Raw genomic sequence first — 439,403 nt, 5'->3', positions numbered from 1 at the left:
GAAGTTCCGATCGACACCAATTGGCGCGGGGTGGAGCAGTCCGGTAGCTCGTCAGGCTCATAACCTGAAGGTCAGAGGTTCAAATCCTCTCCCCGCAACCAAAAAAACGCCCCAAAAAGCGCGGTCCGGCCGCCAACCCGACCCCACAACAACGCACGAGCTCTTGACCAAAAAAGGCAGAGAACTGATCGTCGCGTTCTGAGGTCAGTCGCCAGCTCTAGTCTCCTTCGCGGCAAATCCCTCGTGTAACCGTGCGACCTCGGCGGCGACCGCATCGGTGTCGAGGTCGTCTTTCTGGCTGACGTTCCGCCCGAGGCGGCCGGTCTGTTGGTCCAAGGCCTGTACCTGCGCACAACGCGGATAGTCGACGCAGCGTTTCCGTCCTAGGCAGAGAAGCACTCTGGGTAAGCCCCTGTCTTGACGCCGTGCACCCGGCTCGCGCGGTGCGAGCCGGGTGTCCGGGCGCTGGGTGACGCCGACGCGGCGAACGGTCGGAGGGGGACGGGGGAGGACCGTCCCATGTCCGGTGCCGCAGGTTACCGGCGGGCAATCCGGATCGGGGCTTCGTCGAGAACCTTGTCTCCGGCCCGCAGCACCGCGGTTGCGTGCGCCGCGCGGCGAGGTGGAGCGTTGACCCGGACGTTGCGGTTCGTGCCGGCTTTCACGCGGGCCTTGCCGATCAGTTTGCCCGACTCGTAGATTTCCACGACCCCGTCATGGTCGGAGACGACGGTCCCAAGCTCCATGATGCCGCGATGGTCCTGGCGATCGATGATGGTGAAGTAGCTGTCGGCTGCCAGCGACGTGGCGCCGGCAACGAGCGCTGCACAGGTGGTTACGAGAATGCGTTTCATTTCAACTTCCTCTCTGCTGGATTTGGCCGCGCCGGTCATCGGGCCCGACCGTCTCTCTTGATGAGACACCTGCAGACTCGCACCCCTGCGTCACGCGGCCGTCAGGCGCCGTGCCCCTCCGCGTTAATAGTTCGTCAAACCGTCTGGGGCCTTGTTTGACGATGAGCGCTTCCGTGCGGCGGCGAGCGCGTTTGGTCCGTGGTCGGTTCTCGGGCATACTCCGCAGCGGCAGTCCGCCGAGGTGGGCGCTTTGCCGGGGGTGGCATGACTCACGTGGACTCCGTCACGGTACGACTGGCCGGCCAATTCGATGTCAGAACGGCAGACGGGCGCCTCCTGCTGCCCCGTGGCCGGAAATCGCGCGCCTTGCTCGCCTACCTTCTTTTTCAGCGCGGGAAGCCGGTTTCCCGGAGCAGGCTGGCCGATCTCTTCTGGTCGGACCGCGACACCGAACAGGCGCGCGCCAGTCTGCGCCAGGCCCTCTACGAGATCCGGAAGGCGCTTGGCGACGCCGCTTTCCAACGGCTCTCGGCCCGGCGGGAGACGGTCGCGATCGCGCCGAAGTCGATGGCATTCGATCTCTGGGACGCGGGCGACGAATACCACCCCGCCGCTGAGAGCTTGTTTCTGGAGGACCTCGACGACGTTTCGCCCGTCTTCGACGACTGGGTCGCCGAGATGAGGCGGACCATCCGTGCGGAGCAGCTGAAGAAGGGTGAGGCCCTACTGCATGGAGCGCTGCAAGGCGGGCAGGCCGATGCCATCGCGGCGGCGGCCACTACGGTGCTGGCGCTCGATGGCACGAATGAGCCCGCCGCGCGACGGCTGATCGAGGCGCTGGGGCAGCTTGGCCGGCCGTCGAGTGCGAAGGCGGAGTTCGAGAAGCTACGGCAGGCCCTCGAACAGGACGGTTTCGAAGTCGAGGCCCAGACGCGTGAAGTGCTGGCTGCGGCGCTGGACAGGTCGGAGGCAGCGGGGCCTGCCGCACAGCGCGTCCCGGTCGGCCCGGTTTCACGGGCCTCGGCGCTACCCACTCTGACGCTCCGTGTGCCGCAGGGAGATGACGGGGCAGGGACCGGACAGCTTGCCCGGAACATGGAAGAGGTCCTGAGCCACCGGCTGGAGAGGATGACGGAGCTCAGCGTGGTCGCCGGACCGTCTGCGGATTTCGAGCTGGAGGTCTCTGCGCAGCCGAGGGCGGACCGCGTCCTCTGTATCGTCCGCCTTACGGACCGCCGCAGCGGTGTGCTCTGCTGGTCCATGCGGGAAACCCTGCTGGCAGAGCGAGTGGTCGAACAGATGGATGACCACTCCGCGCACGCGGCGGGCGCAATCCTCGCTGCGATCGAGAGGATCGAGATACAGATGGCTGACGGGCGGTCGCCGGAGACTTCGACTGCCTATGATCACTACCTGCGGGCCAAGTTCCGCTTCTTCGAGGCCGACGGAAGCGACTACATGGCCGAGGTCCAGGAGGAGCTCGAGGCGGCGTTGGCCAAGGATCCTGATTTTGTCGCCGCGTATCCGCACCTGATCCAGAGCCACAATACCTCTACCTTCTACACCCGGCCGGGCCTGCCGCAGGCGGAAGGCCGCGCCCGCGCGCTGGAACTCGCGGAACGGTTGCTGTCGATCGACTCGCGGCAGGCCAATGGTCATATCGCCATGGGCTGGTGCTTGTTGTGGAGGCGGAACTTCGCCGCGGCCGAACGCTCGATCGAGACTGCCCTGCAGATCGGCACCGACGAGGCCCATCGTATCAACTCGATCGGAACCGCCCTCGTCTACCTCGGGCGGCACGAGGAGGGGGAGGGCTGCTACAACCTGGCCCAGGAACGGATGGTGCATGAGCTCGACTACCAACGTACCGACTACGGCGAACTCTTCTATCTCAAGGGCGATTACGACCAGGCCCTTTCCTGGCTCGATTTCGGAGAGCGCCGGACCCGCTATCGCACGCTCTTCTGGCGGGCGCTGACACTCGCGCAACTGGGACGATTGGCCGAGGCCTCGGCCGATCTCGAACGCTTGAATGCGGACATCGCGGAGAAATGGGCGGGCGGGCGGCCATGCGCGACTGGTGATCCCGTGCGATGGGTCCTGTCGCTCGTTCCGCTTCGGCGGGATGAGGACAACGCCCGGGTCATCGACGGTCTGGAGCGGCTGGGCGCCGCCTGGTGATCCTGGCGGGCGCTCCGGCCGCGTCGAGGTGACGCCGATAGTGCAAGGTCAGGGCAGGGGGCGGTGTCTCCGGGACCGGGATGTCGCCGATAGCGGCGAGCAGGGTGCAGGCGTCGTGCCTTTTTCGATGGACGTGATGCCGGCGCAGCAGCGCCTCCAGCCCGGCCACCTCTACCTCGCGACCAGCGATTTCGGCGAGCCGGCTCCATGTCCGGTCGGCAAAGAAGATGCGCCGCGCCGCGTCCCTGATCTTTGCCGCGTCCGATAGGGAGAAGTGGCCCGATTGCTGCAGCGCCTCGGCGGTTTCGTCCACCTCCACGATTGGGACGGTCAGCGCTTGGTGATGCAGCGCGGCCGGTCCGTGCAGGACCGCGACGTCGGCATCCGCCGTCCGCCTGCCCGAGGCGTAGTCCGAGAAGACGCGGCCGATCCCGACCATGCCGTAACGCGAGAGTTCGCAGGCCCGAAGTGCTCCCATGGAGGCAGCGCCGCAGACGGAAATCCCGCGGGACATGGCCTCGAGCAGTTCCTTGTGGAGCACGGCGGGCGCGTCGCCGAAGACGCCGTCGACAACACCGATCGCTCGGGGCCGGCAGCGAAGGGCACGCAGGACGTCGCCTCGGCCGACCGGGGGGCGGAAGGTGACGTGATCCGCACCTTGCCTGTCGGAGGGCGTGAGAGACGGGCCAGCAAAGACGATCACGTCATTCGGCATGGGCGGCGGTCCTGTTGGATCCGGCGAGCCGGGGCAGGTGGCCGTCGAGAAAGCCGAGGCCGGGGACGATCACTCGCACGACATGGATGGGCCAGCCCGGGCGGCTGAGGTCGGCACAAAGCACCCGGGAATATCCGTGGTCAGAAAGTCGCGCACAGAGCCGCGCGACATCTTCCTCCGCACACGGGCCACTCTCATCCACCCTGTCAAACGGACGCGGGCGCAGTTCGAGCGCTGAGGCGATTTCAGCCAGGCCGCGGAAGAGATTGCCGGTCACTGGCGGGGCATAGGCGTCTGCTGCCAGGTCGTCGCGGCTTCCGGCGATTTCGGTGAGCCGGCTCTGAGCCGCTTCGGTGATGGCGCGAGTTGCGGCGGTGACCGGGCAGAGGCTGCACCCCCGCCCGGCGTGAACCCTGCGAACCGGCGCACCGCCATCGCCCGACGACGATACCTCGGCAATGTCGGCGCGATAGGCAGGCACGCCAAGCGCATGGGTCATGTCATAGAGCCAAAGATGCAGCCCCGCGGACCTGATGCGTCCGATAAGCTCTGCCAAAACCCTCGATCGATCCGCGACAGATGCGACCGAGACGCGAGACACGCGGCGGGCAGCCTCTCCCGAGGCCTCGAATGCTGCGGTCGCGTCGCGTTCGACAACTTCGTGGAGGGCCGCCGCGATAGCTTCGGCGCGCGTGTTGCCCGACGCTAGCCCGTTGGTGGAGCGGCGGAAGGCAGGATGCTCTGGGGGACGGGTGAAGTCCTTGTGGACGAGGTCGCTCGGAAGCCACGCCAACGCGCCGTCGAGGAGATTCACGCCCGCGACGAAAGAGAGTTGGACATCGGGGTCGAGGCAGCCCCTGACAGGGAGGTCGCCCGGGTCGACGCCGGGCATCGCCTCCCGCAGGCTGGCCACCCTGCGGGTGAGGTCAACGCATTCGGCATGCCATCCCTCCGCTGCTTCCATTGCGGCGGAGGCCATCGCGGCGGCGAGGCTCGTCCCCTTGCCCTGGGCGACCGAGAGCGAGAGACCGTAGGGCCGGACTGCCTGCGCGACGGGGATGCCAATCCGATCCAGATCGGTGAGATCCGCGATCCGGCTGATGCCCATTTCGTCGTAGAGGGGGGTGAGCGCCGCCAGTGTCTCGTCCGGCGGGCGCGTCCTCTGCTCCCAGCGCTTCGGCGCGGGGCGTGGCTCAGTTCCCGGCATCGGCGGCATTGCCGAAATCCGCTGCACTGGCGTTTCCGGTGGCATCGCCGATCGCCGGCTCATCGGCAAGCGCGATGGAGCCGGTCGCGACTTCGAACGGCACGAGGTCAATGAGGGCCTGCGACGCCGCATTCCCGACTCCGGCCCGGACGGCCTTCAGGACCTTGGTCATCGCGTTCCGCCAGATGTAGCCGTCGGAGCCTTCATCCTCGCTATCGCCCGCCAGAAGATAGACCCTGATGCCGTCCACTTCGTCTTCGGGAACGGCCACCGCGCCCCACTTCCTGAAACCGCGTGCGACGTATGTGCTGCCGTCGAAACGGAAAAGCAGTAGCCTCGGAACCCGGTCCTCGAAAGGCAGGACAGCATCGTTCGGCAGGATCGTGTTTCCGGCCTCGAGCATCGCATTCGTTGCGGCGAGCTCGGCGTAATCACGGAGCTCTACCAGAGCCGGGTCGGCCGGCGGCGGGGCCGCGCCACCAGAGGGCGGGAGCTCCTCGATGCCGGACTGGTCGTTCTGGAGCCAATCGTCGGTGGCGATGAATGCCGTGTTCCGGTTGGCGTAGATTACCGCATGAACCTTTGTCATCACTTCCTGTCCTTCTCTCTAGTTGCTGCTCGACAAGACTCGCCCGAGGCGTTCGAGCACGTCGCCGTCGGTCGGTTTGACCTTCGACAGCGCGTTGATCTGCCCGCCGGCGATCTGTGTGTGGACCTGGTCGGCCGGATTGTCGGACCGACCCAAGCGGACGAGCTGATCGAAGATCTGCCCTTCCCGATCTCCTGCGGTGCCGTCCAGAAGGGTCCTGACGTTGGCGTAGAAGATCAGCCGGTCCAGCCATCCCAGTGCCTCCGGTTGCTCGCGCGCCAGGCTGGCAAGGTCGTCGGCTTGGGCCGACCTCAGCCGCGACAAGAGAACCTCCTCATCGGAAATGAAGGCGGGCGTCCGGTCCCGGAACAGGAGGTCTGCTTCGAACACGAGGGGCAGGGCCGGATTGCCCAATAGGTCGAAGATCTCGCGGCTCGCGGGGCCGAAGGGCTGCAGCGAGGGGTCGGGCGTGTAGATCAGTGCGACCCGGTTCGAATAGACGAGGGGGGCGCCGGGCAGCAGGAACGCGATTTGCGTCGTGAACCGCGTTGCGTTGGGAAAGGAGGTGAAGAGGAAGCTCGACGACAGCGGTGGAAGCGGCACGCGGAATTCCCACGCCGGTTCGCCCTCGAGCGTGACCTCGCTCGGTGCGCTCACCGCCTCGATCGCGCCGTCGAGCGGCGCGGTGAGGACCGAGTAGTCCGGCTGGAATAGAACCCCGCGCCGGGGAGGCCGGTCGGTCCAGACCGTCGGTCTTTCCTCGCGGACGAGCCAGAAGAAGTTGCCCGTGCTGAAGCTGAAGGGCAGGTCTTCCGATGCGGCAGTCTTGTGAACGTGAAGCTCGATGTACCCGGTGGGCGGCTGGAACATCGACTGCATCGGCTGCGACGTGAACTGGGACATCGAAACCGCCTCGTAGCCGATCGCCGGGTCATGCGTCGCGCCGTCGATCGCGAGCCTGAGCCGAGGGACCGGGGCGATTGGCTCCCGGATCGTCAGGGTCTGTCGCTCGGCATCGACGAAGGTTCGCCCGCCCGCCGAGACGAGATCGAAGGGCGCGTGCACGATCTGGCCCCGCTCTTCGTCGGTGAAGCCTGCGCCGCGTAGCGGTGCATTGACCTGACCCAGGTTCTGCTGGGCGAGCCGGTCCCTTCGCTCACGGCGGGTGGTCTCGTCCGCGATGTTCTCCAGGGCATAGATGTTCGGAGCGCCGAGCGGGTAGAGTGAGCCGTAGGCCATCCAGGACCGCGCGTCGGGCTCTGCAGACAGCCCCACACCGGCAAATGCGTCCCGCTGCCACGGATGTGGCAGATTAAGCAGATGCCCCAGTTCGTGCATGATCGTGAACCGGATCCGGAATGCGAGGTCATCGACGTCGGCCTGTGTCAGCCTTCGTCTCGCCGCCGCTCCCTGCCGAACGAGGCTCTCCGCGATGACCCTTGGATAGACGATGGCTGCGCGGCCAGCACCGAACCTGCGGGGATAGGCGTCGAGACCCAATGTGACGCCGAGGGGCACATCACGTGCAGCGTCTTCCGGGGCCGTTCGCGCGGAGAGGAAGATGGAGAACGAATACGGGGTCTGCCGCTCCGGCTCTCTTTGCAGGACGCCAAAGACCTCGGACTCGTTGCCCACGACGTAGGAAAGGCCGACCTGATCGAAATCGGCCAGACCAGTGGAAAATCCTGTCCGGATGAGTATCCCCTCATCGCGCAGGCTGCTGCCAAGGCTCCCGAGGTTACCGACGGCCGGGTCGCCGATCACCTCGTCGATCGCCTGCTTCACGAGATCGAGGTCGCCGCCGCCGCCGGCTGCTAGCGTGGGATCCGTGTCCACGAACAACTTGATCTGCCGGAAGCTCGGCAGGTGCGACACCTGCGGTCCGTTCGCGGCGATTGAGAGGTCACGCCGTTTCAGGCGCCCATCCAGCTCCGCGAGGCGGAACCGGGCCTGCGGCACGGTCCGCGCCCGGCCTTCGGCGCGCCCGAGATTCCGGAAGCGGCCGGTCAGGAAGAGCTTGGCGAGCCTGCCGGAAATCTCGTTCGGCGCATAGGTCGGTTCGCAGGTCGCCGCGAAGTCCCAGTCAAGCGCGGTGACGCCCTGTTTCGGGGTATAGACCGCATCGCTCCGCCAGGACATGACCCAGTCGGTTCGGTCCGGGTCATTGAAGAGATCGCCGCTGATCGTCGGTCCTTTGGGGTCGATCCTCAGATCGACGAACTGCATGTTTCCCGTCGGCGCAGCAGCCGGTGCGACCGCGAACTTGAGGGTGCCGCGGAGGTCCCGGAAAACGGGCGCATGGCCGTCTGCGCTCTCGATCTTGGCAAGATCGTCCAGAAGGTCCGGAAAGTCCTGTGGCATATGGCGCTCCTCGTCGACGTCGGGAGCCCGGCGCTGGCACAGGAAGACTCTACCGAACCGATGCACCGAAAACTGACGTCGGAATCGGCCTAACGCGCTACCGTCAATGCTCCGTCATCGCACTGGAGGACGGGCGCGGCGGATGACGGAAGACGCCGATGGCGAATTGCGTCGTTGGGGCAGGCTCACTCTGCCCCGATGGCTCCGTTGCCGATGTCCTGCTCGTCCCGCCATGCGGGCTCTGCGTCCTCGGTGCGCTTGGGCTTTCGCGATGCCAGCTTCCAGCGGTTGTGTATCCAGAACCATTGCTCGGGACGCTCTCTGACCTTCGTTTCCACGATATCATTATAGGCCTGCATCATGTCCCGGGGCGTGCCGAGAGCGATTGGTCTTTCGACCCATATATCGAACCCCAGCCCGTCGTCCTGGCGGACCCCGAAGACAGGCAGGAAAAGAGCGTCGTACCTGACGGCCCATTCCGCGGCAGCCAGCGATGTGTGAGCCGGCTTTCCGAAGAAGCTGAGAAGGGGCGCCTTGTTGGTGCGGACATCGGCCAGGATCCCGATCTTCCCGCCGGCCTTCAGGTATTTCACCAAGCCGACCACGCCCCGCTTGTCCGTGGCGAAAAGGGGCCCGCCGATGGTCGACATGGCCTCGACGTAGTGCGCGTTGAACGCGGCGTTGGACATCGGCCTGTACAGGCCCGCGATTTCGAAACCTCGCCGTCCCAGCGCCGCTCGGGCGGCGTCGTAGCTTCCGAAGTGGGCCGTGACCAGAACGACCGGTCTGCCTGCTAGGTGGGCCTCTTCGAGCGGAGCCAGACCTGGCCCGGAAAGCGGCGCATGATCCAGGCGCTCCAGCAGCTCCTTGCCGGAGTACATCTCGATGAGGCAACGCCCGAAGTTGTCGGGGACCTTCCGCGCAAGCACGGCCCTCTGCGCCCGGTCGAGCTCTGGCATCGCGTATGCCAGGTTCCTCTCGATCCGCCTCCGCCAGCCCGCAAGCGGCGCGACGACGGCCGAGAAGAACCACCCGAAGAATTGCACGCGGGCCCGGTAGGGCAGCAGGAGAGCCAACCCCAGTGCGCTCCGCGCGAAGATGTCGACCAGTCGGTCCTTTGCGTTGACCCCGGGCTGCGCCAATGTCCCTTTCCTCAAGCTATCCCGGGATGAGTGTAGCGCATTTCCCGGGCGATGTGACGTCCTTGGCTCGTGGCGGCTAACCCGAGTCCTCACTCGGCAGCTGCGCCCGGGGGCAGGGCTTCGTGGAAGACGACCTCGATCGGGATGATCTCCAGCCTCAGGGCCACCGGCTCGCCCAGCCGCTCGGAGATGAGGCGACGGAACTCTTCGGACGTGGCCTCGACGGTATCCAAGTTCTCCCGGATCCCGAGCATGACCACCGAGATGCCGAGCTGTCCGTCCGTCCGTTCTCCCCGGACCTGCCAGACATAGCTGTCCTCGCTCACGAGGCCGGTCTCCTGGTTGACCGCATCGACGTACAGACGCTTGACCGCACGACTGCCGCCGCGTCACTCCGGAAACTCTAGCTTTGCCGCAACCCGGTTGAAAAGGTCCACCGTTTCACGTGATCGACCGTTCCGGACACCGGAGGTCGGTTTATTGTAGTGCCAGACTTTCGAGACGGTTCTTCTTGATAAACTGCCCGGCGGGTGCGGGAGGATGAGAACGTGAAACAGTCAGCAACCAAGCCCCACGACTGGATTGCTCAGTTCGAGGGACTGAGCACGCTTCCGCCGGAGCTTCGCGACGAGCTCCTCGAGGGAAGCGAGGTCGTCGAGGTACCGGCGGGCACGCAGATTTTCAGTCCGGGCCAGTCGGCGGACAATTTCCTGCTGCTGCTCAAGGGCACCGTCAGGGTCCAGCAGAAATCCGAGACAGGGCGGGAGGTGTTTCTTTACCGCGTCCACGCGGGTGAAAGCTGCGTGCTCACCACCGCCTGCATGCTGGCATTCGAGGACTACGCGGCCGACGGCGTGGCAGAAACCGACGTGCGCGCCGTCGCCATCCCGCGCAGAACCTTCGACGATCTTGCCGGGCGGTCGCCGCTCTTTCGAGAATTCGTATTCAAGGCCTACTCCCGCAGGATCACCGACCTCTTCACCCTGATCGACGACATCGTCTTTCAGCGCATGGACGTCCGGCTCGCGGCGCGGCTGCTGGAACTGGCCGACGAGGCCGGGGTGGTCCATGCCACTCACCAGGTTCTGGCCAGCGAACTCGGGACGGCCCGCGAGGTGATCTCGCGCACGCTCTCCGAGTTTCATCGCCGCGGCTGGGTCGAGCAGGCTCGCGGCGAGGTCAGGCTCTCCGGCCGGGAAGGGCTCGAGCGTCTGGCCAGATCGGCCGGCGAACGCTGAGGCAATGACCGTTCGGGGGGCTTCGGTGACGAAGTCACCAAGGCGAGGGACCTTCTCGTGCAATCAGTAATCGCAGACTGATTCCGAAGGAGGATGAGATGTCCCGGAACATGGGTGTCACCGATCGCGTGCTGCGCGCCGCCGTAGCCGCTCTTCTGCTCTTCATAGTTTTCGGCACGGCGATTGCCGTGTCCGGGCTGTGGTTCTGGCTGGCCCTCGCCGTGGCCGCCGTCTTCGCCCTGACCGCTCTGGTCGGGGTTTGCCCGCTCTACAGCGTCTTCGGCATCCGGACCTGTCCGACCGGCTGAGGCCGCCGCTCGTCCCGCAAGACACGGAGAAAGAATATGTTCGACCATACGCTCGACCGCCGGACGAAGCCTGAAGTTCATCCGTTCTTCGACCCGGCCACTAATACGATTAGCTACGTCGTGAAGGATCCCGGCTCCGAGGCCTGTGCCATCGTCGATTCCGTGATGGACATCGACTATGCGGCTGGGCGCATCAGCTACGACCACGCGGACGAGATCATCGGTTTCGTGCGGGACAACGGGCTGAAGGTCGAGTGGCTGATCGAGACGCATGTCCACGCCGACCACCTGAGCGCCGCCCCCTATATACAGCAGAAACTGGGCGGCAAGCTCGGCATCGGCCGCAACATCACGGTCGTGCAGGACACCTTCGGCAAGGTCTTCAACGAGGGCACCGAATTCCAGCGCGACGGCAGCCAGTTCGACCGGCTCTTCGACGATGGTGACACCTACTTGGTCGGGGGCATGAAGTGTCTCGCTCTTCACACGCCCGGCCACACCCCGGCATGCATGACCCATGTCATGGGCGACGCAGCATTCGTCGGGGATACGCTCTTCATGCCAGATGGCGGCTCCGCGCGGGCGGACTTCCCGGGCGGCGACGCCGGCACCCTCTATGACAGCATCCAGAAGGTGCTGAGCCTGCCGGAGGAGACCAGGCTGTTCATGTGCCATGACTACGGGCCGAACGGCCGCGACATCCAGTGGGAGACGACGGTCGCCGAGGAGAAGGCGCAGAATATCCACGTGGGCGGAGGCAAGACGAAGGAGGAGTTCGTCAAGTTCCGCACCGAGCGGGACGCACAGCTCGACATGCCGCGCCTCATCATACCGTCGCTGCAGGTCAACATGCGGGCAGGGGAGCTTCCGCCGCCGGACGACACGGGCAAGCGCTTCCTGAAGGTACCGCTCAACACGCTCTGATCTACTTGGGGCACGAGGGCGCATGGCTCGATGGCGATCGGTCGTCGCCATCGAGCACAACTACCCAACGTCAAGAAACTTGCCGCGACCGACGGGGACTGATGAGCGCCCGGTCGCGGCGGCTGCCGACTACCGGCCAGTCCGGCCCGCGAGCGGGGCCGACCGAGATCTGAGCGCCCGTGTCGCGATCAACGAATACCGTAGCTTGCCTGATCGACCTGGCGAACATTTTTGCGCGACTACCCTGAGCCGCCAACTCGCGCATCCGACACTATAGGTTGTGTCGAGCTTCCTGTCTTCGCGCACTAATGGCGCAAGTAGACCCAACGGCTTGGCCACTAAGGTTGACACAACGTCAGTCCGTAGGTGAAAAGACTGTTAAGGGACAGGAGCGGAAAGAACCGTTCCGGGTTTTCAGGGGACAGTTGAACTTGGGTCTAAATGCCTTTTTTGCCGCAGGCGCCGCGCTGTGGCTCTCTCTTGGTGCGACTTCAAGCGCCGCTCAGCAGATCACATTGGCTGAGGCTTTCGGCCGGATGCAGGGGCAGGAGCTCCAGCTTCAGATCCTCGACCTCGAGCGGGAGGTCGCCGAAGAAGTCGTTCGTCAGGCCAGGGCCCAACGCCTGCCTCGGGTGAGCCTGCGGTTCCAGACATCCTATACCCAGCAGGACATCCTCAGCGCCGACAACACGACGTTCAGTTCCGGGCAGAGCGAGTTTCCGACCACATCGATCGCGCTGCAGGTGTCGCAGCCACTCTACGATGCCACGGCGTTCCGGGCCATGCCGGTCGCACAGGCCGAGCAGGCGGTCGTCGCAGCGGAAGCCGAACAGGCACGCCAGGAGATCGCCGGACGGCTCGTCGGCAGTTACCTCTCCGTCGCCGAAGCGGCCTTGGACGTGCGGCAGGCCGAGGTTCTCGTCCGGGCGAGGACTCAGCTGGAGCGGATACTCGAGCTCGAGGTCCAGGCGGGCCGCGCAGACCGCCGCCTGCTCGACCGCGCCACCGGCGACACGTTCGGCGCTCGGGCGGAGCTGTCGGATGCGCAGCTCGGTCGGTCGGACGCCCTGTTCGACCTCTACCGCTTTACCGGCCCCGAGGTCACCTCGGTGGTCGTCCCGGCCTCCATCGGCATTCCCTCGATCAGCAACTTCGCCAGCACCTTCTCTCGCGACCGTCTGCTGCAGATGTCGCCACGGGTCGAGATTGCCCGGGCCCGGGCCGCGCTGGCCCGGAAGCGCCTGGAGCAGATCAAGGGCGAACGACTGCCGAGCGCGAACCTGACGCTCGACGTCACGCGCGAACGGACGGAGGGCTCGCTCTTCGGTGGCGGCAGCGACGTGCAGAGCTCCGAGCTGGGGCTCTCCGTGGACGTCCCGATCTACGAAGGCGGCGTCGTGCGCTCGCGCATCCGCGAGGCGGAGACGCGCGTGCAGATCGAGGACCTTCGGGTCCGCGAAGCCGCCGACCTCGTCACTCGCCGCTACGGCGCCCTGCTGGAAGCCGCGCAGCAGAGCCAGGCCCGCACGGCGGCCATCGGCCAACAACTCAACGAAGCCCGACAGGAGCTTGCCGGCGCCCGCGCCGCGGGTGACGCGGGCCGCGCCGACGCCCGGCTCCTGCTCGAGCAGGGCCTGCGCGTCGATATCCTCGCCGTGGAGCTGCAGGCCTCGCGCCTGCGGACCCTCAGAATCCAGGCCGAGCTGCTCACGCTCTTCGGCGCGCTCGATGTCGGCGCGCTGTCGCAGCAACTGAGCAGCTAGCGAAAAGACGAACGGAAGCCTCCTTACGATGACCAAGCAACTGTTGATCTACGAAAGCGTCACCCCTGTCAGCCGGGTCGATCACCGCGATGTCGCGGTGCGCCGCACCTCGTCTTTCGCCTTCGCGAAAGGCACCAACTCGGTTCCGCTGGTCGACGTCGAGTTCGCCAAGGCGGCTGTCGAGATGCCCATCGTCTTCGCGCCCTCGGAAACCGGGACGATCCCGGTCGCTCTTCTGGGCACGGCCCGTGATCAGTGCGCCTTCGTCAAGGAGGACGGCAGCTGGGACGGCGCCTATGTGCCCGCCTTCTTCCGGCGCTATCCCTTCGTCTTTGCCGTGCAGGACGGACAGGACCGCCTGACGCTCTGCATCGACGAGAGTTTCGAGGGGCTGAACCGCGATGGCGTGGGCGAGCGGCTCTTCGACAGCGAGGGCAACGAGACGAGCTACACCAATACCGTTCTGCGCTTCGCCGAGGAATACCAGGCCAGCTTCAACCGCACGCAGGCCTTCTGCGACCGCCTGAAGGAGGCTGGCCTCCTGGAGGATGCGCGCGTCGACTACACGCTGCAGGACGGTCGCGCCGGGCAGATCAACGGCTTCCAGCGAGTGAACCCCGAGAAGCTGCGCGACCTGCCGGACGAGAAGGTCGTAGAGCTCTTCCGCTCGGGCGACTTGGCGCTGATCCAGCTTCACCTGGCCTCCATGCAGCTGGTCGAGCGCCTGGTCACCAAGGCGACGACCGCGATGCAGCCGGCGGGGTCAGAGGAGGCCGGCGACGCCAGCGACGCGTCCGAGGAGACGGCCGAGGTTCACTAGCCGGCCTGCGGGGCGGGACGATGACGCTTTTTGGTAAAGAGAGACATGGGCAAGCACAGTTCTGATGAGTTCCGCGGGGGCCGTCCGGCCCCGCTGACGGGGCTCCTTCCCGGTTTCGAGCGTCCGGAAGCGTCGCCGAAGGAATTGCCCCCTCGTCTCTGGCGTCCGCTTCGCCGTCGTGCCCTGAAACGGCGTAGCCCGGGCATCGACACGCTCGAGCCGCGCGTCCTTCTCAGCGGGGACCCGATAGCGGCCACGGCCTCCATCGCCGCGGTGGACGAGGCCGTCGTCCGGGTGACCGAGGTCGCGTACACCGACAACGAGGGCAACGATCAGAAGGAGCTTCGGCTTCAGCTCGTCGAGGGGAAATCGCAGGAGGACATCCAGAGCCAGGACAATCCGAACGTCCTGAGCTGGAAACGTATCCGGACGATCGACGGCACCAACCGGGTCGTCGACATCGACGGGCAGGGGGACGTCACGGAGGTCTACGACGTCTTCAGGATCAACGCCGAGGACGGTGGCAGCGACGACGGGCAGGGGCAGCGGCTGTTCATCGACCAGTCGGTGATGTCGCTGCAGGAAGGTCTGTCCTTCGCGGTCGACCTCGGAGGCGGTGAAGATCAGATCGCGGGGCCGAATGGATCTGTCGGCCTGGTCTGGACCATCGGGGATCGGGACGACACGACCTCGTCCGGCGTCTCGGGCCGGGTGGGTGAGGCCAAGCCCCAGGGCAGCGCCACCGATCCCGACACGTCCTACGGTCTCCGCGCGATCGACGAGACGATCGACCTTCCGGGCGGTCGCGAGGGCTTCCTCAGCTTCTCCGGTATCGATCGCTTCGAGCTGAATGCTGCGGTCGATGTCATCTCCACTCCGGACACGGTGGCCTCCTGGCAACTCGGGTGGAGTAGCAACGGCACATCGCTGGTGCGGGAAGGTGCAACCTCCGCCCAGAATCTGCTGATCACCGGCGCAGAGGGGCTGAGCATCGCCGGCGGGCATGTTGACATGTCGGCCCAGGCCGACGGTCGCGTGGGACTCAACGCCGAGGGCGGCCGCCTGGCGCTCTACGATTCCACCGACTCCAAGCTCCTCGATTTCGACGTGCGCGGCGCCGAGCGCTACACGGCAACAGGCGGCGACGACGAGGCTCGTGCAGCGCAGGGCGTGGATATCGACCTGGGTGGCGGTGACGACGTCCTGACCGGCACCGACTTCACGACGACCTGGACGCTGAACGCTCGCGGGTCCGGGATGGACCTGACGCTCGAGTACTTCGACCTCGACGGCGTTTCCTTGGGCACCCAGTCCTATACCGGCGTGGACTCCATCATCGGCGGCGATGCCGAGGACACGTTCATTGCCGACTACGACAGTCACGTCGACGTCGTCGTCACCGAGGACGCTCTCGGCCAGCGCAACCTGACCCTCTACGACGCCGGTCTGCGGACCGACGGCATCGAACTGGAGTCGTTTGAATCCCTGCGGGCGGCCGAGGCTCCGACCGACAGCAGCTACAGCACGCTCGACCTGTCTGCGCTCTCGACCGACCTAACGGTCAACCTTGCCGAGAACCTTGTTACCGGGTTCCAGTCCGTGTCCGGCTTCCAGGGACTCCTGACCGGCAGCGGAGCCGACCAAGTCTACATGACCGCCGACACGCGGAGGGTCGAGACCGGCGCTGGCGATGACGTGATCGTGCTGGCGCGCACCGATCGGGACGCCACGCTGAACGCGGGCGGTGGCACGGACATCCTGCATGGCGACAAGGACCTGGGCGTCTGGTCCGAGGTCACCTTGACGGGCGTCAGCAGCACCGTCGGCGGCTTTGCGGGCTCGGTGCGTTCGATGGAGGATGACGGAACGGGCACCACGCAGGTGGTCGCCAGCTCCGGAACGGTCACGCTCCAAGGCGGCTTCTCGGCGTTCCAGGGTCAGGGGGTCGACGACGAACCCGACACCCTTATCGCGAATTTCAGCTCGGCTTACACCTGGTATGTCGACGGGGTGAACGGCGGCCGGCTGGATGTGGGCGGAACGGCTTTCACCTATGCCGAGATCATGCGGGGCTCTGCCGCCGCTGGCTCGGCGACGCTCAGCTACGCCAACTATGGCAAGGGTGTCACTGCCAGCCTCGACCGGAACTCGGCCGACGGCTTCCAGAGCTTCGACGGCGCCGCGGTGGTCACCCTGACCGGGACGGAGTTCGACGACGTCCTGGTCGGCGGCGATGCCACGGCCAGCGTGAGCGGCGGTCTCGGTGACGACACGCTCGGAATCCAGGGCTACGGGGGCCGCACGGTCGACGGCGGCGAGGGGACGGACAGCCTGAACCTCTTCGGCGCGACCGGAGCGGTGACGCTCGGCGCCTCGGAGATCACCGGCGGCGATGGCACCACGACCTTCACCGGTATCGAAAACGCAGGGCTTTTCGTCGACACGGACCACACCGGCGACGTCACCCTCAACGCGGCGGCCTTCGGTGGCGGCGTCACCCTGCGGGGTGGCGCTGGCGACGACATCCTCACCGCTACCGGCCAGGACGACACGATCATCGGGAGCCTCGGCTCCGACACCATCGACGGCGGCAGTGGGACCGACGGCTATGTCGGTATCGGGCTCGCTGGCAACCGGACGGTTTCCGACCGCGAGGACGCCGGACTGCTCGTCTTCGACATCGGCGGAGCGGTCGGCCACGAACTCAAGGGCGTCGAGGCAATCACTCTCGAGGGCGACGACGACGCCAATGAGTTCGACGCAAGCGGCATCACGCTGAGCCGGAGCGCCAGCGAACTGACCCTGACGCTCCTGGGGCAGGGCGGCGACGACGTCCTGATCGGGGGGATCGGAAACGACGTGCTCAGCGGGGGCTACGGTGCCGACAGCTTCGATGGCGGCGACGGCGAGGACACTCTGCAGGAAGGGGCCCGGTTCCCGTTCCAGCCGGGGCCGGGCCTGCTGCCCGACGGTGGACTGACGCGCTACGTCCTGACGAACACGAGCTTCGCCCATACCTCCGACACGGCGGTCGACGAGACCATCACGCTCGACGTCTCCGGGGCGGGGTCGGACGACGATTGGTTCCGCCTGCGACTGGAGCTGGACGACGGTCTGCAGTTGGACGGACCGAAGCTCTCCTACGACGCCACGGATGCGGACGTGCAGGGCGTCATGTCGAGCTGGAAGCAGTTCCCGCGCGGCAACTGGTCGACGGCGTTGGAGCGCGACGGTGACGGGCGCATCACCGAAATCGCCCTGACATTCTCCGGCGCGCTGGGCGGCCGCGTGACGGGGTACGGCCTGTCCGCGGAGCTGCGGCAGACCGCCTCCGGCAGCGTCTCCGTGACCGAGGTGACCGGCACGAAATCGGTGCCGACCGCGGATGCGGTCGAAAGCCTGACCGGCATCGAGAATGCCCGCCTCGTGTCTTCCATGTCCGAGGCCGCCTACGTCGATCTTTCCGGGTGGAGCGGGACGGCGACGCTGACCGGCTCGGGGCTCACAGATATCGTCCGGCTGGGCCACGGCCATACCGCGGATCTCGGGGCAGGGGACGACCATGTCACCTTCGTCGACAACGGCGGGACCGGAGCGAAGGCCACCGTCACCGGCGGCGCAGGGTTCGACGTGCTCGAGGCCGAGGGCGACACTCTCACCCTGACGGATGCGAACATCGTGTTCGGCAGCGGCGAGGCGGCCGTCGGCGGCTTCGAGGACTTCCGGCTGCGGGGTACCACCGGTGCGGACACGCTTGACGCTTCCGGCCTGACCGCGGCCGAACTGACGGCCACGACCGAACTCGCCACGCTGCGTGGTGGACTTGGCCTGCCGCTGGGCAGCGGCGCGGAGTTCAAGATCGTCTTCGAGGACGGAACACGGCCGGATGCCGAGGTCGACATCGCCGTTGATGCCGTGGACATCCAGGACGTGCTCGATGCGATCAACGCGGTGGAGGGGGTCACGGCCAGCATCGTTCAGGGGCAGATCGAGATCGCGGTCGATAATCCCGGAACGGATGGGAGCATCTACCTCGACGGTGCGGCCGGTGATGGCGGGACGTCCGCTACCCTGCGAACGGCGACCCTGACCGCGCTCGGGTTCGAACGCGGCGTGAGTGGCGACACGCTGGTCTCCGACATGGCCGGCCCGTTACGTGTCCTATTCGAAGGTCTTGGCGGGGCCGACACGATGATCGGCTCCTCGGGGGACGACATCTTTGTCGTCGACGGCACCCCCAACGTCGACGTCACAGGCAACGCGGGGCGCGATCATCTCATCTTCAGATCGGCCGTCTCTGGGATCGGCAGTCTCTCTACCACCGGCGGCAATCACGTTCTGGACTGGGGCGGGGCCAACAGCTTCGCCATTTCGGACGACGTCGAGGTCGTCGGAATCCGCGGCGACGACGGCAACAACGACTTCAATGCCAGCGGCTTCAGCGGAGACCTCGTTTATCGCAGCGGCGGCGGAACGGATTCCGTGCAGACCGGCGAGGGCGCCGACGTCATCGTCGCCGAGGACCTCGGCGCGTCAGGCGCCGCGCTGACCGTCGATGGCTCCGGTAGCAGCACGACGGGAATCGAGGATCGCGTCTACGCGGTGATGGCGTCCGATGTGACCAGCACGGCATTGGGCGCACTGACGCTGACGGACACCAATGCCTCGCGCATCATGGGCAGCGCACCGATCGAGGCCGAGGTCGTGGCGGTCACCCGGTATGACGACTCCCGCTCGGGCATGCTGCGGTTTGGTGAGAATATCGACTTCGGCGATGAGACCTGGACCGTCGCAAGTGAAACGGTCGTCTTCGGCGACGACGACGGCACGCAGGTCGTGATCGGCTCCACCGGGTCTCTCAATATCGAGACCACCGACCTGACCATCTATCGCGGCGTGACCATCGCGATCGACGGCGATTTCTCGGTGACCGCGAACCTCCAGAACCAGTCGTTCAAGAACGGAGTCTACGACCCGGCCTATCTCGAGGCCGCCGTCCAAATCGGTGCAGGTGACACCGGGACCGATACGGTAATCGAAGCGCGCAACATCGAGATCTCGCTCAACCTCGGCAAGGCGGCTTCGGAGGCGGGGCTCGGCAGCCTCGGCTCCAATGGCGCGGCGTTCGCCAGCGACATGGTGACCTATATCCGCGGTTTCCTTCTCGGCCTGGGTCCGCCGATCCTCTCGGTCGCGAACACCCAGTTCGACCTGACCATTGACGTCACCGAGCATGCGGTTCTGCGCACGACCGGCACCGGCGAGCACGGCAACCTGACGATAGAGGCGAATTCCACCAACGCCAGCTTCGCCTCGCCGATGGCGCTCATGCTGGGGGTTTCGGTCGCCAACACCCGGATCGACCACTCGATCACCATCAACGGCCTGCTCGACGTCAGCGGCGACGCGAGGGTGAGCAGCTTCGTGGACACCACGGCGACCGCCAAGGTCGCCAACGGGGGCACGAACGGTTTGCCGGCCGTCGCCGTTTCCATCGGCGCCAATATCGTCAACATCACGAACACCGTTGTCGTCACTCCCCGCTCCGGCAGCACCGTGGACGGCGATCTGATCGTTCAGGCCGACACGATCGAGCGGCTCTATACCGAGGTGAACGCCGAGGGCGACACCGACAGCCTCGTCTCGGTGGCGCTTGCCGTCGAGGTGGGCAACAACACCACGACCGCCCGCGTCGCGGGTGAGGGTCTCACGGTCGGCGAGGATCTTACCGTTCAGGCGACCAGCCAGAAGCTGTCGCTGACCTTCAACCGGTTCGGCATCGTCAACCTCGGCAACGTACTGGACGATGCAGGGATCGGTTCGATCGTCGGGCCACTGGCACTGCCGACCGGCACGAACGGCCTGATCGCAAACGCGGTCACCGGCGTCTCGACAGGCAACATCTTCGACGACCTTGCGGGCTCCCTCGTGCCGACCGGCGCCTTCAAGAAAGGTGTGGCCCAGAAAATCAAGAACGGTGGATTCGGCGGGGATAACGGTCTCGCCTCCAAGTTCACCGGTTTGGCAGAGCGTTACCTCAGCGATGACGCCACGCCTGACCTGAATTTCCAGTTCTCGGGCGGGCTCGGCTTCGTCTTCGACACCGATACGGTGACCGCGAAGCTGGGCTTCGACGACGGTACGGACTCCGACATCACTGTCTACGGTACGACGGACGTGATCGCGAGCGCCGCGGCGCGCCCCAAACAGGCGGCGATTGCGCTTTCCGAGAACGAAGGCACCGCCACTGACGCAAATACCGGCGAGACCTCCACCAACCTGAAGGACAAGGGCTTCAGCTTCGCCTTCAACCTCGGCCTTTTCGACGTGTCGGCGGACGCCATTGTGACCGGGACGACGGCCCTGCGTGCAGGCGATGCCGTGACCGTCCAGTCCACCAGCAGCAACCGCATCGGTCTCAGCTCGATTCCGCTGGCTCCCGTTATCCTACCGCTGGTCAACGAGTTCGGCTCCGCGGACTATGTGACCACACAGAACGTCTCCGAGGGCCAGGTCGTCGTGACGGAGTCCGGCACTGCATATCGCGCGCTGGAGGACGTCGATGGCATCAAGCTCGGCCAGGAGGATTACGCCGGGCAGCCCGGCCGCTGGGAAGAGCTGACCACGGCCCCCGGTGCCGCCGACTACACCGACCCGACCGACGTTATTGCGACTGTCGCGGACGGCGAGACGGTGGAGATCGACGGGATCCGCTACGAGGCGCAGGGAGATCAGACCGACGTCAAGGTCGGGGAGACCCAGTTCGGGAATGCGGAGAACTGGAAAGTGGTGCTCTTCCAGGCCGACCGCCTCTCTGACGTAACGGTCGCGCAGGGCGAGGTCGTCGAGTTGGCCGACGGCAGCCGCTACAGCGCGACAGTCACTACCGCGGGCATCGACCTCGAGACCTACGACTTCGCGGGGTCGCAGAACTTCGGCAAGGTCAACCAGAAGGGCGACCTGGCCTCCGAGGTGATCGCCAACTTCGTCAACGTGCTCGACGACAATTTCGGGCTCGTCGCGGCGACCTTCGATGTCTGGACGCAGTCCTACGCCCGCGGCCAGACTCTCGGGCTCTCCGGCTCGGTGGCCTACATCGAGCAGGCCTTCGACTCCAACGCCAAGATCGAGGACGGGGCGTTGATCATCATTGCGCCGGATGTCGGCGGAACCGGCACCACGCCCGAAAGCACCGATGGTCAGAACCTGGCGGTCAAGGCGACCACCGAGAACGACGTTCTCATGATCGGCGGCAACTTCACCGTGCCCGGCTTCGCTCTCGGCGACAGTGATCGGACGATCAACGATGGCCCTGATACGAACAAGAGCATCAAGGCCGCTCTGCAGAAGCACTACAAGGACACGGGCGAGAAGTTCAAAAAGAACCCGTTCCGCCCGGCGACCGGAGATGCCGACAAGGTCTCGAATTCGATAGGCATCGGCGTCAACGTCCTTAATGCGAAGACCACGGCGACGGCCGATGTTGGAAATGTGCAAGTCCAGGCCTGGGACATGTCGGTCGACGCGAGCACGGACTCGCTCCTTATCGCCGCTGCGGGCGGCGGTGGACGCGGGTCGAGCGTCTCCGCCACGGGCTCGGTCGCCGTAACCCTCGTCAGCGCACATGCGCGCGCCGAACTGGACTCGCGCTCGACGATCACGCTCGGAAACGACCTCTCCGTCACGTCCTCGGACAACCTGGTCAACGTCGTCATTGGCGGGACCGTCTCCGTGTCGGAGAAGACCTCGGTCGGCGTGACAATCGTCGTGGACAGCTCGGACCGGTCGTCGACGGCCCTGATCGGCTACGGCGAGTCCTATGACCCGACGGACACGGCGACGGCGGGCAAGTTCACCCTCGGCGGCGACCTCAACGTCTCCGCGAACTCGGGCGGGGCGCAGGTGCTCGTTGCCGTCACCGCGTCGGTGACCGAGAAGGGGACGCCCGAGCCGGGCGGAGCCGCTCCATCGAGCAGCGGCGGGGGCCTCGGCGGATCGGGCGCTTCCGGGAGCGGGCTCAGCGGGGCGGGCGGAGCAGTTGCCGACACGAGCACCAAGGGCGGCTACGCCATCTCCGGCGCGGCATCGGGGCTGCGGGACAAGAACGTCGTCACAGCCAAGATAGACAACGTCAGCACCCTGACGGCGCAGGACGTCTCAGTCACCGCCAAGGACGATGGAGTGCGCGTCCTGCTGTCGGGCGGCGTCTCGGTCAATACACAGGACAAGGGCACTGGGGTCGCCGGCGCCTTCAACGTCGTCTCCGCCGACCGGGCGATTAGCGCGGCGATCGACGCCACCGATGTCCCGCTCGTGCTGGAAGCCGCCGGTATCGCGGTGCGGGCAGAGGACCTCGCCAAGACCATTTCCGTCGCCATTGGCGTTGCGGCCGCACCGGGACAGGGCGGCAAGGCCGTCTCCGGCTCGGTCACGATCTCGGCCGGCCGGACGAAGACCTCCGCGCGGGTCGCGGGCAGCTCCGCCACGAACGCGATCACCCTTTCCGGTGCCGGCGGCGTGGACATCGACGCCAAGAACCAAGCCTACCAGATCCAGATCGCGGGCGCGGTTTCCATCGGCGGCAAGGCCGGGGTCGGTGTCGCGGTCGCGGTCTCGTCGCTCGAGACGATAACCGGCGCCCAGCTGGCGCATGTCGGCCAGGCCGACGCGCTCGCCAAGGTCGGAGCGGTCTCGGTGACGGCGGTCAACGCCGCGCGGTTCGACACGATTGCGGCCGGCATCGCCGGATCGACGGGCACCAGCGGCGGTGCGGGTGTCGGGATGGTTTCTGTCAATTACCTCGGCAACAGCACGACGGTCGACATCGACACGGTCGATCTGCGGACGGATTCCCTCGCCGCCGGCGCCTTCGACCTGACCTACATGAATGCCGTCGCTGGCGGCGCGGCCATCAGCCTCGGTTCCGCGGCGGTGGGCGTGGCGGTCGCCGTCAACGTCGCCGAGCGAGGCTACTCCGAGCCGGATGCGCAGGGCACGCAGCGCGGGACGGAGGTTGTCATATCCGACAGCACCTTCGCGACGGTCGATGGCGACATCGACGTCTCGGCCTACGGCGACGCGACACAGCTGACCATCGCGCTCGGCGCGGCGGGCGCGCGCAAGGTCGCCCTTGCCGGCAGCGCAGCGGTTAACCGGCAGGACGTGGGCGCGTCGATCATGATCGACGACGGCAGCAGCCTGACCGCGGACGGGGACACCCGGATCATCGCGTCTCAGGAAGGCGATTTCGTCGCCCTCGCCGGCGCCGTGGCTATTGCCGCCGGAGCCAAGGGCGGGGCCGGCGGCGCGGGCGTCGGGGTGAACCTCGTGAACACGCCGACTGCAGTCAAGGTCAACGGTGTCCTGCGCACGGGATCGGTTGCGAGCGATGGCACCTTCACGACCGGGGACGGCCAGACCTCGCTCACCGCGCGGGCTCTGCAGCAGCTCGTCACCATCGCGATCGGCGGGGCGGGCGGCGGTGGCTTCGCGTTCGGCGGCTCGGTCGGCGTGACCGATTTGAAAGGCGACGTCTCGGTCACCGTCGCCCCGGCGGCGGCCCGGAGCTGGTCGCTCGACGACCTCGTGGTGACTGCCCAGGACAGCAGCACCATCACCTCGATCGCCGGCGCCGCCGGCATCGGTCTGAACTACGGCGGTGTCGGTGTCGCTGTCGGCACGGTTTCGAACCTGCGGTCGGTCACGGCATCCGTCTCGGGTCCCCTGACCGCAGATATCCGCGGAAGCGCGACGATCCAGGCCGGAGCGAAGGCGCCCGAGGGGACACCGGCCAGCGGCGCACGGGCGGAGGCCTTCGACGGTCTGCCGAGCAACGTCTTTGAGGAGACGTCCCTCGACGCGCTCGTCACCGAGAACGCCCAGATGGTGAACATCACCGCCGCCATCGGCGGGTCGAAGATGGTCGGCATCGGCTTCAACCTGGCCTACACCCTTATCCAGCGGGAGGTATCCTCGCGCGTGGGCGACGGCGTGACGTTCAAGATGTCGAGCACCGATGACGCCGTCTCTGACACCGCCACGGGCCACAGCGCCGGTCTGAAGGTCGCGGCGGACGACTCGAGCTCGGTGACGACGGTGTCCGTCGGCGCGGGGGTCGGTGTCGGGATGGGTTCGGCCGTCGCCGTGGCGGTGGGCGGTACGATCGCCTACGCGAAGATCGACAGCAGTGCGGTCGCGGAGATTGCCGAGGGGGCGACGGTCGAGCTGACCGGCGAAGGCGATCTCGCGGTCACGGCGGACAACAGCACTACGATCACCACCATCGCCGTCGGCGCCGCGGCTGCGGTCTCCGCCTCGATTTCCGGGGCCGTGGGCTTTGCAGCCGGCGTCAACCGGATCGAGACGGAAACGGGCGCTCGGATGGGCGGTACGGTCATCGGCGCGGCCGGAGACGACCGCGAGAACAAGGTGCTGGTGCAGGCCACGAACTCGGCGAACATCACCTCCGTCTCGGTGGCAGCCTCCGTGGCCGTCAGCGCTGGGGGCCGCATCGCCTTCGCGGGCGGTGGCGCGGGAAGCGGCAACACGATCGGCGGGGCAACCTATGCTCTGGTCGACGGTGCCTCGATCACCGACGCGGACAGCGTCGCGGTCCTCGCGACTGGCAATGCGACGATACACGCGGTCGTCGTCGGGGTCGCGGTCGGCGTGCAGACCGGGGCCTCCGGCGGGGCCGGGTCGATCGGTGTCGCTGTGGCGGTCAACAACACCACCGGTCTCGACGAGCAGCCGGCCGGTCTTGGCGAAAGCGATGGTTTCGACGTCGTTGCGCGTGTCGTCGACAGCTCGGTCGACACGGACGGGACGCTTTCGGTCAAGGCGCGGTCCGATCAGAGCATCCGCGCCGACGTTGTCGCCGCCTCGGTCGCCGTCGCCGCCTCCAGCACGGTGGGCATTTCGCTGGCCGGGGCAGGGGCCGTCGCCGTCAACGAGGGGGCGGCTTCGGTCCGTGCGGAGATCGATGGGGCCGACAGCACGACCAACAGGATCACGGCGGGGGCGATCGAGGTCGAGGCCCTGAACCTTGTCGACATCTATTCCGGCGTCGGAGCCGCCGCCGTCTCGGTGGCGGCCTCGACCGGTTTCAGTCTCGCGCTCGCCGTCTCTGCGGGCATCGCCAACAACACGATCAGGGCCGAGACCGTCGCCCGCGTCACCGGTTTCGCCGCGGATGAGGCTATCGACGTCGGTAGCGGCTCGGTGTCGGTTGTCGCCTCGACGGACGATCCTGCCAGCGACAAGAAACTGAACATCCAGGCGATCAGCGTCGCCGCAGCCGTCTCTGTCGCGGGTTCGAAGGACTTCGCCCTGGCGTTGGCCGGAGCGGGAGCCGACGCCCGGAATCTCATTTCCGGCCGGACCGTCGCCGAGTTGTCGGACATCGCGGAACTGACTGCCGGGTCGGTCACGGTTGAATCCCTGAACGACGTGAAGATCGACGCGCAAGTCGTTGCAGTTGCTGTATCTGTCGGCGCTTCGGGCTTCGGCGCCGGCGCGGCAGGCATCGGCGGCGCGGTGGTGACCAACCGGGTTGGAAACCTCTCCGACGACGGCTCGACCCTGGCCGCCTTCCCGGTCACGGCGACGATCCGCGACGCCTATGTCACCGCCAGTGGCGACGTCGAAGTGAGCGCGACCAACAAGGCCGACATCTCCGGCGAGGGCGATGCGGCCGCGGCAGCGGTCGCCGTCTCGACATACGTATCGGGCTCGGTCGCCGCGGCGGGCTCGGGGGTCTACAACACGTTGCGGTTCGATACGGCGGCGCGCGTCGAACGGACCGTCTCGCCGCCCGACAGCCCGACCATGCTTCAGGTCGGCACCCTCGCCGTTACGGCCAATGACACCTCCGACGCCTACAGTCGCGCGATCGGCGCCGCGGTCGCGGTTGCCGTGGCTCCGAGCGGGGTTGGGCTCGCGATCTCCATCGGCGCCGCCATCGCAGAGAACGACGTCCAGTCCGATACAACCGCGACCATCTCCGACGTCACGCTGGCCTCTGCCGAGCGCCCGCTCGTCGTGGCGGGGATCCCCGAGGACCCGACCTCCGGAACAGGGCGGCAGGGGCGCGTCACGGTCACGGCGAACAACGGAACGGAGGCCGAGAGCATCGCCGCCGCCGCATCGATCGCCGCATCCTTCGGCGCAGTCGGCGGCTTCGCCTTCGCCGGTGCGGGCGCCAGGGCGGACAACGAGATCGCCAACGAAACAAAGGTCAGGGTCGAAAACGCCCGGATCAGTGTGGTCGGTCCGGACCCGAGCAGCGATCCGGCCCATCCGGGACCCTTCGACGACATCAAGCGCGACATCGTGCTCGGAGCGACGAGCACCACCACCTCCAAGGCCTTCGTCATCTCCGCTGCGGTCGCGGTCTCCGGCGGCGGGGTTGCGGGGGCGGGCTCGATCGGGGTCTCGATCGTCGAGAGCACCATCGGTGAAGACATCGGCACGCACGCGACACGCGTCGATGTCGTGGGCAGCGTCCTGGACGCAGCGCGCGACGTCCTGATCACCGCGGACTCGACCGAGATCCATAGCGTCTACGCCGCGGCGGGTTCCGTCGCGATTGCCATCGGCGTTGGTGGCGCAGCCGCAGTGGCCGGCATCGGCATCCACGTCGACAACGCGGTCACGACGGCGACGTTGGTTCAGGACTCCGCCATCGAGACGGGCCGGGACGTGGTGATCAGTGCCACGTCGGACAGCACCGTCGAGACCAATGATCTGATCAACGACAGCGGCAACACGATGGATGGCGTCGCCATCTCCGGCGGCATCGGCACGCTCAGCCTCAACGTCAATATTCTCCGCGTCGAAGTGGCGAATACCGTGGAGTCCCGGATCACCGGGACGGCGGCAGACGGCGACTCCATCGACGCCGGTCGCGACGTGACGGTTTCGGCTGATCAGGAAAGCTGGATGAACGGTCTCTCCGCCCTGGGCCTCGCCGTGGCGGCGGGGATTGGCGCCGCGGGCGGGGGTGTGGAAGTCACCCTGAAGGCGGACAATGACGTCGAGGCCGAGATCGATCTGGGCGGGCGGGCCAAGCTCGCCCAAGCCGGCGGCACCGTGACGGTGGACGCCAGCGAGTCCGTCGAGATGTCTTCGAAGATCGTCAACATCTCCGCGGGTGCGGTAGCCGTCGGCGCCGCCGTGATGAACAGCACCCATACCTCTTCCGTCGTCGCCCGGGCGAAGCGCGGTACGATCTCGGCCGACAAGATCGATATCGGCGCGAAATCCGATCTCGACATTACCGAGACCGGCGGCACGGGCGTCTCGGTCGGTGCGGTGGGCGTCGTGACGAACGTCACGAAGGCCCGCGCCAACGGCCTGGTGGAGACCTACGTCGAGGACGCGTCGCTTCTGGCCGGTTCCGAATTGGACGTGACCGCGCGCTACGAGGCGTTCCTCAGGGCCTCAACCACGGGCGTGAGCGCCGGCCTCGGCGCCATCGGCGCGATGCATGCCACGACTTTCGCGGGCCACGGCCAGGACATCGACGCGGGCGTCTACATTACGGGCAACTCGAAGCTCGACGGCGCCTACGTCAACATTCGCGCGAGCGTCGATGTCGACATGTTCACGGCTACCACGGCCGGCGGCGGCGGCGGCTTTGCCGCGGTCGGGGCCGTCAGCGTGGTCGAGGAAGCGGCGACCGCCGCCGTCCGGGTCGAAGACGGCAGCACGATCGAGGCTACCTTCCTCACGCTCGCTGCGAGCGCGGAGCGGGCCGCCGACGGTGGGGCCGACGCCAATACTCTTGCCGTCGCATCGGGGGCGGGGGCATCGCTGACGCTCAATTCGTTCGGCGACACGCGGGTCGAGTTCTACGACAAGGCCGGCGAACCGGATGCCGTCACGACCGTGCGGGCGCGACTGGTCGACATCTTCACGAACAACAGCGTCGAGAAGCAGCTGATCGTGAACAATCCCTCGTCGGCCTACACGGAGACGAACAACGTCGCCTCCGGTTCGGCGAGCCTCTTCGGGATGTCCATTCTCGGCTCGAATGCGCAGCTCGGAACCAACGACGACAAGCTCTCGTCGGTGGTCGATCTCGGCAACGTCGAGATCGAAGGTCTGGGGAACTACACGGCTCCGGCCAAGGTGATGATCCGGGCACTGTCCGACCACGGCGCCTTCGACGCAGTCGAGGTCAACGCCGGTTCCGGCCTGGGCGGGATCGCGGTCGCGACCTCCAAGGTCGACATCGACGCCGATACGCGGGTCAAGATGAAGGGCGCGCGCATCGTCAACCGGAGCGGCGATGTCGAGATCGAGACGCGGGCACGGCTCGAGGCGGTCTCCGACGCGGCGGTCTTCCAGACCGGTCTCGTGACGGCCAGCTTCGGCGTGACGGCCAAGTCGTTCACCAACAGCACGACCGCGGTCGATGTCGACGACAGCTTCATCTTCGGCAAGACCGTCAGCCTCCACGGCGGCAAGGCCAACGGCTTCGCGAACAAGCTTTTCACGTCGGGCGATGCCAACGGCAGCGCGATCTCGGCCAGCCTCAGCATCGGCGTGGCGATGATCGAGAACAAGCACGAGCTGAGCTCCGAGGTGAACGTCCGCGGCGACAGCGTGATCAAGAGCTCCGGCAACATGTTCCTCTCGGCCGAGCGGGGGATCATCGACGAGTTCAACGACGGCGCCGTCGCGGTGGTGGCCGTTCCGCCGTATGGCTACCCGGTCAAGGACTACAGCACCGACAGAGTCCGGAGGACGGTGTCGATCGACTCGACGGCCGAACTGCTCGCCGGCGCGAATTCCGATACGCTCTACCAGGTGGGCTATGCCAAGAGCATCCTCGGCTCGGGCGACTGGAAGGGGGCGCTGGACGGCCTCGCTCCGGGTGAGACTTCGCGCAAGCTGACCTCGCAAGAAAAGGTCGACCAGGGCCTGGCGGTAGAGTCGGAATACGTCATCGGTTACATGGACACGTCCCGTATGGCGGTCGATCTGTTCAACGGCGACATCGTCCTGTTCGAACAGGCCTCCGAGAACACGGCGACAGGCACAGTGGGCCATTACTACCGCTTCGTGGGTGGCTCGGACACCGAGCCGAGCGCGGTGGTCATGAGCCATGCCAATTTCACGACCTCCGACTGGGTGGACCTCGGCACGGCCGAGCCCACGGATCCGGAGGCGGCCGTGCGCGGCTCCAGCGAGGTCGATTTCCTTGGCGAGATCCTGGACAAGCAGATCGTCGTGGTGCGCCCCGACGCCATCGCCGAGCCGACGATCAGCGTCGGGTCGCTCTCGACCCTGCTCTTCGCGCACTACGAGCAGGTGCTCGACTGGATCGCCGATCACCAGGGCAACGTCGACGCTCTGGCGCGCTACGAGGCGCAGCTGATCCAGATCGAGCAGCAGATGGCCGATCTCGGTATCGAGCCTCCGGGCGAGGAGGGCATTCTTCAGAACAGCTTCGAAACCGCGTTCCTGCAGATCCCCGACATCATCGTGTCGCCGGGCTCGATCTTCATCGAGAGCGACGCGCCGGGGGCGAACTACTCGGGACTGGTGGCGGCCGGAGTGCTGCGGGCGAATGCCGATCCCAAGGTACGCGTCCTGTCGGATCTGCACATGATGACCCGGATCGGTGACGTCGTCATCGACGACGCGACCGTGAGCAAGGTCACGGCATCGGGCGATTACGTCGAATTCACGCCGGGCAACGTCTACGTCAACGACGCCGGCATCACCGCCAACTCGGGCTCGGGCGATGAGGCCAAACTGCTCATCAGCATCCAGACCCGCGCCCAGAGCTACTACGACTACTTCACGGATCTGGACGAGTACCTCGCGGTCCAGAACGAGAGTCTACCGGAGGGACAGGAACGGACGATCCCGAAGGTCGCACCGGATCTCTACATCCTCGGGTCGGTCGTGAACGAAGAGGGCGCCGCGGAACTGAGCAACGCTGTCGCCGCGATCCGCGTGAGCGGACAGGTCCTTGCCCAGACGGTCGACATCGAGTCCGGCGGCGATTTCCAGGTCACGACGGATTGGTACCACGCGGGCGGCAATCCGCGGGACTACGGCGGTCTGAACGACATGCTCGTCGCCACGACGGACGACACGCTGCCCTCGCGCAAGACACAGATCATCGATCAGGACACGAGCAAGAATAGCGCTGACCAGAACAATTGGCTCGCGGCGCTCGACGCCTCGCGCTTCAACAAGTCGTCGAGCGTCGTTGCGAACGGTGCGATCTCGATCGTCGCGACCTACGTCAATGTGAACGGCCTGCTGCAGAGCGGCGTTCAGGATGCCTACATCAAGATCGACGAGAATTTCATTCCGCCGAACCAGACGACTCTGCTGGTGAACGAAGACAATCGGTCTGCCTTCAGCACCATCAGCTTCACATCTCCAGAAACCGGTCTGTCGCTGCCGATCCGCGGGCGCTGGGACGCGGCTCTGAACGCCATCGTCCTGGACCCGATGCGCTTCGGTGGCGGTCGGATCGATATCACCGGCGACATCTACAGCACCGGCTCGGGCCAGATCAAAGTCGCGGCGGGCTATCCGGACGTCACGGTTCTCAACCTTTCCGACGAGCAGCTGATCGTCGAGGGCATCGACGCCTCGGTCGACCGCCAGGGCACGATCACCATAACCGATACGCTCAAAGGCGGTGACGACACGGTCGTCCGAACGACCTATACCTACAACGACGGTTCGCCGACGAAGACGGTGCAGACCGGGACGAAGGACGCGACGAGCGGGCGGCTGGTCTATTCCGATGCCGCCACTCTCAGCGACGTCACCGTCTACACCCCGACCGAGGGTATCTACTACACGTGGACCGAGGGTCAGGCGTCGATCACCGAGACGGTCACGACGAAGTACGTGAAGACCTTCAATCTCTTCTTCGATTTCTCGGCCGGCGACGGGACGACCTTCTCCGAGAACACCGAAGTTCTGGATGAGAGCCGCCTCCTGGAAAGCCAGGGCATCGACACGGCCGACCGGCTCTCTGGCAATGGAGCCGGCTGGGAACCGCCCTACGGCACCAGTTCGACGGAGTTCAGCAACAACGTCGAGGCCTTCGTGGACTATCGCAACCTGCGCAACAGCGAGGTGCGACTGGTCGCCAACGACCTCGTGCGCAGCGTGAACGATCCGGACAAGGCGGTCTACAGGTTCACTCCGACCGACGACGGGCCGACCGAGGCCGACTACCTTCTCGAGGATATCTTCGAGGCCGACGGGAGCCTGAAGGCCGGCTTCGACGAATTCGTAAAGCTCGATCCGGCGGATGTGCCGGAAAACTTCAAGACGGACCGGGAAGAGGGCTGGTACGACTCCGACTTCAAGAACAGCACCACCGAGGTCGAACGCTGGACCACCGGCGGCGGCTACATGAAGAAGAAGACTGTCTGGAACAAGACGACCAACACCTTCGGCGAGAAGAAGTTCTGGGATGTCGGTGTCCGTGGCGACCACGCGATCGACGTAGGCTTCCTCAACGACGGTCTGCCGCCCGAGATCATCATCAACAGCGTCGGCGACATGCACCTGGCCGGCAACATCATCGGCTCGGCGGACGGAACGATCACGCTGAACGGTCTCGAGGATGCGAGCAATCCATCGCGCTGGGGCCAGATCAGCCATGAGGACGGAACCTCGATCCAGGGCAGCCTGCAGGCGATCCACGCCGGTCGGGGCGTCGACATCACCGTGGTCAACCTCGAAGGGGCAGAGGTCTACGAAATGGACGTGATCGCCGACACCGGCGATATCCGCGTCCGCGTCGGTTCGGAATTCAACGACAACGGCCGCACCGTCATCAAGCGCGGCGAGGCCCGCGCGGGCGATGTCACGGTCATTGCCCAGCAGGGGATCACGGCGAAGAACTCGTCGGCGCTGCTCAGCGGCGACCGTGTCGAGCTTCAGGCCAGCAAGGGGACCATCGGTACGGCGGGCAGCGCGATCGGGATCGACACGAACGATGGCGCGGTCGACGGCGGCGTCGCGGCCGCGGCCAGGGGCGACATCTACCTGACCGAGATCGCGGGGGATATGCACCTCGTGGCTCCGGAGAAGATCGACACCTCTTTCGCCAGCGCGGACGGCGACACCGGCATCTCGATCGGGTCGCCCGAGGGGATCGTGGTGCTGACCGCGCAGGACGGTTCCATCCTCGACTTCAACCTGGAGAACGATAACGGCCTGACCGAGGCCCGCCTGCAGGCCTACCTGGCCAAGATGGGACTGGGCGACGATGCGGGCCGCGCGATCATCGGTGCGCAGCTGGACGCCGAAGTCCGCGAAGAGCATCAGCTCTACCTTGAATACGTCAATATCTTCAGGGCCGAGGGCGATCAGTCCGGGCCGGTTGCCGAGGAACTCCGCACCCTGGAGCGGTTCGACGAATACGCCAAGGACCTGCACTCGCGCGAGGGCGAGACCCGGACGCTGGACGAGATCAAGGACGCCATCGAGAGCAAGTTCTCGGAAATCCACGCCGAGAACTGGGACAAGCCTGTCGTCGATGACCGTCTCTACAACGAGTACTACGACCGGATCTGGATGGAGGCGCCGGCAGGTGAAGAGCCGCTGCAGGACCTCGAGACCTACGCCGACGCCCGCGACGAAGAGCTGTCGCGCGAGATCGGCTACGCGCTGGAAACCCGCTTCGGCGCCCTTCACGCCACGCTGCGTGGCACGGACCTGGCAAGCGGCACCGCGGCTCGCGAGTATATCGAGCTGATCCACACCCAGGCGGTGGCCGACAAGGCGGTCGTCCCGGAACTGGAGGCGCTGCAGGGGTTCCAGGATTACATTCAGGACCTGGTCGCCGCGCTGGACCCCTCGCTGACGACTGAAGAAGTCGCGGAGAAGCGCGCGGAATTCGTCGAGGACGCACTCCTGCGTTTCGGCACACTTCACACCCAGCTGTGGTCCGTCGCGCACCAGGACCTTGTCGACTACATCGATGTCGTCCGGGCGGCTGCCCAAGGGTCTATCGCCTCGGATGCCGCCGGGTACGACGACCTATTGGCCCTCGTGCTGAACGGCGCGAACGTCACGACCGCCGTCGAGGATGGCAGCTTCGCCTCGCTCCTCGGCTCGGACTACGGCCAGTCCCTGGTCGACCGTATCGAGAGCTCTCTCGATTTCCGCTTTGGCGGTCTGCACGAGAAAATTAAGGGCGAGGCGCGCAAGGCCAGCTACATCGAGACGCTCTATCTCGAGGGAGACGCGCGCGATGCCGCGATCGATGCGCGGCTCGACGACATCGGCGAACTCAACGCCGCGATCTCTTCGGGCGTGGTGTCCAAGCTCTATCCGCTGATCAAGGTCAACGCGGTCAACGTCGGAGCCTCCGTCGCGGTCGAGAACAGCAACATCACCGCGCGCGAGGTCCACATCATCGCACGGTCCGCCGACGCGACCGGCGGAGACGTGGGACGTCTGACCGAGCCGGTCGATCTGGACTGGACGGTGCCGCTCGGCACGAGCGACGACAGTCTGACGATCGAGGAGATCTCAAAGCGGGAAGAACTCCAGACGCAGCGCCGCCAGTTGCAGGCCCAGGACATCACCGACGTCGTTCATCGGCTCTATCGCTACGAGGGAACGTCGCTCTCCGACGACAAGCAACCGAGCGCGGATGACTTCGCCGGTTCCGACTGGTCGGTCGTGGAGATGGTTTTCACCACCCGCGACACCGATAGTCCGGTCACCATCGCCGAGGGTCAGGTGTTGGTCGTCTGGGGGAACTGGCCGGACGCGGAGCTTTCCGGAGGATCTCCGGTTCCCGTCTATCGGATGTACGAGCGCGTCGATAACGGCTCCATCACGCTGACCCCCGCCGATATCGACTTCACGGCGCTCACCGACGTGGACGGCGACGGCGACACCGTTTCGGACTGGGCCGCCTTCGACGATGACGACGCGATCCGGTTCGACGAAGTGACCGATGCCGTGACTGTGCAGAACGGCGATATCGTCCGCGATCTGCGCACGGTCCTGCGGGTCTCGGCCCAGCCCTTCGACGACGTGAACCTGCGCTCCACGACGAGGTCTGCCGACGTCGTCCTCGATCTCCAGGCCGACGGCCTGGCCGGCGTCAGCCTGGACGGCAATGCGCTGCAGGTCGAACGCGCGACCGTCGGTGGTTTCCTGCGGCTCCTTTCGAGCGGCGACCTGATGCACTCGGGCGAGACGAAGGTCTCGGGATCCGGCTATGTCAGCCTCGCCGCGAACGGTCTGATCGGCGCGGCAGACGATGCGTTCGAACTGGAACTGGAGGCGGATACTCTGATCTATCTGCAGAGCGGTCGGGACGCCTTCGTCACCCAGACGGGCGCGGCCGTGACCATCGAGCAGGCGCAGATCGGCGGCAAGCTCTTCTTCGGCTCCGATTCCGATCTCTCCATCGGCCGCATCGAGGCCGTGGTCAGCGTCGACCTGGACGTGACTGGCTCGGTCCTCGACGCCTCGGACGACGATGCGACCGCGCCGAGCCGTGACATCATCACGGCGACCCTGAACGTCTCCACCGGGGGCGACTTCGGCACGCAGACGAACCGCATCGAGATCGACACGATCGACGGCGTCCTCGGAACGGTGGGCGGCGACATGGCCGTGCGCCACTTCGACATCTTCGCCCTGTCAGGAACCCTCGAGGTCGACGGCACCGCCGACATTCTCGCCCGAGGCTCGATCCAGGGAAAGACGGGCGAAACCCTGCGGGCCGGGAGCCTCGTGCTCGAGAGCACCGAGGTGAACATCGGCTCAGAGGCGACTCCGCTGGACGTCGAACTGACCGATCCCGCAGGCACCGTCATCGCGCGAGCGGTGAACGACATCTGGATGAGCTCCGCGGGCACATTGCGACTGCAGGACGTGGCGGCCTTCAACGTGGTCTCGATGCAGGTCGGTGGCGCGCTGCTTAACGCCCGCAACGACGATGCGGCCGCGGTGACTACCGACAGGCTGCGGCTCGCCGCCAGCGATATCGGGGCCTCCGACAAGGCCCTGCGGATCGACGCCCGCCAGCTGGCATTGGACGTCGTGAGCCGGGCGCAGATTTCCGCGGCGGGCACCCTGCGGGTTTCGGAGGAATGGTTCGGCGCCTTCGGGGCGCGTGCGGGCGAGGTCTTGTCTATCACTGTCGATGAGACTCTCGACGTGGTCACCGACGTGCTCGTGACTGACGGCGGGGCGGGGGAGGCGCTGACGCTCGAGGCCGGTACCAAGCTCACCGTCTCGGGTACGATCGATGTGGATGCGGCCAACTACGGCACGACCCCCACCAGGGCGCGGCTGACTGCCGGTGACGAACTCCTGATCGATCCGGCTGGCGAAGCTCTCGTCGACGGCACACTGGCCCTCGACGTCGCCCTCGGAGGCGGCGGCGGTACGCTCGACGTGCAGGGACGGCTGGTGGCCGACGACATCGCGGCGCGGACGGGCGACGGTGCGGACACCGTGACCGTCACGCCGGTGGAGATCCTCGGCCGGGTGACGATGGAGCTGGGTGACGGCGCGGACAGCTTCACCCTGACGTCGCTCAACAACCGGACCGAACGCTTCTTCGTGGACGGCCAGGGCGGCGGTGACAGCTATGTCGTGAACCGGCATTCCGCGGCGGTCGGATACCGCGTGAGCATCGCCGACACCGGTGCCGTGGCGGACGGCATCGACACGCTGACGATCAACGGCCGCGACGGCGCGGCCGACGATGTGCTCCTGCGGGCCAACTTCATCGCGCTGCTCAACGATGCGGTCGCCGGCCCGATGCAGGGACCCTACGAGCGGATCGACTACGACGCGAAGCTCAACGGCGGGATCGATATCCACACGCGGCGCGGCGACGACTTCTTCTACAGCGACGATACCTCTGCCGTCGTAAGGATCCACGCCGGCGAAGGCGCCGACAATTTCCGGATAGGCCAGCTCTTCGGGACCGACCGGGTCGCGCCCCAGGTCGCGCCGGGCGACGAGATCAGCACTCAGCACACGACCGAGGGCTTCCTCTCCCGCGGGACGTCCGAACGCATGGAGATCTATGGCGGAGACGGGGACGACTCCTTCGACATCTACTCCAACGGCCGGTTGCTCAAGCTTTTCGGTGAGGACGGGCAGGACTCCTTCGTCGTCCGTTCGTTCCTGCTGCAAGGGTCGGGACTGACCGCGTCCGATGTGACCGAGCTCGATGGCGGCGAAGGGGATGACCAGATCCAGTACGCGGCGAACGCCAAGGTCGATATCAACGGCGGCGCCGGGCAGGACCGGATCATCATCCTCGGCACGGCGGCGGACGAGACCTACGTCATAATGGCCGACCGCATCTACGGCGGCGGCCGGGAAATCGAGTACAATGAGGTCGAACTCTTCGAAGTCGACGGCATGCAGGGCAACGACCGCTTCTTCGTCCTCGGGACCGCGGCGGGCGTCGCGACCCAGCTGATTGGCGGCGCGGGCGACGACACCGTGACAATCGGTGGCGATGTGCCGTTCGGCCTCGACATCGTTCCGGTCCTCGTTGGAGAGCAGGACCAGACGCTCGATGCCATTCGTGGGCCCATCGAATTCATCGGTGGTGTGAAGCCGGGCGTCGACCGTTCCGTCAGCAGCGGCATCACGCTCCCCGACGAAAGCGATATCGCTCTCCCGGACGTCAGCAAGGCGGAGGCGTCGCCTGACGACCTCGACCGGGTCTTCGTGTTCGATGCCGGAAATACGACGGGCCGCACGGGCACCCTGACCGAGCGGAGATTGACGGGCCTCGGCATGGGGACCAACGACATCGTCTTCACCGCCCGTAACGACGAGAAGACCGTCTTCGGCGCTGGTCTGACCTACAGCGACGTGGACCTTCTCGAGGTCATGCTGGGCAGCGGCGACGACGAGCTGGACATCGACAGCACCGCCGCGGGCGCCGTGACCATCGTGCACGGCGGTGGCGGTGGCGACCTGCTGCAGCTGACCGGAAAAGGCCGCGCAGGCGGAACGGAGCGCGGGCTCATCCTGTTCGGCGACACCGACCAGGATGGCCGTCGCTACGGCGTCGGAGCGGCCGATGCACGCAGCTTCGACGCGCTGTCCTTCGCCTCCAGCGGCGACGATATGATCGACGCCAAGGCGGCCACGGGAGCGGTCATCGCCTTCGGCGGCGCGGGTAACGACACGATCCTCGGCGGGGCCGGAGCAGACCAGTTGCTCGGCGGCTCCGGAGCGGACGAGATCGACGGCGGCTCCTCTAGCGATCACATCTACGGCGACAACGGACTGCGCTATACGCTCGGCTTCTACGATGCTCCGGGGCCGGACATGCTGTCGATCGTGACCGAGGCCGACCTCTCGGCGCTGAACACGGCGACGGGTGACGCGCTGGCGGCGGCCGGTGACGACACCATTCGGACCGGCGGAAGCGCCACCGTCGTCGCCGATTTCGGAGAGATCACTCAACAGTCGGGCACCCGGCACCTCATGGCGCTCGGCGCCGTGGTCGAGGTCTTCACGGTCCGAAACGCCGAAGGCGGGAACGACAAGGTCACCGGCGGCAACGGCCGCGACTGGATCCTGGCCGGCGCCGGTGCCGACAGCATCTCCAGCGGGGGCGGCGATGACGTGGTCTTCGGTGACACCGGCCTGCTGATCGCTTCGGACAACCTGCGCCGCCGCGCGGTGGCCGACAGCGCGCCGGGCGGCACGGATGTGATCGACGCCGGGACCGGCTCCAACTGGCTCTTCGGCGGCGCATCCGGCGACACCCTGACCTCCGCCGGTCGCGACGGCGCGGCGTCGGTCCTCGTCGGTGATGCGGGCGAGATCCGCGCGGATGCGCAGGGGCGGATCAAGGTTGTCCGCAGCGTCGACGCTGGCGTGGGCGGAGCGGATACGATCACCGGTGGTGCCTTCGCCGACTGGATCCTGGGTGGAGCGCTGGGCGACCGGATCACCGCAGGCCCAGGCCGCAACATCGTTCTAGGCGACTCCGGTGAGATCCTCACCGACAGCCGTGGCCGAGCCGAACAGGTCCGTTCCATCAACACCGGGATCGGCGGCGATGACCGTATCACGACCGGCAGCGGTGCAGACTGGATTCTGGCGGGTCAAGGTGCCGATACCATCAGGGCAGGGAACGGCCCCAACATCATTCTCGGCGACTCTGGTGAACTCCTAACCGACGAACAGGGCCGGGCGGCGCGGGTCCGCTCGACCAGTGCGGACATCGGCGGCGACGACGATATCGCCACCGGAGGCGGAGCGGATTGGATCCTTGCCGGACAGGGCACTGACTTCGTGAATGCCGGAGACGGCGACAACATCGTCCTCGGGGACGCCGGCGACATCGTGGCCCGGATCTCGGTCCGGTCGCTGGCGACGGCGGTCGGTGGTGCCGATACGATCATCACCGGGAGCGGGGCCGATCATGTCTTCGGCGGAGCGGGTTCTGACGACATCAGGGCCGGCGGCGGCAGCAACACGGTCCTGGGCGACTCAGGCGAAGTCATTTTCGGAGAGGCGATCCGGTCGCTGGCCTTCACTGACGGCGGTTCCGACAGGATCACCACCGGGAGTGGCGCGGATCGGGTGATCGGCGGTATCGGCGGCGATGTCATCTCCGCGGGGAACGGCGACAATGTCGTTCTGGGCGACTCCGGGGAGATCGTCTTCGGCTCGACGATCCTGCGGTCCCTGGCTCCCATTGAGGGCGGTGCCGATATCATCCGGACCGGAACCGGGCGCGATTGGATCGTGGCGGGCGCAGGCTCTGACAGCGTGTCGAGCGGAGCGGGCAACGACGTGATCCTCGGCGACACTGGTCTGTTCGAGGGCGAGGCCGGCCTGCCGGTCCGCGCGGTCGCCGACATCGCGGCAGGCGCTGCGGACGAGATCGACGCAGGCTCCGGTGTCGACTGGGTTCTGGGCGGCATGGGCGGCGATACGATCGTCAACCGGGCCGGTCGGTCCTTCATCCTGGGTGACTCCGGCGAAATCGAAGCGCGGACCGGGGGCATCGTTTCGTCGATGCGCGCGACGGAGCCGGCGACCGGCGGCGACGATCGGATCACCGGCAGCACGGCGAGCGACTGGATCATCGCGGGCGCGGGCGGCGACGTGGTCGACGCCGGACAGGGGCGGAACATCGTACTCGGCGACGCCGGTGAAATTCTCACCGACGCCCGGGGTCGCGCGGCTCAGGTCAGGATCACCAGCGCCGCGATTGGCGGCGATGACGAGATCACGACGGGCGACGGGGAAGACTGGATCCTCGCAGGCCAGGGGGGCGACAGTGTCGTCTCCGGCAACGGCGACGACGTGGTCTTCGGCGATATCGGCGAGTTGACCCTCAGGGCGGGCCGCGTGATCGGGGCGGTCGCCTCGGGCACGGAAGGCGGTGCTGACAGGATCGATGCGGCGAACGGGGACGATTGGATCCTCGGCGGCGCATCCGGTGACACGATCGTCAAGGCGGCGGGAACTTCGGTGATCCTCGGCGACAACGGCGCCATCGAGACCGACGCACGAGGTCGAGTGCGCGCCGTCCTCTCCATCGGCAACGCACGCGGCGGTGATGACGTCATCACCGGCGGCACCGGGCGGGACTGGGTCATCGCCGGCGAGCGCGACGACGCGGTTTCGACGCGGAGCGGCGACGACATCCTGATCGGCGACATGGGAGAGATCAGGGCCCGGCAAGGCGTGCGTTTCACGGCTCAAGGCTTCAGCGCTCCCGGCGGCGACGATGTCCTACGCGCCGGATTGGGTGAGGACTGGGTCATCGGCGGACCGGGCAACGACCGGATCGTCAACGAGGCGGGTCGGCTCTCGGTGCTGATCGGGGACGCCGGGGTCATCGAAGGCGATGAGGTCGGCCTCGTCCTAGAAGCGCTCTCCACGGAGGCATCGGTCGGCGGTACCGACAGCATCTCGGGTGGCACGGACCGCGACATCATCTTCGGCGGGGCCGCGGGCGACGTCATCGACGGGCGCGGCGGCGACGACATGATCACCGGCGACGGCGGCCTCTACCAGCGGGCGACGAAGGACCGGACGACCTACCACACGATCGAGAGCGAGGACTTCTTCGACGGCGGAGACGACACGCTCTTCGGCGGCTCGGGACGGGACTTCATTCTCGGCGGCGTGGGGGGCGACAGCTTCGGCCTCGACCTGTCCGACGACGTGGCCGTGGGGGAATTCGCCCGGATCCGCCTGACCGAGCGGTCGAACGGCGACGAGGTCATCACCAGCTTCCTGACCATGGCCCCGAGCGATGTCGACTCGATCTCGCAGGTCGTCCAGACGCTGTTCAACGACCGCCACACCCGGACGAGTGACGACCGTCCGAGCACCGGCGAGGACCTCGTGTCGCTCACCTCGCCGATCAGCGGCCTCAGCCTCATCGCGCGCGGCGACCTCATCTTCGATCTGCCCGGCCTCCTTGACCGCGAGCTGTCGGATGAGGATGACGATGATGTAATTCCGGGCCTGGCGGGCTTTGCCCTGCTCTCCTCGCAGGATAACCTCCTTCCACCCGGTACCGAGGCGACAGAGCCCCAGGATACCGGTGAGGGACCGGTCGAGGAGGGCGAGACGCCCGAAGCGCCCGATGCCGACGAGGAAGAGGGTGAGGGAGAGCAGGCTGCGGCTGCGCCCGCGTGGCGGATAGGCGGCTGGCGGATGCAGCAGGAGCATGCTTGATCAAGGCAGTTCGCGTGCGAAGACCGGAAGTCCGGGCGGCGTAGCCCGCGCGGCCCGGCGCCATCTTCAGGAAATCGATGGCATCCACGGATGCAGTATCTTCCTCCGGACTGGCGGGGAGAGCTGGATCGAGGCGGCGCGCGTCGGAACAGCGCCCCTGGCCGATCCCGGTCCGGTCCTGCAGGCGACGGAGCCCGACAGCGGCGGGACCGTCCGCCCGCGCGGCGAGGCGGAGGAGCAGGACGGCTGGCTCGCCACCTACGCCTGCGTCGGGCCGGAGGTCGAACTCGTCCTCATCGCCGGCTTCAAGCCGATTGACCCCGGCCCCCTTCAGGCTCGCCTCGAAAAGCTGGAGGCCAAGGCCGGCTGGCTCTTGGTCGCAGCGCTGCGCGAACGCTCGCAACAGAAGGGCGATATCGCGCAGGGTCTCGAGATGGGGGGCGCGATCCTGCAGGAGGCCCCCTCGGCGCGCAATCGACTGCAGCTCGCGCACCAGTGGATCGCCCGGCTTGAACGCGCCTTTCAGCCCGGTCTGGTCGCTGTCTGCCGGGTCCCGGTCGCCACGCCCTCGCTCCTTGCCCTGTCGGGCGGCGCGGTGGTGGACCGCAACAGTGCCCAGAGAACCGCGCTCGAGGCGCTCGCGGCGGCCGCGATGGAGCTGCGCGCAGTTCGCATTCATGTGGCGGAGGCGGGACAGGACACCGACCCCGACACCGCACAGCTCGACGATGCGCTGGAGCGTCTGGGGGCCGGGGCCTGCATGCTCCTGCCGCTCTATGACGGCGACAACTGCCGCTCGGTGGTTATCGTCCTCTGGAACGACGCGATCACGCCGCTCCCCGACATGGCCGCGGCCGAGCTGATCGGCTCGATCCTCGAGAGCGCGATGTCGATCCAGCAGCGGGCGCACCCCTCGTTGCTGCGCCGCGCCGGGACCTGGCTGGCGGATACTGCCGCAGCCCTATTCGGACGACGGGGGCTCAAGCTGAAGGTCGCCTTGCTGGTGGCGGTGCTCGTTCTCGTCGCGGCCTCGCAGATTCCGAGCAGCGTCGCACCTGCGTTCAACGCGACAGTCGAGGCCCGGGATCGGCGGATCGTGTCGGCGCCCTTCGACGGGTTTGTCGCCGAGGCGCCGTTCGAGCTGGGAGACACCGTTCCGGCGGGGGATGTGATCGTCGCGATGGAAGATACCGATCTGCGGCTGGAACTGGCGCAAGCGCAGGCGGAGCAGGCGCGGCTGGAGACCGAGATCCAGGCCGCGCGGGCCGACCGCGATACTGCGCGGCTCCGAGAACTCGCGGCCCAGCTCGAGCAGGTGGATGTTCGGGTCGAGCTGCTCGAATACCAGCGCGAACAGACGCGCCAGGTCGTCGATACCGAAACCGTCGTGATCGGTGGAGACGCCTGGGAGCGGGTCGGCGGCCGCGTGCGGCTCGGCGAGCCGCTGCTCGAGGTCGCGGAGCCCGGAAGCTTCGCCGTACGGGCCCGCATCGACGAAGGGTGGGTCGCCGATCTGCCCGACGGCGCAAGCGGACAGCTCCTGCTTTCGGCCTTCCCTGAGACGCCGATCCCGGTCAGGCTCGAGCGTGTGACCTCGCAATCCTCGATGGAGGAAGGGGTCAATGTCTTCACCTCCTGGATGACACTGGAAGACGGGGGGGGCGAGGTCGCCCTCAGGGACGGAATGAGGGGGATCGTTCGCGTCGATGCCGGGGAGAGCACTCTGCTCGCGGAATACACACGCGGTCTGCGGCGCTGGTTCAGCACCAGGCTCTGGGCGTTGCAGTGATAGCCGGCGGGACCTGACACGATGGTCGCCCACCTGCGCCACCCCGACTGGTACCTGATTTCAGGGCAGCGGTTCCGCCGTCGATCGGCGCTCGGAACCACGATGCAGGTATTTCGGGGCGAGACCTTCCTTGTGATCTCCGACCGACTGACCGGGCAGCACATGCGCCTCAACCACCAGGCCGAGCAGGTCTGGCGGATGCTGGACGGAGAGCGCACCGTGCAGGAGATCTGGGAGGAGCTGCGCCAACGCCCGGGCACGACCTCCGGACAGTCCGAGATCATGGACTGGATCCTGCAGCTCGTATCCGCGGGGCTCGTGGTGTCGGATCACGAGATGAATCCCGAGCACCTGGCCGACCGGAGCCTGCGCAAGCGCAACAAGCTGACCGAGGCCCGGGCCATGAGCCCCCTCTCACTGAAGTTCAGGCTGCTCGACCCGGCACGGCTGATCCGGGCGACGTACCCGTTGGTGGGCTGGCTCTTCACCCGGACCGGCTTCGCGCTGATCTGCGCGATCCTCCTGTCCGGCGCCGTCGCCGCGGCCCTCAATTTTTCCGCGCTGACGAACTCGGTCGACGGCCAGCTGCTGTCGCAGTCGGGCCTGCTCCTGCTGGTTCTGGTCTTTCCGGTGATGAAGATCCTGCACGAGCTCTCCCATGGCTACGCGGTCCACCGTTTCGGCGGCGAGGTTCGCGAATTCGGGATCATGCTGCTCGTCTTCTTTCCGGTGCCCTACGTCGAGGCGTCGGATGCCCACGCATTTCCGGACAAGCGGGCGCGCATGATCGTGGGAGCGGCGGGGATCATCTCCGAGCTGCTGATGGCCTCGCTGGCGCTCTTCGTCTGGCTGGCCATCGAGCCGGGGATCGAGCGCGCGCTCCTGTTCAACGTCGTGCTGATCGGAACCGTTTCGACCGTCCTCTTCAACGGGAATCCTCTGCTGAAATTCGACGCCTACTTCGTGCTGTCGGACTGGCTGGAGATGCCCAATCTCGCCAAGCGCAGCTCCGAGTACCTCGCGGATCGGGCCTACGTCCACGTCTTCGGTCTGCGCTCCGATCTCGAGGTCCCGCCCGACGAGGCCCGGATACTCGGGACGTACGGATCGCTCGCGCTCCTCTACAGGCTGTCGCTGACCATCGTCATCGTAGCCGTCGTCTCGCAGATGTTCTTCGCCCTGGGCGTGCTGTTGGCGCTCTGGGCGGTCGTGCTGGGGGTGATCGTGCCCTTCGCAAAATTCGTCAGGAAAGGAGTCCGGATGTCGCGCGCCCAGAACCGCTCCCGCCGGTCGGCCCTGCGCGTCGGGGCCCTGCTCGGGGCGATTGTCCTCTTCGGCGCCGCGGTGCCGCTGCCGTTCAACGCCATGGGGCAGGGCATGGTCGTGCCCGCTCCCGGCACCGAGCTTCGGATGGCCAGCGCGGGAACGATCCTCCCAGGTGCCCTCGAGGACGGCGCGCCGGTTTCGGAAAATGACGTGATCGTCACGGTAGCGAACCGCCCGCAGGAGGCACGCGTCCAGTCGCTGCGGCTGACCCAGTCGAGCCTCGAAGACAAGCTCTCCCGCGGCGGGCTGCCGCTGGAAGAGCGGCAGTCGGTGGAGCGCGATCTCGTCCTCACCCGCGGCTCCCTCGTCGAGGCGGAACTGCGCCACGCGGGCCGGGAGCTGACGGCGCCTGCCGAGGGAATCGTCCGGTGGCAGGGGGGGCGACCGCCGGTCTCCGGCAGTTTCCTCACGCGCGGCGATCTGCTCGGGCACATCGAGGCGCCGGGCCGCATGGAAATCGTCCTGGCCTTCCCCTCGGCCTATGCCGGGGAATTTCCCGGCGGGGACGTCAGGCGGATGGAACTCCTGCTGCCGGACACCTCGACGCTCTCCCTGCCGATTGCCCGGATGCAGGTCGTGGCCGCGGGGCAGCAGGTCCCCCGGCAGCTCCTGTCCACGCGCGGAGGACCGGTGCCGGAGATGCCGGATGCTCCGGGGATGGCGCTCGACGCTGCCATCGTCGCCTGGGCGGCCACGGAGACGGACCTGACCGATTGGTCGGGGGCCAGGGTCAAGGCACGCCTGAGCCTGCCCGATGCCACGGCCTTCGAGCAGGTCGCATTCCATCTGCGTCGGCTCTTCCTGCGGGTGATCCGTGTCTGAGGCGCTCTGGCCCCGCCTTCCACTGCGTGCGCCGGCGCTGAGGCCCTTCGCCCGGTCCCGCCGCAAGCCGGTCCGCCGAAAGGTGCCGCGGCTCTCGCGCGCCCGGCTGATGCTGGACGAGCACCTGACATGGCGGCTGATCCGTCCGCCGCGGATCTCTCCTGCGCTGAAGGCCGGGGTACGGGAGGTCTGGACGGAACTGCGTGACCTGGACGACGCCTCCTTCGAGGACTCGCTCCGTGCGGCGCCCTTCCGTGCGGAGAGCCTCTTGCGTCGGAGGGGAGGGGCCTCCGCGATCGCGCATGTCCTGGAGGTCATGCGGCGCGAGACCGGACTGGCGCTGCGAGACAACCAGATCGACTGTGCGATCTCGCTGCTTCAGGGGACCTGCGTCGAACTCCGGACCGGCGAGGGCAAGACCCTGGCCGCAGGACTTGCGGCGCTGGCGGCCGCGCGGTCGCGGGTCTCGGTTCACGTGGTCACGGTGAACGACTATCTCGCACGGCGCGATAGCGAGCTGATCGCGCCCATCGCCGCGCGCCTCGGCCTCCGCGTCGCCGTCATCACGCAGGAGATGCCGGACCAAGACAAGCGCAGGGCCTACGACGCCGACATCGTCTACGGCGCCAACAAGACCTTCGTCTTCGACCACCTGCGCGACCGCCGGGGCACCGCGCGCGATCCCCACGCGGTGCCGAGACAGATGGGTCAGGCCATTGCCATCGTGGACGAGATCGACAGCGTCCTCGCCGACGACGCGACGACTCCGATGATCCTGTCCGAGCCGGGCGGCGCGCTGCCGGTCCAGGAGGGGGAGCTCTTCCATGCCTTGCACCGGTTCGCCTCGGGCCTCGCCGCGCCGAGCGACATCGTGCGGGACGGCCGTGGAGCCTGGCGGCTGACCGACGTCGGCCTCCACAGGCTCGAGGATGCGGCAAGCCGATGGCGCCACCCTCTCGCGGGTAGCGAGGACATCGTCTCGCTCGCCGAAACGGCGCTCTCTGCGATCCACATGTTTCGCGAGGGTGAGGCATATGTCATTCGCGACGGCAAGGTGCAGATGATCGATCAGTCCACGGGACGTCTCATGCCGGATCGCCGGTGGGGCTACGGACTGCACCAGTTGATCGAGATCGACGCGGGCCTCGAACCGACCGAGGAAATGCACACGGTCGCGCAGATCACCCAGCAGACCTATTTCCGCCAGTATCGGATACTGTCCGGTCTGACCGGGACCGGACGGGAATGCAGCGGCGAGTTCTGGGCGATCTACCGGCTGCCGGTGCGGCGGATCGCGCCTCATGCGCCGCCCCGGCTGCGATCGGTCGGGCGGCGGATGCTGCCCGATCGCGCCGCGAAGTGGACCCATATCGTCCGCCGCGCCTGCGACATCGCGCAAGAGCGGTCCGTGCTCGTCGGCCTCAACGACGTGAGCGAGGTCGCGGAACTGGCCGGGGTCTTCCGCGCCGCGGGGCGTGAGGTGGCCGTGCTCGACGCCCTGACGGAGGCGCAGGAGGCCGAGATCGTCGCAGAGGCTGGCCAGCCCGGCCAGATCACCCTCGCGACCCACCTAGCCGGGCGCGGCACCGATATCGGGCTGGCCCCGGCGGTGCGCGAGGCCGGCGGGCTTCATGTCGTCATCGGCAGCTTCATGGTCTCGGGTCGAATGGAACGGCAGCTCTTCGGTCGGGCAGGGCGCCAGGGCGACCCCGGCAGCTACGAACGAGCCTTCTCTCGCGAGGACCGCGCCATCCGGGAGGGGACGCCGACTCTGGTCTGGCGCACGCTAAGGGCATTCCTTCGGGTCCCCGGGCTGCGCTGGCCAATCCTCGCGGCTCTTCACCGGCGGCGCGATGCCGTGGCCCGCAAGGCGCGCCGGGAAACGCTCTTGCGGGAACAGAACCTCGCCAGAACCATCGGATACGGATAGGACTAGCCCATGACGTTGCTTTCGCTGACCCGCCGCGCCTCCGCCTGCCTTGTTCTGCCTGTCCTTCTGTTGCCGCCGCTTTCCGCCGCCGCGCAGGTCAGTGGTGATGCGCTGTCCTGTCTGCTGGTGCCCGCGCGCAGCAGCGACGTTGGCAGCCGGCAGGCCGGCATCGTGACCGAGCTCCCGGTGCAGCGGGCCCAGCTGGTGGCCGAAGGCGACCTCCTGATGCAGCTCGACGACGAGTTGCTGCGGGCCGATCTGCAGCAGGCCGAGATCCGGCGAGAGGCGGCGGAGGCGCGTATTGGCCGCGCCGCCCGGTTCGAGAGCAGCAACATCATCCCGGGCGAGGAGATGGAGACGATGCGGACCGAGCTCGCGCTGGCCGAGGCTGCGGCTGAGCGCGCCCGCATCCAGATCGAGCAGGCCCGGCTGACGGCTCCTTTCCCGGGTGTCGTGGCGGAGGTTTTCGTATCGGAGGCCGAACGCATCGGTGCCGAGCCCGTTCTGCGGCTGATCGATCTCGGCACGCTGGAGGTCGAACTGGTCTTCCCGACCGAGGCCTACGGCGAGATCCAGGCTGGAGAGGACCTGCCGCTTGAGGTCGACCTGACAGGGGACGAGGTTATCGCGACGGTGCGGTCGACCGACCCCTTCATCGACGCGTCCAGCAATACGTTCTCGGTGATCGCGGAGATCGACAACTCCGACCTCGCGATCCCCTCCGGAGCGAGCTGCCGCCTCGCCGGTGGCTAGAGCCCGGCCAGACGCGACACTTCATCGGCGCCGGTTTCAAAATAGAAGCTGAGGAAGCGCCCCTTTATCGGATCGGTACCCCCTGCGACGTGGAGCAGGGGCTCGCTCCGGGCGGCCTCGCGGAGGTCCGGCGCGGCTTCGGCCAAAGGCCATGCCTCGAGCGCTGACGCGAGCGCCTCCCGGTCGAGATGGGCCCGGCGCACCGTCACGAGCCAGGAGTCGCGCCCCGCTCCTCTCGTGCGGGTAAATATGCAATCAGCGCCCTCGATGGCCCGGAATGCGCGCGCGACGGCAAGCTCGTCCAGGCCGAAGGCGGCACAGGTCTCCAGCAGCGGCGGGAGTATGCGGTCCGTTGGGGCCATTGGCTCGCAAAGGTAGGCGTCGTCGCGCAGGCTGCCGTCCGGGAGGGCCTTGGTCCCGCGGTAGACGGGGAAGGGCGACAGGTCTCCGGCTTGGACCCGCTCCACCATCTGGTCCCAGAACTGCGTGTAGAGCCGAACCGATCCGCGGGTGTCAGTCATGCCGAGCCCGAGGGCATCCGCGTCGCGGGCGGTCTCCGTCCAGCGCCGGACGGCTGTCTCGGGCATACCCAGCGACGTGGCCGCGCGGGCGATCCGGCGCGTCGCGTTCCGCGAGGCGGGGAAGAAGAACAGCATCCGCCGTTCGACCGCTCCCTCCAGGGAAAAGGACCAGGATCGGTCGTAGGCTTCCGCGGTATCGCGAAGCCGCGTCAATGCCGCCGCTGCATCGGGGGTCAAGGAATTCATGGCCGCAGCTTGACCCGACGGCCGGCATCCCGCAACCATCGGCGTAAGGGGACCGTTGCGGGGCAGCGCCTCCGGCCCCGTGGCCGTGCTGATACCCCCGCGACACGACGGGGGATGGGACATGGGTAACTTTTTTCAGCGCTTCCGGCGCCTGGCTTTGGTCTGCGCCACGGCACTGACTGCGCCGGTGGCGACACTCGCGCAGGACGAAGATGCGGCCTCGACTGCCGATGCCGATGTTTTCGAGACCGGCCTGGGCGAACCGATCGGCCGGGTCAGCGGGCGTCTCGCTTACAACAGCGAACGAGGTCCCATTGTGGGACTCGGGATCGAGACGACGCGGTTTCTCGGACGGGACCAGCACCTGCAATTTGCGGTCGAAGCCGACGAGAACGACACGCGCTATCGCCTTCTGACGCGGAGCGACGACCTGTTCGGAACCCAGCCGCGTCTCTCCCTGCTGATCGAGTCCCGCCAGCAATCGGCCAACGACAACTTCGCCTTCGACGTCAGCGCAAACTCCGCCCGGGCCGGGCTTGGTTGGACACTTACGGACGACCTCGATGCCACGAGCTACCTGCTGGTGTCGCGGGACCGGATCTACGATGTCGCGCCGAACGCTTCGGCGTTGATCGAGGCGGACGCGGGGACCAGCGACCGCGTGGCGGTCGGCGGGGAGCTGGACTACGTGCTGCGGGATCCAGAAAGCGGGCAGTCGGTCAGGCTCGACCTGGGCCTCGAGCTGGGAAAGAGGGACGATGCGGACGAAGGATACCTCAAGATTACCGGCGGGCTGGCCTACACGCAGCGTCTGCTTGGAGGGGACGTCATCCTCAACCAGACGCTTCGTGCCGGCGCGATCGACAGCCGGGGCGGCACATCCTCCATAGGCGACAGGTTTATCCTGGGGTCGGGCTCGATCCGCGGCTTCGAACTCGCCGGCTTCGGGCCGCGGGACCTCGCCGTTGGGCGTGAACCGGCTCTCGGCGGCAATCGTTTCGTGGCGGCCCGGACCACGGGGTGGTTCCCCAATGCCCTTCCCGACACGGACCGCATCGCTCCCGGCGTGTTCTTCGATGCCGGGAGCCTCTGGGGCCTCGACGACACGGGCGGCGGCCCGGGCGGGGCCTCACCGGTCGACGACGACTTCAGCCTGAGGGGTTCGGCCGGGGTGACGGTCCGGATCGCGACGGGGATCGGCCGGCTCGACATCTCGCTGGCGCATGTACGCCTGCAAGAGGACTACGACGAGACCCGGACGGTCCAGGTCTCGTTCTCACAGCAATTCTAGGGGATCACGGGCCGAAGGACTGTTTCACTTGTCTTCGCTGTCCGGGATTGCCTGGGCCGGTTCGACGCTCGCCCAGACCGGCAGGTGATCGGAGGCCACCCCTGCCAGGCTGCGTTCGGCGACCCCGTGGTCCAGGATGCGCACGGCGTTGCCGTGTGCGAAGCGGTCGAGAGAGGCGACCGGGCGCGAGGCGTGGAACGAGGGCCCCGGGGCGACGACATGCAGCCTGTCTTCCCAAGGCTCGAAGCCGCGAGCGGGGGACCATTCGTTGAAGTCTCCGGCCACAAGGGCATTCTTCGTCATCGGCCCCAGATGCCTCAGGATCGTCGCCATCTGCAGGTGCCGCCAGCGCCGCAGGAGCCCGAGATGGGTTCCGACGATCCAGAGCCCAGCGACCCGGACGAGAACCGCGCCGCGGGGCTCCAGACCGGGAAGCTCCAGCCTCATCCGGCCTTCGATCGGGAGGCTCCTTCGGACGAGCACGGCATTCCCATGCCAGCCGATCCCGCCTCTGCCTACGGCGAGATCGACGACCTCCAGCGATGTCTCCCGGGCGATCATCTCGCGGGGCAGGGCGGTGGGCCGCGCGCCAAGGCGCTTGTCAGCTTCCTGCAGCAGGGCGACATCGGGGTCGAGCTCATTCAGCACGCGCAGGACACGGGCCGGGGAGCGGCGCCAGTCCAGGCCGACCGCCTTGCGAATGTTGTAGCTGACCACTCGCAGCGCCATCAGAGCACCGGGGCGAAGAGCCGGGCCAGTCGCGCGCCGACCTGCATCCAGAGGGGCTGCTGCGCGAGCGGCGTTTCGAGCAGGTCCGACGCCTCCATGTCCAGTCGCAGCATCGCTTCGGTCCGCGCGGCGAAGCCGGGGTCCTCGATCATCACCATGGTCTCGAAATTGAGGCGGAAGGAGCGATTGTCGAGGTTGGCGGTCCCGATCCCAGTGAGGTCGTCATCCACGAGCACGACCTTCTGGTGCAGGAACCCCTCCCTGTAGCGGTGAATCTGGACCCCGGCCTCGCGTAGCTCATCGAAGAAGGCGAAGGCGGCGAGCCAAGGCAGGTAGTGATCGACCCGGGCAGGCATCAGCAGGCGGACATCGCAGCCGTCCAGCGCAGCGGACTTCAATGCGGAGAGCGTATCGACATCCGGTACGACGTAGGGGGTCGCGATCCAGACCCGCCGCCGTGCCCGCGTGATCGCGGCAAAGTAGAAGAGAGCACCGGTATCGTGCTTGTCGGCCGGTCCCATCAGCACCGTCACCGCGTCGACGCCACCCGGAACCGTTTCGGGCGACCAGTCGAGGGCATCCCCCAGTTCCTCGCCGGTCTGCCAGTGCCAGTCCTGCACGAAGCCGAGCTGCAGTTGCGACACGATCGGACCGCGCAGGGCGAGGTGCGTGTCGCGCCAGTGCCCCATCTGCGGGTCTCTCCCCAGGTAGAGATCGGCCACGTTATGCCCGCCGATGGCCGCCCAGTGACCGTCGACGATGACTGTCTTCCGGTGATTGCGGAAGTTGATGCGGCTGCGGGAGCTCCGCGGCCGTCGGCTCGCCGGGTCGGGGAAGTCGACGCCCGCGTCCAGCAACCGGCGGCGGTAGGAGGCGGGCAGGCCGTAGCTTCCGACCCGGTCGCAGAGCAGCCGGACCTTCACGCCGCGCTCGGCAGCCGCGACGAGGTGATCGGCGAAGGCTCGGCCCAAGTCGTCGTCCTCGATCGTATAGAACTGGACGAGGGCGTAGCGTTCGGCCGCGTCGATCGCCTCGAAGATCGTGTCGAAGGTCGCATCGCCGTCGATCAACAGATCAGCCGAGTTGCCCGGCATGGAGGGAAGCTCCGCCAGGCTGGAGAAGACGCGCATCCTCTCCGACGCTCTGGCCGTATCGTCCGGCGAGGGCAGGCCGATGCCCTGCGTGACGGCGAGACTCCGGCGGTGAGACATTCGGTGAGGGCGCAGCTTGTGTTGCCCGAGCACGGCGTATGCCGGGACTGCGACCCAGGGTGCCGCGACCAGGAAGATCGCCCAGGCAACCGCCCCTTGTGGGGTACGGGCCGAAGAGACCGCGCTCCAGACGCAATAGGCGGCTGCCGCCACGAGCGCCACGCCCACGATTGCGGTCAAACTGCCTGGCACGCGTCCCTCTTCGTCGCTTGTCGCCGCAACGCGGCTCCCAATTCTTCAGAACGTCGGGGCGCGCGCGGGCCGTGTCAAACCTGTATGCCGGGCCGACGCAACGACCGCGGCTCCACACAAACGTGGAGACTGGTAATCCGGTCCTTTGGTGTCCATGTCTCGGTCGGAGTGATGATGATGAGATTGGTCCAGCAGCCAGTGCCTGAGAGCAGGGACAAGAAGCGACTCTTGCGCCAGATCTGGGCGCTGGAACGCAGGGCCCCGGCTTTGCGCAAGCCGCTTCACTTCCTGCTCAGGGATCGCTGGTTCATCGTTCGCCTGCCTATCGCACTCATGCTGGTGTTGGGCGGGCTCCTGTCGATCCTGCCGTTTCTCGGTCTCTGGATGCTTCCGCTTGGCCTTCTGCTGCTGGCCGTCGACGTCCCGATCCTGCGCCCGGCCGTGTCGTCAAGCGTCATCCGGATGCGGCGCTGGCTCGCCCAGCGATTTCGCCGGAAGCACCGCTAGCGCGTCACCACGTTATCCGGTTCAGGTCGACTCGCGGTAGCTCACCGACTTCCCGATCATGGGGAGCTGGCGGAGCACCGCGGGCAGAACCAGCAGGATGCCGATCACCGTGGGCCACAGGCTCGGTACCACCAGAAGCAGGGCGGAGATCGTGAGCAGCACGCGCTCGTAGCCGCGCAGCGGAGCGAAGAGCCAGCCGGCGAAGACCGAGGAGAGCATCCAGATGCCGGCCATCGCGCCGAAGGTCGACAGGAAGAACTCCGACCAGGTGAAGCCCTCGGTCACCAGAAGCATCGACGGGGAGAAGACGAAGACGAAGGGTACCAGCGCCTTGCCCATCCCGAGGCGGAACGCGGTGTTACCCGCCTTGAAGGCGTTGGCGTCGGCGATCCCCGCCGCGGCATAGGCGGCCAAGGCGACAGGCGGCGTGATGTCCGCCAGAACGCCGAAGTAGAAGACGAAGAAGTGCGCCACGATGGGCTGCACGCCGAGCAGTCCCAGGATCGGAGCGGCGACCGCGATCATGATCAGGTAGTTCGCGGTCGTGGGGATGCCGCAGCCCATGAGAACACAGACGATGGCCGTCATGATCAGCGTGAAGAGCAGTGTCAGCGAGGGGACCGACATCACGTCGAACGGCAGGAACGCGAGACCGGCGCTGACGGACTCGGCCCACTGTCCCGCGACGGAGGTCACCATGTAGGCGATCTTGAAGCCCACGCCCGTCAGCGTGACGACGCCGATGATCACGCCCACGAGCGCGGCCGCGGCGGTGACCGAAAGCGAGTACTTCGCGCCCAGCACGAAGCCGTCCCAGACGCCCTTCACGAATTCGGTTGCGGCAGCGCGAAGGTTGGTGCCGTGGTCCACGAGGCTCTGGATCGCGAGGACGCCGATACAGGCGGTGATGCCCCAGAAGGCGGCGAGGTAGGGCGTCTTGCCGGACAGCAGGATCGCCACGAGCACGAAGAGGGGAAGTGTGGTCAGCCAGCCTGCCTTGAAGACGGCCCAGGCCACCGGAAGCTCGTCTTTGGTCAGCCCGCGCAGACCGCGGCGGCGAGCCTCGAGGTGGACCTGAACGAGCACACCGAAGAAGTGCATGAAGGCCGGCACGAGGGCGGCGGTCAGGATCGTCGTCAGCGGAACGCCGAGATACTCGATCATCAGGAAGGCCACGGCGCCCATGACGGGCGGGGTGATCTGCCCGCCGGTGGAGCTCGCCGCCTCGACCGCGGCGGCGAAGTGGCGGGGGTAGCCGATCCGGATCATGGCCGGGATGGTGAGCGAGCCGGTGGTCACGGTGTTGGCGATCGAGGAGCCGGAGATCGACCCCAGCATCGCCGAGGACAGGACCGAGACCTTGGCGGGACCGCCGGCGAACCGTCCGGCCAGCGCCGATGCGAGGTCGATGAAGAGCTGCCCCAGTCCGATGCGGGTCGCCATCACGCCGAACAGGACGAAATGGAAAACGTAGGTGGAGATGACGCCGAGCGCGGTGCCGTAGATGCCCTGCGATGTCAGGTAGAGGTGGTTGACGATCCCGCTCCAGTCGGCGCCCGGGTGCGTCAGGACGCCCGGCATGTACTGACCGAAATAGGCGTAGGCCATGAAGAGGACGGCAATCACCGGCAGTGGCCAGCCCATGGCGCGGCGGGTCGCTTCGAGGAGCGTGACGATCAGGATCGTCCCCATGATGACGTCGATCGGCAGCGGATTACCGACGCGGAAGGCCAGATCGTTGAAAATCCAGGGGACGTAGAGCGCGGAGACCAGCGCGCCGGCGGCGAGGACCCAGTCGACGATGGGCAGGCCGAGCGGGGCGAGGAGGCCCGGCTTCGTGGCGCGCGGCTTGCCGAAGGCGACGAAGGTGAAGAACACGAGCGCCAGCGTGACGCCCATGTGCAGGCCGCGGTGCGTCGTGGCCCGGGGGATGCCGTATCCCGCCGTGTAGTAGTGGTAGCAGGCAAGGGCGAAGAGCGTGGCGGCGACCACCCAGCCGAGTGTCGGGGGGAGGGGACGGAAGCGGACCTCGGAGTCGAACTCCTCCTCGAGGGCCTTCATCTCCTCTTCGGTCATGGCTCGGCTGCGCTCGCTCATCGTCTTCTTGTCCTTCTTGGCGAGGGGCCGCGGCCGGAGCCGGCCGCGGTGTCGTTGACTTCCGCGGCGCCTCTTAGAGCGCCGCGCGAGAGGGTCTTACTCCGCCTCGAGGAGCCCGGCTTCCTGGTAGAAGCGCTCGGCGCCCGGGTGGAGCGGGATGCCGATACCGTCGAGAGCAGTCTCGGCGGTGATCTCGGCGCCCTTCTGGTGTCCTGCGTCGAGAAGCTTGCGGGTGTTCTCGTTCCAGAGCGCGGCGGTGATGTCGTAGATCAGCTGCTCGGGCTGATCGGCGCTGGTGACCCACTGGGCCCCGACGGAGAGCGTGGTGACGTCGTCTTCCACACCCTCGTAAGTGCCGCCGGGCACGGTGTTCTCGGCGAAGAAGGTGTACTCGTCGAGGATGCCCTGGGCCTCCTCACCGGCGATCGGCACGATGGTGATGTCGTCCTGGCTCGCCAGTTCGGCGATCGCACCGGCCGGGAAGCCGCCGACGAAGAAGAATGCGTCCATGGCGCCGTCGCGCATCCGCTCACCGGCTTGGTCGGGCTTGAGGTACTCGGCGTCGACATCGTCTTCCGACAGGCCGTAGGCCTCGAGGATGATGCGCGCGTCCACCAGCGTGCCGGAGCCCGGCTCGTCGAGCGAGACGGTCTTCCCGGCCAGGTCCGCCGGGCTTTCGATCCCCGCATCCGCCGAGGCGACGAGGTGGATCGTCTCGGGATAGAGGCTCGCGATGGCGCGGAGGTCCTCGACTGCCGGCTGGTCTTCCCAGATGCCGGTGCCGGTCTGCGCCCAGGTGGCGACGTCCGACTGGGCAAAGCCCGATTCCAGCGTGCCGCCCGCGATGGCGTTCACGTTGGCGACGGAGCCGTTGGCCGAGAGGGCCGTGGCGATGAGGCCCGGCACGCCGCAGGAGCCGCCCTCGTCACAGGCGCGCGAGCCCGGCGGGCTCGAGATCGCGTTCGCGATCAGACCGCCGATCGGATAGTAGGTGCCGGCCGTACCGCCGGTCCCGATCCGGAAGAACTGCGGCTCCTGAGCGCTGGCTGCGGTGCCGAGCGCGGCTGCCGCGAGCGCGACGATGGTCGTCTTGATCGAAGACATGTGTGCCTCCCCTTTTGCGTTGAGTATGTGCTCTCAACGAAGCGCAGGAGCGCGGGAAACACAATGCCGAGTTCACCTTCGACCGGCTCGGCCCTTGCGGAAAGCCCGATCAATGGTCGGGCCTTCTCGTCCAAGCGCCCGAATGGCCCGGTTTTTTCTTTATTTTCAGACGGAAAGAGGAGCCATTCTGTTGCGTGAAGATTTTCGCTTGAAATAAATCATACTGTATGACTTTACTCCGGCAGGCTTCGGCCGAATAGGGAGGAAATCATGAAGAAACTTATGCTTGGCGCAGCCATTGCTGCGCTCTCGACAGGTGCGACCGCACAGACCATCGGCTTTTCGCAGATCGGATCCGAGTCCGGCTGGCGCGCCGCCGAGACCACCGTAACCCGGCAGGAAGCCGAAGAGCGTGGCATCGACCTTCGCTTCTCGGACGCGCAGCAGCGGCAGGAAAACCAGATCGCCGCGATCCGGTCCTTCGTCGCCCAGGGCGTCGACGCGATCCTGCTCGCCCCCGTGGTCGCGACCGGCTGGGACAGCGTGCTGGAAGAGGCCAAGGAGGCCGAGATCCCGGTCGTTCTTCTCGACCGCCAGGTCGACAGCTCCGAAGACCTCTACCTGACCGCCGTGGGCTCCGACCTCGTCCACGAGGGCGAGGTGGCCGGTCAGTGGCTGGTGGACAACAAGCCCGAGGGCGAGTGCCGCGTCGTCGAACTGCAGGGTACGACGGGGTCGTCGCCTGCCATCGACCGGGCGACAGGCTTCCGCAACGCGATCGAGGGCGACAAAGAGATCGAGATCGTCCGCAGCCAGACCGGCGACTTCACCCGGTCGGGCGGCAAGGAAGTCATGGAGAGCTTCCTGCAGGCCGAGGGCGGCGGCGAGAACATCTGCGCGCTCTACGCTCACAACGATGACATGGCCCTCGGCGCGATCCAGGCGATCAAGGAAGCGGGCATCGATCCGGGCGACGACATCCTGATCGTCTCCATCGACGCCGTTCCGGACATCTTTCAGGCCATGGCCGACGGCGACGCGAACGCCACCGTCGAACTCACGCCGAACATGGCCGGACCGGCCTTCGACGCGCTCGACGCCTACATGAACGACGGGACCGAACCGCCGAAGTTCATCCAGACGGAGTCCGCGCTCTACACGCAGGACGACGATCCGATGGCCGAGTACGAGGCCCGCAAGGACCTCGGGTACTGATAGCCGAGCGGCCCATTGGGCCAGGCGAAGAGCGGGGTGCTTTCGGGTGCCCCGCTCGTCCAATCGGAGACGTCGCATGCTCCTCACGACCCGCAAGCTGACGAAGACCTTTCCCGGCACCGTCGCGCTCGACGGCGTGAGTTTCGGCCTCGAGGCCGGCGAGGTTCATGCCCTCCTGGGCGAGAACGGTGCCGGCAAGTCCACTCTCATCAAGTGCCTGACCGGGGTCTATTCCCGGGACGCCGGCGAGATCGAGCTGGAGGGACGCCCCATTTCGCCCGCGTCGACCCATGAGGCGCAGGAGCTCGGGATCGGCACCGTCTACCAGGAAGTGAACCTTCTGCCGAACCTGACCGTGGCCGAGAACCTTACCTTCGGACGCCAGCCGACGCGGTTCGGCATGGTCTCCGGGCGGAAAATGCGCCAGGCGGCCGCGGAGATGCTCTCGGGCTACGGGCTGGACCACGTCAATGTCTCCCGAGAGCTGGGGACCTATTCCGTCGCGGTTCAGCAGATCGTCGCCATCGCCCGCGCGGTGGCTCTCTCCGGCAAGGTGCTGATCCTGGACGAACCGACCGCGAGCCTCGACGCGCGTGAGACCGAAACGCTGTTCGATGTGGTCAGAGGGCTGCGGGAAAGGGGGCTCGGGATCGTCTTCATCTCGCACTTCCTCGACCAGGTCTTCGACCTGTCCGACCGTCTGACCGTGCTGCGGAACGGCCGGCACATCGTTACCGCCAAGACCTCCGAGATGCAGCGGCTCGATCTCATTCACCATATGCTCGGCCACGAACTGGAGGAAGCCGAGGACCGGAGGAGCCGTCGCGAGGCTGGCGCCGAACGGCTTCGGTTCACCGGTCTCGGCCGGCGCGGCAAGGTCGAGCCTTTTGACCTCGCTGTGCGCGAGGGCGAAGTCATCGGTCTCGCCGGTCTACTCGGGTCGGGCCGCACCGAGACGGCAGACATCCTCTTCGGTCGCACGCCCGCGGACCGGGGCGAGGCCACGGACAGCGAGGGCTCCGTCGATCTGAGTTCGCCGCGGGCCGCCATCGCGGAGGGCTTCGGCTATGCACCGGAGGACCGCAAGACCGACGGGATCATCGCCGACCTCTCCATTCGCGAAAACATCGCGCTCGCGCTACAGGCCCGGCGCGGCTGGTCCAAGCCGATCCCGCGCCAGGAGCAGCGCGCCCTGGCCGACGAGTACATCCGCCGCCTCGATATCCGGACCTCAGATGCCGAGAAGGCCGTCGGCGAACTCTCGGGAGGCAACCAGCAAAAGGTCGTCCTGGCCCGCTGGCTTGCGATGAACCCGCGCTTCCTGATCCTCGACGAGCCGACCCGCGGCATCGACGTCGGTGCGCATGCCGAGATCCTCAAGCTGATCGGAGAGCTGACGGGGCAGGGGATGTCGATCCTCCTGATCTCGTCGGAATTCGATGAACTGATCGCCGCATCGGACCGGGTCATCGTGGTCCGCGATCGCCGGCACGTCTCGGAACTCGTCGGAGACGAGATCGAGACCGGCCGCATCATCAAGTCCATCGCCGCGCACGACACGGCGGAAGGAGCCGCGCCATGAGCCTTGGCCTGCGCCGCATCGCGCCCCAACTGTTGACCCTCGCCGCCCTGATCGCACTGGTGTCGGTCTTCTTTCCCGGCTTTCTCGCGGTCGAGCTGAGCGAGGGCCGTTTCGTCGGCAGCGCCGTCGACGTCCTCAAGCGAGGCGCGCCGGTCGCGCTGCTCGCCGTTGGCATGACGCTCGTCATCGCGACGCGCGGGATCGACCTCTCCGTCGGCGCCGTCATGGCGATCTGTGGGGCGGCGTCCGCCTGGGCGATTTCCAATGACTACGGTCTCGTGCTGTCCCTCCTGGTGGGGCTGGGGGCCGGCCTGCTCTGCGGGCTTTGGAATGGTATCCTCGTCGCCGTCTTCGGCATTCAACCGATCGTCGCGACGCTGATCCTCATGGTGGCCGGCCGAGGCGTGGCACAGATGATCACCGAGGGCCGGATCCTCACCTTCAGCCATGAAGGTCTGGCCTTTTTCGGGGCCGGGGCCGTCCTCGGGATCCCGACACCGATCCTCGTCTGGATCGGCGTCGGGCTGGCCTTCGGGTTGCTCGTCCGGCGCACCGCACTGGGTCTGCTGATCGAGTCCATCGGCATCAACCGCGGGGCGAGCGCCCTGGCCGGGGTCAACGCGCGCGTTCTTCTCGTCGCTGTCTACATCGCCTCCGGGCTCTGCGCCGCCGTTGCCGGGATCATCGTCGCCGCGGACATCCGGGGGGCCGACGCCAACAATGCGGGCCTCTGGCTGGAGCTCGACGCGATCCTCGCCGTGGTGATCGGCGGGACCTCCCTGATGGGAGGGCGCTTCTCCATCGCGGCCTCGCTCCTCGGCGCGCTGATCATCCAGACCATCGACACCGGCATCCTGCTCGCGGGCTTTCCGTCCGAATTCAACCTCGTGATCAAGGCCGGCCTCGTGGTGATCATCCTGGTGCTTCAGTCGCCTAAGGTCTCGCCACGGCTCTCGCGCAAGCTCCGGAGGGAGCGGGGCGCCGGGGGCATCTCCCGAACGAAGGAGGCAGTCGAATGAACGCCCGCGCGCTTCCGCTCTACGCGACGATCGCAATCTTCCTGATTGCCTACGTCATCTGCTACCTCCAGTTCCCGGCGATGCTCTCGACCCGGGTGATCGGGAACCTGCTGACCGACAACGCCTATCTCGGCATCGTCGCGGTCGGGATGACGGTCGTGATCCTCTCGGGCGGCATCGACCTTTCGGTGGGCTCGGTGATCGCCTTTTCAGGCGTCTTCATCGCGGTCCTGTTGCGGGACACCGGCCTGCATCCCCTCATCGTCTTCGCGCTGCTGCTCGGTGTGACCACCGCCTTCGGAGCCGCGATGGGAGGGTTGATCCACGGCCTCGCAATGCCGCCTTTCATCGTCACGCTCGCCGGCATGTTCCTGGCGCGCGGCGCGGCCTACATGCTGACCATCGACAGCGTGCCCATCGACCATCCCTTTTACGACCTCCTCCAGGACGCCTACTACCGGATGCCCGGCGGCGGTCGATTCACGCTCATCGGGGTGCTGATGCTCTTGAGCGTGGCGGCGGGCATGCTCCTCGCCCACCGCACGCGGTTCGGGACCTCCGTATTCGCGCTGGGCGGTGGCGAGCATACGGCCCGGCTCATGGGCGTCGCGGTCGGCCGGACGACGGTTCTGATCTACGCCTTTTCGGGCTTCATGGCCGGCCTTTCGGGCATCGTCTTCTCCATCTACACCGGCTCGGGCTACCCCTTGGCCACTGTCGGAACGGAACTGACGGCCATCGCGACCGTGGTGATCGGCGGGACGATCCTGACCGGCGGCTCCGGCTATGTCTTCGGCACGCTGATCGGCGTCCTGACCATGGGCTTGATCCAGACCTACATCGTCTTCGACGGCTCGCTTTCGAGCTGGTGGACGAAGATCGTCATCGGTGTGCTTTTGCTTCTCTTCATTTTGCTTCAGAAGGGGCTCTTGATGATTGGACAGAGACAACAAGGTGGCCTGACCTGACATGAAGCAGCTTCTCGACCAGATCGACCCGCGCCTGCACCAGGGAGGTGGCAGCCATGGTCGTGTGGTCGAGGGCATCGGGCGGGCGATCGTCGCCGGCGACCCGCCGCCGGGAGAGCTGCTGCCGCGCGACGAGGAACTGGCCGAGACATACGGCGTATCCCGGACCGTGCTTCGCGAGGCCATGAAGACGCTCGCCGCCAAGGGCATGGTCGTCGCGCGCGCCCGCGTCGGTACTCGAGTTCGGCCGCAGCGAGAATGGAACATGTTTGATGCCCAGGTCCTGCGCTGGCATCTGGACGGAGAGCCCAGCAGCGGCTTCTACGAGCAGCTCTTCGAGATGCGCCTTGCCTTCGAGCCCTTCGCCGCGGGCCTTGCCGCGAAGAAGGCGACGGACGAGGAGATCAAGCGCATTTCCGAGTGCGTGGAGGCGATGCGCGCGGCAGAGACGGAAACCGCCTTCTCGGCGGCCGACCTGGAGTTTCACCGGGCCGTCTTCGACGCGGCCGGCAACGCCTTCTTCTATTCCGTCGTTTCGCTTGTCGGCGTGGCGCTGCTGTCGCTTCTCAGAAAATCCTCGCCCGACCCGCGCCCGGATCAGCAGGCCGCGATCTGCGACGGTCACCAGAGGATCGCCGATGCCATCGCCGAGCGAAACAAGCGGGCGGCAGAGGATGCCATGAGGTCCGTCATCGAGGTCGGCTGGTCGCGCGTGTTCGGCGACGAACTGGCGACACATTCGAGCGGATCGTAGCCAGGTCCACGAAGCGGTCGAGCGCCGCCTAGAGGGGCTGCGCAGCCCCATTGTTCCGCAAATAGGCGACGATCATGTCCGCCGCCCGTTCCGCATGCTGGGACAGCCAGTCCTCGCCGATGGGCGCCTCGAAGACCGTCCTCAGCGTGTGCATGTTGGAAATTGGAAACCAGCAGGTCGACGCGATGAAGATGTAGAGCTCGACCGCGCCGATTTCCCTGCAAAAGACGCCGGACCGCCGGCCCCGCTCCAGCACCTCTCCGACCCGTTCGAGAAGGACCGACTGAATGTCGGCGGCATCCTCGAGCTTACGGATGGACGCGCCGCCGAGCAAGTTCTCGGTGTTGAGCATCTTGATGAACCACGGGTTGTTCCAGAAGTGGCCCATGGTGAAATGCACGAGCGCCCGGATCGCGTCTTCCGGCTCGCGGGTGTCGAGCTCCAGCGCGGTCTCGCCCCGCCGGATCTGGATGTAGGCCTCTCGCAGTGCGGCGGCATAGACCGCGTTCTTGTCGCCGAAGTAGTCGTAGATCATCGGCTTTGACACGCCTGCGCGTTCCGCGATCCGGTCGACCCGGGCTCCGGAGAGCCCGGACTCGCTGAATTCCTCGAGTGCGGCTTGCAGGATGGCGGCGCGCGTGAATTCCGGATTCCGCTTCCGGTCCTTCCTGATCGGCGAAAGTCCTTTGGGCATGCTCCATCCTTCCCACAGATCGCCGCCCGGACCTATACAAACCGACCCCGGATCGAAATACCCGAGGGGTGCGTTGCGCCGCGGTCAGCAGACCGTGCGGCCGCGTTCGACCACCGTCGCGAGGACCTCGTCGGGGTCCCGCGTCCACCAGTCGAGGGCGGAGAAGATCTCGACCTCGTTCAGGCCGTCGAACCCGTTGGCCTCGGCCAGTCCGCGCATCCGGGGGATGTCGATCACGCCGTCGCCCATCATGCCCCGATCCGTCAGCAGATCGCGCGTCGGCACGAGCCAGTCGCAAATGTGAAAGGCCATGATCCGGTCCTTGCCCGCACGCTCTAGCTGTGCCTCGAGCTCGTAATCCCACCAGACGTGGTAGACGTCGACGGCGCAGCCGATCCCGTCGCCCAGACGGTCGCAGATATCGAGCGCCTGGCGCATGGTGTTCACGCAGGCGCGGTCGGCGGCGTACATGGGATGTAGCGGCTCGATGGCGACCTTGACGTCCTGCGTGCGCGCATACTCAAGGGTCTTCGCCAGGCCCTCCTCGACCAGCGCCCAGGCCCCGGGCAGGTCTTTGCTGCCCTTGGGCAGGCCGCCCACGACCATGACGAGACAGGCCGCGTCGAGCTCGGCAGCCTCGTCGACGGCCCGGCGGTTGTCGTCGATCACCGCCTGGTCGATGGCGCCCCTCTCGGTGAACCATCCGCCCCGGCAGAGACCCGAGACCGAGAGCCCGGCTTCACGGATCGCCTTCGCGGCGGCCGTGGTGCCCATCTCGTGCAGTTTGTCGCGCCAGGGGGCGATCCCCCCGATGCCGTGGCGCTGGCATCCCTCGATACACTGCGCCAAGGTCCACTGTTCGCGCACCGTCGCGGTGTTGAGGGAGAGCCGTCCCGGTTTCAGCCCGCTCATAGCTCCACCCCCCGCGCCGCGAAGACCGGCCGCGCGCGGGCGGCGGCGAGGTCGGGATCGGTGAAAAGGCCGGCCGCGTTGGCGAGCCGCACGATCTCGGCCAGGTGCTGCGTCGAGCGCGTGCTTTCCTGCCCGCCGACCATGGTGAAGTGATCCTGGTGGCCCGTCAGGTAGGCCATGAAGACCACGCCCGTCTTGTAGAACCGCGTGGGGGCCTTGAAGATGTGCCGCGACAGCGGAACCGTCGGCGCGAAGGTCGCGTGATAAGCCTCTGTGTCTCCACGAGAAAGCTGCGACAGCGCGAGCGCGGCCGCGGGCGCGATGGGGTCGAAGATTCCGAGCAGCGCGTGCGAGAAGCCCTGGTCGTCGCCCTCGATCAGCGCCGGGTAGTTGAAGTCGTCGCCGGTATACATCGCCACGCCCTCGGGCAGGCGACGACGCATGGCGATCTCCTTTTCCTCGGAGAGCAGGCTGATCTTGATGCCGTCGACCTTGTCGGCGTTCTCGGCGATCACGGACAGAGCGGTCTCCATCGCCTCCATGTGGTCGCCGGAGCCCCAGTAGCCCTCGAGCGCTGGGTCGAACATCTCGCCCAGCCAGTGCAGGATCGCGGGCTGATTGAGCCCGGAGAGGACCCGGCCATAGACCCGGGCATAGTCCTCGGGGCCCCTGGCGGCCTTGGCAAGAGCGCGGCTGGCCATGAGGATCACACGGGAACCGGCGGCCTCGACCGCCTCGCACTGCTCCTCGTAGGCGCGGATGACGTCGTCCACGGTCACATCCGGTCCCGGCGCCAGGTGGTCGGTGCCCGCACCGCTGGCGATCAGGTGGCCGCCGGACTTGGCAAGCTCGGTCGAGCGCTGGATCAGCTCCAGCGAGGTCGGCCAGTCGAGCCCCATGCCGCGCTGTGCGGTGTCCATCGACTCCGCGACGCCGAACCCGAGGCCCCAGAGGTGCTCCCGAAAGGCGAGGGTGCGGTCCCAGTCGAGCGGCGCATCCAGCCAGGGGTCGTAGTCGGCGAGAGGGTCGACGACGACATGGGCCGCGGCATAGGCGGTCCGGTTCCAGTTGCCGCCTCCCGCTTCGGGTCGGGGTCCGGCCTCGAGCGTGACAGCGCCACCGGGCAGGTTCAGCGTGCGGCTCATATTCCGAGATCCTCCAGGTCGACCCAGCAGCGCTTCTCCGAGCTCTCATAGCCCGCCTGCGCCAGCTGCACGCCCTTTGCACCCTCTTCGAGCGTGTAGGAGAAGGGCGCGTCTTCGGCGACGTGGCGCAGGAACTGTTCCCATTGCACCTTGAAGCCGTTGTCGAAGACCGTGTTGTCGGGGACCTCTTCCCAGTCGTCAAAGAAGTCGAGTTGCTGCGGCTCGTCCGGGTTCCAGACCGGCTTGGGCGTGTTCACACGGTGCTGGCTGTAGCACTTGTGCAGGCCAGCGACGGCGGAGCCGTGGGTCCCGTCGATCTGGAACGTCACGAGGTCGTCGCGACGGACCCGGGTGCACCAGCTCGAATTGATGTGCGCGACGATTTCGCCGTCCGGTCCGTCGAGCAGAAATGTCGCATAGGCGGCATCGTCTGCGGTGGCCTTGTAGCGCTCTCCGGCCTCGTCCAGCCGGCTGTCGATATGGGTGAAGCCGAGGCAGCTCACGGATTTCACCGGGGCGACGACGTTGTCGAGCACGTAGCGCCAGTGGCAGAGCATGTCGGAGATCATGCCGCCGCCGTCCTGCGCGCGATAGTTCCAGGAGGGACGCTGCGCGGGAAGGTCGTCGCCGGTGAAGACCCAGTACCCGAACTCGCCCTTCACGCTGAGGATCTTGCCGAAGAAGCCGAGGTCGCGCAGGCGCTTGAGCTTGATCAGGCCGGGCAGGTCGAGCTTGTCATGGACGATCCCGTTCTTCACGCCCTTGGCCTTGGCGTGCTTGGCGATGGCGACGGCGTCCTCCAGCTTCTCGCTGACCGGCTTTTCCGAGTAGACGTGCTTGCCCGCGTCGATCGCCTTGCGGAGAAGGCCGGGCCGCATCTGGGTCGAGGCGGCGTCGAAGAAGATGGTGTCGTCGGGATTGGCCAGCGCCGCGTCCAGGTCGGTCGTGTAGCGCTCGACGCCGTGGGCCTTCGCGAGCGCCTCGATCTTGTCGGCATTGCGGCCGACGATGATCGGGTCGGGGACGAGGTAGGAGCCGTCCGACAGAGCTACGCCGCCCTGGGCGCGGATCGCAAGAACCGAGCGGATGAGGTGTTGGTTCATGCCCATTCGGCCGGTCACGCCGTGCATGATGATCCCTATTCGCTTCTGTCTCATTCGCGCCTCCGCTATCTATCCTACCGTTTAGTAGGTTATGGGTCCGTTCATGTCAACGGTGGTAAGTTTATGGTTTCGCAGCCAAATCCAGACACACCGAGTGACTGGATATCGATGGCGCCCTCTTGAATCCGTAGCCCGGTCGCATCGTTCGCCACGAGGTAGATGTCCGGATGTGCCTCCGCGAAATGGCGCCGCTCTTCCGGGCTGGTCGACTGGAGCCCGCCGGCGAAGTGATGTCCGTTCCGCTCCACGTCACGCACGCCGCAGGCCGACATCATCGCGGTGTCCTGCTGCCAGCAGAGACCTGGCTGACAGGTCAGGTCCTCGCCCGACAGCACGGCGCCGGCGGCCTCGGCCCGCGCCTTGTTCAGGAGAGCCCTGAGCACGCCTTTGCAGCTCTTGATCGAGGTGCCGGACCAGCCGAGTTCGAGTGCGCGAGGAAAGGCCTCCTCGCTGTCGTCGCTCTCGTCGATGATCAGGGGGAGGGGGGGCGACACCCTCTCGGTCAAGGCCGTCTCTCGCGGGAAAGGCTGCTCGACGAAACGCGTCGCCGCGCGGATCGGAGCGAGCGCCGCGTCCTTCTCGAGCCCGTCGAGGAAGGCCGCGAAAGCATCGGTCGCGTATTGTTCGTTGGCGTCGAGCGTGACCGTCAGTCCCGGCAACCCGCCGACGATGCCGGAGATGTCCCGCAGGCGGGCGAGATCCGCCGCCGGATCGCCCTTCAGCTTGATCTTGAAGCCCGAGATACCCGTCCTGGCGATGACTTCGTCCAGTGCGACCGGCAGATCGTCGGGACGCGCTTCAGCTGACACGTCCTGTCCCCGCAAGGGCGCATCGAACCCGATGGTATGGCGCAGGGAGATCCTGCGTGGCGCCTCGATGCGCGAGAGCGAGGTCGAGAGGGCCTCGGCGTTCAGGTCCGAGGGCAAGTCCTTGGCGAGGCCGAAGAGATCGTCGCGCGCGGCTCGCCAGAACGGCACCTTTGCAGCCGAGCAGAGGGCATCGATGACCGCCATCTCCAGCAGGGCCGGTCCGAAGCCGGCGGCGAGCCCGGGCACGTCCGGCAGGGCGGCCGCAACCTCGGCGCGCAGGTCGCGGGATACGGCGACAGCCGGTCCGGTCAGTCCCGGGGCCTTCTCGACCGCCGTTCGGACGGTGGTCCGAAGCTCATCGATGGTATCTGCATTCGACATGGAGGCGCGCTTGTCGAACCAGCGCGGAACCATGAGTTGGGCGGATCGACCGGTCTCACGCTTACCGCCGACTTCGATCGTCACGCTGGCATGGGCCTCGGCGGTTTCGCGCACTTCGGTGCTGCCGAACTGGAACGGCAGCCGCATCCGGACAGGCCGCTCCGCCCAGCGGGCCTCGACAAGTCGTAGCGCGGTCATGCCACCGCCCTCTCGCAGGCCCGCAGCGTCGCCGCGCCGACAGCCGCCGTCACCCGTGCGTCGATCAGGGTGCGGAAGGGCTCGACGCCGACCAGACCCGTCCAGCCGAGATCGGTGAGCGCGTGGATGATCTCCGGGAAGGGGTCGTCGCCCATCCCGGGCGCGCCGAGGTTCGTGTCGTTCGCGTGGATATGACCGATGACGCCGCGAGGCACCCATTCGCGGATCCGGTCCGCCACCGGAGGCTCCTGCAGCCCTGCCGCCTTGCAGTCGAGCATCGTCTTGAACGCGGCGCTCCCGACGGCCTCCACCAGCGCCGCGCCTTCGGCGACGGTCGTGATCGTTTCGGTTTCCGTCCGGGCCAGCGGTTCGATGCAGTAAGTCACGCCTGCCCGTTCCGAGGCCGCGGCGATGGGCGAGAAGAACTCGGCGAGGTGAGCCGTCAGAGCATCGTCGCCCATGCCCTGTGGCCTGACCCTCTGACCGGGCGAGCCGTGAACGAGCACATCGCCGCCGAGCGCTGCGCACAGATCGACGAGGCCGAGGAGGGCCTCACGTGTTTCGTCCCACCTCGAGCGGTCCGTGATAGAGGCTTCCGGATAGCCGGTCAGGAGCCAGTGCAGCCCGGTGACCCGGATCCCGGCCGCCTCGACCGTCTCGCGCACCTCGGCCACGCGCTCTGCCGCCATCCCGTGTGGCGCGTCGTCCAGCGTCGCAGGCGCAAGCTCCAGCCCCGCATAGCCGAGCGCCTTCGCGGTTTCGGCCTGCTCCCGGAGGCTGAGCCCCTCGGCGTGGAGGAGCTCATTGCAGAGCGCGAGTTCAAGCACTGAATCGGTCTCCGAGCCAGCGCACGGGCGACATCGCGATGCGCCGCACGGCGGCGATGTTCATCAGGATCGAGAGCACGATGATCGCCACGAACCCGGCGGACACGGGCCTTGTGAAGAAGGGCAGCAGGTCGCCGTCGCTGAGCGTGAGGCCCCGCCGGAGGCTCTTGTCCAAGAGGTCGCCGAGAATGATCCCGAGGACCAGCGGCGCCATCGGGTATTTCATCTGTCGGAGCAGGAAGCCCACGAGCCCGAAGAAGACCATGATGTAGATATCGAACATTCGCTGGCTCAGCGCGTAGGTGCCGATGACGCAGAGCACGAAGACCACGGGCATCAGGTACGAGTAGGGGACCCGCAGCACCTGGACGAAGGCGCGCGTCAGGGTCAGCCCGTAGATCGCCATGAACAGCGTCGCGATCAGCACCATGGCGCTGACGAGGCCGATGAACTGCGGCTGCTCGATCATGATGAGCGGGCCGGGGCGTATGCCGTGGATGAAGAAGGCGGCGATCAGCACGGCGGCGCTCGCGGAGCCCGGGACGGCCAGGGTGATGGCGGGGATCAGCGAACCCGGCACGACCGCGGAGTTACCCGTTTCGGCTGAAATCAGGCCCTCGTAGCTGCCGGAGCCGAACTTCTCCTGCTCCTTCGAGGTCTTCTTCGCCGTGGCGTAGCTCGCCCAGGCGCCGATGTCCTCGCCGACGCCGGGAATGATGCCGACGAGCGTGCCGATGATGCCGGACCGCACGATGGTGAACTTGTAGCGCCAGAGGTCGATGAGCTCCGGCAGGGTCCGGTCGCTCTTGTCCTTCTTGTTGGCGATCTCGCCGGAGCGGTTCCACATCGCGGTCAGAACCTCGGCAAAGCCGAAGGCGCCGACCATGGCGGGGATCAGCGCGATGCCGGCGTTGAGGTCGGTCACGCCCATGTTGAAGCGGACGTGGGCATGGATGCCTTCCGATCCGACCATCGCCACGGCGAGTCCGAGGATGCCGGCGATGTAGCCCTTGAGCGGTGTGGTGTCCGCGGTCAGCTGGCCGGAAATCAGGATGCCGAAGACGGCCAGCCAGAAGAACTCGAAGCTGCCGAAGTTGAGCGCAGCCTCGGCGAGGGGTGGCGCGATCAGCACGAGCATGATGACGCCCACGATCGTGCCGAGGGCCGAACCCGCGGTCGCCAGGCCCATCGCGTAGCCGGCGCGTCCGGCGCGGGCGAGCGGGTAGCCGTCGAGCGAGGTCGCGGCGCTGGCGGGCGTGCCGGGAATGTTGAGCAGGATCGCGCTGCGCGAGCCGCCGTAGATGGCGCCCACGTACATGCAGATCAGCACGAAGATCGCCGCGGTGGAGTCCAGCGAGTAGGTGAGGGTGGTCATCAGCGCGACACCCATCGTCGCCGTCAGCCCGGGCAAGGACCCGACGATGATCCCGAGCAGTGTCGCCCAGGCCGCATGAAACAGCAGCTGAGGGGTGGCGAGGGTCGACAGACCCGCGGCGAGATCGGCCAATCCGCTCACGGCAGCCTCACGAGGAACAGTTCACGGAAGAGGATCGAGGAGCTGAAGGCGACCCCGAAGGCGAGCGCGAGCGAGCCGGCGACCGCAATCGCCTGGTCGCGCCGGGCTCCGTCGACCGGGAGGGAGAAGACGAGCGCGAAGGCGAAGGTGAAGATCGCCGTCGCCCAGAAGTAGCTGAGCCATCCGACGAGGCCGAGGGCGTAGCCGGTGCAAAGAATGGCGGTGAGACCGAGACGGGACCACGAGCCGCCGACAAGCACGCCGACCTTGCCGCGTTCGGTGTCGGTATAGGACGACCGGAACAGCAGGACCGCGCATATCGCCAGCAGGACGCCGAGGATCATCGGGACAAGGCCCGGGATCGAGGCGGGATGGATGCGGCGGATCTCCAGCCGGTCCATCGTCCATCCGCCGACGAACAGCGCGATTCCAAGCGCAAGAAAGACGACCGCTGAAATGCGATCTGCCAGCGCCATTCGCATGGGTTCACTCCTTGGGAATAGGTCGGGCGGGGCGCCTGAAGCGCCCCGTCCCTTTCGCCTGACTTATTCTTCTTCCGGGCAGTCGATGCCGATCTCGGAAGGATCGATAACCGCCTCGCCGCGGGTCACGCGGGCACAGGCCTCTGCGATCACCACCGGCATCGCCTTGTCGAGCGCTTCCTGGCCATAGGCCGGCGAGAAGACGGCGCCGCGGTCGTTGGCGTAGGCCTTGAGCTCTTCGCTATCCATGACGTGGTCCTGCCACACCTGGTCGACCGTCTCGTAGACCTCGTCCGGCGCGCCCTTCGGGATGAAGACGCCGAAGTAGTCGGCCGCGACGGGGAAGTCGGGCACGAACTCTGTGATCGGCGGGACTGGATCGATTCCCTCGACCTCGAGCGGCGAGTCCGAGAGCACCGTCAGCGGACGCAGGCGCCCGGCGCGGATCATCTCGGTCTGCTCGACGGCCAGCTGAGTCGTCGCGACGACCTCGCCGGAAGCGGCTGCGATCACAGCAGGGTTGCCACCGTCGTAGGTGATCATCCGAGCGCCTTCGAGGTCGCCGCCGACCGCTTCGGTGATCGCCGCGAGAGCCATGCCTCCGGAGCTGTTCACGCCCGCGGTGCCTACGGTCACTTCGCCCGTCCGCATCGCTTCGAGCAGTTCGTCGAAGCTCTGGTATTCGGAGTCCGCGTTGACGCTGACCACCGGAACGTTCGCGACGTGCAGGTAGATCTCGTAGTCTTCGATCGAGGTGTCCTCCACCAGCCCCGTGATCGCATAGGTCGCGTTGTTGGCGATGGCGTTGGCCGTCCAGGTGTAGCCGTCGCGGGGCGCATCGAGCGCAGCGGCGGTGCCGGTGGAACCGGAGGCGCCAGGCTGGTTCACGACGACGACCTCGGTCCCGAGCGCCTCTTCGAGAATCGGCGCCACGACGCGGGTGACCTGGTCGGTCGACCCCCCGGCGGACCACGGCACGATGATGTTGATCGGCCGGTCGGGCTGCCAGCTGTAGTCCTGCGCGATGGCCGGAGCGGCGATCGAGCCCACCGCGGCGAAGGCGGCGGCCTTGACGAGGTAGTTCATGGTTTCCTCCCTTATCTACCATTTAGTAGGTTAACGGAGCCGGTCGCCGTCTGTCAAACGGCGGATCACGAAAATCCGGCGCGAGCGGAAAGGCGCGGAGGCGCCTCGCCAGCCGCATTCCCGTTGGGTGAATGGTGAGGAGGACTCGACGGGCTCGAGCCCGTCAGGAAGCTATCTCTGGCTTGCGAAGGCGGTGAGAACCGACCGTGTCCCTTCCGTCTCGAGCCGCTCGAGCCAGGCGCAGAAGGGGGCCGCGAAGGCTTCGTTCGACCGGAGACCGTCGTAGGCCGGCTGTTCCAGCCAGGCTGGGGGACGCGTCTTCGCTTCGCGGGCAGCGGCCCGAAGCGCCTCCCAATGGGGATCGTTCGCCACGATCTCGGTCCCGTCTTCGCGGATGCCAATGCACATCCGGGCCCAGAGCGCCTCGGCCAGAGCCAGCCCCTCGACGTCGAGCCCGCGCTCCAGACGGTCGCGGATGGTCGGATGCACGAACCCAGTATGCCGAGAGGAGCCATCGAAAGCGACTCGCCGTGTCGTGTCCACGATTGCAGGGTTGGCAAAGCGTGTCCCGATGAGCCTTGCGTATTCGACCGGGGTCATCCCGGGCACCGCCGCCACCAACGGGGCGATCTCGTCCAGCTCGACCTTCTCGAAGAAGGCGCGGACCGCCGGATCCTCCATGCAGCCGGAAATCGTCTCGATCGACAGGAGTTCGCCTGCGTTGGCGAGGAGCTGGTGTCCCGCGTTCAGCATCCGAATCTTCATCGTCTCGTAGGCATGGACGCTATCGGAGAACGTGGCGCCCGTTCGGTCCCAGTCGGGCCGTCCCGCGCAGAAATCGTCTTCGATCACCCACTGGCGGAAGTTCTCGTGGGTCACCGGGGCGGCGTCGGCGATGCCGAGGTTCCGGGCAAGCTCGAGCTCCTTGGGTCCGGTGGCAGGGACGATGCAGTCCACCATCGAATTGGGGAACGTGCAGTTTGCGTCGATCCAGTCCGCGAGCGCCCCGTCCGTGAGCCGGGCGAGGGAGACGACCGTATCCCGCAGGATCGCGCCATTGCCTTGGAGGTTGTCGCAGGACATGCAGGAGAAGGGTCCCAGGCCCGCGTCCCGGCGCAGCTTCAGTGCCGCGACTATCGCCCCGAAGGCAGTGCATGGACTGGCCGGATTGGTTGCATCGCGGCGGATATCGTCGTGACTGCTGTCGAAGCGCCCGCTCGATGTCCGGTAGTAGCCGCCTTCCGTCACCGTAAGGGACACGATGCGGATGTCGGGTTCGGCCATTCTGGCGATCAGGCTGGCGTTGTCGTCTTCGACCGGAAGGAAGTCGATCATCGAGCCTATGACCTCGGCCGACGTTTCGGTCGGGCTGAGTTCGATCAACGTCGTGAGACAATCCTGCGAGAGCAGGCGATCTCGTTGGGCAGAATCGGAGGGCCTCACGCCTGCTCCGACAATGGCCCAGTCCTGCGCCAGGCCCTCGTCCATGAGCCGATGCAGATACCAGGCCTGGTGGGCGCGATGGAAGTTGCCCAGGCCGATGTGGACCATCCCGGCCGTGAGATTGCCGCGGTCGTAGCGCGGTGTGCGGACGCCTTCGGGCAGATCCTTCAACGTCGCGGTGGAGAGGGGGACGGCCGTCATCGCCGATCTCTTCCTGCCATGGGGGTAACGCGGAATGTCTCCACCCCTGCGGTGAGCAATCGCCGTTCACCCGGGACTGGCAGTCCCGGAAATGCCGAGCGGAAATCCTGTCTCATGCGATGCGGAGTCCGTTGTCGTCGAACCGGTGGATTTGATGGGACTGGGGCGCGAGATGGATGGTGTCGCCGTGTCGAAGCCCGACTTCCCCTCCGGCACGGACCGTCATGGGCTCGTCCAGACCGGGCACCGCGACATGGAAGAAGGTGTCCGACCCGAGGTGCTCTGACACGGTGACCTTGCCGCTGAATGTGCCGCCGTCCTCGACGATATCGAGGTGCTCCGGCCGCACTCCGATGTGGGCGGCGTCATGCCGGCTCGCGAGGTCGCCGCCGACAATGTTCATCTTCGGACTGCCGATGAAGCCTGCGACGAAGAGGTTTCGGGGACGGCGGTAGAGATCGATGGGGCTTCCGACCTGCTCGATGTTACCTGCGCGCAGAACGACGATCTTGTCCGCCATGGTCATAGCCTCGACCTGGTCGTGGGTGACGTAGATCATCGTTGTCTTCAGGCGCTCGTGCAGCTCGCTGATTTCGAGACGCATCCCGACCCGAAGCGCGGCGTCGAGGTTGGAGAGCGGTTCATCGAAGAGGAAGGCGGCCGGCTCGCGCACGATGGCGCGCCCGATCGCCACCCGCTGGCGCTGGCCGCCCGACAGCTGGCCGGGACGCCGGTCGAGGTAGTCGGTGAGGTTCAGGACCTCGGCCGCACGATCGACCCGCCGCCGCCGCTCCTCCTCGTCCATGCCCGCCATCTTCAGGGGGAAGGCGATGTTCTTGCGGACGCTCATGTGCGGGTAGAGCGCGTAGGACTGGAAGACCATCGCAAGGCCGCGCTTGGCCGGCGGCAGGTCGGTCGCGGCGGTGCCGTCGATCCGGATCTCGCCGCCCGAGACGTCTTCGAGGCCCGCGATGAGGCGGAGCAGGGTGGATTTGCCGCAGCCGGAGGGGCCGACGAAGACAACGAACTCGCCGTCCTCGATGGTCAGGTCGAGCGGCGGGATGACCTCGACGTCGCCGAACTTCTTCTGCACTCGCTCGAGCGTGATGCGTCCCATCTGGTGGTCTCCCTTATTTCACGGCGCCGAAGGTCAGGCCGCGGACGAGCTGTCTTTGCGAGAACCAGCCCATGACGAGGATAGGTGCGATGGCCATTGTCGAGGCCGCCGACAGCTTGGCGTAGAAGAGTCCCTCCGGGCTGGAGTAGCTCGCGATGAAGGCCGTCAGGGGGGCGGCGTTCGCGGCGGTCAGGTTCAGCGTCCAGAAAGCCTCGTTCCAGGCCAGAATGATGTTGAGAAGCAGCGTGGAAGCGATGCCGGGAACGGCCATCGGCGTCAGGATGTAGAGAACTTCGGAGGACAGCCCGGCGCCGTCCATGCGGGCGGCCTCGAGGATGTCGACGGGGATCTCGCGGAAGTAGGTATAGAGCATCCAGACGATGATCGGCAGGTTGATAAGCGTAAGCACGATGACGAGGCCGATGCGCGTGTCGAGCAGGCCGTAGTCCCTGAAGATCAGGTAGAGCGGCACCAGCACGCCGACCGGCGGCAGCATCTTGGTCGAGAGCATCCACATCAGGACGTTCTTCGTCTGCCGCCCCGGCACGAAGGCCATGGCCCAGGCCGCCGGGATGGCGATGAGCAGCCCGATCAGAGTCGAGCCGACCGAGATGACCACGGAGTTCATGAAGTGGCGGAAGTAGTTCGAGCGTTCCTGGACGGTCTCGTAGTTCTCCAGTGTCCAGTCGAAGGCGAGGAAGACCGGCGGGTCTGCGATGGCCGTCGCCTCGGTCTTGAAGCTCGTCAGGATCGTCCAGAGGATCGGAAAGAAGATGAGGATCGCGAGGACCCAGGCAACTCCGGTGTTGATCGCCATGCGGCGGTTGGAAACGGCGCGCGCCATGGTCTTCTCTCCTATGCGTCCAGGTTCTTGCCGATCATCCGCATCAGGAAGATGGCGACGATGTTGGCGAGGATGATGGCGACGACGCCACCGGCGCTCCCGGTCCCCACGTCGAAGCGCAGGAGGCTCTCGGCGTAGACCAGGTAGGTCAGGTTGGTGGAGGCCACGCCCGGTCCGCCGTTCGTCGTCACGAGGATCTCGGCGAAGATCGACAGAAGAAAGATCGTCTGGATCAGAACGACCACGGTGATCGCGCGGGCCAGGTGCGGCAGCTTGATGTACCAGAACCGGCTGAGGGCGGAGGCCCCGTCCATCTCGGCTGCTTCCAGCTGCTCGCTGTCGAGGCTCTGCATCGCGGTCAGCAGGATCAGCGTGGCGAAGGGAAGCCACTGCCAGGACACGATACCGATGATGGAGGCGAGCGGGGCTTGCGTCAGGAAATCAAAGGCGGGGACCCCGAGGACCTCGGCCACGTAGGCGAAGAGTCCGTTCACGGGGTTCATGAACATGTTCTTCCAGACCAGCGCGGAGACGGTGGGCATCACGAAGAAAGGCGAGATCACCATGATCCGCACGATCCCCGTTCCCCACATCGGCTGATCCAGCAGGACCGCGAGCCCGATGCCCCCGACAACCGTGATGATCAGGACGCCGCCGACCAGCAGAAGCGTGTTGATGAGCGAGGTGATGAAGGTCGGGTCGGAGAGGAAGTAGGCGTAGTTCTCGAAGCCCACGAAGGGGTTCGCGCCCGGCATCAGGAGATTGTAACGCAGGAACGAGAACCAGAGCGTCATGCCCAGCGGGATGAGCATCCAGGCGAGCAGCAGGATCACCGAGGGTGCGATCATGAAGCGCGCCGCGGCGCGGGAATGTTGCGTGGCCATGGGACACCATCAGCTGCTGGAGCGAAGGGGGGCCGGGGCGGGCGTGTTGCGCCGCCCCGGCGGGACCGACCTCAGTCGATGTAGCCGGCGCGTTCCATTTCGCGCGTGGCGATGGTCTGAGCCTGCGCCAGGGCCTCCTCGGCCGTGGTCTGGCCGGCCAGAGCAGCCGACATCACCTGGCCCACGGCGGTGCCGAGGCCCTGGAACTCCGGAATGGCCACGAACTGGACGCCCGTGTAGGGAACCGGGTCGACCGTCGGGTTCTGCGGATCGGCGGCGTTGATCGACTCGAGCGTGCGCTCGGCGAAGGGCGCGGCCGACAGGTATTCCTCATTCTCGTAGAGAGAGGTCCGCGTGCCCGGGGGAACGTTCGCCCAGCCTTCGTTTTCGGCAACGAGCTCGGTGTAGGCCTGACCGGTCGCCCAGGCGATGAACTCCTTCGCCGCGTCTTCGGCGTCGGTCCCCGACGGGATGGCAAGGGACCAGGCCCAGAGCCAGTTGCCCCGCTTGCCCAGACCGTTGTCGGGCGCGAGCGCGAAGCCAACGCTGTCGGCGACCTGGCTTTCGTCGGGATTGGTCACGAAGGACGCGGCGACAGTGGCGTCGATCCACATGCCGCACTTGCCCTGCTGGAAGAGGGCGAGGTTTTCGTTGAAGCCGTTCGACGCGGCGCCCGGCGGGCCGTAGTTCGTCACCAGCTCGAGGTAGGTGTCGAGGGTCTGGGCCCAGGCATCGGTATCGAACTGCGGCTGCCAGTTCTCGTCGAACCAGCGCGCACCGAAGGAGTTCGACATGGCGGTCAGGAAGGCCATGTTCTCGCCCCAGCCGGGCTTGCCGCGCAGGCAGATGCCGTAGATCTCGTTGTCCTTGTCGGTCATTGCCGCGGCGGCTTCGCCGATGAAGTCCCAGGTCGGGGCTTCGGGCATCTCGAGGCCGGCCTCTTCCATGAGATCGGTCCGGTACATGACCATGGAGGACTCGCCGTAGAACGGCGCCGCGTAGAGCGTCCCGTCGACGGTCAGGCCGGAGGCGATGGCGGGCAGGAAGTCCTCGGGGTTCCATCCCTCGGGCATGCCTTCCAGCGGCGTGAGCCAGCCCTGTTCACCCCAGATCGGAACCTCGTAGGTGCCGATGGTCATGACGTCGAACTGGCCGCCCTGGGTGGCGACGTCCTGGGTCACGCGCTGCCGGAGGACGTTCTCCTCCAGGGTGACCCACTCCAGCTCGATATCGGGGTGCTGCTCGGTGAAGTTGTCGGCCAGACCCTGCATGCGGATCATGTCGCCGTTGTTCACGGTGGCGATCGTCACCGTGGTCTGGGCTGCGGCGGCACCGGCGATAAGCGCGAGTGTGCTCGCCGCACAAAGTGCGGTTCTCGGATGCATATATTCCTCCCTGGCATCGATTTGCCTGGGAGCGACCATGCGGCAAGCGTTTGCTCGCGTCAATAAAAATTTTACGCGCGTAAATGTTGGCGTCAGGCCGACTTGCGCATGACCAGCCGGCCCTCGAACAGGATGTCGGTCCGGGCCGAGCCGGCGGGAGCATCTGTATCGATCGCATCGAGCAGCAGCTCGACGCCCTTCTCCGAGATCGCGGCGTAGTCCTGCGAAATGGTCGTCAGGGGCGGGCAGGTGAAGCGCGAGAACGGATGGTCGTCCATGCCCGCCACGCGCAGGTCTGCCTCGGCACCATGTCCCACACTCAGTCCGAGTTCGTAGGCCGCGGCGAGAAGCCCGATGGCGAGGCGGTCGTTGCTGCAGAGGATCGATCTTCCCTCCGGCGGCGCCGAGAGGACGCGAAGCCCTTCGCGATACCCGATCTCCTCGAAGTTCCACCCTTCGCCGGGCACGCTGATGACGTGCGGCTCGTGCCCCAGGTGCCTCATGGCGCCGAGATAGCCGTTGCGGCGCTTGTTCGAGTTCGGGTTCGGAGGCGTGGACATCTCGAAGAGGACCGGCGGTGCTCCAGTTCGGCAAAGGTAATCAACCATCTGCGAGGTGAAGTGCTCGTTGTCCGAGGCGACGAGCGCGCGACCGACATTCTCGACGTTGCTGTCGAAGAGCACCGTGGGGACGTCCTTGCAGAAGCGCTCGAGCTCCGCCTTGTCGGAGGCTCGCCCGAGCGGGGCGAAGAGGACGCCGGCCGGCTTCATCGAACGGAGCGTCTCCATGATCTCGTTCTCGAGCTCGACCTGGCCGTGGGGGCTGAGCAGCGTGGGAGAGAACCCGGCCTCGACGCACTGCCTCTCGATGTAACGGGCGATCTCGGCGAAGAAGGGGTCGGTCGAATAGGGGACCACGATCCCGATGTTCTTCGTGAGACGGCGGTTCTGGTTGATCGCGTAGATGTTCGGGCGGTAGTCGTGCCGGTCGAGGGCCTCCTCGATCCTCGCGCGCGTGGACTGCCGAACGCTGTTCGGGTCGTTGAAGTACTTGGAAATCGTCGGCCGCGAGATCCCGCTGACGGAGGCGAACTCTTCCATGTTCCTGATCCTTGTCACGCGGCCCTCCGTTTTTGGCGCGTGTCAAGATAGCCTAGGCAAAACGACGAAGCCAGTGATGGTAAGCTAACGTTGCCCCCGGGCCGACGGACCCGGGGACCTCTCGCTTCACGGATGGGCGCCGATCTCCCCGCTTGGGGCCCTGGATGCCGGGGCTTGTCTCTTTGGGCGGTACCGTGCGGGTGTCGCCGAACGGCAGATGTCCATGAGATTGCGCCGGGCCTGCCAGCCCAGGACCCGTGCCGCCTTGCCCGTGTCGGACCAGGACGCACCGATATCACCGGCCCGGGGCGGCCGGACCCGTCGACGAATGCGATGTCCGGTCGCCGTTTCGAAGGTCTCGATCAACTCGATGACCGTGTGCCCTTCGCCGGCGCCGACGTTGATGATCTCCGCTCCGCTGACGGACGGAAGCCTGCTGACCGCCGCGGCATGGGCCTCGGCCAGGTCCTGGACGTGGATGAAATCGCGCATGCCGGAGCCATCGGCGGTGGCGTAGGTCGATCCGAAGATATCCATGCGTTTACGGTCTCCCTTCGCGACCCGCATGATGTGGTCCATCACGTTGAATGTCCGGTTTCGCTGTATCGGGGCAATCCGGCCAGCCGGGTCCTTGCCGATCGGGTTGAAATACCGGAGCAGGATCGCTTTCCGGTCTTCGCGCGCCTTCGCCCAGACCGTGACGATCCGTTCCGCGAGCCACTTGCTCTCACCGTAAGGCGAGACTGGCTGGCACGGATGCTCTTCATCGAGCGGCAGGTACTTGGGCTCGCCGTAGACCGCGGCGGACGAGGAATAGACCATGCCGTCGCACCCGGACGCCTCCATCGCACGAAGCAGGGAGACCGTGCCCGAGACGTTGACCTCGATGTACTTCATCGGGATCGTCACTGACTCGGCGGCGTCTTTCAGCGCCGCGAGGTGCAGGACGATCTCGGGTTTGAAGCTCAGCATCGCGTTCGTCAGGGTCTCAGTGTCCCTGATATCTACGTTAAAGAATGGTACGGACCTTCCGCTTGCCTTCACGACCTGTTCGAGGTTGCTTGGCGAAGAATTGCTGAAATCGTCGGCGACGAATATGTCGTGCTTTCCCATCTGCAAAACAGCGAGTACATGCGTACCAATGTATCCGGCGCCGCCGGTGACCAAAACACGCACCTCCACCTCCACTTGGCTGGGAGGGGATAATTCCCCTTTGTGCTTGGGTTAATTCCCCAATATCTCCAGTTTGTGGCGATGTCTGGTTTCGGTCAACAATCAAGCGGCTATCATACGATCAGCGGTTATAGGTCATTTAGTTACTACTACTAATATTTCGATTTAGTTGGAATCGGTGGATGGGATTGTTCCCGATTGCAACCTGCCTGAATCTCCATTATTTTTCGCCCGCAGGCGGACCGCGAGAGAAGCCGCCTGGCTCCGAATCATGGGATCGGTATCGTCCAGCGCAACGCGGACCAGCTCGATGCTTTCGTTTCCACCACGCCGCGCAATCGTGAGAAGCGCATCCAGACGCTCGGGGCGGTTCCCGCCCGCCAGGACTTCGGCCAGGGTCCGGGCAGAGCCCGGCGCAGCCCGCGAGGTGGCATCGACGCCAGACTGGACCGGTCTTTTGCGATGACCGACGTCGCGGCCGGACAGCTCTCGGTACCAAGCCTCCCTTTCGTCATCAGCGAGTGGCGTGCGGAAGGACAGCAGCAAGAGCAGGAAGCTGGCGAGCACGCCCAAGGGACCCAAGGAGAGCCACAGGATGCCGCAGACGAGCCGGACATTTCTTTCCTCGGGCTCGACCTGTCGGTGAAGGAGGAGCGCGACGACGGCGGCATACTCGCTAAGGACTAGGCCGAGCAGGACAGGCAGATGCCATGAAAGGATCAGCGCAATCAGAAACGCGTCGATCCCGATGAGCCCAAGGATGACCAGGCCTGTCGTGGATACACCAGACCTCTCCATCACTGTGCCGCCATCCGGTTAGTCGCCTGCACTGCCCAGGCCCGGGCTACGTCGCGCGCCAGTAGATCGAGGACCGCCGCCTTGTCGTCAGCGGCAAGATCGCCAAGAGCGTCGATCAGTAGCAGGCAGTCCCCGTTTCCGAGGGGAAGACGTGTAACGCGCTCCTCATCGTAAGCTGTGGCCGAGCCGGGTGTGATGAGGGCCGCAATTGCTAAGCTGCCGCGGGAAGAGAGACGTAGCGCTGGGCCGGACGCTGTCTCCGAGACGATCGCCCAGGTCGACGTCTCTGCGATGACCCGGGCGGCGCGATCCATCGCCTCGACGAAGTCCGCTTCCGGATTCGCAAGGTCGTCGAGCACATGCGCCGCCGATACGAGATGAAGGCGTTCGTAGGCCTGACGTTCGCTTCTTCTTCGGGCTGACCGGGCTTCGGACCCATCCAGCTTCGCCAGGGCCGCTGCGAGTTCGGCTTCCATTTGGCCAAGGTGATCCCGCAGCCTCTCGATGCGCGATCGGTCGAGGTCGGTTAGTCCTCCGATGAGAAGGGCGAGCCCGATCCAGACCGCCGGCCTCACGCCATGGTGCGCAAGCCACTCGACCCGTGACGTCGAGAGATCCGGGGCGGGGACTTCGACCGCCAGGTAGAGGGCCGTCCCCGCTGCGGCAACAAGGACACCCGCGATCAATCCATATTGAGCGGCGATGACGAGAACGATGATCAGCGAAGGATGTATGGGCCAGGACTGGAAATTGACCGTCCCGGCAAAAAACCACTGGAGGCCGTAGAGAACGGCTCCCAGGGCGATCGCCTCAATCGTGATCGAAACAGGCTTGCTCATTTCCCGATTTTTGCACGCGGCGGGAACTGCGCCAAGATGGACTCTCATTTTCGTTGTCAGGGGATAGGGCGGAAAGGTAATCTGACAGCTGAAAATTATCGGTATGTCCAATGTCGGAAGCGCGCGGCCTTTTACGTTTCACCCCCTGGGTGATAAGCCTTGCGTGGATTTCAATTTATAATTGTGCCGCCGCCGAGACCCCGCCGGATCCGCTGCGCCGCGTTCTGGCCCTATATGACGGCCGATTTTCTGCGGCGCCGGACGAAACGGCGATCCACGAGTTTCTCGAATTTCCGGCCAATCACCTTGGACTTCAGCTTGTCTACCATGACGTGGCCACCGGCCTCCCGGAGCCTTTCGCACCGGGGGGTATCCGGTACGTGGCGACCTGGTTCGACGAAGCCGTCCCGAACCCGGAAGCCTACAGCGCCTGGGTGCGGCGCGAGATGGAGTCGGGCCGGCGCTTCGCGGTCTTCAGTGAGCAGGGTGCAGATTTGGGAGGTGAGGCTGGAGCAGAAGAGATGCTGCGTATGCTGGGTGGTCGCTATCATGGCTATGTGGACGCGACACATACGACGCTGGTCGCCGAGGCTCACTCGGAGTGGAGCAATTTCGAAACAGGTCTCGATCCGACCCTGCCGCCTTATCCGATCATCGAGACAGAAGGCGAGGTGATCCCGCTTCTTACCCTGTCCCGTGGAGATCGGACCAGCACGGTCGCCTTCGTCGGTCCCTCGGGCAGCTTCGTCGCTTCCGGTTACGAGCAGCGTGTGGTGCCAGAAACCGAGGCTTCCGTCTGGTTCTCCGCCTGGTTCATCGATCCGTTCGCCGTCCTCGAAGCCGCGTTCGACCTGCCGCTTCGGCCGATCCCGGATACGACGACGGTCTCCGGGAGGCGGATCTTTTTCAGCCACGTCGACGGGGACGGCTGGAACAACCTGTCGCGCGTGCCATCGGAGGACGGCCGCCCGAGGCTGTCGGCCGAAGTCCTCCTGACCGAAATCCTGCTTCCGTTTTCAGACCTGCCCGTATCGATCGGCCTCGTCGGCGGCGACGTGGACCCCGCCTGCACCTCGGATGACGAGGCCGAGACGCTCGCGCGCCAGATCTTCCAGCTCGATCACGTCGAGGTGGCTGCGCACGGCTACACCCATCCCTTCAAGTGGGAGCAGTTCGACGATGTCCCTGACCCGCCGGACCCGGTGCCGACCTTTCAAGAGGGCGCGCGCCATACCCCGTCCGAAGGCGTCGGCGCACTGACACGAAGCTGGTTGGCCGGTACGGCGTCGGCTGACCAGATGGCCGATTGCCTGGAACTGGACCCGCATGCGCCGCGGGCATTCAGCCACGTCCCCTTTGACCTTGAACTCGAAATCAAGGGCGCCCTGGACGTCGCCACGAGCCTCGCGCCCCCTGGCAAACCGGCCAAGCTCTTTCTCTGGACGGGGGACGCGAGGCCGTTCGAGGCCGCCTTGCGTATGGCCCGGGAGGCGGGCGTTCTGAACATGAATGGCGGAGACAGTCGGTTCGACGCCTGGCATCCCTCGATCACCAATCTTTCACCGCTCGCGCGCACCGTCGGGCAAGAGCGTCAGATCTACGCGCCGAACTCCAATGAAGCCGCCTATACCGATCTCTGGCAGCGCGACCATTTCGGTCAGCTCCAGCTGCTCGACACCGTACGCAGGACGGAATTTCCGCGACGGCTCAAGCCCTACAACCTCTACTACCACACCTACAGCGCCGAGCGCCGGGCGGGGCTCGCCGCGCTCCGGACCCTGCTCGAAGAGGCGCGATCCGGAGACTACATCGCCATCCGTGCGTCCGAGTACGCCGCGATCGCCAATGATTTCTTCAGGGTTCGTGTCGAACCGTTGGAGGAGAACCTCTGGCAGGTCTCCGACCGGGGCCGGCTGCAAACGGTCCGGTTCGACGGCGCCGACGACCTTGTTCCGGACCTGGCTCGGAGCCGCGGCGTCCTCGGTGCACGGCAGATCAACGGCTCCCTTTATATCGCGCTCGATGCCGAGGTGCCGACCGCATTGGTCGCGCTGTCGGAGCAGCCGGTCGACGGGCTGGTCATGCTGGAACAAGCAAGTTGGCAGGTTCGCGGACTCCAGCGGCACGACTGCGGGTTCGAACTGACTGCGGAGGGCTTCGGCGACGGAGAAATGACCTGGACGAACGTCCCGTGGGAGAGCCTTTCCCTTCTCGCTACCCGTAATGGTCGGACGCTCTGGACGGGCACGGTGGCGGTCCAGGGTGGCGAGATTACGTTCGAGCTGCCCATCAAGGCTATCGAGCCGGTCCGGATCCTTGCCACATGCCCGGCGGGAGAAGAGTGATGTGGAAAGCCGTCTTGGTCATCGGGCTCGCAGCGTTCGGAGCGGGAGCGGCTCTTGTCGCCGTTCCGTCACGGCAGGGTTATGCCGAGCTGCTCTTGCTGGATGATGACATCGAGGCCGCAATCCTGTCCGCGAGGTCCGAACCGGCTGAGGGGCCACCGACACATCGCCGTAACTTTCTCGACTATCAGCTCGCGGCGGCGATGGGGGACATCACAGGCGCCGCCACCGCGCTCGAAGCTCTGCCAGCGTCCGCTCTCGTCGACAGTCACCGCATCGCCTTCGCCCATGCCACGGGAGCGCCCGAGACATGGCTCGACCTGCAACTGCGGCAGGATGTTGTGACACATTCCGCATACCAACGACAGGAGGTGGCGAGTCTTCTGCGGCGCGCAGGGCGCTACGAGGACGAACGGGCCTACCTCGCCCGGCTGGCCGAGGCTGGCTCCCTGGACGCGGACCTCGCCCTGCGGCTCGCCTGGCTCGAGTTGGCGGCGGGAGAGACGAGGGCCGCGCTGGTTCGGCTTGCCGACCTCGACGACGCGGGACAGCTGACCGACCGTCAGGGGCGCGTCACGCTGGCGAGCCTGCTGATCGAGGCAGGGCAGGGCACGCAAGCCGACGCCCGCGTGGCGCGCTGGGACGCCGGATCGCCGGAGCGGGCGATGCGGGCGACCGTTGAGAATTTCTTCGCCTCGGAGATCGCCGACGGCAGGAACATCTGGAAATGAGCCGCCCCCTCGTTATTGTTGACGTAGCGTAAAATGAGGCGGACGATGCAGGTATCCTGGCAGCGAGTGAAGCAACTCCTCCTCCCCGCGAGGCTTGCAGTGGGCCTGCTGTGCGCCGCTTGCAGCATGACGGAGGCTTCGAACGTGGCCCCAGCCGGTTCCTGCTACCCCGAGATGAATAGTTGGTCGATCGGCCTTCAAGGTGCTGATCCGGACGAGGTCGCTCAGTCGGCCGCAGACCTCGTCATCATCGACTATTCCAAGACCGGAACGGATGAAGGCGCCTACTCGCCGCGTGACGTCAGGCGGATGCAGACCCGGCCCGACGGCGGTCGCCGTCTTGTCCTTGCCTACATCAACGTAGGGGAGATCGAGACCTACCGATCCTACTGGCAGGAGGCGTGGAACACGCGTCCGCCTGCCTGGATCCTCGGTCCGAACCCCAATTGGCCCAAGCACTTCTACGTCCGCTACTGGGACCCGGAATGGCGCAACATCATTCTCCGGGGGCCCGACGCTTTCCTCAACCGCATCATCGACGCGGGCTTCGACGGCGTAATGGTCGATGGCTCGGATACCTTCGAACTGCGGCAGGCACAGCGTCCCAGCGCGCCGGCCGAGATGGTCGATCTGCTTGCCGAACTCGCCGATGTCGCCCACCGAAGGTCCCCCGGGTTCCTTGTCATTCCGAACAACGCGGAGGGGCTCGTGAGCTTCCCGAAGTTCCTGTCGTCCGTGGACGGCCTGCTGAAGGAAGACCTGTACTTCGGCGTGGAGCAGGACGGCACGGTGAACGAGCCCGGCATGGTCAACTGGTCGCTAGAGCGGTTGGATGCCGCACGCTCTGCCGGGCTTCCAGTCTTTCTGATCGAGTATCTCGAGACACCCTCGCAGAGGTCGGTCGTCCGCGAGCGCGCCGCGAAACGGGGGTATCTTCTGAGCTACGGATCGAGAGACCTCTCCCGGTTGTCCGAGCCTGTTCCGCTGGGAGTGTCTGAGCGCTTTCGGTCTCCCGACTTCACGTCCTGCGGGGGGTGAACAGGCGCTCGTTGAGGCGGTCGAGTGTCGATAGCGTAATCCGGAGGGCGAACGAGCCGGCGAAGGCGGCCCCGAGGGGATAGGCGACGCCTAGGTACCGAGGTCCGAGCACAAGCGGCATGAGGCTGGCCGCGAGGACGCACACCAGGAACGCGAGTTGGACGGCACAGAAGCCGCGCTGGGCATCGAGGTACAGCAGCACCATGCCGCAGACCGCGAGCAGGATGTGAAAGACGGTGCCGATGGCCGTCATCTGCATGATCGGGACCGACCGGTGCGCCAGGAGGCCCGCCGACGCGAGACCTGGAGCTAAGAGTATGACGAGGAGAGCGACGGCGGCCTGGGTCAGAACCAGACGCCGCAGGGAGTGGACGATGCGCTCCCGCAACGAGCCTTCCTGGAGGTCGATTTCCGCCAGGGTCGCGTGCGCCATGATCCGCGCCAGGTGGCGGCGCAGGCCCACGAAGATGCGGGCCTCGAAGAAGACGATCGCAGTGAAGCCGGGCACGAGACAGAGCAGGCCGTAGAACTTGGCCGCGTCGAAGTTCGGAGCGTAGCGCAGTCCGACCGGAGCGGTGACACCGAAGCGGGAATACCAGAGCACGATATTGTCCGCCCAGATCGCTGCGGCCGCGAACAGGCCGCCGAGCGCGAGCGGCAGGTAGTCCGCGACGCCCTCGCGGATGGTTCTCAGGCAGTCTGCTATCGGCGGAGCCGAAAAGGGAAAGGCCCGGAAGAAGACGGAAATCTGGAGCACCACCGTCAGCACGACCCCCGCGGTGTAGCCGAGGACCATCTCCGATGCCTGACCGGTCCGGGCGGCCTGATAGGCGAGAGCCACGCTAACTATGGTTCCGGCCAGGTAGGACAGGATCACGGTCCGCACCTCGGCCAGTGCCGTCGTCACAAGTGCCAACACCCAGAGCTGACTTAGCGCGACGAGCGCGATCACCGCCGCAGGCAGCATTCGCCCGTCGATTTGGGCCAAGCCGGCGAACAGGGCTATTCCGATTGGAACGCTTGCCAGAGACACCGTGCAGAGCAGCCCGAAGACGATCCCGGGGATCTCCTCCGGCCGCTCGAGGTAGAGCTCGTTGGAGATTTGCCGCACGGTCGCCATGCTGAACGTCCCCGTCAGTATCCCGGCTGTGGCGAAGACATAGACGATCACCAGTCTGAAGTCGGTGACCACCTCTCGTTCGGTCACCAGGTTCGCGATCACCCCGAGAACGCCGATCCCGATGATCGCCAACAGCCACTGTCCGCTCGTGAGCACGGCGCCGGTGACATAGACGCTCATCCGGCCGCTCAGCCCACCGGTCAGTGCCAGCTCGTCGAGACGTACCCCTATGCCGGCCATGCAAGCTCCCGGAAGTGTGCGCTCCTCACCCCAGAGGAATAGAGGCCCCGGTAGGTGTCGAGGGTGTCTATCTGCCGATAGTAGGTCCCGACGCGCTGTCTCTGGGTCTCGCCGAAACGACGCGCAAGATCCGGGTCCTCGAGCAGCCGGCAGATCGCATCGGCCGTCTGCACCGGGTCCAGCAGTCCGGTAACGATGCCGCCTGGCCCGAGTGGTGGTATCTCGCGCGCCGCGCCCTCGAGCATCTCGCGGGCCGCACCGACGTCGGTCGAGACGCATGGAAGGCCCGCCGCCCCGGCCTCGAGGAGGATCAGCGGCTGGGATTCACTTAGGCTTGTCAGGACGACCACATCGACCTCGGCAAAGATCTCCTCGATCTTGCGGCGCCCGGTGAAGGTCACGCAATCCGACAGCCCGAGGTCCCGCGTCAGGGCCACGCAGCGCCGGTGGTAAGCCGGATCTTCGTCCGTCGGCCCCACGACGAGCGCTTCGACATCCGGGAGACGCTCGCGAACGAGCCCGGCCGCCCGGATGAAGGTCTCCACGTCCTTGATCGGCACGACGCGCCCGATGAAGGCGACCCGTTGGCCGGGGTCTTTTCTTCGGACCGTCGCGAACCTGTCGGGGTCGATCCCGTTCGGAATGACGAGCGTCCTTGCCGGATCCGCGCCCAACAGTCGCTGCTCTCGCTGGCCTATCCCGCTCAAGGCGACGATATCGTCGCAGGAGGCGTAGCAGAGCCGGGCAAAGCTCTCGAAGACCTCGATCAGCAGGTCGCGGATATCGCGCCGCGCCTGGCTGTCCTCGTCCATGTCCAGAAAGCTCTCGTGGAGGTCCGACGAGAGCATCAGGTCGATCCGGCGCTCGTTGGTGTAGATGCCGTGCTCCGTCAGGATGATCCGGGCGTCTTGCTGGAGGCGAGCCCGGGCCGCGACGAGCCCCGCGAAGCCGGTCGTGATGGCGTGGTAGCAGCGGGCTCGGGGCAGGGGGGCGGACACGCATTGCACCAGGCCGGTGAAAACGGTGCTCCAGGTGTAGAAGAACTGCAGGAAGGAGGCGCCGGGCGTGAAGACGTCGACCATGTCCCGCGCCAGCGTCCACTGTGCATGCCGGTCCAGCACACGCTCGGCGGCGCCCGGTGGCGAAAGAGCCTGAACGAACCTGGCGAATGCCGACAGATCCCCGCCGAGGAACGTCTTGGCTAGCGTGCCGGCATCCAGGCCCGCGGATGCAGCCCCGCGAGGTGGCCGCGAACCGGGGCGGCGGGTTCCGTCGATGCTGATCGTCGAGAAGCCGACGACGTTCGGCGGGAAGGTATATTTCGGTTTGCGCCGACGCGCTCCGGACTCGATGGCCAGGACTTCGAAGCTCAGGTCCGGCAGACCCGCGATTAGGTCCTGCGTCCAGGTCGAGACACCACCATGCACGAAGGGATAGCTCCCTTCGAGGATCAGGCAGACATCGGCCGGTTTCGAGCGGTCGGAGTCGGGCATCCGCGGCAGTCCTTGGACGATTGTTCGGAAATGGTACTCCGATTCGCGGACAATCCGGCCGATGTTCGCGGGCCCGGTCGGTGTTTTCGATTCAATCCGGACCCGAAGGCGGGATTTGCTTCAACGGCGGGCACGCGCCTTGCCGGACTTGATACCGAGCGTCACGCCTCCAACGACCAGGATCGTCGCGAGCGTCAGATGAAGCGTGACCGGCTCCCCTATGAACGTCACTCCGCCGAGGGCGGCGAGTACCGGCACGCTCAACTGAGCGAGAGCGGCCGATGTTCTTTGGAGACGGGGCAGGATCGCGTACCAAAGCGCGTAGCCGAGACCCGAGGTGAGGGCGCCGGACAGGGACGCAAGGACCAGGCCGCGGGCCGAGAAGGCGCCCGACCCCGACGCCAGAGCAGCGACGGCGACGACCGGCAGGGCCAGGACGAAGGCGACCGTGGTTGCGCCGAGCGGGTCGGCTTCCGCTCGCCCGAGCAGCGAGTAGATTCCCCAGCCAAGGCCTGCTGCCGCCATGGAGATGATGGCGAGGACCTGGCCGAAGGTCGGATCGATACGCCCCACCAGGACGACGAGTCCCAGGAAGGCAAGTGCGGTGCCCACCCATCGCCCTGTCGGGATGTCTTCGCCGGCCCGGAGGGCGGCGACGAACATCGTGATCTGCACGGTGCCGAAAAGGATCAGGGCCCCTGCGCCCGCCCCGATCGACAGGTAGGCGAGCGAGAAGCCGAGCATGTAGCCCGTGAGGGCTACCGCCGAGGCAAATGGCGTCGAGGATCGCCATCCTCGTCGGCGCAGCAGCACGATGATGCCCAGGGCCAGGGCTCCCGCGGCGACCCGCACGGCCGCGAACTCCAACGCACCGATGCTGCCATCGGCCACGGCGAGCCGATTGAGCACAGAGTTCGCTGCGAAGGCACACATTGTGAGAGCGGTAAGGGCGAATAGCTGCACGGTGTCCCTCGTTCCGTATGCAGCCAAAGACACCACGCCGTTCCCTGTGTCCATCCGTCGGAACGGACTGGATCGCCTATCGGCTCTGGTCGCGACCGCCGAAGGCTGCCACGGCCGAGAGGCGGCCGCTGCCCTGCACGGACGTCGCGAAACCGAAGTGCGTCGCCGCCGGGCCGCCGAAGGGCGCCTCGGTCGCGCCAGACCGCCAGGACTCGACGATCGACTCGATGTCTTCTTCCGTCACCGCACTCCCGGAGCCACCGAGGCTCGCGGAGCGGAGCGAGAGAGTCGTCCATCCCTCGGCGTCGACCGGCAGCAATGTGAAGAGGTCTTGCGGCAGTGCGCCTTCCTCGAGGCGAGACTCGAGCGCCTGCCGGGCCGCCTGTGAAAGGGGCTGGCTCGACTCGAGCGGAGCGAGCCCATCGGCCGTTCGGGCCTCGTTGACCGTCTCCAGAGCGAAGTCTTCGGCGGCGTTGTCCGACAGACCGTCTCCCGTCGCGCTGCCCGGCCCGGCGAAAGTCTGGACCGCGTAAGTCTTCCCGTCTCCAGAGGCGAGTGCGAAGCCATAGCTCTCGAACCCGGGGGAGAGGATGTTTTCGCGATGCTCGGGGCTGTCCATCCAACCGTCCTGGAAGGCTTCGACCCGCTCGGCATCCGGCGGTGTCTCGCACCCGACGCAGCGGGCGATGTTCTCACCGGTCAGCGCCCAGGGATTGCCGCCCGCGTCGAGAATGCGGTCGCGCGGAGTTTCGCCGTCGGGCGCGACGTGAGCATAGAAATCCTCTGCAAGCATGTTCTGCGCGTGGCCCTGAGCGGCGGAGACGAGGGCGTCGTCGAGCGTCAGTTCCGACAGGCCTTCCTCTGTCCTCGCTTCGTTGACGAGGTCGAGCGACAGCTCTCGCAGCCAGTCGCCTCCGGGCTCCTGCTGGGCTTGGGCGGGAGGCAGGGCTGCGCAGAGGCAAACGAGGGCGAGGGGCAGGCGGGTCATTCGAGCGTATCCGGACAGGTTTATAGGTTCTGGCCAACGGTCCGCAGGGGATGGCCGTTCCGCGTCCGATCGTTCACGACCTTCTGTTCATTGACTGGATTTGCTGGCTCCGTGCCGGTTTTTCGTTGCCTCCCGGTTGACGGGTCCCTTCAATGGACCTCGACCCTGACGATGCCAACCAAGCGTCTGGAGAAAGATGGCTGAACAAGACGCTCCGGGGGCTGCCTCCCCGCCACCGGGAGATGCTCTGCGCGTGGGCGTCGTGCTGCCTGATACGTCCGAACCGAACGGCGGCGCGCTCCCGATGCTGGAAATCCTGTGCGGGGACCGCCGGTTCGATCTTGTCCGGCTGATCGAGGCATCAAGCGGTGACACTGTGACGGTGCCCTGGCCCGTGCGGATGGTCCTTGCGGCCGAGCGTCGGACCCTGGCGAAACCTCGCGTTCATGCCGCCCCGTCTTTCGAGGCCAAGAAGTCCTCGGTTCCCGTCTGCGGCCTCTCGGACCTATCCCCCGACGAAACCTTCGACGTCGTGATCGATCTGTCCCACTCGGAGGACATCCGTGAAATTGCCGACAGATCGTTGCACGGGGTCTGGCGCGTGTCCTCGACGAGCCGCCATGCCGGCCTCTCCGAGCCGATGACCGGCGGGCCTGCTTCGATCGCCGAGGTCTGGAAGCTCGACGCCTCGGACGGTGCCTGGGCGCTGATCGCCCAGGCATCTTACGACGTGAAATTTCTCGCTGCCCGGAACCAGGATTTCCTGAGGGAGAAGACAGCGCAACTCGTCGAGCACGTGCTGGCTCGTGCGGCGGCCGGACTGCCGCTTGACCCCGATGCCGCTTCGAGCCCAGCAACCGGACCCGCCAAGGCGACGATGGTGCCCCGCCACCTTTCGAGCGTCACTCGCAACATCGGCCGCCGGGCGTTCAACGCAGTGGCGGCGCGCCTGGGCTGGCGTCCCCGCCGCTTCTGCCTTCGCCTCGCGAGGGGCGGCCCCCTCGACTTCGAGATCGGCGCCGCGCAGGAGTTCGATGCCCCGGCCGGCCAGTATTGGGCCGACCCCTTCCTTCTGGAGCACGAAGGCCACGTCTACGCCTTCTTTGAAGAATTCGTCTATTCGACAGGGCTCGGACATATCGTTGTCGGTCGCCTTGACGAGGCGGGGCTCACCGTGCTCGGTCCGGCCCTGAAGACCGGCCGTCACCTGTCCTATCCCTTCGTCTTCCGGTGCCACGGCGAGATCTTCATGCTCCCCGAGACGGGCTCGGCCGAGCGCCTCGAGGTCTGGAGGTGCACCCGCTTCCCGCTTGAGTGGGAGTTGCATGCCACCGCGCTCGAGGGCCTTGCCTGTGCAGACAGCACGCTGCTCTGCGAGGAGGACGGTGTCTGGCTCTTCACCAACATCTGCCGCGACAGCTTCGACGACTTCGGTAGCGAGCTGCACATTTTTCGCGCCGACGGGCCGGACCTCAAGGATCTGACGCCTCACCCGCTCAATCCTGTCGTGGTCGGCTCACGTCGGGCTAGGGGAGCTGGGCGCATCGTGCGCCACGAGGGCCGGCTCTACCGACCGAGCCAGGACAACTCCCATGGCACCTACGGCTTCGGGCTCAACATCAACGAGATCGAGGAACTGTCTCCCACCGCCTACCGCGAGCGATGCGTGAGGCATCTGACGACGGAAGGGCAGCAGGACCTGATCGGCTGCCACCATATCGACGTCCTCGGCGACCGGGTCATCTTCGACGTGCGCCGGCGGTAGAGGCTCATGGCCGGGGAAGGACCAGAACCTGCCGCCGCAGCAGGACCGTGACCGAGAGAAGCCAGGTCACGACCAGCGCCGCTACCGTCAGCGCGAAGGCGAGCGACGGAGTGTGGGCGGAGGGGAAGACTGAAGCTCCGAGGAGGATCGCGAGGCAGGCGAGGGTCAGGCCGAACCCCGGAGCCGTGGCTTCCAAGAGATCGGAGAAGTCCAGTCGGGCCACGCGCATCATCGCAGTGAGCGCCACGGCCATCAGCAGCAAATCCTTCACGAGAATGGCGACGGCCGCGCTTTCGGCGCTGGTCCGGCCGATGGTCAGCAGCAGCGCGATCAGAAGCGTCGCGTCCCCGAGCCGTATGAAGAACTGCAGTCGGACCCTACCAAGGCAGGTCAGGGTCGGCTCAAGCAGGAAGGTGACGGCCGCAGTGGCGCGGGCCATTGCCAGGATGGTCACGACGCCTGAGGCGGCTGCCCATGACGGGTCCAGCAGGATCGACACGAGGCCCGGAGCGAGGAAGCAGAGCGAGATCATCGCCGGCGCCACCAGGGCGAAGCCGAGGGCCATGTTCTCTTTCCAGGCCTCGCGGATCAGGTCCGGCGCGCCTTTCGTCTCGAGCCGCGCGAAGCGTGCCCAGCTGATGACCCCGAGAGGCTGGATCACGACGTCTGCCGCGGTATTGGCGATGCGCGAGCCGGCGCGGTAGGCGCCGACGGCAGCGGTGTTGAGAAACGCCCCCAGAATGAGGTCCGCGCCGTAGTTCGAGAGCATCGCGAGGGAGACCGACCCCCAGAGCGGCCAGGCCTCCCTGACCGAATGCCGTGCCGTGGCCCGCCGTAGGCGAAGCCGCGGCATTTGCCGGACGAGCCCGGCATAGACGGTGATGATGAAGGCCATGGAGGCGAACCGCGATGCGATCAGCGCCTCGATCCCGTGGCCCTGTCGGAACAGCCAGATGGCGGTGCCGAGGCCGAGGAGTTCGGAGAGCAGGACGCAGATGGAGGTTGTCCTGACTCGGCCGTCGCGGACCAGGAGCGACTCGAGCCAGGCACTGACGCAGGCCAGGGTCGGGATGGGAGAGAGCGCGAGCAGGGCGAAGGCCGTCCCGCGCTCGCCGAGATCGCCGAAAACGAAGGCGCCCCCCGCCATTATGCTCGTACCGACCAGCCCGACGCCGAATTGCAGCAGGAAGAACGTGTCCCGGTCCCGCTCTATGTCCTCGCTTCGAAGCAGGATGTGGTAGATGCCGGTATAGACCAGCGTGATGAAGATCACCGATACCGCCGAGGCGATCGCGTAGGCCCCGAACTCGGCGAGCCCCAGCGAACGCGAGGCGATCAGGATCAGGACGAAGGCGCAGATCTGCCCGCCCACACGGGAAGCGACACCCACGGCGAAGGGCGAGGCGAGAGACTGTTTCATGGCCGCTCTCCGACTAGGCGGACGACAGGTGCCGGGCGGACATCATGCACGTCTCGACGGGCGCGCCAATGCGCCCTGAAAGGCCGGTGCCACGACGTCGGGCATGCCGTAGTCCGACAGCATGTCGGTCATCTTCTCGACGAAGGTCGCCTCGTCGAAGCTCTGCGCATGGGCGATGAGCCGCGCCGGATCGATCCGGTCCAGCCCGGCCTCCTCGAACCGGGTGACGGCGTCGACGAGCGCATCGACCGTCTGTTCGTGGAAGTGCATGCCGGTTTCGCCGTCGATAACGGTGTCCAGCGCACCGCCCTTGCCATAGGCGATCACCGGGCGTCCCGAGGCCATGACCTCGACCGGCAGGATCCCGAAGTCCTCTTCGCCCGGGAAGATCAGTGCCCGGCACGCCGCGAAGTAACGGCGCAGCTTGTCGTCCGACACTCGCCCGAGGAAGCGCACGTTCCGCCCGGCCTTCCTGGCCAATGCGCGGCCGGCCTTGTCGGGGCCGCCGATCACGACGAGCGGTTTGCCGAGCCTGGTGAAGGCCTCGATGGCGAGATCGGGGCGCTTGTACGCGGTCAACTCGCCCGCGAGCAGGTAGAAGCTGCCCAGTTCCGTCGAGGGATCGGGAGCGAAGGCGTTCACGTTGACCGGCGGATGGATGACGCGGCTCGGTCGGCGCCAGTACTTCTGGATCCGCTGGCGAACGAAGCTGGAGTTCGCGGCGAAGCCGTCGACGCGGGTCGCGCTGACGACGTCCCACATCCTGAGCTCTGGCGAGAGCCTGCCCATCATGGCCCGCGTCACGGGGCCGGCGGTGCTGCGATAGACGCCGTAGTGGTCCCAGATGTACCGCATCGGCGAGTGAACATAGGAGAGGTGCAGCGACTCCGGCGGCGCGATGACGCCTTTCGCCGGCCCGGACTCCGAGGACAGGACGAGGTCGTAGCCGGAGAGGTCGAGCTCTTCGAGGGCCCGCGGCATCCGGGAGACGTACTTCGTGTAGAGCTTCCGCGCCATCGGCAGGCGGGCGATCGAGGTCGTGCGGACGTTGTGCCGCCGGATCGTCTCGCTGACCTTCGCCGGATCGTAGACGTGGGTGAAAATGTCGGCCTCGGGGAACATCCGGCAGAGCGCCTCGAGGACCTTCTCACCGCCGCGCATTCCGACAAGCCAGTAGTGGACGAGCGCGACTTTCGGTTTCGTCCGGCGATTGAGGCTCGGGGTGAAGAACTCCTCGGCGCCGGGGTCGTGGGCCGCCAGTTGCCGCTTGAGAAGCGAAACGGGACTATGAGCCGTCGGAACGTCAACCATAGCGGTATTCCGCGGCATCTCGGCCTGAGACCTTGTTGAGGACCATGCCGTCGACCGGCAGCTGGAAATCGGCGAGTATGGCCAGCCCGTCACGCACTTCGTTCCGCGTCGTGCGCTCGTGCTCAACGATATAGATCCGCTTGTCGGCCGCCTTCGCGATAATCGCGGCATCCGACACGGCGAGCAGGGGCGGGCCGTCGATGATGACGAGGTCGTAGCTTTCCTTGAGCTGCTCGATCACCGGCTGGAGCCAGAGCGAAGACAGTTCGTCGGCAAGGTCCGGATGCGGCCGGTTCGAGGTCAGGACGTCGAAGGCGAGTTCCTCGGGGCTATGGATGGCCTGCGAAAGGCTGCAGGTGCCCCGGAGATAGCCGGCGAAGTCGTGCTGCATTGCCCAGTGGTAGTTCTCCTGAAGGGACGTCCGGCGCATGTCGCAATCAACGACGATCGCGGACCGCTGCGCCCGGACGGCCATGTCGGCAAGCGCCAGGGCGGTCGTCGTCTTGCCCTCTGCCGCGACGGAGGAGAGGACCGAGACGCTTGTGGAGATCACCGTCTCGTCCCGCATCAGGAGCATGGTCCGCAGGTGGCGGATGCGTTCCGCGTAACCCGAATAGGGGTCTGCGCCGAACCGGGAGAACGCGTTCTTGCGCTGGCGGCCCGGCACCAGGGGCAGGCTCGCCAGGACCGGCAACCCGGTTTCGGCCTCGAGTTCCCGCGCCGTGCGGAAGGTCGTGACCGTCATCTCGCCGAAGAACAGAGCGACGACGCAGATGGCGAAGGCCGAAGCCCCCGCGACGGCGCCCATCAGCTTGGGCCGCGGCGCCGAAGGGCCGGCGGGGACGGTCGCGCGTTCGACGAGAGTCGCCTCGGCGCTCTGGACCCGCTCCTGCGTGCGGGTCTCCGTCAGGCGGGTGAGCATCGCTTCGTGTGTGCGCCGCGCCGCTTCGGTTTCGCGCTCGAGCTGGCGCAGATCGATGTCGCCGCGCGAGATCTGCACGATGCGTTCCTCCATCCGCCCGACGGTCTCCTCGAGGCTCTGCTCGCGCATCCGGGCGACGTCGTATTCACCGCGGCGGATCGCGATGACATTCCTGACCTCGGCGCCGATTTCCGCCTGAACCTGTTCGAGGTCGGCAAGGATCGCGGCGCGGCGGGGGTGGTCGGGCTCGACGCTTTCGGCCCAGACGGCATCCTGCTGGCGAAGCTGCCGGGCCCGCGCCCTCAGTGTTTCGAGAGTTGGGCTCGATATCTGCGAGGAGGCTTCTTCAAGGCCACTCTTCTCCAGCAGCTCGTTGAGCTGCTGGACCTGGGCCTCGGCGGTCACGCGCTCCGCGCGGGCGGCGACGAGCTGGTTGTTGAGCGTCGTGATCTGCTGGGTCGCGTTCTCCAGCGTGCTGCCGTTGTTCAGCAGGCTCTCGGTCTGCATGACCGAGATCGTTTCCTCGTTCTGGGCGATGCGGTCTTCGAGGATCTCGAGCTGCTCCTCCAGCCAGACCGCGGCCTGCCCAAGCGACATCCTGCGAGTTTCGATCTGCCGGGCGATGTACGTGTCGACGAGCGTGTTGGTGACCTCCGCGGCCAATTCCGGGTCCGTGGCCGTGAAAGACACCACGATGACGAAGCTGTCGGCCTCCGACCAAACCGAGAGGTTCTCGCGGACTGTCCAGACGAGCTGCTCCATCGCCAGCGTATCGGCCGCTTCGGGCGGCGCGGAGGAAAGCGTGGCAATCCGCTCGGGGCCGACCGTGTTGATCACCTCCTCGATCAGGACGTTCGAGGTCAGGATCGCGATCTCGCTGTTGATGACCTGCTGCGACGGCTCCCGCGTCGAGATGATGTCCGATCCGGAGAGGACCTCGGTTCGGCGCGGGTCGATCAGGACCTTGGCCGTGGCACTGTAGACCGGCGCTGATAGCGTCAGCAGGCCATAGACCACGAGCGCCGCAAGAAGGGAGACCCCAAGAAGCGTTTTCCAGCGGCTGAGAAACAGCCGGCCCAGGGCCCGGAGGTCGATGGAATCCGGGTCAGGCACACGCCGGGGCGACACACGCGCCGAGGACAGCCTGAGGGCGTCCGCTCCGGTCAATCGCTGGTTCATCGTCCAATGACTCCGCCGCCGCCGGTCGGAGCCTCCGACCGATCAGCCAATCGTATCCGGCGAACGGGGAGCGGTTCGGCGAGAACCGACACGAGACCGTGCCCCTGCCGCAAAATCTGCCTAACCTGGCCGCCAACTCGCCACCCTTCGAACACATTTGGGCGGTGAAAGCCCGGCCACTGTCAACGATGGCCACCGAATCGCCGGATTCTCCGACCGTCCATCGGTACAATGCGCCTCTACAGGGCGGCACTGTTTCCAAAATGGGTCCGCTGTCTGGATTGGGTGAGTCTGCCGAAACAGTGGGTGCTGTCCCCGCATGTTGTTGAACCAGCTGTCTTTGCTGGGAAATCTGCCCCGGCCTCATCCGAGCGGAATCACGATTCGTCCTACGAGGCGCCGAAGCCTCAAGAAGCGCTTCTCTCTCGATCGCCGAAGGGTATGTCATTGCTGAAGCCCGGCGCATCCGGAGTGACCGATGGAAGTCGTCCCCAGTACATTTCTCGCATTGCTGGCCGTGGCCGGTCTCTTCGCTGTCGGCCCGTACCGGGGTCTTTGGATCTTCGTCGCACTCGCTCCGTTCGGCGCTGCCGCCGCGTTCAACCTGCCGGCGCTGGGCGGGGCCACCGTGGGGATGCTGGAGTTCACCATCCTGGCCATATTGCTGGTGACCGCCCTGCAGCGCGGGGGGATCGACCGCATGGTCGGCACGCTCCGCCCGTTTCAGCCAGGCTTCTGGCTGCTCCTCGTCGTGCTCTACGGCGTCCTCGCGTCGGCCTTCTTCCCGCGGGTCTTTGAAGGGCAGACCGAAATCTTCAGCCTTTCGCGGGCAGTCAACGAGGACGGGATCGTCACGATCCCTCTGCGGCCCTCGTCGGGCAACGTCACTCAGACGGTCTATCTGCTGCTCTCGGCGGCCTGTTTTCTCGCCATGGCGACGCTCTACCGGGCGCGCCCGGACGAGGGGGCGGTCCTGAAGGCCCTAGCCGCAGCGACCGTCGTAAACTTCGTCCTCGGATGGCTCGACGTGATGACGGCCGCCGTCGGGCTGGAAGTCCTGATGGAGCCGATCCGGACCGCCAACTACGACATCGCCATGACCGCGACGCTGGCCGGTATGAAGCGCATGGTCGGCGGAACGCCCGAGGCCTCCTCCTACGGAGCGATCTCGCTCGTCCTCATGGCGTTCTGGCTGCACTACTGGATGGTCTCGAAACGGTCGGCGCTGGCGACGGCGATGCTGGCGATGGCCGCGATCTCGACCCTGCGGTCGACCTCCTCCGGCGCCTACGTCGCACTTGCGGCCCTGCTCGCGCTCTACGGTACGGGGTGGGTGATCCATGCCGCTCGGCGCGGCCTCTCTCGCCGGACCGCCGCCTTTCTCGTCGGCGGCCTGGCCTTCGGCTGGTTCCTTCTGGTGGCAGCTGTGCTCGGCTACCAGACCGTGCCCACGGTCAAGGAGTTCTTCGACGACACGCTGCTGAACAAACTCGAGAGCGATTCCGGCGTCGAACGCATGAGCTGGAACGTGCAGGCACTGCGCAATTTCGCGGATACCTGGATGATCGGTGCCGGGCTCGGCAGCGTCCGGGCCTCCAACTGGCTGGTCTCCTGTCTCGGCAGCATCGGGGTGATCGGGACCGGGTTCTACCTCGCCTTCCTCTACACGCTCGGGACCGCGCCGAGGGCCACCGGAGACGAGCGGCGGAACAAGGTGATCGGCGCCCTGCAACTCGCCTGCCTCGCGCAGGTCCTCGTCGCGATGCCCACGGCGGCGACGCCCAATCTCGGTACGATCTTCTTCATTCTGGCGGGGCTCGCCGTCGGACTCTCGCGCAGCGCCGAGACGTCGGAGAGCGCGCGCAGGTCCCGGGATCTGGCCGAGACACGTGCACGGGTTCTCGACCGGGGTCGTGCCTGGCGGCATGTGGACCTGCGGTGATGCGGATCACGGGAGCATTCACGGCGCTACTCCTATTCACCACGCCGGTGATGGCGCTTGAGGGCGCCACCGGCCCGGTGCTCGGTGCCAGCTCCAACTTCGGCCAGAACTGGCAGCCAGAGGCCCTGGATGGAGGCGCCGAAATCGGCATCACCGAGTTCCGCGACGAGGTGATCTGGAATCACGTGGAGCAGGCGAACGGCGAGCTGAAGTTCGGCTCGATGCGCGAAGCCTATCCCTCCATGTTGTCGAACCGCGGCTTCGGGCTGGTTCTTCTCGGTTACACCGGCCATCCCAACTGGGAGGACGGCCGTACGCCGCGGACGCCGGAAGGGCAGGCGGCCTTCGCGCGCTATCATGCCCGGATCGTGGAGAGATTTCCCTTCATCCACAGCGTCGAGGTGGGGAACGAGTACAACTCCGTCGGTTTTCCCGAGGAGGAAGGCTGGCCTGAGAGCCTCGAAGAGCGGGCGCGGCTCTATGTGCGGCTCCTTGAGGTGACACGCCGCGCGGTCCTCGACGTGAACCCTGATGTTCGGATCCTCGGCGGTGCGGCGCATTCGATCCCGCTGGCCTGGATCGAGGCCGTGGTGGCCGAGGGCGGGCACAAGCACATGGATGCCTTCGTCCTACATCCCTACACCACCGAGCCGGAGCAGTTCGCGCGCCAGGTCGCAGAGATGCGGCGGTTGCCAGAACTCGCCACCATGCCCATCGAGATCACCGAGTTCGGGACGACCGACGCGGCGGCCGCACCGGGATACCTCCTGCGCATGTACTGCCAGATGGCGCTTTCCGGGGTCTCGCGGGCGGTCTGGTACCCCTTCACGCCGCGCGGCGACGGGCTGATCGCCCTCATCGAGGAGACCGGCGAGGCAACCGAGACGGGGCTCGCCTATGCGCATATCCGGGACAGGATGGAGGGCCGCCCCGTCGAGGATGTCGCTCCGGACGCGTTCACCTATGCCTGCCAGTTCGGACCGAACACCCTGGTGATCTGGGGCGCCCCCCGGGAGGTCGAGCTGGGCGAGGGCATCCGCGCCGCTTCCGCGACCGGAAGCCCGATCAATGGGCAGCTGGAGCTGTCACGCACCGAACCGCTGGTTCTCATTTCGGACACCGGGCCGGTCCGGCTGGGCGAGACCGTGCATCTCGGCCCCCAGCGGATGCGCGCGGACACCTATGACCAGTTCGCCTATCCCTATCCCTATCGCTCGGAGGGCGAGGGCCTTTCGGTGGTCGTTCGGCGCGATGCGCAGGACCAGCCGCTGGAAGTCCGGCCGGGCCAGGAGCGGGGAGGCGTCCCCTGGACCCCGTACCTCGGCATCCCGGAAGATGGCGAAGTCCGGGTCGGCGCGGACTGGGCCTCTCCCTCGGCCTGGGGCGCGGACCGGCCTCTGTCGATCGTCTACCGATACCGCTCGCCCGTCGCCGAGCGTGTCGAACTTTCGGTCAACATCGCGCCGGATGCGTCCAGCACCGATGGTCTGGACCTGGAGGTCACCCTGAACGGCCGATCCCTGAGACGGATCAAGGTTCAGGATGACGAGCTTCTAACTCTGCCGAGTCTCGATCTGTCCGCAGAGGACTTGCTCGAGATCGTGGTGGGACCGAATGTCGAACCGGACCTCGATCACGCCCGGCTTCGCATTCAGGTCGAGGCGAACCAGTGAACGCTCCTCAAGCGACACCGCGACCGTACCCTGATCGCGTGGTGGTCATCAGCGACCACAGTATCGCGAACGGGGGCGCGGCGGCCCTGGCCCTGCTTTCGATCCACCAGTTCCGGGCCCGGGGGATACCGGTCACCCTGGTTTGTGGCGACAGCGGCCAGAACGACGAATTGCGCGCGATGGGCGTCGAGATCGAAGCGGCGGGAGGAGCCGACCTCCTTCGCCGGCCCAAGGCCGAGGCTCTCACGCGCGGGGTCTACGATCCGGCGACGAAGGCCCTCCTGGACCGGGTGCGCGAACGCGTAGACGGCCCCGGAGTCGTCTACCACGTCCATGGCTGGGCACAGATCCTCTCGCCATCCATCTTCCGGGCGCTCGCTCCGGTGGCGCCACGGACGTTCTTTCACGCGCACGACACGTTTCTCGCCTGCCCGAACGGTATGTACATGGACTACAGGCGCCAGGAGGTCTGCGACCGGGTCCCGCTCGGCGCGTCCTGTCTCGCCACGAATTGCGACAAGCGGTCCTATGCCCAGAAGCTCTGGCGGGTCTCGCGGCACGCGACGCTCTTCCGTTGCCTCGATCGCCGCGCCCCCTGGGCCGGGCTCATCACCATCCATCCGGACGTGGCGCCGAAGTTCACCCGGGCCGGGTATCCCGAGACGCTGCTTCGGACAGTCCGCAACCCGGTGACGCCATTGAGCCGCTCCCGCATCCCGGCAGAGCGGAACTTGACCCTGCTCTACATCGGTCGTCTCGAGCGGGACAAAGGCGTGGTCGACCTCGTGGCAGCGGCTGCACGGACGGGCACGCCGCTTCGGCTCATCGGCGACGGTGCGCTCCGCTCCTGGGTCGAGGCGGAGCATCCGGAGGTAGAGGTCTGCGGCTGGCAGCCGCCTGAGCGGATCGGGTCCCTGGCCGCGGATGTGCGGGCGCTCGTCATGCCGTCCCACCATCCGGAGCCCTTCGCGCTGGTGATCCCGGAGGCGGTGCAAAGCGGTCTGCCCGTGCTCCTCTCCGACACGGCGCTGCTGGCCGCCGAGGTCGAGAGCCGTGGGTTCGGACTATCATTCGACGTCTTTGATCCGGTGAGCTTAGATGCGGCAATCGGCGATCTCATGCGGCTCGACGCGGCGTCGGCGCGCGCCATGAGCGAGCGATGCCGGACCGAGGGTGGCATCCTGTCGAACACGCTCGAAAGCTGGACGGATGATCTCATACGCCTCTACGCCGAAGCGACCCGCGCTGAGCCTGCGACCGTCTAGAGTTTTCCGGCCCGAAGAAGCCTGTTCATCGCCCGTCGATTCAATTCGACAAATCGCTCGGGGGTGCGTCCGCTGATCCCCAGATGTAGGTGCCGCCGCGCGATGCGCGTTATGCCGCACCACGTCCACGCCCGTTCGATGGACCCCTCGCAAAGCGCGCGGTGCGCATTCGAGAACTCGAGCTTGTAGCGCTCCGTGCCCCGGCCGAGGTCGAGTTCCGCCAGCCTCAGGTCCGCGCCGTGGCGCGCACATTCAAAGAGAAGCGCAAGTCCCGGAGAATACGACGAAAGCTCCGGATCGTAGGCCGGAAACCACCAGTGCCAGGCCCTGTCCGACCGCATCCCGAAGTGGGCGGCAACGAGCCGTTCCCCGGCGTAGAGCGTCGAGAACAGGCCCGCAAAGCTCTCCGTGTTGGTGCTCCGTATGGTCTCGATCACCGCCCGCGCCCAGTTCCGGTCGAGAATGAAGCTCACATTCATCGCGGCGAGCGCCGCCCGCTTCCAGGACAGGAAGGTCTGCCAGGCCTCTTTAGACGGGTCGTTCGCCACGAAGGTCAGGGGACCGAGGTCCTTCGCCATCCGGCGCATCTTGCGCTCGACCGTCTTCAGTGCACTCCCGGCCTGACGCCGTTCTGCGCGCCATGCGTCGAAGCCATCTCCCAAGTCGATGAGGGGTGAGCGGGTAAGACTGAAGGCATGCCGTCGCAACTCGGGCACATCGGCGAGCGCGTGGTCGTAGTCGTAGCAGTCGAGACCGCACTGCTTCAGGAGATCCCGGAGGTCCCCCGCCTCGGGTAGGAGGCCGATGGGTCCCTGGTAGTCCGAGATCGGCGCCGCGAGGGCGGCACCGCGGGTGCCCCTTCGGTGGAACGGGAGAAAGCTCGACTGCGCTCCTTCGGACGAGATCACGGCAATGCAGACATCGTCCCGGTTCGCGGCGACGGCCTTCAGGAAGCCGAGCGAGAAGAAGGGCGAACGGTAGAGGGGGTCCGACGCGCGGGCGGCTTGCCAGGCGGCCTCGTGCTCCGTGGTAAGGTCATGCGGCCTGAGAAGCGAGACATCGAGCATTTGTGGACTGTCCGTGTCTCTTGATCGGCAGATTGGTCAACACGTCTCTAAGCCAATCACCGGCGGCGCATAGGACATTCTATCCTCGACGCCGGGCTAAGTGGACAATCGGCCACCTCTGGGGCGATTGATCCACGCGAGGCGCAAATCTCGGTCCCCGCGCGGCGGCCATTGACTGCCGAGCCGGCGGCTCGATAACCAGCTTCGTCCGTCATCCCCAGGGAAAGCGCTCATGCCGGCCGTCTCCGCCCGTGTCGCGGTCATCGTTGTCTCCAAGGGACGGCCCGAGATCATCCGGGAGATGATCCCTCATCTGAACGTTCAGACACTGCTTCCCACGACCTTCATCCTGTCAGTGACCGAGCGGGCGGATGCCGATTTCGACCTCGAGGACGAACTCGACCCACGGATCGACTCTCAAGTGGTTCACGCGCCGCCCGGGATATGCAGTCAGCGGAACGCAGCCATCGACCGGCTCCCGCCTGACATCGATTACGTCGTCTTCTACGACGATGACTTCTTTCCGTCTCGCTTTGCCCTGGAGGGGCTGGTGCGCTCGTTCGAGCGGCACCCGGATGTCGACGGTATCACGGGACGGCTGATTGCAGACGGCATCGTGGGGCCCGGTCTGACGCCAGAGCAAGCGCGTCACATGCTGTCGGCCTGGGACGCCGACTTCGCATTGACCGATGAGATGGTGGACCGGACATGCCGTAACACCTTCGGTCTCTATGGATGCAACATGGCCTATCGCGCCGAGGCGATGAGAGGGCTGCGCTTCGACGAGGCCCTCCCGGTCTACGGCTGGCAGGAAGACGTGGACTTCGCCGCTCAGCTGGCGGGGCGGCGCGTCGAAGTCGAGACATTCACCGGTGTCCACCTCGGAACCAAGAGCGGCCGCGAGACGAAGGGAAGCCTCTTGGGCTACAGCCAGGTGGTCAATCCCTACTACCTGTGGCGCAAGGGGACGCTGTCGGCTGGCTTTGCATCGCAGCTCGTCGTTCGGAACGTCGTCGCGAACCACCTGAAGGCACTTCGTCCGGAGCCCTGGGTCGACCGGCGCGGCAGGCTGAAGGGCAATTGGGCCGGCATTCGGGACATACTCGCTGGGCGCGCAGACCCGCGAAGAATCCTGTCTTCGCCAGACCGGGCCCGCTGAGCGGCAGACGCGGCTCTTCACAGTTCCTTGAACTGATCAATGCGCGGGCGCACTGCGCTTCTTTCGCTGACTCTAGGAGAGTGCGAACAGATTGTTTCGCCGTTGCGGCCTAATCTGTGTGGCGAAATCATGGCACTCAAGAGCTTGAAAAATGGCGAGATTACGACGCCCGTCAGACTCAGAACGAGACTGCTGCCATGCGACTTGGGACGACCATCGATCTAACCCGCCAGAATGGATGGGCCGCCGGCGCGCCATCGGTTCAGCGCCCGGCGGGCCGCTATGAGATATCTGTTTCCAAGCGAATATTGGATGTGGCTCTCGCCAGCGTGGCGCTGGTGCTGCTGGCTCCGGTGATGGCGTTGATCGCGTTCCTGATCCGACTGACCGAAGGCGGTCCCGTCATCTACGCCCACCGCAGGGTCGGAACAGGGGGCGCTCACTTCGACTGCCTCAAGTTCCGGACGATGCATCCGGATTCGGCTGAAATGCTCGAGGAAGTCCTGCGGAGCGACCCCATCGCCCGGAGCGAGTGGCAGGCGAACTACAAGTTCGACCGCGATCACCGGGTGACGGCGCTCGGGAACTTCCTGAGACGGACGAGCCTCGATGAGCTGCCTCAACTCTTCAACGTTCTTCGTGGAGAGATGTCGCTCGTGGGTCCGAGACCCGTCACACTCTCCGAAGTGAGCCAGTACGGCGCGGACTTCGAAGCGGTGACATCGGTTCGTCCCGGCCTGACCGGCCTGTGGCAGGTCAGCGGTCGCAGTGAGACGACCTACGAGGAACGGGTCGCGCTCGATCTTCTCTATGTTCGCTCCGCAACCATCTGGATGGACCTGGTTATCCTGGCGCGCACGGTTCGTATCGTACTCCTTCAGCGCGGAGCCGCTTGACGCCAACCACGGTTCGGTTGGTCAATCCTGGCCGAGGCCAGTTGAGGATGACGAAATGACATCGACGACCGCCGAACTCTCGGGATCGGCCCTACGCGCCACGATCTCTCGGCAAGATCAGCCCGACGCCGAATTTGTGCCACGTCCCTCACCGGTGAAGGGCACCAGACGGGCTCGTCCCGGGATCACCGTCAACGGCAAGTTCCTCGGAGGCTCGCTGACGGCCGGCGGCGTGCACCGGTCCGCCCTGAATTTCACGTCGGAGTTGATCCTCCGTTCTGCGGGCGTGGCCGACTGCCGGGTCGTGAGTCCTGGCGTGCAGGATGCGGAGGAGGTCGCGGCGGCCGGCGTGGTGCCCGAAATTCGCCGGGGTCCTCTGGGCGGAGGGCAGGCCTGGGAGATGCTGGCGCTTCCCGCGATCGCGCGACGGGATCTTCTCGTCAACTTCTGCAACCTCGCACCGGTTCTGCATCCCAATAGCGTGGTCATGATCCACGACACCCAGACGCTGGATCACCCGGGCGACTATAGCAGGAGGCAAGCTGCCGGATATCGCGCGATGTGGCCGATCATCGGGCGGCGGGCGAGGGCGATCCTCACGGTTTCCGAGCACTCGCGGCACTGTCTCGCGGATCGTGGCATCGGAACCCTGGATAAGATCTTCGTAGTGCCCAACGGCACCGATCATATCCTGCGAACTCAGCCAACGCCTTCGATCATCGACCGGCTCTCACTGCAGGGGCGGCGCTTCGCGCTGACGATCGGCTCGACGCAGAGCTACAAGAACCTGCGCACGCTCTTCAGCGCGTTCCGAGCCCCTGAGCTCGCCGATGTCCCGCTGGTCATCGTCGGCCGCGTGACGGCGGAGCAGTTCATGGCGCGTGGTTGGGAGCCTCCCCCGCAAGCGATCTTCGCCGGAGGGGTCTCGGACGGGGAGCTTCGGGCCCTCTATGAGGCCGCCCGCGTCTTCCTCTTCGCTTCGGAAACGGAGGGGTTCGGGATGCCTCCCGTGGAAGCGATGCAGTGTGGAACTGCCGCCGTGGTGGCGCGTGGAGGGGCCATGCCGGAGGTCTGTCGCGACGGCGCGGTCATCGTGCCGCCGCTCAACGCCGATGCTTGGGCCGCCGCCGTGAGCGCGGTCATCGAGGACGACGGGCACACCAACGAACTCGTGGCGCGGGGCACCGCTCGCGCCGCAGACCTGACCTGGGCCGTGGCCGGTGAGATCCTGTGGTCCCGAATCGCACCGCTCCTATGAGCCGCGCCGCTTTCAGACCGAGGGACAATCTCCGCCGTGCGGCCGGAATTGTCGCGTCTCCGGGCAAAACCGCCGCGACGCTTGGACAGCCGAGCCCGACAGGAGTTCGGTTGAGCCGTCGGAGTGTAGGCGGTCCGAGGCCCTGCCTGGCCTCCAACCCGGTCGGCAAATCCTGTCACGTTCAGCCGCCAGTCTGATACTGTATCGAAACGGTGCGGCCGTGCCCGCCCAAGCCAGGAGTGACCATGCCAAGAGTGGGATTCAGCGAGGCAGCCGCGCTCGGTCGCGTCATCGCCCGGGGTCAGCTTCTCCGCTACGCCCAGGGTGACAAGGGCTACACTCCGCGCTTCGAGGCCGAGCTCGCGAAAATGCTCGACGTTCGGCATGTCCTGGCGGTCAACAGCGGAACGAACGCCCTGATCACGGCGCTGGCGGCCGCGGGTGTCGGCCCTGGGGACGAGGTGCTGGTCCCTGCCTACACTTGGGTCTCGACCGCAATCGCACCGCTCGCGGTTGGTGCGGTGCCCGTGCTCGTCAACGTCGACGAGAGCCTGACCATGGACCCGATCGAGCTGGAGCGGCAGATCACGCCCTACACCAAGGCGATCCTGCCGGTTCACATGCTGAATGTCGTCTGTGACATGGACGCGATCATGGCCGTCGCCCGCCGGCACGGCCTTCTCGTGGTGGAGGACGCCTGTCAGGCAATCGGCGTCAGCTACAAGGGCCGTAGGGTCGGGACGATCGGCGACGCCGGGGCCTTCAGCTTCAACCACTACAAGAACATCACCGCGGGAGAAGGCGGCGCGGTCCTGACGAACGTGGATCGCATCCATGGCCGCGCCCTGATGTTCCACGACCCCGGCAATTTCATCCGGGGGCTCGAAGCATCGACCGAGCCCTACTTCTCGCACAGCAACATGCGGGTCTCCGAGCTGACCGGAGCGGTCCTCTATGCCCAGCTGAAGAAACTCGACCCCCTGCTGCGGCGCCTGAAACGGCGTCATGCCATGATGGCGGAGGCCTTTGAGGGGGCCTCCGGATGCCGTCTGTCGCCGCATAACGACCCGGAGAACGCCGTCGGCATGACCGTGCTCTTCGACAGCGCCGGCGACGCCGAAGCCTTCGGACAGAACCGCGGTGTCGAGCGGCTCATCGAGACCGACCGCCATGTCTTCACGAACTGGGACGCGATCCTGTCCAAGCGGTCCTTTCACCCCCGGATGAACCCCTATCAATGGGCCAACAGGGAGATTGAGTACCGGATCGAGGACTACGACCGGACGCTGGACATCCTTCGCCGGACCTGCCGGGTGGCGCTCGGCGCGCAGTTCCCCATGCCCGTCATGCGGATGCGCAGGTCCGTCCTGAAGAACGCGCTGTCGACCCGGGTTCCGGCGCCCCGGCCACTCGCCGCGGAGTGACGGGAGATGCTCGACGGCCGGACCGGTGACCAGGGCGATGCCGTGACCCAGGCAACGAGGGCCGCAAACCTGGACGTCGTCGTCATCAGTCTCGCCACCTCGACGGAGCGACGCGGCAAGATCGCGGAGCAGTTCAAGGATATCAAGTCCGACTGGTCCTTTTTCGATGCCCACACCGAGCTGCGTCATCCCGAGCTCGAATACGACGCGAACTTCGTCGAGAGCACTTTCGGCAGACCTCTGTCCGAGCCGGAACTCGCGATATGGTCGAGCCACTACACCGTGGTGACGGACTTCCTCGAGAAGAGCGACAGCGACTACCTGCTGGTTTTCGAGGACGATGTGATCCTCGACACGGCTCTGCCTCTGGCGCCGGTCCTCGACTTCTGTGCCGACAGGGGGCTCCACTACCTCCGGCTGTTCGGGATGTACGCGGCCCCCTCGGTGCAGCTCAGCTATCTCTTCAACCGGTCGATCATCCGGTACCGATCGAGCCCGTCCGGCCTGCAGGCTTACATCCTCTCCCGGGAGGGCGCGCGCCGGATCGCGCGGGCCTGCCGGCGGATAGCAACCTCGGTGGACCTCGCCTTCGACGAGTTCTGGAAGACCGGCTTGCCGATCTACGCCCTGTTCCCGTTCCCCGTCATCGAGCGGTTTTCGCCCAGTTCAAATTCAATAGGTCCGGATTCCGAATTCACTGCGTCTGGGCGGGCGCGGCTGCTGGCCCATCGCGTCGCCCGAAAGCTCCGCAAGCTCCGGGCCAATCTCGCGCTAACCGGGGCGGACGCACGGTTCCGCCGCACGGCCCTAGGGTTCGAGCAGATCCGGCAGGACCATATGGGAGAGCCCTAGTGTCGCGGCTCGATCGGGGGCCCTTCCCGGAGGGTCGTGCGGTGAACGGGATCGGCGACGCCGGGGTCCGGGTCATCGATCTCTCGACCCTCGGAGCGGAGGACAAGCTGGACTGCGATGTCCTCATCGTTGGCGCCGGGCCCGCGGGCCTTACGGTGGCGCGCGGGCTGGACGGGAGAAAGCTCGACATCGTCATTCTCGAAAGCGGCGACATAGAGGAGACACGCGACGCGGAAGAGCTCAACGGCGTCGAGATCTCGGACGACACGTGGACCGAGGCGGAAGTCGCCCGTCGCGCGGAGTACCATTCCGCGCTGACGGAGTTCTGGGAGGCGTCCCACCAGCAATACGGCGTGCGCTGTCGCGGGATCGGCGGCTCGACGGCGGCCTGGGCCGGGAAGTCGGCCGCCTTCGACGACATCGACTTCCGCACGCGCCCGTGGGTCGCGAACAGCGGTTGGCCGATCGCGAGGGCCGATCTGGACGATGCGCTCGACCGGGCCGCCGGGGTCCTGAATCTCGGACCCAACTGCTACGACGACGCGCTCTGGGGAAAAATGGGCCGCGACTGCCCGGTGCCTCGTCCGGACGAGGCTAGCTTCCGATCCTTCTTCTGGCAGTTCGCCCGCTCCCGGATCGACCCGATGACGATCCTCAACGCCGGCCGCGAGTTCCTGAACGATGCGCCGGTGCCCTGCCGGATCCTGACCGGGGCCACGGTCACAGCGATCACCGCATCCGAAGACGGCAGCCGGGTCGAGGGCGTCGAAGTGGCCGCCCGGGACGGGCGCCGGAGAAGAGTGAGCGCCCGCACCGTCGTCCTGGCTGCCAGCGCCATCGAGAACGCGAGGCTGCTGCTCGCCTCCCGGAGCCCGGCACATCCGGCGGGCCTCGGCAACGGGTACGACGTGGTCGGGCGCCATCTCATGGATCATCCCTGCGCCGTCGTCGGCGGATTCTCCGGGACGGACATCCAGCGCATGGCCGAGCTCTTCGGGTTCTTCGGTCTCAGGACCCCGACCGGGGTCACGATGTACATGCGAGGTCTTGCACCGACCGCTGCCGTACAGGAGGCGGAGGGACTGCTGAACTGTGCCGGTTTCATGCCCGGCGAGCGCGCGGAGGACGATCCCTGGGACGCCGCCAAGCGGTTGCTCTCGCGGCGGAGCGAAAGCCTCAACGACGACGCGCGGGCGATCCTGCGTTCACCCGGTCTGGTCGCGCGCGGACTCGGGCGGCTCGCGCTCCAGTCGCGCTACATGCCCCGGCGCCTGTCGCGCTTCGCCATCGATCAGGTGGTCCGGTTTCGGCCGGACGTGGCGGCGGAGGAGTACCTGACCGGGGGAGTGCCGCACAAGCTGACGGGCCTCGACATCCAGGTCGTGTCCGAGCAGGTCCCCGAGCCGGAGAACCGGATCACGCTCTCCCACAGCACCGATCGCCACGGGGTCCCGCTCCCACTCGCCCGATGGGTGGTGGGCGAACTGGAGCGTCGTACGCTCGCCCGGGTCGGAACGCTGATGACGGAGACCTTCGGGCGGTCCGGTCTCCCCGTGCCGCACCTTGAACCATGGGTCGTGGAGAACCGGCTCGACGAGGCCACGATCATCGACATGGCACATGCCTCCGGGACGACGCGCATGTCAGCGGATCCGCGGCTCGGGGTGGTCGATGCGGACTGCCAGGTGCACGGTGTCTGCAACCTCTTCGTCGCGGGCGCCTCTGTCTTCCCGACCAGCGGCCACGCGAACCCGACCCTGATGATCACCGCGCTGTCGGTCCGGCTGGCGGATCGGCTGACGCGGCAGATGGTCCGGTGAGCGCGAGCCCGTCTACTCCGAGAACTCGTCGTGGAGCCCCTTCAGCAGGTCCTTGCGGGTGAGGATCCCGACGAGCCGTCCTTCGGACATGACCGGGAAGCGCCGGTAGGGCTGATCCATGAAGCGGCGCGCCGCCGCCACGATGTCGAGGTCGGCCTCGAGCGTCTCGACCGGGGCTGTCATGTAGTCGGAGACTGTGCCGCCGAGGTCCTGATGATAGCTCGCGTGAAGGATGGCGCGGAAGCAGTCCTTCACCGTGAGCATGCCGAGGATGCGGCCGGCATCGTCTGTCACCGGGGCGCCCGAGATGCCGCGCGAGACGAAAAGACCCGTCGCGCGGGTCAGCTCCATTTCCGGCGAGAGGGTCACCGGCTCGCGCGTCATGTAGCGGTCGATGCTCGGGCGATATCTCATTGGGTGCGTCTCTTGGGGCAGGTCTCGCAGGCTTCGCAGGAGACGCCGCCGCAGCTGCCGCGAAGCGCTGGCCGGCCCTTGAGACCGCCGAGGGCGAGCCCCCCGACGGCGAGCGCGAAGATGGTGAGCGTGGCGACAAGAGTCCCGATCATGCCGGAGTCTCCCCGATGACGAAGTCCTCCGCGCCGCCGGTCGTCTCGACACCTCCTCCGGGCAGCGAGAAGATTGCCGGGATGCCTTCGCGGAGGGCAAGCTCGGTCGCCCGGGCCCGGCCCATGGCGAAGAACGCCGTTGCGAGGCCGTCCGCCTCGGTTGCTGTCGGGCAGAGCACCGTGACCGCGCGCAGGCTGTCCTCGGCCGGCCGTCCCTGCGCGGGATCGATGATATGGCCGATGCGGCGGCCGCCGATCTCGTAGCCCTGCTCGCCGAGGCCGGAGGTGGCGAGGGCGAGTTCTCCCGGTGCGACGATGAGGGAGGGACCGCCCCCGCCGTCGACGGCGACCTGCCAGGGCCGTCCATCGGGATGACGGCCCCGCGCCGCGACCTCTCCTCCCAGTTCGATCACGAAATCGGTCAGGCCGCCGGCGTCCAGCGCCGCGACCATGTTGTCGAGAGCGTGCCCCTTCGCGATGCCGCAGAGGTCGAGCGTCAGGTCGGAGCGCGTCTTCACGCCTTCGGCTGCCAGCGGCTCCAGATCCTCCCAGCGTCCCGCCTGGCCCTCGCGCACCGGGCCGAACCCGTAGCGCGCGACGAGGGGTCCCACCGTGGGGTCGAACGCCCCGCGCGTTCGTCGGGCGACGGAGAGGGAGGCCTGGAGGACAGAGTGCGTCTCCGGCGAGAGGCTGACGCGCCCGGATCCCGCGTGATTGAACCGGGTGATTTCGCTGTCTGCCCGCCAGGGCGACATTAGGCGATCCGTCTTCGCGATCACGCCCGCGATGAGTGCCTGAACGCGCTCCTCTCCGGCATTCTCCGGAACGAGGGCACGCCAGTAGGACCCGAAGGCGTGCCCGCCCATAACCGTCGTGCCGGCCAATGCGGGCAGGGGCGCCAGGGCGGCGGCGGTGAGCATCAGGAAGCGGCGGCGGTTCATCGACATGATCTCAACTCGCGAAGTCATCGAAGAAGACGGTTTCAGGTTCGACGCCGAGGTCGTCGAGCATGGCGGTGACGGCGCGCATCATCAGGGGCGGGCCGCAGAGGTAGTAGTCGCAGTTCTCGGGTGCCGGATGGGTCGACAGGTATTTCTCGAGAACGACCTCGTGGATGAAGCCGGTCTCTCCGGTCCACTTGTCGTCGGGTGCCGGATCGGAGAGGGCGACCGTCCAGGAGAAGGTGTCGTGAGCCTTGTCGAGCGCCCTGAACTCCTCGTCGTAGAAGAGATCTTCAAGGCTCCGGGCGCCATACCAGTAGGAAAGGCGACGTTCCGGATTCCGTGAGAGCTGGTCGTGCGCGATGGCCCGGAGGGGCGCCATTCCGACACCGCCGCCGATGAGAACGATCTCGCGGTCGCTGTCCCGGACGCGGAAGGTGCCGTAAGGTCCGGCGACCTCCAGCCTGTCGCCCTGTTCGAGTCCGAAGAGATAGCTGGACACCACGCCGGGAGGCAGCTCCGGCCGGTGCGGCGGCGGCAGGGCCAGGCGGATGTTGAAGACGAGCAGCCCCTCGTCCTCCGGGCGGTTCGCGATGGAGTAGGCGCGGGTCACCGTTTCTCCGCTTCGCGCGGAGAGCTTGCGCAGCCCCCGTTTCTCCCAGGCCGCGGCATGGTCGCCGGCGTCGATTTCCGCGAAATCCAGAGTGTAGGCCGGCGCCGTCAACTGCGCGAATTCGCCCGCGGTGAAGTTGAAGGAGGTGGTCTCGGGCACCTTCAGGACGAGCTCCTTGATCAGGGGCGCAAGCGCGCGGTTCGAGACGACCTCGCACTCGAAGGTCTCAGCCGAGAGTATGTCCTCGGGCACCCGGACAGAGAGGGGGCCGCGTACCATGACCTGGCAGGTCAGCCGCTCGCCCTCCGCGATCGCCGCACGCCCCAGCAGGCTCGTCTCCGTCGGCAGCGGCGGGCCCGCCCCCTCGACCTCGGCGCGGCAGAGCCCGCATGTCCCGGCGCCCGCGCAGCCCGACGGCATGGGGATGCCGCCGACCTTGAGGAAGTCGAGCAGCTTCTGGCCGGTCACGCCCTCGATCTCGGTTCGGCCGTTCACGCGGACGGTCACCGGGCGCGCTGGCTGCAGCACGTTCCGAGCGGTAAGCACGATGAGGGCTAGGGCAAGGATCAGCACGACCATCAGGAGGGTGGCAAGGAAGATCTCGATCATTGTCCGGCGATGCTCCCGAAGGCCGTGAACCCCATGGACATGAGGCCCGTGACGATGAAGGTGATCCCCAGCCCGCGCAGGCCGGCGGGAACGTCCGCGTAGGCCAGCCGCTCGCGGATCGCAGCGAGCGCGATGATGGCGAGCGCCCAGCCGACGCCGCTGCCGAAGCCGAAGACGATGGACTCGGTGAAGTCGTAGCTCCGCTCCGCCATGAAGAGGCTGCCGCCGAGGATCGCGCAGTTCACGGTAATGAGCGGGAGGTAGATGCCGAGCGCCGCGTAGAGCCGGGGCACGAAGCGGTCGAGTGTCATTTCCAGGACCTGCACCATCGCCGCGATGACGCCGATGAAGGCGATGAGCCGCAGGAACGTCAGGTCGATGTCGGCGCCGAGCCAGTCCCACGCGCCGGGCTTGAGCAGGTGCGTGAAGATCAGCTGGTTCACCGGGACGGTAACCGTGAGGATCGCCGTGATCGCCAGCCCGAGTCCGACGGCGGTCTCGACCCGCTTGGACACCGCGAGGAATGTGCAGACGCCCAGGAAGAACGAGAGGATCAGATTGTCCGCGAAGACGGCGCGAAGGAAAAGCTCGGTCATGGGGTCTCTCCTTCGGCGCGGACCGGGGTCGGGTCCGGCTCGGCCTGCGCCGTCTGCCAGGCCCTGATCGCCCAGACGAGCAGTCCCAGCAGAACGAAGGCCGAGGGAGCGAGCAGCATGAAGCTCCAGGGCTCGTACCATCCACCATCCGTGACCGTCTGGAAGACCGTCGCGCCGAAGAGCGTGCCCTGGCCGAAGAGCTCCCGCGCGAAGGCCACGATCAGGAGAACGGCAGAATAGCCGAGCCCGTTTCCGAGCGCATCGAGCATCGAGGGGAACGGCGGGTGCGACATGGCGAAGGCTTCGGCCCGGCCCAGGACGATACAGTTCGTCACGATCAGAGAAACGAAGATGGACAACCTTTCGCTGATCGCGAAGGCGTAGGCCTGCAACAGGAGGTCCGCGACGATCACCAGCGCGGCGATGATCGTGATCTGCAGGATCAGCCGGATCTGTCCGGGGATGTGCCTCCGGATGAGCGAGATCACTCCGGAGGCCGCGACGAGCACGCCGGTCAGGGCCACGCACATGGTCGCCGCGGTGGTCATCGAGGTCGTCACCGCGAGGGCCGAGCAGATACCCAGGATCTGCACGGTGACGGGGTTATCGCGCAGGATCGGCCCGGTGATATGCGAGAGAGAGCTCGTCATAGCCGTCCCTCGCCAAGCGCGTCGAGAACGGGCCCGAAGCCCTCGGGACCGATCCAGAAGCGGACCATGTTCTGCACGCCGTTAGAGGTCCGCGTCGCGCCGGTGATCGCGTCGACTTCGTACTCGTTTTGCGCTCCCCCCCGGACGACCGCGACGCGGATCTCGCCATCCGGACCCAGGAGCTGTGTGCCCGGCCATTGGGCCTGCCATGAGGGACTTTCGATGTTTGCGCCGAGGCCCGGCGTCTCGCCCTGTTCGGTGATCGTGAGGCCCGCGACGGTGTTCAGGTCGCCCTCGAGCGCGAGGTAGCCCCGGATGACCGACTGGTAGCCCTGGCCGTAGACCGGGAGGATGACGGCCGCGATGTCGGAGCCGTCACGCGCGACGTAGAATTGCGCGAGGTCGGGCCGCGTCCCGATGCCCGCGATGTCCTCCTCGGGCGGCAGGGCGCTGATCTGCTCCTCGTCGAGAGCCTCCGGGTCGAAGGCCGATGGATCGACGTCGGCGCGGGTACCGGTCTCCAGGTCGGCCACGACGATGTCGAGCCCGTCGGCCCCGGTCTCGGCGAGAAGGTCGGCGAGCGCCGGCAGGTCGGCGAGGAGCGCCTCGAGACGGGCCTGCCGCTCGGCCGCCCGGTTCGAGTCGAGCCGGGGACCGAGGAGCACCGCCGCGCTGGAGACGGCAAGGGCCGAGGCTGCGGAGACCAGGAACGCCATGGCCAGCATCTTCCCGCGGCTGTCGTTCGGGGCGGCGAGCATTCTCCGCCAGGCAGTGATCGGATTGAGGTCAGGCACGGCGGCGCTCCCTTGCAAGACGGTTCAGGGACAAGGCGGCGTGATCGAAGGCCGGGGCAAAGACCTGGGCCAAGAGGACGGCAAAGACGAGCGGAGGGCCGGCGCCCATGAGACCTGTCGGTCCGGCGAGCAGGGCCGCCAGCGATCCGGCGATCGCACCGTAGACGATCCGGGCAGGGACGGACGTCGGGGCGGCGACCGGGTCGCCCAGCAGGAAGACGGCCGCGAAGACGACGCCGCCCGCGATGGGAAGCGGGGACAGTGGCAGGCCGAGAGACACGGTGACCAGGGCCACCCCGACGGCACCCGACAAAAGAACCGACATGGACAGAACGCCCGTGGCCAACAACAGGAGCGCCGCGCACCAGCCGGCCAGCGCGACCGCCGTCTCAGATGCCGGAGGCGCTGCGCCGGGATGTGACAGGTAGAGCAGCGCGAGCGCGACGGCGGGGGCTCCGATGATATTCCGGCCCCAACCGCCGAAGACGAGTTCGGCCAGCACGATCCCGAAGCTCACCCCGAGCGCGATTTGAAGCGCGGTGAGGCCCAGCGGGGCCAGCAGGGCCACCGAGACCGCGAGGACCAGCGGCGTGGGAGAGAGCGGGACGCCGTGGATGGCCCGGAAGAGCCCCGCCCAGAACGCCGCCGTCACGAAGGCCGCGCCCATCCGGATCGCCGCCGGACCGCCATCGACGGCGAGCACCGTGGCGGCGACAGGCAGCAGGGCGGCGGCGAGGATCCAGCCCACCAGTTCCCGGGTCCAGAGTCCGCGCCTCATGATCCCGTTTCCAGCTTGTCGAGGATCCGGCGGAGGCAGGCGCCGAAATCCTCCGTCGCGCCCGAGAGATAGGTGGCGAGGGCCATGTCTTCTTCCAACAGGCTCAGCGCCCCGAGGCTCGCGGCCGTCTCCGTGTCGCCCACACTGAGGGCGCGTAGGAGGGGGATGGCGGGCAGGTCGCGTCCCAGCGCCCGCGATAGGGCGGCATGGGGCACGAGCGCCGGGACCTTGGCCGGGCCGAATACATGGCGAGGCGGGGCAGGGCGATCGGAGCGCACCACGAACGAGGCCTGCAGGTGCCTCCGGCGGAGGAAGCGGCTCTCCGTGCCCGAGAGCGGCGACCCGGAAAGACACCTGTGCGGGCCGGGCTCGCTTTCGGTCAGTGCGAGTTCCTCGAGGTCCGCGCCAGGGGGCAGGGCCACGACCCGGGCGTCAGAGGCTTTCTCCCCGCCAAGGGCGACCTGCCGTAGCCCTTTCGGCGGACTGCCGTCGGCCAGGAGGCGGCCCAGGTCGATGACATCGAGGTGACCGATCTGCCAGACGGGACGATCGAGGCTCGGCGGGCAGAGCCGCTCTATCTGCAGGCCGGGAAGGCCGACCGGATGCCCGCCGCGGAACACGGCGGGTCGGATCCGCTCGTGGGCCGGTGAAAGCTGCGACCCCGGTGCCTGGGCCACGTGGACCAGGCCGTCGGTCAGCCGGGTGAGCGCGGTAAGACCCCGATGAAAATCCTCGCGGGCCCCCTCGATGGCCGGGCGCGGATCGGCGGCGCCGGGCTCGGTCGTCATCGCCGGAACGAGGATGGCCGCCGGACGCTCGTCCGGCACGGGCACACGGCCGAAGGGACGCCGCAGAAGGGCGGACCAGAGCCCGGACTCACGCATCAGCGTGCGAAGTCCGTCCTCGTCCTGTGCCCCGGCCGGATCGAACGTCCTGCGGACCTCTCCCTCGATCCGGATGACCGCGAGGCGCACGCTGCGGCGCGCCCCGATCGCGATTTCCTCGACGACCCCCGAGACCGGCGCGGTTATCACGAGATCCTCGGTTCTGCCGTCCCTGAGGACGGGATCGCCGATCCGCACGCGGTCTCCCGCCTCGACACACGGCTTCAGCCGAAGGCCGGGGTAATCCGATCCCACCAGCCCCACGCGGGTCGGCGGCCGACATGGCCGGCCGTCGCCGGGCGGCGCGCCGAGCGCGCGGAGGTCGTAGCCGGTCATGTTGAACACGGTCGAGTCGGTCCCCATTGCTTCCCGGGGCCACCACACCGTCATCCGGCCGACTCTACATTGACGTGAATCAAAGTGGCTTTCGCTGGGTCAGGCAAAGTCGACGGGTCCGCCACTCGACAGGGAGCCCGACATGATCCGCACCGGAGCCGCATTTACTCTTCTTGCCATCCTCGCGTCGCCGGGGGCGGCCCAGACCGATGCAGAGCAGATCGTGCAGGACTGGGTTCGATCCGCGCATGCCGACGCGGCGGCGGAGGCCTTTGCTCATTGGAACGGGGAAGGCGAGATCCCGGCAGAGTGCGCGGTCTGCCACTCCGGCGCCGGCTTCCGGGACTTTCATGGACTCGACGGGTCCGCGGCCGGAAGCGTCGACGCCTCGATCGAGCCCGGTGGGGTGGTGGACTGCGACACCTGCCATACACCGGGGGTAGAGGGCATCTCGCAGATCACCTTTCCCTCGGGCATCTCGGTACCGCCGCTCGCCAATTCGGCCACCTGCATGACCTGCCACCAGGGCCGGTCCTCTGGGCCGGCGCTCGTCGAGCGGTTCGGCGACCTCGATCCTGACGCGCCGAGCGCCGAACTCGCCTTTCAGAACCCGCACTACGCCGCGGCGGCCGCGACCAATTTCGGGACCGAGGTGAAGGGGCTCTACGAGTACATGGGCCGTGAATACGTCGGCCGCTTCGATCACGTCGACGGGGCGGACACCTGCATTGCCTGTCACGACCCGCACACGCTCGAGATCGCGGCCGAGAGCTGCGCAACCTGTCACGAGGGTAGCGAGCCACGAGACATCCGGCTCAGCGTCGACGCCCGGGACTATGACGGCGACGGCGACACCTCCGAGGGCATTGCCGCAGAGATCGCCAGCCTGCGCGAGATGCTGGAGGCGGAGATCATGGCCTACGCCGAGGGCGTGGCCGGAGCACCCATCGGCTACGCAGACGCCTATCCATACTTCTTCACAGACACGAACGCCGACGGAACGATCGGGGACGACGAGGCGGTCTTCCCGAACGCCTATGGCGCCTGGACGCCGCGGCTACTGGCAGCCGCCTACAACTTCCAGTTCGTCACGAAGGACCCGGGCGGCTACGCGCACAACCCGCACTACACGCTGCAGGCGCTGCACGACTCGATCGTCGATCTCGCGACGGCCAGCGGACGCCCCGTCCCCGAGATTGCCCGGCCGTAACCAGTGACGCTCGCACCATTGCTCGTCGGGCTCGGCGGTCTGTTCTTCGCCGGGCTCGTGGCCGATTATGTCGGTCGGCGGACGCAGCTGCCGCGCGTGACCATCCTGCTCATCTGCGGGATGGCGGTGGGACAGACCGGGTTCGACATCCTCCCGGAAGAGGTCACCGGTCTCTACGAGCCGCTCTCTGTCGCCGCCCTGACCATGGTGGCCTTTCTGCTGGGCGGCAGCCTGACCCCCGAGACGCTGCGGGCGAACGGCGGGCCGATCCTCGGCATTTCGCTCGGGGTCGTCCTGGCGACGGTCCTGGCGATCACGCTGGGCCTGCTCGCGCTCGGCGTTCCGCTGGCGGTTGCCCTGCTCCTGGGTGGTATCGCGACCGCGACCGACCCTGCGGCGACCGACGACGCGCTCCGGCAGGGCGGGGCGCAGGGGCCGTTCACGGATCGGCTTAGGGGGATCGTGGCTGTCGACGATGCCTGGGGCATCATCACCTTCGGCGTTCTCATGGCCCTCGCTCTCGCTTTCGGGGGGCATACCACCGAGGAGGGCGTCGTCGCGGAAGCCCTGTGGGAGATCGGCGGCGCCCTGGCGCTGGGGGCTGGCATCGGTCTGCCGGCCGCCTACCTGACGGGCCGGTTGAGCGACGGCGATCCGCTGCGGATCGAGGCGCTGGGGCTCGTCTTCCTCACCGCCGGTCTCGCGCTCTGGATGAATGTCTCCTACCTGCTTGCCGCGATGACGGCGGGGGCCATCGTGGCGAGCCTCGCGGAGCACCATACGCGCGCCTTCCACGAGATCGAGCACATCGAGTGGCCCTTCATCATCCTGTTCTTCATCCTCGCCGGGGCGAGCTTCGATCCCTCGGCCCTCGGCGCGGCAGGCCTGACCGGCGTGGCCTACGTCGTCCTTCGCATCCTGGGCCGCTGGGCCGGGGGGTGGATCGGGGCGCGTCTCTGCGGTGTGCCGAAGCGCGAGGCGCATTGGTACGGCCCGGCGCTCTTGCCGCAGGCGGGGATCGCCATCGGCATGGCGCTCGTCGCGGGCGAGGCCTTTCCCGTCTACGCGGAGACGATCCTGACGATCGCCGTCGCGAGCACTGTGCTGTTCGAGATTGCCGGTCCCTGGATCACGGTCCTGGCCGCCCGCCGCGCGGCCTAGCGCGCGGCGGGCGGATCCGGGTTACTTGCCGCTCTCGGCGTCTGCCACGTTCCGCTTCACGTCTCTGAAGGCATCCGGTGTGACCGAGATCGTATCGATGCCATAATCGACCAGGAGCCGGGCGAAGTCCGGGTCGTTCGAGGGTGCCTGGCCGCAGAACCCGACCTTGGCCCCGGCGGCGTGAGCCCGCTGGATCACCTCCCGGATCATCCACTGGACGGCCGGGTCACGCTCGCGGAAGACATGCGAGAGCTGTTCGTTGTCCCGGTCGACCCCGAGGGTGAGCTGCGTCAGGTCGTTGGAGCCGATGGAGAAGCCGTCGAAACGCTTGGCGAACTCCTCGGCAAGGATCACGTTCGTCGGTACCTCGCACATGACGTAGACCTTCAGGCCGTTCTCGCCGCGCTTCAGGCCGTTCTCATCCATGACCTGCAGGACCTTGTCCGCCTCCTCCGGCGACCGGCAGAAGGGGATCATCATCACGACGTTGTCGAAGCCCTTCCTCTCGCGCAGGTCCTTGATCGCGCGGCATTCCAAGGCGAAACCGTCGCGGTAGGCCTCGGAGTAGTAGCGCGAGGCGCCGCGCCAGCCGATCATCGGGTTCTCTTCCTTCGGCTCGAACTGAGCGCCGCCGAGGAGAGCGGCGTATTCGTTCGTCTTGAAATCCGACATCCGCACGATGACCGGGTTCGGATAGTGCACGGCGGCGATCCGGGCGAGACCCAGCGAGAGCGTTTCGACGAAGTAGTCAGGCTTGGTCTCGTAGCCGCGCGTCAGGCGCTCGATCTCCTCGCGCGCCGCCTCGTCCTCGACCTCGTCGAAACGGGTGAGCGCGAGTGGGTGGACCTTGATCGCGTTGTTGACCACGAATTCCATGCGGGCCAGCCCGACGCCATCCGCCGGCATCCGCCACCAGCGCGAGGCCGCGGCGGGGTTGGCCATGTTGAACATCACGCCGGTGCGGGTCTCCGGGATCTCGCCCGGGTCGATCTCCTCGGCCTCGTACTCCGCCGTGCCCTCGTAGACGTAGCCTTCCTCGCCTTCGCAGCAGGAGACCGTGATCTCCTGGTCGTCGTGGAGCAGGTGCGTCGCCTCGCCCGTGCCGACGATTGCGGGCAGGCCGAGCTCGCGGCTGACGATGGCGGCGTGGGACGTCCTGCCGCCGTGGTCCGTGACGATGGCCGAGGCGCGCTTCATGATCGGCACCCAGTCGGGGTCGGTCGTCCCGGTGACGAGAACAGCGCCGTCCACGAAGCGGTCGATGTCGGAGGCGTGTTCGATCAGGCAGACCTTGCCCGCGACCACCGCGCCGCCGACCGATAGGCCGGTGAGCAGCCGCTTGCCGGTCTTGCCGATCCGGTAGCTCATGATCTTGCCGGCCTCGGCGCGGGACTGCACGGTCTCGGGGCGGGCCTGGACGATGTAGAGCTTGCCGCTCTCCCCGTCGCGCGCCCATTCCATGTCCATCGGACAGCCGTAGTGATCCTCGATGGTGACGGCCATGCGCGCGAGATCGCAGATTTCCTCTTCCGACAGCACGAAGCGGCCGCGCTCGGCTTTCGAGGTCTTCACGTTCTTCGTGGCCTCTCCGCCCGAGGCGTAGATCATCTTGATTTCCTTGGCGCCGAGTGCGCGTTCGACGATCGGCGACAGGCCGTCGCGATCGAGGAAGGGCTTGTAGACCATGTATTCGTCCGGCGTGACCGCGCCCTGCACGACGTTCTCGCCCAGGCCCCAGGCCGCGTTGATCAGGACGACCTTGTCGAAGCCGGATTCGGTGTCGAGCGAGAACATCACGCCCGATCCGCCGATGTCGGAGCGCACCATCTGCTGCACGCCCACAGAGAGCGCCACCGCCATGTGGTCGAAGCCCTTGGCCTCGCGGTAAGAGATCGCCCGGTCGGTAAAGAGCGAAGCGTAGCACCGCTTGCAGGCCGCGAGCAGGGCGCGGGGTCCCTCCACGTTCAAGAAGGTCTCCTGCTGGCCGGCGAAGCTGGCGTCAGGGAGGTCTTCGGCCGTCGCGGACGACCGGACGGCCACCGAGCTGTCGGTCCGGCCGGTCCGGCGATCCATCTCCGCATAGGCCGACTTGATGTCGTCGAGCAGGTCCTGCGGCCAGCGGCCCTCGGTGATCATCTCGCGCACGCGCTTGCCCGCCTCCGCGAGCGTGATGTCGTGGGCGTCGAGCGACTTCATCGTCTCGGCGATGCGGGTCTCCAGATCGTTCGCGGCGATGAAGGCCCGGTAGGCGTCCGCCGTGGTGGCAAAGCCGGTGGGAACGGCGATCCCCTTGTCGGCCAGGGTGCTGACCATCTCGCCCAGCGATGAATTCTTCCCGCCCACGCTGGCAACATCGCCGCGCTTCAGGTCTTCGAACCAGATCACGTTGTCCGACATCGGAGTCTCCCTCTTGGATCGAGGGGGAGGCTAAGCTCCCGGCCAGTCCTGTCGTTGACCTAGATCAGGAACAAGCCGGCCCCTGTCGAGGTCCGTCAGAGCTCGACCAGTGCGCCCCGCGCGCCGATGACGCGGGCGGCGAGACGGGCTCCTGCGTCGGCCGCTTCCGCGGCCTGCTCGCCGTTGAGGAGGCCCACGAGAAACGCGGCGTTGAAGCTGTCCCCCGCGGCCGTCGTGTCGACGACCTCGGACACCGCCGTCGGCTGCAGCGTCGAGGTCCGGGTGCCCTCGCGCAGCAGCATGTCGCCCGGACCGTTCTTGACCGCCACGACGCTCGCCCCGGCCCGGGCATAGCGCTCGGCGGTCGCCTCCGGAGAGCCGTCGCCGAAATGGTCGGCTTCGTCCTCGAAGGAGGGCAGGGCGATGTCGGCGACGCGCGCGCCCTCGGCGATGGCGGTGCACATCGTCTCGGTGTCAGGCCAGAGTCGGGGCCTGAGGTTGGGGTCGAAGGCGACGCGTATTCCCTTGGCACGCGCCGCGGCCAAAACGGAAAGGAGCCGGGCGCGGCTCCCGGGCGGCAGGATCGCGAGCGTGATCCCGGAGAAGTAGGCGATATCGCCGGGGGCGAGGTCGGGCAGGGCCTCGAGATCATCCGCCAGCGTGCGCGCGGCGGAGGCGCTGCGCCAATAGGAAAAGCTCCGCTCGCCGTCCCTTAGCGAAATCAGATAGAGGCCGACTGTCCCACCTGCGCGCCGGGCCGCGATCGGCCGGACACCCGAGGTGCTCATGAAGTCCAGCATGGAGTCGGAGACCGGGTCGTCACCGACAGCCGTCAGATAGGAGACGTCGACAGTCTCACCGCCCGTTCGCGCCGCGTACCAGGCTGTGTTGAAGGTGTCGCCCGCGTAGCCCTTGGCGAACAGGCCGCCTTCGGCGGGGGCGAACTCGATCATGCATTCGCCGATGCAGAGCAGTCGGTTCACAGAGCGTCGTCCTGGAAGTAGTCGGGGTATGCGGCTTGAACCTTCGGCAGGTCGGTCCGGATCGTGCCGAGATGCGCCCGCAGCAGCGTCTCTGAGTGGTCGGAATCGCCGGCCTCGATGGCGTCCACGAGCGCCGTGTGCTCTTGAAGGACCTCGCGCTGCCGGTCGGCGGAAAGCGTCAGGAACCGGACACGGTCCATGTGCGCCTTGTGGTCGAGGACGAGGTGCCAGGCGTGTTCGTGGCCGGCGATCCGGCAGAGGGTGAGGTGAAAGTCCTCGTCCAATCCGTGAAAGGCCCGTGGATCGGAGGTCTCGATCGCCTTCGTCTGGTCGTCGAGATGGGCGCGTAGTCGCGCCACGTCCGCCGGGCTCCGGCGTTCCACGGCGAGGCGGGTGCATTCGACTTCGATCGCGGTTCGTACGAAGGCCGCGTCGAAGACCGCCTGCGCCGATATCTTGGTGATCAGCGTGGCGCGCTGCGGTCGGATGGAGAGGAACCCGAGGTTCGACAACCGGAAGAAGGCGTCACGCACCGGCTGGCGCGAGACATCGAGCTGCTTCGCGATCTCGGCCTCCGAGACCTTCGAGCCGGGGGAAAGCCGGAGCGAGACGACGGCGGCATAGAGCGTGTCGAACACCTGATCGGTCGTGGTGGGAGGAGATCCGGAGCGGATCGGCTCGATGGCAAGGTCCGTCATCTGTCTGCCTGTCTGGCTTTTGCTTGATTTCAGGATGTACCCGGAGACGGGCTTTGACACAACAGACTTACTAGCATATTAGAGCATCAGTGACGCCGCCAGGGGAGGGGCCGATGCCGCTGACAGATCCGGACAGACTCTTTCCGATGGAGCGCGAAACGCGGGACCTCGCGCGGTCGCTCTACCGGAGCGTGGCGGATCTGCCGATCATCAGCCCGCATGGCCATTGCGACCCGCGCTGGTTCGCGGAGAACGACCGCTTTCCGAACCCCGCCGAGCTCTTCGTCGTGCCGGATCACTACGTTTTCCGGATGCTGGTCAGCCAGGGCATCGCCATGACGGACCTCGGTGTCCCCCGCGCGGACGGGGGAGAGACGGAGACCGATCCGCGCAAGATCTGGCGGACCTTCGCATCCAACTGTCACCTGTTCCGCGGCACGCCCTCCGGGATGTGGCTCGACCATTCGTTCGAGCATGTCTTCGGGCTGTATGAGCCGCTGTCGGCCGCGAACGCCGACGAATACTACGAGCACATCGACGCGAAGCTCGGGCAGGACGATTTCCGTCCCCGGGCCCTCTTCGAGCGTTTCGGCGTCGAAGTCCTCGCCACCACCGAAAGCGCTCTCGACGATCTCGCGCACCACAAGGCGATCCGCGACAGCGGGTGGGCCGGCCGCATCGTCACCACCTATCGGCCCGACTCCGTGGTTGATCCGGAGTTCGAGGGCTTTGCGGACAACGTGGTGCGATTCGGCGAGATCACCGGCGAGGATGCGACGACCTGGGACGGCTACCTCGCCGCCCATCGCAAGCGCCGCGCTTACTTCAAGGAGGTGGGCGGCGCCACGGCCTCCGATCACGGCCACCCGACTGCCCGAACCGAGGACCTCCCGCAGGAGGCCGCGGCCGAACTCTTCGCCAAGGCGCTTTCCGGGGATTGCACCTCCGAGGAGGCGGATGCCTTTCGCGGGCACATGTTGACCGAGATGGCGCGGATGAGTCTCGACGACGGACTCACGCTCCAGATCCATGCTGGGTCCTGGCGGAATCACTCCGGCCCCGTCTTCGCCGCCCATGGCCGCGACAAGGGTTTCGATATCCCGATGCGCACGGACTATGTCGGAGCGCTCAAGCCGCTGCTCGACGCCGTCGGGATGGAACCGGACCTGACCGTCATCCTCTTCACGCTGGACGAGACGGTCTACGGCCGCGAACTCGCCCCGCTCGCCGGGGCCTTTCCCGCGTTGAAGCTGGGTCCGCCCTGGTGGTTCTTCGACAGCTACGAGGGGATCAAGCGGTTCCGGGAGGCCACGACCGAAACCTGCGGTTTCTATAACACGGCCGGGTTCAACGACGACACCCGGGCCTTCTGCTCGATCCCCGCGCGCCACGACGTCGCGCGGCGGTCGGACTGCGCCTACCTCGCGACGCTCGTCAGGACAGGGAGACTGAGGGAGAGCGAGGCCTACGAGGTCGCTCACGACCTCACCTATCGGCTCGCCAAGGAGGCCTACGGCCTCTGAGCCATCCATCTCAGGGAGGAGAGAGATGAAAATGACGAAAACCTTGATTGGAGCGCTGCTCGCCAGCGTGGCCTTCGCGGGCGCCGCGGCGGCGCAGGACTGCGAAGTGACCTTCCGGTCGTCGGATACCCACCCCGACGGCTATCCGACCGTCGAAGCGGTCAAGCACATGGGGGAACTGCTGCAGGAACGCTCCGACGGGCGCATCTGCGTCGAGGTCTTCCATTCCGCCCAGCTGGGCGAGGAGAAGGACACGATCGAGCAGACGCAGCTCGGCGTGATCGACATGAACCGCGTGAGCCTCGGGCCGTTCAACAACATCATCGAGGAGACCAAGGTCTTCTCGCTGCCCTACATCTTCCGCTCCACCGAGCACATGCACCAGGTGGTCGACGGCGAGATCGGGCAGGAGATCCTCGACGAATTCCAGAACCACGATCTCGTGGGCCTGGCCTACTACGACTCCGGGTCGCGCAGCTTCTACAACAGCCAGAAGCCGATCGAGAGCATCGACGATCTCGAGGGCATGAAGTTCCGTGTCATGCAGTCGGACGTCTTTGTGGACATGGTCGACGCCCTCGGCGGCAACGCCACGCCCATGCCCTACGGCGAGGTCTATTCCTCGATCCAGACCGGCGTCATCGACGGGGCCGAGAACAACTGGCCCTCCTTCGAGAGCTCCGGTCACTACGAGGTCGCACCCTACTACACGCTCGACCAGCACCTGATCGTGCCCGAGGTCCTCGTGATGTCGAAGCAGTCCTGGGACCAGCTCTCGGCCGAGGACCAGGAGATGGTCCGGCAGGCGGCTCAGGACAGCGTTCCGGTCATGCGCGAGCTCTGGGCCGAGCGCGAGGCCGCCTCCGAGCAGATCATCGAGGACGCCGGCGTGCAGATCGTGCGCGAGATCGACAAGACCCCGTTCATCGAAGCGATGGACCCGGTCTACGAGACGCACGTGACGTCCGACGCCCTGCGCGAGCTCGTCGACCGCATCCGCGCCGTCGAGTGATCGCAACCTGACCTTGGCGGCCGTCCGCGAGGGCGGCCGCCTCCACAAGTCCAAAGGCAGGCAAACGTGCAGTCCTTCGTCCGAAATCTCTCGGCGGTGCTCCGCATCGTCAGTCTTGTCTCGCTCTGGCTGGCGGGGACCGGTCTCGTTCTGATGACCGCCTTCATCGCCTGGCAGGTCTGGGGCCGCTTCGTGCTGAACGACACGCCGACCTGGACCGAGACCAGCTCGGTCCTGCTCATGGGCTTCTTCATCCTGCTGGGTGCCGCGGTCGGCATCCGGGAGGGCAATCACCTGAGCTTCGACGTCCTGCTCTACCTGCTGGGTCCGAAGGCGAAATCGGTGCTCCACTCGGTCTCGGACCTCGTCGTAATCGCCTTCGCCTGCGGCATGATCTACTACGGCACGGTCCTCGCCGCGAACGCCTGGGACACCACGATCCCCAACCTCGGCATCTCCGGCGCAGTGTCCTTCTTCGCGCTGGTCACCGGAGGCGTCCTGATGACCCTCTTTTCGGTCGAGCGGCTCTTGCGCCGCGTGGTCGGCCTGCACACCGCGCGCTTCGGCGAACAGGGCATGGACGGGGACTGAGCTTTGGAACTCTGGGTTCTCTTCGGCACCTTCGCGGTGCTTCTTCTCATCGGCACGCCGGTCGCCTTCTGCCTGGGCGTCTCGTCCTTCGCGACGATCGCCTATATCGGCCTGCCGCCGGTGGTCGTCTTCCAGCGGCTGAATTCTGGCATCTCCGTCTTCGCGCTGATGGCGATCCCGTTCTTCATCTACGCGGGCGAGCTGATGGTGCGGGGGGATATCGCCCGACGGCTGGTTGCGCTGGCCGGAGCCGCGGTAGGCCACCTCAGGGGCGGACTTGGGCAGGTGAATATCACCGCCTCCGTGCTCTTCGGCGGCATCTCCGGGTCGGCGGCGGCGGATGCCTCGGCCATCGGCGGGCTGATGATCCCGCAGATGGAGGAACGCGGCTACGGGCGGGACTACGCGGTGAACATCACGGTGGTCTCCTCGATTATCGCGCTCATGCTGCCGCCTTCGCACAACCTCATCATCTACTCGATCTCGGCCGGAGGACGCATCTCGATCGCAGACCTCTTCACGGCCGGCATCCTGCCCGGTCTGATCCTCGCGATCTCGCTGATGGTCGTGGCCTGGTTCGTCGCGCGGCACCGCGGTTACGAGACCGAGCGCTTTCCCGGCGGCCGGGCCGTCGTCGGCCTTCTCATCAGCGCCACCCCGGGCCTGATCCTGGTCGCGATCATCTTTGGCGGTGTGCGTTCGGGTGTCTTCACCGCCTCCGAGAGCTCCTGCATCGCGGTGGTCTACGCGATCCTCGTGACGATCCTCGTATACCGCTCGCTGCCCTGGTCCGAGTTCGTGGCCGCGACACTCGGCGCGGTGCGCACCGCCTCCATGGTCCTCCTGGTGATCGGCTCGGCAGCGGCCTTCGGCTGGCTCCTGGCCTACCTGCGCGTCCCCGCGGAACTCGTCGAGGCGATGAAGGGGGTCTCCGAGAACCCGATCATCATCCTGCTCATGCTCAACCTGGTGCTGCTGCTGCTCGGCACCTTCATGGACATGAGCCCGCTCATCGTCATCACCACGCCGATCTTCCTGCCCGTCGCGACCGCCTACGGCGTCGACCCGGTCCACTTCGGGATCATCCTGATCCTGAACCTCGGGATCGGCCTGTGCACGCCGCCGGTGGGCGCGGTCCTGTTCGTCGGCTGCGCAGTGGGCCGGCTCTCGGTGGGCACCGCGATCCGGACGATCTGGCCGTTCTACGGCGCGGCCGTCGCAACGCTCATGCTTGTCACCTACGTGCCCGCGCTGTCGCTCTGGCTGCCGGGACTGTTTCGATGAGGCGAAGATGCTGAAGAGCTACCCCCCCGTCACACCGGCGCCGGGCGTGACCCGGCAGGTCCTGTCCGAGGCGCCGGAAATGATGGTCGTCGCCTTCACCTTCGAGGCGGGGGCCGAGGGCGCGCCGCACAGCCATCCGCATGTTCAGGCGACCTTCGTCGAGAGCGGCCGCTTCCGGTTCACGGTCGGCGGCGACTCCTTCGAAGTCGGTGCGGGCGACAGCTTTGTCATCCCCGGCGACGTCGAGCATGGCTGCAGGTGCTTCGAGCCCGGCCGCCTGATCGACACCTTCGCCCCCAGACGCGACGATTTTCTCTGAGAGGTCCCATGACGACAGACGCCGAAACCCGCTACGCCATCGATCCCGCGACGACCAAGACGCTCGATACCCAGGGCCTGCGCGACCAGTTCCACGTCTCGGGGCTCTTCGAGAAAGGAAAGGTGAAGCTGGTCTACTCGCACTACGACCGCCTGATCCTCGGCAGCGCGGTCCCCGACGGCAAGGACCTCACGCTGGACGAGGTGCCGCAGACGGGGACCGCCTCGATCCTTGACCGGCGGGAAATGGGCATTCTCAATATCGGCGAGAGCGGAACCGTCACCGCGGACGGGAAGACCCACCAGGTCGACAAGGGCGAAGTCCTTTATCTCGGCCTGGGCTCCGGCGCCGTGACCTTTTCCGGCAAGGGCCGCTTCTACATCCTTTCCGCTCCGGCACATCGCAGTTGTCCCTCCCGGTTGATCACCAAGGAGGAGGCACGCAGGGTGGAGCTCGGGACCCGCGAGGCGGCGAACGAACGCGTCATCATGCAATTCCTGCACCCCGAAGTCGCCGAGAGCTGCCAGCTGCTGATGGGCTACACGCAGTTCGCCGAGGGCTCGCTCTGGAACACGATGCCCGCTCACCTGCACGACCGCCGGATGGAGGCCTACCTCTATTTCGACATGGGCGACACGCGGGTCTTCCATTTCATGGGGCAGCCGCACGAGACCCGGCACATCGTCATGTCGAACGAGGAGGCAGTGATCTCCCCGCCCTGGTCGATCCATTCCGGCGCTGGCACAGGCTCCTACACCTTCTGCTGGGCGATGGCCGGCGACAATGTCGACTTCACCGACATGGACATGGTGCCCATGGAGGATCTCAGATGAGCGACCGGTTCCGCATCGACGGCAGGCGCGCCCTCGTCACCGGGGCCAATACCGGGATCGGCCGGGCCATTGCCGAGAGCCTTGCGGAGCGTGGCGCGCATGTCGTGGCCGCGGGGCGCTCCTCCTGCGCCGAGACGGTCGCAGCCATCGAGGCCGCGGGCGGCAGGGCCGAGGCGATGACACTCGATCTCTCCGACCCCGTCGCGGCGGCGGCGCGGCTCGCCGAGGCGGGCCCGCTCGACATCCTCGTGAACAATGCCGGGATCATCCGCCGCGAGGACTCGGTCGACTACACCGAGGCCGATTGGGACGACGTCATGGACGTCAATCTCAAGGCGGTCTTCCTGCTTTCCCAAGCCTTCGCGAAAGCGGCCATCGCGCGCGGCACCGGGGGCACGATCGTGAACATCGCTTCGCTGTTGAGCTTTCAGGGCGGCATCCGCGTGCCTGGCTATACGGCATCCAAGCATGGCGTAGCCGGTCTGACCAAGGTGCTGGCGAACGAGTGGGCCGGGCAGGGGATCACCGTGAACGCCGTTGCCCCGGGCTACATCGCCACCAACAACACGGAGGCGCTGCGCAACGACCCCAAGCGATCCGCCGAGATCCTCGGGCGCATTCCCGCCGGCCGCTGGGGCGACCCCGAGGATATCGGCGGCGCCGTCGCATTCCTCTGCACGGCCGCGGCGGGCTACGTCACCGGTGCGATCCTGAACGTGGATGGAGGCTGGCTTGCCCGATAGTCCGAGACTGTCACGCCGCGGCCCTGCACCGGCGCCCGGTATCGTCCACCTCGGGCCGGGGGCCTTCTTCCGCGCATTCAACGCCGTCTATACCGAGGATGCCATGGCGGCCTCCGGCGGCGACTGGGGCATCGTGGCGGTCAGCCTGCGCAGCGCGACCGCCCGGGATCAGCTGGAGCCGCAGGGCGGGGCCTATACGTCGATCTCCCTGATGCCCGAAGGGCCGCGAGCCCGGGTCATCGGCTCGATCGTGGAGGTTCTCGTCGCACCCGAAGACCCCGGGGCGGTTCTCGACCGAATGACCGACCCGTCGACCCGGATCGTCTCGCTGACGATCACGGAGAAAGGCTACTGCCACTTCCCGTCGAGCGGGGAACTCGATCCCGAGCATCCGGATATTCTCCACGACCTCGCAGAGCCGGACTCTCCTAGGTCCGCCCTGGGCTTCCTCGTCGAGGCGCTGGCGCGGCGAAGGGCGACCGGGCAGGGGCCGTTCACCGTGCTTTCCTGCGACAACCTTCCTTCCAACGGCCACCTCGCACGTCGCGTGGTGATCGCCATGGCACGGCTCCGCGACGAGGAACTTGCCGACTGGATCGAGCGCGAGGTTCCCTTTCCGGCCACCATGGTCGACCGGATCACCCCTGCGACGACCGAGGATGTCGTCGCGCGGCTGGAAGAGACAGAGGGTTACCGCGACCCGGCGTGCGTGCAGCACGAACCTTTCAAGCAGTGGGTCATCGAGGACCGCTTCGTCGCTGGGCGTCCGGACTGGGCCGCCGCCGGCGCGCAGATGGTGCGCGATGTCGAAGCGCACGAGACCATGAAGCTCCGGTGCCTCAACGGGACGCATTCCACGCTCGCCTATCTAGGTTATCTCGCGCGCCACGAAACGATCGCGGACGCGGTCGCCGATCCGCCCTTCGCCCGTCTTTGCGAGAAACTCTGGGCCGAGGAAATCGTCCCGACGGTGCCTCAGCCCGAGGGTGAGGACCTCGCGCGTTACACGGCGGCGCTGATGGAGCGGTACCGCAACCCGCAGATCAGGCATCTGACCTGGCAGATCGCGATGGACGGCAGTCAGAAGCTCCCCCAGCGGATCCTGGGCACGGTCCGGGACGCGCGTTCGGCGGGGAGGGTCCCCGCCGGGCTCTGCCTCGCGGTCGCGGCCTGGATGCGATACGTGGGCGGCATGGACGAGCGGGGCCAACCCATCGACGTGAGAGACCCCATGGCCGACCGGCTGAAGTGCGCCTCCGACGGTGCTGAGTCCGCGGCGGACAAGGTCGACGCTCTTCTCGGATTCCGCGAGATCTTCGGCATCGATCTCGCAGGTGACGCGGCCTTTCGGGAGGCGGTCGTCGATGCCTACGAGACCCTTCAGGAAAAGGGCGCACAGCGGGCGGTCGAGGCCTACGTCGCATGAAGGAAACCTGGCGCTGGTTCGGTCCGCCGGACGACATCACCCTCGGCGAAATCGCGCAGACGGGCGCGCGCGGGATCGTCACCGCGCTTCACGATATTCCCTATGGCGAGGTCTGGTCGCGGGAGGCGATTGCCGAGCGCTGCCGCGCCATCCGGGCCGCCCCCGGCGGTCTGACCTGGGACGTCGTCGAGAGCCTGCCGGTGCATGAGGAGATCAAGCGCGGGCAGGGGGACCTTGCCCCGCTCTTCGCCAATTATCGGCAGTCGCTCGCCAACGTCGCGGCGGAGGGCGTCCGCACGGTCTGCTACAACTTCATGCCGTTGCTCGACTGGACCCGCACCCGGCTCGACGCGCCACTGGAGCCTGGCGGGCACGCCTTGCGGTTCTCCGAAGTCGAGATGGCCTTCTTCGAATGCCACATGCTGCGTCGGGACACCGGCAGCGACTACGCGCCTGCAGTCCTCGCCGAGGCCGACGCGTTGGCGGAGAAGGCCGACGAGGCTGAACAGCACCGACTGTTGAGCGCGATCATGGCCGGTCTCCCGGGGGCCTATGCGCGCTACGATATCGAGGGGCTCCGGGAAGCTCTGGCCCCCTGGCAGGGCGTGACCGCCGACGATCTGCGTGCCGCCTTCCAACGCTTCCTCGACGAAGTCGTGCCGACGGCAGAGGAACTCGGCGTCCGTCTCTGCGTGCATCCGGACGACCCGCCGCGCCCCTTGCTGGGCCTCCCGAGAGTCGTATCGACCGAGAGCGATATCGCCGCCATTTTGGACATGCGTCCGGAACGCGCCAACGGGCTGACCCTCTGCACCGGCTCGCTCGGGGCCCACCCCCGGAACGATCCGCCCGCAATCGCGGCCCGCTTCGCGGACCGCATCCATTTCGCGCACCTGCGCAACGTGGCGAAAGAGGCCGACGGCTCGTTCCAGGAGGCGGCGCATCTCGAGGGCGATACCGACATGCCCGGCGTCATCGCCGCCCTTCTCGACGAGGAGGCCCGCCGTCGGGAGACGGGGCGCAAAGATGCTTCGATCCCCTTCCGTGCGGATCACGGACATGCTCTCCTCGCCGACGTTGGGCGTGACACGCACCCGGGCTATCCTCTGATCGGGAGGATGCGCGGACTGGCCGAACTTCGCGGCGTGATCGCGGGTTTGTCCCATCGGAGGGAGACATGAGCGAGCCCATTGTTCTCGATGACGCCGACGACGTGGCGATCCTGACGACCAAGGCCGCCGAGGGAGATCGACCGCTCGGGCGAGGCACGCCGCTCGCCGCGCCGGTCCAGCCCGGCCACAAGGTGGCACGCCGGACGATTGCCCGGGGGGCGCCGATCCGGAAGTTCGGGCAGGTGATCGGCTATGCCACCGAGGAGGTCCCGGAGGGTGCGCACGTTCACAGCCACAACTGCGCGATCGGCGCGCACGACCAGGACTACGCGATCGGGGCGGACCTCGAGGCGGCGCGCGCCGCCATCCCCGACCTCCCGCCAAGAACCTTCGAGGGCTATGCCCGCGAGGACGGTCGCGTCGGCACCCGGAACATGATCGCGCTCTGCGCCACGGTGAACTGCTCCGCCACCGTCATCCGGCAGGCAGCCGACGAGATCACGCGGTCCGGCATGCTCGCCGACTATCCGAACGTCGACGGAGTCGTTGCCTTCGCCCACGGAACGGGTTGCGGCATGGCGTCCGAGGGGCCGGGTTGGGAAAACCTGCAGCGCGTTCTCTGGGGCCACGCCACACACCCGAACGTGGGTGCGGCGATCTTCGTCGGGCTAGGATGCGAGGTCATGCAGATCGCCCGGATGCGCCAGATGTTCGAGGGCACCGGGAAGGAGCGCTTTCACGGACTGACGATCCAGGACACGGGCGGCACCCATGCGACGGTCGCGCGGATCGTGGAGGAGGTGCGGGCGCTGCTCCCAGAGGTCGACAAGGCGCGGCGGACCCCGCAGCCGCTCTCGGCGCTGACGGTGGCGCTGCAGTGCGGCGGCTCGGATGGATATTCCGGGATTACGGCGAACCCCGCGTTGGGACGCGCAGCCGATCTCCTCGTCGGCCTCGGCGGGACCGCGATGCTCGCCGAGACGCCGGAGATCTACGGCGCCGAGCAACTGCTTCTGCGACGGGCGGAAAGCCCGCAGGTCGCGGAGCGGCTGATCGAACGTATCCGGTGGTGGGAGCGATACACCGAGATGAACGGTGGCTCGATGGACAACAATCCGAGTCCTGGCAACAAGGCCGGAGGCTTGACCACGATCCTCGAAAAATCCCTCGGCGCCGCCGCGAAGGGCGGCTCGACCCCGCTGCGCGACGTCTTGGCCTACGGCGAGAAGGTGAAGACGCCGGGCTTCGTTTTCATGGATACGCCCGGCTACGATCCGGTCTCGGTGACCGGCCAGATCGCGGGCGGCGCTCAGGTGGTCGTCTTCACCACCGGACGGGGCTCCGCCTTCGGCTCGAAGCCCGCCCCGACGATCAAGGTGGCCACGAACGACCGCCTCTTCGCCGCCATGCCCGACGACATGGACATCAACTGCGGAGACATCGTCAGTGGCGGTGTCTCGCTGGACGACAAGGGCGCCGAGATCCTCGAGGCCATCGTGGAGACCGCGTCCGGCCGGCGCACCAAGAGCGAGGATCTCGGGCTCGGCGACTACGAGTTCGTGCCCTGGCAGATCGGCGCGGTGATGTAGCCGACCCCCCGCCGGAGGAACGCCAGCTTGGCGGCTCCAGCCAACGGGGGCTGGAGCCGTTTCGGTTCAGCTCAGGCGTCCCGCGTGGACACAAGCCGCCTCGTGGCCCGAACCCAGGGCACGCAATCCGATCTCGTCGCTGTCGCGGAAGCGCACGTTCAGCTTGGAGCCCTTCACGTCGAGGATCTCGGTTGCCTCGCGCATGGCTTCCGGCACCCGGTCGGACCGCAGAACCTCCCAGAGCTTGCAGGCGGCCTCCTCGGTCTCGAAGGCGAGTTCGGCCTCGAGCTCGCTCTTCCGGCTGACGCCGGAGAGCCGCTCGAAGAGCGTGTCGTCGCTTTCGAGCAGGCGCACGATGTCGTCCACCTCCCAGCCGCAGTCCGGCGTCGCCACCGGGCAGCGGGTGTGGAAGCGGCAGGCCTTGGGTGGCCGTGCCGGGTCGGGGATCGTGCCCTCCAGCGTCGCGATGGGCGCGTCGGGGTCGTCGTCGAGGTCCGGCTTCGCCGCCAGCAGCGCCTTGGTGTAGGGATGCTGCGCGTCGCGGAAGATCGTCTCGGTCGGCCCGTGTTCGACCACTCGCCCGAGGTACATGGTCACCGTCCGGTCGGCCATGTGCCGCACGACCGAGAGGTCGTGGGTCACGAAGAGATAGGCCAGGTGCCGCTGCTGCTGCAGGTCGCCCAGCAGGTTCAGGATCTGCGCCTGCACCGACACGTCGAGCGCACTCGTGGGCTCGTCCAGGACGATCAGGTCCGGGTCGAGCGCCAGGGCCCGGGCGATGGAGATACGCTGCCGCTGACCGCCCGAGAACTGGTGCGGGTAGCGGTATAGGTGCTGGCGGCCGAGGCCCACCTGCTCCAGCAGCTCGACGACACGCTCCGTCAGGAGCCCGCCAGAGGCCTCGCCGTGCACCCGCAGGGGACGACCGACGATATCGACGACCAGGTTGCGCGGGTTGAGCGAGGCGAAGTTGTCCTGGAAGACCATCTGCACGTTGCGCCGGTACTTCGCCTTCTGCTTGCCCGACATCCGGTCGATCCGGTCCTCGGGGCCCAGCGTTCCTCCGCGCCCCGTGTCGAACAGGACCTCGCCGCTCGTCGGCTCCATGAGCCCGGCGACACATTGCGAGAGGGTGGTCTTGCCGCAGCCGGACTCGCCGACGAGACCCACGGTCTCGCCCCGGCGGATGTCGAAGCTCACGTCGTCCACCGCCTTGACGTGGCCGACGGTGCTCTGCAGCACGCCGTCCTTGATCGGAAAGTGCTTCTTGAGGTTGCGCACGCTTAGCAGGGTGTCGCCCGCCTTCTTCGACGTGGCGATCTCGGTCATGGGGTTCTGCATGGTCATCATGCCGTCTCCAGTCGGGGCGTCTCGGGGGCCGTGTCCTCGCGCGGGTGCTCGAGGAAGCAGGCCACGTCATGGCCCTCGGTCACGGGCAGAAGCTGCGGGTCGGCGCCGCGGCACTGGGCCATGGCCTTGGGGCAGCGGTCGACGAAGCGGCAGGCCGGTGGCGGGTCCACGAGTTCGGGCACCGTGCCGGGAATGGAGGCCAGGTGGCCCCGGCGGGTTCCGGCGCGCGGCACTGCGTTGAGCAGGCCCTGCGTGTAGGGGTGCCGCGGATCGGTGAAGACCTGCGAGACCGTGCCGACCTCGGCGATCCGCCCGGCGTACATCACCGCGACGCGGTCGCAGACCTTCCGCACCAGCGAGAGGTCGTGGCTGATGTAGAGCACGCTCGTCCGGCGCTTGGCCTGCAGCATCTTGATGAGATCGAGGATCCGCGCCTGGATCGTCACGTCGAGCGCGGTCGTGGGCTCATCCGCGATGATCAGGTCCGGGTCGCAGGCGAGCGACTGGGCGATCATCACCCGCTGCCGCATCCCGCCCGAAAGCTCGTGCGGATAGCTGGTCATCACCCGGCGCGGGTTGGGGATCTGCGTCTCCGCCAGTGCCGCGGCCACCTTCTCGTCGAGGGCCTTCTGCAGGCGCCGCGACGGCCCCTTGAGGGGCGGAAAGCGCCGGGCCCAGCGATCGAAGCTGCCCTCCCGCTGGTTGGCCTGCCGCCGGAGAGACCCCGCGACCCAGCCGCGGTCGCCTTCACCCACGCCAGCGGCCTCCAGCAGTTCGTGGCTCTTGTGCTGCAGGAAGACTTCGGAGAGCTGCGCCCCAATGGTCAGCGTCGGGTTCAGCGCCTTGCCCGGGTCCTGGAAGATCATCGCGATCTTCTCGCCGCGGATCTGGCGCATCTTCTTGGCGGGGATGTTCAGCAGGTCGAGTGTCTCGGCCCCCGTCCCGCCGCAGGTCTCGCAGCCCTTGCCGGAGCAGTCGGGGCAGGCCTTGCCGCCCCTGGGCCGGAAGAGCACCCGGCCTCCCGCGATATCGGCGGGCGGCTGCGGGACGAGGTCCAGGAAGCAGCGGCCGGTGACCGACTTGCCGCATCCCGTCTCGCCCACGAGGCCCAGCATCTCGCCGTCGCGGATGTCGAAGTCGACGCCGTCGACCGCGTGGACGCGACCCTGCTTGGACTGGAAGTGGACCTTGAGCCCCTTCACCTCCGCGATCCGGGGGGCGGGGGTCACCGTGTTCATGGCGTTCATCGCTTGTCCTCCGTCTTCGGATCGAGGGCGTCGCGCAGGCCGTCGCCCACGAGGTTGAAGGCAAGGGCCCAGATGAAGATCATCAGGCCCGGGAAGGTGGAGGCCCACCAGCGGCCCGAGGCGATGCCGGCCTGGCCTTCGGAGACGAGCACGCCCCACTCGGCGATCCCGCTTTCGCTGAGACCGATGAAGGAGAGCGTCGCGCCCACCAGGACGATGTTGCCCATGTCGAGCGTCGCCTGCACCGCGATCGGCGTGATCGCGTTGGGCAGGATGTCGCGGCGGAAGATGTTGAACCGCGTATCCCCGATCACCCGGGCGGCCTGCACGTAGTCGGCCTGCCGGATCAGGATGATCTGCGCCCGCATGATCCGGGCGTATTTCACCCAGAAGACGATACAGAGCGACAGGATGATGTTGGTGAAGCTCGGGCCGAGGATGGCTGCCACGGCGAGGGCGAAGATCAGCTCGGGGATCGACAGGAAGATGTCGACCACGCGCATCAGCGCCTCGTCCAGCCAGCCGCCGACGAGACCGGCGAGGCTGCCGATGCAGACGCCGATGACCACCGTCACCGAGACCACGATCAGCGAGAGCTGCAGCGAGGTCCGGCTGCCCCAGATCACGCCGTAGAGGACGTCGCCGCCCTGGTTGGTCGTGCCAAGCGGGTGGCCGGGCGTGCCCGGCGGGCTCCGCACGGCGCCCCAGTCTCGGGGCATCTGGTAGGGATCGGGCACGTTCGGCGGCGCGAGCAGCGGGGCGAAGATCGCCATGCAGAGCAGCGCGATGATGAAGAACAGCCCGATCACGGTGGTGGGGTTCGACAGGATGGTGCCCGAGATCTCGCGGTAGCGGCGCAGGCGGACCGTGAAGGCCGTGTCGTGCCGCAGCGGGTCGAGCGGTTTGGCGGGGGTGTCGATCTGGGTCATTTGGTCAGTCTCCCAGCCGGACGCGCGGGTCGAGCTTGGCGTAGATGATGTCGACGACGAGGTTGGCGAAGAGGAACAGGACCGAGGTGAAGAGCACGTAGGTCATGATCGTCGCCTGGTCGCCGCGGACGACGGCGGAGGCCATCCAGCGCCCGAGGCCGGGCCAGCGGAAGATGATCTCGGCCGCGATGGCGCCCTGCATCAGGAAGGCGATGGTCAGGCCGATCACCGTGACCGTTGGCACCAGGGCGTTGCGGCGGGCATGGCGGTTCAGCACGAGGCGCTCCGGCAGGCCCTTGGCCCGCGCGGCGTCGACGTATTCCTGCTGGAGCTCCTCCACGAGCGCCGAGCGCATCATCCGGGTGATGATCGCGACCGCACCGAAGCCCAGCGTGATCGCCGGCAGGATCAGGTGCCAGACGGCATCCACGAACCCTCGCCAGCTGCCTGCCAGTATCGAGTCGAGCATGTAGAGGCCGGTCGGGTGGGGCATGGAGGCCCAGATGTCGGCGTCGCTGCGCCCGACCGGGAACCAGCCGAGGTTGGCCCAAAAGATGATGAGCAAGACGATCCCGAACCAAAAGAGGGGAAGCGAGGCCCCCGATACTGCGACGACGCGGGTCACGTGGTCCTGCCACCTGTTGCGGCGGACACCCGCGAAGACGCCGAGCCAGAGCCCCAGCATAACGGCCACCGCGGCGGAGACCACCGAAAGCTCGAGAGTGGCCGCCAGCTTGGGCCAGAAGACCTGGCTGACCGGGGCCGAGGCCACGCCGGAATAGCCGAAGTCCCCCTGCAGGGCGCCGCGTGCCCAGTAGAAGTACTGGACGTAGAGTGGCTCGTTCAGGTGAAAGCGCTCTTCGAGCTGCTGCACCTCCGCGGCCGACATCTCGTGGCTGAGATAGACGCCGATGGGCGAGCCACCGATCCGCGTCAGGGTGAAGACGACGACCGAAACGCCGAACACGAGGAACGGCAGGATGATAAGTCGTCGAATGATGTAATCGCGAAGCTGCATGGCTCCTCCGGAAGCGGTCGGGCGTGCGTGCGGGGGGCAGGTCAGGGCGGGGGACGGCCGGGGAGGCAGCCGTCCCCCGGAGACGTCACTCGGACGTCTTGTCGAGGATCGCGAAGTTGATCGACGGACGCGGCCAGAGCGGCTGGATCACCATGCCGTCGATGCGGTCGCGATAGGCCGTCACCGCGCCTTCCTGGGCGCCGATGATCCACATCGGGTCCTCGTAGAGAACGCGCTGCAGCTCGCCGATGATTTCGGCGCGCCGCTCGCGGTCGAGTTCCACCGCGGCTTCCTCGATCATCGAGGCGATCTCGTCGGGGTTCTCGTAGCCCTGGCGGAAGCCGTGCGCCTCGCCCCATTCCCCGTCGGGGTGGGCGTAGGTCAGCAGGTAGTCGATGGGATCGGCCGCCGGGTCGCCGTTCTTGGCCCACATGGCGTAGTTCACCGGCGAGGTCGCGAGCGCCTCGTCGAAGACCGCCTCGGCCACGCCCAGCACGTTGATCCGCATGTCGGGATTCATCGCCTCGATGCTGTCCTTCAGGATCAGGCACTGGATCTCGAAGAGCGAGCCGCTCTCGACCACCACGGTCACCGTGAAGCCCTCGTCCCAGACGCCGGCCTCCTTGAAGAGACGTTCGGCCTCCTCGAGGTTCTGCTCGTTGTAGACGGGGGCCTCGGGGTCATAGCCGAAGACGCCGATGGGCACGTAGTGCGGGTTCACCTCGCCGAAGCCGCCGAGGGCGCCGTTCAGGAACGCCGAGTAGTTGAACGCGTGGTTGAAGGCCTGGCGGATGCGGACGTCGGTGAAGAAATCCGTCGGGATCGTGTCGCCCTCGGGCAGGTTGCCCTCCGGCACGTTCATGTTGAAGCCGATATGCAGCGGCTCCAGCAGAAGACCCTCGGAGTAGACGTTCACGCCCTCCGCATCGCCGAAGTCCGGCACGTAGGTCGGGTCGGTTTCGATGGTGTCGAACTCGCCGGCCCGCAGGCCCAGCACGCGCACGTCCGGATCGACGCCGAGTTCCAGGCGGACGTTGTCGTTCGCCATCTCGCCCCAGTAATCCTCGTTCACCTCGAGCGAGAGGTTCTCGGTCCGGTTCCAGGTGCCGAAAGTGTAGGGGCCCGTTCCGACCATTTCGCCGGAGAGATACTCGTCGGCGGCCTCGATGCCGCCGTTGGCCTCGACGGCGTCCTGGCTGACGATGGAGGCGGTCATCGGCAGGACCGACGAATAGAGGAAGCTCGCGTCGACCTCGTTCAGTGTTACCTCGAAGGTGTAGTCGTCGACCACCCGGGTCTCGGCGATCTTGTCGGCGAGGATATCGGCCGCGGAGCCGGGCAGGTTCAGCTCCATCACGCGGTCCCAGGAATACTTCACGTCGTCCGCGGTGAACTCGGTGCCGTCGTGGAAGGTCACGCCCTCGCGGAGCGGGAAGGTGTAGGTCAGTCCGTCCTCGGAGATGAGACCGTTTTCGAGGCTCGGCACCTCGGTGGCGAGCGAGGGCATCAGCTCTGGCGAGTCGGGCCCGACCGTCAGCAGGCGCTCGTAGACGTGAAAGATGATGGATTCGCCGCCTTCGCCCGGTTCGACCGCCGCGGGGTCGAGCGTCGCCGGTTCCTCGTCGGCGCCGTGGACGATGGTCTGCCGCTCCTGGGCCGCAAGGCCTGCCGGCATCATCGCGGCGAGGGCCAGAGCGCTCACCGACAGCGAGATCCTGGATCTGTAGGTTGTCATTCGTTTCCTCCCGTTGGCGGGGGCGGCGCACGAACTTGCGGCCCCCTTGGTACCGGATCCCGCCGGGCCTCCTCTCCCTGCGGCATCCTCTCAAACGGTCGCCCGATCCCCGCCGAAATTCGGCAGTCGGCGAGCAAACGTTTGCATAGAGAAGGCTGGAACAAATCGCCGGGCCCTGTCAACCGCGCCCTAGGAAAGTCCTTCACGGCTTCGCGAGCCGACGCAAATCTATGCACACGTTTGCACGGCGCTCGCTTCGTCGACTGACCAGCGAAGACCTTCGTTTCCTCGTGCAGAGCGGTTCTGGCGGACGTCTAGCGGCCCCCGGCCCAGAGGATTCCGCGGCGGATGATCTCGGTCACCTGGGGTACCTGAAGGTCCTCGACCGTGTGGCCGATCGAACAGTAGAAGACACGGCCCTTGTCCCAGCGGCGGGTCCAGACGACGGGAATCACCGTGCCCTCGATCCACCAGAGGTGCTCGCCCGAGAAGGTGGTGGTGGCCAGGACCTCGTTCGACGGGTCGACCAGCATGTAGTACTGCTCGGACTTGAGGCGGAAGCTGCCGATGCCCTCGACGAGCGGATGATCCGGCTTGGTGATCGTCACGTCGTAGTCGACGAAGTCGTCGGAGGGGATTGGGTTGTCGGGCCAGCCGGGCGGGTGCCCCACGAACTGTCCCCCGATCATGAAGTGGTAGGTCGGGTGGTCGCGGAAGGCATCGCCCATGTGGCCGTGCCACCCGGCGATGCCGCAGCCGGAACCCACGAGCTCCAGCAGCCCGTCCTCCTGCTCCTTCGTCATGTTGCCGAACTCGGGCTGGTGAGACGAGCGCGCCGAGGACCAGATCGGCACGATCACGTCCACGTCCCGCATCTCCTCTGGGCTGGCCAGCGGCTCGAGAGTGTCGTGCACGACGACCTCCACCCCCTCGGCTGTAAGCAGGTCACGGCACCAGTCGGAAAAGTCGGTCGGCCGGTGTCCTTCCCAGCCGCCGACGAACAGCGCTGCCTTCATGGTTCCTCCCTGAAACTGATCGTGCCGGTCCGGCGGGAGCGGCAGGTCTCGCGGTCAGCAGAGACGCGGAAAGGGAGGCTGTCAAAGCCGGTTTTATCCGGTCTGAATAATCCATTGGGATGGCTCTGAAACGCGAAAACGCGGCCCCTCGACGAGAGACCGCGTTCCCGCACGCGCCCGGGCAGGGGCGCTACATGTGCTCGGCGCGCCAGGCTTCGATGTCGGCCTGGACTTCCTCCTTGTCGAAGCTGTTGGCGGCTTCGATGAAGTCGTCGTTGAGGAAGCTCTCGTTGTCGACCATCTCCTCGATCTCGCCCGCGGCCATCAGGTCTTCCTGGAGATTGGTCCAGACGTCGCTGCGGAGCTCGCCGTAGATCCCGTTATCCGGAACGTGCAGCGACATGCCCAGGTCGAGGAGCAGGGTGCCGAGCTCCTCGCGAACCCAGTCGGCCGGGACCGCTTCCTTGGCCATCGCGGCGACGGCCTCGGGGTCGGCCTCGGCGGCATAGACGCTCTTGGCCCAGGCCTCGAAGAAGCCCTCCATCATGGGGCGCAGCTCCTCGATGCGCTCGGCGTCCATGGCGAAGGAGTTGGCGGGCAGGTCGCCGATCTCGTCCGGCAGGATGTTGCGGATTGCCAGGTCCTGCGACCGGAGCGAAACGAGGTCCGAGGGTCCGCCCACGATGGCCGCCACCTGACCTCCGTCGAGGGAGTTGGCAAGGAGCGGGGCGCTTTCGCCCAGGACGACGATCTCGACCGAGTCGAGCGGCACGCCGCCGATGTCCAGGGCGGTGACGAGCAGGGCGCGGTCGCTCTCGCCGACGATCCCGACGGTCGTGCCTTCGAGGTCCGCGACGCTCTGCGCTTCGCTGTCCTCCAGGATGTAGATGCCTTCGACGGCGCCGTGCATGACCTCGTAGACCACGTCGATGTCCAGGCCGCGCGCCTGGGCCTGCACGACCTGTGGCGCGTCGAGGCTGGCTATGTCCACCGTGCCGTTGTCGAGGAACGAGGTCGCGGGAAGATCACCGCCCGGCACGAGTTCCAGCTCGATGCCGGCCTCCTCGAAGTAGCCGAGAGCCTCGCCGGCCAGCACCGGGTACCAGGACGCGGTGCGCGGAACGGGCGTCAGGATCTTCAGCGTGGTGATGTCCTGCGCGGCGGCGGGGGCCGCGGCGGCGAGCAGCGCAGCGGCTGCCAGTCCGTATGGGGTCGACATGAGCATTCCCTCTCTGTTGCCGCCCGCACTCCTCTCGGGCGATGGCGGGGCCGCCGGGACGGGTCTCACTCGACCACGGCAATCCCCTGGATTTCGATCAGCATGAGCGGATCGGCGAAGCCGGTCACCGTGATCGCGGCGCTTGCCGGGAAATCGTCGCCGAAGATCTCGGTCCGGATCTCGGTCATTGGCGTCGTGTAGCGGACGTCGGTGACGAAAACGGTCATTGTCACGATATCGCGCAGCGTGCCGCCGGCCCGTTCGAGCGTGCGCTCGAGGTTGAGGAAGCATTGTCGGCACTGAGCCTCGAAGTCGCCCTTCAGGGGGGTACCATCGTCGGCACGCGGGGCGCCATGGCCGGCCAGCCATATGATTTTCTGGGCGCCCGTGGTTACAACGGCAGGGGAGAATGCGCGTCCCTGCTGCCAGTCGCCCTTGACATAGCTGCGGTCCATCTCTCCTCCCCTTCATGTCCTCTGACTGGACGTTAGAGGGGCGTTTATCTTAATGTCAAGATAATCAAGATTGAGGTTCCGAGTGACAGACCCGACCACCGAAGATTCAGTGAGCCACATCGTGCGCGAATGGCGGCGCGAGCGGCCCGACTTCGACGCCGGACCGATCGGCGTCTTCGCCCGGATCCTGAGGCTTTCCGGGGCGCTATCCCAGCGCACCAAGGCCTGGCTGGACGAGGAGGGGCTGAGCTGGGAGGCCTTCAGCCTGATCGTCACGCTGCGTCGGCAGGGCGCGCCCTACCGCATGCGGCCCAGCAGCATCATCCGCGAATCGTTGCTGACCTCCGGCGCCGTCACCAACCGCATCGACCGGGTCGAGAAGCTCGGCCTGGTCGAACGGGCGCCCGACCCGGACGACCGCCGCGCCGTTTCTGTCCAGCTGACCGAAGCCGGGCTGGAAAAGGCCGATGCCGCCATCGCGGCCCACGTTTCGCACCTGCACGAGGTACTCGAACCGCTCGGGGAGGAGCAGCTCGAAGACCTGGACCGCCTGCTCACGGCGGCACTTTCGATGATCGAGACCGAAAACGGGTCGGCGGACCAGGGACCCCGCTGACCGACACTGGGAGGATACACATGATCTACGCAGACGACGGGTCGTTGACCGAAGAGCAGCGTCTCATGCGCGACAGCTGCAGGGCCTTCGTCGACGACGTCGTGACGCCCTTCATCCGGCAGAACTGGCGCAAGGAATGGGACATGAGCCCCGGCGAGCGTCTGCCGGCCTCGATTCTCGAGGGCGCCGAAGAGATCGGGGTCCGGACCCTCGGCGTGCCCGAGGAGTTCGGCGGGTTCGACCTCGACGAGGAGACCGAGGTGCGCACCTTCGCGCTGATCGCCGAGGAGGTCGCCCGCGGCGACTCGGGCCTGGCCGACAAGCTGGTGCAGAACTGGAAAGTCGCGATCCTGCTGCGTGAGCTGGCCTCGAAAGAGATGCTCAACGAGTGGTTCCCCCGCCTGCGCGCAGACCCGCAGTTCCTCCTGGCCCACGCCCTGACCGAGCCGCGCGGCGCGTCCGACCGCTGGCTGCCCTACAATGTCCCCGAGGCCGCGATGCAGACGACCGCGGTGCAGGACGGCGACGAGTGGGTGCTGAACGGACGCAAGCATTACATCTCGAACGGCTACGACGCGAGCCTCTACGTCATCTACGCCAACACCGACCGCACGAAGGGAATGCTGCAGGGCACCTCAAGCTTCATCGTTCCGCGCGACTGGCCCGGTCTGACGATCACCAAGTGCAACGAGACCGTCGGCTGCCGTTTCATGAACAACGGGGAACTGCTTCTCGAGGACTGCCGCCTTCCGGCGAAACACCTGCTGGTCAGAGACGCCGCCATGGGGGGCGCCGGAAAGTATTTCCGCGCCGGCAAGATCATCCAGGCGGCAAAGAACCTCGGGGTCGGCGTCGCCTGTTTCGAGCGGACCTCCGACTTCGTGCAGCAGCACGTCCAGGGCGGCCGCATCCTCATCAAGCACCAGGCCGTCGCCATCCGGCTCGCCGACATGGCGACGCGCATCGAGGCGGTTCGCTCGCTCGTCGAGCGGGCGTCCAGGGCAGTCGACGAGCGGCACGCTGATGCCGACATCCTCTGCAACATGGCCAAGGTCTATGCTTCGGAAGAGATCATGAAGGTTGCCCAGCACATGCTGGAGCTGCACGGCGGTCACGGCGCGATGCTGGAGAACGGCGTCGAGAAGCTCTTCCGGGATGCCGCGATCTTCCTGCACATGGATGCGACGGTCGACATCAGCCACATGAAGATCATCAAGGCGATGTTCCCCGATACGGCCGGGGCCTACGCCGGGCCGGAGGGGTAGGGCGGCCGGCATCGATCGCGTGGCTTGCCGCGGCCCGCGCCATTGCCTAAGTCGCGCGCATGGCCACGCCTCCTCTCCTTCAGCTCACGGATCTCTCCCTCACTTTCGGGGGAAATCCCGTCTTCACAGACCTCTCGCTCGTGGTGCAGCCCGGCGACCGGGTGGCGCTCGTCGGCCGCAACGGCTCGGGCAAGTCGACGCTCATGCGGGTCATGGGCGGGCTCGTGGAGCCCGACACCGGCGAAGTCGTGACCTCGCCCGGGACGTCAGTCGGCTACATGGAGCAGGAGCCCGGCATGGAGGGCTGCGCGACGCTGGGCGACTATGCCGCCAGCGGGCTCGACCCCTCCGAGGCCTGGCGCGTGGAGGCGGTGGCCGAGGGCCTGAAGTTCGACCCGGAGCGTCCCGTCGAGCATGCCTCCGGCGGCGAGCGGCGGCGGGCCGCACTCGCCAAGCTCATGGCCGAGGCCCCGGACCTCATGCTTCTGGACGAGCCCACGAACCACCTCGATATCGAGGCGGTGCAGTGGCTTGAGCGAGAGCTACGCCAGACTCGCGCAGCCTTCATTGTCATCTCGCACGACCGCGCCTTTCTCCGGGCCCTGACTCGCGCGACGCTCTGGATCGACCGCGGACAGGTGCGCCGCCAGGAGCGGGGTTTCGAGGCCTTCGAGGACTGGCGCGACAAGCTCTGGGACGAAGAGGATCAGCAGCGCCACAAGATGGACCGCCGGATCAAGGCCGAGGGTCGCTGGGCGGTCGAGGGCATCTCCGCACGGCGCAAGCGCAACCAGGGCCGGCTTCGCGCGCTCCAGGACCTCCGCGCCGAGCGTGCCGCGATGATCCGGCGCCAGGGCGCGGCGGCCATGGCGCTCGACGAGGGGCCGAAGTCGGGCAAGAAGGTCATCGTCGCCGAGGGGCTCGCCAAGACCTACGAGGGCAAGCCGATCGTCTCGGGCTTCGACCTGACCGTCCAGCGCGGGGACCGGGTCGCCTTCGTGGGGCCGAACGGCGTCGGCAAGACGACCCTCATCAAGATGCTTCTGGGCGAGGTGGAGCCGGACGCGGGTTCTGTCCGTCACGGCACCAACCTGCAGATCGCGGTCTTCGACCAGGCACGGGCGAAGCTCGATCCGGAGGCCTCCCTCTGGGAGAACCTGACGGGCGACGCGGAGATGCGCGTCTCCGGGCAGGCCGACCAGGTGATGGTCCGTGGCACCCCGAGGCACGTCGTGGGCTACCTCAAGGATTTCCTCTTCGACGAGGCACAGGCGCGGGCGCCGGTCCGGTCGCTCTCGGGCGGAGAGCGGGCGCGGCTGCTGCTCGCACGGATCATGGCGCGGGAATCGAACCTGCTGGTGCTCGACGAGCCGACCAACGATCTCGACATCGAGACGCTCGACCTGCTGCAGGACCTGCTGGGGGACTACGACGGGACCGTGCTTCTCGTGAGCCACGACCGGGACTTCCTGGACAGAGTCGCCACGACCTCCGTCGCGATGGAGGGGAACGGGCGGACGACGATCTATGCCGGCGGCTGGACCGACATGCAGGCTCAGCGCGGGGAGGCCTCCGGCTCGACAGGCAAGGCTGCGAAGGAGCCGGCCAAGCCCGCGGCGAAACCGGCGGCGAAGCCCGCGCCCGCCAAACCGGCGAAGGGCGGCCTGAGCTTCACCGAGCGGCACAGGCTGGAGGAGCTGCCCGGGGTGATCGACCGGATCGGCGCGGAGATTTCCAAGCTGGAGGCCCTGCTGGCCGATCCAGAGCTCTTCAGCCGCGAACCGGTCAAGTTCCGCAAGGCGACCGAGGCGCTGGAGGAGCGGCAGGCCCGGCTTTCGGCGGCAGAGGAGGAGTGGCTCGAGCTCGAGGAAAAGGCCGAGGCATCATAGCGTCCAAAATTGGACGGTTAGTTAAGTCATTGTAATTTAATGTATTTGGCCGGGATTGAGCCCGGCCTGCGTCCGCCGACGGTCAAAGCCATTTCAAGGCGCGCAGCACGGCGACCTGCAGGATCACGATCACCACCAGCAGCCCGGTAAAGACCCAGAAGGCGGGCGGCCACTCGGCGCCCGGCATCCCGGCGAGGTTGATCCCCATGAGACCGGTCAACACGCCGAGGGGCAGGAAAATCGCGGAGATCATCGAGAGCAGGTAGAGGTTGCGGTTCAACCGGTCCGAGAGCGCGGTGGTCAGTTCGTCGGAGACGACGACCATCCGGTCCCGCAGTGATTCCGCTTCCTCGACCGCGCGCTGGAGCCGGTCGTGATCCTCGCCGAGCCGCCCCGTGTCCTCCTCGGTCAGCACGGCGGCTCCGCCCCGGGAGAGGCGGCCGACCGCCTCGCGTTGCGGCAGCATGAACCGGCGAACGTCGACCAGTTCTCCGCGCATATCGGTCACCCGGGCACGCAGCGTCTTGTCGGGCTCGCGCAGGACCTCGGCCTCGAGCCGAGTCCCCTCTTCGTCGAGCGTGGTGAGGTAGTCGTCGATCCGCGCGTTGATCCGGTCGATCAGGGCGCAGAGCAGATCTCCCGCCCGCCGCGGCCCGAGCCCCGCGGCGATCTCGTCGGACAGCTCCGAGATGCTCACCAGCGGGCGGCGCGAGATCGAGATGATGCGACCGTCCTCGACCCAGAGCCGGACCGAGACCATGTCCTCGGGCTCGGCCCCCGGATTGAGGTTCACCCCGCGGAGAATGACCAGCACGCCATCGCCTACCACGTTGGCGCGCGGCCGCGTCTCGCCGGCGAGCAGCGCCTCGCGCGCGGCTTCGGGGAGATAGGCGAGGTTCTCCTCGATCCAGGGCGCCGTGCCGGGATCGTCGAAGGCCATGTGGATCCAGACCGGCTCCGGCGCGGCAAGGCCCTGCGCGATCTCGTGGGATTCGGTCAGGCGGCGCGGCGGGTCGCCGTCGAGCGGATAGGCGAAGAGGATGCAGTCTGGCATGAGAGCCGAGATAACCCGGGCCGGAGCCGCTTCCAACAACGCAAGTAGCCGGTCTAGCGGCACCAGAAACGAAAAAGGGGTGCCCGTTTCCGGACACCCCCTTGCTGGTTGCCTGTGGCCTCAGCCGTCGAAGTCGACCTCTTCCATGATCCGCAGCGCGGTGGCGCGGTGGTCGGCGAGATCGGCCAGGTTCACGTCGTCCGGCGTGAACTCGCCCCAGCTCGCCACGAGATCGGAGGGCTCGGCGCTCTCGAGTACCGGGTACTCGTTGTTGACCTCGGCATAGATCTCCTGCGCGCCGGGGGAGACGAGGTATTCCATCAGCTGGATCGCCTCTTCCTCGTTCGGCGCGGACTGGGTGAGACCGACCCCTGAGATGTTGACGTGCGTGCCGCCCTCCTCGAACTCGGGGAAGACGATGCGCACGGAGTCGGCCCACTCCTGCTGCTCTTCGTTCCGGAGCATCAGGCCCATGTAGTAGGTGTTCCCGAGGCTGATGTCGCATTCACCGGCCCAGATGGCGCGGACCTGCGCGCGATCGTTGCCCTGCGGACGGCGGGCGAGGTTGTCCTTCACGTCGGCCGCCCATTGGCGGGCGTATTCCTCGCCGTGGTGCTCGATCACGGCGGAGAGCAGGGCGAGGTTGTAGTTGTGGGTGCCCGAGCGGGTGCAGATGCGGCCTTCCCAGGTGTCGGAGGCGAGATCCTCGTAGGTGGTCACCTCGCCGTCCTCGACGCGCTCTTTCGAGGCGTAGACGATGCGGGCGCGGGTCGTCAGGCCGAACCAGAGGTTCTCGTCCGAGCGCAGGCTCTCGGGAACGGCTTCCATGAGCGTCTCGTTCTCGACCGGCTGAAGCACGCCCGCGTCGGCGATCTGCTTCAGGTTGGCGATGTCGACGGTCATCACCAGGTCGGCAGGGGAGCGTTCGCTCTCGGCCTGGAGGCGCTCGACGATGCCTTCCTCGATGTAGGCGAGGTTGACCTCGATACCGGTCTCCTCGGTGAAGGCCTCCATCACCGGCTGGATCAGCTCGGGCTGGCGGGTGGTGTAGATGTTCACTTCGGCCAGCGCGGGCATCGCGACGGCGGAGGCGGCGGTGGCGAGCAGGGTCGTGCGCAGGGTCATTGGGATCCTCCCGAACGTGGTTTTCGTCGGGGGCCTCTATCCCCGAGTGTTTTGCTCGGGTCAATACTTGATAGAGTTAGTCGGACTTCTTTTCGGCTGCCTTGGCGGCATCCCAGAGGGCATCCATTTCGGCGAGGTCGCTTTGATGCGGGGTGCGGCCTTTCGCGGCAAGAGCGTCTTCCACCGCGTTGAAACGACGCGTGAATTTCGCGTTCGCCCGGCGCAGGGCCGCCTCCGGCTCCACGCCGAGGTGCCGCGCGAGGTTCGCCATGACAAAGAGGAGATCGCCCATTTCCTCCTCGACCTCGTCGGGACCGAGGGTGTCGCGCGCCTCGACCAGCTCGCGCATCTCCTCGGCGGCCTTGTCGAGCACCTGGTCCGTTTCGGGCCAGTCGAAGCCCACCCGCGCGGCGCGCTTCTGGAGCTTCACCGCGCGCAGCAGGGCCGGCAGTCCGAGCGCCACGCCGTCGAGCGTTCGGGTCTCGTCGCGGGCGGCGCGTTCGGCGGCCTTCACGGCTTCCCAGTCGCGGGTCTGCTGTTCGGCGGATTTCTCGCGGCTCTCCTCGCCGAATACGTGAGGATGCCGGGCGACCATCTTGTCCGACATTGTGTCGGCGACCTGATGGATGTCGAAGAGCCCGCGCTCGGAGGCCATCTGGGCATGGAAGACCGATTGAAAGAGGAGATCTCCGAGTTCTCCGCGCAACTCGCCCCAGGCTTCGCGGTCGATGGCGTCGGCAACCTCGTAGGCTTCCTCGATCGTGTAGGGCGCGATGGTGGAGAAATCCTGCTCGAGGTCCCAGGGGCAGCCTGTCTCGGGGTCGCGCAGGCGCCGCATGATCTCGATGAGACGGGGGAGGCCGCCCTTGGGGTCGTGGACAAGGGCGTCGGAGGAGGCGGTGTCGGTCATGGGCGGAGGCTACCGCCCCGGCGGACGGGCGCAATGGCGTTCTTCGGGTGGGGCGTTGCGCCCGGGAGCCGGGCGGGAAAGAGTGGCGCGGCACGGGTGAGAGGAGCCGGAATGGCGCTGGAAGATGCCAAGACACAGGTCGATCTGGCCTTCACCGGCAAGGGTGAAGGCGCTGCGCACGAGAACACCTTCGGCGGCGCGACGTCCTTCCTGCGGCGGCGTTATACGAAGGACGTGACCGGGGCCGACCTGGTCGTGACCGGTGTGCCCTTCGACCAGGCGGTCACGAACCGGCCCGGCACGCGCTTCGGGCCACGGGCGATCCGGGAGGCCTCCGCGCTGCTGCCCTATGATCCGCCGCACGGGTGGGGCTTCCAGCCGCTCGATTTCCGGATCGTGGACGCGGGCGACGTGGCCTTCGACTATGCCAACGTGCCCGAAACACCGGGTCGGATCGAGGCGCATGCGGCGGGGCTGATCGCGGGCGGGGCGCCGCTCGTGACGCTGGGCGGCGACCACTTCGTCACGCTGCCGCTGCTCAAGGCCTTCGCGGCGAAGTACGGACCGATGTCGGTGATCCAGTTCGACGCGCATTCCGACCTCTGGGCGGACGACGACATGGGCCGGATCGACCACGGCACCTTCATGTACAAGGCGGTGAAGCTTGGTCTCGTGGAGCCGTCCCGGTCGGTGCAGATCGGGATCCGGACGGTTTGCGAGGACACGCTCGGGGTGCACCAGATCGACGCGCGGCGGGTCCACGAGCGGAGTGCGGATTGGGCGGCTGCGCAAATCAAGGAGGTCGTGGGCGGCGCACCCTGTTACCTGACCTTCGACATCGACGCGCTCGATCCGGCCTTCGCGCCCGGGACCGGGACGCCGGTCTGGGGCGGGTTGGCTTCGTGGCAGGCGGCCGCCGTTCTGCGGGACCTTGCGGGGATCGATCTGAAGGGCGGGGATGTCATGGAGGTCTCTCCGCCCTACGATTCAGGCGGCATCACGGCGGTCGCGGGGGCCCATGTCGCGCTGGAGCTCTGCTGCCTCGCCCTCTGGTCCCGGGCCGAGATCGCCTGAACGACGCGTCGCAACCATCTGAAGGATAGACATGATCAGGCTTCTTCTCACGCTCGTTCTGCTTGCCGTGGCGGGGCTCATGGCCTGGGTCCGCCTCGCGCCGACCGATGCCGAGCGCTGGCATACCGACCCTTTCGCCACGCCGTCCCCCGGTGAGGGCGGCTGGAAGATCGCGCCGGGCGGCGATGACGCGCCGCCGGTCTTCGAGGCATCCCCCGAGGAGGTCCTCGCCGCGCTGGACGAGATCGCGCTGGCCACGCCGCGGACGGAGCGGCTCGCAGGCAGCGTGGAGTCCGGAAGGATCACCTACGAGACCCGTTCGCGCATCATGGGCTTTCCCGACTACACGACAGTCGCGGCGCATGCCGGGCAGGAGGGGACGGAGATCGCCATCCTCGCCCGGCTGCGTTTCGGGCAGGGCGACATGGGGGTGAACCGGGCCCGGGCCGAGGACTGGCTCGCTCGGTTGCGCGAGAGCATTGACCGCGGTCCGGGAACCTGAGACCTCACCGCGATGATCCCCTCCGATACGCTCGCCCAGATCACGTCCCGTTACCAGTTCCTCGAGGCCAAGATGGCCGAAGGGGCGCCGGGGGCCGAGATGGTGGCGCTTGCCCGCGAGTACTCCGAACTGAAACCGGTGGTCGAACGGATCGAGGCCTGGCGCGCGCTCGAGGCCGAGCGGGCCGAGGCCGAGGCGATGCTCTCGGACCCCGAGATGCGCGAACTGGCCGAGGAAGAGCTCGAGCGGGTCAAGGACGAACTGCCGGAGGCGGAGCAGGCGCTGCGGGTCGCCCTCCTGCCGAGGGACAGCGCCGATGCGCGGCCCGCCCTCATCGAGATAAGGCCCGGCACGGGCGGCGAGGAGGCGGCCCTCTTCGCCGGAGACCTGCTGCGCATGTACGCGCGCTACGCCGAGCGGAAGGGCTGGAAATTCGAGGTCCTCGAGGAACAGGCGACCGAGATCGGCGGCGTGAAGGAGGCCGTCGTGCGCGTGGCCGGGGAGGGGGTCTTCGCCCGGCTCAAGTACGAATCCGGTGTGCACCGCGTCCAGCGCGTCCCCGAGACGGAATCCGGCGGGCGCATCCATACCTCCGCCGCGACCGTCGCGGTGCTGCCAGAGGCCGAGGACGTGGACATCGAGATCGCGCCCAACGACCTGCGGATCGACACGATGCGCGCGAGCGGTGCGGGTGGGCAGCACGTCAACACCACCGACTCCGCGGTGCGCATCACGCATATTCCCACGGGGATCGTCGTGACCTCCTCGGAAAAGTCCCAGCACCGCAACCGCGAGATCGCGCTGCAGGTGCTCAAGACGCGGCTCTTCGACATGGAGCGGCAGAAGGCCTCGGACGAACGCTCGGCCGCGCGCAAGGCGCAAGTGGGATCGGGTGACCGGTCGGAACGGATCCGGACCTACAACTTCCCGCAGGGGCGGATGACGGACCACCGGATCGGGCTCACGCTCTACAAGCTGTCCGAGATCCTCGGGGGCGACCTCGACGAGACGATCGATGCGCTGATCTCGGAGACCCAGGCCCGGCAGCTCGCGGAGATGGAGGGGTGACACCCGCGCGCGATGTCCTGGCGCGCGCCACGCAGCGCCTCGACGCGGCCGGTCTGCCGGACCCCGGGCGCGACGCGCGCAAGCTTCTGGCGCATGTCCTGCGGGTGCCGCCGGACCGGCTGACGCTGATGCTGGCCGAACCCATCGAGGAGGAGACCGAGCGGGCCTTCGGGGCGCTGGTCGACCGCCGGCTGAGGCGCGAGCCCGTATCCCATCTCACCGGGCGGCGGCAGTTCTACGGGCGCAGTTTCATCGTGACGCCCGACGTCCTCGACCCGAGGCCGGAGACCGAGACGCTGATCGAGGCGGCCCTGGCCGAGCCCTTCGGCCATGTGCTCGATCTGGGCACGGGCTCGGGGTGCATCCTGCTGACCCTGCTCGCGGAAATGGCGGAGATGGGGCGCGACGAGGTCTGGGGCATCGGTGTCGAGCTTTCCGACGCGGCCTTCGAGGTGGCCTGGTGGAACCGCAACGCGATGCGGCTCGAGGATCGGGCGGTGCTGCTCAAGGGCTCCTGGTTCACGCCACTTGAGAAGGCACTGGAGCCGGGCTTCGGCGGCTTCGACCTTATCGTTTCGAACCCGCCCTATATCACCCGCGCCGACTGGTCCGGGCTCGAGCCGGAAGTGCGTGACCACGAGCCGCCGGGCGCGCTTGTGGGCGGAGATGACGGGCTCGAGGCTTACCGCCAGATTCTTCCCGAATTGCCTGCGCGGCTCGCCCCCGGCGGGCGGGCGATGGTAGAAATCGGTGCGGCGCAGGGGGCTGAGGTCGCGGCGATGATGGCGGAGGCGGGGCTCGGCGAAGTTCGCATCGTGCAGGACCTCGACGGCCGCGACAGGGTTGTCGTCGGGAAACGTGTCGCGGGAGCCGCATAAATTGCCCTGTGCACAGGAAAATGCGCGTTTCGCCCCTGAAAGGCACTTGAAAGCGCCCGAAGCGCATGTTTAGTCAGAGATAAGACGGGACGCGGGCCGCGCTGGCCCTCCCCGAGCAGTCGCCGAAACATCACCCTGACGGATGACGTGAGCCGCAAGAGACCGCGGCGGCGACGATCACAGCCAGAGACAGGCGAAACGGACCTTTCATGAGATCATCCAAGTCACGCTCGCGCGGGAACAAGAACCGCAACCGGCCGTCCGGCGGCAATATCGTCAACCGCGTGTTCGACAGTTCCGGCCCCGACGGCAAGGTGCGTGGCACGCCTCAGCAGATCATCGACAAGTACAACCAGCTGTACCGGGATGCGTCGCTGGCGGGCGATCACGTCGATGCCGAGAACTATGCCCAGCACGCCGAGCACTACACCCGGATGCTGGCCGAGGCGCAGCGCGAGATCGACAAGCAGCGCGAGCAGCAGGAACAGCAGAACCGCGAGCGCCAGGCGGAGCGGGACCGCGAGCGGGCCGAGCGTCTGAAGGCGCAGGAAGAGGCTGCCGCGGATCCGTCCTCGAACGACGGCGGCAAGGACGACAGCACGCTGGTCGAGACGCCCGAGCAGAAGAACGAGCAGAAGGGCGAGGATCAGCCGTCGAAGCCGCGCCGCTCGCGCTCCCGCAAGAAGCCCGACGAGTCCAAGAAGGATGACGGCGGGCAGGACAACAAGGGCGATGGTGGCCAGGATAACACCCAGGCCGCGGCGGAGTGATCCGCAGCCAATCGGTTTGACGGCGGCGCCTTCGGGCGCCGCTTTTCGTTTCAGGAGGCCTGCAGGAGACGGGCGAGGGCGCAGAAGCGTTCGATCTCGATCTGCTCGGCCCGGTCGGTCGGGGCGATCCCCGCCTCGCGCAGCCGGTCCTCGATATCCGGCGCAAGGCCGCGCAGGGAGGCCCGGAGCATCTTGCGGCGCTGGTTGAAGGCCGCGGCGACGACGCGCGACAGCACCGCCGGGTCGGCCGGGTAGCGCGGCTCTGGCAGGGCCTCGATGTGCACCACGGCGGAGGAGACCTTGGGCGGCGGCGTGAAGGCGCCGGGCGGCAGGTCCATGACGATCCGTGGGTCAGCGCGCCACTGCGACAGGATCGCGAGACGTCCATAGGCCTTGTCGCCGGGCCGGGCCACGATGCGCTGCGCCACCTCTCGCTGGAACATGAGGGTGAGCGTCTGCCAGCGGGGAGGCCAAGTCTCGGGCGTGAGCCAGCGGATCAGCAGCTCCGTGCCCACGTTGTATGGCAGGTTCGCCGCGATCTTCACCGGGGGCGTGAGGTGGGCGAAGGCGTCCACCTCCAGCGCGTCGCCCTGCAGGACCGTGAGCCGGCCGGGATAGGCCTCGGCGATCTCCTGGAGCGCGGGGAGGCAGCGCGGGTCTTTCTCCACGGCGACGACATGGCGGGCGCCCGAGGCGAGGAGCCCGCGGGTCAGGCCGCCCGGGCCGGGGCCGATTTCGAGGACGTCGGCCTGCGTCAGGTCGCCGGCCTGTCGCGCGATCTTGGCGGTCAGGTTGAGGTCGAGCAGGAAGTTCTGCCCCAGCGCCTTGCGGGCGGAAAGGCCGTGACGGGCGATGACCTCGCGCAGCGGCGGCAGTTCGTCGATGCCGCTCACGCCGCGGTCCGGGCCTGCGCCATGTCCCGCGCCATGCGCAGCGCGGCGAGGGTCGAGGTCGGGTCGCCCTGACCGGTGCCCGCGATATCGAAGGCGGTGCCGTGGTCGGGGGAGGTGCGGATGAAGGGCAGGCCCAGCGTGACGTTCACGCCGCCCGAGAAGTCGATGGTCTTGATCGGGATGAGCGCCTGGTCGTGGTAGCCGCAGATCGCCACGTCGTACCGGGCGCGGGCGGCGGCGTGGAACATCGTGTCGGCGGAGAGCGGGCCCGCGATGTCGAGCCCCTGGACGCGCAGCGCCTCGAGCGTGGGGGCGATCAGCTCGATTTCCTCGGTGCCGATCTTGCCGCCTTCTCCGGCATGCGGGTTGAGTCCGGCCACGGCGATGCGGGGGCGGCTCACGCCGAAGTCGCGGATCATCGCTGCGTGCGTGATCAGGATGGTGTCCGTCAGAAGCCGGGCGGTCAGCGCCTCCGGGACCTCGTGCAGCGGGATATGGATGGTGGCAGGGACCACGCGAAGTTCCGGGCAGGCCAGCATCATCACCGCGCGGTCGGCGCCCGCCAGCGAAGCGAGGTACTCCGTGTGGCCGGGGTAGGCGAAACCCGCCCCCTCGATCAGGGCCTGCTTGTGGATCGGCAGCGTACAAAGCGCCGAGCAGCGGCCCGAGCGGACCAGATGCACGCCCTCGTCGATGGCCTCGACAACGTGCGGCGCATGGAGGGCCTGCGGCTGGCCGGGCTTGCGTGGCACGACGAAGTCGCGCGGCAGCACGGGCAGGGCGCGGGGCATGATGTCGGGGGCCGTTTCCGGCGTCGCCTCCTCCCAGAGCGTGCCCGGCGGCAGGTGCCCCGGATCGCCGATCCAGAGGAAGGTCAGCTCGTCGCGGAGCATCGCCCAGGCCAGCGGTGCGAGTTCAGGCCCGATCCCCGCGGGCTCGCCGCAGGTGAGGGCGATGGTCATTGCGCGCCGCGGATCGTAGCCGCGGCCTCAAGCTCGGCCAGGAGGCGGTCGGCGTAGCTGGAGAGCCGCTGGGACCGCAGGGAGCTTGCGACCGCCTCGCGGTCGAGACCGCCCTCGACCTCGGGCGTGCGGCTGCAGAGCATCAGGAAAAGGCGCGTGTCGCCGCGCGACAGGGCATAGCTCGCCTCGTTGAAGTCGAGCTTGGCGAGTTCGAGCGCGATGTCCCGCGGAATCTGGGCGGGCGGAAGCTCTTCCCGGACCAGTTGCTCCTCGGGCAGGCCGCGGGCGACCCCGTAGAGGTCGTCGCAGGTGTCGACCCGGGCATCAATGCGGGCGGCCTCGGCAAGACCCGCCTCCGTTCCGCCGCCGGGCAGGTAGAGCAGCGCGTAGTCGATCAGGGCCGGGGGCGGCACGGTGTCCCGCACCTCGCGCACGGCGCGGAGCTGGAAGAGCGCAACGCCGTTCTGGATCGGCAGCGGCTGCGTGACTTCGCCGGGCGTCAGGTCGAGCAGGATCTGGCGGATCTGGGCGGGGTAGTTGTCGATCGGCACCCAGTCGAGCCGCCCGCCGCGCTCCCGCGAGGGCAGGGCCGAGTATTCCCGGGCCGCCGCCTCGAAGGCGGAGGTGGTGGTGTAGTTCGAGATCCGCGCGGCGATGGCGTTTGCCTCGGCCGCACGCGGCGGCGGGGCCGGGATGATGATCTCGGAGAGCAGGACCTCGATCTGCGAGCCGGTCCCGCCGAGGTCGGCGACCGCGAAGTCGACGTCGCGGTCGGTCACGTTGACCTGGCTCTGGTAGCGGGAACGGATGTAGTCGCGCCAGCTCACGCCGACCTCGACGAAGTCGCGCAGGGTCTCCTCGGCGATGCCGTTCTGGGCAAGGAGGCCGAGGAACTGCTCGTAGGGCAGATCGGTGCGCGCGGCGAAATTCTCGAGCTCGCCGGCCAGCGCCTCTTCGGTGATGCGCAGGCCCGCGCGGCGCAGCTCCTGCAGCTTCAGCCGGTCCTCTATCAGCTGTTCGCGCGCCAGCTCGGGCAGATCGCCGGGCGTCTCGAAGAGCTCCAGCAGCCGGATGCGCTGCTGCAGCTCATAGGCCGTCACCGCGTCCCCGTTGACGGTGATGACCGGGGAGAACTGCGACTGGGCGAGCGCGGGAAGCGCCGGGGTCCAGAGGGCGATGCAGGCGGCGAGAATGCGAAGCGGCGTCATGGTGCGGGGTCAGTCCTCTTCAGTTTCGGCATGTGCGCCGAATGGGGCCTGCGGGGGCGTCGACGGAAAAGCCGTTGAATGCGACGCTTAGCCCGTAGTCGGTCTCCGGCTCAAGGGTAGTGGACGAGGTGAAGCGGCGCGAGACCGAAAGACCGACCGTCACGCATTCGTTGCGGTACTCCAGCCCGAGCTCTCCCGACTGGGGCTCGTCGGCGGAAAGGTCGTAGCGGGCCTCTCCCGAGACGGTCCAGACCTGGTTTACCCGGTAGGCGGCATCCAGCGTCCATTCGGCCACCGGGTCGGGCCGGCCTTCGTCGGGGGCCGCGTCGAGCTGGACGTAGGTGGCGGCGATGTCGATGCGATCGGAGTCCCATCCCAGGCGGGCCTCGGAGCGGGAGAAGTCGAAGCCGTCGTCAAAGAGCCCCCGGCCGTTGAGGGTGAGGCCCGAGGGAAGGTCCAGCCCCCAGCTCAGGAGCCAGTCCGAGGTCGTTCCCTCCAGGCCGGTCCCGTCGGAGAAGCGGGGATCGGCCTCTTCACGGACGAGGCGGCCGAGCGTCCCGCGCATCGCAAAGCCCGAGGGCGCGGTCAGCTGGTAGCGCAGCGCGCCCGCGGCCCGCCAGCCGGTCTCCCGCGCGTCCTCGCCCGGGAAGCGGGAGAAGGAGAGGAGGTTGGCCTCGTCGAGTTCCACGACCTGGCTGTCCTCGTTGGGGACGGGTCCGCCGCGCAGGTCGGACCAGGCCAGCGCGACGACCGGCTCCACGATCTGTACGACGCCTGTCGCGCCGGTCCGCTGGAGCGGCCAGCGCAGCTCGGCCCGGGCATAGGGGAGGGTTCGCGTGATCGTGCCGTCGAATGCCGGATCGTTCTCGACCAGGTAGGCATCTGCGCGAAGGCCGACGGCAGCCTCCGTCACCAGCCCCGGTCCGACGACGCGGTTCACCTGCCACGCGATACGGCCGCTCAGCCGTCCGGTGTCCCGGCCAACGCTGGGCTCATTCGATTCGCGGATGGCCGCGTCGGCGCTCGCCCCCACGGTCAGGCGGCCGGGCAGGCCCGGATAGCGCAGGACGCGAGAGTAGGAGGCCCCGGGCAGGATCGAGGGGAGTTCGGCATTTCGGTCGCCTGCGCGCAGGCTCTCGACGACGGTCAGGCCGAAGGACAGGCGGTCGTTTTCGCGGATCCGGCTGATCTCGAGGAAGCTGTCGAGCCGGTCACGGTCGGAATAGTCGTAATCCACGAGGTAGGCCTCGTCCGAGACGCTGCGAAGCTGACCCTCGAGCCGCCAGTTGCCGGGATAGGCGAAGGAGGCATCCGCGAAGACATAGGAGCGGATGCTGTTGTCGCGGATCGTGTCCTGCGTGATCGCGCCCTCGACCGAGAGATCGCCGCGCAGGTAGGCCTGCCGGTAGAGGATCTCGAGCGTCCGCGTCTGCGGCGAGAGGTAGGGGGTGAGCGTAAGGTCCCGGCTGGGGGAGAGCACGACGAAGTAGGGCAGGCGGATGCCGGTGCCGAGGCGGTCCGTCTGGCGGATCGAGGGGACCAGCAGACCGGTCGCCCGCTCGACCCCCGGTCCCGGCAGGCGCACCACCGGAAGCCAGGCCACAGGCAGCCCACCGATGCGCAGCTGTGTGTTCTCGAACCAGAGCTGGTCCTCGACCTCGTCCAGCACGACGCGTTCGGCCCGGAGTTCCCAGAGGGGCTCTCGGCCTCCACAGACCCGGCAGGCCGTGGCGGAAGTGCGGTAGAGCTGGGTGTAGCGGCCGCCGACCCGGTCGATCCGGTTGGCGGCAAGCTGCAACTGGCGGTCGAGCACCAGCCGGGCGCCACGCAGGATGCCGTTCTCCAGTTGCGGGTCAAGGTCGGCCCGTTTGGCGGTGAAGATGTCGCCCTCGGGAGTCTCGATGAAGATCGGTCCGATGATGGTGAGACGGTCGGTCGCCTCGTCATAGGCCACCTGCGTCGCCGAGAGCCTCGTGCCGTCGTAGAAGGCCTCGACGTTGCCCTCGGCAACCAGGCGGTTGTCCGGCGTGACGGTCACCGTGTCGGCCACGAGCGAGGCCGCGCCCTGGGCCCGGGCGAGGCCGGGAAGCAGGAGAAGTAGCAGTAATAGCCAGCGCATCAGCCGTCCTCCGTGTGGAGCAGCATCGCGAGGCTGAGCGCGATCCCCGCAAGAGGCGGCGCCCAGGCGGCGAGGAGCACCGGGATCTGACCGCTCTCGCCAAGGACTTGTGCGAAGTTGCGCACGAAGTAGAGCCCGAAGCTGAGGCAGATGGCCGCGAGGACGAGGGCCCCGGTCCGGCTGCCGCGGTGCTGGCGCAGGGTGAAGGCCGCGCCGATCAGGAGCATCGCGGTCAGGAAGGCGGGTAGCGCGAGCTGGGTGTGGAAGTAGACCGAGTGCCGCCGAGCCGAAAAGCCGGCGGCCTGAAGTCGGTTGATGAACCCCGGCAGCTCCCAGATCGGGATCGCCGCGGGTTCACCGAAGCTGTCTCGGATCTGTGCGGCGGTGAGGGTGGAGGGGATTTCCATGGTGGGAGAGACTTCGGCCTCGGCTTCCGGCACCTCGGCCTGGCCCAGCGGCCAGGACTTCGCCTCGGTGAGTTCCCAGGCGCCGTCGCCCAGTTCGGCGCGCAGGGCGTCGATGCGGCGGAGCGGGCGGCCCTCCTCCGTGAAGGTCAGGAAGGTCACGCCGGAGAGCCGGGTGCCGTCGAGATTGGCGCGCTCGGCGCGGATCACGGACTGGCCGTCGGGCCCGCCCTGGCGCAGCCAGAGGCCACCCTCGTCCACCGCGAGGATGCTCGCGCCCCGGTCCTCAAGTGAGGTCACGCGCGCCTCGTAGGCGCGGGAGGTAGCGGCAGCGAGCGGGTTCAGGATGGCCAGCGCGAGCAGGCCGATGGCGAAGATGACGGCGACCGGCGCGACAAGAGTATGCAGGGCGGACCGGCCCGCCGCGCGCGAGACCACGAGCTCGGAGGACCGGGCGAGCGCCAGGAAGAGGGCGATGGTGGCGAGGATCACCAGGAGAGGCAGCAGTTCGTAGAGTGCCTGTGGGGCATTCAGCAACGTCAGCGCGAGGATGTCGCGAAAGCCGGCCCCGGCCTCGTCGCCGTGTTCGCGCGCCTGCTCGATCATGTCGGCGAGGCTCACGAGAACGAAGAAGACCCCCGTGACCGTGAGGAAGCTGCGCGCGTAGCGCCGGGCGAAGTAGCGATGCAGGATCATGCCTGCGCCGCCCTGGGCCGTCGCCTCAGCCATTCGGGATGGGCCGAGAGCGTGAGCAGCAGGAACCCGATCAGCAGCCCGGAGGCGGCCGGCAGGTAGGAGACGGGCCAGAGTTCGGGCGTGCTCTCCGTCACCTGCGTGGCCACCGTCTCCATCGCGTTGATGAAGACGATGAGCAGGATCGCCACGACGACCTGCTTCCAGACCCCGAACCGGCTGAAGGACCCGACGAGCAGCGCCGACATCCCCAGGACCGCGCCGGTGAGCGCCATCAGCGACTGGCTGATCCGGTCATGAAATGTCACGCGCAGCTCCGCGATCGTGTCGCCGGTGGCATCCGCAACCTCCTGCGTCGGCGGCCAGAGTTCCCAGCTCGGCAGGTAGCGCGCCCGGAGGCGGGGGGTCGTGTCCGCGGGCATGAGACGGCTGATGTCGTAGGTGAAATCCTCGAAGCGGGTGGTGTAGAGCCTCTGGTCCGAAGTGCGCAGGGTCTGGGCGAGCCCGTCGATCATCACGAGGTGAGGGCCTCGCTCCGAGCGGACGAGGTAGGCGCTCGAGGCGGTGTAGATGACCTGGCTGTCGGCGTCGCGGCTGTCCGCGAGAAAGATGTCCTGCAGCTCGCCGGACTCGGTGATGTCGCGGATGTAGACGGTTAGCCCGTCGGTTGGCGTCAGGAACTGGCCCTCCGTCAGCAGGCGGGCCGTGATGTTGCGCGCGATCTCGCTTTCTCTCGCCGCGAGTTCCTCGGAGGCGGCGGGATAGAGGATATGGGTCAGGATGCCCGTCAGAACGGTCACGATCAGGCCGAAGACGACCACCGGGCGGGCGATGCGGTAGGGGGAGAATCCGCTGGCCTGAACGACCACCAGCTCGCTCTCGCTCGCAAGCCGGTTCGTGACGTAGAGCGCCGCGACGAAGGCCGCGAGCGGCATGACGATACGGATGATGCCCGGAAGGGACAGCGCCGAGAACTCGAGAAAGACCAGCAGGGTCTGACCGTCGCCCACCAGCTCGTCGAACAGCACGACCGCCCGGTTGACCCAGTAGAGCAGGATCAGCACGAGACTGAAGAAGCCGAAGAGCGTCAGCAGCTGACTCAGAAGATATCGGTCGAACCGGCCCAATTGCCCCCCAAGGCTTTGGCCCGTTCTATTGCCGCACCGGTGGCGCGGCAAGCGCGGGGTCGCGTCAGCAGGGCCGGCCGAGCACCATGACCCAGAAGCCGTTCCTATTGCCGAGGCCGACCTCGGTGAACATGGGGTTCAGGATGTGCCGGCGGTGGCTGGGCGAGTTCATCCAGCCGGTGAGGGCGTGGGCCTCCGACGGCTGGCCGTAGGCGATGTTCTCGGCGGCGGCCGTATAGCAGTAGTTCTGGGCACTGACGCGGGAGGCGACGCGGCTGCCGCCTGCGCCAGCGTGACTGAACCGGCCCGTCCGGGCCATGTAGTCGGCCTGCACCTGTGCCGCGCGTGCGAGGCGGGGGGAGGAGCGCAGGGCGGGCAGCCCGGCCGCGTTGCGGTAGCCCGAAAGGGTCGGGGAAGAGCTCGTGCTGAGCGTTTCGGACCGGGCCGGCGTCGCGGTCGGAGCGTCGGTGGTCGCGGCGCACCCGGCGACGAGAGCCGCGGAGATAAGCGAAAGGATACTGCGCATACCGGTCTCCTAGAAAACCCCGACCTTTGCGGCTAGTCGCCTTATGCGAAAGTGGCTCCCGCCGGCAGCAACCTGCGCGGGAGCCATTGCAGGATCGGCGAAAGCTCGCCCGATCTCAGTTCTCGGCGCCCATGATGAGCACCCAGGTCGTTTCGGTCCGACCGATGCCGAAGTCCTCGGCACGCGGCGAAAGGACGACTTCGCGGTGGCCCTGCTTGCTCGCGAGCCAGGCGTCCACGACGTCTTCGCTGTTGGTGTAGCCCTGGGCGATGTTTTCGCCGACCCAGTCGAAGTCGTAGCCCGCGGCCGTCACCCGGTCGCCGACAGTCCGGCCGTCAGTGCCGACGTGAAGGTTGTCGCCGTCGATGATGCGGCGGCCGCTGCGCTCGATCTCGCCGGTATAGTCTTGGGCGGCGGTGTTGAGCCGCTGATCGGCCCGCACTTCACGCAGGCCGCCGGTCCGGGCGTCGTTCAGTACCATGCCGAACTCGGTGCGCTCGACGCTGGTGATCCGGTCGGGCAGGTCGATCTGGTCGCCCGCCACTTGGGCGATGTCGCTGGGCGGCGTGATCGTGGACCCGCCGCCGGAGCCGCTGCCACCGCCACAGGCGGCGACAAGCGGGAGGGCGAGAAGCGCGGTAAGCTTGTACAGAGTCATTACGTATTCCCAGGTGTTTTCCTGATCCGATTTGACCGAGACTTTATGAGTAGAAGATGACCGACCTCGGCCAATCAGGAGGCAAGCGTTCGGACAAGTTTTCTCGAATTGGAAACGATTTGAGCGAGTTGAACGGTAACCATCTCGAATTCGGAAACGACGGCGCGGCCCTCCACAAAGAGGTCGCGAACACGGCGGGGACCGGCCAGAACGAGGGCAGCCGGGTCCCAGCTGCCGGCACTCTCGTGCCCGCCCACGTCCCAGACCGCAATGTCGGCGCGATAGCCCGGCGAAATCCGGCCGCATTCGCCTCCGCGCCCGAGCACATCCGCGCCGATGCGGGTCGCAAGGCGGACAATTTCACGCGATGACATCGCCTCCGCGCCGCGACTCACCCGCTGCAGAAGCATCGCCATGCGCGCCTCGGCCAACATGTCGGCCTGGTCGCTGGAGGCCGAGCCGTCCACGCCCAGCCCGACGCGCACGCCGGCGTCCAGCATGGCCCGCACCGGAGCGATGCCCGAGCCCAGGCGGCAATTCGAGCAGGGGCAGTGGGCGACGCCAGTCCGCGTCGCCGCAAAGAGGTCGATCTCGGTCTCGTCCAGCTTCACGCAATGCGCGTGCCAGACGTCGGGGCCCACCCAGCCCAGGTCGCGGGCGTAGTCGCCGGGGCGGCAACCGAAGGTCTCCAGCGAATAGGCGACGTCCTCGTCGTTCTCCGCGAGGTGCGTGTGCAACATGACGCCCTTGTCGCGTGCAAGCAGCGCCGCGTCGCGCATCAGTTCGCGGCTGACCGAGAAGGGCGAGCAGGGGGCGATACCCACCCTCAGCATCGAGGCGGGCGAGGCGTCGTGAAAGGCGTCGACCACGCGGATGCAGTCCTCCAGGATCGCGCGCTCATCCTCCACAAGGCTGTCCGGAGGCAGCCCGCCCGCGCTCTCGCCGATGGACATGGCGCCCCGCGTCGGATGGAAGCGCAGCCCGACCTCCACCGCGGCGGCGATGCTGTCGTCGAGCCGCGCGCCATTGGGATAGAGGTAGAGGTGGTCCGAGGTCATGCTGCAGCCCGAGAGCGCGAGTTCGCAAAGACCGAGCTGGGTCGAGGTGAAAATCTCCTCCGGCCCGAAGCGCGCCCAGATCGGGTAGAGCGTCTGCAGCCACTCGAAGAGCGTCGCGTCCTGCGCGCCGGGCACGGCCCGGGTCAGCGACTGGAAGAGGTGATGGTGCGTATTGACGAGGCCCGGCGTGACGACACAGCCGGTGGCATCCTCGACCCGGGCCGCGCCGGGCTCGAGCGCCTCGCCAAGCTCGACGATCTCCCCGTCCCGGATGCGGATGTCCATGACGCCTTCGGGCTCCGCGCCCTCCGGCCCGTCCATGGTGAGGACGTAGCCGCCGCGGATCAGTCGCTCAGTCGCCAAGCGCCTCTCCGAGGACGGCCAGCGCCTCGGCGTGGAGCGTCGGGTTCGCGGCGGCGATAACCCGACCGCCGTCCACTGCCGGGCCGCCGGTCCAGTCCGTCACCAGTCCGCCCGCCGCCTCGACCACGGCGATCGGCGCGTGGATGTCGTAGGGCTGCAGTCCGGCCTCGATCACGAGGTCGACCTGCCCGAGCGCGAGCAGGGCGTAGGCGTAGCAGTCCATACCGTAGCGGGTGAGGCGGGCGCGGTTCGCGACGGCCATGAAGGCGCGGGCTTCCGCCTCGCTGCCCACCTCAGGGAAAGTGGTAAAGAGCGTGGCCTCTGCGAGCGTCCGTGTCGGGCGCGTTCCGAGCGGGATCTCGCCCCCGGGGCCCTCGGACCGTGCGAGACCGAGCCCGCCCTCGAACCGCTCGCCGATGAAGGGCTGGTCAATGATGCCGAAAAGCGGGCCGTGGGCGTCGGAGGCGGCAATAAGGACCCCCCAGGTGGGCGTCCCGCTGATGAAGCCACGCGTGCCGTCGATGGGGTCGAGCACCCAGGTCAGTCCGCTGGACCCGCTGCTGCGGCCGTATTCCTCGCCGAGGATGGCGTCGTCGGGCCGCAGTCGCGCCAGCACGTCGCGCATCGCCAGTTCGGCGGCGCGGTCTGCCTCGGTGACCGGGTCGAACCCCTGGCCGTCCTTGTTCTCGGTGGTCAGGGCGGTGCGGCGGAAATGGCGCAGCGTCTGGGGCCTGGCGGCCTCCGCACATGCGCGCGCCGCGGCAATGACCGCGGCGCTGTCGTCTTCGCTGAGTGAATGTCGACCTGGCACCGCCGCTCCGTCCTGCTGGAAGGGCGACCGGGGCCCTTCAGGCCGCCGGTAGCCCGCGCGGGGCGGAGCGGTCAACCCGGATCAGGCGGCCTCGGAAAGAACCCGGGCCAGTTCGAAGAGCTGGCGGCGCTGGTTCTCGGGAATGGCGTAGTAGGAGCGGAGCAGTTCAAGCGCCTCGCGGTCGCTGAGCAGATCGCCGGGCGTGGAGGCTTCCTTCGGAGCGACCTCGCCGTCCAGCCCCTCGAAGAAAAAGGAGACCGAGACGCCCATGGCGTGCGCGATGTCCCAGAGCCGGGAGGCGCTGACGCGGTTCATGCCGGTTTCGTACTTCTGGATCTGCTGAAACTTGATCCCGACTTTGTCGGCCAGTTGCTGCTGGGTGGTTCCCGTCATCCAGCGCCGATGGCGAATGCGCTTGCCGACATATTCGTCAACCGGGTGTTTCATGCGTGGCTCCTAAGACTCTTGACCAAATCTTCCACGGACCGTTCCATCGGGGCGGCATTCGGAAGATTGCTTTCTAATCCCTCGTTTCATCGCACACCCAACAGTATGAGGGGCGAGACACGCAACGGTTGTGCGGGGCCACCTAACCTAAAGGACAGGCGAAATGGCCAAGGTGCCGAAGACCCTACGTCAAATGTTAACTGAGCCGGTATTTTCCTGCCCGAGGGCGTCAATCGTCGACCCAACCCAGAGATGAAGGCGCTCCGCGTTCTGAGCCATGACGGGGCGCCGGTGCTCGCCGAGGTCGAGCCGGGCGAGCCCGAACACGGGGAGGTTCGTCTTCGCATAGAGGCCTGCGGTCTCAATCACGCGGACCTCCTGCTCGCCCGCGGGACCTATCAGGCCACGCCCGAGGTGCCCTTTACCCTGGGCCTCGAGCTCTGCGGCCGGGTGGAGGCGCTCGGCGCGGGCGTCGAAGTGCCGGGGCTCGGGACACGCGTCGCGGTCTATGCCGGGCAGGGCGGGCTGGCGGAGGCGGGGATTTTCCCGGCCGACCGCTGCGTGGCCGTGCCTGACGACATGCCGTCCGAGGTCGCGGCGGGCTTCCAGATCGCCTACGGCACCTCGCACCTCGCGCTTACCCGGCGGGGCCGTCTCGCGGCGGGCGAGACGCTGCTGGTTCTCGGCGCGGCCGGGGGCGTCGGTCTGACGGCGGTGGAGATCGGCGCGGCGCTCGGCGCCCGGGTGCTGGCGGTGGCGCGCGGTCCGGACAAGGCGGAGGTCGCGCGGGCTGCTGGTGCGGCCGAGGTCTTCGATAGCGAGGATCCCGAGATCAAATCCCGGCTGAAGGCCGAGGGCGTGGACGTGGTCTATGACGCCGTGGGCGGTGAGCTCTTCCGCGCCGCGCTCTCGGCCTGCCGACCAGAAGCCCGGATCCTGCTGATCGGTTTCGCGAGCGGGACGGTGCCGGAGATCCGGGCGAACCACCTGCTGGTCAAGAACGTCTCGGTCGCGGGGGTCTACTGGGGCGGCTATCTCGACTTCGCGCCCGATGTCCTCCGGGAGAGCCTGGAGACCTGTTTCGCGTGGTACGCGGAGGGCCGGCTCCGTCCGCACGTCAGTCATGTGCTCCCGCTCGACCGGGCGGGAGAGGCGCTGGACCTCCTGCGCAGCCGGTCGGCGACCGGGAAGGTCGTGGTGCGGATGTAGGCCTCGTCCGTCGGGTTCGTTCCGACTAGCCGCTTCAACGCTCGCCACTTTCGGCGGGCGAGGGAGGGCGACCTCTCGGCGGGCAGCGGGACCAGTATCTCGCCGTCCTGGCTCCAGCCGAAGCCGTCGCGGCGCAGGGCGTTCGCTGTTCCGGGGGCGGTCCCCGATGAGGTTCCCAACATTGCTCCGATCTCCATTGGTGCGTCGGGAATCGGGTGTAGTTTCTCAAGTCCACTTTAGATCAAGAGCCGTGACGCACTTGGCGGCTGCCCGTCAGTGGAAGTCGCGGCTCTTGGGGATGATCCGCACGTCCCTGGGGTGGCTGTGGGACGGCCCGCGAACCCGGCCCTCCACCGGGCGGTTCACCTCGTCGGCGCGGGACAGGGCGGGAGAGAGACCCTCGGGCGCGAGCCGGAGGAGGGCGTCGGACCGGTCTTCCAGCCGTTCGGCCACGACGTGCACGATCTCCACGTCGCGCTGGACGTATCCATGCACCACCAGCAGGCGCGACTGCATGACCACCTTGCGGTACTGCTCCAGCACCTTGGGCCAGATCACCAGGTTGGCGACGCCGGTCTCGTCCTCCAGCGTGACGAAGCAGACGCCCTTGGCGCTGCCCGGCCGCTGGCGGATCAGCACCAGCCCGGCGAGCTTGACCCGCTGCCAGGGACGGCTGTCCTCCAGCCCGCGCATGTGCAGGTAGCCCTGGCGGTGGAGCGACTTGCGCAGGAAGGCCATGGGATGGGCCTTCAGGCTGAGCCGCAGCGTCTGGTAGTCGGCGACCACCTGCTCGCAGACCGGCATGGCGGGCAGGGGCACCTGCCGCTCCTCGCCCTCGTCCCGGGTCTGCCGGAAGAGCGGCAGGTCGGGGGCGTCGCGCAGGCCCCTGGCCTCCCAGAGCGCCTGGCGGCGGTCGAGGAACATCGAGCGCATGGCGTCGGCCTCGGCCAGCCGTCGGATGACCGGCGCGGTCAGACCCGCGCGCTCCTGCAAAGACTTGAGGTCGCGGTAGGGGGCGTCCCGCGCCTCGGAGAGACGCCGGGCCATCTCCGCACGCATCCCGCCGATCTGGCGCAGGCCGAGGCGGACGGCAAAGGGAGGCGTGCCGGCGTCCTCCGGCTCCATCGGGAGCCGGGTGGTGTCGCCGGACGCCTCTTCAAGACCGGGGGCCGTGCCCGACCGCGGGGGGCGGTCGGGCACGGCCCCTGCCGCAGGCGGCACGGCCGGAGCGCCGGAGGAGGGAAGCGCCTTTCGGACGTCGGAGGGCGCTTCGCTCCGCATAGTCTTGCGAAGGGCCCCGTAGCCCATCGCCATGGGCTCCAGCCCGCAGTCCCAGTCCGAGAAATTCACGTCCGGCGGCCGCACCGTCACCCCGTGCTCCCGCGCGTCCCGGACGATCTGCGCCGGCGCGTAGAAGCCCATTGGCTGTGAGTTCAGCAGCGCCGCGCAGAAGACGTCCGGGTAGTGGCACTTCATCCAGGCCGAGACGTAGACCAGCAGCGCGAAGCTCGCCGCGTGGCTCTCGGGGAAGCCGTATTCGCCGAAGCCCTTGATCTGGTCGAAGCAGCGGCGGGCGAAGTCCTCCTCGTAGCCGCGGCGCACCATGCGGCCGACCATCTTGTCCTCCAGCTGGCCGATGGTGCCCTTCGAGCGGAAGGTCGCCATGGCCTTGCGCAGCTCGTTGGCCTCGGCCGGGGAAAACTCCGCCGCCTCGATGGCGATCTTCATCGCCTGCTCCTGGAAGATCGGCACGCCGAGGGTCCGGCCGAGGATCGACTTGAGCTCCTGCGGATCGTGCGGCGGCGCAGGCGAAGGATACTCCACCCGCTCCTCTCCCGAGCGCCGGCGCAGGTAGGGATGCACCATGTCCCCCTGGATCGGCCCGGGCCGGACGATGGCGACCTCGATGACCAGATCGTAGAACTGCCGCGGCCGCAGGCGGGGCAGCATGTTCATCTGGGCCCGGCTCTCGACCTGGAAGACGCCCACGGAGTCACCCTTGCAGAGCATGTCGTAGACCCGGGGGTCCTCCTGCGGAACGCTGGCCAGGGTCCAGCGCTGGCCGTAGTGCGCCGCGATCAGGTCGAAGCCCTTGCGGATGCAGGTGAGCATCCCCAGCGCGAGGATGTCGACCTTTAGGATGCCGAGCGCGTCGATGTCGTCCTTGTCCCACTCGATGAAGGAGCGGTCGGGCATGGCGCCGTTGCCGATGGGCACGGTCTCGGTCAACGGCCGCTCGGTCAGGATGAAGCCCCCCACGTGCTGGCTGAGATGCCGCGGCATGCCCACGAGCTGGCGGGCGAGGATGATCGTCTTGCGCAGCACCGGATCGGAAAGATCGAGCCCCGCCTCGGCCACATGCTCGGCGCCGACCTCCTTGCCCCAGGCGCCCCAGACGGTGCGGGCGAGCGCCCCGGTCACGTCCTCCGAGAGGCCCATGACCTTGCCCACCTCGCGCACCGCGCTGCGGGGCCGGTAGTGGATCACCGTGGCGCAGAGCCCGGCCCGGTGACGGCCGTACTTCTGGTAGATGTGCTGGATCACCTCCTCGCGCCGTTCGTGTTCGAAGTCGACGTCGATGTCGGGCGGCTCCTTGCGCTCTTCCGAGATGAAGCGCTCGAAGAGCAGCTGGTGCCGCGCAGGGTCCACGGCGGTGATGCCCAGCACGTAGCAGACCGCGGAATTGGCGGCCGAACCGCGCCCCTGGCAGAGGATGGGCGGGTCGCATTCGTCGCGGGCGAAGCGGATGATGTCGTGGATGGTCAGGAAGTAGCGGGCGATGTCGAGCCGCCCGATCATCGCGAGCTCCTTCTCCAGCACCGCCCGCGTCTCTTCCGGCACGCCGTCGGGATAGCGCCGCGCGGCACCCTCCCAGGTGAGCTCTTCCAGCCGGGCCTGGGGCGTCATCTCGAGCGGGATGACCTCGCGCGGATACTCGTAGGCGAGCTCGGTGAGCGAGAAGCGGCAGGCATCGGCCACGGCGCGGGCGGCCTGGATGGCATGGGGCCACTCGTCGAAGAGCCGCACCATCTCCTGCGGCGACTTGAGATGCCGCTCGGCGTTCTTCTCCAGGAGGAAGCCGGCCTCCGCCACCGTAGTCTTCTCCCGGATGCAGGTCATGATGTCCTGCAGCGGTCGCCGGTCGGGGGCGTGGTAGAGCACGTCGTTGGTCGCGAGGATCCGCAACCCGTGCCGGCCGGCCAGGGCGTCGAGCCGGTTGATCCGGGCCCGGTCGTCGCCGCGGTAGAGGTGGGCCGCGGCGAGGTAACCCAGGGCGGGCAGTCGCCGCGCGAGCCGGGGCAGGGCCCGGGCGAAGGCGCCAAGGTCCTCGGGCGGCACGGCGATGAGCACGACGCCCTCGCTCTCGCGCGCCAGGTCCTCGAGGGTGATCTCGCAGAGCCCCTTCTCCTGCCAGCCGCCCTGCGGATCCTCGCGACGACCCTTGGAGATCAGCCGCGAGAGCCGGCCGTAGGCCTCGCGGTCGGTGGGATAGGCGAGGAAGACCTCGCCCGTGACGAGGGCGAGCCGGGTGCCGATGACGGGACGGATCTGCGCGGTGGTGGCCTCGGTATGCAGCCGCACGACACCGGCGAAGGTGTTGAGATCGGCGATCCCCAGCGCGTCGTAGCCCAGCTCGCGCGCTTCCAGCGCGAAGTCTACGGCATCCGAGGCCCCCCGCAGGAAGGAAAAGCAGGAGGCGAGGCCGAGCTCCACGAAGGGCGCCCTGGGATTGGCGCCGGAAACGCTCTCCTCGGGCACCCGCCGCCTGGGATGCTGATGATCGGTCTCGGGCACGGGCCTCTCACCATGCGGAGTGCGCCTGCGGCGCACGCAGGATCAGCCCGGGATCGCCTGCGGCGATTCCCGCGCAGCCGGGGCGCTGCCCCGGACCCCGGGATATTTTCGCCCAGAAGAAAGACTTTCTTAACCTTGTCGGGGCACCCTCGATGAGCGGTACAGGCGGGGACGCCGATGACCGCCCCAGGAGACGGCACCCCGGTTCGCCTCGCGCGGCCGGGGTGCCTGACCGTTTCCGCCCCTCTTCTGGGGGGAAATATCCCGGGGGGAGTCCGCGCGTCCCGCGCGGACGGGGGGCAGCGCCCCCCTGCCGCCCGGGACTCTCCGTGAGGAGAGGCCCGGGCTTGTCCAGCGCGCCGGAGGCGCTCCTTTCGGGGGCTCTGCTCATCCGTGAACCCCGTGGATGAACCAGTTAGGATCGCGGCCGAAGCCGTCGGTGAGGACCCCGTCCCGGTAGAGCCAGATGCGCCGGCCGCCCTGGTCCTCCACCCGGTAATAGTCGCGCAGGCGGGTCTCGGGGCGGTCGCGCCACCATTCGGGGGCGATCCGTTCGGGGCCGGCGTAGCGCATCACCCGGTGGGTGCGGCGGCGCCAGACGAACTGGGCGGGCGGTCCCTCGGGCACGGCGTAGAGGACCGCCACCTCCTCGGGCGGCTCCAGCAGGCGCAGGGGCCTGGGTTGGGCCGCGGGCCGCGCCGGGCGGCCGGCGGGACCCAGGGCCGCTGTCCAGAGCTCGCGCCGTTCGGGTTTGTGGCTCTCGCGCAGGCGGGGGCGGCTCACGGTGCGGCCCCCGTGGCGCGCGGCGAGCCGGTCGGTCAGGCGGGCGATCTCGGTGCCCTCGCCGCCGGTCCCGTCGAGCCGGGCCTGCACGCGCGGCAGTTCTTCCGCCACGGTCGCGCCGAGGGCGATCTGGTCGAAGCCGAAGCCCGGGTCGATGCCCTCCAGCTTGCCTTCAAAGAGGCGGAGGATATGGGCGGCCTCGCGGCTGGCGCGGGCCATGGCGACCTCCACCCGGCTCACGGCGCCGTCGGTGCGGTAGACGGTCAGAACGACCCGGCGGGCGCCGAAGCCCGCCGCCTCGAGCCGGGCGCAGAGCGCGGCGGTCAGGGCGGGCAGGTGGGGGGCGGGATCCTCGACCGGCTCGGGCAGGCGGCTTTCCACCGCGAAGCGGGGGGGATCCTCGGGCGCCTCCACCGGCTCCGCCCTGCGGCCCATCATCTGGTCGAGGCGCAACAGGGGGTTCCGCTCGAGCTCGGCCCGGGCGAAGCGGCGGGCGAGGGAGAGGCGGGGGACCGCGGCCAGGTCGCCCACCGTCTTGAGGCCCAGCCGCTGGAGCAGGAGCACCGTGTCGCCGTCGAGGCGAAGGGCGCGGACGGGCAGGGGCGCCATGCGCTCGGCGAGCCGCTCGGGCGGGCAGGTCTCGCGCACGCCCCCCAGCCGGGAGAGCGCCCAGGCGGCGCCGTGGGTGGGGGCGGTGGCGAGATCGGCGGAGAGGCCGAGGTGGGAGAGCCGCTCTTCCATGTCGCGCAGCATCGGCCCTTCGCCGCCGCAGAGGTGATCGGAGCCGGTGGTGTCCATGACCAGGCCGGCAGCGCCGTCGAGGGCGGTCCAGGGACACCAGCGCCGGGCCCAGAGCATGAGGCGTTGGAGCATCATCCTGTCGCCCTGGAGATCGGCGTAATCCACCCGCAGGTCCGGGCAGAGGGCGCGCATGTCGACCACGCGGGCGCCGCGGCGGATACCGGCCGCCTCGGCGGCGCGGGTGGTGGCGTGGATCACCGCGCCGTGCCGGCCCTCCACCGCGAGGGCCGCGGGAAGGGTGTCGGAGACCGGCTCTCCCTGCCGGTCCATGATCCTCAGCCAGCGTTCGATCGAGAAGCGGGGCAGGTGCAGGCAGGTGATCCGCCGGGCGAGGGGATCCCGCTCGCCGGAAGGCTCGGGGAGGAGGGGAAGGGGCCTCCCGGGAGAGGCGTCCAAATTTGGACGGGCGATTAAATCTCTGGAATCATTGTGGAAACCGGAGGCAGGCGTCTCCGGGGCGCTCCCCCCGGCCTGGGCGCGCGGGTCTGGAGTGGTGGGCCGGTGCGACGCGAGGACCGGCAGCTTGTCCTCTGTGCGCATCACTTGGAGCTTTCGGTGAGGGGGGCGGGTCGGGGCCGGCCCCGTGGTTTTCGGTACGGGGTGGGTTGGAAACCCACCCTACGATTGGAGGTCGCGGTGCGGGGTGCGGCGGGTTGGAAACCCACCCTACGGGGGCGGGCGTCAGACCGCGGCGGCATCGGGAGTCCGGACCTGCGCCACGGGCGGGTCGAGATCCATGTGATGACGTTCGGCGTCATAGCGGGCCACCCAGGTGCCGGGCGCGCGGAAGCGGGAGCGGAAGAGCTCCACCTTCCAGTGGGGCTGGCCGGGGGCGCGGGAATCCCAAGGGTGGTTGCCCGAGGGCAGGGAGGAGACGCGCCACCGCTCCCGCGCGGCGCTGAGGGCGGGCTGCGCCGCGCGGCGCAGGAGCCAGCAGGGCACGCCGTTCGCCTCGGCCCGCAGGGCGAGCCGCTTGGTGGCGGTGAAGTCCAGCACGGGCGGATCGCCCCAGACCTCGGCGATCACGCCGCCGAGCGCGGGAGTGCCCAGGCCCTGTTCGGCCGACCAGAGCACGTCCACCGGGCGCGAGACATCCACGCGGATCACCTCCCACTCGCGCGGGAAGCCCGCGAGGTAGGGGATGCCGCATTCCTTGCGCGTGATCCGGTCCATGATCCAGAGCAGCGGTCCATGCGCGGGATCGAGATTGGCCAGGGTGAACCCGGTGACCGCCCCGTCGGCGGCGGTTTCGGAAAAGACCTCCGACAGGGTGGCGACGGGGCGGTCGGCGGCCCGGTCGCGCAGAAGATCGGCAGAGGTTTTGAGCGGGGGCTGATCGCACGACACCGGGTCTCCTTCCTGCTGAATGTTCTTGTTCTGTTCTAGTCCTGCGATGAGGATTCGTCAAACATTTCGGGCCGGCGGGGAGGCCACGGAAAGAGCGACGGAGGCCCTTGGAGAGGCGGGAGAAAAACGGCAGAAGGTCTTTTGACAGTCGCCGGCAAAGAGGCAATGGTCTCGCCGGCATCGACAGGCCGGCGGGACGGAAGCCCCGCTGGCGGAAGCCGGGAGGACCACCATGCACCGCAGCACAGCCGCCGAATGCCCCGGCACGCAGGGGGGCCACGGCCCCCGCAGGGAGGAGCGCAGTTAATGTATATCGGACTCGATCTCGGCACCTCGGGGCTCAAGGCCATCCTGATCGACGCCGACCAGGCCGTGGTGGCCGAGGCCAGCGCGCCGCTGGAGGTCTCGCGCCCGCACGACAGCTGGTCCGAGCAGGATCCGGCGGACTGGATCGCCGCCTGCGAAAGCGCGATGGGCGCGCTCGCGGCCAAGACGGACCTGTCCGGCGTGCGCGGCATCGGCCTCTCGGGACAGATGCACGGCGCCACGCTGCTCGACGCCTCCGACCGGCCGCTCCGGCCCTGCATCCTGTGGAACGACACCCGCTCGGCGGAGGAAGCCGCGACCCTCGACGCGATGGAGGGCTTCCGCGAGATCACCGGCAACATCGTCTTTCCGGGCTTCACCGCGCCCAAGCTCGCCTGGGTGAAACGGCACGAGCCCGAGACCTTCGCCAAGGTCGCGAAGGTGCTGCTGCCGAAGGACTACCTCAGGCTCTGGCTCACTGGGGAGCATGTCGCGGAGATGTCAGACGCGGCGGGCACCGCCTGGCTCGACACCGGGGCGCGCGACTGGTCGGACAAGCTGCTTGCGGCCACGGACCTCGGACGCGAGACCATGCCGCGGCTCGTCGAGGGCTCGGAGGTTTCCGGCCACCTGCGCGCCGATCTCGCCTCGACCTGGGGCATGAGCTCGGTTACGGTCGCGGGCGGCGGCGGCGACAACGCGGCCTCCGGCGTCGGCACCGGCGTGGTGCGGGCGGGCGAGGCTTTCGTTTCGCTCGGCACCTCGGGCGTGCTCTTCGCGGCCTCCGACGCCTACCAGCCCGACCCTGCGACGGCGGTGCATACCTTCTGCCACGCGCTGCCGGGGACCTGGCACCAGATGGGGGTGATCCTGGCGGCGGCGGATGCGCTGAACTGGTATTCGAAGCTCGTGGGCGAGCCCTCCTCCGCCCTGACGGGCGACCTCGGGCCGCTCCGGGCCCCCAGTCGGACGCTCTTCCTGCCCTATCTCGGCGGCGAGCGGACGCCGCACAACGACGCGCATGTGCGCGGGCATTTCCTGCATCTCGACCATGCCTCGGACCGCGCCGCGCTGACCCGCGCAGTGCTCGAGGGCGTGACCTTCGCGATCCGCGACAGCTTCGTCGCGCTCTCGGCCACCGGCACCCGGATAGAGCGGCTGATCGCCGTGGGCGGCGGCTCGCGCTCGGACTATTGGGTCCAGGCCATCGCCACCGCGCTCGGCCTGCCGGTGGAACTGCCCGTCTCGGGCGACTACGGCGGCGCCTTCGGGGCGGCCCGCCTGGGACTCATGGCGGCCGAAGGGGCCGGGGTGGAGATCGCCACTCCGCCCGAGATCGCCCGCACCGTCGACCCCGATCCCGCCCTCGTCGAGGACTTCGCCGAGGCGCACTCCCGCTACCAGGAGGCCTACCGGGCCGTAAAAGGACTGTAACAATGACCGATTTCTTCCAGGGTATCGAACCGATCCGCTACGAGGGTCCCGAGACCGACAACGAGTTCGCCTTCCGCCACTACAACCCCGACGAAGTGGTCATGGGCAAGACGCTCAAGGAGCACCTGCGCTTCGCGGTGGCCTACTGGCACTCCTTCGCCTGGGAGGGCGGCGATCCCTTCGGCGGCCAGACCTTCCTGCGTCCCTGGCATCCGCAGGACGACTACGCCAACGCCAAGGTGAAGGCCGACGCCGCCTTCGAGATGTTCGAGATCCTGGGCGTGCCCTACTTCTGCTGGCACGACGCCGACGTCCGGCCCGAGGGCGACAGCTTCGCCGAGAGCCGCAAGCGACTGGAGGAGATCACCGACTACTTCGGCGAGAAGATGGAAGAGACCGGCGTGGGCCTGCTCTGGGGCACGGCCAACATGTTCGGCCACCGCCGCTGGATGTCGGGTGCCGCGACGAACCCCGATCCGGATGTCTTCGCCTATGCCGCGGCCTCGGTGAAAGCCTGCATGGACGCCACCCACAAGCTCGGCGGGCAGAACTACGTCCTCTGGGGCGGCCGCGAGGGCTACGAGACGCTGCTCAACACCGACATGGGCCGTGAGCGCGAGCAGGCCGGACGCTTCCTGCAGATGGTCGTGGACTACGCCAAGAAGATCGGCTTCCCGGGTCAGATCCTGATCGAGCCCAAGCCGCAGGAGCCGACGAAGCACCAGTACGACTTCGACGTCGCGACAGTCTATTCCTTCCTCAAGGACTTCGGCCTCGAGACCGAGGTGAAGGTGAACATCGAGCAGGGCCACGCGATCCTCGCCGGCCACAGCTTCGAGCACGAGATCCACCTGGCGCGGGCGCTGGGGATCTTCGGGTCGATCGACATGAACCGGAACGACTACCAGTCCGGCTGGGACACCGACCAGTTCCCGAACAACGTGCCAGAGGTGGCGCTGGCCTACTACGAGATCCTCAAGGCGGGCGGCTTCTCGTCCGGGGGGACGAACTTCGACGCGAAGCTGCGCCGCCAGTCGCTGGACGCCGAGGACCTCATCCTCGCGCATGTGGGCGGCATGGACGTCTGCGCCCAGGGCCTCAAGGCCGCCGCGGCGATGCTGGAAGACGGCAAGCTGGAAGAGGCCCGCAACGACCGCTACGCGGGCTGGGAGACCGGTCCGGCCAAGGAAATGCTGGCCGGCGACTTGGAGAGCGCCGCGGCGCGTGTCGAGGCGGAGGGGCTGGAGCCCGAGCCGCGTTCGGGACGGCAGGAGCGGCTGGAGAACCTGGTCAACCGCTACCTCTGAGGACTGGCCTTGCCCCGGTGCGACTTCGCGCCGGGGCAGAATTCGAGCAAGGGGGGCGCCATGTGGCCCGATCCCCGCGCGGGGGTGACCGCGCTTTATGAACTCGGCGTGGCGGCGGCGGATCCTAGGGCCGCCGTCACGGCCGCCCTGCCCAAGAGCGCGCCCGACCTCGTGCTGGCGCTCGGCAAGGCCGCGGGCCGCATGGCCGAAGCGGCGCTCGAGCAGTTTCCCGGAACCGAGACGCTGGTCGTGACGACCGACGGGGCCCCGGCGCCCGGGGGCGCGGAGATCCTGCGGGCCGACCACCCCGTTCCGGGCGCGCGGAGCCTCGCGGCCGGTGAGCGCATCTGGGAGCGGCTGGGTGCGCTCGGCGCGGGCGAGCGGCTGCTGGTCCTGCTCTCGGGCGGTGCCTCGGCGCTGGTCACGCGGCCGGTCGAAGGCGTGAGCCTCGAGGACAAGCGCGCGGCGACGGTTGCGCTGCTGGGATCGGGCGCCTCCATCGAGGGGCTGAACCTCGTTCGCCAGAACCTGTCGCGTCTGAAGGGCGGCGGGTTGGTGCGGCGGGCGATGCCAGCGGAGGTCACCGCGCTCATTCTTTCGGATGTCATCGGCGACGATATCTCGGCCATCGGCTCCGGTCCCACGGCGCCGGCGCTCGGCACCGCCGGCGAAGCGAAGCGGCTGCTGGAACGGCTCGGCATCTGGGACGACATGCCGGAGACGGTGCGGGCGCATCTGACCGCCGACCATCCGGCCCCCGGGCCGATCGAGGTCGAGAACCGGCTCATCGGTTCGAATGCCATGAGCCTCGAACGGATGCAGACGGCCGCCCCCGGCTCTCAGACCTTCGGGGCGCCTCTGCTGGGCGACGTTGCCGATGTGGCGGGGCGCATCGTCGCCCGGTCGGGGCGCGGCCTGCTGCTCTGGGGCGGGGAGCCCACGGTCAAACTGGGCAAGGGCGACGGTCTCGGCGGACGCAGCCAGGAGCTTGCCCTGCGGATCGCGCTGCTTGCCGAGGCACGGCGTTGGCCCGAGGGCTGGGTCTGTCTCTGCGGCGGCAGTGACGGGATCGACGGGCCCACGGATGCCGCCGGTGGCATCGTCGATGCCGGATCGCTCGACCGGATGCGCGCGGCAGGCGTGGATCCGGAGGAGGCGCTCGCACGCAACGACAGCTACCACGCGCTGAAGGCCTCGGGCGATCTGCTGATCACCGGGCCGACCGGGACCAACGTGGCCGATCTCGGGCTGCTCTGGCGGCCGTAGGCGGCAGCTTTGGTGACGGTGGTGGGTTGGAAACCCACCCTACGGGGCGGCGGCTTCGGTTGGGAGGCGGTGGGTTGGAAACCCACCCTACGGGCGGTCGACGGGGAGGCCGCTCGGGACGCGGTCGGGGACGCCGAGGGGGCGGTCCTGCGCCGTTTCACCGGTCAGGGCTTCGAGAAAAGCGACTAGGTCGGAGATCTCGGTCGCGCTGAGGGCGAGGCCCCGCAGCTCCACGGCGCGTGCCTGTCGGGCCATCTCGAACCGGTCCTCGCGGATCGCGAAGTCTCCGGCGGCGAGCCAAGGCACTTCGGGCAGTTTCGCCATCTCGGGGCGCCACCGGTCCCGGCCCGTTTCCGGGTCGCTGTGGTGACGGATCATCTCCTCGAGCGTCGGATAGGCCCCGTTGTGCCCGTAGGGCGCGGTCAGCGCGACGTTGCGGAGCGAAGGCGTGCGGAAGGCATAGGCATCCTCCAGCCGGTCGGTCTCCCCCATGCGGCCCACGTCGCGGGGCATGGGATCGAAGCGCCGGGTCCGGCCGGGGCCGAAGGCGGGGAGGCCGAGCGCATGGAAGTCCTGGTCGGTGAAGAGCGGGCCGGAGTGACAGGTCGCGCAGCGGGCGGAGCCGAAGAAGAGCTGCCGTCCGCGCTCCGCGGCCTCGGGCAGGGCCGTGCCCTCCGCTAACCAGGCGTCGTAGGGGCTGTCGTAGCTCTGCCACTCGGAGGCGATGAAGGCGCCCAGGGCGTTGCCGATCTCGACGATGGTCACTTCGTCGGCGCGGTCGATATGGTCGAAGGCCTTGACGAACATTTCTCCGTATTCGGGGATCGTCCGCACCCGCTTCGCCAGCACCGGCCAGGCCCGGTCGATCCGGTCATGGATCAGCACGGCAATCTCGTTCTCGCCGGGGTTGCCCGCCATCTCGAACTGCGAGGTCATGGGGAAGAGCGCCTGAGCCGCGAGAACGTGGTCGAGGCCCTCGGGCAGCCATTCCTCTGCCGGGCTGTCGAAGCCGTTCCCGAAGCGGTCGGAGACCGAGAGGCGGCCATCGTGAAAGAGGGTGTCGACGGAGGCGTGGCCGAGGTTCCAGAGCGCCGAGGCATTGCGCGGGATGCGCTTCGGGATCGCCGCGTCGCCGGTGCCGGGCCTGCGCGCGGGGCCGAGACCCTCGCCACCTTCGCCGATCCCGAGGGACAGGCCGTCGCTGCCGCCGAACTCGTGGTGGTGGCAGGTCCCGCAGGAGATGTTGCGGTTGCCCGAGAGAATCTTGTCGTAGAAGAGCAGCTGCCCGAGCTCCGCTTGCGCCGGGTCGACCGCGATGAAATCCTCCGGCCCGAGCGGGTCGGCGGAAAGCGGCGCCGCGAAGACGATTGCCAAGGAGACCGCCCATGACAGCTTCATTCCGGCACCTCCTCCCCCTGGGCCTTTCGGCGATTGTGGCAGTTTGGGCCCTGGGCTCAACCCCTTCGATGGCGCAGACTCCGACGGTCGAGGAGGGGCGGGACCTGATGGAGGCGGGCGACTTCGACGCGGCGATGGAGGTCTTTCGGCCGCTCGCCCGGTCGGGCAACGCCGACGCCGAGGAATTGATCGGCGTGATGTATGCCATGGGCCTCGGCGTGGAGCGCGACGACGAGCGGGCCTTCGACTGGTACCTGCGCTCCTCGATGAAGGGCCATCCAGGGGCGCAGTCCGGCCTGGGCTGGTACTACGAGGTGGGCCGGGGCATCCCCGCGCCGGACATGGTGCGGGCCTACCTCTGGTACGCCCTCTCTGCCATCGGCGGGGACGAGGACGCGCTGGACTCGCTGGAGCAGATCACGCCGCGGCTCACCGACGAGGAACGGGCGCGGGCGGAGCGGCTGGTCGAGGACTACCGCGTCTGGATGTATCCCTTCCGCTAGGAGCGATCAGCGGAGTGTCGGCAGGCTCGCGGCGAGGCGTCGCGAGCGCGCGTAGTCGAGCAGGATCGCGATCTCGTTGGTCTCGCCCTCGTCCCGGGCGCGGCGCAGGTAACCGGGCCAGGCGAGGCTGTCCTGCGCCGCCTCCACGGCCTCGGCGGTGGACGGCCCCCAGAGCCCGTCGATCGTCGCCGCGTATAGGTCGGTTTCCCCCAGGGCTTCCTGCAGGGCGATGCGGTCCGCACGGGGCAGGGAATAGAAGGCGCTGCGCAGGTCCTGCGCGGCGGCCGGCGCCGAGGTGGCGAGGCCGGCGGCCAAGAGCAGGGCGAGGGGACGCAGTGGGGTCATGGCACGGGAGCCTGCCGCGACTTCGTGGCGTCATGAGGGCGGCGGAAGGCAAATCCCGGGGCCGTCATTTCCCGGAAACGAGAACGGGCGCCCCGAGGGGCGCCCGCGATCCGGCCGGAGCCGGGGATCAGTTGAGGTCGGCCTCGTAGTCGCTTTCCATGTCGGCCTCGGCCTCTTCGACCGCGGCGAGCATGGCGTCGAGAATCTCCGGGCCGCCGTCGACGTTCTCGCGGAACCAGTCCTGAACGGGAGCTGCGGCCTCGGCCCAGGTCTGCATCTGCTCTGGCGTGGGCACGTAGATCTCACCGCCGGCCTCGGCAAAGTCCTGGTAGGCCTGGATCGACTTGCGCTTCGGCGAGGCGAAAGTGGCCTGCTGGAGCTGGTAGAAGCCGTCCACGACGACGCGGCGCAGGTCCTCGGGCATGGACATGAACGTCTCGTTGTTCATCCACCACAGGGCGCCCATGTAGGCGTGGCCGTCGAGCGTGAGGTACTGCAGGCCCGCATCGGGGAACTTCATGCCCATGATGTCGGTGATGCCGTTCTTCGAGCCTTCGACCACGCCGGTCTGCAGCGAGGTGAAGAGCTCGGGCCACGGGATCGGCGTGGGCGAGGCGCCCAGGGTCGAGACCAGCTCCTGCGGCAGGTCGGCGACCACGGTGCGGATCTTCATGCCTTCGAGGTCGGAGGGGACTTCCACCGTGCCCTGGGTGTTGGCGAAGTTGCGCCAGCCGCCAGTGTTGCCGATGGTCATGAGCCGCACGGTGTCGCCGGAGTCCTCAAGCGCCATGTCGCGCATGGTGCGGACGAAGTCACCGGAGAGCACGGCCTCGGCCACGCGGTCGGAGGTCATGACGTAGGGCAGGTCGAGAACCTGCACGTAGGGGAAGATCCCCGCCGCGCCGCCGGAGGTGGAGATGTAGATGTCGATCGAGCCTTCGGAGACGCCCTCGAGGCACTCCGCGCCGGTGGAGCAGAGCTGGGTGCCGATGAAGAGTTCGACCTCGATGGCGCCGTTGGAGGCCTGTTCGACGTAGTTCTTGAAGACCACGAGACCGTCGTAGTCCTCGTCGTTCTCGTTGGAGTTGGCGGTGGCGCGCAGCGTGTATTCCTGCGCGGTGGCGAGGCTCGCGCTGCCCGCGACGAGCGCGGCGAGCGCCGCCGTCTTGAGACCGTTCAGCATGTTTCTCTCCCTGTTGCTGGTGGTCATTGGACGAACCCGGTGAGACGCGGGATCGTCATGGAAAAGGCGGGGAAGTAGGTGACGAGGAAGATCACGAAGATCTCCACCGCGAGGAAGGGCAGGATCGCCTTGGCGATGGTCTCCACCTTCTCGCGACTGACCGTCGAGGCCACGAAGAGTACCAGCCCCATGGGCGGCGTCGCGAGACCGACAGTCAGGTTCACCGACATGATGATGGCGAAGTGGACCGGGTGCACGCCGAGCTCGGTGAAGATGGGACCGAGGATCGGGCCGAGAATGATGATCGCGGGTCCCGCGTCGAGGAACATGCCGACGACGAAGAGCAGCACGTTGATCAGGAAGAGCAGGATCAGCGGGTTCTCGGAAAGGCCGAGGATCGCGTCCGTGAGGATCTGCGGCGCGTAGGACAGCGAGACGACCGTCTTGAAGCTCACCGCCGCGCCCACGAGCAGCAGCACGGCGGAAGTCGCAAGCGCCGAGCGGCTGAGAACGCCCGTCAGGTCGCGCAGGCGCATGGAGCGCAGGACGAAGAAGCTCACGATGAGCGCGTAGGCGACGGCGATGGCGGAGGCCTCGGTCGGGGTGAAGACGCCGATCAGGATGCCGCCGAGGATGATGATCGGTGTCTGCAGGGGGGCGACCGCCTTCTTGCAGATGACGCGGAAGTCGTGGCTCACCCGCTTGCGATAGGCCAGCAGCAGCATGTGCGCGACCAGCAGCGCCACGGCGAAGTTGATCCAGGGGTTGATGCTGTCGGGCAGGGCGGCGTTCAGGATCACCGTCAGCAGGCCGCCGAGATTGAGCCGCAGCAGCACGAAGCTCACCCAGTACTCTAGGCCGCTGATCTGCTGGTTCGCGTGGACGATGCGCTCGGCCTTCGGCAGGTCGTATCGGTCTGCGAGCAGCCGGACCATGACCATCAGTCCCGCACCGACCATGACGCCCGGCACGATGCCCGCGAGGAAGAGCGCGGCGACGCTCTCGCCCATGACGTAGGCGTAGATGATCATGATGCCCGAGGGCGGGATGATCGGCCCGATGACCGAGGAGGCCGCCGTCACCGCGGCGGCGAAGCGGCGGGTGTAGCCGTTCTTCTCCATCGCCGGGATCAGTGTCGAGCCGAGTGCGGAGGTATCCGCCACCGCCGAACCCGAGAGACCGGCGAAGAGCATGGAGCTCAGGATGTTGACGTGGGCGAGGCCGCCGCGGAGGTGGCCCATGAAGGCCTGGCTGAACTCCACGAGCCGGGTCGTGATGCCGCCCCGGTTCATGATCTCGCCGGCCAGCATGAAGAAGGGCAGCGCCATCAGCGGGAAGCTGTCCATGCCGGTGTAGAGGTTGCGGTAGAGCACCGAGAGCTGGCGCGCCTGGTCGTCGGCCACGAGCAGCGCGAAGGGCGCCGCCAGAAGGGCGAAGACGACGGGCAGGCCCACCAGGATCAGCACCAGGAAGAGGGGCAGGAACCAGATCAGCATCTCACTCGGCTCCGGCCATGTCGGTGGTTGTGAGGTCGCGCAGCTTGTCGCCGCCGCCCAGCAGCGTCACGATCTGGCGCAGGATGAGCTCGACGTTCACAAGGATCAGCAGGTTCACCCCGACCCAGAGCCCCGCGTACTGGTAGCTGTTCTGAAACCGGTTGCCGCATTTGCCTATCTCGATCCCGAAGGGCCAGCGCAGGCTGGACGAGCATCCTCGGCCCGACAGGCTGTCGACGTGGTTGTTGAGACCCTTGTCCCAGAGGATCAGCAGCACCCAGGCCGAGATCGCAAGAAGCACCAGGGTCAGCAGACCGGCGGCGCGGCCGGGCAGGGCGCGTTCCAGCATGTCGATGGCGACGAAGCCCCCCTGGCGATAGGCAAGCGGGGCCATGAGGCCGACGAGCCAGATCATCCCGAAGCGCGCGCCCTCCTCGGTCCAGTTGGGCGCGTCGTTCAGCACGTAACGGAAGAAGACCTGACCCAGGATCAGGCAGACCATGACCGCGAGGGCGATCACGGCAATGATCCGCCCGACGGCCAAGAGGCCGCTGTTCAGCCGCTCGAGCGGCCACAGCACTCCCAACAACGCCCGCATGGGCCTCCTCCCTGATCCCGCGCCGGCGTGCCGGCGTCGTCCCGTGAAACTTCAGCGTTTATCGCCGTGGGGGCGGGATCAACCCCCGAACTGTGCGAAGCGGCCGCCCTGGAACAGGAGCGGCTCGCCGGTCCCGTGGGCCGCGCGCAGGACGCGCCCCACGAGTATGACGTGATCGCCCGCGTCGTGTGCCGCCTCCAATCGGCACTCGAAGCGCGCGAGGCAGCCGGGCAGGAGCGGAACGCCCTCCGGGCTCTCGGTCCAGTCGGTACCCTCGAAGGCATCGCGCGCGCGGACGAAGCCGTCGCAGATGCCCTGCTGGTGGGCGCCAAGAACATGGATCGCGTAGTGTTCCGCCGCCCGGAAGGCGGGGAAGCGGCTTGACTGCTTGGCCGGCGACCAGAGCACGAGCGGCGGATCGAGGCTGACGCTGGCGAAGCTGTTGGCCGTGATCCCGACGGGGCCCTCCTCGCCCCGGGCGGTCACGACGGTCACCCCGGTCGCGAAGGAGCCGAGGGCATCGCGAAAGGCGCGGGCATCCACGGTTGGGTCGATATCGGCCATCGCGTGCAGCCCTCCGTCCATCAGGCGACCTCGCGCCCCAGTGCAGCTTCGTAGAGCTGGAACCAGGTCTGGCGGTCCATGTCCACCTTCAGGGCGTCCGACAAGCTCTTGATGCGGTTGATGTTGTTGGTGCCCATGACGGGCAGGATGCCGGCGGGATGAGCGAGCAGCCAGGCCGTCGCGACCGCGGCACGGTCGACGCCTTGCTCTCCCGCCACGCGGTCGAGAATGGTGGCGACGGGCCCGTCACCGGTCATCAGGCTGCCGCCGCCGAGGGGCGACCAGGCCATGATCGGGTGACCGTGGCGCTGGTGGAAGGCCAGGTCGCCGTTGGTGAAGGGCTCGTGCGCGGCGAGGCTCAGCTCGATCTGGTTGGTCACCAGAGAGGTCTCCATCGCCGACTGCAGCAGCTCCCAGTCCCAGGGCCGGAAGTTCGACACGCCCACGGCGCGGACCTTGCCGGCACGGACCAGATCGTCGAGCGCGCGCCCGGTCTCGTGGTGGTCCATCAGAGGGTCGGGCCGGTGGATCAGCAGCAGGTCGATGGCATCGAGGCCCATGAGCCTCAGCGAGGCGTCGACCGAGCCTTCGATATGGGCCCGCGAGGTGTCGTAGTGCTTGACCCGGGCACCGGCGTGGCGGCCCGCGTCGATCACGATGTCGCACTTGGTCACGACCTCGATCCGGTTGCGCAGCTCGGGCGTGAGCGCGTTGCCGAGAATCTCCTCCGCCATGTAACCGCCGTAGATGTCGGCCTGGTCCATGGTGGTGATGCCCTGGTCGAGACAGCCCGCGATCTTGTCGCGCACGGTCTCGGGGCTGGTGTCACTGTCGTCGCCCAGCCGCCACATGCCGTAGACGATGCGGGAAAAGTCGAGGTCGTCGGTGATCCGCACGCGGTTCATTTACTTGCGTTCTCCGTTACCGAGAGGGGTGACGGGCGTGCCCGAGGGCACCCGGTCGTAGACATGGGGCAGCGAGCAGGTTTTCAACTCCGGAAGCACGCGGCTCCCGAAATGCTCGGCCTCGTCGATATGGGGATAGCCCGAGAAGATGAAGGCGCGGATGCCCATCTTCTTGTAGTTTTCGATCTTGCTGAGGACCTGGTCGGTCGAGCCCACGAGCGCCGCCCCGCAGCCCGAGCGGGCGCGGCCGACGCCGGTCCAGAGGTGCGGCTCGACATAGCCGTACTGGTCGGCGAGTTCGCGGGCACGGGCCTGGTGGCTGACACCGAGCGAGGAGGCGTCGTGCGCGCGCTCGCGGATCAGCGTGCCCAGCTCGTCGTCGAGTTCGCTCACCAGGTACTCGGCATATTCCTTGGCCTCGGCCTCGGTGTCGCGGACAATGGTATGAACGCGCAGGCCGTAGTCCAGCGTTCTTCCATACTTTTCAGCAACCTGATGGACGTCCTTCATGCGCTGCGCGAGCTGTTCCTCGGGCTCGGGCCACATCAGGTAGACGTCGCAGTGCTGGCCGCAAAGCTCCAGCGCGTGGGGGCTGTAGCCGCCGAAGTAGAGCAGCGGGCCGCCGTTCTGCTGGTAGGGCTTGGCGGGATCGGTCCAAAGACCTTTGAAATCATAGATTTCGCCGGTGTAGTTGATCTCGTCCTGCGTCCAGGCCTGCTTGAGGATCTCCACCACTTCGCGCGAGCGCTGGTAGCGGTAGGCGCTGTCGGCCTTCTCGCCGGGGAAGTCAGAGGAAATGACGTTGAGAGTCAGCCGACCCTTGAGCATGTGGTCCAGCGTGGCGACGGTGCGCGCCAGCATGATCGGCTGCATCTCGCCGCAGCGGATCGCGCCCAGCATGTTGATGCTCTCGGTCAGGGGCGCCATGCCGGCGACGAATGAGAGCGTGTCCTGGCCGACCTGGTACGAGGAGGGGCAGAGAATGTTGCGGAAGCCCTGCTTCTCCGCCGTCAGGGTGATGTCGCGGCAATGTTCGAAGGACGAGCGCAGGTCGCCCTCCGGCACGCCGAGCTTCCGGTAGTCGTCGGAACACAGGGCGGCGAACCACGAGACCTCGGCTGCATCGAGATCGGCGGATGTCACGGGTACGACGGTCATCGATTCCCTCTTGCTTGCGCTAACCACAAAGGTTGCGTAGCACGGGGTTTGACATGCATCAATGATGTATCAATTCTGAATCGGACGGCAGCGCCATGGATGGCCCCTCGCTTCCCAGATATGTCCAGATCGCGGAAATGCTGATCCGCGACATCGCCGCCGGACGCCTCGCGGACGGGACGCGGCTGCCGCCGGAGCGGGAGTACGCGGCCGAGCTCGGGGTCTCGGTGGGCACCCTGCGCAAGGCGCTGGACCGGCTGGCGGAGGCGGGGCTCCTGCGGCGCATCCAGGGGTCCGGCAACTACATCCGCGCGCAGGACGCGCCGGCCTCGGTCTACGGATTCTTCCGGCTGGAGCGGCCGGGCGGCGGCGGCCTGCCCACGGCGGCGGTTCTGGACGTCACCCGGCTCGCGAAGCCCTCGGACCTGCCGGAGTTCGGCGAAGGGCCAGAGGCGCACCGGATCCGGCGACTGCGCTCGCTGGACGGGACGCCGGTGGCTCTCGAGGAAATCTGGCTCTGCGCCTCGCGGGCCCCGCGGCTCGAGGCCGGGGACCTGTCGGAATCGCTCTACCTGCATTACCGCAGGGCACTGGGGATCACGATCACGGCGGTCGCGGACGAGGTGGGCCTCGCGCCCGCCCCGGACTGGGCGCCGGAACGGTCCGGGCTGAGGCCCGGAGAGACTTGCGGCTACGTGGAGCGGCTGAGCCGGGCGCAGGACGGCGCCCGGGTCGAGGCCTCGCGCACCTGGTACGACGCGGCCCGCTGCCGCTACGTGTCGCGCATGGGAAAGGCATAGGGATGGACGTCGTCAACTACGGGATCATCGGATGCGGCATGATGGGCCGCGAGCATATCCAGAATATCATGCTGCTGCAGGGCGCCCGGGTGGCCGCGGTCTACGATCCGGTCCGGGAGCTGGCCGAAAGCGCGGCGGCGCTGACCCGGGAGGAGACGGCGGTCTGCGACAGCTTCGACGCGCTGCTGGCCTTCGAGGGGCTCGATGCGCTGGTGATCGTCAGCCCCAACCACCTGCACGTCGACCAGCTCCGCGCCATCGCCGCGCGCCGGCCACTGCCCGTGCTCTGCGAGAAGCCGCTCTTCACCGATCCCGAGGATCGCGCCGCTCTGCCCGAGATCGCTGCCGCGCTGCCCGCGCTCTGGGTCGCGATGGAGTACCGCTACATGCCGCCCATCGCCGCGCTCGTGGACCAGGCCGACCACGCAACGGGCGGGATCTCGATGCTCAGCATCCGCGAGCACCGCTTTCCCTTCCTGCCCAAGATCGGCAACTGGAACCGGTTCAACGCCAATACCGGCGGGACGCTGGTTGAGAAGTGCTGTCACTTCTTCGACCTCATGCGCCTGATCCTGAAGGACGAGCCGGTGCGTGTCATGGCGAGCGCCGGGCAGACGCTGAACCACCGCGACGAGCTCTATTCGGGCCGGGTGCCCGACGTCTGGGACAACGGCTACGTCATTCTCGACTTCGCCGGCGGCGCGCGGGCGATGCTGGAGCTCTGCATGTTCGCCGAGGGCTCGCGCTACCAGGAGGAGATCAGCGCCGTGGGGCCGCGCGGCAAGATCGAATGCCATGTGCCGGGGCCCGGCCGGTTCTGGCCGTCCAAGCTGGGACCCGCCCCGGTGCCGCGCCTGATCCAGAGTCCGCGGGCGCCGAAGGGCCCCATCGAGAGCCAGATCCCCGTCGATCCGGCGCTGCTCGAGGCCGGTGACCACAACGGCTCGACCTTCTTCCAGCACCAGCGCTTCCTCGCGGTGGTGCGCGGGCAGGGCGAAGTGGACGTCACCTGGCAGGACGGTGCGCGCGCCGTGGAAATCGGCCTCGCGGCACAGACGAGCGCGGAGACCGGGCAGGCCGTCACTCTCTGAGGATGCGGTGCGGCCTGGCGGCCGCGCTATATCAGCCCGGCCCCGCCTGCGGCGAGGCCGGGCGGTGCGGGGGCTCCGCCCCCGATCGCGGCCCGGGGCCGCGATCTCCCCCGGGATATTTCCGCCCAGAAGAGGGCATCAGAGAGGGAGGGTCGCCGCCTGCATCTCGATTTCCATGGTTTCGTGGATGTCGGTGGCGGAAAGGCCCGCCATCAGGCGGTATCGGCCCGGGTCGATGATCCAGCCCTGTGCGTCCCCGTCGAAGCGGGCGAAGGCGCGGGGCGGGAGTGTCAGGTGGATCTCACGGCGCTCGCCGGGGGCGAGGTCGAGCTTCGCGAAGGCTTCGAGGGTCTTGAGCGGACGCTCCGCCATCTCCGGCGGGGCGACGTAGAGCTGAACCACGGTCGTGCCGTGCCGCGGGCCGGTGTTCTCCACGGTGATGCGGGCCATGGCGCCGCCGGTCGCGGTTTCGGCGGTCAGGCCGGAGAGCGCGAAGGTGCTGTAGGAGAGGCCGTGGCCGAAGGGGTAGAGGGGGGCGATGCCCTTTGCCTCGTAGTGGCGGTAGCCGATGAAGAGGCCCTCGGCGTAACGCACCTGGCCGTCCTTGCCGGGGTAGACCTCGGGGTCGTCGCTTGCGGTCGGATTGTCGGACCAGCGGACCGGGAAGCTCTGGGGCAGGCGGCCCCCGGGCTCGGCGTCGCCGAAGAGCACGTCGGCGATCGCGCTGCCTGCCTCCTGGCCGGGGTACCAGGCCTGCAGGATCGCGGCGACGTCGCCTGCCCAGGGCATTTCCACCGGGCCGCCGGTCTGCAGGACGACGACGGTGCGCGGGTTGGCCCGGGCGACGGCGGCGACGAGCTCGTCCTGGCGGCCGGGCAGGGCAATGTCCTCGAGGTCGGAGCCCTCGGTATCCCATTCGCCGGAGCGGCCGACGAAGACGAGCGCCGTGTCGGCAGCGCGGGCGGCCTCGGCGGCGGCGGAGATCTCGGCGTCGCCCAGGGGGCGGCCGATGCCCGCGCGGAAGGCCGAGAGGTGGAGGTTGTCGCCGGGGCGGGCGGCGAACTCGATGGTGATCTCGACGGTCTGCCCGCGCTCCAGCTCGAGGTCCCCGGTGACCTCGTCGCAGCCCTCCTCGAAGAAGGTGCGTCCCTTCTGCCAGTTGGACCAGGCGTCGACGACGAGCGCACCGTCGGCGTAGAGGCGGCTGTAGCCGGCGGAATGAAGCCCGAAGCGGTGCAGGCCGGAACTCTCCGCGGTGAAGGTGCCGGTCAGACGGGCGGAGAAGGCGCCGGGCGTGACCTTGCCCCCGGCGATGGGCGGCACCCAGAAGGCCTGGGCCTCGTCCAGCTCTTCCTCGTGGACGGGCGCGCCGGAGAGCTCGGTGTTGTCGAAGTATTCGGCGGTGAGGGCGGTCCGAAGAAGCGGCTCCCAGCGGTGGTTGTCGCAACCGGGAGCGTAGTCGAGGCGCGCCTCCCCGAGCCGGGCCGCCAGCCCCTCCCAGGGGGAGACGCTGTAGTGCGGATTGAGCTGGGCCGAGCCGCCACCCATGATCCGGGCCGTGCGTGCGTTGGGCCCGATGACCGCGAGGCGGCCGGGCTCGGCGGGCAGAGGCAGGAGGCCCTCGTTCTTCAGCAGGACGCATCCTGCCGCCCCGGCCCGGCGGATGAGGGCGCGATGCGCGGGGCGGTCCTCGGCGCGCTCCTCGAAGGAGCCCCTATCCTCTAGGGCCCCGGTGCGCTCCATCAGCCGGAGGACGTTGAGGGCCCTCTGCCGGACGGTCGCGCGGGCGACCTCGCCGGTCTCCACCGCGGCAAGCAGCTTCGCCCCCCGGTCGCGTGTGGGGCCGGGCATCTCGAGATCGAGCCCGGCGTTGACGGTGGGCGCGGTGGTGCGGGAGCCGAACCAGTCGGACATGACGACGCCGTCGAAGCCCCAGTCTCCGCGCAGCACCGTGGTCAGCAGCCAGCGGTTCTCGGCGGCATAGGTGCCGTTGAGCTTGTTGTAGGAGGACATGACCGCCCAGGTCCCGGCCTCCTTCACGGCGGCCTCGAAGGGGCGGAGGTAGATCTCGCGCAGGGCGCGCTCGGGGATGACCGAGTCGATGGTCGTCCGCTCGATCTCGCTCTCGTTGCCGGCGAAGTGCTTGATGGTGGCGGCAACGCCTTGCGATTGCAGGCCGCGGATGTAGCCCACCGCGAGGGCCGACGCGAGCGCGGGATCCTCGGAATAGCACTCGAAGTTGCGGCCATTGGTGACGGAGCGATGGATGTTGACGGTGGGCGCCAGCGAGACATGCGCCCCCTTGGAGCGGACCTCCTCGGCAATGGCCGAGCCGATCTCGCGGGCGAGGGCCGGGTCCCAGGTCGCGCCGATGGCGATGCCCACGGGGAAGGCCGCCGCGGTGACGCCGCCGATGAGCGAGCCTGAGCCGCGCGCGCCGTTGGGGCCGTCGGTCACGCGGAGCTTGCCGATGCCGAGCCGGGGGACGGCCGGGAGCGACCAGAAATCCTCGCCCGAGAGCAGGGAGACCTGCTCTTCGAGGGTGAGCTGGTCGATGAGCTGATCGGCCGTCGCGGTCATGGTGGTCCTCCCGTTCTTCCGTGCCAGAGCCTATAGACCATGGGGCGGCGGGCGAAAGGGCAGTGGCGCGTTGCCCTTCGCCGCGCGATGGGCCATGAGATCCGGCATGACACGCAGCTACTACTCCCATCTCGGCGGGCATCCCCCGCAGGAGCAGCTCCTGACCGACCGGGCGGTCTTCACCGAGGCCTATGCCGTCCTGCCGCGCGGGACGATGCGCGACATAACGGCGAGCCGCCTGCCGCACTGGGAGGGCACCCGGCTCTGGGTGATCGCCCGGCCGATGTCGGGATTTTCGGAGACCTTCTCCCACTACGTCATGGACGTGGCGCCCGGCGGAGGCTCGGAGAAGCCGGAGGCGGACGGCGGGGCCGAGGCGGTGCTCTTCGTCACCACGGGCGAGGCCGAGCTGAAGATCGGCCGGGCGGTCCATGTCCTGGGACCGGGCGGCTACGCCTACCTGCCGGCGGGGACCCGCTGGAGCCTGCGGAACCGGGCGAGCCAGGCGAAACTGGGCTTTCACTGGATCCGCAAGCGCTACGTGCCTGCCGAGGGGCTGGGCGCGCCGGAGCCGGTGATCTCCTCGGACGCGGAGGCCGAGCAGGTCCCGATGCCGGGGACGGACGGGCGCTGGGTGACGACGCGCTTCGTCGATCCCGACGACCTGCGCCACGACATGCATGTCACGATCGTCACGCTGGAGCCGGGCGCGGTCATCCCCTTCATGGAGACGCACGTGATGGAGCACGGGCTCTACGTGCTGCAGGGCAAGGCGGTCTACCGGCTGAACCGGGACTGGGTCGAGGTCGAGGCCGGCGATTACATGTGGCTGCGCGCCTTCTGCCCGCAGGCCTGCTACGCCGGCGGGCCGGGCCCGTTCCGCTACCTGCTCTACAAGGACGTGAACCGGCACGCGCCGCTCGGGCTCGGCGATCGGTGAGAGCGTGACCTTGTGGTGCGGCCCTGCGGGCCGCGCTGGTCTTGCCCGGAACCGCCTGCGGCGGTTGCCGGGCGGCCAGGGGGCGCTGCCCCCGTCCGCGGCGAGGCCGCGGTCTCCCCCGAGGGTACTTGGGGCTAGATGAAGGAAGGGCCGGGAGGCCGGCCTGCAGGGAGCGAGAATGACCGAATACATCTTCGAGCCGGAGCCGCCCGCGGCGCTTCCCGTCCTGCGGATCGGGGCGCTCTACGCGGTGCGGCGCATCTTCTGCATCGGGCGGAACTACGCGGCCCACGCGGCCGAGATGGGCAACCGAGTGACCGAGGCGCCGTGGTTCTTCACCAAGTCGGTCAAGGCCCTCGCGCGGAGCGGCGCCGTGCTGGCCTATCCGAAGGGCACGGCCGACTACCACCACGAGGTGGAACTGGTCGCGGCGCTGGGAGAGGGAGGCGCGGTCTGGGGCTGGGCCACCGGGCTCGACATGACCCGACGGGACCTGCAGGCGCAGGCCAAGGAGGGGCGGCTGCCCTGGGACGCCGCGAAGGACGTGGAGGGCGGCGCGGTGATCGGGCCGCTGACGCCCGCCACGGACTGGGCGCCGGCCGAGCAGGAGATCACGCTCGAGGTGGGCGGCGAGCGGCGGCAAAGGGGCCGGGTCTCGGAGATGATCCATCCGGTGGACCGCTGCCTCGCGCACCTGGCCGGGCTCTACGACCTGGGGCCGGGGGACCTGGTGATGACCGGCACGCCCTCCGGTGTCGGGGCGGTCGGGCCGGGCGACCGCCTCCTGGGGCGGATCGAGGGGCTTGCGCCGGTGGAACTGGAACTCCGGGCGTGAGCCTGTCGCGGGCCGAGGAGGAGGGTCTCGTCGGGCTCGTGCGGGAGGTGGCGTCGCGGGAGATCCTTCCGCGGTTCCGGCGGCTCGACGCGACGGAGATCCGGGCCAAGGGGCGCCCGGACGACCTGGTGACCGCCGCCGATCTCGCATCGGAGGCGGCACTGGCCGATGGGATCGGGCGGGTGATGCCGGGCGCGGCCGTCGTGGGCGAGGAGGCGGTGGCTTCCGACCCTTCGGTTCTCGACAGGCTCGATGCGCCGGGGCGCGTCGTCGTGGTCGATCCGATCGACGGGACCTGGAACTTCGCCCACGGGCTCGCGACCTTCGGCGTGATCCTCGCGGTGGTGGAGGACGGGGAGACCGTCTTCGGCCTGCTCTACGACCCGGTCTTCGACGACTGGGTCCTGACGCGGCGGGGCGGTGGAACGTGGATGTGCCGCGCCGGGGAGGCGCCGGTGCGGTTGCAGGTCGGGCCCGCTCCGGGCCTCGGCGAGGCGCAGGGGTTCGTGCCGCTCTTCCTGTTCGGAGAAGCGGACAGGGACCGGATCGCCGGGGGCATGGTCCGGACGGGCCGGGCGGGGAGCCTGCGGTGCTCCTGCCACGAGTACCGGCAGCTCGTGCTGGGGGGCGGAGACTTCGCCCTCGCGGCGATGCTCAAGCCCTGGGATCATGCGGCAGGTGCGCTGGCCCTCGCCGAGGCGGGCGGCGTCGCCGCCCTGACGGACGGGACGGCCTATGTGCCGCGGCTCCGCGAGGGGCACATGATCGCCGCGACCGGAGAGGCGCTGCGGGGCGAGGTCGCCGCGGTCTACTTCGGCGGCTGAGCGCGATTGCGGAGCGCCCCCGACCGCGTATAGCTTCGGTCCCAGACCCTGACCCGGAGATGCCCGATGAACGTGCACCAGCCCAACGACCTGTCCGCCTTCTGGATGCCCTTCACGGCGAACCGGCAGTTCAAGTCCGCGCCGCGGATGTTCGTCTCCGCCGAGGGGATGCACTACCGCACGCAGGACGGGCGCGAGGTGCTGGACGGGACCGCCGGTCTCTGGTGCTGCAACGCGGGGCACAAGCGGCCGAAGATCGTCGAGGCCGTGCAGAGCCAGGTCGCCGAGCTCGACTACGCGCCGGCCTTCCAGATGGGGCATCCCAAGGCCTTCGAGCTGGCGAACCGGCTGATCCAAATGGCGCCCGAGCACATGGGGCATGTCTTCTACACCAACTCCGGATCGGAAAGCGTGGAGACCGCCCTGAAGATCGCGCTGGCCTATCATCGGGCGCGGGGCGAGGGGCAGCGGACGCGGCTCATCGGGCGCGAGCGGGGCTATCACGGGGTGAACTTCGGCGGGATCTCGGTGGGCGGGATCGTCAACAACCGCCGCACCTTCGGGACGCTGCCGGGCGTCGATCACCTGCCGCATACCCACCTCAAGGAGAATGGCTTCAGCCGCGGTCAGCCCGAGCACGGGGCGCATCTCGCCGACGAGCTGGAGCGGATCTGCGCGCTGCACGGACCGGAGACCATCGCCGCGGTGATCGTGGAGCCGATGGCGGGCTCGACCGGCGTCCTACTGCCGCCGAAGGGCTACCTGGAGCGTCTGCGCGAGATCACCTCCAAGCACGGCATCCTGCTGATCTTCGACGAGGTGATCACCGGCTTCGGCCGCCTGGGCGCCTCCTTCGCCGCGGAGTACTTCGGCGTGAAGCCGGATCTCATGGTGACCGCGAAGGGGCTCACGAACGGGGTCATCCCGATGGGCGCCGTCTTTACCACGCCCGAGATCCACGACGCCTTCATGCACGGGCCCGAGCACCTGATCGAGCTCTTCCACGGCTATACCTACTCGGGAAACCCGATCGCCGCGGCGGCCGGTCTCGCGACGCTGGAGACCTACCGCGAGGAGGGCCTCTTCGAGCGGGCGGCGGAACTCGCGCCCTACTGGGAGGATATGCTGCACGGGTTGCGGGACCTGCCGCATGTCATCGATATCCGGAACATGGGCCTGATCGGCGCCATCGAACTGGAGCCGATCGAGGGTGCGCCGACACAGCGGGCCTTCCAGGCTTTCCTGCGGGCGTTCGACGAGGGGCTTCTGATCCGCACGACGGGCGATATCATCGCCATGTCGCCGCCGCTCATCATCGAAAAGAGCCACATCGACCGGATCGGCGAGGTGTTGCGCGGCGTGCTGCGCGACCTCGACTGAGGTCAGGCGTCCTTCTCGGTCGTGAAGGCGAGCGGGTAGCCTGTGCGGCGGCCCCAGTCGTTGGCCTGCTCGCACTTCGTCTCCGCGACCTCCTGCGTGTAGACGGCGATGACGCAGGAGCCCTTGCGGTGGGCGGTCAGCATGACGCCCATCGCCTCGCTCTCGGACATGCGGAACACCGCGCGCAGCACGGCCACCACGAAGTCGCGCGGCGTGAAGTCGTCGTTGAGCAGGATGACCTTCCAGAGCGGCGGACGTTCCGGCTTCGTGCGGGTGGTCGTCTTCGGGCGGGTCTTGACGTCTTCCATGAGGCTGTCCTCCGGGCGTCGTTCCGAAAGCGGATATATCGGCCGAGTTCCCTCTGTCCAGTGGAGGGCCATCGGCAGGCGGGCAGAGACGTCCGGCAGAACTCGCGCACGGTGGGCAGGTCGAGAAACGGGAGCGCCGTGGCCGGGATCTGCGGCAGGGCACAGGGCCTTTGCGGTTGACAGTCGGCTTTCCCGACCTCTCCTATCGGTCCTGCACCAAGACACGCGTTATGGGAGGACTATCCACATGAAGACGCTGATCAAGACCGCCGCGCTCGTCGCGGCCGGCGCGACCCCGGCCTTCGCCCAGGACGGCGACCGCGAGGGTTGGCCCGAGAGCTTCACCGTCGGTACCGCGAGCCAGGGCGGCACCTACTTCGCCTACGGCTCCGGCTGGGCGAACCTGGTCGCCGACGAGCTGGGTCTCTCCGGCGGCGGCGAAGTCACCGGCGGCCCGATGCAGAACATGGCGCTGGTGCACACCGGCGATGCCGCCTTCGGCATGACCACCATGGGTCCCGCGGCGGAGTCGCTGGCCGGCGAGAACCCGATCGCTCCGGGCCTCGAGATGACCAACGCCTGCGCGATCTTCCCGATGTACCAGACGCCCTTCTCCGTGACGGCGCTGAGCTCCTCGGGCATCGAGTCGATCTCCGACATCCCCGACGGCGCACGCATCGGCTTCGGCCCGGCGGGCTCCACCTCGGACACCTACTTCCCGCGGATGATGGACACGCTCGGCGTGAACTACGAGCGCCGCAACGGCGGTTGGTCCGACCTCGGCGGCCAGCTGCAGGACGGCCTTCTCGACGTGATCGCCTTCGCGGCCGGCGTGCCGGTGCCGGCGGTCAGCCAGCTTGAAGTGCAGACCGACGTGAACATCATCGAGTTCACCGAGGAGGAGCAGGCCCAGCTGCTCGAGGAGTTCCCGGTCTCCGAGTTCGAGATCTCGGCCGACACCTATTCCACGCTGGAAGAGGGCGCGCGCTCGGTCTCCATGTGGAACTTCGCCATCGCGGACTGCAGCCTGCCCGACAGCTTCGTCAACGCCGTCGTGGACGTGGTCATGTCGGACAACGAGCGGATGGTGAACATCCACCGTGCCGCCGAGTCCACCATTCCCGAGAACTGGGACAAGAACCAAGTTCTGCCCTGGCACCCCGGTGCCGCCGCCTGGTTCGAGGAGAATGCCGGCGCGGACATTTCCGACGACATGATCTACAGCAGCGACTCGTAATCGGGTCGTCCTGATGGACAAAGGGTCGCGCCCCCGGAGAGGGGCGCGGCCTATGCCGCAAGAGGGGCTGCGGCTATACCGCCCGCCGGGACAAAAAGGGAGGGGGCGCCATGACCGCCGAGGACAAGGATCCGAAGACGGCCGATCCGATGGATCTCGCCATCGCCGACGGTGTCGACGACGAGGCCATCGAGTCCAACCGCAGGCTCTACGAGGGCTGGCGCTTCTACGCCGTGAGCGGGCTCGCCGCGATCTACGCGGCCTTCCACATGGCGGCGCTCAACGGCGTTTCCATCGAAGACTGGACGGGCATCGAGCTTCCCTTCCTGCCGACCTTCCCGATGGAAACCTGGAACTTCCGCATCGTCCACGTGGCGGGCGCGCTGTTCCTTGGTTTCATCCTCTTCGCCGCGCACAGCTTCGACGAGGAGCAGGAGACGCGCGACACGCCGATGTTCGGTTGGATCGGTGTCGCCCTCATGGTGCCCGCGCTCTTCTCGCTGGGCGTCTCGATCTGGTTCGCCTTCCAGATCGCCGGGGGCATGACCTGGACCGGTATCGACGAGACCATCCGTTTCCGGGAAGTCTGGCTCTACGGCGTCCCGCTCATGGTGGCGACGGTCGGGGGCATCCTGCTGTCCTGGGTGCAGAAGCGCAGACGCGACCGGGTGGCCTCGGTCGACATCCTGCTCGGCGTCTGCGGCATCGCGGTCGCGACCTATCTCATCACGATCTACGGCACGCTGATGCGCAACTCGACCGGGACGCCCTTCGCGCCCGTCGGTATCTCGATCGCGGCCACGGCCGGCACGCTGCTCATCATGGAGCTGACGCGGCGCGTGGCCGGTCTCGCGCTGGTCATCATCGCGACGATCTTCCTCGCCTACGTCTTCCTCGGGCAGTATCTGCCGGGCTTCCTGAACTCGCCAGCGATCAGCTGGAAGCGGTTCTTCAGCCAGGTCTACACAGACGCGGGGATCCTCGGCCCGACGACGGCCGTCTCCTCGACCTACATCATCCTCTTCATCATCTTCGCGGCCTTCCTGCAGGCCTCGAAGGTGGGCGACTACTTCGTCAACTTCGCCTTCGCCGTCGCCGGGCGCGCGCGCGGGGGCCCGGCCAAGGTGGCGATCTTCGCCTCGGGCCTCATGGGTATGATCAACGGGACCTCGGCGGGCAACGTGGTCGCCACGGGCTCTCTCACCATCCCGCTGATGAAGAAGGTCGGCTACAAGAAGCAGACCTCCGGCGCGGTCGAGGCCGCCGCCTCCACCGGCGGTCAGATCATGCCGCCGATCATGGGCGCCGGCGCCTTCATCATGGCCGAGATCACGGGCATTCCCTACACCGAGATCGCCATCGCGGCGATCATCCCGGCGGTGCTCTACTTCGTCTCGGTCTACTTCATGGTGGACTTCGAGGCGGCCAAGCTCGGCATGCGCGGGATGCGCGACGACGAGCTTCCGGCAGTGAAGGCCATGGCCAAACGGGCCTTCCTCTTCCTGCCGATCATCATCCTGATCGCGGCGCTCTTCATGGGCTACTCGGTGATCCGCGCCGGCACGCTGGCGACGGTTTCGGCAGCCGTGGTGAGCTGGCTCACGCCCTACCGGATGGGGCTGCCCTCGATCGTGAAGGCCTTCGAGCTCGCGGGGATCATGTCGATCCAGATCATCGCGGTCTGCGCCTGTGCTGGCATCATCGTGGGCGTGATCTCCCTCACGGGGGTCGGCGCACGGTTCTCCAACCTGCTGCTGGGCCTCGCGGGCGTCAGCCAGCTGCTCGCGCTCTTCTTCGCCATGTGCATCGCGATCCTGCTGGGGATGGGGATGCCGACAACGGCGGCCTATGCCGTCGCCGCCTCGGTCGTGGCGCCGGGTCTCGTGGAGTTGGGAATTCCGACGCTCACAGCGCACTTCTTCGTCTTCTACTTCGCGGTGCTGTCAGCCATCACGCCGCCGGTGGCGCTGGCCTCCTACGCGGCGGCAGGCATCTCGGGGGCGAACCCGATGGAGACCTCGGTCGCCTCCTTCAAGATCGGCATCGCGGCCTTCATCGTGCCCTTCATGTTCTTCTACAACTCGGCGATCCTGATGCAGGGAGGCGCGCTGGAGATCCTCCGCGCCGGCCTGACGGCGACGCTGGGGGTGTTCCTGCTATCCTCGGGCGTGCAGGGCTGGTTCCTCGGCGCGCGGGCAGCCTGGTTCAACCGGGCGGCGCTCATCGCGGCGGCGCTCTTCATGATCGAGGGCGGTTGGCTCACTGACCTGATCGGCATCGGGCTGGCGGTCGCGGCCTATCTTCTGCAGCGGGTCTTCCACCCCGACCCGGATGCCCGGCTCGAGGTGAAGGGCGCGGACTGATTGTCCGGGACGGCGGTCAGTAGATCGCCGTCTCGCGCCCGGAGCCCTCGACCGCCCAGCCGCGGTACATCCCCTCGCAGTTGAAGGGCAGGGAGACCGTGCCGTCGCGGCCGACCGCCACGAGGCCGCCGGAGCCGCCGATTTCCGTGAGGTCGGTCATGACGACGCGCTCAGCGGCCTGCGCGAGCGTCTCTCCGGCAAGCCGCATCCGGGCATCGATCTCGTGCGCGACCGAGAGCCTCAGGAAGGCCTCACCATCGCCGGTGGCCGAGATCGCGCAGGTTTCGTCCCGGGCGAAGGTCCCGGCGCCGATCACGGGGCTGTCGCCCACGCGGCCGGTCCGTTTGGCGGTCATGCCGCCCGTCGACGTCGCGGCCGCGACGTGCCCGTTCCTGTCCCGCGCCACTGCGCCCACCGTGCCGTGACGGCGAGACGGGTCGTCGTCCAGCACGCCCGCGCGCTCCATCTCGAGCGTCCGCTGGAGGGCGTCCCAGCGCTCCTGCGTGAAGAAATAGCTCTCCTCCTCGAAGGCCAGGCCGGCCTCCCGGGCAACCGAGAGCGCGCCTTCGCCCGACATGAGGACATGGTCGGTCGTCTCCATGACCGCGCGAGCGGCGAGGATGGGGTGCCGGGGGCCCATGATCCCCGCCACGGCTCCGGCAGAGCGGTCGCGGCCGTCCATGATCGCGGCGTCCATCTCGTGGTGGCCGTCACGCGTGAAGACGGCGCCGTGGCCCGCGTTGAACAGCGGTTCGTCTTCGAGCGCCTGCACGGCCACGGTCACCGCGTCCAGAGCCGTTCCGCCCTCGCGCAGGACGGCTTCGCCGGCTTCCAGAACGCGGGCGAGGGCGGCGTGGCAGGCCGCCTCCCGCTCGGGCGTCATGCTCTCCCGCGGCAGCACCCCGGCGCCGCCGTGGATCGCGAGGCTGTATGTCTCGGTCATCGTTCACCAATCCTGAAGGTCTCTTCGGTTGTCTTTGGCGGCATCGGTCCTGATTTCTGCCTGCCAGCGCGGCACTTGCTGTGACGTCCCGGCATCTTGCCGTCAATTCCCTGCGATACGCGCTGTCCTAAAGCTGGGGAGGTGCTAAGGTAGACCACAATATGTAGCCCTCGACGGGGGAACGGAGTGCAATCGATGAACATGTCCAGAAAGGTCGACACCACGGGCCCGCTGATCGCGATCGGCGGCGCGGAGGACAAGACCTCACGCGCGAGCATTCTGCGCAACGTTCTCTCGCTCTCGCCCGCCGACCAGCCGGTCGTGGGGGTGATCACCACGGCAAGCAGCATCCCGGATGACGTCTTCGGGGGCTACAAGGAGGCCTTCGACGGCATCGGCGCGGGGGAGGTCCTGGATATCCGGATCCGCGAACGGAAGGACGCCAACGCGTCCAAGTACATCGAGATGATCGAGCGGTCCGACGTAATCTTCATCTCCGGCGGCGACCAGATGCGGCTGACGAACATCCTGGGCGCCTCGCCGGCACTCGAGATGATGCGCCGCAGACATGAGGAGGGCGCCACGATCGCCGGGACGAGCGCGGGCGCGGCCTGCCAGTCGGGCACGATGGTCTACGGCGGCCCGGCCGATGACAGCCTGCGCAAGGGCGCCGTCAAGATGAGTGCGGGCTTCGGGTTCGTCGACGGCGTGATCATCGACACCCACTTCCTCGAACGCGGCCGGTTCTCGCGCCTGATGGAAGTGGGCGCGACCAATCCCGAATACCTGGGCGTCGGCCTCGGAGAGGACGCCGCGGTCCAGTTCGAAGGCGATCTCATCCGTGCCTTCGGACCGGGACACGTCATCCTCGTTGACAGTTCGCAGATAACCGGATCGAATGTCTTTGATCTCGCAGACGGTGAGGCGGTCAGCGTCCACAACGTCATAATGCACGCGCTGGTCCACGGGTACGGATACAGCCTGACGGACCGGCGGGTCCTGGGACCCGAAGAGCTCAGGGCCAAAAGCCTGGAGCAGAGGATTGAATATACTTGAACACCGCGCGCTGCGTGGGCCGAACTACTACAGCCGCTACCAAGCGATCTACATGCGGCTCGCTATCGAGGAACTGGAAGACCGGCCAAGCGATCAGGTGCCGGGCATCGCTGAAAATCTCGAAGACCTGATCCCGACGATACACGATCACCGCTGCTCGGTGGGGGAGCCCGGCGGGTTCCTTCAGCGGGTTCGCAACGGCACTTATGCCGGCCACATGGTCGAACATGTGGCTATCGAACTGCAGAACCTGATCGGGTTCTCGGTCGGTTACGGCAAGACGGTCGATAGCTACGACAAGGGCATCTACAACGTCGTCTACCGGTACCGGGACGAGGCGACGGGCCTCGCCGCGGGCGAGGCGGCCGTGGAAATCGTCCAGAAGCTCTATGACGGCGAGACGGTCGAGCTCGAGCCGATCATCGATCGCTTGAAGGAAGTGCGCGACGCCAATGCGCTCGGCCCATCGACCGGATCGATCGTCAATGCCGCGAAGACGCGCAACATTCCCGCCTACAACCTGACCGAGGGCACGAGCTACACGCAGCTCGGCCACGGGATCAAGCAGCGCCGCTTCCAGGCCACGGTGACGGATGCCTCCGGCATTATCGGCCACTCCATCGCCGACGATAAGGAATGGACTAAGCAGATCCTCGAGGATGCGGGCGTGCCCGTCCCGCGGGGCGCGGTCTGCTATTCCTACGACGAGGCGCTGGAGGCCGCCCAGTGGATCGGCTGGCCGGTCGTGACCAAGCCGCTTTCGGGCAACCACGGCCGGGGCGTGACCACCGACATCGCCTCGGAGGAGGACCTGAAGTCCGGCTACGAAGCCGCCGTGGCTCGTGCGCGGGACGACTATGCCGGCGTCATCGTGGAGACCTACATTAAGGGCGAGGATCACCGGATGCTGGTGATCGGCGGCAAGCTCGTCGCCGCCGCCCGACGCCGGCCGGCCCATGTGACCGGGGACGGCGAGAAGACGATCCAGCAGCTGATCGACATCGAGAACGAGGACCCGCGCCGCGGCGTGGGCCACGAGAACCTGCTGACCCAGATCGTGGTGGACGAGCAGACGCACCGGATGCTCGAACAGGCGGGGTACACCACCGAGACCGTGCTGCCCGAGGGCGAGATCGCCTTTCTCAAGTCGACGGCGAACATCTCCACCGGCGGCACGGCTACGGACCTGACGGACGAGGTTCACCCCGAGGTCAAGTTCGCCATGGAGCGGATCGGTCGCCTCGTGGGGCTCGACGTGATCGGCATCGACCTTCTCGCCGAGACGCTCTCGGTGCCGCTCGACGAGCAGTCGGCCGGCGTCGTCGAGGTGAACGCGGGCCCGGGCTTCCGCATGCACATGTCGCCGACCCACGGCACGCCGCGTCCTGTCGGACAGCATGTGGTCGACATGCTCTTCCCCGATCCGACGGACGACGGCCGGATCCCGATCACCGCGATCACCGGCACCAACGGGAAAACCACGACGACCCGCCTGACCACGCATATCCTGCGGCAGGCCGGCAACTCGGTCGGCATGGGCTGCACTGGGACGGTCGAGATCGACAACAACGTCATCCTCCGGGGCGACTACTCCGGTCCGGCCGCCGCGCAGGCGGTCCTCCGCGAGCCGACGGTCGAGCACGCCGTGCTCGAGGTCGCGCGGGGAGGGATCATGCGCCGGGGCCTCGGTTTCGACGAGTGCGACGTGGGCGTTCTGCTCAACATCGCCTCCGACCACCTGGGCGAGCGTGACATCCACACGCTGGAAGAACTCGCGCGGTGCAAGACGGTGGTCGTCGATTCGACCAAGCGGAAGGGCGAGGGGGGCTACTGCGTCCTTAACGCCGACGATCCCATGGTCATGGAGCACGGCACCTACTGGGCGCGGGGCGAGATCATCTACTTCACGATGAACCCTGACAATCCCGACATCGCCGAACACCTTGCCAGCATGGGCATGGTCCTGACCGTTCGGAACGGCTGGATCGTCCTGCTGCGTGGCAAGGTCACGGTGGAGATCGTCGAGGTGAACGACGTGCCCATCGCCTTCGAGGGACACGCGCCGTTCAATGTGCAGAACGCCATGGCGGCCGCCGCGGCGGCGCTGGCCCATGGCGTCGAGATCGACGACATCCGTGCGGGTCTGCTGACCTTCCACCCCACGCCGGCGCAGATGCCGGGCCGCACGAACTATTTCGAGGCGGACGGGGTGAAGTGCCTGATCGACTACGGCCACAACGTGCCCGCGCTGGAGGCGCTGAAGCCGCTGGTCGACGGACTCGCGCGGCAGCGCAAGATCGCCGTGGCGACGGCGCCGGGCAACCGGCGCGACGAGGACCTCGAGGCGCTCGGCGCCCAGCTCGCCCGGATGTGCGATACCGTCTACGTCTACGAGACCGACGCGCGGGGCCGTGAGACCGGCGAGACGGCGGGCCTGATCCACCGGGGGGCCCAGTCCGCCGGGACGGATGCCCGGGTCGAGACGATCATGGCGGAGCGTGATGCGGTCGACCGGGCCATCGGCGAGGCTGTCGCCGGCGACTTCCTCCTGCTGCTCGTGGACGACATCGAGGGCACGACCGAGCGGCTCAAGGGCCGCAGCTTCCCCACCCAGGCCGACATCGCGCGGGCCTGAGACGCGACCATCGGAGCGCCCGGCCGGATCCGACCGGCCGGGCTGCGCGTTCCGCGTAGAAACAGGGAGATAAGACAAAATGACCAAGAACGTGTTCGTCGTCGGCCTGAACGACCTGAATGCCGCGCGACTGAAGCGGCTGCGGGGCGTCGAGGACGTCGAGTTTCACCAGCTGCTGACGCCGGCCCAGGTGTCCGAGACGCAGGACTTCGACATTCCCGCGATGCTGGCCGAGGCCGAAGCCAAGCTCGATGCCTTCGACGGCTCCATCGACGCGATCGTCGGCTACATCGACTTCCCCGTCTCGACCATGCTGCCGATCCTCTGCAAGAAGTATGGTACGCCGCAGGCCTCGCTGGAGGCGCTTCTGAAGTGCGAGCACAAGTACTGGTCGCGCAAGGTGATGGCCGAGTCGATCCCGGAGCACATTCCGAAGTTCACCGCCTTCGATCCCTTCGACGACGAGGCGCTTTCCAAGATCGGCGAGGCCGACCTGCGCTTTCCCTTCTTCGTCAAGCCGATCAAGTCCTCCGGGTCCCGGCTGGGCTTCCGCATCGATTCCCCCGAGGACTTCGACTACGCCACCGAGAAGCTGCGGGCCGAGATCCGCTCCATCGGCGAGCCCTTCGATCACGTTCTGAACCAGGCCGATCTGCCGGAGGACGTGAAGCAGGTGGAGGGGCACTACTGCATGGCCGAGCAGGTCATCGGCGGCCGGCAATGCACCGTCGAGGGCTATGTCCACAATGGCGAGGTCGTGCCCTACGGCACCGTCGACTCGATCCGCTACCCGCAGGTTCTGAGCTTCTTCTACTACCTCTATCCCTCGACTCTGCCGCGGCAGATCCAGGACAAGATGAACGAGATCACCCGCACGATCATGAGCCACATCGGCTACGACAACGCGGGCTTCAACATCGAGTATTACTGGGACGAGGTTCAGAACAAGATCTGGCTGCTGGAGATCAACACCCGCATCGCCCAGTCCCACTGCGACCTCTTCGAGATGGTCGACGGCTGCAGCCACCAGCAGGTCACGATTGACCTCGGGCTCGGTCGCAAGCCCGACATGCCGAAGGGCGAGGGGCCGGAGACGGTGGCGGCGGAGTTCTTCTACCGGGTGTTCTTCAACGACGCGACCGTCTCGCGCGCGCCGTCCCGGGCCGAGATCGAGGTTGCGGCGGAGCAGGTCGAGGGCACGAGGATCAGCTCCTACGTGACGCGCGGCATGACGCTGTCCGAACTGCCGGAGCAGGACGCCTACAGCTATGCCGTGGCCTCCGTCTGGATGGGCGCGAGCAAGCAGTCCAAGCTGCTCTGGAACTACGAGCAGGTCATGAAGCGGCTCAACTACGAGTTTACCGACATCGTGGAGTAGGGCGGGGGGCGACGCGCTGGACTTCCCGGCGTTCGCCCGCGATAAGCCCTGACGGTTCTGTCCCCGCCTGAAACTGTCGAGCGCCCCATGATCATCGATACGGATCTTCCCCGCCCGGTGCGGGAACTCGAACATGTCGAGATCGCGATGCCGGACGGCACGCGGCTCGCCGCCCGCATCTGGATGCCGGTCGACGCCGAGGACCACCCGGTCCCGGCGATCTTCGAGTACATTCCCTACCGGAAGAACGACAAGACGCTGGAGCGTGACCATGCCCGCGCCCCCTGGCTCGCGGCCCGCGGTTACGCCTACGTGCGCGTCGATCTGCGCGGGACGGGCGAGTCCGAAGGCGTCATGACCGACGAGTACACGGAGATCGAGCTGCAGGACGGCTGCGACACGATCGCCTGGATCGCGGACCAGTCCTGGTGCGACGGGGGCGTCGGCATCGTCGGGATCTCCTGGGGCGGCTTCAACGGGTTGCAGATCGCCGCACTCCGGCCGCCGGCCCTGAAGGCGGTCGTCACCATCTGCTCGACCGACGACCGCTACGCCGACGACATCCATTACATGGGCGGCACGCTGCTCTGCGATCAGCTGTCCTGGGCCTCGGTCATGTTCGGCATCAACACCCTTCCGCCGGACCCGGCCCATGTCGGCAACCGCTGGCGCGAGCTCTGGGAGAAGCGGCTCGACGAGTCCGGCCTCTGGCTCGAAACCTGGATGAGCCACCAGACGCGCGACGAGTTCTGGCAGCACGGCTCGGTCTGCGAGGACTTCTCCGACATCGAAGTACCGGTCTATGCCGTGAGCGGCTGGGCCGACGGCTACTGCCGGTCGGTCTTCCGGCTGGTCGAGAACCTCAAGGGACCCGCGAAGGGCATCGTCGGACCGTGGTCGCATCGCTACCCGCACCTGGGCGAGCCGGGGCCCGCGATCGACTGGCTCACCGAGGAGACGCGCTGGTGGGACCAGTGGCTGAAGGGCGAGGACACCGGGATTGCCGACGAGCCGCCGCTACGGCTCTACATGCAGGACCATGCTCCGCCGCGCAGCCATTACGAGCACCGGGACGGGCGCTGGATCACCGAGCTCGCCTGGCCGTCGCCGAACATCACGCGGACGGAGTACCGCCTGGGATCCGACGGTTCGCTCTCCGAGGAGGCGGGTGCGCCGGACGCGCCCATGACGCTCAACTCGCCCCTTTGGGTCGGGGGGCATGGCGGCAAATGGTGCTCCTACGCGCTGCCCGGCGACCAGCCCACGGACCAGAGGCGCGACGACGCCGGGAGCCTGGTCTTCGAGACCGCCCCGCTCGAAACACCGCTCGAGATCGCGGGAGACGCGAAGCTCAGGGTCACCCTGCGGGCGGACAAGCCGGTCGCCCAGATCGCCGCGCGGCTGGTCGACGTGGCGCCGGATGGGGCGGGAACGCGCGTCAGCTACGGGCTTCTCAATCTCACGCACCGCGACGGCCACGCCGATCCGCAGCCGCTCGAACCCGGCCGGGACTACACGATCGAGGTGCCCTTCAAGCACGTCGCCCAGACTTTCCGGGCCGGGCACCGCCTTCGGCTCTCGCTGTCGTCCAGCTATTTCCCCATCGCCTGGCCGACGCCGGAACCGGTGACGCTGACCGTGCTGCCGGGGCAGACAGTGCTCGATCTGCCGGTCAGGTCGGATGACGGCCTTGCCGTGCCGGAGTTCCAGCCGCCCCGCGCAGCGGAGCCGCTCGAAATTGCCGTTGCCGTGCCGCCCGGAGCCGAGTGGCAGCTGAGCGAGGACCGTGACACCGGCCGCGTCACGACCGAGGTGCGCGTGCACGAAGGCGGCATCCGCATCAACCGCCAGGACTTCTACCACTCCTCGGAAGGCTACGAGCGCTACTCGGTTCTGCCTGACGATCCGGCCTCGGCCGAGGGCGAGGTGATTTGGGAGCACGAGATGAGCCGCGGCGACTGGTCGGTGAAGACCATCACGACCACGCGCCTGCAGGGTGACGCGGGTTCTTTCCGGATCGAGGCGCGGATGCAGGCCTGGGCCGGGGAGGAACTGGTGCGCGACACCGACTGGGCCGTCGCCGTGCCGCGCAACCTCGTCTGAGCGGCCTCAGGGCCGCGCGTAGCGCACGAAGGCGAAGCGGCGTCCGCCGGGCTCCCAGCAGGGTACGTTGATCGTGCCCTGTCCCCCGAAGACCGGCTCCAGAGTTCGGATGGTGCCGTCGCGCGGATCGAGGAGGCGCAGCTCGACTTCATGGTCGCGCGGATGGCCCTCGGTCCCGCCCTCGTAGGAGACGTAGAGGACCTCAGGCCCGGTCGGCCGCGGGTGCGGGAACCAGTTGATCCGTTCGTCGTCGGTCATCTGCTCCTGCTCGCTGCCGTCGGGCCGCATCCGCCAGAGCTGCATGGTCCCGCCGCGGGTCGAGTTGAACCAGATCCAGTCGCCTTCGGGCGTATAGTCGGGCCCGTCGGCGTGGCCTTCTTCGTCGGTCAGGCGCGTTTCTTCGCCGCCTCCGACTGGTATCGTGTGAATGGCGAAGGTCCCGTCCCGTTTCGCGCAGTAGGCGAGGGTGCGGCCATCCGGCGACCAGCCGTGCCAGTAGGAGGGGGTCTTCTCGGTGATCCGTGTCGGCTCCCCGCCCTCGGCCGGGAGGGTGAAGATGCAGCTGCCGTCCTCGACATGGTGCGAGATGACGAGGGTGCCCCCGTCCGGCGAGAGCCCATGGTCGTTGTTGCAGCGGTCGGCGAAGCCGGTGTCGATCTCCTGCAGCTCCGGCCGTGAGAGAGGCACGCGGAAGAGCCGTCCGTCTCCGTTGACGACCAGGTGGTCGCCGGAAGGCGCCCAGTTCGGCGCCTCGATCAGCCGGTCGGTGGTGAGCACGACGCTGCAGGCGCCGGTTTCGAGATCGAAGATCTCCAGCGAACTCTTCATGGTATCCTCCCGTTAACAGCCGAGGGGTAGCCGAGGGCCGGGAACATCACAATCGGTCCCGTCAGGACGCCTCGGTTCCGACCGTCTCGAGCGATTGCCGAACGACCTCCACCACCTCCTGGAACTGGTGGACGAGCGGGCTCGACCGTCTCCAGATCATCCCGATGGTCCGCGACGGTTCGGGTGCCGAGAAGCGCGCGATCGAGACGCGCGCGCGTTCGACCTCGACGGGGATCGCCATCTCGGGGATGAGCGTGATGCCCAGCCCCGCGCCCACCATCTGCACGAGCGTCGAGAGAGAACTGCCGTCGAGGCCGTCCTTCGGCGCGCCGGGCAGGGAGCAGAACGAGAGCGCCTGGTCGCGGAAGCAGTGACCCTCTTCCAGGAGCAGAAGCCTGTGGGAGGCGAGGCTCGCGGGGCCGGGGACGGGGGCGTCGGACTCCTCCATCGGCCGGACCAGCACGAAGGGTTCGGTTCCCAGGGCCACTTCCGTCAGCGCGGGCTCGTTGACCGGCAGCGCGACGATGGCCATGTCGAGCCGGCCGTCGGAGATCTCGTCGATCAGGCGCGGGGTGAGCGTCTCGCGGACGTGGATGTCGAGCCCCTCGTGTGCCGCCTGAAGGTCGGGCAGCAGGCGCGGGAGGAGGTAGGGCGCGATCGTCGGAATCACTCCGAGCCGCAGCCGCCCTTGCAACCGGTCCCCCGTCGCGCGGGCAAGATCGGCCAGTTCGTCCACGGCGATGAGGATGTCGCGGACGCGGAGGGCGAAATCCTCTCCGAAGCGGGTCAGACGGACCTGCCGCGCCCCCCGCTCGAAGAGCGGCGTGCCGAGCGAGGTTTCCAACTCCTTGATCTGCATGGAGAGCGCGGGCTGGGAAATGGCGCTCGCCTCGGCCGCACGGCCGAAGTGCCGCTCCCGCGCGAGGGCCTCGAAATAGCGAAGCTGCTTGATGGTCAGGTTGTTCATAAGGCGATCTTATGGACGCAATCAGGAGATGCAACTTTCCTCTATCGGCGCGGCCTTGTATGCAGGCGCCCGAAAAGGGGTCTCCGCTCGGTGCGGCTGGCCTCGATGACAACCTCCGGAGGGCTCGAGATGGACGGAAACGACGCAGGCAACATGGCCAAGTGCCCGGTGATGCACGCCACGAACCGCGGGCGGTCGAACCGCGAGTGGTGGCCGAACCAGCTTAACCTCAAGATTCTGCACCAGAATTCTCCGCTGTCCGACCCGATGGGCCTGGACTTCGACTACGCCAGCGCCTTCAAGGCCCTGGACCTCGGCGCGGTGAAAGCCGACCTGCGGGCGCTGATGACGGACAGCAAGGACTGGTGGCCCGCCGACTACGGTCACTACGGTCCCTTCTTCATCCGGATGGCCTGGCACTCCGCCGGCACCTATCGGACCGGTGACGGTCGGGGCGGTTCGACCTCCGGCACGCAGCGGTTCGCGCCGCTGAATTCCTGGCCGGACAACGCGAACCTCGACAAGGCGCGCCGTCTGCTGTGGCCGATCAAGCAAAAGTACGGCAATGCCATCTCCTGGGCCGACCTAATGATCCTGACGGGCAACGTCGCGCTCGAGTCGATGGGCTTCAAGACCTTCGGCTTCGGCGGCGGCCGCGAGGACATCTGGGAGCCCGAAGAGGATATCTACTGGGGCACCGAGGAAGAGTGGCTCGCCACCTCCGACAAGCCCGGCAGCCGGTACTCCGAAGGCCGTGCCCTCGAGAACCCGCTCGCGGCGGTCCAGATGGGCCTCATCTACGTCAACCCGGAAGGTCCGGACGGCAAGCCCGATCCCGAGGCCTCGGCGCATGACATCCGCGAGACCTTCGGCCGGATGGCGATGAACGACGAGGAAACCGTCGCGCTGATCGCGGGCGGCCATACCTTCGGCAAGACCCACGGGGCTGGCGACGCTTCTCTCGTCGGGCACGAGCCCGAAGGCGCCGACATCGCAGAGCAGGGCCTGGGATGGACCTCCACCCACGAGACCGGCCGCGGCAAGCACACGATCACCTCCGGCCTTGAAGGTCCGTGGACGCCGACGCCGACGCAATGGGACATGTCCTACTTCGACCTGCTCTTCGGCTACGAGTGGGAGCTGACCAAGAGCCCCGCCGGCGCTTGGCAGTGGACACCGAAAGACCTCAAGGACGAGGACTTCGCGCCTCAGGTCGACGGGTCGGACGAGCGCGTGAAGCCGATGATGGCGACCACCGACATCGCTCTGAAGGTGCACGGGCCCTATGCCGAGATCTCCAAGCGGTTCCACCAGAACCCCGAGGAGTTCGCCGATGCCTTCGCCCGCGCCTGGTTCAAGCTGACCCACCGCGACATGGGTCCCAAGGTCCGCTACCTCGGCCCGGAAGTGCCGCAGGAGGACCTGCTTTGGCAGGACCCGGTGCCGGCGGTCGATCATGAGCTGGTCAATGCGGCCGATATCGACGCTCTCAAGGCGAAGATCCTCGACAGTGGTCTGACGATCCAGGAGCTCGTCTACACCGCCTGGTCCTCCGCCGCGACCTTCCGCGGTTCGGACAAGCGCGGCGGCGCGAACGGTGCGCGCATCCGCCTTGCGCCGATGCGCGAGTGGGAAGTGAACCAGCCGGAGCAGCTGGCCCGCGTGCTCGACACGCTGGAAGGCATCCAGTCGGAGTTCAACGCGGCTCAGAGCGGCGGCAAGAAGATCTCGCTGGCCGACCTGATCGTGCTCGGTGGTTCGGCTGCGGTCGAGAAGGCGGCGAAGGACGCCGGTCACGACCTGGCCGTGCCCTTTACGCCTGGCCGGACCGACGCCAGCCAGGAGATGACCGACGTCGAGAGCTTCGAAGTGCTGGAGCCCCAGGCGGACGGATTCCGCAACTACCTCAAGGTGAACTACACCGTTCCGACCGAGGAACTGCTGATCGACCGGGCGCAACTCCTGACGCTGACCGCGCCGGAAATGACCGTCCTCGTCGGGGGGATGCGGGCGCTCGGCGCCAACTACAACGGCGAGAAGCACGGCGTCTTCACCCACCGTCCCGGTCAGCTAACCAACGACTTCTTCCGCAACCTCCTCGACATGCAAGTCGCGTGGAAGGCGGTCGACGACAGCCAGCAGCTCTTCGAGGGCCGTGACCGGACGACCGACGAGGTCAAGTGGACCGCCTCGCGCGTCGACCTCGTCTTCGGCTCCAACTCGCAGCTGCGGGCGCTGGCCGAGGTCTATGCCCAGGACGACTCCTCGGAGAAGTTCGCGGCCGACTTCGTGTCGGCCTGGGTCAAGGTGATGGAAGCGGACCGCTTCGACCTGGTCTGAGCCGGGTCGCACCGACGAACCATTTTTCGGCGGCGCTCCTTGCGGGCGCCGCCTTTTTTGCGAGCCATTGCAGCCGCCGCGCCGCTGGGCAAAGAGGGGCGGGACGAACGGGGAGGGAAGAGATGCCTGACATGGGACTGTTGATCGCGATGGGAGCGATGCTGCTGGTGATCGGCGCATTCGCCGGTGTGCTCGCGGGCCTGCTGGGCGTGGGCGGGGGCATCGTCCTCGTGCCCGCGTTCTTCTACGCCTTCGCCGTGCTCGGCTACGACAGTCCCGAACTCATGCGGATGTGCCTGGCGACCTCGCTCGCGACGATCATCGTGACCTCGCTGCGCTCCGTCGCGGCGCACAACCGGAAGGGTGCCGTCGACTGGTCCATCCTCAAGGGCTGGGCACCGGGAATCGCCATTGGCGCGGTGGTCGGCGTTCTCGTCGCCTCCAGCCTGCGTTCGGACTGGCTTCAGGCCATTTTCGGGACGCTTGCGGTTGTCGTGGGCCTCTACATGACCTTGGGCAAGTCCACCTGGCGGCTCGGACCGGTCATGCCCGTCGGCGTGCTGCGCGCCGTGATGTCGCCGGTCATCGGTTTTCTCTCCGTCCTGATGGGGATCGGTGGCGGCAGTTTCGGCGTGCCGGTCATGAGCCTCTACGGCGTCCCGATCCACCGCGCGGTGGCGACGGCGGCGGGCTTCGGCGTGCTGATCGCCGTCCCGTCGGTTCTGGGCTTTCTCGTGGTGCCGATGCCGGAGGCCGTGCGGCCGCCGCTCACCGTCGGCTCGGTCAATCTCGTCGCTTTCGGTCTCGTCATCGCGATGACGCTGATCACGGCGCCAATGGGCGCGGCGCTCGCGCATCGGACCGATGCGCAGCGGCTCAAGCGGGTCTTCGGGGTGTTTCTGATCCTCGTCGCGCTCAACATGATCCGGAGCGCGCTGGCCGGCTAGCGCTTGAGCCGCGCGGCGCGACCGCCGCGCCGCACCTTCAGCCGGCCGGCGCGGGAGGGGAGCTCTTCCATCACCGCCTGACGCTGGTCGGAGGTCATGCGCGACCATTCCGCGATCTCGTCGAGCGTGCGCAGGCACCCGGTGCAGAGCCGCGCCTCCGGGTGGACGACGCAGACCTTGATGCAGGGGCTCTCGATCTCCGCGCGGGACCAGACCTTGTCCGAGGTGTCGGGTTTGCTCACGTTGCGTTCCTCAGGTGCCCGAGACGGTCGAGCAGTCCCTGCAATATTACAGAGGCGGCGACATGATCGATGACCTCGGCGCGACGTTTTCGCGACGTATCCGCCTCAAGCAGGGCCCGCTCGGCGGCAACGGTCGAAAGGCGCTCGTCCCAGAAGCCGATGGGGAGGTCCGTGAGGCCGGACAGGTTGCGGGCGAAGGCGCGTGTCGACTGGCATCGCGGTCCCTCGCTCCCGTCCATGTTGCGCGGCAGGCCGAGGACGAAGCCGGTCACCTGCCGGCCGGTGGCGATTTCCAGCAGGCGGGCGGCATCGGCCGTGAATTTCTTCCGCTTCACGGTTTCCAGCGGGGTGGCGACAGAGCGCATACCGTCCGAGACGGCGACACCGATGGTCTTCGTGCCCAGGTCGAGGCCCATGACCGCGCCGAGTGGGGGCAGGGCGGCGGCGAAATCCTCCGCGCTTTCGCAGATCATTCGAGCCCCGCGCCTTCGGCCGCTCGTTCGATGAGCGCGAGGGCCTCTTCGCTCTCTTCGAAGACGCCGCGCGCCTCGTCGAGGATGGCCTGAGCCTGCTCGGTTTCGCCGAGGACGCCCTTGGCGGAGATCAGCCGGGCCCAGTCCTCGGCGGTGCCGCCCTGGCTGGCGAGGCGCCCCTCGAGACGGGCGACCATACCCTCGATCATCTCCTGCCGCGCCTCGGGGTCCATCTCGGCGGCCGCCTCCATGTCCTCCTGGCTCGGGCCGGGCACGCTCTCGACCTCGGGCGGCAGCTGGAATTCCTCCCCGGCGCGGAAGGCGGCCTCCTCGATCTGGCCGCGAGAGAGCCGGACGTAGGGGTTCTCGGTCGGTCCCTCGGTGATGACGTCGCGCCAGATGCGGAAGGCGACGTCGGGCCGGTCCGTCTGGGCGTAGAGGAGGCCAACGTAGTAGCGCGCGGCCAGGTTCTCGTCGTCGGAGGCGAGAATGACATCGGTCAGGGCCTCGGCCTCGGGAGAGACCACGCCGGCGGTCGCGGCGACCATGAGGTCGAGCAGGCGAACTTGGTCCTCGACGGTGGCTTCCTCTCCCATGAGCGCTATGACTCGCTCCTGCGCCCTGGCTGCGGCGGCGTAATTGCCGAGAGCGGCCTCGTGCCGGGCCAGGAGCTCCCAGCCCTGCAGGTCGTCGGGCCGCGTCGGGACGATCTCGCGCAGTTGCGCGACCATTTCGAGGTAGTCTTCCGGGGCGTCGCTGGTGTCGGCGGCTATCTCCGGCGCGGCGGCTTCCAGTGCGGCCTGGCTGGGGCGGGACTCGCGCATTTCCTCGGCTTGGGCAATTCGGGCGGCGCGGGGAATGTCGGGGTAGGGGCCCGAGAGGTCGGCCGCCCCGAGCCAGGCGTAGAGCCCGCCCGCGACGGCCACGATGGCAAGGCCTGTCAGCCCGGCCGCCACGCGCGTCGCGCGACGGGGCGCGTCGCCGCCGGCCTCGGCCTGCGCCCGGTCCGCGGCGAGCAGCCGACGGGCGATCTCCGTCCGGGTGCGCTCGGCCTCTTCGCCGTCGAGCACACCGCGCGCGATATCGCGGTCGATCTCCTCGAGCTGCGCGCGGTAGATCGCGACCTCGGACCGGGTGTCGCCCTCGGCCCCGCCCCGCAGGAGTGGCAGGACGAGCGATCCGGCCACGAGAAGGGCCGCGGCGGCGCAGATGAGGAAGAAGATCATGAGGGTCCCGGTGCTCCGTTCCGGAACCGACATAAAGGCCCCGGTCCACAGCGAAAAGCCCCTGCGACCGCGCGTCTCCGGCGCATGTCGCATTCTCGCGGACTTGTGCCGTTGACAGTCCACCGGATCGGCCGCCAAGGGTTCATCCCCACGGGAAGCCGTTCGGCGGCAGGACACGGGGGATTCGGCCAGATGCAACGCTATTCCGCCTTCGCACTCGCCCGGGAGGCCATGCGCTTTCACTCCGGTTGGGAGCGGGCCTGGCGCTCACCCGAGCCGAAGCGGAAATACGACGTGGTCATCGTCGGCGCGGGCGGGCACGGTCTCGCGACCGCTTACTGGCTCGGCAAGAACCACGGCATCACCAACGTCGCGGTGATCGAAAAGGGCTGGCTCGGCGGCGGCAACACAGGCCGCAACACCACGATCATCCGCTCGAACTACCTCCAGGATCCTTCCGCCGCGATCTACGAGAAGTCGCGCAGCCTCTACGAGACCATGAGCCAGGACCTGAACATGAACGTCATGTTCAGCCCGCGCGGCGTGATGATGCTGGCCCAGACCCAGCACGAGATCCGCGGCTACCAGCGCACGGCCCATGCAAACGCCCTGCAGGGCGTGGACACGGAGTTCATCGGGCCGGAGCGGGTGAAGGAGCTCTGCCCGATCATCCGCATCGACGGTCCGCGCTACCCGGTGCTGGGGGCGCTTTGGCAGCCTCGTGCCGGCACGGCACGGCACGACGCGGTGGCCTGGGGCTATGCCCGGGCATGTTCCGACATGGGCATGGACATCATCCAGAAGTGTGAAGTCACCGGGATCCGCCGTGAGGGCGGCAAGGTCGCGGGCGTCGACACGACCAAGGGTCCCATCGACTGCGATAAGCTCGGCATCGTCGTCGCAGGACACTCGGGCCACCTCGCCGACATGGCGGGCTTCCGCCTGCCGATCGAGAGCGTCGCCCTGCAGGCGCTCGTCTCGGAGCCGATCAAGCCGTGCATGGACGTGGTCGTCATGGCGAATACCGTCCACGGCTACATGAGCCAGTCCGACAAGGGCGAAATGGTCATCGGCGGCGGCGCGGACGGCTACAACAACTACACCCAACGCGGCTCGTTCCACCACGCCGAGGAGACGGTGCGCGCGCTGGTGGAGACCTTCCCGGTAATTTCGCGGCTCAAGATGCTGCGCTGGTGGGGCGGCATCGTCGACATGACCGGGGACCGATCGCCGATCATCTCGAAGACACCGGTCGAGAACGTTTTCATCAACTGCGGTTGGGGTACGGGCGGCTTCAAGGCCATCCCGGGATCCGGCTGGGCCATGGCCGAACTCATGGCGAAGGGGACCTCTTCGCTGGCCGATTCCTTCTCACTCGACCGCTTCCGCGAAGGCCGGTTCATCGACGAAAGCGTGGCCGCGGGAGTTGCACATTGAGCGCGGTTCAGCCCGTCTTGAGCCCGGCAGGGAACGCGGGCGCGCCTCGCGGTGTTGTGATGGTGTCATTTCACATGGAGGGAATCCCGTGCTTCGTAATATCATCCTCGCCGTCGTCGGCATCATCGTCATCATCATCGTCCTCATCCTCATCGGCGTCATCGAACTCGGCGAAGAAGCCGTCGAGGCGACCACCACCGACACCGAGATCGAGGCCGGAGAGGTCGAGGGCGTCTCTGACGGCGAGGTCGCCGAAGAGGCTGACGGCGAAGTCGCCGAAGAAGTCGAGGACTAACAGGAACCTCTGCAGCCTGGGCCCGTTTCAGCGGGTCCAGGCAAGCAGGAGGGCCTCGTGCGACAGATTTACATTCTGGTCCTGGTCGTCGCGCTCGGCGCGGTGGCTTGGTTTTTCATCGACGCGGACACGACCGACGGAGATCCCGGACCGGCAGAGGCCGGTGAAGGCGACGCTTCGCCAGACGTCGACAACCGTCTCAGCGAACCCGCGGAAGGCCCGATCGAAGACCTCACCGACTAGGAACCGGGCCTGCGATCGGCTCGTTCCCTTGGCAATTCACATTGACCAGGGGAACGCCACATGTCCCAAGATCCCAATCGCAGCGGCGGGAATAGCACCGGCCGCATCGTCATCGGCGCCATCATCGTCGCCGTCATCGCAGTTCTTCTCTGGGTCCTTCTCGGCGGCGGACCGGAGCCCGTCGAGGAGGTCGAGATCGACGAGCCCGAGGCGACCGACAGTGACTCCGCTCTGGCCGAGACCGCGGACGAGGTCGAGGATGCGCCCACCGGCGAAAGCTTCGACAACCGCATCGAGGACGCCGCAACCGAGCCCGGCACGGCCATCGACGAGGCTGCCGAGTCCAGCGCCGAGCCTGTCGAGGAGGCCATGGAGGACAGCATCGACCCGGTCGACGACTCCGACATCGCTGCCCCCGAAGACGACCCGACCGCTCCCGAGGGCGATCCCCAGAACTAGCCTGCGCGCCTCGACTCGCGCACCCGGTCCCACCGGCACCGTCCCCGCGTTCCAGCGCGTGGGCGGTGCCTTTGCGCGCGGAGGCCTCTCCCCATGCTGATCTTCACCTGTCCCTGCTGCGGGGAGCGGGCCGACGAAACCGAGCTCTCGCCCGGCGGAGAGGCCCATATCGAGCGGCAGAGCGTCGAGAGTTCCGACGAGGCCTTCGAGGGCTACCTCTTCATCCGCGAGAACCCTCGCGGCGTCCACTTCGAGCGCTGGCGTCACGCCTACGGCTGCGGAAAGTGGTTCAACGCCGCGCGCTGCACGGTGACGCTGGAGGTCTTCGGGACCTATCCGGCGCAGACGATGCGGCCGCCGCAGGACCTTCTCGATCACATTTCCCAGCGCCGTCCGGGCTGGACCTGGAGAGACCTGGCATGAGCGTTTGTCGCGGCAGAGCCACCCGGAAACACGGCCTTATTCAGAACGGCGAGGGCAGGGGATGAGCACGAGACTGGCCACCGGCGGGCGCCTGATCGACCGCAAGCGCCCGGTGGAGTTCACGTTCAACGGCAGGCGGATGCGCGGCTTTGCCGGCGACACACTGGCCTCCGCGCTCCTCGGCGCGGGGCAGAGCCTCGTGGGGCGGTCCTTCAAGTATCACCGCCCTCGCGGGATCGTCGCCTCCGGCGCGGAAGAGCCGAACGCCCTGGTCAACCTCGGCAAGGGGCCGCGGTTTGAGCCCAACCAGCGCGCCACGACGCAGGAGCTCTACGCCGGGCTCTCGGCCACCTCGCAGAACCACTGGCCCAGCCTCGACTTCGACGTCGGCGCGATCAACGCGGCACTTTCGCGTTTCCTGCCCGCGGGCTTCTACTACAAGATGTTCATGCATCCGCGCTCGTTCTGGAAGCATGTCTACGAGCCGTTCATTCGCCAGTCCGCCGGTCTCGGGAAGGCGCCGAAAGACGCGGACCCGGATACCTACGAGCACTTCTACGCCCACGTCGATCTGCTGGTCGTCGGCGGCGGGATCGCCGGTCTCCAGGCGGCTCTACAGGCGGGCCGCGCCGGCAAGCGCGTTCTGCTGGTCGAGCAGACCGCCCACTGGGGCGGGCGTGCCGTGACCGACGGGGCGCGAATTGACGGCACATCTGCGGATGAGTGGGTGAAGTCTGCGGTCCAAGCCCTTGAACACATGGAGAACGTTACGCTGCGCACCCGCTGCATGGGCGCGGGCGTCTACGACCACGGCTATGTCACCGCCTACGAGCGGCTCACCGACCACCTCTCCGAAACCGAGGGTCCCCGTCACCGGCTCTGGCGCATCCGCACCGAACACACCGTGGTCGCCACCGGCGCGCTGGAACGCCCGCTCTCCTTCGCTGGCAACGACATCCCCGGCGTGATGCTCGCCTCGGCGGTGCGCGACTACATCACCGACTGGGCGGTCTCCCCCGGCGACCGCACCGTCGTCGTGACCAACAACGACGACGCCTACCGTACCGCCCTCGCAATCCACGAGGCGGGGCTTCAGGTTGCCGCCATCGTCGATGCGCGGCCCGCGCCCGAGGGAGCGCTGGTCACCCGGGCCCGGGAGCTCGGGCTGCCGGTCCTTACAGGCAAGGGCATCGCCAAGGTGAAGGGCGGCAAGCAGGTCGAGGGCGTGGCCATCTGCGCGCAGGCCGGTGAGGGCTCGGTTCTTCAAGAAATCCCCTGCGACTGCGTCGCCATGTCCGGCGGCTGGTCCCCGGTGGTCCACCTCTGGTCGCACACCGGTGGCAAGCTCATCTGGGACGCCGAACGGGCCTTCTTCCGGCCCGACCCGGACCGACCTCCGCTCGGCGCGGACGGCGGGGCGGCGGTGACCTGCATCGGCGCGGCCAACGGCCACCTCCGCACTGGCGAGATCCTGTCCGATGCCCAGGCGGCGCTCGAGCGTTTGTCGGGTGAGGCGGGCGCGGTACCGGCGGCCGAGGACCCGGACGAGGGCGCGATGCTCCCGGTCTGGATGATGCCGCAGGGCGCCAAGCTGGAACTGCGTCGCAAGATGTGGCTCGACTACCAGAACGACGTGAAGGTGACCGACGTCCAGCTCGCCGCGCAGGAGGGCTACGAGAGCGTCGAGCATACCAAGCGCTACACCACGCTCGGGATGGCGACCGACCAGGGAAAGCTCAGCAACATCAACGGCCTCGCGACCCTTGCTCAGGCATTGGGTGAAGATATTCCCCAGGTCGGGACAACGACCTTCCGCCCGCCCTACACGCCGATCTCCATGGGCTCCATCGCGGGCGAGGCGCGGGGCGAGCTGTTCCAGCCGATCCGGAAGACACCGATCCACGACTGGCACGAAGCCCAGGGCGCCTACTGGGAACCGGTGGGTCACTGGCGGCGGCCCTACTGCTTCCCGCGGCAGGGCGAAAGCCACGAGGAAGCGGTCGCGCGGGAGGTGAAGAACACGCGCCAAGGGCTTGGTCTGCTTGATGCTTCGACGCTCGGGAAGATCATCGTGAAGGGTCCGGACGCGGGCCGGTTCATGGACATGCTCTACACCAACATGATGAGCACCCTGAAGCCGGGCCGCTGCCGCTACGGTCTGATGTGCTCCGAGAACGGCTTCCTCTCCGACGATGGCGTCGTGGCCCGGATCGACGAGGAGACCTGGCTCTGCCACACGACGACGGGCGGCGCCGACCGGATCCATGCGCACATGGAGGAGTTCCTCCAGACCGAGTGGTGGGATTGGAAGGTCTACACCGCCAACGTCACCGAGCAGTGGGCCCAGATCGGCGTCGTGGGGCCGAAATCGCGCGCCGTCCTGGAAAAGCTCGGCGGCATGGACCTTTCCGCCGATACCTTCAAGTTCATGGATTGGCAGGACGGAACCCTCGGCGGCTTCCCCGTCCGCGTCTTCCGCATCTCTTTTTCCGGCGAGCTTTCCTTCGAGGTGGCGACGCCCGCGGGCCAGGGCCGGGCGCTCTGGGACGCGCTGCTGGAGGCCGGCGCAGAATTCGGGGTCATGCCCTACGGCACCGAGGCGTTGCACATCATGCGCGCAGAGAAGGGCTTCATCATGATCGGGGACGAAACCGACGGCACGGTGATCCCGCAGGACCTCGGCCTCGACTGGGCGATCTCGAAGAAGAAGGACGACTACATCGGCAAGCGGGCGCAGGACCGGTCGCACATGACCGATCCCGGCCGCTGGAAGCTGGTGGGGCTCGAGACGACCGACGGCTCGGTGATCCCGGACGGAAGCTACGCCGTGGCAGAGGGCACGAACGCCAACGGACAGCGCAACACGCAGGGCCGCGTCACCTCGACCTACCACTCGCCGACCCTCGACCGCGGGATCGCCATGGGCCTCGTCCTTCACGGGCCGGATCGCATGGGTGAGGTGATCGAGTTCAACAAGGTCGACGGCACCACCGTCGCCGCGAAGATCGTGAGCCCGGTCTTCTTCGATCCCGACGGGGAGAAACAGAATGTCTGAGCTGACCGTCACCCGCCTGACCGACCGGGGCATGATCTCGCTCCGGGGCGACCTTTCGGACGATGCGCTTCGCTCCGCCTGCACCGGTCTCTCCGGCGGGGATTTTCCCGAGGCGGGGCACGCCATCGTCTCCGGCGACAAGGGCCTGCTCTGGATGTCGCCCGACGAGGTGCTGATCCTCCTGCCGCAGGAAGAGGTCGGCCAGGCGCTCGAGACGCTGGGATCGGCGCTCGCGGGCTCCCACCACCTCGCGGTCGATGTCTCGGACGCGCGGGCGCTCTTCCGCCTCGAGGGCTCCGGGCTGCGCGATACGCTGCAGAAATTGACCCCGGCAGACCTTTCGCCCGCAACCTTCGGGCCCGGACGTATCCGCCGGACCCGGCTCGCGCAGGTTGCCGCGGCGCTTTGGATGCCGGGAGAGGGGCAGGTCGACCTGGTGTGCTTCCGGTCCGTCGCCGACTACGTGCAACGGCTGCTGGAGGTCGCAGCGGAGGGCGGGCCGGTCGGCTTCCACCCGGCCTGACGTCAGGCGGCGATTTCCGCTTCGGGGCGGCAGAGGTCGACCCAGCTGTCGTCCTCGGCGTAGCCCAGTTGAACCAGGGCGGGACCGTAGTCCTCGGCATAGATCTCCGCGACCTCGCGGGGCAGGGCGTCGCGCCACTGACCGGCACGGCCCGACTTGACGTGCGCGGCCACGAGGCCCCGGCGCGCACCTGCGTCCGACTGGCCGCCGAAGAGGGCGTGCCGCCAGTACTCCTCGACCAACCCGTCGGTGTCGAACCCGACGACTGCGGCACGCTCAATTGCCGCGCGGAAGACGGCGCAGTCCGTATCCTCGATCAGGTCCTCGTAGCGGAGGTCCACCGCGTGCGGGTGGCCGTAGGGCCATGACAGCATCTCGGTCACTGTCCGCGCATGCTTGCCGCGCATCTCGAAAAGCAGCTGCGAGACCCGGTCGGGCAGGGCGCGGATGGCCTCCTGGTAGGTCCGGCCCTGCAACTCCTTGAGTGGTTTGCCGAGCCACTTCTCGTTCCCGGTTTTCGCCGTGAGGTGGTAGCGCTGGCCCGAGAGCAGCACGTCGCGAGGGTCTCGGATGACGTGGATCGCGCGGGCCCCGGGGTGGTCGAAGAAGGCCCGGGGGAACTCCGAGGACCAGTTGACGCAGAGCGCCGGCCCCTTTGTCGGAAGCTCGGACAGCTTGTCCGGCCCGTTCAGCCGGACGACCGGAATGCCGGCGGCATCCGCGTAGCGGCGGAAGGTCCGGCGCATCCAGACCGTCCCCGTCTTGTGGTGCGTCCCGATCCCCAGAAAGCGCGCGCCACTGCTCACGCCGCGGGCTCCTTCTGGTCTCGGGGGAAGACGCCGGTGTCGATGAAGGTCCGGAAGTCCGCGACCTTCAGCTGGTAATCGAGTACGCGCCGCGCGCAGTCGTGGCAGGCGCGGACCAGTGCGGCGAGGTCGCTGTCCTTCATCCACTCGTCGAGGACGGGACGGATCCCCTCGGTGGGGATCGAGGCGTCGGGGACCGTGTTGATGTCGTACTTGTCCCAGTACTCCATATCGATCCGGTCCTTGTTCTTGCTGTTGGCCGTGCCGCGCAGGCGCTTGAGCAGGAAATCTTCGCGGCTCTTGATCGCGTAGTGGTTCATCTGCGCCAGCGAGTAGCCCACCGTCTCGGCGTTGGACCGCCAGCCCTTGTGCAGGATGTGCTCGCCCAGCTCGGCGCCGTCGCCGTTGACCCAGCGGACCATGCCGGGCGTCAGCTCCTTGTCCTTCTGCCACTTGGGGCGGTGCACCCCGAAGAAGTCGAACTTCTGCGGCCGGAACAGAGTCTTGAAGCCCCAGACCAGACCGTTCTCCGGCTTCTCGAAGCTCGACCCCTTGCGGTACCGCTCGGTGACGAGCGCGTCGAAATCGGCATGCGCCTGGCCGTCGGAGCCCATGAGCCGCCAGTTGACGGAGATCGCGTCGGCCCCCGGCGTGGCGGCGATGAGGTCGTCGACGCGCCGCTCTCCGACATGCACGTTCAGGAACTCGTCGGCGTCGGCCACAAGCACCCAGTCGCTCTCGCGGACCCAGGTCATCTTGCCTGCCCGCGAGTAGGCGGCCCGCTGCGGGTCCATGCGGGGGCCGAGCGGATTGTCGAAGTGCCGGACGACGCCCATCTGGTCGAGCCGGTTGAGGATCAGGTTCGTCCCGTCGGTACAGTCGTTGGAGAAGATGACGAAACCGTCGAAGCCGATCGACCGGTGGTAGGCCAGCCACTCCAGCAGGTACGGCCCTTCGTTCTTCATCGTGGCGACGACGATCTTTCTCATTCCGCGTCCTCCGTCCCGGCGCGCTTGAGCGGGTCGCGCGGGTCGCGGTTGCTGGAGACGGTCACCTCGTCGAGGATGCGCCCTAGGGGTGGTGCAGGCGCGTCCAGAGAGACCTCTGCCGTCTTTGGTGTCTCCGCCGCGGGCGGCTTCGGGGCGCCGGGCCTGAGGGACGGGACACCGAGCGCCTTCGCCTCCGGCGTGCCCTCGAAGGGATTGTCCAGCGTCAGGGCCGCCTCCGAGGCCGCCTCGCGCTCTTCCGGCCGGTCCTTCTCGGCGGGCTCCCGCGCCTTGACGCCCGCGGTCTCCAGAAGGGCCGAGCGTGTCTCTCCCTTCTTCGCCGTCTGGGTCGAGGCGATCATCCGGGCGATGGTCTTGTCCGGCACGCCCTGGGCCTGGAGTTCCTTCACCTTCTCCTGCCATTTCTTCGGCAGGTGCTGGATGAAGAGGACCTCGTCGAGCTCGTCGATGGAGGTCTCCGAGGCGTCCTTCAACTCGGCCAGCCACCGATCGTACTCGCCCGTCGCGCGCAGCCGTTCGACCCGCGCCGCATGGTAGGCCAGCGCCTCGTCCTGCAGCTTGCGCATCACCGGGTCCGAGAGGATCTTGGCCATCTTCTTCTTGACCGGTTTGGCGTGGCGCAGGGCATTCGTCGCCTCGAGCTCGTTGCGGTCGAAGAGGGCGAAATAGGCCGCGTTGTACTTGTCCTCCTTGTTGTTCACGTTGCCGCGGAGCCGCCGCAACAAGTAGGACTCGTAGCTCTTGACCGCGTAGTGGTTCATCTCCGCCAGCTTGTAGCCCAACGTTGGCTTGGTCGACCGCCATCCCGAGAGCGAGAACTCGTCGGGCATCGGCTCGCCCGAGCCGTTCACCCAGAGCTGCTCGAAGAGGAACTTCGCGTTCGCCGGGTCCTGCTTGGCCTTGCGGATGCTCGGGCGGTGGATGCCGAACTTCATGTCCCGGTAGGGCCTGAAGAGCGTCTTGACGCCCCAGCCCTTCTTGAACTTGTCCGGCGCGCCTTTCGTGTAGTTCTCGATCACGAGGCCCGGATTCCACTCGGTCAGGCCGGAAGAGCCGAAGAAGCGCCAGGTGATCGCCATGGCCTGCGCCTCTGGCGGGATCCTCTCCACGAGATCGGTGATCCAGCCGCGGCCGCATTTGATCGAGAGGAACTCGTCCGCGTCCATGACGAGGATCCACTCGCTGTCGGTGACCTCGGGGTTGTCGCCCGCGAGCGTCAACGCATTGGGCTGGGGCTTCTTGCCCTCGGGCACCTCGTTGCGGAAGTGTTGGACCCAGCCCATCTCCTGCAGCCGCTCGAGCATGGCGTCCGTGCCGTCCGAGCAGTCGTTGGTATAGACGACGATGTTGTCGAAGCCGATGTGCCGGTGGTAGGCGACCCACTCGACGAGACTGTGCCCCTCGTCCTTCATCATCGACAGGATCGTGTAGCGGTGCCTCGGGCTCATTCCTGCTCCCCGGCCGTTCGGCCTGTCCCCGGTTCTTCTGTCCGGAAAGGCCCTATTGCGCCATTCTGACGTCAATTGGGCGCCCCGGCGCGCGCTTGCGGCACAATAGAGACGGGAGGGCGGAACGCCAAGGCGGCCGCACAGCCCCCTGTGCGTCATGGAACCTCGACCTCCGCCATGTCGTTTGACAAACGTGCTTGACCCCGGCCCCCGGCGTGCTTTCTGTCCGGGGACGCCGACTTTCACTCAATCGACAAGGGGGACACCCAATGGCTTTCGAACTTCCCGACCTTCCCTACGCCCACGATGCGCTCGCCGGGCAGGGGATGAGCAAGGAGACGCTCGAGTTCCACCACGACATTCACCACAAGGCCTACGTGGACAACGGTAACAAGGCCATCGCCGGCACCGAGTGGGAAGGCAAGTCCGTCGAAGAGATCATCAAGGGCACATACGACCCGAAGGCCGTGGCCCAGAACGGCATCTTCAACAACGCCTCGCAGTACTGGAACCACAACCAGTTCTGGGAAATGATGGGCCCCGGCCAGAGCAAGATGCCCGGCGAGCTGGAAAGCGCGCTGACCGAGGCCTTCGGCTCGGTCGACAAGTTCAAGGACGAGTTCAAGGCGGCGGGCGCCGGTCAGTTCGGCTCGGGCTGGGCCTGGCTGGTGAAGGACACCGACGGTTCGCTCAAGGTCACCAAGACCGAGAACGGCGTGAACCCGCTCTGCTTCGACCAGACCGCGCTGCTCGGCGTCGACGTGTGGGAGCACTCCTACTACATCGACTTCCGCAACAAGCGCCCGGCCTATCTCGACAACTTCCTCGAGAACCTGGTCAACTGGGAAAACGTCGCGAGCCGCATGTAAGCTTTCGCGAAATCCGATCCGGAAGGGGCCCCGCCTGGCGGGGCCTTTTTCGTGTCCGGCGGGCCCGCGATCGCCACAAATCCACCGCGATGCCGCCACCTTGCCGCTCTAGGCTGCGCCAAAGGATCCGAACAGACGGAGCGGACGAGATGAAACGACCCATCGGCCCCCTGGCCCTTTTCCTTGCCACGACCGCCGTCGCGCTGCCCGGTGTCGCGGTCTCGCAGAGCGTCGCACCCGGCGACACGATCGGCGAAACGGCCTCCGCCCGGAACAGCTTCGAAGAGATCCTCCCCGTGCTCGAGGAGGAACACGAGGCGGCGCTGGCGCTTCTTGCCGCGACCTCCACGACGGACACGACGACGACCGACAGCACGACAACCGACACCACGACCACCGACACCACCACCACGGACAGCACGACGACACTGCCGCCGCCCCTCGACATGGTGCTGGACGCAGGGATCTATACCGAGGCCGGGATCGTGGTGGAGCAGGCGGGCGAGACCAAGGGTCTGATCGCGACCGAGTTCAACCCGGGTGGCATCGACGGCCTCTATAGCTGGTACCCGAACGGGTCCGACAACGGCTACACGGTAATCCGGCTCGAGGATGGCGGCGCCATGAAGGCGGTCAGCCTGCTCGTCGGAAACGGCAATACCGGTCCGCGCGACGGGGAGTTCCGGCTCATGTCGAACGGCGGCATTCTCGGAGAAGGGTCCTTCGAGACCACCCCGGAGCCCACGGCCATGACTTTCCGGGCGCCGGGCGGCTTCGACGCGATCCAACTGCGGACCCGGGCGCGCACCACCGACCAGGGCACCTACTTCGACGATGCCTCCCCGAATTCGCTGCTGATCGACGATATCCGCGTCCTGCGGGTGCCCGCGGAGGATGGCAGCGAGGCGGAGCCCGAGACCGGCACCGAGGCCGGCTGAGCGCCGTCCGGCACAGCGATAATCGCACCGACCATGTCCGGCCCGGAACAGGCGTCGCTGTTCCGGGCCGCTTTCATTTTCACGCCGGACTGATCCGTCTGCCGGTGTCCATGCCTGACCCGGCGAGCGCCGGAACCGCGCCCCGTCCGCGACGGTTTCTTCTTCGAACACTGATGGAAGGAGGCCGAGCATGGCAGAGCGCTATCGCTCCAACGACGGTCGCAAGGAGACCGAGGAGTTCACCGAAGGCACCCCCGCACCCGAGCATTCCGGCCGCGCCCAGGGCGATCTCGAACGCGACGTCGCCACCCGCGACGAGAAGAAGCAGGCAGAGAAAGGCGCCGGCGCCAGCCGCGTGACCAAGGGCGACGAAGCCGGAGACGGCAATCTCGGCGGCCATCACGGCACCGGTTCCGAGGACGGGAGCTGAGCCATGACGAAACTGACCAAGGACACCTGGATCCTCGTGGCCGACGGCGAGAAGGCGCTGTTCCTCAAGAACCTGACGGACGGCGAGGACCCCAACTTCGAGCTCGTCACGAAGGAGGAGCAGGAGAACCCGAAGGACTACGACCAGTCGGCGAACAAGCCCGGCCGGATGCAGGATACCGGCGTTCAGCAGCTCTCGGCGCTGGACGACACGGACTGGCATGAGCTCGCCAAGGAGCGCTTCGCCGACGACATGGCGGACATGCTCTACAGCCTCGCGCACAAGGGGGCCTACAAGCGCATCGTGCTCGTGGCCGCGCCGAAGATTCTCGGCGAGATGCGCGACAAGCTCCACAAGGAGGTCTCTTCGAAGGTCGTGGGCGAGGTGCCCAAGACCCTCACCAACCATCCGGTGGACGAGATCGAGCGCATCGTGAAGGAAGAACTGGCGGCCTGACTGCAGGCCCGGTTTCACGGAGGCGCCCCCGCTCGGGGGCGTCTTTTCGCCTGGCGGGCCTTGCGCCGGCCGCGCGGCCGTGTCTCAAGGCGGCATGACCGAAGCCAAGCGCGGCATCGCGGCGATGATCGCCGCCTGCACCATCTGGGGCCTGTCCCCGCTCTTCTACAAGCAGCTCGACCACATCCCCCCGGGCGAGGTGCTGGCCTATCGCACTCTCTGGTCTTTCGTCTTTTTCGCCGGCGTCCTCGCCTTGCAGGGCCGCCTCCGCGTGCTGGGTGAGGCCCTCTCGACGCCACGGCGAGCGCTCCTGATCTTCGCCTCGGGCTTCGCCATCGGCTGCAACTGGTTCGGCTTCATCTTCGCCGTTCACTCCGACCGGGCCCTCGAAGCCTCGCTCGGCTACTACATCTTCCCGCTGACCGCCGTGCTCTTCGGCCGGCTCATCTTCGGCGAGCGCCTGAGCGGCGCACAATGGGCCGCGGTCGCCCTGGCCGCGGCGGCGGTTGCGACGCTGACGGCGGGACTTGGCGTGCCGCCCTGGATCTCGCTGGCGCTGGCCGGGACGTTCGCCGTCTACGGTATCCTCAAGAAGCAGCTCCCCGCCGGGCCCGTGGTTTCGGTGACGGCGGAGGTCCTGCTGCTGTCCCCCATCGGGATCGCCTGGATCGTCTGGGCCGGCACCTCGCCGGATGCGGTGACCCACCTCTGGCTCGCCGCCTCCGGGCCGCTGACCGCGACGCCGCTGATCCTGTTCAGCTACGCCGCCAAGCGGGCGCGGCTCTCGACCGTGGGTCTCGTGCAGTACCTCAACCCGACGCTACAGTTCGCCTGCGCCACGCTGGTCTTCCTGGAGCCGGTGACCCGCTGGCACGCCATCGCCTTTCCGGGCGTCTGGCTGGCGCTGGCGGTCTACTCCGCCTCGGCGCTCGCTCAGGACAGGTCGGCGCGCAGGGCCGCCTCCAGGGCCTCCACTCCGGGCACGAGCGTCACGTAATCGCGAAGCTCCTGGCCCGCGAAACCCTCCGAGATGACGTGGTCCAGAAGGTCGAGGACCGGCTGCCAGTAGCCCTCGATGTCCACGAGGTAGATCGACTTGCCGTGCAGCCCGAGCTGGCGCCAGGTGAGCACCTCGAAGAGTTCGTCGAGCGAGCCGGCGCCGCCCGGCAGCAGGGCAATGGCGTCGGCGTTCATGAACATGACCTTCTTGCGTTCGTGCATGGTCTCGGTGACCACGAAACGGTCGAGGCCCCGGCGGCCGATCTCGCGGGCCAAAAGGTGAGCGGGGATCACGCCGAAGGTGCGCCCGCCGCCGTCGGCCGCCGCGCGGGCGACCTCGCCCATGAGGCCCACGTCCCCGGCGCCGTAGACCAGCTGCCAGCCGTTCCGGGCCAGCATCTCGCCGGTGGCGCGGGCGGCCTCGGCGTAGGCGGGGCGTCCGCCCATCCGTGAGCCGCAATAGATGCAGACCGATTGCGAGAGGTCGGGCATCGGCGTGCTCCTTCTGCGTCAGTCGATGTGTCTTTTGACCGTCCATATCGGTCCTGCTATTGTCGCTCAACTCCCGCGCGGCTACTCCGCTCCGGAGTAAACGGGGATAAGGCTGCCGCTGCCAATGGCCACGTCTGTGGGGACATTGCTCCGCGTCGCATTCGGCGGCGCTGTCGTTTTCGGCGCGATCCTGATCGCGTACGATCGCGGACTCCTGACCGACGACGCTCCGGACCCGGCCGACGCCCCTGAGACCGGCTCGTCGCAGATAGCGGCGGTGCCGTCGGACGACATCCAAGCCTCCGAGGGGACTGCCGAGGACGTGGCGGAGATCCAGCCGGAGAGCGGGTCCGAGCCGGATGTCGCGGAGGCCGCCGGTGGCTCCGAGACCCCGCAGGAGCCAGAGGTAGCGACGGCCCCCGAGGTGCCGGCCACGACCGGGCCGTCCCCTGAAACGGAGACCACTGCGGAGAGCGAACCCCGCGAGATGGCGGCGGCGGCCGAACCGCCTGCGACCGGGGCCGGGAACGAGACGGACCCCGTCGCCCGCCGCGCCCCGCGTTTCGACGTGGTCCGGATCGAGCCGGACGGGACAGGCATCGTCGCCGGGATCGCCGAACCCTCCGAACCCGTCGCGGTCATTCTCGACGGCGGTGAAACGGTCCGGACCGAGGCCGATGCTTCCGGCCGTTTCGTGGCCTTCGTCGATATCCCTGCCTCCTCGCAGCCGCGGAGCCTTTCGCTCGTGGCCGATCCCGAGGGCCGGAACAGCCGCTCGGAGGAGACGGTCATCGTCTCGCCCTTTGGCGATGTCGCCGAAATGGCCGACGCGCCAGAGACCGAACCGGGCCGCGAGATGGCGGCGCTCGCACCCGATGCGGAGCAGGAAACCTCCGTTCCGACTTCGAGCGCAGCGCAGGACCCGACCGCCTCAGCTGCGCCCTCGAGTGGTGCAACCGCGACAGACGATACAGCCGCCGCCGCGGGATCGTCGGCCCCGTCCTCCGCCATGACGGCCGAGATTGGCGCGGCGTCCTCCGAACAGGCATCGGTCACCGCGGGGCTCGCCGGTGCCGAAACCGGGACGGGGGAAACCTCCGGACCGACTTCATCGTCAGCAGGAACCGCAAATGCCTCGGCCCCGTCGACCGAAGCCGATGCTCCTGAGGTCGCGGAAGGACCCGATCCGGGCGCCGCGCCCGAGGTTCCCTCCGATCCGCGTCCGCCGGAGACGGCCGAAGCGTCTGACCTGGACCCTTTCGAAGGGACCGACAGCGCCCCCGACACCGGATCGTCCGCCCCGGCGCTCGCCTCGGGCCCGGATGCGGGAGATGCACCCGGCCTGCCGGAGAGTGGTGACGAGCCGACTGCCGGCGAGGCGACCGAGCTGGCCTCCGCGGAGGCGGCCGAGCCGGCGCCCGGGCCCGCGGACCCGGCCCCCGCTCCCGACGTGACGGCGCGCGCCGGCGAGATCGGAAGCCCCGGCAGCGTGGCGGAGGCGCCCGAGATGCCGGGCGGAGCCGCGGGGCCGGCGACCGGCTCCGACAGTCCCCGGGCACCCTCGGTGCTCATGGCCGACAGCGAGGGGGTGAGGGTGCTGCAGTCGGGCGCGCCCGACGCGCCGCCCGAGGTCGCGACCAACGTCTCGCTCGATAGCATCGCCTACGATCCGGAGGGCGAGGTGGTCCTCTCCGGCCGGGGCGGAGATCGCGACGAGGACGGCGGATACGTCCGGATCTACATCGACAACCGCCCCGTCACGACCTCCCGGATCACCGAGGATGGCCGCTGGCGCTCGGACCTGCCCGAGATCGACACCGGGGTCTACACGCTCCGCGTGGACGAGGTCAGCGCCGGGGGCGAGGTGGTCAGCCGGATCGAGACGCCCTTCCTTCGCGAGGCGCCGGAGACCCTGGCGCAGGTCATGGCCGACGAGACCTCCCGGGCCGATTTCTCGGTCGCCGTCCGGACTGTCCAGCCCGGCAACACGCTCTGGGCCATCGCCGAGGAGCGCTACGGCTCGGGCTTCTCCTATGTCCGCGTCTTCGAGGCGAACCGGGACCTGATCCGCGACCCCGACCTCATCTATCCCGGCCAGGTCTTCCGGCTGCCGGAGGGCGAGGACGGCTGACCGTCCAAATTTGGACGGTGCGGTAAGTCGTGGGAAAATAAGGTCAATTCGAGATTAATCTTGGGCTGGTTGCGCCGCGCTGGCGCGCGTCGCGGGGGCGCGGGAGGTTGGGCGGCATGCTCCTGCGCTGACGGTCCGGATGCGTCGGGCCGGGTATGAGGTATTTGGAGCTAGATGAAGGGGAGGGGGGGACGGAGCCGGAGCCCTGTTGGCTGATCGGGATCCGCCGGGTCCGGGGCGGTACCGGTCGGACGGCGACTAGGCGCGCCGCGCGGAAGGCGTTCCAATCGGCTGCGGCGGGGATTATGTCGGAGCCATGCGCCGCCTGCCCAAGACCGCCCGCAATCTCGATGCCAGTCACCGCGTGAGCGGGCTGCGGGTGATCCGCAAGGTCGCGCCCTACCTCTGGCCGCCGGGGGAGACCTGGGTGAAGCGGCGGGTGGTCCTGGCCCTCTCGGTGCTGGTCCTCGCCAAGCTCATCGCGGTCGGCACGCCTCTTCTCTACAAGGGCGCGGTGGACTCCCTCGCGGGGGAGGGCAGCGTCTGGTACCTCGCCGCGGGGGCGGTCGGGCTGACGGTGGCCTACGGCGGCGCGCGCCTTCTCAACGTGGGCTTCCAGCAGCTGCGCGACGTGATCTTCGCCCGCGTCGGCCAGCGCGCCCTGCGCCAGCTGGCGCTCGAGACCTTCGCCCATATCCATCGCATGAGCCTGCGCTATCACCTCACGCGCAAGACCGGCGGTCTCTCCCGGGTCATCGAGCGCGGCGTGAAGGGCGTGGAGTTCCTGCTGCGCTTCCTGCTCTTTTCCATCGGTCCGCTCCTGCTGGAGCTGCTGATGATCGCGGTGGTGCTCTTCTTCCTTTTCGACATCTGGTACCTGGTGACGGTCGCGGGGGTCATCGCGCTCTACATCCTCTTCACCTTCAAGGTGACCGAGTGGCGCGTGCGGATCCGCAAGCGGATGAACGACCAGGACACCGACGCCAACCAGAAGGCCATCGACAGCCTGCTCAACTTCGAGACGGTGAAGTATTTCGGCGCCGAACAACGCGAGACCGACCGCTACGACGGCGCCCTGCGGCAATACGTGGAGGCGGCGCTCACCACTTCCTACTCGCTGGCTTTCCTGAACTTCGGGCAGTCGCTGATCATCACCGCCGGGCTGGTGATCGTCATGGTCATGGCCGCCGTGGGAGTGAGCTCCGGCGCGATGACGGTGGGCGATTTCGTCATGGTCAACGCCTACATGATCCAGATCACCATGCCGCTGAATTTCCTCGGCACCGTCTACCGCGAGATCCGGCAGGCGCTGATCGACATGGGCGACATGTTCGACCTGCTCGAGCAGCCGCCCGAGGTGCAGGACAAACCGGGCGCGCGTCCGCTGCGGGTCACGGAAGGACACCTGCGGCTGGAGGGCGTGGAGTTCGGCTACGAGCCGGAGCGGCCGATCCTCAAGGGCATCGACATCGACGTGCCGGGCGGGCAGACCGTGGCCCTGGTGGGCTCCACCGGGTCTGGCAAGTCGACCATCGGGCGGCTGCTCTTCCGCTTCTACGACGTGACCGGCGGTCGGCTGACCATCGACGGACAGGACCTGCGCGACGTCACGCAGGAGAGCCTGCATGCGCAGGTCGGCGTGGTCCCCCAGGACACCGTGCTCTTCAACGACACGATCTACTACAACATCGCCTACGGCCGGGATGACGCGAGCCGCGCCGAGGTCGAGGCGGCGGCCAAGGCGGCGCGGGTGCACGATTTCATCGAGAGCCTGCCACGCGGCTACGACACGCAGGTCGGCGAGCGGGGGCTGAAGCTCTCGGGCGGCGAGAAGCAGCGCGTGGGTATCGCCCGGACGCTGCTCAAGGATCCGCCGATTCTGCTGCTCGACGAGGCGACGAGCGCGCTCGACACCGAGACCGAGCGCGAGATCCAGGCCGAGCTCCGGGCAATGGCGCGCGGGCGGACGGTCATCACGATCGCGCACCGGCTGTCGACGGTGGCCGATGCCGACCGGATCGTCGTCCTGGAGGACGGGCAGGTAGTCGAGGAAGGGACCCACGAGGCGCTGCTCGCGCGCGGCGGACGCTATGCGCAGCTCTGGACCCGCCAGGCCTCGGAGACCGGGGAGGCGGCGTGAGATATCCCGAGACGCCGGATGGCCGCTATTTCGTGGCTCGTGCGAGGCTCTGGCGGAAGAGCGACCCGGGGCTCCCGGAGGAAGAGCGGCAGGCGGCGGTTCGCGAGCTCATGTCGGCCCGGCGCGCGGTCGGCGCGGCTGAGGGCGAGGCGGAGACCCGCGCGGCGCGCGAGCGCGTGGACGCCGCCAAGCGCCGGCTGGGAGAGCGCGGGCCGGTCTGGTGGTCGGACGGCGCGCCGGACGAGGGCGGTCGGCATCCGCGAAACAGCTCCTACGCCGCGTGGTGGGCGGATCTCGACGCGGACGAGCGGGAGACGGCGGAATGACCGGCGATTATCCTGCGGCAGTCCGCGGCGCGGCGGTCCGATGAGGCTCTTGAACCGCCTGCTGGGGCGCGAAGCGCCCGTGTTTCCGCCCCCGGAGCCCGAGGGCCGGTTGCAGGTCGTGGGCGACATCCACGGGCGGACGGACCTTCTCGATAGTCTCCTGGCCAGGCTGGACCTCGAAGCGCCGCTGGTTTTCGTGGGCGACTACGTCGACCGGGGGCCGGACTCCGCCGGCGTCCTGCGGCGGCTGCGAGAGCTCGACCGGCGCGGGACGGTGACCTGCCTGACGGGCAATCACGAGGACATGATGCTCGCGGCTCTGGACGATCCGGAGGCGGCCCGGCTCTGGTTGCGCAATGGCGGGCTGGAGACGCTGGCGAGCTTCGGGCTGGGAGCAGGCGTCCTCGGTGGCGGCACGGAGGGTCGGACGAAGATGGCGCGGGAGCTGCGCGAGGCGCTGGGGGAGACGGAGGCCTGGCTTCGGGAGAGGCCACTCTGGCATCGGAGCGGCAATGTCGTCGTGGCGCACGCGGGGCTGGACCCCAAGACATCGCCGGAGGCACAGGTCGACAGTGATCTGCTCTGGGGGCATCCCGATTTCGGGCGGCGGCACAGGGTGGACGGGCTCTGGGTCGTGCACGGGCATGTGATCGTGGACGGGGCCCATTCCGTCCCCGGGCGCGTGGCGGTCGACACCGGGGCCTATGCCACGGACCGGCTGACCGCGGCGGTGATCGAACGCGGCGAGGTGCACTTCGTCTCGACCTGAGGAAGGGGTGGAAGACATGGATCACAAGGATTTCGTGGCCGCTCTCCCGGCCGAGACCCGGACCGAGCTGACCCGGACCTCGGACGCGGCGGGCCTTTGGCATCTCGCCGGGCACTGGGGCGCCATCGGGCTTGTCACCGCCGGGATCCTCCTGCCCGTCCCGCTTTGGTGGGCCCTGGTCCCGGTGCAGGGGGTCTTGCTGGTCTTCCTCTTCACGCTGCTGCACGAGACGAGCCACAGGACACCGTTCCGGTCCGAGGCGCTGAACCTCTGGGTGGGACGGATCTGCGGGGCGGTGCTCTTCCTGCCAGCGACATGGTTCCGGTACTTCCACTTCGCGCATCACCGCTACACGCAGATCCCCGGGAAGGATCCCGAGCTGGCCGAACCCAAGCCGGAGACGCCGTGGGAGTACCTCCGGCACCTCTCCGGTCTGCCTGTCTGGGCCGGGCAGTCGCGGACGCTGTGGCGGACGGCGACGGGCGGCGATCCCGGGGACTTCGTGCCGAAGGCCCGGGTCGCGGAGGTGAGGCGCGAGGCGCGGTGGATGCTCGGGCTATACGGCGTCCTGTTCCTGGGGAGCGTTGTGGCGGGAAGTGCGGTGCTGATCTGGGGCTGGCTCTTCCCGCTCATGCTCGGTCAGCCGGTGCTGCGGCTCTACCTGCTGGCGGAGCACGGGCGATGCGCTTTCGTGGCGAACATGCTGGAGAACTCGCGGACCACATTCACCAACCGGGCCGTGCGGTTCCTGGCCTGGAACATGCCCTACCACGCGGAGCATCACGCCTATCCGTCAGTGCCCTTCCACCGTCTGCCGGACCTGCACAGGCTCGCGCGACCGCACCTCGCGGAGACCGAAGCGGGCTACGCCGGCTTTCACCGGCGCTATGCCAAGGGTCTGCGGCGGGCCTGAGCGGGCGGGGGCTCGGAATCCGGCGCGGGGCCGGGTAGGGTCCGCTCAACCCGACATACCGATTTCTTCCGGAGGTGCCCATGACGACGCCGACCCTCGACGATCCCAAGCTCATGCGCGGAGAGGCCCATGTGAACGGCCAATGGGTCTCCGCCCAGAGCGGCGAGACCCTCGACGTGACCGATCCCTCCGACGGCAGTCCCGTCGGCCCCGTCGCCAGCCTCTCTGCCGAGGAGAGCGAGGCGGCCATCGGCCACGCCCGCACGGCCTTCAAGGGATGGTCGCATCGTCTGCCGCAGGAGCGCTCGGACTGCCTGCGCCGCTGGTACGAGCTGATGATCCAGCACAAGGAGGATCTCGCCCGCCTCATGGTGGCCGAGCAGGGCAAGCCGCTGTCGGAGGCCCGGGGCGAGATCGACTATGCCGCGAGCTTCGTCGAGTACTACGCCGAGGAGGCCAAGCGCCCCAACGTGGAAGGGGTGACGAGCCACCTTCCCGATGCCGAGGTCGAGCTCTGGCTCGAGCCCATGGGGGTCGTGGCGCTCATCACGCCCTGGAACTTCCCCTCCGCCATGCTTACCCGCAAGGCCGCGGCGGCGCTTGCGGCGGGCTGCACCGTTCTCGCGCACCCGTCGTCCGAGACGCCTTTCTCCGCGACCGCGCTGGCCGAGCTCGCGGACCGCGCGGGGATCCCGGCGGGCGTCTTCAACGTCATCACCGGCAAGGCCTCGACCGTCGTGCCGCCCTGGACCGCCTCGCGCCACGTCCGCGCGCTGTCCTTCACCGGCTCCACCGAGGTCGGTCGGATGCTCTACCGCGACAGTGCTCCGACGGTGAAGAAACTGATCATGGAGCTGGGCGGCCACGCGCCCGTCATCGTCATGCCCGACGCCGATCTCGACGAGGCGGTGGACGAGACGATCAAGGCCAAGTTCGCGACCTCCGGACAGGACTGCCTGGGCGCCAACCGCATCTACGTCGCCCGCTCCATCTATCCCGAGTTCAGCCGCCGCTTCACCGAGGCGGTGCAGAAGCTGAAAGTGGGCTTCGGGATGCAGGACCCGGATATCGGTCCGCTGATGAACGAGAAGGCCGTGAAGAAGCAGGAAGAGCATGTCGCTGACGCGCTCGAGAAGGGTGCGACTCTGGCCTGCGGCGGCGCGCGCCACGAGCTGGGCCCGCTCTTCTACCAGCCGACCGTGCTGACCGACGTCCCCGACGAGGCGGCGATCATGCAGGAAGAGACCTTCGGCCCCGTCGCCGCGCTCACCCCCTTCGACAGCGAGGAGGAGGTGATCGAACGCGCCAACGACACCGAGTACGGACTCGTGGCCTATGTCCACTGCCTCGACCCGCGGGCGATCTATCGGCTGAGCCGGGCGCTGGAATACGGCATGGTCGCAGTGAACCGCACCAAGGTCACCGGTGCGCCGATCCCCTTCGGCGGCACCAAGCAGTCCGGCCTCGGACGCGAGGGCGCGCGACTCGGGATGCAGGAGTTCATGGAGCTCAAGTACGTCTGCCGCGACTGGGCCTGACCGAATCAGCGATTCGGGTGAGTCGGGGGCCTTGTTTTGGCCCCCGTCTCTGCTCCGAAAGACCAAATCGGGGCCACGGACCTGACCATTTAGGCCTGTTGAAGAGAAAAACGGGGACGCCGTAGAGAAGGCAAACCCCGAACGGGCTGTTAATGCGTACTGAGCTTGTCATTTTCGATTGCGATGGTGTCCTCGTAGATAGCGAGGGTCTGGGCGCGGCCGTCCTCACCGAGGAACTGGCCAAGCTGGGAATCCAGGTCACGCCACAGTGGGTACGCGAGGTCAGTTTCGGCCGCAGCATTCCCGGTGTCATCGGCGCCGTGGAGGCCTCGACCGGCAAGCCTCTGCCGCCGGAGTTCGAGGATCTCTACCGGGCCCGTCTGCTTGAGCGCTACGAAACCGAGCTGAAGGTCACTCCCGGACTCATGGGAGTGCTGTCGCGGCTGAACGTGCCGGCCTGCGTGACCAGCACCGCCAGCCCGGCCCGGGTCGCCCGGACCCTGATGCTCACCGGTCTCCAGCCCTTCTTCCGGGGCAAGGTCTTCACCACCAGCGAGGTCAAGCGCGGCAAGCCCGCGCCGGATCTCTTCCTGCACGCGGCGCGCCGGATGGGCGCGAGGCCCAACCGGACCCTCGTCGTCGAGGACAGCGGTCCCGGCATGGCGGCGGGGCTCGCCGCGGGGATGCGGGTGGCGCTCTACGCGGGTGGCTCGCACATGCAGGGCGAGGATGTCTCGGCCTGGCGCGAGTTCCCCGTATTTGACAGCTGGGCCGACTTTCCGCGCGAGCTGGTCGCTGCCGGACGGTCGAACACGGTCCACTAGCCGCGCGTCGCGCCCATTTCCCAGACGCGGAACTCCTCCGGACACTTCCGTCGCAGGCGCTCCTCGACCCCGGGAGCGAGCTCGAGCTCCATGGCGGGGGAGACGTTCAGGCGCTTGGTCTCCGGACGCACTCCGAGGCGCGCCTCGAGGAAGTCCATCAGCGGCTCCGGCTCCTCGTAGCGGAAGAGGTGATCGACGCCGAGGGCGCCGTCCTTGCCGAGCAGGAACTTCGCCTGGCTGCCCACCGCGGCATGGGCGGGCCGGGTGTCGCGGCAGTAGTCCGAGACGAAGGTGTCGAAGTCCATGCCGCGCGTGGAGTTGCGATGCCCCTCCAGGGCCGGGCGGTGCCGGTACTTGTACCAGCTCTTGAGCCAGTCGACCGGATGGCGGACCACGGCCATCGTCTCCATGCTCTGCCGGCCGGCCTTTTCGAAGAAGGGCTCCAGCCAGCGGCGATAGCGGTAGACCGCCGAATGCTTCAGCTCGGGCGGGTCGCGGATGACCATGGAGGCATGCGGCGCGAGCGCGCCTTCGAGAGCCGTGGTGCCGGTCTTGGGAACGGCCAGGAAGACGAGCTTTTCCTTCCAGAAAACAAGCATCTGCACCTCTCCGTTTACCCCGCCAGCTCGGTCAATCTCTCCTTAACACTGTTCGGTCAAAAGGGGAGCCGACGAAGATTCATCTTGAAATGTTCGCGGTTTGGTCTCATTACGTCGGGGAGAACAAGAGGCGAACGACGCAGTCATTGCCGCGCCCCGGCGCGCATGAAATAAGGAGCCGAACCATGGCAACGGCAGATCTTCTCGCGATGAAAGACGACAAGAAACAGGCCGACAAGCAGAAGGCGCTGGACAGCGCCCTGGCCCAGATCGAACGGCAGTTCGGCAAGGGCTCGATTATGAAGCTCGGCGGCGACAACAAGCTCAACGACATCGAGGCGACCTCGACCGGGTCGCTCGGTCTCGACATCGCGCTCGGGATCGGCGGGCTCCCCAAGGGCCGGATCGTGGAGATCTATGGCCCCGAATCCTCGGGCAAGACCACGCTGACGCTGCATTGCGTCGCCGAGGAGCAGAAGAAGGGCGGCGTCTGCGCGTTCGTCGACGCGGAGCACGCGCTCGATCCGCAGTACGCCCGCAAGCTCGGCGTGAACCTCGACGAGCTGCTGATCTCGCAGCCAGACACCGGCGAACAGGCGCTGGAGATCACCGATACGCTCGTGCGCTCGGGCGCGGTCTCCATGGTCGTCGTCGATTCGGTCGCGGCGCTGACGCCGAAGAGCGAGCTCGAAGGCGACATGGGGGATTCCTCCGTCGGCGTGCACGCACGCCTCATGTCCCAGGCGATGCGCAAGCTCACCGGCTCGATCTCCCGGTCGAACTGCATGGTGGTCTTCATCAACCAGATCCGGATGAAGATCGGCGTCATGTTCGGCTCGCCGGAGACGACCACGGGCGGCAACGCGCTCAAGTTCTACAGCTCCGTCCGTCTCGACATCCGCCGCATCGGCGCGATCAAGGACCGCGACGAGGTCGTGGGCAACCAGACCCGCGTGAAGGTGGTGAAGAACAAGGTCGCGCCGCCGTTCAAGCAGGTCGAATTCGACATCATGTACGGTGAGGGGATCTCCAAGACCGGCGAGCTTCTCGACCTCGGCGTGAAGGCGGGTGTCGTGGAGAAGTCCGGCTCCTGGTTCTCCTACGGCGACGAGCGGATCGGCCAGGGCCGTGAGAACGCGAAGTCCTTCCTGAAGGAGAATCGCGAGGTGGCCCTGCAGATCGAGGACAAGATCCGCGCCGCCCACGGGCTCGACTTCCACATGAGCGAAGGCGGCGACGACGGGGACGACCTCGTCGAGATGTAGGTCCAGGTAGTGGTGCGGCCTGCGGCCGCGCTGCATGAGCCCGGCATCGCCTCCGGCGACGCCGGGCGGTTTCGGGGCTCTGCCCCGTCCGCGGCGGTGCCGCGGACTCCCCGGGATATTTCAGCCCAGAAGAGGGTGAGGGGCTCACGGAGCCGGTCGAGTTCGCAGGGGCGTGTCGCGTGGGGAGAGGTCTCTGGCGCAGGGACGGTAAGGATCCTCAGCCCTCCGGTTGTTCATATGATGCCTCGCCCCCGCGGGATGCCGGGGGTGGCCTGTACCGTGTGGATGCTGACCGGTTCAGGCGTTCAGTCCACCGGCTAGCGGTCGATCAGTGCTTTCCAGGTCGGCTTCCGGTCTCTTTCAGTCCGATCGCGTGCGACTTCGGCCCGAGTTCGAAGAGCCGGCCCGGCGAATGGACGGCCTCTCCGTGGGAGCGCTCGCGCGGCGCGCTGTGGACAGGCGCGGGGCCGGGGGCTAAACGCGGTCCGACCCACCTTCCGAACTGCAGGGCCCCGATGACCAGCCTCGCCGATATCCGCTCGACCTTCCTCGACTACTTCGCCCGGCAGGGACACGAGGTGGTCGACAGCTCGCCCCTCGTGCCGCGCAACGACCCGACGCTGATGTTCACGAACTCGGGCATGGTCCAGTTCAAGAACCTCTTCACCGGCGTCGAGCACCGCGACTACACCCGCGCGACCACCAGCCAGAAGTGCGTTCGCGCCGGGGGCAAGCACAACGACCTCGACAACGTGGGCTATACCGCGCGGCACCTGACCTTCTTCGAGATGCTGGGCAACTTCTCCTTCGGCGACTACTTCAAGGAGGCCGCCATCCCGTTTGCCTGGGAGATGGTGACGAAGGAGCTCGACATCCCCGCCGAGCGGCTGCTGGTGACCATCTTCCACACCGACGAGGAAGCCGCGGAGATCTGGCGCAAGGTCGGCGTGCCGGACGACCGGATCATCCGGATCGCCACCGACGACAACTTCTGGCAGATGGGCAATACGGGTCCCTGCGGCCCCTGCACCGAGATCTTCTTCGATCACGGCGAACACATCTGGGGTGGTCCTCCCGGCAGCCCGGAAGAGGATGGCGACCGGTTCATCGAGATCTGGAACCTCGTCTTCATGCAGTTCGAGCAGTTCGAGGACGGCACGCGGCGCGAGCTCGATGCCCAGTCGATCGATACCGGCATGGGTCTGGAGCGGATCAGCTCGCTGCTGCAGGGGACCAACAACGTCTTCGAGACCGACCTGATGAAGGCGCTGGTGGAGGCCTCGGCCCACGGCACCTCCACCGGCACGGACGAGGCGCACATCGTCCACCACCGGGTCATCGCCGACCACCTGCGTTCCACCGCGTTCCTCGTGGCCGAGGGAGTTCTGCCCTCGAACGAGGGGCGCGGCTACGTGCTGCGCCGGATCATGCGGCGCGCCATGCGCCACGCGCATCTGCTCGGCGCGAAGGACCCGCTGATGCACCGGCTGGTCCCGGCGCTCGTGGGTCAGATGGGCGGTCACTATCCCGAGCTGCGCGAGCGGCAGGGGGTGATCGAGGAAACCTTCGAGGCCGAGGAGGTGCGCTTCCGCCAGACGCTCGACCGCGGGCTCAAGTTGTTGGACGAGGAGGTGCGCGACCTGCCCGAGGGCAAGCCGCTGCCGGGCGAGACCGCCTTCAAGCTCTATGACACCTTCGGCTTCCCGCTCGATCTCACCCAGGACGCCCTGCGCGACCGTGGGATTGGAGTGGACCTGCCGGGCTTCGACGCCTCGATGGAGGAGCAGAAGCGCAAGGCCCGCGCCGCCTGGGCGGGGACCGGGGAACAGGCCGACCAGGCCGTCTGGTTCGACATCGTCGACGAGACCGGCCCGACGGAGTTCCTGGGCTACGATACGGAGACCGCCGAGGGGCAGGTGCAGGCCGTGGTCAGCGGCTCGGACCGGAGCGAGAGCGCCAGGGCCGGTGACACGGTGCAGATCGTGCTGAACCAGACGCCCTTCTACGCCGAGGCCGGCGGCCAGGTCGGCGACACGGGCACGCTGGTCACCGAGACGGGCGTGGCGCGGGTCACCGACTGCCGCAAGGTCGCCGGGCTCCACATCCACTTCGCCGAGGTCACCGAGGGCGAGATCGCCTCGGGCCAGGGCGCGCGGCTCGAGGTGGATCACGAGCGCCGCGGGCACATCCGGGCGAACCACTCCGCCACGCACCTGCTGCACGAGGCCCTGCGCCAGCACCTGGGCGAGCATGTCGCGCAGCGGGGCTCTCTCAACGCGCCGGACAGGCTGCGTTTCGACTTCTCGCACCAGAAAGCGCTGAGCGCCGAAGAGATCGCCGCGGTCGAGCGCGAGGTGAACGCGATGATCCGGCAGAACACCCCGGTGACCACCCGGATCATGACGCCCGACGACGCGCGCGCCATCGGGGCGCAGGCGCTCTTCGGCGAGAAATACGGCGACGAGGTGCGGGTCATTTCCATGGGCCGCGCGCCCACGGGCAAGGGGCCGGACGGCGAGACCTACTCGATCGAGCTCTGCGGCGGCACGCATGTCAGCAGGACGGGGGACATCGGTCTCTTCGCGCTCACCTCCGAGGCGGCCTCCTCCGCGGGCGTCCGCCGGATCGAGGCGCTGACGGGCGAAGCCGCCATGGCCGAGCTGCGCCGACGGGACGTCACTCTGGGCGAGGTCGAAGCTCTGGTGAAGGCCTACGGGCCCGATCTGGCCTCGCGGGTGAAGGCGCTTCTGGACGAGCGTCGCAGCCTGCAGAACGAGATCGCCCAGCTGCGGCGTCAGGCGGCCATGGGCGGCGGCGGCACACCGAGTCCCGAGGCGCGCGAGGTGGCGGGAATGAAGTTCGCCGCCCAGGTTCTCTCGGGCGTCACGGGCAAGGATTTGCCCTCGATCATCGATGGGCTGAAGGAGGGTCTCGGTTCGGGCGCCGTTCTGCTCATCGCCGAAGCCGAGGGCAAGACGGCGGTCGCCGCGGGCGTGACCGATGACCTGACCGGGCGCGTCTCGGCGGTCGACCTCGTCCGCGCGGCGGTCACCGAGCTCGGCGGCAAGGGCGGCGGTGGGCGACCCGACCTCGCCCAGGGCGGGGCCAAGGATGCCACGAATGCCGAAGCCGCGATCGCCGCCGCTTCGAAGGTACTGGAGGACAGCTGATGCCGACCGCTCTCTGGATCGCCCATGTGAAGGTCACCGACGAGGAGGCCTATGGCCAGTATGCCGCCCGCGCGACCGACGCCATCGCCGCGCACGGCGGTGTCTTCCTCGCCCGGGGCGGGACGCACGAACAGCTGGAAGGTCCGAACCGGCCGCGCAATGTCGTCGCGCGGTTTCCGAGCCTGAATGCGGCGCATGACTGCTACCACTCCGACGCCTACCAGGAGGCCCTCAGCTACGCCAAGGGCGCGGCGGAGCGGGAGCTCTGCATCGTCGAAGAGATCGAGTGAGCGATCTCGCCCGGCTCCGCGAGACATTCGCCGGGGCGGGGCGGCTGGACTGGATTGGCCTGCGGCCCGAGCGGAAGGCGGGGCTGGAGGCTGTCCGGTCGGGTCGTGTCGGTCCGGCGGGGCTCGAGGGCGACCACGCCCGGTCCGGCAAGCGGGCGGTCACGCTGATCCAGGCGGAGCATCTGCCGGTCATTGCGGCGCTGGCGGGGCTGGAGGCGGTTGAGCCGGAGACCCTGCGCCGGAACCTTGTCATTTCGGGCATCAACCTGACCGCACTGCGCGAGCACGGGCTGCGCATCGGCGAGGTGGTCCTGCGGATCACCGCGCCCTGCGCGCCCTGTTCGCGGATGGAAGTGGCGCTGGGGAGGGGCGGCTACAACGCCATGCGTGGGCATGGCGGCTGGTGCGCAGAGGTCGTTGCTCCCGGTGAGATCGTCGTGGGGGATGTGGTCACCGCGGACCTCCATCCGTGACCTTCGGGGTGATCAAAGCGGGTCTCGCCGCTATGCCGGCGGCCCGAGCGCCGGCTCTGGACGCCGGTCGCGGCGGCGATGCTCCTTTCGGGGCTCGCCGCCGGGTTCGCTTGATGGATCAGCTCGCGGCCTTGGCCTGCCGCTTGCGCTCGTGCGGGTCGAGGAAGCGCTTGCGCAGCCGGATAGCGTTAGGCGTGACCTCGACGAGCTCGTCGTCGTCGATGTAGGCGATGGCCTCTTCGAGAGAGAGCTGCACCGGAGGCGTCAGGCGCACGGCATCGTCGGTCCCGGAGGCCCGCACGTTGGTCAGCTTCTTGCCCTTGAGCGGGTTCACCTCGAGATCGTTGTCGCGGGCATGTTCGCCGATGATCATGCCCTCGTAGACCTGCTCCTGCGCGCCGATGAACATCTTGCCGCGCTCCTCGAGGTTCCACAGGGCATAGGCCACGGAAACGCCATTCTCCATGGAGACCAGCACGCCCTGGCGGCGGCCGGAGATCGGGCCCTTGTGGGGCGTCCAGCCGTGGAACATGCGGTTCAGCACGCCAGAGCCGCGCGTGTCGGTCAGGAACTCGCCGTGATAGCCGATGAGCCCGCGCGACGGGACATGGGCGACGATGCGGGTCTTGCCGGCGCCGCCGGGCTTCATCTCCACGAGGTCACCCTTGCGGGGACCGGTGAGCTTCTCGATGACCGCGCCGGAATACTCGTCGTCGACGTCGATGGTGACTTCCTCGACGGGCTCCAGCCGCTGGCCGTTCTCCTCGCGAAAGATCACGCGGGGGCGGGAGATCGCGAGCTCGAAGCCCTCGCGGCGCATGTTCTCGATGAGCACGCCCATCTGCAGTTCGCCGCGGCCCGAGACGTCGAAGGCCTCACCGCCTGGAGTATCGGCGACCTCGATGGCGACGTTCGATTCGGCTTCCTTCATCAGCCGCTCGCGGATCACGCGGGACTGCACCTTCTTGCCGTCACGGCCCGCCAGCGGGCTGTCGTTGATGCCGAAGGTGACCGAGATCGTCGGCGGGTCGATGGGCTGCGAGGGGATCGGCAGGTCAACCGCCGTATCGCAGAGCGTGTCTGCGACGGTGGCCTTGGACATGCCCGCCAGGCTCACGATGTCGCCCGCCACCGCCTCGTCGATGGGCTGCTGCGCGAGACCCCGGAAGGCGAGGATCTTGGAGACGCGGAACTGCTCCACCCGCTCGCCGGTGCGCGAGAGCGCCTTGATCGTGGCTCCGTGGGGCAGGGTGCCGCTCTCGACCCGGCCGGTGAGGATGCGGCCCAGGAAGGGATCGGCGCTGAGCGTCGTGGCCAGCATCCGGAAGGGCTGGTCCGCCTGCGCCGCCTGCTTGGGCGAGGGGACGTGCTCGACCACCAGGTCGAAGAGCGCCGAGAGATCCTTACGCGGCCCGTCGAGCTCAGTGTCGGCCCAGCCGGAGCGGCCGGAGGCATAGAGATGTGGGAAGTCGAGCTGGTCGTCGTCGGCCTCCAGCGCGGCGAAGAGATCGAAAACCTCGTCGAGCGCGCGGTCGGGCTCGGCGTCCGGCTTGTCGACCTTATTCAGCACGACGATGGGCCGCAGGCCGAGGGCCAGCGCCTTGGACGTCACGAACTTGGTCTGCGGCATCGGGCCTTCGGCCGCGTCCACGAGCAGCACCACGCCGTCGACCATCGACAGGATCCGCTCGACCTCGCCGCCGAAGTCGGCGTGGCCCGGAGTGTCGACGATGTTGATGCGCGTGCCGTTCCATTCGACCGAGGTCGCCTTGGCGAGGATGGTGATGCCCCGCTCGCGTTCGAGGTCGTTGCTGTCCATCGCCCGTTCCGAAACCTGCTGGTTCTCGCGGAAGGCGCCGGACTGCTTGAGGAGTTCGTCGACCAGCGTCGTCTTGCCGTGGTCGACATGCGCGATGATCGCGATGTTGCGAAGTTCCATGGAGATGTCCTTGGGGAAGAGTTGCGCGCCCCATACTATGCTGCGACTGCGAAGGCTAGGGGGTGCGGCGCCCTGCGCTCCGCTCGCGCCGCTGCGTCCTAGTGGCGCGCGGACCCGGAGAAGAGGTGGATCACGAGGATCCCCGCCATGATGAGCGCGATCCCCGCGACCGCCGCAGCATCCAGCCTCTGGCCGAAGATCACGAAGCCGATGGCGGCGATGAAGACGATGCCGAGCCCCGACCAGATCGCGTAGACGATGCCCACCGGCATGGTCTTCAGCGCCAGCGCCATCAGGTAGAAGGACGCGCCGTATGCCACCGCCACGATGACCGAGGGCCAGAGCCGCGTGAACTGCTGGCTCGCCTGCAGGGCAGTGGTGCCGATGGTCTCGGTCAGGATCGCGAAGACGAGGTAGACGTATGCCATGACGTCCGCCTAGCCCTCCGTGCCGGAAGGCTCAAGTCGCCACGTAGCGGTCTCGGCGGTGGTTGACCGCGATGACCAGGTTGATGACCACCGCGCCGACCAGGGACTGCACGACCATGAGCGGCGGGATCACAGCGAAGGCCGCCGCAAAGAGGCAGAGGTCGAAACCGAGCTGCACCCAGCCCGCGCGCCAGCCGAAGCGGTCCTGGACGTAGAGCGCGAGGATGCCGACGCCGCCCAGCGAGCCGCCGTGACGAAAGAGGATGAGCAGGCCCGTTCCGGTCATCAGGCCGAAGACAACGGCGCCGAGCCAGGGGTCGAGGCGCTCGAAGACCACCAGCCGGGCCATGATCTCGGAAAAGACCGATAGCGCTGCCACGCAACCGAAGGTCTTCAGCGTGAAGGTCAGGCCCATCCGCCGCAGGGCGAGCACGTAGAAGGGCAGATTCACCAGGAAGAAAAGCACGCCGAACGACAGGCCCGTCACGTAGGAGAGGATCACCGCGAGGCCCGCCGTCTGACCGGTCACCAGCCCCATGGCGGTGAGCATCTGCAGCCCGAAGGCGCAGAGCATGGTGCCCGCGAAGAAGCCCTGTGCGTCCTCCAGGGCGGTATGCTGGGCCGCGGGCGCGGTGTCTTGGGTCTCGGTCGTCATGGCGTACTCTGAGGCTCACTCGGCGATGTAACGGTCTCGGCGGTGGTTGAAGGCGATCACGCCGTTCAGGATCACCGCGCCGAAGAGCGAATAGAGCACCACGCCCGTGGGGAACAGGAAGAACGCCACGGCAAATAGGGCGACGTCGACCGCCAGCTGGACGTAGCCCGCGCGGATGCCGAGATGATCCTGCGCCAGCAGCGCGACGACGCCCAGACCGCCGAGCGAGGCCTTGTGGCGGAAGACGCCGAGGAGGCCGAAGCCGGTGAGCACGCCGAAGATCACGGTGCCGAGCACCGGGTTCAGCGTCTCGAAGGTCAGCCCCAGCGGCATGAGGTCGACGAGGACCGAGAGGATCGCCACGCAGGCGAGGGACTTCAGCGTGAACTCCGGCCCCAGCCGTTTCCAGGCGAGCGCGTAGAACGGCAGGTTCACCAGGAAGAAGACCACCCCGAAAGACCAGCCGGAGAGGTAGGAGATGATGAGCGCGAGCCCCGCCGTCTGCCCGGTCAGGAACCCGAGGTGCGTGAGGAAAGTGAGGCCGACGGCGGCGGAGAGCAGGCCGATGGCGAGCCCCTGGACGTCTTCGGCGACCGTGTGGGACTGCCGGAATTCGTCCGGGATCTGGATATAGGATGGCATGACCGAGACTTGTGCCGCCCGGTCGCCCGGGTCAACGCGCGACGCGGCTGCAGCCGGCGCTTCTCGGTGCCATTGCCCGGATAAGAGGCGCTCAGCCTTCGCGGTTAAGGGTCAGCTCCTACCACGTAGAGGCCGTCGTCGCTCGTGATCGTTCGAAATAGGTCACGCGCGTCACCCCTGCAGACGAAAACGGGGCCCCGAAGGGCCCCGCCGATCTCGCGCGCTGGTCGAAGGCCTCAGCCGAGCGCCTTGTTCAGCGCCTTGTCGAGGTTCTCGTCGACCTTTTCGAGGAAGCCCATGGTGGTGAGCCACTTCTGGTCGGGGCCGACCAGCAGGGCGAGGTCCTTGGTCATGTAGCCGGACTCGACCGTATCGACGATCACCTTCTCCAGCGTCTCCGCGAAGATGCGCAGCTCCTCGTTGCTGTCGAGCTGGGCGCGGTGCTTGAGCCCGCCGGTCCAGGCGTAGATCGAGGCGATGGAATTGGTCGAGGTCTGCTCGCCCTTCTGGTGCTGGCGGTAGTGGCGGGTGACTGTGCCGTGCGCCGCCTCGGCCTCGACGATCTTGCCGTCGGGCGTCATCAGTTGCGAGGTCATCAGACCCAGCGAGCCGAAGCCCTGGGCCACGGTGTCGGACTGCACGTCGCCGTCGTAGTTCTTGCAGGCCCAGACGTAGCCGCCCGACCACTTGAGCGAGGCCGCGACCATGTCGTCGATCAGGCGGTGCTCGTACCAGATCTTGTTCTTCTTGAACTCTTCCTCGAACTCCTGCTCGTAGACCTCCTGGAAGAGGTCCTTGAAGCGGCCGTCATAGGCCTTGAGGATCGTGTTCTTGGTCGAGAGGTAGACCGGCCAGCCCATCATCAGGCCGTAGTTCATCGAGGCGCGGGCGAAGTCGCGGATCGACTCGTCGAGGTTGTACATCGCCATGGTCACGCCGGGACCCGGCGCCTGGAAGACCTCGTGCTCGATGACCTCGCCGTCCTCGCCCTCGAACTTGATGGTGACGGTGCCCTTGCCGGGAAAGCGGAAGTCCGTGGCGCGGTACTGGTCACCGAAGGCGTGGCGGCCGACGACGATGGGCTTGGTCCAGCCCGGCACCAGGCGCGGCACGTTGCGGCAGATGATCGGCTGGCGGAAGATGACGCCGCCGAGGATGTTGCGGATGGTGCCGTTGGGCGAGCGGTACATGCGCTTCAGCCCGAACTCCTCGACCCGCGCCTCGTCGGGTGTGATCGTGGCGCATTTCACGCCGACGCCGACCTCGCGGATCTTGTGGGCCGCGTCGACCGTGATCTGGTCGTCGGTCTCGTCCCGGGCCTCGATGCCGAGGTCGTAGTAGAGCAGGTCGATGTCCAGGTAGGGCAGGATCAGCTTCTTCTTGATGAAGTCCCAGATGATCCGGGTCATCTCGTCGCCGTCGAGCTCGACGACGGGGTTCTCTACCTTGATCTTGCTCATATCGGGTCCTCGCGTGGCGTGAATCGGGAATTGGGGGCCGTGTAGCTCATTCGGGGGCGGCACGGAAGGTCTGCATACCTTCGTATACGAAATCGGGCTCAGGCGGGCGTGGCGGGTCCGAACCAGTCGTCGATCCGCGGCGTGAGACCGGCCCAGAGGGCGGGCGCACCGCGGCGGACGGGCGTGCCCACCCGCCGCTCCAGCGCGTCGCGGTCGACCTTGTAGCTGGTCCAGGTGCCGCCCCCCGTTTCGAGGTTGGCGAGCACCGGTTGCACGCGGTCGACCGCCTTGGCGAAGACGGCGTCGGCCGTCTCCGCCGCCTCGAACTCCTCCCAGAGCGCCCGCAGGGCGGCACCCTCGCCGGGGGGCAGAAGGCCGAAGATCCGGTCGGCGGCGGCCTGTTCCTTGGCGGCCTGGGCGGCCGCATCGTGCCCGCCGTGCAGAGGGGTGTCTCCCGCGTCGATCTCGACGAGATCGTGCAGCACCAGCATCCGGGCCGCCCGCGCCGGGTCGGGCGCGCCGGTTCCGTGCTCCGCCAAGAGCAGCGCGAAGAGGGCGAGGTGCCAGGAGTGCTCGGCCGAGTTCTCCGGCCGGCTGCCGTCGAAGATGGTGGTGGCCCGCAGCACGGATTTCAGCCGATCCGCCTCGGCCAGGAACCGAAGCCGCGCGGCGAACACGGGCTCGGGCAGGGCGCCGGTACGGTCGAGGAGCGCCATCGCGTGGCGGTGCAGCTCCGGCCAGTCGTCGGCCAGCACCGCGGCGCGGCCCGTGGTCAGGATCGCCCGCGTGGCGTCCCGGTCGCCCGCCGACTGCGTGGGATTCGAGAGTTCCTGCAAGACCGGCTGGGCGGTATCGAGCCGCCGGGCCGCCCGGGCCTCTGGGGTGGAGGCCGTCTCGAACTCTTCCCAGAGCTCGCGGAAACGCCGTGCCTGGTCCTCGGGCAGGAGCGGGAAGAGGCGGTCGGCGGCCTCGGACTCCCGCGCTGAAACCTCCAGCGGGTCGTGCTCGAGATGCGCCGGATGGTCGCCCGCGTAGATCTCCACCAGGTCGTGCACGAGGCACAGCGCGACGGTCCGGTCGGGGTCCGTCCCCGGGGCGAGGTCGGCGAAGACCATGGCCCAGAGCGCGAGGTGCCAGGAATGCTCGGCAGTATTCTCGTGCCGCGAGCCGTCCATCAGCACGTTGGCGCGGGTGACGCCCTTGAGCCTGTCGGCGGCTGTGAGAAAACGGATCTGGTCGGCGAGGCGATCGGTCATGGGCCCGGCTATACCGGCGCGCGCGACGATCTTCTAGACGGTCGGGCTGTCCTGTCCGCCTTGCGGGAACTCCGCCGCCATGCGCCGCGTATCGGGAATGCCGATGCCGGGGGCCAGCAGCCCGGTGAAGAAATCGGGCTGCGGGAAGCCGTCCCAGGGGTAGAGCCCGTGACAGGCGTTGAGGAAGGCCTCGATCACGCCGGGATCCTGCGGCGTGGAATGGGCGGCGAGCGGCGGAAGGCGCGGAATGCGCTCATAGCCGATGACCGGCCAGTGCCCTTCGCGGACCGGACGTTCTGAGCAGAGCAGGAGGGCGATGATCTCCTCGGCCCGGACGGGCCGTGGCTCGGTCGCTCGTGCAAGCGTGAGCGCCAGGTTCATCGTGCCGCGCTCCAGTCCGGCGACCTGTACCAGCGCGCGGCTCCCGTCGAGGAGCGGCACCAGTAGCAGATCGGCCTCCTGCGGCGCGGCCATGAACGTCAGCCTCCCTTGCCGGCCCCGGCGAGCTTTTCTTCGAGGAAACTGCGCGCCCGGCGTTCGGCGATGCGTACGCGCATTGCCGTGCGGAAGGCCTCTTCGGTGGTGGGCGACGTCGCGCCGATGGTCCGGGCCACTTCTTCGAAGAGACGGTCGTCCCCGAGCCGGTCCATCGCGTCGATCGTGTCCTTCGCCAGCCGGTCGGCCAGGTCCTCGGTGATGCTCATGTCGCCCTTTCGGCATTTCCTGTCGTCAGGGCGAGTGTTCCCGAGCCCGGGCCGGCGTTCAAGTCCTGTCCGGGCCGCCGGGCCTAGCGCGTCGTCTCGGTGAGGCGGCGGCGGACGTATCCGCCCACGGTGTCGATCATCGTCTCCATGTGCGGGTCCTCGAAGAAGTGGCCCGCGCCGGGGATGGTCTCGTGGGTGATGGTGATGCCCTTCTGGTCCTTCAGCTTGCCCACCAGGTTCGTCGTGTCCTGCGGCGGCGCGACACGGTCTGCGCCCCCGTTGATGATCAGGCCCGACGAGGGGCAGGGCGCGAGGAAGGAGAAGTCGTACATGTTCGCCGGCGGGCTCACGGAGATGAAGCCGGTGATCTCGGGCCGCCGCATCAGCAGCTGCATCCCGATCCACGCCCCGAAGGAGAAGCCCGCGACCCAGCAGTGCTTGGCGTTGGCGTTCATGGACTGGAGGTAGTCGAGCGCCGAAGCCGCATCGGAGAGCTCGCCCACGCCCTGGTCGTACTCGCCCTGGCTGCGGCCCACGCCGCGGAAATTGAACCGCAGCACCGTGAAGCCGATGTTATAGAAGGCGTAGTGGAGGTTGTAGACCACCCGGTTGTTCATCGTGCCCCCGAACTGGGGGTGGGGATGCAGGATGATCGCGATCGGAGCATCGCGGTCCTTCTGCGGGTGGTAGCGGCCTTCGAGCCGGCCCTCGGGGCCGGGGAAGATAACCTCGGGCATGTTCCGCCTTTCATGAGGGCCGGGCAATCTTGACGATTTCGCCCGTACACCTTAGAAGAATTCTAAACTATTCCAGCCCCGGATCCGGGGCCGGAGAGCAAGTAGCGATGCCAACCGTCTGCGTCAATGCCGGGACGGTCGAAGGCGCGCATGACGAAGGGGTGGAGCGATGAAACTCAGCACCAAGGGGCGCTACGCCATGGTCGCGCTTGCCGATCTCGCGCTCCAGCCCGAGGGCGATCTGGTTTCGCTCAGTGCGATCTCGCGCCGCCAGGCGGTGTCGCTGGCCTACCTGGAGCAGCTCTTCGTGAAGCTTCGCCGCGCCGGGCTGGTCGAGAGCGTGCGCGGCCCCGGCGGCGGCTACCGCCTCGCGCGGCCCTCCTCCGAGATCCGCGTCTCGGACATCCTGGGCGCAGTCGACGAGACGGTCTCGGCCATGCACAAGGGCGCCGGCGCGTCCGGCGGGGCCTCGGGCTCCCAGGCGCAGTCTCTCACGAACCGCCTGTGGGAGGGCCTCTCGGCCCATGTCTACGTTTTCCTCCACCAGACCCGGCTGTCGGACGTCGTGGCGAACGATCTCGCACCCTGTCCGGCGGTCCCGAACCTCTTCGAGGTGGTCGATGAGGCGTCCTGAGCTTTTCTCCGGCGTCTTCCTGACGGGGAGAGACGCGTGACCGGGCGGGTGTATCTCGACTGGAACGCCACCTCGCCGCTCCGGCCCGAGGCGCGCGCCGCCATGGCCGAGGCGATGGACGTGGTGGGCAATCCCTCCTCGGTCCATGCCGAGGGTCGTGCTGCCAAGGGCCTGATCGAACGTGCGCGGGGACAGCTGGCCGAGGCTCTCGGCGCGTCCTCCGGGGCCGATCTCGTCTTCGTCTCCGGCGCGACCGAGGCGGCGGCGCTGGCCCTTGGCGGTCGCGAGCTGCGGGGCGCCCGCATCGAGCACGACGCGGTTCACGCCTGGTGCGATCCGGTCCTGCCCGTCGCGACCGACGGCCGGGTTGAGGTCGCGGAGCCCGAAGACGCCACGCTCCAGCTCGCCAATTCCGAAACCGGCGTGGTGCAGGACCTGCCGCAGGGCCTGGCCGTCAGCGACATTACCCAGGGCTTCGGCCGGCTGCCCTTCGCCTACGGCTGGGCGGGCGTCGGAATGATCTTCCTCTCCGCCCACAAGTTCGGCGGGCCCAAGGGCGCCGGTCTCCTGGTGATTCCGGAGGGGTACGACCTCTCCGCTCGGAGCAGGGGCGGCGGCCAGGAGATGGGACGCCGCTCGGGGACCGAGAACGTCATCGGGATCGCCGGCATGGCCGCGGCGGCGGAGGCCGCACAGCGGGATCTGGCCGCCGGGACATGGGACAGAGTGGCCGAGATTAGAAATATTCTAGAAAAGGCCATTGTGGCCGCCAGCCCAGAGACTATTTTTGTCGGGAACGCGGCGCGTCGTCTGCCCAACACCAGCCTGATGCTGACTCCGGGCTGGAAGGGCGAGACGCAGGTGATGGCCATGGACCTCGCGGGGTTCGCCGTCAGCGCGGGCAGCGCCTGTTCCTCGGGCAAGGTGCGCGAGAACCGGGTGCTCGCCGCGATGGGATACGACAGGGCCGAGGCGGGGTGCGCGATCCGCGTCTCCATCGGGCCCGACACGACAGAGGATCAGGTCCTGGCCTTCGCGGAGGCCTGGTCCCGCGCCAGACAGAAGCAACGCGCCCGCGCGGCGTGAGAGAGGACGAGACATGACCGCACTGGACAATGTCCCCAAGGCACAGACCCCCGAGGTCAAGGAAGGCGTCGACGAGGAAACGGTCGAGGCCGTCCGCGCGCTTTCCGGCAAGTACAAGTACGGCTGGGAGACGGACGTCGAGATGGACTACGCCCCCAAGGGCCTGTCCGAGGACATCGTCCGCCTGATCTCGGCCAAGAACGACGAGCCCGAATGGATGACTGAGTGGCGTCTGCAGGCCTATGCCCGCTGGCTGAAGATGGAAGAGCCCGACTGGGCCATGGTCGAGTACCCCCAGATCGACTTTCAGGACCAGTATTACTACGCGCGCCCCAAGTCCTTCGAGACCAAGCCGAAGTCGCTGGACGAGGTCGATCCCAAGCTGCTCGAGACCTACAACAAGCTGGGTATCCCGCTGAAGGAGCAGGAGGTTCTCGCCGGCGTCGAGGGCGCAGGAGAGGTGGCCACGCCCGAGGACAACTCGACCCGTGCCGCGGGCGAGGCGCCCGACGCCACCGAGCCGCGCAAGGTCGCCGTGGACGCCGTCTTCGACAGCGTCAGCGTGGGTACGACCTTCCAGAAGGAACTCGAGAAGGCGGGCGTCATCTTCTGCTCGATCTCAGAGGCGATCCGCGAGCATCCCGAGCTGGTGAAGAAGTACCTGGGCTCCGTCGTGCCGCAGGGCGACAATTTCTTCGCTGGCCTCAACTCGGCGGTCTTCTCCGACGGGTCCTTCGTCTACGTCCCGCCGGGGGTGCGCTGCCCGATGGAGCTGTCGACCTATTTCCGGATCAATGCCGAGAACACCGGCCAGTTCGAGCGGACGCTGATCATCGCCGACAAGGGTTCCTACGTCAGCTACCTGGAAGGCTGCACCGCGCCCCAGCGCGACACCGCCCAGCTGCACGCCGCGGTGGTGGAGATCATCGCCGAGGAAGACGCCGAGGTGAAATACTCGACTGTCCAGAACTGGTACCCCGGTGACGAGAACGGCAAGGGCGGCATCTACAACTTCGTCACCAAGCGCGCCGACTGCCGGGGCGACCGGGCGAAGGTCATGTGGACCCAGGTCGAGACTGGCTCCTCGGTGACCTGGAAGTATCCCTCCTGCATCCTGCGGGGCGACGACAGCCAGGGCGAGTTCTACTCGATCGCCATCACCAACAACTGGCAGCAGGCCGATACCGGCACCAAGATGATCCACCTGGGCAAGCGCACCAAGTCGCGCATCGTGTCCAAGGGGATCAGCGCCGGGCACGCGCAGAACACCTACCGCGGCCTCGTCTCGATGCATCCCAAGGCCAAGGATAGCCGCAACTTCACCCAGTGCGACTCGCTGCTGATCGGTGACAAGTGCGGGGCGCACACGGTCCCCTACATCGAGGTGAAGAACAACTCGAGCCGGGTGGAGCACGAGGCCACGACCTCCAAGGTCGACGAGGACCAGATGTTCTACTGCCAGCAGCGCGGCATGGACGAGGAAGAAGCCGTGGCGCTCATCGTCAACGGCTTCGCCAAGGAAGTGCTTCAGGCGCTGCCGATGGAATTCGCGATGGAAGCTCAACAGCTCGTCGCGATCTCCCTCGAAGGCTCGGTGGGCTGAGGATCACATGGCGCCGCAGGCGGACACGGGAGCGCGGCTCGCCGCGCTGGCACGGCATCTTTCGCCGTCCCGCCGCCTGCGTGTCTGCGACGTAGGCGCGAACCCCCTGGGGGAGGCGCCCTACGCGCCGCTCCTGGAGGCCGGTCTTGCCGAAGTTCACGGCTTCGAGCCTCACCCGGAGGCCTACGAGGCACTGACCGCCGAGGACCGGGCGGGAGAGACCTACTATCCCGTCGCCATCGGCCGGCCCGGCGCGCGAGAGCTTAGGATCCACCCGAACTCCGGCTTCACCTCTCTGCATGCCTTCGACGAGGCCTCGCTCGACCGGATCGGCAAGCGCAAGTGGATGTCGCCGAAGCGGCCGATCCGGATCGTCCCGCTCGAGACCACGGCGCTCGACGACGTGGACAGCCTGCCGTCGATCGATCTTCTGAAGATGGACCTGCAGGGCGCCGAGGGAGAGGTGGTCGAGACCGGCGGCACCGCGCTGGCCGATACCGTCGCCGTCGTGACCGAGGTTCGATTCCACCGAATCTACGAGGACGAGCCGGTCTTCGGCGACCTGGACGTGATCCTGCGCGACGCGGGCTTCACGCTGCACAAGTTCCTCTTCACCAAGTCGGTGATGATGCCACATGCCCACGAGGACAAGGTCCGCCGTCCCGCCATGACGAGCCAGCTGCTCGACGGCGACGCGGTCTACCTCCGGGCGGACCGGACCCCCGCCGAGATGGACGGAGACGCGCTGTGTCACCTCGCGCTCTGCGCGGATACGGTTTTCGACAGCCCCGACGTGACCCTGCTGGCGCTCTCCGAGCTGGAGCGGCGGGGAGAAGTGACGGGACAGGCGGCGGATGACTACGTTTCGACCCTGACGCCCCGACAGAGGGCGCGGCAATGACCGATGCTGCGACCACCGATCCGCGTCCCGTGGAGATGCCGGAGCGTCCGATGCTCACCATGCCGGAGGCGGAGGCCGACTGGCTCCGGGACACCTACGAGGCCGCCTCCGTGATCCTGGAATACGGCTCGGGCGGCTCGACGGTCCTGGCCTCGGAGATGCCAGGCAAGACCATCCGCTCGGTCGAGAACGACTGGGCCTGGGCCCGGATGATGCGCGCCTGGTTCGAGAGCAACCCGGGCCGGAGCCGGCCGGAGATCGTCCACGTCGGGATCGGTCCGACCAAGGCCTGGGGCAGGCCGCGCAACTACGTCCGGCACGCCGAGTTCGCCCGCTACCCGCTGGCGGTCTGGGACGGGCCCGAGGCGATCCAGCCGGACGTCGTCCTGATCGACGGCCGCTTCCGGGTCGGCTGCCTGCTGGCCTGCGTCTTTCGGGCGAAACGGCCTTTGACGGTGCTCTTCGATGATTACGTTGAGCGCGAACACTACCACGTCTGCGAGGACTACGCGGAGCGGGTCGAGACGCGGGGCCGCATGGCGCGCTTCGAGGTCACGCCCCGGCAGATCCGCAACGATGAATTGCTCGAGGTGATCGGGCTGATACAGCAACCGGAATAGGGCCCCTCGCCGCGAAGGGCCAAGGAGAGAAACATGCTCGATATCAAGGGACTGAAGGTCAAACTGGAGGAAGAGGACAAACAGATCCTCAAGGGCGTCGACCTGCACGTCGAGGCGGGCAAGGTGCACGCGATCATGGGGCCCAACGGCTCGGGCAAATCGACCCTGAGCTACGTTCTCTCGGGCCGCGAGGGCTACGAGGTGACCGAGGGTTCCGCGTCGCTGCTGGGCGAGGACATCCTCGACATGGAGCCGGAAGAGCGCGCCGCCGCGGGTCTCTTCCTCGCGTTCCAGTACCCCGTCGAGATCCCCGGCGTGGGCAACATGACCTTCCTGCGCACGGCGCTGAACTCCCAGCGGAAGGCGCGCGGGCAGGAGGAAATCTCCTCGGCCGACTTCCTCAAGCTGATCCGCGAGAAGGCCAAGAACCTGCAGATCGAGCCCGAGATGCTCAAGCGCGCGGTCAACGTCGGCTTCTCCGGCGGTGAGAAGAAGCGCAACGAGATCCTGCAGATGGCCGTGCTCGAGCCGAAGATGTGTATCCTGGACGAGACCGACTCCGGCCTCGACGTGGACGCGATGAAGCTGGTCTCCGACGGCGTGAACGCGCTGCGCGACGAGGGCCGCGGCTTCCTCGTCATCACCCACTACCAGCGCCTGCTGAACCACATCAAACCGGACGTCGTGCACATCATGTCCGACGGCCGGATCGTGAAGACCGGCGGTCCCGAACTCGCGCTCGAGGTCGAGGAAAACGGGTACGGCGACATCCTGAACGAGGTGGCCTGATGGCGAAGGCAGCGATCAAGCAGCAGAAGGCCGAGGCGACCGAGGCCCGGCTCGCCGGCCTGACGCTCCCCGAGAGCGGCGCATGGGCCCGGGAGGCCCGCGAGGCGGCGCTGGAGCGCGTGCGCAGCATGGGCCTGCCGCATCGGCGCGACGAGTATTGGAAGTTCACCGACCCGACCTCGCTCACCGCCGAGGAGCCTCCGCAGGCCTCGGTCTTCGAGACCGGCGAGCCGCCGCTCTTCGACGGTGTCGACCGGCTGAAGGTCGTCTTCGTCGACGGTGTCTTCGACCCGGAGGCCTCCGACGACCTCTCGCTGGAGGGGATCGAGATCGAGCGCCTCTCCGAGGCCATGGCCAAGGACATCCACTGGGTCCGCGACCTCTACGGCAAGATCGAGGGCGCGAGCCACGAGAAGGTCGACCGGCCCCTCGCAGCCTTCAACACGGCCTTCGCGACCGACGGGGTGGTCATTCGCGTCACCGGCAAGCCCTCGAAGCCCGTGAGCCTGGTTTATCTGCATAAATCAGAGCGTTCGGATGCGATCCTCCACCACTGCGTGAAGGTGGAAGAGGGCGCGGAGCTGACGATCCTGGAAAACGGGCCGGCCGCCGCGCGCTTTTCCAAGGGTCTCGAAGTGGACGTCGCCGACACCGGCGCTTTCCACCTGGTCCGCGCCCAGGGCCGCGACCACGAGCGGCGCGCCGTGACCGGCACTTTCGCCCGTCTCGGGCGCGAGAGCACCTTCAAGACCTTCACCCTCACGGTCAACGGCGTGATGACCCGCAACGAGGCCTACGTCGAGCTCACCGGCGACGAGGCGGTCTGCCACATCGCAGGGGCCTGCCTCGGCGACGGGCGCGACTTCCATCACGACGCGACGGTCTTCGTGACCCACGACGCGGTGAACTGCGAGAGCCGGCAGGTCTTCAAGAACGTGCTGCGGAACGGCGCCACCGGCGTTTTCCAGGGCAAGATCCTGGTGAAGCAGGGCGCGCAGAAGACCGACGGCTACCAGATCAGCCAGTCGCTCCTGCTCGACGACGACAGCACCTTCCAGGCCAAGCCCGAGCTGGAGATCTACGCCGACGACGTGGCCTGCTCCCACGGGTCGACTTCGGGCGCCATCGACGCCGACGCGCTCTACTACCTGCGGGCCCGCGGCATGGCCAAGGCGGAGGCTGAGAACCTGCTGACGCTGGCCTTCGTGGCCGAGGCGCTGGAGGAGATCGAGAACGAGGCCTATGCCGAGGAGCTGCGCGAACGGCTCGCCGGGTGGCTCGAGCGCCGGCGGGACAGGGCCGCCGGCTGATGGCGGTGACGACGGATATCGTGCGGACCTGGCAAGGTCCGCGCGCCGTCATGCGCGACCTGCTCGCGCAGGGCAAGCGAGAGGATCGGGCCGTGGCCTTCCTCCTCACCGCCTGCCTGCTGCTCTTCATCGCGCGCCTGCCGCTGCTGGTGCGCGTTTCCGAGGGCGTCGAGACCCTGCCGGGCCAGCAGGGGGCCGAGTTCACGCAGCTCGCGGCCTATGCCTTCTTCGGGGCGCTCATGGTGCTGCCGCTGCTGCTCTACGGGCTGGCCGCGGTGAGCCATATCGTGGCTCGTGCCGCGGGCGGGCAGGGCAGCTGGTACTCCGCCCGGCTCGCGCTCTTCTGGTCCCTGCTTGCGTCCGCGCCCCTTGCGCTGCTCTACGGCCTGGCGCGCGGCATGCTGGGGCCGGGCGCGCCCGCGACCTTCACCGGAGCGCTCTGGCTCGCGGGATTCGCGCTCATCTGGACGCTGAGCCTGTCGGAGGCCGAGCGGCCATGACCTCTTCCGCCGGGTCCCTCGCGCGGCTCCTGATGGAGACCGTGCGCCAGCCCCGCGAGGTGGCGCGGTTCATCATCGGGCAGGGCTACAGCCGCGAGGTGCTCTGGATGGGCCTCGTGCTCGTCACGCTGATCTCGGTGCTGCTGGTCGCCGTTTTCTCGGTTCTCCTGCCGCCCCCGCCGCCCGAGGCGCCGGAGCGGATCGTGCTCACGCCGCTCACCTATGCGACCATTCTCGGCGGATCGCTCGTCATCACGGTCTTCGCGTTGCACTACACCGGGCTGATGCTCGGCGGCGAAGGCCGTCTCGAGGATACGCTGGCCCTCATGGTCTGGCTGCAGTTCCTGCTGGTCGTCCTACAGGCGGCGCAGGTCGTGCTGGCGATCGCCCTTCCCGCGCTCGGAGCCTATGCCGCCATCGTCTCGGTGGGCATCGCGCTCTGGGTGCTCGTCCATTTCATCAACGAAGCGCAGCGGTTCGAGTCCCTCGGCCGCGCGGTTCTGACGCTCGTCGCCGCCCTGCTCGGCGTGGGGGTGGGACTCTCCACGCTCCTCGCGGTCATCGGCGCCGGCGTCTGAGGAGGCAAGATGTACGACATCGACCGGATCCGTGCCGATTTCCCGATCCTTTCGCGGACAGTGAACGACAAGCCGCTGGTCTACCTCGACAATGGTGCCTCGGCGCAGAAACCCCGGGTGGTGATCGACGCGATCACGCGCGCCTATTCCGAGGAATACGCCAACGTCCACCGGGGGCTGCACTACCTGTCGAACCTCGCGACGGAGAAATACGAAGCCGTCCGCGGCACGGTCGCGCGCTTTCTCAACGCACCTTCCGAGAACGAGATCGTTCTCAACTCCGGCACCACCGAGGGAATCAACATGGTCGCCTACGGTTGGGCGGCGCCCCGGATGGAAGAGGGCGACGAGATCGTCCTCTCCGTCATGGAGCACCACGCCAACATCGTGCCCTGGCACTTCCTGCGCGAGCGGCAGGGTGTGAAGCTGGTCTGGGTCGACACCGAGGCCGACGGGAGCCTCGACCCGCAGAAGGTGATCGACGCCATCGGCCCCCGGACGAAGCTCGTGGCGGTCACGCACCTGTCCAACGTGCTGGGCACCAAGGTCGACGTGAAGGCGATCGCCGCCGGCGCGCGCGCGAAGGGCGTGCCGGTGCTGGTCGACGGGTCACAGGCCGCGGTGCACATGCCGGTGGATCTTTCCGACCTCGGCGTCGATTTCTACGCGATCACCGGCCACAAGCTCTACGGCCCCTCCGGCTCCGGCGCGATCTGGGTCCGGCAGGAACGAATGGCGGAGATGCGCCCCTTCATGGGCGGCGGCGACATGATCCGCGAGGTCTCCAAGGAGACGGTCCTCTACAACGACCCGCCGATGAAGTTCGAGGCCGGCACGCCCGGCATCGTCCAGACCATCGGCCTGGGCGTCGCGCTGGAGTACATGATGGGTCTCGGCATGTCCGAGATCGCCGCCCACGAGGATCGTCTGCGCGACTACGCGGTAGAGCGGCTCGCCGGCCTGAACTGGCTGACCGTGCAGGGGACGGCGCCGGACAAGGCCGCGATCTTTTCCTTCACGCTGGAGGGGGCGGCCCATGCCCACGACATCTCCACCGTGCTCGACAAGAAGGGCGTTGCCGTACGGGCCGGTCACCACTGCGCGGGGCCGTTGATGGATCACCTTGGCCTGACCGCGACCTGCCGGGCGAGCTTCGGCCTCTACAATACCGAGCAGGAGGTCGACACGCTGGTGGAGGCACTGGAGCTCTGCCACGACCTTTTCGCCTGAGGCACAAGGACCTTCCAAGGCCCTTGCCCAGGCCGCGTGCGCGGCGTGACGCGATTTTCGGACCGCGTCGTTGCCACCTCCACTGAAGCCGCGTTAACACAATTTGCGAGCGATTTCATTGGCTTGGGCCCCCGTCCAAATTTGGACGTCCGGTCTCCCGCGAAACCCGTTGCGAGTGCCTCCCCCCGCTGCTAAGGAGCGGCACAGGCACCCGTAGCTCAGCTGGATAGAGCGCTGCCCTCCGAAGGCAGAGGCCAAAGGTTCGAATCCTTTCGGGTGCGCCACCTTCTCCTTGAACGTCCGTCTGCCCGGTTCCGTGCGCCAGTGCGCAGGCCCGAGGGCCGAAAAGGTCATGGCCAAGACCGGCCGAGAGGAGTAGCGCAGCCTCGATACCTTTTCATCACCGCTCCGCAGCCGGATGCTCTGGTCGTCCGGCGGCGCGGCGGTGCCGAACCGGGAGACGTTCATGCCCCTTTTTCGCACGGCCCTCGTCCTGGGCCTTCTCGCCGCCGTCGGTCCCTTTGCCATCGACATGTACCTGCCGGCCCTGCCGCTCATCGCACAGGACCTGCAGGTGACCGAGACCCACGTCCAGACGACGCTCACCGCCTATTTCGCCTGCTTCGGGCTCTCGCAGCTCGCCTGGGGGCCGCTCAGTGACCGTTTCGGGCGCAAGGCGCCGATCTTCGCGGGCCTCGGCATCTTCGCCGTGGCCTCGGTCGGCTGCGCCCTGGCGCCCACGATCGGCGCACTGACAGGTTTCCGCGCGCTGCAGGGCGTGGGCGCGGCGGTGGTCATGGTGACGCCGCGAGCGATCATCCGCGACATCGAGACAGGCCCCAAGGCCACGCGTCTCATGGCGATGGTGATGCTGGTGATCTCGGTCTCGCCGATGCTGGCGCCGCTCGCGGGCGCGGGTCTCATGCAGATCGGGAGCTGGCGGCTGATGTTCTGGGTCCTCTGCGGCGCCGTCGTTCTGAGCCTGCTGCTCACGACCTTCGCGCTGAAGGAGACCCTGCCGGAGGAGAAGCGCACGCCGATCCGGGCGCGGTCGCTGCTGGCGGGCGCGCGGATCCTGCTGACCGATCCGACCTTCGTGGGCCTCACCATGATCGCGGCCTTCGGCTTTGCCAGCTTCTTCGTCTTCCTGTCCTCGGCGAGCTTCGTCTATACCGGCCAGTTCGGTCTCTCGCCCACAGGGTTCAGCCTGGCCTTCGCGGTCAACGCCATCGGCTTCTTCGGGATGAGCCAAGCCGCCGCGCCGCTGGGTGAGCGCTTCGGGACGCTGCCGCTCATCCGGGTCGCGGTCACCTGCTACGCGGCCTTCAACCTGCTGCTCTTCGCTCTGGTGGCCGCCGGCCACGCCAGCCTGCCGCTGATCATCGGGCTGCTGTTCTGCGCGAACGCTTTCCTGGGGCTAGTCGTGCCCACGACCATGGTCGCGGCGCTCGATCCGCACGGCTCCATCGCGGGGCTCGCCTCCTCGCTCGGCGGCACACTGCAGATGGTGACGGGCGGCCTCATGGTGACCGCCGCGAGCCCCTTCTTCGACGGGACGGCGCTGCCGATGGTGGGCGCCATCGCGCTCTGCTCGGTCATCGCGCTGACGCTGACGACGGTGATGCTGCCGCGCATCCGGGCGCAGGGCGACCCGGTCGCCTGACACGAGAAGGGCTGCCTGAGGGCGGCCCTTGTCATGAACAGCATTTCTGAACGGGTCGACTACTCCGCCGCGCGGAGGGGCAGCACCGGGTCTCGGCGCGGCACGCCGAGGCTCTCGTCATCCCACACGATCTCGGGGTGGCGGATGCGGCGGGCCTCGGTGGCGAGCGCCCAGTCCCGGGCCCAGCGGCTGCCCCGTCCGAAGGAGATCCGGGCGAAGGCCCGTCCCAGCCAGCGGACGTAGCTCACGGTCCAGACCCGCACAGCCAGCAGCGAGGGCGTGACCACCAGCGTCAGCACCGTCGCGAGGCCGAGACCGAAGACCACGGCGGTCGCCAACTGCTTCCACCAAAGCGCCGTCGGGCTGTCGATGGTGTAGCCGCCCTGAACGAAGTCGAGGCTCAACCCGAACATCATCGGCGCCAGGCCCGCCATGGTCGTGATCGTGGTGAGCAGCACCGGCCGGATACGGTCCTCCGCCGTGCGGATGATCGCCTCGGTCCGCGGCATGTAGCTCTCGTACTCCTGGTAGGTGTCGATGAGTACGATGTTGTTGTTCACGACGATGCCCGCCAGGGCGACGATCCCGGTGCCGGTCATGATCACCGAGAAGGTCTGGTCCATCAGCAGCATCCCCCACAGGACGCCGGACGTGGAGAGGACCACGGCCACGAGGACCAGCACGGAGTTGTAGAACGAGTTGAACTGCGCCAGCAGGATGATGAACATCAGCGCCAGCGCTCCGCCGAAGGCGGTGCCGAGGAACTGCATGCTCTCCTGTTGCTCTTCCTGGTCGCCGGTCCACTCCCAGTCGACGGAAGCGGGCAGGGGAGAGGTCTCGAGCCAGCTGGTCAGATCGGCGATCCGCTCGGTCGGATTAACCGGCACGGTGCGGGCGGTGCCCTCCTCGACCCGGGCGCGGAGCTCCTCGGTCGTCGTGCCGTTCTCCAGCGACATGATCTGCAGGCGGTCGCCGGAGGGGCTCTCGAGAACGGCGCCGCCGCCCTGCTGCTCGCGCACGTCCGAGGACAGGAGGCGCGCGAAGGCGAGCGTCTGGCCGGTGCCGGCATCCATGGCAGCCGGCGCCTCGATCAGGTCGGCGTCGTCGACCACCACGCGCACGAGGCCCGCGGCAACGTCGGCCTTCACGTCGAAGTGGCGGGTCTGGTCGACCCGGTCGATCTGGGCGAGCTTCGCCACCGGCTCCCGCGTCACGAAGTTCGACAGCGGCACGAGGCCATTGCTGGTTCGCACGCGCAGGGTGTCTAGCGTGGAGAGCACGCGGTCCTCTTCCGGCAGCCGCACGCGGATCTCGATCTCCTCGTCGGAGCTGTCGACCCGCATGGTGTCGAGCATCACGCCGTTGGTGACGAGCTGGACCATCGCGCCGACGGTTGCCACGTCGGCCCCGAAGCGGCCGGCCTTCTCGACGTCCACATTGATCTGCCAGTCGATGCCGGGGAGGGGCAGCGTGTCCTCGATCTGGGTCAAGCCGGTCGTTTCCTCGAAGCGCTCACGGGCGATGGCTGTGGCCTCACGCAGGTCTTCCCAGTCGTCGCCCATGAGTCGCAGGTGCACGGGTTTGCCGGATCCCGGTCCCTGCGCCAGGGCCAGGATTTCCGCCTGGATGCCGGGGATTTCTTCGAGGTCCTTGTTCAGCTCGTCGATGATGACGTCGCCGTCGAGGTCGGGACGGTCGGCGCGATCTTCCCAGGGGATCGTCTCGAACTGCACCTGGCCGACGGTGTCACCGGGGACGGAAGAACCGCTCGCATCCGTGTTGAGGCCGCCGTCGCCCGCGAAGGAGAAGACGTTCGTGACGCCCGGGTGGGCCATCACGATCTCCTCGGCCTGGCGCACGAGCTCGTCCTTCTCCGCGAGGCTGAGGTTGCCGCGCGCGCGGACGTAGACGGTGCCCTGTTCCGGTTCGCTCTCGACGAAGAACTCGGTGCCGTTGTTGTTCGCGCCGTAGTAGCTGAACGTGAATACGACGAAGGCGATCACCGCCCCGATGGTCACGAGCGGCATTATCGGGTTGTTCGCGATCGCGGCGATGAAATAGCCGAAGGGCGAACGGCGGTAACCGGCCCGGATCGGCTTCTCACGGCGCTGGATCTTGGCGGCCGAGAGGGTGATCGAGGTCGCCGCCGCGCCGGCGAGGAAGAGCAGGATGCCGGGCAGGCTGTCCATCAGGCCGGTCGTCTGCCGGGCGGCGCCGGTGAAGTAGCCGGGGTTCAGCATCAGCATCGCGCCGGCGAACACGGCGAACATCGCCACGGGCACCAGCGCCGCGCGAACCACCCAGGGCAGGGTCCGCTTCAGCAGTCCGGCGGTGCGCTCGAAGTTCCGGGTGAGCCGGCCGGTCACGCCGCCCATGACGGGAAGGTAGATCAGGGCCACGATCAGCGAGGCGGAGAGCACGAAGATCAGCGTGGTGGGCAGCATCCCCATAAACTCGCCCGCGACACCGGGCCAGAAGAGCATGGGCAGGAAGGCGCAGAGCGTCGTCGCCGTCGAGGAGACGATGGGCCAGAACATCCGCTTGGCGGCCTCGGTATATGCCGACATCGGACCGGAGCCCTCGGAGATGCGCTTGTCTGCGTATTCGACCACGACGATCGCGCCGTCGACCAGCATCCCGACCGCGAGGATCAGGCCGAACATCACGATGTTCGAAATGGTGATGCCGAGCGTGCCCAGCAGCACGAAGCAAAGCAGGAAGGAGGTCGGAATCGCGAAGCCGACGAGCAGCGCCGGCCTCGGCCCGAGGGCCGCGAGTACGACGATCATCACCAGCGCGACCGCAGTCAGGACCGAACCCTCGAGTTGGCTCACCATGGAGGCCACGTAGCGCGACTGGTCGTTGGACGTGCTGACGGTGATGGCCGTCCGCAGAGGATCGGGCCAGGTCGCCTCTTCCGCGGCGATCGTCTCCTTCACCAGGTCGACGGTGTCGATCAGGTTGAAGCCCTTGCGCTTGACCACCTGCAGCGCGACCGTGTTCGTCCCGTTGAAACGCGCGGTTCCGGCGCGGTCCTCGAAGGTCAGATGAATGGTCGCGAGATCGCCCAAGGTGATCACGCGGTCGCCGTTCGTCTTCACCGGCAGGTCGTAGATGTCCGAAGGCTCGTCGAAGCTGGACGGGATCTTGACCGAGAAGGCGCCCGAAGCGGTCTCCACCTCGCCCGCCGCCACCAGCAGGTTGTTGTTGGTGACCACGTTGATCAGCTCGCCGGCGGTGACGTTGTAGGCCTCGAGCTTGAGCGGATCGATGACCACCTCGACCATCTCGTCGCGCTGCCCGGCGATGCCTGCCTCGAGCACGGCATCCAGCCCTTCGATCCGGTCCTGAAGGTCCTTCGCGGCGCGCAGCAGGGTGCGCTCGGGGACGTCGCCGGTGAGGCTGACGATCACGATGGGGAATTCGGAGAAGTTGATCTCGTTGATCGAGTACTGGTCCGCACCGGCGGGAAAGCTCGCCTCGGCGTTGGACATGGCCTCGCGGACATCGGCCATGATCGCGGTCTTGTCCCAGCCGAACTCGAACTCCAGCGCGACACCGGCATAGCCCTCGGCGGCGGTGCTGCTCATGGTCTTCAGCCCGTCGAGATCCGACAGCTCGGTCTCCATCGGGCGCACCAGCAGCGTCTCGGAATCCTCGGCGGAGATGCCGGGGAAAGGAACAGAGATGAAGAGCGCCGGGATCTCGATGTCGGGCTCGCCCTCCTTGGGCAGGCCGACGTAGGCATAGCCGCCCGCCAGGAGAGAGACGGCGATGAAGGCGAGGATCATCCGCGCCCGCGACGCAGCCCAGTCGACGATACCGGTCATCCGTCCACTCCCTCGTCAGGCGTTTCCGGGGCCAGGTCCTCGACGATGACGTCCCCGTCCGGGCCATCGGCGCCTGCGGTGCTCTCCAGCGGCTCATCGCGGAAACTGGGCCGGATGGGCGTGCCCTCGGTGACGTATTCCTGGCCCACGACGATGATCTCCGCCGTCTCGGGCAGGCCGGCGACCCAGACGCCCTCCACCGTGTCGCGGATGATCGTGACCGGCGTGAAGCCCGCCGTGTCGTCCTCGCGGACCGTGCGAACGCCAAGCGTGCCCTCGTCGTCGAGGGTAAGGGCCGACTGCGGCAGGAGGTGCGCGGACTGGCCGGAGGCCTGGATCAGGATGTCGGCGGTCTGTCCGTCGCTGATGGTAAGGTCCTCGTTATCGACCGTGATCTCGACGCGGAAGGTGCGGGTCGTCTCGTCGGCGGACCGCGACAGGAAGGTCACCTGGCCAGACACCTCGCGCCCCGAGGCGAGCCGTGCGCCGGCGTGCGCGCCGGTCTCGACCTTGCCGACCTCGGCTTCCGGGACGAAGCCCACCACCTTGATCGGATCGAGCTGGATGACGGTGGCGCAGAGGCCGCCGGGCTGGAGCAGGGTGCCGATCTCGGCGGCGTCGGTCTCCATCAGGCCGGCGAAAGGCGCCTCCATGGTCAGCTGCTCGATGGCCTGTTCGGCCGAGGCGACGGCCGCGCGGGCAGACTGGATCCCGGCACGCGCGCTCTCGACCGAGGCAATCGCACCCTCAACACCGGCTTCGGCAGAGATGATCTGGGCGTCGGACGCCTTGAGCGAAGCCTCGGCGGAGGACACGGCGGCGCGGGCGGATTCGAGCGCCGCATCGGCGTTGGCGACCCGCGTGTCGGAGGCGAATCCACCCTCGGAGAGCTGGGTCGCGGCATTCGCGTTGATCTGTGCCTCGTTCAGTCGCGCGCGCGCCTCGGAAACACGGGACTGGGCCTCGGCTTTGCGGGCTTCCGCCTCGGCGAGAGAAGCCTCCGCGGCGGGCACCCGGGCTTCCGCCTCGGGCAGACGGGCGCGGGCCTCTTCCAGCCGTCCCTCGGCCTCTTCCAGCTGGGCCTCGCGCGTCCCGGCATCGAGCTCACAAAGCACGTCACCCTCTTCGACGAAGGCGCCCTTGCGCTGTGGGTCGGAGATCACGAGACCGGAGAGTTCGGAGCGGACCTCAACCTGACGGGCGGCCTCGGTGCGGCCGCGCAGCACGACCGCGCTGTCGATCGTCTCGGCGCTGCTGCGCAGGGCGACGACGGCGACGCCCTCTTCGTCGTCATCGGGGGCGGCGGCCTCCGTCGTCTCCCCGGAGGCCGGGTCGGCCTCTTCGGCGGTGTCCTCTGTGGTCTCGACCTGGGCGACGGCAAACAGGATGTCCCGCTCGATGATGAGCAGGTAGAGCGCTCCCGTCACGAGGGCGGCGGTCAGAATTGACAGGATCCGCATGTGATGCGCCTCTTATTCGCCAGCCCTGGTTACTACGGAGGACTGAACCGGTCGGTTCAGTAGAGATGCCGCTGACATAGAGATTGCATTCCCCAGCGCAAGCTTTGCTGCTCAGATTCATACCGCGAAGCCGGGACGCAAGCCACTGTCGAGGGGAAAGAGCCTTGAGAAAAGGCATATGACGCGCCGCAGCGGCGCCTCGGTGTGCACATGCAGCAACAGGGGCGGGGCTTGTCCCCCGACGGTGCTTGAGGGTAAGAGGCGCCGGACAACGAGGACAGGCCCCCGAAGGGCGTCCGGGGAGGTGCGGTGAGCAACAACGAGAGCTTCATCGACGAGGTGAGCGAAGAGGTCCGCCGCGACCGGCTCTACGGCTATTTCCGCAAGTACGGCTGGATCGCCCTTCTGGTCGTCCTTCTGATCGTCGGCGGCACGGCCTGGCAGCAGTGGTCGCAGTCCCGGTCGCAGGCCGAGGCGCAGGCGCGTGGCGATGCGCTGCTCACCGCTTTGGAGGCGAACGAGGCCGAGGCCCGGGCAGAGGCCCTGGCCCAGGTCGAGCCCGAGGGGCCCGCCGCCGCGGTGACGCGCTTCCTGACGGCCTCCGCCCAGGTCGAGGCCGGAGAGACCCGGGCCGCCGTCGAGACGCTCAATGCCCTGTCCACCGACGGCGATGTCTCCCCGATCTACCGTGATCTCGCCAGTCTCAAGGCGCTGATGATCGACGACAGCCTCGATCCGGCCGAGCGGGCCTCGGCGCTCGAGCCGCTGACCGCGCCCGGCGCTCCGTTCCGGCTGGTCGCCCAGGAACAGCGGGCGCTGGCGCTCATCGCCGCCGGGGAGACCGAAACCGCGCTCGAGGCCCTGCGGTCCATCATCGGCGATGCCGAGGTGACCCAGGGCTTGCGTGACCGGGCCACGAGCCTGATTGTGGCCCTCGGGGGCGAACTGGGGGAGGCCGTGGAGGCTCCGCCCATCGTTCAGGACTGACGGACCGAGGGCGCAGGGGGCACCGAGACATGGCCGCAAGACCGATCTGGATCATGCTGGGCGCGCTCGCCCTGGTGGCGGCCTGCAGCCAGCCCGACGTGCGGCTTCCGGGCCAGCGCGAGGCGGTCGGCGGCGTACAGCCGGACATCGGCCAGGCCCTTCCGGTCACCCTGCCGGCGGTCCAGGCCAACGCGAGCTGGACCCACAGGGGCGGCAACGCGCGCCACTTCCTGGCCCACCCGGCGCTGCCGGGCGCGCTGAACCTCGCCTTCGCGACACCCATCGGCGCGGGAGACAGCCGCCGTGCCCGGATCACCGCCGATCCCGTCGTCGCAGGGTCGACGATCTTCGCAATGGATGCCCGTGCGACGGTCAGCGCGGTCAGCAACGCGGGCGACCTACTTTGGCAGTCCGACCTGCGCCGCTCGCTGGAAGCGTCGAACGAGGCGTCGGGCGGCGGTCTCGCCTACGGCGACGGCGTTCTCTACGCCTCGACCGGCTTCGGCCAGGTCCACGCGGTCGACGCCAGCTCGGGCGGCATTCTCTGGACGCAGGATCTCGGCGCCTCCGGCAGTGCCGCGCCGACGGTGGAGGGCGGTCTGCTCTACGTCGCCGCGCGCGACGGGCGGGCCTGGGCGCTCGACCGGCAGACGGGCCGCATCCGCTGGACCCGCTCCGGCATCTCGTCCCCCTCCGGCTTCGGCGGCGGTTCCGGCCCCGCGGTGGGCGACAATACCGCCGTCTTCCCCACCTCCGCCGGAGAGGTCGTGGCGCTCTTCGCCCTCGGCGGGCGGGAGCGGTGGCGCAGCTTCGTCGTGGGCGAACGGGCCGGCACGGCACAGTCCAACGTCTCCGATATCGCGGCCGACCCCGTGATCGCGGGTGGACGGGTCTACGCAGGCAACTTCTCGGGACAGGTCGCGGCCTTCTCCCTGGCTGACGGCGAGCGGATCTGGAGCGCGGACGAGGGCGCGGTCGGCCCGATGCGGCCGGTCGGCAATGCGGTCTACCTGGTCAACGACATCGGTCAGCTCGTCCGGCTCGACGCCGCGACCGGCCGGGTCGTGTGGCGCCGCCAGCTGCCCCAGCAGCCGCAGCGCAGGGGCCTCTTTGGCGCGGGCCGGGACACCTCGGTGACGGCTCACTATGGGCCCGTGCTTGCCGGCGGCCGGTTGATCGTCGCCTCCTCAGACGGCGCTCTGCGCCAGTACGATCCCCGCTCGGGCGAGTTGATGGCCGAGAGCGCCTTGCCCGGCGGAGCCACGACGAATCCCGTCGTCGCGGGCGGCACGCTCTACGTCGTCTCCGCCGAGGGACAACTTCTGGCTTTCCGTTAAGGCGTACCCGGTGTATCGGGCGCGTCTTCGGAGGTCCCCATGAGCTTCACACTGGCCATCGTCGGCCGCCCCAACGTGGGCAAGTCCACCCTCTTCAACCGGCTTGTCGGCAAGCGGCTCGCGCTCGTCGACGATCAGCCGGGCGTGACCCGCGACCTGCGAGAGGGCGAGGCCCGCCTCGGCGACCTGCGATTCACGGTCATCGATACCGCCGGCCTGGAAGAGGCCACGGACGAGAGCCTGCAGGGGCGCATGCGCCGCCTGACCGAGCGCGCGGTCGAGATGGCCGATGTCTGTCTTTTCGTGATCGACGCGCGGACCGGCGTCACGCCGACCGACGAGGTCTTCGCCGAGATCCTGCGCAAGAAATCCGCGCACGTCCTCCTCGCCGCCAACAAGGCCGAGGGCCGGGCAGGCGAGAGCGGGCTGCTCGAAGCCTACTCGCTGGGCCTGGGCGAGCCGCTGGCGCTCTCTGCCGAGCACGGCGAGGGGATGGCGGACCTGCTGCAGGCGCTGATTCCGCTGGCCGATGCCCACCAGGAGCAGGCCGTCGAGGACGCGCCGCGCACCGACGTGGACATCGAGGACGACGAGGTCGAGCTCCCGGACTGGACGCCGACACGGGCGCGGCCCCTGCAGGTGGCCGTCGTCGGCCGTCCAAACGCGGGCAAGTCGACGCTCATCAACCGCATCCTCGGTGAGGAGCGCCTTCTGACGGGCCCCGAGGCCGGGATCACCCGCGACTCGATCTCGCTCACCCTCGACTGGGAGGGCACGCCGGTCCGGCTCTTCGACACGGCGGGTATGCGCAAGAAGGCCAAGGTGCAGGACAAGCTCGAGAAGCTCTCCGTCGCCGATGGCCTCCGCGCGGTGAAGTTCGCCGAAGTGGTCGTCGTCCTGCTCGACGCCGGGATCCCCTTCGAGCAGCAGGACCTCCGCATCGCCGACCTTGCCGAGCGCGAGGGGCGTGCGGTGGTCGTGGCCGTGAACAAGTGGGACCTCGAGACCGAGAAGCAGGAGAAGCTGCGCGACCTCAAGGCCGAGTTCGAGCGACTGCTGCCGCAGCTCAAGGGCGCGCCGCTGGTCACTGTCTCGGCCATGACCGGGCGGGGGCTCGACCGCCTTCACGCCGCGATCGTCAAGGCCCATGAGGTCTGGAACCGGCGCGTCACCACGGCCCAGCTCAACCGCTGGCTGGGCGAGATGGTCGAGGCGCATCCGCCGCCGGCCCCGGGCGGGCGCCGGATCAAGCTGCGCTACGCGACCCAGGCCAAGACCCGGCCGCCGGGCTTCGTGGTCATGTGCTCCTCGCCGGACAAGATCCCGGAAAGCTACTCGCGATACCTCGTGAACGGGCTGCGCGAGGATTTCGACATGCCGGGCACGCCGATCCGTCTCTGGATGCGCGGGCAGGGGGAGCAGAACCCCTTCAAGAACAGGAAGAAATCGACGCCCTCGCGCCTGCGCAAGCACCTCGGGAAACCCTCGCCGAAGGGGTCCTGAGCGTCACGCCTCGATCGGGGGCCTGTGCCGGTTGCGCCAGGCGAGGAAGCCGACGATCAGGATACCCACCGCGGCGAGGATGGTGAGGGCCAGCTGCGCCTCTCCGTTCTGCACCATGATCGCGACCAGGGCCCAGACGACGGTCAGGCCGTATTCCGGCGCCGTCCCGAGCCAGTCCTGCACGAAGGCGGCCACGCCCACGGCCGAGGCGAGACCGATGAAGGCCACGGGGACCGGCCCGAGGATTCCGTAGCCCGCCAGGGTGGAGCCCAGCGACACGAAGGACGCGGCGGTCAGCCAACCGGCGTAGATGCCCACCGGCACCCGCAGCATCCAGCGGTCGAACCAGGGCGCCGCTTTCAGCGCCATCACGGCCGTGACCGCCATGGCGACGATCATGACGGTGGCCCAGATCGCCGATTGGTTGGCGACCCAGAGCCAGGGCGTGCCGATCAGAAGCGAGAGCGAGAGCCAGGCCCGCGGCGCGGTCCAGGCCGGATCGTCGCGGCGTGTGCGCAGGCCGAAGGCGGCAGACAGCACGAGCCAGATGTAGATCAGGATCCAGATCGAGAAGGCATAGCCCGCGGGCTCGATGGGCGGGCTGTCCTGCGGCTCGGGCAGTTGCGCGCCGTCGAAGCCGGCGAAGGACGAAAAGAGTGGCGCCGCGGCGAAGGTCACCGACAGGATCAGCGTCGCCCAGGCGAGGAGGGTGGATCTCATGACAGGGGCAACTCCGTCAGCCCGAATTCGTTGCGCACCTCGCGCGCCCGCGCGGCGCGGAGGCGGTTGCGGCGAAGGTAGCTTTCCTTCGCGCCGAGCTTGCCCCGGCGCTGGCGCATGTTTTCGCCGTGGCCGACGAGATAGAGCGCCGCGGGGAAGGGCACAGGGGTCATCCGGTAGCCGTAGCGCGCCATGCGCTCGGGCACCTCGGCGTGTTTGCCCCGGTCGCGGATCGGCGTGAGCGTCTCCTCGCCGTCCCGGAAGTCGAACCGCAGGGCGGAGGAAGAGCCGCACTCCCGGATGAAGGTATGGGCGAAGGGGTGCCGTAGGCTCTTGGGCCCCATGTAGGCCAGCGCCCCGGTCCGGAGGTCGAGCATGTAGCCTTCCTCGATCCAGTAGCCCGCGCCATTGTCGTCGGTGACGATGTGCTCGACGAGGCCCGGGTGGAGTAGATCGTCGGCGTCGAGCTGGAAGAGGTAGCCGTCCCCGCCATGCGTCTCCGCCAGGTGGGCGAAGATCCGTTCCTTCTTGGCGTGGTTGTCGAAGCGGGTGACGGTCTCCGCGCTCACCTCGTCCACGATCTCGAAGGGCAGGAAGGTGACCTGTTCGTCCCAGGAAATCCCTTCCGGCCGGTCCTGGCAGCAGATGAAGGCGCGCCAGCGGTGGGAACTCTGCGCCCGCAGGCTCCCGAGTGTCTCGGCCAGCCGGTGGCAGACGGTGGCCCAGTCGTAGGCGCGTGCCTTGCTGATCAGCGGGATCGCGAAGACGACCTCGGGATCGCCCGAGGAGGGGCGCGGCGGGCGTGCCGCGGCCCAGGCCTCGGGCGTGCCCGGTTCAGGCGAGCTGGCCATCCGCCGTCAGGCGCGTGCGCCCGCCAAGATAGGGATGCAGGACCTCGGGCAGGGTGACCGAGCCATCCTCTTCCTGGCCGTTCTCCAGCACGGCGATCAGCGCCCGGCCCACGGCGAGGCCGGAGCCGTTCAGCGTGTGGAGGAACTGCGGCTTGCCGCCGGAGGCGGGCTTGTAGCGCGCGTTCATCCGGCGCGCCTGGTAGTCGCCGGTGGTCGAGACCGAGCTGATCTCGCGGTAGGTGTTCTGCCCGGGCAGCCAGACCTCGATATCATGGGTCTTGCGCGCGCCCGCACCCATGTCGCCGGTGCAGAGTACGACCGTGCGGTAGGGCAGGTCGAGCTTCTGCAGGATCGCTTCAGCGCAGCCGGTCATCCGCTCGTGCTCGGCGTCGCTGTCCTCGGGCCGGGTGACCGAGACCATCTCCACCTTCTCGAACTGGTGCTGGCGAAGCATTCCGGACGTATCGCGGCCGGCGCTGCCGGCCTCGGAACGGAAGCACTGGGTGTGGGCCACGTAGCGGCGGGGGAGGTAGCCTTCTTCGACGGTCAGGCCGTTGACGATGTTTGTCAGCGTCACCTCTGCCGTCGGGATCAGCCACCAGCCGTTGGTGGTCTTGTAGCTGTCCTCGCCGAACTTCGGCAGCTGACCCGTGCCGTACATCATCTCCTCGCGCACCAGCACGGGGGTGATGGTCTCGGTCAGGCCGTGCTCCTCGACGTGGGTGTCGAGCATGAACTGCGCGAGCGCCCGGTGCAGGCGGGCCACGGCGCCGGAGAGCAGCACGAAGCGCGAGCCGGAGAGCTTGGCGGCGGTCTCGAAGTCCATGCGGTCCTGAACCGCGGCGATCTCGTAGTGCTCCTTCGGATCGAAGGCGAAGTTGCGGGGGCTGCCCCAGCGGCGGATCTCGAGGTTGTCGTCCTCGTCCTCGCCGTCGGGCACGCTGTCCTGCGGAAGGTTGGGCAGGCCCATCAGCAGGTCGGTGAGCTTGCGGTCCTCTTCCTTGGCCTCGTCCTGGAGGCGGGCGATCTCGGCCTTCTTCGAGGCGACCTCGGTCCGCAGCCGTTCGAAGGCCTCCTCGTCACCCGATGCCTTGGCCCTGCCGATCTCCTTGGCGGCGCGGTTGGCCTCGGCCTGGGCTTCCTCGGCGGCGGTAATCTTGGCGCGGCGGGCCTCGTCGAGGGCGAGGATCTCGGGAGAGACCGGATCGAGCCCGCGGCGGGAGAGGGCGGCGTCGAAGGCGGCCGGGTTCTCTCGGATGGCTCTGATATCGTGCATGGGTCTCTCCCATTCCCTCGCGTTCGGAGCGGATATGCCCCATCGGCTCGCCGGGGGAAAGGGGGTCGTCCGAGAGGGCCCGTCCCGGCGTCCAAATTTGGACGCCGGGCCATGACATTGAAAATACGGGAAAAACCGGAACGCGCCTGATCGGCGCAACACGACGCAACGGGCCGGCGCCCCGCAACCCTCGACCTGCGACGCGTCCGGCGAGGTCGACCTGAAGCCACTCGTGCGACCGCGGCGTTCGCGCGCGGAGACGGCTGGCGAGTTGCACCCGGGCGCGCTTATGTCCATATGGCGGCCAGACAGGGGCCCAGGGGCCTAAACAGACGAGACAAGAGACCAGGAGGCCTCATGGAAGGTGGCAGCGCGCTCGCGCAGTTCGTCCCGCTTATTCTGATCTTCGCGATCATGTACTTCCTGCTGATCCGCCCGCAGCAGAAGAAGGTGAAGCAGCACCAGGAGATGGTGAAGGCGCTTCGCCGGGGCGACCAGGTGGTGACCCAGGGCGGCCTCATCGGGAAGGTCTCCAAGGTCAAGGAAGACAACGAGATCGAGGTTGAGCTCGCGCAGGGCGTCACCGTCCGCGTGGTGCGCTCGACCATCGCGCAGGTGGTCAACAAGACCGAACCCGCGAAGTGACGTGACGCTGGGGCGCGCGGCGCGGCCGCGGCCCCGTCTGGAGTTCTCCCGATGCTCTACATCCCCCTCTGGCGGCGGATCCTGATCTGGGCGGTGGTCGCCGTCGGACTGCTGCTGGCGCTCCCAAACCTTTTCTATTCGCGGGTCGAGGTCTCCAACGATGCCGCGCAGGCGATCGAGTCTGGCCTGACCAACGAGGAACTGCAGGCCCAGGAAGGCCGCTGGCCCTCGTTCCTGCCGGACGGGCTCGTGAACCTCGGCCTCGACCTGCGCGGCGGCGCGCATCTGCTCGCCGAGGTCCAGGTCGAGGACGTCTACGAGCGGCGGATGGATTCGCTCTGGCCCGAGGTGCGTGACGCCCTTGCGGCGGAGCGCGACACGGTCGGTTTCGTGACGCGGGAACAGTCGGAGCCCGACGTGCTCCGAGTCCGCATCTCCGAGGCCGACGGCGTCGACCGGGCGCTGGAGATTGTTCGCGGCCTTGCCCGCCCGGTCGTGAGCCTGACCGGGGCAGGGGCCATGGACCTCGCCGTCAGCGCGGACGGGCAGGTGCTGACGGTGCGCCTCTCTGAGGCCGAGCAGGTCGCGCTCGATGACCGCACAGTGCGGCAGGCGCTGGAGATCATCCGCCGCCGGATCGACGAGGTCGGCACGCGCGAGCCCTCGATCCAGCGGCAAGGGGAGGACCGGATCCTGATCCAGGTGCCCGGCGTCGGCTCGGCGCAGGAGCTCAAGGACATCATCGGCACGACGGCCCAGCTGACCTTCCGGCCCGTCGTGCAGGCCTTTGCCGAGGCCGATACGGACGTGGGGTCGGGCGAAGAGCTGCTGCCCTTCCCCAGCCAGGGGGACGAGGCCTATGCGCTGGTGGAGCAGGCGCCCGTCGTTTCGGGCGAGGACCTGGTGGATGCGCAGCCGACCTTCGACCAGAACAACCGCCCGGCGGTGAACTTCCGTTTCAACCCGCAGGGCGCGCGCGCCTTCGGCGACTACACCGCTGCCAACGTGGGCGCGCCCTTCGCGATCGTCCTCGACGACGAGGTGATCTCGGCCCCGCGCATCAACGAGGCGATCCGGGGCGGCAACGGCATCATCACCGGCGACTTCACGGTCGAGGAATCGACCGATCTCGCCGTGCTGCTGCGGGCGGGCGCACTGCCGGCCGAGCTGACCTTCCTCGAGGAGCGGACCATCGGCCCGGAACTCGGGCAGGACAGCATCGACGCGGGCACGGTGGCCTGTATCGTCGCCTTCGCGGCGGTCATGATCTTCATGGTGCTGAGCTACGGTCTCTTCGGTGTCTTCGCCGACATCGCGCTGCTCATCAACGTGGGGCTCATCTTCGGACTGCTCTCGCTCATCGGCGCCACGCTGACGCTGCCGGGTATCGCGGGGATCGTGCTGACCATCGGTATGGCGGTCGACGCCAACGTGCTGGTCTTCGAGCGAATCCGAGAAGAGCTGAAATCGGCCAAGGGGCCCTCGCGCGCCATCGCGCAGGGCTACGAGAAGGCGCTCTCGGCGATCGTCGACGCCAACATCACCACCTTCATGACGGCGGTCATCCTCTTCGCCATGGGTTCGGGCCCGGTGCGCGGCTTCGCGATCACCCTGGGTCTCGGGATCCTGACCTCGGTCTTCACCGCGCTCTTCGTGACGCGGGTGATGATCGTGATCTGGTACGACCGGCGCCGTCCGAAAACGATCGAGGTCTGAGATGCGACTGAGACTCCTGCCCCAAGACACCTCCTGGGACTTCTTCTCTCGGGCGCGGCTCTGGCTCGGCATTTCGGGCGTGCTTGTGGTGGTGGCGTTCATCTCCTTCGTGGTGCAGGGGCTGAACTACGGCATCGACTTCGCCGGCGGCACGACCATCCGCGCCGAGTCCTCCGAGCCCATCGACGTCGGCGCCTACCGCTCGGCGCTGCAGCCGCTGGAACTGGGCGACATCACGATCACCGAGGTCTTCGACCCGACCTTCGGGCCCGACGAGAACGTCGTCTCCATCGCCATCCAGGCGCAGGAGGGGATGGAATCGGTGACGGCCGAAACCATCGAGGAGGTCCGCACCGTCCTGCAGGAGGTCGCGCCGGACATCGAGTTCACCGCGGTCGAGTCGGTCGGGCCCACGGTCTCCGGCGAGCTGATCCAGACGGCGATCCTCGCGGTGCTGCTCGCGATCGGGGCGGTGCTGATCTACATCTGGCTGCGGTTCGAATGGCAGTTCGCCCTCGGCGCGGTGCTGGCGCTGGTGCACGACGTGGTGCTGACGCTGGGCATCTTCTCGGAGCTGCAGATCCGCTTCGACCTCGCGATCATCGCGGCGCTGCTGACCATCGTCGGCTACTCGCTGAACGACACCGTGGTCGTCTTCGACCGGGTCCGGGAGAACCTGCGCCGCTACAAGTCGAAGTCGCTTCGGGAGGTGATGAACCTCTCGATCAACGAGACGCTGAGCCGGACCTTCATGACCTCGCTGACCACGCTGCTGGCGCTCATCTCGCTCTTCGTGCTGGGCGGCGACGTGATCCGCGGCTTCGTCTTCGCGATGATCTGGGGCGTGATCGTCGGCACCTATTCCTCGATCTTCGTGGCCTCGACCGTGCTCGTGGTGCTTGGCGTGAAGCGCGATTGGTCGAAGGAAAGCCAGACGCCGAAGGCCGGGACACAGATCGACAGCGAGGCCTGAGGGCCCGGTTTTTGACCGGGGCTGCCCCGCGCCCTAGGCTATCGGGCGCGGGCCGAGGTCCCTTGCCGGAGGTAGAGCCATGCGCATGAACGAGGTCGTCTATACCGACGCCAAGCCGATCGACGGCTACGGTTCGGGCTTTTTCCGGATCGGCGGAGAGGCCATCGAGGGCGCCGTCCTGGTCTCGCCCCGCGGGGTGACCGGCTGGGGCGGCTACGAGGACGGTGCGGCCCTGCTGGATCTCAAGCCGGAGGTCGACGTGATCCTCGTGGGCACCGGGCAAGAGATCGCGCACCTGCCGCGGAGGCTCCGCGAAGAGTTGGAAGACGCCGGCATCGGGGTCGAGGTCATGGCCTCCGGCCCCGCCGCGCGCAGCTACAACGTGCTTCTCGCCGAGGGGCGCCGGGTCGCGGTGGCGTTGCTGCCGGTGTGAGGCGCGGGGTGGGCTGGAAGCCCACCCTACGGCCGCTTCCCTCCGGCCCTGCCTTGGTCTACTCCCGGCCCATGCTCGAAGTCCGCGATCTCTCCGTCGCCCGGGGCGGCGTTCCGATCCTCCAGGGGGTGAGCTTCTCGCTCGGCCCGGGGGAGGCGCTGGTGCTGCGCGGGCCCAACGGCATCGGCAAGACGACCCTGCTGCGGGCGCTCGCCGGGCTGCAGCCGCCGATCTCGGGCGAGACCCTCATGGAGGAGGGGGCCGGCGCCTATGCCTCGCACGCCGACGGGATCAAGGCGCAGCTCACGGTTGAGGAAAACCTGGCGTTCTGGGCCCGCGTCCACGGGCAGGAGGTCCCCGAAGACCTCTACGAGGCCTTCGATCTCACCGCCCTCCGCACGCGCCACGCGGGCACGCTCTCGGCCGGGCAGAAGCGGCGGACGGGGCTCGCGCGGCTCGGCGTGACCGGCAAGCCGGTGCTCTTTCTCGACGAGCCGACGGTGTCGCTCGACCGCTTCTCCGTGACGCTTTTCGCGGACTTCCTCCGCGACCGGCACCTCGCAAAAGGCGGCGCGGCCGTCATCGCCACGCATATCGACCTCGGGCTCGAGGCGCCGGAGATGGATCTGACCCCGTTCGCAGCGTCGCCCGAAGCTTCCGGCGGAGCCGACGAGGCCTTTCTGTGACGGCACTTCTTCTGCGAGACCTGCGGCTGGCGGTCCGGGCCGGGGGCGGCTTCGGCCTCGGCCTCGCCTTCTTCCTGATCGTCATCGTCCTGGTGCCCTTCGGCGTAGGCCCAGGGGCGCAGACCCTGACCCTCATCGCGCCGGGCATCCTCTGGGTCGCGGCGCTGCTGGCCGCGCTGCTCTCGCTCGACCGCATCTTCGCGCTCGACTGGGAGGACGGGGCGCTGGCGCTGATCGCCACCTCGCCGCTGCCGCTGGAGGGCGTGGCGCTGGTCAAGGCCGTCGCCCACTGGATCACGACCGGCCTGCCGCTGACGCTCGCGGCCCCGGTGCTGGGCTTTCTGCTGAACCTCGCGCCGCCGGCCTATCCCTGGCTGCTGGCGACACTGGCTCTCGGGACGCCCGCGCTCTCGATGATCGGCACCTTCGGCGCGGCGCTCACGGTGGGCCTGCGGAGGGGCGGGCTTCTGATGTCGCTGCTGGTGCTGCCGCTCTACGTGCCCACCCTGATCTACGGGGCCGAGGCGGTGCGCCGCGGGGCGGAGGGGCAGGGGGCGGGCACGCCGCTCATGCTCATGGGCGGGATCACCTTCGGCGCGCTGGCGCTGCTGCCCTTCGCCACGGCTGCGGCATTGCGCGTCAATCTGCGGTGAGGCCATTGAGCGGGCCCCCGGCGACGGCTAGATACGGCATATGTCGATCTGGGAATACGCCAACCCCAAGAAGTTCATCGCGACGACGACGCCGCTGATCCCGTGGGCCTTCGGCCTCGCGGGCGCGGCGATCGTGGGCGCGTTGATCTGGGGCTTCTTCTTCACGCCGGACGACTACCGGCAGGGATCGACCGTCAAGATCATCTACCTGCACGTCCCCTCGGCGATGATGGCGATCAACGCCTGGGTGATGATGCTGGTGGCCTCGCTGATCTGGCTGATCCGGCGGCACCACGTCTCGGCCCTCGCGGCGCGCGCGGCGGCGCCCGTGGGCATCACCATGACGCTCATGGCGCTGGTGACCGGGGCGATCTGGGGCCAGCCCATGTGGGGGACCTTCTGGGCCTGGGACCCGCGGCTCACGTCGTTCCTGATCCTCTTCCTGTTCTACCTGGGCTACGTCGCTCTCTGGGAGGCCATCGAGGACCCCGATACCGCGGCGGACCTCACCTCGGTGCTCTGCATCGTGGGCTCGGTCTTCGCGGTGCTCTCGCGGTATGCCGTGCTCTTCTGGAACCAGGGCCTGCACCAGGGGGCCTCGCTCTCGCTCGACGCGGAAGAGAACGTGGCCGACGTCTTCTACTTCCCGCTGTTGCTCTCGATCGCGGGGTTCGTCTTGCTCTTCATCGCGCTGGTCCTCTACCGGACCCAGACCGAGATCCGGGTCCGCCGTATGCGGGCGCTGCTGGCACGGTCGCGCCGCGCCGGGACACGGGAGGCGCGGGCCTGATGCCGGAACTGGGCAACTATGCCGCCGAGGTGCTCTCGGCCTATGCGATCTCGCTGCTGCTGCTCGCCGGCATCGTGGCGCTGTCCCTCCGCCGCGGCCGCCGGGTGAAGCGCGAACTCCAGGAGGTGGAACGCGACCATGGCTAGGATCTCTCCGCTCGTTCTCCTCCCGCCCGCGATCTTCGCGGGCATCGCCGGTCTCTTTCTCGGCGGCATGTTCCGTGACCGGTCCGATGACCTTCCCTCGACCCGTGTCGGGCAGGAGGCACCCGCCATCACGGAAGAGGCCCTGCCGGGCTACGCCGCCTTCGAGCCGGAGATGCTGCGCTCTGGCGAGGTCACGCTGGTGAACTTCTGGGCCTCCTGGTGCCCGCCCTGCCGGGCCGAGCATCCGCAGTTGCAGGCGCTGGCCGACGAGGGGATCGACATCGTCGGCGTGAACTTCCGCGACCAGGAAGACAACGCGCTCGACTACCTCGGGAACGAGGGCAATCCCTTCGCCGCCGTCCCCTTCGATCCGCGCGGGCGCACGGCCATCGACTGGGGCGTGACCGCACCGCCCGAGACCTTCATCGTCGACGGCGACGGCACCGTGCTCTTCCGCTTCGCCGGCCCCCTCGTGGGCTCCGACTACGAGCAGAGGTTCGCGCCCGAACTCGAGGCCGCCCTGGGCGAGGACCCTGCCGCCGGCGGCAGCTGAGCCGCGCGATTTCCGTTTGAGCCCTCCCGGAGCTGTGTCATTCTGACGCAGGGTAAGGGAGGAGAGACTCACATGTCACGTATCGTATTCGCGGCGGCATTCACCGCTGCCGGGCTCGCGGCCTGGGGCGCCCGGGCCGAACCGACGCTGGAGCGCGGCCGCTACCTGGTCGAGGGCCCCGCGGGCTGCGGCAACTGCCACACGCCGCTCGGCCCGGAGGGGCCGCTCATGGACCAGGCGCTCGCCGGCCGGCTCGTGGAGGAGACGCCCGCCTTCACCGCCATCGCCGACAACATCACGCCGGGCGGCGCGGTCGCCGACTGGTCCGACGCCGAGCTCGCCCGGGCCATCCGCGAGGGCATCCGCCCGGACGGCTCGGTGATCGGGCCGCCCATGCCCATCGTGCTCTACCGGGGGCTCTCGGACGACGACGTGATGAGCATGGTGATGTACCTGCGCACCGTCCCGGCGGTCGAGAACGATGCGGGGGACAGCACCTACAACATGCCGCTGCCGCCGGCCTACGGTCCGCCGATCGAGACGGTGGCGCATCCGCAGGAGGGACCGACGGCCGAGTATGGCGAATACCTGGCCGGCCCGGTGGCGCACTGCATGGAGTGCCACACCACCTTCGGAGAGATGGGCCCGATGTTCGACACCCACTGGGGCGCGGGCGGCTACGAGTTCCACGGCCCCTGGGGCGTCTCCGTGGCCTCGAACCTGACCACCCACCCCGAGGACGGCCTTGCCGACTGGTCGGACGAGGACCTCGCGCAGATGATCACGCAGGGGGTCCGTCCCGACGGCACGCCGATGATGCCGCCCATGCCCTACGGCCACTTCGCCAACATGACCGACGAGGACGTGCAGGCGGTCGTGGCCTACCTGCGGACCCTGCCTCCGCTGCCCGATCCCGAGGGCTAGGAACCGCGCGGGCGGCGGGGCGCGTTGGGGCTCGAAAGGAGCCCCGACATGCCCCGCACCCTTCATGGAAGCTGCCGCTGCGGCGCCGTCCGCTTCACCGTCCAGAGCCGCGCGCCGGTGCCCTACCAGCGCTGCTACTGCTCTATCTGCCGCAAGACCGGCGGGGGCGGCGGCTACGCGATCAACATCGAGGGCCTGGCGGAGACGCTCGAGGTCGAGGGCCGCGAGAGCATCGGCGCCTTCAGCGCGGAGATCATGGACGACGAGGGCCGCTGCGAGGTGAGCGAGGGGGAGCGAAGCTTCTGCACCGGCTGCGGCACCGCGCTCTGGGTCTACGCGCCCTCCTGGCCCGAGCTGGTCCATCCCTTCGCCTCGGCCATCGACAGCGCCCTCCCGCGGCCACCCGCCCGCGTCCGCCTCATGCTCGACTTCAAGCCGGACTGGGTGACCGTGGAAGAGGGACCCGGGGACGAGACGTATCCCCGATACCCAGACAAGTCCCTCGAAGCCTGGCACCGCGAACACGGCCTCTGGGAAGGCGAGACCTGACCCTTCATCTAGCCGGAAATACCCTTGGGGGAGTCGCCCGCAGGGCGACGGGGGCAAAGCCCCCGCTTGGGCGACGCCGGAGGCGGCGCAAACGAAAAGGCGCGCCCCGTGGGGACGCGCCTTTCCTCGTTCAGGACAGGGAGATCACTCCGCGGCGACCGCCTTGCGGCTCGCGAGGTCGCGCAGCACGTAGTGCAGCACGCCGCCGTGCTCGACGTATTCCTTCTCGATGGCCGTATCGATCCGGCACTTGAGCTTGATCTCCTTGGTGGAGCCGTCGCCGTAGGTGATGGTGCAGTCGACCTCGTCCTGGGGCTTCACGTCTTCCAGTCCCTTGATCGAGACCTGCTCGTCGCCCTTGAGGCCGAGCGACTTGCGGTCCTCTCCGATGAACTCGAAGGGGATGACGCCCATGCCCACGAGGTTCGAGCGGTGGATGCGCTCGAAGTTCTCGGCGATCACGGCCTTCACGCCCAGCAGGTTGGTGCCCTTCGCGGCCCAGTCGCGCGAGGAGCCCGCGCCGTACTGCTCGCCGCCGAAGACGACCAGTGGCGTGCCCTGCTCCTGGTAGGCCATGGCCGCGTCGAAGATCGTGGTCTGCTCGCCGTCGGGCCCGAGGGTGTAGCCGCCCTCGACCCCGTCCAGCATCTCGTTCTTGATGCGGATGTTGGCGAAGGTGCCGCGCATCATGACCTCGTGGTTGCCCCGGCGCGAGCCGTAGGAGTTGAACTCCCGCGGCGGGACCTGGCGATCGACGAGGTACTTGCCGGCCGGCGTCGTCTCCTTGAACGAGCCCGCGGGCGAGATGTGGTCGGTAGTGACCATGTCGCCGAGGATCGCGAGGACGCGCGCGCCCTCGATGCTGGAGATCGTGCCGGGCTCCTTGGACATGCCCTGGAAGTAGGGCGGGTTCTGGACGTAGGTGGAGGAGGGCGGCCAGTCGTAGGTCTCGCTGTCGGTGGTCTCCACCGCCTGCCACTTCTCGTCGCCCTTGAAGACGTCGGCGTATTTCTCCTGGAAGCTCTCGCGCGTCACCGTCTGCTCGACGAGGTCGGCGATCTCCTTCTGGGTCGGCCAGATGTCCTTCAGGTAGACATCGTTGCCCTGCTGGTCCTGGCCGAGCGGCTCGGTCCAGATGTCGACGTTCATGTCGCCCACCAGCGCGTAGGCCACCACGAGCGGCGGCGAGGCGAGGTAGTTGGCGCGGACGTCAGGCGAAATCCGTCCCTCGAAGTTGCGGTTGCCCGAGAGCACCGAGACGCCGATCAGGTCGTTGTCGTTGATGCACTTCGAGATCTCGGGCGCCAGCGGACCGGAGTTGCCGATGCAGGTGGTGCAGCCGTAGCCCACCAGGTTGAAGCCGATGGCGTCGAGGTCGTCCTGCAGGTTGCTCGCCTCGAGATAGGCCGAGACGACCTGGCTGCCGGGCGCGAGTGAGGTCTTCACCCAGGGCTTGCGGTTCAGGCCCTTCTCCCGCGCCTTCTTGGCCACGAGACCCGCGCCGATCATGACGTAGGGGTTCGAGGTGTTGGTGCAGGAGGTGATCGAGGAGATCACGATGGAGCCGTCGTGCAGCTGGTAGTGACCGTCCTCGGTCGGCACGAAGCCGCGCTTGTGGTGGCCCTCGTCGCCGGGGATGTCGACCGGCTCGGGCTGGCCGCCTTCACCTTCCCAGCGGCCCTCGGCGTTCGCCGAGACATCCTCGCCGTCGCGCTGGCCCTTGACGTAGGCGCGGAAGGATTTCGCCGCCTCGGTCAGGGCGATGTGGTCCTGCGGGCGCTTGGGACCGGAGATCGCGGGGACGACATCGGACATGTCGAGCTCGAGCGTGTCGGTATAGACCGGCTCGTAGCCCGGCTCGCGCCACATGCCGTTCTCCTTGGCATAGGCCTCGACCAGGGCGATGCGGTCCTTGTCGCGGCCGGTGAGCTCGAGATACTTGAGCGTCTCGGCATCGACCGGGAAGAAGCCGCAGGTCGCGCCGTACTCGGGCGCCATGTTGCCGATGGTGGCACGGTCCGCGAGCGGCACGTTGTCCAGCCCGTCGCCATAGAATTCGACGAACTTGCCGACGACGCCCTTCTCGCGGAGCATCTGCACGACCTTGAGCACGAGGTCCGTGGCCGTCGTGCCTTCCTTCATCGCGCCGGTCAGCTTGAAACCGATGACCTCGGGGATCAGCATCGAGATCGGCTGGCCTAGCATCGCCGCTTCGGCCTCGATCCCGCCGACGCCCCAGCCGAGGACGGCCAGGCCGTTGATCATGGTGGTGTGGCTGTCGGTGCCGACGAGGGTGTCGGGGTAGGCCACCTGATCGCCGTTCTGGTCTTCGTCGGTCCATACGGTCTGGCCGAGGTACTCGAGGTTCACCTGGTGGCAGATGCCGGTGCCCGGTGGCACGACGCGGAAGTTGTTGAAGGCCTTCTGGCCCCACTTGAGGAAGGTATAGCGCTCGATGTTGCGCTCGTACTCGCGGTCCACGTTCATCTGGAAGGCGCGGGGGTTGCCGAACTCGTCGATCATCACGGAGTGGTCGATCACGAGGTCGACGGGGTTCAGCGGGTTGATCTGCTGGGCGTCGCCGCCGAGCTCCTTGATGCCGTCGCGCATGGCGGCGAGGTCGACCACGGCCGGAACGCCGGTGAAGTCCTGCATCAGCACGCGGGCCGGGCGGTAGGCGATCTCGCGGGGGTTCTTGCCGCCCTTGTCGGCCCACTCGGAGAAGGCCTTGATGTCGTCGGTGGTGACGGTCTTGCCGTCCTCGTAGCGCAGCATGTTCTCCAGCACGACCTTGAGCGCGGCGGGCAGGCGGGAGAAGGTCCCGAGACCGGCCTCTTCGGCGGCGGGGATCGAGTAGTAGGCGACCGACTGGTCGCCCGAGGTGAGCGTCTTGCGCGTCTTTGCGCTGTCGTGACCGACCTTGATGGGCATGAGAAGACCTCCGTGAGGATGTAGGAGAGACGTTGGCCTCCTCCTGCCAAAGGCAAGGCTTCCAATCAAGAGCCCATTGTATACTATTGCACACAAAGTGACGATCTACCGCACTCCACCCCGCTTCCGGGGTGGCGGGGCAGGGCGCCCGGCGCATATGTCCTGGAACGTGGCCAATCCGCCGCTGTCACAACTTCTCCCACAGGGTTGATTGGCGGGCGGTGCGGCAGCGGGTTAGGTCTCGGCCGCAGGCAGCAAGGAAGAAACATGCGCTCCGCCCTCATCTCCGCGATCCTCGGTCTTTCGCTCTCCGCCACCGGTGCAGGCGCCGAGCAGGAGAAGGTCGTCATCGAGCTCTTCACCTCGCAGGGCTGCTCGTCCTGCCCGCCCGCGGACGCTATGCTGCGCGAGCTGGCCGGCCGGGACGACGTGATCGCTCTGGCGCTGCACGTGGACTACTGGGACTACATCGGCTGGGAGGACAGCTTTGCCGAGCCGGCCTTCACCCAGCGCCAGAAAGGCTACGCCCGGGCGGCGGGCGAGCGGATCGTCTATACCCCGCAGATGATCGTCGGCGGCACGGACCACGTGGTCGGCACCCGTCCGATGGAGATCGCGACGCTGATCGACACGCATTCCGAGGTCGAGACCGGGGTCGAGCTGGACCTGCGGGTCGAGGGCGACACCGTGCACGTCCGCGCCGAGGGCGACGCCGGACCGCTTGTCGTCCAGGTCGCGCGGTTCGACCCCATCGAGACGGTCGAGATTCACCGCGGCGAGAACGCCGGGCGGACCATCGACTATGCCAATATTGTCACCTCCTGGGAGGCGATCGGTCAGTGGGACGGCGCCGAGCCCTTCGAGGCCGAGGTTCCGCGGGGCGAGTCGCCCATGGCGGTGATCCTCCAGCGGCCCGGCCACGGGGCGATCCTGGCCGCCGCCGACGTCGAGTAGGCTCAACTCGAGAGCGTGCGGCTGCGCGCCTGGGCTTTCTGGTGGCTCTTCCAGCGGCGGTGAATCCACATCCACTGCGCCGGCGTTTCGGCGATGCGGGCCTCGAGGCGCGCGTGAAGGGCCTCGGTCATTTCCATCGGATCGCCGGGGGCGATCGGCTCTTCCACGATCACACGGAAGCTTAGCCCGTCCGGCTGGCGAACCGCGAAGACTGGCACCAGCGCCGCGCCGTGCTTGAGCGCAAGCTTCGCGGCGGAAGTGGAGGTTCGGGCGGGCAGGCCCATGAACTCCAGCTTGTCGCCGCGCGGCTGGTGGATGTCATAGTAGAGGATGCCCCAGCCGCCGTTGCGCAGGTAGCGGGCGAAGCGCGCCGTGCCCTCGCGACCCTGTGGGAAGGTCTCCGCCCCGATGGCGTTCAGCGTCTCGCGATAGTCCCGGTCGATGTAGGGGTTCGACAGGGGCCGGTAGATGCCGCCGACCGCCGTGCCCTGGGCGGCGAAGGCGTGGCGCGGGGCCTCGTGGTTGCCGAAGTGCGCCGCGGCGAAGAGGACCGGCCGCCCCTCGGCGCGGGCCGCGTCGAGGGCAGGCAATCCCGGCCCCTCGACCCGCGTTCCCGTCCGGGCGAGGTGAGCGGCGAAATCGGCGTGGCAGAAATTCTCGATGACGGTCCGGCCGAAGTTGTCCAGCGTCTCGTCCGCCAACCGCCGCCGCTCCGGCCCGGGCATCCCGGGCCAGACCATCTCGAGGTTGGTGAGCGCCCGGCGCCTGTAGCCGGCCAGTGGCCCGATGACCCTCGTGGCGAGCCATCCCATACCATGAACCCTCCAGGCGTAGGGAAGGCGGTTGAGCACCGCGAGGATCGTCTTGAAGGCCAAGAATCCGGTCCTGTGCGCGATCCGTCTTGTAAGGGGGGTGTCGTCCATCGCCGGAGCCATAGACGAGGGCCCATGGCTTGGCCAGAGACGCGCCTCAGTCCTCCTCCTCGTCCTCGGAAACCAGCGTGATTTCTCCCATGTCAGCCGCCTCCCGGATCGATGTGATCATGTTCGTCTGGGCCGTCTCCGCCTCGGATTTCTTCACGCGACCGCGTTCGGCGATCTCGTCCCGGAGTTGCGCGGCCATGCGCTGCGAAATGCTGTCGAGGACGAAATCTGCGGCGATCTGGCCGTCGCCTCCCTCCGCGAGTCCGGCGGCGAGGGCGGTGGTGAGATCGACACCGTCGACCAGCCGGATGACCTTGGCCAGATCCTCTTTCCGCAGGCGCCGGGGCAGGTCGTGAAAGGTGAAGATCGCCTTGCGCACCTCCTCGGCAAACTCGGGGTCCTCGGACCTTAGGGAGTCGAGAACCTCGTCCCGGGTCTGTGCACCGCTCGAGTTCAGGATGGCCCCGAGACGACGACCCGGCTTCTCGGTGAAGGCCGTCGAGGGTGGCCGGCCATAGGTCTCCGCCAGGGCGAGGCCGATGCGGTAGACGGCGCCGGGCGAGACGTCCTTCGTCCGGGAGACGGCGTAGGTGATGCGGCGGGCCAGCTCACCGGGCAGGCGACCGAGAAGCTCCGCCGCCTTGGCGACAGGGAGCTTGGAGAGGACGACCGCGGAGACCTCGGTGCTCTCGCTTTCCATTATCGGCTTGAGATCCTCGGGCGGCAGGGCGAGGACGCGGGGCCAGGGATCCGCGCCGGTCATGCGCTCATGCTCTTCGCGGAGCGCCGCGGCGGCGCGGGGGCTGATCTGGCCGTCGAGGAGTGTCAGCGCCTCTTCCATGGAGGAGGGGGCGGTGAGACCGATCCGCTCGAGCTCCGCACTGAATTCGCCCGCGACCTGTTCGAGCGTCTCGCGGTCCACGGCGGGCATCTGGGCGATTTCACGGGCGAGCGACATCTGCGCTTCGTCGGAGAGTCGGTCGAGCGGCAGCTTGTGCCCCTCGGCCGAGGCGATCTGAACGATCAGGGCCGCCTTTCGGCGACGCACTCCAGCCGGGTCGGGCCCGGCGCCGCCAGTCTGCTGCAGCTCCCGCGATCGCATTCCATCCGCACCTTTACCGCTCGCCCGGTCTATCCGAGCGGTGGTGAAGAAAGCGTTAGCCGCGGGAGCCCGGGTCAGCTCGTGGTGACGGGCTCGCAGGTTCCGGTTTCGGCGTCGTAGATCGAGCCCTCGGCACAGCTCATGGCCTGCCTGTCATGACCGCCGCACTGGGCGGCAGCCAGGCCGGGCAAAAGGGCGAGGACGAAAACGGTGAAGGCGGTCTTCATGGCGGACTCCTCCTTGCTCACGGCAACGAGGATAGGAGGATATGACGTTGCGTCAATCCTTCTCCCGCGAGGGATGCGTGAAGCGCACCGACATCAGCTTGAGCTGCTTGGCCGCTTCCGGGGCGAGGCTGCCGTTGTCGAGTGTCGCATGATGTAGCGACCGGACGAGCTCCTCGATCTCCTCGATCTCGGCGTCCGTGAACTCCCGGTCAGGGCGGGCGAGACCGGCGAGGGACCGGCTGCCGTCCTCGTCGATGCCCACGGCCACGCCGTAGTTCATGTCGAAATCCTTGGCCCGTCCCATGACGTTATCGGGATCCGGCTCCGTCAGTTCGGACCAGCGCTTCGCCCCTGTCTTCGCGAATCCGAAGTTCACGATCGGGTCGCGCATCACCAGGCCTTCCTGGCTGTAGATGTCGAGCCACTTGCGGGAATAGGTCTGAAAGAGGAACGCGGGGGTCGTGAACCGAACGTGAAATGCCATGGCAAAACCGGACGGGCTCAGCTCGCTGAGTCTGTCGAGATCCCGTTCGATGTCCGCTGCCAGTGACATTTGTCCTCCTGCTTAAGCCTATCGGAACTTGCGCCCGCATCCATATAAAATAAACAAGGCACTCGAACGGTTACTAGCGTGGTTTGAGGCGGGGTCGAGCGAATCCGGACCAGGCCTGCACTAAAGGGTTGTACGTGGAGAGGCGAATCCTCACCGAAGATGTCGAGGTCGTAGCACCCGTCGGGCACTATCTCGCTCTACGGCTTGGTTTTGCTTTTCCGATGGAAGAAATCAACAACCTTCCGCGCGAGTGGGTCGATCACTACACCCAGAACAGGTTCATGCTGAGTGATCCGGTCATCCGATGGGTGTACTCGCAGACCGGAGCGATTCGCTGGTCGGAGATCCAGATCGAGGATCCGCAGCGGATCCTGCTGCAGGCCAAGAGCTTCGGCCTGCGTTATGGGCTTGCAGTGAGTGTTTTTGACAACAATCCCGAGGGTCAGAGATCCTTCGGGACCTTCGCCCGGTCCGACCGCGAGTTCGACGATGCGGAGATCCGGGTGCTGAAGGCCTATGTCACCCGACTGCATAACGAAAAAGCGCCCCCCACCAACATCACCCAGGCAGAGCTCGAAGCCCTCTCCATGGTCAAGGACGGGTTGCGGCTGAAGCAGATTGCCCACGATCTAGGGGTCAGCGAGGGTGCCGTGAAGCAGCGGCTGAAGAACGCCAAGCGCAAATTGGGGGCCCAGACGAGCGCCCAGGCGGTGACCCGCGCGCAGGAGTTCGGCCTCATTTAGGCCATAGTTAAGACACCGTCCGGCAACGATTTTGCCCGATTCGACGCCGTCTTTGCGACCCTGCCCGAAAGATTAAACTTTTCTGACATAGTTGAAGTCTTTTCCGATTCGACAATCTTCGGTTGAGAGTGTCATTGTGGGCTTTAGTTCGACAATGCGCGGGATGCTGCCGCAGAGCCACCTTTGGGGGAATACGATGCACCATGTTACATTCGGACTGAGCCAGCTCCACGTCCACGGAACGGCTTTCTACGACTACCTCGCACTCAGGAAGCGTTTCTTCGTCGACATGCTGGGATGGACCATCCCGCACGACGACACCGTCGAGATGGACCAGTACGACAACCCTAGGGCGAGGTACTCACTGGTCATCGGGGACGAGGGCCAGGTTCTCGCCGGTGCGCGCGCGCTTCCGACGAACGCCGAATGGGGTGCGACCACCTACATGCTGCGGGACGCGCAGTCCGGACGGATCGGCGGTATCCCGTCGGACCTGATCGACCAGCAGATCGTCACAGGCGGCATGTGGGAATGCACCCGCCTGGTGATCTCGCCGGAGCTCAAGGGCATGAAGTCGCGGATCGATTGCCTGGGCCTGATCTGCCAGGGCCTCGTGGAGATGGCGATGGAGGAGGGGGCGACCGAACTGATGTCGCTGTCCAACCTCTGGCTGCTCCGCGCCCTCAAGACCCTCGGGTACGACGCGGAACTGATGTCGCAGCCCTACGTGAACTCCGAGGACGGCCACAAATACGCCGTCATGAAGATGACCGCCGAGCCGGTCTGGGAAATGACCAGAGCGGCAACCAAGGCTGACGTGGCCGCTCAGAAGTTCGGGGCCGGCCCGACCCGCCGGATGGAGCCCGCGCTCCTTCACGGCCCGTCGAAGTGACCCTTTAGGGGCGGCCGGCCCGGAGCCGGCTGCCCTCAGCTTTCGCCGAAGACACGGGCGAAGATCGTGTCGACGTGCTTGGTGTGGTAGCCGAGGTCGAACTTCTCCTCGATCTCCTCGACGGAGAGAGCCTTGCGCACGTCCTCGTCCGCGAGCAGCTCCTCCTTGAAGTCGCGCCCTTCTTCCCAGACCTTCATCGCGTTCCGCTGGACGAGGGAATAGGCATCCTCCCGGCTCACTCCCTTCTGTGTGAGGGCGAGCAGAACCCGCTGCGACATCACCAGCCCGCGGAACTTGTGCATGTTGTCGAGCATGTGCTGCGGGTAGACGACGAGCTTCTCGATCACTCCCGCCAGGCGGTTCAGCGCGAAATCGAGGTGGATCGTCGCGTCGGGCCCGATGCCGCGCTCGACAGAGCTGTGCGAGATGTCCCGCTCGTGCCAGAGCGCCACGTTTTCCAGCGCTGGAGTCACGGCCGAGCGGACGAGCCGGGCTAGGCCCGTGAGGTTCTCGGTCAGCACCGGGTTGCGCTTGTGCGGCATGGCGCTGGAACCCTTCTGCCCGGCGGAGAAGAACTCCTCGGCCTCCAGGACCTCGGTCCGCTGCATGTGCCGGATCTCGGTGGCGACGTTCTCGATCGAGGAGGCGACCACGCCGAGCGTGGCGAAGAACATCGCATGCCGGTCGCGCGGGATGACCTGCGTGCTGATCGGCTCGGGCCGGAGGCCCAGCTTCTCGCAGACGTGCTCCTCGACCGCCGGGTCGATGTTGGCGAAGGTGCCGACCGCGCCGGAGATGGCGCCGGTGGCGATCTCCCAGCGAGCCTTCTCCAGCCGGTTCCGGTTGCGGTCCATCTCGGCGTAGAAGCGCGCGAAGGTCAGGCCCATGGTTGTGGGCTCGGCGTGGATGCCGTGGGAGCGGCCGATGCGGACGGTATCCTTGTGCTCCAGCGCGCGCGCCTTCAGCGCCGCGAGCAGGCGATCCATGTCCGCCAGCAGGATGTCGGCGGCCCGGCAGAGCTGGATGTTGAGCGTGGTGTCGAGCACGTCGGACGAGGTCATTCCCTGGTGCACGAAGCGCGCGGCGTCGGAGCCCACGATCTCGGAGAGGTGCGTGAGAAAGGCGATGACGTCGTGGCGGGTGACGGCCTCGATCTCGTCGATCCGCGCCACGTCGAACTCGACGTCCTTGGCCTTCCAGACCGCCTCGGCGTTCTCGCGCGGGATCACGCCCAGGTCCGCCATGGCGTCGCAGGCATGGGCCTCGATCTCGAACCAGATGCGGAACTTGGTGGCGGGCTCCCAGATCGCGGTCATCTCGGGGCGGGCATAGCGGGGGATCATAGGCGGCCTCTCCTCGTCGTTCGCGCCCCTCCTAAGCGCCGGGGCAGGGGGCGGCAAGATGGTGTCAGGTCCTGCAAACCGACAGTCGTTGCGGACCCCGCGGGCCTCGGGGCACGTTAGGCGGAGATGTTCAGTGCACTTCCCCTGACGGCGATCTTCGCCATCTTCGCCGTGGCCGCCGTCGTGATCGGTGTCCTGGGCGTCCGAATGACCGGCATCGCCGATCGGATCGCGGATCTGACCGGACTGGGGGAGGCGGTGATCGGCGGCGTCCTTCTCGGCGCGGCGACCTCGCTTTCGGGAACGGTGGTTTCGGTGACGGGCGCGCTCGACGGGCGGGCTTCGCTCGCGTTCTCCAACGGCATCGGCGGGATCGCGGCGCAGACCGCCTTCCTCGCGATCGCCGACATCGTCTACCGGCGTGCCAATATCGAGCACGCCGCGGCGGATGTGACAAACCTCTTCCAGGCGGCGCTGCTGATGGTGCTGCTGGCCCTGCCACTGACCGCCTGGTCCGCTCCGGAAGTCACGTTCTGGGCGGTTCACCCGGTCTCGCTGCTCATGGTGATCGCCTACGTCGCGGGGGTCATGGCCACGCGGCGCGCCAGTGAGTCGCCCATGTGGCGCCCTGTCAGGACAAGGCAGACGCGGGAAGACGAGCCGGACGAGCAGCCCGAGCGCCGCAACGCGGTCCGCGTCTTCGGCACCTTCCTCGTGCTGGCCCTCATACTCGGCGTCGCTGGCTGGGTGGTGGCGCGCACCGCGGTCGAGATCGTCACGCGTCTCGGTCTGTCGGAAACCATCGTGGGCGCGCTGATGACCGCGGTCGTGACCTCGCTGCCAGAGCTCGTCACGACGCTGGCCGCGGTGCGGCGCGGGGCGATGCAGCTCGCCATGGGCGGGATCATCGGCGGCAATACCTTCGACACGCTGTTCCTGTCGGTCTCGGACGTGGCCTACCGCGACGGCTCGATCTTCCACGCGATCGGCAAACCGGACTTTCTCTGGCTTACGGTCGGGATGCTGATGACCGGTGTCCTGCTGATGGGGCTGATCCTGAGAGAGAGGCAGGGACCGTTCCGGATCGGCACCGAGAGCCTGCTCATCCTGCTCATTTACGGCGGGGCGATTGCGGTGCAGATCGTCGTCGGCTAGCCCGTCCGCATGGACGTGCTGTCAGCTTTCGAGGACCGCTGGAGCCTCTCGCGCAGGGTCGAGGACCGTCGGGCCGGAGCCCTGCTCGCGCTCGAGGGCGAGGCGCTGCTGACACGCGACGGCGAGGGGCTGCGCTATGAGGAATCCGGGCTCTGGACCGAGGGGCCCTACACGGGCCTGAAGGCCAGCCGGGTCTACCTCTGGCGCGCGACGGGGGAGGAGATCGCCGTGTTCTTCTCCGACGGCCGTCCGTTCCACGACTTCCGGCCCGGAGAAGCGGGGCAGGCGCAGGCCGGGCACGACTGCGCGCCCGACCGCTACGACGTTCTCTACCGCTTCGAGCTCCCGCACCTTTGGAAGAGCGTCTGGACCGTCGCAGGACCTGCGAAGGACTACACGGCAACCACGCTCTACCGGCGCGCGTGACCCGAGCGGGCTTGTGCCGCTCTGCGGCATGGGCCAGAAACGGGGGAACCGCGAAGCTCAACAGGAGAGGGGCGCCCCATGGCTACGGCACTATCGCAACAGGTTCTTGTCGAGGCGATCGCGCCGCGGGAGGGCGCGGCCCGGCTCGCGAAGCAGGCCGCGCTCGTCGTGGCGGGCATCGCGCTGCTGACCGTCTCGGCCCAGATCAAGCTGCCCGTGCCGCCCTCGCCGGTGGCCGTCAATCTCGGCACCTTCGCCGTCCTGACCATTGGCGCGGCCTACGGGCCCCGCCTCGGCCTGACGACGATCCTGGCCTACATGCTGATCGGCGCGCTCGGCTTCGACGTCTTCCAGTCCTCGACCGCCGAACTGAGCGGGATCGAGTACATGATGGGCTCCACCGGGGGCTACCTCGTGGGCTACGTCCTCGCGACCGTTCTGCTCGGCGCACTTGCCCGCCGCGGCTGGGACCGCTCCGCCGTCTGGATGGCCGGCGCGATGCTGCTGGGCAACGTCGTGATCTACGTCCCCGGCCTGCTGTGGCTCGGCCAGCTCTACAGCTGGCAAGAGCCGATCCTCGCCTGGGGCCTCACGCCCTTCATCGTCGGCGATCTCATGAAGCTCGCTCTCGCGGCGCTGATCCTGCCCGCGGTGTGGAAGCTCGTGGGCGATGCCCGCACCTGACGCGGACCGCCCGTGACGATGCACGACCAGGAAAGGCCCGGCCCCGCGCCGGGCCTTTTTCGTTCCGAAGGGGGCCAGAGGTGATCCTGCAGGACCACATGCCCGAGGCGCTGCGCGAGGCCGCGGCCCGGCTGCTTCCCAAGATGTCACCGGTCGAGGGGTCCTGGATCACGGTCGACGGGGCTTACGCCGCCCAGATCGCGGAGCGCGCCCGCCTTATGGCTGAACGGCCGGGTGAGGTGCTCTGCGTGACCGAAGGGGCCGAGCCGGCGGTGGCCGAGCTCGTGGCGACTGTCCGGGCCGCGCTCGTGGAGGATCCCCGCTTCTCGGTCGATGGCGAGATCGTGCGGTGCCCGGACGGGCGCGCGGTGAGGCTCGGCCCCGGGGCGGGCCTTCCCGAGCTCGGCGCGATCCTGGCCGAAGACCTCTGCCTGCTCGAGAAGCGGGGCGAGGAGCATGTCCTGATCGCCGCCGCCCTCTGCTTTCCGGCAGGCTGGACCCTGGCGGAGAAGATCGGCCGGCCTCTGTCCCGCATCCACCGGCCGGTGCCGCCCTACGACGACGAGATCGCCCGCCGCGTCCAACGCTTTTTTGACGCGGCGCGCCCGGGACGACCTCTCTGGCGTGCAAACCTGCATGGCTACTCCGTCCCGGACCTCTTCCTGCCGCAGCGGGAGGACGAGCCCAAGACGAAGGTGCAGGCGGAGCCGCGCTACCTGAGGTCCGAGCGGCAGACGGTTCTGCGGCTCCCGGAGAGCGAGGCGGTGCTCTTCGCGATTCACACCACCGTCGTCCGGTCGGATCAGCCGCCGGCGCCCTGAAGCAGAATCATCGCGTGGGAAAAGGGCTGGCCGCCGCCGGAGGCCATCGCGGTGCTCACGCCGGCCGTCATCAGCAGGAGCAGCCAGAGGGCGACGGTCAGGCGGACGGCCCAGATCAGGACCCGGCCGGGCACGGGGCGGCGCATACGTCTGATGGGCCGTTCGGCCGGAGCGGTGCCGGGCACCTCTCGGGGCGCCCCGCGTCTCATTGGCGCGCGGCCAAGCTCAGCAGCGGCGGCGCCATTGCCGTGGCGTTGGCCGTCTCCGCCTGGTCGACGGCACCGGCGAACTCCAGCGCGAAGATGGCGAAGATGATGAGCGCCTCGGGCCAGTGACCCGCCACCTGGCGAAGGGCGAGGCGGCGTTCCTCGATCTTGCGGGCGAAGCCGGTGACCTTGAGGTCGGGGGAGGTGGCGACGGGGGCGCGCCGGGGGGAGGAGACCCCGGCACGCTTCGCGGAAACCCGGCCGATCCAGTCGGTCGGGGCAGGGGAGGAGGGCTGAACGATCCGGGTCATCCGCTACCTCGGGCAGGTTTGGCAACTTCGAGTTGTGCCAAGAAGCACTCGTGCACGCATAACAAGATTAAGCCCGATTTGGGCAGGACTGTGGCGGAGGCGAGAATATTGCGGGACGGTCCCGATGCCGCCCCTCCGCTGGCCGGTCCCCCGAAACGCGAACGGGCGCCCCGAGGGGCGCCCGCCTGTCTGTCACCGGGAATGCAGTCCGGATCAGCAGCTGTAGTAGAGCTTGAATTCCATCGGGTGCGGGCAGTGCTCGTAGGCGTAGATCTCTTCCCACTTGAGATCCATGTAGCCCTCGATCTGGTCCTTGGTGAAGACGTCACCGGCCAGCAGGAACTCGTGGTCGTTCGCCAGGCTGTCCATCGCCTCGCGGAGGCTGGAGCAGACCGTCGGAATGCCGGCGAGCTCTTCGGGCGGCAGATCGTAGAGGTCCTTGTCCATGGACGGGCCCGGATCGATCTTGTTCTTGATGCCGTCGATGCCGGCCATCAGGAGCGCCGCGAAGCAGAGGTAGGGGTTCGCCGACGGATCGGGGAAGCGGGCCTCGACGCGCTTGCCCTTCGGGCTCTCGGACCACGGGATCCGCACGCAGCCCGAACGGTTGCGGGCCGAGTAGGCGCGCAGGACGGGCGCCTCGAAGCCCGGGATCAGGCGCTTGTAGGAGTTGGTCGAGGGGTTGGTGAAGGCGTTCAGCGTCTTGGCGTGCTTCAGGATGCCGCCGATGAACCACAGGGCCTCGTCCGAGAGGTCGGCGTACTTGTCGCCGGCGAAGAGCGGCTTGCCCTCCTTCCAGATCGACATGTTCACGTGCATGCCGGTGCCGTTGTCGCCCGCGACGGGCTTCGGCATGAAGGTCGCCGACTTGCCGTAGGCATGGGCCACGTTGTGGATGACGTACTTGAACTTCTGCAGCTGGTCGGCCTGGTCGGTGAGGCTGGAGAAGATCAGGCCGAGTTCGTGCTGGCACGAGGCCACCTCGTGGTGGTGCTTGTCGACCTTCATCCCGATCCGCTTCATGGTCGAGAGCATCTCGGAGCGGATGTCCTGGCCGTCATCGACCGGCGGGACGGGGAAGTAGCCGCCCTTGATGCCGGGACGATGGCCGGTGTTGCCGACCTCGTACTCGGTGTCGGTATTCCACGAGGCGTCGATCGCGTCGACCTCGTAGGCCACCTTGTTCATCGAGATGGAGTAGCGGACGTCGTCGAACAGAAAGAACTCGGCCTCGGGGCCGAAGAAGGCGGTGTCGCCCACGCCGGAGGACTTGAGGTAGGCCTCGGCCAGCTGCGCGGTGCCGCGCGGATCGCGGTTATAGGGTTCGCCGGTGTCGGGCTCGACGACGGTGCAGTGAAGGCAGGCGGTCTTCTCGGCGTAGAACGGGTCGATGTAGACGCTCTCGGTGTCGGGCATCAGTTTCATGTCGGACTGGTCGATCGACTTCCAGCCGGCGATCGACGAGCCGTCGAACATGAAGCCCTCGTCGAGGAAGTCCTCGTCGACCTGGTCCGCCATGACCGTCACGTGCTGCAGCTTGCCGCGCGGGTCGGTGAAGCGGATGTCGACGTATTCGCACTCCTCGTCCTTGATCAGTTTAAGAACGTCGCTCTTGCTCATTTCAGGTAGTCCCCTTCTAGAGATTTGTGTGTCCTCGGGCGGATCAGAGGGCGTCTTCGCCCGTCTCGCCCGTGCGGATGCGGATCGCCTCGGAGACGTCCGAGACGAAGATCTTGCCGTCGCCGATCTTGTCGGTCTTGGCGGCAGCCACGATGGCCTCGATGGCGCCTTCGGCTTCAGCGTCCGAGATCACCAGCTCGATCTTGATCTTGGGCAGGAAGTCGACGACGTACTCGGCACCGCGATAGAGTTCGGTATGGCCTTTCTGGCGGCCGAAGCCCTTCACCTCCACGACGCTCAGACCCTGGACGCCCGCCTCCTGGAGGGCCTCCTTCACCTCGTCGAGCTTGAACGGCTTGATGATGGCCTCAATTTTTTTCATGGCCTCCGACTCTCCCTGCCCTTGGCGTTAGAAGGGGTGAGACCACGGTTGCAAAGGCCTCACAATCGACGCACCCGAGGAGGCCACGGCGCGCCGGGGCTTTCAAGGGGTGTCGCTGAAAAAATGTGCAACTCGCACCGCCGTTGAGCGAAATGTATACGCAAGGAGCGCCGAGATGACCGAATTGCTGACCGCGACCCAGATGCAGTCGGTCGAGAAGGCCGCAATGGAGGCCGGCGCGGTGACGGGCCGCGCCCTGATGGAGCGTGCGGGCCGCGGGGCGGTTGACGCGCTTTTCGAAGCCGGGCCTCATCTTCGCGACAGGCCGGGACATGCGGTGGTGCTCTGCGGGCCAGGCAACAACGGGGGCGATGGTTACGTGGTCGCGCGTCGGCTCGCCGATCTGGGCTGGACGGTCGAGGTCTTCGCCTTCGGCGATCCCGAGAAGCTCTCGGAGGACGCCACCGGAATGCGTGCGCTCTGGCTGGACCGCGGGCCGGTGGGCGAGATGTCGGCAGCGGGGCAAGGCCAGAAGTCGCAGGTTCTTGTCGACGCGATGTTCGGCACCGGCCTCGGCCGGCCGATCCCGGCGGAGTGCGCCGAGGCGTTCCACGCGGTCCGCGCCCGGCCCGGGTACGGGTCGGTCACGGTCCTCGCCCTCGACTGCCCCTCGGGTCTCTCCTGCGACAGCGGAGCGGTGCTCGTTCCCGAACAGGCCGAGACGGACTTCCGGCTGATCGCCGATCTCACCGCGACCTTCCACGCGCCGAAGCGCGGGCACTACCTGGGCGAGGGGCCGACACTCTGCGGGCGGCTCGCGGTGGTGGACATCGGGCTGGACGCCGAGCCGGAGCCCGGCGCTTTCGAGATGCCCGCGCCCGACCGGTTGCGCCTGCTCGAGCGGCGCGGCGACTGGCCCGCCGCCGCGCTCCGCGCCTTTTCCAGGTCGGCACACAAGTACGAGCGGGGCCATGTGCTGGTGCTCGGCGGCGGACCCGGTAAGGGCGGGGCGTCCCGGATGACCGCTCGCGCCGCCCTGCGGATCGGCGCGGGGCTCGTGACGCTCGCGGTGCCGCCGGGTGCGCTGCAGGAGAACGCCGCCCAGCTCGATGCGATCATGCTCAAGCCGCTCCGCGACGCCGAGGCGCTGTCCCAGATGCTGGAGGACGACCGGCTCTCGACCCTCGTGCTGGGGCCCGGCCTCGGTAAGGGAGAGGGGACGCGGGCCCTGGTCCGGGCCGCGCTCGCCGCGGAGCGGGCGACTGTGCTGGACGCCGACGCGCTCACGAGTTTTTCCGAGGCACCCGAGGCGCTCTTCGACGCGCTGCATCCCGCCTGCGTTCTGACCCCGCACGAGGGCGAGTTCGCCCGCCTCTTTCCCGATCTCGGCCAGAAGTCCCGGGAGATGGCGAAGCCCGAGGCAGCGGCCGAGGCGGCACGCCGTGCGGGGGCGACGATCCTGCTCAAGGGGCCCGACACGGTGATCGCGAGCCCGGACGGCGCGGTCAGCCTGCAGGCCTCCGCCTACGAGCGGTCCGCGCGCTGGCTGGGGACCGCCGGGGCGGGGGACGTTCTCGCCGGGATGATCGGTGGCATGCTGGGGCAGGGCACCGTCCCGGCTCATCTCGCCGCGGAGGCGGCGGCCTGGCTGCACGTCGAGGCGGCGCTGGCCTTCGGCCCCGGCCTGGTGGCCGAGGACCTACCGGACATGCTGCCCCGGGTCTTTCGCGACCTCGGCGCCTAGAAGACCACCTGGAGGCCGCCCGCGTAGACGATGTGCGGCGCGTCGAACTCCAGGGTGAGCAGCGCCATGCGCCGCCGGGGCAGGGGCGCCACGAACTCTCCGTCGGCGAGCTTGAGGATCGGGACCTGCGCCGTCGGCCTGCCGAAGATCGCTTCGGCGCGCCAGTCCCGCAGATGCACCACCGTGCCGGGGCCCACCACCTGGGGCGCGTCGGGACGGGTATAGCCGATCGAGCCCGCCGCGACGCGGACCGGAGAGACCTCGGCCTCCTGCCGGTGAATGCCAGCGAGGGTGCAGAGCCCCAGGTCGCGGGTGATGATCCGGTCGCCGGGAAGCAGGTGCTCCACCGGCATCGGTCCGTCGAGGGTGAGGATCTCCGTTCCGGGCGTCAGTCCTGCCGGTTCCGGCACGACTCCCTGGCGGCCGACGCGGAAGGCGCCGGCCCTGATTTTCATGTTCATCGGCTTTTCCGCCTGCTCTTGTCTGCCTCTTTATTGCGGAGAGGGTAGCCGCCTTCCGCCCGCCGGTCACCGGGGCTCGGATACACTCTTGATCCGGCGTGGTTCTCGGGCGACACGGGGGGCGTGCGGGTGTGGCGGAACTGGTAGACGCACTTGGTTTAGGTCCAAGCGCCGCAAGGCGTGGGGGTTCGAGTCCCTTCACCCGCACCATCTCTTCCTAGCTGTGACCGATCCAGCGGAGCGGCCTTGCGGCCGCCCCCGATCAGCCCGGACCCGCGGGGCGCGGGACCGGGCGGCGGGGGGCTCTGCCCCGTCCGCGCCGCGAGGGCGCGGACTCCCCGGGATATTTGACCCCAGAAGAGGGGGCGGGGAGCCAAGCATGGTTGGGGGTTGAAGCGCCTCCGACAGGCCTCTAGAAGACGCCGAAATCCGCGCGAGGCATGGCCCGGCGCGGCCCGAATTCCATGCGAGGACAGAGATGCAAGTCACCGAGACCCAGAACGACGGCCTGAAGCGCGGCTACCAGATCACCCTGACCGCCGAGGAGCTCGATCAGAAGGTTCTGGAGAAGCTCAAGGAAGCCCAGCCCGAGGTGGAGATGAAGGGCTTCCGCAAGGGCAAGGTTCCCATGTCGCTTCTGAAGAAGCAGTTCGGCCCCCGCCTCATGGGCGAGGCCATGCAGGAATCCGTCGACGGCGCCGTCTCCAACCACCTCGAGGAGACCGGCCACCGCCCGGCGCAGCAGCCCAGCATGAAGATGGCCAACGAGGACTGGAAAGAGGGCGACGACGTCGTCGTCGATATCGAGTACGAGGCGCTGCCCGACATCCCGGAGCCCGACTTCTCGACCCTCGAGCTCGAGCGCATGGTCGTGCAGCCGGACGACGCCTCGGTCGACGAGGCGCTCGAAAGCCTCGCCAAGAACGCCCAGAGCTTCGAGGCCAAGGACGGCAAGGCCGAGGACGGCGACCAGGTGGTCATCGACTTCCTGGGCAAGAAGGACGGCGAGCCCTTCGAGGGCGGCGCGGCCGAGGACTACCCCCTGACGCTGGGCTCCGGCTCCTTCATCCCGGGCTTCGAGGAGCAGCTGACCGGCGTGAAGGCCGGTGACGAGAAGGTGCTGAACATCACCTTCCCCGAGGACTACCAGGCCGAGCATCTCGCCGGGCAGGAGGTCACCTTCGACGTCACCGTCAAGGAGGTGAAGGCCCCCGCCGCGACCGAGATCGACGACGAGCTGGCCAAGCAGTACGGCGCCGAGGATCTCGAGGCGCTCAAGGGCCAGATCCGCGACCGCCTCGTGCAGGAATACTCCGGCGCGGCCCGCGCCGTCGCCAAGCGCCGCCTGCTCGACAAGCTCGACGACATGGTCCAGTTCGAGCTGCCCGAAAGCCTGGTCGAGGCCGAGGCCAAGCAGATCGCGCACCAGCTGTGGCACGAGGAAAATCCCGACCACCAGGGCCACGATCACCCCGAGATCGAGCCCACCGAGGAGCACCGCAAGCTGGCGGAGCGCCGCGTGAAACTGGGCCTCTTCCTCGCCGAGGTCGGCACCCGCAACGAGGTGCAGGTCACCGACCAGGAGATGACCCAGGCCGTGATGCAGCAGGCCCGCCAGTACCCGGGCCAGGAGCGGCAGTTCTTCGAGTTCGTCCAGCAGAACCCGCAGATGCGCCAGCAGATCCAGGCGCCGATCTTCGAGGACAAGGTCGTCGACCTGATCTTCGAGAAGGCCCAGGTGACCGAGAAGGAAGTCTCCAAGGAAGAGCTGCAGGAGGCCGTGGAGAAGCTCGAGGACGAGTGATCCTCCTGCCCAACGGTCGGATTGTTTCGGGGCCGCGGGAGACCGCGGCCCCTTTTCGTTGCCGAGATGCCGCGGTTGTTCACGGCTCCGTGAAGTTTTGGCTTACGCTGCGTCGACCGTCTCGCTAGTTTGCCGGCACTGAGACGAGACGACAGGTGAACTCCATGAAATCAATCCTTTTCGCCCTCGCGGCCGCCTTCGGCGTGTCCGCGGGTGCAGCGGCGGCCTGCCCCGACTATTCGAACGCGGGGGTGTCGCAATACCAGGCCAGCGGCCCGCAACTCCGCAGCCCGGCCTTCTTCAACGTGGTGGCCGGCGGGCAGAACAATCTCGGGAACTGCTCGCACATCTACACGCGCCTGGGCTCCGACCAGCTGGAGTACGGCCAAAGCTATTTCACCACGCAGCCCGATTTCAGTTTCTACCTGTCGCAGATGGGCGGGCACCGGCTGGTAATCTCGGTCGTGAGCGAGTGCGACGCGGCCCTGCTGATCAACACCGGTACGGCCAACTGGTACTTTGACGACGACGACAACGGGAATCTCGACCCGCGCATCAGCCTGACGCGCCCCTCGAATGGCCGGATCGACATCTGGGTCGGCACCTTCGACGGCGAGTACTGCGACGCGCAGCTGCGGATGGAGACCTTCCGCTAGGCGCATCGGCGCCGGAAAGGGAAAGGGGCCGGCCCGGTGGGCGGCCCCTTTTTCGTGACCGGGTCGGGCGGCACAGGCCCGCCCGCCTTGATCACAGGTGGATGCGGAACAGGGCGAAGCCGGTCTCGCTCTCGCCGGCGGGCTCTATCTCCACGCCCTCGACCGCCTCGTAGTACTGGGCGCCCGCTGGGCCGGTCTCGAAGATCACGCTGGTGCCGTCCATCGGCGCGAAGGTCCAGTTGGCGTCGGCGGCCGGGCTGATGGTGCCCTTGTCGACGATGTAGCGGACGATCACGTCGCGGTTGGTGTCCGGGCCCTCGAAGATGATGGTGGAGCCGTCGGCACCGGGGAAGCTGCCGCCGCCGGAGGCGCGGTAGTTGTTGGTGGCGACCACGAACTCCTGCGAGTCGTCGATCGGCTCGCCCTGGTAACGCAAGTCGACGATCCGCTGGGCTCCCTCGTTCACGAGATTGCCCTCGCTGTCGTACTTGGACGGCTGGCTCAGGTCGATCTGGTAGGTCACCCCGTCCATGACGTCGAAGTTGTAGGAGGGGAAATCAGGATTGAGGAGCGTCGCGTCCTCGGCCCCGGGCTCGATCTGGTTGAACATGCCGGCCGAGCGTTCCAGCCAGTCCCGCACCGTCGCGCCGTCGATCTTCACCGCGCGCACGGTGTTCGGGTAGAGGTAGAGGTCGGCCACGTTCTTGATCGCGATCGGGCCCTCGGGGACGTCGGTGTAGTACTCCGGTCCGCCGCGGCCGCCAGCCTTGAAGGGCGCGGCGGCCGAGAGGATCGGCAGCCCCTCGTTCTCGGTGCCCGCCATCATCTGTTCGATGTACCAGGTCTGGGCGTTCGAGACGATCTGGACCGAGGGATCGTCGGCCACCAGCGCGAAGTAGGAATAGAGCGGCGCGGAAGTCTGGCCGACCTCGGCGCGGACATAGGCGAGGGTGGCTTCGTGCGCTTCCTCGGTGGTGTCCAGAACCGGCTCGTAGTTCTCGACCGTGGGCTCGATCTCGCCATCCTCGTTGCGCGTGTAGATCGGCCGCGCCTCGACCGAATGAGAGGCCACGCGCCAGCTGTCGCCGTCCCGCTCCAGCATCAGGTCGACGAGACCCATGTGAGACCCCCAGAAGCCGGCCATGACACCCGGCTTGCCGTTGATCGTGCCGGCGTCGTTATCGACGCCGTCCCATTCGGCGTAGTCGGGGCCGGGGAAGACGAGGTGCGAGTGACCGGTGAAGATCGCGTCGATGCCTTCGACCCCGGCGAGCGGAATCGCGGCGTTCTCCATGCCCTGGGTGTGCTCCGCCGGGCCGATGCCGGAGTGGGCGAGGGCGATGATGATCTCGGCGCCTTCCTCCTTCATCTGCGGAACGTAGGCGCGGGCCGTCTCGACGATGTCGCGGGCCTGCACCTCGCCCTCGAGGTGGCCGCGGTCCCACTGCATGATCTGCGGCGGCACGAAGCCGATGAGGCCCACGCGCAGCGGGTAGGTGTCGCCGGCCCCGTCGGTGATCTGCTTCTCGACGATGGTGTAGGGTTCGACGAGGGTTTCGTCCTCGGTCGGCGTGTCGCCCATGGTTGTCACCACGTTGGCGCAGACCACGGGGAAGTTGGCCCCGGCGATGGCCTTGGTCAGGAACTCCAGCCCGTAGTTGAACTCGTGGTTGCCGAGGGTCATGCCCTCGAAGCCGAGCGTGTTGAAGGCGTCCATGACCGGGTGAGTGGAGCCCTCGGGCATCCCGCGCTCGTAGGCGATGTAGTCGCCCATCGGGTTGCCCTGCAGGAAGTCCCCGTTGTCGAGCAGCATGGAGTTGGTGCTCTCGGCCCGGATCCCGTCGATGATCGAGGCGGTGCGGCTGAGGCCCACCGTGTCGGTCTCGCGGTCGGCATAGTAGTCGTAGGGCCAGATGTGCACGTGCACGTCGGTCGTCTCCATCAGGCGCAAGTGCGCCTGCCCGGCCTGGGCGCGGGCGGAGAAGGGATGGAGCGCGATGAAGCCCGCCGTAGAGGCGAGAAAGCCGCGGCGTGTCAGGCTGAACGTCATGGGAACCCCCGTTGGTCTGAACTCTGCGCCGTCTTAGGCGGCGCTTGTGACGATCAGATTGCATCCGCGGTCACCCGTCCAGAAAGCCCCTTTCCGCGATCTCGTTGCGTCAGGCGAAAGTCTGCCTGCCATTCGGGATCGGCCCCGCCGAAGTATTGCGCACAGCGGCCGGCGGGATCCCTGAACGCGAAAGGGCCGCCCCGAAGGACGGCCCTTGTCGATGCCTGAGGCAGGTCGCGATCACTCGTTGTCGTCGGTGATCGGCTCGTTGCTCTCGCTGTCCTGCTGCGGCTCGGGGCCGCGGGGATCCTCGTCGTCGAGACCGGCGGAGCCGATATCGTCGAAGAGTTCCTGGATCTCGTACTCGGCGGCGGCTTCCTCTTCGGCGGCCGCTTCCTGGATGGTCTTGCCCTGCGCCTGCAGCTCGGCCTCTTCGGGCGAGCGCGCGACGTTGAGGGTGATCTTCGCCTCGACCTCGGGGTGCAGGTGCACGGTGACCTCGTGGAGGCCGAGCTCCTTGATCGGAGCCGAGAGGGCGACCTGCTTGCGGTCCACCGAGAATCCGGCCTCGCTCGCGGCGTCGGCCGCGTCGCGGGTTGAGACCGACCCGTAAAGCGACCCGCCGTCGGAGGCGGAGCGAATCACGATGAAGGTCTGGCCGTCGAGATCCTGCGACAGCTTCTCGGCTTCCTTGCGGGTCTCGAGGTTGCGCGCCTCGAGCTGGGCCTTCTCGGCCTCGAAGCGGGCCTTGTTGGCCTCGTTCGCGCGGAGCGCCTTGCCCTGCGGCAGGAGGTAGTTGCGCGCGTAGCCCTCGCGGACGGAGACGACTTCGCCCATCTGTCCGAGCTTCGCGACGCGTTCCAGAAGGATGACGTCCATGGTGTCCCCCTTACTTCACGGAATAGGGCAGCAGCGCCAGGAACCGGGCACGCTTGATCGCCTGGGCGAGCTTGCGCTGGTTCTTGGAGCCGACCGCGGTGATGCGCGACGGCACGATCTTGCCGCGCTCGGAGACGTAGCGCTGCAGCGTGCGGGTGTCCTTGTAGTCGATCTTCGGGGCATTGGCGCCCTCGAAGGGATCGGTCTTGCGACGGCGGAAAAACGGCTTAGCGGCCATGACTTAGCTCTCCTGCTTCAGGCTTACGCGCGCTCGCGGCGGCGATCGCCGCGCTCTTCGCGCTTCTGCATCTGGATCGAGGGACCCTCTTCGTGCTCGTCCACCTTGATGGTGAGCACGCGCATCACGTCGTCATGGAGACGCATGAGGCGCTCCATCTCGTGGACGGCGGCGGCGGGCGCGTCGGTCCGCAGGAAGGCGTAGTGGCCCTTGCGGTTCTTGTTGATCTTGTAGGCCATCGTCTTGACGCCCCAGTACTCCGTGTCGACGACCTTGCCGCCGTTGTCGGAGAGAACCTGGGAGAAATGTTCGATGAGGCCCTCGGCCTGCGCGTTGGAGAGATCCTGACGCGCAATGAAGACATGCTCGTAAAGCGGCATGTGCACTCCATTCTGTTCAAGCGCATTTCAAAGGGCAGGGGTGTCGGCCTTTCCGCACCTGCCCACGAGAGACTGCGCGGATAAAACGAAATCACGGAAAGGATGGGGCCTTATACAGATCATGCGGATCCGGGCAAGGGGCGACCCGCAATTCCTTGGTCTCGCCCGGGTTTTGCCTTTGTCGGGGCCCAGGGTCGGCCCGGAGCAGACTGAGCAGAAAGAAAAAACCGGAGCAAACTGGATGACGATCACCCTCGAGACAGCGCCCGCCCCGGCTGCGGAGGACCCGCCCCTGACCTCGGTGGCGGTGGACGAGACCTACTGGGGCTACGTGATCCGCACCGACCGTCGCCCGCGCTCGGCCAGGGTTCTGCGCCGGGCGGCGCTGCAGCTGATCGCGCTCGGCGCGGCGCTGGCCGGTGTCGCGCTCTGGCTGATGCCCGAGGAGAGGATCGGCGTCGACCCGGTCGTCGCCCGGATCGTGGCGGCAGCGGTCCTGTCGTTCTGCGCGCTGGGGCTGACCCGGCGCGAGAAGACCGAGCCCGCGATCGAGCTGCAGGTCAACCTGCGCCTCGCCGAGGTGCGCCGCATCGCCCGCCATCCCGGGGGCGAAGGCGAGCTGCTCGCCCGGCTCAGCTTCGCCGAGTGCGGACGGCCCTCGGTCGAGACCACGGTGGACGGCACCCGTCTCGTCCTGCGTCGGGGCGGCACCGCGCTGCCCGTGGCCGAGGGGCCGTCGCCCCTGATCGACACCCTGCGCGACCGGCTCGGTCGCGACCTGGCCCGCATCCGCCGCTGATCCCGGTTTGTTGTGCCCGCCCGCGCCCCGCGCTAAGCGGGGGGGCAAGCGACACGACGACGGGGACCGAGATGCGCGCATTCGTCTTTCCGGGCCAGGGCGCCCAGACCATCGGTATGGGGCGCGACCTCGCGCAGGCCTACCCGGCAGCGCAGGCGGTCTTCGATGAAGTCGACGACGCGCTCGGGGAGAAACTGAGCTCGCTGATCTTCGAGGGCGAGCAGGACGAGCTCACCCTCACCGCCAACGCCCAGCCTGCACTCATGGCGACCTCGCTCGCCGCGATGGCCGCGCTCGCCGTCGAGGGTGTCGGACCCGAGGCCGCTTCCTTCATGGCCGGCCATTCGCTCGGCGAGTATTCCGCCCTCTGTGCCGCCGGGGCGCTATCCCTTGGCGACACGGCCCGGCTCCTGCGGATTCGCGGCCGGGCGATGCAGGACGCGGTGCCGGTCGGGCAGGGCGCCATGGCCGCTCTGCTGGGCCTCGACTTCGCGACCGCGCAGAGCGTGGCGGAGGAAGCGGCCCAGGACGGCGTCTGCCAGGCGGCGAACGACAACGACCCCAGCCAGGTCGTGGTCTCCGGTGACAAGGCCGCCGTCGAGCGCGCCGTCGAGATCGCCAAGACCAAAGGCGCGAAGCGCGCCGTCATGCTGCCGGTCTCCGCCCCCTTCCACAGCGCCCTGATGGAGCCCGCCGCCCGCGAAATGGCCGCGGCGCTGGCCGAGGTCGAGATCCGCGCGCCCGCCGTGCCGATCGTCGCGAATGTGACCGCAGAGGGCGTGACCGATCCCGACCGCATCCGCGAGCTGCTGATCGCGCAGGTCACCGGCTCCGTCCGCTGGCGTGAGAGCGTCGGTTGGATGGCCGAGCAGGGCGTGACCGAGGTCTGGGAGATCGGCGCGGGCAAGGCGCTGTCGGGCATGATCCGTCGCATCGACCGCGAGATCGCCTGCCGTACGGTAGGCGCGCCCGACGAGGTGAAAACGGCCGCAGAGGCCCTGTAAGCAAACAAGGGGGGACGGACTGGTGTTCGATCTGACTGGAAAGACCGCGCTGGTGACCGGCGCCTCGGGCGGCATTGGCGGCGCGATCGCGCGGGCCCTGCACGGGGCCGGCGCCACCGTCGTGCTCTCGGGTACCCGGGAGGCGCCGCTGGAGGAACTGGCAAAGGAACTCGGCGACCGCGCCCACGCGCTGCCCTGCGACCTGAGCGACGCTCAGGCGGTGGACGGTCTGCCCAAGCGGGTGACCGAAGTGGCCGGCGCGCTGGACATCCTCGTCAACAATGCGGGCGTCACCCGCGACCAGCTCTTCATGCGGATGACGGATGACGACTGGAACACGGTCCTCAACGTGAACCTGACCGCCGCCATGCGTCTGTCCAAGGCCTCGGTGCGCGGCATGATGAAATCCCGCTGGGGCCGCATCGTGAACATCACCTCCGTGGTCGGCACGATGGGCAACCCGGGGCAGGCGAACTACGCCGCCGCCAAGGCGGGGCTCGTCGGCATGTCGAAGTCGATCGCCTACGAGGTCGCGACCCGCGGGATCACCGTGAACTGCGTCGCTCCGGGCTTCATCGAGACCGCCATGACCGACAAGCTCAACGACGATCAGAAGTCGGGAACGCTGGCCCAGATCCCCATGGGACGCATGGGAACGTCGGACGAGATCGCGGCCGCCGTGCTCTATCTCGCCTCGCCCGAGGCGGCCTACGTGACCGGCACCGTGCTGCACGTGAACGGCGGAATGGCCATGGTCTGAGGCCTGTCCGACAGGTCTGCGAAAGCGTTTGCCAAGGCGGGAATCTCTGCTATAGGGCGGCGCAATCGAGCTGGGGCGGCCCTGTCGCCCCGTCGTCTCGCGCCCGGGGGCCGGGGCGGGGAGAACGAAAGAACGGGCCGGACGCGCCCCCAATTTGGACTGTGAGGACTGGACATGAGCGACGTCGAAGATCGCGTGCGCAAGATCGTTGTTGAGCACCTGGGTGTGGATGAAGACAAGGTGACCGACAACGCCTCGTTCATTGACGACCTGGGCGCGGACTCGCTCGATACCGTCGAGCTGGTCATGGCCTTCGAGGAGGAGTTCGGCATCGAGATCCCCGACGACGCCGCCGAAACGATCCAGACCTTCGGCGACGCGGTCAAGTTCATCAAGGACGCACAGTAAGTCCTTTCCGCCTCGGCGGAGTTTTCAGGCGGCGCCCCTCGGGGCGCCGTTTCTCGTTCAGGGCTCCCGCTCCGGCCCGTGGATGACGAAACCCTGAAGGCGGAGCCGCGCCCATCGGGCCAGCCCGCTCTTGCCCCCGAAGGCCCCCGCGGATTATCAGGAGCCTCAAGAATGCGCTGAAAGACGGGGGCGAGCATGCGGCGAGTAGTAGTGACCGGCCTGGGGCTCGTGACCCCACTGGCCGACGGTGTTGAGGCGAGCTGGAGCCGGATCCTCGACGGGAAGTCCGGCGCAGGGCCGATCACCCGGTTCGATCCCGAGGGTTTTGCGACCACATACGCTTGCGAGGTTCCCCTCGGCGACGGCAGCGACGGCACCTTCGACGCCGCCGCCTACATGGAGCCCAAGGAGCAGCGGAAGGTCGACACCTTCATCGTCTTCGCCATGGCCGCCGCGGCGCAGGCCGTGAAGGATGCCGGCTGGACTCCCGACGACGAGGAGAGCCTGCTGCGCACCGGCGTGCTGACCGGCTCCGGCATAGGCGGGCTGAATTCCATCGCCGATACCGCCGTCATGATGAAAGAAAAGGGCCCCCGCCGGGTCTCTCCGTTCTTTGTCCCCGGCGCGCTGATCAACCTGATCTCGGGCCAGATCGCCATCAAGTACGGCTTCAAGGGGCCGAACCACGCCGTGGTCACCGCCTGTTCGACCGGCGCGCATGCGATCGGCGACGCGGCCCAGCTCATCAAGTCCGGCCGGGCCGACGTGATGATCGCGGGCGGCGCCGAGGCGGCGATCTGCGAGATCGGCATCGCGGGCTTCAACGCCTGTAAGGCGCTCTCGACCAAGCGTCCCGACGACCCGCAGGCGGCGAGCCGTCCCTACGACAAGGACCGCGACGGCTTCGTCATGGGCGAGGGCGCGGGCATGCTCGTGCTCGAGGACTACGAGCACGCCAAGGCGCGGGGCGCCAAGATCTATGCCGAGGTGAAGGGCTATGGCCTCTCGGGCGACGCCTACCACATCACCGCGCCCAGCGAGGACGGCGAGGGTGGAGAGCGCTCCATGCGCATGGCGCTCGAGGACGCGGGCCTGCAGCCCGCCGACATCGACTACATCAACGCCCACGGCACCTCGACAATGGCCGACACCGTCGAGCTCGGCGCTGTCGAGCGGATGCTGGGCAATGCCGCTGGCAACGTGACCATGTCCTCGACCAAGTCGATGACCGGGCACCTGCTGGGCGCGGCCGGCGCGATCGAGGCGATCTTCTCGATCCTCGCGATCCGCGACCAGGTCGCCCCGCCCACGATCAACCTCGACGATCCCGCGGTGGAAAGCGCCGTCGACCTTGCCGCCAACGAGAAGCGGCCGCGCGAGATCGAGTTCGCGCTGTCCAACTCCTTCGGCTTCGGCGGCACCAACGCGAGCGTTCTCTTCGGCGGAGTGTAATCCCATGTGGCGCAGCATCGCGTCGAACGCGCTGACCTTCTTCATCGTGGTGATCTTCCTCGCCGCGGGGGTGATCCTCTGGGGGCAGGAAGAATACGAGGGCGAAGGCCCGCTGGCCAACGCCATCTGCCTGCAGGTCGAGAGCGGCTCGAACATGTGGCGCGTGAGCGAGAAGCTCGCGGAGCAGGGTGCGATCAGCTCGCCCACGATCTTCCGCATGGGCGCCGAGTATTCCGAGAAGTCGAGCCAGCTCAAGGCGGGCAGCTTTCTCGTGCCGGAGCGGGCCTCCATGGCGCAGATCATCGACGAGATCACCGGCGCGGGCCTCAGCACCTGCGGCACCGAGATCGTCTACCGCGTGGGCGTGAACTCGCAGCGGGTGGAGGTGCGTGAGCTGGACCCGGAGACCGAGACCTTCGAGGAGCTGGCCCGGTTCGACCCCACCGCCGAAGAGGCGCCGGAGGAATACACGCGCATTCGCGAGGAGCCCGACACCCAGTACCGCCTCGCGCTGGCGGAGGGCGTCACCTCCTGGCAGATCGTCCAGGCGCTCAATGCCATCGAGGCGCTCGATGGCGAGATCGCCGAGATCCCCGAGGAAGGCTGGCTCGCCCCGGACTCCTACGCTTTCGAGCCCGGCGACAGCGCCGAGGCGCTGGTGGCCGAGATGCGCGACCGGCAGGAGGCCATCCTGCAGGAGGAATGGGCCGCCCGAGCCGATGGTCTGCCCTACGAGAGCATCGAGGAGGCTCTGATCATGGCCTCCATCGTCGAGAAGGAAACCGCCATCGCCGAGGAGCGCGGGCAGGTGGCCTCGGTCTTCGTCAACCGCCTGGAGCGTGGGATGCGTCTGCAGACGGACCCGACGGTCATCTACGGTGTGACGGAGGGACAGGGCGTGCTGGGCCGCGGGCTGCGCCAGAGCGAGCTGCGCGACGCGAACCCCTGGAACACCTACGTCATCGACGGCCTCCCGCAGACGCCCATCGCCAATCCCGGGCGGGCGGCGATCGAGGCGGCGCTCAACCCCGACAACACGGATTACGTGTTTTTCGTCGCGGACGGCACCGGCGGTCACGCCTTCGCCGAGACGCTGGAAGAGCACAACCGCAACGTCGCCCGCTGGCGCGAGATCGAGGCCGAGCAGCAGCAGTCCAACTGACGGGCCGTTGCGCTGCGCCTGTCCGGCACCGTTCGGTGGGGGCGGTCGGAATTACCCGTTCGGGGCCGGAGGGTTAAGCGGAGGTTAGCAACGGGTTAACCTTCGTATTCGGCTCTAACGTTTAGATTTCATTGACTTTTGCGAGGGACAGGGGCATAACTCCGCCCCTTCGCTGACGCGGGCTGCAATGTGGCCGGGGCTTTCCCCGGCGCGGGGCGGCGCGACGGATCTCGGACGGATCCACCTTTTTACAGACTGATTTTCAACATGACTGACCATTCGGACGAGAGACTTCCGCCGGACGCGAAGGCCTTCTCGCGGTTGATCCGGCGCAGCCGGACGCTCCTCGAAAGCCTGACGGAGACGCTGGCCGACCTGCTGGAGCAGGTGGAGGCGCAGAAGGGCTCCGCGCTTAAACCATTAACGCTCAAGGCCTCCGAATTGCAGAGCGCGCTCAAGCGCGCGGAAGAGATCGAAGGACAGTACCATGACTGGCATGCCAACCGCTCCCGAACCCTGCGTCCCGGCGACTACGACCTCGACGCCGCCCGTGCCGAGGTCGAGCGCCGGCTGGATCAGCTCCGTGGAGCGCTCGGCGCAGGACCTGCTGATGGAGGGGCTGGATGAGCACGCGCTCGCGGCGCTGCCCTGGCTGTGGGACTTCTGGGCGCTGGACCACCAGCGCCCGCCGCCGGGCGATTGGCGCGCCTGGGTGATCCTCGGCGGGCGCGGTGCGGGCAAAACGCGTGCAGGCGCCGAGTGGGTGCGCTCCATGGTCGAGGGCCCGCGCCGCACCGATCCGGGCCGGGCGCGGCGGGTGGCGCTCGTGGGCGAGACACTCGACCAGGCGCGCGAGGTCATGGTCATGGGCGACAGCGGCATACTCGCCTGCTGTCCGCCCGACCGTCGGCCGGACTGGATTGCAACCCGCCGCCTCCTCCGCTGGCCCAACGGGGCGGAAGCGCAACTCTTCTCGGCCCACGACCCGGAGTCCCTCCGCGGGCCCCAATTCGACGCCGCCTGGGTCGACGAGCTCGCCAAGTGGCCCAAGGTCGAGGAGGCCTGGGCGATGCTCCAGTTCACCCTGCGGCTGGGGCGGGCCCCCCGGGTCTGCGTGACCACCACGCCCCGCCGCGGCCGGACGCTGCGCAAGATTCTCGACCGCGACACGACCGTGCAGACCCACGCCCCGACCGAGGCGAATGCCGCGAATCTCGCGCCCTCCTACATTTCGGAGCTGCGTGCCGCCTACCCGGGCGCCCGGGCGAAGCAGGAGCTGGACGGTCTGTTCCTGCCCGACATCGAGCGCGCGCTCTGGCCCGCGCGGCGGCTGGAGGAGGCCGTCGTGCGGCAGGTGCCGCCCCTCGACAGGATCGTCGTGGGCGTGGACCCGGCGGTCTCTGCCAGGCACGGCAAGGACGAGGTCGGCATCGTCGTGGTCGGCGCCACCTGCCATGGCGATCCGAAGGACTGGCGGGCCTGGGTGCTGGAGGACGCGAGCGTGCCCAATACCGGCTCGGAGGCCTGGGCGCGCGCTGCCGTCGCCGCCTGGACGCGGCACAGGGCAGGGCGGATCGTGGCGGAGGTCAACCAGGGCGGCGACCTCGTGCGCCACGCCATCCACCAGGTCGACCCCGGCGTGCCCGTGCGCATGGCCACCGCGACGAGAGGCAAGGCCGACCGCGCCCTCCCGGTCTCCGCACTCTACGAGCAGGGACGGGTCTCGCACCTCGGCACCTTCCCGAAGCTCGAGGACCAGATGGCGGAGTTTTCCGAGACCGGCTTCCACGGCAGCGGCTCTCCGGACCGGGTCGACGCACTGGTCTGGGCGGTCACCGACCTGCTGCTCGAGCGCCGGGGCGACGGTCCGCCTCGGGTGAGCCGTCTCTAGTCCGGATGTCTCGACAGAGGGCCGGCGATCCGCGATCCTTCCGGGCGTAGCGCGTTCGGTATCGGGTCATCCGGGTCAATCAGTCCCGCCGCCCCCGGCGGCGGGCTTTTCGTGCACCGAGAACGAGGGAGCCTTTCATGCCGTCCATCGACATCCAGGTCCTCGAAGGCGTCTTCTCCGACACCGAGAAGGCAGAGATCATCACGCGCGTCACGGAGGCCTTCGGCTCGGTCGCGGGCGCGACCATCAAGGGCGGGACCTCGGTCCGGATCCACGAGGTGGCGAGCGGCTCATGGGGCTATGCCGGCAAGGTGCTGACCACCGCGGACGCCCTGCGAATGCGCGAACAGGGCTGAGCAGCGCCTTCGGCCTACTGGTGCCTCAGCGCCTCGATCGGGTCCAGCCGGGCGGCGCGGCGCGCGGGGAAGTATCCGAAGAGCACCCCGACGAAGGCCGCGAAGAGAAACGCGACCGCGATGATCACGGGGTCGACGATGAAGGTGACGGAGAGCAGTCCCGTCACCAGCCAGGCAAGGCCCAGGCCGAGCAGGATCCCGACCGCGCCGCCGATGGCCGAGAGGAAGACCGCCTCGACGAGGAACTGCAGCAGGACCTGTCCGCCCGTGGCTCCCACGGCGAGGCGGATCCCGATCTCTCGCGTCCGCTCGGTCACCGAGACCAGCATGATGTTCATGATGCCGATGCCGCCGACCAGCAGGCTGATCGCGGCGAGCGCCGCGAGTAGACCCGTGAGGATGCCGGTGATGTCGGAGACCATCGAGGCGACCTCGGCCATGTCTGCCACGTCGAAATCGTCCTCCTCGAGCGGTCCTATCCCGCGCCGCTCGCGCATCAGGGCCTCGATCTCCGTCTCGACCCGTCCCATCCGCTGCGGATCGTTCACCGTGACGAGGATCGCGTCGATGTCGCGGCTGCCCGCGACACGGCGCTGCATCGTCCGCACCGGAAGGAATACGACGTTGTCGTCGTCCTGGCCGAGTGTGGCCCCCTTCGAGACCAGCAGGCCTACCACCTCGCAGGCGAGCTGGCGCACGCGGATCGTCTCCCCGATCGGGTTTCCGACTCCGAAGAGCTCCTCCCGGACGGTCGAGCCGATGACGCAGACCGGTGCCCCCGAGCGCATTTCGGTTTCCGCAAAGACGCGACCCTGCGCGAGGTCGTAGCCGAGAATGTCGATGGCACCGTTGTCCGCGCCCTCGATCGTCGTCGCGGTGCTTTCCCCGCCGAAGACGGCCGATCCGCTGCGCGCGACGAGGGGCTCGGCCTCGATGCCGTTGATCTGGTCGACGATGGCGAGGAAGTCCGCCTCGTCGAAGAGGGGCGCGAGCTGCCCCCCGGTCATGATGCTGCCGGGGTGAACCACGAGTAGGTCCGACCCGAGGTCGGAGACCTGGCCCGTGACCTCCGCCGTGGTGCCCTGGCCGATCCCGACCATGCCGATCACCGCCGCCACGCCGATGACGATGCCGAGGACGGTCAGCGCCGACCGCAGCACGTTCCGCAGGATCGAGCGGACGGCGAGACGGGCGGTTTCGAGCAGGAAGCGCATCACGCGGCCTCGCCGACGGTCGCATCGTCCGAGATCAGCCCGTCGACCACGGTAACGATGCGCCGGGAGCAGGCGGCCATCTTCGGGTCGTGGGTGACCATGACGATGGTCAGCCCCTCGGTCTCGTTCAACTCCTGGAGCAGGTCCATGATCTCGCGGCTCCGGGCGGTGTCGAGGTTGCCGGTAGGCTCGTCCGCCAGCAGGACGTCGGGCCGGGCGACGATGGCGCGGGCGATAGCGACGCGCTGTTGCTGTCCGCCCGAGAGCTCGGAGGGCCGGTGGCTCTCGCGCCCGGCAAGGCCAACCCGGGTCAGCGCCGCCATGGCGGCCTCGTGCCGTTCCGCGGCGGGGCGTCCCTGGTAGATGAGGGGCAGCTCCACGTTCTCTAGCGCCGAGGTGCGGGGGAGGAGGTTGTACCCCTGGAACACGAAGCCGAGGAAATGCCGCCGAAGGAGCGCGCGTTCGTCGCGGCTGAGGTCGCCGACCTCGGCGCCTCCGAAGAGGTAGTGCCCGGCGGTCGGCTGATCGAGGAGGCCGGTGATGTTCATGAGCGTGGACTTGCCCGACCCGGACGGGCCCATGATCGAGACGAACTCGCCGGATGCGATGGACAGGTCCACGCCCTTCAGGGCATGGACCGTGGCCGCGGCCCGGCCGAAGACCTTCGTGATGCCCCGAAGCTCGATGACGGGCGCCGCGCTCATCTCGCCCCCATGTCGACCACGACGGAATCCTCCTCCGACAGGTCGCCCTCCAGGACCTCGGTCACCTCGCCGTCGCTCAGGCCGGTCCGGAGCGGCACGGGTCGGATCGTCTCTCCGTCCACGACCCAGACGCGTCGACCGGTGATCTCGGTCGGCTCGGGTATGACGTCCACGGGCGGAGTGAAGCGGAGCGCCGCATTCGGAACGGCGAGCGCGTCCCCGACCTCCGAGGTCACGATACGAGCGGTCGCCGTCATGCCGGGCCGGAGCAGCCGGTCCTCGTTGTCGATGGCCAGGACGGCACGGTAGGTGACGATTCCGTCGATGGTCCGGGGCATGTATCCCAGTTCGGAGATCCGGGCGGGAAACTCCCTGTCGTCGAAGGCGTCGACGACGAAGGTCGCGCTCTGTCCCACTTCGACGCGACCGATGTCGGACTCGTCCACGTCGATGTCGAGCTCCATTCGGGAGAGATCCTCGGCGATTGTGAAGAGAACCGGGGATTGAAGCGACGCGGCGACGATCTGCCCCGGCTCGACGCTCCGCTCAAGGACGACACCGTCGATGGGCGAACAGATGCAGGTCCGCTCCAGGTCCGTCTCGGCGATGTCGAGCTCGGCCTCCGCCAGGCTCAGCCGGGCCTCCGCGCTTGCGAGCGAGGCTGCGGCGCGGTCCCTTTGCGTGCTCGCCGAGACGTGCTGCTCGATGGAGGCCGTGCCGCGGTCGAGAAGCGTGGTCGTGCGGCTCAGCGCGAGTTCCGCCTCGTCGAGGATCGCCCTGGCCTCGTCGACCGCCGCCTCGGCCGCGGCGATCTGCGCCTGGCCCTGCTTGACGGCGGCCGCGAACCGGCGGCGGTCGAGCCGCATCAGGACTTCGCCCTCTTCCACGGTGTCCGCGTCGTCGACGAGCACCTCGTCGACGACGCCCGAGAGTTCGCTCGAGATCTCGACCTGGTTGGTGGGCTGGACGTAGCCGGTGGCCGTGACCGTCGCGACGATATCCGTCCGCGCGACCGGTTCCGCGATCCATTCGGGCCCGGAGCGGTTGGTGAAGGAGACGACCGCCCAGACCACCGCGCCGACGATCAGTAGCGCCGCGAGGACGTAGACGCCTCTCTTACGGCGGCGCCCGCGACCGGCCCGTCCAAGTACCGTCTCGACCTCGTCCTTCGTAGCCATCGGCGCCGTCCCCGCGTTGTCTCGCAGGGACTATCGCCAAGCCGCCGCCCGGACCTTGACCTGCGTCAACAGACTCCGGGCATGTCAGCCCGGGACTCGTCGACGCGCGACTTCAGGGCAATCCGCGGGGTCAGAGCCCCATGACGCCCGCCCGGATGAGGTTCACCGAGATCGCGAAGAGCGCGAGCTCGACGATGAGGAAGAAGACCCGCTCGGGCAGGATCCGCGTGATGCGGTAGCCGACCCAGGCCCCGAGAATGGCGACGGGCGACAGCAGGGCGACTGTCTGCAGGTCGCGGACCTCCATCAGGCCGAGGGCGAGGTAGGGCGGCACCTTGATGAGGTTGATCGCCGCGAAGAGGATGGTGGAGGTGCCGGCAAAGGTCAGTTTCGGCAGCTGCTGGGGCAGGGCGTAGAGCTGGAAGGCCGGTCCGCCCGCATGGCTCACGAAGCTGGTGAAGCCCGAGATCGTGCCCCAGAAGATGCCGCGGGGAACGTCCGCCGGCTTGGGCTTCGACGTGCCGCTGAAGCGCGTCCACATGCGCATGGCCAGGAACGTGAGCCCCACAACTCCGATGACGATCCGGACCGCGTCCTCGTCGATCTGGCCCGCCAGCAGGTAGCCCGCGAGCACGCCGAGCGCGCCGGCGGGTATCAGGATCGCCAGGTTCCGCTTGGAATAGGCGTGACGGTAGATCCAGATGCCGTAGACGTCGCTCACGAGGTAGACCGGCAGCAGCAGCGCGGCCCCCTGCATCGGCGGCATGACCAGCGACATCGTGGGAACGCTCAGGAGCGCGATCATCGGCAGGCCGCCCTTGCTGCCGCCGACGAAGAAGGCCGCCGCGATTGCGGCGAGCCAGAAGAATTCGGGAGTGTCCAAAACCAGTGCCTTTCGGTGGGCACACTAGGCTTCTGGGCGGGAGGTGCAATCGGTTGCGGGACGCTCAGCCCGAGCGGCGGCGCCTCCGCCGTCCGCCGGACTCACCGCCGCCGCCCACGTTGAAGGAAAGCTCCGGAAGCGGCACCGCGGCGCGCAGGTGGGGGTAGGGCGCCGTGGCGTGCGGGATGGCGTTCGCGGCGACGAAATGCTCCTGGAAGCGCGGCTCGATCGCCGTCTCGACCTTGGTGATCCTGCGAACCTGTGCCTCGATCTTTGCCCGGGCGGCGCGGGAGCAGAGCGCGATCCGCGCGCCGGTCCCGGCGGCGTTTCCGGCCGAGGTCACCTTGTCGAGCGCCACGTCCGGGATCATCCCCAGGACCATGGCGTGCTGGGGCGAAATATGCGCGCCGAACGCTCCTGCAAGCACCACGCGGTCCACCTCGTCGACTCCGCGCTCGTCCATGAGCAGGCGCGCCCCGGCGTAGAGGGCCGACTTCGCGAGCTGGATCGCCCGGATGTCGCCCTGGGTGACGGTGATGCGCGGGCCGCCCGACTCGGTGGCGTCGTGCAGGAGGTAGGCATGCGTCCGGCCCTCCGCGACGGAACGCGGCGTGCCCGTGGCCTCGGCACCGCCGATCAGGCCGGAGGTGTCGAGCAGGCCCGCCATGCGCATCTCGGCCACGGCCTCGATGATGCCCGAGCCGCAGATGCCCGTGATCCCCGTGGCGGCGGTCGCCTCGTCGAAACCGGGCTCGTCGGACCAGAGGTCGCAGCCGATGACCTTGAACCGCGGTTCCTTCGTCTCGGGATCGATCCGCACCCGCTCGATGGCGCCGGGGGCGGCGCGCTGGCCCGCGCTGATCTGGGCGCCCTCGAAGGCCGGACCCGTGGGCGAGGAGCAGGCGAGCACCCGGTTCCGGTCGCCCAGCAGGATCTCGGCATTGGTCCCCACGTCGACGATGAGTACGAGGTCCTCGCTCGCCTCGGGTTCTTCCGAGAGCGCCACGGCGGCCGCGTCCGCGCCGACATGACCGGCGATGCAGGGCAGGACGTAGGCCCGCGCGCCCGGCGCGACCGAGGTGAGGCCGAGTTCGGCGGCGGCAATCTCGACCGAGTCCGAAGTGGCAAGGGCGAAGGGGGCCTGGCCGAGCTCCACCGGGTCGATGCCCAGCAGCAGGTGATGCATGACCGGGTTGCAGACGAAGACCGCCTCCACGATCTGGCCCGGGTCGATCTTGCCCTCGGTGGCGATCTCGACCGAGAGCCGATCGAGCGCCTCGCGCACCGCCCGGGTCATCTCGCCCGCGCCGCCCTCGTTCATCATCGAGTAGGACACCCGGCTCATAAGGTCTTCGCCGAAGCGGATCTGCGGGTTCATCACCCCGGCGCTGGCGGTGACCCCGCCGGTGACGAGATCGGTCAGATGCGCGGCGATCGTGGTGGAGCCGAGATCGATGGCCAGCCCGTAGAGCGGCCCCTCGAAAAAGCCCGGCCAGATCTCGGTGATCCGGGCGGGCGCCCCCTCACGCGGCTGGTGGAGCGCGAGCGTCACCCGCCATTCGCCCTTGCGCAGTACGGGCTGGAGGCGGGACAGGATCGGCAGGTCGGCGGTGACCTCGCCGATCTCCCACTGGTCCAGGAGCGCGCGTCGCAGGCGCTCGAAGTCCCCCGTGGGCGAATGCATGTCGGGCTCGGCCACGTCCACCATGACGAGCCGCGTGGCCGGATCCATCGTGACCGCCCGGACGGCCGCTGCCTTGCGGACCACCTGGCGGTGCACCTGGCTTTCGGGCGGCACGTCGATCACCACGTCGCGCTCGATGGTGGCCTGGCAGCCCAGCCGCCGCCCGGCGGCGAGGCCGCGCTTGTCGTGGTAGCGCTGCTCGACCGCGTTCCAGGGACCGAGCGCATCCTCGGCGACGGTGACCCCGTGCTTGGAGAACTGGCCGTAGGCGGGGGCGACCTGGCACTTGGAGCAGATGCCGCGCCCGCCGCAGACGGAATCGAGATCGACGCCGAGCTGCCGCGCGGCGGTCAGCACCGGCGTGCCGGCGGGCACCCGCCCGCGCTTGCCGGAGGGCGTGAAGATGACGAGCGGATCCTCGGACATGGGGCAGGCCTTATTCCCGAAAGGGGTCGGGCGCACCATACCCATCGGCCCGCCGGGCGAAAGGCCGCGAGGCGTCGCGCCGCGGCCCGTTTGCGGCGTCGCGCGCCCGCATGTCACGCGACCGCCCCAGCTTTGCCCCATCCGAGCCGCGGTCTGAGCCGACTGTTAACCGATATTTAGTCGGGAGCGTTTAGAATGCCCGATCTGACCCTGAGCCCGCCCGTGGCACTTTTCGCCTCTGGCCTGCTCTTCATATTCGCAGCTCTCGTCCTGGCGGTTCGCGGCCCCCGCGAGCCTCTGCGCCGGAGAGTGGAGGCGATGCGCGGGCGCGTGGCCTTTCCGGGTCGACGTGTCGCACGCCCGCCCGAGGCCGCCGATGTCCGCGAGTTGCGGGAGATCGTCCAGGATCTCATGGAGCGCGAGCGCTGGAGCCTGCTGGCCCGCTGCCTCGCGCTCCTGTCGAACGGCCCCTCGGACGCCACCGACGGACAGCGTCTCTACGACGTCGCGATGGACGCGGCCACTGCTCGGGTACGCGAGGCCGAGAACCTCGGCGATCTGCCGGAGGCGCTCGCGCCCCATGCGCGGGCCGCCGAGACGGGCGAGCCCGCCCTGACCGCGCTCCACTGCCGCGCCATGGCGGCGGCGATCCTGCGCGCCGAGGCCGAGGCGGGCGAAGCCGGCCGGGCGCTGGCCCAGAGCTGGACCCGCGACATCGAGCAGGCGCTGGACCGGCACGACCTGGAGATCGTCACGGTCCCCTGCCTGGCCGAGGCGGCCTACCACGCCCGGGCCTGCGCGACCCGGGACCCCGAAGCCCTGGACCGCGCCTTTCGGGACTGGGTCGAGGCCGACCGCGGCAATGCGCGGCCCTACGTCCACCACGCCCGCCGGCTCGCGGCGCTCGGTCCCCCGGGTGTCGGCGCGCTTTCGCGTCACCTCGGCCTGACGGTCGCAGCACGGCGCATCTTCGGCGGACCCGGACCGCTGCTGCGCGTCCAGCTCGCCGCGGCCGGATCGGGACCTCTCGCGGCGCTTCCAGGATGGTGCCGCGCGACGCTGATGGCGCGGCTGTCCGAGGTTTCCGAAGGGCCGGGTGGGCAGGACCTCGTCAACGCGGTCTGCGCCAAGGTCCTCGCGGACGGAGAGGATGCGCTGGCCCAGGATATCCTGCGCAACTACCTGAGAGTGAAGATCGCCTCGCACTGGCCCGACGGGGAGGCCTTCGACGCGCTCTGCGGCCGGGCCCTCGGGGCGGCCGATGCGCGCCGGTCCGCCCGCGCCCTGCAGGAAACCGTCCGCGCCGCGGCCTGAACTCACCGAGTGGTGCGCTGCTAGGGGTTTGCCTCGGGGCAAGGGCGTGCAATAGGGACGCGCCAAACGACACCATCCCGAGGAGAGGCAGATGGAGATTCGCGAGGCGCTCACCTTCGACGATGTGCTGCTGGTGCCCCAGGCGTCTTCGGTTCTGCCGAACACCGCCGACATCCGCACCCGCGTGACCCGCGACATCGCGCTCAACATCCCGCTTCTCAGCTCGGCGATGGACACGGTGACCGAGGCGCGCATGGCCATCGCCATGGCGCAGTCCGGCGGCATGGGGGTCATTCACCGCAACCTCGATATCGACGTCCAGGCCGACGAGGTCCGCCGCGTGAAGCGCTTCGTCTCCGGCATCGTCTACAAGCCCATCACGCTCACGCCCGACCAGACGCTCGGCGATGCGCGCCGCCTGATGGAGCGCTATCGCGTAACGGGCTTCCCCGTGGTGGGCGAAGGCGGCCGCGTCGTGGGTATCGTGACCAACCGCGACATGCGCTTCGCGCAGGACGACAACACGCCGGTCCACGTCATGATGACCTCCGACCGGCTGGCGATCCTCGAAGAACCCGCGGATCTCGAGGAGGCGCGCAGCCTGATGAAGGCCCGCCGGATCGAGAAGCTGCTGGTCACCGACAAGGACGGCAAGCTCACCGGCCTGTTGACGCTCAAGGACACCGAGCAGGCGGTTCTGAACCCCGAGGCCTGCAAGGACCGGCTTGGCCGACTGCGCGTCGCGGCGGCGACCACGGTGGGCGACGCGGGCTACGAACGCTCCGCCGCGCTCGTCGATGCGGGCGTCGACATGATCGTCATCGACACGGCCCACGGCCATTCCGAGGGCGTCGCCCGGGCCGTCGAGCGGGCCAAGACCCTCTCGAACGAGGTGCAGGTCGTGGCCGGCAACGTGGCGACGGCGGAGGCCACGCGCGCGCTCATCGACGCGGGGGCCGACGCTGTGAAGGTCGGCATCGGCCCCGGCTCCATCTGCACCACGCGCGTCGTCGCGGGAGTGGGCATGCCGCAGCTCACGGCCATCATGCAGTGCGCCGAGGCCGCGGGCGACACGCCCGTCATCGCCGACGGCGGCATCAAGTTCTCCGGCGATTTCGCCAAGGCCATCGCCGCCGGCGCCTCCTGCGCCATGGTCGGCTCGATGATCGCCGGCACCGACGAGAGCCCGGGCGAGGTCATTCTCTACCAGGGCCGCTCCTACAAGTCCTACCGCGGCATGGGCTCGCTCGGCGCGATGGCGCGGGGCTCGGCCGACCGCTACTTCCAGAAGGACGCCGCGAGCGACAAGCTGGTGCCCGAGGGGATCGAGGGGCAGGTGCCCTACAAGGGGACCGCGCAGGCCGTGATCCACCAGCTCGTCGGCGGTCTGCGGGCCGCGATGGGCTACACCGGCTGCGCCACCGTCGAAGAGATGCGCCACAACTGCCAGTTCGTGAAAATCACCGGCGCCGGGTTCGCCGAGGGCCACGTCCACGACGTGCAGATCACCCGGGAGTCGCCGAACTACCGGATGGCCTGAGGCCGGAGCGCCAAGCCGTGACCCCCGCCGCGCGCCATGCCGCCGCCATCGGCATCCTCGACAGCTGGCTGGCCGGGTCTCCGATCGAGCCCGCCTACCAGGGCTGGGCGCGCGGCGCCCGCTACGCAGGGTCCAAGGACCGTGCCGCCGTCCGCGATATCGTCTTCGACGCCCTCCGCTGCCGCCGGAGTTTCGCCGCCCGGGGCGGTGCCGAGACCGGCCGGGGCCTCGTGATCGGCCTGGTGCGGTCGACAGGCGGACAGCTGACCGAGATTTTTTCCGGCACGGGCCACGCACCCGAACCGCTCACCGAGGCCGAGCGTGCGGCGGGCCGGGAGCCATCGCGGAACGAGGCCGCGGACATGCCCGACTGGCTCCTTCCACGGCTCGAGGAGGCCTTCGGAGAAAGGACGGAGGCCGTCTGTGACGTCCTGCGCCGCCGTGCGCCGATGCACCTGCGCGTCAACCTGCGGCGAACGGATCGCGACACCTTGGTCGAGAGCCTGCTCCGCGAGGGGATCGAGGCGGAACCGCATCCCGAGGTCGCAACCGCCGTGAGCGTCACCTCGAACCCCCGTCGCGTGGCGCGCTCCTCCGCGCTGTCGGAAGGGCTGGCGGAGGTCCAGGACGCCTCGTCCCAGGCCGTGGTCCACCGGCTTGTGCCCTACGCCGGCAGGAGTGTTCTGGACTACTGTGCGGGTGCGGGCGGAAAGTCCTTGGCTTTCGCGGACCTGACCGATGCCGCGATCCTCGCCCACGACATCGCCGCGGCCCGTATGGCAGATCTGCCCGAACGTGCGGCCCGGGCCGGGATCGGCGTGCCCACCGCGACTCCCGGGACGCTCGACACCGCCCGGCAATACGATCTCGTCTTCTGTGACGCGCCCTGTTCCGGCAGCGGGACTTGGCGGCGCGACCCGGAGGCGAAATGGCGGCTCACGCCCGCGCGGCTCGCCGAGCTTTCGGCGATGCAGGACGACGTGCTCGACGCGGCGGCAGGGCTCGTGGCGCGCGACGGGCACCTGGCCTACGCCACCTGCTCCATCCTGAAGGAAGAGAACGAGGACCGCATCGCGGCTTTCCTCGCGCGGACGCCCGGCTGGGTCGAGCGCGAGCGGCTGCGGATCGAGCCGTCCGAGACCGGAGACGGGTTCTTCCTGGCGATCCTGGCGCGGGCGTGAAGCCCTTGGGTCTTTGCCTCCGGAACGCCCCCGCGTATTCTGACGTCGCTGTTAATCCCGCCTTAAACGACCCGGGGTAATGAGTAAGCGATCAAGTCTGAGGGGCAGGCGGGGTGACGCAATCCGCGATAGCTAGACCAGCGGCGCAGCCGCGCAATTCGCTGACCGACGTTCGGGCCTGGGCAATCCTGATGGTCGCCTGCGGGGCCATCGCCGGCAGCCTCATCGCCTCCGATCCGGTCCAGGTCGTGGCGCTGCGCGCCGCCGCGGGGATCAGCGCCCTGGCCGGCTTCGGACTCATGTTCGTTCGGGCGCGGACCAGCAGGCGCCGCCGCGTCCTGATCGGCGCGGCGACCCAGCTGATCGAGAACGATCCCGCCGTGGCCTTCGTGACGACGGGCGAGGGCGAGATCGCCGCGCGCAATGCCGCCGCCCACGAGCGCTTCGGCGATCCCTTCACGCGGTCGCTGGGATTCGTGCTGACCGACATCTTCGCCAATCCCGGGGCCGTCCTGTTCCGTCTCCAGAGCCGCGCTCATGCCGAGGGTCACGCCCTCGAGGAGATCATGACGCGACGCGCCACGGTCCGGCTGGCCGTCCAGCGCCTCGACCGCGAGATCTTCCTATGGCGGCTGGAAGAGGAGTCGGAACGCGGCGGCACGGCCCAGAGCCTGGAGACCCTCGGTCTGCCGATGCTCACCGCGGGCCCGAGCGGAACGATCCTCTACATGAACGCGGCCTTCCGCGAGCTGACGGGCGGCCGGGTCAAGTCGCTCAATGCCGTCTTCACGGACCTGCCGCTGGTGAGCGGGCGCATCCACGAGGTGCGCGGTCAGGACGGTCCGATGCATCGCCTCGTGGGAGAGGTGACGACAAAGGGCGGCCGCCGCGAGATCTACCTGCTGCCCGGCGACGGCATCAAGCGGGTGGAGGCCCCCGGTTGGGACGCGATCGAAGACCTTCCGGTCCCGCTCCTCAGGCTCTCGTCCGAGGGCGAGGTCCTGGAGGCGAACAGGCAGGCGCGCCAACTCCTGAAGCTCGGCCCCGCCTCGCCCCGTCGGCTGGGCGAGATTTTCGACGGGCTGGGTCGTCCGGTCGGACAATGGCTGCGCGAGGCGAGCGAGGGGCAGGGCAGGGTTGCCCCGGAATTCCTGCGCGTGATCGGCTGCAACGAGGATACCTTCGTCCAGGTGGCGCTCAATCGCGTCGGCGAGGATGCGGGGCACGAGCCGCATCTCATCGCCGTTCTGCGGGACGTGACCGACTTCAAGTCGCTCGAGGCCCAGTTCGTCCAGAGCCAGAAGATGCAGGCGATCGGGCAGCTCGCAGGCGGTGTCGCGCATGACTTCAACAACCTCCTGACCGCGATCTCGGGCCACTGCGACCTGCTGCTGCTGCGCCACGACGAGAGCGATCCCGACTACGGCGACCTCGTTCAGATCCATCAGAACGCGAACCGCGCGGCCAGCCTCGTCGGCCAGCTGCTCGCTTTCTCGCGCAAGCAGACGTTGCGGCTCTCGGCGTTGGACCTCCGCGACACGCTCTCGGACCTGACGCACCTGCTCAACCGGCTGGTCGGCGAGCGCATCACGCTCACGCTCTCCCATGACCCGAACCTGCGCTGCATCCGCGCCGACAAGCGGCAACTGGAGCAGGTCATGATGAACCTCGTCGTCAATGCCCGCGACGCTATGCCGACTGGCGGCGAGATCCGCATCGAGACCGAGAGCCTTCACCTCTCCGAGCCCCTCCGTCGGGATCGCACGACGGTCCCCGAAGGCGACTGGGTGGCGGTCCGCGTCATCGACGAGGGCAGGGGCATGTCGGAGGAGGCGCTCGCGAAGATCTTCGAGCCCTTCTTCACGACCAAGCGGCTGGGAGAGGGGACGGGTCTCGGCCTCTCGACGGCCTACGGCATCGTGAAGCAGACAGGCGGCTATATCTTCGCCGACAGCGCGCCGGACCTCGGGACCACCTTCACCCTTTACTTCCCGGCGCGGGACGAAGAGCCGGCCGCCACGCTCGGCCATCGTCCCGACGGCCAGATGCCCGCGCTCCCCGCGCCGGAGGACGAGGTCACCGAAGGCGTCGTGCTTCTGGTCGAGGACGAGGCTCCGGTCCGCGCCTTCGCCTCTCGCGCGCTCCGGCTTCGCGGGTTCACCGTGCTCGAGGCAGACAGCGCGGAGGCCGCGCTCGACCTGCTCGAGAACCCCGACCTGCGCATCGACATCTTCGTGACCGATGTTATCATGCCGGGCAAGGACGGGCCGACCTGGGTCCGGGAGGCCCTGCAGGACCGCCCGCAGACCCGTGTCGTCTTCGTGTCGGGTTACGCGGAAGATGCCGTCGCCGAGAACCAGTCGCAGGTCGCGAACTCGGTCTTCCTGCCAAAGCCCTTCTCGCTGACCGACCTGACCCGCGCCGTGACCGATCAGCTGTCGGCGGGCCGGGTCGAGATCAGCCGCGAAGCTCCACCAGATGCGCGGCAGAGCCCGTGAGCGCCGCGTAGTCGTCCTCGACGACGAAGACACCGAAGTTGCTCATGAATCCGGCGAACCGTCCCTTGTCCCGGAAGGCGTCGTCGAACCCGTAGGCCTCCAGGTGAGGCGCGAAGGCCCGCGCGACGCCGCCCACGAGATACACGCCGCCGAAGGGCAGCTGGATCAGGGCGAGGTTGCCGCAGACCGTCCCGAGGATCCTGGCAAAGTGACGGGCGGCCTCCACGGCACGCGGGTCCTTCCCGCTGTCGCAGGCCTCCATGATGCCGGCCGCGGACAGCTCGCGCGGATCGCCGGCCTCCTCGCCGAGCCAGGCGTAGACCCGCTCCAGCCCCCGGCCCGAGAGAACGTCCTCGACCGCCGGGAAGCCATGAGCCGTGCTGACGTACTGGCAGAGCCGCAGCTCCGCCTCGGTCCGGATCGGCAGGTTGGCGTGACCGCTCTCCGACGGGGAGACCAGGCGCCCGCGGGGTGTCTCGAAGACGGGGGCGGCGTTGAAGCCGGTGCCGACGCCGATCACGAGCTTCGTTTCGTGCGGCCGCGCGGCCGGACCATCGACCAGAGTGCGGATGTTACCCGGCGCGATATGCCCCAGCGCATGTCCCTGCGCCTGAAGGTCGTTCAGGATCGCCACGGTCTCGGCCCGGGTGGCGCGGGCGAGGGTGGCGCCGTCGATGGTCCAGTCGAGGTTGGTGAGCGAGGCGCGGCCGTCGCGCACCGGGCCCGCGACCGCCACGCAGGCGGCGGTGCAATCGACGTCATCCTCGTCCTGGATGAAGCGCCGCAGCACGGTCTCCAGCCCGGGAAACTCCGCGTTGCGGTAGCGCCGCACGGTCTCGGGCAGCACCTCGCGCCCGCGGGCCAACGCGACGCGCGTGTTGGTCCCGCCGATATCGGCCACGAGCGAAAGGGTGTTCGGCGGATGCGTCATGGGACCTCAGCGGGCGAGAGCGGATTTGAGCGCGTGATAGGACGCCTTCGGCGTGCGCTTCAAGCTGTCGAAGTCCACGTGGACCATTCCGAACCGCTTCTCGTAGCCGAAGGCCCATTCGTAGTTGTCCATCAGCGACCAGTAGAAGAAGCCCTTCACGTTGGCGCCCTGGTCGAGCGCGGCTTTCGCCGCGAGGATATGACGCTCGACGAAATCCGTCCGCTCGGGGTCATAGATCGCACCGTTCTCGACCCGGTCGTCCCAGGCCATCCCGTTCTCGGTGACGTAGATCGGCATGTCGCCGACGTAGTCGCGCGACATCCGCACGAGAAAGTCGGTGAGCCCTTCGGGATAAATCTCCCAACCCATCTGGGTGCGCGGCAGGTCGCCCTCGGCCGGCGCGATGGCGGGCCAGGGCGCCTCCGGGTCAGGCTTGGCGAAGTGGCGGGTGTAGTAGTTGACCCCGAGCCAGTCCATCGGCTGCGAGATCTCCTTCATGTCCTCGTCCCAGCCCTTGGGCATGTGCGGGCCGAGCCCCTCGAGCACGATGTCCGGGTAGGTGCCCTTGGTGATCGCCTCGATGAACCAGCGATTGAAGATCCCGTCCTGCAGGTCCGCGGCCTTCGCCGCGCCGGGGCTGTCGTCGGCCGGGGTCGTATGGTCGAAGTTAAGCACGATTCCGCAGTTCTGCGCGCCCAGCTCGCGCAGCCGGGTCATCGCCTTCCCGTGGCCCTTGCAGACGTGGTGCATGGCGCGCGCGGTGGCGCGGATGTCCCGGAGGCCGGGCGCATGGTGGCCGAGGAAATGGGAGAGGAAGGCGACGCACCAGGGCTCGTTGATGGTGGCGACGGCATGGGTCCGGTCGCCGATCCGCTTCTGGATGATCTCGACGTAATCGGCGAACCAGTCCGCCACGTCCGGGTTCGTCCATCCGCCGAGGTCGGCGAGCGCCGAGGGCATCTCCCAGTGATAGAGCGTGTGGAAGGGCTTCAGCCCGCGCTCCAGGCAGGCGTCGACGACCCGGTCGTAGAAGTCGAGACCCTCTTCGTTCACCGCGCCGCGGCCCTCTGGCAGGACCCGCGCCCAAGACGTCGAGAAGCGGTAGGCGTCGAAGCCGCCGTCCCGCAGCAGGTCGAGGTCTTCCTCGTAACGGTGGTAGTGGTCGCAGGCCACGTCGCCATTCTCGGCCCGGATGACGTTGCCGGGCGTGGCCGCGAAGGTATCCCAGTGGGTCGAGCCCGCGCCGCCGTAGGCGTGGCCCTCGATCTGGTAGGCGGCCGTGGCGGCCCCGAAGAGGAAGTCCTCGGGGAAATCGTTACGGGAGAAGTTCATGCAAGTGTTCCTTGGAGATGCGGGGCAGGGCCGGTGGACGACCCCACCACCAGTTGCGCCTCGAGCAGTTCCTGCCGGTGCGGCGCGTCGGGGGTGGCGATCCGGTCGATGAGCAGCCGCGCGGTGCGGCGGCCGGCATCGCGGACCGAGGAGCGGGTGGCGGTGTAGATCGGGACCTCGCCGCCGTTGCGCAGGTAGGAGAGTTCGTCGTCGTGCGTGACGAGGCTCACGTCGCGGCCGAGGGTCAGGCCCCGCTCGTCGATCGCCCGGCGCACGCCGAGGGTGCAGATCAGCGAGGCCACGACGAAGGCCGTCGGAGGATCGGACCGGGCGAGCATGGCGCTGGCGGCCTCGTAGCCGAAGGCCTCGGTCATCTCGTCGTCTGCGCAGAGCGAGGGATCGAGGGGCAGACCCCGTTCCACCAGCGCCTGCTCGTAGCCGCGCCGACGGCGATGGGCGAAGTCCATGTCTTCCTGGCCGTTGATCAACGCGATCCGCCGGTGGCCGAGGTCCGCCAGGAAGCGCGTGGCGCGCAGGAAGGCCGACCGGTTGTCGACGTCGAGCCAGGAATAGGGCCGGTGGTGTCCTGTCACCCGGCCGTGCACCACGAAGGGCAGGCCGACCTCTTCGAGCAGGTCGATCCGCGGGTCGTCGATCCGCGGGCCGTGGATCACGACGCCGTCCACCGATCCGCGCGCTTTGAGAGAGCGGTAGACCTCGGCCTCCTGGCCCGGGTTGATCATCGCCAGGACCATCTCGTAGCCGCTCTCGGCGAAGGTCTCGCCGGCGCCGGCGATGAAGTCGCCGAAGATCGGGTTGACCATCTCGTGCTTGAGCGAAAGCGGTATGACGTGCCCGATCGCCATGGCCTGGCCGGTGGCGAGGCCCTTGGCGCGGGTGTTGGGCCGGTAGTTGTGTGCCTGGGCCGCCTCGAGCACCCGCTTGCGTGTCGCGGCACTGACCTCCGGGTAGCCGTTCAGCGCACGGCTCACCGTGGTCTGGCTGAGGCCCAGCGTCTGCGACAGCTGCTTGAGGTTCATGGGCGGGCGGCGTCCAAAGCGCTTTCAATCGCCCATAGATTAGTCACGTCGCCGCTTCGGTGCCAAGGGGCTTCTAAAACGATATAGATTTCTGCGACCGCAAAAGGATTAAGCGGCGGTGCAGCAAATGAGATTGCACATTGACAGGTTCTGGAACTTGCGCGACCCTCCCCAAGTCCAAAGCGCTTTGGGCAAACGCTCCCGGTCTGGGCAGACATCTGATCAGATCGCCGGGCGCGCCCTGGCGCATCATGACGACCCGCACGCAACGATGTGCGACAACCGGGAGGCATTCAATGAAGACCAAGCTATTTGCCGGCGCTGCCCTTGTGGCTCTCTGCGCCGGTTCTGCCAACGCGCAAGAGCTCGTTTTCCCCATCGGGGAAGGAGAGTTCAACTGGGACAGCTACCAGAGCTTTGCCGACGCCCATGACCTGAGCGGTCAGACCCTCACCATTTCCGGTCCCTGGATCGGCGACGACCGCGACCTCGTCGACAGCGTCATCGCCTACTTCGAGGAGGCCACCGGCGCCAATGTCGAGTACTCCGGCTCCGACAGCTTCGAGAGCGAGATCCGCCGCGCCTCGCAGACCGGCGGCCTGCCGAACATGGCCGTCATCCCGCAGCCGGGCCTGCTGGCCGACCTCGCCGCCGCGGGCGACGTGACGCCGCTCGACGACGAGACGGCGAGCTGGATCTCCGAGAACTACGCCGCGGGCGACTCCTGGGTCGACCTCGCGACCTCGCAGAACGAGCAGGCCGGGGGCGAGGCCCTCAACGGCTTCTTCTACAAGGTCGACGTGAAATCCCTCGTCTGGTACTCCCCGCCGGTCTTCGAAGAGCTCGGCTACGAGATCCCGACCACCATGGAAGAGCTCATCGCGCTTTCCGACCAGGCGGTCGAGGACGGCTTCACCCCCTGGTGCATCGGCCTGGGAAGCGGTGACGCGACCGGCTGGCCGGCGACCGACTGGGTCGAGGACATCATGCTGCGCACGCAGTCGCTCGAGACCTACGACCAGTGGGTGACCAACGAGCTTCCCTTCGATTCCGAGGAAGTCGTGAACGCGATCGAGACCTTCGGCCAGTTCGCGCTGAACGAGGACTACACCGGCATGTCCGGCGCCGAGGTCGTCAACACCGACTTCCGCGACTCGCCCGACGGCCTCTTCACGCTGCCGCCGGAGTGCCTGATGCACCGTCAGGCCTCGTTCATCCCGACCTTCTTCCCGGAAGACGCGGAGTATGACTTCTTCTACTTCCCCGCTTTCGAGAGCGAAGACCTCGGCAGCCCGGTGCTCGGCGCCGGCACGGTCTGGGCCATCACCGACGAGAACGAGGCGGCCCACGCGATGATCGAGTTCCTCAAGACCCCGATCAGCCACGAGATCTGGATGAACCAGTCGGGCTTCCTGACGCCCCACAGCGGCGTGAACACCGAGCTCTACGCGAACGACACGCTGCGCGGCATGGGGGACATCCTCCTCGACGCCACCTCGTTCCGCTTCGACGCCTCCGACCTGATGCCGTCGGAGATCGGTGCCGGTGCCTTCTGGACCGGCATGGTCGAGTACCTGCGCACGGGAGACGCTCAGGCCGAGGCCGAGTCCATCCAGAGTGCCTGGGACGCCATCCAGTAAGCTGGATCCGGTCCGGCGCGCGGCACCTGGCCGCGCGCCGGATCACATGACCGGGGGACACGCCCGGAGGGACAGAGGGGGACAGCCATGTTCGATTCCGTGATCCTGTCAGGGATCCTCACGATCATCATCGGCGTGGGCGGCATGTTCGCCTACTTCTGGGTCTCCAACTACCTGCTGGACAACGTCTTCTTCCCCGCGCGGGGCGAGAACATCGGGGCCAATATCAACAAGGCCAACGCGATCCGGCCCTGGCTCTTCACCTTCCCGGCCATCTTCGCCCTCGGGCTCTACCTGGTGGTGCCGGTCTTCTACTCGGCCTGGCTCTCGGTGACCTCGGGCGTCGCCACGGGCGGCTGGTACCGGAACTACGAGGAAATCTTCCTCAACAGCACCTTCCGGGTCGCACTTCTGAACAACCTGCTCTGGGTCCTCGTGGTCCCTGCCGCATCGACCTTCTTCGGCCTGATCGCCGCGCAGCTGACCGACCGGCTGTCCTGGGGCAACTTCGCCAAGTCACTGATCTTCATGCCCATGGCGATCAGCTTCGTCGGCGCATCGCTGATCTGGAGCTTCGTCTACCACCCCGACATCGAGATCGGCGTGCTCAACGCCATCCGCGGCCTCTTCGGCGCGGAGGAGGGCGTGACCTTCATCAACGGCCAGATCGTCGACAGCTTCCTGCTGATGGTCGTGCTGATCTGGATCCAGACCGGCTTCGCCATGGTCATCCTTTCCGCCGCACTCCGCGGCGTGCCGGAAGAGACGGTGGAGGCCGCGATCATCGACGGCGCCAACCCGTTCCAGATCTTCTTCCGGATCAAGGTCCCGCAGATCGTCGGCACGATCATCGTGGTCTGGACGACGATCACCATCCTTGTCCTCAAGGTCTACGACATCGTCGCCGCCATGGGGAACCAGTACCGCAACCTCGAGATCCTGCCGACGCAGATGATGCAGTACTTCGACAGCGGCAACTACGGCTTCGCCACGGCCATTTCGGTCGTCATCATGATCCTCGTGCTGCCCGTCATGGTCTGGAACATCCGCCAGGCCCGGCAGGAACTGCGCTGAGAGAGGGGAGCGGGACATGGACAACATCGCCGGCCAGAAATCGGGCCTGAGCATCGCCACCCACATCGCGACCTTCCTGCTGGTCCTCATCTGGATCATCCCGACGGTCGGTCTCTTCGTCACCTCGCTGCGCGACCAGGACGCGATCTCGCAGACCGGCTGGTGGCAGGCCCTGCAGGGCGCGCCGCAGACCTACGTCGTGACCGTTCCGATCGACGACCAGGTCGAGGAGGCCGGAAGCTGGGTTGTCCGGGCCAACGTCTTCGAAGGACCGGCGGCCGAAGGGCTGCCGCCTGACATCCTGGAGCGCGAGCGCGTCGACAGCTTCGGCACCTCCCGCCTGCGCGGCCCCAATACCCAGCCAGGCGAGACCGCCGAACTGAGGGGCGGGGGAGAGATCACGGTCCAGGCCGACGGCACGATCAGCGCCGTCTCACCCGAACGCTTCGAGGATCCGCTCGTCCTGCCCATGGCGCTCGTCGCGCCGCCTCAGGTCACTCTCGAGAACTACGCCGAGGTCCTGACCGACCGGAACACGGCGGAACGCGCCGAGGCGCGGGAGGAGGGGCTCTCGCTCGACGAGATGCTCTTCTCGGACGAAGCGCTCTTCGGGCCCTTCATCAACACGCTCACGGTCTCGATCCCGGCGACGATCATCCCGATCGTCATCGCAGCCTTCGCCGCCTACGCGCTGGCCTGGATGGATTTCCCGGGCAGGGGCCTGCTCATCGCGATCGTGGTGGGCCTGCTCGTGGTCCCGCTGCAGCTCGCCTTCGTGCCGCTGACGATCATCCACGGCTGGTTCGGGATCGGGAAGAGCTTCCTCGGTATCTGGCTCGCGCATACCGGCTTCGGCTTGCCACTCGCGATCTATCTCTTGCGGAACTACATGGTCGGCCTGCCGCGAGATATCATCGAGAACGCCAAGGTCGACGGGGCCACCGACTTCGAGATCTTCACCAAGATCGTCCTGCCGCTGAGCTTCCCGGCGCTGGCCTCCTTCGCGATCTTCCAGTTCCTCTGGACCTGGAACGACCTCCTGGTCGCCTCTGTCTTCCTGCCGGCCGACACCGAAAGCACTGTCATGACGCGCTTCGTCGTGACCAACCTGCTCGGGTCGCGGGGCGGCGAGTGGCACATCCTTGCCGCAGCGGCATTCGTGATGATCGCCGTCCCCCTTGTGGTCTTTTTCGCCATGCAGAAATACCTAGTCCGCGGACTGCTCGCAGGGTCCGTGAAATAGGGATGAGGGCATGAGCTTGGCCGTAGCCGAGGCGCCGCGCGCGCTGATCGAGAAAGACCCCGACTGGTGGCGTGGCGCGGTGATCTACCAGATCTACCCGCGCTCGTTCCAGGACAGCAACGGCGACGGGGTCGGCGATCTGGGCGGCATCGTCCGGCGGCTGCCCTATATCGCGTCGCTCGGCGTGGACGCGATCTGGATCTCGCCGTTCTTCACCTCGCCGATGAAGGACTTCGGCTACGACGTCAGCAACTACCGCGACGTCGACCCGCTTTTCGGGTCGCTCGCGGACTTCGACCGGGTGATCGAGACCGCGCACGGGCTCGGCGTCCGGGTGATGATCGACCTCGTGCTCTCCCATACCTCGGACGAGCATCCCTGGTTCACCGAGAGCCGGTCGAGCCGCCGCAACGACCGTGCCAATTGGTACGTCTGGGCCGATCCCAAGCCAGACGGCACCGCGCCGAACAACTGGCTGTCCATTTTCGGCGGATCCGCCTGGCAGTGGGACAGTCGCCGCGAGCAGTATTATCTGCACAACTTCCTCGTGTCGCAGCCCGACCTCAACTTCCACGAGCCCGAGGTTCAGGAGGCGATGCTCGACGTCGCCCGCTTCTGGCTCGACCGGGGGGTCGATGGCTTCCGCCTCGACGTGATCAATTTCTACTTTCACGACAAGTACCTGCGGGACAATCCTCCGCTTCCGCCCGAGCTGCGGAACTCGACGATCGCGCCCTCGGTGAACCCCTACAATCACCAGGAGCACCTCTACTCCAAGAACCAGCCCGAGAACCTGGCCTTCCTGCGCCGGCTCCGGGCCGAGATGGAGCCGTATGGCGCCGCCGCCGTCGGAGAGGTGGGCGACGCGCAGCGCGGCCTGCAGATCATGGGCCAGTACACGGCCGGCAACGATCTCATGCAGATGTGCTACGCCTTCGAGTTCCTGGCCAAGGATCCGCCCACGGCCGGACGCATCGCCGAGGTGATGAACCGCGTCGACGAGGAGGCGAGCCACGGCTGGGCCTGCTGGGCCTTCTCGAACCACGACGTCATGCGCCACACGAGCCGCTGGCAGCTGGGACCGGACCAGAACCGCATGCTCGCCACGCTCATCATGTGCCTGCGCGGCTCGGTCTGCCTCTACCAGGGCGAGGAGCTGGGCCTTCCGGAGGCCGATGTCTCCTACGAGGACCTGCAGGATCCCTACGGGATCGAGTTCTGGCCCGAGTACAAGGGCCGTGACGGTTGCCGCACGCCGATGCCCTGGGAGCCCTCGAACCAGTACGCCGGCTTCACCGAGGTGAAGCCCTGGCTGCCGGTCTCGATCAAGCACCTGCATCGCTCGGTCGCGTCGCAGGAGCAGGACGGGGACGCGCTGCTTCACCACTACCGCCGGGTCATCTCGCTGCGCCACGAGCATTTCGCCCTGATGAAGGGCGAGCACAGCGCGGTGCGTCACCTCGGCGACGTGCTCTATTTCAGCCGCGAGCATGACGGCGTGCAGATCTACTGCGCCTTCAACGTTTCCGGCGAGCCGGCGCTTTTCGACCTGCCGGAGGGACGGTGGCGGCAGGTCGGATCCGAACTCGATACCGCCGAGGTGCCGGAAGACGGCAAGGTCCGGCTCGGCCCGTGGCAAGTCTGCCTCGCCGAGCGGCAGCTATAGACGTCAGGGAGGGACGACCATGGCCAATCTGAAACTCACGGATGTCGCGAAGACCTACGGCGGCACCGTCGACGTGCTCAAGAACATCAACCTCGACATCGAGACCGGCGAGCTCGTCGTCTTCGTCGGCCCCTCCGGCTGCGGCAAGTCCACGCTGCTGCGGATGATCGCGGGGCTGGAGAAGATCACCGGCGGCACTCTCGAGATCGATGGACAGGTCGTCAACGACGTGCCCCCCGCGCAGCGGGGCATCGCCATGGTGTTCCAGTCCTACGCGCTCTACCCGCACATGACCGTGCGCGACAACATGAGCTTCTCGCTCAAGCTCGCCAAGAAGTCGAAGGAGGAGATCGACGCGGCGGTGACCAAGGCCGCAAAGATCCTCCAGCTCGAACCCTACCTCGACCGCCTGCCCAAGGCGCTCTCGGGCGGTCAGCGTCAGCGTGTCGCCATCGGTCGCTCGATCGTCCGGGACCCGAAGGTCTACCTCTTCGACGAGCCTCTCTCGAACCTCGACGCCGCGCTGCGTGTCGCGACCCGGTTGGAGATCGCCCAGCTCAAGGAGTCGATGCCCGACAGCACGATGATCTACGTCACGCACGACCAGGTCGAGGCGATGACGCTCGCTACCCGGATCGTCGTGCTCGCCAACAAGGGCATCGCCCAGGTCGGCACGCCGCTGGAGCTCTACGAGCGCCCCGAGAACGAGTTCGTCGCGCAGTTCATTGGCTCGCCGGCCATGAACCTCTTCCCCGGCGAGATCGTCGAGACGGGAGAGCAGACGACCGTGCGCCTCAGGGACGGCGGTGTCGTCACTTCCTCGATCAAGACGCAGGAGGCCGACAAGGGTCTCGAGGTCAACGTCGGCATCCGGCCCGAGGACTTCCACGCGACGGAGGGAGAGGCCGCCTACACCGGCAAGGTCGACATCACCGAGGCCCTGGGCGAGGTGACGCTGCTCTACTTCGAGACGCAGGGCACCGACCAGCCGGTCATCGCGAAGCTCCTCGGCATCCACCGGGACATGCGCGGCCGCGAGATCAAGCTGACGGCCGAGCCCGAGAAGGTACAGATCTTCAACAACGGCCGGTCGCTCTACTACCGGTAGGGCTCAGACGCCGGTCAGGAGAAGGTCCAGCGCGCGGATGATCTCGTCGCGCTCGTGGGCGAGGTTCGCGATTGTCGGGCCGACCTCCGGCAGGGCCAGCGTCACGAGGAAGTGCGGTGCCAGCCGCAGTCTGACCTCGCCAACGGTGAGGACCGGTTGCAGGCCGCGGATCGCTGTGTACCGCCCTTCCGCCGGTTCCAACAGGGCGACCGGCAAGACCGGTAATCCGTCGAGAACGTCGTTCCTGAGATTCAGGACGTAGCTCCGATCCGGTTGCCGGAATACGTCGAACTGGTGAAAGATACGGGGCTCAGACACCGAACTTGCGGTACTCGTTGAATGGGACGCCGTTCTCCTCGACCCAGCGGTTCATGCTTTCCATCGCTTCGCGGTTCTCGTCCTTCCAGCGGCGCTGGCGCTCGGCCTTGACGGCGGCGGCGACGCCTTCCTCGGCGGAGCGCGAGATGTTCACGCCGAGGGCCCGGGCCTCGTCCAGAAGATCGCGGTCGAGGGTCAGCGAGGTGGACTTGCGGTGGGCCATGACCGTGCTCCGATGTGGTATGTTTTACACATAGACCGCACCGGTGCGTCTGGCAACCAAGGCCACCAGCCTCAGGGAATGATGCGCGTGTACTTCGTGCCTTCGACCGTCGCACCGACCCGCAACCCGGCCTGGGCGAAGACGAGCGCGATGACCGGGGAGCGGGAGGTCAGCGTTTCGGCCGCGAGCGAATCCGCCTGGTCCTTCAGCGCGTACTCGATATTCGCGCCCGCGACCCAGCCGTCGCTGCGCCGGAAGTTCGCCAGTGCCGCGTCGGTCATGAAGAACAGGACGTGCGAATACTGCTGCGCCCCGATCTGCAGGCCCGCGGAGGCCGTGGCGGCGGAATAGTAGTCGACCGTCGTGCCGCCGACACGAAGGGCGCCGCGGCCGTAGGCGCCGCCCACGCCGAACCCGGCCTCCGTCACCAGCGGCATGACCAGCACGCCGGCCGCGTTCGACAGAAGCTCGTCCGATGAGGGATAGGTCTGCCGCATGAAGTTGAGGGTGGTATCGACGCGCGCGTCGATCATCGGGCCGCTCCGGCTGCCGATGCCGTTGCCGCAAGCCGCGAGGGCGAGCGTCGATGCGCCCAGCCCGGCCAGAAGACTCCGTCTGGTGAAACTGCTCATGATGTGCCTCGTCTGCTCGCCGGCCTTGTTGACGACCGGTCTTCGCGAAGTATAGGCGGCGGGTCTTTGCCTGTCACCCATCCTCTGACGGCAGGCAGTGACCGGCGGTCAGGCGCCGAGAAGCTCTGCCGCGCGCGGGGCGAAGTAGGTCAGGATCCCGTCGCATCCGGCGCGCTTGAAGCCCATGAGCGACTCCATCATCACCTTGTCTCCGTCGAGCCAGCCGTTCTGCGCCGCGGCCGTCAGCATCGCGTATTCGCCCGAGACCTGGTAGGCGAAGGTCGGCACGCCGAACTGGTCCTTCACGCGCCTGCAGATGTCGAGGTAGGGCATCCCCGGCTTCACCATGACCATGTCCGCACCCTCCGAGAGGTCCCGCTCGACCAGCCGCAGCGCCTCGTCGGAGTTGGCCGGGTCCATCTGGTAGGTCGTCTTGTCGCCCTTCAGCGCGCCCGAGGCCCCCACGGCGTCGCGGAACGGCCCGTAGAAGGCCGAGGCATATTTCGCGGTATAGGAGAGGATCGTCACGTCGCGGTGCCCCTCCGCCTCGAGCGCATCGCGCATCGCGCCGATCCGTCCGTCCATCATGTCCGACGGCCCCAGGATGTCCGCCCCGCAGCGCGCCTGCGCGAGCGCCATCTTCACCAGCGCCCCGACCGTCTCGTCGTTCACCACCTCGCCGTCCACGACGTAGCCGTCCTGGCCGTTGATGTTGTAGGGATCGAGCGCGATGTCGGTCATCACCGCGATGCCCGGAGCCGCCTCCTTGACCGCGCGGATCGCGCGGTTCGCGACGTTGTCCGTGTCCCAGGCCATGGCGCAGTCCTCGGTCCGCGCGTCTTGCGGGGTGTAGGGAAAGATGCAGATGGCGGGGATCCCGAGGGCCTCGGCCCGCTTGGCGGCCTTGGCAACCCGGTCCACCGTCAGCCGCGAGACGCCGGGCATCGAGGGGATCGGCTCCTCCGCGTCGGTGCCCTCCATCACGAAGACCGGCCAGATGAAATCGGACGGGGAGAGAGCGTTCTCCCGCACCATGGCGCGCAGGGCGGGCGTGCGGCGCAGGCGGCGCAGACGGGCGGCGGGGAAGGGTGCGACGGTGGGTGTCATAGGGTCAGCCGGGCCTTTCAGGTCACAGGACGAGGTGCCACGGAATATCGCGCCCAGCAAGTCTGGGCATCCGTTGGGGGCGGCGATAGGGTCCGGCGAAAATCCCTGGGAGGAGCGAGGCCGGGCACCGTGGACTGGACCCAGACGATCTTCGAAGTCATCGACATGCGGTCGTTCTCGAACCTCTGGTTCTGGATCGCGCTGGCCGTCGTGTGGTCCTCGGCCAGCCACTGGGTGCTGGGCGTGCCCTTCGACATGATCACCCGCGCCCGGCGCCACGGGGGGCAGGCGCAGGAGGACCTGGAGACGTTGGTCAGCATCAATGTCCGGCGACTGCTCTTCATCGGCCGGGTCTCTGGGCTGGTGCTGATCGGCTTCCTCTGCTTCCTGCTCACGGCGCTGGCGATCCTCGGCTTCGTCTACGACGTGGAATTCGCCCAGGCGCTCTTCCTGATCGGTCTGCCGCTCTCGGGCGTCCTCGCGCTGTCGCTGGCCACTGCGCGCCGTCTGGAGCGGGACGAGCCGCAGGGCGAAGAGCTCTACCGCCGGCTCCTGCGGCACCGCCAGATCGTGCAGGTGATCGGCATGGTATCGATCTTCGTCACCGCCTTCTGGGGCATGGCGCAGAACCTCAGCCACAACTGGATCAACGGTTTCTGATCATCCGGCGAACGCCGCGGGCCAGAGCGGAGTTGACACCCCGGACCCGGCCTTTAGGGGAAGCGCCCATGTCAGACGCCAGCCAGATCACCGTCGGCGGAGCCCCAGAGGGCTTCGACGCGCGCCTCGTCCTCAACGAGCTCGACAAGTCCGACGGGCCCGTCATTCATGTCGCGCGCGATGACAAGCGCATGGCGGCGATGCAGGCGGCGCTCGCCTTCTGGGCGCCCTCGCTGCCGGTCTTGACCTTTCCCGGCTGGGACTGCCTTCCCTACGACCGGGTCTCGCCCAACGCGGATATCTCCGCCTCGCGCATGGCGACGCTGGCCGCGCTGGTCCACGACATGCCCAAGCGCTTTGTCCTGCTGACCACGGTCAATTCGGCGAGCCAGAAGGTCCCCGCGCGCAACGTGCTGCGGAACTCGGCCTTCCGGGCCGACGTGGGCAGCCGCGTGGACGAGCAGGGGCTCAAGGACTTCCTCGTCCGCATGGGCTTCAGCCAGTCGCCGACCGTCGCCGAGCCCGGGGACTATGCGGTGCGCGGCGGCATCATCGACATATACCCGCCGGGCGAACTCGGGCCGGTGCGGCTCGATCTTTTCGGCGATGTCCTCGATGGCGCCCGCCGGTTCGACCCGGTCACCCAGCGCACGACGGAGAAGCTGAGCACCGTCGAGCTTGCACCGGTCTCCGAGGTCATCCTCGACGACGCCGCGATCACCCGTTTCCGCCAGAACTACCGGCTGGAGTTCGGCGCGGCGGGCACCGACGACCCGCTCTACGAGGCGGTCAGCGCCGGACGGAAACACCAGGGGGCGGAGCACTGGCTGGGCTTCTTCCACGAGACGCTTGAGACGCTCTTCGACTACCTTCCCGGCGCCTCGGTCACGCTGGACGACCAGTCGGCCGCGGCGCGCGACAGCCGCTGGACGCTGATCGACGACGCCTACGAGACGCGCCGGATCGCGATGAACGAGAAGTCGCGGCACGACACTGTGTACAAGCCCGCGCCACCGAAGACGCTCTACCTCGACGAGGCGGCCTGGGCCGAGGCGATCTCCGATCGGCGCGTGCTCCAGTTCTCGCCCCTGCCGCGCGCCTCCGGCCCCGGCATCATCGACGCGGGCGGCCGCGCGGGGCGCGACTTCGTTCCCGAGCGGCAGCAGGAAAGCATCAGCCTTTTCGGGGCCCTGGCCGATCATCTTCGCGCAAAGCTCGAAGAAGGTCCGGTCGTCGTCGCCTCGTATTCCGAAGGGGCGCGCGAACGCCTTTCCGGCCTCATCGAGGACGAGGGTCTGGCCGAGACCATTCCCGTCACGGACTTCACGCGGGTTGGCAAGAGCGGCCTGCATCTGGCTGTCTGGGCCCTGGAATCCGGCTTCGAGGGGCCGCTCGGCGACGGCAAGATCACCGTTATCTCCGAGCAGGACGTGCTGGGCGACCGGCTGATCCGCGCGCCGAAGAAGAAGCGGCGTGCCGAGAACTTCCTGACCGAGCACCAGAGCCTGACCCCGGGCGATCTCGTGGTTCACGTCGACCACGGCGTGGGCCGATACCTCGGTCTGGAGGTCGTGACCGCGGCCGGCGCGGCGCACGAGTGCTTGCTGCTGGAATACGCGGAGGGCTCGAAGCTCTACCTGCCGGTCGAGAACATCGAGCTGCTGTCGAAGTTCGGCCACGAGGAGGGTCTGCTCGACCGGCTGGGCGGCGGCGCCTGGCAGGCCAAGAAGGCCCGCCTCAAGGAACGCATCCGCGAGATGGCCGAGCGGCTGATCCGCGTGGCGGCCGAACGGGCGCTCAGAACCGCGCCGGTTCTGACGCCGCCCGAGGGCATGTGGGACCAGTTCCTCGCGCGCTTCCCATATTCGGAGACCGACGACCAGCTCTCCGCGATCGAGCAGGTGCTCGAGGACATGGAGGCCGGTACCCCGATGGACCGGCTGATCTGCGGCGACGTGGGCTTCGGCAAGACCGAGGTCGCCATGCGCGCGGCCTTCGTCGCGGCCATGTCCGGCGTTCAGGTCGCCCTGATCGCGCCCACCACGCTGCTTGCCCGGCAGCACGCCCAGAGCTTCCAGGAGCGCTTCCGAGGCTTTCCGATCAAGGTCCGCGCGCTCTCGCGCTTCGTCGGCCAGAAGCAGGCGGCGGAGACCAAGGCCGGCATGGCCTCGGGGGACGTCGACATCGTCGTGGGGACCCACGCGCTGCTGGCCAAGGGCGTCCGCTTCCGCAACCTCGGCCTGCTCATCATCGACGAGGAGCAGCGCTTCGGCGTGACGCACAAGGAGCGGCTGAAGCAGCTGCGGACCGACGTCCACGTCCTCACCCTCACCGCGACGCCGATCCCGCGGACGCTGCAGCTCAGCCTGTCGGGCGTGCGGGAGCTTTCAATTATCGGCACGCCGCCGGTCGACCGGCTCGCGATCCGGACCTACGTCAGCGAGTTCGACGCGATCACCGCCCGAGAGGCGCTGCTGCGCGAACGCTACCGCGGCGGGCAGAGCTTCCTCGTGGTGCCGCGGATCTCGGACATGGCCGAGATGGAGGAGTTCCTGAAGGAGCAGGTGCCGGAGGTCAGCTACGTCACCGCCCATGGCTCGATGGCGGCGGGCGAACTCGACGACCGGATGAACGCCTTCTACGACGGCAAGTACGATGTGCTGCTGGCGACGACCATCGTGGAGAGCGGGCTCGACATCCCCACGGCGAACACGATGATCGTCTGGCGTCCCGACATGTTCGGCCTCGCCCAGCTCTACCAGATCCGCGGCCGGGTCGGGCGCTCCAAGACGCGCGCCTACGCCTACATGATGACGAAGCCGCGGGCGAAGCTCACCGAGCAGGCGCAGAAGCGGCTGCGGGTGCTGAGCTCTCTCGACACGCTGGGCGCCGGGTTCACGCTTGCGAGCCAGGACCTCGACATCCGCGGGGCGGGCAACCTGCTGGGCGACGAGCAGTCGGGCCAGATGCGCGAGGTGGGTTACGAACTCTACCAGTCGATGCTTGAGGAGCAGATCGGCAAGATCAAGTCGGGCGAGGCCGAGGGGATCTCGGACGACGGGCAGTGGGCGCCGCAGATCAACCTCGGCGTGCCGGTGCTGATCCCCGAGGACTACGTGCCGGACCTCGACGTGCGGCTGGGGCTCTACCGGCGGCTGTCGGATCTGACGACGAAAGTGGAGCTCGAGGGCTTCGCGGCCGAACTGATCGACCGGTTCGGGGAGTTGCCGAAGGAGGTCAACACGCTGATGCTCGTGGTCCGCATCAAGGCCATGTGCAAGCGTGCCGGGATCAGCCATCTCGACGGCGGGCCGCGCGGCGCGACCATCCGGTTCCACAACGACAAGTTCGCCTCGCCCCAGGGGCTCGTGGACTTCATCGAGCACCAGAAGGGGCTCGCCAAGGTGAAGGACAACAAGATCGTCGTCCGCCGCGACTGGAAGAACGACGCCGACAAGATCCGCGGCGCCTTCGCCATCGCCCGGGACCTGGCGGAGAAGGTGGAAAAGCCGAAGAAGGCGGCCTGACGCCACGGTGACCACGGTTGGTCACGCAGGTAAGTGACTGGCGCTGCAGGGTAATCCTGAAACTCCTGCGCATTGTTAATCATATTGGGCGGCCCCCTCCGGGGCCGCGCTGGATCTGCCCTGTCCCGCCTCCGGCGGGTCAGGTCGGCTTCGGGGCTCCGCCCCGTCCGCGGCTGCGCCGCGGACTCCCCGGGATATTTATCTCCCAGAAGAGAAGGGGGTGGCTGTCGCCCTCGGGTGGGCCTTCCGGGCGGGGCGGCGGTTCAGCAGGAGAAGACCCGCCGCCAGCAGGGCGAAGCCCATGAGGGCGCGGGGCGAGAGATCCTCGCCAAGGACGGCCCAGCCCAGGGTGATCGCCACCGGCGGGATCAGGAGCGTCACCAGCATGGTGTTGCCGCTGCCCGCCATGGCGAGCACCCGGTAGTAGAGCAGGTAGGCCAGGGCGGTGCCGGCACCGGCGAACCAGAGGATCGCGGCCCAGGCTTGCGCCGAGAGCGCGAGACGCGGCGACCCCTCGACGATCCAGGCCGTCGGCAACATCATCAGCGCCGAGGCGGTGACCATCCCGAGGGCGGCGACCGGAGGGGCGAGACCCTTGAACCGGACCCGCGCCCAGACCGAGGCCAGCGCGTAGGAGAGCGTGCCCGCCACCACCGCGAGCTGCGCCAGCGAGGTGAGGTCGAGGCTGCGCAACTCGCCCGGACCGATCGCCGTGGCGACCCCGGCGAAGCCCAGGCCGACGCCGGCCGCGCGGCGCGGGGTCAGACGCTCGTCGGCGAGGACGAGCGCTGCGAGCAATACGCCCCAGACGGCCGTGCCCGCGTTCAGGATCGAGGTGAGGCCCGTGGTGATGTGCTGCTGCCCCCAGGCCATGAGCGTGAAGGGCAGGGCGTTGTTGAGCGCCCCCATGACGGCGAGAGCGGCCCAGGTCCCGCGGTCCCGGGGCAGCGACCAGCCGCGGGCGAACGCCAGGCCCCAGAGCAGCAGCGCCGCGAGGCCGGTCCGCCAGGCCACGACCCAGAGCGGCCCGATCTCGTAGAGCGCCACGCGGATCGAGAGGAACGAGGCGCCCCAGATCAGGGCGAGGAGCAGAAGCTCGGCCCAGGCGCGCGGGGAGAGGGAGGCTTGTGTCATGGGCGCCATCTGGCGCGGCGGGTCCCGCGGCGGCAATCCGGAACTTGCGGCAAGCGGCGGAACATCCCCATCCGGGAGAGCTTTTGCACGGGAGGGACGGGGCCCAGTCTGGAGTTCCGCCAATGCGCGCAGTCACCTACCACGGCACCGGAGACATGCGGGTCGACACCGTGCCCGACCCGACGATCCAGCATCCCCGGGACGCGATCCTGAAGGTCAGCTCGACCGCAATCTGCGGATCGGACCTGCACATCTACGACGGCTTCATGCCGGAGATGAAGACCGGCGACGTGATCGGCCACGAGTTCATGGGCGAGATCGTCGAGACCGGTCCGGAGGTCAAGGGGCTCTCGGTCGGCGACCGGGTGGTCATTCCCTTCAACGTCACCTGCGGGCGCTGCCACTTCTGCGAGCGGCAGCTCTTCTCGATGTGCGACAACTCCAACCCCGACGGCGAGAAGCTCGAGAAGCTCTACGGCCAGGCCGGGGCGGGGCTCTTCGGGTACTCGCATCTCTTCGGCGGCTACGATGGCGGTCAGGCGGAATACGTGCGCGTGCCCTTCGCCGATACCGGTCACCTGAAGGTGCCCTCGCATATCTCCGACGACTCGCTGCTCTTCCTCACCGACATCTTCCCGACCGGCTGGCAGGCGGCGCTCAATGCCGACGTGACCGAGGGCTCGACCGTGGCGGTCTGGGGCGCGGGGCCCGTCGGGCTCTTCGCGATCAAGAGCGCGCTGCTGCTGGGGGCCGAGACGGTCTATGCCATCGATACGGTCCCCGAGCGGCTGCGCCTGGCCGAACAGGCGGGGGCCGTCGCGATCAATTCCTCCGAGCAGAAGCCCTACGAGGCGCTCATGGAGAAGACGAACGAGCGTCTCCCGGAATGCGTGATCGACGCGGTGGGGCTCGAGGCGCACGGCGCGGGCGTGCTCGACACGGTCTACGACAAGGCCAAGACCGTGACCTTCCAGGAGACCGACCGTCCGCATGCCCTGCGCGAGGCGATCCTCTGCACCCGCAAGGCGGGGACGGTATCGCTCGCGGGCGTCTACGCCGGGATGGTGGACAAGTTTCCGATCGGCGCGGCCTTCGGCAAGGCGCTGAGCTTCAAGATGGGGCAGACGCACGTTCTCAAGCACATCCCCGACCTGTTGCGCCGGATCGAGGAGGGTCAGATCGATCCGAGCTTCCTCATCACCCATCGCGGGACGCTCGAGGACGCGCCGGACATGTACAAGACCTTCCGCGACAAGACGGACGACTGCATCAAGTGCGTGATGACCCCCTGAGGGCCGGGCACGAAAAAGGCGGCGCGGGTGGTCAGCCCCGCGCCGCCCCAGGTTCGGACGGGACCGCTCAGAAGGAGTGGCCGAAGGTGATGCCGACGCCGAGGGCGCTGTTGTCCTCGAACTCGGTGCCGTCCGCGGTGGTCGCGTCACCGAGCTGCTGGTACTCGATGCCGACGGTCACTTCGGAGTTGTCCATGGCGTAGGTGCCGCCGATGCCGATGCCCTTGGTGCCATCCGTGGGCGCGAGGCGGCTGGCCTCGTTGCCGTCGGAGGCCTCGTAGGTCGCGCGCACGAAGCCCGAGAAGTTCTCGGTGATCTGGCGGCCGACGCCGACCTGGTAGGTTGTCACGGCGGTGTCGAAGTCGGTGATGTTGTCGTTGAAGACCGCGTCGTAGCCGGTCGGACGGACTTCCCAGACATCCCATTCGGCGTAGCGGACCGAGCCGAAGACGAGGGTGCCGGGAGCGACACCGGTCTGGAAGTCGAGCGTCCAGGTGTCGGGCATCTCGATCTCGGTGGTGGACTCGAAGCCGGGGCCGACCGTCGGCACGCCCGCGAGGTTCTCGACGGTGTCGAACTCGTGGGTGTAGCCCTGCTCGTAGGTCAGCGAGACGCGTAGCGCGATCTCGGGGCGCTGGTAGGCCACGCCGCCGACGAAGCTAGTGGCGCCGTCGTTGTCGGTCTCGGCGGTGTAGGCGAGGGCGCCCGCGGGCGAGAGCGTGGCGATCGCACCGGCCTGGGCGTTACCGGCCTGCGCCGCCGCCTGGAAGCCGCCGCGGATCAGCGCGTCGGGGATCGCGATCTCGGCGGTGGAGGTCACGTAGCGCGCGCCGCCGTAGACCGAGAAGTTGGGGTTCACGTCGTACTTCAGCACGGCGGTCATGCCCTCGCTGTCCCACTCGGCGTTGAGGCCGGTGTAGAGACCCTGCGAGTAGGTCGCGTCGGCGCCGAAGGGGCGGCCGGCAAAGAGGCCGAGGCCGAGACGGTCGTTCAGCTGCATCTTCAGGGCGAAGCTGGGCGTGACGTAGTCGTCGGACATGTCGCCGGTCGAGCCGCCGCCGAAGGCCGCCGGATAGTCGCCGGAGACGTCGGGCTGCACGAGGGTCGCGCCGAGCTGGATGTAGTTGCCGGGCTCGAACAGGACGCCGTAGTCGGTCCGGCCGCGGTCGATCCCGCCGGCCTGCGCGGCGGTGGTGGTGACCAGCAGCGCCGCTGCGGCCGTCAGGTGTTTTTGCATGTATCTCTTCCCTAGATTGGAACGGAGAGGGCCAATCCCTGCCGAACGTTTTGGCAGCGGGGGGTTGTGCGTCAATAAATGACGGGGCGTCACAGATTCGTGACGCTCTCGAGGCCGTCACATTTTGGCATCGCGTCTGGCGAGAACGATGTTCACGTAGTTCGCCGCGAAGATCAGCGCGCCGCCGAGCAGCACCCAGGGGTCGAAGATCTCGGCGTAGAGCGCCATGCCGAGCAGCGTGATCAGCGGCAGCCGCAGGAAGTCGATGGGCATCACGATGCTGGCGGGCGCGAGCGAGAGCGCCGTGGTCAGGCAGAAGTGCGCGGCGAGCCCGGCACAGCCCACGACGATGACGAAGGGCAGGGCCTCGGCGGAGGGCAGGGCGATGTCGCCGTCGATGCCCGCGCAGACCAGTCCGAAGACCGCCTGCATCACCGTGAGCCAGAAGAGGATCGAGGTGATGCTGTCGCTGCGGGTGAGGCGGCGCGTCAGCACCGCTGTCAGGCCGAAGCCCAGCGCCGCGCCGGCGGCGGCGACCAGTCCCGGCGAGAGCGTCTCGGGCGAGGGACGCGCGACAACGAGGATGCCCGCAAAGCCGATTGCCGCGACGATGGCCGCGCGGCGGGTGATCGGCTCGGACAGGATCAGCGGCGCGAGCAGCAGGGCCCAGATTGGCGAAGTGAACTCCAGCGCGAAGACCTGGGCGAGCGGGATCGTCGCGATGGCGTAGAACCAGAGGTTCTGCCCGGTGAAATGCGCCATGTTGCGGATCGTGTGCAGGCCGAGCCGCTCGGTGCTCACCTGCCGCAGGGTTCCCGCCATGGTGCCCACGGCCAGCACGATGACGATGCCGGTCAGGGACCGCCAGGTCATGATCTCGAAGGTGTCGAGTTCGAGGCTCACCGCCCGTCCGGCGAGCGCCATGGAGGTGAAGGAGACGACCGCCCCCAGCATCCAGAGGCTCGCGCGCAGGGTCTCGGCGCCGCTGTCGCGCGGCGGGGCATGTGGGACGGGTTGCATGGGATCCTCGTCAGTCGGGAAATCCTCTGCCGCATCCCGGCAGGCTCCGCAAGCCCGAGGGGCCCCGATCCGGGTCGCCGTGGGGGCGGCCCGGAAGGGCTCGGTCACCGGAGCATGTTCTCCGGCGGCGTGAGCCCGACGCCCTGCATCAGCGACCAGAGGCCTGCGCGGGCGAGGTTGGCCCAGAGCTTGATGGATTCCAGTGCCGCAACCTCTGCGGCGGCGGTGACCGAGGTCGCGACGCCCATGCGGTTCGGATGGCACAGGGCATCTGGAGGCGTGCCGGCCCAGGCCAGGCTCATCGCACCCCGCCAGAGGTGATAGCCGGTGGTCACGAGGATCACGCGATCGGCCTCCTCGACGCGGTCGGCGGAGAAAAGGGCGTTCTCGAGGGTGGAGCGGGAGGCCGGCTCGACGGTCAGGATCTCTTGCGGGAGGCCCTCTTCGATCGCGAGCCGGCCCATCTGGTCCGCGACGGCATGGGCGGGCCCGGCGACGCCGTCGCCGGTCATGTGGATCGCCCGGAGATGGCCCGCGTCGTAGAGAGCGATGGCAGCCTCGATCCGCTCGCGGCTCTCTCCGGAGGGCAGCGGATCGCGCGTGCCGCCGGCGGCGAGCACCACGGCGAGGTCGTAGGGCACCTCCGGTGCGATCGACCGGCAGTCGGGAGAGGTCCAGGCCGAGGCGACGGGCACGACCATGCCCACGAGGAAACAGCCCAGCCCGAGCCAGATCAGCGCACGCAGCAGGCGGGTCGCCCGCACGGGCCTATTCCCACTCGATGGTGCCGGGGGGCTTGGAGGTGATGTCGTAGGTCACCCGGTTGATCCCGCGCACCTCGTTGATGATCCGCGTCGCGGTCTCGCCGAGGAAGTCGTGGGAAAACGGGTAGTAGTCCGCCGTCATTCCGTCGACGCTCGTCACCGCGCGCAGGGCACAGGCGTAGTCGTAGGTGCGCCCGTCGCCCATGACGCCGACCGTGCGGACCGGCAGGATCGCCACGAAGGCCTGCCAGATCTCGTCGTAGAGATTGTGCTTGCGGATCTGGTCGATGAAGACCCAGTCCGCCTTGCGCAGGATATCGAGCTTGTCGCGGGTGATCTCGCCGGGGCAGCGGATGGCGAGGCCGGGCCCGGGGAAGGGGTGACGGCCGATGAAGCTTTGCGGCAGGCCCAACTCCTGGCCCAGCGCGCGCACCTCGTCCTTGAAGAGCTCGCGCAGCGGCTCCACCAGCTTCAGGCCCATCTTCTCGGGCAGGCCGCCCACGTTGTGGTGGCTCTTGATGGTGACGGACGGGCCGCCGGAGAAGCTGACGCTCTCGATCACGTCGGGATAGAGCGTGCCCTGCGCGAGGAAGGCCGCGCCCTCGATCCGGTCGGCGTGCTTCTGGAAGACGTCGATGAAGAGACGGCCGATGGTCTTGCGCTTGGCCTCCGGGTCCGAAACGCCCTCGAGCTCGCCGAGGAAGAGGTCGCTCTCGTCGGCGTGGATGAGCGGGATGTTGTAGTTGTCCCGGAACATCGAGACCACCTCCTCGGCCTCGTTCTGCCGCAGCAGCCCGTGGTCCACGAACACGCAGGTGAGCTGGTCGCCGATGGCCTCGTGGATCAGCACCGCCGCGACGGAGGAATCGACGCCGCCGGAGAGGCCGCAGATCACCTTGGCGTCGCCGACCTGCTCGCGGATCAGGCGGATCGCCTCGTCCTTGTAGGCGGCCATGGTCCAGTCGCCGGCGAAGCCCGCGCGCTTGACGAAGTTCTCGAGCAGGGTGCGGCCGTTCGGGGTGTGGTGCACCTCGGGGTGGAACTGCACCGCGTAGAAGTCGCGCTCGCGGTCGCCCGTGATGGCGAAGGGCGCGCCGGGCGAGGTGCCCAGCACCTCGAAGCCGGGGGCCAGCTCGGCGACATGGTCGCCGTGGCTCATCCAGACCTGCTCGCGCCCGTCGAGGAACCAGCCGGTGAGCAGGTCGGGGTGCTTGTCGCCCTTGCGCTCGACGTAGGCACGGCCGAACTCCGCCGTCCCGTCGCCGCGTTCCACACGGCCGCCGAGCATCTGCATCATGACCTGCTGGCCGTAACAGATGCCGAGCACGGGCACGCCGAGATCGAAGACCTCTTGCGGGGGCCGCGGCGAGCCCTCGTCGATGACCGAGGCCGGCCCGCCGGAGAGGATCACCGCCTTGGGGGCGAGATCCGCCAGCAGCCCGGGCGTGACGTTCTGGAAGGGATGGATCTCGCAGTAGACGTTCAGCTCGCGCAGGCGGCGCGCGATGAGCTGGGTAACCTGGCTGCCGAAATCGACGATGAGGAGGCGGTCGTGCTGGGACATTTCCATGCCCCTGCGGTTAGCTGCGACGCGGCGACAAGGCAAGTCTGGCAAGGGCAACGGGGGCGCATGGCCGGACCCCGGATTCGGCATGGATGCCGGAGTTCTGACAGGCGAGGGAACCCGATGCGCTGCTAGTCGCCGAGAGGCGCCCCGCCACGGGAACTGCGGGGGCGCGGCGCGGTTTGACAGCAGGACCGCGCGATGGGCGCGCGGCACTCTCCGGGACATCTCAGATGAAGACACTTGAAGACCTGTTCAAGCACTTCCTGCGCGACATCTACTATGCCGAGAAGCAGGTTCTGAAGACCATGCCGAAAATGGCCCGCAAGGCCGAGTCTCCCGACCTCAAGGAGGCCTTCGAGCATCACCGCGACGAAACCGAGACCCAGATCGAGAACCTCGAGACGATCTTCGGCCACCTCGGCCTCAAGCCGCGCGGCGTGACCTGCGAGGCGATCCAGGGGATCCTCGACGAGGGCAAGGAGATCATGGAAGAGGCCGAAGAGGGCGACACCCGCGACGCCGGCATGATCGCCGCCGCCCAGGCGGTGGAGCACTACGAGATCACCCGCTACGGCACCATGATCGCCTGGGCCGCGACGCTGGGCCTCGACAAGGAGATCGCGTCGCTGCTCCAGGCGAACCTCGACCAGGAATACGCTGCCGACGGGCTGCTCACGAAGCTGGGGCAGGGTGGCGTCAACCGCGAAGCCGCCTGACCCTGCGTCGGCGCGAAACGGAGGTCCGACGGCACGGCCGCCGGGCCTCCTGCGCCGAAGAGATGTCGTTTTCACACCGCATGCGCCGCAATTCCGCGACACGTCTCCGGCGCGGCCTCGTATCAGGGCCGTGATACGGGCGCATGAGGTGCGAGATGACCGAGGCCACGACAGCAGTTCGGCGGGGACGGGGCGGCGGCGGCGCTGCAAGGCGGGCGGAGCGGTCCGCGGTCCGCATCGAGACGGCGAAGTACATCGAGCGCAACATCCCCAACTTCGAGATCCTGACGCCCGAGGCGCTGGAGGTCATCGAAACCAATGCCGAGACCGTCCTTGAGGAGATCGGCGTCAATTTCGTCGAGAATCCCGGCGCGCTGGAGCGCTGGCGCCAGGCCGGCGCCGACGTCCAGGGCGAGCGGGTGCGCATCCCGCGCGGGCTGGCCCGCAAGCTCTGCGAGACTGCGCCGTCCTCCTTCACCCAGTACGCCCGGAACCCCGAGAAGTCGGTCGAGATCGGCGGGCGCAACCTCGTGCTGGCCCCGGTGTACGGCCCTCCGTTCGTGCGCGACGCGCTCGGCGGGCGGCGCTACGCGACGATCGAGGATTTCCGCAAGTTCGTGAAGCTGGGCTACATGTCCAAGTGGCTGCACCACTCGGGCGGCACGGTCTGCGAGCCCACGGACGTGCCGGTCAACAAGCGCCACCTCGACATGCTGATGGCGCACATGACCCTCAGCGACAAACCGTTCATGGGCGCGGTGACCGAACCCTCCCGGGCGCAGGATGCGGTCGAGATGTGCGAGATCCTCTTCGGCAAGGACTTCGTGGCCGAGAACACGGTCATGACCTCGCTCATCAACATCAACTCGCCGCTGACCTTCGACGCGACGATGATGGGCGCGCTCGAGGTCTATGCCGCCTCGAACCAGGCCTGCATCATCTCGCCCTTCATCGTCGGCGGGGCCATGGCGCCGGTGACGGTCGCTGGCACGCTGACGCAGGTGCTGGCCGAAGTCCTGGCCGGCGTCGCCTACTCGCAGCTGGTCCGGCCCGGCGCTCCGGTGATCGCGGGGGCCTTCGTCACCTCGATCGACATGAACTCCGGCGCGCCCACCTTCGGCACCCCCGAGGCGAGCCAGATCACCTTCGGCATGGGCCAGCTGGTGCGGCGGCTGGGGCTGCCGTATCGCTCGGCCGGGTCGTTCAACGGGTCGAAGCTGCCCGACGCGCAGGCGGCCTACGAGACGGCGAACACCCTTAACACCGGGCTCTATTCCGGGGTGAACTTCATGTTGCACGCCTGCGGCTGGCTCGAGGGCGGGCTCGTCGCCTCCTTCGAGAAGTTCGTCATGGACGCCGACCAGCTCGGCGCGCTGCACCAGATGGCGAAGGGCATCGACATGAGCGAGAACGGTCTCGCCATGGACGCCCTGCGCGAGGTCGGCCCCGGGGGGCACTACCTCGGCTGCGCGCATACGCAAGCGAACTTCAAGACGGCCTTCTGGCGGTCGAGCCTCCTCGACTACAAGCCCTACGAGACCTGGTACGAGAACGGCGCGCCCGACACCCAGAGCCTCGCGAACAGCGCGGTCGACCGGATCCTGTCGCAGTACCAGCAGCCCGCACTCGACCCCGACATCGAGCGCGCGCTGACCGACTACGTGGACGCCAAGAAGGCCTCGATGCCCGACGCCTTCACCTGACGGGCTGCGGGCCGGAGGCGCGGAGCAACCGCGTCTCGGCCATCAGCGCGATCAGCACCTCGACGTGGCGGGCTACGGAGTACTCCGCCGCCCCGGCCCGGCGCCGACCGTCGTGGTCCTCCTCCAGCTCCAGCAACTGCACGACGGCCTCGCCGGTGCGCGGCGCCGTGGCACAGCGCAGGAGCCGGGGAAGCATCCGCTCCCGGGAATAGTCGTCGACGCCGAATCGCGCTGCGCTGACCAGAAGCGGGGGCCGCCGCAGCGCCTCCACGAGACTGAAGAGATCCTGCATCCATCCGCCCTCCCTGGCGCTCGGTACAGCGGGAAGAATACGCAACCTCAGCGGGTGTTGCGTCGCGGAGGACCCCTCCGAACGCAGCGGTCAGACTTGTTTAGTAATTAGAAACTTTAATGCTCCAGCGTTCTGTTGGTTAACGGAAGGCTAATCGGTGGTCCGGGAGGACCCACCGGCGACGGGGCCCTTTGGCGTCCCGATCAGCGGCGAGCGGGGGCGTGGCGCATGACACTCAAGACCGACGACATTTCCAAGGAAACCAATCCGTTGCCCGGTTGGTTACCCGATCCCGTCCGGCACTACGTCGCGCACGTGGAACGCGGCGTGCCGATCCGGGCCCTGGCGCGGCGGGCCGGGCAGCATCCCTCCACGATCCTCCGCCAGATCCGCCGGGTGGAAGCGCGCCGCGACGATCCGCTGGTCGAAGGCTGCCTCGGCCGCCTCGCGGGCCTGCTCCGAATGGTTGTGGACGAGACCGGCGGGACACTCGGGACTGCCGCCGAGGAAGGGCCATTCGGACCCGGGCTTCCCGACCAATGGATCGCGGCGCTGCGACCGCTCTGCGAAGAGGGCGCGACCCTAGTGGTGGGTCGTGACATGGACCGCTGCGTCGTGGTCAGTGGCGGCCCCGAGGGAGACCCGGAGAACCGGGCGCTGGTCGAGCGGCCCGTGGCCGAGACGCTGGCGCTGCGCGAACTCGTCGCGAGCGACGCAGCCGGCGGCCGGATCGCGCGCTACCGGGTGACATCCGCCGGCCGGGTCGAACTGCGCCGCCTCGTCAACGCCTTCACGCGGGCCGGGGGGCTGGAGGAAGCCGCTGCTCCCTTCGTCCCGCAGCCAGACGCTCCCGCGACCCTGGCTCCGGCCGAAAGCCCGCTCGCCGGGCTCGGCCGGAGGCGCGACCGGGACGGCCGGCCCTTCCTGGACCGTGGCAGCATCGCCGCGGGCGAGAGGCTGCGCGAGGACTTCCAACTGGCCGAGATGGGGCCACGGACCCCCGGCGACTGGACGCGCTACCTCACCGGGGGCGAGCTTCCGCCCGACCGGCCGGGGACGGCCTCCGACGCGGCCCGCGCCCGGGTCGCCGCCGCGCTGGCGGCCCTCGGTCCCGGGCTGGGCGACGTGGCTTTGCGCTGCTGCTGTTACCTCGAGGGGCTGGAGGACGCCGAACGCCGCATGGGCTGGTCGGCGCGCTCCGGCAAGGTCGTGCTGCGCATCGCCCTCCAGCGCCTGCGGCAACACTATTCCGAAACACCCGGCGCAGCGCATTGCGGCTAGCTCACCCCGCCACCAGCGCGCCGACGCCATAGGCCACCGCCGCGCAGAGCCCGCCCAGCGCCAGCGTCTCCACCAGGGCCGCGACGACCCGCTCCCCAGTGGCGGTGGCGCGCAACAGCCCGAGCGCGCCGAGCGCGAGAGCGGTCGCCGCGACGGAGACGCCGAAGGTCGCGGGCGCGAGCGGCGGCATGAGGACGTAGGGCAGGAGGGGTAGCAGACCGAAGAAGACGAAGGCCAGGAAGGTCGAGAGCCCGCCGACCAGCACGTTGCCGCCCGGGGCGTCGGGCATCTTCAGCCGGTAGGTCATCATCAGGTCTGCGACGAGATCGGGCGCCGCCATCATCTCCTCGGCGACCCGCCCGCTCCGGTCCGGCGGCATCCCGCGATCCCGGAGGATGGTTTCGAGCTCGGTCCGCTCGGCCTCGGGTCTCTCGGTCAGCGCGGCATGGCGGCGGCGGCGCTCGGCGGCGTGGAGCTTGGCCTGCGAGCGGGAAGACAGCACTTCGCCAAGCCCCATCGAAACGCCGTCCGCCATGAGGTTGGACAGACCGAAGACGAGAACCGCGATCGTGCCGATCTGGGCTGTCCCCTGCGCCTCGGCCCCGGCGAAGCCCGCGACGATGGCGAAGGTGGTGACGATGCCGTCATTGCCGCCGTAGACGATCTGCCTGAGAAACTGCCGCGCCCCGGCCAGCCGCCCGCCAACGCTCTCGGCTCTTTCCACAGTCTCCATCTGCGCCTCCCGATCAGCTCGCGCCGGACACTAGTCCGGGCAGGCGGGGGGAGACCACACGGGAAAGCCCCCCGTCCCCGGGCGGGACGGGGGACCGGTACACAACCCGAGTCACTCGTTACTCGGCTGCGGTGACCGGCGTGTTGTCGGTCACGGGGATCGCGGGCTGGCTTTCGGCCGCTTCGCGCACGCCCTTCGCGTAGTCGGGGTGCACGCGCCCCAGGACGGCGTACCAGCGTTCCTTGACGCTTTCGGAACAGGGCGCCATGGCGCCCGCCATGTTCTGGTGAAGCCGCTGCCGCTCCTCGTCCGAGAGGACCTCGGCATAGAGCTTGCGGGGCTGCACGAAATCCGCCTCGGAGGTCTCCTGCGGATAGCGGTAGGCCTCCGGGTCGATCCGGAGCGGCGGCTCCTGGGTCGAGGGATCGGCCACGGGCCCGTCCTCGTACTGGTTCGGCTCGTAGTAGGCGTTGGGATTGCCCACGTCGTTCCGGAAGAACCGCATGGCGCCGTCCTTGTGGTAGTGCAGCGCCTGGCTGTTGTGGGGGACGTTGGGCGGCAGAGCCTCGTAGTGGGTGCCGAGCCGGTAGCGGTGCGCATCGGCATAGGACCAGACCCGGGCCTGCAGCATCCGGTCGGGCGAAAAGCCGATGCCGGGCACCACGTTCGACGGTGCGAAGGCCACGTTCTCGACCATCTGGAAGTAGTTGTCGACGTTGCGGTCGATCTCCAGCTCGCCCACCTCGATCAGCGGAAACTCGGAATGCGACCAGACCTTCGTCAGGTCGAAGGGATTGAAGTCCTGCCTCTCCGCGTCCTCCTCGCTCATCACCTGGATGAAAAAGGTCCATTTGGCCGAGCCGCCGTTCTCCAGCGTGTTGAAGAGATGCTCCTGGTAGCTTTCGCGGGTGGAGCCGATGATCTCTTCGGCCTTTTCGTTGGTCAGCGTCTCGTGGCCCTGATGGGTGCGGAAGTGGAACTTGACCCAGAACCGCTCGCCGTCGTCGTTCCAGAACGAGAAGGTGTGCGAGCCGTAGCCGTTCATGTGGAAGGGCGATTTCGGGATGCCGCGGTCGGACATCAGGATCGTCACCTGATGGACCGACTCGGGCTGGCCCGCCCAGAAGTCGAACATGGCCTCGGGAGAGCGCATGTTGGTCTTTGGATGGCGCTTCTGCGTGCGGATGAAGTCGGGGAACTTGTAGGCGTCGCGGACGAAGAAGACCGGGGTGTTGTTGCCCACCATGTCCCAGTTGCCGTCCTCGGTGTAGAACTTGAGGCTGAAGCCCCGCACGTCGCGCTCGGCATCCGCCGCGCCCTGTTCGCCGGCCACGGTGGACCAGCGGGCGAGCACGGGGGTCTGCTTGCCGATCTCGGAGAAGATCCGGGCCCGGGTGTATTTCGTGATGTCGTGCGTGACGGTGAAGGTCCCCTGCGCGCCCCAGCCCTTGGCATGGACGACGCGCTCGGGGATGCGCTCGCGGTTCTGGTGCGCGAGCTTCTCGATGAGCTGGTAATCTTCCAGAAGGACCGGGCCGCGCGGGCCGGCCGTCTTCGAGGTCTCGTTGGAGACCCAGGGGGCTCCGGCGGTCGTGGTGAGGCGGGGTCTGTCGGCCATGGGAACCTCCTGTCGGCGTGCAGTCGAGGCCATAGCGACCGGCGGGGCGATTGGTTCCGGAGCGGATTTCCTGATAGGTACGATAAGTTTGGCTGATGTCGGGCGGCTCGTTCGGCGGTCCCGTTGCGCCGGATGCAACCCCGCCATCACGGGACCGCGCGGGGCTTGGACAAATGACGCCGGTCCGACTAGGTATTCCGCAAGCAGGAGGAACGCCCATGGCACCGCGCGACCTGAAGATTCCCGGCCAGCGCCATCCGGAGAAGGCGCACCGCGCCGACAACGCCCAGCCCAAGAAGCCGGACTGGATCCGGGTGAAGGCGCCGACCTCGGAGGGCTACCGCCAGACCCGGGACATCATCCGAGAGCACAAGCTGACCACGGTCTGCGAGGAGGCGGGCTGCCCCAATGCCGGCGAATGCTGGGCGCAGGGCCACGCCACCATGATGATCATGGGCGAGATCTGCACCCGCGGCTGCACCTTCTGCAACGTGGCCACGGGACGGCCCGACGACCTGGACGTTTTCGAGCCGGGACGGGTGGCCGATGCCGTCGCCAAGCTCGGGCTGAACCACGTCGTGATCACCTCGGTCGACCGCGACGACGTCGAGGATGGCGGGGCGGAGCATTTCGCCCAGACCATCCGCGCCATCCGCCACCGCGCCCCCGGCACGACGATCGAGATCCTCACCCCGGATTTCCTGCGCTGCGGCCCCGAGGCGCTCGAGGTCGTGGTCGCGGCCAAGCCGGACGTCTTCAACCACAACCTCGAGACCGTGCCCGGCCTCTACCAGGAAGTGCGGCCCGGCGCGCGCTACTTCCACTCCCTGCGCCTGCTGCAGCGTGTGAAGGAGCTCGATCCCTCCATGTTCACCAAGTCGGGCCTTATGGTGGGCCTGGGCGAGGAGCGGCCGCAGGTCCTCCAGGTGATGGACGACATGCGCTCGGCGGGCGTCGATTTCCTCACCATCGGCCAGTACCTCCAGCCCACGCCCAAGCACCACCGGGTGGACCGCTTCATCACGCCGGAGGAGTTCGCCTCCTACGAGAAGACGGCCTACGGCAAGGGGTTCCTCATGGTCTCGGCCACGCCGCTCACGCGGTCGAGCTACCACGCGGGCGACGACTTCGTCCGGCTGCGCGAGAACCGCGAACGCGCCCTCGCCGCGACCGCCTGACCGCGAGGACGCGGCGTGGCCTGCGGCCACCCATGATGAGCCCGGACCCGCTGCGCGGGACCGGACCTGTGCGGGGGCTCTGCCCCCGTCGGCCCCGGGGGGCCGACTCCCCCGGGATATTTTCCCCCAGAAGATGCAGGCGCGTGCCGATTGACCGGGACATGGGGGTCTGGCACGAGAGGGCGTCCGGGGTCACACGGAAGAACCTATGAAGGTCATCATCTGCGGCGCGGGGCAGGTCGGCTGGCAGATCGCCCGGCACCTCTCCGGTGAGCGCAACGACGTCACCGTCGTCGACAACAATCCCGACCTGGTGCGCCGGGCGACGGATACGCTCGACGTGCAGGGCATCGCGGGCTTCGCCTCCTATCCCGACATCCTCGACCGGGCGGGCGCGCGGGACGCCGACATGATCATCGCCGCGACGCACAGCGACGAGGTGAACATGGTCACCTGCCAGGTCGCGCACTCGGTCTTCGCGATCCAGCGCAAGATCGCGCGGCTCCGGGGGCAGAGCTACCTCGACGCGATCTATTCCGATCTCTACCGCCGCGATCACATGCCGATCGACGTGGTGATCAGCCCCGAGCGCGAGGTGGCCGAAGCGGCGCTGCGCCGGCTCGCCGCGCCTGCGGCCTTCGACACCGAGCAGTTCCTGCGCGGGCAGGGCACGCTGCTGGGCATCAAGATCGACGAGGACTGCCCGGTGGTGAACACGCCGCTGCGGCAGCTCACCGACCTCTTCTCGACGCTGAAGACCATCGTGGTGGGCCTGCGGCGCGACGGCCAGCTCTTCGCCCCCGATCCGGGCGACCAGATCTTCGCCGGCGACAGCGCCTATCTCTTCACCGAATCGAACGACGTGACCCGCACGCTGGAGATCTTCGGCAAGACCCAGTCAAAGCAGGAGCGGGTCGTCGTCATCGGCGGCGGCAACGTCGGGCTCGCGGTCGCCAAGGCGCTGGAGGGACGCGCGGACCGGGTGCGCGTCAAGGTGATCGAGAAGAACCGGGCCAGCGCCGAGCGCGCGGCGGATGCCCTCGACCGGACGATCGTCCTGAACGGCGACGGCCTCGACGCCGCGCTGCTGACCGAGGCCGGGATCTCTCGCGCCGACGCCGTGCTCGTGGTCACCGACGACGACAAGACCAACCTGCTCGCCGCCGTCCGCGCCAAGGGCATGGGCTGCCCAATGGCGATCTGTCTCAGCAACGATCCCTCTCTCGTGCCGCTGATGGAGCCGCTCGACATCGACGCCTACATCAACCCGCGCGCCACGACCGTGAGCTCGATCCTGCGCCACATCCGGCACGGCCGGGTCCGCGGGGTCTATTCCATCGGCGACGCCGAGGCGGAGATGATCGAGGCGCAGGTTCTCTCGACCTCGCCCATCGCGGGCCAGCGGATCCGGGACATCGAGTTCCCTGAAGGCGTGCTGGTCGGCGGTCTGCTGAAGGCCGGCCGCTACGTGAAGCCCACCGGGGAGACCCGCGTCGAGGAGGGCGATCTCGTAGCCATCTTCGCCATGTCCGACGACGTGCCTGAGGTGGAGCGGCTCCTGCAGGTCTCCATCGACTTCTTCTGATGCGGGGTCCCCGCAGAGACCGCCGCACCCCGCGCCAGCCGCTTTTCGTGGTGCTGCTGGCGCTGGCCGCCGGGGCGATGCTGGTGCCCGCGCTCCACGCCACGGCGCTGGACGACGGGGTCACGGCGCGCGCCTTCTTCTCCGGCGCGATGGTCCTCGGGCTCGGCACCGCGATCCTGGGGCTCGCCCTGAGGGGCCGTTTGCCCGACGAGAGCGCCTTCGCCCAGCTCGCGGCCCTGCTGGCCGCCTACACGGTCCTGCCGCTGGTGCTGGCCGTGCCCTTCCAGTCGGCCGCCGGGGGCGGGCTCGGGGCAGCCTGGTTCGAGATGGTCTCGGCCTTCACCACCACGGGCGCCACCCTCTGGGACCGCCCGGAGACGCTCGCGCCCTCGCTCCACCTCTGGCGGGCGCTCGTCGGCTGGTTCGGCGGGCTGCTGATCTGGGTCGCCGCCATGGCGATCCTGGCGCCCCTCTCCCTGGGGGGCTTCGAGGTCCGGGCGAGCCTGGGGCGGGGCGATCTCTCCACCCGCTTCAGCCAGGTGACCCGCACCGCGGGGCCCTACGAGCGGCTCGACCGGTACTTCTCGCAGCTGGTGCCGATCTACGTAGGACTGACGCTGGCGCTCTGGATCCTGCTGATCGCCGCAAGGGTCGATCCCTTCACCGCGATCTGCCACGCGATGTCGGTGATGGCGACCTCCGGCATCACGCCGGGCTACGGCACCCAGGCCGGCGGCGGCACGATCCTGGCCGAGGTGGTGATCCTCGCCTTCCTGCTGCTGGCGCTCACCCGGCGGAGCTACGCGCGCTCGCTGCCGGGAGAGACCGAGCGGCAGGGGCTCATGGGCGATCCGGAGTTCCAGCTGGGCCTGGGCGTGATCGGCCTCGGCGCCGCCGCGCTTTTCGCCCGGCACTGGCTCTTCAGCTCCGAGGGCACCAATGCGCTGACCGCGATCCGGGCGCTCTGGGGCGATCTCTTCACCGTGGCCTCCTTCCTGACGACGCTGGGCTTCGAGAGCCGCTACTGGGACAGCGCGACCGCCTGGTCGGGTCTGGAGACGCCGGGCCTCGTCCTGCTGGGCCTCGCCATCTTCGGCGGCGGCATCGGCACCACCGCCGGCGGGGTGAAGCTCCTGCGGGTCTACGCGCTCTACAAGCACGGGCTGCGCGAGATCGAGCGGCTGATCCATCCCTCATCGGTCGGCGGTGCTGGCGCGGAGGCACGCCGCATCCGCCGGGCCGGGGCGCTCGTCGCCTGGATCTTCTTCATGCTCTTCGCCATGTCGCTCGCCGCGATCATGCTGGCGCTCTCCTGGGTCGGCGTGCCCTTCGAGGACGCCCTGGTGCTGGCGGTCGCGGCGCTGGCCAACTGCGGCCCGCTCGCCGTCGTGGCGGCGGAGGTGCCGATCTCCTACGCCACACTGGGCCAGTCGGGACACGCGATCCTCGGCGTGGCGATGGTCGTGGGCCGGGTAGAGCTCCTGGCGATCATCGCGCTGCTCAACCCCGACTTCTGGCGGGGCTAAACGCCCGGATCTGCGGATCGGGGGTGGAATCTCCGCGTGGCGCCCTTCATAGTAGCTGCGCGAGGGAGGGGGCCCGTGCGGCCCGCCGCTAGAACAACGACGCAAGAACAAAGGGCTAGGCCAATGGCGGCTGACAAGCAGAACCTTCAGGACGCCTTTCTGAACCATGTCCGCAAGACCAAGGTTCCGGTGACGATTTTCCTCATCAACGGTGTGAAGCTGCAGGGCGTGATTACCTGGTTCGACAGCTTCTGCGTGCTGCTTCGCCGGGACGGCCAGTCCCAGCTGGTCTACAAGAGCGCCATCTCCACGATCATGCCGTCGCAGCCGGTGAACCTCTACGACGGCGACGATTGACCCCGGTCGACCGCCCCGAAGACGGTGACCTGCGCGAGCGCCCGACACGTGCCTGGGTGCTCCACCCCGAGATCCGTTCCGACCCCGACCGCCGCCCGCCGGGTCCCGCGCTGGAAGAGGCCCAGGCCCTTGCCGTGGCGCTCCCGGGGCTCGAGGTCGTGGGCGGAGAGGTCGTGCCGCTGCCCAAGGTCCATCCCGGCCAGCTCTTCGGCACCGGCAAGACCGACGAGCTGAAGGCCCGTCTCTCCGAGAAGGAAATCGAGCTGGTGCTCGTCGACGGGCCCGTCAGCCCCGTGCAGCAGCGCAACCTCGAGAAGCAGTGGGGCGTGAAGCTGCTCGACCGCACCGGGCTCATCCTGGAAATCTTCTCCGACCGCGCCGCCACCCGCGAGGGCGTGCTGCAGGTCGAGATGGCCGCGCTCAGCTACCAGCGCACCCGGCTCGTGCGCGCCTGGACCCACCTGGAGCGCCAGCGCGGCGGTCTCGGCTTCGTCGGCGGCCCCGGCGAGACCCAGATCGAGGCCGACCGCCGTGCCATCGACGAGCAGCTCACCCGGCTGCGGCGCCAGCTCGACAAGGTGGTCAAGACGCGCACCCTGCACCGCGCCTCGCGCGCCAAGGTGCCGTTCCCGATCGTGGCCCTCGTGGGCTACACCAACGCGGGCAAGTCCACGCTTTTCAACCGGCTGACAGGGGCCGAGGTCATGGCCGAGGACATGCTCTTCGCCACCCTCGATCCGACCATGCGCAAGGTCGCGCTGCCTTCGGGCGAGGAGGTGATCCTCTCGGACACGGTCGGCTTCATCTCCGACCTGCCGACACAGCTCGTCGCCGCCTTCCGCGCCACCCTGGAAGAGGTGCTGGACGCCGACCTGATCCTTCACGTCCGCGACATCAGCCATCCCCAGACCGCGGCCCAGGCCGAGGACGTGGCGGGCATCCTCGCCGGCCTAGGCATCCACGAGGAAACGCCGCTCTTCGAGGTCTGGAACAAGCTCGACCTGCTGGGTCCGGAAGAGGCCGCGGACCTGCGGCTCGCCGCCGGACGGCGCGACGATGTCTTCACCCTCTCGGCGCTGACCGGCGAGGGCCTGCCCGCGCTGCTGGAGGCCGTGGCGGGGGCGGTCACCGAGCCGCGCGAGGAGGTCACCCTCGATCTCGGCTGGGCCGAGGGCCGCAAGCGCGCCTGGCTCCACGAGCGCGGCGTGGTCCTCGACGAATCCGAGACCGAGTCCGGCCCGCGGCTGCGGGTCTCCTGGACCGCGCGGCAAAAGGCCCGGTTCGACAGGTTGGAGTGAACCTCGGGCGCCTCCCGTGCGTATTGCCCGGGAAAGGAGCCTTCATGTCCCTCATCGTGCTCTTCATCGCCACCGCGGCGATCTTCCTGGTCGTCGACGCGATCATGCTCTCGACGGTGATGCGCCCGCTCTTCGAGCGCCATATCGGCGACTGGCTGACGGAGGGGTTCCGCCTGGCCCCGGCGGCCGCGTTCTACCTCTTCTACGTCGGCGTCCTGCTCTACTTCGTGAGCTGGCCCGCGCTGCGCGACGGCAGCAGCTACGCCTCGGTGATCCTGCCCGCCGCGCTCTTCGGGGCCGCGGCCTACGGGACCTACGAGTTCTCGAACTACGCCACGCTCTCGCGCTGGCATCCCAGCATGGTCGCCGTGGATTGGGTCTGGGGCACCGTGCTCACCACAGGTTCCGCCCTCGGCGGCCTCTGGATCGCCCGCCTGCTGACCTGACCCCCTCCTTCATCTAGCCAATAATACCCTCGGGGGAGTCCGCGGCCTCGCCGCGGACGGGGGCAGCGCCCCCGCAGGGCCCGGAGCCGCCAAAGGCGGGTCCGGGCGGATCGTGGGCGGCCGCCAGGCCGCGCCGCCGGATCACTCCGCCTCGGCCTGCTCCGCGGGCCGCAGCACGGTGATCCCCACGGCACCGCCCCGTGCCAGGGCGGGGTCGAGCGACATCGGGATGTACTCCCCCCGCCGCCAGAGCTCGCCCAGGTCGTCGTAATAGGACGAGAGCGGATGGCCCGACTGCCCGGTCGAGGTCACGAAGACCGAGCTGTCGGGGTCGGCGAAGTCGTAGATCCCGCGGTAGGCCGCGGCGTGGACGTTGCGGAACGGATGCGGCCCGGTGCCGCGCGTCCGCCCGCGCATCAGCGTGTTGTCCCCGCCGGACGTCGACTGCCGGATGTTCACGAACCAGCGCAGCAGCGGGACCTCGCCCAGCACGGGATGGTCGTGGGTGGCCTCGTGGGCGTCGCCCCAGCGCAGGGTCTGCAGGTCCGAGCCGTAGGTCTCGCCGATCCACACGAGCGCGTCGTCCAGCGCCTGCCGCGAGATCTCGGTGCAGGTCTCCTCGGGTGCAGACTGGAGCACGTCGCACCAGCGGCCCGCCCCGTCCGCATCGCGGTAGACCCGCTCGATGAAAAGCGGGTTGACGTGGGTGAACTCGGCGGCGAGCGGGCCCAGCTCGTCGCGGATCAGCCGCTGCTGCAGGAACCGGATCCAGGTGGCGTAGAGCAGCGGCTCCGGCAGGTGCTCGTTCATCTCGCCGTTCCACTCGGCGAGCAGGGTCAGCGCCACCTGCCGCTGCCGCTCGGGCGTGCCCTCGGGCGCGGCATCCCCGGTGAACCAGAGGTCGGCGCCGATCAGCGGCAGCAGCGCGCGCGCCGTGAAGCTCACGGTATCGAGCTGCGCCTCCATGAAGCTGTCGCGGGTATGCACCTCGCGCGCCTGCATCAGCCGGCGCCAGCGGTGGATGCGCTGGGTGTCGCCCCAGTAGTAGGACACATGGCGCGGGAAGGGCGCCTCGAGGATCTTGTTGTTGGTATGCCCGACGATCCCGCCCTCGGGCGCGATCCACTCCGGGTTCTCCGCGGCGGGGAAGGTGCCCTGCCAACGGTTTTCCTCGCGCCAGCCGAGCGTCGGCATCCGGCCGCGGCTCTGGTGGTCGGGGTCGCGCTCGGGCATCGCGCCGATCAGCCGCAGCGCAACGCGGTTGCGGTCGGCGAGGGTGAGCATCTGCGCCGGGGCCTTATAGCCCTCGGTGGCCTCGATGGCCTCCTCGATCGTCCGCGCGCGCATCAGGCCGATGGCCGCGCTCAAGGTCGTGTCGTCCTCGTCGAGCGCGGTCCAGGCGACCGAGGTCACGTGCCCCGCCGGCCGGATCGTGCCCAGGTCGTACTGGTCGGGCGGCAGGACCGGGCCGTTCTCGGTCCACTGCAGGTCGAGCGTCACCGCCGCCTCGCCGGCGACGGTGACGATGCTCTCGCGGCTGCGGAAGCGCGCCCAGCCATCGGGCGTGCGGTACTGGGTGGCGTCGTCGGGGTTCACCTCCTCGACGTAGACGTCGGTGTCGTCGAGATAGGCCGTGGTCAGCCCCCAGCCGATGTCCGCCGACCGGCCGGTCATCACCACGGGCACGCCGGGGATTGTGCCCCCGATCACGCCACCCGAGGAGAGCTCCAGCCGCGCGAGATAGAAGATCGAGGGCGCGGTGAGGCCAAGGTGCGGGTCGTTGGCCAGCAGCGTCGATCCGGTGGCCGAGCGCGAGATCCCCGCGGCCCAGGCGTTCGAGGCGCCCGCGAGCGGCGGCGGCGCGACCGGCGAGAGGAAGGCGTGGCGCGTCTCGGTGCCGGGCATGAATCCGGGCACGCCGGGGACCAGCGCTTGGTAGCGGGGCAGGGCGGCGGTGCCGGGGCCCGGGGCCTCGGGCATCAGGTCGCGCACCTGCCGGTCCTCGAGGATCAGCGAGGCGCGGGCCCGCAACACCTCCTGTCCCAGGTGGCTCTGCAGCTGGAGCGCCATGAGCTTGACGATGGCGATGCTGTCGGCCGGCGCCCAGGGCGAGATCGCATGGTTGAAGATCCACATCTCCGGCGCGCCGCGGCCGCGCGCGCCCGCGTTGACCTCGCCGAACCAGGCGTTGACGCCGTCGGAATAGGCCTCGAGGGCGGTGCGGGTGCGCGCGTCCTGGTCCTCGACCGAGCGCAGCGCCGCGCCGTAGAGATCGAGCCGGCGCAGCAGCGTGTCGGTGTCGAGCGTCCGCCGCCCGAAGAGCTCGGAGAGCCGTCCCTGCACGGTCCGACGCAGCATGAGCATCTGCCACATCCGGTCCTGCGCATGGGCGTAGCCCAGGGCATAATAGACGTCGGCGTCGGTCTCGCCGAAGATATGCGGGACGTTGGCGTTGTCGCGGACGATCTCCACCGGGGCCGAGAGGCCGGCGACGCGCGTGGTCGCGTCGTAGTCCGGCAGCGAGCGGGCGAAGAACCAGTAGCCCAGCAGAAGGGCCGCGACGCCGAGCACGATGAGCCCGGTCGCGATGCGGAGGAGCCAGCGGAAGAGGAAGGCCATGCGGGTCGGGTGTCCAGGTGCGGGTGTCGTGTTGACCGGCGGCACCGGTCCTCTAGGCTCCCCGTTCTACAACAGACAAACCGGGGGACAAGGCAATGAGCAGGGTCACGTTTCTGGGACTCGGCGTGATGGGCGGGCCGATGGCGGGCCACCTCGCCGCGGCGGGACACGAGGTGACGGTCTACAACCGGACGGGCTCGAAGGCCGAGGCCTGGGTCGCCGCGCACGGCGGCCGGTCGGCGGCAACCCCGCGAGAGGCCGCGGAGGGCGCCGAGGTGGTCTTCGCCTGCGTCGGCAACGACGACGACCTGAGCGCGGTCTGCACCGGCGAGGACGGCGCCTTCGCCGGGATGGAAAAGGGCGCGCTCTTCGTCGATCACACCACCGTCTCGGCCGAGATCACGCGCCGGATGGTGGCCGAGGCCGACGCGGCGGGCCTGGGCTTCGTCGACGCGCCGGTCTCCGGCGGGCAGGCAGGCGCCGAGAATGGTCAGCTCGTGGTGATGTGCGGTGGCTCGGAAGAGGACTACGCCCGCGCCGAGCCGCTCATCGCGGCCTACGCCAAGACCTGCCGCAGGATCGGCGAGAGCGGCGCCGGCCAGATGTGCAAGATGGTCAACCAGATCTGCATCGCGGGGCTGGTCCAGGGCCTCTCCGAGGGGCTGCACTTCGCCGAGAAGGCCGGCCTCGACGGCCGCGCGGTGGTCGAGGTGATCTCCGGCGGAGCCGCGGGATCCTGGCAGATGGTCAACCGTCACGAGACCATGTTCGACGATCACTTCGAGCACGGTTTCGCGGTGAACTGGATGCGCAAGGATCTGGGCATTTGCCTCGATGCCGCCGACGAGGTGGGCGCCTCGCTGCCGGTGACCGCGCTGGTCGACCAGTTCTACAAGGACGTCCAGAAAATGGGCGGGGGCCGCTGGGACACCTCGTCTCTCTTCAAGCGGTTGCGGAAGATCGACGAGGCCTGATCCAGCGGGGCGGCCTCGCGGCCGCTCTGCCTTGAGCCCGGCCCCGCCTCTGGCGGGACCGGGCGGTTCCGGGGCTCTGCCCCGTCCGCGCCGAAGCCGCGGACTCCCCGGGATATTTCCCCCCAGAAGAGGGTCAGAAGACCTCTCGCAGGCCGGTTGGCCGGATCGACTTCAGCACGCGCACGGTGGCGCCGTGGAGCACCCTGTCGTGCAGGTCGATCGCGTCCTGGTCGAGCAGGCGGATGCAGCCCGAGGAGACAGCGCGGCCGAGGTATTCGGGCTCGCAGGCGCCGTGAATGCGGTAGAGCGTGTCCTCCCCGTTCTGGAAGAGGTAGAGGGCCCGCGCGCCGAGCGGGTTGCCGGGGCCGGGGTCCATGCCGCCGTTGGCCACGGAGTAGGGCTCAAGCTCGGGGCGGCGGGCGACCATGCTGTCGGGCGCCTTCCAGCGGGGCCACTCCCGGCGGAACTGCAGCCGCGCCTCTCCGTGCCAGGCATGGGCGGCCGACCCGGTGCCCGCGCCGTAGCGCAGGGCGCGGCCATCCCGGAGCGCGAGGTGCAGGTAGCCCGCGTCGGGGTCGACGACGAGCGTGCCGGGCTCGGCGTCCGGGAAGGGGTTGGCCACCTCCTGCCGCCAGAGGCGGGGCGGGACCACGCCCTCCGGCACCGCCGGGACGGGGTAGGGCTCGTCCGTGATCGCGCCGTAGCGCGCCGGCAGCGGCGGCCAGGCCGGCGCGGGCGGGGGTTCTGGCGGGGTCTGGACGGGATCGGGGCGGGGCGCGCAGGCGGTCAGCGCCGTTGCGCCGGCTGCGGCGAGAAAGCCGCGTCGGGTCTGTGTCATGGGGTCTCTCTGTCCGAAATCCTTGCGATCGCCGCCCGGGGGGCGGCGGCGGAAATCAGACGGGGCGCGGCGGACCGATGGGGACGGGCGGCTGCCATCCCGAGGGCAGCTTCTGGCGCGCAGGCAAGAGACCGGCGGGCACGAGGAACTTGGGGGGCACGGCCACGGCGGGCGCGGCGGCCAGGACCGTGCCGCAGAGCGAGGCGAGCGCGGCGCGCGGGCAGCGCTCGGCGGGGCCGGGCCGGTGGTCCTGCTGGACCGCGGTCACCTCGGGTCCGCCGCGCTCCCAGGCCCGGGGGCCGGGGGCGAGCGTCATCAGGGCGAGCGCGAGGGCCAGCACCGTCAGCAGGAGGGGCGCGCGGGTCATGGGGCGCAGCATCGCGTCCCGGCCCCCGGTGTCAACGCGGGGACGATCACCGTTCCGGGATCAGCCCGCGTGGCGAGAACCTGAGCACCACCAGCAGGATCACCCCCATGGTGAAGAGGCGCATGTACTGGGCCGCGTCCTCGACGTGGAGCGCGAGGGCGCTGCCCTCGGGCAGGCCGGAGGCGAGGAAGCCCATGAGCGCGCGGCCCATCGGGTCCACCTGGATCCAGAGCCACCAGATCAGCACGCCGCCGACGACGGCTCCGTAGTTGTTGCCCGACCCGCCGACGATCACCATGACCCAGATGAGGAAGGTGTATCGCAGCGGCTGGTAGGTGCCCGGCGTGAGCTGGCCGTCCAGGGTGGTCATCATGGCGCCCGCGATGCCGCAGATCGCCGAGCCCAGGATGAAGACCTGCAGGTGCCGGCGGGTGACGTTCTTGCCCATGGCCTCGGCCGCCGTCTCGTTGTCGCGGATCGCGCGCATCATCCGGCCCCAGGGAGAGTTGAGCGCGAGCTGCGCCAGCAGGAGCAGCAGCACCAGGACGACGGCGATGAGGCCGGTATAGGCGAGCTTGACCCAGAGCGTGGAGGCGGTGACCGGGTCGAGACCCCATTCCGCGGCCTGGGCGACGAAGCCCGGGTCCTGCTGCAGGTCGATCTCGTTCGGCACCGGGCGGGGCAGGCCGTAGACGTCCTTGACCCCGCGGGAGAGCCATTCCTCGTTCTTGAGCACGGCGATGATGATCTCGGCGATGCCCAGCGTGGCGATGGCGAGGTAGTCCGAGCGCAGGCCGAGGGCGGTCTTGCCGATCAGCCAGGCCGCGCCAGCGGCGAGCAGCCCGCCCACGGGCCAGGCCACGAGGATCGGCAGGCCGAGGCCGCCGAGGAAGCCGGTGGAGGCGGGGTCGATGGCCTCGATCGCGTCGCGCGCCGGGCTGAAGAGCCAGCGGTAGAGGACGAAGCCCACGAGCAGGACGGCGAGCATCGCCCAGAGCCGCCAGCGCTTCGGGCTCCGGCGGTAGGTAACGATGGCGCCCGTGATGGTCAGGGCGCCCGCGATCATGGCGATCATCGCGCGGGGCCCGCCGGCCTGCCAGGCGGCAGGTACGGGCTCGACCGAGACCAGCACGGCGGCCAGCCCGCCCAGGGCCACGAAGCCCATGACGCCCACGTTGAAGAGACCGGCGAAGCCCCACTGAAGGTTCACCCCGAGGGCCATGATCGCCGAGACCAGCCCCATGTTCAGGAGCTGCAGCGCGGTGTTCCAGCTCTGGACGTAGCCAGTGCCGATGAAGAGCGCGACGAGGAACGCCGTCGCGAGGGGCAGGCGGAGGGCGTTGGTCATACGGACTTCCCCCTGAAGAGGCCCGTGGGCCGGAAGATCAGCACCACGATGAGGATGACGAAGGAGACGGCGAACTTGTACTCGGTGGCGAGCAGCTGGACGAGGCCGCCGGGCTCTAGGCTTTCGGGCACGAGGTAGCCGATGATCTTGCGCAGCGGGTAGGTCACCGCGACCTCGGAGAAGGCGATAATGAAACCGCCGACGATGGCTCCGAGGGGGGAGCCCAGGCCGCCGACGATGGCCGCGGCGAAGATCGGCAGCAGAAGCTGAAAGTAGGTGAAGGGCTTGAACGACTTGTCGAGCCCGTAAAGCGTGCCGGCCACGGTGGCGAGCGCCGCGACCAGCAGCCAGGTCACCGTCACCACCCGCTCCGGGCTGATGCCCGAGAGCAGCGCCAGGTCCTCGTTGTCGGAGAAGGCGCGCATGGACTTGCCGGTCCGCGTGCGATTCAGGAACCAGAAGAGCGCGGCGACGACGACCACGGCGGTGACCAGCGTGATCAGCTGCGAGGTCTTGATGGCCAGCGCCTCGTCGAGGCCGGACCAGTCGCGGAAGTCGCGCGCCGAGACGATGAAGCGCTCACCGTCGGAGAAGGTCCGGTCGTCCACGCCGATGAAGAAGCGCGTGAGACCGTTGTAGACGAACATGACACCCATCGAGACGATCACCAGGATCACCGGTGCGGCCTTCTGCGCCCGGTAGAAGCGGTAGACCATCCGGTCGGTCGCCAGGAGCAGCGCCGAGGTCGCGAGGATGCCGACGGGCAGGGCGAGCAGGGCGGTGGGCAGGGGGCCCAGGCCGATGCCCGCGGCCTGCAGGCCCCAGGTCGTCAGGATCGTCGCCATGGTGCCGAAGGCCATGGTGTCGCCATGCGCGAAGTTGGAAAAGCGCAGGATGCCGTAGATCAGCGTGACCCCCAGCGCGCCGAGCGCGAGTTGCGCGCCGTAGGCGGCCGCGGGGATGACGACGAAGTTGGTCAGCGCCACGAGGGCGTTCAGCAGGTCCATGGGTGGTCCTTCTGGGCGGGGGTCATGCGTCGGGTCCGGTTTCGGTGAAGGGCGTGCAGGTACCGCTGCCCGTCGCCTCCGGTTCGGACGAGATCAGGCGGCGGGTGCGGCGGTAGTCGAAACCGCCGTCGGAGCGGAGCGTCACGGTTCCGAAGAGGGCGACGCCCTCCTCCTCGCCGATCTCGCTGGAGATCTGCTCGGCCCCCTCGAGACGGGTCACGCTGGCGGTGCCGGGGCTGCCGTCGGCGGGACCGATGTAGGTGCGGTCGTAGGGACCGTTGCGGACGATGCGAAAGTCGGGCGGCGGGGAAGCGCCGCAGTCGGCCCCCTCGCAGTAGGTTTCGAAGTGGCAGAGGGCCGAGGTCTCGGGGATCGCGGGCGGCGGCTCGGGCGCGCGCAGCATCGACCAGCCGACCGATCCGAAGACCAGAACCACGGCCGCGACGAGGCCCAGGGCTGCGAGCCGCGCGTCCACCTAGCCGCCCAGGAAGCTCTTGCGGACCTCGGGGTCGGCCAGAAGCTCTTTCCCGGTGCCGGTGAAGGCGTTGCGGCCCTGCACGAGAACGTAGCCCTTGTCGGCGATGTTGAGCGCCTGGCGGGCGTTCTGCTCGACCATGAGGATCGGGATCCCGGTGCGGGAGACCTCGATGATCCGGTCGAAGAGTTCGTCCATGACGATGGGCGACACGCCCGCGGTGGGCTCGTCCAGCATCAGCACCTTGGGCTTGGTCATCAGCGCCCGGCCCACGGCGACCTGCTGGCGCTGCCCGCCCGAAAGTTCGCCCGCAGGCTGGCGGCGCTTGTCCTTGAGGATCGGGAAGAGCTCGTAGACCTGCTCCATGGTGCCGCGGATGTCGTCGCGCCGGATGAAGGCGCCCATCTCGAGGTTCTCCTCGACCGTCATCGAGGTGAAGATGTTCTTCACCTGCGGCACGAAGCCCATGCCCGCCTGCACCCGGTCCTGCGGCGAGAGCGCGGTGATGTCCTGCCCGTCGAGGCTCACATGGCCCTTCCGAAGGTGCAGCATCCCGAAGATTGCCTTCATCGCGGTGGACTTGCCCGCCCCGTTGGGACCCACGATCACGGCGATCTCGCCAGGATCCACCGAGACGGTGCAGTCGTGCAGGATGTCCGCGCCGCGACCATAACCGCCGGTCATGTCCACGCCCGCGAGAAAGGCCGTGTCGGTCGAGGGCTTGGCGGTGCCGCCGCCCTCGGGAATGATGCTGCCCTGGCCGTCGGGGTTGGCGATCGAGCGGTCCTTGTTGCCGCGGTCCGAATAGGCGTCGCTCACGAGGGCTCCTCCCCGGTCAGCGACTGCAGGGCCGCCATGTGGCCGCGCTGGTGGACCGAGGTGACCTCGGTGCCCAGTTCGTTGGTGACGACGAACCAGGTCTCGCCCTCCAGCCCGTAGAGCGTCACGAGGGCGCTGGTGTCCCCGTCGGGGTAGGCGATCGCCGCCGTCGTCGCGGGACCGTCCTCGCCGAGCGGCACGGCGCGGCCCTGGATCACGCCGCCGGTGCGGGTGGCGTAGTCGGTCAGGATGATGTCGCGGGCGCGGCTGCCGGGCGGCTGCGTCCCCTCGTAGAGGCCGTCCTCCAGCGGGAAGGCCTGGAGCAGGAGCTCGCCGCCCTCCCAGGCGTAGCCGCCGTCCTCGCGCTCCTGCGCCTCGAAGGCGGCCCAGGGCGTCGCGCCGGGGCAAAAGGAGACAGCGTCCGAGAGGGCGGTGCAGCCCTCCTGGGCGGCGGCGGGTGTGGCTGAGATCAGGGCGAGGCAGGCGAGGCGGCGGATCATTCGTCGGTCTCCTGGCTGGCGGTGGCGAGGGGGCGGGCCTCGGGCCGGTCGGCCCGCACGCCCCAGACGTCGGGGTTGGCGGGCTCGGGCAGGCGCAGGGCCGCGAGAACCCGGTCGTGGAAGAGGCGGTGCTCCTCGGTGAAGCTCTCGGCGACGGCCAGTGTCTGGACGTAGACGCCGTAGCCGTCTCCGAGGGCGAGCGTATCGGCGATCACCCGTTCGCCCTCGCGGTAGACCACCTGTTCGGCGGGCCGGTCGCCGAGGTCGATCCGGTCGCGTTCGAGGGCAGGAAGGCCGTCGGAAAATCCTTTGCGCTCCGCGAGATAGGCATCGAGGTTCGCACGCATGAAGGCCGGGTCGGTGTAGCTCGTGGCCGAGAGCGGCGCGACCTCGACCAGGACACCGTAGCTCTCGGTGTAATAGGCCGTGGGGCCGTTCTCGCGCAGATCGCCGCCGGAGAGTCCCGCCTCGGCGGCGCAGAAGGCCACGCCCTCGGAAAACGGCGTGCAGTCCTGCGCCAAGCCGGTACTCGCGGCGCCGAGACCGCCCAGAAGAAGCGCGCCGAGGGTCTTCATGCCCCGGACCTCAGCCACTTAAGCGCGCCCTCGGCCAGACCCTTGAACTTCGGCGCGTCGGCGAGTGGCGCGACGCAGAGCGCGGTGTCCTCGGGAAGCTGGTGCTTGATGGCATGGTAGAGCTTCGACAGCGTCCGCTCGGAGCGCACGAGGAACATCCCCTCCGCGAGCGGATGGTTCGGCTCGGCCACCTCGACCTCCGCCCCGGGCGCGCCGTGCCAGACCAGGAAGAGCGGTGCGCTCACGCCCCGGCCTCCAGCTTGTCCTTGTTCTTGAGACCGGTGCCCAGGTAGGCCTCGATGACCTGCTCGTTGGCCTTGATCTCGTCGAGCGAGCCCTGGGCCAGCACCTTGCCCTCGGCCATGCAGATGACCGGGTCGCAGAGGCGGCCGATGAAATCCATGTCGTGCTCGATGACGACGAAGGTGTATCCGCGCTCGCGGTTGAGCCGCAGGATCGCGTCGCCGATGGTGTTGAGCAGTGTACGGTTCACGCCCGCGCCGACCTCGTCGAGGAAGACGATCTTGGCGTCGACCATCATGGTCCGCCCGAGCTCCAGCAGCTTCTTCTGGCCGCCGGAGAGGTTGCCCGCCTTCTCGTCGGCGAGATGGTCGATGGTGAGGAACTCCAGCACCTCGTCGGCCCGCTCGGCCAGCGCGCGCTCCTCAGCGCGGATCGCGCCGCGGCGGAACCAGGCGTTCCAGAGCGTCTCGCCCGACTGCGCGCCCGGCACCATCATCAGGTTCTCGCGCACCGTCATCGAGGAGAACTCGTGCGCGATCTGGAAGGTGCGCAGCAGCCCGCGGTGGAAGAGATCGTGCGGCGGAAGGCCCGTGATATCCTCTCCGTCGAGCAGCACCTGGCCGCTCGTCGGTGGAAGTTCACCGGCGATCACGTTGAAAAGCGTCGATTTCCCGGCCCCGTTCGGGCCGATGAGGCCGGTGATGGAGCCCGGCGCAACGGAAAGGCTCGCGCCGTCCACGGCCCGAAAGCCGCCAAAGGCCTTCACCACGTCCCTGACTTCGATCATCCCTGACATCCCCCGGGCGTTTGCCGCCTCTTGGTTACCGAAGTGTCCCTCTCCGGTGTGCGAACGGCGCGGGACATGGCCCGCGCCGCCCGAAAGTGCAAGTGCGTCTTAGCGGAACTGCACGGTTTCGTAGTCGCTGTCGGTGATGGTGTACTCGCGGTACGTGCCCGCGGCCTCACCCGGCCCGATCAGCTCGACGTTGGTGGCGCCGACGTAATCGATCTCCTCGCCGTTCGCGAGCAGCTCGAGCGCGCGGCCCAGCTCGCCGGGGAGGATTTCCTCGCCGGGGGCGTTGGCCACGTTCATCACGTTCGCGGCGATCGCCTCGGAGGTCGCCTCGCCGCCGGCCTGCATGGCAAGCGCGAGGAGCGCCGCGGCGTCATAGCTCTCACGGGTGAAGGAGCTCTCGCCGTTGATGCCGGCTTCCTCGGTGATCGAGGTGAAGGCCTCGGAGCCTTCGCCCTCGGACCACGGAACGGCGCCCATGGAGCCTTCCATCTCGGAGCCCATGTCCTCGAGCATCGCGTCGCCGTACATGCCGTCGCCCATGACGAAGGTGTCGAAGGCGCCGCTGTCGAGCGAGGAGCGGATCATGCCCGCGCCGCCACCGTCGGAGTAGCCGAGCACGACGAGCGCCTCGCCACCGGCGGCATCGGCCGCGGCGACCTCGGCGGAGTAGTCGGCCTTGCCGTCCTCGTGGGGCGCGTTGATCGTCACGGTGCCGCCCTGGGCTTCGAAGTTCTGCACGAAGCTGTCGGACAGGCCCTTGCCGTAGTCGTTGTTGGTGTAGGTCACCGCGACTTCCTCGATGCCCTTGTCGGCGAGGATGCCGGCGAGCACTTCACCCTGGCGGGCGTCGGAGGGGGCGGTGCGGAAGAAGAGCCCGTTGTCCTCGGCGGTCGAGAGACCCGGCGAGGTGGCGGAGGGCGAGATCATCGGGATGCCGTTCGGCACGGCGACGTTGGCGAGAACCGCGCCGGTCACGCCGGAACAGTCGGCGCCCATGATGGCGACCACGCCGTCGGAGGTCACGAGACGCTCGGCCGCGGCGGTGGCGGCGGCGCCGTCGATGCAGGTGGAGTCGGCCTGGACGGTCTCGATCGTCGTTCCGCCGAGGATGCCACCGGCTTCGTTGATCTCGGAGATCGCGAGCTCGGCCGCGTCGGTCATGTGGGGCGTCAGGCTTTCGATCGGGCCGGTGTAGCCGAGCACGATGCCGATGGCGACGCTGTCGTCCTGAGCCGCGGCCGCGGTGCCGATGACGGCTGCGGTGGTGGCCAAGAGAACCTTCTTCATTCGTTTACTCCCTATTGGTGGGTTGTCCCGCGACGGAGCCTAGTGAGGTCCTCCGGAAAAGAAAAGCGGGCTCGGAGCCCGCCTGACGCTAAGGATATTGCGCCGGAAGCGCCTCGGGCGGGCCGCTGCGAAAGCGGCCCCTTGGCCGGTCACGCGTGGGCCCGGGCCGCCTGGGTCCCGCGCTCGCGGTAGGGCGTCGTGTCGTAGTGCGCCCGGTAGCACTTTGAGAAGTGCGACGGCGAGGTGAAGCCGCAGGCCAGTGCCACGTTGATCACGCTCATGTCGGTCTGCATCAGCAGGTTGCGCGCCTTCTGGAGCCGCAGCTCCATGTAATACCGCTTCGGAGAGCGGTTGAGGTAGCGGCGGAAGAGCCGCTCCAGCTGGCGGGTCGACATGCCGACCCGTGCGGCGAGGGTGGCCGGGCTGATCGGCTCCTCGATGTTCTGCTCCATCATCTGGATGACCTGGCTCAGTTTCGGATGCCGCACGCCGATGCGGGTGGGGATCGACAGCCGCTGGGTGTCCTGGTCGGTGCGGATGGAGGAATAGATGAGCTGGTCGGCCACCGCGCTGGCCAGCTCGTCGCCGTGGTCGGAGGCGATGATGTTGAGCATGAGGTCGATGGAGGCGGTGCCGCCCGCGGTGGTGATCCGCCCGCCGTCGATCACGAAGACCGACTTGGTCAGCGTCACCTCGTCGAATTCCTCGGCGAAACTGTCCTGATTCTCCCAGTGGATCGTGGCCTTGCGCCCGTCGAGGAGCCCGGCACGCGCCAGGCAGTAGCCCGCCGTGCAGAGCCCGCCCACGGTGGCGCCCCGGCGGGCCTCGCGTCGTAGCCAGTTCATCAACCGCTTGGTCGTGGCCGCCTGCACGTTGATGCCGCCGCAGAGCAGGATGGTGTCCTCCCGCTCCAGCTCGTCGAGCTCCATGGTCAGGACGAACTCGATGCCCGCGGAGGAGCGCGCCATCTGGCCGCCTTCGCCCGCGAGCTCCCAGGTATAAAGTTCGTGGCCCGCCATGCGGTTGGCGATGCGCAGCGCCTCGACGGCGCAGGAAAAGCAGAGCAGCGTGAACTGGTCGAGCAGAACGAAGACAAAGCGCCGCGGCTTGGCGGGGCGGACGTCGAGATCGACGGTTTGCGGTTGGATTTCCATGCGGCGAAGCCATGCGGGAACGCGGTTCCGGGGACCTCAGCACCTTTGCCGGATCGGCGCAAGGGAGCCCGGTGCGCTGCGGCATCACGGCGCCGGGACCTCTCCGCTGCCGCCCGAATGGGCAGGAGCCGCCCCATGCCCGATATTTCCGCGGCTTTCGGCCATTGGCGCGGGGGCAAGCCTCGTCTATACACTCTGCGCCTGACTGCGAGGGAGAGACCGATGAGCGAGTGGCAGAGAACCGACTGGCGAACCAAGCCTCGGGTACAGATGCCCGACTATACCGACGCGGCCGCGCTGGCGGCGGTGGAGTCCAAGCTCTCGAAGTATCCGCCCCTCGTCTTCGCGGGCGAGGCCCGGCGCTTGCGCCAGCAGCTCGCCAAGGCGTCGCGCGGCGAGGCCTTTCTGCTTCAGGGCGGCGATTGCGCCGAGAGCTTCAAGGATTTCTCCGCAGACGCGATCCGCGACACCTTCAAGGTGATGCTTCAGATGGCGATGGTCCTGACCTACGGCGCGAAGGTTCCGGTGGTGAAGGTGGGCCGGATGGCCGGCCAGTTCGCCAAGCCGCGCTCGGCCCCGGTCGAGGCGCGCGACGGACAGGAGCTGCCGAGCTACCGCGGCGACATCATCAACGAGCTCGACTTCACCGAGGCCGCGCGAACGCCGAACCCGGACAAGATGCTGCAGGCCTACACCCAGGCGGCGGCGACGCTGAACCTGCTTCGGGCCTTCTCGACGGGCGGCTTCGCGGACGTGCACCGGGTGCACCAGTGGACGCTGGGCTTCACCGATCGCGAGGAGAGCGAGAAGTACCGCGAGATGGCCGAGCGTATCTCGGACACGCTCGACTTCATGTCGGCGGCGGGACTCAACGGCGAGACCAACCACGAACTGGCGACGGTGGAGTTCTTCACCAGCCACGAGGCGCTGCTGCTGGAGTACGAGGAGGCGCTGACGCGCATCGACTCCACGACCGGCAAGTGGCTCGCCGGTTCGGGCCACATGATCTGGATCGGCGACCGCACGCGCCAGCCCGACGGCGCGCATGTCGAGTTCGCCCGGGGCGTGCAGAACCCCATCGGTCTCAAGTGCGGCCCCTCGATGACCAGCGGCCACCTCAAGGCGCTGATGGCCAAGCTCAACCCCGAGAACGAGGCCGGCCGGCTGACGCTCATCACCCGTTTCGGCGCGGGCTCCGTGGGCGAGCACCTGCCGCGGCTTGTCAAGGCGGTCGAGGAAGAGGGCGCCAACGTCGTCTGGACCTGCGATCCGATGCACGGCAACACGATCAAGTCGTCTTCGGGCTACAAGACCCGGCCCTTCGACAGCGTGCTGCGCGAGGTGCGGGAGTTCTTCGCGGTCCACAAGGCGGAGGGCTCGATCCCCGGCGGCGTGCATTTCGAGATGACCGGCACCGACGTGACCGAGTGCACCGGCGGCGTCCGGGCCGTGACGGACGAGGACCTCTCGGACCGCTACCACACCGCCTGCGATCCGCGGCTCAACGCGTCGCAGTCGCTGGAGCTGGCCTTCCTCGTGGCCGAGGAGCTGCAGGCGCGGCGCTCGGTCATGGCCAACGCCCAGGCCGGCTGATCCAGGGGCCGGTGTTTCGCGCGCGAAACAACAGGGTCCCGGAATGAATTAACGAGATATGAACGGCGCGCGGGCCTCCTGCGCGCCGTTTCCTTTACCGGGTGTTGTCGACCACCAGCCGCAGTCGGGGACGCCCGCCATGGTGCGGCGGCGGGTGATCCGGACGGCGGGCCTCGTCGAGCTCGTCCACGATCCTCGCGCGGTGCTCCATGTAGCGGGCCGAGCGGACCCGCTCGCAACGCAGCGTCCCGGGGCCGATCTCGAATCGGCGCGGCGTTGATCCCGGCTCGCCGTCCACCACGAGCGCTCCGAGACTCGCCGAGACGAGCCCGTCGTCGCCGATGAGCGGCAGCAGCAGCAGGCGTCCCGAGAGATGCGGACGGGCGATGCCGCGCCGGGAGACCACCGGAAGCTCGGCGATCGCGGGGTCGTCGAAGAGCGCGGTGAGATGCTCGGTCACCGTCTCTCGTGCCGATGGCGCGAAGAAGGCCGTCAGCGGCAGGCCCCGGGGATCGGTCCCGAGGATCCCTTCGAGCCTCTGACCGGCCACGCGCACCCGACCCACGCCCGGGGCGATCCGCTGCATCATGAAGGCCCAGGGCAGGGCGCCCTCGATCTTGGAGGGGTCCACGTCGCGGCGCTGCGGCAGGCGCCGGTCGCCGCGAAGCTGGGTCCAGTAGCGTTCCATCTGGCGGAGCGCGGGGTCGGGCGCCGCGCTGCCGTCTGTCCTCGGTCGGTCGGTCATAGCGTCCCTTCCATCTGTCCTCGCCCCCCGGCTCAGTCGCCGATGGCGCGTCCGTCGGACTCACTCCGGCGTTCATCCTTTCTTAATCTAGCGCCTTTTTCCTGCCACAGTGACTCCCAATGCATTAACAGGTTAACGGCTTGCCTTCGGGCCGGGTCTGCCCGTAAGGCGCGGGGGACCAGCGACGAGGAGCCTCCCATGACCATGTCGATGACCGCCTTCGCGAGCCGCCGCGGCGCCTCGGGGCCCATCGCCTGGACCTGGGAGATGCGGGGCGTGAATGCCCGTAGCCTCGACCTGCGGCTGCGACTTCCCGACAGCGTGACCGGGCTCGAGGCCGCGGTGAGACCGCTGCTCTCCAAGACGCTCGCACGCGGATCCATCACGCTCACGCTGCGGCTTTCGCGGGACGAGGGCGCTTCGGATCTCGCACTGGACGAGGCCCATCTCGGTCGCGTGCTGGGCGCGCTCGCCCGGATCGAGGACCGAGCGGCGGCGACGGGTCATTCCCTTGCTCCCGCGACGGCGGCCGACGTGCTCGCGGTGCGGGGCGTCGTCGCGAGCGCGGGGGACGAGGCCGAGGAAGAAGGGCTGCAGGACGTCCTCATCGAGGACCTCCGTGCCCTGCTCGGCGACTTCGTGGCGATGCGCGAGACCGAGGGCCGGGCCCTGTCGAGGCTCATCGAGGGCCAGCTCGGGACCATCGCAGGCCTCGTCGATCGCGCCGAGGAGGCCGCCGAAGGCAGGCGCGAGGAGACCCGCGCCGCCGTGAGCGCGGCGCTCGCGCGGGTGATGGAAGAGGCGGCGGAAGTCGACGAGGACCGCGTGGCGCAGGAACTCGCCCTAATCGCCGTCAAGCAGGACGTCACCGAGGAGATCGACCGCCTGCGCGCCCACGTCGAGGCGGCCCGCGCGCTCCTCGAGGAGGACAAGCCCGCGGGCCGGCGGCTCGACTTTCTCGCGCAGGAATTCAACCGCGAGGCCAATACGCTCTGCTCGAAGTCGCAGTCCAAGGCGCTGACGGCGGTTGGGCTGGAACTCAAGGCGGTCATCGAGCAGATGCGCGAGCAGATACAGAACGTGGAATAGACGATGGCACGGCGCGGACTTCTCATCATCCTGTCTTCCCCCTCCGGCGCGGGGAAATCGACGCTGTCCAAGCGCTTGCGCGTCTGGGACCCGACGATCCGCTTCTCCGTCTCGGCGACGACACGGCCACCCCGGCAGGGCGAGGTGGACGGGACGGATTACCACTTCATCTCGGACCACGAGTTCCGCGAGCTGGTGACGCAGGGCGACATGCTGGAACACGCCCATGTCTTCGGCAACTTCTACGGCTCGCCGCGCAAGCCGGTCGAAGAGGCCATCGGGCAGGGCTGCGACGTGCTCTTCGACGTTGACTGGCAGGGGGCGCAGCAGATCCGCAACTCGCCGCTCAAGGACAACGTCCTGTCGATCTTCCTGCTGCCGCCCTCGATCCCCGAGCTGCGCCGGAGGCTGGTGGAGCGGGCCAAGGACGAGCCCCAGGTGATCGAGAAGCGGATGCAGAAGAGCTGGGACGAGATCAGCCACTGGGATGCCTACGACTACGTTCTCGTCAACGACGACCTGGACGAAACCGAGGACAAGCTGAAGACCGTGGTGACGGCCGAGCGGCTGCGTCGGCCGCAGCAGCCCGATCTGTTGGCCCATGTCCGCCGGCTGCAGCAGGAATTCGAGGAGACGCAATGACCGCCTATAGCCTCGGCGACCGCCGCCCCGAGATCGCCCCCGACGCCTGGATCGCGCCGGGGGCCCATGTCATCGGCTCGGTGATCCTTTCGGCCGGAACCTCGGTCTGGTTCGGCACCACGATCCGCGGCGACAACGAGCCGATCACCGTGGGCGAGGGGACGAACCTGCAGGAGAACTGCGTGCTGCACACCGACATGGGCTACCCGCTGACCATCGGCGCGGGCTGCACCATCGGGCACAAGGCCATGCTCCACGGCTGCACCATCGGCGAGAACAGCCTGATCGGCATGGGCGCGACGGTGCTGAACGGCGCCGTGATCGGCCGGAACTGCCTGATCGGGGCCGGGGCGCTGGTGACCGAGGGCAAGGAGATCCCCGACGGCTCGCTCGTCGTGGGGATGCCCGCCAAGGTGGTCCGCTCGCTCGACGCCGAGGCGATCGAGGGGCTGCGTCTCTCGGCGCTGCACTACCAGGAAAACGCGCGGAGGTTCCGCGAGGAGCTGAGGGAAACAGAATGACCGACCCGCGCACCACCGTCCGCCGCACCGACTGGCCGCAGGGCGGTTCGACCCCGCTCGTCACGCCGCTGCAGCCTTCCGTCGTCTACCGCTCGCGCGATCCCGACGAGCTGGACGCGCAGTATTCCGAGGGCTCGGCCTTCACCTATGCGCGCGAGGGGCACCCGAACGCGGAGGTGCTCGCGCGCAAGATCGACGCGCTGGAGGGAGCGCGCGATGGCTTCGTGACCGGCTCCGGCATGTCGGCGGTGGGCGCGATGTTCCTGGGGCTTCTCTCCGCGGGCGATCATGTCGTGGGGGCGGACCAGCTTTACGGGCGGTCGCTCCGGATGATGCGGCAGGACCTGCCGCGGCTGGGCATCGAGACCACGCTCGCCGACGCGACCGACGTGGAGTCCGTGCGCCGGGCGCTGCGGCCGGAGACCAGGCTGATCCTCGTGGAGGTGGTCTCGAATCCGACGATCCGCGTCGCGGACATGGAGAGGATCGCGGCGCTCGCGAAGGAGGCGGGCGTGCTGCTCGCCGTCGACAACACCTTCACCACGCCGCGGCTCTTCCAGCCGTTGGCGCAGGGGGCGGATATCGTCATCCACTCGGTGACGAAGCTGCTCGCGGGGCATTCCGACGCGACGCTGGGCTACGTGGGGGCCAAGGACCCCAAGCTCGCGGCGAAGATGATGGAGGCCAATGTCACTTTCGGCCTCACGGCGAGCCCCTTCGATTGCTGGCTGGCGGAGCGCGGAATGCAGTCCTTCGACCTGCGGCTCGACAAAGCCGAGGCGAATGCCCGCGCCCTGGGCGACGCGCTTGCGGAGATGGAGGGCATGCGCCGCGTCCTCTATCCGGGGCGGCCCGACCACCCGGACCACAACCGGGCGCAGGCGCTGCTGAACGGTCGGGGCGGCAACATGCTGAGCTTCGAGATCGAGGGTGGGCGCGCGGCGGCCAATGCGCTGGCCCGGGCGGCGGAGGGCATCGCCTTCGCGCCGACGCTGGGCGATGTCGGCACGACGCTCTCCCATCCCAATTCCTCGTCCCACCGGCTGGTGCCGGAAGAGGACCGGAAGGCGGTCGGGATCTCGGAGGGGTTCTTCCGCGTCTCGGTGGGTGTGGAGCCCGCCGACCTGTTGATCGAGGAATTCGGCGCGGCGGTGGCCGCCGCACGCGCGGTCAGAGATTGAAGAGCGCGGACACCGGCAGAATGTCGAAATCGATCCCCGGCGCGGCGGCGCGAACCTCCCGCTTGATCAAATCGGTGCGCGGCAACTCTTCGGACAGGGCGCGGTAACTTCCGGAATAGCCGAGGCCATTGAGTTTCCGCGCGAGTTCCATCGCGTCGAAGTTGGGACCGAAGAGCGGAGAAATGACGATCTCGGGCGTGGCACCCTCGATCACCCCGGCGTCGAGGTCGGTGAAATCGCAGAAATGGAAGCCGTCGAGCGCGCCCGGGTCCCGGCCTTCAGCCAGGGCAGGGCCGATGACCAGAAGGACCGGCCCGCGTTCCAGCTCCTTTGGCAGGATGTGTTCCATCGCTAAGAGATGAGTACCTATCTACGCCCCCGGGACATTCACGAGGATTAACAATTGCCGCGAAACCTATGACAGTGATTTCAGGGTTCGCACATGTCTCGGCAGCAAGAAATGTGAAAAATGAGGCGAGAGCGTGGCATTGTCACATCGGAATGAATTGAGCGGAATTAAGCCGAGGAGTCGGGCCCCATGGCGATGACCGATGTGGGCGCGCTCGTCGCCGCATATCCGAGTCCTGCGGTGCTGATCACGTCGGATCGACGGGTCATGGCGGTGAACGAGGGGGCGGAGACGCTGCTCGGCCACGAGGGCCTCGGCCGACACTACATCACCGCACTGCGCCAGCCGGACGTGCTCGACGTGGTCGAGCAGACCTTCGGCGACGCGAAGCGGCGTGTGACGCGCTACCTCGGGACGGAAGGGCGGCGCGATACGACCTGGCGGGTGACCGCGAGCCCCGTGCCGCTCTCGGGCGGAACGGGCGTGCTGCTGACCTTCGAGGACGTGACCGCGGTGGAGGAAGCGGGCCAGATCCGGCGGGATTTCGTGGCCAACGTCAGCCATGAGCTGCGCACGCCGCTCACCGCTCTGCTGGGCTTCGTCGAGACGCTCCGCGGACCGGCGCGCGACGATGCCGCCGCGCGGGATCGGTTCCTCGGGATCATGGAGCGTGAAGCGGGCCGGATGGCGCGGCTCGTGGAGGACCTGCTGTCGCTCAGCCGGGTCGAGGAGAACGAGCGGATGCGGCCGACCGACCCGGTGCGCCTCAGCGACCTCGTCTCGGATGCTGTGGAGACCATGCGGCTTATGGCGGACGAGGCGGAACTCGCGATCGAGCTCCACCTGCCAGAGCGAGGGGTCACCGTGCCGGGGGACGAAGGGCAGTTGCGGCAGGTCTTCTCGAACCTGCTGGAGAACGCCATCAAGTACGGGCGCGGCGGAGGACGGATCGAGCTGCGGCTGACGGAGCCCGCCTTCGAGCCCCGGCTGCGGGTCCAGGGGGTCCGCCTGTCGGTGCGCGACCACGGCGAGGGCATCGCCTCGCATCACATCGCGCGACTCACCGAGCGGTTCTACCGCGTCGACGCCCACCGCTCCCGTCAGGTGGGGGGCACGGGCCTCGGACTCGCCATCGTGAAGCACATAGTGAATCGCCACAGGGGGCGACTCAGGGTGGAGAGCGCGCCCGGGAAGGGCAGCGAATTCACGGTGATTCTGCCCTCCGACTGATTTCCGGGGACTCGCGGCGAACGAAGTTTTCAGGCTCGCCAACGGCTTGACGCGAGGGAGCCCGGGGCTGTCATAATACTTTTACATGCCTGTCACAAAAGCGCAGCCGGAGACCCATAGCGCTTCGGCCAAGGGTGAGGTCCGGGGGGGCCGAAAGCCCGGAAACAACTGACAGGAGCTACCTATGTCCTTTGCGAAGCTGACCGCCTCTTCCCTGGCGATCGCTGCCGTCTCGGCGTCCGCCGCCGTGGCCCAGTCCCGCGACAACGTGCAGGTCGCCGGTTCGTCGACCGTGCTGCCCTATGCCTCGATCGTGGCCGAGGCCTTCGGCGAGAACACCGACTACCCGACGCCGGTCGTCGAGTCTGGTGGCTCCTCCGCCGGTCTTGCCCGCTTCTGCGAGGGCGTCGGCGAGAACACCATCGACATCGCGAACGCCTCGCGCGCCATCCGCGAGAGCGAGATCGAGACCTGCGCCGAGAACGGCGTGGAGGAGATCATCGAGGTTCGCATCGGCTACGACGGCATCGTCTTCGCCAGCCAGATCGACGGTCCCGAGTTCAACGAGTTCCAGCAGACCCAGTGGTACAACGCCCTGGCCGCCGAGATCCCGATGGACGGCGAGATGGTCGCCAACCCCAACACCACCTGGGCCGAGGTCGACGAGTCGCTCCCCGAGGTCGAGATCCTGACCTTCATCCCGGGCACCCGTCACGGCACCCGCGAGGTCTTCGAGGAGAACGTCCTTCTCGTCGGTTGCGAAGAGTCCGGCGCGTTTGACCAGATGGTCGAGATGGGGATGTCCGAGGACGACGCCGAAGCCGCCTGCATCAGCGTCCGCACCGACGGTGCCTCGGTCGACATCGACGGCGACTACACCGAGACGCTCGCCCGCCTCGACGCCAACCCCGACGCCGTCGGCGTCTTCGGCCTGGCGTTCTATGAGAACAACACCGACACGCTCAAGGTCGCCACGATGGGCGGCGTCGAGCCCTCCACCGAGACCATCGCCTCGGGCGAGTACCCGGTGTCGCGTCCGCTCTTCTTCTACATCAAGGCCGCGCACCTCGGCGTGATCCCGGGCCTCAAGGAGTACGCGCAGTTCTTCGTCTCCGACGAGATCGCCGGCCCGGGCGGCCCGCTGGCCAACTACGGCCTCGTCCCCGATCCCGAACTGGCCGCGACCCAGGAGAAGATCGCGAACGAAACCACCATGTCGGAAGAGATGTAATTCACTCATCCGCGGAGGAGGGCGGCCGGATCGGCCGCCCTCTTTCCTCGTCTCGACACGACCCATTCGTTTTTCCCTTTTCCCAGCATCGCAACCGACGCCGACAGGAGCCCCGATGTCCTTGCTCTGGATCGTCTCGATCGTCCTCGCCCTTGCCGTCGTCGGCTATTTCGTCGGCCGGCAGAGGGCGCTCTCCACGGCGGGGGGCGACCACCGCAAGCTGCACTCGCTGCCCTCCTACTACGGTTTCAATGTCGCCCTGACGGGGGCCGTGCCGGCGCTGCTGCTTCTCGTCGCCTGGACGCTGCTTCAGCCGCTCTACGTCGAGAGCCGCGTTGCGGCGAATATCCCGGCGGAGACGATCGAGGCGGCGGGATCGCAGGGGCTCGCGCTGACCGAGGTCCGGCGGCTGGCCAACGGGCTCGACCTCGCGGTCGAGCGTGGGGCCATGACCGCCGAGGAGGCCCGGAGCCTCAGCACCGACGCCACCGACGTGCGCGAGCAGCTCGGCGAGGTGGGCGTCGCCCTCGGCTCCAACGTCAGTTCCGAGACGCTGAGCCTAGCGCAGCGCTACCGCTCGATCTCCGCCATCGGCACGACCGTCATGACGGTCCTGGTGCTCGGCATCGCCTTGGCGGGGACGGCTTACGCCTTCATGAAGACCTCGCCGACGTTCCGGGCCCGAAACACGGTGGAGCGGGGAGTGCTGATGCTGCTGCTCGGCGCCGCCTGCATCGCGATCCTGACGACGCTCGGGATCGTGCTGTCCCTGATCTTCAACACCATCGAGTTCCTGCGCCTCTACCCGGCGGCGGAATTCTTCTTCGGCACGACCTGGTCGCCCTCCTTCACCGGGCGGGGCGGGGGCTCGGAGCTCGGCATCCTGCCGCTGCTCTGGGGCACGCTCTACATCTCCATCGTCGCACTGATCGTGGCGGTGCCCATCGGGCTCTTCGCGGCGATCTACCTCTCGGAATACGCGAGCCCGACCGTGCGCTCCATCGCCAAGCCGCTGCTCGAGGTGCTCGCCGGCATCCCGACCATCGTCTACGGCCTCTTCGCGCTCCTGACGGTCGGGCCGCTGCTGGTCGACGTCTTCGGAGACGGCGGTCTGCTGGGCGTGGGCTGGATGGACGGGGGCACCGCGGTGATGACGGCCGGCCTCGTCATGGGGATCATGCTGATCCCCTTCGTCAGCTCGCTGTCGGACGACATCATCAACTCGGTGCCGCAGTCCATGCGCGACGGCTCGCTCGGCCTCGGCGCCACCCATTCCGAGACGGTGCGCCAGGTGATCCTGCCCGCCGCGCTGCCGGGGATCGTGGGCGCGATCCTGCTCGCGGCCTCTCGCGCCATCGGCGAGACGATGATCGTCGTGCTGGGGGCAGGGGCCGCCGCCCGGCTCTCGCTCAACCCCTTCGACGCGATGACCACGGTCACCGCCAAGATCGTCTCTCAGCTCACCGGTGACGCGGACTTCACCTCGCCCGAGGCTCTGGTCGCCTTCGCGCTCGGGATGACGCTCTTCGTCTTCACACTCGGGCTCAACGTCTTCGCGCTCTGGATCGTGCGCCGCTACAGGGAGCAGTACGAATAATGTCGGACGCCAGCATTCCCGGCCCGGCCGCGCCGGCCACGGGCAAGAAATCCTCGCTTCTCGAGCTCGACGCGCGCACCAAGCGGCGCAACGCGGCCGAGACCCGGTTCAAGGCCTACGGGATCGTCGCCATCCTGATCGGGCTCTGCTTCCTCGTCGCGCTTCTCGTGGCCATCGTGCGCAACGGCGCCCCGGCCTTCACCCAGACCTTCGTGACGCTCGACATCGAGCTGGAGGCCGAGGCGATCGAGGCGGCGGAAGCGTCGGTCGTGAAGACCTCGCAGTACCGCGACATGATCCGGGCCGAGCTGATGGGCCGGATGGCCGCCGAGGGCATCGAGACCGACATGGACGCGAATACGCTGGGCCAGATCCTGTCGTCCTCCGAGGCCGGCCAGATGCGCGACTTCGTACTCGAGAATCCGGACCGCATCGGCGAGACGGTCACCTTCAACTTCCTCGCCTCATCTCGGGTCGACGGCTACTCCAAGGGGCGCGTGACGCGCGAGAGCCTCGAGCGGGATCCGAACCTTTCGCCCGCCCACCTCGATCTCGTGGACCAGCTGGAAGAGGCGGGGATCATCGAACGGACCTTCAACTGGTCCTTCGTCTTCGGGGCGGACGCCTCGGACTCGCGGCCCGAACAGGCGGGGATCGGTGTCGCGATGATCGGCTCGTTCTTCATGATGCTGGTAGTGCTGGCCCTGGCCTTGCCGATCGGCGTGGCCGCCTCGATCTATCTGGAGGAATTCGCGCCGCAGAACAGGTTCACCGACTTCATCGAGGTGAACATCTCGAACCTCGCGGCGGTGCCTTCCATCGTCTTCGGTATCCTGGGCCTCGCGGTCTTCATCCAGCTCGTGGGCCTGCCGCAGTCCGCGCCCATCGTGGGCGGCCTGACGCTGACCCTGATGACGCTGCCGACCATCGTGATCTCGACGCGCGCCTCGCTCAAGGCGGTCCCGCCCTCGATCCGCGCCGCGGCGCTCGGGGTTGGGGCCTCGAAGATGCAGTCGGTCTTCCACCACGTCCTGCCTCTCGCGCTGCCGGGGATCCTGACCGGGACGATCATCGGCCTGGCGCAGGCGCTCGGCGAGACGGCGCCGCTGCTACTGATCGGCATGGTGGGCTTCATCGCCTCGAACTATCCCGAGGGCGTGGCCTCCGGCTTTCTCGATCCGAACTCCGCGATGCCGGCCCAGATCTACGAGTGGGCGAAACGCGCCGACCCGGCCTTCTATGAGCGGGCCTGGGGCGGAATCATCATTCTTCTGCTATTCCTGATGACGATGAACCTCATCGCCATTCTCCTGCGCCGCCGCTTCGAGCGTCGCTGGTAAGAAACGACAAGGGGGTCCCGAGATGGACGACCAGAGACTCACGGAGAGAAGCGTGGACCAGAAAGAGATCAAGATCTCTGCGAAGAACGTGCAGGTCTATTATGGCGAGACGCACGCCATCAAGGACGTGGACGTGGAGATCGAGGACAACACGGTCACCGCCTTCATCGGACCCTCTGGCTGCGGCAAGTCGACCTTTCTGCGCTGCCTCAACCGCATGAACGACACCATCGACATCGCGCGGGTGGAGGGGACCATCCTGCTCGACGGCGAGGACATCTACGACAAGCGCGTCGACCCGGTGCAGCTGCGCGCGAAGGTCGGCATGGTCTTCCAGAAGCCCAACCCGTTTCCGAAGTCGATCTACGACAACGTGGCCTATGGTCCCCGCATCCACGGCATGGCCAAGAACCGCGCCGAGCTGGACGAGATCGTCGAGAAGTCGCTGCGCCGCGCCGCGCTCTGGGACGAGGCCAAGGACCGCCTGCAGGCGCCGGGCACCGGTCTCTCGGGCGGCCAGCAGCAGCGGCTCTGCATTGCGCGGGCGGTCGCGACCGAGCCCGAGGTCCTGCTGATGGACGAACCCTGCTCGGCGCTCGACCCGATCGCCACCGGCCAGGTGGAAGAGCTGATCGACGAGCTGCGGACCAACTACTCGGTCGTGATCGTGACCCACTCGATGCAGCAGGCCGCGCGGGTCAGCCAGAAGACCGCCTTCTTCCATCTCGGCAACCTCGTGGAATTCGACGAGACCGGGAAGATTTTCACCAATCCCGAGGATAGCCGGACAGAGAGCTACATCTCGGGCCGTATTGGATGAGCCCCATGTATTCCGATCAAGAGCATATCGTTTCCGCCTACGACCGTGACCTCGAAGCGATCCAGGCACTGGTGATGCGGATGGGCGGCCTCGTGGAGGCCGCGATCCTCGACAGCGCCCGTGCGCTGGAGACGCGCGACGTGGAACTGGCCGAGAAGGTCCGCGCCGGCGACCGGACCGTCGACGAGCTCGAGGTCCAGATCAACGAGGAATGCGCCCGCACCATCGCGATCCGCGGGCCGGTCAGCCAGGACCTGCGCGTGCTGCTGACGGTCTTCCGGCTCTCCGGCAGCCTGGAGCGGGTGGGCGACTACGCCAAGAACATGGCCAAGCGGACCTCCGTCCTCGTCGAGATGCGCCCGCTTCCCGGTGCCGACAGCGCCCTGCGGCGGATGGCGCGCGAGGTCCAGCTGATGCTGAAGGACACGCTCGACGCCTACGTGCGCCGCGACGCGGAGCTGGCCGAGGACGTGCGGCAGCGCGACCACGACGTCGACCAGATGTACAACGCCATCTTCCGCGAGTTCCTCACCTTCATGATGGAGGATCCGCGCAACATCACGGGCTGCATGCACCTGCACTTCATCGCCAAGAACATCGAGCGTATGGGCGATCTGGTGACCAACATGGCCGAACAGGTGATCTACCTCGTCACGGCGAAGATGCCCGACGACAGCCGGCCCAAGGGCGACGAGACGCCCTACATGCGGGCCGAGGCCTCCGACGACAAAGGCGAGTAAGAGACCGAGACCATGAGCCCCTCCGCCCAGCCCCACGTCCTGATCGTGGACGACGAACCGGCCCAGAGAGAAGTCCTGGGCTACAACCTAGAGGCGGAGGGCTTTCGCACCTCGCAGGCGGAGGACGGCGAACAGGCCCTGGTCCTGGTCGACGAGGATGCGCCGGACGTGATCGTGCTCGACTGGATGCTGCCGACGCTCTCGGGCATCGAGGTCTGCCGCCAGCTCAAGACCCGGCCCGAGACGCGGGACGTGCCGATCATCATGCTCTCGGCCCGGTCCGAGGAAGTGGACCGGGTGCGGGGTCTCGAAACCGGGGCCGACGACTACGTGGTCAAGCCCTACTCGGTCTCCGAGCTGATGGCGCGGGTCCGCACCCAGCTCCGGCGCGTCCGGCCCTCGACCGTGGGGCAGGTGCTCGAGTTCGACGACATCCGGCTCGACAGCGAGACTTACCGCGTCAGCCGGGCGGACAAGCCGCTGAAGCTCGGCCCGACCGAGTTCCGGCTGCTCTCGACCTTCATGGAGAAGCCCGGCCGCGTGTGGTCGCGCGAGCAGCTGCTCGACCGGGTCTGGGGCCGCGACATCTACGTCGACACCCGCACCGTGGATGTCCACATCGGCCGCCTGCGCAAGGTCCTGACCCAGCACGGCGGCACGGACCCCGTCCGGACGGTGCGCGGCGCGGGTTACGCGCTCGGCTGAGAGCGGGTCGTCGCGGCGATAAACCAGATCACCGCGAGGGCGAGCGAGAGCGAGGCGTTCCAGCTCGCCATCGACAGGCCGAAGAGCTCCCACACGACCTCGTCGCAGAGGACCACCGGGTCGACATCGGCGCCCGGAAGCAGGGCGCTGCTGTCCATGCCGCTCAGCCCTCCCGCGTCGCCGGTGCAGGACGAGGGCCCTTCCCACCATCCGCGCTCGACGCCGGTATGGTAGATGCCGATCCCGGCCGTCGTGAGGGCCGCCAGCCCGCCGATGACGGCAAAGACCCGGGGGGCGATCACCACCGCCAGCGCGCCCGCCGCGATCGCGACCGCATGGGGCCAGCGCTGCCACAGGCACATCTTGCAGGGCGCGTAGCCCAGCGTCTGGAAGAGGAAGGCACCGGCCAGGAGCGCGAGGGAGCCGCCGGCGGCGAGTAGGATGAGCTGGATGCGTGTCATAGCCATGTCACGGCGAAGAAGCCGCCTATCAGAATGATGCAGAAGAGGGTGAAGACGAGGCCGAGCCGACGCTCGATGAAGTCGCGGACAGGGGCGCCGAACTTCCAGAGCAGCGCCGCCACGATGAAGAAGCGCAGGGCCCGGGCCACCAGGGCGGAGAGCGTGAAGACCCAGATGTTGAGGGCGAAGATGCCCGAGGCGATGGTGATGACCTTGAAGGGGAAGGGCGTGATCCCCGCGACGAGGACTGCCCAGGGCCCGTAGGCCGCGAACCGCTCGCCGAAGGCGTCGAACTCCACGCCCTTGCCGTAGAACTCGAGAATCGGCCGGGCGACGGCATCCTCCAGCGCAAAGCCGATCCAGTATCCGGCCAGGCCCCCGGTCACCGAGGCGACCGTCGCGAGCCCGGCGATGACGAAGGCGCGCGAGGGCCGCGCCAGGATCATCGGGATCATGAGTACGTCCGGCGGGATCGGAAAGATCGAGCTTTCCAGGAAGGCGACGATGGCCAGGGCCCACATCGCGTGGCGCGTATCGGCCAGGGCGATCGTCCAGTCGTAGAGGCGTCGGATCATGAAGCTGCGCACTGCCCGGTGTCTTTGCGGCCTCTTAGGCCACTCGCGTCCGCCGGGGTCAATGGCGGCGTTGACGCATCGCGGGGCTGGCGGTAACCGGAGCGTGGGCCGGTGTGGCGGAATGGTAGACGCAGGGGATTCAAAATCCCCCGATGGCAACATCGTGTCGGTTCGAGTCCGACCACCGGTACCAGAGGAGAGAGCGCCCATGATCACGCGATGCGCGAGTTGCTCCTGCGGGCAATTGCAGATCCTCTGCGAAGGGGAGCCGGTCCGGGTCTCCGTCTGCCATTGCCTGGAATGCAAGCGGCGCACCGGGAGCGCCTTCAGTTGGAACGCGCGCTATCCCGAGGGCCGGGTGCGTATCGAGGGCCGGTCGAAGGTTTTCGAGCGGGTCGGGGACGAGGGCAGCCGGCTGCGCTTCCACTTCTGCCCGGACTGCGGCTCGACCGTTCACTACGAGAATTCCGATGCGCCGGGCTTCGTCGCAGTCCCTGTGGGCGGTTTCGCCGATCCGGATTTCCCTGAGCCTACCGTATCGGTCTACGATCCGATGCGCCGGTGCGCCTGGGTCTCGCTGACCGGAGACAACCTCGAACGGCTGGGCTGAGGGCGGCAGAACGGCTGATTCGACGGGAAATTTGTCAAGATTGGGTCAATCGCACGGCGTGACCAAGATTGGTTCTCCAGCGATGACGACCTGGGCAGAGTAGCTCCTCCGATTTAGTTGCCGTCAGGTCATGTTCGCGGACCCTGCCGCGTCCCCGATTTGGAAACAGTCACGGAAGAAGACCCGGCGAAATCGCCGCGATTGCATCCTTATCCGCTAATAACACCCCCGTGAGGGCGTCCCTTCCGACAGAATTGTCCACGATCCGTCGGGAGAAAGGGGGCCGAAATGGGGCGAAAGGCGGGCCGAAAGCGGCGCGGGACGCCGCATTCCCGACAACTTTGTTCTTTGTCGGCGCCGGGTAACGCCGTATCACGTCTTTGCCCGGCTGGGGGGCTTGGTCACTGGGGGTGACCTCGGCGCGTCGTCCGACGATCCGCCGGAACCATAGATGTCTGCGGGTTTCTCGAACCCGGCGCGCCGTGCGAGCGGCCGATCCCGTCCGATGGGCTTTGGACGGGGCAGGGAGAGGTGTCCCTTTTCGGGGCGCCGCCTTTTCTGGCGAGCGGGCCGGTGCGGTCGCGCGAAGGGATAACGGAGTTGAAGATGACGGACGTGAAACTGACTTTCGAGGAGTTCTCCAGGGGTGACGTGATCGAGGATCAGTACGCCGCCCAGGGCGTCCGCATCTATTCCCTCGTCGACGGCAAGGAGAACGACGCGCACAGCCCGGCGATGATCTTCGACAGCGCCCGGCCCACCGGCGGCGACTGGGACCTCAAGACCGACAACCTCGGCAAGGTGCTCATCGTCTCCGAGGACGGCGACGAATGCGACCCCGACGACGAGGCACACGGCGGGGTCATCGGCTTCGACTTCGAAGAGCCGGTCGACATGACCTCGATCACGCTGCTGGATGTCGAGGAAGGCGCGAAGATCAAGCTCTACGACGCCGACGACGCCCTGATCGGCACGAAGTGGGTGCAGACCTCCAACAACGGCCAGTGCGACGTGGACCTCTCGGAGTTCGACGGCGTGGCGAAGATGGAAGTCCAGTTCCACGGCTCCGGCGCACTCGACAACGTCAGCTACTCGGTGCCCGAGCCGGCGGACGATTGCACCTATGACGGAACGGTCGAGGGCACCGACGGCGACGACCTGATCGACGCCGCCTACGACGGCGACCCCGAGTGCGACCGCATCGACAACGACGACGCGCTGCCCAACGGCGGTGACGCGGACCTCGTCGTTGCCGGCAAGGGCGACGACACGGTGATCGCCGGCGCCGCCGACGACACGATCTACGGCGGCATGGGCAACGACACGCTCAAGGGCAACGACGGCGACGACGTGATCTACGGCGACAAGGATCTGCCGGGCACGGAGAAGACCCGCGAAAGCTTCGAGTGGGACAAGCTGACCGACAGCGACGGCAAGGGCGACATCGACGACGGCGACCGTGTGACCCACGTCAGCCAGGACACCGGCAGCGTCTGCGTCACCTTCGACAAGGTCTGGGCGTCGCACGGCGCCAGCCACGAGTTCTCGGACGAGACCCAGTACGTCGAGGGGATCGACGACGGCTCGGAGCAGATCGACGCGGATAGCGGCTTCCGGTCCGACCTGAGCTACGCCGACTACGGCCGTGCCAAGTACCAGTTCGGCTTCGACAAGGAGGTCCATAACGTCGACTTCCGGATCAACGACATCGACGGCTCCGGCAAGGTCACGATCAAGGCCTACGACACTCAGAACAACGAAGTCGCCGTGACCCTGACCAAGGGCGAAGGGCTCGAGTTCGAGGGCAGCAACACCGTCAAGACCGGCTGGGTCGGCACCTACGATGACACCGACTCCGAGAAGTTCTCCTCGCTCGTCACCATCGAGGGTCCCGTCTCGAAGATCGTCGTGGAGCACAGCGAGGGCTACAACAACTCCAGCATCTGGATCTCCGACGTCTACTTCGACGCGGTGACCGAGACGCCCGCCCACGACGGCGCCGGCAACGACTACATCGACGGCGGTGACGGCGACGACGAGATGTACGGCGGCGCGGGCGACGACCGGATCATCGGCGGGGCCGGCAACGACATCGCCTACGGCGGCGACGGCAACGACGAGATGGACGACGTTCGCGGCTCGCAGCGCGACAACGCCGACCACGACACCTACTACGGCGGCGCGGGAGACGACGAGGTCTACACCGGCTACGGCGACGACGAGGCCCACGGCGACGAGGGCAACGACACCGTCTCGGGCGAGTTCGGCAACGACACCGTCTACGGCGGCGACGGCGACGACGTGGTCAAGGGCGGCACCGGCAACGACACGATGTACGGTGGCGACGGCAACGACCGCCTCGTCGACGGCGACGACGAGGACACCGTCTACGGCGGCAAGGGCGAGGACACCTTCGTCAACGGCCGCGGGGCCGACGAGCTCTACGGCGGACTCGACAATGACCTCTTCCTGGGCGGCCAGACCGACGACAAGGTGGTCGGCGGCGAGGATCCGGACCTCGACGGCGACGGCGAGAGCGACGACTGGGACGTGCTCGACCTGACCGGATCCGGCGTCGACTACATCGACCGCGACGACGCGACCGACGGGATCGGGTCGGGCGGCGAGGAGAGCGGCCGGGTCTACTTCCTCGACGGCACGACGATGACCTTCGAGGAGATCGAGAAGGTGATCCCCTGCTTCACGCCAGGTACCGCGATCGCCACCCCGCGCGGCGAGGTGCTGGTCGAGGACCTCAAGGTCGGCGACCGCGTCATCACCCGCGACAACGGCATCCAGGAGATCCGCTGGCTCGGTCACAAGACGATGAGCGGCACGGACTTCGTGCGCGACGCCCATCTCAAGCCGGTGCTGATCACCGCCGGATCGCTCGGGCATGGGCTGCCGGAGCGCGACATGCTGGTGAGCCCCAACCACCGGGTGCTCGTCGCGAGCGACCGCACGCAGCTCTACTTCGACGAGACCGAGGTCCTGGCCTCTGCCAAGCACCTCGTCGGCAAGCCGGGGATCCATCGCCTCGACACGCTGTCGACGACCTACATCCACTTCATGTTCGACCGGCACGAAGTGGTGCTGTCGAACGGCGCCTGGACCGAGAGCTTCCAGCCCGGCGATTGGAGCCTGAAGGGGATCGACACCGACCAGCGGGCCGAAATCTTCGCGCTGTTCCCCGAGCTGCGCGAGGCGCGCGGGCTCGAGGGCTACACCGCGGCTCGCAAGGTGCTGAAGAAGCACGAGGCGCGCCTGCTGGCCGAATAGCCGCGCGCCGGTGCGTCGGACGAGTGACAGGGGCCGCTTTGCGGCCCCTTTTTTCCTGTCGAGGGGAGGGGAGGACTGCGGGAGCGGCTAACCTCCTGGCAGCGCGCGGTTTTCCGGCGGGCTCAATCGACTCGCAGAAGCGTAAAATTGCCCTTGGGGAAGTTGTGCCAGAGGCGGGACAATCGACGGAAAAGCCGCGCACTGGAGCCGCTTTGTGGCCGGAATGCGGCTGCGCTTGGCAAGTTGGGCGGAAATGCGGCATATCCAAGGCACGGGGCATCGCCTCGTGAAGACCACCGAGGACGCCGCTATGACCGCGATCATAAAGGATTTTTCGACCAACCGGGGCGCTCCGGCAGAGGGGCGGCTGCGGCTGGCCGAGGGGACGCGCGTGGCGACGCTTCGCGGCGAAATCCTGGTCGAGGAGCTCGAACCGGGCGCCCGGGTGCTCACCCGGGATCTCGGGCTCCAGACGGTGATCGGCGTGGCGCGGGCCATCGGGACCGAGGGCGCCGTGACGCTCCGCACGGGATGCCTCGGTGCGGGCCTTCCCGAAAGCGACCTGACGGTCGCGCCGGATCACGCCGTGCTGGTCTTCGGTGAGATCGCGCGGGAATTCTTCGGCGCGGACGAGGTCTTTGTCGAGGCACGCTGCCTGACGATGATCGAGGGGGTCGAGGCGGCTGCTCCCGCCGCGGTCTACGACATCGTTCTCTCGGCCCCCGTGATCCTGCTGACTAACGGCGCGTGGAGCGAAAGCCTCACCTGCGCCCGCCCGGCAGCGGAGGAAGATGGCCTCTTCGTGCTTTTCCCGGCCCTTCGCGCGGTGCCGGAGCGCGTCAGCGAGGTCTAGCCCTCTCTCCCATGTAGTCGGCCCAGTCTTCGGGCGTGTCGAGGTCCCGGCAGGCGCGATTTCCCGCCAGCGGTACGAGCTTTGGCGGATGCCGTTTCAGGATCGAAGCCGCGCCACGGTCGCCGCTCAGGTCGGCGAAGTCCGGAAGCAGGCTCCGGTCGAAGAGAACCGGGTGCCCCGGCGTTCCGTCCTCGGCCGTCGCGCGGCAGACGATATCGCCCGGTTCCTTGGCCGCGAGCAGGGTCGCGATGTCTTCGGTCTCGATATCTGGCATGTCGGGCAGGAGCACGAGCAGGTCGAGACCGCGGCGGCCCGCTTCCGCCGCTCCGGCCTTCAGGGATCGTGACAGGCCGTCATTCGCGTCGGGCAATATCTCCGACGATAGATCGGGCCCCCAGTCGCGGAGCGCCTCGCACCGGGCCGGGCGGTCCGTCGGAAGGGTGACGAGGGCAGGGTGCCCCGTCGCCAGTGCCGCCCGGACCTGTCGCCGCAGCAGCGGCTCGCCGTCGATCTCGCGCAGGAGCTTGTCCTCGCCGCGCATGCGGGACGAGGCTCCGGCGGCCGGGATCAGGATCAGCGCCATGCGGTCACCCACGCAGCCGGTCGCCCTCGGGGTCGAAGAGCGGCTCGGTGACGAGGCGGGCCCCGCGACGCTCGCCGAGGATCTCGATCTCGACCTCCAGCCCTGCCAAGGCCCGCTCGCGCGGCACGAAGCCCAGTGCGACGGAGCGGTCGGCCCAGTGGGAGTAGCCGCCCGAGGTGCAGACACCGGCGATTTCGCCGTCGATGTAGATCGGCTCGTCCCCCACCACGTCGGCATCCTCCGCCTCGACGAGGAAGGCCGCGAGGCTGCGGGGCGGGGGAGCGGCGCGCTCGGCCTCCGCCGCGGCGCGTCCGATGAAATCGACGTTCTTGGACCATGCGATGAAGCGGTCGAGGCCGGTCTCGGCCGGCGTGTAGTCCGGTCGGAACTCGCGCAGCCAGGCGCCGAAGAACCGGTCGAGCCGCAGGGACATCATCGCGCGCATGCCGAAGGGTGTCATTCCGGACGGTTGTCCGGCTTCCCACAGAGTTGTCCACAGGCTGCGCTGATCCATCGGATCGCAGTAGATCTCGTACCCCAGGTCGCCGGTGTAGCTGATCCGCTGCACGAGGCAGGACGTCTGACCCAGCGTCATCCGACGCAGATCGAGAAAGCGCAGATCCGTGGCCTCCCGCGTCGCCCGGGACAGGATGTTGCGCGCCTCTGGTCCCGCGATCTGGAATCCGGTGAGGGCGTCGGAGACGTTATTCACAAGGCAATCGGGCGCGGAGTGGCGCTCGAACCAGCGCTGATGCACGGTCTGCGCGCCGTAAGAGGCTGTCAGGTGGAAGGTTTCCTCGTCGAGGCAGGAAATGGTGAAATCACCGAGGAGCCGCCCCGAGGGGGCGAGCATCGGCGAGAGGGTGATACGCCCCGGACCGGGGATGCGCCCGGCCATGATCCGGTCGAGCCAGGCCCTCGCGCCGGGTCCCGTGGCCCGGAACTTGCCGAAGTTGTGCACTTCGTTGATGCCGGCGCCTTCGCGGACCGCGCGGACCTCGCGGCGGACGGCGTTCCAGGCGTTGGAGCGGCGGAAGGATGGGGTCTCGTGCCGGGGCTCGTCGCCCCGGGCAAAGTAGTTCGGCACTTCCAGCCCGAACTGGTGCCCCCAGACCGCACCGAGATCGCTGAAGATGTCGTACATCGGCGTCGTCCGATGGGGTCGGGCGGCGGGGAGTTCCTCGTTGGGATAGGAGACCGAGAAGCGGCGCTGGTAGTTCTCGACCACCTTGGGCCGCGTGTAGCCCGCGTTGATCCAGGGGCCGAAGCGGGCGACGTCGAGGCCGGAAACGTCGCGCTCGGGCTCGCCCTCGATCATCCACTGGGCCAGCACCAGCCCGACGCCGCCGCCCTGGGAAAAGCCCGCCATGACGCCGCAGGCAGACCAGAAACCGGGCATGCCGGGGACCGGGCCGACCAGCGGGTTGCCGTCGGGGGCGAAGGTGAAGGGGCCGTGGATCACGGACTTGATGCCCGCCCGCTCCAGCACCGGGAAGCGGTTGTAGGCAAAGGCAATGGAGTCCTCGATCTTGTCGTAGTCGTCGGGCAGCAGCTCGTGGCCGAAGTCCCAGGGGGTGCCGTCGATGGCCCAGGGGCGGGCCTTCTGCTCGTAGAAGCCGATGCAGAGGCCGCGGCCCTCTTGCCGGAGATAGCTCTCGCCGCCGGGGTCGAGGACGTGGGGATGTTCCTCCCCTCGCTCGTAGATCTCGGGGATCGGTTCGGTGACGAGGTACTGGTGCTCCATCGGATGAAGCGGCGCGTAGACGCCGGCCATGGCTGCGACCTCTCGCGCCCAGAGGCCGGCGGCGTTGACGACGTGCTCGGCCTGGATGGTCCCCTTGTCGGTCTCCACCTCCCAGCCGTCCAAATTTGGACGCATACCCAAGACCTTGGTATGCAAATGAATTTCGGCTCCGCCCATGCGGGCGGCCTTGGCGTAGGCATGGGTCGTCCCGGAGGGGTCGAGGTGGCCGTCGAGGGGGTCGTAGAGAGCGCCGAGGATGCCCTCGGGGTTCACGATGGGGGCCATCTTCAGGACCTCCTCGGGCCCCAGCAGCTCGGTCTCGAGTCCCATGTACCGGTGCTTCGCGCGCTCGGCCTTGAGCATGTCGAGCCGGTCGCGGTTGTCGGCGAGGGTCAGGCCTCCGACGTGGTGCAGCCCGCAGGACATGCCCGTGAGCTCCTCCAACTCTCGGTAGAGGCGGATCGTGTAGCCCTGCAGCGCCGCCATGTTGGTGTCGCCGTTCAGCGTGTGAAACCCGCCTGCCGCATGCCAGGTGGAGCCGGAGGTCAGCTCCGACCGCTCGAGCAGCATGACGTCGGACCAGCCGAGCTTGGTCAGGTGATAGAGCACCGAGCAGCCGACGACGCCGCCCCCGATGACCGCGACCCGCGTGGTGGATTTCATGGCCTACTCCCGTCCCGTTGGGGGCGAGCCTAGGACGCCTTCACGCGACGCGGAATGGCCGCGAGCGACATTTCCGGGCCCCGCGGGCGACGGTCAGGCGGGAATGGCGGCGATCAGCAGCCCGATGGCGTGGTCGACCGTCTCGGCCCGCACGCGGTCGCGGCCGAGCGCGCCGAAATCCACGGTCTCGGTCTGGGTGCCGATGGACCGGGCGATACCGAAGCAGACGCGCCCCTCGGGCTTGGACTCGGAGCCGCCGGGGCCCGCGATCCCGGTGACCGAGACGGCGATCTGCGCCTCGGACCGGGCCAGCGCGCCCTCGGCCATTTCCGCCGCGATCTCCTCGGACACCGCGCCGCAGCGCTCCAGCGTCTGGGGGCGGACGCCGAGCATCTGCACCTTCGCCGCGTTGGAATAGGTGACGAAGCCCCGGTCGAATATGGCAGAAGCGCCGACGATGTCGGTGATGCGGCCCGCGATCAGGCCGCCGGTGCAGCTCTCGGCGGTGACGATCATCACGCCCGCCGCCTCGGCGCGTTCGAGCAGCGCGCTCACAGGATCACCGGGAGATGCGCGAGGGCGGCGAGGATCACCACGCCGATCGCCGCGAAGACGCCGGCCACGATATCGTCGGTCATCACGCCCCAGGCGCCGCCCATGGCGTCGGCGCGCCCGACGGGGCCGGGCTTCCAGATGTCGAAGAGGCGGAACAGGGCGAAGGCCGCGATCCAGCCGGGCCAGAGTGCCGTGACCTCCGCGCCGACCTGCCAGGCGCCAAGGGAGACGGGCAGAAGCGCGACCCACTGTCCCGCCACCTCGTCGATGACGATATGGCCGGGATCCTTTTCGGGGCCGTTCGCCGTCTCGCGCGGGGTGGCCCAGAGGCCCGCGGCGAAGGCGGCGCCCGTGGCGGCGATCAGCAGAAGCGGGCCGCCGGTCCAGTGCAGGACCAGCGCGACGGGCAGCGCGGCGAGCGATCCCCAGGTGCCGGGGCCGGGACGCAGGAGGCCCACGTAGAAGAAGGTCGCGACGAGCCGGCTCATGTGCTCACCAGCGTCACGCTCGCCATGGCGGCGATGCCTTCCTCGCGTCCCGTGAAGCCCAGCCTCTCGGAGGTGGTGGCCTTCACGCTGACGCGCTCCGGATCGATATGCATGATGTCTGCCAAGGTCTCGATCATCCCGGCGGCGTGGGGGCCGATCTTAGGGCGCTCGCAGATGAGCGTCACGTCGGCGTTGCCGAACCGGAACCCCCGGGCGGAGACGCGGTTGCAGGCGTGCTCGAGAAAAATGTGGCTCGCGGCGCCTTTCCACTGGGGATCGGACGGCGGGAAGTGGCGGCCGATGTCGCCCTCGGCGAGCGCACCGTAGATCGCGTCCGTCAGCGCGTGCATTCCGACGTCGGCGTCCGAGTGCCCGTCGAGCCCGCGCTCGTGGGGCAGGGCGACCCCGCAGAGGACGACGTGATCTCCGGGTCCGAAGCGGTGCACGTCGAAGCCGGTTCCGGTGCGGACATCCATGGTACGGCCTTTCAGAAGGCGCTCGGCGCGCGCGAAGTCGCCGGGCGCGGTGATCTTTAAGAGATCGGCATCGCCGCCGACGATCGCCACCTCGAGCCCCGCGCCGCGCGCGACCGAGACGTCGTCGGCGTGCCCGGGCGCCGCGGCTCGGTGGGCCGCGAGGATATCGGCGAAGCGGAAGGCCTGCGGCGTCTGGGCGCGCCAGAGGTTCTCGCGGTCCTGGGTGCCCGCGACGCGCATGTCGGAGCCGATCCAGAGCGCATCGCTCACCGGCAGGGCCGGGGCGGCGCCCGGTGCGTCGTCCAGGGCGGCGAGAACGCGACCGACGAGATTCGGCGTGACGAAGGGGCGGGCGGCGTCGTGGATCAGAACGCGGTCCGGCGCATCCAGGGCCAGCGCTTCCAGCCCGTTGCGGACGCTGTCCTGCCGTGTCTCGCCACCCTCGGTGGTCTCGATGTCGAGCTCGGCGGTCTCTCCGGGGCTGACCACGGCGAGGATCCGGTCGATCCCGGAGGCGCGGAAGCCTTCGATGGCATGGTCGATGACGCGCCGGTCGCCCAGCGGACGCCACTGCTTGGGCAGACCGCCTCCGGCGCGCAGGCCGCGTCCGGCGGCGACGATGAGGGCGGCAGTTCGCATGGGCCCCTCTTAGGGCCGGCCCGGAGGATAGGCAATTCCCGCGCCGCTCCGGCCGATTTTGCCTAATTATTAAGCGAGAGACGGCATGACGCCCGGTGCGGACGGCAAGCCGTTGTGAAACGTCACAGGGGCCGTTAGGTGTCCGGGGGTAACGCACAAGAAAACGGCACATGAGCACGAAAGCCGCAAATACTGCCGGGATCGACCTCGGAAATCTGAGCCTGACGCCGCCGGTGGCCCTCGCGCCGCTCGCGGGGATTACCGATTTGCCGTTCCGCCGGCTGGTCGCCGGCTTCGGCGCGGGCTGGGTCGTCTCCGAGATGGTGGCGAGCCAGGAGATGGTGCAGGGGCACATGGGAATCCGCGCGAAGGCCGAGCTCGGCTTCGGCGACGCGCGGACGGCGGTGCAACTCGCCGGGCGCGAGGCCTACTGGATGGCCGAGGCCGCGCGGCTGGCCGAGGCGCAGGGCGCCGCGATCATCGACATCAACATGGGCTGCCCGGCGAAGAAGGTGACGAACGGCGCCTCCGGCTCTGCGCTGCTCCGCGAGCCGGACCACGCGCTGCGGCTGATAGAGGCGGTGGTGGGCGCGGTCTCGGTCCCGGTGACGCTGAAGACGCGGCTCGGCTGGGACGACGACCTGCTGAATGCCCCCGATGTCGCGGCACGGGCCGAGGCGGCGGGCGTGCGGATGGTGACAATCCACGGACGGACGCGCTGCCAGTTCTACAAGGGCCGCGCCGACTGGGCGGCGATCTGGCGGGTGCGCGAGGCGATCTCGATCCCGCTGGTGGCGAACGGCGACATCACCGGCCCGGCCGAGGCCCGGCGGGCGCTGGAGCTCTCGGGCGCGGAGGGCGTGATGATCGGGCGCGGGGCGCAGGGGCGGCCCTGGATCGTGGCCGAGGTGGCGCATGCCCTCTATGGCGCACCGGCGCCGCGGGTGCCCGAGGGGGATGCCTTTCTCGACATGGTTTCAGGGCATTACGAGGCGATGCTCGCGTTCTACAGCAAGGAGTTGGGTGGCCGCGTCGCGCGCAAGCACCTCGGCTGGTACATGGACGAGGCGGACACGCCGGGGGCTCTGCGCAAGGCCGTCCTGACGGCGGGCGATCCCGCCGAGGTGCTGCGGCGCCTGCCCGATGCACTCGGCCGCGCGAGGGAGGCGGCATGAGCATCGTCGATCCCGCCCTCTGGAATTCGCTGCCCGTTCCGGCGCTGCTGCTGGCCGACGACGACACCATCGCCGACAGCAACCCGGCGGCGGAGAGCTTTCTGAACCTCTCGGAGCGGGCGCTGAAGGGCGCGCCCGTCTGGGACAAGGTGATGATCGACGCCGCGATCGAGGATCCCTTCACCCGCGCGCGCCACAACCGGACCTCGCTCTTCGTCAACGACGTGGACGTGGGATCGGGCGAGCGGCCTCCGGTGCAATGCAACATCCAGTTCGCGCCGCTGGAGGGGGCCGCGGGCTACACGCTGATGATGATCTCGCCGCGCGAGCTGGCGAGCCGGGTCACGCTCAACGCGGCCTCCGGAAAGGCCGCCCGCTCGGCCATCGGCATGGCGGAGATGCTGGCGCACGAGATCAAGAACCCGCTGGCGGGGATCACCGGGGCGGCGCAGCTGCTGTCGATGAACCTCGAGAGCGGGGACCTCGAGCTTACCGACCTCATCGTCGAGGAGAGCCGGAGGATCGTCCAGCTGCTGGAGCAGGTCGAGCAGTTCGGCAACCTGCGGCCGCCGGAGACGCGGGCGGTCAATATCCACGACCTGCTGGATCGCGCGCGGCAGTCGGCCTCGGTGGGCTTCGGCGCGCACATGACCTTCGTGGACGACTACGATCCCTCGCTGCCACAGACCTGGGCGGATGCCGACCAGCTCCTGCAGGTCTTCCTCAACCTGCTGAAGAACGCGAGCGAGGCGGGGCAGGAGGGCGGCACGATAAAGCTGCGGACCTTCTACGAGCCCTCCCTTCGGGTGAAGAGCAAGGACGGCTTCCCGGTGCGGTTGCCATTGCAGGTCGAGATCATCGACGACGGGCCGGGCCTGCCGCCCGAGATCGCGGGAGAGATCTTCGAGCCCTTCGTCTCCGGCCGGGAGAACGGGACCGGGCTCGGCCTCGCGCTCGTCTCCAAGATCATCGCCGACAACGGCGGCTGGATTTCCGTCGACTCGGTGCCCGGCCGGACCGTCTTCCGGCTGAGCCTTCCGCGCGTTCCCAAGGACGCCCCCGTGACCGAAGAGGATTGATATGGACGGCACAGTTCTCGTCGCAGACGACGACCGCACCATCCGCACCGTTCTGACCCAGGCGCTCACCCGGGCGGGCTGCAAGGTGCACGCGACCTCGTCGCTCGTGACGCTCATGCGCTGGGTCGACGAGGGCAAGGGCGACCTGGTGATCTCGGACGTCATCATGCCGGACGGGAACGGGCTGGAGCAGCTGCCGATGATCTCGGAGAAGCGGCCCGGGCTGCCGGTCATCGTGATCTCGGCGCAGAACACCATCATGACGGCGATCCAGGCGGCGGAGGCAGAGGCCTACGACTACCTGCCCAAGCCCTTCGACCTGCCGGACCTGATGAAACGCGCGGGCCGGGCGCTGGAGGTCAAGCGTCGCGCGCCGCCGCCGCGCCCAGAGGGCGTCGCGGAGCAGGACGGCGAACTGCCGCTGGTCGGCCGGACGCCCGCGATGCAGGCGCTCTACCGGCTGGTGGCTCGGGTGATGAACACCCAGCTGCCGGTTCTCATCACCGGCGAGAGCGGGACGGGCAAATCGCTCATCGCCCGCGCGATCCACGACTTCTCCGACCGGCGGACACTGCCCTTCGTGGTGGCGAACGCGGCCGACCTGGAAGGGGCCGACGGGCCCTCGGCGCTCGTCTCCCGCGCGAAGGGCGGCTCGCTTGTCTTTGACGAGGTTGGAGATTTCCCCGACGAGGCGCAGGCCCGGATCGTCCGCATGCTGGACACGCTGGGCGACAGCGGGCCGCGCATCATGTCGACAAGCCAGGTCGACCTGATGAGCCGCATGGAGGCCGGCGAATTCCGCGAGGATCTCTACTACCGCCTCGGCGGCGTGACGCTGACCGTGCCCTCCCTGCGGGAGCGGGTCGACGACATCCCGCTTCTGGCCGAACACTTCCTCCTGCGGGCGGAACGCGACGGCGCCTCGCTCAAGCGGTTGAACGCGCAGGCGCTGGAGCTGGTGCGCGCCTACTCCTGGCCGGGCAACGTGCGGCAGCTGGAGAACGCCATCCGGCGGCTGGTCTTCACCGCGACGGAAGACGAGATCACCCGCAGCGAGGTCGAGCATGTCCTGGGCAACCAGCCCGCCATGGAGCCTCTGAGGGGTGGCGGCGAGGGAGAAAAGCTCTCGGCCTCGGTCGCGAAGCACCTCCGGCGCTATTTCGACCTGCATGGCGGCGTGCTGCCGCCGCCCGGGCTTTACCAGCGCATTCTCAAGGAGGTGGAGCTGCCCCTGATCGAGATCGCGCTCGATGCGACGGGGGGTAATCAGGCCAAATGTGCCGATCTCCTGGGCATCAACCGCAATACCTTGAGGAAAAAGATCACCGACCTCGATATCCGCGTGACACGGCGCCGTAAGTTGATGTAAAACCGCCACAGAACCGTGGCGATCGCGACATGTCGCGACAAGATCACGGGAAATGGCGGATGGGTCACAGTCGTGGCCATAGGACAGGGCGAGCACGTGCGGCGGTCCCCTCTGGATCTGAAGCTGGGCCGGCTGAGCCGGTGGCGGCGCAGGGCGCAGGTGCGCACTGCTTCCACGCTGGGCCTCGTGATCCTGGGCCCCGTCCTCGCAGGTCTGACCCTCTCCGCCTTCGGTCCCTTGGAGCAGGGGGCGAACTCCCTGGCCCTGCGGCTCGTCCTGACGGCGGACCTCGTCTACGTTCTGGTCGTCGCGGCGCTGGTCGCGCAGCGGGTCTTTGCCATGGTCGCGGCGCGGCGGGCGAAGTCCGCCGGCTCACGGCTCCACCTGCGCCTGACGGGCGTCTTCGCGCTGCTGGCGCTGATCCCGACCGTGCTCGTCGCCGTCTTCGCGGTGGTGACACTCAACATCGGCCTCGAGGGCTGGTTCTCTGACCGGGTGCGCAACGTGGTGGGCTCCTCGCTCTCTGCCGCGCAGGCCTACGAGGAAGAGCACCGGCAGGAGCTGGCGCGCGACGGGCAGGCGCTGGCGCAGTACCTCAACCAGGAGCGCGAGCAGACCTTCTTCATGTCTCCCGGCGAGATCCGGCAGGCCTTGGGCCGCGTCCAGGCCCAGATCGAGCGCGGGTTGTCCGAGGCCTTCGTCATCGACAGCGAGGCCGAGATCGTGGCGCGGGGCGCGCGGTCCTATCTCTTCGACTATGAGCAGCCCGATCCGGCGGTGATCGAGGAGGCGCTCAGCGAAGGCATCGCGATCATCGAGGACTGGGACAGCAACGAGTTCCGCGCGCTGATCCCGCTCGACGCCTTCGTCGATCATTTCCTCTATGTCAGCCGCGAGGTCGACGGCTCGATCCTGTCCCTGCTGGACGAGACGCAGGAGACGGTGGCGCTCTACGAGCAGCTGGAGCGGGACCGGGGCAGGGTGCTCTTCGAGTTCGGCCTGATCTACCTGGGCTTCGCCGTCATCCTGATCCTCGCCGCCATCTGGCTGGGGCTCTGGTTCGCCGAGCGGCTGGCGCGGCCCGTGGGGCGGCTCGTGACCGCGTCGCAACGGGTCGGGACCGGCGACCTCGACGTGCGGGTGCGCGAAGAGGAGGGCGACGACGAGATTGCCCTCTTGGGCCGCCATTTCAACAGGATGACCGCCGAACTTAAGGCGCAGCGTGAAGAGCTGCTGGAGCGGACCCGCCAGGTCGAGCGGCGGCGGAGGCTCTTCGACTCCGTGCTCACCTCGATCACGTCCGGTGTCGTCGGCCTGAACGCGCGGGGGCAGGTGAGCTTCGTGAACCGCTCCGCCAAACGGCTGCTCGACGTGGACGAGACGACGGAGGACACCGATCTCGCGGTCGCCGTGCCGGAGTTCGGCGAGCTCTTCCGGCGGCTCAAGCGCGAGAAGCGCAGCGTGGTCCAGGACCAGGTGAACCTCGTGCGGACCGGCAAGCAGGAGAGCCTGCTGGTGCGCATGTCGCCCAGGCGCGGCGAGACTGGAAAAATCGAGGGCTACGTCGTGGCCTTCGACGACGTGACCGACCTCGTGAGCGCGCAGCGGATGGCGGCCTGGGGCGACGTGGCGCGGCGGATCGCGCACGAGATCAAGAATCCGCTTACGCCGATCCAGCTCTCGGCCGAACGCATCAAGCGCAAGTTCGGCAAGCTGGTCTCCGAGGAGGAGGCCGAGGCGCTGGACAGCATGACGGCGGTCATCGTGCGGCAGACCAACGACCTGCGGCGGATCGTCGACGAGTTCTCAAAGTTCGCGCGGATGCCCGAACCGGAGCGCGTCCGCCACGACCTGACGGGCCTCGTGCGCGACGCGATCTCGCTTCAGGAGGCGGGCCAGCCGGAGGTGCGCTTCGAAAGCGAGCTGCCCGACGAGGCGGTAATCGGACAGCTCGACGCCACGATGATCTCGCAGGCGCTCACGAATCTCATCAAGAACGCAGGCGAAGCCATTGAGACGCGGCGAGAAACCGGCGCCGAGGTCGAGCCGCGGATCCGCGTCTCGATGACCTGGGCCGACAACGAGGCGCGTATCGAGATCGCCGACAACGGCATCGGCCTGCCCGAGGACCGGGCCCGGCTCTTCGAGCCCTACGTCACCACGCGCGAGAAGGGTACCGGCCTCGGCCTGCCCATCGTCAAGAAGATCATCGAGGAGCACGGCGGCACCCTGACGCTTTCGGACGCCGAACCCCTCGACGACACGGGCCACCGCGGCGCGCTGGCCATCGTCACACTGCCGGTCGCGCAGATCGCGGCCCCCACTCCAGAAAAAGAAGCGGTATGAGGTAGAGGATGAGCGACATTCTGATCACCGACGACGAGCGGGACATCCGGGAACTGATCTCGGAGATCCTGCACGACGAGGGCTACACGACGCGGCTCGCGGGGACGTCCGAGCAGTGCATGGCCGAGCTCGGAAAGGCGCCGCCAGCGCTGATGATCCTGGACATCTGGCTGAAGGACAGCGGGATGGACGGGATCGAGATCCTAAAGAGCGTCAAGCGCGAGCATCCCGACATCCCCGTGGTCATCATCTCGGGGCACGGCAACATCGAGACGGCCGTCGCAGCGATCAAGCTCGGGGCCTACGACTTCATCGAAAAGCCCTTCAATATCGACCAGTTGCTGGTCGTCATTCGACGCGCGATGGAGACCTCCCGCCTGCGCCGCGAGAACTTCGAGCTGAAGCGAGGCGAACAGGGCGCGACCGAGTTGCTGGGCGAGAGCGGTTCGTTCCGCTCGCTCAAGTCGCAGCTCGACAAGGTCACCCGGTCCAACGGCCGTGTCATGCTCACCGGGCCGGCGGGCGCCGGCAAGGAGGTCGCTGCCCGCTACATCCACGCCAAGTCCAGCCGCGGGCAGGCGCCCTTCGTCTGCGTGAACTCCGCCTCGGTCGAGCCGGAGCGGATGGAGGAGGTCCTCTTCGGCCGCGAAAGCCCCGAGCGGGGTGTCGAGCGCGGCCTGCTGGAAGAGGCGAACGGCGGGGTGATCTACTTCGACGAGGTGGCGGATATGCCCCTCGGCACCCAGTCCAAGATCCTGCGGGTGCTGGTCGAACAGCGCTTCCAGCGGGTCAACGGCCACGAGAAGGTCGAGGTCGATATCCGCGTGATTTCCAGCACCAACAAGGACTTGCAGCGCGAAATTCAGGAGGGTCGCTTCCGGCAGGAGCTCTTCCACCGGCTGAACGTGGTGCCGATCTCGGTGCCCTCGTTGGAGGACCGGCGCGAGGACATTCCGCTGCTCGCGGAGCACTTCATCGAGATGTTCAACCGCACCCAGGGTCTCCCCCTGCGTCCGCTCGCCGAGGACGCGCGGGCGCTACTGCAGACGATGACCTGGCCCGGCAACGTGCGCCAGCTGCGCAACGTGATCGAGCGGGTGCTGATCCTGGGCGAAGGCAACGGCGAGATCACGGCCCGCGATCTGCCCTCGACCGACGAACGCACAGCGACCGACGAGGACCGCGTCGTGCTCTCCGGCGGACTGGCGACGCTGCCGCTGCGCGAAGCGCGAGAGCTCTTCGAGCGGGAGTACCTGCTCACCCAGATCAATCGCTTCGGCGGCAACATCTCCCGGACCGCGGCCTTTGTCGGGATGGAGCGCTCGGCGCTGCACCGCAAGCTCAAGAGCCTCGGGGTCGTCACCTCCACGAAGGCCGGCGCCCGCGTCGCGCATGTGGAAGGCTAGGTGCAGACCCGGCGGCTGACAGCCGCGGGGATCGAGACCCACTGCCTGATCGCGGGGCCCGTGGAGGCCCCGCCGGTGCTGTTGCTGCACGGCGGTGGGCTGGACCGGGCCGCGCTCGCCTGGAGCGAGACGATGCGGGCCTTGCAGCCCACGTTTCGCTGCTATGCGCCGGACCTGCCGGGTTACGGCAGCTCGGGCGGCTTCGCCGGACCCCACGACCTGGGGCAGCTCACCGACTGGGCGCTCGCGCTGATGGACGAGCTGGGTGTGGCCCGCGCCCATGTGGTCGGCAACTCCATGGGGGGCGGCATCGCGCTGCGGCTCGGGCTCGATCATCCCGAGCGCGTGGACCGGCTGGTGCCGGTGGGGGCCTACGGTCTCGCGCCGCGCTACATCGGTCAGCCGGCACTCTGGGTGCTGGCGCGGTTCGGCAGCTCGCGGCTCGTCTCCGCCACCGCCGCCCGGTGGGAGCTGGCCGCACGGGCGGCATTGCGTTGGGTCTACGCCGATCCAAAGCAGATCACGCCCGAGGTCCTCGCTGGCCTCAGGGAGGAGGCGCGGCGGCAGCTGAGGCGGCAGAGCTTCAGGCGGTTCCTGATGGCCGAAGCGGCGCCGACGGCTTTCCGGAGCGCGATGCTCGACAGGTTGCCGCAGATGGAGCGACCGACGCTTCTGATCCACGGGACGAGCGACCGCATCGTGCCGATCCGTCATGCCCGGCGGGCCGCGCGGCTCGCGCCGCAAATCGAGCTCTACGAGATGCCCGTCGGGCACTGGCCGATGCGCGAGCGCCCGGAAATATTCCTGTCGAAGCTGCGGGCGTTCCTGACGGACTAGTGCCGCGTGGCGGAGGGATCGTCCTCTTCGCCGAAATCCGCGCCCGCTTCGATCTCCGAGATGACCTTGGCCCAGAGCTCCGGCGGCTGGGCGCCGGGGACCGCGTGACGCTGGCCGACGATGAAGGTTGGTACGCCGGTCACGCCCATCTCGCGGCTATGGGCATCGCGCTTGCGGATGTCCTCGACGTCGGCGTCGGAGGCGAGCAGCCGCATCACGACGCCCGCGTCCATCTCAGCGCCGTCCGCGATGTCGGCGAGAACGTCATGCTCGCCGATGTCGCGGTGATCGCGGAAGTAGGCCTCGAAGAGCCGCTGAACCACGAGGCTCTGGCGCTGCTCGATGCCGGCCCAGTGGATCAGGCGATGCGCGTCGATCGTGTTCGGCACGCGGGGCAGGGCGGCGAAGTCGATCTCGAGCCCCGCCATCTTGGCGTGTTCCGCGATCTGCTCGTAGGCCTGGGCGCCCGTGGGGTCGCCGAACTTGGCCTCGAGGTAGACGGCGCGCTCCATCCCTTCGGGCGGCATGTCCGGGTTCAGCTGGAAGGGGTGCCACTCGATCTGGAAGGGGTTGCCCGCCGACTCCAGCGCCCGGTCGAGCTGCGTCTTGCCGATGTAGCACCAGGGGCAGATCGGGTCCGAGAGGATGTCGAGCTTGACCATGGGCGGGGCCTCCGTTCGTCCGGGGTCGGGGCTACGCGGCGCGGGCCGCCATTGCAAGGCTCGCGCGGCAGGCCTAAGCCAGCGCCATGAGCGAGACCGATCCCAGATCCACCATACGCGTCGCCCGAGCCGAGGGCACGGAAGAGAGTGCCGAGCCGCTCGACCTCGGGCTGCGGGTGCGCGAGCTGCGCAAAGAGCGCGGCTGGACGCTGGAGCAGGCGGCGCGCCAGGCGGGGCTTGCCCGGTCGACGCTGTCCAAGATCGAGAACGGCCAGATGTCGCCGACCTACGACGCGCTCAAGAAGCTGGCGACGGGGCTCGACATCTCCATTCCCCAACTCTTCACTCCGCCAGCGGATACGCGGGTCAACGGGCGGATGGCGGTCACGCGGGCGCACGAGGCCGCGGCGCATGCGACGACGACCTATGAACACGATCTCCTGGCGGAGACTCTGCGGCAGAAGAAGATGCTCCCCTACCGCGCCCGCATTCGCGCGCGCCGGTTCGAGGAATTCGACGGCTGGGTGCGGCACGACGGCGAGGAGTTTCTCTACGTCCTGACCGGACAGGTCCGCCTGTTCACCGAATTCTACGAGCCGGTGGACATGAAGCGTGGTGACAGCGCCTATTATGACGCCACCATGGGCCACAACGTCGTGTCGATCAGCGCAGAGGACGCGACGATCCTCTGGGTGACTTCGCAGAGCTGAAAGGCCCGATAGCTAGTCGGCCATCGCCTTGCGGCTCTCGTGCGCGACGCGGCGCAGGCGCATGGCGAAGAGCAGATCGTCGAGCTCGCGATCGGCCTCGCGCTTGGTGAGGTCGTGACGCTCGGCGATCTTGTCGATTGCGGCCTCCTTGTCTGCGCCGACCTCGACGATCATGTCGCGGTCGATCCGGGGAAACCGTCGGCGGAGCTGCGGGAGCGCGGGGTCGGGCTGTCGGGCGATCTGGTCCCAGGTCATGCGGTGCTCCTTACATGGGCGCTCAGGTGTCGCGGCCGATGGGGCGGTCGGAGACGCCTTCGTCCCCGAAATCGCCATCCTCGGCATAGACGTCTTCCCCTTCCGGGATATGGGCGGCGGCGTCCCTGATCCGCTCACTGTCCCGGGAGGGGTCCATGACGGCATCTGCGGGCTCCAGCCCCATCAGCCAGTCGGCGATCTCGCTGTCGGCGACGGAGGGGCTGAGGCCAAGCTGGCGGGAGAGAAGAGCGCCGAACTCGGTGCGGTCGCCCTCTGTCGCGAGGACGTCGTCCTCTTCCAGCTCGGGCCAACGCGTGAGGATTTGGGGCACATGCGCTTCCCAGTTGGTTTCGACGTCGCTCCAGTTCATGGCGAGTTCTCTCCTGTCGGTTTCCCTTGATCCTGAAGGGAGGAAACCGATGCGCTCGCCGCGGGTTCCAGCGGGCCGGTCAGATGGCGCGCCGTGCGCGGCGAAGCGCTCGCTCCTGGCGGTCCCACCACCAGTCTAGGCATTCCGCCGCTTCGGTCCGCGTGAGGTCATGCGTCTCGGCCAGATAGGTGACGAGGCGGGCGCGATCCCCCCGCCAGCGCGCGAGGGCGGTGCGGTCCAGCTGCCGGAATTCGGTCGCCAGACGGTCGAGAAGGGCGGGCCAGAACGTGGCGGGGTCGGTCCGGATCATGCGGTCTCTCCTTTGCCTTCGCCTGCGACCGATGGGAGCACGAAGTCATTGAGGGAGGATTAATGGCTCACGCCGCCTCGGGCCGGACGGGCTCCTCCCCGGCGAAGCGGCTCCGGACGGCAAGCGCGGTCAGAGCGGGCAGGGCGGCGGTCCCCAGGAACATGGTCCAGTCGCCGAAGACGTCCGAAGCGAGGCCCGCGAGGCTCGGTCCAAGAACGCTGCCCGCCGCGGTCGCCAGAAGCGCCGAGGTGAAGCTGAGCGAGGGGAAGCCCGGGAAAAGCTTCTCCGACCAGAAGGCAAGGACCGCGCTGGTCATCATGACGTGAACGCCCTGCAGGCCCGCCGAAACCCCCAGTCCCGCCCAGCTGCCGGGAAACAGGACAACGAGGGACACTGAAACCGCCGCGGACAGCATCAGCAGGCGCAGCAGCCAGGCCAGGCCGATCGCGCGCTTCAGACGGCCCGTGAGGAGGCCGGCGAGCCCGCAGGCCCCGTAGACCATGAAGACCACGGCAGGAGTCGCCTGGACCGGGATCCCGGGCAGACCGCCCGAGTCCACGAAATGATCGCCGGCGAAAGAGATGTAGATGGCGGAAACCGTCCCGTAGACGAAGGCGATGACGAAGAGAGGCAGCGCCGCCACCCGCAGCATTTCGCGCCAGGCGCCCGGGGGCATCTCGCGGTCGTCCTTCTCGACATGGCGCAGTGCGAACCAGTTGGCGAAGAGCGCCAGGGCTGCCGCCGTCGCGAAGAAGGCCCAGCACATCCGCCACGACAGGCCCGCGTAAACCATTGCCAAGGCGGCGAAACCGGCACCGAAGATACCGAGGCTCGTGCCGGTGCTGATCTCGGAGAGCGCCAGGGGCCGGTCGACCTCCCGGATCTTGCGGTGCACGGCGTCATTGAAGGGCGTCCAGGCGAAGCCCGCGCTGGACGCGGTGAAGAAGACGCCCACGGCGAGGACGGCCAGGTTCGGCGCGGCGGCCACGGTCGCCATCCCCACGGTCGCGGACAGGAGGCCGGAGATCACGGGAAACTCGGGGCCACGCCGGGTCAGCAGGGGCTGCGCGATCAGCAGGGCGAGGAAGAAGCCGAGGAAGCCGAGGCTCGAGATATAGCCGACCGCCGAGGTCGACATGTCGAACGCGGTCCGCAGTTCGGGCACGAACAACCCGAAGCCCATGCGGCCGGGGCCGTAGCTGATAGCCGTTGCGGCGAAGCCCGCGGCGGACAGGCTGTGGAAGTCGTTCATGGTCAGCCTCCGTTGGCCCGCAATGAAACGCGCGGGACGGAGGTTCCTGAGCGGAAGCCGGATGCGAAAACGCCCGCCGGGTCTCGGCGGGCGTTCGCTCAGTCGACGAGGTGCGAGGTCACTCCTCGTACCACCAGACGTCGGGCTGCCAGTTCGTCCAGTCGCCGAAGATCGGAATCTCCTCGGGGTAGTGCAGGTTCGCGTCGTGGGCGAGCCAACTGACGTTCCAGGCGTAGGTCGGGATCACGTAGCGGCCGGCGGTCAGCACCCGGTCGAGCGCCTTCGCGGCCGCGTAGAAATCCTCGGTCTCTTCGGCGGTGAGCAGCGTGTCGATGAGGCCATCGACTGCCTCGGACTTCACGCCCATGAGGTTGCGGCCGCCGACAGTGTCCGCCGCCTCGGAGCCCCAGTAGAGGTACTGCTCGGTCCCCGGCGAGAGCGAGAGAGCGCGGCGGAACCAGGTCATGTCGAAATTGTAGTTGTCCGTCCGCTCCTTGTACTGGGCGCTGTCGGCCGAGGAGACGGTCGGGAAAATCCCCAGCCGCTCGAGGCTTTCAAGGTAGGGATCGGTGAACTGGGTCTGCTCGGTGACGCCCTGTTCCAGCAGGATCTCGAACTCGAAGGGCTCGCCCTCTTCGTTCTTGAGCACGCCGTCCTGAACGGTCCAGCCCGCTTCCTGCAGGAGGTTCATCGCCTCGCGGATATTGCCGCGGTTCCGGAGCGTGCCGTCGCTCTCGGGGAGCGAGTAGCCCTCGAGCGCGCCTTCCGGAAGGTCGTCGTACTGTTCCAGCATCTCGCGGACGCGGCCCTCGGCGGGCTCGCCCACCTCCATGCCGAGCGGCGAGTTGGAGAAGTAGGACTGGATCCTCGGCTGCGTTCCGCCGGAGAGCGCGTCGTTGATGGCCTCGAAGTTGAAGGCATGCATGAGCGCTTCGCGAACCCGGATGTCGTCGAAGGGCGCGCGGCGGGTGTTCATGACGAAGCCCGTCATGCCCGTCGGCCGCTCGTGCGGGATCTCGGACTTCACGATCTCGCCTTCGTCGATGGCGGGGAAATCGTAGCGGTCCTGCCAGCGGCCCGCGTTGAACTCGCGCTGGGTGGTGACGATGCCCGCCTTGAAGGCCTCGAAGGCCGCGGTCTCGTCGCCGAAGAACTCCAGCCGGTATTCGTCGAGATTGTAGGTGCCGTTCCGGAACGGGACGACGTCCCATCCCCAGTAGTCGGGATTGCGCTCCAGGACGACGTAGCGGCCCAGCTCGTAGTCGCCGATCACGTAGGGCGAGGAGGCGATGGGGACGATGCTGTCGCCCTCCTCGGCGAAGTCGATGCCCTCGAACTGCTCCTTCTTGAGGATCGGGCGCATGCCCGCCAGCAGCGCGAGCTCACGGTTGTCGGTGTTGAAGGTGATGCGGACTTTGCGCTCGCCGGTCTGCTCGATCGACTCCACGGAGGACCAGAACCCTGCGTAGCGGGGGTGACCCTCGGAACCGAGGGTCTCGAAGGACCAGATCACGTCCTCGACGGTCACCGGGGAGCCGTCAGAGAATTCGGCCTCGGGCCGGAGGGTGAATTCCACCCACTCACGATTCGGGCCGGTCTCGACGGATTCGGCCAGCAGGCCGTAGAGGGTGAAGGGCTCGTCGAGCGAACGGCCCATCAATGTCTCACCGACGTGGAATCTGATCTGCCAGGGGACATTGCCCTTGCGGATGTAGGGATTGAGCGAATCGAAGCTGCCGACATTGGCCTCGACGATGCGTCCGCCCGTGGGCGCATCGGGGTTCGCGTAGGGGAGAGCCACAAAATCGGGTGGGAGCTCGGGCTCCCCGTACATAGCTATGCCATGCTGCGGCTCGGCGCCGACGGCCTGGGCGGCCAGACCGAGTGCCAGCGCACCAAGGCTCGCGCGCAGACCGCGCAAAAACTTAGGTTCCATATCGGCGACAATCCCCTGCTGCTCGTTGTCAGTTGAGGAAACGGTAAAGGGGAGCGCCAGCGTTATCAAACTTTTAGGTTGGCGGCGGGCGACGGATTGCTTATAAGGGGGGCACTGCTCGATAGGTTTCTTGCCTGTATGAAACCTGCCTCAATAACTCAACGCCCGCCTTGTGCGGGCGTTTTTTTTGGGCCGATGCGGCGGGTGCGGGGCCGGGATCGGACAGGTTCCCCAGAGCCGGACTCCCCGGGGAATCGCTCCCGAGGTGGCGGCGGGGACAGGCGGTCCTGAGCGATCATATCCTGAAACGCCGACGTGAGGTTGATCTGCTTCGCACGCGCAGCATTATGCAGGCGGCACGCAGCAAGGAGATCCCGATGCAACTATCCGGCAAGACCGCCGTCGTGACAGGCTCCAACTCCGGGATCGGGCTGGGCATCGCCCGGGCGATGGCCGGCGCGGGGGCGGACGTGGTCCTCAACTCCTACACCGACAGCGAGGAAGACCATCAGCTGGCCAAGGAGCTCGGCGAGGAATTCGGCGTCACGGCGCGCTACATCAAGGCCGACCTGTCTAAGGGCGAGGAGGCGCGCGGCCTGATCGAGCAGGCGGGGGCCTGCGACATCCTGGTGAACAACGCCGGCATTCAGCAGGTCTCGCCGATCGAGGAGTTCCCGGTCGAGAAATGGGACGCGATCATCGCGATCATGCTCTCCTCGGTCTTCCACACGACCGCGGTCGCGCTGCCGATGATGCGGAAGGCGGGCTGGGGCCGGGTGATCAACATCTCCTCAGCGCACGGACTGCGCGCCTCGCCCTACAAGGGCGCCTACGTGGCGGCAAAGCATGGCGTGGTGGGCTTCACCAAGGTGACGGCGCTGGAGACGGCGGAGGAGCCGATCACGGCGAACGCGATCTGTCCGGGCTACGTCCTGACGCCGCTGGTCGAGGCCCAGATCCCCGACACGATGAAGCAGTACGGCATGGATCGGGAGACCGCGATCAAGGAGGTGATCCTCGAGCGGCAGCCCTCCAAGGAGTTCGCGACGCTGGAGCAGCTCGGCGGGTCGGCGGTCTTTCTCTGCTCCGACCACGCCGCCCAGATCACCGGCACGACGCTCAGCATGGACGGCGGCTGGACGGCGCGGTGAGCGGCAGCAAGCGCATCAACCTCGCGCTGCAGGGCGGGGGCGCGCATGGCGCCTTCACCTGGGGCGTGCTCGACAGGCTGCTGGAAGAGGAGCGGCTGGAGATCGCCGCGATCTCCGGCACCTCGGCGGGCGCGCTCAATGCCGCCGCGGTGAAGGCCGGGATGGTGCACCGGGGCAGGGATGGGGCCAAGACGCAGCTCGACCGGCTCTGGTCCCAGGTGGGCGCGATCACCGACGACCGGATGACCGACTGGCTCTCGGCGCTGGCGCCGTCCGCTCCCTTTCTCGCCAAGGCGCTGGAATACTCGCCCGCCTTCGCGGCCTTCGATGCCTCGGTGCGGCTGACGACGCCCTACCTCTACGGCCCGATGGTGCGGAATCCGCTGCAGCGGATCGTCGAGGGGTTCGACTTCGGCGCGGTCTGCGGCGCGGGCGGGCCCGAGATCCACATCTGCGCGACGAACGTGCGCAGCGGCAAGATCCGGGTCTTCGCGGGCGAGGCGATCTCCACTGAGGCGATCCTCGCCTCGGCCTGCCTGCCGACGCTGTTCCAGGCCGTGGAGATCGACGGCGAGGCCTACTGGGACGGCGGCTATACCGGGAACCCGGCACTCTATCCGCTTTATGCGCCGCACCTCCCGGACGACCTCGTGGTGGTGAACATCAACCCGATCCGCCGGGAAGCCGTCCCGCGCGATCCGCAGGCGATCCAGAACCGGATCAACGAGATCAGCTTCAACTCGTCGCTGCTGCGGGAGATGCGGGCCATCAACTTCGTCAAGCGCCTGCTGCGGCAGGGCAACGTGCCGAAGGGCACCATGAAGGACGTCCTCGTTCACATGATCGCCGACGACGGGCTGATGAACGAGCTCAGCGTGGCGACGAAGATGGTGCCAAACGCCGTCGTCATGGCGCGGCTCAAGGCGGCGGGGCGGGCCGCGGCGGACGCCTTCCTCGAGGCCCACTGGGACGACATCGGCGAACGCGCGACCGTGGACCTCGAAGAGATGTTTTCCTGAGCCTCAGGCCGGACCGCCGATCCGCAGGTGGCCATGGGCGAAGGCGAGCTTCTCCCGCACCCCGGCGGTCAGCACGAAGGGGTAGAGATCCGGCAGGTCCAGCGCCCGGTTGACGTGGTTCACCGCGATCGACACGGCGACGGCAAGGGTCACCAGCCGCTCGGTATCGCTCTCCAGGTAGGCATCGTAGCCTGCGGGCGGCCCCTCTGGCAGCGTCAGGCCCGCGGAGGCAGTGCTGTCCAGCAGGTCCGTCAAGTGCAGCAGGTGGGCGATGGTCTCGGCCCAGTCCTCGTGCGGGTGCGAAGTGGCGTAGCTGGTGACGTGGTGCTCGCCCGCCGGGCTCGGTTCGGCGTAGTGCGCCTCGAGCGCCGCCCCGTAATCGGCGCGTTCGTCGCCGAAGAGCGCGCGGAAGGCTTCGGCGAAGCCCGCATCCTCCACCAGCCTGAGTTGCAGGAAATGGGCCATCTCGTGGCGCATGTGGCCGATCATCGTCCGGTAGAGCTCGCCGAGGTTCTCCTGCCGCTCCGCGAGGACGGCCTCGCTCGCCTCCGAGACGTTGATCGTGATGACGCCGTCGGCATGGCCCATGACCACGTCCGCCTCGCCGGTCGCCGTCTCCTCGGACAGCAGCCGGAAGACGGGGCGGGGGCCCCTATCGGTCGGAGTGAACCAACCCCAGCGCGCCAGGCTCGCGAGCATCCAGCGCTTCGCCGCCTCGGTCCGCGCCCAGAGCGGAAGGTTATCCGGCGCCCGAAGGTCCGGGACCGTCTCGGTCATCCCGCAGGACCGGCACAGGCCGTCACTCTCCGCGACCCAGTTGCAGCCGATCTCATCCCGGTTCGCGCAGGGATCGCGAAACGGCTGCATCGCCTGCGCGACCGGGTCGAAGACGACGGCCTGGCCGCAGTCACAGGTGGTGTTGTGGAAATAGAGCGGGGCCGAACAGGCCGGGCACCGAAAGACTTGCATCCTGGCTCTCCTCACCCCTCCAACGGGGCCTCTGCGAACGCCGTTCCGGGGCGCCGGTTCCCCTGTGTCAGCCCAGGAGCAGTCCCGCGGCCAGTCCCCACATCACCAGCCCGACCCCGAGATCGAGCCACTGCCAGGCCCGGGCCGACGTCATCACCGGCGCCAACAGCCGCGCGCCGTAGCCCAGGCCGAAGAAGAAGGTGAAGGAGGCCAGCACGGCGCCACTGCCGAAGGCCCACTTTTCCGCGCCGGCCTCGAACTGCGTCGAGACGGCGCCGACTAGGCCGAGCGTGTCCAGATAGACATGCGGGTTGGCCCATGTGAAGGCCGCGGCCGCCGCGAGCGTCGCCGCCAGCGAGCCGGAGCGGCCGCTCAAGACCATGCGGTAATCGCCGACCCAGGCGGCCCGCAGGCGGAGCGCTCCGTAGACCAGAAGGAACGCCGCACCGCCCAGCGCCATCAGGCGGGGCAGGGCGGGCAGAGCCTCCACCACCGCGGCGAACCCCGCGACACCCGCCGCGATCAGCACCGCGTCGGACAGGGCACAGAACAGGCAGAGCGGCAGCACATGTGCCCCGAGCAACCCCTGCCGGAGGACGAAGGCATTCTGCGCGCCGATTGCGAGGATGAGGGAGAAGCCGGTGGCGAAACCGGTCACGGCGGGCGCGAGCATTTTCCGGTCAGGCGTCTTCGCTCTCGCGCCGGTCGGGGTCGCGGGCCTTGTGGGCCAGCCGCTCGGCCTCGTGCTCGAGGACCTCCGCCATCTGCGGCCGTTCCTTCTCGCCCGGGTAAACGAGCCCGGCGGAGATCACGAGCTTGGCGGCGTCCTCGATGGTCATGTCGAGCTCGATCACGTCGGTCTCGGGTACGAAGAGCAGGAAGCCCGATGTCGGGTTTGGCGTCGTCGGCAGGAAGACCGAAAGCATCTCGCCACTGGCAGTCCGCTCGCGGACCTCGCCCTTTGTGCGCGTCGAGATGAAGCCGATCGCCCACATCCCCTTGCGCGGGTACTCGATCAGGCAGGCCTTCTCGAAGCTCGTCTCGCTCTGGGCGAAGACCGTCTCGGCGATCTGCTTCACGCCGTTGTAGATGGTCCGGACCACCGGCAGGCGGGCCACCATGCTCTCGCCGAAGTTGATGAAGCTGCGGCCGATGATCCCCTTGGCGATCCAGCCCACGATCACCGTGAACATCAGGAAGACGATCACGCCGAGGCCGCGCACGTTGATGTAGATGCGCTCCTCGCCCTCGAGCCCCAGCCAGCGGTTGATGAGCTGGTTCGGCAGGAAGGGCTCCGGCACGAAGGGCCAGACGAAGCCGTCGACCCAGCCGACCACGGTCCAGATCAGCCAGACGGTGAGGCCCACCGGGGCGATCACCACGATGCCCGTCAGGAAGGAGTTCCTGAGCCCGGCTAGGAGCCGGCCGAAGAACCTCAACCGCCCCTTGGGCGGCAGATCGGGCTGCTGAGGTGTCGTCACGTGCGTCGGCGCCAATCGTGCTGAGGTCCACTCCCGTATCTAGGCGCGGCGCGGGTCATTCACAACGACTCATCCCCGGAGGCTGCCGCGCCGACGGGCAGCGCGCCCAATTCCCGGGCAATCGCCCCGGCGAGCCGCGCATTGTTCAGCACCAGCGCGATGTTGGCGGTCAGCGAGCGGCCCTCGGTCAGGTGATAGATCCGGTCGAGCAGGAAGGGCGTGACGGCCTTGGCGGCAATGCCTTGGTCCTCGGCCTCCTGCAGCGCGCGGTCGATCAGCGGCGCGAGTTCCTCCGCCGGGATCTGGTCTTCGGCAGGGATCGGGTTGGCCACCAGCTGTCCTCCGGGCAGCCCCATCGCCCGGCGGACGGCATGGGCGCGGGCGATCTCGACCGGGGTTTCCATCCGCAGCGGTGCGGGGATGTCGGACCCCGCGGACCAGAAAGCCGGCATGGTGTCCGAGCGGTAGGCGATCACCGGCACGCCCAGGGTCTCCAGCACCTCGTAGGTCTTGGGCAGGTCGAGCAGCGCCTTGGCGCCGGCCGCCACCACGGTGACCGGGGTCTGCGCCAGCTCCTGCAGGTCGGCGGAAATGTCGAAGCTGGTCTCGGCCCCCCGGTGCACGCCGCCGATGCCGCCGGTCGCGAAGACCCCGATCCCGGCGAGCCGCGCGGCGATCATGGTGGCCGCCACCGTGGTGGCGCCGCTGCCGCCGGTGGCGATGCACGCCGCGATATCGGCGCGGGAGAGCTTGGCCACCCCCTCGGCCTGCGCGAAGCTCTCGAGGGTCGGCCCGTCCAGGCCCACGCGCAGCCGTCCGTCGATCACCGCCATGGTGGCCGGAACCGCGCCCGTCTCCCGGACCGCGTCCTCCACCGCCCGCGCGGTCTCGATGTTCTGCGGGTAGGGCATGCCGTGGGTGATGATCGTGCTTTCCAGCGCGACCAGCGGGCGGCCCTCGGCCCGCGCCTCCGTCACCTCGGGGCTCTCGGAAATCTCGATCATCTGGGGATCCTTCAAGTCAGTCCCGGTCGCCCGAGACATAGGCCGCCGCCGCGGCGAGCGCCCGGTCGAGCGCCGCCTCCGGCGTGGCGCCTTCGAGGTCTGCGGCGAGATGCGCCGCCATGAACGTGTCGCCCGCGCCGGTGACCCGCGCCACCATGACCGCCGGCGGCACGCGGGTGAGAAGCCGCCCCTCGGCGGCCTCCGTCGCGGCCCGTCCGCCGTCGGTGACGAGTACCCTCGCCGCGCCCCTTGCCCGCATCGCCTCCGCCGCGGCCTCGCTGGAGGTGAACTCGGTCTGGCAGAGCAGGCCCGCCTCCTCGAGGTTCACGTAGAAGACCGCGGAGGGATGGCCCATGAGCGCCTGCAGCCGCAGCGCCTTGCCGGGCGAGGCGGGGGCCACGCGGATATCGGCCCGCGCGAAGAGCGGCGAATGCGCGATCTCGCGCAGGAGGTCCTCGGTGAGATTGCCGTCGAGGGCGACCGCCCCGCTCCAGGGGGTCTCTTCCGTGCCGAGACGGCCGTCTCTGAGGGGCGTGAGGATCTTGGCGCCCGCCCGTTCGAGCGAATGGGCGTCGGCGATGGCGGCGATCAGACCGTTGGCCCCCTCGACCGCCAGGTAGGAATCCGTCGGCAGGTCCTCTGAGCGATAGGCGGTGGAAGTCTCCATGCCCATGGCCTCCGCCTCGGCCAGCAGCACCTCGCCCTCCGGATCGCTGCCGACGACGGTGAGAAGCGCCGGTCTCAGCCCGAGCCGCACCAGGGTCTGGGCGATGTTCATCGCCACGCCGCCGGGCAGGCGGGTGATCCGGCCCGGCACGTCCGAGCCGAGGCGCATGGACGCCTGTGATCGGCCGATGGTGTCCCAGAGGACGCTGCCGATGCAGAGAATGTCGGGTCTGCGCTCCATCGCCCGGTCATGGCCCGGCGATGAAGCGCCGTCAACGCGCAATCCCCTCCCTCTTCTGGGCGAAAATATCCCGGGGGGCCGCCCGGCACGGGCGGCGGGGGCAGCGCCCCCTCAGGGTCCGACGCGTTGCTCGGAACGGTGGGATCGGGGCAACCCGCGCGCGAAGCGCGCGCGGATCGACGCGCGCAAGCGCGGCGAAATCACTCCGGGACCGCGAAGGTCAGCGAGGCCCAGAGCGTCTCCCAGACCACGTTGCGGCCCTCGGCGAGGTCCGCCGCGGGCTGGCGCAGGACCACGGCGTCGACCAGGTAGCTGTGGCCCGGTCGCACGGGCAGGGTGGCGATGCCCTCGGCATTCGTGCGGTGCAGCGTGACCTCGACCGTCCCGTCCTCCGCCTTCTCGAAAAGCTCGACCTGGGCGTCGGCGCGCAGGGCGTCGCCGTAGAAGACCTGGACGTCGAGTCCGTCCTCCGCCTCGGCGGTATAGGGATTCTCGAGCGCCACGATCTCGGTCTCGAGGCCCGTGCGCCGGTCGGTCCCGGCTCCGTCGCCCACGGCGATCAGCGTCTTGGCGTAGCGGGTATAGGCCTCGCCGATCCCGCCGTCGGGCTCGGCTTCCGCCCGGGCGCGCTCCTCGACCTCGCCCAGGTCCTTGTGCTCGGCGAAGCTCAGGAAGTCCTCGACCGCGTCGTAGCGCACGACGTTGAGGTCCGACACATAGGCCACGACGTTCAGCCCCTCCGCCAGCGGCGCGATGTCGAGGGCAGGGCGGTCGCCGATGCGGCCCTCGACCGGGGCGCTCCGGTCGCCGGCGAAGACCGCGAAGCGCGCGAAACGCTGGGGGATATAGGCGAAGCGGGTGCCCTCGAACTGCTGACCGTTGACAAGGTGGCCCCGCAACATACCGTCAGCCTCGACCGCGTAGTCGAGCGGTTCGATCCAGTATTCGTGGGCAGAGGCCGGGGCGGCCAGGAGCCCCAGGCAGAGGGCGAAAAAGCGCATGACTGACTCCCTGTTTTCCCGGGCAAAGCTGAGGCTCTGCGCGGCGCTGTCAATGCTGCTGGTCATCTTCGGCACGCTGGCCTCGGCGCACGAGGTCATGCCGTCGATCGCCCAGATGGAGCGGCAGGGAGACGAACTGGTCTTCTCGGTCGAGTCCACGATCGAGGGCTTCGTCGCCGGTGTCGACCTCGACGGGCTGGAGGACACCAACGCCGCCGCCAACGCCGAGGCCTACGACGATCTGCGCGCCCTGGAGCCCGATGCACTCGCCGAGCGCTTCCGCGATTATTTCCCGGAGATGGCGGAGAACATCACCGTGCGGGCGGACGGCACCGACCTGCCGCTCGAGCTTCAGTCAGTCGAGGTGCCAGAGGTCGGCGACACCGACCAACCCCGCCAGTCGCTCTTCACCTTCACCGCCGAGCTGCCAGAGGGCGCCGAGCGGGTCGAGGTGGGCTGGGCGCCGGAATACGGCGATCTCGTCCTGCGCCAGAACGGCGTGGAAGAGCCCTATGACGCGTTCCTGCAGTCCGGCGCGATCTCGGACCCCATCGACCTCGCCGGCGGCAACCAGCCGGGCGGCTGGGAGACCTTCTTCGAATACATTCCCGTCGGCGTCGATCACATCGTCCCGCTGGGCCTCGACCACATTCTCTTCGTGCTCGGCCTCTTCTTCCTCGCGCCCCGGCTCGGGCCGCTGCTTTGGCAGGTCTCGGCCTTCACCCTGGCCCATACCATCACGCTCGCGCTCGCAGCGCTGGGCTACGTCTCGGTGCCGGGCTCCATCGTGGAGCCGCTGATCGCGCTCTCCATCGTCTACGTCGCGGTCGAGAACGTCCTGCGCACCGGTGCGCTCTCGCCCTGGCGGCCGGCAGTGATCTTCTGTTTCGGCCTGCTGCACGGACTGGGCTTCGCCTCCGTCCTGGCCGAGTTCGGGCTGCCTCAGAGCGCGTTTATCCCGGCGCTCGTGGGCTTCAACATCGGCGTGGAGATAGGCCAGCTCGCGGTCATCGCCGTGGCCTACCTGATCGTCTTGGGCGCCGTGCGTTCGGCCCGGAGGGGCAGCGCCGACCGCGGCGCCGGGGCGATCTACCTGGCGCTCGCGGTGATCGCCGTCCCGGCGCTCGCCATCCCGGTCAGCCAGCTCGGCCCCGAACTCATTGAGGGGCTCATTCCGCTCCTCGTGGCCTGCGCGATCCTGCTGGGTTTCTCGGCGGCGGCCGTGACCGCCGACGGTCACGAGACCTACACCCGGATCGTCGCGATGCCGGCCTCGATCCTGATCGCGCTCGTCGGCGCCTGGTGGGTGGTCGAGCGGGTTTTCCTCTAGGCTTGCCGCGCCAGGGCAGGGGGCTTGCATTCCCCCGCGCTCCGGCCTATCTGCCCGCTACTCACTCCGCAGGCGGAGGCGGGCCCGTCGGGGAGACATCCCGACCGGTCCACCGGTTGTCCCACATGGGATGATCCTCCGCCGAGGCTATAAACCGGAAAGGATACGGCATGGCTCTTCCCGAGTTCTCCATGCGTCAGCTGCTTGAGGCTGGCGTTCACTTCGGCCACCAGACGCAGCGCTGGAACCCCCGCATGGGCGAGTTCATCTACGGCGCGCGCAACGGCATCCACATCGTCGACCTGACGCAGACCGTCCCGATGCTCGACGCGGCGCTCAACGCCGTCCGCGAGACCGTCGCCCGCGGCGGCCGCGTGCTCTTCGTCGGCACCAAGCGCCAGGCCCAGCGTCCGATCGCCGAGGCCGCAGAGAAGTGCGCCCAATACTACATGAATCACCGCTGGCTGGGCGGCACGCTGACCAACTGGCAGACCGTGTCCAAGTCGATCGGCCGCCTGCGCGCCATCGACGAGGCCGCAGAGGAAGGCTTCGCCGGTCTCACGAAGAAGGAGCGCCTCGGCATGGAGCGTGAGCAGGAGAAGCTCACCGCCTCGCTGGGCGGCATCCGCGAGATGGGCGGCGTGCCGGACATGCTCTTCGTGATCGACGTGAACAAGGAAGACCTCGCGGTCGCCGAAGCGAAGAAGCTCGGCATCCCGGTCGTCGCCGTGGTCGATACCAACTGCTCGCCCGACGGCGTGGACTACATCATCCCGGGCAACGACGACGCCGCCCGTGCGATCCAGCTCTACTGCGATCTCGCCGCGCGCGCCGCGCTCGACGGCATGCAGCAGCAGCTCGGCGCCGCCGGCGTCGACATGGGCGAGATGGAAGCCCTGGCCGAGGCCGAGCTCGCCGGGGAGTCCGCTGGCGAAGCCGAGAGCACCGGTGTCGAGACCGGCCACGCCACGGCCAGCACGCCGACGACCGAGCCGGCCCCCGAAGAGGCGCCGCTCGACCTCGACAACAAGGAAAAGGGCGAGAAGGTCGACTGAGACCCTCCCGTCACCTGATTGTCACCGGGCGGCGCTAGCTCCGCCCGGACCCATACACGAAGGAGAAAACCCATGGCGATTACCGCTGCGCAGGTGAAAGAGCTCCGCGACACGACCGGCGCGGGCATGATGGACGCCAAGAAGGCGCTGACCGAGACCGACGGCGACATGGAAGCCGCCGTCGACTGGCTGCGCACCAAGGGTCTGGCCAAGGCCGCCAAGAAATCCAGCCGCACCGCCGCCGAGGGCCTCGTGGCCGTCGCCGTCGAGGGGGGCACCGGTGTCGCTGTCGAGGTGAACGCCGAGACCGACTTCGTCGCCCGGAACTCCGAGTTCCAGACGATGGTCAAGGACATCGCGCAGGTCGCTCTCAAGGCGGACGACGTCGCCGCGCTGGTCGAGGCCGATCTCGGCGGCAAGAAGGTCAAAGAAGTCGTCACCGACAAGATCGCGAGCGTCGGCGAGAACATGAACGTCCGCCGGATGGCGAAGGTCGAGGGCACCACCGTCGTGTCCTACGTCCACAACGCCGCGGGCGAGAACATGGGCAAGATCGGCGTGGTCGTCGCCATGGACGGCGCCGACGAGGCCTTCGGCCGCCAGGTGGCGATGCACATCGCCGCCGTGAACCCGGCCTCGCTGTCCGAGGCCGACCTCGATCCGGCGATCGTCGAGAAGGAGCGTCAGATCCAGATCGACATCGCGCGCGAGAGCGGCAAGCCCGAGCAGGTCATCGAGAAGATGATCGAGGGCCGGATGAAGAAGTACATGGCCGAGGTCACGCTGCTGAACCAGGCGTTCGTCGTGAACCCCGACCTGACCGTCCAAAAGGCCGCCGAAGAGGCCGGCGTCACCATCACCGGTTACATCCGGCTCGAGGTCGGCGAAGGCATCGAGGTCGAGAAAGAGGACTTCGCGGCCGAGGTGGCGAAAGCCGCCCAGGGCTGAACCTGTCGCGACCCATCTACCCGGAAAGGCCGCCCGTCGAGGCGGCCTTTTCTTTGTGCGGCCGGACTCGTCTGACGCGTGGCCCCGCGCAGCGACGCCGCGAAGGGAGTTCGCGGCGCCGCCTCGGGACCGGCCGCATCCACAGGTTGGGATGAGATGGACGACGGCCGTATTCTACCGCTCCCTGAGCGCCGAAAAGAACGCGTCGGAGCGGTTCCAGAGTACCGGACCGGGCCGCAGAGCCCTGCAATATCAGGGAAATGCGACCCGCAGTTCCATGGCCCAAAGACCAATGCTGTTGGAACTCCCGGACAGTCGCAGACCGCGCCGCGCTGGCAAAGTCGGGATAACCTGACCCATGGTAAGCCTTTCAGGCCTCAAGCACGAACATCTGGTTGTAGAACGACGCCTTGAGAACCGCCTGGGCCGTGGTCTCCACGTCCAGCGCCTCGCGCGCGAGGCGCAGGTGCTTCTCGACAGTCGCGGGCGACACGCCCAGCAGAAGCGCGATGTCCTGCGTCGTCTTGCCGTCGCCGACCCACTGTAGCACCTCGCGCTGCCGCTTCGTGAGCCGCCGCGAGCCGCTGTAGGGCAGGGAGAGGAGCTTGAGGTGCATGACGTTGTTCGCCACGACGATCTCCGTTCCCTTGGCGGCCCAGGTTCTCTCGACGTCTTCCTGGCACAGGCCCTGGCGGGCCGTCAGAGCGATCGCGCCCTTGGAGCGCGCCGAGACCGAGCGGAACGAGATCGTGTAACCCGCCGTGACGCCCATGGAGCGATTGAACTCGACGACCTTCATCTCTTCGGGTGTCAGCGCGCCGGGCTGGGCGATCCAATTCCAGGAACAGGCGCCGTTGTTCTCCAGCGCCCAGCGAAGCATCGGCGCGTGCTGGTACAGGCCGTCGTCCATGAAGGCGTCGACGTAGTCCGGACTGTGGTTCGTCATCACGACCCAGTCCTGCGGATCACCCAGCGATACGCCGGAGCGGTACCGGGTGAAGCCGTAGAGCAGCCGGTCGAAACCGTGCTCGGCCATGTGGGCCGTATGAAGGTCCCAGAGAGTCTCTACGCTGTCCGCGTTGGTGAGAGCATCGAGGTGTCGAGTGAGAGCGCTCATGCCGCGCGATCCAGTCGGTAGGGCTCCGATCAATCCGACCTACGCCAGAAGCTGCCGCCAGGTCAAAGGGGATTCCGCCGCAATCGACGCTCTCTATCGCTCATCCCTTTATTTTACATAATACCGATTAGACGCTTTACACCTAATCCTTGATGAACAGCCCGCCCTTGGTCTGACACAGCCGTTCATGGCCGCTCTCGGTGATCAGGATCGGCTCGGTGATCTCGATACCCCCGTCATCCAGCCAGAGCGCCGGCATGAAGTGGAACGTCATCCCCGGCTGGAGCTCCGTGCGGTCCCCGGCGCGGAACGACATGGTCCGCTCGCCCCAGTCCGGCGGATAGCTGAGACCGATGGCGTAGCCGCAGCGGTTGTCCTTGACGTAGCCGTGCCGCGCCAGCGCGCCGTTGAAGGCGTTGGCGACATCCTCGCAGCGGTTACCGGGCTTCGCCTGCTCCAGCGCCGCGTCGGTCGCGTCGAGCACGGCTTTCTCGGCCTCGAGATACTTCTGCGGCGCACGGCCGAGGAACAGCGTCCGGGACTGCGGGCAATGGTAGCGCCGGTGCGCGCCCGCGATTTCGAAGAAGGTCGCCTCGCCCGTCCGGAGCGGCGTGTCGTCCCAGGTCAGGTGCGGCGCGGTGGAGTCGAGCCCGGAGGGCGCCATCGGCACGATCGCCGGGTAATCGCCCCAGTGGCCCCCGACGCCGCCGATGCCCGTATGGTAGATCTCGGCCACCAGCTGGTGCTTGGGCATCCCCGGTTCGGCGATCTCGTAGATCCGGTCGTGCATGGCCGTCACGATGTCGGCCGCGCGGCGCATGTAAATTTGCTCGAACTCGGACTTGATGGCGCGCTGCCAGTTCACGAGGCCCGTGGCATCCACGAACTTGGCCTTCGGAAGGTGCTCGAGAAGTGTATTGTAAGCCTTTGCACTGAAATAGTAATTGTCCAGCTCGACGCCGATCCTCTGCTCGCCGTGACCGTAGGCCTCCACGAGACGGGCCAGGTCCTCCATCGGGTGCTTGTCGGGGTTCTGGACGTAGCTGTCCTCGTAGCCGAAGATATTGTCCTCATCCATGAACACGGTCCGCATCGCGCCGGCGGCGTCGATCCCCCGGCCCCACCAGACAGGCTCGCCGTCATGGCTGAGCAGCACCGCCTGGTGCACGTAGAAGGTCCAGCCGTCGTAGCCCGAGATCCAGGCCATGTTCGACGGATCGGTGATGAGGATTGCGTCGAGACCCTCGGCCTCCATGGCGGCGCGGGTCTTTTCGATCCGGTCCCAGTATTCCGCGTCGGGGAAGGACGGGCTCGTGCGTGACGTCGGCATTCGCGGCTCCTTGCTGTCTTTGGATCAGCCTGCCCGCCAAGCGCCCGGGTTTCCAGTGGCCAATGGCTATCTTCCGCGCCGCGTGGACAGAAGAAGGTTGGTCTCGCTGCCGGTGACGCCGTGGAGGCGCCGGATGGCGAAAAGAACGGCATCGAATTGTTCGAGCGTCGCCGTGCCGATCTCGGCGATGAGATCCCAGGCTCCGTTGGTCGTGTGGATCGCGCGCACCTCGGGCATGGCGGCGATCTTGCCCATCACGCGGTCGGTCCCCGGCCCCTCGATGGCGAGCATCATGAGCCCCCGGACCGGCGCCTGCCCCGGGTCGCGCCGCGTGAGGACGGTGTAGCCGGTGATCTCGCCCTCGGCTTCCAGCCGCGCGAGGCGGGCGCGCACCGTCGCGCGGGTGACCTTCAGGTCAGCCGCGAGCGTGGAGAGCGCCGCTCTCCCGTCTCGCTGCAGCGCGCGCACGAGGCGCTTGTCCAAGTCGTCCATTTCGACCGCCCGATCTGGTCAATTTGCCCCCCGTTTCGCACATTTCGCGCTCTTCCTCCAGTGGGACGCAGCCCTATCCTGCGGCTCATGACTCAGGACATCTTTCTCATCGGCGCACCGGTCGACAGCGGCAAGCGCGCCCAGGGCTGCCTCATGGGCCCGGATGCCTACCGCGTCGCCGGGCTGGCGGAGGTCGCACGCGACCTCGGCCACAAGGTCAGCGACCTCGGCAACCTCGCGCCCGAGTCCGTCACCGGCTCGAAGAGCGAGAATTCGGCGGTGCATTCGCTCGACACGACCATCGGATGGACCCGGGCGCTGAAACGGGTGGCCGAAGAGACCGCGCCCAAGGGGCTGCCGGTCTTCATGGGCGGCGACCATGCCCTGTCGCTGGGCTCCGTCGCAGGGATGGCAGAGCATGCGCGGCGCCAGGACCGGCCGCTCTTCGTGCTCTGGCTCGACGCGCATTCGGACTTCCACACGCCGCTCTCGACAACGAGCGGCAACCTGCACGGCACGCCCGTTGCCTACGTCACCGGACGAGAGGGCTTCGACGGCTTTCCCGAGATCAAGGCCCCCGTCCCCACCGAGAACGTCTGCATGATCGGGCTGCGCTCGGTCGATCCGGCCGAGCGTGCGGCGCTGGCGGAGACCGAGGCGACGCTGGTGGATATGCGGCAGATCGACGAGGACGGGATCGTCGCGCCGCTGCGCAGCTTCCTCGAGCGCGTCGCGCAGGCGAACGGCCTGCTGCACGTCTCTCTAGACGTCGACTTTCTCGACCCCGCCATCGCGCCTGCGGTGGGCACCACGGTGCCCGGCGGCGCGACCATGCGCGAGGCGCACCTGGTGTGCGAGCTGCTGCACGACAGCGGGCTCGTCGCCTCACTCGACCTCGTGGAACTGAACCCCTTTCTCGACGACCGGGGGCGGACGGCCTCTCTCATGGTGGACCTGACCGCCTCGCTCCTCGGCAAACGCATCTTCGACCGGCCGACCCGGCCCTTTGGCACAGGAAGCCTCGCATGACCCCTCCCTCCGACCGCGCCCTCGTTCCCTTCGTCTCCGTCGAGAACATGATGAAGCTCGTCCATCACGTCGGCATCGAGCCGCTGCTGGCGGCCCTCGCCGACGCCATCGAAGAGGACTTCCGCCGCTGGCCCGAGTTCGAGAAGCAGCCGCGCATCCCGGCCCACTCCGAGGGCGGCGTGATCGAGCTGATGCCGACCACGGACGGTAACCTCTACGGGATGAAGTACTGCAACGGTCACCCGCGGAACACGAAGTCCGGCCTTCAGACCGTGACCGCCTTCGGGCTGCTGGCGAACATGCACACCGGCTACCCGATTCTTCTGACGGAGATGACGCTGCTCACGGCGCTTCGTACAGCCGCCATGTCTGCCCTCGCGGCCAAGCACCTGGCGCCCGCGAACGCGAAGGTCATGGCGGTGATCGGCAACGGTGCGCAGTGCGAGTTCCAGTGCACCGCCTTCAGCGCGATCTGCGGCATCGATACCGTCCGCCTCTACGACACCGACCGGGCGGCCACCGAGAAGGCTGCCCGCAACCTTGCCGGTCGCGGCCTGTCGATCACCGTCTGCGACACCGCCGAGGAGGCCATCGAGGGCGCGCAGATCATCACGACCGTAACCGCCGACAAGCGCAACGCCACCGTGCTGACCGGCAACATGGTCGCCCCCGGCACCCACATCAACGCGGTGGGCGGCGACAGCCCGGGCAAGACCGAGGTCGCGGCCGACGTGCTGCACCGGGCCGGCATCTTCGTCGAGTTCCCGCCCCAGACCAGGATCGAGGGCGAGATCCAGCAGCTCGATCCGGATTACCCCGTCACCGAGCTCTGGGAGGTCATGGCGGGCAAGACCGAGGGCCGGACCGATCAGCAGCAGATCACGCTCTTCGACAGCGTGGGCTTCGCGATCGAGGACTTCGCGGCGCTCAGGACGCTGCACGCCTACGTGCAGGAAACGCCCTATCACCAGATGATCGACCTGCTGGCCGATCCGGACGATCCCCGCGACCTCTTCGGGATGCTCCTGCGGGCCTCTCCGCAGGCCGAGCTTGCCTGAGCGGCCCCCCTGCCCCTAGGCTCCGGTCACAGCCCTGACCGGAGCCGAACAAATGTCCACCGATCCAGGCGCCGATTTCCGCGCCCTTCACCGCAAGGGCACACCCTTCATCCTGGCGAACGCCTGGGACCGCGGCTCGGCCCGGATGCTCGAAGCGCTCGGGGCGCAGGCGGTTGCGACCTCTTCCGCCGCGCATGGCTTCACGCTCGGCCGGCCCGATGGCGGCACCATCACCCGCGACGAGGCGCTGGCCCACGCGCGCGAGATCGTCGAGGCCGTGTCGGTGCCGGTCCAGGGGGACTTCGAGAACGGCTTCGGCCCCAAGCCCGAAGACGTGGCCGAGACCGTCCGCCTCGCCGCCGAGGCCGGGCTGGCCGGGATCTGTATCGAGGACACCGACCTGCCCGGACAGGACCCCTACCCCTTCGACGCCGCGGTTGAGCGGATCCGGGCGGGCGCCGAAGCGGCCCGGTCGCTCGACAAGGATTTCGTGCTGACCGCACGCGCCGACGGGTTGTTGACCGGCGGTTACGACATCGGCGAGGCGATCCGGCGGCTCCAGGCCTTCGAAACGGCGGGCGCCGACTGCCTCTACGCCCCCCTGCCCGCGCACATGGACGACCTGCGCCGGATCTGCGCCGAGACCTCGGCGCCGGTGAACGCCCTGGTCGCAGGGCACTACACGACGCAGACCGTCGAAGACTTCGCCGAGGCCGGCGTCGCGCGGCTCTCGCTCGGCTCGTCGCTGGCCCGGGTCACGCACCAGGCGATCATCGACGCGAGCCGCGACATGTTCGGGCCGGGCCGCTTCATTCACCTCGGCCGTGCGGCCTCCGGCGACGAGGTCGACGCCCTTCTCAAGCGCGACTGAGGCTCAGCCCACGCCCTCGACGGAGTCGAAGGTCTCGAGCTCCGGCGGACCGGCATAGAGGTCGGACTGCGGCCTGACCCCACTGTGCGCCGCCCGGAAGGCATCCGACTTCGTCCAGGCCTCGAAGGCGGCGCGGTCGCGCCAAAGCGTGTGCGAGGCATAGAGCCGGTAGCCTTCCGCCTCATCGGCATCCCCGCGCATGAGGTGAAAGGCCTCGAACCCGTCGACCTCCTTGAGGTGCGACTCGCGCGAGCGCCAGACCTCCTCGAAGGCCTCCTCCTGTCCGAGCAGCACCTTGAAGCGGTTCATCGTCAGGCAGGTCATGCAGGCTCTCCCTCTCTCGTGCAGCGGCCAATGAGCCACGGACGGCGGGCGAGGTCCACCCGCCCCCGGAAAGAGAAAGGGCGGCCCGAAGGCCGCCCCATCCGAATGTCGTGATCGCGTCGCCGGATCAGCGCTTGGAGAACTGGAAGCTCCGGCGGGCCTTGGCGCGGCCGTACTTCTTGCGTTCCACCACGCGGCTGTCGCGGGTCAGGAAGCCGGCGGCCTTCAGCGGCGAGCGCAGCGAGGGATCGTAGAGCTGGAGCGCGCGGGAGATGCCGTGCTTTACGGCACCGGCCTGGCCGGAGAGCCCGCCGCCCTTGACCGTCGCCATGACGTCGAATTCACCTTCGACGCCGGCCACCTGGAAGGGCTGGTTGAGGATCATCTGCAGCACGGGACGGGCGAAGTAGACCTTCAGCTCCTTACCGTTCACCGTGACCTTGCCGGAGCCCGGCTTGATCCAGACGCGGGCGGTGGCGTCCTTGCGGCGGCCGGTCGCGTAGGAGCGGCCCAGGTCGTCGCGGACGGGCTCGCGCGGCGTTTCCGGCTCGCCCTGGACCCCGCCGATGTCGTCGGTGACGGCCTTCGCGAGATCGTCGAGGGAAGTGACTTGATCGGCCATTATTTCGCGGTCCTCGTGTTCTTGCGGTTGCGGGACTTGACGTCCAGCACCTCGGGCTTCTGGGCGTCCATGCCGTGCTCGGCACCGGCGAAGACGCGCAGGTGGGTCATCTGGCGGCGGCTCAGGCGGTTGCCGGGCAGCATGCGCTTGACGGCCTGCATGACGACGCGCTCGGGGTGCTCGCCCTCGAGGATCTCGCCGGTCGTGCGGGACTTGATCCCGCCCGGGTAGCCGGTGTGCCAGTAGTTGGGCTTGTCGCGCTTCTTGCCCGTCAGCTGCACCTTGTCGGCGTTGATGACGATGACGTTGTCGCCCATGTCCATGTGCGGCGTGAAGGAGGGCTTGTGCTTGCCGCGCAGCCGGGTGGCGACGATCGAGGCGAGCCGGCCGAGAACGATGCCCTCGGCATCGATCACGATCCACTTCTTCTCGATCTCCGCCGGGGTAGCGGTGTAGGTTTTCATGGTCGGTCCTGAAATTGCGGAGCGCGCGAGCGAGCCCGCGCGCCGTGTGTCTCGGATGGCGGGGTTATAGATATGTGACCGACACAGTCAAGCGGGACATGACCCAAAAACGCAAGCCAAAACAACGGCGTAGAAATACGGTATCTAAATACCCCATCAGGATACGCTCAACCTTCCATGTCCTGGGGCGGATCGGCCAGCAGTGCGTCCATCTTCTCCAGCGCGGCCGTGAAGTGGCTGTCGGGCACCCGCGCGTTGACCGTCACACGCACGGCATGCGGCGCCTGCCCGTCCACGAGGGCGAACTCGTCGGCCGGCTTGATATGGATGCCGTGGGACGCGCAGACCTGGGTGAAGCGGCTGGCCCGCCAGCCCGGGGGCAGAGTGAGCCAGACGAAGGGCGCGTCGTCGCGGCTCGCGATGTCCCATCGGCCGAGGACCGAGCGGACGAGACCGACGCGATGCGCGGTCGCGGCCTCCACGCCGCGCCGTGACCGTTCGGCGAGGCCCGAGGTCACGATCCGCTCCCCCGCCTGCACCAGCGGCACGGGGGCCCCGTAGAAATTCGCCGCGGCGGTGCGCCGCAGACTGCCCCCCTCGCCCTCCGGAGCGACGGCCATCCCGAGCCTCAGGCCGGACCCCACCGTCTTGGCCATCGAGGTCACGTACCATCCGCGTTCGGGATAGAGAGCGCGATAGCTCGGGGCCTGCGCCGCCGCGATGCGGTGGCAGTCGTCCTCGATGATCTGCAGCCTGTGTCGCCGGGCCACTTCGACGAGCGCCGCCTTGCGCGCCGCCCCCGTTCGGATCGTCGTCGGGCTGTGTACCTCGGCCGAGGTCAGAAGCACCTGCGCGCCGGTGAGACGGCAGGCCTCGTCGAGCGCCTCGGGTATGAGCCCCTCACCGTCCATCGCGACGCCCCGCAGTCCCGCCCGCAGGAGCGAAGCGGCGCGGCGTACGCCAGGGTAGCAGAGGGTCTCGGTCAGGATCACCGGATGCGGTCCCGCGAGCAGCCGCTGAAGCACGACGAGCGTCCCGTTCTGGGCCCCGAAGACCGCAGCGGCCTCACTGGGACCGGCGCGACCGATGTGGTCGGCGCCGAGCCAGTCCAGCATCGCCGCGCAGTAGCCCTGGTCGCTCTCCTGCCCCGGATAGGCCGTCAGGTCCGAGTGCGCCGCCTCGGCGAGGATTGCCGAGAGCTCGGCCCCCTGCCCCACGTCCGGCACGGTGACCGATCGCCCGTCGAGGGTTCCGTCGGGAGTCTCCTGGTAGAGAGGCACCTCCTGGCTCTGCCCGGTGTCACCTCCCGCCACGAATGTCCCGCGCCCGACACGCGCCTCGAGCAGGCCTTCCTCCACGGCGATCCGGTAGGCCCGAGCCACCGTACCCGGTGTGACCTCGAGGATATGGGCCAGTTCGCGCACCGGAGGGAGCCTGCGGCCGGGCGGCAGGTCGCCGCTATCGACGGCCTGTCTCAGACCCCGCAGAAGTCGCAGATACTTCGGACCGGATGCGCCGGTGAGCCTCGGGCTCCAGGTTGTATCCAATACAATTCTCCGTTGGACGGTCACTTGCGCCATTTGTATCTCTTTATTGTGCATAGCGCACGAATTGTAGCGATACAATGCCGGAGAGGACACCATGGCGCACCAGATCACCACCCGCCTTCCCCTTCAGCCCGGCCTGCCGCCGCTGGCGGCGGTGGCCTACAAGCTGGCACGCCTCCTGCTCATCTGGCACGAGCGCCGCTGCACGCGGCAGGCCCTGGCATGGCTCGACGAGGATCGCCTGCGCGACATCGGACTGACGCCCTCGGAGGCCGAACGCGAAGCGGCCCGCCCGTTCTGGGCGGCGTGACGGCTCAGCGCTTCGGCGGAATCGAGTAGGTCAGGGAGGCGCGGGCGACCGGGTCGCTCCCCTCGCCCGACCGGATCAGCACGTCGCCCACCGCCAGAACCCGGCCAAGCTTGAGCAGCCGTGCCTCGGCCACGAGCGCCTGACCGGCCTTCGGTTTGCGCATGAAGTCGATCGAGCAATTGGTGGTCACCGCCAGCGCCTCGGGGCCGAGCGCCGAGAGGACGGCGACGTACATCGCCACGTCGGCCAGCCCGAAGATCGACGGGCCCGAGACGGTGCCGCCCGGGCGCAGGTGCCGGTCGGAGACCTCTAGCCGCAGTTCCGCCGCCCCAGCGCGGACCGAGAGGACGGTCATTTCGGCGGCCGCTTGAGGGAACTCGCGGGCGAGGAAGGTCTCCAGCGCGGCCCGGTCCATCTTCAGATCCATAGGTCTCTCCGGGTTCGCGGTCTCAGGGCAGCACCGCTTCGATCAGGTGCGGCCCGGGTGCGGCATAGGCGCGGGCGAGCGCCGTCTCCAGCGCTTCGGCGGTCTCGACCCGCTCGGCGGGCAGGCCGTGGCCCGCGGCCAGGGCGCAGAAGTCGAGCGCGGGATCCTCGACGTCGAACATCCGGCGGGCGTTCCGACCGGGGTTTTCCACCCCGAGCGCCGCCATCTCGCCATGCAGGATCCGGTAACCGCGGTTCGCCAGGATCACGACGGTCACGTCCAGCTGCTCCCGCGCCATCGTCCAGAGCGACTGGATCGTGTACATGGCAGAGCCGTCGCCCACAACGGCGAGGACCGGGCGGTCCGGGCAGGCCACCGCCGCGCCGACGGCCGAGGGCAGCCCCTGCCCGATCGCGCCGCCCATGAGGTCGAGCCGCTCGTGCGCCCGGGCGACCTGGGCCCGCGCCGGGATCGCGAAACCCGCCGTGATGCCTTCGTTGACGTAGATCGCGCCCTCGGGAAGGGTGCGCACCAGCGCATCCGCCAGTCCCTCCGGCTCCAGAGGCCCCGATGGCGCCCGCGGCAGGGAAAGCCCGCGGCGCGCGATCTCCTCGTCGCCGGTCACCCCCACGGCATCAGCGAGGACGCGCAGGGTGGCGAGCGCGTCCCATCCGAGCGGGCAGAGCTCGGTGACGAGGCAGTCCGGCGGTTCCGGGGTCGATGGCCGGTCGGGGTAGGCGAAGAAGTTCACCGGGTGCCGCTCTCCGACGACGATCAGCTCGGAGACCTCCCGGAGCAGCTCGGCGCTGCCCGCGTGGTCGTACTTGAGCGGCTCGCTGGCGACGGCGCCCTCGCCCTCCCGCACGCGCGGAGAGAAGAAGGGCGTGATGAAGCGGCATCCCGTCCGCGCCGCGATGGCCCCGGCGATCTCGGCGCCTTCTCCCCAGAGGGCGGGCCCGCCAGCGTAGAGCGCGGCGCCCGGGCGGCTCAGGCGGGCGGCGGCGGCCTCGATCCGGTCCCGCGCCGGGATCGGAGCCGCGGGCACCTCGCCCGGCTCTGCCGGCCCCGAGGCCTCGCCCCAGGCGCAGTCGGCCGGGAGGACGAGCGTCGCCACCTGCCCGCCCCGGCTCAGCGCCGCGCGGACCGCCGCCGCGCCGTCCTGCGCCACCTCCTCGGGGCTCTCGCAGACGCGCACCCAGTCCGAGGCCGAGCGCGCCACGCCGTCCAAGTCGCCCTTGAGCGGCGCGTCCCAGCGCAGATGTGCCCGGGCGTGTTCACCCACGATGTTGAGAACCGGCGCCCCGGCTTTCCGGGCGTTGTGCAGGTTGGCCCAGCCGTTGCCGAGGCCCGGGCCGAGGTGCAGCAGCGTCACGCCCGGCTCGCCGGTCATCCGCGCGTAGGCATCCGCCGCACCCGTCGCGCCGCCCTCGAACAGGCAGAGCACGCAGCGCAGATTGGGATGGGCGTCGAGCGCCGCCACGAAATGCATCTCGGAGGTGCCGGGATTAGCGAAGCAGGTCCGGACACCCGCGCCAAGCAACGTCTTCACCAGCGCGGTCGCCCCGTTCATGCCCGTCTCCTGCTCTTGCCGCCGCAGAGAGAACCATGCGGGCGCCGGAGTGCCAAGAGCGGCCGCGGCGGCAAGGATCTTGCCCTTCGCTTCTCCCCCGGCGACAACGGGCGCCAACCGCCCAGAGGAGACCCCGCGCCCCATGTCCGACGCCCTGCCCCGCACCGCCCGCAGCTTCGCCCCGCCGGTGATGGAGGCCCGCCGCTGGATCGCGGGACTGACCTTTCCGGAGGATCGCCCCCTTCTGAACGTGAGCCAGGCCGCACCGGTCGACCCGCCGCCCGAGCCCCTGCGGCAAGAGATGGCGCGGCTCGTCACCGAGGTTCCGGAAGCTCATCTCTACGGGCCGGTGCTCGGTCTGCCCGACCTGCGCGAGGAGGTCGCCGCCCAGTGGTCGCGCGACTATGCCGGGGAGATCGCACCGGCGCAGGTCGCCATCACCGCCGGCTGCAACGAGGCCTTCGCCGCGGCGATGTCGGCGCTCGCCGACCAGGGGGACGAGATCCTGCTGCCGGTGCCCTATTACTTCAACCACGCGATGTGGCTGCGGATGGAGGGCGTGCCGCTGGTGCCGCTCCCGGCCCGCGAGGGACTGCTGCCGGATCCGGAGGAAGCCGCCCGCCTGATCACGGACCGGACCCGGGCCATCGTCCTCGTCACGCCCAACAACCCGGGCGGCGTCGAGTACCCGGCGGAACTCGTCCGAGCCTTCTACGACCTGGCGCGCGAGAGGGGCATCGCGCTGGTGCTCGACGAAACCTACCGGGATTTCGACAGCCGCAGCTCGGCGGCGCACCAACTCTTCGCCGAGCCCGACTGGGACCGGACGCTCGTCCACCTCTACTCCTTCTCCAAGACCTACCGTCTCACCGGCCACCGGGTCGGCGCGATGATCGCCTCGCCCCACCGGCTGGCCGAGGCGGAGAAGTTCCTCGACACCGTGACCATCTGCCCGCCCCAGCTCGGCCAGTTCGCGGCGCTCTGGGGCCTGCGCAACCTGGCGCAGTGGCGCGCGGGCGAGCGTGACGAGATCCTCGACCGGCGGGCGGCGCTGGAAGAGGCGGTCGCAGGGCTCGAAGGCTGGGAGCTGCTCGGCTCGGGCGCCTACTTCGCCTACTTCCGCCACCCCTTCGCCCTGCCCTCGAACGAGGCCGCCGAAATGCTGGTCAAGGAAGCCGGCGTGCTGATGCTGCCGGGGACCATGTTCCGCCCGGCCGACGACCCGGAGGGCGCGCGCGAGATGAGGGTCGCCTTCGCGAACGTGGACCGGGAGGGGATCTCGGAGCTCGCGCGCCGCCTCTCGGGCGTGACGCTCGGCTGAGGGGCGGGCCGACAGGGGTTTGACTTGATTACCGGTTCGCGCAGCCATAGGACGGCTCGCGACCGCCGCGACAGGACCAGAGGATAGAATGGCCAAGCAAGCAGCGAAGAAAACCGCGACCTGGGTGATCCTGGGACTTCTGTTCTTCGGTCTCATCGGCTTCGGGGCGACCAACCTCTCGGGCAACGTGAGCCGGGTCGGCACCGTCGGCGAGACGGAGATCACGACGCAGGAATACGCGCGGGAGCTGAACCAGCAGATCCGGGCGCTCGAGCAGCAGACCGGACAGGCGCTCCCGTTTGCGCAGGCGGTGCAGATGGGCATCGACCGGGCGGTGCTGCAGCGGCTCGTGGGCACCCATGTGCTGGACAACGAGGCGGCCGAGATGGGCCTCTCTGCCGGCGACGAACGCGTGGCGGAGGAAATCCAGGCGATCCCGCAGTTCGGCGGGACCTCCGGCTTCGACCGGCAGGCCTATGCCTTCGCTCTGGACCGCGCCGGGATGACCGAGGCGGAGTTCGAAGCCGGCCTCCGGGACGAACTGGCGCGCACCCTGCTTCAGGGGGCTGTCGTCGCCGCCATCCCCGAGCCGCAGGCCTATGCCGACGCCGTCGCCGCCTTCCTCGGAGAGACCCGGTCGTTCCTCTGGGCCGAGTTGACGGAGGAGGACCTCGCCGAGCCTCTGCCCGAACCGACCGAGGAGCAGCTGCAGAGCTTCTACGAAGAGAATACCGACCGCTTCCAGCGGCCCGAGCGGCGCGAGATCACCTATGCCGCCCTGACGCCCGACATGATCGTGGACGAGGTCGAGGTCGACGAGGAGGCGCTCGAGGAGCTCTACCAGGAGCGGATCGACGACTACGTCCGCCCCGAGCGGCGGCTCGTCGAACGTCTGGTCTTCGAGGACGACAGCGCCGCGCAGCAGGCCCTGGACCGTCTCGAGGAAGGCGAGCTCGACTTCGACACTCTGGTGACCGAGCGCGGGCTCAACCTCGCCAACATCGACCTGGGAGACGTGACCGAGGACGACCTCGGCGAAGCCGGGGCCGATGTCTTTGCCGCCGAGACCGGCGACGTGGTGGGCCCCCTGCCCAGCGAATTCGGCCCGGCGCTCTTCCGGGTCAATGCCGTCCTGCCCGCGCAGGAGACTACGTTCGAAGAGGCCCGCACCGACCTGCGCGAAGAGCTCGCCGCCGAACGGGCCCGCCGGGTGATCGAGAGCGAGGAGGCCGGGATGACCGACCTGCTCGCGGGCGGCGCCACGGTCGAGGACCTGGCAGAACAGACCGCGCTGGAGCTCGGCACGATCTCCTACGACGCGGAGACGACAGAGGGCATCGCGGCCTATGCCGCCTTCCGGCAGGCGGCGGAGAATACCGCGCCGGAGGACTTCCCCGAGATCACCGCGCTCGAGGACGGCGGCGTCTTCGCCCTGCGGGTGGATGCGATCCGTCCGCCCGAGGCGATCCCCTTCGACGAGACACGCGATGCGGTGGCCGAGGCCTGGCGGCAGGCGGAACTCAAGGGGCGGCTGATGGCCCGCGCCGAGGAACTCGCGACCGAGGTCGAGGAGGCCGGTGACTTCACCGCCGACATGCCCGCCGCGAATACCGAGACCGGTCTCGACCGGCGCGGCTTCGTCCCCAATACCCCACCCGCCTTCCTGACCGAGGTCTTCGAGATGGAAGAGGGCGAGGCCCGCGTGGTGGAGACCGGAGCGGGCGCGATCGTCGTCCTGCTGACGGGCGTGAGCGAGGCCGATCCCGAGGATGAGACCCTGAGCGAGGAAGCGCAGCGGCTGGCGCAGCAAGCGCAGGCCGGCATCACGCAGGACATCTTCGACATCTACACGGGCTCGCTCCAGATGCGCACCGACGTGCAGATCGACCAGCAGGCGGTGAACGCCGTCAACTCGACCTTCCGCTGAGATGGCGCTGATCCCGGAGTTCTCCGCCTTCGCGGCGGGCTACGAGGCTGGGCAGAACCAGCTCGTCTACACCCGCCTGGCGGCCGATCTCGACACGCCGGTCTCGCTGATGCTCAAGCTCTCTGGCGCCGGACGCCATGCCTTCGTGCTGGAATCGGTCACCGGCGGAGAGGTTCGCGGGCGCTACTCCATCGTCGGCCTCAACCCGGACCTGATCTGGGAGTGCCGGGGCGAGACCTCGCGCGTAAACCGCGCCGCCCGCTACGACGACGCCGCCTGGGAGGACCTCGAAGGCGACCCCCTCGCCAGCCTGCGCGCGATCCTCGCGGAGAGCCGCATCGAGATTCCAGAGGGCCTTCCCGCCTCCTCCGCCGGGCTCTTCGGCTACCTGGGCTACGACATGATCCGGCTGGTCGAGCACCTGCCCGACGTCAATCCGGATCCCCTCGGCCTGCCAGACGCGGTCATGCTGCGGCCCTCGGTGGTCGCGGTGCTCGACGGCGTGAAGGGAGAGGTCATCCTCTGCGCGCCCGCCTGGGTGCAGGAGGGCATGTCGGCCCGCGCCGCCTACGCGCAGGCCGCCGAGCGGGTCATGGAGGCCGAGCGCGCGCTCGATCGGCCCGTCGCGCTCGCCGCGCGGTCGCTGGGCGACGAGGAGGCCGCCGGCCCGCCCCGGTCGAACTTCACCCACGAGGGTTACAAGGCGGCCGTCGAGGCCGCGAAGGAATACATCCGCGCGGGCGACATCTTCCAGGTGGTGCCCTCGCAGCGCTGGGCGCAGGACTTCCGGGAGCCGCCCTTCGCGCTCTACCGCTCGCTGCGCCGGACGAACCCGTCGCCCTTCATGTTCTTCTTCAACTTCGGGCCGTTCCAGGTCGTCGGAGCCTCGCCCGAGATCCTGGTGCGCGTCTTCGGCGACGAGGTCACGATCCGCCCCATCGCCGGCACGCGCCCGCGCGGCGCGACCCCCGCGCAGGACAAGGCCAACGAGGCCGACCTAATGGCCGACGAGAAGGAACTGGCCGAGCACCTCATGCTGCTCGACCTCGGACGCAACGACGTGGGACGGGTGGCGCAGGTCGGCAGCGTGCGACCGACGGAGGAGTTCGTCGTCGAGCGGTATTCCCACGTCATGCACATCGTCTCCAACGTCGTGGGCAAGCTCTCACCCGAACATGACGCGCTTTCGGCACTCCTGGCCGGTCTTCCGGCGGGCACGGTCTCCGGCGCGCCGAAGGTCCGCGCGATGGAGATCATCGACGAGCTGGAGCCCGAGAAGCGCGGCGTCTACGGCGGCGGCGTGGGCTATTTCAGCGCGGGCGGCGACATGGACATGTGCATCGCCCTGCGGACCGCCGTGGTGAAGGACGAGACGCTCTACATCCAGGCCGGCGGCGGGGTGGTCTACGACAGCGACCCCGAGGCCGAGTACCAGGAGACGGTGCACAAATCGAACGCGATCCGCCGCGCCGCCGAGGATGCGACGCGCTTCCGGGGTCCGGGCAACGCCTGAGCGCCGCCCACGCCGTCAGTCAGAGAGCTGCGGCAAGAGCAGCGCCGAGGCGGGTCCGGGGACGATGTCGCCGTCCTGCATCGCGGTGCCCCAGAGGATCAGCGCCGAGATCGTGTCGGGCCGCATCCGCGCGAGGACGATGGTGCCGGTGTCCTCCTGCCGGGCCCGGAAGGCCGCCTGCTCCAGGAACCGGCGGATCACCCGGGCCTCCTGCCCTTCGGCATCTAGGTCGCGGGAAACCTCCGCGGCCGGAACGCCCGCCGTCTCGGCAAAGCGCAGGGCCGTGCCCAACCCTTGAGCCTTCGTGATGTATCCGCGTCCCTCTGCCGAGAGCGCCGTCATGATCTGCTCCAGCGCATCGCCGCCCGAAAGCCCGGCCGAGCCCGTGTCGACCAGCATCGCGGCCTCCGGCACGGTCCGGAACACCGCCTCGATGATGACCTCGATGTCCTGCGGCGTGGCTCCGGCTGGGATTTCGGCAAGCACGCCGATCTCGGCCCCCGCCGCGCGGTAGGCCCGCGCCTTGGCCGGAGCCTCGGGGTCGGCGGGGTCGATCGCGACCGTGACAGGCATCGGCATGGCAGCCAGTGCCTCTGCCGCGCCCGGAAGGCCGCCCTCGTCCATGAGCACGATGCCCACGCGCGGTCCCTCGCCGGAGGGCGTCGCGGCCGCGTAGCGTTCGAGGGCTGTGCGATCCTCGTCCTCCTCGGACGGCTCCCCCTCCTCGGACGCCTCGGGCGACGAGGCGGGCTCTCCCGGAAGGGTCGAACCCGTCTCCGAGGACAGCTGGAAGCGGGAGCGCTCAGTCTGCGGTTCCGTGTCAGGCGTCTCGCCCTCCGGTAGGATCTCCACGAACTGCGGCGTGTCACCCGAGGCCTCGGGCAACGGGGCCTCCGGGATCCGCGGCGTCCGGGGCGCCGAAGGTGCCTCCGCCGTCTCGGCAGGCTGCTCGGGCGTCTCCGGGGAAACGGCCGCGTCTCCCACCGCCTCGATGGTCGGCGGCTCCTCTCCGGAGGGCGCGGGCGCCTGGGCCGTTTCGGTGGGACTCTCCGACGGCGAGGGGTCCGTGGGAGGCTCCGTCGCCACGGTGAGGTCGTTCTCTGCCTCGGGCGTCTGCGGCGACCGGGTGGGCGGCGGGGGCAGCACCGGGTCGCTCTCGGTCGCGGCGACGGCCGGGGCCTCGCCCCCCTCCGCGACCTCGCCGGGCGCGTCCGCCGTATCGCCGGCCTCCGGGCGTTCCGCGGCCTGCCCGCCCGCCACCTCGGGCGGGCTCTCCGGCTCGGGAGAGCGCGGCGCTTCGGCGGCGGCGCTCGTCTCGACGGGGTCGCTCTCCTCCGCGCTGACGTCGGGCGGGCTGCCGCCCTCCGCAACCGCCGCGGGCGCCTCCGCCTCGCTGGCGGGCTCGGGCCGGGCGGCGGCGGGCTCGGACGCGACCGAAGGCTCGGTGTCGGACTCGGGAGCGGTGGGCGCGGTCGAGGCCGGCGGCCTCCCGACCGCGTCGGTCTCCGCAGTCGTCACCTCCGGCGCGGGACCGCCCGGTTCGACCTGGGCAGGCGCCTCCGCCTCGTCACCGGGCTCCGGCCGGTCGGCGGGCTCAGTCGCGCCGGTCTCCTGCGTCCCCTCGCCCTCGGCGGGCTGCTCCGTCCGGGGCGCCTCCGTGGCCACGGGCGGCTCGCCCTCGTCCGGGACCGCCACGGCGCCATCTCCGGAGGCCTCCGCCCCGTCCGACAGCTCCGGGCTCTCGACCTGGGGAGCGGCGGGCGCCTCCCGTCCCGGGGGCTGTTCCGCCAGAAGCGACGCCATCGCCAGGGAAATGCCCGCGACCAGGATGCCCCAGATCGCGCCGGAAAGAATGCCTCGCACCATCACGCCCTACCTGACCCGTTCGCCTCTGCCCGATCGGCCCGCCGGGCTTGACGCCCCGGCTCCTTGCGGCCCATCACACTCGGGACTATACCGTTTTCCCGCAATGGGGCCAGTGCCCCGGTCAATCGGAGCCCCGGCCGACATGCTCCTGCTCATCGATAACTACGACAGCTTCACCTACAATCTCGTTCACTTCCTCGGCGAGCTCGGGGCCGAGGTCGTCGTCCGCCGCAACGACGCGCTCGACGTGCAGGATGCGCTGGGGATGAAACCGCAGGGCATCGTGCTCTCGCCCGGTCCCTGCGACCCCGACCAGGCGGGCATCTGCCTCGAACTCACCAAGGCCGCCGCAGAGACCGGAACGCCGCTGCTCGGCGTCTGCCTGGGTCACCAGACCATCGGCCAG

384 protein-coding genes and 4 tRNA genes (1 of these 388 only partly in view) are annotated in these 439,403 nt (G+C 68.0%); 198 read left to right on the top strand and 190 right to left on the bottom strand.

What is annotated here, in order from left to right; translation table 11 throughout:
- Positions 1–24: 24 nt before the first annotated feature.
- Positions 25–101: transfer RNA gene (locus tag F3S47_RS09600), tRNA-Met, on the top strand.
- A gap of 103 nt (positions 102–204) precedes the next feature.
- Here the strand turns inward: F3S47_RS09600 and F3S47_RS19650 are convergent.
- Positions 205–336: a hypothetical protein gene (locus F3S47_RS19650; protein WP_263405981.1), complete on the bottom strand. Its 132-nt coding sequence runs from the start codon at positions 334–336 to the stop codon at positions 205–207.
- A 200-nt stretch (positions 337–536) separates the two neighbouring features.
- Positions 537–854 (bottom strand): DUF2147 domain-containing protein, encoded by a 318-nt coding sequence (locus tag F3S47_RS09595; RefSeq protein ID WP_150445017.1) that lies wholly within the window; start codon positions 852–854, stop codon positions 537–539.
- A gap of 264 nt (positions 855–1,118) precedes the next feature.
- On the opposite strand from F3S47_RS09595, the gene F3S47_RS09590 reads away from it, so the two are divergent.
- Positions 1,119–3,035 (top strand): BTAD domain-containing putative transcriptional regulator, encoded by a 1,917-nt coding sequence (locus tag F3S47_RS09590; protein ID WP_150445016.1) that lies wholly within the window; start codon positions 1,119–1,121, stop codon positions 3,033–3,035.
- Here the strand turns inward: F3S47_RS09590 and F3S47_RS09585 are convergent.
- From F3S47_RS09585 to F3S47_RS09560, 6 genes are all read right to left on the bottom strand, one after another.
- A complete protein-coding gene (locus F3S47_RS09585) occupies positions 2,998–3,750 on the bottom strand; it encodes a TfuA-like protein (protein ID WP_150445015.1) in 753 nt (250 codons plus the stop codon). The two genes, F3S47_RS09590 and F3S47_RS09585, sit on opposite strands and share 38 nt — an antisense overlap.
- Complete coding sequence (locus F3S47_RS09580; protein WP_191090131.1) at positions 3,740–4,966, bottom strand: YcaO-like family protein; 1,227 nt, start codon at positions 4,964–4,966, stop codon at positions 3,740–3,742. The genes F3S47_RS09585 and F3S47_RS09580 overlap by 11 nt, the downstream gene beginning before the upstream one ends.
- On the bottom strand, positions 4,944–5,546 hold the full coding sequence (locus tag F3S47_RS19370) for a hypothetical protein (protein ID WP_191090130.1): 603 nt from the start codon (positions 5,544–5,546) through the stop codon (positions 4,944–4,946). The genes F3S47_RS09580 and F3S47_RS19370 overlap by 23 nt, the downstream gene beginning before the upstream one ends.
- An 18-nt stretch (positions 5,547–5,564) precedes the next feature.
- Entirely contained in the window at positions 5,565–7,907 is a 2,343-nt protein-coding gene (locus tag F3S47_RS09575; protein WP_191090129.1) for a hypothetical protein, read from the bottom strand.
- 185 nt (positions 7,908–8,092) lie between these two features.
- The gene (locus F3S47_RS09565; RefSeq protein ID WP_150445011.1) at positions 8,093–9,049 is read right to left on the bottom strand and encodes a lysophospholipid acyltransferase family protein; all 957 of its coding nucleotides are present in this window, start codon (positions 9,047–9,049) and stop codon (positions 8,093–8,095) included.
- Between the two features lie 89 nt (positions 9,050–9,138).
- Positions 9,139–9,375 (bottom strand): hypothetical protein, encoded by a 237-nt coding sequence (locus F3S47_RS09560; protein WP_150445010.1) that lies wholly within the window; start codon positions 9,373–9,375, stop codon positions 9,139–9,141.
- 222 nt (positions 9,376–9,597) lie between these two features.
- On the opposite strand from F3S47_RS09560, the gene F3S47_RS09555 reads away from it, so the two are divergent.
- From F3S47_RS09555 to F3S47_RS09510, 10 genes are all read left to right on the top strand, one after another.
- Positions 9,598–10,287, top strand: coding sequence for a Crp/Fnr family transcriptional regulator (locus tag F3S47_RS09555; protein ID WP_150445009.1), 690 nt, complete (start codon positions 9,598–9,600; stop codon positions 10,285–10,287).
- A gap of 98 nt (positions 10,288–10,385) precedes the next feature.
- A complete protein-coding gene (locus F3S47_RS09550) occupies positions 10,386–10,595 on the top strand; it encodes a YgaP family membrane protein (protein WP_150445008.1) in 210 nt (69 codons plus the stop codon).
- A gap of 36 nt (positions 10,596–10,631) precedes the next feature.
- A complete protein-coding gene (locus F3S47_RS09545; protein WP_150445007.1) occupies positions 10,632–11,519 on the top strand; it encodes an MBL fold metallo-hydrolase in 888 nt (295 codons plus the stop codon).
- 515 nt (positions 11,520–12,034) lie between these two features.
- Positions 12,035–13,282 carry a TolC family protein gene (locus F3S47_RS09540; protein WP_191090128.1) on the top strand — a complete coding sequence of 416 codons (1,248 nt, stop codon included), beginning with the start codon at positions 12,035–12,037 and terminating at the stop codon, positions 13,280–13,282.
- 28 nt (positions 13,283–13,310) lie between these two features.
- On the top strand, positions 13,311–14,102 hold the full coding sequence (locus F3S47_RS09535) for a SapC family protein (protein ID WP_150445005.1): 792 nt from the start codon (positions 13,311–13,313) through the stop codon (positions 14,100–14,102).
- 45 nt (positions 14,103–14,147) lie between these two features.
- On the top strand, positions 14,148–40,799 hold the full coding sequence (locus F3S47_RS09530; protein ID WP_150445004.1) for an LEPR-XLL domain-containing protein: 26,652 nt from the start codon (positions 14,148–14,150) through the stop codon (positions 40,797–40,799).
- Positions 40,792–42,588, top strand: coding sequence for an efflux RND transporter periplasmic adaptor subunit (locus tag F3S47_RS09525; RefSeq protein ID WP_150445003.1), 1,797 nt, complete (start codon positions 40,792–40,794; stop codon positions 42,586–42,588). Before F3S47_RS09530 ends, F3S47_RS09525 begins: the two co-directional genes overlap by 8 nt.
- A 21-nt stretch (positions 42,589–42,609) precedes the next feature.
- Positions 42,610–44,736, top strand: a complete 2,127-nt coding sequence (locus F3S47_RS09520; protein ID WP_150445002.1) for a PqqD family peptide modification chaperone — start codon at positions 42,610–42,612, stop codon at positions 44,734–44,736.
- Entirely contained in the window at positions 44,729–46,666 is a 1,938-nt protein-coding gene (locus tag F3S47_RS09515; protein WP_223877772.1) for a preprotein translocase subunit SecA, read from the top strand. Before F3S47_RS09520 ends, F3S47_RS09515 begins: the two co-directional genes overlap by 8 nt.
- Positions 46,667–46,675: 9 nt before the next feature.
- On the top strand, positions 46,676–47,419 hold the full coding sequence (locus F3S47_RS09510; protein WP_150445001.1) for an efflux RND transporter periplasmic adaptor subunit: 744 nt from the start codon (positions 46,676–46,678) through the stop codon (positions 47,417–47,419).
- On the opposite strand, the gene F3S47_RS09505 is transcribed toward F3S47_RS09510, so the two are convergent.
- The gene (locus F3S47_RS09505; RefSeq protein WP_150445000.1) at positions 47,416–48,186 is read right to left on the bottom strand and encodes a hypothetical protein; all 771 of its coding nucleotides are present in this window, start codon (positions 48,184–48,186) and stop codon (positions 47,416–47,418) included. The two genes, F3S47_RS09510 and F3S47_RS09505, sit on opposite strands and share 4 nt — an antisense overlap.
- A gap of 121 nt (positions 48,187–48,307) precedes the next feature.
- On the opposite strand from F3S47_RS09505, the gene F3S47_RS09500 reads away from it, so the two are divergent.
- Positions 48,308–49,477: a BamA/TamA family outer membrane protein gene (locus F3S47_RS09500; protein ID WP_150444999.1), complete on the top strand. Its 1,170-nt coding sequence runs from the start codon at positions 48,308–48,310 to the stop codon at positions 49,475–49,477.
- Between the two features lie 24 nt (positions 49,478–49,501).
- On the opposite strand, the gene F3S47_RS09495 is transcribed toward F3S47_RS09500, so the two are convergent.
- Entirely contained in the window at positions 49,502–50,206 is a 705-nt protein-coding gene (locus tag F3S47_RS09495; RefSeq protein ID WP_150444998.1) for an endonuclease/exonuclease/phosphatase family protein, read from the bottom strand.
- Positions 50,206–51,609, bottom strand: coding sequence for a cardiolipin synthase (gene cls, locus F3S47_RS09490; protein ID WP_223877771.1), 1,404 nt, complete (start codon positions 51,607–51,609; stop codon positions 50,206–50,208). Before cls ends, F3S47_RS09495 begins: the two co-directional genes overlap by 1 nt.
- A gap of 228 nt (positions 51,610–51,837) precedes the next feature.
- Here cls and F3S47_RS09485 point away from each other — a divergent pair, with 228 nt between their 5' ends.
- Positions 51,838–52,116 (top strand): tryptophan synthase subunit beta, encoded by a 279-nt coding sequence (locus tag F3S47_RS09485; protein ID WP_223877770.1) that lies wholly within the window; start codon positions 51,838–51,840, stop codon positions 52,114–52,116.
- A gap of 21 nt (positions 52,117–52,137) precedes the next feature.
- Here F3S47_RS09485 and F3S47_RS09480 read toward each other — a convergent pair whose 3' ends face one another.
- A complete protein-coding gene (locus F3S47_RS09480; RefSeq protein WP_150444995.1) occupies positions 52,138–54,213 on the bottom strand; it encodes a TRAP transporter permease in 2,076 nt (691 codons plus the stop codon).
- Positions 54,214–54,309: 96 nt separating this feature from the next.
- Complete coding sequence (locus tag F3S47_RS09475) at positions 54,310–55,317, bottom strand: TAXI family TRAP transporter solute-binding subunit (protein ID WP_150444994.1); 1,008 nt, start codon at positions 55,315–55,317, stop codon at positions 54,310–54,312.
- Positions 55,318–55,587: 270 nt separating this feature from the next.
- Here F3S47_RS09475 and ytfQ point away from each other — a divergent pair, with 270 nt between their 5' ends.
- The 5 genes from ytfQ to F3S47_RS09450 all read left to right on the top strand — a co-directional run bounded on the left by ytfQ (position 55,588) and on the right by F3S47_RS09450 (position 60,855).
- Positions 55,588–56,532: a galactofuranose ABC transporter, galactofuranose-binding protein YtfQ gene (gene ytfQ, locus F3S47_RS09470; protein ID WP_150444993.1), complete on the top strand. Its 945-nt coding sequence runs from the start codon at positions 55,588–55,590 to the stop codon at positions 56,530–56,532.
- 76 nt (positions 56,533–56,608) lie between these two features.
- Positions 56,609–58,114, top strand: a complete 1,506-nt coding sequence (locus F3S47_RS09465; RefSeq protein WP_150444992.1) for a sugar ABC transporter ATP-binding protein — start codon at positions 56,609–56,611, stop codon at positions 58,112–58,114.
- Positions 58,111–59,133 carry an ABC transporter permease gene (locus F3S47_RS09460; protein WP_150444991.1) on the top strand — a complete coding sequence of 341 codons (1,023 nt, stop codon included), beginning with the start codon at positions 58,111–58,113 and terminating at the stop codon, positions 59,131–59,133. Before F3S47_RS09465 ends, F3S47_RS09460 begins: the two co-directional genes overlap by 4 nt.
- The gene (gene yjfF, locus F3S47_RS09455; protein ID WP_150444990.1) at positions 59,130–60,101 is read left to right on the top strand and encodes a galactofuranose ABC transporter, permease protein YjfF; all 972 of its coding nucleotides are present in this window, start codon (positions 59,130–59,132) and stop codon (positions 60,099–60,101) included. The genes F3S47_RS09460 and yjfF overlap by 4 nt, the downstream gene beginning before the upstream one ends.
- Before the next feature lies 1 nt (position 60,102).
- Positions 60,103–60,855, top strand: a complete 753-nt coding sequence (locus F3S47_RS09450) for a FadR/GntR family transcriptional regulator (RefSeq protein ID WP_223877769.1) — start codon at positions 60,103–60,105, stop codon at positions 60,853–60,855.
- Between the two features lie 28 nt (positions 60,856–60,883).
- Here F3S47_RS09450 and F3S47_RS09445 read toward each other — a convergent pair whose 3' ends face one another.
- The 18 genes from F3S47_RS09445 to F3S47_RS09360 form a co-directional block, all read right to left on the bottom strand.
- Positions 60,884–61,549 carry a TetR family transcriptional regulator gene (locus F3S47_RS09445; RefSeq protein WP_150444989.1) on the bottom strand — a complete coding sequence of 222 codons (666 nt, stop codon included), beginning with the start codon at positions 61,547–61,549 and terminating at the stop codon, positions 60,884–60,886.
- A gap of 84 nt (positions 61,550–61,633) precedes the next feature.
- On the bottom strand, positions 61,634–62,461 hold the full coding sequence (locus F3S47_RS09440) for a sugar phosphate isomerase/epimerase family protein (RefSeq protein WP_150444988.1): 828 nt from the start codon (positions 62,459–62,461) through the stop codon (positions 61,634–61,636).
- On the bottom strand, positions 62,458–63,606 hold the full coding sequence (locus F3S47_RS09435) for a dihydrodipicolinate synthase family protein (protein WP_150444987.1): 1,149 nt from the start codon (positions 63,604–63,606) through the stop codon (positions 62,458–62,460). Before F3S47_RS09435 ends, F3S47_RS09440 begins: the two co-directional genes overlap by 4 nt.
- Positions 63,603–64,763 carry a Gfo/Idh/MocA family protein gene (locus F3S47_RS09430; RefSeq protein WP_150444986.1) on the bottom strand — a complete coding sequence of 387 codons (1,161 nt, stop codon included), beginning with the start codon at positions 64,761–64,763 and terminating at the stop codon, positions 63,603–63,605. Before F3S47_RS09430 ends, F3S47_RS09435 begins: the two co-directional genes overlap by 4 nt.
- Before the next feature lie 47 nt (positions 64,764–64,810).
- Positions 64,811–66,157: an enolase-like domain-containing protein gene (locus F3S47_RS09425; protein ID WP_191090127.1), complete on the bottom strand. Its 1,347-nt coding sequence runs from the start codon at positions 66,155–66,157 to the stop codon at positions 64,811–64,813.
- Positions 66,154–66,984 carry a sugar phosphate isomerase/epimerase family protein gene (locus tag F3S47_RS09420; RefSeq protein ID WP_150444984.1) on the bottom strand — a complete coding sequence of 277 codons (831 nt, stop codon included), beginning with the start codon at positions 66,982–66,984 and terminating at the stop codon, positions 66,154–66,156. Before F3S47_RS09420 ends, F3S47_RS09425 begins: the two co-directional genes overlap by 4 nt.
- Positions 66,977–68,500 carry a tripartite tricarboxylate transporter permease gene (locus F3S47_RS09415; protein WP_150444983.1) on the bottom strand — a complete coding sequence of 508 codons (1,524 nt, stop codon included), beginning with the start codon at positions 68,498–68,500 and terminating at the stop codon, positions 66,977–66,979. The genes F3S47_RS09420 and F3S47_RS09415 overlap by 8 nt, the downstream gene beginning before the upstream one ends.
- Positions 68,497–68,976: a tripartite tricarboxylate transporter TctB family protein gene (locus tag F3S47_RS09410; RefSeq protein ID WP_191090126.1), complete on the bottom strand. Its 480-nt coding sequence runs from the start codon at positions 68,974–68,976 to the stop codon at positions 68,497–68,499. Before F3S47_RS09410 ends, F3S47_RS09415 begins: the two co-directional genes overlap by 4 nt.
- A gap of 69 nt (positions 68,977–69,045) precedes the next feature.
- Entirely contained in the window at positions 69,046–70,068 is a 1,023-nt protein-coding gene (locus tag F3S47_RS09405) for a Bug family tripartite tricarboxylate transporter substrate binding protein (protein WP_150444981.1), read from the bottom strand.
- A gap of 171 nt (positions 70,069–70,239) precedes the next feature.
- Complete coding sequence (locus tag F3S47_RS09400; RefSeq protein ID WP_150444980.1) at positions 70,240–71,712, bottom strand: mannitol dehydrogenase family protein; 1,473 nt, start codon at positions 71,710–71,712, stop codon at positions 70,240–70,242.
- Between the two features lie 112 nt (positions 71,713–71,824).
- Positions 71,825–72,829, bottom strand: a complete 1,005-nt coding sequence (locus F3S47_RS09395; protein ID WP_150444979.1) for an ABC transporter ATP-binding protein — start codon at positions 72,827–72,829, stop codon at positions 71,825–71,827.
- Between the two features lie 13 nt (positions 72,830–72,842).
- Positions 72,843–73,673, bottom strand: a complete 831-nt coding sequence (locus tag F3S47_RS09390) for a carbohydrate ABC transporter permease (protein WP_150444978.1) — start codon at positions 73,671–73,673, stop codon at positions 72,843–72,845.
- Between the two features lie 11 nt (positions 73,674–73,684).
- Complete coding sequence (locus F3S47_RS09385; protein WP_150444977.1) at positions 73,685–74,557, bottom strand: carbohydrate ABC transporter permease; 873 nt, start codon at positions 74,555–74,557, stop codon at positions 73,685–73,687.
- A 71-nt stretch (positions 74,558–74,628) separates the two neighbouring features.
- Positions 74,629–75,942 carry an ABC transporter substrate-binding protein gene (locus F3S47_RS09380; RefSeq protein WP_150444976.1) on the bottom strand — a complete coding sequence of 438 codons (1,314 nt, stop codon included), beginning with the start codon at positions 75,940–75,942 and terminating at the stop codon, positions 74,629–74,631.
- Between the two features lie 92 nt (positions 75,943–76,034).
- Positions 76,035–77,060, bottom strand: a complete 1,026-nt coding sequence (locus F3S47_RS09375) for a LacI family DNA-binding transcriptional regulator (protein ID WP_150444975.1) — start codon at positions 77,058–77,060, stop codon at positions 76,035–76,037.
- 108 nt (positions 77,061–77,168) lie between these two features.
- Positions 77,169–78,230 (bottom strand): UDP-glucose 4-epimerase GalE, encoded by a 1,062-nt coding sequence (gene galE / locus F3S47_RS09370; protein WP_150444974.1) that lies wholly within the window; start codon positions 78,228–78,230, stop codon positions 77,169–77,171.
- A 150-nt stretch (positions 78,231–78,380) separates the two neighbouring features.
- Positions 78,381–79,013 carry a hypothetical protein gene (locus F3S47_RS09365; protein ID WP_150444973.1) on the bottom strand — a complete coding sequence of 211 codons (633 nt, stop codon included), beginning with the start codon at positions 79,011–79,013 and terminating at the stop codon, positions 78,381–78,383.
- Complete coding sequence (locus F3S47_RS09360) at positions 79,013–79,852, bottom strand: hypothetical protein (protein WP_150444972.1); 840 nt, start codon at positions 79,850–79,852, stop codon at positions 79,013–79,015. The genes F3S47_RS09365 and F3S47_RS09360 overlap by 1 nt, the downstream gene beginning before the upstream one ends.
- Positions 79,853–79,962: 110 nt before the next feature.
- Here F3S47_RS09360 and F3S47_RS09355 point away from each other — a divergent pair, with 110 nt between their 5' ends.
- The 3 genes from F3S47_RS09355 to F3S47_RS09345 all read left to right on the top strand — a co-directional run bounded on the left by F3S47_RS09355 (position 79,963) and on the right by F3S47_RS09345 (position 83,966).
- Complete coding sequence (locus tag F3S47_RS09355) at positions 79,963–82,197, top strand: polysaccharide deacetylase family protein (protein WP_150444971.1); 2,235 nt, start codon at positions 79,963–79,965, stop codon at positions 82,195–82,197.
- Positions 82,197–82,928 (top strand): hypothetical protein, encoded by a 732-nt coding sequence (locus F3S47_RS09350; RefSeq protein ID WP_150444970.1) that lies wholly within the window; start codon positions 82,197–82,199, stop codon positions 82,926–82,928. The genes F3S47_RS09355 and F3S47_RS09350 overlap by 1 nt, the downstream gene beginning before the upstream one ends.
- A gap of 144 nt (positions 82,929–83,072) precedes the next feature.
- Positions 83,073–83,966, top strand: coding sequence for an MJ1477/TM1410 family putative glycoside hydrolase (locus F3S47_RS09345; RefSeq protein ID WP_191090125.1), 894 nt, complete (start codon positions 83,073–83,075; stop codon positions 83,964–83,966).
- Here the strand turns inward: F3S47_RS09345 and pelG are convergent.
- The 4 genes from pelG to F3S47_RS09325 all read right to left on the bottom strand — a co-directional run bounded on the left by pelG (position 83,947) and on the right by F3S47_RS09325 (position 88,770).
- Complete coding sequence (pelG, locus tag F3S47_RS09340; protein ID WP_150444968.1) at positions 83,947–85,326, bottom strand: exopolysaccharide Pel transporter PelG; 1,380 nt, start codon at positions 85,324–85,326, stop codon at positions 83,947–83,949. The two genes, F3S47_RS09345 and pelG, sit on opposite strands and share 20 nt — an antisense overlap.
- The gene (pelF, locus tag F3S47_RS09335; RefSeq protein ID WP_150444967.1) at positions 85,314–86,819 is read right to left on the bottom strand and encodes a GT4 family glycosyltransferase PelF; all 1,506 of its coding nucleotides are present in this window, start codon (positions 86,817–86,819) and stop codon (positions 85,314–85,316) included. The genes pelG and pelF overlap by 13 nt, the downstream gene beginning before the upstream one ends.
- Positions 86,820–86,939: 120 nt before the next feature.
- A complete protein-coding gene (locus F3S47_RS09330) occupies positions 86,940–87,782 on the bottom strand; it encodes a DMT family transporter (protein WP_223877768.1) in 843 nt (280 codons plus the stop codon).
- A gap of 76 nt (positions 87,783–87,858) precedes the next feature.
- Positions 87,859–88,770: a CAP domain-containing protein gene (locus tag F3S47_RS09325; RefSeq protein WP_150444965.1), complete on the bottom strand. Its 912-nt coding sequence runs from the start codon at positions 88,768–88,770 to the stop codon at positions 87,859–87,861.
- 196 nt (positions 88,771–88,966) lie between these two features.
- Between F3S47_RS09325 and F3S47_RS09320 the strand changes: the two genes are divergently transcribed.
- Positions 88,967–90,535, top strand: coding sequence for a glucosamine inositolphosphorylceramide transferase family protein (locus F3S47_RS09320; RefSeq protein ID WP_150444964.1), 1,569 nt, complete (start codon positions 88,967–88,969; stop codon positions 90,533–90,535).
- A gap of 4 nt (positions 90,536–90,539) precedes the next feature.
- On the opposite strand, the gene F3S47_RS09315 is transcribed toward F3S47_RS09320, so the two are convergent.
- From F3S47_RS09315 to F3S47_RS09305, 3 genes are read right to left on the bottom strand one after another with little or no spacing between them, the layout of a single operon-like run.
- Positions 90,540–91,955 (bottom strand): oligosaccharide flippase family protein, encoded by a 1,416-nt coding sequence (locus F3S47_RS09315; RefSeq protein WP_150444963.1) that lies wholly within the window; start codon positions 91,953–91,955, stop codon positions 90,540–90,542.
- Positions 91,956–91,997: 42 nt separating this feature from the next.
- The gene (locus tag F3S47_RS09310) at positions 91,998–93,266 is read right to left on the bottom strand and encodes a glycosyltransferase (protein WP_150444962.1); all 1,269 of its coding nucleotides are present in this window, start codon (positions 93,264–93,266) and stop codon (positions 91,998–92,000) included.
- Positions 93,259–95,367 carry a GumC family protein gene (locus tag F3S47_RS09305; protein ID WP_150444961.1) on the bottom strand — a complete coding sequence of 703 codons (2,109 nt, stop codon included), beginning with the start codon at positions 95,365–95,367 and terminating at the stop codon, positions 93,259–93,261. The genes F3S47_RS09310 and F3S47_RS09305 overlap by 8 nt, the downstream gene beginning before the upstream one ends.
- Positions 95,368–95,845: 478 nt before the next feature.
- Here F3S47_RS09305 and F3S47_RS09300 point away from each other — a divergent pair, with 478 nt between their 5' ends.
- Genes F3S47_RS09300 through F3S47_RS09290 form a run of 3 tightly spaced genes read left to right on the top strand, consistent with a single transcriptional unit; the run spans position 95,846 to position 100,247 of the window.
- A complete protein-coding gene (locus tag F3S47_RS09300) occupies positions 95,846–97,309 on the top strand; it encodes a hypothetical protein (RefSeq protein WP_150444960.1) in 1,464 nt (487 codons plus the stop codon).
- A complete protein-coding gene (locus F3S47_RS09295) occupies positions 97,309–98,982 on the top strand; it encodes a hypothetical protein (RefSeq protein ID WP_150444959.1) in 1,674 nt (557 codons plus the stop codon). The genes F3S47_RS09300 and F3S47_RS09295 overlap by 1 nt, the downstream gene beginning before the upstream one ends.
- A gap of 41 nt (positions 98,983–99,023) precedes the next feature.
- Positions 99,024–100,247, top strand: a complete 1,224-nt coding sequence (locus F3S47_RS09290) for a glycosyltransferase family 4 protein (protein WP_150444958.1) — start codon at positions 99,024–99,026, stop codon at positions 100,245–100,247.
- Here the strand turns inward: F3S47_RS09290 and F3S47_RS09285 are convergent.
- Positions 100,244–101,314: a GNAT family N-acetyltransferase gene (locus F3S47_RS09285; RefSeq protein WP_150444957.1), complete on the bottom strand. Its 1,071-nt coding sequence runs from the start codon at positions 101,312–101,314 to the stop codon at positions 100,244–100,246. The two genes, F3S47_RS09290 and F3S47_RS09285, sit on opposite strands and share 4 nt — an antisense overlap.
- Positions 101,315–101,546: 232 nt before the next feature.
- Between F3S47_RS09285 and F3S47_RS09280 the strand changes: the two genes are divergently transcribed.
- The 6 genes from F3S47_RS09280 to F3S47_RS09255 all read left to right on the top strand — a co-directional run bounded on the left by F3S47_RS09280 (position 101,547) and on the right by F3S47_RS09255 (position 108,723).
- Positions 101,547–102,473 carry a glycosyltransferase family 2 protein gene (locus tag F3S47_RS09280; protein WP_150444956.1) on the top strand — a complete coding sequence of 309 codons (927 nt, stop codon included), beginning with the start codon at positions 101,547–101,549 and terminating at the stop codon, positions 102,471–102,473.
- A 197-nt stretch (positions 102,474–102,670) separates the two neighbouring features.
- Positions 102,671–103,369: a sugar transferase gene (locus F3S47_RS09275; protein WP_150444955.1), complete on the top strand. Its 699-nt coding sequence runs from the start codon at positions 102,671–102,673 to the stop codon at positions 103,367–103,369.
- Between the two features lie 55 nt (positions 103,370–103,424).
- The gene (locus F3S47_RS09270) at positions 103,425–104,627 is read left to right on the top strand and encodes a glycosyltransferase family 4 protein (RefSeq protein ID WP_150444954.1); all 1,203 of its coding nucleotides are present in this window, start codon (positions 103,425–103,427) and stop codon (positions 104,625–104,627) included.
- 245 nt (positions 104,628–104,872) lie between these two features.
- Positions 104,873–106,051 (top strand): DegT/DnrJ/EryC1/StrS family aminotransferase, encoded by a 1,179-nt coding sequence (locus tag F3S47_RS09265; RefSeq protein WP_150444953.1) that lies wholly within the window; start codon positions 104,873–104,875, stop codon positions 106,049–106,051.
- Positions 106,052–106,057: 6 nt separating this feature from the next.
- Complete coding sequence (locus F3S47_RS09260) at positions 106,058–106,903, top strand: glycosyltransferase family 25 protein (protein ID WP_150444952.1); 846 nt, start codon at positions 106,058–106,060, stop codon at positions 106,901–106,903.
- Positions 106,903–108,723, top strand: coding sequence for a GMC oxidoreductase (locus tag F3S47_RS09255; RefSeq protein ID WP_150444951.1), 1,821 nt, complete (start codon positions 106,903–106,905; stop codon positions 108,721–108,723). The genes F3S47_RS09260 and F3S47_RS09255 overlap by 1 nt, the downstream gene beginning before the upstream one ends.
- A 12-nt stretch (positions 108,724–108,735) precedes the next feature.
- Here the strand turns inward: F3S47_RS09255 and F3S47_RS09250 are convergent, their stop codons facing one another.
- From F3S47_RS09250 to F3S47_RS09215, 9 genes are read right to left on the bottom strand one after another with little or no spacing between them, the layout of a single operon-like run.
- Entirely contained in the window at positions 108,736–109,137 is a 402-nt protein-coding gene (locus tag F3S47_RS09250) for a CBS domain-containing protein (protein ID WP_150444950.1), read from the bottom strand.
- Positions 109,134–109,289 carry a hypothetical protein gene (locus F3S47_RS19365; RefSeq protein ID WP_191090124.1) on the bottom strand — a complete coding sequence of 52 codons (156 nt, stop codon included), beginning with the start codon at positions 109,287–109,289 and terminating at the stop codon, positions 109,134–109,136. Before F3S47_RS19365 ends, F3S47_RS09250 begins: the two co-directional genes overlap by 4 nt.
- Complete coding sequence (locus F3S47_RS09245) at positions 109,286–110,257, bottom strand: FAD:protein FMN transferase (RefSeq protein ID WP_150444949.1); 972 nt, start codon at positions 110,255–110,257, stop codon at positions 109,286–109,288. Before F3S47_RS09245 ends, F3S47_RS19365 begins: the two co-directional genes overlap by 4 nt.
- The gene (nqrF, locus tag F3S47_RS09240; RefSeq protein WP_150444948.1) at positions 110,241–111,452 is read right to left on the bottom strand and encodes an NADH:ubiquinone reductase (Na(+)-transporting) subunit F; all 1,212 of its coding nucleotides are present in this window, start codon (positions 111,450–111,452) and stop codon (positions 110,241–110,243) included. Before nqrF ends, F3S47_RS09245 begins: the two co-directional genes overlap by 17 nt.
- Complete coding sequence (gene nqrE / locus F3S47_RS09235) at positions 111,449–112,048, bottom strand: NADH:ubiquinone reductase (Na(+)-transporting) subunit E (RefSeq protein ID WP_150444947.1); 600 nt, start codon at positions 112,046–112,048, stop codon at positions 111,449–111,451. Before nqrE ends, nqrF begins: the two co-directional genes overlap by 4 nt.
- Entirely contained in the window at positions 112,045–112,698 is a 654-nt protein-coding gene (locus F3S47_RS09230) for an NADH:ubiquinone reductase (Na(+)-transporting) subunit D (RefSeq protein WP_150444946.1), read from the bottom strand. The genes nqrE and F3S47_RS09230 overlap by 4 nt, the downstream gene beginning before the upstream one ends.
- Entirely contained in the window at positions 112,695–113,492 is a 798-nt protein-coding gene (gene nqrC, locus F3S47_RS09225; protein WP_150444945.1) for an NADH:ubiquinone reductase (Na(+)-transporting) subunit C, read from the bottom strand. Before nqrC ends, F3S47_RS09230 begins: the two co-directional genes overlap by 4 nt.
- Positions 113,485–114,270 carry an RnfABCDGE type electron transport complex subunit D gene (locus tag F3S47_RS09220; RefSeq protein ID WP_150444944.1) on the bottom strand — a complete coding sequence of 262 codons (786 nt, stop codon included), beginning with the start codon at positions 114,268–114,270 and terminating at the stop codon, positions 113,485–113,487. The genes nqrC and F3S47_RS09220 overlap by 8 nt, the downstream gene beginning before the upstream one ends.
- Complete coding sequence (locus tag F3S47_RS09215; RefSeq protein WP_150444943.1) at positions 114,267–115,544, bottom strand: Na(+)-translocating NADH-quinone reductase subunit A; 1,278 nt, start codon at positions 115,542–115,544, stop codon at positions 114,267–114,269. The genes F3S47_RS09220 and F3S47_RS09215 overlap by 4 nt, the downstream gene beginning before the upstream one ends.
- Positions 115,545–115,632: 88 nt before the next feature.
- Here F3S47_RS09215 and F3S47_RS09210 point away from each other — a divergent pair, with 88 nt between their 5' ends.
- Both F3S47_RS09210 and F3S47_RS09205 read left to right on the top strand, forming a co-directional pair.
- A complete protein-coding gene (locus F3S47_RS09210; protein ID WP_150444942.1) occupies positions 115,633–116,700 on the top strand; it encodes a cytochrome c3 family protein in 1,068 nt (355 codons plus the stop codon).
- Between the two features lie 3 nt (positions 116,701–116,703).
- Positions 116,704–117,861 carry a cation:proton antiporter gene (locus tag F3S47_RS09205; RefSeq protein ID WP_150444941.1) on the top strand — a complete coding sequence of 386 codons (1,158 nt, stop codon included), beginning with the start codon at positions 116,704–116,706 and terminating at the stop codon, positions 117,859–117,861.
- A gap of 21 nt (positions 117,862–117,882) precedes the next feature.
- Here the strand turns inward: F3S47_RS09205 and ppsA are convergent, their stop codons facing one another.
- The 3 genes from ppsA to F3S47_RS09190 all read right to left on the bottom strand — a co-directional run bounded on the left by ppsA (position 117,883) and on the right by F3S47_RS09190 (position 121,939).
- Complete coding sequence (ppsA, locus tag F3S47_RS09200; RefSeq protein ID WP_150444940.1) at positions 117,883–120,258, bottom strand: phosphoenolpyruvate synthase; 2,376 nt, start codon at positions 120,256–120,258, stop codon at positions 117,883–117,885.
- A gap of 95 nt (positions 120,259–120,353) precedes the next feature.
- Positions 120,354–121,241, bottom strand: a complete 888-nt coding sequence (locus F3S47_RS09195) for a sugar kinase (protein WP_150444939.1) — start codon at positions 121,239–121,241, stop codon at positions 120,354–120,356.
- Positions 121,238–121,939, bottom strand: coding sequence for a GntR family transcriptional regulator (locus F3S47_RS09190; RefSeq protein ID WP_150444938.1), 702 nt, complete (start codon positions 121,937–121,939; stop codon positions 121,238–121,240). Before F3S47_RS09190 ends, F3S47_RS09195 begins: the two co-directional genes overlap by 4 nt.
- Before the next feature lie 113 nt (positions 121,940–122,052).
- On the opposite strand from F3S47_RS09190, the gene uxaC reads away from it, so the two are divergent.
- The 10 genes from uxaC to F3S47_RS09140 all read left to right on the top strand — a co-directional run bounded on the left by uxaC (position 122,053) and on the right by F3S47_RS09140 (position 132,371).
- Complete coding sequence (gene uxaC, locus F3S47_RS09185; RefSeq protein WP_150444937.1) at positions 122,053–123,462, top strand: glucuronate isomerase; 1,410 nt, start codon at positions 122,053–122,055, stop codon at positions 123,460–123,462.
- A 31-nt stretch (positions 123,463–123,493) separates the two neighbouring features.
- Positions 123,494–124,474 carry a TRAP transporter substrate-binding protein gene (locus tag F3S47_RS09180; protein WP_150445055.1) on the top strand — a complete coding sequence of 327 codons (981 nt, stop codon included), beginning with the start codon at positions 123,494–123,496 and terminating at the stop codon, positions 124,472–124,474.
- 66 nt (positions 124,475–124,540) lie between these two features.
- Positions 124,541–125,065 (top strand): TRAP transporter small permease, encoded by a 525-nt coding sequence (locus F3S47_RS09175; protein WP_223877767.1) that lies wholly within the window; start codon positions 124,541–124,543, stop codon positions 125,063–125,065.
- Between the two features lie 3 nt (positions 125,066–125,068).
- Positions 125,069–126,349, top strand: a complete 1,281-nt coding sequence (locus F3S47_RS09170; protein WP_150444936.1) for a TRAP transporter large permease — start codon at positions 125,069–125,071, stop codon at positions 126,347–126,349.
- Between the two features lie 7 nt (positions 126,350–126,356).
- Complete coding sequence (locus tag F3S47_RS09165; RefSeq protein WP_150444935.1) at positions 126,357–126,668, top strand: cupin domain-containing protein; 312 nt, start codon at positions 126,357–126,359, stop codon at positions 126,666–126,668.
- Between the two features lie 8 nt (positions 126,669–126,676).
- Complete coding sequence (gene kduI / locus F3S47_RS09160; RefSeq protein WP_150444934.1) at positions 126,677–127,501, top strand: 5-dehydro-4-deoxy-D-glucuronate isomerase; 825 nt, start codon at positions 126,677–126,679, stop codon at positions 127,499–127,501.
- Positions 127,498–128,244, top strand: a complete 747-nt coding sequence (gene kduD / locus F3S47_RS09155; protein WP_150444933.1) for a 2-dehydro-3-deoxy-D-gluconate 5-dehydrogenase KduD — start codon at positions 127,498–127,500, stop codon at positions 128,242–128,244. The genes kduI and kduD overlap by 4 nt, the downstream gene beginning before the upstream one ends.
- The gene (locus tag F3S47_RS09150; protein ID WP_150444932.1) at positions 128,222–129,670 is read left to right on the top strand and encodes a mannitol dehydrogenase family protein; all 1,449 of its coding nucleotides are present in this window, start codon (positions 128,222–128,224) and stop codon (positions 129,668–129,670) included. The genes kduD and F3S47_RS09150 overlap by 23 nt, the downstream gene beginning before the upstream one ends.
- Entirely contained in the window at positions 129,667–130,851 is a 1,185-nt protein-coding gene (uxuA, locus tag F3S47_RS09145; protein ID WP_150444931.1) for a mannonate dehydratase, read from the top strand. Before F3S47_RS09150 ends, uxuA begins: the two co-directional genes overlap by 4 nt.
- Entirely contained in the window at positions 130,848–132,371 is a 1,524-nt protein-coding gene (locus F3S47_RS09140; protein WP_150444930.1) for a UxaA family hydrolase, read from the top strand. The genes uxuA and F3S47_RS09140 overlap by 4 nt, the downstream gene beginning before the upstream one ends.
- A 66-nt stretch (positions 132,372–132,437) precedes the next feature.
- Here F3S47_RS09140 and F3S47_RS09135 read toward each other — a convergent pair whose 3' ends face one another.
- The 8 genes from F3S47_RS09135 to F3S47_RS09100 form a co-directional block, all read right to left on the bottom strand.
- Entirely contained in the window at positions 132,438–133,718 is a 1,281-nt protein-coding gene (locus F3S47_RS09135; protein ID WP_191090123.1) for an ABC transporter ATP-binding protein, read from the bottom strand.
- The gene (locus F3S47_RS19645) at positions 133,718–134,968 is read right to left on the bottom strand and encodes an ABC transporter ATP-binding protein (protein WP_150444928.1); all 1,251 of its coding nucleotides are present in this window, start codon (positions 134,966–134,968) and stop codon (positions 133,718–133,720) included. The genes F3S47_RS09135 and F3S47_RS19645 overlap by 1 nt, the downstream gene beginning before the upstream one ends.
- On the bottom strand, positions 134,965–135,897 hold the full coding sequence (locus tag F3S47_RS09125; RefSeq protein WP_150444927.1) for an ABC transporter permease: 933 nt from the start codon (positions 135,895–135,897) through the stop codon (positions 134,965–134,967). Before F3S47_RS09125 ends, F3S47_RS19645 begins: the two co-directional genes overlap by 4 nt.
- 4 nt (positions 135,898–135,901) lie before the next feature.
- A complete protein-coding gene (locus F3S47_RS09120; protein ID WP_150444926.1) occupies positions 135,902–136,915 on the bottom strand; it encodes an ABC transporter permease in 1,014 nt (337 codons plus the stop codon).
- An 85-nt stretch (positions 136,916–137,000) separates the two neighbouring features.
- Complete coding sequence (locus F3S47_RS09115) at positions 137,001–138,650, bottom strand: ABC transporter substrate-binding protein (protein ID WP_150444925.1); 1,650 nt, start codon at positions 138,648–138,650, stop codon at positions 137,001–137,003.
- Between the two features lie 314 nt (positions 138,651–138,964).
- Positions 138,965–139,666, bottom strand: coding sequence for a ThuA domain-containing protein (locus F3S47_RS09110; protein WP_150444924.1), 702 nt, complete (start codon positions 139,664–139,666; stop codon positions 138,965–138,967).
- A 190-nt stretch (positions 139,667–139,856) separates the two neighbouring features.
- Positions 139,857–140,885, bottom strand: a complete 1,029-nt coding sequence (locus F3S47_RS09105; RefSeq protein WP_191090122.1) for an ABC transporter substrate-binding protein — start codon at positions 140,883–140,885, stop codon at positions 139,857–139,859.
- 65 nt (positions 140,886–140,950) lie between these two features.
- Positions 140,951–141,340: a RidA family protein gene (locus tag F3S47_RS09100; protein ID WP_150444922.1), complete on the bottom strand. Its 390-nt coding sequence runs from the start codon at positions 141,338–141,340 to the stop codon at positions 140,951–140,953.
- An 82-nt stretch (positions 141,341–141,422) separates the two neighbouring features.
- On the opposite strand from F3S47_RS09100, the gene F3S47_RS09095 reads away from it, so the two are divergent.
- Genes F3S47_RS09095 through F3S47_RS09085 form a run of 3 tightly spaced genes read left to right on the top strand, consistent with a single transcriptional unit; the run spans position 141,423 to position 145,110 of the window.
- Entirely contained in the window at positions 141,423–141,956 is a 534-nt protein-coding gene (locus F3S47_RS09095; RefSeq protein WP_191090121.1) for a MarR family winged helix-turn-helix transcriptional regulator, read from the top strand.
- Positions 141,957–141,976: 20 nt separating this feature from the next.
- On the top strand, positions 141,977–143,221 hold the full coding sequence (locus tag F3S47_RS09090) for an acyl-CoA dehydrogenase family protein (protein ID WP_150444920.1): 1,245 nt from the start codon (positions 141,977–141,979) through the stop codon (positions 143,219–143,221).
- Positions 143,222–143,280: 59 nt separating this feature from the next.
- Positions 143,281–145,110, top strand: a complete 1,830-nt coding sequence (locus tag F3S47_RS09085; protein ID WP_150444919.1) for an ABC-F family ATP-binding cassette domain-containing protein — start codon at positions 143,281–143,283, stop codon at positions 145,108–145,110.
- Positions 145,111–145,192: 82 nt separating this feature from the next.
- Here the strand turns inward: F3S47_RS09085 and F3S47_RS09080 are convergent, their stop codons facing one another.
- From F3S47_RS09080 to mazG, 3 genes are all read right to left on the bottom strand, one after another.
- The gene (locus tag F3S47_RS09080; RefSeq protein ID WP_150444918.1) at positions 145,193–146,164 is read right to left on the bottom strand and encodes a zinc transporter ZntB; all 972 of its coding nucleotides are present in this window, start codon (positions 146,162–146,164) and stop codon (positions 145,193–145,195) included.
- 120 nt (positions 146,165–146,284) lie between these two features.
- Entirely contained in the window at positions 146,285–147,289 is a 1,005-nt protein-coding gene (locus tag F3S47_RS09075; protein ID WP_150444917.1) for an extracellular solute-binding protein, read from the bottom strand.
- 76 nt (positions 147,290–147,365) lie between these two features.
- Positions 147,366–148,199 carry a nucleoside triphosphate pyrophosphohydrolase gene (mazG, locus tag F3S47_RS09070; RefSeq protein WP_150444916.1) on the bottom strand — a complete coding sequence of 278 codons (834 nt, stop codon included), beginning with the start codon at positions 148,197–148,199 and terminating at the stop codon, positions 147,366–147,368.
- A 111-nt stretch (positions 148,200–148,310) separates the two neighbouring features.
- Here mazG and speB point away from each other — a divergent pair, with 111 nt between their 5' ends.
- From speB to F3S47_RS09045, 5 genes are all read left to right on the top strand, one after another.
- Positions 148,311–149,273, top strand: coding sequence for an agmatinase (gene speB / locus F3S47_RS09065; protein WP_150444915.1), 963 nt, complete (start codon positions 148,311–148,313; stop codon positions 149,271–149,273).
- A gap of 31 nt (positions 149,274–149,304) precedes the next feature.
- Positions 149,305–149,775, top strand: a complete 471-nt coding sequence (locus F3S47_RS09060; RefSeq protein WP_150444914.1) for a DUF1499 domain-containing protein — start codon at positions 149,305–149,307, stop codon at positions 149,773–149,775.
- Between the two features lie 12 nt (positions 149,776–149,787).
- Entirely contained in the window at positions 149,788–150,843 is a 1,056-nt protein-coding gene (prfA, locus tag F3S47_RS09055) for a peptide chain release factor 1 (RefSeq protein ID WP_150444913.1), read from the top strand.
- Positions 150,840–151,721 (top strand): peptide chain release factor N(5)-glutamine methyltransferase, encoded by an 882-nt coding sequence (prmC, locus tag F3S47_RS09050; RefSeq protein ID WP_150444912.1) that lies wholly within the window; start codon positions 150,840–150,842, stop codon positions 151,719–151,721. The genes prfA and prmC overlap by 4 nt, the downstream gene beginning before the upstream one ends.
- A 209-nt stretch (positions 151,722–151,930) precedes the next feature.
- The gene (locus tag F3S47_RS09045; RefSeq protein ID WP_150444911.1) at positions 151,931–152,491 is read left to right on the top strand and encodes a DUF4167 domain-containing protein; all 561 of its coding nucleotides are present in this window, start codon (positions 151,931–151,933) and stop codon (positions 152,489–152,491) included.
- A 50-nt stretch (positions 152,492–152,541) separates the two neighbouring features.
- On the opposite strand, the gene rsmA is transcribed toward F3S47_RS09045, so the two are convergent.
- The 11 genes from rsmA to F3S47_RS08990 form a co-directional block, all read right to left on the bottom strand.
- Positions 152,542–153,384 carry a 16S rRNA (adenine(1518)-N(6)/adenine(1519)-N(6))-dimethyltransferase RsmA gene (gene rsmA, locus F3S47_RS09040; protein ID WP_150444910.1) on the bottom strand — a complete coding sequence of 281 codons (843 nt, stop codon included), beginning with the start codon at positions 153,382–153,384 and terminating at the stop codon, positions 152,542–152,544.
- Positions 153,381–154,346, bottom strand: coding sequence for a 4-hydroxythreonine-4-phosphate dehydrogenase PdxA (pdxA, locus tag F3S47_RS09035; RefSeq protein ID WP_150444909.1), 966 nt, complete (start codon positions 154,344–154,346; stop codon positions 153,381–153,383). Before pdxA ends, rsmA begins: the two co-directional genes overlap by 4 nt.
- On the bottom strand, positions 154,343–155,554 hold the full coding sequence (locus tag F3S47_RS09030) for a peptidylprolyl isomerase (RefSeq protein ID WP_150444908.1): 1,212 nt from the start codon (positions 155,552–155,554) through the stop codon (positions 154,343–154,345). The genes pdxA and F3S47_RS09030 overlap by 4 nt, the downstream gene beginning before the upstream one ends.
- A gap of 19 nt (positions 155,555–155,573) precedes the next feature.
- A complete protein-coding gene (locus F3S47_RS09025) occupies positions 155,574–157,673 on the bottom strand; it encodes an LPS-assembly protein LptD (RefSeq protein WP_150444907.1) in 2,100 nt (699 codons plus the stop codon).
- Positions 157,673–158,773, bottom strand: a complete 1,101-nt coding sequence (gene lptG, locus F3S47_RS09020; RefSeq protein ID WP_150445053.1) for an LPS export ABC transporter permease LptG — start codon at positions 158,771–158,773, stop codon at positions 157,673–157,675. Before lptG ends, F3S47_RS09025 begins: the two co-directional genes overlap by 1 nt.
- The gene (gene lptF, locus F3S47_RS09015; RefSeq protein WP_150444906.1) at positions 158,770–159,897 is read right to left on the bottom strand and encodes an LPS export ABC transporter permease LptF; all 1,128 of its coding nucleotides are present in this window, start codon (positions 159,895–159,897) and stop codon (positions 158,770–158,772) included. Before lptF ends, lptG begins: the two co-directional genes overlap by 4 nt.
- 64 nt (positions 159,898–159,961) lie before the next feature.
- Entirely contained in the window at positions 159,962–160,423 is a 462-nt protein-coding gene (locus tag F3S47_RS09010) for a CAP domain-containing protein (protein ID WP_150444905.1), read from the bottom strand.
- A gap of 115 nt (positions 160,424–160,538) precedes the next feature.
- Complete coding sequence (locus F3S47_RS09005; protein WP_150444904.1) at positions 160,539–161,081, bottom strand: CAP domain-containing protein; 543 nt, start codon at positions 161,079–161,081, stop codon at positions 160,539–160,541.
- Between the two features lie 74 nt (positions 161,082–161,155).
- Entirely contained in the window at positions 161,156–162,460 is a 1,305-nt protein-coding gene (locus F3S47_RS09000) for an 8-oxoguanine deaminase (protein ID WP_150445052.1), read from the bottom strand.
- A gap of 31 nt (positions 162,461–162,491) precedes the next feature.
- The gene (locus tag F3S47_RS08995) at positions 162,492–163,313 is read right to left on the bottom strand and encodes an inositol monophosphatase family protein (RefSeq protein ID WP_150444903.1); all 822 of its coding nucleotides are present in this window, start codon (positions 163,311–163,313) and stop codon (positions 162,492–162,494) included.
- A gap of 81 nt (positions 163,314–163,394) precedes the next feature.
- Positions 163,395–163,760 carry a helix-turn-helix domain-containing protein gene (locus F3S47_RS08990; protein ID WP_150444902.1) on the bottom strand — a complete coding sequence of 122 codons (366 nt, stop codon included), beginning with the start codon at positions 163,758–163,760 and terminating at the stop codon, positions 163,395–163,397.
- A 252-nt stretch (positions 163,761–164,012) separates the two neighbouring features.
- Between F3S47_RS08990 and F3S47_RS08985 the strand changes: the two genes are divergently transcribed.
- Positions 164,013–164,969: an NADPH:quinone oxidoreductase family protein gene (locus F3S47_RS08985; RefSeq protein WP_150444901.1), complete on the top strand. Its 957-nt coding sequence runs from the start codon at positions 164,013–164,015 to the stop codon at positions 164,967–164,969.
- A gap of 273 nt (positions 164,970–165,242) precedes the next feature.
- Here the strand turns inward: F3S47_RS08985 and F3S47_RS08980 are convergent, their stop codons facing one another.
- From F3S47_RS08980 to F3S47_RS08970, 3 genes are all read right to left on the bottom strand, one after another.
- Complete coding sequence (locus F3S47_RS08980; protein ID WP_150444900.1) at positions 165,243–168,764, bottom strand: error-prone DNA polymerase; 3,522 nt, start codon at positions 168,762–168,764, stop codon at positions 165,243–165,245.
- A 387-nt stretch (positions 168,765–169,151) separates the two neighbouring features.
- Positions 169,152–170,744: a Y-family DNA polymerase gene (locus tag F3S47_RS08975; protein WP_317978258.1), complete on the bottom strand. Its 1,593-nt coding sequence runs from the start codon at positions 170,742–170,744 to the stop codon at positions 169,152–169,154.
- Between the two features lie 285 nt (positions 170,745–171,029).
- Complete coding sequence (locus F3S47_RS08970; protein WP_150444899.1) at positions 171,030–171,695, bottom strand: ImuA family protein; 666 nt, start codon at positions 171,693–171,695, stop codon at positions 171,030–171,032.
- A 306-nt stretch (positions 171,696–172,001) separates the two neighbouring features.
- On the opposite strand from F3S47_RS08970, the gene xylB reads away from it, so the two are divergent.
- Genes xylB through F3S47_RS08955 form a run of 3 tightly spaced genes read left to right on the top strand, consistent with a single transcriptional unit; the run spans position 172,002 to position 176,008 of the window.
- The gene (gene xylB, locus F3S47_RS08965) at positions 172,002–173,435 is read left to right on the top strand and encodes a xylulokinase (protein WP_150444898.1); all 1,434 of its coding nucleotides are present in this window, start codon (positions 172,002–172,004) and stop codon (positions 173,433–173,435) included.
- Between the two features lie 2 nt (positions 173,436–173,437).
- Positions 173,438–174,742 (top strand): xylose isomerase, encoded by a 1,305-nt coding sequence (xylA, locus tag F3S47_RS08960; protein ID WP_150444897.1) that lies wholly within the window; start codon positions 173,438–173,440, stop codon positions 174,740–174,742.
- Between the two features lie 60 nt (positions 174,743–174,802).
- Positions 174,803–176,008, top strand: coding sequence for a glycerate kinase type-2 family protein (locus F3S47_RS08955; protein ID WP_150444896.1), 1,206 nt, complete (start codon positions 174,803–174,805; stop codon positions 176,006–176,008).
- An 87-nt stretch (positions 176,009–176,095) separates the two neighbouring features.
- On the opposite strand, the gene F3S47_RS08950 is transcribed toward F3S47_RS08955, so the two are convergent.
- Positions 176,096–177,406, bottom strand: a complete 1,311-nt coding sequence (locus tag F3S47_RS08950) for a cytochrome-c peroxidase (protein ID WP_191090120.1) — start codon at positions 177,404–177,406, stop codon at positions 176,096–176,098.
- 68 nt (positions 177,407–177,474) lie between these two features.
- Here F3S47_RS08950 and F3S47_RS19360 point away from each other — a divergent pair, with 68 nt between their 5' ends.
- Positions 177,475–177,909: a tetratricopeptide repeat protein gene (locus tag F3S47_RS19360; RefSeq protein WP_223877780.1), complete on the top strand. Its 435-nt coding sequence runs from the start codon at positions 177,475–177,477 to the stop codon at positions 177,907–177,909.
- 6 nt (positions 177,910–177,915) lie between these two features.
- Here F3S47_RS19360 and F3S47_RS08945 read toward each other — a convergent pair whose 3' ends face one another.
- The 7 genes from F3S47_RS08945 to F3S47_RS08915 form a co-directional block, all read right to left on the bottom strand.
- Positions 177,916–178,254 (bottom strand): peptidoglycan-binding domain-containing protein, encoded by a 339-nt coding sequence (locus F3S47_RS08945; RefSeq protein WP_150444895.1) that lies wholly within the window; start codon positions 178,252–178,254, stop codon positions 177,916–177,918.
- A 127-nt stretch (positions 178,255–178,381) separates the two neighbouring features.
- The gene (locus tag F3S47_RS08940) at positions 178,382–179,437 is read right to left on the bottom strand and encodes a TRAP transporter substrate-binding protein (RefSeq protein ID WP_150444894.1); all 1,056 of its coding nucleotides are present in this window, start codon (positions 179,435–179,437) and stop codon (positions 178,382–178,384) included.
- 23 nt (positions 179,438–179,460) lie between these two features.
- The gene (locus F3S47_RS08935; protein ID WP_150444893.1) at positions 179,461–180,933 is read right to left on the bottom strand and encodes a TRAP transporter large permease; all 1,473 of its coding nucleotides are present in this window, start codon (positions 180,931–180,933) and stop codon (positions 179,461–179,463) included.
- Position 180,934: 1 nt separating this feature from the next.
- Positions 180,935–181,531 (bottom strand): TRAP transporter small permease, encoded by a 597-nt coding sequence (locus F3S47_RS08930; protein ID WP_150444892.1) that lies wholly within the window; start codon positions 181,529–181,531, stop codon positions 180,935–180,937.
- Positions 181,532–181,609: 78 nt separating this feature from the next.
- Positions 181,610–182,116 carry a flavin reductase family protein gene (locus F3S47_RS08925; protein ID WP_150444891.1) on the bottom strand — a complete coding sequence of 169 codons (507 nt, stop codon included), beginning with the start codon at positions 182,114–182,116 and terminating at the stop codon, positions 181,610–181,612.
- On the bottom strand, positions 182,116–183,000 hold the full coding sequence (locus F3S47_RS08920) for an aldo/keto reductase (protein WP_150444890.1): 885 nt from the start codon (positions 182,998–183,000) through the stop codon (positions 182,116–182,118). The genes F3S47_RS08925 and F3S47_RS08920 overlap by 1 nt, the downstream gene beginning before the upstream one ends.
- Entirely contained in the window at positions 183,001–184,158 is a 1,158-nt protein-coding gene (locus tag F3S47_RS08915; protein ID WP_150444889.1) for an LLM class flavin-dependent oxidoreductase, read from the bottom strand. It lies immediately after the preceding gene.
- Positions 184,159–184,253: 95 nt separating this feature from the next.
- On the opposite strand from F3S47_RS08915, the gene F3S47_RS08910 reads away from it, so the two are divergent.
- Positions 184,254–184,958 carry a GntR family transcriptional regulator gene (locus tag F3S47_RS08910; RefSeq protein WP_150444888.1) on the top strand — a complete coding sequence of 235 codons (705 nt, stop codon included), beginning with the start codon at positions 184,254–184,256 and terminating at the stop codon, positions 184,956–184,958.
- 2 nt (positions 184,959–184,960) lie between these two features.
- Positions 184,961–186,049: a Gfo/Idh/MocA family protein gene (locus F3S47_RS08905; protein WP_150444887.1), complete on the top strand. Its 1,089-nt coding sequence runs from the start codon at positions 184,961–184,963 to the stop codon at positions 186,047–186,049.
- A 138-nt stretch (positions 186,050–186,187) separates the two neighbouring features.
- Here the strand turns inward: F3S47_RS08905 and F3S47_RS08900 are convergent, their stop codons facing one another.
- A complete protein-coding gene (locus tag F3S47_RS08900; protein WP_150444886.1) occupies positions 186,188–188,629 on the bottom strand; it encodes a beta-glucosidase family protein in 2,442 nt (813 codons plus the stop codon).
- A 106-nt stretch (positions 188,630–188,735) separates the two neighbouring features.
- On the opposite strand from F3S47_RS08900, the gene F3S47_RS08895 reads away from it, so the two are divergent.
- The 4 genes from F3S47_RS08895 (at position 188,736) to F3S47_RS08880 (ending at position 192,608) form a co-directional block, all read left to right on the top strand.
- Positions 188,736–189,569 (top strand): bifunctional allantoicase/(S)-ureidoglycine aminohydrolase, encoded by an 834-nt coding sequence (locus tag F3S47_RS08895; RefSeq protein WP_150444885.1) that lies wholly within the window; start codon positions 188,736–188,738, stop codon positions 189,567–189,569.
- Positions 189,570–189,747: 178 nt separating this feature from the next.
- Positions 189,748–190,404: a fumarylacetoacetate hydrolase family protein gene (locus tag F3S47_RS08890; protein ID WP_150444884.1), complete on the top strand. Its 657-nt coding sequence runs from the start codon at positions 189,748–189,750 to the stop codon at positions 190,402–190,404.
- Positions 190,401–191,228, top strand: coding sequence for an inositol monophosphatase family protein (locus F3S47_RS08885; protein WP_150444883.1), 828 nt, complete (start codon positions 190,401–190,403; stop codon positions 191,226–191,228). Before F3S47_RS08890 ends, F3S47_RS08885 begins: the two co-directional genes overlap by 4 nt.
- A 66-nt stretch (positions 191,229–191,294) precedes the next feature.
- Positions 191,295–192,608, top strand: a complete 1,314-nt coding sequence (locus F3S47_RS08880) for an aspartate aminotransferase family protein (RefSeq protein WP_150444882.1) — start codon at positions 191,295–191,297, stop codon at positions 192,606–192,608.
- 2 nt (positions 192,609–192,610) lie between these two features.
- On the opposite strand, the gene clpS is transcribed toward F3S47_RS08880, so the two are convergent.
- The gene (gene clpS / locus F3S47_RS08875) at positions 192,611–192,916 is read right to left on the bottom strand and encodes an ATP-dependent Clp protease adapter ClpS (RefSeq protein WP_150444881.1); all 306 of its coding nucleotides are present in this window, start codon (positions 192,914–192,916) and stop codon (positions 192,611–192,613) included.
- A gap of 247 nt (positions 192,917–193,163) precedes the next feature.
- Between clpS and F3S47_RS08870 the strand changes: the two genes are divergently transcribed.
- Complete coding sequence (locus F3S47_RS08870; protein ID WP_191090118.1) at positions 193,164–194,153, top strand: TAXI family TRAP transporter solute-binding subunit; 990 nt, start codon at positions 193,164–193,166, stop codon at positions 194,151–194,153.
- Positions 194,154–194,263: 110 nt separating this feature from the next.
- The gene (locus tag F3S47_RS08865) at positions 194,264–196,516 is read left to right on the top strand and encodes a TRAP transporter permease (RefSeq protein WP_150444880.1); all 2,253 of its coding nucleotides are present in this window, start codon (positions 194,264–194,266) and stop codon (positions 196,514–196,516) included.
- A 16-nt stretch (positions 196,517–196,532) separates the two neighbouring features.
- Here F3S47_RS08865 and F3S47_RS08860 read toward each other — a convergent pair whose 3' ends face one another.
- On the bottom strand, positions 196,533–197,459 hold the full coding sequence (locus F3S47_RS08860; protein WP_150444879.1) for an isoaspartyl peptidase/L-asparaginase family protein: 927 nt from the start codon (positions 197,457–197,459) through the stop codon (positions 196,533–196,535).
- Positions 197,460–197,654: 195 nt separating this feature from the next.
- Here F3S47_RS08860 and F3S47_RS08855 point away from each other — a divergent pair, with 195 nt between their 5' ends.
- The 4 genes from F3S47_RS08855 to F3S47_RS08840 all read left to right on the top strand — a co-directional run bounded on the left by F3S47_RS08855 (position 197,655) and on the right by F3S47_RS08840 (position 204,631).
- Entirely contained in the window at positions 197,655–198,515 is an 861-nt protein-coding gene (locus tag F3S47_RS08855; protein ID WP_150444878.1) for a cyanophycinase, read from the top strand.
- The gene (gene cphA / locus F3S47_RS08850; protein ID WP_150444877.1) at positions 198,502–201,150 is read left to right on the top strand and encodes a cyanophycin synthetase; all 2,649 of its coding nucleotides are present in this window, start codon (positions 198,502–198,504) and stop codon (positions 201,148–201,150) included. The genes F3S47_RS08855 and cphA overlap by 14 nt, the downstream gene beginning before the upstream one ends.
- 79 nt (positions 201,151–201,229) lie before the next feature.
- Complete coding sequence (locus F3S47_RS08845; protein ID WP_150444876.1) at positions 201,230–202,528, top strand: ATP-grasp domain-containing protein; 1,299 nt, start codon at positions 201,230–201,232, stop codon at positions 202,526–202,528.
- An 87-nt stretch (positions 202,529–202,615) separates the two neighbouring features.
- Positions 202,616–204,631 (top strand): CocE/NonD family hydrolase, encoded by a 2,016-nt coding sequence (locus F3S47_RS08840; protein ID WP_150444875.1) that lies wholly within the window; start codon positions 202,616–202,618, stop codon positions 204,629–204,631.
- A gap of 6 nt (positions 204,632–204,637) precedes the next feature.
- Here the strand turns inward: F3S47_RS08840 and F3S47_RS08835 are convergent, their stop codons facing one another.
- Positions 204,638–205,459 (bottom strand): TolB family protein, encoded by an 822-nt coding sequence (locus F3S47_RS08835; protein WP_150444874.1) that lies wholly within the window; start codon positions 205,457–205,459, stop codon positions 204,638–204,640.
- Positions 205,460–205,520: 61 nt separating this feature from the next.
- Positions 205,521–206,426 carry a hydrogen peroxide-inducible genes activator gene (locus tag F3S47_RS08830; protein WP_150444873.1) on the bottom strand — a complete coding sequence of 302 codons (906 nt, stop codon included), beginning with the start codon at positions 206,424–206,426 and terminating at the stop codon, positions 205,521–205,523.
- Between the two features lie 129 nt (positions 206,427–206,555).
- Between F3S47_RS08830 and katG the strand changes: the two genes are divergently transcribed.
- Positions 206,556–208,766: a catalase/peroxidase HPI gene (gene katG, locus F3S47_RS08825; protein ID WP_150444872.1), complete on the top strand. Its 2,211-nt coding sequence runs from the start codon at positions 206,556–206,558 to the stop codon at positions 208,764–208,766.
- A gap of 122 nt (positions 208,767–208,888) precedes the next feature.
- A complete protein-coding gene (locus tag F3S47_RS08820; protein ID WP_150444871.1) occupies positions 208,889–209,713 on the top strand; it encodes a sulfite exporter TauE/SafE family protein in 825 nt (274 codons plus the stop codon).
- Here F3S47_RS08820 and F3S47_RS08815 read toward each other — a convergent pair.
- The 3 genes from F3S47_RS08815 to ccmI are packed head-to-tail and all read right to left on the bottom strand — an operon-like array spanning position 209,710 to position 211,654.
- Complete coding sequence (locus tag F3S47_RS08815; protein ID WP_150444870.1) at positions 209,710–209,955, bottom strand: DUF1289 domain-containing protein; 246 nt, start codon at positions 209,953–209,955, stop codon at positions 209,710–209,712. The genes F3S47_RS08820 and F3S47_RS08815 overlap by 4 nt on opposite strands.
- Positions 209,952–210,428 carry a Holliday junction resolvase RuvX gene (gene ruvX, locus F3S47_RS08810; protein WP_150444869.1) on the bottom strand — a complete coding sequence of 159 codons (477 nt, stop codon included), beginning with the start codon at positions 210,426–210,428 and terminating at the stop codon, positions 209,952–209,954. Before ruvX ends, F3S47_RS08815 begins: the two co-directional genes overlap by 4 nt.
- Positions 210,425–211,654: a c-type cytochrome biogenesis protein CcmI gene (gene ccmI, locus F3S47_RS08805; protein ID WP_150444868.1), complete on the bottom strand. Its 1,230-nt coding sequence runs from the start codon at positions 211,652–211,654 to the stop codon at positions 210,425–210,427. The genes ruvX and ccmI overlap by 4 nt, the downstream gene beginning before the upstream one ends.
- Before the next feature lie 192 nt (positions 211,655–211,846).
- Between ccmI and F3S47_RS08800 the strand changes: the two genes are divergently transcribed.
- The 7 genes from F3S47_RS08800 to F3S47_RS08770 all read left to right on the top strand — a co-directional run bounded on the left by F3S47_RS08800 (position 211,847) and on the right by F3S47_RS08770 (position 218,089).
- Complete coding sequence (locus F3S47_RS08800; protein ID WP_150444867.1) at positions 211,847–213,091, top strand: sarcosine oxidase subunit beta family protein; 1,245 nt, start codon at positions 211,847–211,849, stop codon at positions 213,089–213,091.
- A gap of 88 nt (positions 213,092–213,179) precedes the next feature.
- Positions 213,180–213,386: a hypothetical protein gene (locus F3S47_RS08795; protein WP_150444866.1), complete on the top strand. Its 207-nt coding sequence runs from the start codon at positions 213,180–213,182 to the stop codon at positions 213,384–213,386.
- A 57-nt stretch (positions 213,387–213,443) separates the two neighbouring features.
- The gene (locus tag F3S47_RS08790) at positions 213,444–213,629 is read left to right on the top strand and encodes a hypothetical protein (RefSeq protein WP_150444865.1); all 186 of its coding nucleotides are present in this window, start codon (positions 213,444–213,446) and stop codon (positions 213,627–213,629) included.
- Positions 213,630–213,689: 60 nt separating this feature from the next.
- Entirely contained in the window at positions 213,690–214,088 is a 399-nt protein-coding gene (locus F3S47_RS08785) for a hypothetical protein (protein WP_150444864.1), read from the top strand.
- A 93-nt stretch (positions 214,089–214,181) separates the two neighbouring features.
- The gene (locus tag F3S47_RS08780; protein WP_150444863.1) at positions 214,182–214,511 is read left to right on the top strand and encodes a sarcosine oxidase subunit delta; all 330 of its coding nucleotides are present in this window, start codon (positions 214,182–214,184) and stop codon (positions 214,509–214,511) included.
- Between the two features lie 61 nt (positions 214,512–214,572).
- On the top strand, positions 214,573–217,566 hold the full coding sequence (locus F3S47_RS08775; RefSeq protein ID WP_150444862.1) for a sarcosine oxidase subunit alpha family protein: 2,994 nt from the start codon (positions 214,573–214,575) through the stop codon (positions 217,564–217,566).
- Positions 217,559–218,089 (top strand): sarcosine oxidase subunit gamma, encoded by a 531-nt coding sequence (locus F3S47_RS08770; protein WP_150444861.1) that lies wholly within the window; start codon positions 217,559–217,561, stop codon positions 218,087–218,089. The genes F3S47_RS08775 and F3S47_RS08770 overlap by 8 nt, the downstream gene beginning before the upstream one ends.
- 2 nt (positions 218,090–218,091) lie before the next feature.
- Here F3S47_RS08770 and F3S47_RS08765 read toward each other — a convergent pair whose 3' ends face one another.
- The 3 genes from F3S47_RS08765 to F3S47_RS08755 are packed head-to-tail and all read right to left on the bottom strand — an operon-like array spanning position 218,092 to position 221,350.
- Positions 218,092–218,895, bottom strand: coding sequence for a sulfotransferase domain-containing protein (locus F3S47_RS08765; RefSeq protein WP_150444860.1), 804 nt, complete (start codon positions 218,893–218,895; stop codon positions 218,092–218,094).
- Positions 218,892–219,884, bottom strand: a complete 993-nt coding sequence (locus F3S47_RS08760) for a glycosyltransferase family 2 protein (RefSeq protein ID WP_150444859.1) — start codon at positions 219,882–219,884, stop codon at positions 218,892–218,894. Before F3S47_RS08760 ends, F3S47_RS08765 begins: the two co-directional genes overlap by 4 nt.
- A complete protein-coding gene (locus tag F3S47_RS08755; protein ID WP_150444858.1) occupies positions 219,881–221,350 on the bottom strand; it encodes a glycosyltransferase family 2 protein in 1,470 nt (489 codons plus the stop codon). Before F3S47_RS08755 ends, F3S47_RS08760 begins: the two co-directional genes overlap by 4 nt.
- Positions 221,351–221,619: 269 nt before the next feature.
- Between F3S47_RS08755 and F3S47_RS08750 the strand changes: the two genes are divergently transcribed.
- From F3S47_RS08750 to rarD, 5 genes are all read left to right on the top strand, one after another.
- Positions 221,620–222,219, top strand: a complete 600-nt coding sequence (locus F3S47_RS08750; RefSeq protein WP_150444857.1) for a superoxide dismutase — start codon at positions 221,620–221,622, stop codon at positions 222,217–222,219.
- A gap of 149 nt (positions 222,220–222,368) precedes the next feature.
- Complete coding sequence (locus F3S47_RS08745) at positions 222,369–223,157, top strand: hypothetical protein (protein ID WP_150444856.1); 789 nt, start codon at positions 222,369–222,371, stop codon at positions 223,155–223,157.
- A 190-nt stretch (positions 223,158–223,347) separates the two neighbouring features.
- Complete coding sequence (locus F3S47_RS08740) at positions 223,348–223,587, top strand: hypothetical protein (RefSeq protein ID WP_150444855.1); 240 nt, start codon at positions 223,348–223,350, stop codon at positions 223,585–223,587.
- A gap of 3 nt (positions 223,588–223,590) precedes the next feature.
- Positions 223,591–224,043 carry a host attachment family protein gene (locus tag F3S47_RS08735; protein WP_150444854.1) on the top strand — a complete coding sequence of 151 codons (453 nt, stop codon included), beginning with the start codon at positions 223,591–223,593 and terminating at the stop codon, positions 224,041–224,043.
- 94 nt (positions 224,044–224,137) lie between these two features.
- The gene (gene rarD, locus F3S47_RS08730) at positions 224,138–225,040 is read left to right on the top strand and encodes an EamA family transporter RarD (RefSeq protein ID WP_150444853.1); all 903 of its coding nucleotides are present in this window, start codon (positions 224,138–224,140) and stop codon (positions 225,038–225,040) included.
- On the opposite strand, the gene F3S47_RS08725 is transcribed toward rarD, so the two are convergent.
- On the bottom strand, positions 224,977–225,534 hold the full coding sequence (locus F3S47_RS08725) for an LOG family protein (RefSeq protein ID WP_150444852.1): 558 nt from the start codon (positions 225,532–225,534) through the stop codon (positions 224,977–224,979). The genes rarD and F3S47_RS08725 overlap by 64 nt on opposite strands.
- 145 nt (positions 225,535–225,679) lie before the next feature.
- Between F3S47_RS08725 and F3S47_RS19550 the strand changes: the two genes are divergently transcribed.
- From F3S47_RS19550 to F3S47_RS08690, 7 genes are all read left to right on the top strand, one after another.
- The gene (locus F3S47_RS19550) at positions 225,680–227,665 is read left to right on the top strand and encodes a LysM peptidoglycan-binding domain-containing protein (protein ID WP_223877765.1); all 1,986 of its coding nucleotides are present in this window, start codon (positions 225,680–225,682) and stop codon (positions 227,663–227,665) included.
- 316 nt (positions 227,666–227,981) lie between these two features.
- Positions 227,982–229,805 carry an ABCB family ABC transporter ATP-binding protein/permease gene (locus tag F3S47_RS08715; RefSeq protein ID WP_150444851.1) on the top strand — a complete coding sequence of 608 codons (1,824 nt, stop codon included), beginning with the start codon at positions 227,982–227,984 and terminating at the stop codon, positions 229,803–229,805.
- Positions 229,802–230,131, top strand: a complete 330-nt coding sequence (locus tag F3S47_RS08710; RefSeq protein ID WP_150444850.1) for a hypothetical protein — start codon at positions 229,802–229,804, stop codon at positions 230,129–230,131. The genes F3S47_RS08715 and F3S47_RS08710 overlap by 4 nt, the downstream gene beginning before the upstream one ends.
- 40 nt (positions 230,132–230,171) lie before the next feature.
- Positions 230,172–230,900, top strand: coding sequence for a metallophosphoesterase (locus F3S47_RS08705; protein ID WP_150444849.1), 729 nt, complete (start codon positions 230,172–230,174; stop codon positions 230,898–230,900).
- Positions 230,901–230,916: 16 nt separating this feature from the next.
- Positions 230,917–231,813 carry a fatty acid desaturase gene (locus F3S47_RS08700; RefSeq protein ID WP_150444848.1) on the top strand — a complete coding sequence of 299 codons (897 nt, stop codon included), beginning with the start codon at positions 230,917–230,919 and terminating at the stop codon, positions 231,811–231,813.
- A 113-nt stretch (positions 231,814–231,926) separates the two neighbouring features.
- The gene (locus tag F3S47_RS08695) at positions 231,927–233,351 is read left to right on the top strand and encodes an NAD-dependent succinate-semialdehyde dehydrogenase (protein ID WP_396279878.1); all 1,425 of its coding nucleotides are present in this window, start codon (positions 231,927–231,929) and stop codon (positions 233,349–233,351) included.
- A gap of 152 nt (positions 233,352–233,503) precedes the next feature.
- On the top strand, positions 233,504–234,175 hold the full coding sequence (locus F3S47_RS08690; RefSeq protein ID WP_150444846.1) for an HAD family hydrolase: 672 nt from the start codon (positions 233,504–233,506) through the stop codon (positions 234,173–234,175).
- On the opposite strand, the gene F3S47_RS08685 is transcribed toward F3S47_RS08690, so the two are convergent.
- Complete coding sequence (locus tag F3S47_RS08685; protein ID WP_150444845.1) at positions 234,172–234,774, bottom strand: sulfotransferase family 2 domain-containing protein; 603 nt, start codon at positions 234,772–234,774, stop codon at positions 234,172–234,174. The genes F3S47_RS08690 and F3S47_RS08685 overlap by 4 nt on opposite strands.
- 185 nt (positions 234,775–234,959) lie before the next feature.
- Between F3S47_RS08685 and recA the strand changes: the two genes are divergently transcribed.
- The 4 genes from recA (at position 234,960) to F3S47_RS08665 (ending at position 239,972) form a co-directional block, all read left to right on the top strand.
- A complete protein-coding gene (gene recA / locus F3S47_RS08680) occupies positions 234,960–236,039 on the top strand; it encodes a recombinase RecA (RefSeq protein WP_150444844.1) in 1,080 nt (359 codons plus the stop codon).
- A 515-nt stretch (positions 236,040–236,554) separates the two neighbouring features.
- Positions 236,555–239,209 carry an alanine--tRNA ligase gene (gene alaS, locus F3S47_RS08675; protein WP_150444843.1) on the top strand — a complete coding sequence of 885 codons (2,655 nt, stop codon included), beginning with the start codon at positions 236,555–236,557 and terminating at the stop codon, positions 239,207–239,209.
- Complete coding sequence (locus F3S47_RS08670) at positions 239,209–239,499, top strand: DUF1330 domain-containing protein (protein WP_150444842.1); 291 nt, start codon at positions 239,209–239,211, stop codon at positions 239,497–239,499. The genes alaS and F3S47_RS08670 overlap by 1 nt, the downstream gene beginning before the upstream one ends.
- A complete protein-coding gene (locus F3S47_RS08665; protein ID WP_150444841.1) occupies positions 239,496–239,972 on the top strand; it encodes an MOSC domain-containing protein in 477 nt (158 codons plus the stop codon). The genes F3S47_RS08670 and F3S47_RS08665 overlap by 4 nt, the downstream gene beginning before the upstream one ends.
- A gap of 118 nt (positions 239,973–240,090) precedes the next feature.
- Here F3S47_RS08665 and typA read toward each other — a convergent pair whose 3' ends face one another.
- The 9 genes from typA to F3S47_RS08620 all read right to left on the bottom strand — a co-directional run bounded on the left by typA (position 240,091) and on the right by F3S47_RS08620 (position 247,793).
- The gene (gene typA / locus F3S47_RS08660; RefSeq protein ID WP_150444840.1) at positions 240,091–241,911 is read right to left on the bottom strand and encodes a translational GTPase TypA; all 1,821 of its coding nucleotides are present in this window, start codon (positions 241,909–241,911) and stop codon (positions 240,091–240,093) included.
- Between the two features lie 98 nt (positions 241,912–242,009).
- Complete coding sequence (locus F3S47_RS08655; protein WP_150444839.1) at positions 242,010–242,339, bottom strand: DMT family transporter; 330 nt, start codon at positions 242,337–242,339, stop codon at positions 242,010–242,012.
- Between the two features lie 31 nt (positions 242,340–242,370).
- Positions 242,371–242,994, bottom strand: coding sequence for a YitT family protein (locus F3S47_RS08650; protein WP_150444838.1), 624 nt, complete (start codon positions 242,992–242,994; stop codon positions 242,371–242,373).
- 15 nt (positions 242,995–243,009) lie between these two features.
- Positions 243,010–243,636, bottom strand: coding sequence for a YitT family protein (locus F3S47_RS08645; protein ID WP_150444837.1), 627 nt, complete (start codon positions 243,634–243,636; stop codon positions 243,010–243,012).
- A 236-nt stretch (positions 243,637–243,872) separates the two neighbouring features.
- Positions 243,873–245,096 (bottom strand): NADP-dependent isocitrate dehydrogenase, encoded by a 1,224-nt coding sequence (locus tag F3S47_RS08640; RefSeq protein WP_150444836.1) that lies wholly within the window; start codon positions 245,094–245,096, stop codon positions 243,873–243,875.
- 98 nt (positions 245,097–245,194) lie between these two features.
- On the bottom strand, positions 245,195–246,352 hold the full coding sequence (locus F3S47_RS08635) for an HD domain-containing protein (RefSeq protein ID WP_150444835.1): 1,158 nt from the start codon (positions 246,350–246,352) through the stop codon (positions 245,195–245,197).
- Between the two features lie 33 nt (positions 246,353–246,385).
- On the bottom strand, positions 246,386–246,826 hold the full coding sequence (locus F3S47_RS08630) for a hypothetical protein (protein WP_150444834.1): 441 nt from the start codon (positions 246,824–246,826) through the stop codon (positions 246,386–246,388).
- 5 nt (positions 246,827–246,831) lie between these two features.
- Complete coding sequence (locus F3S47_RS08625) at positions 246,832–247,056, bottom strand: hypothetical protein (RefSeq protein ID WP_150444833.1); 225 nt, start codon at positions 247,054–247,056, stop codon at positions 246,832–246,834.
- A gap of 83 nt (positions 247,057–247,139) precedes the next feature.
- A complete protein-coding gene (locus tag F3S47_RS08620) occupies positions 247,140–247,793 on the bottom strand; it encodes an alpha/beta hydrolase (protein WP_150444832.1) in 654 nt (217 codons plus the stop codon).
- A gap of 169 nt (positions 247,794–247,962) precedes the next feature.
- On the opposite strand from F3S47_RS08620, the gene F3S47_RS08615 reads away from it, so the two are divergent.
- From F3S47_RS08615 to F3S47_RS08560, 12 genes are all read left to right on the top strand, one after another.
- On the top strand, positions 247,963–248,427 hold the full coding sequence (locus F3S47_RS08615) for a Fe-S cluster assembly transcriptional regulator IscR (protein WP_150444831.1): 465 nt from the start codon (positions 247,963–247,965) through the stop codon (positions 248,425–248,427).
- A gap of 36 nt (positions 248,428–248,463) precedes the next feature.
- Positions 248,464–249,513, top strand: coding sequence for a cysteine desulfurase family protein (locus tag F3S47_RS08610; RefSeq protein ID WP_150444830.1), 1,050 nt, complete (start codon positions 248,464–248,466; stop codon positions 249,511–249,513).
- Between the two features lie 13 nt (positions 249,514–249,526).
- Complete coding sequence (gene sufB / locus F3S47_RS08605) at positions 249,527–251,116, top strand: Fe-S cluster assembly protein SufB (protein ID WP_150444829.1); 1,590 nt, start codon at positions 249,527–249,529, stop codon at positions 251,114–251,116.
- A gap of 7 nt (positions 251,117–251,123) precedes the next feature.
- Positions 251,124–252,017: an FkbM family methyltransferase gene (locus tag F3S47_RS08600; protein ID WP_150444828.1), complete on the top strand. Its 894-nt coding sequence runs from the start codon at positions 251,124–251,126 to the stop codon at positions 252,015–252,017.
- Complete coding sequence (locus tag F3S47_RS08595) at positions 252,014–252,637, top strand: hypothetical protein (protein WP_223877764.1); 624 nt, start codon at positions 252,014–252,016, stop codon at positions 252,635–252,637. Before F3S47_RS08600 ends, F3S47_RS08595 begins: the two co-directional genes overlap by 4 nt.
- A gap of 33 nt (positions 252,638–252,670) precedes the next feature.
- Positions 252,671–253,426, top strand: coding sequence for a Fe-S cluster assembly ATPase SufC (sufC, locus tag F3S47_RS08590; protein ID WP_150444827.1), 756 nt, complete (start codon positions 252,671–252,673; stop codon positions 253,424–253,426).
- Positions 253,426–254,736, top strand: coding sequence for a SufB/SufD family protein (locus F3S47_RS08585; protein ID WP_150444826.1), 1,311 nt, complete (start codon positions 253,426–253,428; stop codon positions 254,734–254,736). The genes sufC and F3S47_RS08585 overlap by 1 nt, the downstream gene beginning before the upstream one ends.
- Positions 254,736–255,236: a hypothetical protein gene (locus F3S47_RS08580; RefSeq protein ID WP_150444825.1), complete on the top strand. Its 501-nt coding sequence runs from the start codon at positions 254,736–254,738 to the stop codon at positions 255,234–255,236. The genes F3S47_RS08585 and F3S47_RS08580 overlap by 1 nt, the downstream gene beginning before the upstream one ends.
- Positions 255,233–255,814, top strand: coding sequence for a Yip1 family protein (locus tag F3S47_RS08575; RefSeq protein ID WP_150444824.1), 582 nt, complete (start codon positions 255,233–255,235; stop codon positions 255,812–255,814). The genes F3S47_RS08580 and F3S47_RS08575 overlap by 4 nt, the downstream gene beginning before the upstream one ends.
- Before the next feature lie 9 nt (positions 255,815–255,823).
- The gene (locus F3S47_RS08570) at positions 255,824–257,044 is read left to right on the top strand and encodes a cysteine desulfurase (protein WP_150444823.1); all 1,221 of its coding nucleotides are present in this window, start codon (positions 255,824–255,826) and stop codon (positions 257,042–257,044) included.
- 207 nt (positions 257,045–257,251) lie between these two features.
- Positions 257,252–257,328: transfer RNA gene (locus F3S47_RS08565), tRNA-Arg, on the top strand.
- Between the two features lie 182 nt (positions 257,329–257,510).
- The gene (locus F3S47_RS08560; protein WP_150444822.1) at positions 257,511–258,707 is read left to right on the top strand and encodes a multidrug effflux MFS transporter; all 1,197 of its coding nucleotides are present in this window, start codon (positions 257,511–257,513) and stop codon (positions 258,705–258,707) included.
- Positions 258,708–258,766: 59 nt separating this feature from the next.
- On the opposite strand, the gene F3S47_RS08555 is transcribed toward F3S47_RS08560, so the two are convergent.
- Together F3S47_RS08555 and F3S47_RS08550 are read right to left on the bottom strand one after the other, a co-directional pair.
- Positions 258,767–262,537: an efflux RND transporter permease subunit gene (locus F3S47_RS08555; RefSeq protein WP_150444821.1), complete on the bottom strand. Its 3,771-nt coding sequence runs from the start codon at positions 262,535–262,537 to the stop codon at positions 258,767–258,769.
- Positions 262,534–263,997: an efflux RND transporter periplasmic adaptor subunit gene (locus tag F3S47_RS08550; protein ID WP_150444820.1), complete on the bottom strand. Its 1,464-nt coding sequence runs from the start codon at positions 263,995–263,997 to the stop codon at positions 262,534–262,536. Before F3S47_RS08550 ends, F3S47_RS08555 begins: the two co-directional genes overlap by 4 nt.
- A 309-nt stretch (positions 263,998–264,306) precedes the next feature.
- Between F3S47_RS08550 and F3S47_RS08545 the strand changes: the two genes are divergently transcribed.
- The 3 genes from F3S47_RS08545 to der are packed head-to-tail and all read left to right on the top strand — an operon-like array spanning position 264,307 to position 267,824.
- Positions 264,307–264,984: a tetratricopeptide repeat protein gene (locus F3S47_RS08545; protein WP_150444819.1), complete on the top strand. Its 678-nt coding sequence runs from the start codon at positions 264,307–264,309 to the stop codon at positions 264,982–264,984.
- Positions 264,985–265,013: 29 nt separating this feature from the next.
- Complete coding sequence (locus F3S47_RS08540; RefSeq protein ID WP_223877763.1) at positions 265,014–266,321, top strand: PQQ-like beta-propeller repeat protein; 1,308 nt, start codon at positions 265,014–265,016, stop codon at positions 266,319–266,321.
- 39 nt (positions 266,322–266,360) lie between these two features.
- Positions 266,361–267,824 carry a ribosome biogenesis GTPase Der gene (gene der / locus F3S47_RS08535; RefSeq protein WP_150444818.1) on the top strand — a complete coding sequence of 488 codons (1,464 nt, stop codon included), beginning with the start codon at positions 266,361–266,363 and terminating at the stop codon, positions 267,822–267,824.
- A 3-nt stretch (positions 267,825–267,827) separates the two neighbouring features.
- On the opposite strand, the gene F3S47_RS08530 is transcribed toward der, so the two are convergent.
- The 3 genes from F3S47_RS08530 to serS are packed head-to-tail and all read right to left on the bottom strand — an operon-like array spanning position 267,828 to position 270,671.
- Positions 267,828–268,544 (bottom strand): tryptophan-rich sensory protein, encoded by a 717-nt coding sequence (locus tag F3S47_RS08530; RefSeq protein ID WP_150444817.1) that lies wholly within the window; start codon positions 268,542–268,544, stop codon positions 267,828–267,830.
- On the bottom strand, positions 268,541–269,395 hold the full coding sequence (locus tag F3S47_RS08525) for a glycosyltransferase family 2 protein (protein ID WP_150444816.1): 855 nt from the start codon (positions 269,393–269,395) through the stop codon (positions 268,541–268,543). The genes F3S47_RS08530 and F3S47_RS08525 overlap by 4 nt, the downstream gene beginning before the upstream one ends.
- Complete coding sequence (serS, locus tag F3S47_RS08520; RefSeq protein ID WP_150444815.1) at positions 269,379–270,671, bottom strand: serine--tRNA ligase; 1,293 nt, start codon at positions 270,669–270,671, stop codon at positions 269,379–269,381. The genes F3S47_RS08525 and serS overlap by 17 nt, the downstream gene beginning before the upstream one ends.
- 357 nt (positions 270,672–271,028) lie before the next feature.
- Here serS and yajC point away from each other — a divergent pair, with 357 nt between their 5' ends.
- The 11 genes from yajC (at position 271,029) to F3S47_RS08465 (ending at position 278,739) form a co-directional block, all read left to right on the top strand.
- The gene (yajC, locus tag F3S47_RS08515; RefSeq protein WP_150444814.1) at positions 271,029–271,316 is read left to right on the top strand and encodes a preprotein translocase subunit YajC; all 288 of its coding nucleotides are present in this window, start codon (positions 271,029–271,031) and stop codon (positions 271,314–271,316) included.
- A gap of 51 nt (positions 271,317–271,367) precedes the next feature.
- Positions 271,368–273,032 (top strand): protein translocase subunit SecD, encoded by a 1,665-nt coding sequence (gene secD, locus F3S47_RS08510; protein ID WP_150444813.1) that lies wholly within the window; start codon positions 271,368–271,370, stop codon positions 273,030–273,032.
- Position 273,033: 1 nt separating this feature from the next.
- A complete protein-coding gene (secF, locus tag F3S47_RS08505; protein ID WP_150444812.1) occupies positions 273,034–274,005 on the top strand; it encodes a protein translocase subunit SecF in 972 nt (323 codons plus the stop codon).
- A gap of 79 nt (positions 274,006–274,084) precedes the next feature.
- A complete protein-coding gene (locus F3S47_RS08500; protein WP_150444811.1) occupies positions 274,085–274,438 on the top strand; it encodes an Mth938-like domain-containing protein in 354 nt (117 codons plus the stop codon).
- 71 nt (positions 274,439–274,509) lie between these two features.
- The gene (ccmA, locus tag F3S47_RS08495) at positions 274,510–275,124 is read left to right on the top strand and encodes a heme ABC exporter ATP-binding protein CcmA (RefSeq protein ID WP_150445046.1); all 615 of its coding nucleotides are present in this window, start codon (positions 274,510–274,512) and stop codon (positions 275,122–275,124) included.
- Positions 275,121–275,777, top strand: coding sequence for a heme exporter protein CcmB (gene ccmB, locus F3S47_RS08490; protein WP_150444810.1), 657 nt, complete (start codon positions 275,121–275,123; stop codon positions 275,775–275,777). The genes ccmA and ccmB overlap by 4 nt, the downstream gene beginning before the upstream one ends.
- 40 nt (positions 275,778–275,817) lie before the next feature.
- Positions 275,818–276,567 (top strand): heme ABC transporter permease, encoded by a 750-nt coding sequence (locus tag F3S47_RS08485; protein ID WP_150444809.1) that lies wholly within the window; start codon positions 275,818–275,820, stop codon positions 276,565–276,567.
- Positions 276,567–276,713 carry a heme exporter protein CcmD gene (ccmD, locus tag F3S47_RS08480; protein ID WP_150444808.1) on the top strand — a complete coding sequence of 49 codons (147 nt, stop codon included), beginning with the start codon at positions 276,567–276,569 and terminating at the stop codon, positions 276,711–276,713. The genes F3S47_RS08485 and ccmD overlap by 1 nt, the downstream gene beginning before the upstream one ends.
- Positions 276,706–277,266: a DsbE family thiol:disulfide interchange protein gene (locus F3S47_RS08475; protein WP_150444807.1), complete on the top strand. Its 561-nt coding sequence runs from the start codon at positions 276,706–276,708 to the stop codon at positions 277,264–277,266. The genes ccmD and F3S47_RS08475 overlap by 8 nt, the downstream gene beginning before the upstream one ends.
- Before the next feature lie 72 nt (positions 277,267–277,338).
- A complete protein-coding gene (locus tag F3S47_RS08470; RefSeq protein WP_150444806.1) occupies positions 277,339–278,190 on the top strand; it encodes a c-type cytochrome in 852 nt (283 codons plus the stop codon).
- Between the two features lie 48 nt (positions 278,191–278,238).
- Positions 278,239–278,739 (top strand): GFA family protein, encoded by a 501-nt coding sequence (locus F3S47_RS08465; protein WP_150444805.1) that lies wholly within the window; start codon positions 278,239–278,241, stop codon positions 278,737–278,739.
- A gap of 144 nt (positions 278,740–278,883) precedes the next feature.
- Here the strand turns inward: F3S47_RS08465 and acnA are convergent, their stop codons facing one another.
- On the bottom strand, positions 278,884–281,670 hold the full coding sequence (gene acnA, locus F3S47_RS08460; protein WP_150444804.1) for an aconitate hydratase AcnA: 2,787 nt from the start codon (positions 281,668–281,670) through the stop codon (positions 278,884–278,886).
- Between the two features lie 267 nt (positions 281,671–281,937).
- Here acnA and F3S47_RS08455 point away from each other — a divergent pair, with 267 nt between their 5' ends.
- Entirely contained in the window at positions 281,938–282,624 is a 687-nt protein-coding gene (locus F3S47_RS08455; RefSeq protein WP_150444803.1) for a DUF1223 domain-containing protein, read from the top strand.
- Between the two features lie 2 nt (positions 282,625–282,626).
- On the opposite strand, the gene F3S47_RS08450 is transcribed toward F3S47_RS08455, so the two are convergent.
- From F3S47_RS08450 to F3S47_RS08440, 4 genes are all read right to left on the bottom strand, one after another.
- The gene (locus F3S47_RS08450; RefSeq protein ID WP_191090117.1) at positions 282,627–283,499 is read right to left on the bottom strand and encodes a lysophospholipid acyltransferase family protein; all 873 of its coding nucleotides are present in this window, start codon (positions 283,497–283,499) and stop codon (positions 282,627–282,629) included.
- Between the two features lie 94 nt (positions 283,500–283,593).
- Positions 283,594–284,649, bottom strand: a complete 1,056-nt coding sequence (locus F3S47_RS08445) for a FliG C-terminal domain-containing protein (RefSeq protein ID WP_223877762.1) — start codon at positions 284,647–284,649, stop codon at positions 283,594–283,596.
- Between the two features lie 74 nt (positions 284,650–284,723).
- Positions 284,724–284,876, bottom strand: coding sequence for a hypothetical protein (locus F3S47_RS19355; RefSeq protein ID WP_191090116.1), 153 nt, complete (start codon positions 284,874–284,876; stop codon positions 284,724–284,726).
- Between the two features lie 52 nt (positions 284,877–284,928).
- Positions 284,929–285,429, bottom strand: a complete 501-nt coding sequence (locus F3S47_RS08440; RefSeq protein ID WP_150444801.1) for an autoinducer binding domain-containing protein — start codon at positions 285,427–285,429, stop codon at positions 284,929–284,931.
- Between the two features lie 134 nt (positions 285,430–285,563).
- Between F3S47_RS08440 and F3S47_RS08435 the strand changes: the two genes are divergently transcribed.
- On the top strand, positions 285,564–286,172 hold the full coding sequence (locus F3S47_RS08435) for a helix-turn-helix transcriptional regulator (RefSeq protein ID WP_223877761.1): 609 nt from the start codon (positions 285,564–285,566) through the stop codon (positions 286,170–286,172).
- Positions 286,173–286,368: 196 nt separating this feature from the next.
- Positions 286,369–287,064, top strand: a complete 696-nt coding sequence (locus F3S47_RS08430; RefSeq protein WP_150444800.1) for an acyl-homoserine-lactone synthase — start codon at positions 286,369–286,371, stop codon at positions 287,062–287,064.
- Between the two features lie 35 nt (positions 287,065–287,099).
- On the opposite strand, the gene purB is transcribed toward F3S47_RS08430, so the two are convergent.
- Positions 287,100–288,407: an adenylosuccinate lyase gene (purB, locus tag F3S47_RS08425; RefSeq protein ID WP_150444799.1), complete on the bottom strand. Its 1,308-nt coding sequence runs from the start codon at positions 288,405–288,407 to the stop codon at positions 287,100–287,102.
- 126 nt (positions 288,408–288,533) lie between these two features.
- Between purB and F3S47_RS08420 the strand changes: the two genes are divergently transcribed.
- The 4 genes from F3S47_RS08420 to F3S47_RS08405 all read left to right on the top strand — a co-directional run bounded on the left by F3S47_RS08420 (position 288,534) and on the right by F3S47_RS08405 (position 291,493).
- Complete coding sequence (locus tag F3S47_RS08420) at positions 288,534–289,562, top strand: sodium:calcium antiporter (RefSeq protein ID WP_150444798.1); 1,029 nt, start codon at positions 288,534–288,536, stop codon at positions 289,560–289,562.
- 9 nt (positions 289,563–289,571) lie between these two features.
- A complete protein-coding gene (locus tag F3S47_RS08415; protein ID WP_150444797.1) occupies positions 289,572–289,988 on the top strand; it encodes a DUF6314 family protein in 417 nt (138 codons plus the stop codon).
- 78 nt (positions 289,989–290,066) lie between these two features.
- Complete coding sequence (locus F3S47_RS08410) at positions 290,067–290,672, top strand: biotin transporter BioY (RefSeq protein ID WP_150444796.1); 606 nt, start codon at positions 290,067–290,069, stop codon at positions 290,670–290,672.
- Between the two features lie 80 nt (positions 290,673–290,752).
- Entirely contained in the window at positions 290,753–291,493 is a 741-nt protein-coding gene (locus F3S47_RS08405) for a heme-dependent oxidative N-demethylase family protein (RefSeq protein ID WP_223877760.1), read from the top strand.
- Here F3S47_RS08405 and F3S47_RS19350 read toward each other — a convergent pair.
- From F3S47_RS19350 to F3S47_RS08390, 4 genes are all read right to left on the bottom strand, one after another.
- Positions 291,475–291,702 (bottom strand): hypothetical protein, encoded by a 228-nt coding sequence (locus tag F3S47_RS19350; protein ID WP_191090115.1) that lies wholly within the window; start codon positions 291,700–291,702, stop codon positions 291,475–291,477. The genes F3S47_RS08405 and F3S47_RS19350 overlap by 19 nt on opposite strands.
- Positions 291,699–292,010 (bottom strand): hypothetical protein, encoded by a 312-nt coding sequence (locus tag F3S47_RS08400; RefSeq protein ID WP_150444795.1) that lies wholly within the window; start codon positions 292,008–292,010, stop codon positions 291,699–291,701. Before F3S47_RS08400 ends, F3S47_RS19350 begins: the two co-directional genes overlap by 4 nt.
- Positions 292,011–292,223: 213 nt before the next feature.
- Positions 292,224–293,630 carry a type I glutamate--ammonia ligase gene (glnA, locus tag F3S47_RS08395; protein WP_150444794.1) on the bottom strand — a complete coding sequence of 469 codons (1,407 nt, stop codon included), beginning with the start codon at positions 293,628–293,630 and terminating at the stop codon, positions 292,224–292,226.
- Positions 293,631–293,673: 43 nt separating this feature from the next.
- Complete coding sequence (locus F3S47_RS08390) at positions 293,674–294,012, bottom strand: P-II family nitrogen regulator (protein WP_150444793.1); 339 nt, start codon at positions 294,010–294,012, stop codon at positions 293,674–293,676.
- A 175-nt stretch (positions 294,013–294,187) separates the two neighbouring features.
- Here F3S47_RS08390 and F3S47_RS08385 point away from each other — a divergent pair, with 175 nt between their 5' ends.
- Positions 294,188–295,756 (top strand): NAD(P)H-hydrate dehydratase, encoded by a 1,569-nt coding sequence (locus F3S47_RS08385; RefSeq protein ID WP_150444792.1) that lies wholly within the window; start codon positions 294,188–294,190, stop codon positions 295,754–295,756.
- Here F3S47_RS08385 and F3S47_RS08380 read toward each other — a convergent pair.
- Positions 295,753–296,217, bottom strand: coding sequence for a Hint domain-containing protein (locus F3S47_RS08380; RefSeq protein ID WP_223877759.1), 465 nt, complete (start codon positions 296,215–296,217; stop codon positions 295,753–295,755). The two genes, F3S47_RS08385 and F3S47_RS08380, sit on opposite strands and share 4 nt — an antisense overlap.
- A 125-nt stretch (positions 296,218–296,342) precedes the next feature.
- On the opposite strand from F3S47_RS08380, the gene F3S47_RS08375 reads away from it, so the two are divergent.
- The 3 genes from F3S47_RS08375 to F3S47_RS08365 all read left to right on the top strand — a co-directional run bounded on the left by F3S47_RS08375 (position 296,343) and on the right by F3S47_RS08365 (position 298,677).
- Positions 296,343–296,427 (top strand) — tRNA-Leu (locus F3S47_RS08375).
- A gap of 268 nt (positions 296,428–296,695) precedes the next feature.
- On the top strand, positions 296,696–298,021 hold the full coding sequence (tig, locus tag F3S47_RS08370; RefSeq protein WP_150444791.1) for a trigger factor: 1,326 nt from the start codon (positions 296,696–296,698) through the stop codon (positions 298,019–298,021).
- A 164-nt stretch (positions 298,022–298,185) separates the two neighbouring features.
- Positions 298,186–298,677: a hypothetical protein gene (locus F3S47_RS08365; RefSeq protein WP_150444790.1), complete on the top strand. Its 492-nt coding sequence runs from the start codon at positions 298,186–298,188 to the stop codon at positions 298,675–298,677.
- Positions 298,678–298,768: 91 nt separating this feature from the next.
- Here the strand turns inward: F3S47_RS08365 and F3S47_RS08360 are convergent, their stop codons facing one another.
- The 4 genes from F3S47_RS08360 to rpsF form a co-directional block, all read right to left on the bottom strand.
- Positions 298,769–300,727: a bifunctional 2',3'-cyclic-nucleotide 2'-phosphodiesterase/3'-nucleotidase gene (locus F3S47_RS08360; protein ID WP_150444789.1), complete on the bottom strand. Its 1,959-nt coding sequence runs from the start codon at positions 300,725–300,727 to the stop codon at positions 298,769–298,771.
- A 240-nt stretch (positions 300,728–300,967) separates the two neighbouring features.
- A complete protein-coding gene (gene rplI / locus F3S47_RS08355; protein WP_150444788.1) occupies positions 300,968–301,606 on the bottom strand; it encodes a 50S ribosomal protein L9 in 639 nt (212 codons plus the stop codon).
- Positions 301,607–301,616: 10 nt separating this feature from the next.
- A complete protein-coding gene (gene rpsR / locus F3S47_RS08350; protein ID WP_150444787.1) occupies positions 301,617–301,844 on the bottom strand; it encodes a 30S ribosomal protein S18 in 228 nt (75 codons plus the stop codon).
- Positions 301,845–301,867: 23 nt separating this feature from the next.
- Positions 301,868–302,224: a 30S ribosomal protein S6 gene (gene rpsF, locus F3S47_RS08345; protein ID WP_150444786.1), complete on the bottom strand. Its 357-nt coding sequence runs from the start codon at positions 302,222–302,224 to the stop codon at positions 301,868–301,870.
- 241 nt (positions 302,225–302,465) lie between these two features.
- Between rpsF and F3S47_RS08340 the strand changes: the two genes are divergently transcribed.
- The 9 genes from F3S47_RS08340 (at position 302,466) to F3S47_RS08300 (ending at position 310,056) form a co-directional block, all read left to right on the top strand.
- Positions 302,466–303,023: a hypothetical protein gene (locus F3S47_RS08340; protein ID WP_150444785.1), complete on the top strand. Its 558-nt coding sequence runs from the start codon at positions 302,466–302,468 to the stop codon at positions 303,021–303,023.
- Positions 303,024–303,094: 71 nt separating this feature from the next.
- A complete protein-coding gene (gene fabD, locus F3S47_RS08335; RefSeq protein WP_150444784.1) occupies positions 303,095–304,027 on the top strand; it encodes an ACP S-malonyltransferase in 933 nt (310 codons plus the stop codon).
- Positions 304,028–304,049: 22 nt separating this feature from the next.
- Positions 304,050–304,787 carry a 3-oxoacyl-[acyl-carrier-protein] reductase gene (gene fabG, locus F3S47_RS08330; RefSeq protein ID WP_150444783.1) on the top strand — a complete coding sequence of 246 codons (738 nt, stop codon included), beginning with the start codon at positions 304,050–304,052 and terminating at the stop codon, positions 304,785–304,787.
- 174 nt (positions 304,788–304,961) lie between these two features.
- Positions 304,962–305,195 carry an acyl carrier protein gene (locus F3S47_RS08325; protein ID WP_150444782.1) on the top strand — a complete coding sequence of 78 codons (234 nt, stop codon included), beginning with the start codon at positions 304,962–304,964 and terminating at the stop codon, positions 305,193–305,195.
- Positions 305,196–305,390: 195 nt separating this feature from the next.
- Entirely contained in the window at positions 305,391–306,647 is a 1,257-nt protein-coding gene (fabF, locus tag F3S47_RS08320) for a beta-ketoacyl-ACP synthase II (protein WP_150444781.1), read from the top strand.
- A 4-nt stretch (positions 306,648–306,651) separates the two neighbouring features.
- Positions 306,652–307,809 carry an endolytic transglycosylase MltG gene (gene mltG, locus F3S47_RS08315; RefSeq protein WP_150444780.1) on the top strand — a complete coding sequence of 386 codons (1,158 nt, stop codon included), beginning with the start codon at positions 306,652–306,654 and terminating at the stop codon, positions 307,807–307,809.
- A 267-nt stretch (positions 307,810–308,076) separates the two neighbouring features.
- Positions 308,077–308,436, top strand: a complete 360-nt coding sequence (locus tag F3S47_RS08310) for a hypothetical protein (protein ID WP_150444779.1) — start codon at positions 308,077–308,079, stop codon at positions 308,434–308,436.
- Positions 308,420–309,700 carry a DNA-packaging protein gene (locus F3S47_RS08305; RefSeq protein ID WP_150444778.1) on the top strand — a complete coding sequence of 427 codons (1,281 nt, stop codon included), beginning with the start codon at positions 308,420–308,422 and terminating at the stop codon, positions 309,698–309,700. Before F3S47_RS08310 ends, F3S47_RS08305 begins: the two co-directional genes overlap by 17 nt.
- A gap of 137 nt (positions 309,701–309,837) precedes the next feature.
- On the top strand, positions 309,838–310,056 hold the full coding sequence (locus F3S47_RS08300; protein WP_150444777.1) for a tautomerase family protein: 219 nt from the start codon (positions 309,838–309,840) through the stop codon (positions 310,054–310,056).
- A 14-nt stretch (positions 310,057–310,070) separates the two neighbouring features.
- Here the strand turns inward: F3S47_RS08300 and F3S47_RS08295 are convergent, their stop codons facing one another.
- The 5 genes from F3S47_RS08295 to F3S47_RS08275 form a co-directional block, all read right to left on the bottom strand.
- Positions 310,071–311,270, bottom strand: a complete 1,200-nt coding sequence (locus F3S47_RS08295) for an ABC transporter permease (protein WP_150444776.1) — start codon at positions 311,268–311,270, stop codon at positions 310,071–310,073.
- Positions 311,270–311,974 carry an ABC transporter ATP-binding protein gene (locus F3S47_RS08290; RefSeq protein WP_150444775.1) on the bottom strand — a complete coding sequence of 235 codons (705 nt, stop codon included), beginning with the start codon at positions 311,972–311,974 and terminating at the stop codon, positions 311,270–311,272. Before F3S47_RS08290 ends, F3S47_RS08295 begins: the two co-directional genes overlap by 1 nt.
- Positions 311,971–313,152, bottom strand: a complete 1,182-nt coding sequence (locus F3S47_RS08285) for an efflux RND transporter periplasmic adaptor subunit (RefSeq protein ID WP_150444774.1) — start codon at positions 313,150–313,152, stop codon at positions 311,971–311,973. Before F3S47_RS08285 ends, F3S47_RS08290 begins: the two co-directional genes overlap by 4 nt.
- Before the next feature lie 130 nt (positions 313,153–313,282).
- Complete coding sequence (locus tag F3S47_RS08280) at positions 313,283–314,035, bottom strand: sulfite exporter TauE/SafE family protein (protein ID WP_150444773.1); 753 nt, start codon at positions 314,033–314,035, stop codon at positions 313,283–313,285.
- 64 nt (positions 314,036–314,099) lie between these two features.
- A complete protein-coding gene (locus tag F3S47_RS08275) occupies positions 314,100–316,145 on the bottom strand; it encodes an ASKHA domain-containing protein (protein WP_150444772.1) in 2,046 nt (681 codons plus the stop codon).
- Positions 316,146–316,340: 195 nt separating this feature from the next.
- Here F3S47_RS08275 and F3S47_RS08270 point away from each other — a divergent pair, with 195 nt between their 5' ends.
- From F3S47_RS08270 to F3S47_RS08255, 4 genes are all read left to right on the top strand, one after another.
- Positions 316,341–317,459 carry a hypothetical protein gene (locus tag F3S47_RS08270; RefSeq protein ID WP_150444771.1) on the top strand — a complete coding sequence of 373 codons (1,119 nt, stop codon included), beginning with the start codon at positions 316,341–316,343 and terminating at the stop codon, positions 317,457–317,459.
- Positions 317,460–317,550: 91 nt separating this feature from the next.
- Positions 317,551–318,999: an IMP dehydrogenase gene (gene guaB / locus F3S47_RS08265; RefSeq protein WP_150444770.1), complete on the top strand. Its 1,449-nt coding sequence runs from the start codon at positions 317,551–317,553 to the stop codon at positions 318,997–318,999.
- A gap of 17 nt (positions 319,000–319,016) precedes the next feature.
- Positions 319,017–320,180 carry an RsmB/NOP family class I SAM-dependent RNA methyltransferase gene (locus tag F3S47_RS08260; protein ID WP_150444769.1) on the top strand — a complete coding sequence of 388 codons (1,164 nt, stop codon included), beginning with the start codon at positions 319,017–319,019 and terminating at the stop codon, positions 320,178–320,180.
- Positions 320,181–320,371: 191 nt separating this feature from the next.
- Positions 320,372–322,678 carry a PAS domain-containing hybrid sensor histidine kinase/response regulator gene (locus tag F3S47_RS08255; protein ID WP_150445041.1) on the top strand — a complete coding sequence of 769 codons (2,307 nt, stop codon included), beginning with the start codon at positions 320,372–320,374 and terminating at the stop codon, positions 322,676–322,678.
- Here F3S47_RS08255 and F3S47_RS08250 read toward each other — a convergent pair.
- From F3S47_RS08250 to F3S47_RS08240, 3 genes are read right to left on the bottom strand one after another with little or no spacing between them, the layout of a single operon-like run.
- Positions 322,638–323,609 carry a glucokinase gene (locus F3S47_RS08250; RefSeq protein WP_150444768.1) on the bottom strand — a complete coding sequence of 324 codons (972 nt, stop codon included), beginning with the start codon at positions 323,607–323,609 and terminating at the stop codon, positions 322,638–322,640. The genes F3S47_RS08255 and F3S47_RS08250 overlap by 41 nt on opposite strands.
- A gap of 6 nt (positions 323,610–323,615) precedes the next feature.
- Positions 323,616–324,941, bottom strand: coding sequence for a GH1 family beta-glucosidase (locus F3S47_RS08245; RefSeq protein WP_150444767.1), 1,326 nt, complete (start codon positions 324,939–324,941; stop codon positions 323,616–323,618).
- Positions 324,938–325,981, bottom strand: a complete 1,044-nt coding sequence (locus F3S47_RS08240; protein ID WP_150444766.1) for a substrate-binding domain-containing protein — start codon at positions 325,979–325,981, stop codon at positions 324,938–324,940. The genes F3S47_RS08245 and F3S47_RS08240 overlap by 4 nt, the downstream gene beginning before the upstream one ends.
- Before the next feature lie 296 nt (positions 325,982–326,277).
- Here F3S47_RS08240 and F3S47_RS08235 point away from each other — a divergent pair, with 296 nt between their 5' ends.
- The 5 genes from F3S47_RS08235 to F3S47_RS08215 all read left to right on the top strand — a co-directional run bounded on the left by F3S47_RS08235 (position 326,278) and on the right by F3S47_RS08215 (position 332,712).
- The gene (locus F3S47_RS08235) at positions 326,278–327,621 is read left to right on the top strand and encodes an ABC transporter substrate-binding protein (RefSeq protein ID WP_150444765.1); all 1,344 of its coding nucleotides are present in this window, start codon (positions 326,278–326,280) and stop codon (positions 327,619–327,621) included.
- 87 nt (positions 327,622–327,708) lie between these two features.
- Positions 327,709–328,695: a carbohydrate ABC transporter permease gene (locus tag F3S47_RS08230; protein ID WP_150444764.1), complete on the top strand. Its 987-nt coding sequence runs from the start codon at positions 327,709–327,711 to the stop codon at positions 328,693–328,695.
- Between the two features lie 16 nt (positions 328,696–328,711).
- Positions 328,712–329,938 (top strand): carbohydrate ABC transporter permease, encoded by a 1,227-nt coding sequence (locus F3S47_RS08225; RefSeq protein ID WP_150444763.1) that lies wholly within the window; start codon positions 328,712–328,714, stop codon positions 329,936–329,938.
- A 10-nt stretch (positions 329,939–329,948) separates the two neighbouring features.
- The gene (locus F3S47_RS08220) at positions 329,949–331,604 is read left to right on the top strand and encodes an alpha-amylase family glycosyl hydrolase (protein ID WP_150444762.1); all 1,656 of its coding nucleotides are present in this window, start codon (positions 329,949–329,951) and stop codon (positions 331,602–331,604) included.
- 19 nt (positions 331,605–331,623) lie between these two features.
- Positions 331,624–332,712 (top strand): ABC transporter ATP-binding protein, encoded by a 1,089-nt coding sequence (locus F3S47_RS08215; RefSeq protein WP_150444761.1) that lies wholly within the window; start codon positions 331,624–331,626, stop codon positions 332,710–332,712.
- A 3-nt stretch (positions 332,713–332,715) separates the two neighbouring features.
- Here the strand turns inward: F3S47_RS08215 and F3S47_RS08210 are convergent, their stop codons facing one another.
- The 4 genes from F3S47_RS08210 to hemB form a co-directional block, all read right to left on the bottom strand.
- A complete protein-coding gene (locus F3S47_RS08210; protein ID WP_150444760.1) occupies positions 332,716–333,030 on the bottom strand; it encodes a CcdB family protein in 315 nt (104 codons plus the stop codon).
- Positions 333,023–333,253, bottom strand: a complete 231-nt coding sequence (locus F3S47_RS08205) for a type II toxin-antitoxin system CcdA family antitoxin (RefSeq protein WP_150444759.1) — start codon at positions 333,251–333,253, stop codon at positions 333,023–333,025. The genes F3S47_RS08210 and F3S47_RS08205 overlap by 8 nt, the downstream gene beginning before the upstream one ends.
- Before the next feature lie 71 nt (positions 333,254–333,324).
- Positions 333,325–333,885, bottom strand: coding sequence for a lipid-binding SYLF domain-containing protein (locus F3S47_RS08200; RefSeq protein WP_150444758.1), 561 nt, complete (start codon positions 333,883–333,885; stop codon positions 333,325–333,327).
- Positions 333,886–333,993: 108 nt separating this feature from the next.
- Complete coding sequence (hemB, locus tag F3S47_RS08195) at positions 333,994–334,992, bottom strand: porphobilinogen synthase (RefSeq protein WP_150444757.1); 999 nt, start codon at positions 334,990–334,992, stop codon at positions 333,994–333,996.
- A 129-nt stretch (positions 334,993–335,121) separates the two neighbouring features.
- Between hemB and F3S47_RS08190 the strand changes: the two genes are divergently transcribed.
- Together F3S47_RS08190 and mfd are read left to right on the top strand one after the other, a co-directional pair.
- Positions 335,122–335,652 carry a component of SufBCD complex gene (locus F3S47_RS08190; RefSeq protein WP_150444756.1) on the top strand — a complete coding sequence of 177 codons (531 nt, stop codon included), beginning with the start codon at positions 335,122–335,124 and terminating at the stop codon, positions 335,650–335,652.
- Positions 335,653–335,720: 68 nt separating this feature from the next.
- Positions 335,721–339,179 (top strand): transcription-repair coupling factor, encoded by a 3,459-nt coding sequence (gene mfd / locus F3S47_RS08185; protein ID WP_150444755.1) that lies wholly within the window; start codon positions 335,721–335,723, stop codon positions 339,177–339,179.
- Between the two features lie 198 nt (positions 339,180–339,377).
- On the opposite strand, the gene F3S47_RS08180 is transcribed toward mfd, so the two are convergent.
- Positions 339,378–340,322 (bottom strand): DMT family transporter, encoded by a 945-nt coding sequence (locus F3S47_RS08180; protein ID WP_150444754.1) that lies wholly within the window; start codon positions 340,320–340,322, stop codon positions 339,378–339,380.
- 113 nt (positions 340,323–340,435) lie between these two features.
- Between F3S47_RS08180 and F3S47_RS08175 the strand changes: the two genes are divergently transcribed.
- Positions 340,436–341,605: a zinc-dependent alcohol dehydrogenase gene (locus F3S47_RS08175; protein WP_150444753.1), complete on the top strand. Its 1,170-nt coding sequence runs from the start codon at positions 340,436–340,438 to the stop codon at positions 341,603–341,605.
- 67 nt (positions 341,606–341,672) lie between these two features.
- Here F3S47_RS08175 and F3S47_RS08170 read toward each other — a convergent pair whose 3' ends face one another.
- The 4 genes from F3S47_RS08170 to guaA all read right to left on the bottom strand — a co-directional run bounded on the left by F3S47_RS08170 (position 341,673) and on the right by guaA (position 346,196).
- On the bottom strand, positions 341,673–342,842 hold the full coding sequence (locus F3S47_RS08170) for an outer membrane protein transport protein (protein ID WP_150444752.1): 1,170 nt from the start codon (positions 342,840–342,842) through the stop codon (positions 341,673–341,675).
- Positions 342,843–342,959: 117 nt separating this feature from the next.
- A complete protein-coding gene (locus F3S47_RS08165) occupies positions 342,960–343,862 on the bottom strand; it encodes a DMT family transporter (protein WP_150444751.1) in 903 nt (300 codons plus the stop codon).
- A 104-nt stretch (positions 343,863–343,966) separates the two neighbouring features.
- Positions 343,967–344,626, bottom strand: coding sequence for a YdcF family protein (locus tag F3S47_RS08160; protein WP_150444750.1), 660 nt, complete (start codon positions 344,624–344,626; stop codon positions 343,967–343,969).
- A 4-nt stretch (positions 344,627–344,630) separates the two neighbouring features.
- Positions 344,631–346,196 carry a glutamine-hydrolyzing GMP synthase gene (guaA, locus tag F3S47_RS08155; RefSeq protein WP_150444749.1) on the bottom strand — a complete coding sequence of 522 codons (1,566 nt, stop codon included), beginning with the start codon at positions 346,194–346,196 and terminating at the stop codon, positions 344,631–344,633.
- 227 nt (positions 346,197–346,423) lie between these two features.
- Between guaA and F3S47_RS08150 the strand changes: the two genes are divergently transcribed.
- Positions 346,424–346,909: a YciE/YciF ferroxidase family protein gene (locus tag F3S47_RS08150; RefSeq protein ID WP_150444748.1), complete on the top strand. Its 486-nt coding sequence runs from the start codon at positions 346,424–346,426 to the stop codon at positions 346,907–346,909.
- Positions 346,910–347,064: 155 nt separating this feature from the next.
- Positions 347,065–348,612 (top strand): trimethylamine methyltransferase family protein, encoded by a 1,548-nt coding sequence (locus F3S47_RS08145; RefSeq protein ID WP_150444747.1) that lies wholly within the window; start codon positions 347,065–347,067, stop codon positions 348,610–348,612.
- Here F3S47_RS08145 and F3S47_RS08140 read toward each other — a convergent pair.
- Entirely contained in the window at positions 348,605–348,904 is a 300-nt protein-coding gene (locus tag F3S47_RS08140; protein ID WP_150444746.1) for a DUF6477 family protein, read from the bottom strand. The genes F3S47_RS08145 and F3S47_RS08140 overlap by 8 nt on opposite strands.
- Positions 348,905–349,132: 228 nt before the next feature.
- Here F3S47_RS08140 and F3S47_RS08135 point away from each other — a divergent pair, with 228 nt between their 5' ends.
- Complete coding sequence (locus tag F3S47_RS08135) at positions 349,133–350,185, top strand: DUF6456 domain-containing protein (RefSeq protein ID WP_150444745.1); 1,053 nt, start codon at positions 349,133–349,135, stop codon at positions 350,183–350,185.
- A gap of 1 nt (position 350,186) precedes the next feature.
- Here F3S47_RS08135 and F3S47_RS08130 read toward each other — a convergent pair whose 3' ends face one another.
- Both F3S47_RS08130 and F3S47_RS08125 read right to left on the bottom strand, forming a co-directional pair.
- Positions 350,187–350,918, bottom strand: a complete 732-nt coding sequence (locus tag F3S47_RS08130; RefSeq protein ID WP_150444744.1) for a VIT1/CCC1 transporter family protein — start codon at positions 350,916–350,918, stop codon at positions 350,187–350,189.
- 118 nt (positions 350,919–351,036) lie between these two features.
- Positions 351,037–352,536 (bottom strand): catalase, encoded by a 1,500-nt coding sequence (locus F3S47_RS08125; RefSeq protein WP_150444743.1) that lies wholly within the window; start codon positions 352,534–352,536, stop codon positions 351,037–351,039.
- Between the two features lie 218 nt (positions 352,537–352,754).
- On the opposite strand from F3S47_RS08125, the gene lipA reads away from it, so the two are divergent.
- The 6 genes from lipA (at position 352,755) to F3S47_RS08095 (ending at position 358,926) form a co-directional block, all read left to right on the top strand.
- Entirely contained in the window at positions 352,755–353,714 is a 960-nt protein-coding gene (gene lipA, locus F3S47_RS08120) for a lipoyl synthase (RefSeq protein WP_150444742.1), read from the top strand.
- A gap of 208 nt (positions 353,715–353,922) precedes the next feature.
- The gene (gene trkA / locus F3S47_RS08115) at positions 353,923–355,299 is read left to right on the top strand and encodes a Trk system potassium transporter TrkA (RefSeq protein WP_150444741.1); all 1,377 of its coding nucleotides are present in this window, start codon (positions 353,923–353,925) and stop codon (positions 355,297–355,299) included.
- Complete coding sequence (locus tag F3S47_RS08110; RefSeq protein ID WP_150444740.1) at positions 355,299–356,825, top strand: TrkH family potassium uptake protein; 1,527 nt, start codon at positions 355,299–355,301, stop codon at positions 356,823–356,825. The genes trkA and F3S47_RS08110 overlap by 1 nt, the downstream gene beginning before the upstream one ends.
- A gap of 123 nt (positions 356,826–356,948) precedes the next feature.
- Positions 356,949–357,182, top strand: coding sequence for an RNA chaperone Hfq (hfq, locus tag F3S47_RS08105; protein ID WP_150444739.1), 234 nt, complete (start codon positions 356,949–356,951; stop codon positions 357,180–357,182).
- Positions 357,179–358,480 (top strand): GTPase HflX, encoded by a 1,302-nt coding sequence (gene hflX / locus F3S47_RS08100; RefSeq protein ID WP_223877758.1) that lies wholly within the window; start codon positions 357,179–357,181, stop codon positions 358,478–358,480. Before hfq ends, hflX begins: the two co-directional genes overlap by 4 nt.
- 44 nt (positions 358,481–358,524) lie before the next feature.
- Positions 358,525–358,926 (top strand): DUF2177 family protein, encoded by a 402-nt coding sequence (locus tag F3S47_RS08095; RefSeq protein ID WP_150444738.1) that lies wholly within the window; start codon positions 358,525–358,527, stop codon positions 358,924–358,926.
- Positions 358,927–359,067: 141 nt separating this feature from the next.
- Here F3S47_RS08095 and F3S47_RS08090 read toward each other — a convergent pair whose 3' ends face one another.
- Positions 359,068–361,545 carry a penicillin acylase family protein gene (locus tag F3S47_RS08090; protein ID WP_150444737.1) on the bottom strand — a complete coding sequence of 826 codons (2,478 nt, stop codon included), beginning with the start codon at positions 361,543–361,545 and terminating at the stop codon, positions 359,068–359,070.
- Between the two features lie 95 nt (positions 361,546–361,640).
- Here F3S47_RS08090 and F3S47_RS08085 point away from each other — a divergent pair, with 95 nt between their 5' ends.
- Positions 361,641–362,519, top strand: a complete 879-nt coding sequence (locus tag F3S47_RS08085; protein WP_150444736.1) for an NAD(P)-dependent oxidoreductase — start codon at positions 361,641–361,643, stop codon at positions 362,517–362,519.
- Between the two features lie 133 nt (positions 362,520–362,652).
- Here the strand turns inward: F3S47_RS08085 and F3S47_RS08080 are convergent, their stop codons facing one another.
- The 12 genes from F3S47_RS08080 to F3S47_RS08025 all read right to left on the bottom strand — a co-directional run bounded on the left by F3S47_RS08080 (position 362,653) and on the right by F3S47_RS08025 (position 371,928).
- Positions 362,653–363,357: a L,D-transpeptidase gene (locus tag F3S47_RS08080; protein WP_150444735.1), complete on the bottom strand. Its 705-nt coding sequence runs from the start codon at positions 363,355–363,357 to the stop codon at positions 362,653–362,655.
- Positions 363,358–363,412: 55 nt separating this feature from the next.
- Positions 363,413–363,724 carry a hypothetical protein gene (locus F3S47_RS08075; RefSeq protein ID WP_150444734.1) on the bottom strand — a complete coding sequence of 104 codons (312 nt, stop codon included), beginning with the start codon at positions 363,722–363,724 and terminating at the stop codon, positions 363,413–363,415.
- 46 nt (positions 363,725–363,770) lie between these two features.
- Entirely contained in the window at positions 363,771–365,072 is a 1,302-nt protein-coding gene (locus F3S47_RS08070; protein WP_150444733.1) for a branched-chain amino acid ABC transporter permease, read from the bottom strand.
- Positions 365,069–366,079 (bottom strand): branched-chain amino acid ABC transporter permease, encoded by a 1,011-nt coding sequence (locus tag F3S47_RS08065; protein ID WP_150444732.1) that lies wholly within the window; start codon positions 366,077–366,079, stop codon positions 365,069–365,071. Before F3S47_RS08065 ends, F3S47_RS08070 begins: the two co-directional genes overlap by 4 nt.
- Positions 366,080–366,101: 22 nt before the next feature.
- Positions 366,102–366,554 carry a hypothetical protein gene (locus F3S47_RS08060; RefSeq protein WP_150444731.1) on the bottom strand — a complete coding sequence of 151 codons (453 nt, stop codon included), beginning with the start codon at positions 366,552–366,554 and terminating at the stop codon, positions 366,102–366,104.
- Complete coding sequence (locus F3S47_RS08055; protein WP_150444730.1) at positions 366,555–367,373, bottom strand: ABC transporter ATP-binding protein; 819 nt, start codon at positions 367,371–367,373, stop codon at positions 366,555–366,557.
- Positions 367,370–367,873 (bottom strand): hypothetical protein, encoded by a 504-nt coding sequence (locus F3S47_RS08050; RefSeq protein ID WP_150444729.1) that lies wholly within the window; start codon positions 367,871–367,873, stop codon positions 367,370–367,372. The genes F3S47_RS08055 and F3S47_RS08050 overlap by 4 nt, the downstream gene beginning before the upstream one ends.
- Positions 367,870–368,448 carry a hypothetical protein gene (locus F3S47_RS08045; protein ID WP_150444728.1) on the bottom strand — a complete coding sequence of 193 codons (579 nt, stop codon included), beginning with the start codon at positions 368,446–368,448 and terminating at the stop codon, positions 367,870–367,872. Before F3S47_RS08045 ends, F3S47_RS08050 begins: the two co-directional genes overlap by 4 nt.
- The gene (locus F3S47_RS08040; protein ID WP_150444727.1) at positions 368,445–368,693 is read right to left on the bottom strand and encodes a hypothetical protein; all 249 of its coding nucleotides are present in this window, start codon (positions 368,691–368,693) and stop codon (positions 368,445–368,447) included. Before F3S47_RS08040 ends, F3S47_RS08045 begins: the two co-directional genes overlap by 4 nt.
- On the bottom strand, positions 368,690–369,478 hold the full coding sequence (locus F3S47_RS08035) for an ABC transporter ATP-binding protein (protein ID WP_150444726.1): 789 nt from the start codon (positions 369,476–369,478) through the stop codon (positions 368,690–368,692). The genes F3S47_RS08040 and F3S47_RS08035 overlap by 4 nt, the downstream gene beginning before the upstream one ends.
- 108 nt (positions 369,479–369,586) lie before the next feature.
- Positions 369,587–370,774, bottom strand: coding sequence for an ABC transporter substrate-binding protein (locus F3S47_RS08030; protein WP_150444725.1), 1,188 nt, complete (start codon positions 370,772–370,774; stop codon positions 369,587–369,589).
- A 149-nt stretch (positions 370,775–370,923) separates the two neighbouring features.
- Entirely contained in the window at positions 370,924–371,928 is a 1,005-nt protein-coding gene (locus F3S47_RS08025; RefSeq protein WP_150444724.1) for a GlxA family transcriptional regulator, read from the bottom strand.
- A gap of 222 nt (positions 371,929–372,150) precedes the next feature.
- On the opposite strand from F3S47_RS08025, the gene F3S47_RS08020 reads away from it, so the two are divergent.
- A complete protein-coding gene (locus tag F3S47_RS08020) occupies positions 372,151–373,521 on the top strand; it encodes a class II 3-deoxy-7-phosphoheptulonate synthase (protein WP_150444723.1) in 1,371 nt (456 codons plus the stop codon).
- A gap of 94 nt (positions 373,522–373,615) precedes the next feature.
- Here the strand turns inward: F3S47_RS08020 and F3S47_RS08015 are convergent, their stop codons facing one another.
- Complete coding sequence (locus F3S47_RS08015; protein WP_150444722.1) at positions 373,616–374,266, bottom strand: PAS domain-containing protein; 651 nt, start codon at positions 374,264–374,266, stop codon at positions 373,616–373,618.
- 198 nt (positions 374,267–374,464) lie between these two features.
- Between F3S47_RS08015 and F3S47_RS08010 the strand changes: the two genes are divergently transcribed.
- The 4 genes from F3S47_RS08010 to F3S47_RS07995 are packed head-to-tail and all read left to right on the top strand — an operon-like array spanning position 374,465 to position 377,699.
- Complete coding sequence (locus tag F3S47_RS08010) at positions 374,465–375,355, top strand: YicC/YloC family endoribonuclease (RefSeq protein ID WP_150444721.1); 891 nt, start codon at positions 374,465–374,467, stop codon at positions 375,353–375,355.
- Between the two features lie 3 nt (positions 375,356–375,358).
- Positions 375,359–375,997, top strand: a complete 639-nt coding sequence (gene gmk / locus F3S47_RS08005) for a guanylate kinase (protein ID WP_150444720.1) — start codon at positions 375,359–375,361, stop codon at positions 375,995–375,997.
- Positions 375,994–376,518 carry a gamma carbonic anhydrase family protein gene (locus tag F3S47_RS08000; RefSeq protein WP_150444719.1) on the top strand — a complete coding sequence of 175 codons (525 nt, stop codon included), beginning with the start codon at positions 375,994–375,996 and terminating at the stop codon, positions 376,516–376,518. Before gmk ends, F3S47_RS08000 begins: the two co-directional genes overlap by 4 nt.
- Positions 376,515–377,699, top strand: coding sequence for a trans-sulfuration enzyme family protein (locus F3S47_RS07995; RefSeq protein ID WP_150444718.1), 1,185 nt, complete (start codon positions 376,515–376,517; stop codon positions 377,697–377,699). Before F3S47_RS08000 ends, F3S47_RS07995 begins: the two co-directional genes overlap by 4 nt.
- Here F3S47_RS07995 and F3S47_RS07990 read toward each other — a convergent pair.
- The gene (locus F3S47_RS07990) at positions 377,689–378,048 is read right to left on the bottom strand and encodes a hypothetical protein (protein WP_150444717.1); all 360 of its coding nucleotides are present in this window, start codon (positions 378,046–378,048) and stop codon (positions 377,689–377,691) included. The two genes, F3S47_RS07995 and F3S47_RS07990, sit on opposite strands and share 11 nt — an antisense overlap.
- Before the next feature lie 189 nt (positions 378,049–378,237).
- Between F3S47_RS07990 and F3S47_RS07985 the strand changes: the two genes are divergently transcribed.
- From F3S47_RS07985 to phoB, 7 genes are all read left to right on the top strand, one after another.
- Positions 378,238–379,278: an ATP-binding protein gene (locus F3S47_RS07985; RefSeq protein WP_150444716.1), complete on the top strand. Its 1,041-nt coding sequence runs from the start codon at positions 378,238–378,240 to the stop codon at positions 379,276–379,278.
- A gap of 184 nt (positions 379,279–379,462) precedes the next feature.
- Positions 379,463–380,509 carry a substrate-binding domain-containing protein gene (locus F3S47_RS07980; RefSeq protein WP_150444715.1) on the top strand — a complete coding sequence of 349 codons (1,047 nt, stop codon included), beginning with the start codon at positions 379,463–379,465 and terminating at the stop codon, positions 380,507–380,509.
- Positions 380,510–380,624: 115 nt separating this feature from the next.
- Positions 380,625–382,106, top strand: a complete 1,482-nt coding sequence (pstC, locus tag F3S47_RS07975; RefSeq protein WP_150444714.1) for a phosphate ABC transporter permease subunit PstC — start codon at positions 380,625–380,627, stop codon at positions 382,104–382,106.
- Positions 382,106–383,446: a phosphate ABC transporter permease PstA gene (gene pstA / locus F3S47_RS07970; protein WP_150444713.1), complete on the top strand. Its 1,341-nt coding sequence runs from the start codon at positions 382,106–382,108 to the stop codon at positions 383,444–383,446. Before pstC ends, pstA begins: the two co-directional genes overlap by 1 nt.
- Before the next feature lie 22 nt (positions 383,447–383,468).
- Positions 383,469–384,266, top strand: a complete 798-nt coding sequence (gene pstB, locus F3S47_RS07965) for a phosphate ABC transporter ATP-binding protein PstB (RefSeq protein ID WP_150444712.1) — start codon at positions 383,469–383,471, stop codon at positions 384,264–384,266.
- A 5-nt stretch (positions 384,267–384,271) separates the two neighbouring features.
- Positions 384,272–385,006 (top strand): phosphate signaling complex protein PhoU, encoded by a 735-nt coding sequence (gene phoU / locus F3S47_RS07960; RefSeq protein ID WP_396279826.1) that lies wholly within the window; start codon positions 384,272–384,274, stop codon positions 385,004–385,006.
- A 12-nt stretch (positions 385,007–385,018) separates the two neighbouring features.
- Entirely contained in the window at positions 385,019–385,711 is a 693-nt protein-coding gene (phoB, locus tag F3S47_RS07955; protein WP_150444710.1) for a phosphate regulon transcriptional regulator PhoB, read from the top strand.
- Here the strand turns inward: phoB and F3S47_RS07950 are convergent.
- Positions 385,696–386,172: a disulfide bond formation protein B gene (locus tag F3S47_RS07950; RefSeq protein ID WP_150444709.1), complete on the bottom strand. Its 477-nt coding sequence runs from the start codon at positions 386,170–386,172 to the stop codon at positions 385,696–385,698. The genes phoB and F3S47_RS07950 overlap by 16 nt on opposite strands.
- On the bottom strand, positions 386,169–386,747 hold the full coding sequence (locus F3S47_RS07945; protein WP_150444708.1) for a YqaA family protein: 579 nt from the start codon (positions 386,745–386,747) through the stop codon (positions 386,169–386,171). Before F3S47_RS07945 ends, F3S47_RS07950 begins: the two co-directional genes overlap by 4 nt.
- 107 nt (positions 386,748–386,854) lie before the next feature.
- Between F3S47_RS07945 and F3S47_RS07940 the strand changes: the two genes are divergently transcribed.
- From F3S47_RS07940 to F3S47_RS07925, 4 genes are all read left to right on the top strand, one after another.
- Positions 386,855–386,940, top strand: a tRNA-Leu gene (locus tag F3S47_RS07940).
- 15 nt (positions 386,941–386,955) lie between these two features.
- Positions 386,956–387,357, top strand: coding sequence for a GFA family protein (locus F3S47_RS07935; RefSeq protein WP_150444707.1), 402 nt, complete (start codon positions 386,956–386,958; stop codon positions 387,355–387,357).
- A gap of 606 nt (positions 387,358–387,963) precedes the next feature.
- Positions 387,964–390,636: a Hint domain-containing protein gene (locus tag F3S47_RS07930; protein ID WP_150444706.1), complete on the top strand. Its 2,673-nt coding sequence runs from the start codon at positions 387,964–387,966 to the stop codon at positions 390,634–390,636.
- Positions 390,637–390,946: 310 nt separating this feature from the next.
- Positions 390,947–391,489, top strand: a complete 543-nt coding sequence (locus tag F3S47_RS07925; RefSeq protein WP_191090114.1) for a Hint domain-containing protein — start codon at positions 390,947–390,949, stop codon at positions 391,487–391,489.
- Here F3S47_RS07925 and F3S47_RS07920 read toward each other — a convergent pair.
- From F3S47_RS07920 to F3S47_RS07900, 5 genes are all read right to left on the bottom strand, one after another.
- Positions 391,476–392,072, bottom strand: a complete 597-nt coding sequence (locus tag F3S47_RS07920; protein WP_150444704.1) for a nucleotidyltransferase family protein — start codon at positions 392,070–392,072, stop codon at positions 391,476–391,478. The genes F3S47_RS07925 and F3S47_RS07920 overlap by 14 nt on opposite strands.
- Positions 392,073–392,076: 4 nt before the next feature.
- On the bottom strand, positions 392,077–394,479 hold the full coding sequence (locus tag F3S47_RS07915) for a GcvT family protein (RefSeq protein WP_150444703.1): 2,403 nt from the start codon (positions 394,477–394,479) through the stop codon (positions 392,077–392,079).
- A 93-nt stretch (positions 394,480–394,572) separates the two neighbouring features.
- Positions 394,573–395,034, bottom strand: coding sequence for a CinA family protein (locus F3S47_RS07910; RefSeq protein WP_223877757.1), 462 nt, complete (start codon positions 395,032–395,034; stop codon positions 394,573–394,575).
- On the bottom strand, positions 395,031–395,522 hold the full coding sequence (locus tag F3S47_RS07905) for a phosphatidylglycerophosphatase A family protein (protein WP_150444702.1): 492 nt from the start codon (positions 395,520–395,522) through the stop codon (positions 395,031–395,033). The genes F3S47_RS07910 and F3S47_RS07905 overlap by 4 nt, the downstream gene beginning before the upstream one ends.
- Positions 395,519–396,637: a bifunctional 2-C-methyl-D-erythritol 4-phosphate cytidylyltransferase/2-C-methyl-D-erythritol 2,4-cyclodiphosphate synthase gene (locus tag F3S47_RS07900; protein ID WP_150444701.1), complete on the bottom strand. Its 1,119-nt coding sequence runs from the start codon at positions 396,635–396,637 to the stop codon at positions 395,519–395,521. Before F3S47_RS07900 ends, F3S47_RS07905 begins: the two co-directional genes overlap by 4 nt.
- Positions 396,638–396,807: 170 nt before the next feature.
- On the opposite strand from F3S47_RS07900, the gene dusB reads away from it, so the two are divergent.
- The 6 genes from dusB to F3S47_RS07870 all read left to right on the top strand — a co-directional run bounded on the left by dusB (position 396,808) and on the right by F3S47_RS07870 (position 404,849).
- Positions 396,808–397,812 (top strand): tRNA dihydrouridine synthase DusB, encoded by a 1,005-nt coding sequence (dusB, locus tag F3S47_RS07895; RefSeq protein WP_150444700.1) that lies wholly within the window; start codon positions 396,808–396,810, stop codon positions 397,810–397,812.
- Positions 397,809–398,891 (top strand): two-component system sensor histidine kinase NtrB, encoded by a 1,083-nt coding sequence (locus F3S47_RS07890; protein WP_150444699.1) that lies wholly within the window; start codon positions 397,809–397,811, stop codon positions 398,889–398,891. Before dusB ends, F3S47_RS07890 begins: the two co-directional genes overlap by 4 nt.
- A 1-nt stretch (position 398,892) precedes the next feature.
- Entirely contained in the window at positions 398,893–400,260 is a 1,368-nt protein-coding gene (locus F3S47_RS07885) for a response regulator (protein ID WP_150444698.1), read from the top strand.
- A 78-nt stretch (positions 400,261–400,338) separates the two neighbouring features.
- Complete coding sequence (locus F3S47_RS07880; protein WP_150445038.1) at positions 400,339–402,606, top strand: sensor histidine kinase NtrY-like; 2,268 nt, start codon at positions 400,339–400,341, stop codon at positions 402,604–402,606.
- 8 nt (positions 402,607–402,614) lie between these two features.
- Positions 402,615–404,012 (top strand): nitrogen assimilation response regulator NtrX, encoded by a 1,398-nt coding sequence (ntrX, locus tag F3S47_RS07875; RefSeq protein ID WP_150444697.1) that lies wholly within the window; start codon positions 402,615–402,617, stop codon positions 404,010–404,012.
- The gene (locus F3S47_RS07870) at positions 404,013–404,849 is read left to right on the top strand and encodes an alpha/beta fold hydrolase (protein ID WP_150444696.1); all 837 of its coding nucleotides are present in this window, start codon (positions 404,013–404,015) and stop codon (positions 404,847–404,849) included.
- On the opposite strand, the gene F3S47_RS07865 is transcribed toward F3S47_RS07870, so the two are convergent.
- Positions 404,846–405,511, bottom strand: a complete 666-nt coding sequence (locus tag F3S47_RS07865) for a DsbA family oxidoreductase (RefSeq protein WP_150444695.1) — start codon at positions 405,509–405,511, stop codon at positions 404,846–404,848. The genes F3S47_RS07870 and F3S47_RS07865 overlap by 4 nt on opposite strands.
- Positions 405,512–405,597: 86 nt before the next feature.
- Here F3S47_RS07865 and F3S47_RS07860 point away from each other — a divergent pair, with 86 nt between their 5' ends.
- A complete protein-coding gene (locus tag F3S47_RS07860; protein ID WP_150444694.1) occupies positions 405,598–406,221 on the top strand; it encodes a helix-turn-helix domain-containing protein in 624 nt (207 codons plus the stop codon).
- Between the two features lie 12 nt (positions 406,222–406,233).
- Here F3S47_RS07860 and F3S47_RS07855 read toward each other — a convergent pair whose 3' ends face one another.
- The 5 genes from F3S47_RS07855 to F3S47_RS07835 all read right to left on the bottom strand — a co-directional run bounded on the left by F3S47_RS07855 (position 406,234) and on the right by F3S47_RS07835 (position 410,344).
- Positions 406,234–406,476, bottom strand: coding sequence for a hypothetical protein (locus F3S47_RS07855; protein ID WP_150444693.1), 243 nt, complete (start codon positions 406,474–406,476; stop codon positions 406,234–406,236).
- A 22-nt stretch (positions 406,477–406,498) separates the two neighbouring features.
- Entirely contained in the window at positions 406,499–406,846 is a 348-nt protein-coding gene (locus F3S47_RS07850; RefSeq protein WP_150444692.1) for a CsbD family protein, read from the bottom strand.
- A gap of 79 nt (positions 406,847–406,925) precedes the next feature.
- Positions 406,926–407,156, bottom strand: a complete 231-nt coding sequence (locus F3S47_RS07845) for a hypothetical protein (RefSeq protein ID WP_150444691.1) — start codon at positions 407,154–407,156, stop codon at positions 406,926–406,928.
- Between the two features lie 67 nt (positions 407,157–407,223).
- Positions 407,224–408,408, bottom strand: coding sequence for an MFS transporter (locus tag F3S47_RS07840; protein ID WP_150444690.1), 1,185 nt, complete (start codon positions 408,406–408,408; stop codon positions 407,224–407,226).
- A 118-nt stretch (positions 408,409–408,526) separates the two neighbouring features.
- Positions 408,527–410,344 carry an extracellular solute-binding protein gene (locus tag F3S47_RS07835; RefSeq protein WP_150444689.1) on the bottom strand — a complete coding sequence of 606 codons (1,818 nt, stop codon included), beginning with the start codon at positions 410,342–410,344 and terminating at the stop codon, positions 408,527–408,529.
- Between the two features lie 377 nt (positions 410,345–410,721).
- On the opposite strand from F3S47_RS07835, the gene F3S47_RS07830 reads away from it, so the two are divergent.
- Together F3S47_RS07830 and F3S47_RS07825 are read left to right on the top strand one after the other, a co-directional pair.
- On the top strand, positions 410,722–411,495 hold the full coding sequence (locus tag F3S47_RS07830) for a 3-hydroxybutyrate dehydrogenase (protein ID WP_150444688.1): 774 nt from the start codon (positions 410,722–410,724) through the stop codon (positions 411,493–411,495).
- A complete protein-coding gene (locus F3S47_RS07825; protein ID WP_150444687.1) occupies positions 411,492–412,514 on the top strand; it encodes a patatin-like phospholipase family protein in 1,023 nt (340 codons plus the stop codon). Before F3S47_RS07830 ends, F3S47_RS07825 begins: the two co-directional genes overlap by 4 nt.
- 3 nt (positions 412,515–412,517) lie before the next feature.
- Here the strand turns inward: F3S47_RS07825 and F3S47_RS07820 are convergent, their stop codons facing one another.
- From F3S47_RS07820 to F3S47_RS07795, 6 genes are all read right to left on the bottom strand, one after another.
- Entirely contained in the window at positions 412,518–413,483 is a 966-nt protein-coding gene (locus tag F3S47_RS07820; RefSeq protein ID WP_150444686.1) for a zinc-binding metallopeptidase family protein, read from the bottom strand.
- 67 nt (positions 413,484–413,550) lie between these two features.
- Positions 413,551–414,156: a LysE/ArgO family amino acid transporter gene (locus F3S47_RS07815; RefSeq protein ID WP_150444685.1), complete on the bottom strand. Its 606-nt coding sequence runs from the start codon at positions 414,154–414,156 to the stop codon at positions 413,551–413,553.
- 7 nt (positions 414,157–414,163) lie between these two features.
- Positions 414,164–414,964 carry a DUF502 domain-containing protein gene (locus tag F3S47_RS07810; RefSeq protein ID WP_150444684.1) on the bottom strand — a complete coding sequence of 267 codons (801 nt, stop codon included), beginning with the start codon at positions 414,962–414,964 and terminating at the stop codon, positions 414,164–414,166.
- Positions 414,965–415,023: 59 nt separating this feature from the next.
- Positions 415,024–415,968 (bottom strand): pseudouridine-5'-phosphate glycosidase, encoded by a 945-nt coding sequence (locus F3S47_RS07805; RefSeq protein WP_150444683.1) that lies wholly within the window; start codon positions 415,966–415,968, stop codon positions 415,024–415,026.
- A 16-nt stretch (positions 415,969–415,984) separates the two neighbouring features.
- On the bottom strand, positions 415,985–416,875 hold the full coding sequence (locus F3S47_RS07800) for a PfkB family carbohydrate kinase (protein ID WP_150444682.1): 891 nt from the start codon (positions 416,873–416,875) through the stop codon (positions 415,985–415,987).
- A gap of 200 nt (positions 416,876–417,075) precedes the next feature.
- A complete protein-coding gene (locus F3S47_RS07795; RefSeq protein ID WP_150444681.1) occupies positions 417,076–417,876 on the bottom strand; it encodes a DUF4198 domain-containing protein in 801 nt (266 codons plus the stop codon).
- Here F3S47_RS07795 and F3S47_RS07790 point away from each other — a divergent pair.
- The 3 genes from F3S47_RS07790 to tsf all read left to right on the top strand — a co-directional run bounded on the left by F3S47_RS07790 (position 417,875) and on the right by tsf (position 421,209).
- Positions 417,875–419,206, top strand: coding sequence for a HupE/UreJ family protein (locus F3S47_RS07790; RefSeq protein ID WP_150444680.1), 1,332 nt, complete (start codon positions 417,875–417,877; stop codon positions 419,204–419,206). The two genes, F3S47_RS07795 and F3S47_RS07790, sit on opposite strands and share 2 nt — an antisense overlap.
- A 170-nt stretch (positions 419,207–419,376) precedes the next feature.
- Positions 419,377–420,261: a 30S ribosomal protein S2 gene (gene rpsB / locus F3S47_RS07785; RefSeq protein WP_150444679.1), complete on the top strand. Its 885-nt coding sequence runs from the start codon at positions 419,377–419,379 to the stop codon at positions 420,259–420,261.
- A 72-nt stretch (positions 420,262–420,333) separates the two neighbouring features.
- Entirely contained in the window at positions 420,334–421,209 is an 876-nt protein-coding gene (gene tsf, locus F3S47_RS07780; protein ID WP_150444678.1) for a translation elongation factor Ts, read from the top strand.
- A 370-nt stretch (positions 421,210–421,579) separates the two neighbouring features.
- Here the strand turns inward: tsf and F3S47_RS07775 are convergent, their stop codons facing one another.
- From F3S47_RS07775 to F3S47_RS07765, 3 genes are all read right to left on the bottom strand, one after another.
- Positions 421,580–422,326, bottom strand: a complete 747-nt coding sequence (locus F3S47_RS07775) for a LuxR family transcriptional regulator (protein ID WP_150444677.1) — start codon at positions 422,324–422,326, stop codon at positions 421,580–421,582.
- A 142-nt stretch (positions 422,327–422,468) separates the two neighbouring features.
- Positions 422,469–423,656 carry a M24 family metallopeptidase gene (locus F3S47_RS07770; RefSeq protein ID WP_150444676.1) on the bottom strand — a complete coding sequence of 396 codons (1,188 nt, stop codon included), beginning with the start codon at positions 423,654–423,656 and terminating at the stop codon, positions 422,469–422,471.
- 66 nt (positions 423,657–423,722) lie between these two features.
- Positions 423,723–424,148, bottom strand: coding sequence for an Lrp/AsnC family transcriptional regulator (locus F3S47_RS07765; protein ID WP_150444675.1), 426 nt, complete (start codon positions 424,146–424,148; stop codon positions 423,723–423,725).
- 87 nt (positions 424,149–424,235) lie between these two features.
- Here F3S47_RS07765 and rocF point away from each other — a divergent pair, with 87 nt between their 5' ends.
- From rocF to F3S47_RS07750, 3 genes are read left to right on the top strand one after another with little or no spacing between them, the layout of a single operon-like run.
- Positions 424,236–425,177 carry an arginase gene (rocF, locus tag F3S47_RS07760; RefSeq protein WP_150444674.1) on the top strand — a complete coding sequence of 314 codons (942 nt, stop codon included), beginning with the start codon at positions 424,236–424,238 and terminating at the stop codon, positions 425,175–425,177.
- Positions 425,174–426,235 (top strand): ornithine cyclodeaminase, encoded by a 1,062-nt coding sequence (locus tag F3S47_RS07755; protein ID WP_150444673.1) that lies wholly within the window; start codon positions 425,174–425,176, stop codon positions 426,233–426,235. The genes rocF and F3S47_RS07755 overlap by 4 nt, the downstream gene beginning before the upstream one ends.
- Before the next feature lie 52 nt (positions 426,236–426,287).
- A complete protein-coding gene (locus F3S47_RS07750; RefSeq protein ID WP_150444672.1) occupies positions 426,288–427,106 on the top strand; it encodes an isocitrate lyase/PEP mutase family protein in 819 nt (272 codons plus the stop codon).
- A 3-nt stretch (positions 427,107–427,109) separates the two neighbouring features.
- Here the strand turns inward: F3S47_RS07750 and F3S47_RS07745 are convergent, their stop codons facing one another.
- From F3S47_RS07745 to F3S47_RS07730, 4 genes are all read right to left on the bottom strand, one after another.
- Positions 427,110–427,430, bottom strand: coding sequence for an antibiotic biosynthesis monooxygenase family protein (locus F3S47_RS07745; protein WP_150444671.1), 321 nt, complete (start codon positions 427,428–427,430; stop codon positions 427,110–427,112).
- A 127-nt stretch (positions 427,431–427,557) separates the two neighbouring features.
- Entirely contained in the window at positions 427,558–428,052 is a 495-nt protein-coding gene (rpsI, locus tag F3S47_RS07740) for a 30S ribosomal protein S9 (protein ID WP_150444670.1), read from the bottom strand.
- A complete protein-coding gene (gene rplM, locus F3S47_RS07735; protein WP_150444669.1) occupies positions 428,052–428,516 on the bottom strand; it encodes a 50S ribosomal protein L13 in 465 nt (154 codons plus the stop codon). The genes rpsI and rplM overlap by 1 nt, the downstream gene beginning before the upstream one ends.
- A 167-nt stretch (positions 428,517–428,683) precedes the next feature.
- Positions 428,684–430,063, bottom strand: a complete 1,380-nt coding sequence (locus F3S47_RS07730; RefSeq protein ID WP_223877755.1) for an aminotransferase-like domain-containing protein — start codon at positions 430,061–430,063, stop codon at positions 428,684–428,686.
- Between the two features lie 94 nt (positions 430,064–430,157).
- On the opposite strand from F3S47_RS07730, the gene F3S47_RS07725 reads away from it, so the two are divergent.
- Complete coding sequence (locus tag F3S47_RS07725; protein ID WP_150444667.1) at positions 430,158–430,373, top strand: DUF1127 domain-containing protein; 216 nt, start codon at positions 430,158–430,160, stop codon at positions 430,371–430,373.
- Between the two features lie 4 nt (positions 430,374–430,377).
- Here the strand turns inward: F3S47_RS07725 and F3S47_RS07720 are convergent, their stop codons facing one another.
- Both F3S47_RS07720 and F3S47_RS07715 read right to left on the bottom strand, forming a co-directional pair.
- Positions 430,378–430,800 carry a PaaI family thioesterase gene (locus F3S47_RS07720; RefSeq protein ID WP_150444666.1) on the bottom strand — a complete coding sequence of 141 codons (423 nt, stop codon included), beginning with the start codon at positions 430,798–430,800 and terminating at the stop codon, positions 430,378–430,380.
- A gap of 22 nt (positions 430,801–430,822) precedes the next feature.
- Positions 430,823–432,370, bottom strand: a complete 1,548-nt coding sequence (locus F3S47_RS07715; RefSeq protein WP_150444665.1) for an acetolactate synthase large subunit — start codon at positions 432,368–432,370, stop codon at positions 430,823–430,825.
- 142 nt (positions 432,371–432,512) lie between these two features.
- Here F3S47_RS07715 and F3S47_RS07710 point away from each other — a divergent pair, with 142 nt between their 5' ends.
- From F3S47_RS07710 to trpE, 3 genes are all read left to right on the top strand, one after another.
- A complete protein-coding gene (locus F3S47_RS07710; protein ID WP_150444664.1) occupies positions 432,513–433,691 on the top strand; it encodes an aminotransferase in 1,179 nt (392 codons plus the stop codon).
- Between the two features lie 88 nt (positions 433,692–433,779).
- On the top strand, positions 433,780–435,618 hold the full coding sequence (locus tag F3S47_RS07705; RefSeq protein ID WP_150444663.1) for a peptidyl-prolyl cis-trans isomerase: 1,839 nt from the start codon (positions 433,780–433,782) through the stop codon (positions 435,616–435,618).
- Position 435,619: 1 nt separating this feature from the next.
- On the top strand, positions 435,620–437,131 hold the full coding sequence (gene trpE / locus F3S47_RS07700; RefSeq protein WP_150444662.1) for an anthranilate synthase component I: 1,512 nt from the start codon (positions 435,620–435,622) through the stop codon (positions 437,129–437,131).
- A 15-nt stretch (positions 437,132–437,146) separates the two neighbouring features.
- On the opposite strand, the gene F3S47_RS07695 is transcribed toward trpE, so the two are convergent.
- Complete coding sequence (locus F3S47_RS07695; protein WP_150444661.1) at positions 437,147–438,997, bottom strand: divergent polysaccharide deacetylase family protein; 1,851 nt, start codon at positions 438,995–438,997, stop codon at positions 437,147–437,149.
- A 142-nt stretch (positions 438,998–439,139) separates the two neighbouring features.
- Between F3S47_RS07695 and F3S47_RS07690 the strand changes: the two genes are divergently transcribed.
- Positions 439,140–439,403, top strand: partial view of an anthranilate synthase component II gene (locus tag F3S47_RS07690; RefSeq protein WP_150444660.1) — the 5' portion only. It continues 318 nt past the right edge of the window; only the first 264 of its 582 coding nucleotides appear in the window; it begins with the start codon at positions 439,140–439,142; its stop codon lies beyond the right edge, outside the window.

Origin of the sequence: Histidinibacterium aquaticum (assembly GCF_008710275.1) — a bacterium.
In the GTDB taxonomy this organism is placed as follows: domain Bacteria; phylum Pseudomonadota; class Alphaproteobacteria; order Rhodobacterales; family Rhodobacteraceae; genus Oceanicola; species Oceanicola aquaticus.
The sequence above is the reverse complement of the archived record's forward strand: the minus strand, read 5'-3'. Positions and strand labels throughout refer to the sequence as shown.

What these genes read in the sequence shown, in the direction of transcription:
- F3S47_RS09595 (WP_150445017.1), bottom strand. Translation starts at nt 854, where the DNA reads ATGAAACGCATTCTCGTAACCACCTGTGCAGCGCTCGTTGCCGGCGCC.
- F3S47_RS09590 (WP_150445016.1), top strand. Translation starts at nt 1,119, where the DNA reads ATGACTCACGTGGACTCCGTCACGGTACGACTGGCCGGCCAATTCGAT.
- F3S47_RS09585 (WP_150445015.1), bottom strand. Translation starts at nt 3,750, where the DNA reads ATGCCGAATGACGTGATCGTCTTTGCTGGCCCGTCTCTCACGCCCTCC.
- F3S47_RS09580 (WP_191090131.1), bottom strand. Translation starts at nt 4,966, where the DNA reads ATGCCGCCGATGCCGGGAACTGAGCCACGCCCCGCGCCGAAGCGCTGG.
- F3S47_RS19370 (WP_191090130.1), bottom strand. Translation starts at nt 5,546, where the DNA reads ATGACAAAGGTTCATGCGGTAATCTACGCCAACCGGAACACGGCATTC.
- F3S47_RS09575 (WP_191090129.1), bottom strand. Translation starts at nt 7,907, where the DNA reads ATGCCACAGGACTTTCCGGACCTTCTGGACGATCTTGCCAAGATCGAG.
- F3S47_RS09550 (WP_150445008.1), top strand. Translation starts at nt 10,386, where the DNA reads ATGTCCCGGAACATGGGTGTCACCGATCGCGTGCTGCGCGCCGCCGTA.
- F3S47_RS09545 (WP_150445007.1), top strand. Translation starts at nt 10,632, where the DNA reads ATGTTCGACCATACGCTCGACCGCCGGACGAAGCCTGAAGTTCATCCG.
- F3S47_RS09535 (WP_150445005.1), top strand. Translation starts at nt 13,311, where the DNA reads ATGACCAAGCAACTGTTGATCTACGAAAGCGTCACCCCTGTCAGCCGG.
- F3S47_RS09530 (WP_150445004.1), top strand. Translation starts at nt 14,148, where the DNA reads ATGGGCAAGCACAGTTCTGATGAGTTCCGCGGGGGCCGTCCGGCCCCG.
- F3S47_RS09525 (WP_150445003.1), top strand. Translation starts at nt 40,792, where the DNA reads ATGCTTGATCAAGGCAGTTCGCGTGCGAAGACCGGAAGTCCGGGCGGC.
- F3S47_RS09520 (WP_150445002.1), top strand. Translation starts at nt 42,610, where the DNA reads ATGGTCGCCCACCTGCGCCACCCCGACTGGTACCTGATTTCAGGGCAG.
- F3S47_RS09510 (WP_150445001.1), top strand. Translation starts at nt 46,676, where the DNA reads ATGACGTTGCTTTCGCTGACCCGCCGCGCCTCCGCCTGCCTTGTTCTG.
- F3S47_RS09505 (WP_150445000.1), bottom strand. Translation starts at nt 48,186, where the DNA reads ATGAATTCCTTGACCCCCGATGCAGCGGCGGCATTGACGCGGCTTCGC.
- F3S47_RS09500 (WP_150444999.1), top strand. Translation starts at nt 48,308, where the DNA reads ATGGGTAACTTTTTTCAGCGCTTCCGGCGCCTGGCTTTGGTCTGCGCC.
- F3S47_RS09495 (WP_150444998.1), bottom strand. Translation starts at nt 50,206, where the DNA reads ATGGCGCTGCGAGTGGTCAGCTACAACATTCGCAAGGCGGTCGGCCTG.
- F3S47_RS09480 (WP_150444995.1), bottom strand. Translation starts at nt 54,213, where the DNA reads ATGAGCGAGCGCAGCCGAGCCATGACCGAAGAGGAGATGAAGGCCCTC.
- F3S47_RS09475 (WP_150444994.1), bottom strand. Translation starts at nt 55,317, where the DNA reads ATGTCTTCGATCAAGACGACCATCGTCGCGCTCGCGGCAGCCGCGCTC.
- ytfQ (WP_150444993.1), top strand. Translation starts at nt 55,588, where the DNA reads ATGAAGAAACTTATGCTTGGCGCAGCCATTGCTGCGCTCTCGACAGGT.
- F3S47_RS09465 (WP_150444992.1), top strand. Translation starts at nt 56,609, where the DNA reads ATGCTCCTCACGACCCGCAAGCTGACGAAGACCTTTCCCGGCACCGTC.
- F3S47_RS09460 (WP_150444991.1), top strand. Translation starts at nt 58,111, where the DNA reads ATGAGCCTTGGCCTGCGCCGCATCGCGCCCCAACTGTTGACCCTCGCC.
- yjfF (WP_150444990.1), top strand. Translation starts at nt 59,130, where the DNA reads ATGAACGCCCGCGCGCTTCCGCTCTACGCGACGATCGCAATCTTCCTG.
- F3S47_RS09450 (WP_223877769.1), top strand. Translation starts at nt 60,103, where the DNA reads ATGAAGCAGCTTCTCGACCAGATCGACCCGCGCCTGCACCAGGGAGGT.
- F3S47_RS09445 (WP_150444989.1), bottom strand. Translation starts at nt 61,549, where the DNA reads ATGCCCAAAGGACTTTCGCCGATCAGGAAGGACCGGAAGCGGAATCCG.
- F3S47_RS09440 (WP_150444988.1), bottom strand. Translation starts at nt 62,461, where the DNA reads ATGAGCGGGCTGAAACCGGGACGGCTCTCCCTCAACACCGCGACGGTG.
- F3S47_RS09435 (WP_150444987.1), bottom strand. Translation starts at nt 63,606, where the DNA reads ATGAGCCGCACGCTGAACCTGCCCGGTGGCGCTGTCACGCTCGAGGCC.
- F3S47_RS09430 (WP_150444986.1), bottom strand. Translation starts at nt 64,763, where the DNA reads ATGAGACAGAAGCGAATAGGGATCATCATGCACGGCGTGACCGGCCGA.
- F3S47_RS09425 (WP_191090127.1), bottom strand. Translation starts at nt 66,157, where the DNA reads ATGACCGCGCTACGACTTGTCGAGGCCCGCTGGGCGGAGCGGCCTGTC.
- F3S47_RS09410 (WP_191090126.1), bottom strand. Translation starts at nt 68,976, where the DNA reads ATGGCGCTGGCAGATCGCATTTCAGCGGTCGTCTTTCTTGCGCTTGGA.
- F3S47_RS09405 (WP_150444981.1), bottom strand. Translation starts at nt 70,068, where the DNA reads ATGAACTACCTCGTCAAGGCCGCCGCCTTCGCCGCGGTGGGCTCGATC.
- F3S47_RS09400 (WP_150444980.1), bottom strand. Translation starts at nt 71,712, where the DNA reads ATGACGGCCGTCCCCCTCTCCACCGCGACGTTGAAGGATCTGCCCGAA.
- F3S47_RS09395 (WP_150444979.1), bottom strand. Translation starts at nt 72,829, where the DNA reads ATGGGACGCATCACGCTCGAGCGAGTGCAGAAGAAGTTCGGCGACGTC.
- F3S47_RS09390 (WP_150444978.1), bottom strand. Translation starts at nt 73,673, where the DNA reads ATGGCGCGCGCCGTTTCCAACCGCCGCATGGCGATCAACACCGGAGTT.
- F3S47_RS09385 (WP_150444977.1), bottom strand. Translation starts at nt 74,557, where the DNA reads ATGGCCACGCAACATTCCCGCGCCGCGGCGCGCTTCATGATCGCACCC.
- F3S47_RS09380 (WP_150444976.1), bottom strand. Translation starts at nt 75,942, where the DNA reads ATGCATCCGAGAACCGCACTTTGTGCGGCGAGCACACTCGCGCTTATC.
- F3S47_RS09365 (WP_150444973.1), bottom strand. Translation starts at nt 79,013, where the DNA reads ATGGAGAGGTCTGGTGTATCCACGACAGGCCTGGTCATCCTTGGGCTC.
- F3S47_RS09360 (WP_150444972.1), bottom strand. Translation starts at nt 79,852, where the DNA reads ATGAGCAAGCCTGTTTCGATCACGATTGAGGCGATCGCCCTGGGAGCC.
- F3S47_RS09355 (WP_150444971.1), top strand. Translation starts at nt 79,963, where the DNA reads ATGTCGGAAGCGCGCGGCCTTTTACGTTTCACCCCCTGGGTGATAAGC.
- F3S47_RS09350 (WP_150444970.1), top strand. Translation starts at nt 82,197, where the DNA reads ATGTGGAAAGCCGTCTTGGTCATCGGGCTCGCAGCGTTCGGAGCGGGA.
- pelG (WP_150444968.1), bottom strand. Translation starts at nt 85,326, where the DNA reads ATGGCCGGCATAGGGGTACGTCTCGACGAGCTGGCACTGACCGGTGGG.
- pelF (WP_150444967.1), bottom strand. Translation starts at nt 86,819, where the DNA reads ATGCCCGACTCCGACCGCTCGAAACCGGCCGATGTCTGCCTGATCCTC.
- F3S47_RS09325 (WP_150444965.1), bottom strand. Translation starts at nt 88,770, where the DNA reads ATGACCCGCCTGCCCCTCGCCCTCGTTTGCCTCTGCGCAGCCCTGCCT.
- F3S47_RS09320 (WP_150444964.1), top strand. Translation starts at nt 88,967, where the DNA reads ATGGCTGAACAAGACGCTCCGGGGGCTGCCTCCCCGCCACCGGGAGAT.
- F3S47_RS09315 (WP_150444963.1), bottom strand. Translation starts at nt 91,955, where the DNA reads ATGAAACAGTCTCTCGCCTCGCCCTTCGCCGTGGGTGTCGCTTCCCGT.
- F3S47_RS09310 (WP_150444962.1), bottom strand. Translation starts at nt 93,266, where the DNA reads ATGGTTGACGTTCCGACGGCTCATAGTCCCGTTTCGCTTCTCAAGCGG.
- F3S47_RS09305 (WP_150444961.1), bottom strand. Translation starts at nt 95,367, where the DNA reads ATGAACCAGCGATTGACCGGAGCGGACGCCCTCAGGCTGTCCTCGGCG.
- F3S47_RS09300 (WP_150444960.1), top strand. Translation starts at nt 95,846, where the DNA reads ATGGAAGTCGTCCCCAGTACATTTCTCGCATTGCTGGCCGTGGCCGGT.
- F3S47_RS09295 (WP_150444959.1), top strand. Translation starts at nt 97,309, where the DNA reads ATGCGGATCACGGGAGCATTCACGGCGCTACTCCTATTCACCACGCCG.
- F3S47_RS09285 (WP_150444957.1), bottom strand. Translation starts at nt 101,314, where the DNA reads ATGCTCGATGTCTCGCTTCTCAGGCCGCATGACCTTACCACGGAGCAC.
- F3S47_RS09280 (WP_150444956.1), top strand. Translation starts at nt 101,547, where the DNA reads ATGCCGGCCGTCTCCGCCCGTGTCGCGGTCATCGTTGTCTCCAAGGGA.
- F3S47_RS09275 (WP_150444955.1), top strand. Translation starts at nt 102,671, where the DNA reads ATGCGACTTGGGACGACCATCGATCTAACCCGCCAGAATGGATGGGCC.
- F3S47_RS09270 (WP_150444954.1), top strand. Translation starts at nt 103,425, where the DNA reads ATGACATCGACGACCGCCGAACTCTCGGGATCGGCCCTACGCGCCACG.
- F3S47_RS09265 (WP_150444953.1), top strand. Translation starts at nt 104,873, where the DNA reads ATGCCAAGAGTGGGATTCAGCGAGGCAGCCGCGCTCGGTCGCGTCATC.
- F3S47_RS09260 (WP_150444952.1), top strand. Translation starts at nt 106,058, where the DNA reads ATGCTCGACGGCCGGACCGGTGACCAGGGCGATGCCGTGACCCAGGCA.
- F3S47_RS09250 (WP_150444950.1), bottom strand. Translation starts at nt 109,137, where the DNA reads ATGAGATATCGCCCGAGCATCGACCGCTACATGACGCGCGAGCCGGTG.
- F3S47_RS19365 (WP_191090124.1), bottom strand. Translation starts at nt 109,289, where the DNA reads ATGATCGGGACTCTTGTCGCCACGCTCACCATCTTCGCGCTCGCCGTC.
- F3S47_RS09245 (WP_150444949.1), bottom strand. Translation starts at nt 110,257, where the DNA reads ATGACTTCGCGAGTTGAGATCATGTCGATGAACCGCCGCCGCTTCCTG.
- nqrF (WP_150444948.1), bottom strand. Translation starts at nt 111,452, where the DNA reads ATGATCGAGATCTTCCTTGCCACCCTCCTGATGGTCGTGCTGATCCTT.
- nqrE (WP_150444947.1), bottom strand. Translation starts at nt 112,048, where the DNA reads ATGACCGAGCTTTTCCTTCGCGCCGTCTTCGCGGACAATCTGATCCTC.
- F3S47_RS09230 (WP_150444946.1), bottom strand. Translation starts at nt 112,698, where the DNA reads ATGACGAGCTCTCTCTCGCATATCACCGGGCCGATCCTGCGCGATAAC.
- F3S47_RS09220 (WP_150444944.1), bottom strand. Translation starts at nt 114,270, where the DNA reads ATGAGGCGCGGACTCTGGACCCGGGAACTGGTGGGCTGGATCCTCGCC.
- F3S47_RS09215 (WP_150444943.1), bottom strand. Translation starts at nt 115,544, where the DNA reads ATGACGGTGTGGTGGCCCCGGGAAGCAATGGGGACCGACTCGACCGTG.
- F3S47_RS09210 (WP_150444942.1), top strand. Translation starts at nt 115,633, where the DNA reads ATGATCCGCACCGGAGCCGCATTTACTCTTCTTGCCATCCTCGCGTCG.
- ppsA (WP_150444940.1), bottom strand. Translation starts at nt 120,258, where the DNA reads ATGTCGGACAACGTGATCTGGTTCGAAGACCTGAAGCGCGGCGATGTT.
- F3S47_RS09190 (WP_150444938.1), bottom strand. Translation starts at nt 121,939, where the DNA reads ATGACGGACCTTGCCATCGAGCCGATCCGCTCCGGATCTCCTCCCACC.
- uxaC (WP_150444937.1), top strand. Translation starts at nt 122,053, where the DNA reads ATGCCGCTGACAGATCCGGACAGACTCTTTCCGATGGAGCGCGAAACG.
- F3S47_RS09180 (WP_150445055.1), top strand. Translation starts at nt 123,494, where the DNA reads ATGACGAAAACCTTGATTGGAGCGCTGCTCGCCAGCGTGGCCTTCGCG.
- F3S47_RS09165 (WP_150444935.1), top strand. Translation starts at nt 126,357, where the DNA reads ATGCTGAAGAGCTACCCCCCCGTCACACCGGCGCCGGGCGTGACCCGG.
- kduI (WP_150444934.1), top strand. Translation starts at nt 126,677, where the DNA reads ATGACGACAGACGCCGAAACCCGCTACGCCATCGATCCCGCGACGACC.
- kduD (WP_150444933.1), top strand. Translation starts at nt 127,498, where the DNA reads ATGAGCGACCGGTTCCGCATCGACGGCAGGCGCGCCCTCGTCACCGGG.
- F3S47_RS09150 (WP_150444932.1), top strand. Translation starts at nt 128,222, where the DNA reads ATGGAGGCTGGCTTGCCCGATAGTCCGAGACTGTCACGCCGCGGCCCT.
- uxuA (WP_150444931.1), top strand. Translation starts at nt 129,667, where the DNA reads ATGAAGGAAACCTGGCGCTGGTTCGGTCCGCCGGACGACATCACCCTC.
- F3S47_RS09140 (WP_150444930.1), top strand. Translation starts at nt 130,848, where the DNA reads ATGAGCGAGCCCATTGTTCTCGATGACGCCGACGACGTGGCGATCCTG.
- F3S47_RS09135 (WP_191090123.1), bottom strand. Translation starts at nt 133,718, where the DNA reads ATGACCATGCAGAACCCCATGACCGAGATCGCCACGTCGAAGAAGGCG.
- F3S47_RS19645 (WP_150444928.1), bottom strand. Translation starts at nt 134,968, where the DNA reads ATGAACGCCATGAACACGGTGACCCCCGCCCCCCGGATCGCGGAGGTG.
- F3S47_RS09125 (WP_150444927.1), bottom strand. Translation starts at nt 135,897, where the DNA reads ATGACCCAGATCGACACCCCCGCCAAACCGCTCGACCCGCTGCGGCAC.
- F3S47_RS09120 (WP_150444926.1), bottom strand. Translation starts at nt 136,915, where the DNA reads ATGCAGCTTCGCGATTACATCATTCGACGACTTATCATCCTGCCGTTC.
- F3S47_RS09115 (WP_150444925.1), bottom strand. Translation starts at nt 138,650, where the DNA reads ATGACAACCTACAGATCCAGGATCTCGCTGTCGGTGAGCGCTCTGGCC.
- F3S47_RS09110 (WP_150444924.1), bottom strand. Translation starts at nt 139,666, where the DNA reads ATGAAGGCAGCGCTGTTCGTCGGCGGCTGGGAAGGACACCGGCCGACC.
- F3S47_RS09105 (WP_191090122.1), bottom strand. Translation starts at nt 140,885, where the DNA reads ATGTCGACCCCATACGGACTGGCAGCCGCTGCGCTGCTCGCCGCCGCG.
- F3S47_RS09100 (WP_150444922.1), bottom strand. Translation starts at nt 141,340, where the DNA reads ATGGACCGCAGCTATGTCAAGGGCGACTGGCAGCAGGGACGCGCATTC.
- F3S47_RS09090 (WP_150444920.1), top strand. Translation starts at nt 141,977, where the DNA reads ATGATCTACGCAGACGACGGGTCGTTGACCGAAGAGCAGCGTCTCATG.
- F3S47_RS09085 (WP_150444919.1), top strand. Translation starts at nt 143,281, where the DNA reads ATGGCCACGCCTCCTCTCCTTCAGCTCACGGATCTCTCCCTCACTTTC.
- F3S47_RS09080 (WP_150444918.1), bottom strand. Translation starts at nt 146,164, where the DNA reads ATGCCAGACTGCATCCTCTTCGCCTATCCGCTCGACGGCGACCCGCCG.
- F3S47_RS09075 (WP_150444917.1), bottom strand. Translation starts at nt 147,289, where the DNA reads ATGACCCTGCGCACGACCCTGCTCGCCACCGCCGCCTCCGCCGTCGCG.
- mazG (WP_150444916.1), bottom strand. Translation starts at nt 148,199, where the DNA reads ATGACCGACACCGCCTCCTCCGACGCCCTTGTCCACGACCCCAAGGGC.
- speB (WP_150444915.1), top strand. Translation starts at nt 148,311, where the DNA reads ATGGCGCTGGAAGATGCCAAGACACAGGTCGATCTGGCCTTCACCGGC.
- F3S47_RS09060 (WP_150444914.1), top strand. Translation starts at nt 149,305, where the DNA reads ATGATCAGGCTTCTTCTCACGCTCGTTCTGCTTGCCGTGGCGGGGCTC.
- prfA (WP_150444913.1), top strand. Translation starts at nt 149,788, where the DNA reads ATGATCCCCTCCGATACGCTCGCCCAGATCACGTCCCGTTACCAGTTC.
- F3S47_RS09045 (WP_150444911.1), top strand. Translation starts at nt 151,931, where the DNA reads ATGAGATCATCCAAGTCACGCTCGCGCGGGAACAAGAACCGCAACCGG.
- pdxA (WP_150444909.1), bottom strand. Translation starts at nt 154,346, where the DNA reads ATGACCATCGCCCTCACCTGCGGCGAGCCCGCGGGGATCGGGCCTGAA.
- F3S47_RS09030 (WP_150444908.1), bottom strand. Translation starts at nt 155,554, where the DNA reads ATGACGCCGCTTCGCATTCTCGCCGCCTGCATCGCCCTCTGGACCCCG.
- F3S47_RS09025 (WP_150444907.1), bottom strand. Translation starts at nt 157,673, where the DNA reads ATGCGCTGGCTATTACTGCTACTTCTCCTGCTTCCCGGCCTCGCCCGG.
- lptG (WP_150445053.1), bottom strand. Translation starts at nt 158,773, where the DNA reads ATGATCCTGCATCGCTACTTCGCCCGGCGCTACGCGCGCAGCTTCCTC.
- F3S47_RS09010 (WP_150444905.1), bottom strand. Translation starts at nt 160,423, where the DNA reads ATGCGCAGTATCCTTTCGCTTATCTCCGCGGCTCTCGTCGCCGGGTGC.
- F3S47_RS09005 (WP_150444904.1), bottom strand. Translation starts at nt 161,081, where the DNA reads ATGACTCTGTACAAGCTTACCGCGCTTCTCGCCCTCCCGCTTGTCGCC.
- F3S47_RS09000 (WP_150445052.1), bottom strand. Translation starts at nt 162,460, where the DNA reads ATGGACGGGCCGGAGGGCGCGGAGCCCGAAGGCGTCATGGACATCCGC.
- F3S47_RS08990 (WP_150444902.1), bottom strand. Translation starts at nt 163,760, where the DNA reads ATGAAACACCCGGTTGACGAATATGTCGGCAAGCGCATTCGCCATCGG.
- F3S47_RS08985 (WP_150444901.1), top strand. Translation starts at nt 164,013, where the DNA reads ATGAAGGCGCTCCGCGTTCTGAGCCATGACGGGGCGCCGGTGCTCGCC.
- xylB (WP_150444898.1), top strand. Translation starts at nt 172,002, where the DNA reads ATGTATATCGGACTCGATCTCGGCACCTCGGGGCTCAAGGCCATCCTG.
- xylA (WP_150444897.1), top strand. Translation starts at nt 173,438, where the DNA reads ATGACCGATTTCTTCCAGGGTATCGAACCGATCCGCTACGAGGGTCCC.
- F3S47_RS08955 (WP_150444896.1), top strand. Translation starts at nt 174,803, where the DNA reads ATGTGGCCCGATCCCCGCGCGGGGGTGACCGCGCTTTATGAACTCGGC.
- F3S47_RS08950 (WP_191090120.1), bottom strand. Translation starts at nt 177,406, where the DNA reads ATGAAGCTGTCATGGGCGGTCTCCTTGGCAATCGTCTTCGCGGCGCCG.
- F3S47_RS19360 (WP_223877780.1), top strand. Translation starts at nt 177,475, where the DNA reads ATGGCGCAGACTCCGACGGTCGAGGAGGGGCGGGACCTGATGGAGGCG.
- F3S47_RS08945 (WP_150444895.1), bottom strand. Translation starts at nt 178,254, where the DNA reads ATGACCCCACTGCGTCCCCTCGCCCTGCTCTTGGCCGCCGGCCTCGCC.
- F3S47_RS08940 (WP_150444894.1), bottom strand. Translation starts at nt 179,437, where the DNA reads ATGCTGAACGGTCTCAAGACGGCGGCGCTCGCCGCGCTCGTCGCGGGC.
- F3S47_RS08935 (WP_150444893.1), bottom strand. Translation starts at nt 180,933, where the DNA reads ATGCTGATCTGGTTCCTGCCCCTCTTCCTGGTGCTGATCCTGGTGGGC.
- F3S47_RS08930 (WP_150444892.1), bottom strand. Translation starts at nt 181,531, where the DNA reads ATGCGGGCGTTGTTGGGAGTGCTGTGGCCGCTCGAGCGGCTGAACAGC.
- F3S47_RS08925 (WP_150444891.1), bottom strand. Translation starts at nt 182,116, where the DNA reads ATGGACGGAGGGCTGCACGCGATGGCCGATATCGACCCAACCGTGGAT.
- F3S47_RS08920 (WP_150444890.1), bottom strand. Translation starts at nt 183,000, where the DNA reads ATGAACCGCGTGCGGATCACCGACGACCTCGACTTTTCCCGCATCGTC.
- F3S47_RS08915 (WP_150444889.1), bottom strand. Translation starts at nt 184,158, where the DNA reads ATGACCGTCGTACCCGTGACATCCGCCGATCTCGATGCAGCCGAGGTC.
- F3S47_RS08910 (WP_150444888.1), top strand. Translation starts at nt 184,254, where the DNA reads ATGGATGGCCCCTCGCTTCCCAGATATGTCCAGATCGCGGAAATGCTG.
- F3S47_RS08905 (WP_150444887.1), top strand. Translation starts at nt 184,961, where the DNA reads ATGGACGTCGTCAACTACGGGATCATCGGATGCGGCATGATGGGCCGC.
- F3S47_RS08900 (WP_150444886.1), bottom strand. Translation starts at nt 188,629, where the DNA reads ATGACCGCGACGGCCGATCAGCTCATCGACCAGCTCACCCTCGAAGAG.
- F3S47_RS08895 (WP_150444885.1), top strand. Translation starts at nt 188,736, where the DNA reads ATGACACGCAGCTACTACTCCCATCTCGGCGGGCATCCCCCGCAGGAG.
- F3S47_RS08890 (WP_150444884.1), top strand. Translation starts at nt 189,748, where the DNA reads ATGACCGAATACATCTTCGAGCCGGAGCCGCCCGCGGCGCTTCCCGTC.
- F3S47_RS08880 (WP_150444882.1), top strand. Translation starts at nt 191,295, where the DNA reads ATGAACGTGCACCAGCCCAACGACCTGTCCGCCTTCTGGATGCCCTTC.
- clpS (WP_150444881.1), bottom strand. Translation starts at nt 192,916, where the DNA reads ATGGAAGACGTCAAGACCCGCCCGAAGACGACCACCCGCACGAAGCCG.
- F3S47_RS08870 (WP_191090118.1), top strand. Translation starts at nt 193,164, where the DNA reads ATGAAGACGCTGATCAAGACCGCCGCGCTCGTCGCGGCCGGCGCGACC.
- F3S47_RS08865 (WP_150444880.1), top strand. Translation starts at nt 194,264, where the DNA reads ATGACCGCCGAGGACAAGGATCCGAAGACGGCCGATCCGATGGATCTC.
- F3S47_RS08860 (WP_150444879.1), bottom strand. Translation starts at nt 197,459, where the DNA reads ATGACCGAGACATACAGCCTCGCGATCCACGGCGGCGCCGGGGTGCTG.
- F3S47_RS08855 (WP_150444878.1), top strand. Translation starts at nt 197,655, where the DNA reads ATGAACATGTCCAGAAAGGTCGACACCACGGGCCCGCTGATCGCGATC.
- F3S47_RS08845 (WP_150444876.1), top strand. Translation starts at nt 201,230, where the DNA reads ATGACCAAGAACGTGTTCGTCGTCGGCCTGAACGACCTGAATGCCGCG.
- F3S47_RS08840 (WP_150444875.1), top strand. Translation starts at nt 202,616, where the DNA reads ATGATCATCGATACGGATCTTCCCCGCCCGGTGCGGGAACTCGAACAT.
- F3S47_RS08835 (WP_150444874.1), bottom strand. Translation starts at nt 205,459, where the DNA reads ATGAAGAGTTCGCTGGAGATCTTCGATCTCGAAACCGGCGCCTGCAGC.
- F3S47_RS08830 (WP_150444873.1), bottom strand. Translation starts at nt 206,426, where the DNA reads ATGAACAACCTGACCATCAAGCAGCTTCGCTATTTCGAGGCCCTCGCG.
- katG (WP_150444872.1), top strand. Translation starts at nt 206,556, where the DNA reads ATGGACGGAAACGACGCAGGCAACATGGCCAAGTGCCCGGTGATGCAC.
- F3S47_RS08820 (WP_150444871.1), top strand. Translation starts at nt 208,889, where the DNA reads ATGCCTGACATGGGACTGTTGATCGCGATGGGAGCGATGCTGCTGGTG.
- ruvX (WP_150444869.1), bottom strand. Translation starts at nt 210,428, where the DNA reads ATGATCTGCGAAAGCGCGGAGGATTTCGCCGCCGCCCTGCCCCCACTC.
- ccmI (WP_150444868.1), bottom strand. Translation starts at nt 211,654, where the DNA reads ATGATCTTCTTCCTCATCTGCGCCGCCGCGGCCCTTCTCGTGGCCGGA.
- F3S47_RS08800 (WP_150444867.1), top strand. Translation starts at nt 211,847, where the DNA reads ATGCAACGCTATTCCGCCTTCGCACTCGCCCGGGAGGCCATGCGCTTT.
- F3S47_RS08785 (WP_150444864.1), top strand. Translation starts at nt 213,690, where the DNA reads ATGTCCCAAGATCCCAATCGCAGCGGCGGGAATAGCACCGGCCGCATC.
- F3S47_RS08780 (WP_150444863.1), top strand. Translation starts at nt 214,182, where the DNA reads ATGCTGATCTTCACCTGTCCCTGCTGCGGGGAGCGGGCCGACGAAACC.
- F3S47_RS08775 (WP_150444862.1), top strand. Translation starts at nt 214,573, where the DNA reads ATGAGCACGAGACTGGCCACCGGCGGGCGCCTGATCGACCGCAAGCGC.
- F3S47_RS08770 (WP_150444861.1), top strand. Translation starts at nt 217,559, where the DNA reads ATGTCTGAGCTGACCGTCACCCGCCTGACCGACCGGGGCATGATCTCG.
- F3S47_RS08760 (WP_150444859.1), bottom strand. Translation starts at nt 219,884, where the DNA reads ATGAGAAAGATCGTCGTCGCCACGATGAAGAACGAAGGGCCGTACCTG.
- F3S47_RS08755 (WP_150444858.1), bottom strand. Translation starts at nt 221,350, where the DNA reads ATGAGCCCGAGGCACCGCTACACGATCCTGTCGATGATGAAGGACGAG.
- F3S47_RS08750 (WP_150444857.1), top strand. Translation starts at nt 221,620, where the DNA reads ATGGCTTTCGAACTTCCCGACCTTCCCTACGCCCACGATGCGCTCGCC.
- F3S47_RS08745 (WP_150444856.1), top strand. Translation starts at nt 222,369, where the DNA reads ATGAAACGACCCATCGGCCCCCTGGCCCTTTTCCTTGCCACGACCGCC.
- F3S47_RS08740 (WP_150444855.1), top strand. Translation starts at nt 223,348, where the DNA reads ATGGCAGAGCGCTATCGCTCCAACGACGGTCGCAAGGAGACCGAGGAG.
- F3S47_RS08735 (WP_150444854.1), top strand. Translation starts at nt 223,591, where the DNA reads ATGACGAAACTGACCAAGGACACCTGGATCCTCGTGGCCGACGGCGAG.
- rarD (WP_150444853.1), top strand. Translation starts at nt 224,138, where the DNA reads ATGACCGAAGCCAAGCGCGGCATCGCGGCGATGATCGCCGCCTGCACC.
- F3S47_RS08725 (WP_150444852.1), bottom strand. Translation starts at nt 225,534, where the DNA reads ATGCCCGACCTCTCGCAATCGGTCTGCATCTATTGCGGCTCACGGATG.
- F3S47_RS08715 (WP_150444851.1), top strand. Translation starts at nt 227,982, where the DNA reads ATGCGCCGCCTGCCCAAGACCGCCCGCAATCTCGATGCCAGTCACCGC.
- F3S47_RS08705 (WP_150444849.1), top strand. Translation starts at nt 230,172, where the DNA reads ATGAGGCTCTTGAACCGCCTGCTGGGGCGCGAAGCGCCCGTGTTTCCG.
- F3S47_RS08700 (WP_150444848.1), top strand. Translation starts at nt 230,917, where the DNA reads ATGGATCACAAGGATTTCGTGGCCGCTCTCCCGGCCGAGACCCGGACC.
- F3S47_RS08695 (WP_396279878.1), top strand. Translation starts at nt 231,927, where the DNA reads ATGCGCGGAGAGGCCCATGTGAACGGCCAATGGGTCTCCGCCCAGAGC.
- F3S47_RS08690 (WP_150444846.1), top strand. Translation starts at nt 233,504, where the DNA reads ATGCGTACTGAGCTTGTCATTTTCGATTGCGATGGTGTCCTCGTAGAT.
- F3S47_RS08685 (WP_150444845.1), bottom strand. Translation starts at nt 234,774, where the DNA reads ATGCTTGTTTTCTGGAAGGAAAAGCTCGTCTTCCTGGCCGTTCCCAAG.
- recA (WP_150444844.1), top strand. Translation starts at nt 234,960, where the DNA reads ATGGCAACGGCAGATCTTCTCGCGATGAAAGACGACAAGAAACAGGCC.
- alaS (WP_150444843.1), top strand. Translation starts at nt 236,555, where the DNA reads ATGACCAGCCTCGCCGATATCCGCTCGACCTTCCTCGACTACTTCGCC.
- F3S47_RS08670 (WP_150444842.1), top strand. Translation starts at nt 239,209, where the DNA reads ATGCCGACCGCTCTCTGGATCGCCCATGTGAAGGTCACCGACGAGGAG.
- typA (WP_150444840.1), bottom strand. Translation starts at nt 241,911, where the DNA reads ATGGAACTTCGCAACATCGCGATCATCGCGCATGTCGACCACGGCAAG.
- F3S47_RS08655 (WP_150444839.1), bottom strand. Translation starts at nt 242,339, where the DNA reads ATGGCATACGTCTACCTCGTCTTCGCGATCCTGACCGAGACCATCGGC.
- F3S47_RS08650 (WP_150444838.1), bottom strand. Translation starts at nt 242,994, where the DNA reads ATGACGACCGAGACCCAAGACACCGCGCCCGCGGCCCAGCATACCGCC.
- F3S47_RS08645 (WP_150444837.1), bottom strand. Translation starts at nt 243,636, where the DNA reads ATGCCATCCTATATCCAGATCCCGGACGAATTCCGGCAGTCCCACACG.
- F3S47_RS08640 (WP_150444836.1), bottom strand. Translation starts at nt 245,096, where the DNA reads ATGAGCAAGATCAAGGTAGAGAACCCCGTCGTCGAGCTCGACGGCGAC.
- F3S47_RS08635 (WP_150444835.1), bottom strand. Translation starts at nt 246,352, where the DNA reads ATGACCGATCGCCTCGCCGACCAGATCCGTTTTCTCACAGCCGCCGAC.
- F3S47_RS08630 (WP_150444834.1), bottom strand. Translation starts at nt 246,826, where the DNA reads ATGGCCGCGCCGCAGGAGGCCGATCTGCTACTGGTGCCGCTCCTCGAC.
- F3S47_RS08625 (WP_150444833.1), bottom strand. Translation starts at nt 247,056, where the DNA reads ATGAGCATCACCGAGGACCTGGCCGACCGGCTGGCGAAGGACACGATC.
- F3S47_RS08620 (WP_150444832.1), bottom strand. Translation starts at nt 247,793, where the DNA reads ATGCCCGAGGTTATCTTCCCCGGCCCCGAGGGCCGGCTCGAAGGCCGC.
- F3S47_RS08615 (WP_150444831.1), top strand. Translation starts at nt 247,963, where the DNA reads ATGAAACTCAGCACCAAGGGGCGCTACGCCATGGTCGCGCTTGCCGAT.
- sufB (WP_150444829.1), top strand. Translation starts at nt 249,527, where the DNA reads ATGACCGCACTGGACAATGTCCCCAAGGCACAGACCCCCGAGGTCAAG.
- F3S47_RS08600 (WP_150444828.1), top strand. Translation starts at nt 251,124, where the DNA reads ATGGCGCCGCAGGCGGACACGGGAGCGCGGCTCGCCGCGCTGGCACGG.
- F3S47_RS08595 (WP_223877764.1), top strand. Translation starts at nt 252,014, where the DNA reads ATGACCGATGCTGCGACCACCGATCCGCGTCCCGTGGAGATGCCGGAG.
- sufC (WP_150444827.1), top strand. Translation starts at nt 252,671, where the DNA reads ATGCTCGATATCAAGGGACTGAAGGTCAAACTGGAGGAAGAGGACAAA.
- F3S47_RS08585 (WP_150444826.1), top strand. Translation starts at nt 253,426, where the DNA reads ATGGCGAAGGCAGCGATCAAGCAGCAGAAGGCCGAGGCGACCGAGGCC.
- F3S47_RS08580 (WP_150444825.1), top strand. Translation starts at nt 254,736, where the DNA reads ATGGCGGTGACGACGGATATCGTGCGGACCTGGCAAGGTCCGCGCGCC.
- F3S47_RS08575 (WP_150444824.1), top strand. Translation starts at nt 255,233, where the DNA reads ATGACCTCTTCCGCCGGGTCCCTCGCGCGGCTCCTGATGGAGACCGTG.
- F3S47_RS08570 (WP_150444823.1), top strand. Translation starts at nt 255,824, where the DNA reads ATGTACGACATCGACCGGATCCGTGCCGATTTCCCGATCCTTTCGCGG.
- F3S47_RS08560 (WP_150444822.1), top strand. Translation starts at nt 257,511, where the DNA reads ATGCCCCTTTTTCGCACGGCCCTCGTCCTGGGCCTTCTCGCCGCCGTC.
- F3S47_RS08555 (WP_150444821.1), bottom strand. Translation starts at nt 262,537, where the DNA reads ATGACCGGTATCGTCGACTGGGCTGCGTCGCGGGCGCGGATGATCCTC.
- F3S47_RS08550 (WP_150444820.1), bottom strand. Translation starts at nt 263,997, where the DNA reads ATGCGGATCCTGTCAATTCTGACCGCCGCCCTCGTGACGGGAGCGCTC.
- F3S47_RS08540 (WP_223877763.1), top strand. Translation starts at nt 265,014, where the DNA reads ATGGCCGCAAGACCGATCTGGATCATGCTGGGCGCGCTCGCCCTGGTG.
- der (WP_150444818.1), top strand. Translation starts at nt 266,361, where the DNA reads ATGAGCTTCACACTGGCCATCGTCGGCCGCCCCAACGTGGGCAAGTCC.
- F3S47_RS08530 (WP_150444817.1), bottom strand. Translation starts at nt 268,544, where the DNA reads ATGAGATCCACCCTCCTCGCCTGGGCGACGCTGATCCTGTCGGTGACC.
- F3S47_RS08525 (WP_150444816.1), bottom strand. Translation starts at nt 269,395, where the DNA reads ATGGCCAGCTCGCCTGAACCGGGCACGCCCGAGGCCTGGGCCGCGGCA.
- serS (WP_150444815.1), bottom strand. Translation starts at nt 270,671, where the DNA reads ATGCACGATATCAGAGCCATCCGAGAGAACCCGGCCGCCTTCGACGCC.
- yajC (WP_150444814.1), top strand. Translation starts at nt 271,029, where the DNA reads ATGGAAGGTGGCAGCGCGCTCGCGCAGTTCGTCCCGCTTATTCTGATC.
- secD (WP_150444813.1), top strand. Translation starts at nt 271,368, where the DNA reads ATGCTCTACATCCCCCTCTGGCGGCGGATCCTGATCTGGGCGGTGGTC.
- secF (WP_150444812.1), top strand. Translation starts at nt 273,034, where the DNA reads ATGCGACTGAGACTCCTGCCCCAAGACACCTCCTGGGACTTCTTCTCT.
- F3S47_RS08500 (WP_150444811.1), top strand. Translation starts at nt 274,085, where the DNA reads ATGCGCATGAACGAGGTCGTCTATACCGACGCCAAGCCGATCGACGGC.
- ccmA (WP_150445046.1), top strand. Translation starts at nt 274,510, where the DNA reads ATGCTCGAAGTCCGCGATCTCTCCGTCGCCCGGGGCGGCGTTCCGATC.
- F3S47_RS08485 (WP_150444809.1), top strand. Translation starts at nt 275,818, where the DNA reads ATGTCGATCTGGGAATACGCCAACCCCAAGAAGTTCATCGCGACGACG.
- ccmD (WP_150444808.1), top strand. Translation starts at nt 276,567, where the DNA reads ATGCCGGAACTGGGCAACTATGCCGCCGAGGTGCTCTCGGCCTATGCG.
- F3S47_RS08475 (WP_150444807.1), top strand. Translation starts at nt 276,706, where the DNA reads ATGGCTAGGATCTCTCCGCTCGTTCTCCTCCCGCCCGCGATCTTCGCG.
- F3S47_RS08470 (WP_150444806.1), top strand. Translation starts at nt 277,339, where the DNA reads ATGTCACGTATCGTATTCGCGGCGGCATTCACCGCTGCCGGGCTCGCG.
- F3S47_RS08465 (WP_150444805.1), top strand. Translation starts at nt 278,239, where the DNA reads ATGCCCCGCACCCTTCATGGAAGCTGCCGCTGCGGCGCCGTCCGCTTC.
- acnA (WP_150444804.1), bottom strand. Translation starts at nt 281,670, where the DNA reads ATGCCCATCAAGGTCGGTCACGACAGCGCAAAGACGCGCAAGACGCTC.
- F3S47_RS08455 (WP_150444803.1), top strand. Translation starts at nt 281,938, where the DNA reads ATGCGCTCCGCCCTCATCTCCGCGATCCTCGGTCTTTCGCTCTCCGCC.
- F3S47_RS08445 (WP_223877762.1), bottom strand. Translation starts at nt 284,649, where the DNA reads ATGCGATCGCGGGAGCTGCAGCAGACTGGCGGCGCCGGGCCCGACCCG.
- F3S47_RS19355 (WP_191090116.1), bottom strand. Translation starts at nt 284,876, where the DNA reads ATGAAGACCGCCTTCACCGTTTTCGTCCTCGCCCTTTTGCCCGGCCTG.
- F3S47_RS08440 (WP_150444801.1), bottom strand. Translation starts at nt 285,429, where the DNA reads ATGTCACTGGCAGCGGACATCGAACGGGATCTCGACAGACTCAGCGAG.
- F3S47_RS08430 (WP_150444800.1), top strand. Translation starts at nt 286,369, where the DNA reads ATGCACCATGTTACATTCGGACTGAGCCAGCTCCACGTCCACGGAACG.
- purB (WP_150444799.1), bottom strand. Translation starts at nt 288,407, where the DNA reads ATGATCCCCCGCTATGCCCGCCCCGAGATGACCGCGATCTGGGAGCCC.
- F3S47_RS08420 (WP_150444798.1), top strand. Translation starts at nt 288,534, where the DNA reads ATGTTCAGTGCACTTCCCCTGACGGCGATCTTCGCCATCTTCGCCGTG.
- F3S47_RS08415 (WP_150444797.1), top strand. Translation starts at nt 289,572, where the DNA reads ATGGACGTGCTGTCAGCTTTCGAGGACCGCTGGAGCCTCTCGCGCAGG.
- F3S47_RS08410 (WP_150444796.1), top strand. Translation starts at nt 290,067, where the DNA reads ATGGCTACGGCACTATCGCAACAGGTTCTTGTCGAGGCGATCGCGCCG.
- F3S47_RS19350 (WP_191090115.1), bottom strand. Translation starts at nt 291,702, where the DNA reads ATGAGACGCGGGGCGCCCCGAGAGGTGCCCGGCACCGCTCCGGCCGAA.
- F3S47_RS08400 (WP_150444795.1), bottom strand. Translation starts at nt 292,010, where the DNA reads ATGACCCGGATCGTTCAGCCCTCCTCCCCTGCCCCGACCGACTGGATC.
- glnA (WP_150444794.1), bottom strand. Translation starts at nt 293,630, where the DNA reads ATGAGCAAGAGCGACGTTCTTAAACTGATCAAGGACGAGGAGTGCGAA.
- F3S47_RS08390 (WP_150444793.1), bottom strand. Translation starts at nt 294,012, where the DNA reads ATGAAAAAAATTGAGGCCATCATCAAGCCGTTCAAGCTCGACGAGGTG.
- F3S47_RS08385 (WP_150444792.1), top strand. Translation starts at nt 294,188, where the DNA reads ATGACCGAATTGCTGACCGCGACCCAGATGCAGTCGGTCGAGAAGGCC.
- F3S47_RS08380 (WP_223877759.1), bottom strand. Translation starts at nt 296,217, where the DNA reads ATGAACATGAAAATCAGGGCCGGCGCCTTCCGCGTCGGCCGCCAGGGA.
- tig (WP_150444791.1), top strand. Translation starts at nt 296,696, where the DNA reads ATGCAAGTCACCGAGACCCAGAACGACGGCCTGAAGCGCGGCTACCAG.
- F3S47_RS08365 (WP_150444790.1), top strand. Translation starts at nt 298,186, where the DNA reads ATGAAATCAATCCTTTTCGCCCTCGCGGCCGCCTTCGGCGTGTCCGCG.
- F3S47_RS08360 (WP_150444789.1), bottom strand. Translation starts at nt 300,727, where the DNA reads ATGACGTTCAGCCTGACACGCCGCGGCTTTCTCGCCTCTACGGCGGGC.
- rplI (WP_150444788.1), bottom strand. Translation starts at nt 301,606, where the DNA reads ATGGACGTCATCCTTCTGGAACGCGTCGCGAAGCTCGGACAGATGGGC.
- rpsR (WP_150444787.1), bottom strand. Translation starts at nt 301,844, where the DNA reads ATGGCCGCTAAGCCGTTTTTCCGCCGTCGCAAGACCGATCCCTTCGAG.
- rpsF (WP_150444786.1), bottom strand. Translation starts at nt 302,224, where the DNA reads ATGCCGCTTTACGAGCATGTCTTCATTGCGCGTCAGGATCTCTCCAAC.
- F3S47_RS08340 (WP_150444785.1), top strand. Translation starts at nt 302,466, where the DNA reads ATGACGATCACCCTCGAGACAGCGCCCGCCCCGGCTGCGGAGGACCCG.
- fabD (WP_150444784.1), top strand. Translation starts at nt 303,095, where the DNA reads ATGCGCGCATTCGTCTTTCCGGGCCAGGGCGCCCAGACCATCGGTATG.
- F3S47_RS08325 (WP_150444782.1), top strand. Translation starts at nt 304,962, where the DNA reads ATGAGCGACGTCGAAGATCGCGTGCGCAAGATCGTTGTTGAGCACCTG.
- fabF (WP_150444781.1), top strand. Translation starts at nt 305,391, where the DNA reads ATGCGGCGAGTAGTAGTGACCGGCCTGGGGCTCGTGACCCCACTGGCC.
- mltG (WP_150444780.1), top strand. Translation starts at nt 306,652, where the DNA reads ATGTGGCGCAGCATCGCGTCGAACGCGCTGACCTTCTTCATCGTGGTG.
- F3S47_RS08310 (WP_150444779.1), top strand. Translation starts at nt 308,077, where the DNA reads ATGACTGACCATTCGGACGAGAGACTTCCGCCGGACGCGAAGGCCTTC.
- F3S47_RS08305 (WP_150444778.1), top strand. Translation starts at nt 308,420, where the DNA reads ATGGAGGGGCTGGATGAGCACGCGCTCGCGGCGCTGCCCTGGCTGTGG.
- F3S47_RS08300 (WP_150444777.1), top strand. Translation starts at nt 309,838, where the DNA reads ATGCCGTCCATCGACATCCAGGTCCTCGAAGGCGTCTTCTCCGACACC.
- F3S47_RS08295 (WP_150444776.1), bottom strand. Translation starts at nt 311,270, where the DNA reads ATGCGCTTCCTGCTCGAAACCGCCCGTCTCGCCGTCCGCTCGATCCTG.
- F3S47_RS08290 (WP_150444775.1), bottom strand. Translation starts at nt 311,974, where the DNA reads ATGAGCGCGGCGCCCGTCATCGAGCTTCGGGGCATCACGAAGGTCTTC.
- F3S47_RS08285 (WP_150444774.1), bottom strand. Translation starts at nt 313,152, where the DNA reads ATGGCTACGAAGGACGAGGTCGAGACGGTACTTGGACGGGCCGGTCGC.
- F3S47_RS08275 (WP_150444772.1), bottom strand. Translation starts at nt 316,145, where the DNA reads ATGTCCGAGGATCCGCTCGTCATCTTCACGCCCTCCGGCAAGCGCGGG.
- F3S47_RS08270 (WP_150444771.1), top strand. Translation starts at nt 316,341, where the DNA reads ATGCCCGATCTGACCCTGAGCCCGCCCGTGGCACTTTTCGCCTCTGGC.
- guaB (WP_150444770.1), top strand. Translation starts at nt 317,551, where the DNA reads ATGGAGATTCGCGAGGCGCTCACCTTCGACGATGTGCTGCTGGTGCCC.
- F3S47_RS08255 (WP_150445041.1), top strand. Translation starts at nt 320,372, where the DNA reads ATGGTCGCCTGCGGGGCCATCGCCGGCAGCCTCATCGCCTCCGATCCG.
- F3S47_RS08250 (WP_150444768.1), bottom strand. Translation starts at nt 323,609, where the DNA reads ATGACGCATCCGCCGAACACCCTTTCGCTCGTGGCCGATATCGGCGGG.
- F3S47_RS08245 (WP_150444767.1), bottom strand. Translation starts at nt 324,941, where the DNA reads ATGAACTTCTCCCGTAACGATTTCCCCGAGGACTTCCTCTTCGGGGCC.
- F3S47_RS08240 (WP_150444766.1), bottom strand. Translation starts at nt 325,981, where the DNA reads ATGAACCTCAAGCAGCTGTCGCAGACGCTGGGCCTCAGCCAGACCACG.
- F3S47_RS08235 (WP_150444765.1), top strand. Translation starts at nt 326,278, where the DNA reads ATGAAGACCAAGCTATTTGCCGGCGCTGCCCTTGTGGCTCTCTGCGCC.
- F3S47_RS08230 (WP_150444764.1), top strand. Translation starts at nt 327,709, where the DNA reads ATGTTCGATTCCGTGATCCTGTCAGGGATCCTCACGATCATCATCGGC.
- F3S47_RS08225 (WP_150444763.1), top strand. Translation starts at nt 328,712, where the DNA reads ATGGACAACATCGCCGGCCAGAAATCGGGCCTGAGCATCGCCACCCAC.
- F3S47_RS08220 (WP_150444762.1), top strand. Translation starts at nt 329,949, where the DNA reads ATGAGCTTGGCCGTAGCCGAGGCGCCGCGCGCGCTGATCGAGAAAGAC.
- F3S47_RS08215 (WP_150444761.1), top strand. Translation starts at nt 331,624, where the DNA reads ATGGCCAATCTGAAACTCACGGATGTCGCGAAGACCTACGGCGGCACC.
- F3S47_RS08205 (WP_150444759.1), bottom strand. Translation starts at nt 333,253, where the DNA reads ATGGCCCACCGCAAGTCCACCTCGCTGACCCTCGACCGCGATCTTCTG.
- F3S47_RS08200 (WP_150444758.1), bottom strand. Translation starts at nt 333,885, where the DNA reads ATGAGCAGTTTCACCAGACGGAGTCTTCTGGCCGGGCTGGGCGCATCG.
- hemB (WP_150444757.1), bottom strand. Translation starts at nt 334,992, where the DNA reads ATGACACCCACCGTCGCACCCTTCCCCGCCGCCCGTCTGCGCCGCCTG.
- mfd (WP_150444755.1), top strand. Translation starts at nt 335,721, where the DNA reads ATGTCAGACGCCAGCCAGATCACCGTCGGCGGAGCCCCAGAGGGCTTC.
- F3S47_RS08180 (WP_150444754.1), bottom strand. Translation starts at nt 340,322, where the DNA reads ATGGCGCCCATGACACAAGCCTCCCTCTCCCCGCGCGCCTGGGCCGAG.
- F3S47_RS08175 (WP_150444753.1), top strand. Translation starts at nt 340,436, where the DNA reads ATGCGCGCAGTCACCTACCACGGCACCGGAGACATGCGGGTCGACACC.
- F3S47_RS08170 (WP_150444752.1), bottom strand. Translation starts at nt 342,842, where the DNA reads ATGCAAAAACACCTGACGGCCGCAGCGGCGCTGCTGGTCACCACCACC.
- F3S47_RS08165 (WP_150444751.1), bottom strand. Translation starts at nt 343,862, where the DNA reads ATGCAACCCGTCCCACATGCCCCGCCGCGCGACAGCGGCGCCGAGACC.
- guaA (WP_150444749.1), bottom strand. Translation starts at nt 346,196, where the DNA reads ATGGAAATGTCCCAGCACGACCGCCTCCTCATCGTCGATTTCGGCAGC.
- F3S47_RS08150 (WP_150444748.1), top strand. Translation starts at nt 346,424, where the DNA reads ATGAAGACACTTGAAGACCTGTTCAAGCACTTCCTGCGCGACATCTAC.
- F3S47_RS08145 (WP_150444747.1), top strand. Translation starts at nt 347,065, where the DNA reads ATGACCGAGGCCACGACAGCAGTTCGGCGGGGACGGGGCGGCGGCGGC.
- F3S47_RS08140 (WP_150444746.1), bottom strand. Translation starts at nt 348,904, where the DNA reads ATGCAGGATCTCTTCAGTCTCGTGGAGGCGCTGCGGCGGCCCCCGCTT.
- F3S47_RS08135 (WP_150444745.1), top strand. Translation starts at nt 349,133, where the DNA reads ATGACACTCAAGACCGACGACATTTCCAAGGAAACCAATCCGTTGCCC.
- F3S47_RS08130 (WP_150444744.1), bottom strand. Translation starts at nt 350,918, where the DNA reads ATGGAGACTGTGGAAAGAGCCGAGAGCGTTGGCGGGCGGCTGGCCGGG.
- F3S47_RS08125 (WP_150444743.1), bottom strand. Translation starts at nt 352,536, where the DNA reads ATGGCCGACAGACCCCGCCTCACCACGACCGCCGGAGCCCCCTGGGTC.
- lipA (WP_150444742.1), top strand. Translation starts at nt 352,755, where the DNA reads ATGGCACCGCGCGACCTGAAGATTCCCGGCCAGCGCCATCCGGAGAAG.
- trkA (WP_150444741.1), top strand. Translation starts at nt 353,923, where the DNA reads ATGAAGGTCATCATCTGCGGCGCGGGGCAGGTCGGCTGGCAGATCGCC.
- F3S47_RS08110 (WP_150444740.1), top strand. Translation starts at nt 355,299, where the DNA reads ATGCGGGGTCCCCGCAGAGACCGCCGCACCCCGCGCCAGCCGCTTTTC.
- hfq (WP_150444739.1), top strand. Translation starts at nt 356,949, where the DNA reads ATGGCGGCTGACAAGCAGAACCTTCAGGACGCCTTTCTGAACCATGTC.
- F3S47_RS08095 (WP_150444738.1), top strand. Translation starts at nt 358,525, where the DNA reads ATGTCCCTCATCGTGCTCTTCATCGCCACCGCGGCGATCTTCCTGGTC.
- F3S47_RS08090 (WP_150444737.1), bottom strand. Translation starts at nt 361,545, where the DNA reads ATGGCCTTCCTCTTCCGCTGGCTCCTCCGCATCGCGACCGGGCTCATC.
- F3S47_RS08085 (WP_150444736.1), top strand. Translation starts at nt 361,641, where the DNA reads ATGAGCAGGGTCACGTTTCTGGGACTCGGCGTGATGGGCGGGCCGATG.
- F3S47_RS08080 (WP_150444735.1), bottom strand. Translation starts at nt 363,357, where the DNA reads ATGACACAGACCCGACGCGGCTTTCTCGCCGCAGCCGGCGCAACGGCG.
- F3S47_RS08075 (WP_150444734.1), bottom strand. Translation starts at nt 363,724, where the DNA reads ATGACCCGCGCGCCCCTCCTGCTGACGGTGCTGGCCCTCGCGCTCGCC.
- F3S47_RS08070 (WP_150444733.1), bottom strand. Translation starts at nt 365,072, where the DNA reads ATGACCAACGCCCTCCGCCTGCCCCTCGCGACGGCGTTCCTCGTCGCG.
- F3S47_RS08065 (WP_150444732.1), bottom strand. Translation starts at nt 366,079, where the DNA reads ATGGACCTGCTGAACGCCCTCGTGGCGCTGACCAACTTCGTCGTCATC.
- F3S47_RS08050 (WP_150444729.1), bottom strand. Translation starts at nt 367,873, where the DNA reads ATGATCCGCCGCCTCGCCTGCCTCGCCCTGATCTCAGCCACACCCGCC.
- F3S47_RS08045 (WP_150444728.1), bottom strand. Translation starts at nt 368,448, where the DNA reads ATGAAGACCCTCGGCGCGCTTCTTCTGGGCGGTCTCGGCGCCGCGAGT.
- F3S47_RS08035 (WP_150444726.1), bottom strand. Translation starts at nt 369,478, where the DNA reads ATGATCGAAGTCAGGGACGTGGTGAAGGCCTTTGGCGGCTTTCGGGCC.
- F3S47_RS08030 (WP_150444725.1), bottom strand. Translation starts at nt 370,774, where the DNA reads ATGAAGAAGGTTCTCTTGGCCACCACCGCAGCCGTCATCGGCACCGCG.
- F3S47_RS08025 (WP_150444724.1), bottom strand. Translation starts at nt 371,928, where the DNA reads ATGGAAATCCAACCGCAAACCGTCGATCTCGACGTCCGCCCCGCCAAG.
- F3S47_RS08020 (WP_150444723.1), top strand. Translation starts at nt 372,151, where the DNA reads ATGAGCGAGTGGCAGAGAACCGACTGGCGAACCAAGCCTCGGGTACAG.
- F3S47_RS08015 (WP_150444722.1), bottom strand. Translation starts at nt 374,266, where the DNA reads ATGACCGACCGACCGAGGACAGACGGCAGCGCGGCGCCCGACCCCGCG.
- F3S47_RS08010 (WP_150444721.1), top strand. Translation starts at nt 374,465, where the DNA reads ATGACCATGTCGATGACCGCCTTCGCGAGCCGCCGCGGCGCCTCGGGG.
- gmk (WP_150444720.1), top strand. Translation starts at nt 375,359, where the DNA reads ATGGCACGGCGCGGACTTCTCATCATCCTGTCTTCCCCCTCCGGCGCG.
- F3S47_RS08000 (WP_150444719.1), top strand. Translation starts at nt 375,994, where the DNA reads ATGACCGCCTATAGCCTCGGCGACCGCCGCCCCGAGATCGCCCCCGAC.
- F3S47_RS07995 (WP_150444718.1), top strand. Translation starts at nt 376,515, where the DNA reads ATGACCGACCCGCGCACCACCGTCCGCCGCACCGACTGGCCGCAGGGC.
- F3S47_RS07990 (WP_150444717.1), bottom strand. Translation starts at nt 378,048, where the DNA reads ATGGAACACATCCTGCCAAAGGAGCTGGAACGCGGGCCGGTCCTTCTG.
- F3S47_RS07985 (WP_150444716.1), top strand. Translation starts at nt 378,238, where the DNA reads ATGGCGATGACCGATGTGGGCGCGCTCGTCGCCGCATATCCGAGTCCT.
- F3S47_RS07980 (WP_150444715.1), top strand. Translation starts at nt 379,463, where the DNA reads ATGTCCTTTGCGAAGCTGACCGCCTCTTCCCTGGCGATCGCTGCCGTC.
- pstC (WP_150444714.1), top strand. Translation starts at nt 380,625, where the DNA reads ATGTCCTTGCTCTGGATCGTCTCGATCGTCCTCGCCCTTGCCGTCGTC.
- pstA (WP_150444713.1), top strand. Translation starts at nt 382,106, where the DNA reads ATGTCGGACGCCAGCATTCCCGGCCCGGCCGCGCCGGCCACGGGCAAG.
- pstB (WP_150444712.1), top strand. Translation starts at nt 383,469, where the DNA reads ATGGACGACCAGAGACTCACGGAGAGAAGCGTGGACCAGAAAGAGATC.
- phoU (WP_396279826.1), top strand. Translation starts at nt 384,272, where the DNA reads ATGTATTCCGATCAAGAGCATATCGTTTCCGCCTACGACCGTGACCTC.
- phoB (WP_150444710.1), top strand. Translation starts at nt 385,019, where the DNA reads ATGAGCCCCTCCGCCCAGCCCCACGTCCTGATCGTGGACGACGAACCG.
- F3S47_RS07950 (WP_150444709.1), bottom strand. Translation starts at nt 386,172, where the DNA reads ATGACACGCATCCAGCTCATCCTACTCGCCGCCGGCGGCTCCCTCGCG.
- F3S47_RS07945 (WP_150444708.1), bottom strand. Translation starts at nt 386,747, where the DNA reads ATGATCCGACGCCTCTACGACTGGACGATCGCCCTGGCCGATACGCGC.
- F3S47_RS07935 (WP_150444707.1), top strand. Translation starts at nt 386,956, where the DNA reads ATGATCACGCGATGCGCGAGTTGCTCCTGCGGGCAATTGCAGATCCTC.
- F3S47_RS07930 (WP_150444706.1), top strand. Translation starts at nt 387,964, where the DNA reads ATGACGGACGTGAAACTGACTTTCGAGGAGTTCTCCAGGGGTGACGTG.
- F3S47_RS07925 (WP_191090114.1), top strand. Translation starts at nt 390,947, where the DNA reads ATGACCGCGATCATAAAGGATTTTTCGACCAACCGGGGCGCTCCGGCA.
- F3S47_RS07920 (WP_150444704.1), bottom strand. Translation starts at nt 392,072, where the DNA reads ATGGCGCTGATCCTGATCCCGGCCGCCGGAGCCTCGTCCCGCATGCGC.
- F3S47_RS07915 (WP_150444703.1), bottom strand. Translation starts at nt 394,479, where the DNA reads ATGAAATCCACCACGCGGGTCGCGGTCATCGGGGGCGGCGTCGTCGGC.
- F3S47_RS07905 (WP_150444702.1), bottom strand. Translation starts at nt 395,522, where the DNA reads ATGAGCCGGCTCGTCGCGACCTTCTTCTACGTGGGCCTCCTGCGTCCC.
- F3S47_RS07900 (WP_150444701.1), bottom strand. Translation starts at nt 396,637, where the DNA reads ATGCGAACTGCCGCCCTCATCGTCGCCGCCGGACGCGGCCTGCGCGCC.
- dusB (WP_150444700.1), top strand. Translation starts at nt 396,808, where the DNA reads ATGAGCACGAAAGCCGCAAATACTGCCGGGATCGACCTCGGAAATCTG.
- F3S47_RS07890 (WP_150444699.1), top strand. Translation starts at nt 397,809, where the DNA reads ATGAGCATCGTCGATCCCGCCCTCTGGAATTCGCTGCCCGTTCCGGCG.
- F3S47_RS07885 (WP_150444698.1), top strand. Translation starts at nt 398,893, where the DNA reads ATGGACGGCACAGTTCTCGTCGCAGACGACGACCGCACCATCCGCACC.
- ntrX (WP_150444697.1), top strand. Translation starts at nt 402,615, where the DNA reads ATGAGCGACATTCTGATCACCGACGACGAGCGGGACATCCGGGAACTG.
- F3S47_RS07865 (WP_150444695.1), bottom strand. Translation starts at nt 405,511, where the DNA reads ATGGTCAAGCTCGACATCCTCTCGGACCCGATCTGCCCCTGGTGCTAC.
- F3S47_RS07860 (WP_150444694.1), top strand. Translation starts at nt 405,598, where the DNA reads ATGAGCGAGACCGATCCCAGATCCACCATACGCGTCGCCCGAGCCGAG.
- F3S47_RS07855 (WP_150444693.1), bottom strand. Translation starts at nt 406,476, where the DNA reads ATGACCTGGGACCAGATCGCCCGACAGCCCGACCCCGCGCTCCCGCAG.
- F3S47_RS07850 (WP_150444692.1), bottom strand. Translation starts at nt 406,846, where the DNA reads ATGAACTGGAGCGACGTCGAAACCAACTGGGAAGCGCATGTGCCCCAA.
- F3S47_RS07845 (WP_150444691.1), bottom strand. Translation starts at nt 407,156, where the DNA reads ATGATCCGGACCGACCCCGCCACGTTCTGGCCCGCCCTTCTCGACCGT.
- F3S47_RS07840 (WP_150444690.1), bottom strand. Translation starts at nt 408,408, where the DNA reads ATGAACGACTTCCACAGCCTGTCCGCCGCGGGCTTCGCCGCAACGGCT.
- F3S47_RS07835 (WP_150444689.1), bottom strand. Translation starts at nt 410,344, where the DNA reads ATGGAACCTAAGTTTTTGCGCGGTCTGCGCGCGAGCCTTGGTGCGCTG.
- F3S47_RS07830 (WP_150444688.1), top strand. Translation starts at nt 410,722, where the DNA reads ATGCAACTATCCGGCAAGACCGCCGTCGTGACAGGCTCCAACTCCGGG.
- F3S47_RS07820 (WP_150444686.1), bottom strand. Translation starts at nt 413,483, where the DNA reads ATGCAAGTCTTTCGGTGCCCGGCCTGTTCGGCCCCGCTCTATTTCCAC.
- F3S47_RS07815 (WP_150444685.1), bottom strand. Translation starts at nt 414,156, where the DNA reads ATGCTCGCGCCCGCCGTGACCGGTTTCGCCACCGGCTTCTCCCTCATC.
- F3S47_RS07805 (WP_150444683.1), bottom strand. Translation starts at nt 415,968, where the DNA reads ATGATCGAGATTTCCGAGAGCCCCGAGGTGACGGAGGCGCGGGCCGAG.
- F3S47_RS07800 (WP_150444682.1), bottom strand. Translation starts at nt 416,875, where the DNA reads ATGGAGCGCAGACCCGACATTCTCTGCATCGGCAGCGTCCTCTGGGAC.
- F3S47_RS07790 (WP_150444680.1), top strand. Translation starts at nt 417,875, where the DNA reads ATGACTGACTCCCTGTTTTCCCGGGCAAAGCTGAGGCTCTGCGCGGCG.
- F3S47_RS07795 (WP_150444681.1), bottom strand. Translation starts at nt 417,876, where the DNA reads ATGCGCTTTTTCGCCCTCTGCCTGGGGCTCCTGGCCGCCCCGGCCTCT.
- rpsB (WP_150444679.1), top strand. Translation starts at nt 419,377, where the DNA reads ATGGCTCTTCCCGAGTTCTCCATGCGTCAGCTGCTTGAGGCTGGCGTT.
- tsf (WP_150444678.1), top strand. Translation starts at nt 420,334, where the DNA reads ATGGCGATTACCGCTGCGCAGGTGAAAGAGCTCCGCGACACGACCGGC.
- F3S47_RS07775 (WP_150444677.1), bottom strand. Translation starts at nt 422,326, where the DNA reads ATGAGCGCTCTCACTCGACACCTCGATGCTCTCACCAACGCGGACAGC.
- F3S47_RS07770 (WP_150444676.1), bottom strand. Translation starts at nt 423,656, where the DNA reads ATGCCGACGTCACGCACGAGCCCGTCCTTCCCCGACGCGGAATACTGG.
- F3S47_RS07765 (WP_150444675.1), bottom strand. Translation starts at nt 424,148, where the DNA reads ATGGACGACTTGGACAAGCGCCTCGTGCGCGCGCTGCAGCGAGACGGG.
- rocF (WP_150444674.1), top strand. Translation starts at nt 424,236, where the DNA reads ATGACTCAGGACATCTTTCTCATCGGCGCACCGGTCGACAGCGGCAAG.
- F3S47_RS07755 (WP_150444673.1), top strand. Translation starts at nt 425,174, where the DNA reads ATGACCCCTCCCTCCGACCGCGCCCTCGTTCCCTTCGTCTCCGTCGAG.
- F3S47_RS07750 (WP_150444672.1), top strand. Translation starts at nt 426,288, where the DNA reads ATGTCCACCGATCCAGGCGCCGATTTCCGCGCCCTTCACCGCAAGGGC.
- F3S47_RS07745 (WP_150444671.1), bottom strand. Translation starts at nt 427,430, where the DNA reads ATGACCTGCCTGACGATGAACCGCTTCAAGGTGCTGCTCGGACAGGAG.
- rpsI (WP_150444670.1), bottom strand. Translation starts at nt 428,052, where the DNA reads ATGGCCGATCAAGTCACTTCCCTCGACGATCTCGCGAAGGCCGTCACC.
- rplM (WP_150444669.1), bottom strand. Translation starts at nt 428,516, where the DNA reads ATGAAAACCTACACCGCTACCCCGGCGGAGATCGAGAAGAAGTGGATC.
- F3S47_RS07725 (WP_150444667.1), top strand. Translation starts at nt 430,158, where the DNA reads ATGGCGCACCAGATCACCACCCGCCTTCCCCTTCAGCCCGGCCTGCCG.
- F3S47_RS07720 (WP_150444666.1), bottom strand. Translation starts at nt 430,800, where the DNA reads ATGGATCTGAAGATGGACCGGGCCGCGCTGGAGACCTTCCTCGCCCGC.
- F3S47_RS07715 (WP_150444665.1), bottom strand. Translation starts at nt 432,370, where the DNA reads ATGAACGGGGCGACCGCGCTGGTGAAGACGTTGCTTGGCGCGGGTGTC.
- F3S47_RS07710 (WP_150444664.1), top strand. Translation starts at nt 432,513, where the DNA reads ATGTCCGACGCCCTGCCCCGCACCGCCCGCAGCTTCGCCCCGCCGGTG.
- F3S47_RS07705 (WP_150444663.1), top strand. Translation starts at nt 433,780, where the DNA reads ATGGCCAAGCAAGCAGCGAAGAAAACCGCGACCTGGGTGATCCTGGGA.
- trpE (WP_150444662.1), top strand. Translation starts at nt 435,620, where the DNA reads ATGGCGCTGATCCCGGAGTTCTCCGCCTTCGCGGCGGGCTACGAGGCT.
- F3S47_RS07695 (WP_150444661.1), bottom strand. Translation starts at nt 438,997, where the DNA reads ATGGTGCGAGGCATTCTTTCCGGCGCGATCTGGGGCATCCTGGTCGCG.